General features: G+C 61.1%; 431 protein-coding genes, 4 tRNA genes, 2 pseudogenes and 2 riboswitches (2 of these 439 only partly in view). Of the genes and pseudogenes, 164 read left to right on the top strand and 273 right to left on the bottom strand.

Annotation, left to right across the window (positions count from 1 at the left end):
* A protein-coding gene (locus ACT53S_RS04595) for an acyl-CoA dehydrogenase (RefSeq protein WP_476066637.1) crosses the window boundary here: on the bottom strand, positions 1–1,504 show its 5' portion. Its footprint begins 275 nt before the window's first position; 1,504 of the gene's 1,779 nt are visible here — the first part of the coding sequence; the start codon lies at positions 1,502–1,504; the stop codon falls past the left edge of the window.
* 405 nt (positions 1,505–1,909) lie between these two features.
* Here ACT53S_RS04595 and ACT53S_RS04590 point away from each other — a divergent pair, with 405 nt between their 5' ends.
* Positions 1,910–3,823 carry a PhoX family protein gene (locus ACT53S_RS04590; RefSeq protein ID WP_476066075.1) on the top strand — a complete coding sequence of 638 codons (1,914 nt, stop codon included), beginning with the start codon at positions 1,910–1,912 and terminating at the stop codon, positions 3,821–3,823.
* Positions 3,824–3,932: 109 nt separating this feature from the next.
* Here ACT53S_RS04590 and minE read toward each other — a convergent pair whose 3' ends face one another.
* The 7 genes from minE to ACT53S_RS04555 all read right to left on the bottom strand — a co-directional run bounded on the left by minE (position 3,933) and on the right by ACT53S_RS04555 (position 9,666).
* Positions 3,933–4,193, bottom strand: coding sequence for a cell division topological specificity factor MinE (gene minE / locus ACT53S_RS04585; RefSeq protein WP_113379454.1), 261 nt, complete (start codon positions 4,191–4,193; stop codon positions 3,933–3,935).
* The gene (minD, locus tag ACT53S_RS04580; RefSeq protein WP_113379453.1) at positions 4,190–5,005 is read right to left on the bottom strand and encodes a septum site-determining protein MinD; all 816 of its coding nucleotides are present in this window, start codon (positions 5,003–5,005) and stop codon (positions 4,190–4,192) included. Before minD ends, minE begins: the two co-directional genes overlap by 4 nt.
* A 29-nt stretch (positions 5,006–5,034) precedes the next feature.
* Positions 5,035–5,808 (bottom strand): septum site-determining protein MinC, encoded by a 774-nt coding sequence (minC, locus tag ACT53S_RS04575; RefSeq protein ID WP_476066074.1) that lies wholly within the window; start codon positions 5,806–5,808, stop codon positions 5,035–5,037.
* A 179-nt stretch (positions 5,809–5,987) separates the two neighbouring features.
* Positions 5,988–6,482 carry a BA14K family protein gene (locus tag ACT53S_RS04570; RefSeq protein ID WP_476066073.1) on the bottom strand — a complete coding sequence of 165 codons (495 nt, stop codon included), beginning with the start codon at positions 6,480–6,482 and terminating at the stop codon, positions 5,988–5,990.
* Between the two features lie 206 nt (positions 6,483–6,688).
* Complete coding sequence (locus tag ACT53S_RS04565; protein ID WP_476066072.1) at positions 6,689–7,108, bottom strand: BA14K family protein; 420 nt, start codon at positions 7,106–7,108, stop codon at positions 6,689–6,691.
* Between the two features lie 225 nt (positions 7,109–7,333).
* On the bottom strand, positions 7,334–8,419 hold the full coding sequence (locus ACT53S_RS04560; protein ID WP_142070402.1) for a hybrid-cluster NAD(P)-dependent oxidoreductase: 1,086 nt from the start codon (positions 8,417–8,419) through the stop codon (positions 7,334–7,336).
* Positions 8,420–8,421: 2 nt separating this feature from the next.
* Positions 8,422–9,666, bottom strand: coding sequence for an aromatic ring-hydroxylating oxygenase subunit alpha (locus ACT53S_RS04555; RefSeq protein WP_113379448.1), 1,245 nt, complete (start codon positions 9,664–9,666; stop codon positions 8,422–8,424).
* Positions 9,667–9,767: 101 nt separating this feature from the next.
* Positions 9,768–9,970: riboswitch (cobalamin riboswitch) on the bottom strand.
* Between the two features lie 303 nt (positions 9,971–10,273).
* Here ACT53S_RS04555 and ACT53S_RS04550 point away from each other — a divergent pair.
* Positions 10,274–10,876 (top strand): DUF6656 family protein, encoded by a 603-nt coding sequence (locus tag ACT53S_RS04550; RefSeq protein WP_113379458.1) that lies wholly within the window; start codon positions 10,274–10,276, stop codon positions 10,874–10,876.
* Positions 10,877–10,891: 15 nt separating this feature from the next.
* Here the strand turns inward: ACT53S_RS04550 and ACT53S_RS04545 are convergent, their stop codons facing one another.
* On the bottom strand, positions 10,892–11,971 hold the full coding sequence (locus tag ACT53S_RS04545) for a GGDEF domain-containing protein (protein WP_113379447.1): 1,080 nt from the start codon (positions 11,969–11,971) through the stop codon (positions 10,892–10,894).
* Between the two features lie 218 nt (positions 11,972–12,189).
* Here ACT53S_RS04545 and ACT53S_RS04540 point away from each other — a divergent pair, with 218 nt between their 5' ends.
* The 3 genes from ACT53S_RS04540 to ACT53S_RS04530 are packed head-to-tail and all read left to right on the top strand — an operon-like array spanning position 12,190 to position 15,008.
* Entirely contained in the window at positions 12,190–13,182 is a 993-nt protein-coding gene (locus tag ACT53S_RS04540) for an L-threonylcarbamoyladenylate synthase (protein ID WP_476066071.1), read from the top strand.
* 4 nt (positions 13,183–13,186) lie between these two features.
* Positions 13,187–14,614: an FAD-binding oxidoreductase gene (locus tag ACT53S_RS04535; RefSeq protein ID WP_476066070.1), complete on the top strand. Its 1,428-nt coding sequence runs from the start codon at positions 13,187–13,189 to the stop codon at positions 14,612–14,614.
* Between the two features lie 4 nt (positions 14,615–14,618).
* Complete coding sequence (locus ACT53S_RS04530) at positions 14,619–15,008, top strand: winged helix-turn-helix domain-containing protein (RefSeq protein WP_476066069.1); 390 nt, start codon at positions 14,619–14,621, stop codon at positions 15,006–15,008.
* 4 nt (positions 15,009–15,012) lie between these two features.
* Here ACT53S_RS04530 and modC read toward each other — a convergent pair whose 3' ends face one another.
* The 4 genes from modC to ACT53S_RS04510 all read right to left on the bottom strand — a co-directional run bounded on the left by modC (position 15,013) and on the right by ACT53S_RS04510 (position 19,927).
* Positions 15,013–16,110, bottom strand: a complete 1,098-nt coding sequence (modC, locus tag ACT53S_RS04525) for a molybdenum ABC transporter ATP-binding protein (protein ID WP_476066068.1) — start codon at positions 16,108–16,110, stop codon at positions 15,013–15,015.
* Positions 16,110–16,802, bottom strand: a complete 693-nt coding sequence (gene modB / locus ACT53S_RS04520) for a molybdate ABC transporter permease subunit (RefSeq protein WP_476066067.1) — start codon at positions 16,800–16,802, stop codon at positions 16,110–16,112. The genes modC and modB overlap by 1 nt, the downstream gene beginning before the upstream one ends.
* A gap of 47 nt (positions 16,803–16,849) precedes the next feature.
* Positions 16,850–17,647: a molybdate ABC transporter substrate-binding protein gene (modA, locus tag ACT53S_RS04515; protein WP_476066066.1), complete on the bottom strand. Its 798-nt coding sequence runs from the start codon at positions 17,645–17,647 to the stop codon at positions 16,850–16,852.
* A 93-nt stretch (positions 17,648–17,740) separates the two neighbouring features.
* Entirely contained in the window at positions 17,741–19,927 is a 2,187-nt protein-coding gene (locus ACT53S_RS04510) for a DUF1217 domain-containing protein (RefSeq protein ID WP_476066065.1), read from the bottom strand.
* A gap of 366 nt (positions 19,928–20,293) precedes the next feature.
* Between ACT53S_RS04510 and ACT53S_RS04505 the strand changes: the two genes are divergently transcribed.
* Positions 20,294–20,860: a DUF6101 family protein gene (locus ACT53S_RS04505; RefSeq protein WP_113379457.1), complete on the top strand. Its 567-nt coding sequence runs from the start codon at positions 20,294–20,296 to the stop codon at positions 20,858–20,860.
* Positions 20,861–20,993: 133 nt separating this feature from the next.
* On the opposite strand, the gene ubiA is transcribed toward ACT53S_RS04505, so the two are convergent.
* Both ubiA and ACT53S_RS04495 read right to left on the bottom strand, forming a co-directional pair.
* Positions 20,994–21,947: a 4-hydroxybenzoate octaprenyltransferase gene (gene ubiA, locus ACT53S_RS04500; protein WP_476066064.1), complete on the bottom strand. Its 954-nt coding sequence runs from the start codon at positions 21,945–21,947 to the stop codon at positions 20,994–20,996.
* Between the two features lie 80 nt (positions 21,948–22,027).
* Positions 22,028–22,828, bottom strand: coding sequence for a MipA/OmpV family protein (locus ACT53S_RS04495; protein ID WP_476066636.1), 801 nt, complete (start codon positions 22,826–22,828; stop codon positions 22,028–22,030).
* A gap of 271 nt (positions 22,829–23,099) precedes the next feature.
* On the opposite strand from ACT53S_RS04495, the gene ACT53S_RS04490 reads away from it, so the two are divergent.
* The gene (locus tag ACT53S_RS04490; protein ID WP_476066063.1) at positions 23,100–23,987 is read left to right on the top strand and encodes a branched-chain amino acid aminotransferase; all 888 of its coding nucleotides are present in this window, start codon (positions 23,100–23,102) and stop codon (positions 23,985–23,987) included.
* Between the two features lie 8 nt (positions 23,988–23,995).
* Here ACT53S_RS04490 and ACT53S_RS04485 read toward each other — a convergent pair whose 3' ends face one another.
* Positions 23,996–24,793, bottom strand: coding sequence for a polysaccharide deacetylase family protein (locus ACT53S_RS04485; protein ID WP_476066062.1), 798 nt, complete (start codon positions 24,791–24,793; stop codon positions 23,996–23,998).
* 141 nt (positions 24,794–24,934) lie between these two features.
* Between ACT53S_RS04485 and ACT53S_RS04480 the strand changes: the two genes are divergently transcribed.
* From ACT53S_RS04480 to ACT53S_RS04470, 3 genes are all read left to right on the top strand, one after another.
* Positions 24,935–27,043: a S9 family peptidase gene (locus tag ACT53S_RS04480; protein ID WP_476066061.1), complete on the top strand. Its 2,109-nt coding sequence runs from the start codon at positions 24,935–24,937 to the stop codon at positions 27,041–27,043.
* A 232-nt stretch (positions 27,044–27,275) separates the two neighbouring features.
* The gene (locus ACT53S_RS04475; protein ID WP_113379434.1) at positions 27,276–29,138 is read left to right on the top strand and encodes a hypothetical protein; all 1,863 of its coding nucleotides are present in this window, start codon (positions 27,276–27,278) and stop codon (positions 29,136–29,138) included.
* Positions 29,139–29,435: 297 nt separating this feature from the next.
* Positions 29,436–29,759, top strand: coding sequence for a hypothetical protein (locus ACT53S_RS04470; RefSeq protein ID WP_476066060.1), 324 nt, complete (start codon positions 29,436–29,438; stop codon positions 29,757–29,759).
* 68 nt (positions 29,760–29,827) lie between these two features.
* Here ACT53S_RS04470 and ACT53S_RS04465 read toward each other — a convergent pair whose 3' ends face one another.
* Complete coding sequence (locus tag ACT53S_RS04465) at positions 29,828–30,553, bottom strand: cation efflux transmembrane domain-containing protein (RefSeq protein ID WP_476066059.1); 726 nt, start codon at positions 30,551–30,553, stop codon at positions 29,828–29,830.
* 85 nt (positions 30,554–30,638) lie between these two features.
* Between ACT53S_RS04465 and ACT53S_RS04460 the strand changes: the two genes are divergently transcribed.
* Together ACT53S_RS04460 and ACT53S_RS04455 are read left to right on the top strand one after the other, a co-directional pair.
* Positions 30,639–31,052, top strand: a complete 414-nt coding sequence (locus ACT53S_RS04460; protein WP_476066058.1) for a MerR family transcriptional regulator — start codon at positions 30,639–30,641, stop codon at positions 31,050–31,052.
* Between the two features lie 12 nt (positions 31,053–31,064).
* Complete coding sequence (locus ACT53S_RS04455; RefSeq protein ID WP_476066057.1) at positions 31,065–31,523, top strand: cupin domain-containing protein; 459 nt, start codon at positions 31,065–31,067, stop codon at positions 31,521–31,523.
* A 7-nt stretch (positions 31,524–31,530) separates the two neighbouring features.
* On the opposite strand, the gene ACT53S_RS04450 is transcribed toward ACT53S_RS04455, so the two are convergent.
* Together ACT53S_RS04450 and ACT53S_RS04445 are read right to left on the bottom strand one after the other, a co-directional pair.
* Positions 31,531–31,890 carry an HVO_A0114 family putative DNA-binding protein gene (locus tag ACT53S_RS04450; RefSeq protein ID WP_476066056.1) on the bottom strand — a complete coding sequence of 120 codons (360 nt, stop codon included), beginning with the start codon at positions 31,888–31,890 and terminating at the stop codon, positions 31,531–31,533.
* Complete coding sequence (locus tag ACT53S_RS04445) at positions 31,832–32,170, bottom strand: toxin-antitoxin system TumE family protein (RefSeq protein ID WP_476066055.1); 339 nt, start codon at positions 32,168–32,170, stop codon at positions 31,832–31,834. Before ACT53S_RS04445 ends, ACT53S_RS04450 begins: the two co-directional genes overlap by 59 nt.
* Positions 32,171–32,427: 257 nt before the next feature.
* Between ACT53S_RS04445 and ACT53S_RS04440 the strand changes: the two genes are divergently transcribed.
* Together ACT53S_RS04440 and ACT53S_RS04435 are read left to right on the top strand one after the other, a co-directional pair.
* Positions 32,428–32,916 (top strand): GNAT family N-acetyltransferase, encoded by a 489-nt coding sequence (locus tag ACT53S_RS04440; RefSeq protein WP_142070422.1) that lies wholly within the window; start codon positions 32,428–32,430, stop codon positions 32,914–32,916.
* 32 nt (positions 32,917–32,948) lie between these two features.
* Complete coding sequence (locus ACT53S_RS04435; protein ID WP_476066054.1) at positions 32,949–33,518, top strand: DJ-1/PfpI family protein; 570 nt, start codon at positions 32,949–32,951, stop codon at positions 33,516–33,518.
* Positions 33,519–33,542: 24 nt separating this feature from the next.
* Here the strand turns inward: ACT53S_RS04435 and ACT53S_RS04430 are convergent, their stop codons facing one another.
* The 6 genes from ACT53S_RS04430 to ACT53S_RS04405 all read right to left on the bottom strand — a co-directional run bounded on the left by ACT53S_RS04430 (position 33,543) and on the right by ACT53S_RS04405 (position 38,541).
* Positions 33,543–33,767: a hypothetical protein gene (locus ACT53S_RS04430; protein WP_062275898.1), complete on the bottom strand. Its 225-nt coding sequence runs from the start codon at positions 33,765–33,767 to the stop codon at positions 33,543–33,545.
* Between the two features lie 78 nt (positions 33,768–33,845).
* Positions 33,846–34,763, bottom strand: a complete 918-nt coding sequence (locus tag ACT53S_RS04425) for a c-type cytochrome (protein ID WP_476066053.1) — start codon at positions 34,761–34,763, stop codon at positions 33,846–33,848.
* 76 nt (positions 34,764–34,839) lie between these two features.
* Positions 34,840–35,286, bottom strand: coding sequence for a c-type cytochrome (locus ACT53S_RS04420; RefSeq protein WP_476066052.1), 447 nt, complete (start codon positions 35,284–35,286; stop codon positions 34,840–34,842).
* 193 nt (positions 35,287–35,479) lie between these two features.
* Positions 35,480–36,340: a metallophosphoesterase gene (locus ACT53S_RS04415; RefSeq protein ID WP_476066051.1), complete on the bottom strand. Its 861-nt coding sequence runs from the start codon at positions 36,338–36,340 to the stop codon at positions 35,480–35,482.
* Positions 36,341–36,434: 94 nt separating this feature from the next.
* A complete protein-coding gene (locus tag ACT53S_RS04410) occupies positions 36,435–37,505 on the bottom strand; it encodes an AI-2E family transporter (RefSeq protein ID WP_476066635.1) in 1,071 nt (356 codons plus the stop codon).
* A gap of 151 nt (positions 37,506–37,656) precedes the next feature.
* Entirely contained in the window at positions 37,657–38,541 is an 885-nt protein-coding gene (locus ACT53S_RS04405) for a VOC family protein (RefSeq protein WP_476066050.1), read from the bottom strand.
* 215 nt (positions 38,542–38,756) lie between these two features.
* Here ACT53S_RS04405 and ACT53S_RS04400 point away from each other — a divergent pair, with 215 nt between their 5' ends.
* Together ACT53S_RS04400 and ACT53S_RS04395 are read left to right on the top strand one after the other, a co-directional pair.
* Positions 38,757–39,167, top strand: coding sequence for a universal stress protein (locus tag ACT53S_RS04400; protein WP_113376093.1), 411 nt, complete (start codon positions 38,757–38,759; stop codon positions 39,165–39,167).
* Positions 39,168–39,197: 30 nt separating this feature from the next.
* A complete protein-coding gene (locus ACT53S_RS04395) occupies positions 39,198–39,518 on the top strand; it encodes a TraR/DksA family transcriptional regulator (RefSeq protein ID WP_476066634.1) in 321 nt (106 codons plus the stop codon).
* A gap of 89 nt (positions 39,519–39,607) precedes the next feature.
* Here ACT53S_RS04395 and ACT53S_RS04390 read toward each other — a convergent pair whose 3' ends face one another.
* Positions 39,608–41,926, bottom strand: coding sequence for a Tex family protein (locus ACT53S_RS04390; protein ID WP_476066049.1), 2,319 nt, complete (start codon positions 41,924–41,926; stop codon positions 39,608–39,610).
* 89 nt (positions 41,927–42,015) lie between these two features.
* Complete coding sequence (locus tag ACT53S_RS04385) at positions 42,016–42,426, bottom strand: hypothetical protein (RefSeq protein ID WP_476066048.1); 411 nt, start codon at positions 42,424–42,426, stop codon at positions 42,016–42,018.
* 143 nt (positions 42,427–42,569) lie between these two features.
* Here ACT53S_RS04385 and purD point away from each other — a divergent pair, with 143 nt between their 5' ends.
* From purD to ACT53S_RS04370, 3 genes are all read left to right on the top strand, one after another.
* Complete coding sequence (purD, locus tag ACT53S_RS04380) at positions 42,570–43,841, top strand: phosphoribosylamine--glycine ligase (RefSeq protein WP_476066047.1); 1,272 nt, start codon at positions 42,570–42,572, stop codon at positions 43,839–43,841.
* A 115-nt stretch (positions 43,842–43,956) separates the two neighbouring features.
* A complete protein-coding gene (locus ACT53S_RS04375) occupies positions 43,957–44,409 on the top strand; it encodes a plant virulence effector HPE1-like domain-containing protein (RefSeq protein ID WP_476066046.1) in 453 nt (150 codons plus the stop codon).
* 275 nt (positions 44,410–44,684) lie between these two features.
* A complete protein-coding gene (locus ACT53S_RS04370; RefSeq protein WP_476066045.1) occupies positions 44,685–46,505 on the top strand; it encodes a methyl-accepting chemotaxis protein in 1,821 nt (606 codons plus the stop codon).
* Between the two features lie 56 nt (positions 46,506–46,561).
* Here ACT53S_RS04370 and ACT53S_RS04365 read toward each other — a convergent pair whose 3' ends face one another.
* The 8 genes from ACT53S_RS04365 to ACT53S_RS04330 form a co-directional block, all read right to left on the bottom strand.
* Complete coding sequence (locus ACT53S_RS04365; RefSeq protein WP_476066044.1) at positions 46,562–47,056, bottom strand: 2-thiouracil desulfurase family protein; 495 nt, start codon at positions 47,054–47,056, stop codon at positions 46,562–46,564.
* Between the two features lie 45 nt (positions 47,057–47,101).
* Positions 47,102–47,368, bottom strand: a complete 267-nt coding sequence (locus tag ACT53S_RS04360) for a type II toxin-antitoxin system ParD family antitoxin (protein WP_476066043.1) — start codon at positions 47,366–47,368, stop codon at positions 47,102–47,104.
* 105 nt (positions 47,369–47,473) lie between these two features.
* A complete protein-coding gene (gene glyS, locus ACT53S_RS04355; protein ID WP_476066042.1) occupies positions 47,474–49,738 on the bottom strand; it encodes a glycine--tRNA ligase subunit beta in 2,265 nt (754 codons plus the stop codon).
* A 96-nt stretch (positions 49,739–49,834) separates the two neighbouring features.
* Entirely contained in the window at positions 49,835–50,140 is a 306-nt protein-coding gene (locus tag ACT53S_RS04350) for a HigA family addiction module antitoxin (protein WP_476066041.1), read from the bottom strand.
* Between the two features lie 14 nt (positions 50,141–50,154).
* Positions 50,155–50,436 (bottom strand): type II toxin-antitoxin system RelE/ParE family toxin, encoded by a 282-nt coding sequence (locus tag ACT53S_RS04345; RefSeq protein WP_476066040.1) that lies wholly within the window; start codon positions 50,434–50,436, stop codon positions 50,155–50,157.
* A 52-nt stretch (positions 50,437–50,488) separates the two neighbouring features.
* A complete protein-coding gene (locus ACT53S_RS04340) occupies positions 50,489–52,423 on the bottom strand; it encodes a DUF2207 domain-containing protein (RefSeq protein ID WP_476066039.1) in 1,935 nt (644 codons plus the stop codon).
* Entirely contained in the window at positions 52,420–53,685 is a 1,266-nt protein-coding gene (locus ACT53S_RS04335) for a 3-phosphoshikimate 1-carboxyvinyltransferase (protein WP_476066038.1), read from the bottom strand. The genes ACT53S_RS04340 and ACT53S_RS04335 overlap by 4 nt, the downstream gene beginning before the upstream one ends.
* Positions 53,686–53,720: 35 nt before the next feature.
* Positions 53,721–54,272 (bottom strand): LemA family protein, encoded by a 552-nt coding sequence (locus ACT53S_RS04330; RefSeq protein WP_476066037.1) that lies wholly within the window; start codon positions 54,270–54,272, stop codon positions 53,721–53,723.
* Positions 54,273–54,473: 201 nt separating this feature from the next.
* Here ACT53S_RS04330 and ACT53S_RS04325 point away from each other — a divergent pair, with 201 nt between their 5' ends.
* Positions 54,474–56,486: a sensor histidine kinase gene (locus tag ACT53S_RS04325; RefSeq protein WP_476066036.1), complete on the top strand. Its 2,013-nt coding sequence runs from the start codon at positions 54,474–54,476 to the stop codon at positions 56,484–56,486.
* 28 nt (positions 56,487–56,514) lie between these two features.
* Complete coding sequence (locus ACT53S_RS04320) at positions 56,515–56,916, top strand: response regulator (RefSeq protein ID WP_113376060.1); 402 nt, start codon at positions 56,515–56,517, stop codon at positions 56,914–56,916.
* 40 nt (positions 56,917–56,956) lie between these two features.
* Here the strand turns inward: ACT53S_RS04320 and ACT53S_RS04315 are convergent, their stop codons facing one another.
* From ACT53S_RS04315 to ACT53S_RS04285, 7 genes are all read right to left on the bottom strand, one after another.
* A complete protein-coding gene (locus ACT53S_RS04315; RefSeq protein ID WP_476066035.1) occupies positions 56,957–57,343 on the bottom strand; it encodes a hypothetical protein in 387 nt (128 codons plus the stop codon).
* A gap of 105 nt (positions 57,344–57,448) precedes the next feature.
* Positions 57,449–58,381 carry a glycine--tRNA ligase subunit alpha gene (locus ACT53S_RS04310; RefSeq protein ID WP_142070988.1) on the bottom strand — a complete coding sequence of 311 codons (933 nt, stop codon included), beginning with the start codon at positions 58,379–58,381 and terminating at the stop codon, positions 57,449–57,451.
* A 125-nt stretch (positions 58,382–58,506) separates the two neighbouring features.
* Positions 58,507–59,646 (bottom strand): sensor histidine kinase, encoded by a 1,140-nt coding sequence (locus ACT53S_RS04305; protein ID WP_476066034.1) that lies wholly within the window; start codon positions 59,644–59,646, stop codon positions 58,507–58,509.
* A 119-nt stretch (positions 59,647–59,765) separates the two neighbouring features.
* The gene (locus ACT53S_RS04300; RefSeq protein ID WP_113376057.1) at positions 59,766–59,963 is read right to left on the bottom strand and encodes a hypothetical protein; all 198 of its coding nucleotides are present in this window, start codon (positions 59,961–59,963) and stop codon (positions 59,766–59,768) included.
* 36 nt (positions 59,964–59,999) lie between these two features.
* Positions 60,000–60,863, bottom strand: a complete 864-nt coding sequence (locus ACT53S_RS04295) for a S49 family peptidase (protein ID WP_476066033.1) — start codon at positions 60,861–60,863, stop codon at positions 60,000–60,002.
* Positions 60,864–60,958: 95 nt separating this feature from the next.
* Positions 60,959–61,765 carry a tRNA1(Val) (adenine(37)-N6)-methyltransferase gene (locus ACT53S_RS04290; protein WP_476066032.1) on the bottom strand — a complete coding sequence of 269 codons (807 nt, stop codon included), beginning with the start codon at positions 61,763–61,765 and terminating at the stop codon, positions 60,959–60,961.
* 6 nt (positions 61,766–61,771) lie between these two features.
* On the bottom strand, positions 61,772–62,002 hold the full coding sequence (locus ACT53S_RS04285) for a putative signal transducing protein (RefSeq protein WP_113376055.1): 231 nt from the start codon (positions 62,000–62,002) through the stop codon (positions 61,772–61,774).
* 126 nt (positions 62,003–62,128) lie between these two features.
* Between ACT53S_RS04285 and ACT53S_RS04280 the strand changes: the two genes are divergently transcribed.
* From ACT53S_RS04280 to moaB, 4 genes are all read left to right on the top strand, one after another.
* The gene (locus ACT53S_RS04280; protein ID WP_113376054.1) at positions 62,129–63,145 is read left to right on the top strand and encodes a polyprenyl synthetase family protein; all 1,017 of its coding nucleotides are present in this window, start codon (positions 62,129–62,131) and stop codon (positions 63,143–63,145) included.
* A gap of 117 nt (positions 63,146–63,262) precedes the next feature.
* On the top strand, positions 63,263–65,074 hold the full coding sequence (locus ACT53S_RS04275; RefSeq protein ID WP_476066031.1) for a tetratricopeptide repeat protein: 1,812 nt from the start codon (positions 63,263–63,265) through the stop codon (positions 65,072–65,074).
* A 5-nt stretch (positions 65,075–65,079) separates the two neighbouring features.
* Positions 65,080–65,994: a 4-(cytidine 5'-diphospho)-2-C-methyl-D-erythritol kinase gene (locus ACT53S_RS04270; protein WP_476066633.1), complete on the top strand. Its 915-nt coding sequence runs from the start codon at positions 65,080–65,082 to the stop codon at positions 65,992–65,994.
* Entirely contained in the window at positions 65,991–66,536 is a 546-nt protein-coding gene (gene moaB, locus ACT53S_RS04265) for a molybdenum cofactor biosynthesis protein B (RefSeq protein ID WP_113376051.1), read from the top strand. Before ACT53S_RS04270 ends, moaB begins: the two co-directional genes overlap by 4 nt.
* A gap of 12 nt (positions 66,537–66,548) precedes the next feature.
* Here the strand turns inward: moaB and ACT53S_RS04260 are convergent, their stop codons facing one another.
* Positions 66,549–67,070, bottom strand: a complete 522-nt coding sequence (locus ACT53S_RS04260; protein ID WP_113376050.1) for a glycosyltransferase family protein — start codon at positions 67,068–67,070, stop codon at positions 66,549–66,551.
* Between the two features lie 130 nt (positions 67,071–67,200).
* On the opposite strand from ACT53S_RS04260, the gene ACT53S_RS04255 reads away from it, so the two are divergent.
* On the top strand, positions 67,201–68,358 hold the full coding sequence (locus ACT53S_RS04255; protein WP_476066030.1) for a PA0069 family radical SAM protein: 1,158 nt from the start codon (positions 67,201–67,203) through the stop codon (positions 68,356–68,358).
* 143 nt (positions 68,359–68,501) lie between these two features.
* The gene (locus tag ACT53S_RS04250; RefSeq protein WP_476066029.1) at positions 68,502–69,188 is read left to right on the top strand and encodes a ribonuclease HII; all 687 of its coding nucleotides are present in this window, start codon (positions 68,502–68,504) and stop codon (positions 69,186–69,188) included.
* A 10-nt stretch (positions 69,189–69,198) separates the two neighbouring features.
* On the opposite strand, the gene ACT53S_RS04245 is transcribed toward ACT53S_RS04250, so the two are convergent.
* The 6 genes from ACT53S_RS04245 to ACT53S_RS04220 all read right to left on the bottom strand — a co-directional run bounded on the left by ACT53S_RS04245 (position 69,199) and on the right by ACT53S_RS04220 (position 72,397).
* The gene (locus ACT53S_RS04245) at positions 69,199–69,681 is read right to left on the bottom strand and encodes a hypothetical protein (protein ID WP_476066028.1); all 483 of its coding nucleotides are present in this window, start codon (positions 69,679–69,681) and stop codon (positions 69,199–69,201) included.
* A gap of 84 nt (positions 69,682–69,765) precedes the next feature.
* Positions 69,766–70,251, bottom strand: coding sequence for a F0F1 ATP synthase subunit B (locus ACT53S_RS04240; protein ID WP_142070474.1), 486 nt, complete (start codon positions 70,249–70,251; stop codon positions 69,766–69,768).
* Positions 70,252–70,256: 5 nt separating this feature from the next.
* Positions 70,257–70,847, bottom strand: coding sequence for a F0F1 ATP synthase subunit B (locus tag ACT53S_RS04235; RefSeq protein ID WP_113376045.1), 591 nt, complete (start codon positions 70,845–70,847; stop codon positions 70,257–70,259).
* Positions 70,848–70,928: 81 nt separating this feature from the next.
* Positions 70,929–71,156: a F0F1 ATP synthase subunit C gene (locus ACT53S_RS04230; protein ID WP_037087706.1), complete on the bottom strand. Its 228-nt coding sequence runs from the start codon at positions 71,154–71,156 to the stop codon at positions 70,929–70,931.
* A 69-nt stretch (positions 71,157–71,225) separates the two neighbouring features.
* Positions 71,226–71,978, bottom strand: coding sequence for a F0F1 ATP synthase subunit A (locus tag ACT53S_RS04225; protein WP_113376088.1), 753 nt, complete (start codon positions 71,976–71,978; stop codon positions 71,226–71,228).
* A gap of 56 nt (positions 71,979–72,034) precedes the next feature.
* Positions 72,035–72,397 (bottom strand): AtpZ/AtpI family protein, encoded by a 363-nt coding sequence (locus ACT53S_RS04220; protein ID WP_476066027.1) that lies wholly within the window; start codon positions 72,395–72,397, stop codon positions 72,035–72,037.
* A gap of 376 nt (positions 72,398–72,773) precedes the next feature.
* Between ACT53S_RS04220 and ACT53S_RS04215 the strand changes: the two genes are divergently transcribed.
* Complete coding sequence (locus ACT53S_RS04215) at positions 72,774–72,968, top strand: hypothetical protein (RefSeq protein WP_476066026.1); 195 nt, start codon at positions 72,774–72,776, stop codon at positions 72,966–72,968.
* A gap of 5 nt (positions 72,969–72,973) precedes the next feature.
* On the opposite strand, the gene ACT53S_RS04210 is transcribed toward ACT53S_RS04215, so the two are convergent.
* From ACT53S_RS04210 to ACT53S_RS04190, 5 genes are all read right to left on the bottom strand, one after another.
* Positions 72,974–74,146 carry a cell wall hydrolase gene (locus tag ACT53S_RS04210; protein WP_476066025.1) on the bottom strand — a complete coding sequence of 391 codons (1,173 nt, stop codon included), beginning with the start codon at positions 74,144–74,146 and terminating at the stop codon, positions 72,974–72,976.
* A gap of 175 nt (positions 74,147–74,321) precedes the next feature.
* Complete coding sequence (locus ACT53S_RS04205) at positions 74,322–76,223, bottom strand: potassium transporter Kup (protein ID WP_476066024.1); 1,902 nt, start codon at positions 76,221–76,223, stop codon at positions 74,322–74,324.
* A 15-nt stretch (positions 76,224–76,238) separates the two neighbouring features.
* Positions 76,239–77,216, bottom strand: coding sequence for a magnesium transporter CorA family protein (locus ACT53S_RS04200; protein WP_113376040.1), 978 nt, complete (start codon positions 77,214–77,216; stop codon positions 76,239–76,241).
* Between the two features lie 150 nt (positions 77,217–77,366).
* On the bottom strand, positions 77,367–78,515 hold the full coding sequence (gene apbC / locus ACT53S_RS04195) for an iron-sulfur cluster carrier protein ApbC (protein ID WP_476066023.1): 1,149 nt from the start codon (positions 78,513–78,515) through the stop codon (positions 77,367–77,369).
* 370 nt (positions 78,516–78,885) lie between these two features.
* Positions 78,886–79,623 (bottom strand): helix-turn-helix transcriptional regulator, encoded by a 738-nt coding sequence (locus ACT53S_RS04190; RefSeq protein ID WP_142070487.1) that lies wholly within the window; start codon positions 79,621–79,623, stop codon positions 78,886–78,888.
* A gap of 391 nt (positions 79,624–80,014) precedes the next feature.
* On the opposite strand from ACT53S_RS04190, the gene ACT53S_RS04185 reads away from it, so the two are divergent.
* The gene (locus ACT53S_RS04185; RefSeq protein ID WP_476066632.1) at positions 80,015–80,851 is read left to right on the top strand and encodes an SMP-30/gluconolactonase/LRE family protein; all 837 of its coding nucleotides are present in this window, start codon (positions 80,015–80,017) and stop codon (positions 80,849–80,851) included.
* A gap of 264 nt (positions 80,852–81,115) precedes the next feature.
* Complete coding sequence (locus ACT53S_RS04180) at positions 81,116–81,778, top strand: PRC-barrel domain-containing protein (RefSeq protein WP_476066022.1); 663 nt, start codon at positions 81,116–81,118, stop codon at positions 81,776–81,778.
* A gap of 62 nt (positions 81,779–81,840) precedes the next feature.
* On the opposite strand, the gene ACT53S_RS04175 is transcribed toward ACT53S_RS04180, so the two are convergent.
* Entirely contained in the window at positions 81,841–83,883 is a 2,043-nt protein-coding gene (locus ACT53S_RS04175) for an oxidoreductase (RefSeq protein ID WP_476066021.1), read from the bottom strand.
* A 17-nt stretch (positions 83,884–83,900) separates the two neighbouring features.
* Positions 83,901–85,439 (bottom strand): trimethylamine methyltransferase family protein, encoded by a 1,539-nt coding sequence (locus ACT53S_RS04170; RefSeq protein ID WP_476066020.1) that lies wholly within the window; start codon positions 85,437–85,439, stop codon positions 83,901–83,903.
* 89 nt (positions 85,440–85,528) lie between these two features.
* Between ACT53S_RS04170 and ACT53S_RS04165 the strand changes: the two genes are divergently transcribed.
* Entirely contained in the window at positions 85,529–86,431 is a 903-nt protein-coding gene (locus ACT53S_RS04165) for a LysR substrate-binding domain-containing protein (protein ID WP_476066019.1), read from the top strand.
* 15 nt (positions 86,432–86,446) lie between these two features.
* Here ACT53S_RS04165 and ACT53S_RS04160 read toward each other — a convergent pair whose 3' ends face one another.
* Entirely contained in the window at positions 86,447–87,808 is a 1,362-nt protein-coding gene (locus ACT53S_RS04160) for an EAL domain-containing protein (protein WP_113376034.1), read from the bottom strand.
* A gap of 101 nt (positions 87,809–87,909) precedes the next feature.
* Positions 87,910–89,616, bottom strand: a complete 1,707-nt coding sequence (locus ACT53S_RS04155; protein ID WP_476066018.1) for a response regulator — start codon at positions 89,614–89,616, stop codon at positions 87,910–87,912.
* Positions 89,617–89,891: 275 nt separating this feature from the next.
* Here ACT53S_RS04155 and mutL point away from each other — a divergent pair, with 275 nt between their 5' ends.
* Positions 89,892–91,748, top strand: a complete 1,857-nt coding sequence (gene mutL / locus ACT53S_RS04150) for a DNA mismatch repair endonuclease MutL (protein WP_476066017.1) — start codon at positions 89,892–89,894, stop codon at positions 91,746–91,748.
* A gap of 85 nt (positions 91,749–91,833) precedes the next feature.
* The gene (locus tag ACT53S_RS04145) at positions 91,834–92,064 is read left to right on the top strand and encodes a DUF2093 domain-containing protein (protein WP_113376031.1); all 231 of its coding nucleotides are present in this window, start codon (positions 91,834–91,836) and stop codon (positions 92,062–92,064) included.
* Here ACT53S_RS04145 and lpxK read toward each other — a convergent pair.
* The 6 genes from lpxK to ACT53S_RS04115 form a co-directional block, all read right to left on the bottom strand.
* Positions 92,061–93,101, bottom strand: a complete 1,041-nt coding sequence (lpxK, locus tag ACT53S_RS04140; protein ID WP_142070499.1) for a tetraacyldisaccharide 4'-kinase — start codon at positions 93,099–93,101, stop codon at positions 92,061–92,063. The two genes, ACT53S_RS04145 and lpxK, sit on opposite strands and share 4 nt — an antisense overlap.
* 110 nt (positions 93,102–93,211) lie before the next feature.
* Positions 93,212–93,919, bottom strand: a complete 708-nt coding sequence (locus ACT53S_RS04135; RefSeq protein ID WP_142070501.1) for an HAD family hydrolase — start codon at positions 93,917–93,919, stop codon at positions 93,212–93,214.
* 20 nt (positions 93,920–93,939) lie between these two features.
* A complete protein-coding gene (gene waaA / locus ACT53S_RS04130) occupies positions 93,940–95,265 on the bottom strand; it encodes a lipid IV(A) 3-deoxy-D-manno-octulosonic acid transferase (RefSeq protein ID WP_476066016.1) in 1,326 nt (441 codons plus the stop codon).
* A 152-nt stretch (positions 95,266–95,417) separates the two neighbouring features.
* Complete coding sequence (locus tag ACT53S_RS04125) at positions 95,418–95,654, bottom strand: DUF4170 domain-containing protein (protein WP_113376027.1); 237 nt, start codon at positions 95,652–95,654, stop codon at positions 95,418–95,420.
* A 63-nt stretch (positions 95,655–95,717) separates the two neighbouring features.
* Positions 95,718–96,563 carry a 3'(2'),5'-bisphosphate nucleotidase CysQ gene (locus ACT53S_RS04120; protein WP_476066015.1) on the bottom strand — a complete coding sequence of 282 codons (846 nt, stop codon included), beginning with the start codon at positions 96,561–96,563 and terminating at the stop codon, positions 95,718–95,720.
* Complete coding sequence (locus ACT53S_RS04115; protein ID WP_476066014.1) at positions 96,550–97,896, bottom strand: TldD/PmbA family protein; 1,347 nt, start codon at positions 97,894–97,896, stop codon at positions 96,550–96,552. Before ACT53S_RS04115 ends, ACT53S_RS04120 begins: the two co-directional genes overlap by 14 nt.
* 138 nt (positions 97,897–98,034) lie before the next feature.
* On the opposite strand from ACT53S_RS04115, the gene ACT53S_RS04110 reads away from it, so the two are divergent.
* Complete coding sequence (locus ACT53S_RS04110; protein ID WP_476066013.1) at positions 98,035–99,843, top strand: monovalent cation:proton antiporter-2 (CPA2) family protein; 1,809 nt, start codon at positions 98,035–98,037, stop codon at positions 99,841–99,843.
* 4 nt (positions 99,844–99,847) lie between these two features.
* On the opposite strand, the gene ACT53S_RS04105 is transcribed toward ACT53S_RS04110, so the two are convergent.
* From ACT53S_RS04105 to ACT53S_RS04095, 3 genes are read right to left on the bottom strand one after another with little or no spacing between them, the layout of a single operon-like run.
* Entirely contained in the window at positions 99,848–100,723 is an 876-nt protein-coding gene (locus ACT53S_RS04105) for a patatin-like phospholipase family protein (RefSeq protein WP_476066012.1), read from the bottom strand.
* Between the two features lie 26 nt (positions 100,724–100,749).
* A complete protein-coding gene (gene rsmD / locus ACT53S_RS04100) occupies positions 100,750–101,310 on the bottom strand; it encodes a 16S rRNA (guanine(966)-N(2))-methyltransferase RsmD (protein WP_113376022.1) in 561 nt (186 codons plus the stop codon).
* Positions 101,311–101,316: 6 nt separating this feature from the next.
* On the bottom strand, positions 101,317–103,203 hold the full coding sequence (locus tag ACT53S_RS04095; RefSeq protein ID WP_476066011.1) for a pseudouridine synthase: 1,887 nt from the start codon (positions 103,201–103,203) through the stop codon (positions 101,317–101,319).
* A 69-nt stretch (positions 103,204–103,272) separates the two neighbouring features.
* Here ACT53S_RS04095 and ACT53S_RS04090 point away from each other — a divergent pair, with 69 nt between their 5' ends.
* Entirely contained in the window at positions 103,273–103,728 is a 456-nt protein-coding gene (locus ACT53S_RS04090) for a nucleoside deaminase (protein WP_113376020.1), read from the top strand.
* Positions 103,725–104,045: a hypothetical protein gene (locus ACT53S_RS04085; RefSeq protein ID WP_476066010.1), complete on the top strand. Its 321-nt coding sequence runs from the start codon at positions 103,725–103,727 to the stop codon at positions 104,043–104,045. The genes ACT53S_RS04090 and ACT53S_RS04085 overlap by 4 nt, the downstream gene beginning before the upstream one ends.
* A 19-nt stretch (positions 104,046–104,064) precedes the next feature.
* On the opposite strand, the gene ACT53S_RS04080 is transcribed toward ACT53S_RS04085, so the two are convergent.
* From ACT53S_RS04080 to ileS, 3 genes are all read right to left on the bottom strand, one after another.
* Positions 104,065–104,547 carry an N-acetyltransferase family protein gene (locus ACT53S_RS04080; RefSeq protein ID WP_476066009.1) on the bottom strand — a complete coding sequence of 161 codons (483 nt, stop codon included), beginning with the start codon at positions 104,545–104,547 and terminating at the stop codon, positions 104,065–104,067.
* Positions 104,548–104,614: 67 nt separating this feature from the next.
* Positions 104,615–105,247 carry a hypothetical protein gene (locus tag ACT53S_RS04075; protein WP_113376017.1) on the bottom strand — a complete coding sequence of 211 codons (633 nt, stop codon included), beginning with the start codon at positions 105,245–105,247 and terminating at the stop codon, positions 104,615–104,617.
* A gap of 137 nt (positions 105,248–105,384) precedes the next feature.
* A complete protein-coding gene (gene ileS, locus ACT53S_RS04070; RefSeq protein WP_476066008.1) occupies positions 105,385–108,309 on the bottom strand; it encodes an isoleucine--tRNA ligase in 2,925 nt (974 codons plus the stop codon).
* Positions 108,310–108,624: 315 nt separating this feature from the next.
* Here ileS and ACT53S_RS04065 point away from each other — a divergent pair, with 315 nt between their 5' ends.
* Positions 108,625–108,909, top strand: a complete 285-nt coding sequence (locus tag ACT53S_RS04065; protein WP_476066007.1) for a hypothetical protein — start codon at positions 108,625–108,627, stop codon at positions 108,907–108,909.
* 131 nt (positions 108,910–109,040) lie between these two features.
* Here the strand turns inward: ACT53S_RS04065 and ACT53S_RS04060 are convergent, their stop codons facing one another.
* The 7 genes from ACT53S_RS04060 to chrA all read right to left on the bottom strand — a co-directional run bounded on the left by ACT53S_RS04060 (position 109,041) and on the right by chrA (position 115,057).
* Positions 109,041–109,280, bottom strand: coding sequence for a BrnA antitoxin family protein (locus ACT53S_RS04060; protein WP_476066006.1), 240 nt, complete (start codon positions 109,278–109,280; stop codon positions 109,041–109,043).
* Positions 109,281–109,379: 99 nt separating this feature from the next.
* A complete protein-coding gene (locus tag ACT53S_RS04055; protein ID WP_476066005.1) occupies positions 109,380–110,597 on the bottom strand; it encodes a GGDEF domain-containing protein in 1,218 nt (405 codons plus the stop codon).
* Positions 110,598–110,754: 157 nt separating this feature from the next.
* Positions 110,755–111,201, bottom strand: coding sequence for a DUF6691 family protein (locus ACT53S_RS04050; RefSeq protein WP_476066004.1), 447 nt, complete (start codon positions 111,199–111,201; stop codon positions 110,755–110,757).
* Positions 111,201–111,635, bottom strand: a complete 435-nt coding sequence (locus tag ACT53S_RS04045; protein WP_476066631.1) for a YeeE/YedE family protein — start codon at positions 111,633–111,635, stop codon at positions 111,201–111,203. The genes ACT53S_RS04050 and ACT53S_RS04045 overlap by 1 nt, the downstream gene beginning before the upstream one ends.
* A 115-nt stretch (positions 111,636–111,750) precedes the next feature.
* The gene (locus tag ACT53S_RS04040; protein ID WP_476066003.1) at positions 111,751–112,731 is read right to left on the bottom strand and encodes a bifunctional riboflavin kinase/FAD synthetase; all 981 of its coding nucleotides are present in this window, start codon (positions 112,729–112,731) and stop codon (positions 111,751–111,753) included.
* A 13-nt stretch (positions 112,732–112,744) separates the two neighbouring features.
* A complete protein-coding gene (locus tag ACT53S_RS04035) occupies positions 112,745–113,593 on the bottom strand; it encodes a TIGR01459 family HAD-type hydrolase (protein WP_476066002.1) in 849 nt (282 codons plus the stop codon).
* Positions 113,594–113,701: 108 nt separating this feature from the next.
* The gene (gene chrA / locus ACT53S_RS04030) at positions 113,702–115,057 is read right to left on the bottom strand and encodes a chromate efflux transporter (RefSeq protein ID WP_476066001.1); all 1,356 of its coding nucleotides are present in this window, start codon (positions 115,055–115,057) and stop codon (positions 113,702–113,704) included.
* A 164-nt stretch (positions 115,058–115,221) separates the two neighbouring features.
* Between chrA and groES the strand changes: the two genes are divergently transcribed.
* The 4 genes from groES (at position 115,222) to ACT53S_RS04010 (ending at position 119,003) form a co-directional block, all read left to right on the top strand.
* Positions 115,222–115,518, top strand: coding sequence for a co-chaperone GroES (groES, locus tag ACT53S_RS04025; protein WP_062276043.1), 297 nt, complete (start codon positions 115,222–115,224; stop codon positions 115,516–115,518).
* Between the two features lie 69 nt (positions 115,519–115,587).
* A complete protein-coding gene (groL, locus tag ACT53S_RS04020; protein ID WP_476066000.1) occupies positions 115,588–117,228 on the top strand; it encodes a chaperonin GroEL in 1,641 nt (546 codons plus the stop codon).
* 728 nt (positions 117,229–117,956) lie between these two features.
* Positions 117,957–118,397 (top strand): hypothetical protein, encoded by a 441-nt coding sequence (locus ACT53S_RS04015; RefSeq protein WP_113376007.1) that lies wholly within the window; start codon positions 117,957–117,959, stop codon positions 118,395–118,397.
* 156 nt (positions 118,398–118,553) lie between these two features.
* Positions 118,554–119,003, top strand: coding sequence for a DoxX family protein (locus ACT53S_RS04010; RefSeq protein ID WP_476065999.1), 450 nt, complete (start codon positions 118,554–118,556; stop codon positions 119,001–119,003).
* A 72-nt stretch (positions 119,004–119,075) separates the two neighbouring features.
* On the opposite strand, the gene ACT53S_RS04005 is transcribed toward ACT53S_RS04010, so the two are convergent.
* The 4 genes from ACT53S_RS04005 to hisS form a co-directional block, all read right to left on the bottom strand.
* Positions 119,076–119,675: a class I SAM-dependent DNA methyltransferase gene (locus ACT53S_RS04005; protein WP_476065998.1), complete on the bottom strand. Its 600-nt coding sequence runs from the start codon at positions 119,673–119,675 to the stop codon at positions 119,076–119,078.
* A 7-nt stretch (positions 119,676–119,682) separates the two neighbouring features.
* Entirely contained in the window at positions 119,683–120,378 is a 696-nt protein-coding gene (gene hisG / locus ACT53S_RS04000; protein WP_476065997.1) for an ATP phosphoribosyltransferase, read from the bottom strand.
* Positions 120,378–121,496: an ATP phosphoribosyltransferase regulatory subunit gene (locus ACT53S_RS03995; RefSeq protein WP_476065996.1), complete on the bottom strand. Its 1,119-nt coding sequence runs from the start codon at positions 121,494–121,496 to the stop codon at positions 120,378–120,380. Before ACT53S_RS03995 ends, hisG begins: the two co-directional genes overlap by 1 nt.
* Before the next feature lie 205 nt (positions 121,497–121,701).
* Positions 121,702–123,234: a histidine--tRNA ligase gene (gene hisS / locus ACT53S_RS03990; RefSeq protein ID WP_476065995.1), complete on the bottom strand. Its 1,533-nt coding sequence runs from the start codon at positions 123,232–123,234 to the stop codon at positions 121,702–121,704.
* A gap of 57 nt (positions 123,235–123,291) precedes the next feature.
* Between hisS and ACT53S_RS03985 the strand changes: the two genes are divergently transcribed.
* From ACT53S_RS03985 to ACT53S_RS03955, 7 genes and pseudogenes are all read left to right on the top strand, one after another.
* The gene (locus ACT53S_RS03985; protein ID WP_476066664.1) at positions 123,292–123,615 is read left to right on the top strand and encodes a type II toxin-antitoxin system RelB family antitoxin; all 324 of its coding nucleotides are present in this window, start codon (positions 123,292–123,294) and stop codon (positions 123,613–123,615) included.
* A pseudogene (locus tag ACT53S_RS03980) lies at positions 123,599–123,867 on the top strand (type II toxin-antitoxin system RelE family toxin). Before ACT53S_RS03985 ends, ACT53S_RS03980 begins: the two are co-directional and overlap by 17 nt.
* A 3-nt stretch (positions 123,868–123,870) precedes the next feature.
* Complete coding sequence (locus tag ACT53S_RS03975) at positions 123,871–124,617, top strand: hypothetical protein (protein ID WP_476065994.1); 747 nt, start codon at positions 123,871–123,873, stop codon at positions 124,615–124,617.
* Between the two features lie 59 nt (positions 124,618–124,676).
* Positions 124,677–125,072 carry a hypothetical protein gene (locus tag ACT53S_RS03970; protein WP_476065993.1) on the top strand — a complete coding sequence of 132 codons (396 nt, stop codon included), beginning with the start codon at positions 124,677–124,679 and terminating at the stop codon, positions 125,070–125,072.
* Positions 125,073–125,135: 63 nt separating this feature from the next.
* The gene (gene copM, locus ACT53S_RS03965; protein ID WP_476065992.1) at positions 125,136–125,513 is read left to right on the top strand and encodes a CopM family metallochaperone; all 378 of its coding nucleotides are present in this window, start codon (positions 125,136–125,138) and stop codon (positions 125,511–125,513) included.
* A gap of 97 nt (positions 125,514–125,610) precedes the next feature.
* Positions 125,611–126,318: an HAD family hydrolase gene (locus ACT53S_RS03960; RefSeq protein ID WP_476065991.1), complete on the top strand. Its 708-nt coding sequence runs from the start codon at positions 125,611–125,613 to the stop codon at positions 126,316–126,318.
* Between the two features lie 6 nt (positions 126,319–126,324).
* Entirely contained in the window at positions 126,325–126,990 is a 666-nt protein-coding gene (locus ACT53S_RS03955; protein ID WP_476065990.1) for a DNA-3-methyladenine glycosylase I, read from the top strand.
* Between the two features lie 3 nt (positions 126,991–126,993).
* Here ACT53S_RS03955 and ACT53S_RS03950 read toward each other — a convergent pair whose 3' ends face one another.
* The gene (locus tag ACT53S_RS03950) at positions 126,994–127,629 is read right to left on the bottom strand and encodes a DNA-3-methyladenine glycosylase I (RefSeq protein ID WP_476065989.1); all 636 of its coding nucleotides are present in this window, start codon (positions 127,627–127,629) and stop codon (positions 126,994–126,996) included.
* 209 nt (positions 127,630–127,838) lie between these two features.
* Here ACT53S_RS03950 and ACT53S_RS03945 point away from each other — a divergent pair, with 209 nt between their 5' ends.
* From ACT53S_RS03945 to ACT53S_RS03935, 3 genes are all read left to right on the top strand, one after another.
* The gene (locus ACT53S_RS03945; RefSeq protein ID WP_113375993.1) at positions 127,839–128,642 is read left to right on the top strand and encodes a L,D-transpeptidase; all 804 of its coding nucleotides are present in this window, start codon (positions 127,839–127,841) and stop codon (positions 128,640–128,642) included.
* Positions 128,643–128,796: 154 nt separating this feature from the next.
* A complete protein-coding gene (locus tag ACT53S_RS03940) occupies positions 128,797–129,417 on the top strand; it encodes a L,D-transpeptidase (protein ID WP_476066630.1) in 621 nt (206 codons plus the stop codon).
* Positions 129,418–129,561: 144 nt separating this feature from the next.
* The gene (locus ACT53S_RS03935; RefSeq protein ID WP_476065988.1) at positions 129,562–130,221 is read left to right on the top strand and encodes an outer membrane beta-barrel protein; all 660 of its coding nucleotides are present in this window, start codon (positions 129,562–129,564) and stop codon (positions 130,219–130,221) included.
* A 21-nt stretch (positions 130,222–130,242) separates the two neighbouring features.
* Here ACT53S_RS03935 and ACT53S_RS03930 read toward each other — a convergent pair whose 3' ends face one another.
* The 6 genes from ACT53S_RS03930 to ACT53S_RS03905 form a co-directional block, all read right to left on the bottom strand.
* On the bottom strand, positions 130,243–130,665 hold the full coding sequence (locus ACT53S_RS03930) for a hypothetical protein (protein ID WP_476065987.1): 423 nt from the start codon (positions 130,663–130,665) through the stop codon (positions 130,243–130,245).
* Positions 130,666–130,790: 125 nt separating this feature from the next.
* A complete protein-coding gene (gene glcF / locus ACT53S_RS03925; protein WP_476065986.1) occupies positions 130,791–132,104 on the bottom strand; it encodes a glycolate oxidase subunit GlcF in 1,314 nt (437 codons plus the stop codon).
* Between the two features lie 5 nt (positions 132,105–132,109).
* Entirely contained in the window at positions 132,110–132,847 is a 738-nt protein-coding gene (locus ACT53S_RS03920; protein WP_476065985.1) for an endonuclease NucS domain-containing protein, read from the bottom strand.
* A 1-nt stretch (position 132,848) separates the two neighbouring features.
* A complete protein-coding gene (locus ACT53S_RS03915; protein ID WP_476065984.1) occupies positions 132,849–133,229 on the bottom strand; it encodes a DUF4870 family protein in 381 nt (126 codons plus the stop codon).
* Positions 133,230–133,240: 11 nt separating this feature from the next.
* Positions 133,241–134,434, bottom strand: a complete 1,194-nt coding sequence (gene glcE / locus ACT53S_RS03910; protein ID WP_476066629.1) for a glycolate oxidase subunit GlcE — start codon at positions 134,432–134,434, stop codon at positions 133,241–133,243.
* 8 nt (positions 134,435–134,442) lie between these two features.
* Positions 134,443–135,876 (bottom strand): FAD-linked oxidase C-terminal domain-containing protein, encoded by a 1,434-nt coding sequence (locus ACT53S_RS03905; protein WP_476065983.1) that lies wholly within the window; start codon positions 135,874–135,876, stop codon positions 134,443–134,445.
* A 138-nt stretch (positions 135,877–136,014) separates the two neighbouring features.
* Here ACT53S_RS03905 and ACT53S_RS03900 point away from each other — a divergent pair, with 138 nt between their 5' ends.
* Positions 136,015–136,911 (top strand): LysR family transcriptional regulator, encoded by an 897-nt coding sequence (locus tag ACT53S_RS03900; protein WP_476065982.1) that lies wholly within the window; start codon positions 136,015–136,017, stop codon positions 136,909–136,911.
* Here the strand turns inward: ACT53S_RS03900 and ACT53S_RS03895 are convergent.
* On the bottom strand, positions 136,908–138,326 hold the full coding sequence (locus ACT53S_RS03895) for a DUF6880 family protein (protein WP_476065981.1): 1,419 nt from the start codon (positions 138,324–138,326) through the stop codon (positions 136,908–136,910). The genes ACT53S_RS03900 and ACT53S_RS03895 overlap by 4 nt on opposite strands.
* 131 nt (positions 138,327–138,457) lie before the next feature.
* On the opposite strand from ACT53S_RS03895, the gene ACT53S_RS03890 reads away from it, so the two are divergent.
* Both ACT53S_RS03890 and ACT53S_RS03885 read left to right on the top strand, forming a co-directional pair.
* The gene (locus ACT53S_RS03890) at positions 138,458–138,712 is read left to right on the top strand and encodes a type II toxin-antitoxin system HicA family toxin (protein WP_113375983.1); all 255 of its coding nucleotides are present in this window, start codon (positions 138,458–138,460) and stop codon (positions 138,710–138,712) included.
* Complete coding sequence (locus ACT53S_RS03885; RefSeq protein ID WP_142070578.1) at positions 138,709–139,044, top strand: type II toxin-antitoxin system HicB family antitoxin; 336 nt, start codon at positions 138,709–138,711, stop codon at positions 139,042–139,044. The genes ACT53S_RS03890 and ACT53S_RS03885 overlap by 4 nt, the downstream gene beginning before the upstream one ends.
* Here ACT53S_RS03885 and ACT53S_RS03880 read toward each other — a convergent pair whose 3' ends face one another.
* Positions 139,045–140,316 carry a DUF3422 family protein gene (locus ACT53S_RS03880; RefSeq protein ID WP_113375981.1) on the bottom strand — a complete coding sequence of 424 codons (1,272 nt, stop codon included), beginning with the start codon at positions 140,314–140,316 and terminating at the stop codon, positions 139,045–139,047.
* 179 nt (positions 140,317–140,495) lie between these two features.
* On the opposite strand from ACT53S_RS03880, the gene ACT53S_RS03875 reads away from it, so the two are divergent.
* The 8 genes from ACT53S_RS03875 to ACT53S_RS03840 all read left to right on the top strand — a co-directional run bounded on the left by ACT53S_RS03875 (position 140,496) and on the right by ACT53S_RS03840 (position 149,183).
* Positions 140,496–141,329: a FadR/GntR family transcriptional regulator gene (locus ACT53S_RS03875; RefSeq protein ID WP_113375980.1), complete on the top strand. Its 834-nt coding sequence runs from the start codon at positions 140,496–140,498 to the stop codon at positions 141,327–141,329.
* Between the two features lie 113 nt (positions 141,330–141,442).
* Positions 141,443–142,780, top strand: a complete 1,338-nt coding sequence (locus ACT53S_RS03870; RefSeq protein WP_113375979.1) for a glycosyltransferase family 4 protein — start codon at positions 141,443–141,445, stop codon at positions 142,778–142,780.
* A gap of 5 nt (positions 142,781–142,785) precedes the next feature.
* Positions 142,786–143,526, top strand: a complete 741-nt coding sequence (locus ACT53S_RS03865) for an HAD-IIB family hydrolase (RefSeq protein ID WP_476065980.1) — start codon at positions 142,786–142,788, stop codon at positions 143,524–143,526.
* 186 nt (positions 143,527–143,712) lie between these two features.
* On the top strand, positions 143,713–144,225 hold the full coding sequence (locus ACT53S_RS03860; RefSeq protein ID WP_476065979.1) for an NUDIX hydrolase: 513 nt from the start codon (positions 143,713–143,715) through the stop codon (positions 144,223–144,225).
* A gap of 164 nt (positions 144,226–144,389) precedes the next feature.
* The gene (locus tag ACT53S_RS03855) at positions 144,390–145,895 is read left to right on the top strand and encodes an inorganic phosphate transporter (protein WP_476065978.1); all 1,506 of its coding nucleotides are present in this window, start codon (positions 144,390–144,392) and stop codon (positions 145,893–145,895) included.
* A 19-nt stretch (positions 145,896–145,914) separates the two neighbouring features.
* Positions 145,915–146,652, top strand: coding sequence for a 16S rRNA (uracil(1498)-N(3))-methyltransferase (locus ACT53S_RS03850; protein WP_476065977.1), 738 nt, complete (start codon positions 145,915–145,917; stop codon positions 146,650–146,652).
* Positions 146,653–146,793: 141 nt separating this feature from the next.
* Complete coding sequence (locus ACT53S_RS03845) at positions 146,794–148,167, top strand: glutamate--cysteine ligase (RefSeq protein WP_476065976.1); 1,374 nt, start codon at positions 146,794–146,796, stop codon at positions 148,165–148,167.
* A 119-nt stretch (positions 148,168–148,286) separates the two neighbouring features.
* Positions 148,287–149,183 carry a DUF937 domain-containing protein gene (locus ACT53S_RS03840; RefSeq protein ID WP_476065975.1) on the top strand — a complete coding sequence of 299 codons (897 nt, stop codon included), beginning with the start codon at positions 148,287–148,289 and terminating at the stop codon, positions 149,181–149,183.
* 77 nt (positions 149,184–149,260) lie between these two features.
* Here ACT53S_RS03840 and ACT53S_RS03835 read toward each other — a convergent pair whose 3' ends face one another.
* On the bottom strand, positions 149,261–151,756 hold the full coding sequence (locus ACT53S_RS03835) for a methyl-accepting chemotaxis protein (protein ID WP_476065974.1): 2,496 nt from the start codon (positions 151,754–151,756) through the stop codon (positions 149,261–149,263).
* 207 nt (positions 151,757–151,963) lie between these two features.
* Positions 151,964–152,263, bottom strand: coding sequence for a YjiS-like domain-containing protein (locus ACT53S_RS03830; RefSeq protein WP_476065973.1), 300 nt, complete (start codon positions 152,261–152,263; stop codon positions 151,964–151,966).
* 192 nt (positions 152,264–152,455) lie between these two features.
* Here ACT53S_RS03830 and ACT53S_RS03825 point away from each other — a divergent pair, with 192 nt between their 5' ends.
* Positions 152,456–153,409 carry a LysR substrate-binding domain-containing protein gene (locus ACT53S_RS03825; RefSeq protein WP_113375970.1) on the top strand — a complete coding sequence of 318 codons (954 nt, stop codon included), beginning with the start codon at positions 152,456–152,458 and terminating at the stop codon, positions 153,407–153,409.
* A 9-nt stretch (positions 153,410–153,418) separates the two neighbouring features.
* Here the strand turns inward: ACT53S_RS03825 and ACT53S_RS03820 are convergent, their stop codons facing one another.
* Both ACT53S_RS03820 and ACT53S_RS03815 read right to left on the bottom strand, forming a co-directional pair.
* A complete protein-coding gene (locus tag ACT53S_RS03820; RefSeq protein ID WP_476065972.1) occupies positions 153,419–154,045 on the bottom strand; it encodes a TetR/AcrR family transcriptional regulator in 627 nt (208 codons plus the stop codon).
* Between the two features lie 140 nt (positions 154,046–154,185).
* The gene (locus ACT53S_RS03815) at positions 154,186–155,325 is read right to left on the bottom strand and encodes a patatin-like phospholipase family protein (RefSeq protein WP_113375968.1); all 1,140 of its coding nucleotides are present in this window, start codon (positions 155,323–155,325) and stop codon (positions 154,186–154,188) included.
* 194 nt (positions 155,326–155,519) lie between these two features.
* Here ACT53S_RS03815 and ACT53S_RS03810 point away from each other — a divergent pair, with 194 nt between their 5' ends.
* Positions 155,520–155,996: a hypothetical protein gene (locus ACT53S_RS03810; RefSeq protein WP_476065971.1), complete on the top strand. Its 477-nt coding sequence runs from the start codon at positions 155,520–155,522 to the stop codon at positions 155,994–155,996.
* A gap of 70 nt (positions 155,997–156,066) precedes the next feature.
* Here ACT53S_RS03810 and adhP read toward each other — a convergent pair whose 3' ends face one another.
* The 4 genes from adhP to guaB all read right to left on the bottom strand — a co-directional run bounded on the left by adhP (position 156,067) and on the right by guaB (position 159,828).
* Positions 156,067–157,095 (bottom strand): alcohol dehydrogenase AdhP, encoded by a 1,029-nt coding sequence (gene adhP, locus ACT53S_RS03805; protein ID WP_113375966.1) that lies wholly within the window; start codon positions 157,093–157,095, stop codon positions 156,067–156,069.
* Between the two features lie 225 nt (positions 157,096–157,320).
* Positions 157,321–157,734 (bottom strand): MAPEG family protein, encoded by a 414-nt coding sequence (locus ACT53S_RS03800; RefSeq protein WP_476065970.1) that lies wholly within the window; start codon positions 157,732–157,734, stop codon positions 157,321–157,323.
* A gap of 37 nt (positions 157,735–157,771) precedes the next feature.
* Positions 157,772–158,338 (bottom strand): hypothetical protein, encoded by a 567-nt coding sequence (locus ACT53S_RS03795; protein WP_476065969.1) that lies wholly within the window; start codon positions 158,336–158,338, stop codon positions 157,772–157,774.
* Entirely contained in the window at positions 158,338–159,828 is a 1,491-nt protein-coding gene (gene guaB / locus ACT53S_RS03790) for an IMP dehydrogenase (RefSeq protein WP_113375963.1), read from the bottom strand. Before guaB ends, ACT53S_RS03795 begins: the two co-directional genes overlap by 1 nt.
* Positions 159,829–160,111: 283 nt before the next feature.
* Here guaB and ACT53S_RS03785 point away from each other — a divergent pair, with 283 nt between their 5' ends.
* Positions 160,112–160,468 (top strand): ATPase inhibitor subunit zeta, encoded by a 357-nt coding sequence (locus ACT53S_RS03785; protein ID WP_476065968.1) that lies wholly within the window; start codon positions 160,112–160,114, stop codon positions 160,466–160,468.
* A gap of 56 nt (positions 160,469–160,524) precedes the next feature.
* Here ACT53S_RS03785 and ACT53S_RS03780 read toward each other — a convergent pair whose 3' ends face one another.
* On the bottom strand, positions 160,525–161,505 hold the full coding sequence (locus tag ACT53S_RS03780) for an MBL fold metallo-hydrolase (RefSeq protein WP_476066628.1): 981 nt from the start codon (positions 161,503–161,505) through the stop codon (positions 160,525–160,527).
* Between the two features lie 242 nt (positions 161,506–161,747).
* On the opposite strand from ACT53S_RS03780, the gene ACT53S_RS03775 reads away from it, so the two are divergent.
* Positions 161,748–163,154: a DHA2 family efflux MFS transporter permease subunit gene (locus ACT53S_RS03775; RefSeq protein ID WP_476065967.1), complete on the top strand. Its 1,407-nt coding sequence runs from the start codon at positions 161,748–161,750 to the stop codon at positions 163,152–163,154.
* A 13-nt stretch (positions 163,155–163,167) separates the two neighbouring features.
* Here the strand turns inward: ACT53S_RS03775 and ACT53S_RS03770 are convergent, their stop codons facing one another.
* From ACT53S_RS03770 to ACT53S_RS03760, 3 genes are read right to left on the bottom strand one after another with little or no spacing between them, the layout of a single operon-like run.
* On the bottom strand, positions 163,168–163,551 hold the full coding sequence (locus tag ACT53S_RS03770; RefSeq protein ID WP_476065966.1) for a VOC family protein: 384 nt from the start codon (positions 163,549–163,551) through the stop codon (positions 163,168–163,170).
* A 12-nt stretch (positions 163,552–163,563) separates the two neighbouring features.
* Positions 163,564–164,346, bottom strand: a complete 783-nt coding sequence (locus ACT53S_RS03765) for an RlmE family RNA methyltransferase (protein ID WP_113375959.1) — start codon at positions 164,344–164,346, stop codon at positions 163,564–163,566.
* A 2-nt stretch (positions 164,347–164,348) separates the two neighbouring features.
* Positions 164,349–166,103, bottom strand: a complete 1,755-nt coding sequence (locus ACT53S_RS03760) for a Ppx/GppA phosphatase family protein (protein ID WP_476065965.1) — start codon at positions 166,101–166,103, stop codon at positions 164,349–164,351.
* 285 nt (positions 166,104–166,388) lie between these two features.
* On the opposite strand from ACT53S_RS03760, the gene ACT53S_RS03755 reads away from it, so the two are divergent.
* Both ACT53S_RS03755 and ACT53S_RS03750 read left to right on the top strand, forming a co-directional pair.
* Positions 166,389–166,462 (top strand) — tRNA-Gln (locus ACT53S_RS03755).
* A 305-nt stretch (positions 166,463–166,767) separates the two neighbouring features.
* The gene (locus tag ACT53S_RS03750; RefSeq protein WP_476065964.1) at positions 166,768–168,741 is read left to right on the top strand and encodes a site-specific integrase; all 1,974 of its coding nucleotides are present in this window, start codon (positions 166,768–166,770) and stop codon (positions 168,739–168,741) included.
* 25 nt (positions 168,742–168,766) lie between these two features.
* Here the strand turns inward: ACT53S_RS03750 and ACT53S_RS03745 are convergent, their stop codons facing one another.
* From ACT53S_RS03745 to ACT53S_RS03715, 7 genes are all read right to left on the bottom strand, one after another.
* Positions 168,767–171,088: a hypothetical protein gene (locus ACT53S_RS03745; RefSeq protein ID WP_476065963.1), complete on the bottom strand. Its 2,322-nt coding sequence runs from the start codon at positions 171,086–171,088 to the stop codon at positions 168,767–168,769.
* Between the two features lie 235 nt (positions 171,089–171,323).
* Positions 171,324–171,638: a hypothetical protein gene (locus ACT53S_RS03740; protein ID WP_476065962.1), complete on the bottom strand. Its 315-nt coding sequence runs from the start codon at positions 171,636–171,638 to the stop codon at positions 171,324–171,326.
* The gene (locus tag ACT53S_RS03735) at positions 171,635–171,889 is read right to left on the bottom strand and encodes a hypothetical protein (protein WP_476065961.1); all 255 of its coding nucleotides are present in this window, start codon (positions 171,887–171,889) and stop codon (positions 171,635–171,637) included. The genes ACT53S_RS03740 and ACT53S_RS03735 overlap by 4 nt, the downstream gene beginning before the upstream one ends.
* Positions 171,890–171,968: 79 nt before the next feature.
* Positions 171,969–172,733, bottom strand: a complete 765-nt coding sequence (locus tag ACT53S_RS03730; protein WP_476065960.1) for an ATP-dependent metallopeptidase FtsH/Yme1/Tma family protein — start codon at positions 172,731–172,733, stop codon at positions 171,969–171,971.
* On the bottom strand, positions 172,730–174,832 hold the full coding sequence (locus ACT53S_RS03725) for an ATP-binding protein (RefSeq protein ID WP_476065959.1): 2,103 nt from the start codon (positions 174,830–174,832) through the stop codon (positions 172,730–172,732). The genes ACT53S_RS03730 and ACT53S_RS03725 overlap by 4 nt, the downstream gene beginning before the upstream one ends.
* Before the next feature lie 411 nt (positions 174,833–175,243).
* On the bottom strand, positions 175,244–176,359 hold the full coding sequence (locus tag ACT53S_RS03720; protein WP_476065958.1) for a hypothetical protein: 1,116 nt from the start codon (positions 176,357–176,359) through the stop codon (positions 175,244–175,246).
* A 327-nt stretch (positions 176,360–176,686) separates the two neighbouring features.
* A complete protein-coding gene (locus ACT53S_RS03715; RefSeq protein WP_476065957.1) occupies positions 176,687–177,856 on the bottom strand; it encodes a hypothetical protein in 1,170 nt (389 codons plus the stop codon).
* A gap of 343 nt (positions 177,857–178,199) precedes the next feature.
* Here ACT53S_RS03715 and ACT53S_RS03710 point away from each other — a divergent pair, with 343 nt between their 5' ends.
* Positions 178,200–179,135 carry an HNH endonuclease gene (locus tag ACT53S_RS03710; protein WP_476065956.1) on the top strand — a complete coding sequence of 312 codons (936 nt, stop codon included), beginning with the start codon at positions 178,200–178,202 and terminating at the stop codon, positions 179,133–179,135.
* A gap of 88 nt (positions 179,136–179,223) precedes the next feature.
* Here ACT53S_RS03710 and ACT53S_RS03705 read toward each other — a convergent pair whose 3' ends face one another.
* From ACT53S_RS03705 to ACT53S_RS03675, 7 genes are all read right to left on the bottom strand, one after another.
* Positions 179,224–180,093, bottom strand: coding sequence for a GIY-YIG nuclease family protein (locus ACT53S_RS03705; protein ID WP_476065955.1), 870 nt, complete (start codon positions 180,091–180,093; stop codon positions 179,224–179,226).
* Between the two features lie 14 nt (positions 180,094–180,107).
* Complete coding sequence (locus ACT53S_RS03700; RefSeq protein ID WP_476065954.1) at positions 180,108–180,596, bottom strand: hypothetical protein; 489 nt, start codon at positions 180,594–180,596, stop codon at positions 180,108–180,110.
* On the bottom strand, positions 180,593–180,952 hold the full coding sequence (locus tag ACT53S_RS03695) for a hypothetical protein (RefSeq protein ID WP_476065953.1): 360 nt from the start codon (positions 180,950–180,952) through the stop codon (positions 180,593–180,595). The genes ACT53S_RS03700 and ACT53S_RS03695 overlap by 4 nt, the downstream gene beginning before the upstream one ends.
* Complete coding sequence (locus ACT53S_RS03690) at positions 180,949–182,379, bottom strand: restriction endonuclease subunit S (RefSeq protein ID WP_476065952.1); 1,431 nt, start codon at positions 182,377–182,379, stop codon at positions 180,949–180,951. Before ACT53S_RS03690 ends, ACT53S_RS03695 begins: the two co-directional genes overlap by 4 nt.
* Positions 182,376–183,911, bottom strand: a complete 1,536-nt coding sequence (locus ACT53S_RS03685; RefSeq protein WP_476065951.1) for an N-6 DNA methylase — start codon at positions 183,909–183,911, stop codon at positions 182,376–182,378. Before ACT53S_RS03685 ends, ACT53S_RS03690 begins: the two co-directional genes overlap by 4 nt.
* A gap of 78 nt (positions 183,912–183,989) precedes the next feature.
* Complete coding sequence (gene hsdR / locus ACT53S_RS03680) at positions 183,990–187,397, bottom strand: type I restriction-modification system endonuclease (protein WP_476065950.1); 3,408 nt, start codon at positions 187,395–187,397, stop codon at positions 183,990–183,992.
* Between the two features lie 119 nt (positions 187,398–187,516).
* The gene (locus ACT53S_RS03675) at positions 187,517–190,468 is read right to left on the bottom strand and encodes a UvrD-helicase domain-containing protein (protein ID WP_476065949.1); all 2,952 of its coding nucleotides are present in this window, start codon (positions 190,466–190,468) and stop codon (positions 187,517–187,519) included.
* Positions 190,469–190,886: 418 nt separating this feature from the next.
* Here ACT53S_RS03675 and ACT53S_RS03670 point away from each other — a divergent pair, with 418 nt between their 5' ends.
* From ACT53S_RS03670 to ACT53S_RS03645, 6 genes are all read left to right on the top strand, one after another.
* Positions 190,887–191,954, top strand: coding sequence for an ATP-binding protein (locus tag ACT53S_RS03670; RefSeq protein WP_476065948.1), 1,068 nt, complete (start codon positions 190,887–190,889; stop codon positions 191,952–191,954).
* Complete coding sequence (locus ACT53S_RS03665; RefSeq protein WP_476065947.1) at positions 191,951–192,826, top strand: OLD family protein; 876 nt, start codon at positions 191,951–191,953, stop codon at positions 192,824–192,826. Before ACT53S_RS03670 ends, ACT53S_RS03665 begins: the two co-directional genes overlap by 4 nt.
* 1,168 nt (positions 192,827–193,994) lie before the next feature.
* Positions 193,995–195,146: an ImmA/IrrE family metallo-endopeptidase gene (locus tag ACT53S_RS03660; RefSeq protein WP_476065946.1), complete on the top strand. Its 1,152-nt coding sequence runs from the start codon at positions 193,995–193,997 to the stop codon at positions 195,144–195,146.
* Positions 195,147–195,162: 16 nt separating this feature from the next.
* Positions 195,163–195,738, top strand: coding sequence for a hypothetical protein (locus ACT53S_RS03655; RefSeq protein WP_476065945.1), 576 nt, complete (start codon positions 195,163–195,165; stop codon positions 195,736–195,738).
* Positions 195,722–196,177: a hypothetical protein gene (locus ACT53S_RS03650; protein ID WP_476065944.1), complete on the top strand. Its 456-nt coding sequence runs from the start codon at positions 195,722–195,724 to the stop codon at positions 196,175–196,177. The genes ACT53S_RS03655 and ACT53S_RS03650 overlap by 17 nt, the downstream gene beginning before the upstream one ends.
* A 109-nt stretch (positions 196,178–196,286) precedes the next feature.
* Positions 196,287–197,156, top strand: coding sequence for a hypothetical protein (locus ACT53S_RS03645; protein WP_476065943.1), 870 nt, complete (start codon positions 196,287–196,289; stop codon positions 197,154–197,156).
* 787 nt (positions 197,157–197,943) lie between these two features.
* Here the strand turns inward: ACT53S_RS03645 and ACT53S_RS03640 are convergent.
* From ACT53S_RS03640 to ACT53S_RS03570, 15 genes and pseudogenes are all read right to left on the bottom strand, one after another.
* On the bottom strand, positions 197,944–199,098 hold the full coding sequence (locus ACT53S_RS03640; protein WP_476065942.1) for an amidase: 1,155 nt from the start codon (positions 199,096–199,098) through the stop codon (positions 197,944–197,946).
* 3 nt (positions 199,099–199,101) lie between these two features.
* A complete protein-coding gene (locus ACT53S_RS03635; RefSeq protein ID WP_476065941.1) occupies positions 199,102–199,809 on the bottom strand; it encodes an ABC transporter ATP-binding protein in 708 nt (235 codons plus the stop codon).
* On the bottom strand, positions 199,802–201,523 hold the full coding sequence (locus ACT53S_RS03630; protein ID WP_476066627.1) for a branched-chain amino acid ABC transporter ATP-binding protein/permease: 1,722 nt from the start codon (positions 201,521–201,523) through the stop codon (positions 199,802–199,804). Before ACT53S_RS03630 ends, ACT53S_RS03635 begins: the two co-directional genes overlap by 8 nt.
* A 25-nt stretch (positions 201,524–201,548) precedes the next feature.
* Positions 201,549–202,382: a branched-chain amino acid ABC transporter permease gene (locus ACT53S_RS03625; RefSeq protein ID WP_113375949.1), complete on the bottom strand. Its 834-nt coding sequence runs from the start codon at positions 202,380–202,382 to the stop codon at positions 201,549–201,551.
* A gap of 51 nt (positions 202,383–202,433) precedes the next feature.
* A complete protein-coding gene (locus ACT53S_RS03620) occupies positions 202,434–203,582 on the bottom strand; it encodes a substrate-binding protein (protein ID WP_476065940.1) in 1,149 nt (382 codons plus the stop codon).
* A 38-nt stretch (positions 203,583–203,620) separates the two neighbouring features.
* Positions 203,621–204,466 carry a nitrilase family protein gene (locus ACT53S_RS03615; protein ID WP_476065939.1) on the bottom strand — a complete coding sequence of 282 codons (846 nt, stop codon included), beginning with the start codon at positions 204,464–204,466 and terminating at the stop codon, positions 203,621–203,623.
* Positions 204,467–204,686: 220 nt separating this feature from the next.
* Positions 204,687–205,325, bottom strand: a complete 639-nt coding sequence (locus ACT53S_RS03610; protein WP_476065938.1) for an ANTAR domain-containing response regulator — start codon at positions 205,323–205,325, stop codon at positions 204,687–204,689.
* A gap of 1 nt (position 205,326) precedes the next feature.
* Positions 205,327–206,460 (bottom strand): transporter substrate-binding domain-containing protein, encoded by a 1,134-nt coding sequence (locus ACT53S_RS03605; protein WP_113375946.1) that lies wholly within the window; start codon positions 206,458–206,460, stop codon positions 205,327–205,329.
* A gap of 752 nt (positions 206,461–207,212) precedes the next feature.
* Positions 207,213–207,350: pseudogene (locus ACT53S_RS03600) on the bottom strand (integrase); the annotation flags it as partial.
* 104 nt (positions 207,351–207,454) lie between these two features.
* Positions 207,455–208,561, bottom strand: coding sequence for an FAD-dependent oxidoreductase (locus ACT53S_RS03595; RefSeq protein WP_476065937.1), 1,107 nt, complete (start codon positions 208,559–208,561; stop codon positions 207,455–207,457).
* Positions 208,554–209,225, bottom strand: coding sequence for an ATP-binding cassette domain-containing protein (locus tag ACT53S_RS03590; protein ID WP_476066626.1), 672 nt, complete (start codon positions 209,223–209,225; stop codon positions 208,554–208,556). The genes ACT53S_RS03595 and ACT53S_RS03590 overlap by 8 nt, the downstream gene beginning before the upstream one ends.
* Positions 209,226–209,227: 2 nt before the next feature.
* Positions 209,228–210,925: an ABC transporter permease gene (locus ACT53S_RS03585; RefSeq protein WP_476065936.1), complete on the bottom strand. Its 1,698-nt coding sequence runs from the start codon at positions 210,923–210,925 to the stop codon at positions 209,228–209,230.
* Between the two features lie 33 nt (positions 210,926–210,958).
* A complete protein-coding gene (locus tag ACT53S_RS03580) occupies positions 210,959–212,188 on the bottom strand; it encodes an ABC transporter substrate-binding protein (RefSeq protein ID WP_476065935.1) in 1,230 nt (409 codons plus the stop codon).
* 87 nt (positions 212,189–212,275) lie between these two features.
* Positions 212,276–212,521 carry a zf-HC2 domain-containing protein gene (locus tag ACT53S_RS03575; protein WP_476065934.1) on the bottom strand — a complete coding sequence of 82 codons (246 nt, stop codon included), beginning with the start codon at positions 212,519–212,521 and terminating at the stop codon, positions 212,276–212,278.
* Positions 212,522–212,556: 35 nt separating this feature from the next.
* The gene (locus ACT53S_RS03570; protein WP_476065933.1) at positions 212,557–213,348 is read right to left on the bottom strand and encodes a TVP38/TMEM64 family protein; all 792 of its coding nucleotides are present in this window, start codon (positions 213,346–213,348) and stop codon (positions 212,557–212,559) included.
* 154 nt (positions 213,349–213,502) lie between these two features.
* Here ACT53S_RS03570 and ACT53S_RS03565 point away from each other — a divergent pair, with 154 nt between their 5' ends.
* A complete protein-coding gene (locus ACT53S_RS03565) occupies positions 213,503–214,111 on the top strand; it encodes an RNA polymerase sigma factor (RefSeq protein WP_476065932.1) in 609 nt (202 codons plus the stop codon).
* 17 nt (positions 214,112–214,128) lie between these two features.
* Here ACT53S_RS03565 and ACT53S_RS03560 read toward each other — a convergent pair whose 3' ends face one another.
* The 3 genes from ACT53S_RS03560 to ACT53S_RS03550 form a co-directional block, all read right to left on the bottom strand.
* Complete coding sequence (locus ACT53S_RS03560) at positions 214,129–214,746, bottom strand: CDP-alcohol phosphatidyltransferase family protein (protein WP_476065931.1); 618 nt, start codon at positions 214,744–214,746, stop codon at positions 214,129–214,131.
* Positions 214,743–216,254: a dihydrolipoyl dehydrogenase family protein gene (locus tag ACT53S_RS03555; RefSeq protein ID WP_476065930.1), complete on the bottom strand. Its 1,512-nt coding sequence runs from the start codon at positions 216,252–216,254 to the stop codon at positions 214,743–214,745. The genes ACT53S_RS03560 and ACT53S_RS03555 overlap by 4 nt, the downstream gene beginning before the upstream one ends.
* A 680-nt stretch (positions 216,255–216,934) precedes the next feature.
* Positions 216,935–222,013, bottom strand: a complete 5,079-nt coding sequence (locus ACT53S_RS03550) for a trifunctional serine/threonine-protein kinase/ATP-binding protein/sensor histidine kinase (RefSeq protein ID WP_476065929.1) — start codon at positions 222,011–222,013, stop codon at positions 216,935–216,937.
* 315 nt (positions 222,014–222,328) lie between these two features.
* Here ACT53S_RS03550 and ACT53S_RS03545 point away from each other — a divergent pair, with 315 nt between their 5' ends.
* The 7 genes from ACT53S_RS03545 (at position 222,329) to ACT53S_RS03515 (ending at position 229,460) form a co-directional block, all read left to right on the top strand.
* Positions 222,329–223,081 (top strand): helix-turn-helix domain-containing protein, encoded by a 753-nt coding sequence (locus tag ACT53S_RS03545; RefSeq protein WP_476065928.1) that lies wholly within the window; start codon positions 222,329–222,331, stop codon positions 223,079–223,081.
* 151 nt (positions 223,082–223,232) lie between these two features.
* Complete coding sequence (locus ACT53S_RS03540) at positions 223,233–223,889, top strand: hydrolase (RefSeq protein ID WP_476065927.1); 657 nt, start codon at positions 223,233–223,235, stop codon at positions 223,887–223,889.
* A gap of 149 nt (positions 223,890–224,038) precedes the next feature.
* Positions 224,039–224,296, top strand: a complete 258-nt coding sequence (locus ACT53S_RS03535; RefSeq protein ID WP_476065926.1) for a DUF1427 family protein — start codon at positions 224,039–224,041, stop codon at positions 224,294–224,296.
* A 49-nt stretch (positions 224,297–224,345) separates the two neighbouring features.
* Positions 224,346–226,223 carry an amidohydrolase gene (locus ACT53S_RS03530; protein WP_476065925.1) on the top strand — a complete coding sequence of 626 codons (1,878 nt, stop codon included), beginning with the start codon at positions 224,346–224,348 and terminating at the stop codon, positions 226,221–226,223.
* A gap of 11 nt (positions 226,224–226,234) precedes the next feature.
* Entirely contained in the window at positions 226,235–226,687 is a 453-nt protein-coding gene (locus ACT53S_RS03525; RefSeq protein ID WP_476065924.1) for a DoxX family protein, read from the top strand.
* A 63-nt stretch (positions 226,688–226,750) separates the two neighbouring features.
* On the top strand, positions 226,751–227,728 hold the full coding sequence (locus tag ACT53S_RS03520; RefSeq protein ID WP_476065923.1) for an alpha/beta fold hydrolase: 978 nt from the start codon (positions 226,751–226,753) through the stop codon (positions 227,726–227,728).
* Between the two features lie 115 nt (positions 227,729–227,843).
* A complete protein-coding gene (locus ACT53S_RS03515; RefSeq protein WP_476065922.1) occupies positions 227,844–229,460 on the top strand; it encodes an MFS transporter in 1,617 nt (538 codons plus the stop codon).
* A 30-nt stretch (positions 229,461–229,490) separates the two neighbouring features.
* On the opposite strand, the gene ACT53S_RS03510 is transcribed toward ACT53S_RS03515, so the two are convergent.
* On the bottom strand, positions 229,491–229,841 hold the full coding sequence (locus ACT53S_RS03510) for a response regulator transcription factor (protein ID WP_476065921.1): 351 nt from the start codon (positions 229,839–229,841) through the stop codon (positions 229,491–229,493).
* A 111-nt stretch (positions 229,842–229,952) separates the two neighbouring features.
* Positions 229,953–230,588, bottom strand: coding sequence for a response regulator transcription factor (locus ACT53S_RS03505; RefSeq protein ID WP_476065920.1), 636 nt, complete (start codon positions 230,586–230,588; stop codon positions 229,953–229,955).
* A 182-nt stretch (positions 230,589–230,770) separates the two neighbouring features.
* Here ACT53S_RS03505 and ACT53S_RS03500 point away from each other — a divergent pair, with 182 nt between their 5' ends.
* Positions 230,771–231,322 (top strand): helix-turn-helix transcriptional regulator, encoded by a 552-nt coding sequence (locus ACT53S_RS03500; RefSeq protein WP_476065919.1) that lies wholly within the window; start codon positions 230,771–230,773, stop codon positions 231,320–231,322.
* Between the two features lie 259 nt (positions 231,323–231,581).
* Here the strand turns inward: ACT53S_RS03500 and ACT53S_RS03495 are convergent, their stop codons facing one another.
* Complete coding sequence (locus ACT53S_RS03495) at positions 231,582–232,100, bottom strand: Dps family protein (RefSeq protein WP_476065918.1); 519 nt, start codon at positions 232,098–232,100, stop codon at positions 231,582–231,584.
* A 517-nt stretch (positions 232,101–232,617) separates the two neighbouring features.
* Between ACT53S_RS03495 and ACT53S_RS03490 the strand changes: the two genes are divergently transcribed.
* On the top strand, positions 232,618–232,875 hold the full coding sequence (locus ACT53S_RS03490; RefSeq protein ID WP_113378541.1) for a hypothetical protein: 258 nt from the start codon (positions 232,618–232,620) through the stop codon (positions 232,873–232,875).
* 124 nt (positions 232,876–232,999) lie between these two features.
* On the top strand, positions 233,000–233,239 hold the full coding sequence (locus tag ACT53S_RS03485) for a hypothetical protein (protein ID WP_142070654.1): 240 nt from the start codon (positions 233,000–233,002) through the stop codon (positions 233,237–233,239).
* Between the two features lie 150 nt (positions 233,240–233,389).
* On the opposite strand, the gene ACT53S_RS03480 is transcribed toward ACT53S_RS03485, so the two are convergent.
* From ACT53S_RS03480 to ACT53S_RS03455, 6 genes are all read right to left on the bottom strand, one after another.
* Positions 233,390–233,722: an MOFRL family protein gene (locus tag ACT53S_RS03480; protein ID WP_476066625.1), complete on the bottom strand. Its 333-nt coding sequence runs from the start codon at positions 233,720–233,722 to the stop codon at positions 233,390–233,392.
* A 194-nt stretch (positions 233,723–233,916) separates the two neighbouring features.
* Entirely contained in the window at positions 233,917–234,702 is a 786-nt protein-coding gene (locus ACT53S_RS03475; RefSeq protein WP_476065917.1) for an SDR family oxidoreductase, read from the bottom strand.
* A 53-nt stretch (positions 234,703–234,755) separates the two neighbouring features.
* Positions 234,756–235,706 carry a sugar-binding transcriptional regulator gene (locus ACT53S_RS03470; RefSeq protein ID WP_142070660.1) on the bottom strand — a complete coding sequence of 317 codons (951 nt, stop codon included), beginning with the start codon at positions 235,704–235,706 and terminating at the stop codon, positions 234,756–234,758.
* A gap of 23 nt (positions 235,707–235,729) precedes the next feature.
* The gene (locus ACT53S_RS03465; protein ID WP_476065916.1) at positions 235,730–237,199 is read right to left on the bottom strand and encodes an FGGY family carbohydrate kinase; all 1,470 of its coding nucleotides are present in this window, start codon (positions 237,197–237,199) and stop codon (positions 235,730–235,732) included.
* Positions 237,200–237,266: 67 nt separating this feature from the next.
* Positions 237,267–238,235, bottom strand: coding sequence for a transketolase family protein (locus ACT53S_RS03460; RefSeq protein WP_476065915.1), 969 nt, complete (start codon positions 238,233–238,235; stop codon positions 237,267–237,269).
* Positions 238,235–239,044 (bottom strand): transketolase, encoded by an 810-nt coding sequence (locus tag ACT53S_RS03455; RefSeq protein WP_476065914.1) that lies wholly within the window; start codon positions 239,042–239,044, stop codon positions 238,235–238,237. The genes ACT53S_RS03460 and ACT53S_RS03455 overlap by 1 nt, the downstream gene beginning before the upstream one ends.
* 202 nt (positions 239,045–239,246) lie before the next feature.
* Here ACT53S_RS03455 and ACT53S_RS03450 point away from each other — a divergent pair, with 202 nt between their 5' ends.
* The 5 genes from ACT53S_RS03450 (at position 239,247) to ribB (ending at position 244,650) form a co-directional block, all read left to right on the top strand.
* Positions 239,247–240,221: an ABC transporter permease gene (locus ACT53S_RS03450; protein WP_113378548.1), complete on the top strand. Its 975-nt coding sequence runs from the start codon at positions 239,247–239,249 to the stop codon at positions 240,219–240,221.
* A gap of 119 nt (positions 240,222–240,340) precedes the next feature.
* Complete coding sequence (locus ACT53S_RS03445; protein ID WP_113378549.1) at positions 240,341–241,276, top strand: substrate-binding domain-containing protein; 936 nt, start codon at positions 240,341–240,343, stop codon at positions 241,274–241,276.
* 21 nt (positions 241,277–241,297) lie between these two features.
* On the top strand, positions 241,298–242,791 hold the full coding sequence (locus ACT53S_RS03440) for a sugar ABC transporter ATP-binding protein (RefSeq protein WP_476065913.1): 1,494 nt from the start codon (positions 241,298–241,300) through the stop codon (positions 242,789–242,791).
* A gap of 18 nt (positions 242,792–242,809) precedes the next feature.
* Positions 242,810–243,598: an SDR family oxidoreductase gene (locus ACT53S_RS03435; RefSeq protein WP_476065912.1), complete on the top strand. Its 789-nt coding sequence runs from the start codon at positions 242,810–242,812 to the stop codon at positions 243,596–243,598.
* Between the two features lie 161 nt (positions 243,599–243,759).
* Positions 243,760–243,904, top strand: a riboswitch (FMN riboswitch).
* Positions 243,905–244,020: 116 nt separating this feature from the next.
* The gene (gene ribB, locus ACT53S_RS03430; RefSeq protein ID WP_476065911.1) at positions 244,021–244,650 is read left to right on the top strand and encodes a 3,4-dihydroxy-2-butanone-4-phosphate synthase; all 630 of its coding nucleotides are present in this window, start codon (positions 244,021–244,023) and stop codon (positions 244,648–244,650) included.
* A gap of 92 nt (positions 244,651–244,742) precedes the next feature.
* On the opposite strand, the gene ACT53S_RS03425 is transcribed toward ribB, so the two are convergent.
* The 12 genes from ACT53S_RS03425 to ACT53S_RS03370 form a co-directional block, all read right to left on the bottom strand.
* Positions 244,743–245,186 carry a pseudoazurin gene (locus ACT53S_RS03425; RefSeq protein WP_476065910.1) on the bottom strand — a complete coding sequence of 148 codons (444 nt, stop codon included), beginning with the start codon at positions 245,184–245,186 and terminating at the stop codon, positions 244,743–244,745.
* A gap of 117 nt (positions 245,187–245,303) precedes the next feature.
* The gene (locus ACT53S_RS03420; RefSeq protein ID WP_476065909.1) at positions 245,304–246,005 is read right to left on the bottom strand and encodes a Crp/Fnr family transcriptional regulator; all 702 of its coding nucleotides are present in this window, start codon (positions 246,003–246,005) and stop codon (positions 245,304–245,306) included.
* 98 nt (positions 246,006–246,103) lie between these two features.
* On the bottom strand, positions 246,104–246,997 hold the full coding sequence (locus tag ACT53S_RS03415) for an SUMF1/EgtB/PvdO family nonheme iron enzyme (protein WP_476065908.1): 894 nt from the start codon (positions 246,995–246,997) through the stop codon (positions 246,104–246,106).
* 68 nt (positions 246,998–247,065) lie between these two features.
* Positions 247,066–248,205, bottom strand: a complete 1,140-nt coding sequence (gene nirK, locus ACT53S_RS03410) for a copper-containing nitrite reductase (protein WP_142070677.1) — start codon at positions 248,203–248,205, stop codon at positions 247,066–247,068.
* A 280-nt stretch (positions 248,206–248,485) separates the two neighbouring features.
* Positions 248,486–249,001 (bottom strand): DUF2249 domain-containing protein, encoded by a 516-nt coding sequence (locus ACT53S_RS03405; protein ID WP_476065907.1) that lies wholly within the window; start codon positions 248,999–249,001, stop codon positions 248,486–248,488.
* A gap of 91 nt (positions 249,002–249,092) precedes the next feature.
* Positions 249,093–249,374: a DUF2249 domain-containing protein gene (locus ACT53S_RS03400; RefSeq protein ID WP_113378558.1), complete on the bottom strand. Its 282-nt coding sequence runs from the start codon at positions 249,372–249,374 to the stop codon at positions 249,093–249,095.
* Between the two features lie 184 nt (positions 249,375–249,558).
* Positions 249,559–251,457 (bottom strand): nitric oxide reductase activation protein NorD, encoded by a 1,899-nt coding sequence (locus ACT53S_RS03395; protein WP_476065906.1) that lies wholly within the window; start codon positions 251,455–251,457, stop codon positions 249,559–249,561.
* A gap of 10 nt (positions 251,458–251,467) precedes the next feature.
* The gene (locus tag ACT53S_RS03390; protein WP_476065905.1) at positions 251,468–252,271 is read right to left on the bottom strand and encodes an AAA family ATPase; all 804 of its coding nucleotides are present in this window, start codon (positions 252,269–252,271) and stop codon (positions 251,468–251,470) included.
* A 68-nt stretch (positions 252,272–252,339) separates the two neighbouring features.
* Entirely contained in the window at positions 252,340–253,686 is a 1,347-nt protein-coding gene (locus ACT53S_RS03385; RefSeq protein WP_113378561.1) for a nitric-oxide reductase large subunit, read from the bottom strand.
* Positions 253,687–253,714: 28 nt separating this feature from the next.
* Positions 253,715–254,167 carry a c-type cytochrome gene (locus ACT53S_RS03380; RefSeq protein WP_113378579.1) on the bottom strand — a complete coding sequence of 151 codons (453 nt, stop codon included), beginning with the start codon at positions 254,165–254,167 and terminating at the stop codon, positions 253,715–253,717.
* Positions 254,168–254,317: 150 nt separating this feature from the next.
* Positions 254,318–254,593: a hypothetical protein gene (locus tag ACT53S_RS03375; RefSeq protein ID WP_142070684.1), complete on the bottom strand. Its 276-nt coding sequence runs from the start codon at positions 254,591–254,593 to the stop codon at positions 254,318–254,320.
* A gap of 8 nt (positions 254,594–254,601) precedes the next feature.
* Positions 254,602–255,147: a cytochrome c oxidase subunit 3 gene (locus ACT53S_RS03370; protein ID WP_476065904.1), complete on the bottom strand. Its 546-nt coding sequence runs from the start codon at positions 255,145–255,147 to the stop codon at positions 254,602–254,604.
* Positions 255,148–255,270: 123 nt separating this feature from the next.
* Here ACT53S_RS03370 and ACT53S_RS03365 point away from each other — a divergent pair, with 123 nt between their 5' ends.
* The 3 genes from ACT53S_RS03365 to ACT53S_RS03355 all read left to right on the top strand — a co-directional run bounded on the left by ACT53S_RS03365 (position 255,271) and on the right by ACT53S_RS03355 (position 257,183).
* Positions 255,271–255,426, top strand: coding sequence for a hypothetical protein (locus ACT53S_RS03365; RefSeq protein WP_476065903.1), 156 nt, complete (start codon positions 255,271–255,273; stop codon positions 255,424–255,426).
* Between the two features lie 9 nt (positions 255,427–255,435).
* The gene (locus tag ACT53S_RS03360; protein WP_476065902.1) at positions 255,436–255,912 is read left to right on the top strand and encodes a hemerythrin domain-containing protein; all 477 of its coding nucleotides are present in this window, start codon (positions 255,436–255,438) and stop codon (positions 255,910–255,912) included.
* Between the two features lie 80 nt (positions 255,913–255,992).
* Positions 255,993–257,183, top strand: coding sequence for an NnrS family protein (locus ACT53S_RS03355; RefSeq protein WP_476065901.1), 1,191 nt, complete (start codon positions 255,993–255,995; stop codon positions 257,181–257,183).
* Between the two features lie 44 nt (positions 257,184–257,227).
* Here the strand turns inward: ACT53S_RS03355 and ACT53S_RS03350 are convergent, their stop codons facing one another.
* Positions 257,228–257,560 carry a helix-turn-helix domain-containing protein gene (locus ACT53S_RS03350; RefSeq protein WP_476065900.1) on the bottom strand — a complete coding sequence of 111 codons (333 nt, stop codon included), beginning with the start codon at positions 257,558–257,560 and terminating at the stop codon, positions 257,228–257,230.
* Between the two features lie 346 nt (positions 257,561–257,906).
* Between ACT53S_RS03350 and ACT53S_RS03345 the strand changes: the two genes are divergently transcribed.
* From ACT53S_RS03345 to ACT53S_RS03330, 4 genes are read left to right on the top strand one after another with little or no spacing between them, the layout of a single operon-like run.
* A complete protein-coding gene (locus ACT53S_RS03345) occupies positions 257,907–258,734 on the top strand; it encodes a transporter substrate-binding domain-containing protein (protein WP_113378567.1) in 828 nt (275 codons plus the stop codon).
* A gap of 51 nt (positions 258,735–258,785) precedes the next feature.
* The gene (locus ACT53S_RS03340; RefSeq protein WP_476065899.1) at positions 258,786–260,066 is read left to right on the top strand and encodes an NAD(P)/FAD-dependent oxidoreductase; all 1,281 of its coding nucleotides are present in this window, start codon (positions 258,786–258,788) and stop codon (positions 260,064–260,066) included.
* A gap of 12 nt (positions 260,067–260,078) precedes the next feature.
* A complete protein-coding gene (locus ACT53S_RS03335) occupies positions 260,079–261,050 on the top strand; it encodes an amino acid ABC transporter permease (RefSeq protein ID WP_113378569.1) in 972 nt (323 codons plus the stop codon).
* A 52-nt stretch (positions 261,051–261,102) separates the two neighbouring features.
* Positions 261,103–261,921 carry a DMT family transporter gene (locus ACT53S_RS03330; protein ID WP_476065898.1) on the top strand — a complete coding sequence of 273 codons (819 nt, stop codon included), beginning with the start codon at positions 261,103–261,105 and terminating at the stop codon, positions 261,919–261,921.
* A gap of 23 nt (positions 261,922–261,944) precedes the next feature.
* Here the strand turns inward: ACT53S_RS03330 and ACT53S_RS03325 are convergent, their stop codons facing one another.
* Positions 261,945–262,676, bottom strand: a complete 732-nt coding sequence (locus tag ACT53S_RS03325; protein ID WP_476065897.1) for a GntR family transcriptional regulator — start codon at positions 262,674–262,676, stop codon at positions 261,945–261,947.
* Between the two features lie 207 nt (positions 262,677–262,883).
* Between ACT53S_RS03325 and ACT53S_RS03320 the strand changes: the two genes are divergently transcribed.
* Both ACT53S_RS03320 and ACT53S_RS03315 read left to right on the top strand, forming a co-directional pair.
* Positions 262,884–263,897, top strand: coding sequence for an SIS domain-containing protein (locus tag ACT53S_RS03320; RefSeq protein WP_476065896.1), 1,014 nt, complete (start codon positions 262,884–262,886; stop codon positions 263,895–263,897).
* 67 nt (positions 263,898–263,964) lie between these two features.
* Entirely contained in the window at positions 263,965–264,774 is an 810-nt protein-coding gene (locus ACT53S_RS03315; RefSeq protein WP_476065895.1) for a PfkB family carbohydrate kinase, read from the top strand.
* A gap of 45 nt (positions 264,775–264,819) precedes the next feature.
* Here the strand turns inward: ACT53S_RS03315 and ACT53S_RS03310 are convergent, their stop codons facing one another.
* The gene (locus tag ACT53S_RS03310; protein ID WP_113378573.1) at positions 264,820–265,806 is read right to left on the bottom strand and encodes a GlxA family transcriptional regulator; all 987 of its coding nucleotides are present in this window, start codon (positions 265,804–265,806) and stop codon (positions 264,820–264,822) included.
* 314 nt (positions 265,807–266,120) lie between these two features.
* Here ACT53S_RS03310 and ACT53S_RS03305 point away from each other — a divergent pair, with 314 nt between their 5' ends.
* Positions 266,121–266,324 (top strand): MerR family transcriptional regulator, encoded by a 204-nt coding sequence (locus ACT53S_RS03305; protein ID WP_142070708.1) that lies wholly within the window; start codon positions 266,121–266,123, stop codon positions 266,322–266,324.
* A 113-nt stretch (positions 266,325–266,437) separates the two neighbouring features.
* Here the strand turns inward: ACT53S_RS03305 and ACT53S_RS03300 are convergent, their stop codons facing one another.
* Positions 266,438–273,934, bottom strand: a complete 7,497-nt coding sequence (locus ACT53S_RS03300) for a hypothetical protein (protein ID WP_476065894.1) — start codon at positions 273,932–273,934, stop codon at positions 266,438–266,440.
* Positions 273,935–274,232: 298 nt separating this feature from the next.
* Positions 274,233–278,957: a beta strand repeat-containing protein gene (locus ACT53S_RS03295; protein WP_476065893.1), complete on the bottom strand. Its 4,725-nt coding sequence runs from the start codon at positions 278,955–278,957 to the stop codon at positions 274,233–274,235.
* A 662-nt stretch (positions 278,958–279,619) separates the two neighbouring features.
* Between ACT53S_RS03295 and ACT53S_RS03290 the strand changes: the two genes are divergently transcribed.
* The 3 genes from ACT53S_RS03290 to galE all read left to right on the top strand — a co-directional run bounded on the left by ACT53S_RS03290 (position 279,620) and on the right by galE (position 283,924).
* Positions 279,620–281,659, top strand: coding sequence for an O-linked N-acetylglucosamine transferase, SPINDLY family protein (locus ACT53S_RS03290; RefSeq protein ID WP_476065892.1), 2,040 nt, complete (start codon positions 279,620–279,622; stop codon positions 281,657–281,659).
* Positions 281,660–281,714: 55 nt separating this feature from the next.
* Positions 281,715–282,872 (top strand): UDP-galactopyranose/dTDP-fucopyranose mutase family protein, encoded by a 1,158-nt coding sequence (locus ACT53S_RS03285; RefSeq protein ID WP_113377300.1) that lies wholly within the window; start codon positions 281,715–281,717, stop codon positions 282,870–282,872.
* Positions 282,873–282,937: 65 nt separating this feature from the next.
* On the top strand, positions 282,938–283,924 hold the full coding sequence (gene galE / locus ACT53S_RS03280; RefSeq protein ID WP_476065891.1) for a UDP-glucose 4-epimerase GalE: 987 nt from the start codon (positions 282,938–282,940) through the stop codon (positions 283,922–283,924).
* 35 nt (positions 283,925–283,959) lie between these two features.
* Here galE and ACT53S_RS03275 read toward each other — a convergent pair whose 3' ends face one another.
* A complete protein-coding gene (locus tag ACT53S_RS03275; protein ID WP_476065890.1) occupies positions 283,960–284,346 on the bottom strand; it encodes a YbaN family protein in 387 nt (128 codons plus the stop codon).
* A gap of 168 nt (positions 284,347–284,514) precedes the next feature.
* Here ACT53S_RS03275 and ACT53S_RS03270 point away from each other — a divergent pair, with 168 nt between their 5' ends.
* The 3 genes from ACT53S_RS03270 (at position 284,515) to ACT53S_RS03260 (ending at position 288,716) form a co-directional block, all read left to right on the top strand.
* On the top strand, positions 284,515–285,768 hold the full coding sequence (locus tag ACT53S_RS03270) for an NAD(P)/FAD-dependent oxidoreductase (RefSeq protein ID WP_113377275.1): 1,254 nt from the start codon (positions 284,515–284,517) through the stop codon (positions 285,766–285,768).
* 280 nt (positions 285,769–286,048) lie between these two features.
* A complete protein-coding gene (locus ACT53S_RS03265; protein ID WP_113377274.1) occupies positions 286,049–287,407 on the top strand; it encodes a glutamine synthetase family protein in 1,359 nt (452 codons plus the stop codon).
* Between the two features lie 10 nt (positions 287,408–287,417).
* Entirely contained in the window at positions 287,418–288,716 is a 1,299-nt protein-coding gene (locus tag ACT53S_RS03260; RefSeq protein ID WP_476065889.1) for an NAD(P)/FAD-dependent oxidoreductase, read from the top strand.
* Positions 288,717–288,873: 157 nt separating this feature from the next.
* Here the strand turns inward: ACT53S_RS03260 and ACT53S_RS03255 are convergent, their stop codons facing one another.
* The 3 genes from ACT53S_RS03255 to rirA form a co-directional block, all read right to left on the bottom strand.
* Positions 288,874–289,404: a gluconokinase gene (locus ACT53S_RS03255; protein ID WP_476065888.1), complete on the bottom strand. Its 531-nt coding sequence runs from the start codon at positions 289,402–289,404 to the stop codon at positions 288,874–288,876.
* 48 nt (positions 289,405–289,452) lie between these two features.
* Complete coding sequence (locus tag ACT53S_RS03250; protein ID WP_476065887.1) at positions 289,453–291,093, bottom strand: GMC family oxidoreductase; 1,641 nt, start codon at positions 291,091–291,093, stop codon at positions 289,453–289,455.
* A gap of 213 nt (positions 291,094–291,306) precedes the next feature.
* A complete protein-coding gene (gene rirA, locus ACT53S_RS03245) occupies positions 291,307–291,789 on the bottom strand; it encodes an iron-responsive transcriptional regulator RirA (RefSeq protein ID WP_113377270.1) in 483 nt (160 codons plus the stop codon).
* Between the two features lie 217 nt (positions 291,790–292,006).
* Between rirA and ACT53S_RS03240 the strand changes: the two genes are divergently transcribed.
* On the top strand, positions 292,007–293,005 hold the full coding sequence (locus ACT53S_RS03240) for a Fe(3+) ABC transporter substrate-binding protein (RefSeq protein ID WP_142070998.1): 999 nt from the start codon (positions 292,007–292,009) through the stop codon (positions 293,003–293,005).
* Positions 293,006–293,095: 90 nt separating this feature from the next.
* Here the strand turns inward: ACT53S_RS03240 and ACT53S_RS03235 are convergent, their stop codons facing one another.
* The 5 genes from ACT53S_RS03235 to ACT53S_RS03215 all read right to left on the bottom strand — a co-directional run bounded on the left by ACT53S_RS03235 (position 293,096) and on the right by ACT53S_RS03215 (position 298,327).
* A complete protein-coding gene (locus tag ACT53S_RS03235; RefSeq protein WP_476065886.1) occupies positions 293,096–294,154 on the bottom strand; it encodes a M48 family metallopeptidase in 1,059 nt (352 codons plus the stop codon).
* Positions 294,144–295,211 carry a YjgN family protein gene (locus tag ACT53S_RS03230; RefSeq protein ID WP_476065885.1) on the bottom strand — a complete coding sequence of 356 codons (1,068 nt, stop codon included), beginning with the start codon at positions 295,209–295,211 and terminating at the stop codon, positions 294,144–294,146. Before ACT53S_RS03230 ends, ACT53S_RS03235 begins: the two co-directional genes overlap by 11 nt.
* Before the next feature lie 113 nt (positions 295,212–295,324).
* Positions 295,325–295,717, bottom strand: a complete 393-nt coding sequence (locus ACT53S_RS03225; RefSeq protein ID WP_476065884.1) for a GFA family protein — start codon at positions 295,715–295,717, stop codon at positions 295,325–295,327.
* Between the two features lie 106 nt (positions 295,718–295,823).
* Positions 295,824–297,320 carry a CoA-acylating methylmalonate-semialdehyde dehydrogenase gene (locus ACT53S_RS03220; protein WP_142070735.1) on the bottom strand — a complete coding sequence of 499 codons (1,497 nt, stop codon included), beginning with the start codon at positions 297,318–297,320 and terminating at the stop codon, positions 295,824–295,826.
* Between the two features lie 101 nt (positions 297,321–297,421).
* The gene (locus ACT53S_RS03215; RefSeq protein WP_476065883.1) at positions 297,422–298,327 is read right to left on the bottom strand and encodes an NAD(P)/FAD-dependent oxidoreductase; all 906 of its coding nucleotides are present in this window, start codon (positions 298,325–298,327) and stop codon (positions 297,422–297,424) included.
* Positions 298,328–298,461: 134 nt separating this feature from the next.
* Between ACT53S_RS03215 and ACT53S_RS03210 the strand changes: the two genes are divergently transcribed.
* Entirely contained in the window at positions 298,462–298,923 is a 462-nt protein-coding gene (locus ACT53S_RS03210) for an Rrf2 family transcriptional regulator (RefSeq protein ID WP_113377264.1), read from the top strand.
* Positions 298,924–298,956: 33 nt separating this feature from the next.
* Positions 298,957–299,838 carry a LysR family transcriptional regulator gene (locus ACT53S_RS03205; protein WP_476065882.1) on the top strand — a complete coding sequence of 294 codons (882 nt, stop codon included), beginning with the start codon at positions 298,957–298,959 and terminating at the stop codon, positions 299,836–299,838.
* A 96-nt stretch (positions 299,839–299,934) separates the two neighbouring features.
* On the opposite strand, the gene ACT53S_RS03200 is transcribed toward ACT53S_RS03205, so the two are convergent.
* The 3 genes from ACT53S_RS03200 to ACT53S_RS03190 are packed head-to-tail and all read right to left on the bottom strand — an operon-like array spanning position 299,935 to position 301,789.
* Positions 299,935–300,528, bottom strand: coding sequence for a DUF1007 family protein (locus tag ACT53S_RS03200; protein ID WP_476065881.1), 594 nt, complete (start codon positions 300,526–300,528; stop codon positions 299,935–299,937).
* The gene (locus tag ACT53S_RS03195) at positions 300,525–301,190 is read right to left on the bottom strand and encodes a hypothetical protein (RefSeq protein ID WP_476065880.1); all 666 of its coding nucleotides are present in this window, start codon (positions 301,188–301,190) and stop codon (positions 300,525–300,527) included. The genes ACT53S_RS03200 and ACT53S_RS03195 overlap by 4 nt, the downstream gene beginning before the upstream one ends.
* Positions 301,191–301,198: 8 nt before the next feature.
* Positions 301,199–301,789 (bottom strand): HupE/UreJ family protein, encoded by a 591-nt coding sequence (locus tag ACT53S_RS03190; protein WP_476065879.1) that lies wholly within the window; start codon positions 301,787–301,789, stop codon positions 301,199–301,201.
* A 189-nt stretch (positions 301,790–301,978) separates the two neighbouring features.
* Here ACT53S_RS03190 and ACT53S_RS03185 point away from each other — a divergent pair, with 189 nt between their 5' ends.
* Both ACT53S_RS03185 and ACT53S_RS03180 read left to right on the top strand, forming a co-directional pair.
* Positions 301,979–302,608: a HupE/UreJ family protein gene (locus tag ACT53S_RS03185; protein WP_476065878.1), complete on the top strand. Its 630-nt coding sequence runs from the start codon at positions 301,979–301,981 to the stop codon at positions 302,606–302,608.
* 173 nt (positions 302,609–302,781) lie between these two features.
* Positions 302,782–303,885, top strand: coding sequence for a branched-chain amino acid aminotransferase (locus ACT53S_RS03180; protein WP_113377259.1), 1,104 nt, complete (start codon positions 302,782–302,784; stop codon positions 303,883–303,885).
* Between the two features lie 108 nt (positions 303,886–303,993).
* On the opposite strand, the gene ACT53S_RS03175 is transcribed toward ACT53S_RS03180, so the two are convergent.
* Entirely contained in the window at positions 303,994–304,239 is a 246-nt protein-coding gene (locus tag ACT53S_RS03175; protein ID WP_113377258.1) for an SMc00767 family acetate metabolism repressor, read from the bottom strand.
* Between the two features lie 161 nt (positions 304,240–304,400).
* Complete coding sequence (aceA, locus tag ACT53S_RS03170) at positions 304,401–305,690, bottom strand: isocitrate lyase (RefSeq protein WP_476065877.1); 1,290 nt, start codon at positions 305,688–305,690, stop codon at positions 304,401–304,403.
* 239 nt (positions 305,691–305,929) lie between these two features.
* Between aceA and ACT53S_RS03165 the strand changes: the two genes are divergently transcribed.
* From ACT53S_RS03165 to ACT53S_RS03145, 5 genes are all read left to right on the top strand, one after another.
* Positions 305,930–307,357 carry a helix-turn-helix domain-containing protein gene (locus ACT53S_RS03165; protein ID WP_476065876.1) on the top strand — a complete coding sequence of 476 codons (1,428 nt, stop codon included), beginning with the start codon at positions 305,930–305,932 and terminating at the stop codon, positions 307,355–307,357.
* Positions 307,358–307,495: 138 nt separating this feature from the next.
* A complete protein-coding gene (locus tag ACT53S_RS03160) occupies positions 307,496–308,596 on the top strand; it encodes a polyamine ABC transporter substrate-binding protein (RefSeq protein WP_142070749.1) in 1,101 nt (366 codons plus the stop codon).
* 89 nt (positions 308,597–308,685) lie between these two features.
* A complete protein-coding gene (locus ACT53S_RS03155; RefSeq protein WP_113377254.1) occupies positions 308,686–309,840 on the top strand; it encodes an ABC transporter ATP-binding protein in 1,155 nt (384 codons plus the stop codon).
* Positions 309,841–309,850: 10 nt separating this feature from the next.
* Positions 309,851–310,759, top strand: a complete 909-nt coding sequence (locus ACT53S_RS03150) for an ABC transporter permease subunit (RefSeq protein ID WP_476065875.1) — start codon at positions 309,851–309,853, stop codon at positions 310,757–310,759.
* A gap of 10 nt (positions 310,760–310,769) precedes the next feature.
* Positions 310,770–311,591 carry an ABC transporter permease subunit gene (locus tag ACT53S_RS03145; RefSeq protein WP_113377252.1) on the top strand — a complete coding sequence of 274 codons (822 nt, stop codon included), beginning with the start codon at positions 310,770–310,772 and terminating at the stop codon, positions 311,589–311,591.
* A gap of 29 nt (positions 311,592–311,620) precedes the next feature.
* On the opposite strand, the gene ACT53S_RS03140 is transcribed toward ACT53S_RS03145, so the two are convergent.
* Positions 311,621–311,857, bottom strand: a complete 237-nt coding sequence (locus ACT53S_RS03140; protein ID WP_476065874.1) for a DUF6460 domain-containing protein — start codon at positions 311,855–311,857, stop codon at positions 311,621–311,623.
* 96 nt (positions 311,858–311,953) lie between these two features.
* Positions 311,954–313,774 (bottom strand): AsmA family protein, encoded by a 1,821-nt coding sequence (locus ACT53S_RS03135; protein WP_476065873.1) that lies wholly within the window; start codon positions 313,772–313,774, stop codon positions 311,954–311,956.
* A gap of 216 nt (positions 313,775–313,990) precedes the next feature.
* Here ACT53S_RS03135 and ACT53S_RS03130 point away from each other — a divergent pair, with 216 nt between their 5' ends.
* Positions 313,991–315,940 carry an acetoacetate--CoA ligase gene (locus ACT53S_RS03130; protein ID WP_476065872.1) on the top strand — a complete coding sequence of 650 codons (1,950 nt, stop codon included), beginning with the start codon at positions 313,991–313,993 and terminating at the stop codon, positions 315,938–315,940.
* Positions 315,941–316,182: 242 nt separating this feature from the next.
* On the opposite strand, the gene ACT53S_RS03125 is transcribed toward ACT53S_RS03130, so the two are convergent.
* From ACT53S_RS03125 to ACT53S_RS03115, 3 genes are all read right to left on the bottom strand, one after another.
* A complete protein-coding gene (locus ACT53S_RS03125; RefSeq protein WP_476066624.1) occupies positions 316,183–317,781 on the bottom strand; it encodes an ABC transporter permease in 1,599 nt (532 codons plus the stop codon).
* A gap of 151 nt (positions 317,782–317,932) precedes the next feature.
* A complete protein-coding gene (locus ACT53S_RS03120) occupies positions 317,933–318,592 on the bottom strand; it encodes a LysE family translocator (protein WP_476065871.1) in 660 nt (219 codons plus the stop codon).
* Between the two features lie 137 nt (positions 318,593–318,729).
* Positions 318,730–322,683 (bottom strand): ATP-binding protein, encoded by a 3,954-nt coding sequence (locus tag ACT53S_RS03115; RefSeq protein ID WP_476065870.1) that lies wholly within the window; start codon positions 322,681–322,683, stop codon positions 318,730–318,732.
* A gap of 234 nt (positions 322,684–322,917) precedes the next feature.
* Here ACT53S_RS03115 and ACT53S_RS03110 point away from each other — a divergent pair, with 234 nt between their 5' ends.
* Both ACT53S_RS03110 and ACT53S_RS03105 read left to right on the top strand, forming a co-directional pair.
* Positions 322,918–323,355, top strand: coding sequence for a phasin (locus tag ACT53S_RS03110; protein ID WP_113377246.1), 438 nt, complete (start codon positions 322,918–322,920; stop codon positions 323,353–323,355).
* A 161-nt stretch (positions 323,356–323,516) separates the two neighbouring features.
* A tRNA-His gene (locus ACT53S_RS03105) sits at positions 323,517–323,593 on the top strand.
* 63 nt (positions 323,594–323,656) lie between these two features.
* Here the strand turns inward: ACT53S_RS03105 and ACT53S_RS03100 are convergent.
* The 4 genes from ACT53S_RS03100 to ACT53S_RS03085 form a co-directional block, all read right to left on the bottom strand.
* Positions 323,657–324,532: a LysR family transcriptional regulator gene (locus tag ACT53S_RS03100; protein ID WP_476065869.1), complete on the bottom strand. Its 876-nt coding sequence runs from the start codon at positions 324,530–324,532 to the stop codon at positions 323,657–323,659.
* A gap of 382 nt (positions 324,533–324,914) precedes the next feature.
* Positions 324,915–327,386, bottom strand: coding sequence for a methyl-accepting chemotaxis protein (locus tag ACT53S_RS03095; RefSeq protein ID WP_476065868.1), 2,472 nt, complete (start codon positions 327,384–327,386; stop codon positions 324,915–324,917).
* 364 nt (positions 327,387–327,750) lie between these two features.
* Positions 327,751–327,903 (bottom strand): hypothetical protein, encoded by a 153-nt coding sequence (locus tag ACT53S_RS03090; RefSeq protein WP_476065867.1) that lies wholly within the window; start codon positions 327,901–327,903, stop codon positions 327,751–327,753.
* A gap of 164 nt (positions 327,904–328,067) precedes the next feature.
* Complete coding sequence (locus ACT53S_RS03085) at positions 328,068–329,249, bottom strand: BaiN/RdsA family NAD(P)/FAD-dependent oxidoreductase (RefSeq protein ID WP_476065866.1); 1,182 nt, start codon at positions 329,247–329,249, stop codon at positions 328,068–328,070.
* 120 nt (positions 329,250–329,369) lie between these two features.
* Between ACT53S_RS03085 and ACT53S_RS03080 the strand changes: the two genes are divergently transcribed.
* The 6 genes from ACT53S_RS03080 (at position 329,370) to ACT53S_RS03055 (ending at position 338,417) form a co-directional block, all read left to right on the top strand.
* Positions 329,370–330,806: a glutamine synthetase family protein gene (locus ACT53S_RS03080; protein WP_113377227.1), complete on the top strand. Its 1,437-nt coding sequence runs from the start codon at positions 329,370–329,372 to the stop codon at positions 330,804–330,806.
* Positions 330,807–330,819: 13 nt separating this feature from the next.
* Positions 330,820–332,106 (top strand): NAD(P)/FAD-dependent oxidoreductase, encoded by a 1,287-nt coding sequence (locus tag ACT53S_RS03075; protein WP_476065865.1) that lies wholly within the window; start codon positions 330,820–330,822, stop codon positions 332,104–332,106.
* Positions 332,107–332,251: 145 nt separating this feature from the next.
* Positions 332,252–333,724 carry a glucose-6-phosphate dehydrogenase gene (zwf, locus tag ACT53S_RS03070; protein ID WP_113377225.1) on the top strand — a complete coding sequence of 491 codons (1,473 nt, stop codon included), beginning with the start codon at positions 332,252–332,254 and terminating at the stop codon, positions 333,722–333,724.
* A gap of 11 nt (positions 333,725–333,735) precedes the next feature.
* Positions 333,736–334,434 (top strand): 6-phosphogluconolactonase, encoded by a 699-nt coding sequence (gene pgl / locus ACT53S_RS03065; RefSeq protein WP_476065864.1) that lies wholly within the window; start codon positions 333,736–333,738, stop codon positions 334,432–334,434.
* Between the two features lie 128 nt (positions 334,435–334,562).
* Positions 334,563–336,380, top strand: a complete 1,818-nt coding sequence (gene edd / locus ACT53S_RS03060) for a phosphogluconate dehydratase (protein ID WP_476065863.1) — start codon at positions 334,563–334,565, stop codon at positions 336,378–336,380.
* Positions 336,381–336,635: 255 nt separating this feature from the next.
* Positions 336,636–338,417 (top strand): methyl-accepting chemotaxis protein, encoded by a 1,782-nt coding sequence (locus ACT53S_RS03055; RefSeq protein ID WP_476065862.1) that lies wholly within the window; start codon positions 336,636–336,638, stop codon positions 338,415–338,417.
* Positions 338,418–338,477: 60 nt separating this feature from the next.
* Here the strand turns inward: ACT53S_RS03055 and ACT53S_RS03050 are convergent, their stop codons facing one another.
* Together ACT53S_RS03050 and ACT53S_RS03045 are read right to left on the bottom strand one after the other, a co-directional pair.
* Positions 338,478–339,191: an anti-sigma factor gene (locus ACT53S_RS03050; protein WP_476065861.1), complete on the bottom strand. Its 714-nt coding sequence runs from the start codon at positions 339,189–339,191 to the stop codon at positions 338,478–338,480.
* Positions 339,188–339,739 (bottom strand): sigma-70 family RNA polymerase sigma factor, encoded by a 552-nt coding sequence (locus ACT53S_RS03045; RefSeq protein WP_476066623.1) that lies wholly within the window; start codon positions 339,737–339,739, stop codon positions 339,188–339,190. Before ACT53S_RS03045 ends, ACT53S_RS03050 begins: the two co-directional genes overlap by 4 nt.
* A 261-nt stretch (positions 339,740–340,000) precedes the next feature.
* Here ACT53S_RS03045 and ACT53S_RS03040 point away from each other — a divergent pair, with 261 nt between their 5' ends.
* On the top strand, positions 340,001–340,786 hold the full coding sequence (locus ACT53S_RS03040) for a DUF4394 domain-containing protein (RefSeq protein WP_476065860.1): 786 nt from the start codon (positions 340,001–340,003) through the stop codon (positions 340,784–340,786).
* Between the two features lie 84 nt (positions 340,787–340,870).
* On the opposite strand, the gene ACT53S_RS03035 is transcribed toward ACT53S_RS03040, so the two are convergent.
* The 8 genes from ACT53S_RS03035 to ACT53S_RS03000 all read right to left on the bottom strand — a co-directional run bounded on the left by ACT53S_RS03035 (position 340,871) and on the right by ACT53S_RS03000 (position 350,224).
* Positions 340,871–342,208: a DUF2778 domain-containing protein gene (locus ACT53S_RS03035; protein WP_476065859.1), complete on the bottom strand. Its 1,338-nt coding sequence runs from the start codon at positions 342,206–342,208 to the stop codon at positions 340,871–340,873.
* A 193-nt stretch (positions 342,209–342,401) separates the two neighbouring features.
* Positions 342,402–343,106, bottom strand: a complete 705-nt coding sequence (locus ACT53S_RS03030; RefSeq protein ID WP_476065858.1) for an SDR family oxidoreductase — start codon at positions 343,104–343,106, stop codon at positions 342,402–342,404.
* 122 nt (positions 343,107–343,228) lie between these two features.
* The gene (locus ACT53S_RS03025) at positions 343,229–343,633 is read right to left on the bottom strand and encodes a hypothetical protein (protein WP_142073966.1); all 405 of its coding nucleotides are present in this window, start codon (positions 343,631–343,633) and stop codon (positions 343,229–343,231) included.
* A gap of 155 nt (positions 343,634–343,788) precedes the next feature.
* A complete protein-coding gene (locus tag ACT53S_RS03020; protein WP_476065857.1) occupies positions 343,789–344,877 on the bottom strand; it encodes an ABC transporter ATP-binding protein in 1,089 nt (362 codons plus the stop codon).
* Between the two features lie 14 nt (positions 344,878–344,891).
* Positions 344,892–346,547, bottom strand: coding sequence for a beta-galactosidase BglA (bglA, locus tag ACT53S_RS03015; RefSeq protein ID WP_476065856.1), 1,656 nt, complete (start codon positions 346,545–346,547; stop codon positions 344,892–344,894).
* 39 nt (positions 346,548–346,586) lie between these two features.
* Positions 346,587–347,732: a carbohydrate ABC transporter permease gene (locus tag ACT53S_RS03010; protein ID WP_142073960.1), complete on the bottom strand. Its 1,146-nt coding sequence runs from the start codon at positions 347,730–347,732 to the stop codon at positions 346,587–346,589.
* Position 347,733: 1 nt separating this feature from the next.
* Positions 347,734–348,744, bottom strand: coding sequence for a carbohydrate ABC transporter permease (locus ACT53S_RS03005; protein ID WP_113377213.1), 1,011 nt, complete (start codon positions 348,742–348,744; stop codon positions 347,734–347,736).
* Between the two features lie 118 nt (positions 348,745–348,862).
* Entirely contained in the window at positions 348,863–350,224 is a 1,362-nt protein-coding gene (locus ACT53S_RS03000; RefSeq protein WP_113377212.1) for an ABC transporter substrate-binding protein, read from the bottom strand.
* Positions 350,225–350,501: 277 nt separating this feature from the next.
* Here ACT53S_RS03000 and ACT53S_RS02995 point away from each other — a divergent pair, with 277 nt between their 5' ends.
* Positions 350,502–351,533: a substrate-binding domain-containing protein gene (locus ACT53S_RS02995; protein ID WP_142073956.1), complete on the top strand. Its 1,032-nt coding sequence runs from the start codon at positions 350,502–350,504 to the stop codon at positions 351,531–351,533.
* Between the two features lie 25 nt (positions 351,534–351,558).
* Here the strand turns inward: ACT53S_RS02995 and folD are convergent, their stop codons facing one another.
* The 37 genes from folD to flgF form a co-directional block, all read right to left on the bottom strand.
* Positions 351,559–352,458 (bottom strand): bifunctional methylenetetrahydrofolate dehydrogenase/methenyltetrahydrofolate cyclohydrolase FolD, encoded by a 900-nt coding sequence (folD, locus tag ACT53S_RS02990; protein WP_113377211.1) that lies wholly within the window; start codon positions 352,456–352,458, stop codon positions 351,559–351,561.
* A 196-nt stretch (positions 352,459–352,654) separates the two neighbouring features.
* Complete coding sequence (locus ACT53S_RS02985) at positions 352,655–353,191, bottom strand: flagellar basal body-associated FliL family protein (protein WP_113377210.1); 537 nt, start codon at positions 353,189–353,191, stop codon at positions 352,655–352,657.
* The gene (locus ACT53S_RS02980) at positions 353,191–353,556 is read right to left on the bottom strand and encodes a hypothetical protein (RefSeq protein WP_113377209.1); all 366 of its coding nucleotides are present in this window, start codon (positions 353,554–353,556) and stop codon (positions 353,191–353,193) included. Before ACT53S_RS02980 ends, ACT53S_RS02985 begins: the two co-directional genes overlap by 1 nt.
* Before the next feature lie 24 nt (positions 353,557–353,580).
* Positions 353,581–354,138 carry a rod-binding protein gene (locus ACT53S_RS02975; RefSeq protein WP_113377208.1) on the bottom strand — a complete coding sequence of 186 codons (558 nt, stop codon included), beginning with the start codon at positions 354,136–354,138 and terminating at the stop codon, positions 353,581–353,583.
* Between the two features lie 30 nt (positions 354,139–354,168).
* A complete protein-coding gene (locus ACT53S_RS02970) occupies positions 354,169–354,579 on the bottom strand; it encodes a hypothetical protein (RefSeq protein ID WP_113377207.1) in 411 nt (136 codons plus the stop codon).
* 12 nt (positions 354,580–354,591) lie between these two features.
* The gene (gene fliR / locus ACT53S_RS02965) at positions 354,592–355,341 is read right to left on the bottom strand and encodes a flagellar biosynthetic protein FliR (protein WP_113377206.1); all 750 of its coding nucleotides are present in this window, start codon (positions 355,339–355,341) and stop codon (positions 354,592–354,594) included.
* Positions 355,338–357,425, bottom strand: coding sequence for a flagellar biosynthesis protein FlhA (gene flhA, locus ACT53S_RS02960; protein ID WP_113377205.1), 2,088 nt, complete (start codon positions 357,423–357,425; stop codon positions 355,338–355,340). The genes fliR and flhA overlap by 4 nt, the downstream gene beginning before the upstream one ends.
* Before the next feature lie 109 nt (positions 357,426–357,534).
* On the bottom strand, positions 357,535–357,801 hold the full coding sequence (gene fliQ / locus ACT53S_RS02955; RefSeq protein WP_113377204.1) for a flagellar biosynthesis protein FliQ: 267 nt from the start codon (positions 357,799–357,801) through the stop codon (positions 357,535–357,537).
* A gap of 56 nt (positions 357,802–357,857) precedes the next feature.
* Entirely contained in the window at positions 357,858–358,313 is a 456-nt protein-coding gene (flgD, locus tag ACT53S_RS02950; protein ID WP_113377203.1) for a flagellar hook assembly protein FlgD, read from the bottom strand.
* Complete coding sequence (flbT, locus tag ACT53S_RS02945; protein WP_113377202.1) at positions 358,304–358,753, bottom strand: flagellar biosynthesis repressor FlbT; 450 nt, start codon at positions 358,751–358,753, stop codon at positions 358,304–358,306. Before flbT ends, flgD begins: the two co-directional genes overlap by 10 nt.
* The gene (gene flaF / locus ACT53S_RS02940) at positions 358,750–359,097 is read right to left on the bottom strand and encodes a flagellar biosynthesis regulator FlaF (protein ID WP_113377201.1); all 348 of its coding nucleotides are present in this window, start codon (positions 359,095–359,097) and stop codon (positions 358,750–358,752) included. The genes flbT and flaF overlap by 4 nt, the downstream gene beginning before the upstream one ends.
* Before the next feature lie 36 nt (positions 359,098–359,133).
* The gene (locus ACT53S_RS02935; protein WP_476065855.1) at positions 359,134–360,198 is read right to left on the bottom strand and encodes a flagellar hook-associated family protein; all 1,065 of its coding nucleotides are present in this window, start codon (positions 360,196–360,198) and stop codon (positions 359,134–359,136) included.
* Positions 360,199–360,204: 6 nt separating this feature from the next.
* Positions 360,205–361,659 carry a flagellar hook-associated protein FlgK gene (gene flgK / locus ACT53S_RS02930; RefSeq protein ID WP_210244136.1) on the bottom strand — a complete coding sequence of 485 codons (1,455 nt, stop codon included), beginning with the start codon at positions 361,657–361,659 and terminating at the stop codon, positions 360,205–360,207.
* Between the two features lie 21 nt (positions 361,660–361,680).
* Positions 361,681–362,886: a flagellar hook protein FlgE gene (locus ACT53S_RS02925; RefSeq protein ID WP_476065854.1), complete on the bottom strand. Its 1,206-nt coding sequence runs from the start codon at positions 362,884–362,886 to the stop codon at positions 361,681–361,683.
* A gap of 130 nt (positions 362,887–363,016) precedes the next feature.
* Positions 363,017–363,688, bottom strand: a complete 672-nt coding sequence (gene rem, locus ACT53S_RS02920; protein ID WP_113377197.1) for a transcriptional activator Rem — start codon at positions 363,686–363,688, stop codon at positions 363,017–363,019.
* Between the two features lie 280 nt (positions 363,689–363,968).
* Positions 363,969–364,550 carry a transglycosylase SLT domain-containing protein gene (locus tag ACT53S_RS02915; RefSeq protein ID WP_476065853.1) on the bottom strand — a complete coding sequence of 194 codons (582 nt, stop codon included), beginning with the start codon at positions 364,548–364,550 and terminating at the stop codon, positions 363,969–363,971.
* Positions 364,474–365,889 carry a flagellar hook-length control protein FliK gene (locus ACT53S_RS02910; protein ID WP_476065852.1) on the bottom strand — a complete coding sequence of 472 codons (1,416 nt, stop codon included), beginning with the start codon at positions 365,887–365,889 and terminating at the stop codon, positions 364,474–364,476. The genes ACT53S_RS02915 and ACT53S_RS02910 overlap by 77 nt, the downstream gene beginning before the upstream one ends.
* A 1-nt stretch (position 365,890) precedes the next feature.
* Positions 365,891–367,219 carry a chemotaxis protein MotC gene (motC, locus tag ACT53S_RS02905; RefSeq protein WP_476065851.1) on the bottom strand — a complete coding sequence of 443 codons (1,329 nt, stop codon included), beginning with the start codon at positions 367,217–367,219 and terminating at the stop codon, positions 365,891–365,893.
* A 3-nt stretch (positions 367,220–367,222) separates the two neighbouring features.
* Positions 367,223–368,548, bottom strand: coding sequence for a MotB family protein (locus tag ACT53S_RS02900; protein ID WP_113377193.1), 1,326 nt, complete (start codon positions 368,546–368,548; stop codon positions 367,223–367,225).
* Positions 368,545–369,195 carry a FliH/SctL family protein gene (locus ACT53S_RS02895; protein ID WP_142073944.1) on the bottom strand — a complete coding sequence of 217 codons (651 nt, stop codon included), beginning with the start codon at positions 369,193–369,195 and terminating at the stop codon, positions 368,545–368,547. Before ACT53S_RS02895 ends, ACT53S_RS02900 begins: the two co-directional genes overlap by 4 nt.
* A 264-nt stretch (positions 369,196–369,459) precedes the next feature.
* Positions 369,460–370,428: a flagellin N-terminal helical domain-containing protein gene (locus tag ACT53S_RS02890; RefSeq protein WP_113377191.1), complete on the bottom strand. Its 969-nt coding sequence runs from the start codon at positions 370,426–370,428 to the stop codon at positions 369,460–369,462.
* 277 nt (positions 370,429–370,705) lie between these two features.
* Positions 370,706–371,884, bottom strand: a complete 1,179-nt coding sequence (locus ACT53S_RS02885) for a flagellin N-terminal helical domain-containing protein (RefSeq protein WP_113377190.1) — start codon at positions 371,882–371,884, stop codon at positions 370,706–370,708.
* Between the two features lie 424 nt (positions 371,885–372,308).
* A complete protein-coding gene (locus tag ACT53S_RS02880; protein ID WP_113377189.1) occupies positions 372,309–373,487 on the bottom strand; it encodes a flagellin N-terminal helical domain-containing protein in 1,179 nt (392 codons plus the stop codon).
* 250 nt (positions 373,488–373,737) lie between these two features.
* Entirely contained in the window at positions 373,738–374,916 is a 1,179-nt protein-coding gene (locus tag ACT53S_RS02875) for a flagellin N-terminal helical domain-containing protein (RefSeq protein ID WP_113377188.1), read from the bottom strand.
* 238 nt (positions 374,917–375,154) lie between these two features.
* Positions 375,155–375,892: a flagellar type III secretion system pore protein FliP gene (fliP, locus tag ACT53S_RS02870; protein ID WP_113377187.1), complete on the bottom strand. Its 738-nt coding sequence runs from the start codon at positions 375,890–375,892 to the stop codon at positions 375,155–375,157.
* Positions 375,889–376,401, bottom strand: a complete 513-nt coding sequence (locus tag ACT53S_RS02865; protein ID WP_142073940.1) for a flagellar basal body-associated FliL family protein — start codon at positions 376,399–376,401, stop codon at positions 375,889–375,891. The genes fliP and ACT53S_RS02865 overlap by 4 nt, the downstream gene beginning before the upstream one ends.
* A 26-nt stretch (positions 376,402–376,427) precedes the next feature.
* A complete protein-coding gene (flgH, locus tag ACT53S_RS02860; RefSeq protein WP_113377185.1) occupies positions 376,428–377,147 on the bottom strand; it encodes a flagellar basal body L-ring protein FlgH in 720 nt (239 codons plus the stop codon).
* Positions 377,144–377,689, bottom strand: coding sequence for a MotE family protein (locus tag ACT53S_RS02855; RefSeq protein ID WP_476065850.1), 546 nt, complete (start codon positions 377,687–377,689; stop codon positions 377,144–377,146). Before ACT53S_RS02855 ends, flgH begins: the two co-directional genes overlap by 4 nt.
* Positions 377,686–378,807 carry a flagellar basal body P-ring protein FlgI gene (locus ACT53S_RS02850; protein WP_113377183.1) on the bottom strand — a complete coding sequence of 374 codons (1,122 nt, stop codon included), beginning with the start codon at positions 378,805–378,807 and terminating at the stop codon, positions 377,686–377,688. The genes ACT53S_RS02855 and ACT53S_RS02850 overlap by 4 nt, the downstream gene beginning before the upstream one ends.
* Positions 378,804–379,280 carry a flagellar basal body P-ring formation chaperone FlgA gene (gene flgA, locus ACT53S_RS02845; RefSeq protein WP_113377182.1) on the bottom strand — a complete coding sequence of 159 codons (477 nt, stop codon included), beginning with the start codon at positions 379,278–379,280 and terminating at the stop codon, positions 378,804–378,806. The genes ACT53S_RS02850 and flgA overlap by 4 nt, the downstream gene beginning before the upstream one ends.
* A gap of 17 nt (positions 379,281–379,297) precedes the next feature.
* Positions 379,298–380,086, bottom strand: a complete 789-nt coding sequence (flgG, locus tag ACT53S_RS02840; RefSeq protein WP_113377181.1) for a flagellar basal-body rod protein FlgG — start codon at positions 380,084–380,086, stop codon at positions 379,298–379,300.
* 15 nt (positions 380,087–380,101) lie between these two features.
* Complete coding sequence (gene fliE, locus ACT53S_RS02835; protein WP_113377180.1) at positions 380,102–380,440, bottom strand: flagellar hook-basal body complex protein FliE; 339 nt, start codon at positions 380,438–380,440, stop codon at positions 380,102–380,104.
* A complete protein-coding gene (gene flgC, locus ACT53S_RS02830; RefSeq protein ID WP_113377179.1) occupies positions 380,437–380,859 on the bottom strand; it encodes a flagellar basal body rod protein FlgC in 423 nt (140 codons plus the stop codon). Before flgC ends, fliE begins: the two co-directional genes overlap by 4 nt.
* On the bottom strand, positions 380,859–381,254 hold the full coding sequence (flgB, locus tag ACT53S_RS02825; RefSeq protein WP_113377178.1) for a flagellar basal body rod protein FlgB: 396 nt from the start codon (positions 381,252–381,254) through the stop codon (positions 380,859–380,861). Before flgB ends, flgC begins: the two co-directional genes overlap by 1 nt.
* Positions 381,255–381,329: 75 nt before the next feature.
* Positions 381,330–381,899 (bottom strand): flagellar protein, encoded by a 570-nt coding sequence (locus ACT53S_RS02820; RefSeq protein ID WP_113377177.1) that lies wholly within the window; start codon positions 381,897–381,899, stop codon positions 381,330–381,332.
* Between the two features lie 2 nt (positions 381,900–381,901).
* Positions 381,902–383,293 (bottom strand): flagellar protein export ATPase FliI, encoded by a 1,392-nt coding sequence (gene fliI / locus ACT53S_RS02815; RefSeq protein ID WP_113377176.1) that lies wholly within the window; start codon positions 383,291–383,293, stop codon positions 381,902–381,904.
* Between the two features lie 18 nt (positions 383,294–383,311).
* A complete protein-coding gene (gene flgF, locus ACT53S_RS02810) occupies positions 383,312–384,046 on the bottom strand; it encodes a flagellar basal-body rod protein FlgF (RefSeq protein ID WP_113377175.1) in 735 nt (244 codons plus the stop codon).
* A gap of 222 nt (positions 384,047–384,268) precedes the next feature.
* Between flgF and motA the strand changes: the two genes are divergently transcribed.
* The 6 genes from motA (at position 384,269) to ACT53S_RS02780 (ending at position 389,582) form a co-directional block, all read left to right on the top strand.
* The gene (gene motA / locus ACT53S_RS02805) at positions 384,269–385,147 is read left to right on the top strand and encodes a flagellar motor stator protein MotA (protein WP_113377174.1); all 879 of its coding nucleotides are present in this window, start codon (positions 384,269–384,271) and stop codon (positions 385,145–385,147) included.
* A complete protein-coding gene (locus ACT53S_RS02800; RefSeq protein WP_174238577.1) occupies positions 385,144–386,097 on the top strand; it encodes a FliM/FliN family flagellar motor switch protein in 954 nt (317 codons plus the stop codon). The genes motA and ACT53S_RS02800 overlap by 4 nt, the downstream gene beginning before the upstream one ends.
* 61 nt (positions 386,098–386,158) lie before the next feature.
* A complete protein-coding gene (fliN, locus tag ACT53S_RS02795) occupies positions 386,159–386,809 on the top strand; it encodes a flagellar motor switch protein FliN (protein WP_476065849.1) in 651 nt (216 codons plus the stop codon).
* Between the two features lie 28 nt (positions 386,810–386,837).
* A complete protein-coding gene (fliG, locus tag ACT53S_RS02790; protein WP_113377171.1) occupies positions 386,838–387,875 on the top strand; it encodes a flagellar motor switch protein FliG in 1,038 nt (345 codons plus the stop codon).
* Between the two features lie 181 nt (positions 387,876–388,056).
* Positions 388,057–389,136 carry a flagellar biosynthesis protein FlhB gene (gene flhB, locus ACT53S_RS02785; RefSeq protein WP_113377295.1) on the top strand — a complete coding sequence of 360 codons (1,080 nt, stop codon included), beginning with the start codon at positions 388,057–388,059 and terminating at the stop codon, positions 389,134–389,136.
* 5 nt (positions 389,137–389,141) lie between these two features.
* Entirely contained in the window at positions 389,142–389,582 is a 441-nt protein-coding gene (locus ACT53S_RS02780; RefSeq protein ID WP_476065848.1) for a hypothetical protein, read from the top strand.
* Between the two features lie 6 nt (positions 389,583–389,588).
* Here ACT53S_RS02780 and visR read toward each other — a convergent pair whose 3' ends face one another.
* The 13 genes from visR to ACT53S_RS02715 all read right to left on the bottom strand — a co-directional run bounded on the left by visR (position 389,589) and on the right by ACT53S_RS02715 (position 401,700).
* Complete coding sequence (visR, locus tag ACT53S_RS02775; protein ID WP_113377169.1) at positions 389,589–390,338, bottom strand: transcriptional regulator VisR; 750 nt, start codon at positions 390,336–390,338, stop codon at positions 389,589–389,591.
* A 10-nt stretch (positions 390,339–390,348) separates the two neighbouring features.
* Positions 390,349–391,095, bottom strand: coding sequence for a transcriptional regulator VisN (gene visN / locus ACT53S_RS02770; protein ID WP_113377168.1), 747 nt, complete (start codon positions 391,093–391,095; stop codon positions 390,349–390,351).
* Positions 391,096–391,372: 277 nt separating this feature from the next.
* Positions 391,373–393,064 (bottom strand): flagellar basal-body MS-ring/collar protein FliF, encoded by a 1,692-nt coding sequence (fliF, locus tag ACT53S_RS02765; protein ID WP_162750503.1) that lies wholly within the window; start codon positions 393,062–393,064, stop codon positions 391,373–391,375.
* Positions 393,065–393,218: 154 nt separating this feature from the next.
* Positions 393,219–393,608 carry a chemotaxis protein CheT gene (gene cheT, locus ACT53S_RS02760; RefSeq protein WP_113377167.1) on the bottom strand — a complete coding sequence of 130 codons (390 nt, stop codon included), beginning with the start codon at positions 393,606–393,608 and terminating at the stop codon, positions 393,219–393,221.
* Positions 393,609–393,621: 13 nt separating this feature from the next.
* A complete protein-coding gene (gene cheD / locus ACT53S_RS02755) occupies positions 393,622–394,176 on the bottom strand; it encodes a chemoreceptor glutamine deamidase CheD (RefSeq protein WP_113377166.1) in 555 nt (184 codons plus the stop codon).
* Positions 394,173–394,562 carry a response regulator gene (locus tag ACT53S_RS02750; RefSeq protein WP_006726293.1) on the bottom strand — a complete coding sequence of 130 codons (390 nt, stop codon included), beginning with the start codon at positions 394,560–394,562 and terminating at the stop codon, positions 394,173–394,175. The genes cheD and ACT53S_RS02750 overlap by 4 nt, the downstream gene beginning before the upstream one ends.
* On the bottom strand, positions 394,562–395,608 hold the full coding sequence (gene cheB / locus ACT53S_RS02745; RefSeq protein WP_113377165.1) for a protein-glutamate O-methylesterase CheB: 1,047 nt from the start codon (positions 395,606–395,608) through the stop codon (positions 394,562–394,564). Before cheB ends, ACT53S_RS02750 begins: the two co-directional genes overlap by 1 nt.
* Complete coding sequence (gene cheR / locus ACT53S_RS02740; RefSeq protein ID WP_113377164.1) at positions 395,608–396,510, bottom strand: protein-glutamate O-methyltransferase CheR; 903 nt, start codon at positions 396,508–396,510, stop codon at positions 395,608–395,610. Before cheR ends, cheB begins: the two co-directional genes overlap by 1 nt.
* The gene (locus ACT53S_RS02735) at positions 396,507–396,974 is read right to left on the bottom strand and encodes a chemotaxis protein CheW (RefSeq protein WP_113377163.1); all 468 of its coding nucleotides are present in this window, start codon (positions 396,972–396,974) and stop codon (positions 396,507–396,509) included. Before ACT53S_RS02735 ends, cheR begins: the two co-directional genes overlap by 4 nt.
* Positions 396,975–396,978: 4 nt before the next feature.
* Positions 396,979–399,246, bottom strand: a complete 2,268-nt coding sequence (locus ACT53S_RS02730) for a chemotaxis protein CheA (protein WP_142073925.1) — start codon at positions 399,244–399,246, stop codon at positions 396,979–396,981.
* A gap of 16 nt (positions 399,247–399,262) precedes the next feature.
* Positions 399,263–399,628, bottom strand: a complete 366-nt coding sequence (cheY1, locus tag ACT53S_RS02725; protein WP_027486933.1) for a chemotaxis response regulator CheY1 — start codon at positions 399,626–399,628, stop codon at positions 399,263–399,265.
* On the bottom strand, positions 399,625–399,924 hold the full coding sequence (locus ACT53S_RS02720; RefSeq protein ID WP_113377161.1) for an STAS domain-containing protein: 300 nt from the start codon (positions 399,922–399,924) through the stop codon (positions 399,625–399,627). Before ACT53S_RS02720 ends, cheY1 begins: the two co-directional genes overlap by 4 nt.
* Positions 399,925–400,062: 138 nt before the next feature.
* A complete protein-coding gene (locus tag ACT53S_RS02715) occupies positions 400,063–401,700 on the bottom strand; it encodes a globin-coupled sensor protein (RefSeq protein ID WP_476066622.1) in 1,638 nt (545 codons plus the stop codon).
* 428 nt (positions 401,701–402,128) lie between these two features.
* Here ACT53S_RS02715 and ku (ACT53S_RS02710) point away from each other — a divergent pair, with 428 nt between their 5' ends.
* A complete protein-coding gene (ku, locus tag ACT53S_RS02710) occupies positions 402,129–402,989 on the top strand; it encodes a non-homologous end joining protein Ku (protein ID WP_476065847.1) in 861 nt (286 codons plus the stop codon).
* A gap of 2 nt (positions 402,990–402,991) precedes the next feature.
* The gene (gene ligD / locus ACT53S_RS02705) at positions 402,992–405,580 is read left to right on the top strand and encodes a DNA ligase D (RefSeq protein ID WP_476065846.1); all 2,589 of its coding nucleotides are present in this window, start codon (positions 402,992–402,994) and stop codon (positions 405,578–405,580) included.
* Positions 405,581–405,592: 12 nt separating this feature from the next.
* On the opposite strand, the gene ku (ACT53S_RS02700) is transcribed toward ligD, so the two are convergent.
* Entirely contained in the window at positions 405,593–406,396 is an 804-nt protein-coding gene (gene ku / locus ACT53S_RS02700) for a non-homologous end joining protein Ku (protein WP_476065845.1), read from the bottom strand.
* Positions 406,397–406,679: 283 nt separating this feature from the next.
* Here ku (ACT53S_RS02700) and ACT53S_RS02695 point away from each other — a divergent pair, with 283 nt between their 5' ends.
* Both ACT53S_RS02695 and glgA read left to right on the top strand, forming a co-directional pair.
* On the top strand, positions 406,680–406,943 hold the full coding sequence (locus ACT53S_RS02695; protein WP_142073917.1) for a DUF2934 domain-containing protein: 264 nt from the start codon (positions 406,680–406,682) through the stop codon (positions 406,941–406,943).
* A 128-nt stretch (positions 406,944–407,071) separates the two neighbouring features.
* Positions 407,072–408,523 (top strand): glycogen synthase GlgA, encoded by a 1,452-nt coding sequence (gene glgA / locus ACT53S_RS02690; protein WP_476066621.1) that lies wholly within the window; start codon positions 407,072–407,074, stop codon positions 408,521–408,523.
* A 77-nt stretch (positions 408,524–408,600) separates the two neighbouring features.
* On the opposite strand, the gene ACT53S_RS02685 is transcribed toward glgA, so the two are convergent.
* Positions 408,601–408,816 carry a hypothetical protein gene (locus ACT53S_RS02685; RefSeq protein WP_476065844.1) on the bottom strand — a complete coding sequence of 72 codons (216 nt, stop codon included), beginning with the start codon at positions 408,814–408,816 and terminating at the stop codon, positions 408,601–408,603.
* The gene (locus tag ACT53S_RS02680; protein WP_476065843.1) at positions 408,813–409,088 is read right to left on the bottom strand and encodes a hypothetical protein; all 276 of its coding nucleotides are present in this window, start codon (positions 409,086–409,088) and stop codon (positions 408,813–408,815) included. The genes ACT53S_RS02685 and ACT53S_RS02680 overlap by 4 nt, the downstream gene beginning before the upstream one ends.
* Positions 409,089–409,187: 99 nt before the next feature.
* On the opposite strand from ACT53S_RS02680, the gene ACT53S_RS02675 reads away from it, so the two are divergent.
* Positions 409,188–409,484 carry a hypothetical protein gene (locus ACT53S_RS02675; RefSeq protein ID WP_113377152.1) on the top strand — a complete coding sequence of 99 codons (297 nt, stop codon included), beginning with the start codon at positions 409,188–409,190 and terminating at the stop codon, positions 409,482–409,484.
* A gap of 43 nt (positions 409,485–409,527) precedes the next feature.
* On the opposite strand, the gene ACT53S_RS02670 is transcribed toward ACT53S_RS02675, so the two are convergent.
* Both ACT53S_RS02670 and ACT53S_RS02665 read right to left on the bottom strand, forming a co-directional pair.
* Positions 409,528–409,767, bottom strand: coding sequence for a hypothetical protein (locus tag ACT53S_RS02670; protein ID WP_113377293.1), 240 nt, complete (start codon positions 409,765–409,767; stop codon positions 409,528–409,530).
* 58 nt (positions 409,768–409,825) lie between these two features.
* On the bottom strand, positions 409,826–411,511 hold the full coding sequence (locus tag ACT53S_RS02665; RefSeq protein ID WP_476065842.1) for an HWE histidine kinase domain-containing protein: 1,686 nt from the start codon (positions 411,509–411,511) through the stop codon (positions 409,826–409,828).
* Positions 411,512–411,636: 125 nt separating this feature from the next.
* Here ACT53S_RS02665 and ACT53S_RS02660 point away from each other — a divergent pair, with 125 nt between their 5' ends.
* Entirely contained in the window at positions 411,637–411,912 is a 276-nt protein-coding gene (locus ACT53S_RS02660) for a BON domain-containing protein (protein ID WP_142073904.1), read from the top strand.
* Positions 411,913–412,015: 103 nt separating this feature from the next.
* Here ACT53S_RS02660 and ACT53S_RS02655 read toward each other — a convergent pair whose 3' ends face one another.
* Together ACT53S_RS02655 and treZ are read right to left on the bottom strand one after the other, a co-directional pair.
* Positions 412,016–412,291 carry a hypothetical protein gene (locus ACT53S_RS02655; RefSeq protein ID WP_186347781.1) on the bottom strand — a complete coding sequence of 92 codons (276 nt, stop codon included), beginning with the start codon at positions 412,289–412,291 and terminating at the stop codon, positions 412,016–412,018.
* 80 nt (positions 412,292–412,371) lie between these two features.
* Entirely contained in the window at positions 412,372–414,216 is a 1,845-nt protein-coding gene (gene treZ, locus ACT53S_RS02650; RefSeq protein WP_476065841.1) for a malto-oligosyltrehalose trehalohydrolase, read from the bottom strand.
* Between the two features lie 173 nt (positions 414,217–414,389).
* Here treZ and ACT53S_RS02645 point away from each other — a divergent pair, with 173 nt between their 5' ends.
* Entirely contained in the window at positions 414,390–414,575 is a 186-nt protein-coding gene (locus tag ACT53S_RS02645; RefSeq protein ID WP_142073900.1) for a hypothetical protein, read from the top strand.
* A 42-nt stretch (positions 414,576–414,617) separates the two neighbouring features.
* On the opposite strand, the gene ACT53S_RS02640 is transcribed toward ACT53S_RS02645, so the two are convergent.
* Entirely contained in the window at positions 414,618–415,733 is a 1,116-nt protein-coding gene (locus ACT53S_RS02640) for a GH25 family lysozyme (protein ID WP_142073899.1), read from the bottom strand.
* A 212-nt stretch (positions 415,734–415,945) separates the two neighbouring features.
* Here ACT53S_RS02640 and ACT53S_RS02635 point away from each other — a divergent pair, with 212 nt between their 5' ends.
* From ACT53S_RS02635 to ACT53S_RS02625, 3 genes are all read left to right on the top strand, one after another.
* Complete coding sequence (locus ACT53S_RS02635; protein WP_476065840.1) at positions 415,946–416,257, top strand: hypothetical protein; 312 nt, start codon at positions 415,946–415,948, stop codon at positions 416,255–416,257.
* A gap of 150 nt (positions 416,258–416,407) precedes the next feature.
* On the top strand, positions 416,408–416,650 hold the full coding sequence (locus tag ACT53S_RS02630; protein ID WP_113377145.1) for a hypothetical protein: 243 nt from the start codon (positions 416,408–416,410) through the stop codon (positions 416,648–416,650).
* Between the two features lie 499 nt (positions 416,651–417,149).
* Positions 417,150–418,808 (top strand): hypothetical protein, encoded by a 1,659-nt coding sequence (locus tag ACT53S_RS02625; RefSeq protein ID WP_476065839.1) that lies wholly within the window; start codon positions 417,150–417,152, stop codon positions 418,806–418,808.
* Positions 418,809–419,358: 550 nt separating this feature from the next.
* On the opposite strand, the gene ACT53S_RS02620 is transcribed toward ACT53S_RS02625, so the two are convergent.
* From ACT53S_RS02620 to ACT53S_RS02600, 5 genes are all read right to left on the bottom strand, one after another.
* Positions 419,359–419,556, bottom strand: a complete 198-nt coding sequence (locus tag ACT53S_RS02620; protein ID WP_476065838.1) for a hypothetical protein — start codon at positions 419,554–419,556, stop codon at positions 419,359–419,361.
* Positions 419,546–420,097, bottom strand: coding sequence for a metallophosphoesterase family protein (locus ACT53S_RS02615; RefSeq protein WP_476065837.1), 552 nt, complete (start codon positions 420,095–420,097; stop codon positions 419,546–419,548). Before ACT53S_RS02615 ends, ACT53S_RS02620 begins: the two co-directional genes overlap by 11 nt.
* Positions 420,098–420,108: 11 nt before the next feature.
* The gene (locus ACT53S_RS02610) at positions 420,109–422,058 is read right to left on the bottom strand and encodes an AAA family ATPase (protein WP_476065836.1); all 1,950 of its coding nucleotides are present in this window, start codon (positions 422,056–422,058) and stop codon (positions 420,109–420,111) included.
* Positions 422,059–422,157: 99 nt separating this feature from the next.
* Positions 422,158–423,072, bottom strand: coding sequence for a hypothetical protein (locus tag ACT53S_RS02605; protein ID WP_476065835.1), 915 nt, complete (start codon positions 423,070–423,072; stop codon positions 422,158–422,160).
* A gap of 1 nt (position 423,073) precedes the next feature.
* The gene (locus ACT53S_RS02600; protein WP_476065834.1) at positions 423,074–424,303 is read right to left on the bottom strand and encodes a hypothetical protein; all 1,230 of its coding nucleotides are present in this window, start codon (positions 424,301–424,303) and stop codon (positions 423,074–423,076) included.
* A 977-nt stretch (positions 424,304–425,280) separates the two neighbouring features.
* Here ACT53S_RS02600 and ACT53S_RS02595 point away from each other — a divergent pair.
* From ACT53S_RS02595 to ACT53S_RS02505, 19 genes are all read left to right on the top strand, one after another.
* On the top strand, positions 425,281–425,628 hold the full coding sequence (locus ACT53S_RS02595) for a hypothetical protein (RefSeq protein WP_476065833.1): 348 nt from the start codon (positions 425,281–425,283) through the stop codon (positions 425,626–425,628).
* A 90-nt stretch (positions 425,629–425,718) separates the two neighbouring features.
* The gene (locus ACT53S_RS02590) at positions 425,719–426,042 is read left to right on the top strand and encodes a hypothetical protein (RefSeq protein WP_476065832.1); all 324 of its coding nucleotides are present in this window, start codon (positions 425,719–425,721) and stop codon (positions 426,040–426,042) included.
* A 200-nt stretch (positions 426,043–426,242) separates the two neighbouring features.
* Entirely contained in the window at positions 426,243–427,133 is an 891-nt protein-coding gene (locus tag ACT53S_RS02585; RefSeq protein ID WP_476065831.1) for a nucleotidyl transferase AbiEii/AbiGii toxin family protein, read from the top strand.
* On the top strand, positions 427,130–427,960 hold the full coding sequence (locus tag ACT53S_RS02580) for a PcfJ domain-containing protein (protein WP_476065830.1): 831 nt from the start codon (positions 427,130–427,132) through the stop codon (positions 427,958–427,960). The genes ACT53S_RS02585 and ACT53S_RS02580 overlap by 4 nt, the downstream gene beginning before the upstream one ends.
* Positions 427,961–428,011: 51 nt before the next feature.
* A complete protein-coding gene (locus ACT53S_RS02575; RefSeq protein ID WP_476065829.1) occupies positions 428,012–428,359 on the top strand; it encodes a hypothetical protein in 348 nt (115 codons plus the stop codon).
* Positions 428,349–428,654, top strand: coding sequence for a hypothetical protein (locus ACT53S_RS02570; RefSeq protein WP_476065828.1), 306 nt, complete (start codon positions 428,349–428,351; stop codon positions 428,652–428,654). Before ACT53S_RS02575 ends, ACT53S_RS02570 begins: the two co-directional genes overlap by 11 nt.
* Positions 428,641–428,787 carry a hypothetical protein gene (locus ACT53S_RS02565; protein ID WP_476065827.1) on the top strand — a complete coding sequence of 49 codons (147 nt, stop codon included), beginning with the start codon at positions 428,641–428,643 and terminating at the stop codon, positions 428,785–428,787. Before ACT53S_RS02570 ends, ACT53S_RS02565 begins: the two co-directional genes overlap by 14 nt.
* 357 nt (positions 428,788–429,144) lie before the next feature.
* Positions 429,145–429,561, top strand: coding sequence for a hypothetical protein (locus ACT53S_RS02560; protein ID WP_476065826.1), 417 nt, complete (start codon positions 429,145–429,147; stop codon positions 429,559–429,561).
* 486 nt (positions 429,562–430,047) lie between these two features.
* Positions 430,048–430,275, top strand: coding sequence for a hypothetical protein (locus ACT53S_RS02555; RefSeq protein ID WP_476065825.1), 228 nt, complete (start codon positions 430,048–430,050; stop codon positions 430,273–430,275).
* A gap of 334 nt (positions 430,276–430,609) precedes the next feature.
* Positions 430,610–430,909 (top strand): hypothetical protein, encoded by a 300-nt coding sequence (locus ACT53S_RS02550; RefSeq protein ID WP_476065824.1) that lies wholly within the window; start codon positions 430,610–430,612, stop codon positions 430,907–430,909.
* A 131-nt stretch (positions 430,910–431,040) separates the two neighbouring features.
* Positions 431,041–431,397 carry a hypothetical protein gene (locus ACT53S_RS02545; protein WP_476065823.1) on the top strand — a complete coding sequence of 119 codons (357 nt, stop codon included), beginning with the start codon at positions 431,041–431,043 and terminating at the stop codon, positions 431,395–431,397.
* Positions 431,398–431,447: 50 nt separating this feature from the next.
* The gene (locus tag ACT53S_RS02540; RefSeq protein ID WP_476065822.1) at positions 431,448–431,846 is read left to right on the top strand and encodes a hypothetical protein; all 399 of its coding nucleotides are present in this window, start codon (positions 431,448–431,450) and stop codon (positions 431,844–431,846) included.
* A gap of 106 nt (positions 431,847–431,952) precedes the next feature.
* Complete coding sequence (locus tag ACT53S_RS02535) at positions 431,953–432,768, top strand: hypothetical protein (RefSeq protein WP_476065821.1); 816 nt, start codon at positions 431,953–431,955, stop codon at positions 432,766–432,768.
* A complete protein-coding gene (locus tag ACT53S_RS02530) occupies positions 432,768–433,049 on the top strand; it encodes a hypothetical protein (protein WP_476065820.1) in 282 nt (93 codons plus the stop codon). The genes ACT53S_RS02535 and ACT53S_RS02530 overlap by 1 nt, the downstream gene beginning before the upstream one ends.
* An 11-nt stretch (positions 433,050–433,060) precedes the next feature.
* Positions 433,061–433,501, top strand: coding sequence for a hypothetical protein (locus ACT53S_RS02525; protein ID WP_476065819.1), 441 nt, complete (start codon positions 433,061–433,063; stop codon positions 433,499–433,501).
* A 117-nt stretch (positions 433,502–433,618) separates the two neighbouring features.
* Entirely contained in the window at positions 433,619–434,026 is a 408-nt protein-coding gene (locus tag ACT53S_RS02520; RefSeq protein WP_476065818.1) for a hypothetical protein, read from the top strand.
* Between the two features lie 960 nt (positions 434,027–434,986).
* A complete protein-coding gene (locus ACT53S_RS02515) occupies positions 434,987–435,298 on the top strand; it encodes a hypothetical protein (protein WP_476065817.1) in 312 nt (103 codons plus the stop codon).
* A 78-nt stretch (positions 435,299–435,376) separates the two neighbouring features.
* Positions 435,377–435,643 carry a glycosyl hydrolase 108 family protein gene (locus ACT53S_RS02510; protein ID WP_476065816.1) on the top strand — a complete coding sequence of 89 codons (267 nt, stop codon included), beginning with the start codon at positions 435,377–435,379 and terminating at the stop codon, positions 435,641–435,643.
* A gap of 295 nt (positions 435,644–435,938) precedes the next feature.
* Positions 435,939–436,517, top strand: a complete 579-nt coding sequence (locus tag ACT53S_RS02505; RefSeq protein WP_476065815.1) for a hypothetical protein — start codon at positions 435,939–435,941, stop codon at positions 436,515–436,517.
* A 26-nt stretch (positions 436,518–436,543) separates the two neighbouring features.
* Here ACT53S_RS02505 and ACT53S_RS02500 read toward each other — a convergent pair whose 3' ends face one another.
* The 15 genes from ACT53S_RS02500 to ACT53S_RS02430 all read right to left on the bottom strand — a co-directional run bounded on the left by ACT53S_RS02500 (position 436,544) and on the right by ACT53S_RS02430 (position 447,711).
* A complete protein-coding gene (locus ACT53S_RS02500) occupies positions 436,544–436,687 on the bottom strand; it encodes a hypothetical protein (protein ID WP_476065814.1) in 144 nt (47 codons plus the stop codon).
* Positions 436,684–436,998: a hypothetical protein gene (locus ACT53S_RS02495; RefSeq protein ID WP_476065813.1), complete on the bottom strand. Its 315-nt coding sequence runs from the start codon at positions 436,996–436,998 to the stop codon at positions 436,684–436,686. The genes ACT53S_RS02500 and ACT53S_RS02495 overlap by 4 nt, the downstream gene beginning before the upstream one ends.
* Before the next feature lie 134 nt (positions 436,999–437,132).
* Positions 437,133–438,458, bottom strand: coding sequence for an LlaJI family restriction endonuclease (locus ACT53S_RS02490; RefSeq protein ID WP_476065812.1), 1,326 nt, complete (start codon positions 438,456–438,458; stop codon positions 437,133–437,135).
* Between the two features lie 10 nt (positions 438,459–438,468).
* Complete coding sequence (locus ACT53S_RS02485) at positions 438,469–439,791, bottom strand: AAA family ATPase (protein WP_476065811.1); 1,323 nt, start codon at positions 439,789–439,791, stop codon at positions 438,469–438,471.
* Between the two features lie 9 nt (positions 439,792–439,800).
* Positions 439,801–440,958, bottom strand: a complete 1,158-nt coding sequence (locus ACT53S_RS02480) for a DNA cytosine methyltransferase (RefSeq protein ID WP_476065810.1) — start codon at positions 440,956–440,958, stop codon at positions 439,801–439,803.
* Between the two features lie 644 nt (positions 440,959–441,602).
* Positions 441,603–441,678, bottom strand: a tRNA-Phe gene (locus tag ACT53S_RS02475).
* A 196-nt stretch (positions 441,679–441,874) separates the two neighbouring features.
* Entirely contained in the window at positions 441,875–442,087 is a 213-nt protein-coding gene (gene yacG, locus ACT53S_RS02470) for a DNA gyrase inhibitor YacG (protein ID WP_113377144.1), read from the bottom strand.
* A gap of 1 nt (position 442,088) precedes the next feature.
* A complete protein-coding gene (locus ACT53S_RS02465; protein WP_113377143.1) occupies positions 442,089–442,709 on the bottom strand; it encodes a Maf-like protein in 621 nt (206 codons plus the stop codon).
* 28 nt (positions 442,710–442,737) lie between these two features.
* Entirely contained in the window at positions 442,738–442,956 is a 219-nt protein-coding gene (gene infA / locus ACT53S_RS02460; RefSeq protein ID WP_004435948.1) for a translation initiation factor IF-1, read from the bottom strand.
* 143 nt (positions 442,957–443,099) lie between these two features.
* Positions 443,100–443,561 (bottom strand): arsenate-mycothiol transferase ArsC, encoded by a 462-nt coding sequence (locus tag ACT53S_RS02455; RefSeq protein WP_476065809.1) that lies wholly within the window; start codon positions 443,559–443,561, stop codon positions 443,100–443,102.
* A gap of 5 nt (positions 443,562–443,566) precedes the next feature.
* Positions 443,567–444,040 (bottom strand): UPF0262 family protein, encoded by a 474-nt coding sequence (locus ACT53S_RS02450; RefSeq protein WP_113377141.1) that lies wholly within the window; start codon positions 444,038–444,040, stop codon positions 443,567–443,569.
* A gap of 3 nt (positions 444,041–444,043) precedes the next feature.
* Positions 444,044–445,342, bottom strand: a complete 1,299-nt coding sequence (gene hisD / locus ACT53S_RS02445) for a histidinol dehydrogenase (protein ID WP_476065808.1) — start codon at positions 445,340–445,342, stop codon at positions 444,044–444,046.
* Positions 445,343–445,407: 65 nt separating this feature from the next.
* Positions 445,408–445,845 carry a DUF2948 family protein gene (locus ACT53S_RS02440; RefSeq protein ID WP_476065807.1) on the bottom strand — a complete coding sequence of 146 codons (438 nt, stop codon included), beginning with the start codon at positions 445,843–445,845 and terminating at the stop codon, positions 445,408–445,410.
* Between the two features lie 161 nt (positions 445,846–446,006).
* On the bottom strand, positions 446,007–447,299 hold the full coding sequence (murA, locus tag ACT53S_RS02435; RefSeq protein WP_476065806.1) for a UDP-N-acetylglucosamine 1-carboxyvinyltransferase: 1,293 nt from the start codon (positions 447,297–447,299) through the stop codon (positions 446,007–446,009).
* A gap of 127 nt (positions 447,300–447,426) precedes the next feature.
* Positions 447,427–447,711 (bottom strand): hypothetical protein, encoded by a 285-nt coding sequence (locus tag ACT53S_RS02430; protein WP_476065805.1) that lies wholly within the window; start codon positions 447,709–447,711, stop codon positions 447,427–447,429.
* Between the two features lie 165 nt (positions 447,712–447,876).
* On the opposite strand from ACT53S_RS02430, the gene ACT53S_RS02425 reads away from it, so the two are divergent.
* A tRNA-Thr gene (locus ACT53S_RS02425) sits at positions 447,877–447,951 on the top strand.
* Positions 447,952–448,046: 95 nt separating this feature from the next.
* Here ACT53S_RS02425 and ACT53S_RS02420 read toward each other — a convergent pair.
* Positions 448,047–448,619, bottom strand: coding sequence for a HutD/Ves family protein (locus ACT53S_RS02420; protein WP_476065804.1), 573 nt, complete (start codon positions 448,617–448,619; stop codon positions 448,047–448,049).
* Between the two features lie 4 nt (positions 448,620–448,623).
* Positions 448,624–449,738, bottom strand: partial view of a urocanate hydratase gene (hutU, locus tag ACT53S_RS02415; protein ID WP_476065803.1) — the 3' portion only. Its footprint extends 571 nt past the window's final position; 1,115 of the gene's 1,686 nt are visible here — the last part of the coding sequence; its start codon lies off the right edge, out of view; its stop codon occupies positions 448,624–448,626.

The following is a 449,738-nucleotide window of genomic DNA, read 5'->3' as shown; positions in this document are numbered from 1 at the left end:
CGAGATCGGCGAGGCTCGCATCGAGGCGGGCGGCCGTCTCGCCAAACCCTTCGAGATTGGAGGCGCGGACGGCGTTCACCACCTGCTTCAGCTCGGTGATGTAACCGCGCACATGGTTGCCGTTGGAGAGCGGCAGCTTGCGGGTCACGAGGTCGGCGGCCTGGATGCCGTTGGTGCCCTCATAGATCGGCGCAATGCGGCTGTCGCGCCAGTAGCGGGCGGCACCCGTTTCCTCGATGAAACCCATGCCGCCATGGGTCTGGATACCGAGCGAGGCGACATCGACGCCAGCATCTGTGGCGAAAGACTTTGCGATCGGGGTCAGCAAGGCGGCCCGCTCGGCCCAATGGCGAGCCTCATCGCCTTCGGCATGATGGCTCATGTCGGTGGCGTGGGCGCAGACATAGCAGATGGCGCGCGAACCTTGCGTCAGCGCCTTCATCGTCACCAGCATGCGGGCGACATCCGGATGCTCGATGATCGGCGACATGCCCTGCCCCGTCCAGCCGGGCGCCTTGCCCTGGGTGCGCTCCTTGGCATACTGCACGGCCTTCTGGGTGGCGGCTTCGCAGATGGCAACACCCTGCATGCCGACGGCCAGGCGGGCATTGTTCATCATGGTGAACATGCAGGCGAGGCCCTTGTTCTCCTCGCCGATCAGCCAGCCGATCGCGCCCGGCTCGTCGCCATACTTGCCGTCGCCATAGATCATGGTGCAGGTCGGCGAGCCGTGGATGCCGAGCTTGTGCTCCAGCGAATGGCAGTGGAGGTCGTTGCGGGCACCGAGCGAGCCGTCGTCGTTGACGAGGTATTTCGGCACGAGGAAGAGCGAGATGCCGCGTGTGCCGGCGGGTGCATCGGGAAGACGCGCGAGAACGAGATGGATGATGTTCTCGGTGATCTCGTGCTCGCCCCAGGTGATGAAGATCTTCTGGCCGAAGATACGGTAGGTGCCGTCATCGCGACGCTCGGCGCGGGACTTCATGACGCCGAGATCGGAGCCGGCATGGGGTTCGGTGAGGTTCATGGTGCCGGTCCATTCGCCGGAGACCATTTTCGGCAAATACTTCGCCTTCAATTCCTCGGAACCGTGCGCGGTGACGGCATCGACGGCGCCCATGGTCAGCGTCGGTCCGAGCGCAAAGCCCATGGAGCCGGAATTCCACATTTCGAGTGCGGCGACGTTCAGCATATGCGGAAGCCCCTGCCCGCCGAAATCCTCGGACGCCGTCAGAGAGTTCCAGCCGCCTTCGGCCCAGGCGCGGTAGAGATTGTCCCAGCCGTCGGGAACGATCACCTTGCCATCGACCATGCGGGCGCCCTGTTTGTCGCCAATTTCGGCGAGCGGGGCGACCTCATCGGAGGCGAAGCGGCCGGCTTCGGTCAAGATCGCGTCGACGAGGTCATCGCTGAGATCCCCCAGCTTGCCATCGTCAATAGCTTTCGAGAGCCCAGCGACATGCTTGAGGGTGAACGCGATCTCTTCTACGGGCGCCTTGTACATGACGTGCTCCTCCAACTGGCGTATGCTCGTGGCCACGCCCAGTCTCCCACCCAGGAGGCGCGGCTTATTCTTCTCTTTGGCTAATTGATTTTTACGTAAACGTCAAATCTTTTGCATGCGTCATGCCGTCCCGTCCACCGGCCTAAATCAGGGAAGAGACCCTGAGGGAAACGGCGATCCAACAAAGATGTGTGAACGCCGGCGATCCCGTCTCGCGCTCATCCGGGGCGGTCCGGGTCAAAGGTAAGGTAGGACAAGGGCTTAAAACGCCGCGCGGCCGAATGCCGATCGGGAGGTTCTAATGCAGCCTTTTCAGATCTGCCGGGCTGTTCGGATTTCGTCATATCCCTGTTACCCGGGCTGACTAGTCGGGGGATGAACTTCAACCCAAAGGAGGCTCCCGCCATGACCGAGACCAATACCAATCACCTGTCCTGGGACGAATGGGATGAGCTGCACAATCCGCCGCCGGCCATGACAGATTTCGACCGTGTCGTTGAACGCGCCGTGTCGCGCCGCGGCTTTCTCGGCGGCGTGCTCGCGCTCGGTTCTGCCGCTGCGGCCATGGGCACGCTCGGCAATCTGATGAGCTCCACGTCCGCTCAGGCCCAGGAAGCGGCCTCGCGCTTTGCCTTCAAGCCGATCCCGATCGCCACCGACAACACCGTTCACGTTCCGGAAGGCTATAGCTGGAAGCCGCTTGCCAAGTGGGGCCAGCCGCTGTTCTCCACGGCCTCCGACATCGACCCGATGAAGGGCGTATCGCTCGAAAACTCCGACAAGGTCTTCGGCGAAAACACCGACGGCATGGAACTGTTCGTCATCGGCAGCGCCCAGGTCATCGCCGTCAACCACGAATACGTCAACAACGAAACCAACCTGCCGCACGCGCCGGAAGGCATGCCGCAGTCGCTCGACGACGTGAAGATCCTGCAGCACATGCAGGGCGTGACCGTCATGGAAGTGGCGGAAGGCGCTGACGGCTGGCAGATCGTGGTCGACAGCAAGTTCAACCGCCGTATCCACCACAACACGCCGATGAAGCTCTCGGGTCCTGCCGCCGGCTCCGAGCTCGTCAAGACGGCTGCCGATCCCAATGGTGTCGACTGTCTCGGGACCTTCAACAACTGCGGCGCCGGCAAGACGCCGTGGGGCACCTACCTCACCTGCGAAGAAAACTTCAACGGCTACTTCGGCACCACCAATGCCGAGTTCAAGATGCCCGACGACTACAAGCGCTACGGCATCGTAGCCGAGACCCGCTATGGCTACGAGAAGTTCGATGAGCGCTTCGACGTGTCGAAGAACCCGAACGAGCCGCGTCGCGCCGGTTATGTCGTCGAAATCGATCCGTCGGACGCCTCCTCGACCCCGATCAAGCGCACTGCACTTGGCCGTATCAAGCACGAAAACGCCGCCGTGGTCGTGGCCCGCGACGGCCGCGTGGTCGTCTATATGGGCGACGATGAACGCGGCGAGTTCCTCTACAAATATGTCTCCAACGGCATCTACGTTCCGGGTGGAGACACCTCCAAGCTGCTCGATGAAGGCACGCTCTACGTTGCCAAGTTCTCGGACGACGGCAACGGCGAATGGCTTGCGCTCACCGAAGAGACGACCGGCATGAAGATGGACGAGATCTGCGTCTTCACCCGCCAGGCGGCGTCCAAGGTGGGTGCAACCACCATGGACCGCCCGGAATGGGTTGCCACCAATCCGGTTGCCATCGAGGCCTATTGCTGCCTGACCAACAACAGCAACCGCGCTGTTCTGAAGGACGGCAAGATGCGGACGAATGCCGGTGGCGACGTGATGGAGATAAACGCTGCCAACCCGCGCGAGGCCAATGAATACGGCCAGATCGTGCGCTGGTACCCCGAGAATGACGACCATGCCGATGGCAAGTTCAAGTGGGACCTGTTCCTGATGGCCGGCAACCCGGTCGTGCACAAGGACGGCCCCTATGCCGGCTCGTCGAACATCAACGAAGGCAACATGTTCAACTCGCCCGACGGCATGATGTTCGATTCGACCGGTCTTCTCTGGATCCAGACCGACGGTGAAGACACCAACGAAGGCGAGTTCGCCGGCCAGGGCAACAACCAGATGCTGGCGGGCGACCCGGTCACGGGCCGGATCGAGCGCTTCCTCACCGCCCCGAAGGGTGCCGAAGTCACCGGCCAGACCTGGTCGGCCGACAAGCGCACCCATTTCGTCGGCATCCAGCATCCCGACGCCCCCTTCCCGGATGGCGAAGGCAAGCTGCCGCGATCGACGATCGTTGCGATCAAGAAGGACGACAACGCCAAGATCGGCTGAGGATCGAGGGCCGGGCGGCAATGTCCGCCCTGCCCTTCTCACAGAACAAGAGAAGGCCGCCGACCGGGTTTTCCGGCGGCGGCCTTTTCCATCGCAGACGATGGTCCGATCAGGCGGCGAGGCGCTGGGCGTTGCGCGGGATTTCGACATCGATCTCCAGGATCGACACGTCCTCGTCGCGGTCCATCTTGATCTGCACCTTGTCACGGTCGAATTCGACATGCTTGGCGATCACGGCAAGGATTTCCTCGCGCAGCACGGCCACCAGATCGCTTTCTAGCGACGCCCGTTCATGGGCGAGCAGGACCTGCAGGCGTTCGCGCGCCATCGGAGCGGAACGCTGCTTGCGGAACAGGGAGAAAATGCTCATGCGGCCCTCCGCGCGAAGATCTTGTCGAGGAGACCACGCTTCTCGCCAGGGATGGTGATCGGAACGTTTTCGCCGGCCAGACGACGGGCGGCGTCGAAATAGGCCATGGCCGGGGCGCTGCGGGCGTCGGCGAGCGTGACAGGCGCACCGATGTTGGAGGCGCGCAGCACATCCATGCTCTCCGGGATTATGCCGACCAGCGGGATCGACAGGATCTCGAGCACGTCGTCCACCTTCAGCATGTCGCCACGCTGGGCGCGGTTGGCGTCGTAGCGGGTCAGCAGCAGGTGCTTTTCCATGCGCTCGCCGCGTTCGGCCTTGAGCGTCTTGGAATCCAGGAGACCGATGATGCGGTCCGAATCGCGCACCGAAGAGACTTCCGGATTGGTGACGACGACGGCCATATCGGCATGGCGCATCGCAAGCGTCGCACCGCGTTCGATGCCGGCCGGGCTGTCGCAGATGATCCAGTCGAAATACTTCTTCAGCTCGTTGATGACCTGCTCGACGCCTTCGGCGGTCAGGTTATCCTTGTCGCGGGTCTGCGAGGCAGGCAGCAGGAAGAGCGTTTCCAGCCGCTTGTCGCGGATCAGCGCCTGCGGCAGCTTGGCGTCACCCTGGATCACGTTCACGAGGTCGTAGACGACGCGGCGCTCGGCGCCCATCACCAGATCGAGATTGCGAAGGCCCACGTCGAAATCGACGACCACGACCTTTTCGTTGCGCTGCGCGAGCGCGGCACCCAGAGCGGCTGTCGACGTGGTCTTGCCGACCCCGCCCTTGCCTGATGTCACAACAATCACCTTGCCCATGTTGTTCTCCTGTCTATCCCCGCTCAAGTTCACGTCATTCTTTCTGTCATGATTGCATCCCCCTCCAGCCAAAGCTGAACGGGATGCCCTTTCAATTCTGGATCCATGTCGTCGGTCATCGCGTAGACGCCGTCGATTGCAACCAGCTCGGATTCGAACTTACGACAGAAGATCCTTGCGTCGGCATTGCCAACGCATCCGGCGAGCGCTCTGCCGCGCAGCGCGCCGTAGATATGGACGGATCCGCCGGCGATGACTTCGGCACCGGACTGGACCGAGCCGATGACCGTGACGTCGCCCTGGGTGTAGATGACCGACTGGCCGGAGCGGATGGTTTCGCGCACGATCAGCGAGGGTGTCGAGGCCGGACTCTGCGAAACGACCACCTGGGACACCACCGGCTCCGCAGCCGCACTCTCGGCCTTGGTTTCGCCGCTGTTGCCGGCACCCGCGTCCGGGGCTTCGTTGCGCGGTACTTCATAATCCGCAGCAGGCTTGCCGCCCTTCAGCTGCGGCGGCATACCCGGCTCGACCAGCGAGGGGCGACCACCTTCGATGCCCATGATCGAGACATTGCGCGCAGCCAGTTCAGCAATCAGGGCCTTGAGCTGCGGCTTGTCGATCTCGATGTCGGAGACGTCGAGGACCACGGGACGACCGAGGAAGAAACCGGCCGAACGGGCAGCAAGATCGTCGAGCCGGACGAGCCAGTCGTCGAACGGCGGATCCGGCGTCAGGACGACGGCCAGGAAGGATCTTCCCTTGATGCGGATGGAGCGAGGTTCGGTTAGCACTTTGGTCATCTACGTAAACAAATCGTTGATGAAAGGAGTAGTGCTGATTTGGTTAACAAATGGTTAATGCCCGACCTTCGGCGTTAGGAAAGTGCCGGAAATGTCATGCTAAAAGCCGCCCGCAACGGGCGTTGCGGACGGCTCTCGGGATACCGCTGTGCGAGGGGTTAACCCCCCTCGGTGCATGATCAGTAATAGGGCGACAGGCACTGCTGGCGCGGGCCGTTATACGGCTGGAAGGTGTTGGAATAGCTGTCGTAAGAACGATAGCGGTTCTGGCACCACTGGTAGTGCTGCGGGTTGATGTTGCCGGCACGCGGGACGGCGCGGGGCTGGTTGGCAATCGCTCCGCCGATAATGGCGCCGGCTGCAAAGGCAGCAAGCGGGTACCAGTAGCCGTTGTGGTAACGGTAGCCGGCACGGCGCTCACGATAGCCGCGATGGCCGCGCCAGTAGTGCGCGCGCTCGTAGCGGTCCCAGCGTTCATAGCGGTCGCGACGATCGTAACGACGGTCGCGATAGATGCGAATGCCGCCATCAATATACTGGACATTGGTGGCATCCGTCGTCGTGGTGACCGGCGCGACGGGGCGGATAACCTGCGCCTGTGCCGGGACCATGCTTGTGACGGCGAGGATCGATGCGAGAGCAGCAACGGCTGTCGTCTTCAATGCACTCTTCATGATGTTTCTCCCTGCATGTTTCTTTCGGCCGTCGGGAGCGGACATCGCCCGGTCCTCGACCTTGAGAAAAGGTTAACGGGGCCAGCCTGAACTCAGAATTAACACGCCGTTCATAGCTCGCGCTTTGCGCGTAACGGTTCCGTGACCGCTTTGGCGCACAAGTGCCCGTCAACGGTGGGAGTGGTGTTTTGTTCCAGGTTGAGCCGTCAATAATAGGGCGAGTAACACTGCTGGCGCGGACCGTGATACGGCTGGAACGTGTTGCTGCGCCAGTGATAGGACCGGTAGCGATCAGCGCACCAACTGTAATGGATTGGATTGAGACTGCCGCCGTAACCTATCGCGTGGCGGCGCGGAATCGGCACGTCAAGGATGACGCCCGCGCGCATGGAGCGGGGAGAAAACCACAAGCCGTCATGATAAACGTAGCCCGGCCGGTGGAACCGGTATCCCGGTACGTGATAACCATCGTGCGGCGACAGGACCGTCACCCGCTCGACATGGCGATAGCTGATGTGCCGTTCGTAGATGCGAACCTCAAGGCCGCCGGCCTGGACGTCAAACCCGCTCATCGCGAAACCGACAGCGGCCAGACATAGAGCGGTGAAAGCAGAAACAAGCTTCATGCACGTTACCCCCTCGGCTTGGCCTCCGCGCTAAAACTTCGGCCATCCTGGCCGACATAAGACCGGACCCTGGGTCACGGGCGAAGGCTTCATCAGAGGATGCTAATCGTGAGACATGCGACCGGCAAGAGGCGCGGCTCGTGTCATCTCACCCGAAACAGCGAGAGGGCGAACCCTGTCCGGCATCGCCCTCCCCGTATCCGCAATTGATGGATCCGTCCTGGCTTACGCTTCGATCTCGATATCGCCCTTGGGCCGTGAACAGCAGGCGAGGATATAGCCCTCATCGATCTCGTCATCGAGAATGCCGCCATTGTGGTCCATCTCGACCTCGCCCGAGATCTTCATGACCTTGCAGGTGCCGCAGAGGCCGGATTCGCAGGCCGCACCGATGCGCACGCCGGCCGCACGGGCGGCCTGTAGCACGGTATGGCCGGGGGCGCAGAGCCCGTCCTTGCCGGACATGGCGAACTTGACCTTGGTCGGCTGCTCGCCATCGGCATGATCGGCGACCACCACGAGCGGCTCCGGCTTGACCGGCTGGAAGGCTTCCTCGTGATAATTCTTCATGTCGAAGCCGGCGCCTTCGAGGGCCTCGCGCACGGTTGCCATGAAGGGCGCCGGGCCGCAGCAGAAGACGGTCCGTTCCAGGAAGTCAGGTGCCAGAAGGGCGATCTTCGCCTTGTCGATGCGACCCTTCAGGCCTGACCAGAGCTGGCCGCGCGACACCTGCTCGACGATGAAGCCCAGCGTCAGATGCGGCATTTCGCGGGCCTTGGCCTCAAGCTCCCAACGGAAGATGATGTCGTCAGGCGAGCGCGCGCAGTTGAGGAAGGTGATGTCGCTGTCGGGTGCCCGGTCACTCATGTCACGGGTCATCGACATCATTGGCGTGATGCCGGAGCCGGCCGAGACGAAGAGGTATTTCTTGGCCGGATGGCGGGCATAGGAAAAGTCGCCGAGCGGGCCGAAAGCCTTCAGCGCCATGCCCGGCTTCAGGTTGTCGAACATCCAGCGGGTGCCGATGCTTTCGGCCTGAGCCTTCACCGTGACCGCGACCGTATAAGGGCGCGAGGGGCTGGAAGAGAGCGTGTATGTGCGCATGACCGGCTCGGGAGAGACCGGGATCTCCAGCGTGACGAACTGGCCGGGCTGGTAACGAAACCAGAGGTTCGGCTTGTTCGGCTTGAAGGTGAAGGTCATCACGTCGGGTGCTTCCGGCGTGACGGCAACGCATTCGAGCAGATGCTCCCGGTCGGACCAGGGATGCATCTCGTCGACGTGACGGTATGGGTTGACCGCGATGTTCATCTTTATGCCACCGCCGAGAGGCGGGCCTTGTCGCCCTGCAGACGCTCAATCATGAAGTTCGAATACCATTCGACAAACTGCATGACGCCGCCCTCGTGATCGACCGAATAGGGGCCCGGTTCATAGGCCGGCGAGCGGATACCGAAGGCGTTTTCCTCGACGATCGAGCGGTCCTGGTCATTGGTCATGGTCCAGACATGGGTGAGCTCTTCGAGGTCGTAGTCGACGCCTTCGACGGCATCCTTGTTGACCAGCCAGGTGGTGGTGACGGCGGTTTCCTCCGCCGAGATCGGCAGGACGCGGAAGGAGATCGCGTGATCGCCGAGGATATGGTTCCAGGTCGTCGGATAGTGGAAGAGCAGCATGGTACCGATGTGGCTGATCGGCACGTCGGCGGAGAGCGGCTTCTTGACGGCGCGCTTGCCGGACATGGTGTAGCTTTCGGCGTCCTGGATCAGCGGCATGCGGGCAGTACGGAACTGGCCCGAAGGGTCCATCTTGAACTCGGACGGCAGGCCAGCGGCTTCGCAGCGCTGCCAGTGTTCGGCAATAAACGGATCGTCGCCGGCGCCCTGGACGCCGGTTGCGGTCGGGGCTTCCGGATAGGTGCGGCAGAGTTCTGGGTGGTTGCCCGCACAGTGGTAGCATTCACGGTTGTTTTCCCAGACGAGCTTCCAGTTACCCTTCTCGATGATCGTCGTCTTGTGGGCGACCTTGGCCTCCCACAGCCGATGCGGCGCCATGTAAGGCTCGATCGAAGCGCGAACGGGGGCGAAATCCGGGGCTTCGTTGGCCAGGCAGATGAAGATGTAGCCGGCGACGCTTTCGCAATGGACCGTCTTCAGGCCGAAGTCGGCCTTGTCGAAGTTCTCGCCCATCTGACGGGCAAAGACCAGCGAACCATCGAGATCATAGGTCCACTGGTGATAGGGACAGACGAGCTTGGCGGAGGCGCCTTTGTCCTGGGTGCAAACGCGGTGGCCGCGGTGGCGGCAGGTGTTGTGGAAAGCGCGGATGACCTGATCCTTGCCGCGCACGATCACGACCGGATAATCGCCGACCTGAACGGTGAAGTAGTTGCCGGCGCGCGGGATCTCGCAGTCGTGGCCCATGAACAGCCAGTCGCGATACCAGATCGTCTCCATGTCGAGTTTGAAGTAATCCTGGTCGATGTAAAAGGGCTGTTCAAGGCTGAAGCCTTCGCGGCGGTTCTTCAACTGGCGCAATGCCGTGGTCTGCAGGTCCATGTCGTCCTCGTTATCCTATATCGGCGGATGAGGAGCGCAGCAGGGAACCGCCCCTTGGGATGGGCAGAACACGGCTATCCCCGGCCGCCCGCCGCGACCTTGATTGTTCGTTTCCCGAGGCTGGTTTCCGGGCTCTGGAGTGGCCCATTCGCGGACCGCGCCGGCGCCTTCCCAGGGTCTCCCCCAGTGGCTTTGTGCCGAAGCGCATTCTCCACCACCGTTGCGGGGGCAGCGCCGGATTTCGACCGGCTTCCCGATTTCCCACCCTCCCTAGCAGGGCGGCACCTCGAGCTTGTTATCATCTAAACACAGTCGACCGGGGGGCGCTGCACTGCGAAACGACACGGCCGAAATCGTTTGCGACATGCCACAGGATCTGAAAACGCGGAGAGAAAACAGAGATTCCCCTTATATTTCCGGAAACTGCAGCAACAGGATGAATTTCTTCGTTTCAACCATGGCGCAAACGGGCAATCGAAGGACGATCCAAAGATTTGCGCTGCGGCAAGCCTCGCGAAACCTCGGCGCTGCAGAATACCATCAAATCATGATTAACCATGCTGCGGTAAGCTCAAGATACAAAGCCGGGCACCGTCAGAGCGTCACCATGCAGAAACTGAGATACTTCGCGGCATCCAAGACCGACAAGACTGCGGCTCCAGTCAAGGCGGCGCATACCGAATTCCTGCGAACCGGACGCATTTCGCGCCATCGCGACGACTGGGTGCCTGAGCAGCGGCGCTATCTCACCTATGAGGAAGTGGCGGAGCGAACCGGCAAGCGGCTGGAAGCGGCAGCGGACACGACGCATACCAGGATCAATTCCTTCCACCGGTCCATTCAGTTTCCGAAAATCATCTTTCACCGCACGCTGACCGACAGTCCGCATCTGGGCTACTGTCACGTGACGGCCGCGCGGACGAATTTCGCCCAATATGCCGATGTGCGCTGGGCCTTCTATATCGCCAATTTCTTTGCGGAGATCGGCGAGAGCGAAACATTCTTCGAACGCATCCGGCAGAATTATTCCCGGATGTATTTCGCCGTCGCGGTGAAGCCTGAAGCAGAGACAAAGGCCATGGCGATCGACCGCTCGATCCGTGAGAACGGCCTGCTGTTCCGGACCCATGATCCCAAAGAAGCCCTGCGCAATGTGCTGATGCTCGGGGCGCGCGATGCAGAGCTTCGCAAGATCATCGCGAAGCTCTGAACCAATCCGTCAGAATCAGGCGCCGAAGCCGCCAACCGGCTTCTTTTTGTAGAGCAGCCAGTCCTTCGAGACGTAATCCGACGCACCATAGACCGTAACGGTGTCGCCGCCCGCTGCCTTGGACGTTGCGAGCGCCTTCTCAGCGAAGTTGGTGAAGTCGAAGGCGTTCGGAGCCTGCTCCGAGAAGCAGATGCCGAAGGACATGGAAAGCTGGCCCAGGCTGCGTCCACCGTTCGAGCCAACAAGGGCGCTCGCCTTCAGCTTGCCGCGCACGAGGTCGACGACTCGGCTGATCTCATCCTGATCCGACGTGTAGAGCAGAAGACCGAAACGGCCGCCATCAAACCGGCAGGCGAGATCGCCACCGCCGGAGACGGCTTCCAGAACCTTGCCGACCTGCATCAACAGGCGCTCGGCGACGGTCGGGCCCATCTGTTCCTGAATGCGGGCATAATCGTCGATTTCGCCGACAGCGACGCCGCAGAGAACCGGCATTTCCGGATTGGAATAGATCTTGGCGACGGCCTTGTTGAAGGCGCGGCGGCTGGCCAGTCCGGTCATCGGATCGACGAATTTCGCCGCTTCGGCTTCCTCCGCCTCGCGCTGGAGGTCTGCCAAAGCCGCCGTCTTGTCGACCACGGCGCGGACGACGTTGCTGTTCTGGTGGGCCCGCTTCTCGGTCGCCGCCTTCAGCATCTTGATCGACTGGCCGAGCGGCGTGCCTTCCAGATCCGCTTCGGTCAGGATGGTGCGGGAGGCGTGACCGATGACGCGGCCGTAATCGGTGAGCGAGATCTTTTCTTCATTCAGCAGCGAGATGAAATTGCTCATCTCGGCGCGCACCTGGCCATTCTGACGGCTGAGCAGACCATCCTCATGCTGGTGTGGCAGATATTTGCGACCGAGTTCATCGAGTGCTTCCTGCGTCTTGACCTTGCCGAGGGCGATGAAATCACGCACCAGTTCCGGGTTGCTGCCTGAATAGGCTTCATAGACCAGCTCGTAATTGCGCGGCAGGCCGTCAATGCCCATCTGGTGCATGGCGGTCGCGACGCGAAGCGCAATGCTGGCCGCCGGGTTCTTCATTTGCTGCATCTGATACGTCCCAATATTGGAGGCAGTCTTTGGACCTTGACGACCATCATAGGCAGAAGACTTCTTTCTTTCGGTTACGCCGCTATTTAAAATTTGAACAATTCAATACCCCTTGATTTCGGGGGTGCGACCTTTGACTGCGCCTTGCGGAAAAAGAGGTTTGATCACCGCCCTCGGTCCGCGCTATTCACGGGCTTTGCAAAGGGCAAGGCGGACGCATGGCACGGGTGATTTCGATCGGTGAAAAAGACGGGGCAGAGGCCGCAATCGCGGCAGCTGTCGCGGTGCTTGGGTCACGCCGTCCTGTCGCCATTCCGACGGAGACCGTCTATGGACTGGCTGCCGATGCGACCGATCCGGCTGCAATCACCTCGATCTACGAGACGAAGGGGCGGCCGCGCTTCAATCCGCTGATCTGCCATATGGCGGATCTCGCGATGGCGGAGCGGTACGCGGTGTTCGATCCGCTGTCGCGGCGTCTTGCCGAGGCCTTCTGGCCGGGTCCGCTGACGCTGGTCCTGCCGCTGAAGACGAATTCGGGCATTCATGCGCTGGCCACAGCCGGGCTCGACTCTGTCGGGATCCGGGTGCCGGTCGGCTTCACGGCAGAGCTGATCCGCAGCTTCGGGCGGCCGCTTGCCGCGCCGAGTGCCAATTCGTCCGGGCGCATCAGCCCGACGACGGCACAGCATGTGGAGGCCGATCTTGGGTCCAAGATCGAGATCATCGTTGACGGTGGCCCCTGCCCGGTCGGCGTCGAATCGACCATCTTGAAAATCGAGGAAAACGAGATTCGCCTTCTGCGGCCGGGCGGCGTGGCGGTCGAGGAGATCGAGGCGGTGACCGGCAGGACCGTCCAGCGCCCGAAGGCATCGGGAACGGCCGCCATCGAAGCGCCCGGGATGCTCGCCTCTCATTATGCACCCAATGCTTCTGTCCGGCTGAACGCAACGGCTGTCGGCGAAGGCGAAGCCTTGATCGCGTTCGGAAGCGGCAACATATCCGGCGCGACGACCGCGAAGGCCGTGTTCAACCTCAGCAGAGGCGGCGATCTCGCCGAAGCGGCCAGCAATCTCTTCGACTACCTGAAGCGTGCGGATGCGTCCGGAGCGTCAGGTATCGCCGTTCAGTCGATCCCCAACGACGGGTTGGGAGAAGCGATCAATGACCGCCTGATGCGGGCTGCCGCTCCGCGCAACAGCGAGGGATGACCAGATGACCGTGACCACGAGCCTTGCGGAACGTCTCAGGGCCTTTGTCGACATCGTCGGCGAAGCGAATGCCCTGACCGCAGCGCAGGACATCAAGCCTTATCTCACCGAAAATCGCGGCCTTTACCACGGTGCCTCGCCGCTTGTGCTGAAGCCCGGATCGACGGCCGAGGTATCCGCTATCATGAAGCTTGCGTCAGAGACCGGCACGGCCATCGTACCTGTGAGCGGTCGTACGGGACTTGTCGGCGGTCAGGTACCGCGCGAGGACGGGCAGGACGTGCTGCTCTCGCTGGAACGGATGAACAAGATCCGCGAGGTCGATCCCGTCGCTGACGTGATCGTTGCCGACGGTGGTGCGATCCTCGCCGACGTGCAGAAGGCGGCGGAAGCGCATGGCAGGCTCTTTCCGCTGTCTCTGGGCTCGGAAGGCTCATGCCGGATCGGCGGCAATCTCGCCACCAATGCCGGGGGCACGGCGGTACTCGCCTATGGCAACATGCGCCAACTCTGCCTGGGGCTGGAGGTGGTGCTGCCGACCGGCGAAATTTGGGATGGCCTCAGACGGCTGAAGAAAGACAATAGCGGCTATGATCTGCGCGACCTCTTCATCGGCGCGGAAGGCACGCTCGGGATCATTACCGGGGCGGTGCTGAAGATGGTGCCTCGTCCGCGCGGGCGGCAGGTGGCCTATGTGGGACTTGCCTCTCCGGATGCGGCCCTTCAGCTGTTCGAAAAGGCCTCGCAACGCTGCGGATCGGCACTGACCGGCTTCGAACTGATGCCGCGTATCGGGATCGAATTCACCACGAAGCACATTCCCGGCGTGCGCGATCCGCTCGCCTCGGCGCATCCGTGGTACGCCCTCGTCGATATCTCCACCTCGGATTCGGAAGAAACCGCCGAGACAATGATGCACGAACTTCTTGCCGAGGCTCATGAGGCGGGTCTCATTGCAGATGCGGCGATCGCCAGTTCGATCGCCCAGCAGGACGCATTCTGGCACCTGCGCGAAAGCATGTCGGATGCGCAAAAGCCCGAGGGTGGGTCGATCAAGCACGACGTCTCCGTGCCGGTCTCGCGCATTCCGGCCTTTCTCGCGGAAGCCGATGCCGCCGTGCTTGCGCTGATGCCGGACGCACGGATCTGCGCCTTCGGCCATCTCGGCGATGGCAATATCCATTACAACATCAGCCAGCCCATAGGCGCCGACAAGGCCGCCTTCATCGCCCGCTGGCGCGAGGTGAATGCCGTCGTGCATGCGGTCGTCCACAAACACACGGGCTCGATTTCGGCGGAACATGGCGTCGGTCAGTTGAAGCGGGACGAACTGGCGGCCAGCCGGCCGGCGATCGAGACGGAACTGATGCGACGCATCAAGCAGGCCTTCGACCCCGCAGGGATCATGAACCCCGGCAAGGTGATCGGCTGACGCGATGGCCGGCACCCTCCGCCTGACCCTTCGCATCGATCTCGCCAACGGGGCACGGCTTGGACCTGGCAAGGCGCAACTGCTCGCGCTGATCGTCGAGCACGGCTCCATCCGGGCGGCGGGGGCGGCCATGGGCATGTCCTACCGGCGGGCCTGGCTACTGACGGATGAGATCAACCGGATGTTCCGGGAGCCATCGATCTTTACTCGACACGGGGGAAAAAGCGGCGGCGGGGCTGGTTTGACACCGTTCGGCGAGACGCTGCTGGCCGCCTGTCGGCGGATGGATGCGGAGAGCCGCATGGCGCTCCAAAACGATCTCGCATGGCTCGAAACCATGCAGGCACCCGATTTCGTCACAGAGGGGCGCAAGGGCGGCGACGACGAAGGCTGACATCCTATTTGGCCAGACTCGACCCCGATTGCCGGAAAAGGCCTTCCGACGCGATCGCGACGGTCTTGAAGAAGAGATGCACCGGCTTTCCCGGCACCAGAGAGAGCTCACGGCACGAACGCCGTGTGACTTCGACCACCATGGGGAGCCCGGAGCAATCCACCGTCAGCGTGACGCTCCCGCCATTGCGTTCCTCGAATTTGACGATGTGTCCGGCCAGACGGTTGAGCGCGGAGAGACCTTCGGCCGGCTCTGTGGCGACGACGATATCAGAAACCGGCACGAAGATGCGCACGCGAGTGCCGACCGCAAGCGGGGCATGCCGTAACAGGATCGGCCCGGCCTGCGACAGCGCCTCGGTCAGGCCATCCTCGGTGTGATGGACGGTGATCTCGGCTTCGATAAAATTGCCGGCTGGAAGTTCCCCCGACGCCCGCCCCACCGTCGCGAGCGCCTCATCCGGCCTGCCGACCGCTCTCGCCGCACCGGCTTCCAAAGTGACGACAGCCGTTGCCAGTCTCGCGACCTCTTCGACCGAGTGGCTGACATAGAGAATGGGGACGCCGAATTCGTCGCGAATACGCTCGATATAGGGCAGGATCTGCACTTTCAGCGCATTGTCGAGGGCGGAGAGCGGCTCGTCCATCAGGAGCAGTTTCGGGCTTGCCATCAAGGCGCGACCGAGAGCAACGCGCTGTTTCTCGCCGCCGGACAGATGGGCCGGGCGGCGGGAGAGCAGGTCGGAAATGCCGAGGAGCTCGGCAATCCGCCCCAGTTCCTCGCGACGGTCAGCGCGGCGCAAAAGACGCTCTGCGTAGCGGAGGTTCTGCATGACGGTCAGATGCGGAAAGAGGCGCCCTTCCTGGAAGACGTAACCGATGCGGCGGCGATGGGGCGGCACAAAAGTCGACGCATCGCTCCAGACTTGGCCATTGAAGCGAACATGACCGGCGACGGGGCGAATGAGGCCGGCGACGATGTTGATCAGCGTGGTCTTGCCGGAGCCGGAGGCCCCGAAGAGGGCCGTCAGCCCGCTTCCGAGGGTCAGATCGGCCTCCAGCGTGAAATCGCCATGGCTGTGGCGAACAGACAAGTCCAGCATCAGGCTGCCCCCACGCGGGCCGCAATGCGCCGCGCCAGGAATTCCGATACCACAAGGGCGCCCAGCGACAGCACGATCGAGATAAGGGTCAAGCGCATGGCGGCAACATCGCCGCCGGGGACCTGGGTGTAGGTGTAGATCGCCGAGGCAAGCGTCTGGGTCTCGCCGGGAATATTCGAGACAAAAGTGATCGTGGCGCCGAATTCACCCATCGACTTTGCAAAGGCCAGGATGGCGCCGGCGGCGATGCCGGGCAGGATCAGCGGCAGGGTGACGGTGAAGAAGACGTAAGACGGCGGGGCTCCCAAGGTCGCGGCCGCCGCCTCCAGCCTGCGGTCAACCGCATCGAGCGACAGGCGGATGGAGCGGACCAAGAGCGGGAAGCCCATCACGGCCGCCGCAATCGCTGCTCCCGTCCAGCGGAAGGAGAAGACGAGCCCGAAAGCCTGTTCCAGAAAAGCCCCCACCGATCCTTTGCGGCCAAAGGTGATCAGCAGCAGGTAGCCGGTGACGACCGGCGGCAGGATCAGCGGCAGGTGGACGAGCCCGTTGAGCAGCGACTTGCCCCAGAACTGCTTGCGCGACAGGAGCCAGGCCATGCCGAGACCTGCCGGCAATGAGAAAGCCACGGCAACGGCCGCGACCTTCAGGCTCAAGAGCATCGCGGTCCATTCTTCGGCCGTCAGGGTCAACAGAGATATCCCGGATGCAGAGTCAGATGCGGTCAGTGTGTCTGGCTTCAGTTGGTCTTGGCAAGAACCGTGAAGCCGGCGGCAGCGAAGATGGCATGCGCCTCCGCCCCCTGCAAGTAAGCAAGAAAGGATGCGGCTTCCGGATTGCTGCCATCGGTGGTCAACGCGGCCGGATAGACGATGGCCGGGTGGCTCGTCTCGGGGAAACGATCGAGGATCTTCACCTCCGGGTCCACCTTCGCATCGGTCTCGTAGACGATGCCAAGGGGAGCTTCGGCGCGCGAGACGAGCAGCAGGGCTGCGCGCACATTCTCGGCCTGGGCAATCCTGTCCTTGACGCTGTCCCAGACGCCGAGCTTCTCAAGCGCGGCTTTGCCATAGGTTCCGGCCGGAACCGCCTCGACGTTGGCCATAGCGAGCCGACCGTCGCCGAGAAGGGTGGAGAGCGGGAAGCTCTCCCCGATGGTGACGGTCGCGGTCGAAGCTTTCGGCGCGACGAGGACGATACGGTTTCCGAGCAGGTTGACGCGGGTGTCGGACTTGATCTTGCCACCCTTGTCGAGATGATCCATCCACTTCAGATCGGCCGAAATGAAGACATCGGCCGGAGCGCCCTCCTCGATCTGCTTGGCCAGAGCAGAGCTTCCGGCGAAAGAGAGGCGTACTTCGTTGCCCGTCGCTTTTTTCCAGCTTTCTGCAACCTTCTCGGCGCTCTCCTTGAGGCTTGCCGCAGCGAAGACGGTCACCGGCTCGGCCGCCATCACTTTCGCCACTCCTGATCCGCACAAGGTCACCGCGGCGAAGACTGCCAGGGTCAGAGAAGCAGATTTCAGCCAAGTGCGCATCGGGTTCCTCCTATCGATATATCCATATGGATATATCGATAGCCAAAAACAAACCCGTCTTCAAGACAGAAGACGGGCGCCTTTTTTTGCCGATCAGGCCTTCAATTGCGCAAGGCTGAAAAGCAGGTCCGCGGAGATGCTGCCGCTCGTGCCGGAGAGAATGCTCACCGCCGTGGAATCGAAGGTCGCGTTGGCGGTGTCGTACATGGCCGTGTACCGCTCGATCAGTCGCTGCAGCTTCTTCGGATCCTGCAAATCGGCCAGGTCAAGCTTGGACTTGATCGCCTTCGCCTGAGCGTCGACGTCCATGTTGGAGAAGTCCTCCGAGAAGCCGTAGATGGTGCGGAAGACTTCCGTCAGCGCGCTGTCGGCGATGATATCGTAGGCGCTGGTGATGGTTGGCGCGGTGCGCTCGAAATAAAGGGCGAGCCGGACAGCTTCGCTGCTCTGGCCTTCGTTCTCTTCCAGCGTCTGGCGCATGAAGAGATTGATGGTCTCGAGGGTTTCGCCCCGCTGCTGGACTGTGCCCAACGTGGATCGCGTCAACTTGCCTTCGCCGTCGAAATTGAAGGAGGCGACGAGTTCCGCCCAGTTGTTGTCCCCCTGCTGGTTGACGAAGCTCTTGCGATCGCCAAGGTCGGACGCGAAGATCTTCTTCAGGAAGTCGTCGGTCACGGTTTTGGGGTCGAAGCCATAGGCGCCCAGAACAACATCGACGATGCCGCGGTCCGCCAAGAGATCGTCGACCGTTTCCACGCCCTGGATCTTGTCCTGGTAATAGGCTGCCTCCTTGCCTGCCGCCTCCTTGGCTTTCTTCAGTTCGTCGCCTTCGAGGAAGCGCGCCTTATTGACGATGTATTCCTTGGAGATCAAAGTCGCGGAGAAGGTGCTGTGGGCCTGCAGCGGCGCGTCGACATTGCCCTTGCTGTCGAAATTGAACAACTTCGACATCTCGATCAGCCGCTCGTCTTTCGACTTGTTGGCGAAGCTCTTCGGATCGGTGAAATCGCTGGTCAACGCGCTGCGCAGATCGGCGTTGCTGAATTCGCCCGCCGCAATGCCGAAGGTGCGCTGCAACAGCAGCTTCATGGACGCGTTGTTCAAGAGCTCATCGACATTGGTGATCTTGTCCATGCCGGATTTGAACGCATCGATCAGGGCGTTCTTCTTCGTCTCATCGGCATCGTCATAATGCGTGGCGAAGCCGCCGTTCGTCGAGGCGATCTGGGTCGAACTCTGGGCCGACAAGCCCGCCTTCACATCGCCATTGGTGTCGAAATTGAACTTCTGCGCCACGGCGACCCAGGCGTCGCCACCATTCGCCTGCGCGAAGTTCCCGTCTACGGTCAGATCGCTGGTGACGATGTTCTTGAAAACCGAGGACGTGACTGTGCTGTCGAGCTGGAAAGCCGTCTTTACATAGTTGAACAGTCTGCTGTCGGAGGTGATGTCGGTCACCGAGGTGACGCTGGCAATCTTCGAGGCGTAATAGGCCTTTTCGCGCTCCAGATAGTAGTTGCTGACGTAGGTCTGCTCTTCGTCGACATACAGAGTAATCGTGTTTTCTCTCTGCGCATCGGTCTGGGCCTTCGCTGCAGAAAGGCTGCCGTCCGCATTGAAATTGAACGCCTTTGCCAGTTTCAGGAAGCCGGCGGCATCCTTGCTCTTATTGGCCACCAACTGGTTGACGTAGCTGTCCTTGTCGGACACGTCACTGGTCAGCACCCGCAGGATGTGATCCTTGCTGTAATAGGTGCCATCGATGCCATAGGCGCTGAGCGCATAGTTCAGCAGCCGGGCATTGCCGACCAAGCTCTGCGCGCTGGCAACGGTGTTGATGCGTTGTTCGTAGTAATTGGTTTCGGCCTCAAGCTTGTCGCTTTCGCCGGCAAGCACATCATTGTAGCGGGCCAGCATCTTGTCCTGCTGCGCATCCGTCTGACCATCCGCCTTTTCGGCGGTGAACTGGAAGGCTTCCGCAAAGTTGCGGTAGCGGTCGTCACTCAGCTGATTGGCAAAGCTCTTCTCGTCATTGAGATCGCTTTCCAAGACCTTTTTCATGAAGGCTTTGGCGTAGGTCATCTCTTCGAGACCATGGGCCTTCATCGCATAGGAATAAAGCTGGTAGTCGTCGAGGAACTCCTCGACAGAGGTGACCTTGCCGATGTTGTTCTTGAAATACTCGGTCTGACGCGTGACCGTGCTATCTGCGGCGACCCGGTCGAGGCTTCCCTTCAGGTCACGCGTGACCAGATTATAGCTCAGATAGGTGGACACCATGGGGCATTCCTCGACGGACACATAGACAGCGCGAATCGCATTATGCGCCCCAATCCTTGCCTGTAGCTTTATGAAAAGCTGAAGAAGCGCATCGAAATGCCGATTTCTGAGAACAGTCACGCCATGCGGCTCGCCCCGTGCCGGCGCCTGATGCGTGCCGGGGTGAAACAGGCAGGCCCGACATTCACTTTCTCGAAACCCTGCCCGATATGACAAAACTAACCATTTGAGACCGCAAGGTTTTTTTTACCGCAATTTTTAAGCTGTCTCGAAGGGGGCGTGGCTATCTTGGCGCCATAGAGGACGCAAAGTCCCGAACAGACGAGCACATGACGCGCTCTCGGGTAAAACAAGGGTAGCATGAAGATGACGAACACCGTTTTGAAGCCTGCATGGGCCGGCGCCACCTTGCGACTGGATCCCTCGCGGTTCCCCCAGCAGGTCACCTACGCCCTGCGCGGCGCCTCTGGAGACGTGACGATCACCATCGACGAACGCGGCGCCGTGCTGCGCAAGATCCTGGCCGGCAGCGGTTTGCCGCTGTCCTTCGCCCTGCCAGCCCGCGCCTTCAAGGGCGTGGCGGCACGTGCCATCGACCATGGCAATGGCGAGGTTACCGTCACGCTCGAACTGCATCATGAGGACCCGGAACTGTGCATTCCACTCCTGGTTGCCCACGACCTCTGCGACATCGCCGCCGACTGGCGCGGCTGGGCCGATGCCTTCCGCATTCCCATGCTGATGGTCGAGGCCGACGGCGTTGCCCGTCCGCTGGAAGAGCATATCGGCGAAGTGCGCACCAAGGAAACGCAACCGCGCCGCCGCCATTCCTATTTCGCCGAGCGCCGTCCGCGCTTCCTCGTGCGCCGCACTACCGGCAAGCTGGGCGTAACCATGAAGATTTCCGGAAAGGAAATCATCGCCCGCAACTGATCGTGTCCCGTAACAGGACAAAACGAGGTCCGGAAGGCGACTTCCGGGCCTCTTGCGTTTCAGAACTTCGTTGGGCGATGCGTCCCATAAGGGGACAGATCGGGCGGCGCCGACAATTCGGTTTCAAGATCTGTCAGGCGAAGGGCAGTGCCAGGACAAGGCCGGCAAAGATGATGAGGCCGACCCGGTTATTGGACTTGAAGAGCGCCAGGCATTGAGCGCCATCATCGATATCCAGCACCTTGATCTGCCAGCCCAAGAGGGTGCCAGCCGCGAGCAGCCCCAGAACTGACGGCCAGGCCGCGCCCGCCAGGACAAAAGCGACGAGCAGCAGGATCAGCGTCAGGCCGTAGAGCCCGATTAGCCAGAGCTTGGTGTCATCGCCGAACAGGCGGGCGGTGGAGCGCACGCCGACAAGTGCATCGTCCTCCTTGTCCTGATGGGCATAGATCGTGTCGTAGCCGATGGTCCAGGCGATCGCCCCGGCATAGACCAGGACTGCGGCAAGCGAGACGTTGCCGTAAAGCCCGGCCCAGCCCATCAGGCCACCCCAGGAAAAGGCAAGCCCGAGGAAAAATTGCGGCCAGTCGGTAAACCGCTTGGCGAAGGGATAGATCGCGACGATGGCGAGCGACAGAATACCGAGCACGATCGAGAAGGTATTGAAGCAAAGTAGGACGACAAGTCCGACCAGCGCCTGGACAACCACGAAAATCTTGGCGTTGCGACGTGTGATGCGCCCCGAGGGCAGAGGGCGCGATCGGGTGCGGGCGACCTTGTCGTCGATCTCGTGATCGACGAGATCGTTATAGGTGCAGCCGGCGCCACGCATGGCGACCGAGCCGACAAAGAACAGGAAGAGGTGGAAAACGAAGAGGCCGAGGTTCAACCGGTCTTCGGCGGCGAGCGCATTGGCGGCGAGCGCCGACGACCAGAAGCAAGGCCACATCAGCAATTGCCAGCCGATTGGGCGATCCCAGCGGGCGAGCTGGGCATGCGGCCAGAGCCATCGCGGCAGAACGCGATAGACGAAATTGTCGGAGGGCGCGTCGATGACGCGGTCGATATTCGGATCAGCTGTGCTCATATCGAGAGTGATAGAGCATGGGCGGGGCCAAGAAAACTCTCCCCTGCCCGGCGCCATGGAAAATCGGCTGCGGCCTTTCGTCAGTCGAGGCTGACACCGAATTTGTAGCTGGCAGAGACGCCGAACATCAGCTGGTTTCGGCTGCCCTCTTCCTTCACCAGGCTCGAATCGGCCGCCGGTCCTGCGAGGCGCTTGTATTCGGTGAAGGCGCTCATGGAGAGCTTGTCGGTCGCATCCCAGGTGATCGCGCCGCCGGCACCGTAAGAGGTAATGCCGCCATCGGGATCATACTGGCTGAGGCCGGAGGCTGCCGACTCCGTAGCGTTGACGCCGTAATAGGCCTGGGTGTAGCCGCTCGTGGCATAGGTCACGCGCGGGCCGGCCGAAACGCGCAGCCCCGGAGCAACGTCGGTGAAGGCATCGACGGAGAGGTCGGCCACCAGTCCATCATGGCTGCGGATACCCTGGCGAAGTTCGGCACGGGCGCGCAGGTAGTCGGTGACATAGAGATCGGCGAAACCGCCGAGTTCACCACCCCACTTGACCTCGGAGAGACCTTCGAGCGCATCGTCGGTCCCGGCGTCGCGCCCCGGCAGGAACTTGCCGACCACGCCGGCGCGCAGCACATCGGTGTCGTAGATGGCGAAGCTCGGATTGTCGTTACGCGAGGAAAAGCGCGGGGCGCCGCCCCGACCGACCGAGATGATCGGCTGGAAGAACAGCTTGCGGTTCTTGGAGCCTTCGAAGGTCGGCGCAGAAATGCCGGCGCCGCCGAGCGTCACGTACCAGTTGCCGGAAAAGAAGCCGTCGGCGAGGGCGGGCGTCGCGACCATCGCAGACGACGCAACGAGAAGTGAGGCGAAAGACGCCTTGTGCATGATGACCCCCAGAGTAACGCAGAACCACAGACTGGCAGGGCTCAAGCCTTGCTTTCGTTCAATATTGCGGAAATCTGTTACAACTCCTTTAACCACGATCTTCAGCACAGCCGACCACCCGCCATCAACCGCAATGATGGACCGATCAGGCAAACTGCTGAAATGGCAGTGTAATTCGTCCGACTCAGGGGAAACGTCTCTTCTAGGCCCAGTTTGGTCTTGACCTCTTCGCCCCTCGCGCCTTTGCTGCGGCAACGAGAACAGGAGAGCCGCCATGGCCGTCGATACGTCTGCCCGCACCCCCACCTTCACCTATGTCGATGGCGACTGGTTCGCCGGAAATCCACCGCTGATCGGGCCGGTGTCGCATGCGATGTGGCTGGGCTCGACGGTGTTCGACGGGGCACGCTGGTTCGACGGGATCGCACCCGACCTCGACCTGCATTGCCAGCGGGTGAACCGGTCTGCGGTCAACATGGGCCTGAAACCCGTCGTTGACGCCAAGGAAATCGAATGCCTTGCCTGGGAGGGCATCGCCAAGTTCGACGGCAAGACGGCGATCTATATCAAGCCGATGTACTGGGCCGAGCATGGTCAGACGGGCTCGGTCGTCGCGGCCGATCCGGACTCCACCCGCTTTGCGCTTTGCCTGTTCGAGGCGCCGATGCACACGGCGAAGCCCTCGTCGCTGACGGTATCGCCCTTTCGGCGGCCATCCCCGGAAACGGCGATGACCGAGGCGAAGACTGGCAGCCTCTACCCCAATTCCGGGCGCATGATCATCGATGCCCGGTCACGCGGCTTCGATAACGCGCTGGTCCGCGACATGAATGGCAATGTGGTCGAAACCGCATCCTCCAACGTGTTCATGGTGAAGGACGGCATCGTCTATACGCCGGCGGCAAACCGCACCTTCCTCGCCGGCATCACGCGGGCCCGGATCATCGGGCTGCTGCGCCACGCCGGCTTCGATGTGCGCGAGGCGACGCTGTCGGTCGAGGATTTCATGAATGCCGACGAGATCTTCCAGACCGGGAATTATTCCAAGGTGGTGCCGGTGACGCGGCTCGACGATGCGCAGTTCCAGGAGGGGCCGGTGACGCGCAAGGCACTCGATCTCTACATGGATTGGGCGAGATCCAGCCACGGCACGGATGGCTGATCGAGGGTTCAGAAACTCTTGCCGGAGACCGGCTCCGTCCGGTCCTTCAGCCTGACGAAACGGAAGCCTCGGGCCTTGAGGTCGAGGATGCCCTTGACCACGCCTTCGCCGGCCTCATGGGTCGGCTGGTTGATGTGCGAGATGATCACGTCGCCGTCTTTTGCGCGGTGATATTGCCGGGCCACGCTTGAGGCGCCCAGAAGGGAGCCGCTGTCGCCATTGATCGAATACCCCGCGACGCGGTAGCCGAGGGACTGGATTTCGGCGATGGCGCTGGGCGTGTATTTGGCCGTCGCGCCTCGGAACCAGACCGGGCGCTCGCCGCCGGCGGCGATGATTGCCTCAGCACCGCCCTCCACTTCGGCAACCACGGCTTCCGCTGAGCCAGCTGCCTTGATGCCGAAGACGGTCATCGGCACGTCGATGGCGGGAACATGGTTTTCGCCGTGGTCCTCGATCTCGAACAGATCCGGATTGGCGCGCATCACGGCAAAGGCGGCTGCATTGTGCTTCAGCCAGCGGGCCGTGACGAAGACGGTCGACGGGATTCGGTTTTCGATCAGGGTATCGAGGATGCGGTCGTCGACCTTGCCCATGCAGGCATCGAAGGTGAGCGCCACCGCAGGTCCTTCACCTTCCACCTGGGCGATGGTCAACTTCGGTTCGGTGAGCCGGGTTTTCGTCCTGGTTGCGGTGGGGGTCTCGGCGCCGGCGGCCTGTGGAGGGGCTGCCAGAGCGACGGAGCCGGCGCAGATAAGAGCGAGGCTCAGGAGGCTCAGGAGCCTGAGGGAAATCGTGATCGTCATTCTCGCCTGCCTGTCTCCGCGTCCTTCGCCATGGCAAAACCCGGCTTTGGAACAGCTCGGCTTGAAGTCCTGCCGGGGCGGCTTTATCTCTGAAACCACACAGGCAGGCAATCTGCCTCGACATGATAAAGCGAGAAAACCTTGTCCGTTTTTAGAAACCTGCCCGCCGCACCTTCCGTCGCCAAGAAGCCCGTCACCGACACCCGTCATGGCATCACCCGAACGGACGATTACGCCTGGCTGCGCGCCGACAACTGGCAGCAGATGTTCAAGGACACCTCGATCCTCGATCCCGAAATCCGCTCCTATCTGGAAGCCGAGAACGCCTATATGGATGCCGCCATGGGCGACACAAAGGAGCTGCAGGCACAGCTTTTTGCCGAGATGAAGGGGCGCATCAAAGAAGACGATTCGTCGATCCCGATGAAGGACGGACCGTTTGCCTATGGCTCGGCTTTCGTCACCGGCGGCGAGCAGCCGCGCTATTTCCGCATCCCGCGCGATGGCGACCCGAAGAACGAGGGTCTGCGCGATTTGCTGCTCGACGGCGACAAGGAAGCGAAGGGCAAGGACTATTTCCGTCTGTCGGGTATCGACCACACCACCGATCATGCCTTCGGTATCTGGGGGTATGACGACAAGGGCTCGGAATATTTCACCCTTCGCGTGCGTGATCTCGCCACCAAGCAGGATCTCGATGATGTGCTTGAAAACACCGCCGGTGGTGGCGTCTGGGCGCCTGACGGCAAGAGCTTCTTCTACACGCTGCAGGACGAGAACCACCGTCCGTCCAAGGTGTTTCACCATATTGTCGGCCAGCCGCAGTCCGAAGATCGCCTCGTCTATGAGGAAACGGATCCCGGCTTCTTCATGGGCGTTGGCGGCTCGCTGCTCGACGATGTCATCTATATCGACATCCATGACCACGAGACCTCGGAATACCGCCTGCTCTCGACCAAGGATCTGACGGCGGAACCCCAACTGGTCGCCGAACGCGAGGAAGGGGTCGAATACTCGATGACGGAAGGCGGCGACGTCTTCTACATCCTGACCAATGCCGACGGCGCGAAAGACTTCAAGATCGTCGAGGCGCCGGTATCGGCACCGGGTAAGGCCAACTGGAAAGAGCTCGTGCCGCATGAGCCGGGCCGGTTGATCCTCAACCATATGGCCTTTGCCCGTCATCTCGTCTGGCTGGAGCGCCGCGAGGGTCTGCCCGTCATCATGATCCGCGACCGGACGTCCGGCGAAGAGCACTCGATCGCCTTTGCCGAGGAAGCCTATTCGCTGGGCCTGCAGGGGGCTGCGGAATACGACACGGACGTCATCCGCTTCTCCTATTCGTCGATGACGACGCCCTCGCAGTTGTTCGACTACAACATGGCGACCCGCGAGCGCACGCTTTTGAAGACCCAGGAAGTGCCGTCGGGCCATAACCCTGAGGACTATATCACCCGCCGCGTCTTTGCCGAAGCCCATGACGGCGAGACGGTGCCGGTCACCCTGCTCTATCGCAAGGACACCCCGCTCGACGGCTCGGCCCCCTGCCTGCTCTATGGCTACGGCGCCTACGGCATCACCATCCCCGCCGGCTTCAACACCAATTGCCTGTCGCTCGCCGATCGCGGCTTCGTCTATGCGATTGCCCATATCCGCGGCGGCAAGGACAAGGGGTTCTCCTGGTATGAAGACGGCAAGATGGAAAAGAAGGTGAATACCTTCAAGGACTTCATCTCGGCTGCCGACCACCTGGTGAAGGAGAAGTTCACCTCCTTCGACCGGATCATCGCCGAAGGCGGGTCTGCCGGCGGCATGCTGATGGGGGCAGTCGCCAATATGGCACCGGAAAAATTTGCCGGCATCATCGCCGCCGTGCCCTTTGTCGATGTGCTCAACACCATGCTCGACGACACCCTGCCGCTCACCCCGCCGGAATGGCCGGAATGGGGCAATCCAATCGAGTCTGAAGAGGAATATCGCTGGATCGCGGCCTATAGCCCCTATGACAATGTCGAGAAGAAGCCCTATCCGCCGATCATCGCGCTTTCGGGCCTCACCGACCCGCGCGTCACCTATTGGGAGCCGACCAAGTGGATCGCGAAGCTTCGCGCCATCGCCCCGGAGGCTGGCCCCTTCCTGCTGAAGACCAACATGGCCGCCGGCCATGGCGGCAAGTCGGGACGTTTCCAGCGGTTGGAAGAGATCGCGTTTGAATATGCCTATGCGATCAAGGTGGCGGGGAAGATGTGAGGCGGCGGCGCCCGTCCTCATACGAGAGGCGGGCACCGAACCCGATATCCGCACCGGCGAGACGTCTACTCAGCACGAACCAAAGGGTGTGTTTGAGATGAATAGCTCCGTTTCCGGCAAATATTCTGCATTTGAGCTTTTCCATTCAGCCGTTTTTCATTGAGCAATCATAGGTTGCTGAAGCTAATCGTCACCGTTGTGGCCGACGAGCTCTCCGGGATCAAGAGTTTCAATGGCGCGTGCATCAGGAAGATGGGAGAACTTTTTTGGCGGCCTGACGCTGTTTTTCTTCCTGATGACAGTTGTCGCGATCACGATCCCCTCGGTAACGATTGTGCTGATGTTTACCGGGATTGGGCTTCCGTTGGGCCTTCTGATTTTGTTCGGCCCTCCTGTCTTCACCGTCCTCCTGCCGCTGTTCGTCCTGTACACTATTACGCCAGCATCACCGCTCGGAAAGCTTGTCATAGCATCTGTCCTGACCGGGCTCATCCTGTGTCTACCGCCGCTGTGGTTGAATGCGCCCATCAAGGCAACGGCTGAAGCGTGGACGAGCCACGATCACAATCGCATCCACCTTCCCTTGCGCCCCTCATCAATCGGCATCAAAAAAGCGCGCAACTACGAACGAGAGGCAAGTCAATGTGACGATCTGTGCCTGCGCGTTCTCTTAACGGGAACGGCAAGCAGGTTTCTTATCTCTATTTCCGACCGACCAGACCTGCCGCCGACCGGACGCGAAGCCGCGCTTGAGTTCAGCCTGCAGCGCAGAGATGTCTGTCCCGCCGTCCGATTCAAGCCAGGCTTTGATGTGCTCGATCTCCCTGGAGACCGAAACGGCCGGGAAAAAGCCGATGCCATCGATCTCATTCAGCTAAGAATAGCAACCGGAGAGTGCCTGATCCAGCGAGCGACCTTGTTGAGTGAGGCGGAGATTGTCATAACGCGTGGGCTGACCAAAACAGGCACGAGCGCGCTGGACGCGGGGTTCAATCTGAACGCCGATACGATCAAGGTGTTCAGGACCAGTGTCTACAGCCGATCCGCCGACGCTTCCTACGAGGAAACGTATCGGCAGACTTCGGTACATTATATGGAGTTTGCTCCCCTGCTGACGCCCGTCGTTAACGGAGGAAGCGAATTCAAAATGGCGCCGGGGTTCATGCGCTTTAACCGCGGGATCAATTGGGCGGGCGAAAGTTACGCATTTCCTGCTATCACTCGGCTTCTGACCGATGTGCTGGGATTGAACCTCGTACTGAACGGCGACCACGCCGGCGAACGAATAGAGCGTACGATTGACAACGCCCTGCAGGAAACCCGTTCACCGACAGCTGCGGAATGGAGCGCGTTTTCAACCTATGTCGACCGTGTTGTGGTGGGCTCTCGGGATGGCGTGCCGGAAACCCTGTACCACTTGTATCTGCGGCTCGTGCAGGACCTTCGCTATCCTCCCCCTCCACGTCTTTATGCTGTCGCACGTCAAGCCGTGAAGCGGGGCAATACCGCAGATCTTGAACTTCTCGCCCGCATGATTGTGAGACGCGCACAGGCTGGCGTGACGTGGTCGGTGGGCCCCAGTAACAACATCGCCACCCATTGGACGAGTATCGGAACGGCGCTGCAACAGATGCCTCTTGATGTTCTCCAACCATATAAGTCGGAACTGCTCGATATTGCTCGCAACCCCGATGCGCAGGCCTACGGATGGACTGCACTTTCGCATCTTTCAGTCTTCGGCGAGGATGCGGTTCCCACCTTGCTATATCTTGTCGATACGGGCCTCAGTGGAGGCAAGGGGAGCTTCAAGTCGATCGAATACGAGCATCCTTATCTTGCGGGTATAACCGGGCTTTGCAAGGCTGGCGCCAGCGCAGGTTCCGCTCTGCCACAGATGCGTATCTGGTGGGAACAGGGCCGCCTGCCGAACGCCGGCTCTCATGGAAGGCTCGTCGTCTCAACGCTCGCCGGCCTTGGCATGTCGGCCGAGGAGATATGGCCCAGATACTCTCAAAGCCTGTCGAAGCCGAGCCGTGCGGATCTCGACAAGTTGGTCAAACCGAGTGGAAAAGCCAACTGGCGATGCCAGTACTGAGCAACCGCTTCCCGGAACCAGCCAGCAGACTGGGGCAAGTCTATTCATCCGAATATACCAATATAATCAGAGGGGCTGGCAAGACGTAACGGGCCTCTCAATTTACCGCCATCATCTTCGGTTTGCAGCGGACCCTTCCGCGAGACCTTGCCCGGCCCCTCGGGCCTGTGATTCGCCGCCGTACTTTTTGCACTCGCTTTCCGCAAGGGCCAATTGATGCCGCCCGCGCGGCGGCGCAAGCTTCGCGCAAGGTTGAAAGGTTAACAAAAGGTTAATTCTTCAACCGAGGTGTCCGCCATGAGGATCGAGAGCGGTCTCAGCAGCTACTCCTATCAAAGCCGCCACGTGCCGGGTGCGGCCGTGGTCGACGATGCGTCTACCGAGGCCACATCGACGAGCTCCGGGCGCGCGACTGGTGGCGCCAGCACGTTTTCTAGCACGCTCCTGTCCAATCAGCTCGCTTCGGCGCTGTGGACGGTCGACAGCGGTCGCAAGCCAACGGTCCAGATCAATGGCTCTGGCGGGGGCAATCGCGACGAGCTGGGTGAGAATGCGCGGCTGCAGATGGTTGAGGCAGCGTATCGCGAATATGAAGTCCCGAGCGTCTACGACGAATTCTGAGACTTGAGATGCGGAAAAAGGGCCGGCCGGCATGATGCCGCGCCGGTCTTTTTTTTGTCGCGAGCCTATCAGTGATGGGCGTGGACGTGGTGCTCATGGGCGTGGTGATCGTGGCCGCCATGTGTGTGGGCATGGCCGTGCTGTTCTGCTGAGCCGACATGTGGGTCCGCCTTCACAGGCTCCCCGCTTCGCCATTCCTGATAGCTCTGGGTCAGAATTTGCATTGACGAGGTCAGGAAAAGGCCTGCCATGATGCCCGCCACGATCAGGTCGGGCCAGGCAGTGGCCGTGCCCCAAACGCCGAGTGCGGCGATCATGACGATGACATTGCCGATCGCGTCATTGCGTGAGCAGAGCCAGACCGAGCGAACATTGGCGTCGCCGTCCTTGTAGTTCATCAGCAACAATACGCTCGCCAGATTGGCTGCAAGCGCCAGGAAACCGATGGTGCCCATGACCGGCGCCTCCGGCACAGTCTGATAAAGAACGCGCCAAAGCGTTGCGCCGAACACCCAGAGCCCCATCAGGAAAAGACTGCCGCCCTTTACGGCCGCGGCGAGACTGCGGGTCTTCAGCGAAGCGCCGATGACGGCGAGCGAGATGCCGTAGGTCACGGCATCGGCAAAGAAATCCAGCGCGTCGGCCTGCAACGCCTGGGAACGGGCCATCTGACCGGCCGTCATTTCGACCGCAAACATGGATGCGTTGATGGCGATTACCAACCACAGGCGCCGCTTGTAGGTGTCGGACATGCCGTCAAAGGGGGCATGGTCATGGCCGCAGGAAGCACTCATTCGTCTTGATCCTTCAGGTCTTGTTCTGGTCACACGGCAAAGATAGGATCTCTAGCGACTAGAGGTTCAAGAGGTTTTTTTTGCGATGTATGCGATCGGAGATCTGTCGCGGCGCACCGGAGTGAAGGTGCCGACCATCCGCTATTACGAACAGATGGGCCTCATCTCCGCGCCCGACCGGACCGAAGGCAACCAGCGGCGCTACGAAAGGGCTGATCTCGACCGGCTGACCTTCATCCGCCATGCCCGCGATCTCGGCTTTCCGATCGAGGCGATCCGCGAATTGCTGACGCTCAGCCGGCACCCGGAGGAACCCTGCGACAGAGCGGATCAGATCGCACGCGAGCAGCTGGACGAGGTGAGGGAAAAGATCGCGAAGCTGAAGAAGCTGGAGGAGGAACTTTCCCGCATTGCCTCGCACGACGGGTGCCACACCGTCGGCGATTGTTATGTGATCCGAGCGCTGTCCGATCACGGGCTGTGCGAACACGAGCATTGAGGAGGAGACGGGATGCCCATCATCCGACAGAACGACGCCCCTCTGGAAAGCTGGAGCGGCAACGGCGTGAATGCCGAGCTGGGGCCTTACGAGGCACGACTGCTGTCGGACGCCGGTGGGCTCACTCAGTTCGGCGCCTTCGTGGAGACCCTGATGCCTGGCGCCATGTCGTCGCACAAACACTGGCACGAACAGGAAGACGAGTTCGTCTATATGCTTTCCGGCCGTGTGATGCTGAACGAGGGCGAGACGCTAACCGAAATGCTTCCGGGGGACGCAGCCACCTTCAAGGCGGGTGTCGCCGTGGGTCATCGGCTGGAGAATCGGTCGGATCAGCCAGCGACCTATCTCGTGGTCGGCACACGATCGCCCGACGATGTGGTGCATTATACGGATAAGGATCTGCTGCTGACCAAGATTGGGTTCGAGAAGCGGCTGACGATGAAGGCGGGAGAGAGCGTGGAGCGGTAAACCTCGCTCACGCGGCCGACTCGATCTCGTACTCGAAATGGATCCGATCATAGGGAAAAACAACGCCGCCATCGGCCCTGTCGATGACACCGCTCTTCACAAGGGTGTCGAGATCGGCGTGGACGGCCTTGAAGTCGCGGCCCACACGCCGCGCGACCTCCCGCATCGTCAAAACCCCCTGCCCCGTCATAACCTTGACGATCTCCAGCCGCTTGGGCGTCAGGACCCGATGCAGCGTTTCCCAGGACGGAAAACTGAGGCTGGACTCGCCTTGAAATCCCGTTTGACTGCCGGCTGCCTTCATGGCTTCAGCCGCGGCCGCCATCGTCCGCTCCAGACTTTCGATCTTCACCTTCAGCGTTGCCATTCAACCATTCCTCCACATCCATGAGAAAGTCTGCAGTCAAAGCAGTTATGCTGGTGAAAGCGTAGGGCGCTTCAATCGCTCCGACATGCCTGTGGTCGCCTTTGCCTGCCTCATTGTCGTACCTCAGAACGCACACGCCATCTGCCACAAGGGCAAGGCTGTATTTGACTTCATGGAGGCTACCGCGCACGGCAACTGGGACATGCCAAATCACGATTTCCACGAAAACGCTGTCGCGCACAAAATTGCGCATCCGACGGATCAACGTTGCTCTGGCCATCTTTGCCCCGCGCCTTCTGATGGAGTATACTCCATCAGCGCGTCACAGCAAAGATCCCGTTGACATCCGATCAAAACAGGCGCATCACACGCGCCATGATCGACATTCGCGCAAGCATCACCTGCACGTATTTTTGGGCCTACCGGTAACCGGCGGCCCGACAAGATCATGTTGTCAACAGGCCGCCGTCAGGCGGCCTTGTTGTTTTCCGGACGACTTTCCCCCTGACGGCGTAGAAGAAGCAAAGGGAAAGCGAAATGACCGAAGACACTGATATCACCCTGCCCCGCCCGCCCGTGATCGCCATCCGACACGCAAAGCCCCGCGACCTACCGGAGCTGAACGCCATGATCGCGGCGCTGGCCCAGCATCACGGCGATGCCTCCGCGATGACGCCGGAAAAGCTGGAACGCGACCTGTTCGGCCCCATGCCTTGGATCCAGGCGCTGGTCGCCGACGACGGCGAGGGCCTCATTGGATACGCCATCCTCGTGCCGCTCTACAGGGCGCAGGAAGGCAAGCGAGGCATGGATCTGCACCATCTCTTCGTGCGCGACGGCCAGCGCGGAAACGGCATCGGCCAGCACCTGGTCGATCGGGCCCGCGAGATCGCCCGCCATGCCGGATGCGACTTCCTGTCGGTCTCGGCCGCCACCGGCAATGTCGCGGCACACCGCTTCTACGAAAACATGGACTTCGTGCCGCGCCCGGTGACTGGGATGCGCTACCTGCATGCGTTGAACTGATCCCTTGCTCTCAGTCTGAACGGAGAACAGTGATGACCCGTATTGCCATTGCCCTGCAGAACGACTTCGCCGACTGGGAGCCAGCGCTCCTCATGGCGGCTGCCCGCTATTACCTCGACTGCGATGTCGTCACCGCCTCGCCGGACGGCGCACCCGTCATCTCGATGGGTGGGCTGAAGGTGACGCCGGATATCGGCTACCGCGAAATCGACGCCGACACGTTCGACGCGCTGGTCATCCCCGGCGGCTATGCCTGGGAAAAAGGCGTCGCATACGATTTCACGAAGCTTGCGACCGCATTTCGTGACAAGGGGAAAGTCCTGGGCGGGATCTGTGCTGCTGCCAGCGCGCTTGCCGCGACCGGCGTGCTGAACGATGTCGCGCATACCGGCAACGCGCTCGCCTCGCATCAGCGATATCCGGGCTATCAAGGTGCAGCGCATTACCGGGACCAGGCACCGGCCGTGCGAGACGGCGGCATCGTCACGGCTGCCGGGTCGGCTCCGGATACGTTCGCGATCGAGGTTCTGAAAGCGCTTGATCTGTACGGGCCAGAGGCCGAGGCCGAGCTCTCGACCTTTGCCGCCGAGCATCGCGGGTGACGATACTGGCTCGGTTGCCCAAAATCAGTGACGGACCGGCGGGTTCTCCGACCACTTCTGCAGCGTCGTCTTGATCAGGATGAGGGCGGCCTGCTGGGCGTGATCACGCTCGCGCGGATCGACGATTGCCGAAAGCCGTTTTTCGAACGCGCGGACCGTCTGGTCCACCCATTGATGCAAGGCGGGATCAGGGTAGTTGTCGAGCAGCGAGCGTAGCGCACTCTCCATCCGCCGGCGTTCAATGCTCATGGCCCCTCCGAAGGCATTTCGAGGTAGCCAGGATGGCGAATGAGCCTTGCGCGATGCTGGCCATGCCGAGGCCCCGGTTTACGGGACTGCGGGGATGGCCTTCAGATAGGCGGCGATCGCTTCGCGATCGGAGGCGGGTAGCTGCGCCATGTTCTTCTGCACCTCGACCATGGTGCCCCCGACACTATCGAAATCGGGGGTGAAGCCCGTCTCGAGATAGGCCGCGATGTCGCCGGCACTCCAGGAACCGATGCTCTTCGAACCGGGCGTGATGTTCGGGATCGTGCCCTCGCCTTCCGGGTTCGGTCCGCCGGCCAGCCACTCACCCGGCTTGAAGCCACCCAGCGCATCGCGCGGCGTATGGCACTCGCCGCAATGGCCCGGTCCCTCGACGAGGTATTGCCCCCGCTTCACCATGTCGGAAGCATCTGCCAGTTTCACCCGCGGTGCCGCGTTGAAATAGAGAAACTTCCAGCCGCCAATGGCGAGGCGCTGGTCGAAGGGGAAACCGAGTTCGTGAGCCGGCGCAACCTTGTCGCTCGCCGGGACCGTCTTGAGGAAACCGAAGAGGTCGTTGATGTCCTTCGGCGTCATGCGGGAATAGGAGCCGTAGGGAAAGGATGGGTAGAGATGTTCGCCATTGCGGCCCACACCTCGGGTCATGGCGTCGCCGAACTGTGCAAGCGTCCAGCCACCGATACCGGCATTTGGATCGCTCGAAATATTGGGGGCATGGAACGTGCCGAAATTGCTCTTGATCGGCGCGCCGCCCGAGAGGATGAGACGCGCGTCTCCTTCAGATCCCGCTGGCGCATGGCAACTGGCGCAGCCCCCGGCGAAAAACACCTCCCGGCCATGCGCGAGGTCCGGATCTCCGAGATTGGCCCACACGGACGGGTCCTGCCTCTGGGGTGCCGTGATCCAGAGAAACACACCGAAACCGGTCGCCCCCACGATGGCGACGCCGGCGAAACCTTTCAGCCATTTGGATGCCATGCGGCCCCCTTCATCAATGGTGGACCCTATACGTCCGAAAGGTCGGGCGCCGGCGAGAGCACCCGACCGAGAGGGATCAGTTCTTCTTCAGACGGTAGCTCTGGTGACAGTCGCCGCAGGTGGCGCCAATTGCCTGCAGAGCAGCGCCAACGGCCGCTTGATCGGCCGGCACCGCAGCCAGTTGGGCTTCGGCGACAGAAGCGAGCTTGGCCGACTTCGCCTTGAAGTCATCCATGTTTTCCCAGATCTTCGGGCTGGCTTCCGTGTCGAGACCGGTTTCGCTGCCGGCAGGGAAATGGTCCGGGAACGTCTTGCCAACCTCGGCCAGAGTCGTCAGCGCCGCCTTCACGGCTTCGGCATCATAAGGCTTCTCGCCCTTGGCGATTGCGCCGAGCGCGCCGGCCGATCCTCCGGCCTTCTTCATCAATTCCTGACGGACCGTCTGGGGTTCGCCCGCCGCAATGGCGGCGGTGGTGCCAAGACAGATCGCGATAACGGCGGACAGGACGATTTTGGATTTCATGAAGCTGCTCTCCCTGAATGTCGGCCCGCACACCGGGCAAATGACGTGACCGCCGATGTTTGCCGCGTGCAGGGCGAAGACAGAAATCACAATGGAGTGAGACGGCCCCTCCAGCGCAACATTCTGGAAAAACTGACAAATCGCTGACAGGAGTATGTCAGGAGAATGGCAGGCGGCCTGGCCCTGCACGGCATCAGAGTGCCGACGGACAGACCCACGGCAAACTGCGGATCGGTTCGCGGCCAAAACCTTCGATCTCGATCCTGTCTTCGAAAAGCGAAAGAACGGCAAAGGCATTGCTGTCAGGCGTGTCGACCATGCCGCAGAAGTTGACGAAGTGGGTCTTGCCCAAAATCGCATAGTTTCCCGCATGCTGGTGGCCGCAGAGATAGGCAACGGAGGACCGGCTGGAAGCGATCAGATCGGCCAGCCGCTCGCCATCCCAGAGATTGTGATCGGAGGGCGGATGGACGGGATAATGGCCGAACAGCAGGACGGGTGCACCTTCGGCCTCTGCATCGGCCAACCGCTCGCGGATCCAGCTTTCCTGGGTGGCGCTGATGCCAGCGTTCCAGTCCTGGGCATTGGGAGCTCCCTTTGCCTTCATCTCCGCAAGCCGTGCCTGCGCCTCCACGTGGTGTGGATGGCCAGACGGGGTGGAAAACAGGGAGATCTCGTTTCCATCGGTAATGATCAGCCGCACGCCGTTGATCCGGTGTTCGTAATACGGCGCCGGCATGCCAAGGGTGGCATGGATGCTTGAGAGATGCTCTGCGGATACGAGGAAATCGTGATTGCCCGGCAGAAGAAGCAGCGGATGACGGCTGCGTTTCAGATGGCCGAGCACGGTCGTAAAATTTTCGAACCCACGATCGATGAGGTCGCCCAGCACAACGATGGCGTCAAGCGGCAAGAGCTCGAAATGGGCGATCGCCTGTTCCAGGCGCGCCGGCACTTCAGAAAAATAGCGGTTGAGATCCAGATCCGGTCCACGATCTGCATATTGCGGATCGGCGATGATGCCGAGGCGCAGACGTGGTTGTTCCTGCCGCATGACGAGCCCTTTCTTCGCGCCGGAAACGTTCCGGAACGCTGGCCCGTCTAACCGGAGGCTGTGACGTTCGCATGACGGTGGAGGCGGGGCAAACTCATCCCGGAAGATTGGGTTGAAGTTTCGATGGCGGGATGAGGCCGCCGAAAAGCGTCATTCCGATCAAGGTGAGCGGCACAGCGAGCATGGCACCGACGGCACCCCAGAGCCAGGTCCAGAACACGATCGCGATAAACAGCAGGAAGGCGTTCATCTCGAGACGGCGGCCCATGGCGGCGGGGATAAGGAGGTTCTCCAGCAGACCGTCCACGGCGAAGAAAACAATCGCCGGAAGAAGACCGATGACCAGGGATTCATGGGCGAGCAGCCCTGCAACGGCCATGGCGAGGGTCACCGAGGCAATGCCCAGGAAAGGGATGAAGCTGAGCAGGAAGGCGGCAACGGCCCAAAGCAACGGACTACCAAGCCCGCCCGCCCAGGCAATCAAGCCGGCCACCACGCCGAACAGGGCGTAGACCAGGACCGCCGTCGCAAAATAATGGCCCAGTGCCGCTTCGACCTCGTTCAGCATCCGGATTGCCTTCAGGCGGCGATCGCGATGGGAGAAGGCGCGGATGAGGGCCCGGCGCAGAGCCAGTCGCGACGCCAGAAACAGCACCAGAGCAACCATGAAAATGAAGATCTGCAGCAGGGCCGGCGTGACACCGGTTGCCAGCGTTGACAGGATCGTCCCGGAGTTCTCCAGCATCGCCTCGGGCGAGACCGGCCCGCGCGACAATGCGTCCATCGGGCGTTTGAGCCAGGAAATGCTTTCGAGGTACTCGATCGCACGCTCGATCATCTTCGGACCGTTTGCGACCAGCATGTTTACCGGACCTGCTATGGTCACGGCGAGCAAGCCGAGTATGCCCACGAAAAGCGAGGTCAGGATGACGGCGGTCAGCATCGCCGAAATGCCGAGTTTGCCCAATCGGTCTGCCGCCAAGCCCAGGATCAGACCGACGACGATGGCCATCGTCAGCGGGATCAGCACGAAGGCTGCAAGATGGAGCGCGATCAGAGCGAAGATGGTGAAAAGTCCGATCACGGACCAGGATACGGTGTAATCGAGCCCCGTCTTGTGGAACCGGACCCGCCGTGATGCGCTTTGCTTCTGTTGCAGTTGCATATTCACGAGCCGCTCCTTGCGGCCGCAGCAGCCTGCATGTCTTGCTTTTTCATGGCGAGGGATCCCGTCGAGACCTGGAACAACGCGGATGGAACGATTTCGTTCCGCCGCCAGGAAACGTCCGGATATCTCCACCGCCGCTAGGACGGGATCATGCGTGGCCTGGGACCAGGGTGATGCCGATGCCCCAGGGATCGAGCAGGCGATAACCATCCGCCGTACGGTCGACCTTGATCTCCTGAGCATCCAGCGTTGTCAGGATCCGCGCGAGCATGTCCTGATCGTTAAACGTCAGGGCATAGTCATTGAGACCCGTCATGGCGCCGCGACGAGCGGTCGCGTTGCGGCTGTTCCAGACATTGGCAGCGACATGGTGGTGATAGGCGCCGGAGGCGAAGAAGCTGGCACCGGGATAGCTCGCCATCTTCTTCAGACCGAGAATGCCTTCGTAGAAGCGATCCGCCTCGGGCACATTGCCAACCTGGAGATGAATGTGACCGATGGCAGCATCCGGGGCCATGCCGGCCCAGGCGGTCTTCGGCGCGCTGTCATAGAGCGCCTGCAGGTCGAGCCGATCGGTCGCCATTTGCACCGTGCCATCGGGATTGTAGCGCCACTCATCTGGACGGCGGTCGCGATAGACCTCGATGCCGTTGCCTTCCGGATCCGTCAGATAGATTGCTTCGCTGACCAGATGGTCGCTCGCACCGTCGAACTGAACGCCCATATGCGCGGCGTGCGCCAGCCAGTGGGCCAGTTCCTGACGGTTCGGCATGAGGAAGGCATTGTGGAACAGCCCGGCGGCATTGCGCGGCGCGCGGGCGGCATCGCCCCGAGTGGTGAGGGTCAGCAATGGCTTGCCGCCAGCGCCCAGCACGGTGCCACTGGCGCTCGCCTCCAGCTGCTCCAGGCCAAGCACCTGCTGGTAATAACGGCCGAGCAGATTGAGATCGACAACGACGAGATGGGCCTGTCCGACATGCACGGGACGGCTAAGGGCAAAGCTTTCGGTGGTGGGTGCAACGGCTTCGGTCATTGAACTGTCTCCTGGTGGCACGATCCTGCCTTGCCTCCAATATGGATGAGGATCGTCGTTCACAGTAGATGCCGATCCTTCGATAGCTCGTTCGATAATCGTTGACGAGCAATCCCGATCAGCCTTGATCCTGATCAATGCGAGCCAAGCGCGCCGGACGCATGATCTCGGCATAAAGAGGAAACACCCCTTGAGGGGCAAAAATGGAGAGCAAGATGTACAAGAAGATCGTCGTACCCGTCGATCCCGCCGCGCTCGACAAAGGCGAGAAGATTCTGGCCAAGGCCGGTTCGTTGCTGGATGACGGCGGTGAAATCATCCTGCTCAGCGTGGTCGAGGACATTCCCGGCTATCTCGCGATCGACGTGCCCGTCGATCTCATCGAAGGCGCGATCCAGGATGCCAAGGGCAAGCTGGTCGGACTGAAGGAGAAGGCGGCGCTGAGTGCGCGCGTCGAAATCCGCTCCGGCGCCCCGGCTCGCGAAATCCTGGCTTCCGCCGAAGAACACGGGGCGGATCTGGTCATCGTCGGTTCGCACGTGCCCGATCTCTCCAACTACTTCATCGGCGCCACGGCTGATCGGGTGGTTCGCCACTCGAAGATCTCCGTACTCGTCGATCGCTGAGGTGCCCTGATGGAACAGCCCGTACAAGGCATGGACACGGCCCATTTCGAAAGCATCCTCAAAACCCGCAAGGCGGAAATCGAGAGCTGGCTTCAGAAAATCGATAGCGATCTCGGGCGACTGAAGAGCGCCGACAGTGGTGAACGGGCGGTGGAAAGCGAGAATGACGAAGTGCTCGAAGAATTCGGTCAGGTTGGAGAAGGAGAGCTACGCGGCATCGACGCTGCTCTCGACCGGATCCATGCCGGAACCTTTGGGACCTGTGTCAAATGTGGCGAGCCGATCGCAATCGAGCGGTTGAAGGCGGTGCCGCATACGCCTTTCTGCCAGGCTTGCGCGGCGGCGCATTGAACTTGTTTGCCTACGAGGGGCGAGGTGACGGGTCGGGACGCGAGTTCCGGCCCGTCTTTCTTTCTGACGCCTGATCGGAGGACGTCCGGCTACTTCTTGCGCATGGCCTCGGCAAGCGCCGCACCGAGACCGCCCATAGCGGGCTGCTCCGGCTTCGGCGGGCGGGCGTTGGAATGCTTCATCGCATTGGCATTGCCGCGCGCATCGCCACGCATCGAGGGCTGTTGCGCCTCGCCGCCATCCTTGCGCATGGTGAGCGCGATACGCTTGCGCTTGACGTCGACCTCGACGACGCGGACCTTCACGACATCGCCGGCCTTCACCACTTCATGCGGATCCTTGACGAAACGATCGGCGAGCTGGGAGACGTGGACGAGGCCATCCTGATGCACGCCGATATCGACGAAGGCGCCGAAGGCGGCGACATTGGTGACGGTGCCTTCGAGCGTCATGCCGACCTTGAGATCGGTGATCTCCTCCACGCCTTCGGCGAAAGTCGCGGTCTTGAAGGACGGGCGCGGGTCACGGCCGGGCTTTTCGAGTTCGGCGAGGATGTCCTTGACCGTCGGCAGACCGAACTGCTCGTCGATGAAGCGCTTGGGGTCGAGGCTCTTCAGCGTCGCGCTATCGCCCATCAGCGAGCGCAGGTCGCGGCCGCAGGCGGCGACGATCTTCTTGGCCACGCCATAGGCTTCCGGATGCACCGAGGAGGCATCGAGCGGCTCCTTGCCATTGGGGATGCGCAGGAAGCCGGCGCATTGCTCAAACGTTCGGGCGCCGAGACGCGGAACTTTCAAGAGATCCTTGCGGCTTTCGAAGGCGCCGGTAGCATCGCGATGGGCGACAATGGCTTCCGCCGTCGTCTTGCCGAGACCGGAAACGCGGGCGAGCAGCGGGGCGGATGCCGTGTTGAGGTCGACGCCGACGGCATTCACCGCATCTTCGACAACGGCATCCAGCGAGCGGCCAAGCCGGCCCTGGTCGACGTCATGCTGGTACTGGCCGACGCCGATCGACTTCGGCTCGATTTTGACGAGTTCGGCCAGCGGATCCTGCAGGCGTCGCGCAATCGAGACGGCGCCGCGGAGCGAGACGTCGAGATTGGGGAATTCCTTGGCGGCGGTTTCCGAGGCGGAATAGACCGAGGCGCCGGCTTCCGAGACGATGACCTTGGTCGGCTTTGGCGCGGTCGACGGGAACTGGGCGAGCATGTCGGCCACCAGCTTTTCCGTCTCGCGGCTGCCCGTGCCATTGCCGATCGAAATCAGCTCAACCTTGTGCTTGCGGATGAGCGAGGCGAGCTCCGCCTGCGTGCCGCGGATGTCGTTCTTCGGCGGGAAAGGATAGACGGTCGTCGTTTCCACCACCTTGCCGGTGCCATCGACGACCGCGACCTTGACGCCGGTGCGGATGCCCGGGTCGAGGCCCATGGTGGGGCGCGAGCCGGCGGGGGCTGCGAGCAGCAGATCCTTCAGATTGCGGGCGAAAACGTGGATCGCTTCTTCCTCGGCCCGCTCGCGCAGTTCGCGCATCAGGTCGAGCGAGAGGGATACGGAAAGCTTGACGCGCCAGGTCCAGCCGGCGACTTCGAGCAGCCACTGGTCGGCGGGGCCTTTGCCGGCAACCTGATAGGCGGCGGCGATCATGCGCTGGCTCGGCTTCACCGGGGCCGTGTCATCGCGGTCGACTTCGATCGACAGCGACAGGAATTCCTCGTTCCAGCCACGCAGCATCGCAAGCGCCCGGTGGCCGGGGACCGTTGCCCAGCGTTCGGAATGGTCGAAGTAATCGGCGAACTTGGCGCCGGCCTCGGCCTTGCCGTCGACGAGCTTCGAATAGAGGATCGCGCGATCCTTCATGTCGTTGCGCAGGCGGCCGATGAGATCGGCATTTTCCGAGATCTGCTCGGCGATGATGTCGCGCGCGCCTTCGAGCGCCGTCTTCACGTCCGGCACGTCTTCGGTGATGTAACCGGCTGCGAGCTGCTGCGGGTCGCTCGTGCGGTCGGCGAGGATCGCATCGGCGAGCGGCTGCAGCCCCTTCTCGCGGGCGATCTCGGCGCGGGTTCGGCGCTTCGGCTTGTAGGGCAGATAGAGGTCTTCGAGCTCGGCCTTGGTCGTTACCGAGGCGATCTTGCGGGCGAGATCGTCGGTCATCTTGCCCTGGCCGTCGATGCTTTCGAAGATCGATTTGCGACGGGCGGCAAGCTCGCGCAAATAGATCAGCCGTTCGGCGAGATTGCGCAGCTGGGTATCATCAAGACCGCCGGTCACTTCCTTGCGGTAACGGGCGATGAAGGGGACCGTCGCGCCTTCATCGAGCAGGCCGACAGCCGCCGTCACCTGCTCGGGACGGGCGTTGATCTCGGTGGCAATGAGGGCAGCAATGCTCTTGATGTCGTCGGCCATGGGTCTTCCGTCTTGTCGTTTGGACGCGGACCATAGCGGGCGAATGCGGCAAGGCAACGTTTACCGAGAGCGACTCACAGGAAAGCGGCCTAGTTCGTCTTCGGAGCAATGCCGACCGCACGAAAGCGCCCAGTGCTTTCTTGGAGAGCAACGAGCCGCATGACTAGGTCTTTCTGCGGGTAGCATCCGACAATTTTCCGGGGGCGGCTGTTTACATCCTTGGCCACCGTGATCACCACGCGGAAGAGACCATCACAATTGTCTCGCGCTATCTTCAGATGCGAAAGCCGCTCATTATTGCTGTGAGAAGACTGCCAAGTCTCCGGCGGCCAATCGAGCGTGTCATAAATTGGCGGATCCGATGATCGATCGAGGTGATCGTCCCATATCGTGAGCACAACCGTCTTTCCATCAGCACTGACCGCAGACCAGCTCCATCGCGGATTTTTCCTGACGACGCCGAATTCCGCAAACGCCTCCGTCAAAGTCCATTTCTTCATCTTGCCCTCCACAAGAACACGCCTTGGACGCATTGCGCGATCATACAACCATGCAAACCGCAAAGTAAGAGGTCCCACTACCTTGACCTTTGCCCCCTTCCCCCTTAACCGCCGGGCATTCCCTTGTGGCACGGAGGCTGGCGATGAAGGTTTTGTTGATCGGATCGGGTGGACGCGAGCATGCGCTGGCCTGGAAGATCGCCCAGTCGCCTGATCTCACCAAGCTCTATGCCGCGCCCGGCAATCCCGGCATCGCCGAAGAGGCGGAGCTTGTTACTCTCGACACGGATGATCACGCAGCTGTCGTCGCCTTCTGCAAGGACATGGGCATAGACTTCGTTGTCGTCGGGCCGGAAGCACCGCTGGTCGCGGGTATCGCCGACCGTCTGCGTGAGGCCGGTATCGCGGTCTTCGGGCCGTCTGCGGCCGCGGCCCAGCTCGAAGGCTCGAAGGGTTTCACCAAGGATGTCTGCGCCCGCTTCAACATTCCGACCGGCGCCTATCAGCGTTTCAACAACGCGCCGAAGGCCAAGGCCTATGCGCGCGAACAGGGCGCGCCGATCGTCATTAAGGCTGACGGACTTGCCGCCGGCAAGGGTGTGACGGTTGCGATGACGCTGGATGAGGCACTCGCCGCTATTGATGATTGCTTCGAGGGCGCCTTTGGGGCGGCCGGTGCGGAAGTCGTGGTCGAGGCCTTTCTCGATGGTGAGGAGGCGAGCTTCTTCTGCCTGTCCGACGGCAAGTCGCTGCTGCCGCTTGCCACCGCCCAGGACCACAAGCGCGTCGGCGACGGCGATACCGGCCCGAATACCGGCGGCATGGGCGCCTATTCACCGGCACCGGTCATGACGCCTGAGATGGTAGAGCGCACGATGAAGGAGATCATCGAGCCGACCATGCGCGGCATGGCGGAGATGGGGCATCCCTTCCAGGGCGTGTTCTTCGCCGGGCTGATGATCACGCAGAAGGGTCCGGAACTCATCGAATACAATGTCCGCTTTGGCGATCCGGAATGCCAGGTTCTGATGATGCGGCTGAAGAGCGATCTGCTGCCGATCCTTTACGCCGCCGCCACCGGCACGCTGGACCAGGTTTCAGCGGAGTGGAGCGACGACCCGGCACTGACCGTGGTGCTGGCCTCGAAGGGTTACCCCGGCGCTTACGACAAGGCGACGCCGATTGCCGCGCTTCCTCAGGCCGGTGACGGCGCGAAGGTCTTCCATGCCGGCACTGCCCTCAAGGATGGCCAGCTGGTGGCAACCGGCGGGCGCGTGCTGAACGCGACGGCGCGCGGTGCGACGGTTGGAAAGGCCCAGGCGGAAGCCTATCGACTGGTCGACGCGGTCGACTGGGCGAACGGTTTCTGCCGTCGCGACATCGGCTGGCGGGCCATTTCGCGCGAAAAACCCTGAGAGCCAGAGGGTTTCGAGCGAAATTCCACCTTTTCGTTCAAATTTTATCAAAGCTCCTGACCGGATCGAAAGAAAGCTTCGCTATCGTCTTCCCAACAATCGGGGATAAGACATCATGCGCCGCTTCGTTCTGACATCCATGATCCTTGCCGCATCTGCCTGGGCCACGCCGGGCTTTGCCTCCTCCATCGAACTCGCCAGTTCCTTCACAGCAGATGGCTCGAGCATCGTGCAGGTCACCTGTGCGGATTGCCCGCCGCCAGCCCCACGTAGTCTGAAGGGGCAGTATGTCGTCCCCGATGTGGCGCCGGGTGCCCAATCGGCCGAAGTCATCGATGTCGACGGAAAAAAGAAACTGAAGCGGGTTGAAAGCTGGCTCGGTGGTTCGCCGGTCGTCTTCATGACCTCCTCAGACGGCTGGGCCACCAATGGCTCCGTCATCGTCGCCGCTGCGCCTGCCTCTGACGGCGTTGATCTTGAGGCGACGACGGCAGCCGTTGCACAGGTGCCGGGAGCGGCGGCCCCTGCGCCGATCAATCAGGCAAGCTTCGAGCTTCGTCTCAATTAATTTTACTTCCCGCAGAGCCCTACGATCCATGTTCTGCGGCACATCGTGGTGACACACGGATGTAGCGCCCGGTCCAGTCCCGGGCGTTATGTCGTTTTACCCTAAGTTTTTGCGGGTAAGTTATTGCAGCCGAATATTCGGAGCAACTTAAAGCGATTTCAACCTTTCGCGATGAGGGTGGAGGCTGACAGTCCCCGTCGGACATGATGTGCCGATGCGCCCCCCATCCCCTGACATCAGCTGACCAGTTCGGTTCGACGAAAGCTTGTTTCGCCATGAAAAATCTCCGGATCTCCCTTCAACTCTTCCTCCTGATTGGCGGTCTCTTTACGGCGTTCGCCGCTGCGACCTATTTTGAGGTGCGCTCGTCCACCGCCACAATCTACCAGCAGCGCTACGAATTGTTGCGCACCCAGGTAGAGACGGCCCTATCGATCCTCAAGGACTTCAACGATCGCGCCGTCGCCGGCGAATTCACGGTCGATGAAGCGAAGACCCGTGCCTATGCGCTGCTCAACAAGATGAAATTCGAGCCGGACGGCTATTTCTTCGGCTACGACTATGACGTCGTCATGGTCTTCCACCCGACCTCGAAAGACGTGGGCAAGAGCAACAAGGGCAAAGCCGACGCGAACGGCTTCGCCTATCGCGACGAACTGGTGCGCCTCGGCCAGGCCGGCGGCGGTTTCGTGGAGTTCATCGGACCAAAGCCCGGCAAGGATCCGGAAGACCGCACCTATCCGAAGGCATCTTACGGCAAGGCTTTTGAACCCTGGAAGATCGTGATCGTCACGGGTCTCTACACGGACGACCTGAAGGCGGAAGTCCGGGCCAGCGTCATCAAGACCGTCAGCATCTCTGTCGGTATCTTTGTCCTCGCGCTGCTGGCCGCCTATGCCGTGGTCCGTGGCATCACGCGACCGCTGAACGCCATTCACGACGCCCTGGAGGCGGTGGCCGACGAGAATGTGACGATCGCCATTCCGCATACCGATATGGGGAATGAAGTCGGCATGATGGCAAAGGCAACCCAGAGCCTGCAGGAAAAGGTTCGCGAACGTCACGCTCTGGCGGCCCGCCAGGAAGAACAGCAGCGGGAACTGGATAGCGAGCGCAGCCAGAATGCCGAAGCGCAGGTCGCCGAGGCCCGCCAGCAGGCGCATGTGGTTTCCACCATCGGCCAGTCGCTGGAAAAGCTTGCCGGCGGCGACCTGACCGTCCGTTGCGCCGACCTCGGCCCGAAATACGTCGCGCTGCGCGACAATTTCAACGACGCGCTTGCGCGCCTCGAGGAAGCGATGGCTCGCGTCAATCTGAAGGGGAACGATATCGCCGTATCGAAGGAAGAAATTCGTCGCGCCTCCGGTGAACTCGCACAACGGACGGAGCGGCAGGCCGCCAATCTCGAAGAAACGTCGGCGGCTCTGGACGAATTGACCGTCGCCGTGCGCCACACGGCAGAGGGCGCGCGTGAAGCTGCCAGCCGTGTCGGCTCGGTCAGCGCGGAGGCTCGCCAGAGCGACGAGATCGTCAACCGCGCCATCAATGCGATGAGCGGCATTGAGCAGTCGTCGGCGGAAATCACCAAGATCATCGGTGTGATCGACGAGATCGCCTTCCAGACCAACCTGCTGGCGCTGAATGCTGGCGTCGAGGCGGCGCGTGCTGGTGAAAGCGGCAAGGGCTTTGCCGTCGTCGCCCAGGAAGTGCGCGAGCTTGCCCAGCGCTCGGCTGCGGCTGCCAAGGAGATCAAGGATCAGATCGCCCGTTCTTCCGCCCAGGTCGAACAGGGTGTGCAGCTGGTCGGTCAGACGGGTGAAGCCCTGAAACGCATCTCGGACCAGATCGCCAGCGCCAACGATATCGTCTCCAAGATCTCGCACAGCGCCCAGGAGCAGGATACGACCCTGCGCTCCATCTCGTCTGCCATGAACCAGCTGGACCAGGCGACCCAGCAGAACGCCGCCATGGCCGAGGAAACCACGGCGTCTGCCGAGGTTCTCGCCAACGACACCGGCGACCTGCTGAACCTGATCCGCAGCTTCAAGACGAGCCAGGCGGGTGCCAGCCAGCAGCAGTATCGCATGGCGAGCTGAGGCTACTGTATTCCAAATCGAAGAGGCCGCCGGAGCGATCCGGCGGCCTTTTCGTTTCAACCCATCGCTTCGATATGGGCCGCGACCCGATCGAGCTCGCGATCGGAGAAGACCTCGATGCCCGCCTCACGCATCAGGGCTGCGGTAACGCCGAAGCCGGGATGGCGGGTGCCGGAGAAAGAGCCGTCATAGATGAAGCCGGAACCGCAGGAGGGGCTGCCGTCGATGAGGAGCGCTGCGTCGCACCCTTGCTCGCGGGCAAAGGCGACCGCCTTCTTTCCACCCTCGACGAATTCGGCGGTGACATCGCCGCCGGTCACCTCCAGCACCCGGGCGCGGCCGACCAACACATCCTCGCCGTTCATGCCGCCTTCGATTTCGGCGGGCGGGCGCGGCGTGGGCAGACCGCCGGCCTGTTCGGGACAGTAACCGACGAGGCGACCCTCGGCCTTCCAGCGTTCGATCCGTGGATCATTCAGCAGCTTGCCCTTGCCGTCATACCGGACGGGGCGGCCGAGCAGGCAGGCGCTGATGAGGATTTTGGGGGGCATTTTAGCAATACCAAAGTGGCTGCGGCAGGCGATGTCTGCAGCAGCTTAGGTTTCTTGAGAAGCTCGCGAACGAAGATGGCGTTCCCGCATGAGGGCTTTGAATTCCTCACAATCAAACGGCACAGACGGCCCGCTGTTCTCACCTTCAATCAGAGCCTTCCGCAGCCATTCGATCCGTGCCTGCTCTTCCTTCAGAAGCTTGAGGCCGGCCTCGACCACGTCTTCGGCGGACTCCAACGCGCCGCTTTGGAGCTGGGACTCGACAAAGCTGTCATAGGGTTCGGCAATGGTGACCTGAACCGGCTTGTTCATGGGGATCGCTCCAACTGGCTGCCGATCAAATCTAGCACAGGATGCCGATCTCGGAAAACTCGCCGCGCGAAACGAAAGACCCCGCCGAAGCGGGGTCCAAAGTCATCAGCCTGTGATCTTGGAGAAGTCGGCGACCGTGGCTGTCGCCTCGCGGATAGCCTTCAGGAGAGCCAGGCGGTTGGCGCGGATGGCGGCGTCCTCGTCATTGACCAGCACGTCCTCGAAGAATGTGTCGACGGGCCCGCGCAGCGTCGAGAGCGCCTGCATGGCGGAGCGGAAGTCTTCCGATGCCACGGCGTCTGCAGCCGCTTTCGAGGCGGACTGGATGGCGGCAAAGAGCGCCTTTTCGGCATCGAGCTTCAACAGTGCTTCCGAAACGCCATCGGCGACGACGGTGCCCTTCTTCTCTTCGGCGGCCAAAAGCTGGGTGGCGCGCTTGGTGCCGGCCAAGAGATTCAGGCCGTCTTCCGAGGTGATGAAGGCGGTAAGCGCCTCGGCCTTGCGGGCGACCATCAAGAGGTCGTCGGCTTCGGGCGTCAGCACGGCATCGATGATGTCGTGGCGGGCGCCCTGATCGCGCAGATAGACTTTTAGGCGGTCGTGGAAGAAGGAGAGGAGGTCGGCATCCTTGGCGACCGATGCGATGGGCAGACGAATGCCCTTCTCCAAAATCATCCGCACCACACCCAGTGCCGCACGGCGCAAGGCGTAAGGATCCTTCGAGCCAGTCGGCTTTTCGTCGATTGCCCAGAAACCGACGAGCGTATCCAGCTTGTCGGCAAGTGCGACCGTCAGCCCCACCTTGTCTTCCGGTAGACGGTCGGACGGGCCGTTCGGCTTCCAGTGGTCTTCGATGGCAGCGGCGACGGAGGCGTTTTCGCCCTGCAGCAGCGCGTATTTGCGGCCCATGGCGCCCTGGAGTTCGGGGAATTCGCCAACAGCTTCGGTGCGAAGATCGGCCTTGGCCAGCACCACGGCGCGGTCAACGAGAGCGGCATCGGCGCCGACGATCGGGGCCAGTACCTTCGCCAGTTCGCGGATGCGCGCGACGCGTTCCCCTTGCGTGCCCAGCTTGGCGTGGAAGGTCACGTTGAGCGCATCGAGCTTGGCCATGCGCTGGTCGAGCGGCTTCTTGAGATCCAGGTCGAACTTCGTGGCAGAGGCCTTCAGCGTATCGAGGTCAGGCAGGTCGCCCTGGTCGCGCTTCCAAAAGTGCAGCGCATCCGACAGGCGGGCGCGCACGACCTTGCCATTGCCATGCATGATTTCCTTGCCGCCGTCGGTGGCCTGGATGTTGGAGATCAGGATGAAATGGTTGGAGAGCACACCCTCCCCTTGAGGGGGAGGGTCGGACCGAAGGGCCGGGGTGGGGTGACCCGCTGCCGTCGAGGCGTCACCCCCACCCGCGCGTTCCGCGCGACCTCCCCCCTCAAGGGGGAGGTGGGTGGCCTGCGGCCGCACGACAAAACACTTCTGGTTGGTCTTGATCGTCAGACGGACGATCTCGGCGGGAATCGAGAGATAATCCTCTTCGAAGGTGCCGAGCAGAACCTGCGGCCATTCGACGAGGCCGGAGACTTCCTCCAGCAGACCTTCGTCCTCGACCAGTTCGAGGCCATTGGCGAAGGCGATGTCGCGGGCGTCGTGCAGGATCATGTCCTTGCGGCGCTCGGCATCGAGGATGACCTTGGCGCGTTCCAGATTGGTGACGTAATCGTCGAAGCGCTTGACGGTGATGGCATCCGGCGCGTGGAAACGGTGGCCATAGGTGAGGTTCGAGGCAACGATACCGTCTATCTCGAAGGGGATGACCTGGACTTCGTCATGTTCGGGGCCGAAGGTGCAGACGATCGACTGCAGCGGGCGCACCCAGCGCAGGCTTTCCATGCCCTTGCCCTCGATGCCGCCATAGCCGGAGCCCTTGGGCATGGAGGCAAAACCGGAGCGCATCGACTTCGGCCAGGGGAAGGTTCTGATGATGCCCGGCATGACATCGGCGATGATCTCTTCCGCCGCACGGCCGGGCTTTTCCAGATAGGCGACGTAGAAATCGCCCTTCTTCGGATCGGTCTTGATCGTGGCCTGGTCGATGGAGGTGAGGCCCGCGCCACGCAGGAAGCCGTCGATGGCGCCTTGAGGCGCAGAGACGCTCGGGCCCTTCTTCTCTTCCTTGATATCCGCCGAGCGGGCGGTGAGACCGCGGATATCGAGCGTCAGGCGGCGCGGCGTCCAGTACTCGCGCGCACCCTCATAGGTCAGACCCGCATCCACAAGCGCATCGGTGACCATCTTCTTCAGATCGCCAGCCGCCTTGCGCTGCATGCGGGCGGGGATTTCTTCGGAGCGGAGTTCGAGCAGGAGATCGGGCATAGGGACTGACTTTTTGAACTGTTGCGAAAGGCTGCGCGGGACTTAGCAAGCCGCGCGGCAAAAGTCATCCTTGGATCGGTGTAAATTGGTGGGGGATCAGGCGGCGGTCAGATCGGTTCGCACGGGAATGGCAGCCAGTTCTATGGCCTTCGCCTCCGCTTCCGTCTTCAGGTCGAAGCTGGTCTGAAGGTTCATCCAGAACTGCGGCGACATATCGAAATAGCGGGCGAGGCGCAGCGCGGTATCGGGTGTCAACGACGTCTGCTCGGCAACCAGACGCTCGATCCGCGTGCGCGGTACGTTCAAGAGGCGCGCGAGGGCGCCAGCGCTCAGGCCCATGGGCTCCAGAAACTCGTCGCGCAAAATCTCACCGGGATGGACGGGCGGCAGGACGATGGTCATGGCATGTCTCCTTCTCAGTGGTAATCGACGATCTCGACCTTATCGGCACCGTTATCGGACCAGACAAAGCAGATCCGCCATTGGTCGTTGATCCGGATCGAATGTTGCCCTGACCGGTCGCCCTTCAGAAGCTCCAGCCGATTGCCTGGAGGACGGGTCAAGTCGTTAAGCGAAGTCGCATTATCTATCAGCGTTAGCTTCACGATTGCGCGTCTCAAAAGATCCGCCGGGAAACCTTTCGGCGCTTTGCCAGATGCCACGGTCTCCGTCATTGCATTGGCATAGGACCGGATCATCTGAAGCCTCCGAGATCAAAAATGTATCATCATATGATACATCTGTCGAGACCTACCACCCTCCCCCGCCTCCGCCGCCACCGCCGCCGCCGGAGGAACCGCCGGAGAAGCCCGAGGAGGACGAGGAGTTGGAAGGGGGCGGCGCGGGAATAGTGGAGGCGATAGTGGAAGCCATGGAGGAGGAGAAGCCGCCGATGCGGTCTCCGAAATTGCCGTAGTTGCTGCCGTGGTACCAGCCGGGGCTGTAATTGGCGGCTGCGGCACCGGCGGCGGCTGTGGCCAGCCATGTTTCGAAAGCCTGCGACCAGGGCTTTTCGACGCCGAGCGCCACGGCATAGGGCAGAAGCTTTTCAAAATGGCTGGGCGACATGGTCGGCGCTCCGGCCATGTTCATGCGGTCCTTCTCGGCCAGCGTCAGATAGATGCGCAGGCCCTCAATGCCGTCCATCAGCTTGCGGCCGAGCGGGGTCGGGGCGCCCATCAGGAAGAAGAAGAGGAGGTTGACCAGGAGGATACCGCCGAAGGCGACGAGGACCGGGAACTGGTGGGTGGCTTCCAGATCCATCCACATCGAGATCAGCATCAGCGCCATGGTCGACAAAGCGACGAAGCCGATGAGCGCAAGCGCAACCACGGTGATGATCTTGCTGAACAGCGAGCGGCCCCGCCGGAACCCGTTGACCAGCCCGATGGTGAAGGTGCCGAAGAAGACGGAGAAGAAGGTCGGCACGAAGATCAGGGCATAGACGTCTTCACTGAGATCGCCGAAAATGAAGAGCGATGCGACCACGGCGATCGAGAGGCCGATGCCGAGCGAAGTGTAGCCGGCATTGCCATTGTAGTACTTGTTGCGGTGTTCCTTCTCGATCGCCTGACGGAAGCGATTGCCGACCGATTGGACCCGCTTGCCATTGGCCTTGTCGATCACCAGTGCGTCGCCGGCCGAGGGGATATCGGCGATCAGCGACGCCTCGCCGGCCTGTAGCTTCCCTTCGATCGCCTTCTTCGTCCGCCGGATGGTGATGCTGCTGTCGAGATCGTCGAGTTCGACATAGCCACTTACCGCCAGGTTGAGTGCCGCGGCGGACAGAGCCGTCCAGCCGGCACCGGAAAAGCCGGTGTTGTCGATATAGTTGACGAGTGCCGGCGAAATGCCATCCGGCGCATCCCAGCGGGGTACCACGATGCCCTTCGGCGGATCGCGGCCGACGGCCAGCCAGGAGCGGAGATAATAGAGGAAGATCACGGCCAGCCCGCCGAAACCGATGATCGTGTTCAGGTTGTCACGGATGAACCACCAGGTGCTGTCCTCCGCCGAGGGGGCTGCGACAAGCCCCTTGTCGAAGGCCAGCACGATCGTCAGCCCCTCGCTTGGGCCGAGCGGCCGCGTGGTCTCAAACTCGAGGCCATTCGACCCCGGGACTTCGCGGGCATTCTGCTCCTGCGAGCCTGACGGGCCAGTGAAGAAGGTGGTCTTAGTCGGGAGTGCGTTGTCGGGCAGCGTGACCGTCGCACCGGCGCGATCGATCGGGAACAACCACCCATTGCCGGTGACGTTCCAGTAGAGCTCGTCGTGGTCGTCGAAATAGCGGATCTGGCGGCCGGTGCGATAAGTGATGGTATAGGTGTATTCACCGGGACGCAGGAAGACGTCGGCCGAGCCGGTATAGATCCGGATGCCACCGGTGACGTTTTCCGTATGGAAATTCTCGGGGCGACCGTCCCGCTCCACCGAGATCAATTCGAAATCGACCTTCTGGCGAAAGCCGCGCGCGTCCTGGGCGTAAAGCGGAAAATCGCGAAAGATCCCACGCTGGATCTTGTCACCCTCGGCATTGACGGTGATCGTTTCCGTGACCTCCATCGAGGCATCGGGAAGGACGGTGATGTCGGCGTGGTAATCGCGGATGACTTCCTCGGCCTGCGCGCCGCATGCCATCCAGAGAACAAGAAGGAAAGCGGAGCACAGGCGAAGGAGCATGGTCATTTCGGATCGTTCCTGACGAGGTCGACACCGAGCGAGGCGAGCGCATCCCAGTAGCCGGGATAGGTTTTACCAACACAGGCGGGGTCGAGGATGGTGATGTCGCGGATCTTCAGGCCCGCCAGCGCGAAACTCATGGCAATGCGGTGATCGGCAAACGTGTCGATCTCAGCCGGCAGCGACTGGCCTGATAGAGATGGATCGGAGAAGACGAGCAAGTCGTCGCCCTCTTCCTTCGCCAGGCCCTCGCGGATGTTGTTGAGGCCGGTGGAGACAGCGCGGATGCGGTCGCATTCCTTGACGCGCAGGTTCTCGATGCCGACGAAGCGCACCGGTGTCTCGTTGAAGGCAGCCAGCACGGCAATCGTCGGGATCGCATCCTGCATCTGGCTGCCGTCGATCACGGCGGGCATGTTGGGGAACTGGGCAATGACGTCATAGGCTTTGGCATCGGGCTGGGTGAAGGCGTCAGACGGCGTGCCGATGTCGATCCGGCCCTTGGTCAGCACTTCCGCGCCCCAGAGATAGGTGGCGGCAGAAGCATCCGGCTCGATGTGGAAATCGGTCGCGGTATAGCCCGTCGGCTGGATAACCCAGGACGATGGTGTCGGCTGCTCGACCTTGGCGCCGAAGGCGCGCATGGCCGACATGGTCAGGTCGATGTAACCGCGGGCGCCGATATCGGCACCGGCAAGCTCGATGGTGAACGGCTCGGAACCGCAGGCCGCGGCCATCTGGAGGGCGGAGACATACTGGCTCGACAGGCCGGCATCGATCACGACATGGTTCTTCTCGAAACGGCCAGTGGCATCGATCGTCACAGGCGGGCAGCCGGTCGGGCTTTCGATGGTGACGCCGAGCGATTTCAACGCTTCGACCAGAGGCTTGATGGGGCGCTTGCGCATGTGCTTGTCGCCATCCACGACATAGCGGCCATGGCCGAGGGCGAGAGCGGCCGTCAGGAAGCGTGTGGCGGTGCCGGCATTGCCGAGGAAAAGCGGGGCTTCCGGTGCCTTCAACTCGCCCGAACTCGTGACGACGAAGGTGGTAGCATCCGGCTCTTCGACGGTCACGCCCATCTGGCGGAGCGCTTCGGCCATATAACGGGTGTCATCGCTTTTCAGCGCGCCGGTCAGGCGGCTCGTGCCCTTCGCCAGACCCGCCAGAAGCAAAGCTCGATTGGTGATGGATTTCGAACCCGGAGGGCTCACCTTGCCGGTCAGGGCATGGGCGGGCGGAAGGATGGTCACACTGTCAGTCGTCATCAATTCAGTCTCTCAAGCGCGTCCTTGTGTGGACGTCAGAACTTGACCGTCGGTACCGCACGGTCGGCCTCGTTGGCAATCTCGAAATAGGGTTTCTTCGAGAAGCCGAACTGACCGGCGACGAGGTTCGAGGGGAAGCTCTCGACCTTGACGTTCAGATCGCGGGCCGCGCCATTGTAATAGCGGCGCGACATCTGGATCTCCCCCTCGACGGTTTCGAGCAATTTCTGCAGCTCGAGGAAGTTTTCGTTGGCCTTTAAGTCCGGATAGGCTTCGGCGAGCGCAATCACCTTGCCGAGGGCGGCACCCAGCAGGCCTTCCGCCTGGGCGCGGCCGGCGACGTCGCCCGCCGGCACGGCCTGGGCCTTGTTGCGCAGCTCGACGACACTTTCGAGCGTGCCCTTTTCGTGACCGGCATACCCCTTCACCGTCTCGATCAGGTTGGGGATCAGGTCGGCGCGGCGCTTCAGCTGCACATCGATGCCCGACCAGGCTTCCTCGGCCATCTGCCGGGCCTTCACCAGGCCGTTGTAAACGAAGACGAGATAAAGGCCGATGGCGGCGATGATGGCCAGTGACGTGAACATGATGCGGAGGTCCCCTGCTGAAGTGGCCGCACGTTAGCCGTTTGCTTCTGGAAAGTCATGATGGAAGACGCAAGCGCCACACATGGTCGACATCGGCAGCAAAGAACACGATTCGCTCAAATTGCAGCGAAGACCGTTTGGTTCGGTTAATTCGGATGACCTAAAGTAAGTATCCGAGCAGCGATCAAGCGGGGCATGCACATGCCGCAGATGACGTGGAACGAGATGCCAGTCTGGGCTCTCCTGGCCAACCGGGATATCCTCCGCGCCGCCACACCCGAACGCCGCCTGACGGAGGTGCTGACAAACGTCGGCGTGATCATCACCACGATCGCTCCATTCGACCTTTCTCCGGGCTGTGCCGTCTATATCGCCGATGGCCAGCAGGACCGTCATCGCCTGCTGCACCAACATGCTGCGGACGATCTGTCGCTGCCGCTCGATATCTGCCCCGAGGAAGGCCTCCAACCCCTCGGCCATGGCAGACAGCGACCCGCTGTCTACGTCCTGCCAATCCAGCACCCTTCCGGGTCTCGCACCGGAACGGTGGTGTTCTTCGGCCGAACGGCCAAACGGATGAGCCAGGAAAAGCTGGCCATCCTGCGCCTGCTTGCGGAGGAAATCGGGATCATCATCGCGCACCGCAACGGCTGTACCGGCACACTGCTCGACATGGTGGAGCTTTCGACAGACGAGATCTATGTCTTCGACCCGCAAAGCCTGCAGATCAATCGGGCCAATGCCACAGCGAGTGTCAGGACCGGGTATTCACTCCATGCCCTGTCGGAGATGACTCCAGCGGAGCTGAAAGCCGGGCTTACCGAGGCGGATTACAGATCGAAACTGGTGCCGTTGATGCTGGGGCGGACGCAGAAGATATCCTTCGACAGCATCCAGCGCCGACGCAACGGTACAGTCTATCCGGTGAAAGTGCATGTCTGGCGGATCAAGGGTCAGGAGGCGGATATCTTCGCCGAGGTGGCCATTGCCACGGCTGATCAGCGCAAGGCCTTCGGCCTGCTCGAGCAGGTGTTCGATGCCATTCCGGGCGGCATCGGCGTGTTCGACAACCGGTCCCGCCTCCTGATGGCGAACCGGCGGCTCTACGACCTCATGAACATTCCGCCGGAACTGTTTCCGCCCGGCTCCTCCTTCGAGGACATCCTGCGCTACAATGCCTGCCGCGGCGAATGGGGCGATGGTGACCACGAGGCCATGGTGCGCGAGCGCGTCGAGCAGGCGGAACTTGGCCTGCCCTACAGTTTCGAGCGCGAACGGACGAGCGGCAAGGTGCTCGCGGTGCGCTCCGAACCGCTGTCGAATGGCGGCTACGTGCTGAGCTATACGGACATCACCGTGCGCAAGCGGGCGGAGAAGGACCTGATCCGCAATCGCGACGAGCTGGAAAAGACGGTTCGCCAGCGCACGGCCGAGATTGCTGCCCAGGCGGCGGCGCTGGAAGAAGCGCTGCAGCAGGAAAAGAACATCAATGCCATGCAGCGGCAGTTCGTCACCATGACGAGCCACGAGTTCCGCACGCCGCTCGCGATCATCGACGGGGCCGCGCAACGCCTCCTGCGCAAGAAGGGCGGGATCGACGCGGCCTTTCTCGGCGACAAGACCCAGCAGATCCGCTCGGCGGTGGCTCGTATGGTCGAACTCATGGAGAGTTTTCTGTCGGCCGGACGGATCGAGACCGGCAAGGCGGAGCTTTCGCTGGTCGACTGCGCGCTGCACAAGCTGATCGAACAGGCGATCAAGCGCCAGAAATTGTCTTCGCCACATCACCGCTTCGAAACCGATATCGAAGCCCTGCCACCGATGATCCGCTGCGATGCACTCGGGATCTCCCAGGTGATCACGAACCTGCTGTCGAACGCGATCAAATATGCGCCGCGGGCGCCCGATATCCTGATCCGCGGCTGGGAAGAGGAAGGCTTCGTCTTCCTCTCGGTCAAGGACGAAGGCGTCGGGATCGATGCCGAGGATATCGACAAGCTCTTTCAACCCTATTTCCGCGCCCGCACCTCGACCGGCATCGCCGGTACGGGAATCGGGCTGTCACTCGTCAAGCAAATCGTCACGCTGCATGACGGCGACATCTTCGTCGAGAGCCAGCGCGGCAAGGGCACCACTTTCACCCTCGTCCTGCCGGTCAAGGGACCGGCCAGGGCAACCGAAACCGAGGCGGCAGCGGAGGTTCATGCCGCGTGATCCCCGATGGGGAGAAGAGGAGGACAGCATGATCACGGTACTTTGCGTCGAAGACGAAAGAGACGTCCGGGAACTGATCGTCGAGGAACTGGAGGACGCAGGCATTCGCGTGCTGCAGGCGGAAAACGGCAAGGAAGGGCTGGACAGGATTCTGAAGGACCGGCCGGACATCGTCATTTCCGACATCACCATGCCGGAGATGGACGGCATCTCGATGCTCGGCGAATTGCAGATCAACCATCCGCAATTCTCCAACATGCCTTTCGTCTTCCTGACGGCGCTGGCCGATCGGGAAAAGATGATCGAGGGATTAGGTGCCGGGGCCGAAAGCTACCTGACCAAGCCGATCGATTTCGACGTGCTGATGGCGAAGATCCACGGCCTCGTGGTCCGGATCGAGAACCGGGTGGCGGCGGGGCTGGAGTTTTAGGAACCCGATGCCGACCGCGAGCCAGAGGACGGGAGCTGCGTCACTTCTCGTTATAGACCGTGCAGAACAGGCGCAGCCCAGACTTTGCCCGCTTGAATACCGAGTATGAGGCTAGCTTGAAGCCCTTGCTCTCCCAGTATTTGCGGTTTTCATCGAGGTTGTTCCAACCGTCGATACGCCAGTCGATGTTGGCGCTGTTCGGCCCATAGTGGAGCCTGACAAGTGCGCTTTCGACACCAAGGCCGCGCTCGCCGCTGTCCTTGCACTCCATCTTTGTCACGATCATGCCATTGCTGCCGAGCTTGTCGGCATATTTGAACACGACTCGTCCCGACATCCATTCAGAGGTCTGGGCCAGCGCAGGAGCGGCGGAGCCGATCAATATGGCAGTCAACGCGCACGCAGCAATATGGCGGCTAACGTTCATGAAGTCCCCCTTCGATCGTCCAGAGAGATGTTAGCGATCTTCATGCTCAATTCAAGGTTGAATTGAGCATGAAGATCGATCCGTCATCTTTTTGCTGAAGCTTCGTCAGGCAGCCCGGCCGAAATTCACCCCACCGGCATCGGTCAGCAGAAACGCCTCGCCGCAGCTTTTAGCGAGCGCGCGGACGCGGCCGATATAGGCCTGGCGTTCGGTCACCGAAATGACGCCGCGGGCGTCGAGCAGGTTGAAGATGTGGGAGGCCTTGATGCACTGGTCATAGGCCGGGAAGACGCATTTGTGCAGGCGCTGGTTTTCCGTGTCCAAGGGGGCGCCGGCGGCGAGGATCGCTTGGCATTCCTTCTCTGCATCGATGAAATGGCGATGCAGCATCTCGGTGTTGGCGAATTCGAAGTTGTGGCGGGAATATTCCTGCTCGGCCTGCAGGAAGACGTCGCCATAGGAGATCTTCTCTTCGCCTTCGCGACCGTTGAAGTTCAGGTCATAGACGTTGTCGACACCCTGGACATACATGGCGAGGCGCTCAAGACCATAGGTCAGTTCGCCCGAGACCGGCGAGCAGTCGATGCCGCAGACGGCCTGAAAGTAAGTGAACTGCGAGACTTCCATGCCGTCGCACCAGCATTCCCAGCCGAGGCCCCAGGCGCCGAGCGTCGGGCTTTCCCAATCGTCTTCGACGAAGCGGATGTCGTGCAGCAACGGGTCGAGACCGATCGCCTTCAGCGAGCCGAGATAGAGCTCCTGGAGGTTGGACGGGTTAGGCTTCAGGATGACCTGATACTGGTAGTAATGCTGCAGGCGGTTCGGGTTTTCGCCGTAGCGGCCATCCGAGGGGCGACGCGAGGGCTGAACGTAAGCAGCACGCCAGGGCTTGGGGCCGAGCGCGCGGAGCGTCGTTGCAGGATGGAAGGTGCCGGCACCGACTTCCATGTCGTAGGGCTGCAGCACCGCGCAGCCCTTGTCCGCCCAATAGGCATGCAGCGTCAGGATCAGCGCCTGGAAGGAGCGCTTCGGGTCCATGTGCGGGGCAAGGGGCGTGTTCATCAGGCTATCCATCGGGTTGCTCAAGTTGCGGCCCGTCTGGTGCCATGAGCGGACCGAAGGGTCAAGCGTCTCGGCAAGCGGATCACGGATGCGGGGATTGCTCAGTGCTCGAGGTCGTCGGCATTGTGCAGCTTGCCAACCAGGGAGAAGGTCACACCTTCCGGATTGAACCGGATCGCCGCCTGGCCTTGGAAGAGATCGGAGACGACGCGTTCCGTCAGTCTCGAGCCGAAGCCGCGTCGCGCGGGTTCGGTGACGGGAGGTCCGCCGCTTTCCCGCCAGTCGAAGGTGAAGCCGTTCTCGGGCTGCTTGTCCCAGGTCATCACGACACGGCCTTCCGGTCGGGACAGTGCGCCGTATTTGGTGGCATTGGTCGCCAGTTCGTGGATCGCAAGCGAAAGACCGAGCGCCTGCTGGGCGGAGAGATAGACCTGCGGACCTGTAATCGTGATGCGGTCGTCGCCGTCGACATGCGGTGCGACGGCTGTTTTCGCGATGGCGGTGATTTCGGCGGCCGTCACGCTCATGCCGGTCAACACGTCCTGCGCCTTGGCCAGCGTCTGGATCCGCGCTCCGATCGTTGTGGCGGCTTCCGATATGGACGGGGCATTGCGCAGGCTTTGGCTGATGATCGACTGGACCATGGCCAGCGTGTTCTTCATGCGATGGGCCAGCTCGCGGTTGAGAAGCTTCAGCTCCTCTTCATGCTGCTCACGCTGATCGAGATGCCTCTGCGCCTCGAGATAGGCCTCCTCCAAAGCCTTTCGGCCGACCACAGAGGCCGTTGTCTCCGTAACCACGTTCAAGAGACCGGCAATCTGCGCGTTGTCGTCGTAAAGGGGGCTGTAGGAAAAGGTCCAATAGCTTTCTGACGGTGCACCATTGCGATGGACCTGCAGCGGCAGGTTTTCCATCCAGGTTCCCTCGCCTGCCTGCGCGCGCTTCACGAAGGGCTCCACTCCCTCCCAGACATCAGCCCAATATTGACGAATTGGCTGTCCGAGAGGACTGGTTTCCCGGCCTTCAATCATAGGAAGATAGGAGTCGTTATGAAACTGCAGAAGGTCCTCGCCCCACCAGAAGCACATGGGTTGGCGCGTCGTCAGAACGAGGCGCAGGGTCGTCAGCAGGGACAAAGGCCACGAAGACATCGGCCCAAGGCATGTCTTGCCCCAATCGAAAGAGCGGATCTCTTCCGCCATCTGGCCCGTCACGCCGTCCAGCTGCGTCGTGTAGCTCATGGGACTCCAACTTCGGATGCCTGCGAACGCAATATTCGCGATACTGCAATGACTTAGGTTAACTCTTGCGCCGTGACAATCAAAACCTGCTCAGCCGCTCATCCGTCTGCATGGCCTGATCAGTCATCGTCGTCCGGACGTCGAGGGCGATATTCGCCTGTCTCCGGATCCTGGATCAAGGTTCCAATCGCCTGGTTTTCACGCTCTTTTTCCTCGGCACGGGATCTTGCCGCCAGCTTTTCGGCATCGGCCACGAAGCGGCGGTAGAGCAGCCAGGCGCCACCGACCAGGATCGTCAAAAATATCAGCTGCGCCATGTCCCCTCGCCTGTCAGCCGCCGCACTCCGCTCCGGTCAGAGACCGTAACGGCCCCATAGTGCCTTTTCTTCGAGCGTCTCGGCAAGACCGGCAACCGCCTGTGCGGCGATCTGATCCGTCGACCCGAATGCGCCGATGCCTGGGGCGCGGCGACCGAAGAGGCCCTTCGGCGCGCCGATGAGTTCGAGGCGGGCATCCTTGCCGTAACGGGTCTTGATCTCCTCGCGCATGCCGCCGAGGCGATCGACGAGACCGAGCTCCAGGCCCTTACGGCCTGTCCAGAACAGACCGGAAAACAGTGTCGGATCATCCGCGAGATGGCCGCCACGGCGAGCCTTGACCATATCGATGAAGATCTCGTGGATCTCCAGCTGCAGGGTCTTCAGATATTCGATGTCGCTTTCCTTTTCCGGCTGGAACGGATCGAGGATCACCTTGTTCTCACCAGCGGTGTAGACGCGGCGTTCGACGCCGATCTTCTTCAGGAGTTCGGGAAAGCCGAAACCGCCGGAGACCACGCCGATCGAGCCGACGATGGAGGTGGCGTCCGCAATGATCTCGTCGCCGGCAATCGCGATCATGTAGCCGCCGGAGGCTGCGACATCCTCGACGAAGACGAGGACACGCTTGTTCTTCTCCTCGGCGAGCGCGCGGATGCGGTCATAGATCATGCGCGACTGGACGGGAGAACCGCCGGGGGAATTGATCGACAGCGCCACGGCCGGGCTGTCCTTCATGCCGAAGGCTTTTTCCAGCTGGCCGGCGATGGAGGAGAGGTTGAGCGCCGGGCGGAAGCGCGAACCACCGCTCATGATCGGGCCATGCAGCCGGACGACCGGAATGACGGTGCCCTTCTTCTGGAAGCGCTTGGGAACCAGCCGTTTCAGAAAGTCTGCCATGGTCGCGTCTCAACTCCTCACGATCTTCAATATCGAGAGGAGATGTAAGATGCGCCGGCGCAAACACAATGGCGCGCCTGGAAAAATCAGTGTTTTCAACGCAGCCGCGGGTATCCGGCGCGCCCGTTGTTGAGATCGTCGACGAAGGGTGCAAAGGCATGGCTCTGCGGATCGTCATGCATCAGAAGCGGTGCGCGCAGCTGCAGTCGGGCGCGGGAGCCCTTGATCGCGGTGACCAGGATACGGGTGGCATTTTCGCCCTCGCGCGGGTGGATCGCCGTGACCTCGATGCCGCCGAAACGCCTCCCGCAGGCGGCGATGATTTCGGCAATCGACTGGGGCCGTGCAATCAGCGAGAGCTGGCCACCGGGGATCATGATGGCGCCAGCGGTCCGGATCCAGCTTTCAAACAGGTTCTCGGTCATCGCATGGGCTTCCGCCTTCAAGGCATCCGGCGTCTTGCGATCACCGGGATCGTTGAAGGGCGGGTTCATGATGACGTGGTGAAAGCTGTCATCGGCGAGGCCGGCAGCGACACGGGCGCGGCCAGTCAGGGTGACATCGGCCTCAACGACTTCGGCACGCTCGGCAAGGTCGATGTTTTCTGCGAGTGCCAGGCTCTTGCGAGCGTAAGCGGCCATATCGGGAGAGCGCTCGACCAAAGTAACCGAGGCGTTTGGCAGACGGACCGCAACGGCAAGGCCTGCGGCTCCTGCGCCAGCGCCGAGATCGGCCACGCGGACCCTACGATCATCAACGACAAGCGACGCGAGCAGCATGGCGTCCATGCCGGCCCGGTGGCCGCGTCCGACGGGCTGAACGAGATGGAAGCGGCCACGATGGAAAGCGTCCACCGTTTCCTGCACTGGCTGCTCGCTCAACGGCTCTCTACCTGCCGCCATGGCGACTCAGTCCTCGCGGTCGCGCAGTTCTGCGCCCAAGCCCGCATCGGTCAGAATGCGGCGCGCCTGGTCGACACAGTCGGAATCCACCAGCAGGCGGCGCTGCAACATACCGAGCGATCCTTCCAGAATGCTCATGGATTGATCGGCGATCATCGTGGCGATCCCGGCGTCGCGCATCAGGCTTTCGGCAAAGGAGAGCAGGACGACGTCATTGCTGCGAATGATCTCATGCATGGATTTCAGAACTCACTGTTAACAGGTAAAACCCGCGTTACGCCCCGGACCGAGGCAATTCGCCCCTTGCCGTGGCCCTCCCGGCTTTTTATGGTCGGCGACCAAACTGAACAGGAGTCCGGTGCGTTGGGCGTAGTCATACCGCTTGAGGAAAGCAAAAACAAACAGGCATCCGTCAAGCCTCTGGTAGACCTGACGAAAAGCGGCATGGAGCGCGTCAACCAGCTGATCCTGTCCAAGGCCGGCTCCGACGTACAGATGATCCCGGAAGTCGCCAATCACCTGATTTCGTCCGGCGGCAAGCGCCTTCGGCCGATGCTGACGCTCGCGACGGCCGCCATGTTCGGCTACGAGGGCGATCACCACATCAAGCTCGCGACCTCGGTCGAATTCATGCATACGGCGACGCTGCTGCATGACGACGTGGTCGACGAAAGCGATCTGCGTCGGGGCAAGTCCACCGCCCGCACGATCTGGGGTAACCAGGCCAGCGTGCTCGTCGGCGACTTCCTGCTTGGCCAGGCTTTCCGAATGATGGTCGAGGTCGGCTCGCTGGATGCGCTCGATGTTCTCTCGACGGCTGCCTGCGTGATTGCCGAAGGCGAAGTGCTGCAGCTCTCCGTCGCCAAGAACATGGAAACGACGGAAGACGATTATCTGGCCGTCATCCGCGCGAAGACGGCCGCGCTTTTTGCAGCCGCCGCAGAGGTGGGCCCCATCGTTGCGGGGACCGACAAGGCGACGCGCAGCGCGCTCAAATCCTACGGCATGAACCTGGGGCTCGCGTTCCAGCTGGTCGACGACGTGCTGGATTATGGTGGCAAGGCTGCCGAAACCGGCAAGAATGTCGGCGACGATTTCCGCGAGGGCAAGATCACGCTGCCGGTCATCCTCTCCTATCGACGGGGCACGGCTGCGGAACGCGACTTCTGGAAAGAATCGATCGAAGGCGGGCAGAACGACGACGTCAGGCTCGAAAAGGCCCTTGGCCTGATCGGCAAATACGGCGCGCTCAACGACACGATCCAGCGGGCGCAGCATTACGGCAAGATCGCGCGTGACGCGCTGGCGCCGCTGCCGAACTCGCCGTGGAAGGATGCGCTGAACGACGTGATCGATTTCTGCATTTCCCGCGTCAATTGACGCAGACCTGTGGATCGCCTTGCGGGGCTGCTTCAAAAAAGCCATTCTGTGCGTGAATCATTGCGTGTCGTCCGAGTGGGCGAGACTGCTCTTCACCGGTTCCTGAAAGGCTCGTTCATGCGGCAAAGCCCCGCCCTTCGCATCCTCGCCGGCACTGCACTGGCGCTGCTCCTCGGCGTTTCATTCTCGCAGGCGGCATCGTCTTCGAAGGCTTCAGCCCCTGAGAGCACGGAAAGCTTCGATTACGGAACCGTCGATTCCTTTGCAGGTGCCTTTCTCGCCGCACGGACGGCAGAGGCCGATCGCGATTACCCGAATGCCATCCAGTTCTACAAGAAGGCCCTGGACTTCTCTCCGAACGAGCTGGAACTGCAGCAGCGTCTGATGATCGCCCTGTTCATGAACGGCGATTTCGACGAGGGCGCAAAGCTCGCCAAGTTGCTCGAAAAGGATCCGGCCGTTGAACGGGTGACCTCGGTCGCCTTGAGCTTCCAGGCGATCCGCGACGGCCATTACGAAAAGGCGATGAAATCGCTGAAATACGAAGGTCCTAACGATCTCGATCGACTGATGAACGAGTTGCTGATCGCCTGGACGAAGGTCGGCGAAGACAAGGGCAAGGACGCCCTGAAACAGCTGCAGGATCTCAAAGGACCGAGCTGGTACGGCATTTTCAAGAGTTACAATATCGGCGCCATCGCGAGCGTCATCGGCGACGAGGACACCGCCCGCAAGGCCTTCACCGAAACCGTGACCGACAAGAATGGCGGTGCGACGGCACCCGACACCTATGCCCGTGCCGTCATGGCGCTTGCCACGCTCGAAGCCAATGCCGGCAACAAGCAGAAGGCGCTCGATGCGCTTTCGGCCGGCGACGAACTGATCACCAATTTTGCGCCCTTCAAAGCGCTACGTGACGAGATCGAGGCCGGGCGAAAGCCGAAGCCGGTCGTCGAGACGGCTGCTCAGGGGGCTGCCGGCATCCTGTTTTCCATCGGCGGCGCGCTGAACCGCGATGGCGCGGAAGACACTGTCATGCTTTACCTGCAGTTTGCGCGGGCGCTGGACAAGGACGCGGCAGACACGCTGATCCTGCTCGGCGGCATCGCGGAAAAGGCTGGTCAGCCGGACAAGGCGATCGAATTCTACCGCCAGGTGCCCGAGACCTCGCCGATGCGCCGGATCTCCGAATTGCAGCTTGGCCTGACACTGGCTGAAACCGGGAAAGTGGAAGAGGCCCGCACCCATCTTCAGAAGCTGATCGCTTCCGATCCGAAGGATGTGCGCAGTTATCTCGCCTATGGCAGCGTCTTGTCCGATGCCAAGGATTACGCGGCCATGGCTGCGAATTACGACAAGGCGGTGGAGGTCATCGGCCCCGCACCGACACGCAACCACTGGTCGGTCTTCTTCCAGCGCGGGATTGCCTATGAGCGCCTGAAGAAGTGGGACAAGGCGGAGCCGGATTTCCACAAGGCGCTGGAGCTCAACCCCGATCAGCCGCAGGTGCTGAACTATCTCGGCTATTCCTGGGTCGACATGAACCGCAATCTCCAGGAAGGCCTGGAGATGATCAAGAAGGCCGTGGAGCTTCGCCCGGATGACGGTTACATCGTCGATTCGCTCGGCTGGGCCTATTACCGGATGGGCCGTTTCGACGAAGCGGTGACCGAGCTGGAGCGCGCCATCGAGCTGAAAGCGGGCGACGCCACGATCAATGATCATCTGGGTGACGCCTATTGGCGCGTCGGCCGCAAACTCGAGGCCACATTCCAGTGGAAGCGGGCGCTGGCGTCCGAACCTGAAGAGTCCCAGGTTCCGGCGATCCAGGCGAAGATCGAAAAGGGGCTGCCCCCGATCGAGGCCGATGCCGCCAAGGTCAATGCCGAGCCGGCGACCGAGCCCAAGAAAGACGACAAGAAGACCTGATGCCGATGACGGCTGTTAAGGCGACATTGCCGGAGAAGGTCGAAGAGACCGCTCCGGCCAAGATCAATCTTGCCCTGCATGTCACCGGCCAGCGCGCGGACGGTTATCATCTGATCGATAGCCTCGTGACCTTCGCCGAGGATGGTGACGAGCTGCGCTTCGTTTCCTCTGACAAGGACAGCTTCTCTCTTGCCGGGCGGTTCGGCCCGGTGCTTGCGCTCGATCCTGCCGGCCAAGAGGGAAATCTTGTGCTGCGGGCTCGCGACCTCTTGCGGGCGGCACTCGATGAGAGCGGTCAAAGCCATGGACCCGTCGCGATCACGCTTGAGAAGAACCTTCCGGTTGCTTCCGGGATTGGCGGCGGCTCAGCCGACGCAGCCGCCACTCTGCGCGGGCTGATGCGGCTGTGGCAGGCCAAGCTTCCCGATGAACGGCTGAAAGCGATTGCCCTGAGACTTGGCGCGGATGTGCCGATGTGCCTGACGTCGCGACCGCTTCGCGCGAAGGGGATCGGCGAGGCCCTGGAACCTGTCGCACTGCCTTCCTTCCCGATCGTGCTCGTCAACCCGATGCTGCCTGTCTCAACGCCGGAGATCTTTCGACGGCTTTCGCGGCGGGACAATCCGGCAATCGGCATCCTTCCTTCGGGAGAAAGCAGCAATGGTTGGCTGGCCGGACTGAGCGAACTTCGCAACGACCTGCAGCCGCCGGCGGAACTGCTGGTACCCGAGATTGCCGAGGCCTGCGATTATCTCAGTCAGAGCCTGGCCGGCTTCGTGCGCATGTCGGGCTCCGGCGCCACCTGCTTCGGCCTTTACGACAGCGAGCCTGCGGCACTTCGCGCGGCGCTCGCCCTGTCCAGCTTCCGTCCCGACTGGTATGTCTTGCTCAGCCATACGATCGCTGGAGAGCTTTCATGAGCCGGATTGACGAAAGCCGCCCCTTCATTCCCGTCGGCATCGCCGTCTTGACCGTTTCCGACACACGAACGGCCGCCGACGATCGATCCGGCGATACGCTGGCGGCTCGAATTGCCGAGGCCGGACACCGCCTGGTGGCGCGGGCGATCGTCAAGGACGACAAGGCGGCGATTTTCGAGCAGGTGCAGGGTTGGACGACAGACCCCGAGATCGACGTGGTTATCACCACCGGTGGCACGGGCTTTACTGGAAGGGACGTCACACCGGAAGCACTGGAGCCGCTCTTCGAAAAGAAGATGGACGGGTTCTCCGAGGTTTTTCATCGCATTTCCTACGACAAGATCGGAACGTCGACCATTCAGTCGCGAGCAACGGGTGGCGTTGCGAACGCCACCTTCATCTTCGTGCTCCCCGGCTCGCCCGGTGCCTGCAAGGATGCCTGGGACGGGATCATCAGGCTGCAGCTCGATTACCGCCACATGCCCTGCAATTTCGTGGAAATCATGCCGCGACTGGACGAACACCTGAAGCGGGGAAGCTGAGGCTGCTGCCGATCAACGGCGGGCCTCCCGCGCGACCCAGGAGGGGATGATCTCGCTCGCCAGCCGCCGGGCTTTGTGGCCCCTCGCGAGTTGCAGCAGATCCGTCTGCGAATCGACGACGGCCAATGCCTGGCGCTTGGGGATCAGCAAACCGGTTTCCAGCGGCGGGCGGCTGCGCGTGATCCGGCGGTAGAACGGCAGCCTGTAGGTTCTCGACTCGGAAAAACGCGCCGGCACGCCGTTCAGAGCCACATATTCCGCCACCTCATCGACCCAGCCCGGACCGAGGCGCGCACCTGGTTCGACCAGAAGCAACCATTCGCCACGCGCCTTGGCAAGCACGTCCTTCATGTCCCATTGCTGATAAAAGCGGCAGCCTGCGGCATCCGCAACCGTGGAAGAACCGTCCTGCGAACCGTGATCCAGCACCACCACATCGCTGACCAACCCCTCGACAGCACCAGCCACCAGCACCGACAGCGTCTGTGCAAGTTCCGGTTCCTGATCGCGGCATTCCATGATGACTGTCAGCATTGCCTACATCTATCGCATTGCACAAAGTTTTGCCACTGACAGATTTATGAAGTTTGTTCTTGCATTGTTCTCTTTTGTGGCTTAGGAATAAAGTCATTGAACGGGCCGGCGAAGCCCGTGAGGAGCAAACATGAACGAGCTGTCTCTTGTGAGCCAGGCTGCCTTTCAGCCCGGCAATACGGCAGATATTGCCGATGCAGTCATGGGCGCATCCGGCCTGCGGATCGACATCGATCGCCGGCGTGGACGAGCAGCCGGCATCAATCCGTCCGGGCGGTTCGAAAAGCTCGAGCGCGTGGCCTTCGACGACGGCTGGCAGATGCTGGAGGAGATGCCTCCGTTCAAGACCGAGGTGCAGGTTGAAAAGCCGCGCACTGTCATCACCCGCAACGACTCCCCAGACATTCCCTTCGACCGTTCGATCAATCCCTATCGCGGCTGCGAGCACGGCTGCATCTATTGCTTTGCCCGGCCGACGCACAGCTACATGGGCCTGTCGGCCGGCCTCGACTTTGAGGCGAAGCTCTTTGCCAAGCCGGATGCACCGCGGCTTCTGGAACGGGAACTGTCGAAGCCCGGCTACAAGGTGAAGCCGATCGCCATCGGCACGAATACGGATCCCTATCAGCCGATCGAGCGGGAATGGCGGATCATGCGCCAGATCCTGGAGGTCCTCGACAAGGCCAATCATCCGGTGGTGATCGTGACGAAGTCGGCGCTGATCCTGCGTGATATCGACATCTTGAAGTCGATGGCGGAGCGGGGTCTGGTGAAGGTCGGCATTTCCGTGACCACGCTCGATCGCAAGCTCGCCCGGACCATGGAGCCGCGCGCCTCGACGCCTGCAAAGCGCCTGGAGGCGATCAAGACACTTTCGGAAGTCGGCATTCCCGTGGCCATCATGATGGCGCCCGTCATTCCAGCGCTGAACGACCACGAGATCGAACGGATCCTCGACAGCGGCAAGGCTGCTGGTGCGTCCGAGGCGAGTTACGTGCTGTTGCGCCTGCCGCTCGAAGTGAGCCCGCTGTTTCGCGACTGGCTGCTGCAGCACTATCCGGACCGCTATCGCCACGTGATGTCGCTGGTGCGCTCCATGCGGGATGGCAAGGATTACGATGCCGAATTCGGCAAGCGGATGAAGGGTGCCGGTCCCTATGCCTGGCAGATCAGCCGCCGCTTCGAGATGGCAACAAAGCGGCTCGGACTTCTTCGCCGCAGCCTGCATCTGCGCGAGGATCTTTTTCTGTCGCCGAACAGCGACGGGGTTCAGCTTTCCCTGCTCTGATAGGGCGTATCGTTTGAGATTCCGGTGCGGTTGTCCGCCGCCTCGCACCGGATGTGGTCCCTGGTAAGCCGCCCCTGAGGTCGTCAATGGCCGAAGGGACCGGGGACTTGCAGGAGGTCGGGTGCGCGTGCGATTTCTGCCGCATGAAAACGCGCACGCCACCCGATTCTCCTGGCCTTTTTCCAGACCTGCCGCTGGTCCCGGATTTTTCCCTGGAGAGCCGGGCCAAGCGGCGAGGCTCCTGGCCTGTCGCCGGCACGGACGAGGCGGGACGCGGGCCTCTGGCAGGACCCGTCGTGGCGGCGGCGGTCATTCTCGACCCCAAGCACATTCCGGCGGGACTGAACGACTCCAAGAAGCTCTCCGCCCGCCAGCGCGAGGCCCTCTATGAGGAGATCATCGCCACGGCGACCGTATCCATCGCGTCATCCTCGCCCCGTCGGATCGACCTGATCGACATTCGCAAGGCGAGCCTTGATGCCATGCGCCGTGCCGTGGCCGGCCTTTGCCTCGAGGCACGGCATGTGCTGACCGACGGTCGCGACGTGCCACCCGGCCTCGGCTGTTCCGGCGAGGCGGTGGTGAAGGGAGATGCGCGTTCGGTGTCGATTGCCGCCGCTTCGATCGTTGCCAAGGTGATGCGCGACCGGATGATGGTTCGGGCGGGGCTGGTCTATCCCGATTACGGCTTCGATCTGCATGCCGGCTACGGGACAGACCGCCATCGCAGCGCAATCGTCGCGCACGGCCCCTGCCCTTTGCATCGGATGAGTTTCCGGCCGCTGAAACCTGGTCCAGATACCGAACTTGCCCCGGCAACCGCGCTCTAGACCGATGGAGTCAGCGACCGCAGATTTCGAACAAGGCGGAACCGGCCGAGGCCGCGCCATCGAGGGGAAGTTCCGTCACGTCCTGGTCCACGGCGACTGTCAACGTCTTTCCGGCGGTGAGAAGCGCAACGAGATCAGTGCCCTTCGGCAACTCGCCTTCGAGGATGAAGAGATCGTCCATTTCCAGCCGGGTGCCTGTCATCGTGAGCGACAGCGCCTGCTTCTCCGTCTTCAGCGTCAACTGGTAGGTGCCGCCTTCCACCGGCTGTTCGGGTTCATGGGGATAGACGAGGCGGATGGGGCTTCCGGCCTTCTCACAGGCCAGTGAGAGCAGGACGTGATCGCTTTCTGCCAGGCCATAAGCAAGCGACGCCGCCCCCTCGCCGCTCCAACCAAGCCATGAGAGCTTCTCATCAGCCCATACCGCCTTGAGCGATGTCAGGCCGACAAGCGCGGCCACGGCCGCAAACGTACCGAGAGAACGCAATGCCATGCCGGTGCCTCCAAACGAAAAGCGCCCCGATCGGTGACCGATCGGGGCGTTTAAAATCTTCGGCGCTCGTGACGCCGCCCGAACTCAGTTCAGGCGCGACTTTACCTCACCGAGCGAGGCCTTGAACAGCGCCTGCTGCACGCTTTCGTCGGCCTTCTTCGCCAGGACCTTCTCGGCCGCAGCGACTGCGAGATCCACGGCCGCCGACCGTACGGCGTTGACGGCCTCGGTTTCGGCCTGCTTGATCTTCTGCTCAGAGAGCGCATTGCGACGGGCGATGAACTCTTCCGTCTTCTGTTTGGCTTCGGCAGCGAGCGCTGTTGCTTCGCGTTCTGCAGCGGCGACGATGCTTGCTGCTTCCGCTTCGGCTTCCTTGCGCTTGCGCTGGTATTCGGCCAGCAGATGCTGGGCCTCTTCGCGCAGGCGCTTGGCTTCCGCCAGTTCGGCGGAGATCTTGTCAGCGCGCTCGTCGAGTGCCTTCGCCATCATGCCCGGCACCTTGAGATAGGCGAGCAGGGCGAGGAAGATGATCAGGCCGACGAGGGCGTAGAAAGTTGCGTCGAGATGCATGCTCGTCACGCTCCCTGCTTGGCGACGCCGGAGACGGCGGCCTTGATGTCGGCGGCGGTTGCCTTGGAACCAATCAGTTCTTCGACGATCGACCCGACAGTATCGATGGCAATGGTGTCGACTTCGGCGAATGCCTTGGCCTTGATCTCGGCGATCCGCGTTTCGGCGGCGGCGATCTTGGCGTTCAGGTCGGCTTCGACCTTGGCGCGCTCTGCATCAGCCTTTGCCTTGGCTTCATCGCGGGCGACGGAAGCGATCTGGCCGGCTTTCGCCTTGGCTGCGCTCAGTTCGCGCTCGTATGTTTCAATGGCGGCATCGGCCTCGGACTTGAGCCGGGCGGCCTCGTCGAGATCCTGCGCAATGCGGTCGTGGCGCGTCTCAAGGATGCTGCCGACGCGCGGGACGATGACCTTCTGCATGAGCATGTAGAAGAGGCCGAACGTGATGACCAACCACAGAAGCTGCGATGCAAAGGTGCTGGTATCGAACGGTCCGAATACTGCCTTGCCGTGACCTTCGTCATGGGCAACGCCGGTTTCCGTGTGAAGCTGGCCTTCTGCCGGGACTTCCTCAGCAAAGGCGGGGGTCACAAACATGCTCACCTCCAGGTGTAGGCTCAAATGCGCGAGATCACGGCTGCCGGTTTGGCGCGCCGTGATCCCAGACTGTAGTCGCTATTAGACGACGAACAGGAGAAGGAGAGCTACGAGCAGCGAGAAGATGCCCAGAGCTTCCGTAACGGCGAAGCCGAATACCAGACGGCCGAACTGGCTGTCAGCGGCAGACGGGTTGCGCAGGGCGCCCGACAGGTAGCTGCCGAAGATGTTGCCGAGGCCGAGAGCCGTGCCGGCCATGCCAAAGCAAGCCAGACCTGCGCCGATGAACTTTGCTGCTTCCGCTTCCATGAATGAACTCCTTCGAGATGGTTGTTTGCGGCTATTGACTGGCGCGAGAGGCGCCGATGTCGGTGATCCTTAGTGCCCGCCGGGGTGTATTGCGTCATTGAGGTACATGCAAGTCAGCACCGCAAAAACATAGGCCTGGAGGAAGGCGACGAGGAACTCGAGACCCGTCAGGGCGACGGTCATGAGGAGGGGCAGGATAGCGCCACCAACGCCGAGCGCACCGAGCGCGCTGAGCGAGGTTACGAAGCCTGCGAAAACCTTGAGCGTGATGTGTCCAGCCAGCATGTTGGCGAAGAGACGCACGGAGAGCGAAATCGGACGCGAGAGGAACGAGATCACTTCGATCGCGACAACCAGCGGCAGGAGCGCGCCGGGAACACCGCTCGGCACGAAGACCTTGAGGAAGTGAAGGCCGTGCTTGTAGAAGCCATAGACGAGAACCGTGCCGATCACAAAGAGCGCGAGGGCAAAGGTTACGATGATCTGGCTGGTAATGGTGAAGAAGTAGGGCACCATACCGAGCAGGTTCGCCGTCAGAACGAACATGAAGAGCGAGAAGACCATCGGGAAGAACTTCATCCCGTGGCTTCCGGCGCCTTCGCGCAGCATGGAGGCAATGAATTCGTAGGACATCTCGGCGACCGACTGCATGCGCGTCGGGATCAAGCCGCGATTGGAGGTGGAGAAGTAGAGGAAACCTGCGGCTGCGGCTACAGTGGCAACCATGAACAGCGATGCATTGGTAAACGAAAGATCAACTCCGCCGATTTCGATCGGCACAATCTTCTGAACCAGGAACTGATGAGTAGGATCGTTCGACACGTTCTGCTCTTTCGCTTTTGCCGCCGGAGCGGGCATTCTCTTCCGGCGCGGACCGACTAGCGGTCCTTGCCCTTGTTTTCCAAATCCATCTTTCGCTCGACGGGATTTGGCGTCGCCACCATTCCGACCGTGCGCAAGACGTTCAACACACCGGCACAAAAACCCAGGAGAAGCATGACGATCATGCCCCAGGGAGACGTGCCCACAAAGTGGTCGAAAAGATAGCCCAGGATCGCACCGACGATCACGGCCGAGATGAACTCGCTCGAGATCTTCATCGCCATTCCGTAACCCTTTCGGGTTTCTTCGGCGCGGATCTCGTCCCGTTCCTCAGCCTTGTCCGCGACGCCTCGCTGTGCGAGTTCGGCGGCCAGTCGTCGACGACGTTCGTCCAGACCTTCTTCCCGGTTATCCGTCATGATCCTCTACGTCCGCTCCGTCTTCGATGGGCCGTTTGCGCCCGAATTGAATGCAGAAACGGCCGGAGACATACCCTTCTGGCCCGCTTTGAAGTCGGCCGCACCATAATTTTGAGGCCCCATATAGTCAAGGCATAGAAGGGGCAAGTTACACCACAAATTAACCCCGAAAAATCATAGACTTAAGTGTAATGGGGCGTTTCCCGTCGGATGACAAGTGGCAAATCGTGTCACTTGGCCGCGGCACAGGGCGAGAATCCCCCGCATCCGGCCAGAGGGAAGTCGGAGCCCGCCGGGTCCGAACCCGTGGCATGCCGACCGACAGCGAAGTATGCTAAATGGATGTCGTCGAGGCCCGGATGCGGAGGACGATTTCATGATACGGTTCGTGACACGCATCCTGCTGGCACTTTTGGCAGGCTGGTGGATCGGCACATATATCGGCTGGACCTATTGGCCCGAGAGCAACCTCGGTCCGCTGATCCCGATCCTTATCGCGGCCCCGTCCCTTTATCTGGCATCGTTCCTGGTCGTCCCCCTGCTCAGCGGATGGCTCGACCGGCTGCGCTGATGGCGTCAGCTCCAGCCGCCGCCATAGGTGCGGTAGAAGATGTGCTTGCCGATTTTCTCCACCCGTTTCATCGTCGGGCCCCAGGCCGGGCGCACATAGGTGGCGTGGTAATGGGTTGCCGAGCCGACATCCTTGAACCAGATCTTGCCGGCGGTGACCGCCATGGCAATTTCCTTCGCGATCTTCCAGTGGCGCGGTGAGGTGACGATATCGGGGATCCGATCACAGGCGAAGGAAAACTGGCAGCGGTTGCGCCAGTCTTCGTTCTGATAGACGACGCCGCAGATGGTATCCGGATAGTGTGGATTGCGGACGCGGTTGAGGATGACCTGTGCGACGGCGGCCTGGCCCTTCACGGATTCTCCGCGCGCCTCAAAATAAATGCCTTCGGCGAGGCATTTCTGCTCCTTCGCCGAGAAGACACCTGCTGGCAGGGGCGTCGCAGCCCAGGCGTGATCCTGCGGACCGATCTCTGGCACGAAACGCCCGGCGTTCTCGTCCTTGTTCGTCAGGATCGAATCGAATGGCGAGACGCTGGCGTAATCCGGTGCGGGCGGCGCATAGGCGGTGGCCAGCACATCCGGCGTGGTATTGGTCACGAGATCGGCGATCATTGCCGGGAGCGTGGGATCAACCGCGGGGGTCTCACGCTTGAAGTAGAAGCTCGCGAGTTCGACCGGTTTCGTCTTGCCGTCCTTCTGAGTGAAAGCGGCAGGCGTATTGACCTTCGGATCAAAGAGGAAGCTGGTCCGTTGCAGGATGGAACCGGCGGAAAAAGCGCGTGGCGGCAGCATCGGCTCGACGGCAACCACCCTGCCCTTCTTCAAGTCACGGGTCACGCGCATTTCGTCAGGCAAGGCATCCGGATCGGCCTTGCCACCGTCGAATGCGATGCGGCGGCCGTCAGGGAGGACGAGGCCGGCACCGGCCTGCAGGCTATCGGACTGCTCCCCGGGGAATGAGAGGCTCGCTTCATGAATGGACCCTGCCGGCGAGGCCGTGAGCACCATACGCCAATTGCTGGCGCCGCGATCGAGGCCTGCCAGCATACCCGCCATATCGGCCTGGGCGGCGACGGTTGGGAAGATCAGCCAGGATGCGAGGCCGAACACCAGGGGAGAGGTCCAGGTCTCCAAACGGGACAGGACCTTCTTCGAAGGACGGGACGAGAGACGCAAGGCCAGACTCCAACACTACGCGGAAGCGACGGGAACTACATTAGCAAACTATCTCTCGTTAACCTTGATGGATGGTTAACGCCTCGCAACGACGCTTCGAAACGGAAGCGTGCACACGCAAAAAGCCGCCGGGCATCCCGACGGCTTTTGTGCTGCAGTCTATCAGACCAGGGGGTCAGATGATCACGTGGGACCCCAATTCCACCACACGGTTCGCCGGCAGGCGGAAGTAATCGGAGGGGTCGGCGGCGAGATCGGCCAGCGCGATGTAGAGCCGGTCCTGCCAGTGTGGCATGCCCATGGCATTGCCCGGCACCAGCTTGCGACGACCGAGATAGAAGGACGTCGACATGATATCGAACTTCAGTCCCCCGCGGCGCAGGCTTGCCAATGTCTTCGACACGTTTTGCGTCTCCATGAAACCAAAACGAATTTCGACGCGAGAAAAGCGTTCCGACAGTTCCTCGACCTCGAAACGCTGGTCCTCCGCAACGCGCGGGCGGCCGAGCGTGCGGATGGTCAGGATGATGTTGCGCTCGTGGATGACGTGGTTGTGTTTCAGATTGTGCATGAGGGCGGCCGGCGCCCGCGTGGGATCGCTGGTCAGGAAGATGGCGGTCCCGGTCACACAGGCAGGGCCGTGATCCCCTTTCTTCTCGATCATGCCGATGAAGGATTCCAGGGGAATATCGTCGCGTCGGGTCTTCTGGAAGATGATCGCGGTGCCGCGACGCCAGGTCCACATGACGATGGTGAAACCGGCCGCAAAGAGCACGGGCACATAGCCGCCATCATGGATCTTGAGGAGGTTCGCGCCGAGGAAGACAATCTCCAGAACGAGCAAGGGAGTGAGCACGGCCACAGCCAGCGGCAAGCTCCAGTTCCACTTCTTGCGAACGAACTCGAACGCCATAATCGTCGTGACAACCATCGCACCTGTTACCGAGATGCCGTAGGCGGTGGCAAGCGCCTCGGAACTTTCGAAGAGCAGAACCAGGGCCACGACCCCGATGAGCAGCAGCGTGTTGACGGACGGCAGATAGATCTGGCCGGTCTGCGTCTCAGAGGTGAAGAGGATCTGCATGCGCGGCAGGAAGCCGAGATGGATTGCCTGGCGCACGAGAGAGAAGGCGCCGGTAATGACGGCCTGACTGGCGATGATGGTCGCAAATGTGGCGAGGATGACGATCGGTAGGAGTGCCCAGGAGGGGAACATCAGAAAGAAGGGATCGGAAGCGGCCTCCGGGTTGTGGAGCACCAGCGCGCCCTGGCCCAGATAGTTGAGGACCAAAGCCGGAAAGACCAGCACGAACCATGCCCATTGGATTGGACGCCGGCCGAAATGCCCAAGGTCTGCATAAAGGGCCTCCGCACCGGTAACCGTCAGGAAGACAGCACCAAGGACGATGACGCCAAGAAATCCTTCGCGCAGCAAGAAGCTGATCGCATACCAAGGATTGAAAGCTGCGAAGATGGCCGGATCGTCAAAGATGTGAATGATGCCCCCGGCTGCCATCACCAGGAACCACAGGGCCGTAATGGGACCGAAAAACCGTGCGACGGCCCCGGTGCCCCGGGACTGCACGGCAAACAGACCGACGAGGATGGCGATCGAAATGGGCAGAATGAACTCCGCCATGCTCGGCGCCACGAGCTTCAGGCCTTCCACGGCGGAAAGGACGGACAGAGCCGGCGTGATCATGGAATCGCCCAGAAACAGTGCCGCTCCGATCAAACCGAGCACCATCAGAATCTTGCCATGCCCGTTGGCGGTCTTCGACAGCAGTGCGAGAAGAGAGAGCGTGCCGCCCTCCCCGTCATTGTCGGCGCGCAGCAGGAAAAGAACGTATTTCAAGGTCACGATGATGGTCAGAGCCCAGATCATCAGTGAAATGAGGCCGATGATCTCGACGTGAGTGATGCCGTCGGCGCCGATTGGTTTCAATGCCTCGCGAAAGGCGTAAAGGGGGCTGGTGCCGATATCGCCGTAGACGACGCCGACGGAGCCGACCGCGAGCAAGAACAGGCTGCGCACATCCTTGGGGCCAGTCGCGGACTGGTTATCGCTGTGTTGCATGAGACTACAGGCTCGTCAGAGCCAGCCTTTCCAACGGAAAAACAAGAAGGGTATCACTGCCGATATCAGCATGGCGACGAGCGCCATGGGATAACCGAAGCCCCATTCGAGCTCCGGCATCAGGCGGAAGTTCATGCCATAGATCGAGGCGACGAGCGTCGGCGGCAGGAAGACGACCGATGCAATCGAAAAGATCTTGATGATGGCGTTCTGCTCGACGCTGATCAGGCCAAGCGAGGCGTCGAGCATGAATGTAATGTTGTTGCCGACAAATGCCGCATGCTCGCCCAGCGACTGGATGTCGCGGGCGACAATGCTGCAGAGTTCGGCTGCAAGCGCGTCCGAGCGGACAACCGACTGGGAACTGAGGAAGGTCACCAGTCGGGACAGGGATACCAGGCTATCGCGCACCTTGCTGACCAGTTGGTGGTGCGCGGCAATGTCGAGAAGCTTGTCTTCCAGAAAACGAGGCGGGCGTCGCTTGGCCGTCTTGCGATCGACAAAGACGGATACTGACAGGCTATCAAGGCGAGCAGCCAGCGTTTCGAGAATTTCGGCCGTGCGATCGGCGACCGTTTCCAGCAGACTGCCGAGCAAGGTTGCTCCGGACTTGCACTGGTCATTCAGCCTGAGCAGGCTCGCGCTGAACAGGGCGAACGATTTCGGCTCGGCATAACGGATGGTGATCAACCGATTGTCGTGCAGGATGAAGGCGATGTCGGTGAGTTGCGGCAGGGCCGTGTCAGCCTTGTAGATCAACGACGCCGTCATATAGACCGCTTCATTCTCGACATAGAGCCGGCTGGAAGGCTCAATATCCTTCAGCTCCTCGCGCGTCGGCAGCGGTATGCCGATCGCCTGCTCGACAGCATGTTCCTCTTCGACGCTCGGGCTGACGAGGTCGATCCAGATGATGTCGGAAGTAATTTGGTTTCTGGCAGAGTCGGGGCCGAATGTTACGGCACTTCCGTCTGTTCTATAGGCCCTGATCAAGGACAGGTCGCTCTCATCGCACGCCTCGGATGACTGTGGGCGGACACAATCACAGTCCGCAGAGAAAGCCAAGACGAATCATGACGGCGGAAATGCAGTCTTTGCACAGCTGCTGCGCAAAAACGTCACATCCCCGCCACTTTTCGGGTCCTATTCGAATACGATCGTGGGCGCTGCCCGACCGGAGCGCGCCTTCACCTCGGCCCAAACCTTCTCAGCGATGGATCGATACACGTTGGCCTGCGGCCCCTCCGGCTCTGCGACCACGATGGGCGTGCCGTCGTCGGAATGTTCGCGGATCGAGATGGTGAGCGGCACCTCGCCAAGGAAGGGCACGCCGATCTTTTCGGCTTCGGCCCGCGCGCCGCCATGCCCGAAGATGTCGTAGCGATTGCCCGTATCCGGCGCGATGAAATAGCTCATGTTTTCGACGATGCCGAGCACCGGAACCTCAACCTTGTTGAACATGTTGAGGCCCTTGCGGGCATCGATCAGGGCCAGATCCTGCGGCGTGGATACGATGACCGCACCCGAGAGGGGCACCTGCTGCGCCATGGTCAGCTGGGCGTCGCCGGTACCAGGCGGCATATCGACCACGAGAACGTCGAGATCGCCCCAGGCAACTTCGCGCAGCATCTGCATCAGAGCAGACTGCACCATGGGGCCGCGCCAGATCATGGCGGTCCCCTCGTCGACCAGGAAACCCATGGACATCACCTTGATGCCGAAATTCTCCATGGGAACGATAATGCGGTTCTCGATCTGCTGAGGGCGACCGGTGATGCCGAGAAGACGCGGCATCGACGGGCCGTAGACATCGGCGTCGAGAATGCCGACGCGCAGACCATTGGCCTTGAGCGCCAGAGCCAGGTTAACAGCCGTCGTCGACTTACCAACTCCGCCCTTGCCGGATGCGACCGCGATAATCGCTTCGATGCCGGGAACGCCTGCCTTCGAGCGCTGCGGGCCGGACGGCGCCGGGGCATGACCGTGGGAATGGGCGGGGGCCGCTGCGGACGGGCGCGGCGGCGGTGGTGCCGAACCCTGCTTGCGTTCGGCGGTGAGGCTGACGACAGCACCCTTGACGCCCGGAAGTGCCTTCACGGTTCGCTCTGCCGCCTGACGCAGAGGCTCGAGCTCCTGGGCGCGCTCCGCCGGTACGTTGATCGAGAAATAGACCTTGCCATCGGAGATGAAGATGTCTGAAACCATCTTCAGCTCAACGATGCTGCGATCGAGATCCGGGCCACGAACGCGGCCGAGTGCTTCCAGAACCACATCGCGCGTCAATTCGACCATCACTATCCTCTTTCGGCTTCACCAGTGCTGCGGCACCAATACTGGAGAGCCGCGGCTTCGCCAACCGCTAATGCGGCGGACACCCTGCGACAGATTTTCGGCTGAACAGGGATCGCGCAAAAAGGAAAGCCGCCGGCAGGGGGATGAGCACCCTGCGGCGGCTTGTCCTTGCAGCACCCTTGCCGGGCGGCTTGCAGCGTCCCCTCTGGACTGTCTGATAAAATGCAGGAAGCGTGCCAATCCGAAAAGGGTGCATACAGCCCCCGGATTAGGAGAGAATCAGGGCAAATGACCGGTAAACAGGGCGCGCAGCTGCCAGCAAACTAGGCTTCCGCAAAAGATGCGCCCAAAAAAGCGACAGGGTCAGGCTTTACTTGATCAGGCCGAGGCGCAGCGCTTTGGCCACCGCCTGGGTGCGGTTGACCGCATCGAGCTTCTTGGTCGCGCGGTTGAGATAGTGATTGATGGTATGTTCGGACAGCGTCAGGATCTCTGCGATTTCGACACTGGTTTTGCCGGCAGCCGTCCAGTTCAGGCAGTCCAGCTCTCGTTCGGTCAGCATATCGCTGTTGCGGCTATCCATCTCCCGGATTTCCGCCAGCCGGTTGAAGACATGGACCGACAGGTAGGTCAGTTCCATCATCTCCGTCGTTGTAAAGGGTTCGCGGTCGCCGTTGAAAGCAACCGCACCGCGCGCGCCGCTTGCATCATGGACGGGGAAATAGGCCCCGCGGTTCATCCGAAAGCGGCAAAACAGGGTTTTTGCCACTTCCGTCGAGCGCGGATCCCTGACGAAGCTGGTGTCGTCCATATCGTAGCGAAAGGGGATTGAGGCGCGACGCAGATGGGCGAGAACAGGGCTATCGGAGAGAAGGGAAACCTGGTCAAACTCGCTGAGGAGATCGGAAGGCCAGTTGGTGATGATCGAACTGCTGCTCAGATCCCTTGCTGTCGAGCCAGGCATGTTGAGCACCATGAAGCAGCGCGAGCCGAACATCTCCGTGGCCCGCTTCATGAAGCGAAACACATCGAATTGGGTCTTGAAGGACTTGACCTCGGTCACCAGGCCTTCGATGCGTTCAACTGCGGGCGGATCCAGATCTGTCATGGGAGCGTTTTCTTCGCGGCCGGATTCGCCGTCACGAGAAATCCAAACTTGGTCGATGAATACGTCAACTGTTTTCCAAACCTGAGGTTGTTCGAGAGACGGCGGCATCATCCACGATTTAAGCCATTTGCGCCAACCCCATTCCTTGGGCAATTCGACACGATATGGAAGAATACCCAGGGAGAACAGAAGTGAGCTTCCACGCGAATCTCAACCCCATTAGGTAGCAGACCATAGACTTCTAACCGCCAGAGGGTCCAGAGACCCTGTGTATTTTACCGTAAACCCCTGTCGCAAATCAGTGAAATGCCGACAGGTCCGCAAAGACAACGAGGAGAATGACGTGATCCAGACCGAAAGCTTCAAGGGTAAGGTGTTGGTGGCTGACCAGATGGAACTGGGAGAAGGCCCGACCTACGACCCTCTGTCCGGCTCGCTCTTCTGGTTCGACATTCTGGGCAAGACGCTGTGCGAGTTGACCGTAGAGACGGGCGCTGTCGTCAAACACGCGCTTCCCTTCCTCGGCAGCGTGCTCGCCGTGATCGACGAGAACCGGCAGTTGATCGCTTCAGACCAGGGGCTTTTCCTGCGCGAGCGCTCGTCCGGCCGGCTCTCAGCCTACGCCGCAATCGAGGACAAGCCGCAGAACCGGTCGAATGACGGGCGCGTTCATCCGAGCGGCGCGCTGTGGATCGGAACGATGAGCAAAACGGCCGATACCGGCGCGGGGGCCATCTATCATGTGGCGGGAACGCAGGTGACGAAGCTGTTCGAGGCGGTCAGCATTCCGAACGGCATCTGCTTCTCGCCGGACGGCGCTGTGGGCTATTTCAACGATTCGAAGGTCAACCACATGATGCGCGTGGACCTGAATCCAGCAACCGGCATGCCGACAGGGGCACCGAGCGTGTTCATCGACCAGTCCGCCCGTAACGGGGTGATCGACGGATCTGTGGTCGATCTGGATGGCACCATCTGGAACTCCAACTGGGATGGTGGCGCTGTAGACCGCTACGCGCCGGACGGCCGGCAGATCGCCCGTTACGAAATCCCGACACGCCGCCCAACCTGCCCCGCCTTCTTCGGCGCTGGCTTCGACCGCCTCGCGGTGACGTCCTGCTGGGAAGGTTTGACCGATCGCGAACGGGCTGAAGATGTGCATGCCGGCAAGCTCTTCGAGCTTGGCGTGGCGGTCAAAGGCAAGCCGGAGCCCTTCTTCAAGCTTTGATGGCATCGACATCCGGTGCGTCCAACCGGCGCACCGGTACACTTTCCCGGTTTTCTTAGGTTCCTTCCGCTGTTCTTCGAGCCTGCTTCGACAAGGCGCGGTCGAACCTTCGAACACCGCAATTGTTCCCATGGATGATCAAAAATAAACCGGGGAACGAAGACGACCGCCAGACATTTTCCTCCCGAACCGACGCAGCCCAGGGGCACCTGCCCAAAGGCAGCGTCAGTCGCAAGACCATCTCAGAGGAAAGGTAGGTCCACCATGAAAAAGACCCTTACGACGATCGCCGCAGCCGTGCTGCTCGGCTCCACCGCCATGGCCCCGGTCGCTTTCGCCCAGGACGCCACGGGCACGACCACCACGACGCCTCCGGCCGCAACCGGCACTGCTCCCGTATCGCCTGACGCCACTGGCGGCGCGACCGACGCAACCGGTGCAACGGGCACGATGGCTCCGAACACTGCCGATGCAGGCACCAGCGCCTCCGGTTCGGCCACTTATCTGACTGAACAGGCTGAAAACCAGATCAGCGTCAACGACTTCATGGGCCAGGCCATCTACACGGCCGACAACCAGTCGATCGGTGACATCAACGACCTGCTGGTGCAGAATGACGGCGGCGTTGTCGCTGCAGTCGTCGGCGTGGGTGGCTTCCTCGGTATCGGCGAAAAGAATGTCGCCATTCCGTTCGACAAGATCACCATCACCCGCGAAGGCGGTGAAGGCCAGACCTCGACAGAACAGGCAGCGGATGCTGATATCCGTCTGACCACCACGGAAACGGCCGACAGCCTCCGCAATGCGCCGGAATTCCGCACTCTGGAAGACCAGGCTTCGGACGCCAACACTGCTGCCACGACCGAGGGCACGACGGGCACCGGCATGCCGGCAGACGACACGACCACGTCGTCGACCAAGAACTAATCTGAGCCATCAGCTCAAAGGTGTGAAAGGCGGCGCTTCGGCGTCGCCTTTTCGCGTTGCGGTCAGAGCAGACTGCAATAGCGCAAGGCGTCATAGATCGCCGCGTGGATGTTGCGGCTTTCCACGGCGTCACCGATGCGAAAGAGGTCGAAACTCGCGGCTTCATCCTTCACCGGCAGCGGATTTCGCCGGGCGATGAGTGCTGCATAATCCACCGTTCCGCGGTTTCGCGATAGCGGCTTCAGCTCGAGATAGAGGTCCGCATTGGCCATCGTGCCATGTTCCACCACCACCTGCGCGACGCGTCGTTCGACCCGGACATCCGAAAAGTCGGAGCCGAGCGTGGCCACGAAACCGTTGCCCTCCCGGCGAACACCCGTCAGCCTTGAATTAATCGTGACGCGAACATTCTTCTCCGCAAAGGTTTTCGCATAAGGCACATGATTCATGCCGCCCATTTCGGGCGCGAAGAACCGCTCCGGGGAGACAACCTCTAGGTCTGCGCCGGCAGTGGCGATCACTTCCGCGGCGCTCATGCCCTGGTGGCCGCCATTGTCGTCGAACAAGAGCACCGGGCCTTCCGGCTTCACGGCTCCGGCAAGGATATCCCAGCTCGACACCACCAGATCCTCACCCGCTTCCAGTTCCGGCGACTGGGCGATGCCGCCGGTCGCAATCACCACGAGATCCGGTTCGAAGGCGAGCACATCATCTGCGCCGGCATAGGTGTCATAGTGGATGGTGACACCGAGACGGTCGAGCTCGGCGAGACGCCAGTCGACGATGCCGACCATCTCTTTGCGCCGGGGATTGCGGGTCATGAGGTTGACCTGACCGCCGGCCTTGCCAGAGGCTTCCAGAACGTCGACCATGTGACCACGTTCAGCCAGCACCCGAGCGGCTTCCAGCCCGGCCGGTCCGGCGCCCACGACCACAGCCTTGCGAGACGTCTCGGCTTTCGGAAGGTCATGGGGGATCAGCGCCTCGCGGCTCGTCGCGGCATTGTGGATGCAGAGCGCTTCGCCGCCTTCGTAGATGCGGTCCAGACAGTAGGTGGCACCGACGCAGGGACGGATCTCGGCTTCGCGGCCCTCGATGATCTTTCTGACGATGTGCGGGTCGGCAATGTGGGCGCGGGTCATGCCGACCATGTCGAGTTTGCCTTCGGCAATCGCATGGCGGGCGGTCGCGACATCGGCGATGCGGGCGGCGTGGAAAACCGGGAACTTCGTGGCCGCGCGAACATCACCGGCGAAATCGAGATGCGGCGAGGCCGCCATGCCCTGGATCGGGATGACGTCGTTCAGCGACGCATCGTGCTCGATATGGCCCCTGATAATGTTGAGGAAATCGATCTTGCCGCCGGATGCGAAACGCTTGGCGATCTCGACGCCCTCGTCGCGGGAGAGGCCTTTGTCCCAGTCCTCGTCGGCAACCATGCGAATGCCGACGATGAAGTCGGAGCCAACGGCCTTGCGGACGGCATCGATCACAAGATTAGAGAAGCGCATGCGGTTGTCGAGCGAACCGCCGAACTCATCGTCACGCCGGTTGGTGGCCGGCGACCAGAAGCTGTCCATCAGGTGCCCATAAGCTTCGAATTCGATGCCATCGAGACCGGCTTCCTGCATGCGGGCGGCAGCGGTCGCATAGTCGGCGACGATGCGCTCGATGTCCCAATCCTCGATTTCCTTGGGGAAGTGGCGATGCGCCGGCTCCCGGATCGGAGACGGGGCGAGGACCGGCAGCCAATCGCCCTTGTTCCAATTGGTACGGCGGCCGAGATGGGTGAGCTGGATCATCACGGCGCAGCCGTGCTCGTGACAGTCGTCGGTCAGACGCTTCAGATGCGGGACGATCTCGTCCTTCCAAGCGAGCAGGTTGCCGAAGGCGGGCGGGCTGTCGCGACTGACGCTGGCAGAACCCGCCGTCATCGTAAGCGCGATGCCGCCCTTCGCCTTTTCGACATGGTAGAGCCGGTAACGCTCCGTCGGCATGCCGGCTTCTGAGTAGGCCGGTTCGTGCGCCGTCGACATGATGCGGTTCTTAAGGGTCAGATGTTTCAGCTGGAAGGGCTGGAGGAGCGGATCCCGGCTTTCAGTCATGCGTCATTGCGTCCTATTCAGTACCAGGCATCCGGCTTGGCGCGCTTCGTTCGCTCAACATAATCCTGAAGCGCCTCGTCGATGGCGATGTCCAAAGGCGGCGCTTCGTATTCGGCGAGCGTCTTCTTCCATTTTGCATTGGCGCGCGTCGCCATATCCGTGGAGCCCGCTTCCGACCATTTCTCGAAGGGCTCGTTGTCCGACAAGGCCGAGTCCCAGAAGGCGGTCTGGTAGTTGCGCATGGTGTGGGCGGAGCCCAGAAAATGGCTGCCGGGACCGACTTCCTCGAAGGCGTCCATCGCGAGCGTGTTGTCATCGACGACGACACCGGCGAGATAGGAATGCAGCGCGCCGCAGAAGTCCGTGTCCATCACGAATTTCTCGTAGGACATGGCGAGCAGGCCATCGACGAAGCCGGCCGAATGCAGGATGAAATTGGCGCCGCAATGCACGGCCGACATCATCGACATGACGCCTTCCTGCATGGCCTGGGCATCCGGCAGCTTGGAATTGGAAAAATTGCCGGCACAGCGCAGCGGCAGCTTCAGCCGGCGCGCAAGCTGGCCGACCACCATGGAACCGATCGCCGGTTCAGGCGTGCCGAAGGTTGGGGAGCCGGAGCGGAGTGACATGGAGGAGAGGAAGTTGCCGAATATGACCGGCGCGCCCTTGCGCTCCAGCTGAGTCAGCGCACAGCCGGCCATGGTTTCGGCCAGCGACTGGGCGATAGCGCCAGCACTGGTGACCGGGCCCATGGCGCCGCCGAGAATGAAGGGAACGATAACCGCCGCCTGGTTGGCACGGGCATAGGCGCGCAAGGCCTTTGTCATGGTGCCGTCCCAGACGAGCGGCGAGTTGACGTTGACGTTGCCGAGGATGACGCAGTTCTGGTCGACGAAATCGGCACCGAACAGGATGCGGGCCATCTCGATCGATTCCTCGGCACGCTCCTCCGCCGTCACCGACCCCATGAAGGCGCGGTCGGAATATTTGATGTGGCTGTAGACCATGTCGAGGTGGCGCTTGTTGACGGGCACGTCGACCGGTTCGCAGATCGTGCCGCCGGAATGGTGCAGCCAGGGCGAGGACTGGGCGAGCTTGATGAGATTGCGGAAGTCCTCAATGGTGCCGTAGCGGCGCCCCTTGTCGAGGTCCATGACGAAGGGCGAGCCATAGGCCGGTGAGAAGACGACCGCATTGCCGCCGATCTCCACATTGTTCGCGGGGTTGCGGGCATATTGGGTGAAGGTAGAGGGCGCCGAGGCGAGGATTTCGCGCAGCATGCCCTTGGGAAAGCGCACGCGCAGACCCTCGATTTCGGCACCCGCCTTGCGCCAGAGGTCGAGCGCTGCGGGGTCGTCGCGGAATTCGATGCCGATCTCAGCGAGAATTCGGTCGGCCACGGCCTCGATGCGGAGAAGGTTCTCCTCCGAGAGAATATCGTAGGTCGGGATGTTGCGGCGGATGAAAGGAACCTTCAACGCGAACTGCGATCCTGTGCTGCGCCGCGCGGGTCTGCTTCGCCTGCCGCCTGCTGCTTCCGTCACTGTGTCCATCTGCCCTGCCCTCGCTTTTATCGCAGGGTAAAGCAGCACTAATTGCCTGTGACGCTGGAAAATTCCTCGCGATGCAATAAGCTGACCTTATGACAACCTATCGCCACCTGATCCCGTCGGCCAATGCGCTCATCGTCTTCGAGGCGGCTGGACGGCACGAGAATTTCACCCGGGCCGCGAGCGAACTCGGCATGTCGCAGGTGGCGGTTTCCTATGCCATCCGCGGGCTGGAACAGCAGCTCGGGGTCGCGCTCTTCGAGCGCCAGCATCGGGCCGCCCGGCTGACGGAGGTCGGCGAGCGCTTTCACGCGGATGTTTCGGCCGGGCTGTCGCGCATCGGCCGCGCGGCGGAGGACATTCGAAGCAAGGGCCGCGAGGTGAATGTCACGCTTGCCGCCTCCACCGCTTTTGCCTCGATGTGGATGCTACCACGCCTTACCGCCCTACGTGAGGACCTGCCGGATATCGATTTGCGCATCCAGACCAGCGTCCGGGATCTTGACCTTGAGGAAGAGGCCATTCCGCTCGGGGTGCGCGGCGGCAAGGCTGAGGACTGGCCGCATTACCACTCGGCACTGCTGGCGCCCGAGGTCATCACAGCCGTGGCAAGCCCCGCTTTCGTCGAGGCACACGGCATGCCCGAGACCCCGGCGGCCCTCACCCGCCATCCACTGATCTGGCTGGAAGAACCGGTGCGTCAGGCCTGCAGCTGGCCCGAATGGTTTGCCTCGGCCGGTATTGACTACAAGCCGGCCAGCCGGCGGCTGGCGATCAACGACTACGTCCTGGTGATCCAGGCGGTGCTGGCCGGCCAGGGGATTGCGCTCGGTTGGACCCATCTCGTGCGGCAGCTGGTGGCGCAGGGTCAATTGGTGGAAGTCGGCGGCCATGCGCTACGCACGGAGCTTGCCTTTCATGTCGTCTGGCCGCGTTCGCGCGAACTTAGCGGCGCGGCCACACGCGTGCGCAACTGGCTGCTCGAACAGGCCTGATCCAATTTCGCCCGGTCAGGCCGAGGCGCGATCGATCAGAGCGAATTCATGATGGTTTTCGGCAAGGTAGCGCAACGTGGCAGCCGCGTCGGCAGGGCGGCCGAAATGATAGCCCTGTCCCATGCCGCAGCCGAGTTCCCGCAGCTTCTGTGCTTCTGCTTCCGTCTCGATCCCTTCGGCGACCACCTCGAGGTCGAGGCCCTCGCACATGGTGATGATGGCCTTGATGATGTGCTCGGAGGTGCGGTCCGTGGTGATGGCGGAAACGAAGGCGCGGTCGATCTTCACCTTGTCGAAGGTGAAATCACGCAAACGTCCGAGGCTCGACTGGCCGGTGCCGAAGTCGTCGAGCGAAATGCGGATGCCGGCGTCCTTGAGGTCCTTGATGATCCGTCGAGCGGTATCGGCCGAGGTCATGACCGCCGTTTCGGTGATCTCCATCTCCAGCCGACGCGGGTCGAAGCCGACGCTGTTGAGGATCGACAACGTGTTGTGGGAGGTGCGCAGGTCCATTAGCTGGACCGAGGACAGGTTGAACGACAGGAAGAGATCGCGCGGCCAGGCCAGCGTCGCCTCTGCCGCCTTGCGCAACAGGGTTTCCGACAGGGTATCGATGAAGCCGCGCTCTTCGGCGAGCGGCACGAAGACGGCGGGAGAGACGAAACCGAGATCTGGGTCGATCCAGCGGGCGAGTGCCTCGAAGCCGACGACGCGGTTGTCGCGAAGCCGAACGATCGGCTGAAAATGCACATCAACGGTGTCGTTGATGATGGCATTGCGCAGCGCCTGTTCGAGCTGCGTCGCGCGCTTCATTTCCTGGGCGATCTCGCGGGAATACACAGTGACCTGGCCGCGGCCGCGACGCTTGGAGCGATAAAGTGCGGTCTCGGCGCTCTTCATGAGTTCTTCGAACTCCTCGCCGGCGAAGGGATAGACGGCAAAGCCGAGCGAGGCGGAAAGGCGGACGTTGCGATCGCCGAGATCGTAGGGGGCGGAGAGCACGTCCTTGATCAGTTGGCCGGCGCGTTCGGCGCCGGTGCGCTCGAAGACCAGCGGCAGGACGATGGCGAATTCGTCGCCGTCGTGACGGGTGACCGTCGCGCCATCGGGAACGCAGGCCCTCAGGCGGTGGGCGACCTGGCAGAGAATCTCGTCACCGGATGCCTGGCCGAAAAGGTCGTTGATCGGTTTGAAGCCGTCGAGATTGACGATGCCGACGGTGAAGGGAGCAGGATCGGCGGCGCGATCGGCGGCCAGCTGGCGGATCTTGTCTGCAAGGCGGTTGCGGTTGCCCAATCCGGTCAGATGATCGGTGTAGGCCATGCGCTGCAGTTCTTTCTGGTTGTGCTGCTCAATGGCAGTGCCAGCGGGACCCATTCATTCTTCCTGCTACGGTTCCTTCCACAGGCGCGATAATGGATCTAAAGCATTAATATAATAATAGCGACGGACACTTGCAGGCAGCAGCGGAGAGCCTTTCAGCCGTTCGTCGCGCGTGCCATCTGGGGTACGAGGCGCGTGAGAGCCTGCTCCACGACGTCAGGGCTCAGCGGCTTCAGGATCACATCGTTCATGCCGGACGCGTAGCAGGCTTCCCGGTCACGGTCGAAGGCCTGGGCAAGCACACCGATGATCGGGGTTGCCTCCGGACCATCGCCGGCCACGTCGCGGATACGGCGTGCCGCCTCGAAGCCGTTGATACCAGGCAGCGTCACATCCATCAGGATCACCGCCGGGTTGAGTTCGGCCCACAGTCGCACGACCTCCTCTCCGTCGTCGCAAACATGGTAGGCATAACCTAGCCCTTCGAGGATCTGCGAGAAGACGATCTGGTTGATCTCGTTGTCCTCGGCCACCAGTACCAGAGAGGATTTTGCCGGGGTGGCGATGGCGGGCTGTTCTAGGACCTCCGGGAACCCCGTGTCCTTTTCGGTGCTGATCTCCCAGTCGTCGACCGGCTCCGGCCTGGCCCTCAGCGCTGCCAGACGTTCCAGGACGATGAAAGCGAGTTCGGCGGCAACGTCGGTCTCGGCCAGGCTGGCATAATCGACTTCCGCCGACTGAAGGATCTCCAGGCATCGCGGGTCGGCATTGACATCGACGATGGCAAGATCGATGGCCACGCCAACCGACCGGGCAGCCGAAAGAAAGGCGTCGAGCTCTTCTTCGCCGCGCACACAGCAGCTGTCCAGGCCGAGGAGTTCGAGAATGTCGAGAGCGTTCGCCTCGAAGCGTCGATCGTCGGAGACGATGAGCGCCTTTCGCCCGGCCAGGCTGCGGTCGGCGCGAACGAGCCGTGCGGGGGAAGCAGACGAGGACTGTTCGGGCGCGGGCGTGGCGGCGACCGGGACAACCCCGGTTGCCCCAACCTCCCCGAGGCTTGCGACCACGAAGTAGCGGCCCGGTTTGCCGACTCGCTGGACATGCACGAGGATCGGCCGCGGCGGATCGCCGTAAAGCCGCATGGACTGGGTGATGGAGGCGGTCAGCCCGCTCTCCATGACGTCACGCGAGACCGCCTGAAGATTTGCGGCGAGTTCGGCATCGAAGATGCGGCCGAGATCGACACCCAGCGCATTGTCGGCGCCGATCGACAGCGCCGAACAGAAGACCTTGTTGACAGCCACGAGTTGCAGGTTCCGGTCCTGGACGAAAACCGGGTGCGCGAGATTGTCGAGAATTTCCTCGGTCAGTTGCACCCGCTCGACATCGGCACGCCACTGCTCCTCGCGGCGCTTCTGTTCGCTGATGTCCGTCATGATGCAGAAGCCGTAGCCGGACGGAAGACGGCGCTTGGAATAGCGTATCCAACGTTTGCCGTCTTCTGTCGCCTGGATCTCGTGGCGCTCCTTCCAGTGGGCGGCAATCTGGCGGGTCAGCCATTCCTCACGGCTGAGAGCCGCCATCTCGGATTCGCCGGCACGCAGACCCAGATCATAGGCTGCGCCGAGCAGGTGGCGCAGGCGATTTCCGCGTTGGAAATGTTGGGGTGGCAGGGGCAGAAAGGTTGAGACAGAGCGGCTGGCAAAGATCAGCGCATCGTTGCGGTCATAGATCAGAAAGGCGGCCTGAAAAGCATCGGACACCGCATCCATCAGCGCAAGATCGAGCGAGGCCTCGGGCGATGGCGCATCCGGACCCTGGTGTCCCTTTCTGTCGCCGGGGGCCGGTGGATACTCGCTCACACTGCTGCCTCTGAGACCATTGCCGCGGATGCGACAAGCCTGAATTCCTGCTGAAGATAGGCGATGAACATGCCGGTCGTGTTCGATGGGCGAGGAACCCTGCAAAGGACATACCGGCTGTGTCCTTCTTCCTCTGGCCCGCAGACCTGCTCTAGCATCGCAGATCATTGGTCAAACTAGAATCATTCCGTTAAAACCGGCTTAATGATGGGGGCAGTCACAGCAGAGGGCGATTTGGCCTTTCCCGCCGACCGCGAATCCGGGAAAATGGCGGCATGATCATCAAGCAGCTCTCCGAAACCCTGATCAACCAGATTGCCGCCGGCGAGGTCATCGAACGTCCCGCCAGCGCTGCCAAGGAACTGATCGAAAATGCGATCGACGCGGGTGCCACCCGGATCGAGGTGGCGACCGCCGGCGGCGGCAAGACGCTGCTGCGCGTCATCGACAACGGCTGCGGCATGGGACCGGACGACCTTGCGCTCGCCATTCGCCGGCATTGCACGTCGAAGCTCAGCGACACGCTGTTCGACATCCGCTCGCTCGGCTTCCGAGGCGAGGCGCTTCCTTCGATAGGCTCCGTGGCCAAGCTGACGATCACCAGTCGGCCGCATGGCGCCGGCAGCGGCGCGGAGATATCGGTCACCGGCGGCAAAGTCGGCGAGGTGCGCCCTGCTGCTGCCAATCCAGGCACGACCGTGGAGGTGCGCGACCTGTTCTTCGCCACACCCGCACGTCTAAAATTTATGAAAACGGAAAAGGCAGAGGCCGGTGCCATTACCGAGATCGTCAAGCGCATGGCGATCGCCTTTCCGGCCATCCGCTTTGTGCTTTCGGGCACGGACCGGTCGCTCCTCGAGTTCCCGGCCACCGGGGACGACCATCTGGCGCGCATCGCGCAAGTGCTGGGTGCGGATTTTCGCGACAATGCGATCGAACTCGATGCCGAGCGCGAGGATGTGCAGCTCACCGGCTTTGCCGGCGTGCCGACCTTCAACAGAGGCAATTCCGCCCACCAATACGCCTTCGTCAACGGGCGCCCGGTGCAGGACAAGCAGATCCTCTCGGCCATCCGCGGCGCCTATGCGGAAACCATCCCGCAGGGGCGATATCCGGTCGCCGTTCTTTCGCTGACACTTGATCCGGCACTGGTCGACGTCAATGTGCATCCGGCTAAATCGGACGTGCGCTTCCGCGATCCGGGCCTGGTGCGCGGACTGATCGTGGGCGCCATCCGCCAGTCCCTGCAGCGGGAGGGTGATCGGGCATCGACGACGGGGGCCGGCGGCATGCTGCGGGCGTTTCGTCCCGGATTTTCGCCGCAAGCGTCGCAGGGCTGGTCGGCGGCGGCATCGCCAAGCAGGCCTTTGCAGATTGCCCCTTCGGGTTTCGACGGCGGTTTCGGTTCGGTGGCGACTGATTCGGCTTTTGCACCGGCCCGAAACGGTTTGTCCGAGGCGGCGCAGGTTGCTTTCGACAGCCTCTCCGTTCCGACCGCGCGCAGCGAGCCGGTCCAGCCCCCCTCACCCGCCCAGGTCGAGACGATCGCCAGCTATCCGCTCGGCGCCGCCCGCGCACAGGTGCATGCCAATTACATCGTGGCGCAGACTTCGGACGGGCTCGTGATCGTCGACCAGCATGCCGCGCATGAACGGCTTGTCTTCGAACAGATGCGCAAGGCCCTGACCGGGCGCCGGCTTCCCTCGCAGGGGCTGCTGATCCCCGAAATCGTCGATCTGCCGGAAGAGGATTGCGACCGGCTGATGACCCATGCCGAGGGTCTGGAGCAGCTGGGTCTTGCCATCGAGCGTTTCGGCCCTGGTGCCATTGCGGTCCGGGAGACCCCCGCAATGCTGGGGGAGATGGATACGGCCGGCCTGGTGCGCGATCTTGCCGACGAGATCGCGGAATGGGACACGGCCGACCGGCTGAATGCCAAGCTGGAGCATGTCGCAGCGACCATGGCATGCCACGGATCGGTGCGATCCGGACGACAGCTCAGGGTCGAGGAGATGAATGCCCTGCTGCGGCAAATGGAACAGACACCTGGCTCGGGCCAGTGCAATCACGGGCGACCGACCTATGTCGAGCTCAAGCTCTCGGATATAGAGCGCCTGTTCGGCCGCAGTTGAGTTCCGGGCGAAACGAAAATGCCCTTTAAATGAGGGGGAGGCCGCTGTATTGCAGTTTCGTGACACGCGGCGCAGGAGAAGAGTGATGAACCGTTTTGAAGGCAGCGGCAACCGCGAGGCCAAGCTCCGCTATCTCGATGCCGATTTCCAGATCCTGACACCCGGCACCTTCGTGACCTGCGCCATCAGCGGCAGGCCCGTACTGATCGACGAGTTGCGCTATTGGAGCGTCGCCCGCCAGGAGGCCTATGCCGACGCTGCGGCATCGCTTGAAGCCGAAAAGCGTGCAGGCGCCCTGCCCACTCAAAACCGCTAGGCTTCTATAGACGCAACAAGCCTGCGACGGCGGCAATTGGCAATGGCCGCCTCGATAATCCGGTCGGGCGCCTTCGGGTCGTCGAAGACCATGTCGACATCCACCACATGCGAAAGCTGCGACAGCTCGGCACTCCGGCCATGGCCACCGGCGAGGCGGACGTGATCCTTGGCGGTCGTGACGAGTTGCAGGTCCTGTCTGGTAGCACGCTCGAGCAGGTCGGATATTTCGTCGTCGGCCAGATGATGGTGGTCGGGAAATCCTTGACGGTCGACAATGACGGCACCCATTCCTTCCAGGGTGCGATAGAACTTCGCCGGATCGGCAATGCCTGCATAGGCCAGCACAGACTTCCCCTTCAAGGCGTGCTCTTGCGCCGGCAAAACTTCAGCGACCATGACGGGCTTGCCGCTGCGGGCCGCCTGGCGGACCAGCTTGTCGGCGGCGTCGCCCTTGCCGACCTTCAGGATGGCGTCGAGATGGCTCATCTGTACGCCGATCGGTGCGCGCACCGGGCCTGACGGAACGGTGCGACCGTTGCCGATGCCACGCATGCTGTCGATGACGATCAGTGCATAATCGACCTTCAGACGGGCACTCTGGAACCCGTCATCCATGATGACGAGGTCCACGCCTTCGGCAACCAGCCGGTCGGCGCCAGCAATGCGGCGACGGGAAATGACGGTCAACGCTTCCCGAGCGAGCAGCAGAGGTTCATCGCCAACAGCGGTCGAGCGATGGTGATGCGGGTCGACGACGGTCGTGACATCGAGCGAGCCGCCATAGCCGCGGCTGAGGAAACCGGGTTTGAGACCCTTGGCTTTGGCCGCTCTCGCGATCGCGATGGCCGTTGGGGTCTTGCCGGCGCCGCCCACGGTGAAATTGCCGACACAGATGACTGGCACAGGCAGCGCGTGGCGGCGGCGGTGGCGCATCAGAGCGGCCGCAATCCGGCCATAGACGAAGGAGACCGGAGCCAGGCTCCGCGCCTGCCATCCGATCGACGTCCACCAGAAGGGCGGTGCTTCCGAAACCATCCTCATCCCTGCCTTGGCAGTGGGCATCCATCCATGCCCTCTTGCGCGCAACAAGAACCATTGCGGCAGGAAATGGTCAAGCGCCTGCAATCCAAAAGGGTTTCTGCGTATCAGCCGAGCACGGCCTCAAGTGCCGTGATGTCGGCGAGCACGGCATCGGCATGCGCAGTCAGCGTCTCGCGCGAGCCAGTGCCAGAGAGGACACCAACCTTCAGACCGGCTCCGGCATTGATGCCCATGTGCAGGTCATGATTGTTGTCTCCGACGACGGCGACCTGGACCGGGGCAAGGCCAGTTGCGGCACAAAAGCCGAGCACCATACCCGCATGGGGCTTGCTGCCATGACCGCTGTCGTATCCCGCGATGAAATCGAGATAGGGCAGGATGCCGAACCGTTCGGCGGCGATGCGGATCGATCGCTCATTGTCGCTCGACGCGATGCCCAGCCTCAGGCCCCGCCCGTGCAGGCGGGCAAAGAGCGGCTCAAGCTCGGTGATCGGAACGGAGAGGAGCGCTGCCTCGGCGAAACAATCATCAATGCCAGGCACGAGGGTCTCGAGCGGTACGACGGCGCCGGCTGCGATCATACCCTCGGCGATCTCGCGGGTATTGCCGGAGGCAAACAGACTGTCCGGTACGATGGCACCGGTGACAGGATCCATGCCGCAGGCCTCAAGCAGCCGGTCGGCAAGCCCCTGATCGCCCCCAGCCGCGATGAGAGCGACCTTGCGGTTCACCGGCCCCCAGCTCGCATCGAAATCGAGAAGCGTGCCGTCCTTGTCGAACAGGATGCCGGCGATCTTGGCTTTGTCGTTCATCGTGTCCCCCGAGGCTATTTTCAGCTCTGGCTCGCGCCGCGCGGCTCCAGCTTTGCCTTGACCGAAAGCGGGCTGATATAGGGCTCGAGCCCCTTCAAAGTCGCCGTCAACGCGCCCCGCATTTCCTGCACGCTTTCGTGACCGGCATCGATCATCTTCAGCCGTGCCACGTCGTTGTTGAGCAGGAAATGCACGGCCTTTGCGAGCATTTCGGCATCGCGCACAATGCGGGCCGAGCCCTTGCGAACGAGGCGCTGATAGCTCTCCCGGAAATTGCTGACATGCGGACCGGACAGGATGGCACAGCCGAGCAAGGCCGGCTCCAGCGGATTCTGGCCGCCGTCGCCTGAGAGAGAACGGCCGACGAAGGCAATCTCGGTCAGACGGAGATAGAGGCCCATTTCGCCGATGGTATCCCCGAGAAAAACGTCGGTCTCCGCCGTGATGGCGTCGCCGCGCGTGCGCCGGGCAACCGTGAGACCCTTCTCGACCAGCATCGCCTCGATCTCGTCGCTGCGCTCTGGATGACGTGGTACGAGCACGGTCAGGAGGCCGGTATGGGCCTTCAGCGCCCTCTGCACCATGGCGGCGATCTTCTCCTCGCCCTCGAAGGTGGAGATGGCGGCCCAGGTCTTTCGGCCTGCGATCTGGCGCCGGTACAGATCCACGACGGTCTCGTCGCCGGGAGGCGCATCGCTGTCGACCTTGATGTTACCGGACACAATCACCGGCCAGGCGCCAAGATCCCTGAAACGTTCGGCATCGACGTCCGACTGGGCAATCACCAGCGCGAGTTTGCCGAACAGGGCTTCGGCGACCGACTTGTAGCGCTGCCAGCGATCGAAGGAGCGATCGGACATGCGTGCGTTAACCAGGATCTGCGGAATATGGCGCCGGTGCAATTCCGAGAGCGTGGTGGGCCAGATTTCCGATTCGACGCCAATCACAGCATCCGGCTGCCAGTAGTCCAGGAAACGCCGGACGGCGGGGCGGAAGTCGAGCGGCACATATTGATGGATGACGATGTCGCCTACCCGGCTCTCGGCGACAGCGGCGGAGGTGACCGTCCCGGTGGTCAGCAAGACATGGATGTCGCGGCGACGCAGTTCCCGCATCAGCGGAATGACGGCGGTGGTTTCGCCGACACTTGCGGCGTGGATCCAGACAAGCGGACCGAAGGGTCGTTCCAGGCTCGCATGGCCGAGACGTTCGCCACGGCGGCTGCGGTCTTCCTTACCCTTGGCCGCGCGATAGGCGAGGAAAGGCGCGGTCAGCGGATAAACGGCCGCCCCCAACCACCCGTAGGACTTTACCGCAAACGATGCCAGGGCCTCGCTCAGCGTCATCGGATCAACCTGCTCATCTTGATCGACAATACCATTTGGCCCTTTCCGGAGGCGGGCAACGCAATATCAGAGAGATGCAAGAAGACTGAGTTCAAAACGTGACCCTTGCGGATCCTGCGGAGCGGCGGCTGGGAAGACCGCCCGACGTCCGCTTACTTTTCCGTCGGATTGAGCAGCCGGTGCATGTGAACGATGAAATACCGCATATGTGCATTGTCGACGGTCGCCTGCGCCTTGCCTTTCCAGGCCACGAGAGCGCTCGCGTAATCGGGGAAAATGCCGACGATGTCCAGGGCGTCGAGATCGCGGAACTGGACGTCTTCCAGGTTCGACAGTTCGCCGCCAAAAACCAGGTGGAGGAGCTGCTTGTTCTGGCTGGAATCCGTCATGTTTACCGTCTTTTTCCGTTGGTCGTCTGTCGCACATTCATCTGCGCGATTTCGCCGGAAAGGTCAACTCCGGGGAAGTTGGGTAAGGTTCTTCAGCAAACCGGGAAGAATATCCACAGAGGCCGCACAAAGCACCGGATGGGTAACGTCGGCACGGTTGTAGACAAGCCTCCGCCCCTCCAGATCGGTCAAGGCGCCGCCTGCGCGCGACAGGATGAGATCGGCGGCGGCCAGATCCCAGTCATGCGATCTCGGTTTGACCAGCGTACCGTCGATGCGGCCATCGGCCACAAGGGCCAGACGGTAGGCCAGCGACGGAATGTGATCGACACGTTCGACGCGCGGACGCAGGTTCCGGTCGATGCCGGCCACCATGTCCTGAGCAGAGGCGATCCTCAGGCGGCCATCCGGACCCGGTGTGGAAACGGCAATTTCGACGCCGTTCAGATGGGCCTTGCCGGCAGCGGTCGCGGTAAACTCCTCGTCAAGCGCCGGTGCAACGAGCACACCTGCGACAGGGACACCCTTATGGACCACGGCGACGCTGACGCACCAGGTCTTCTTGCCGGCGAGAAACGCCCTTGTCCCGTCGATGGGGTCGACGACAAACACCGTGTCACGGGCGAGCCGGTCCGGATCGTCATCCGTCTCTTCCGAGAGCCAACCATAGGCGGGCCGCGCCTGCCGCAAGATCCCCTCGAGAACACGATTTGCCGCATAATCGGCGGCACTGACCGGGGACATGCCCTCGTTCTTCCACCAGACTTCTGGAGACTGGCCGAAATGGGAAAGCGCCACCTGCCCGGCCTCCCGGGCTGCCTCGCTGATCAGCCGGAGATCGGCGTCCCAGTCCGCGGTCCGATCCTCTCCAGACGGTGTGCGGGAGACGCTGCCCTCAGAGGCCGGCAAGGGTCATGCCTTCGATGGCGAGTGTCGGCGCGGCGACACCGAACTTGCGGTCGATGTCGTCGGCGACCGTGATCCGCATGAACATGTCCTTGAGGTTGGACGCGATCGTGATCTCGGAAACCGGGTAGGTCAGCTCGCCGTTCTCGATCCAGAAGCCGCTCGCACCCCGGCTGTATTCGCCGGTGATCATGTCGACGCCCTGACCGATCATGTCGGTGACATAGAGGCCCGTGCCGACATTGCGGATCAGCTCCGCCGGGGAGATGTCGCCCGGCTCCAGCGCGAGGTTGGTCGAGGAGGGCGACACGGCGGTCCCGCCGCGCACGCCACGACCATTGGTCTTGAGGCCCAGCTCGCGGGCAGCCGAGGACGACAGGAACCAATGCTTGAGCACGCCGTCCTCGATCATGGTGAGCGGCTCACCGAGAATGCCTTCACCGTCAAAGGGACGCGACGAGGAGCCGCGCACCTTCAGCGGATCGTCTGTGATGTTGAGACCGGCCTTCAAGACCTGCTGGCCCATTTTGTCGCGCAGGAAGGATGTCTTGCGAGCGACGGAGGCACCGTTGATGGCCCCGGCAATGGTGCCGACGAACCCACGCGCGACGCGAGGGTCGAAGACGACGGTGAGGTTGGAGGCGGTCGGCACCTGGCGCGGGTTCAGGCGGCGGATGGCGCGTTCGGCGGCACGGCGGCCGATCTCTTCCGGGCTGTCGAGCTCGGCGAAATAGAGGCGGCTGTCGAAATCGTGGTCGCGCTCCATCTTCGTGCCCTCCCCGGCAATGACGCCGACGGAGCGGGAAAAGCGCGAGCCTGCATAGCTGCCGGAGAAGCCGTGCGAGGTGACGAGCACCAGGCCGCCCATGCCGGCGGAGGCGCCAGCGCCGAGCGAGTTGCTGACGCCGCTGACGGAGCGCGCTGCCTCTTCCATGGCAAGCGCGCTTTCGCGCAGACTGTCGCTGGAGACCTCGGTCGGATCATAAAGTTCGAGATCGGCGATGGTGCGGGCGAGATCGCTCTCGTCCGCGAGACCGGCAAAGGGATCTTCCGGCGAGACCCTGGCCATGGCCACGGCCCGCTCTGCCAAGGCGGTCAGGTCGAAGCCGGGATTGGCCGAGACGCTGGCGACCTGCCGCCCGATGAAAACCCGCAGCGAAAAATCGTCGCTTTCGGAGGCCTCGGTGGCCTCGACCTTGCCGAGACGGACGCTGACGCCCTTGGAGCGCGAGCGGACAACCACGGCATCCGCCTTCTCGGCGCCGGCTTTCAACGCCAATTGTACCAGTTGTTCTGCGCGGTCGAGGAGATTGGCGGAATCGATTTCATGGGGCATGGCTTGGCCTTTCCTTCCCGCTCCATTTATTGTGCCTTAGAAAGGGCATCAAGTGCGGTTCGGGCTTTTCCCGTTCACGAGCCCGACATAGTCCCTATACCATTCTGTCCGCCTGCGGACCCATGAGGAGTTTGACACTTGGCCAGCGCCACCGAAGCCCTGTTCGCCCAACCCCTGCTCCTGCTCGGAGGCGCAGTGATTGCCGCCCCGATTTTCCGTAAGCTCGGGCTCGGAACCGTTCTTGGTTATCTTGCCGCCGGCGTGGTCATCGGGCCAGTCCTGCACCTGATCGGCGGCTCGGGCGAGATCCTGGCGGTGGCCGAGCTCGGTGTCGTTCTGCTGCTCTTCATCATCGGGCTCGAGCTGAAGCCAACCCGGCTCTGGCATATGCGACGCGATATCTTCGGGCTTGGAACCAGTCAGGTGGTGCTGACCGGCCTCGTGCTGAGCGGGATCGTCATGGCGTCGGGCCTGCTCGACTGGCGGGGTGCACTGGTCGCGGGCTTCGGTCTTGCCCTTTCCTCTACCGCCTTTGCGCTGCAGCTCCTCGAAGACTATGGCGACATGAACAGTCGCTACGGCCAACGTTCCTTCTCGATCCTCCTTTTTCAAGACCTCGCCATCGTGCCGCTGTTGGCCATGGTCAGCGTCCTGGGGACGCCAAGCGGCGAGGTCCAGCAATCACCCTGGCTGGAGGTCGCCGGTGCCATCGGGGCGGTCGTCGCCATGATCATGGCCGGGCGCTACCTCCTGACGCCTCTCTTCCAGATCATCGCACGGACCGGCGCGCGCGAAGTCATGATCGCGGCCGCGCTTTTTGTCGTTCTGGGGTCGGCCTTCGTCATGCAGCTCGCCGGGTTGTCCATGGCCATGGGCGCATTCCTCGCCGGTGTCATGTTGGCGGAATCGTCTTACCGACACGAACTCGAGGCCGATATCGAGCCGTTCCGCGGCCTGCTGCTCGCGCTGTTCTTCATTGCCGTCGGTCTCTCGATGGAGCTGCAGGTGATTCTCGACAACCTGCTCCTGATCGTCATCGCCGTGCCGGTGCTGATGGCGATCAAGGCGGTGTCGCTCTACGTGATCTGCCGGATAGCGGGATCTCCGCACCGCGACGCCCTTCGGATAGGCCTGCTCCTGCCACAGGGCGGCGAATTCGGCTTCGTGCTCTTCACGACGGCGGCTGCGGCTGGCGTGCTCAGCAACGCACAGTCTTCCCTCCTGATCTCGATCGTCACGCTCTCCATGGCGCTGACCCCGCTTTCGGCGCTGCTCGGACAGCGTCTGCTGGCACGGGACAAGACCGAACACGAAGAACTGGAGGAGGATTTCGAGGGTGCGGGATCCGACGTGCTGATGATCGGCTTCTCGCGCTTCGGCCAGATCGTCGCGCAGATCCTTTTGGCCAGCGGACGCGACGTGACGATCATCGATGACAGTGCCGACCGCGTCCGGCAGGCGGCGGCCTTCGGTTTTCGCATCTATTTCGGCGACGGCACACGGCTCGACGTGTTGCGGGCAGCCGGGATCGAACGGGCGAAGATCGTTGCCGTGTGTACGCACAAGAAAGAGACTACCAACAAGATCGTGGAACTGATCCAGTCGGAATGCCCCGATATGCGGATCTACGCCCGCTCCTACGATCGCGTGCACAGCATCGAACTGCGCGGCCGCGATGTCGAATACGAGCTGCGCGAAACCCTCGAATCGGGCCTGCTATTCGGTCGCCGGACATTGGAGGGGCTCGGCGTCTCCGAGGACGACGCCTATAAGATCGGCGAGGACATTCGTCGCCGTGACGAGGAACGGCTGAAACTTCAGGCGCAGGAGGGTATCCTTGCAGGTCGCGACCTCATGCACAACCGACCGGTCAAGCCGGAGCCGCTGGTCAAGCCCAAACGTCAGGTACAAAGCGTCGACGCTGACGATACGGTGGCGGCGGAGTAGAAACTCAACGACGGATAAAATCCTCGATCCGCTCCGAGAGGTCCCGCTTCAGCGGTTCCTTCAGGCGGTCTGCGGCCTCGAGGATCTGCCGGGCCTTGAAGAAATCGAGGACACGGAAGCCATTGACATCAGGTCGGAGGTAGATGTCCGGCTGGCAGAGCTTCATCTTCAACGCCACATGCGACTGCATCATCAGTTGCGAGGCGCCGAAGAGGCTGTCGATGCGGTTCGGAACGAGCGAGCCGTCGCCTTCCGGGGCGCCGATCACATCGATCGCGACCAATAGCTCAGTCTCGCCGGCGAGGTGGTCATAAGGCACAGGATTGAAGATGCCGCCATCGATCATCAAGCGACCATTGATCACGACGGGTGCGAACAGCGCCGGGATCGCGGCGGAGGCCGCCAGAGCCTCGTAGAGATCACCCTGCGCGCACATCAATTCGCTCTGGCCATAGTAATCCGTGGCGACCACTTTCAGCGGAAGACCGAGGGCATCGAAGGTCTCGGGGATGTCGGGGGGCAGGAAGGTGCGCAGGATGCGGCGAAGGTTGAACTGGCCGAGCCGAAATCCGCCGAGCGCACGGATGCTGGCCGGCCGCAGCCCCCAGAACATGTTCAGGACACGCGCCCGGTTGTCGGCGAGATCGAGCACATATTCACGAATATCGCGCCCGCTCATGCCGGCCGCGTAGCCGGCACCGATGATCGCCCCCATCGAGGAGCCGGCGATCAGCGAGGGGCGGATGCCCAGTTCATCGAAGACCTCGAGCACCGATATATGGGAGAACCCCCGTGCGCCACCGGCCCCGAGCGCCAGGCCGATGGACGGAACGACCTTCTGGCCGGTGGACGGGATGGGGGTTTCGGCGATCTGATCCATGAGGCGGGCCTGCTCTCTAGAGAGTGTCAGACCGGCCTATAGGAAAAGAAGTACATTTTCGTGTCACCGAAGGTGCGCTGTTCGATGAAGTTGAAAACCGGGTCGACGGCAATTTCAACATCTGCGCGTTCTTCCAGGATCGCGAGCGCGCCCGGCGCCAGCCAGCCACCCAGATGGGCTGCGGCAAGCGCCTTTTCGCCGAGCCCCTTGCCATAGGGCGGATCGGCGAACACGATGTCGAAGGCCTCGATATTGTTCGAGGGGCCGAGATCGGTCGCGTCGCGTCTCAGAATACGGGCGCGGCCGTGCAGTCCCAGGGCCTCGATGTTTTCCCAAAGAAGACCGCGACCCTCGACACTGTTTTCGACGAAGAGGGCGGACTTGCAGCCGCGCGACAAGGCCTCGATGCCGACGGCGCCGGTGCCGGCGAAGAGATCGAGGATGCGGGTGCCATCAAGCACGCCCGGATGGGCGTGCGAGAGAATGTTGAACAGGCTTTCGCGCGTCCGGTCGACGGTCGGCCGGATGTCATTGGATTTGGGCGTGGCCAGGTTACGGCCGCGAAATTCTCCGCCAACGATGCGCATGAGGCCTTACCTCTTGCCCTTGGGCGCGCCGCGACCGGCACCGCCGGGCTTGCCACCGGGACCGCCGGAGCGCGGGCCGCCTGCCGGGCGACCGCCCGGCTTGCCGCCAAAGCTCTTGCCCGCCGGTTTGCCACCTGGCTTGCCGAAGGATTTTCCGGCTGGCTTGTCGCCATAGGCGCGGCCTGCCGGCTTGTCACCGAAGGCCTTCGGACCACGGGGCTTGTCGCCAAACGGGCGTGCGCCGCGCGGGCGATCTTCGCCCGAACGCTCGGCGCGGGCCGGGCGGTCGCCAAAGTCACGACGCGGTCCACGATCCTCGCCATCGCGACGCGGGGGACGATCCCCGAAGTCTCGACGCGGACCGCGGTCTGCACCTTCGCGACGCGGGCCGCGGTCGTCGCCATCGCGGCGAGGCGCGCGAGCACCAAAGCCTGAACCGCCACGCTTGTCGTCACGGCCACCATCGCGGAAGCCGGCCTTCTTGTCCGGTCCGTCGGCGCGGATCCATTCGCCCTCGTCGTCATGGGCGCGGCTGACCACGACGCGAGGTCCTGCACGGTCGTCAAAACGATCCACGGGACGTTCCGGCCGGTTATCCGGCTTGCGACGGGCAGCGGCAGCCGCTGCCTTTTCACCGAGCGGCCGGGCGCCGGGCGCCATCCAGACATTCGCCGTGCGGCTCTTGGCGGCCGCCGGTGCACGCTTCGGCTTGTCGTCGAACTTGTTGTCGGCGAATTTCTTGTCGCCAAACTTCTTATCGCCGAATTTCTTGTCGCCGAACTTTTTGCCGCTGTCGCTGCGGCTCGTGTCGAGACGCTCAAGCGCGCGCTCGCGGCGGTCGTTCTTGTCCAGCTTGTCCGGGCGGCGGCCTGCGGGACGTTCTTCACGACCCCAATCCGCCTTTGCCGCACGGGCAGGCTTTCTGGCGGCCGTGTCTTCGTCATCTTCGACTTCCACACCGCCATGGCTGTAGACAGGGGCGTCGAAATTGGCCTTGGATTCCTCGATCAGACGCGGTCCGAGCTGGTCGCGCAGCATGCGGCCGCGCACTTCCTGGACCTGGCCCTCGGGCAAATCGCCGAGCTGGAACGGACCGTAGGAGATGCGGATCAGGCGGTTGACCTCGAGGCCGAGCGCGCCAAGCACGTTCTTGATCTCGCGGTTCTTGCCTTCGCGCAGACCCATCGTGATCCAGACATTGTGGCCCTGCTTGCGGTCGAGCGTCGCGTCGATCGCGCCATAGAGCACGCCGTCGACGGCGATGCCTTCCTTCAGCGCGTCGAGGGCAGGCTGATCAACCTCGCCATAGGCGCGCACGCGGTAGCGGCGCAGCCAGCCGGTGGTCGGCAGTTCGAGCACGCGGGCGAGACCACCGTCATTGGTAAGCAGCAGCAGGCCCTCGGTGTTGATGTCGAGGCGGCCGATGGACATGACGCGTGGCAGGTCTTCCGGCAGGTTCTCGAACACCGTCGGGCGGCCTTCCGGATCGGAATTGGTCGTCACCAGACCGGCCGGCTTGTGGTAGAGCCAGAGGCGTGTGCGTTCGATGCCGCGGATCGGCTGGCCGTCGACCTCGATCTTGTCGGCAAGCGTGGCGTTGACGACGGGCGTGTCGAGCAGCTTGCCGTTGAGGACGACGCGGCCTTCCATGATCATGCGCTCGATGTCACGACGCGAGGCGACACCTGCGCGGGCGAGAAGCTTGGAAATACGCTCGGGCTTCATCGTCTCGTCAGATGCCGGGGCTTCCGCGCGCGGTGCGCGGGCGGGCTTTGCCGCCGGCTTGTCTGCGAAGGTGCCAGCCGATTTCGTGGCGGGCTTTCTGGTTTGCGGCTTGCCGCTGCGGTCGGAGGACTTCGCCCCCGGACGCCTGGACTTGTCTTTGAATGTCATTTGCTGTTTGCCTGTGGTTTGGGCTGTCGTATCAGGTCACGCGGCTCTGGTTAAGTGGAAAGTTCAGGCATGGCGCAGACAAACGGCTTCATGGACGCCGCCTTCGCGGAGGCACTGGCCGCCGGCGAACGCGGCGAAGTGCCGATCGGCGCCGTCGTTGTGCGTGACGGTCAGATCATCGGACGGGGCGGCAACGAGACGCGCGCCGCAAACGACGTGACGGCGCATGCGGAAATTTTGGCGATCCGGCGGGCAGCCGCCGCTGTCGGCGATGAGCGCCTGATCGAAGCGGATCTCTATGTGACGCTCGAGCCCTGCACCATGTGCGCCGCGGCGATATCCTTTGCCCGCATCCGCCGGCTTTATTACGCCGCACGCGACATCAAGGGTGGCGCAGTGGAAAGCGGTGTCCGCTTCTATGCGCAACCGACCTGCCACCACGCACCGGAGGTCTATTCCGGCATTCGGGAGACGGAGGCCAGCGCGATGCTGCGAGGCTTCTTTGAGGCGAGGAGAGAGGCATGATCCTCATCGTCCCCCTTCTCTCACTCATCGCGATGACCCTGATCGCGGCCTGGGGTCACCGAAATATTGCCCCGGAAAGACCCTATTTGCCGATGCAGTGGTCGACAAAAGGGGTAGTCACACGGCAGGCGCCGCGGATCGTGGCAGTTTCGGCGATCCCCGCCGCCATCGCTGTCGCCATGGCTCTCGTGGCCTATGTCTCGCGCAACAATCCCGGCGACCGGAACATGGCGCTGATCTGGATTTCGATCATCGGTCCGGCAATCGAGGCCTTCTATCTCGCTTTGCTCGCGCGGGTGATCGACACCGACGAATGATCGCCCGCAAGCGCTCGTCTCACGGGCTGGCGGCAAAGGCCTTCAGCGTCTCGCCGCTCAGGCGGTAACGGATCCATTCGTTTTGCGGTTCGGCCCCGATCGCGTCATAAACGCGGATCGCCGGTTCGTTCCAGTCGAGCACGCTCCATTCGAAGCGGCCGCATCCTTTATCGACGGCGACTTTGGCAAGGTGCTTCAAGAGAAGCTTACCGGCGCCGGAGCCGCGAAATTCCGGGGAGACATAGAGATCCTCGAGGTAAAGACCGTTCTTCGCCTGCCAAGTGGAATAGCTGTAGAACCAGACGGCAAAGCCGGCCGGTTTGCCGTTCGCCTCGAGGATAACGGCTTCCGTGACGGAGCCCTGACCAAAGATCGACGCACGGATCGTCTCTTCCGTCGCCTCCACCTCGTGGCCAGCCTTTTCATAAACGGCGAGTTCGGTGATGAAGCCAAGGATCGTTGCGGCATCGTCTGGAGTGGCCGGCCGAATGGTGAAAGACATCAAAGACCTCAAAGAAAAAAGGCAGGTCGTTTCCGCCCTGCCCTGATCGAATTCAAAAAAGAGCCACTTACTGGAAGGGCATCCACCACGAGCTGTTCTGCTGCGCGGCCTTGGCCATCTTCTTGCGGCGCTTTTCCTTCTTGGCTTCCGGCTCGCCAAGATCGGTGAGGGTCGCTTCGTCCGCCTGGCGATACACCGACGGCGGATCGGACAAGAGGCGGCGCTGGTCGAGATAGGCACCCTTCTGCAGCTTGCGGGCCTCGCGGAAGGCCTGCCACTTCTGGGTTTCCGTCATCGTGCCCGAGGTGCCGTAGCCGGCGAGCAGAGGCGACCGGTAACGCGGGTTGTCGGCATTAGCGTCGGCTTCCGCGACAAGGCGTTCACGCGCTTCTTCCGGGGATTCGACCCAATTCGGATTGTTTTCGCGGTTGGCGACCGAAGGCTGCGGAGGCACGAGGGCCGCCGTCTGGGTACCGCCCGGCGGCAGGACCAGATCGGGACGGGGATTGTATTTGGTGCCCTTGTTGGCCGCTTCGCGCGGCGCGATCGACACAGCCGAGCCGACGTCGTCTACCAACTGCTCCATCGCGGTCTTGTCGGTCCCGTAAGTCGGGCTACCCACGCAGCCTGAAAGACCTGCGGTGACCCCGAAAAGACCAACCAGACCGAGGCCAACTCTGAACAGATATGCCGAATTCATGAATGCCTACCAGCCTCGCCGCAGTTCATCTGTGCCGCCGAATACTATCTCTCCCACCGCTGCCGGGGGATTTCGGCCAATTTCAGGCAGTTTTACCGGATGACCCACGAAAGCGCAAATCATCCGGTAATATTTCCTCAGTTCAGCGCCGCAAGCTCGCGCAGCGCCTGGGCGTCGCGGGCCGAGACGTCCGGATAATCCGGATCGGAGCCGACATCCTTGGTGATCTTCCAGGAGCGGGCGCATTTCGTGCCTTCGGCGAGCTTCGGTTCGACGGCGACCTTGGTGCCATCGTCGAGACGGAAGGCTTCCGTCGGGCCTTCGCCTGCCTCCACCTGGATATCCGAGGTGATGCAGATCTCGGCGAAGTCGAGACCGTCCAGCGCCTTCAACAGCTCGGCATCGGCAACGTGGACGACCGGGGCAGCTTCCAGCGAAGAACCGATGCGCTTTTCCTTGCGCTCGATTTCGAGCGCGCCGGTGACGGCGCGGCGGACGGTACGGACCTTCTTCCACTTCTCGGCGACCGCCTCGTTCGACCAGTCGGCCGGGATCACCGGGAACTGCTCGAGATGCACCGACTCGGCCTTCGGATCGCGCGACAGCCAGGCCTCTTCCGTGGTGAAGGGCATCATCGGCGCGAACCACAGGACCAGGCAATCGAAGAGCTTGCGGATGACGAAGAGAGCCGAACGACGCTTCAGGCTGGACGGGGCGTCGCAGTAGAGCGTGTCCTTGCGGATGTCGAAGTAGAAGGCCGAGAGTTCGACATTGGCGAAGTCGCTGAGGGCGCGGACGATGCGCTTGAAGTCGAATTCGTCATAGGACTTGCGGACCAGCTGGTCGAGTTCGGCCAGACGGTGCAGCATGAGCTTTTCGAGCTCCGGCAGGTCGGCATAGGCGATCTCCTCGCCCTTGTCATGGGCGAGCGTGCCGAGCATCCAGCGGATCGTGTTGCGGATCTTGCGGTAAGCGTCGATGTTGGTCTGGATGATCGTCTTGCCAAGGCGCTGGTCTTCGGCATAGTCGGTCGACATGACCCAGAGGCGCAGGATATCGGCGCCGGATTCCTTCATGACGTCCTGCGGTGTCACCGTGTTGCCGAGCGACTTCGACATCTTGCGACCGTCTTCCGCCATCGTGAAACCGTGAGTGATGACGGCGTTGTAGGGCGCGCGGCCGCGGGTGGCGCAGCTTTCCAAGAGCGAGGAATGGAACCAGCCGCGATGCTGGTCCGAGCCTTCCAGATAGACGTCAGCTGGCCATTTCAGGTCGGGGCGGTCTTCCAGGGTGAAGGTGTGGGTCGAGCCTGAATCGAACCAGACGTCGAGGATGTCGGTCACCATCTGCCACTTCTCGCCGTCGTGCTCGCCGGCGAGGAAGCGTTCCTTGGCGCCTTCGGCGAACCAGGCGTCTGCCCCTTCCTTCTCGAAGGCCTCGAGGATGCGGGCGTTGACCTTCTCGTCCTTCAGCACATTGCCTTCGGCATCGGCGAAGACGCAGATCGGCACGCCCCAGGCGCGCTGACGCGACAGCACCCAGTCCGGGCGCTGCTCGATCATCGCACGCAGGCGGTTCTGGCCGCCGGCTGGGACAAAGCGGGTCTGGTCGATGGCCGAGAGCGCGCGCGTGCGCAGCGTCGTGCCGTCGGAGAGGTCCTTGTCCATATACACGAACCATTGCGGCGTGTTGCGGAAGATCACCGGCTTCTTGGAGCGCCAGGAATGCGGGTAATCATGCTTGATGCGGCCGCGGGCAAACAGGTTGTTCGCCGCGATCAGCGCCTCGATCACGCGCTTGTTGGCATCGCCCTTCTTGCCGTTGTCATCGATGACACGCGCCGCACCGCCTTCCGCTGACGGGCCGAAGCCCGGGGCTTCTTCGGTGTAAAAACCGGCGTCGTCGACGGTGAAGGGGATCTTTGTCGAAATGCCGCGGGCTTCCAGCTCGCGCGACTGCGCCATCCAGGCGTCAAAGTCCTCACGACCATGGCCGGGGGCGGTGTGGACGAAGCCGGTACCGGCATCGTCGGTGACATGGTCGCCATCGAGCATGGGGACGTCGAAGGTGTAACCGAGGTCGGCCAGCGGATGGGCGCAGGTGATGGCGGCGAGTTCGGCAGCGGTCACGTCGCGGATGAGCTTGAAGGTCACCTTGGCTTTGGTGGCTGCATCTTCGGCGAGGCGCTTGGCGAAGATCAGCTTTTCGCCGGGCTGCGGACCGAAATCGTTCGTGGCCTCGGTGATTTCGTAGAGACCGTATTCGATCTTCGACGAATAGGAGATCGCGCGGTTGCCCGGGATGGTCCAGGGGGTGGTGGTCCAGATGACGACGGAGGCCCCAAGAAGATCAGACTTCCCGGAATCTCTTTCGACCTCGACCATAAGAACCGGGAACTTCACCCAGATCGTATCGCTTTCGACCTCGGCATATTCCACCTCGGCCTCAGCAAGCGCCGTGCGCTCGACGACCGACCACATGATCGGCTTGGAGCCGCGATAGAGCTGGCCGGACATGGCGATCTTGAGGAGTTCGCCGGCGATGCGGGCTTCCGAATGGAAGGCCATGGTGGTGTAGGGATTGTCGAAGTCGCCCTCGATGCCGAGGCGGCGGAATTCTTCGGCCTGGATGTTGATCCAGCCTTGCGCGAACTCACGGCATTCCTTGCGGAATTCGTTGACCGGGACCTCGTTCTTGTCCTTGCCCTTTTCGCGATACTTTTCCTCGATCTTCCACTCGATCGGCAGGCCGTGGCAGTCCCAGCCGGGCACATAGTTGGAGTCGAAGCCGCGCATCTGGAAGGAGCGGGTGATGACGTCCTTCAGCACCTTGTTCAGCGCATGGCCGATATGGATGTTGCCGTTGGCATAGGGCGGGCCGTCATGCAGGACGAATTTCTCGCGGCCGGCAGCGGAGGCGCGCAGGCGCTTGTAGAGACCCATCTCTTTCCACTTCGCCGCCATTTCCGGCTCCTTCTGGGGAAGGCCGGCGCGCATCGGGAATTCTGTCTCGGGCAGATAGAGGGTCTTGGAATAATCGATCTTTTCAGGGGTATCGGTCATGGATCAGCCATCGGATAGGGCGACGTAAACGGTCGCGGAATTATGTCATGGATTGGCGGCAAGCGGGCGTGGGGCTTCTGACCCAACGCCAAAAACCCGGACCCTCCCGCAGCTCTTCAAGCCACCGGGAGGGCCGGGCCAATAATTCGAATGATCCGGGCCGCCGAAAGATACGTCATGTCGCCGCGTTCTTTAGGGGTTTTTCGCGCCGAAAGGAAGGGGCAAGATGGGCGAGATGGACAGGCTCCGAAGACAGGCCTAAACTCATGTCATCAGCGCAGATCCTCAGTGATATCGTGACGGAACGGAAGTGGCATGGCGCAGAAAGCCCATATCCAGTTCGACCTTGATCCAAAGCTGGCTCAGGATTTCGCGGCCGCGGTTACATCCGCCCAGACCTCCGAAAGCGACGTTCTGCGGGAGATGATCCAGGACTATGTCGAGCGCCAGAAGGTCGACAACGACTATCGCCAGTTTCTGGAAGCCAAGGTGGCGCGTGGCCGGGACGAAGTGGTGGCCGGAAAGGTCGTGGCGGTTGACGATGCCGAACGGATATTCGCCGAGCGAAGGGAACTGGTTCTCAAGGCGAGCCGCTCATGATCGTTCGATGGACGCGTCAAGCCATTCGTGACCGCGCTTCCATCTTCGACGGCCAGCTCGCCATCCTCGCGATCGTCCATACCTCAATGCAATGGCCACCGGCGGACGGCGATTGACGCAACCGGCGACTTTTACTCGCTGCTCTCCGCCTCGACGACCGCACGCAGGGCGTCGTTGATGCGGTCCTGCCAGCCGGGACCGTCCTTCTGGAAGTGTTCGAGGACGGCGCTGTCGAGCTTGATCGAGACCAGTTCCTTCACCTGCGGCGGCGCGCGGCGCTCGACCACTGGGGCTGCGGGCTTCTTCGCGGGCTTGAACAGAGCCTCGGCGGCATCCTTCGGATTGGCGGGTCTGCGCGGCGTCGTGGCCATCGGCTGCCTTTCGGGCTGTCTCGACTGATTTCCTGGCCGCACTAGGCGACATGGCAACGGATGCGTCAAGTTGCGTGGATATCCGGGCGCGTCCGCTGGTCAGGCGGACAGGCGCGCAATGGCGCTCCCGTCATCCAACACCGGGGCTTCCGGATAGGCTGCGGACCGCTCGTCCTTCAGTGGCACGTGCTCCTGGAGGATAACGCGATTGCGACCCTGCGCCTTGGCCGCGTAGAGACCGGCATCGGCCAGCGCCATCCAGGCATCCAGGCTACGTACCGGGGCTTCCGTCACAACGAGACCGCAGGACAGCGTAAGCCGGAAGCGATGATGATCGGAGCGGATGTCCTCGGTCGAGACCGCCAGGCGCACCGCCTCGAGGATGCTGCAGGCAGAGGCGCCGTTCTGGCGGGGGAGACAAATGCCGAACTCCTCGCCGCCCAGTCGACCGAAGAGCGCTTCCTGCGGCAGGAACCGGGAGGCGCGTTCGGCGAACTGCACGAGCGCATCATCGCCGCCCTTGTGGCCATAGGTGTCGTTGATCCGTTTGAAGTGATCAAGATCGAGGACCGCAATCGCCGTGCCGGGCTGTGCGGCCAGCCTTGTCGCCTGTTGCAGGAACATGCGGCGATTGGTGAGCCCGGTGAGGTGGTCGCGCTCGGCCAGTTGTCGCTGGACTTCGCCGCTGCGCTCAAGCTTCAGCACCATAGCCATGAGGAAGGCGAGGAGATTGAAGACGAGAAGCAACATGCTGGTGTAGGTCAGCCATTCGGAGATCGGGGTCGTTCCCTCGAACCGGATGGGATAGAGGATGGGGAACGGCGCAATCGCCAGGCTCGCCAGCGCATAAGCCGCGTAGACCGCCGCCGCCAGGCGACCTGATGGCAGAGCTTCGCCCGGCTTGCCGCGCCAGAGATCCAGCGCGCCAAGGGCCAGGTTGGCGGCTGATCCCAAATAGACGAGGGAAACACGCACCGGTGTGGGATCCTCCAGCATCTCGGCAAGGACCATGCCGATGCAGACAATGATCGCGATGCCGAACGCCTGCCAATATCTGTAGGGCTGTCCGAAGAATTCCTTGAAACCGAGGCGGATCAGGCCGGTCCGCGCGACATAGATGACGCCGCCGATATAGGCCATGATGTTGTAGGGAACGTGTTCCGTGAGGCTCGAACAAATCGTGCCGACCACCATGAACCAGGCCGCCAGGGCCCAGAAGGTGATCTCCTTCTGGTGTGGATTGCGCACCCACGCGATGGTGGCGACCACCAACACAGCGAGGTTGATTACCGCATTGTAGGTGAGGACAGTCACCACGTCTAACATCGGATCAGCACACTTTCGAAAACGGATGCTGACACTAAATCATGATATCTCGATATTAATGATTAACCGGCCGAGGTGAGAGTTTGCGGGCGCGGACAGGGGTAAGCCGCAATGGAACGCACCTGCCGGGACATCGACCTGACGCGCCTCAGCCGACCCTACTGGCGGCATCGGCGAAGAAATCGGCCTTTGCCAGGCGCCGGGCGATCAGGATGCCGATGAGCAGGGCCGCAACGAAGATCGCCGCCGAGGCGTGACCGAGACCAAGCGCCGGGATCGACGCGCCCGGACAGAAGCCGGCGATGCCCCAACCGATGCCGAAGACGGCGGAACCGCCGATCAGCTTCGCGTCGATGGTGCTCACCTTGGGCAGACGGAAGGTCGCATCGAAAAGCGGCTCCTGCCGCCTGCGGAAGAGGAGCGCATAGCCGGGAGCTGCAACCGAGAGTGCGCCGGCCATGACAAAGGCGAGGCTGGGGTCGAAGGTACCAGCGAGGTCGAAGAAGTTGAGGACCTTGGCGGGGTTTGCCATGCCCGACAGAACGATGCCGGTCCCGAAAAGGGCACCGATGAAGAAGACGACGAGGAACCGCATCAGATCGCGACCCCGAAGACGTGACGGATGAGAAACACCGTGAGGATGGCGAAGGCCATGAAGGTGGCGGTGGCGGCCATCGAGCGGCGCGAGAGGCGCGCCATGCCGCAGATGCCATGGCCCGAGGTGCAGCCGGAGCCGAAGGTGACGCCGATGCCGGCGATAAGGCCGCCGATGACCAGGGCGGTGGTGGAGACCGGTACCGAATATTCGACTTCATAGCCGCCGACCGACAGCGCAAGCGGCGCCAGGATCGCGCCAGCGAGGAAAGCAAGTTTCCAGGACCAGTCGGCACCGAGCGGTGGCAGAATGCCGCCGATGATCGCGGTCATGCCGGCGATCCGGCCCCAGGTCAGCATCAGAAGCAGCGCCGAGAGGCCGATCAGAAGGCCACCGGCAAAAGACATCAAGGGGGTGAATTCGGTCAAGTCCATCTCCAGCATCGCCCGTCGGGTCACGGGCTCGCCTTACATATAAGCATGCATATGTGACGCTGAACGGCTCGGCAACTCACATCGACGACGGCGGAGCGCTACCTCAAGCGTCACCTCAGAAGGCGATCGCCGCGTCGAGGTCACTGATGGGCTTCACGCCGGAAAGAAGCGCCCTCGCCTCCTCCGCATCCTTGCGGATTTGGGCAACCAGCGGATCGAGGCCGTCGAACTTCCATTCGCCACGCAGAAAGCCAAAGAGCGAGACGGAGCCGATTTCGCCATAGAGGTCGCCGGAGAAGTCGAAGATGAAGGTTTCGAGCCAGGGATCGCCGTTGCTGGTGACCGTCGGGCGATAGCCAAAGCTTGCAACACCATCGCGGATGATGCCGTCGGGGCGGCGGAAGCGGACGGCATAGATGCCGGGGCGCAAGGTCGCCTCCGGCGGCAGATGCATATTTGCGGTTGGGAAGCCCAGCGTGCGGCCGAGCTGCTGGCCTTTCATGACCTCCGCCTCGACCGTGTAGCGATAGCCGAGCAGACCGGCGGCCTGCGCCACATCCCCTTCAGCGATCAGGCCACGAATGCGGCTCGATGAAATGACGTCGGCGCCTTCATCACGGAAAGCATCGACGAGGCTGACGCCAAAGCCGTGGCGGCTGCCGGCCTGCATCAGGAAGGCCGGGCCGCCTTCCCGGCCCTTGCCGAAATGGAAGTCGAAGCCGGTGACGACCTCCTTCGCATCCAGCCAGTCGCGCAGAATGGTGACGACAAAGTCCTCGGCCGAGCGCTGCGAGAATTCCCGGTCGAAGGGATATTCGATGACCGAGTGAAAACCCATGGCCTGAAGGATGCGGGCGCGCAAGGATGGCGGGGTGAGCCGGAAGACCGGCTTGTCCGGATTGAAGACGGTTCGCGGATGGGGCTCGAAGGTCAGGACCAGCGCGGGAACGCCGAGCGCCTCGGCGCGCTCCAAGGCACGGTTCAATACCGCCTGATGACCGCGATGCACCCCGTCGAAATTGCCGATGGCAACGACGCCGCCGCGTAGCGCTGCGGGCAGCGGTTCCTTCTTTTCGTTGCGGTGAAAGATGGTCATCTCAGCATGCGCCTCATGCCAGCCTGTGCATCCAGTATTGCGGTGCGACTTTTTCGCGATCGAGGAAGAGCTTGAGCCTTGCCTCGTCCGTCACATTGTTGGTCGCGTAGTCGCCCGCATGGATGCCGCCGGAGATGTAGAGAAGGTCGAGGCCGGCATCGACGGCGCCCTTGACGTCAGTCGGCATACCGTCGCCGATGGCCAGCACGCGGGACTTGTCGAACTCGCCGCGGGCTTCGCGGGCGGCGGCGAGCGTTGCCTCGTAGATTGGCGTGTGCGGCTTGCCGGCAATGCGGGTCTCGCCACCGAGTGCGGTGTAGAAGGCGGCAACAGCGCCGGCGCAGGGGATGATGCGATGGCCGCGCTCGACAACCAGATCCGGGTTTGCGCAGATGAGCGGTACCTTGCGGGCGACGAAATCCGTCAGCATGTCGCGATAGTCTTCCGGCTTTTCGACCTCGTCATCGAAGAAGCCGGTGCAGACGACGCAATCGGCTTCATCCTTCGAGACCACTTCGACATCGAGACCGTCGAAGAGCGGCAGGTCGCGTTCGGGGCCGAGCAGGAAGACCTTCTTGGGGCCGGCAGCAATCAGGGTGCGGGTCACGTCGCCCGAGGTGACGATGCGGTCATAGGCCGTGTCTGGAACGCCGATGGCGCGCAGCTGCGGGATGACGCCGATGGCAGGCCTGGGCGAGTTGGTGATCAGCACCACCGTCAGGCCCTTTTCGCGGGCTGCCGTCAGCGCTTCGCCAGCGAGCGGGAAGGCATCGATACCGTTGTGCAGCACACCCCATACATCGCAGAGAATGACGTCATACGCGTCGGTCACGTCGGCAAGGGTGGAAATGCTGCGGGTCATCGTCTGTCCTGACTCTCAAGGTAAGACGGGTGACATGGCAAAGGACGGGCGGCAAGGCAAGGGGCAAGCGTCGCGGAGATCGAAATTGCAACGGCCGCTCGCACCGGTTCAGAGCAGGAAACGGGCAGCGAGGCCCAACGCCCCTGCGGCGAGAAGCGTCTTGCCGATGCCGAGGTGGAAGCGGAAGATCAGCACGGCAGACACCACCGCGATGACCAAAGCCTGCCAGTCCAGGCTCGTCCAGACGGGCTGCGGCACCGACAGCGTGAGCGGACCGAGGGGTGCGAGTGCGACCGGTTCGACCTGTGTGAAGATCACATGCAGGGAGAACCACACCGCAAGGTTCAGGATGACGCCGACCACGGCGGCGGTGATGGCGGAGAGTGCCGCGCCGAGGAGGCGGTTGCCGCGCAGCCGCTCGATATAGGGGGCGCCTGCGAAGATCCAGATGAAGCTCGGGATGAAGGTGGCCCAGGCGGCGATGACGCCACCGAGGAGGCCGCCGAGCAGCGGATCGAGCGCCCCGCTCTGCCGGAAGCCGGCGAGGAAGCCGACATAGGAGAGGACGAGGACCAGCGGTCCGGGCGTCGTCTCGGCGAGCGCCAGGCCATCGAGCATTTCGCCGGGTTTCAGCCAGGCATAGTGATCGACCGCGACCTGGGCGACATAGGCGAGCACGGCATAGGCGCCGCCAAAGGTGACCAGAGCCATCCTGGAGAAGAAGCTCTGGACTTCAGGAAGTGCGGTTTCGGGCAGCAGAAGCCAGAGAAGCGGCAAGGGCGCGAGCCAGACGGCAATCCAGAACAGAAGCGTTGCGATCTGGCTCAGCAGGGGCGGACGGGCACGAAGCTCGTGCGAGATCTCCGCCGCCGCAGACGGCGCGCCGCGCGCATGGAAAAGGCCGATCAGGGCTGCGGCAAGCACGACGAGCGGGAACGGCACCGAGAGGAGGAAAAGAGCGAGAAAGGCGGCGGCAGCCAGCCAGCGGTGGAAACCGCTTTTCAGCGCCCGCTTGCCGATGCGGATCACGGCTTCGACGACGATCGCCAGAACGGCCGCCTTCAGGCCGAAGAACAGGCCGGCGACAAGGCTCGTGTCCTGGTACAGCGCATAGAGTGTCGAAAGTCCGAGGATAACCGCAAGGCCGGGCAGCACGAAGAGAAGGCCTGCGACTATCCCGCCGCGCACGCCATGCAGCAGCCAGCCGATATAGGTGGCCAGCTGCTGCGCTTCCGGTCCTGGCAGCAGCATGCAGTAATTCAGGGCATGGAGATAACGGGCCTCATCGATCCAGCGCTTTTCGTCGACGCAGATCTTGTGCATCAAAGCGATCTGCGCGGCCGGGCCGCCAAAGGAGAGGACGCCGATCCGGGCAAAGGCGGATACGAGTTCTGAAAATGTCGGAGATGCAGGGCGATCGATCGGAACCTGGGTGTCGTGAATGTCGGTGGACTTCGCCGGCATGCACACTCCTTTTTCCCACACGTCCTTTTTTCACGCGCGCGCTTGACTCATCGGAGGGCTGTTCTTATCTCAGCCTCGCTGGCACTCCCCGAGGGAGAGTGCTAACAAATTCCGATGTGGTCCCATCCGGGATCGCGAATGTCATTTGATCGAGGGATTAGACAATGGCAAGCACCAATTTCCGTCCTCTGCACGATCGCGTTGTCGTCAAGCGCGTCGAGTCCGAAGAAAAGACCAAGGGCGGCATCATCATTCCCGACACCGCCAAGGAAAAGCCGGCTGAAGGCGAAGTCATCGCTGTTGGCCCGGGCGCCCGCGACGAAAGCGGCAAGCAGGTTGCCCTCGACGTGAAGGTCGGCGACCGCGTCCTGTTCGGCAAGTGGTCTGGCACCGAGGTCAAGCTCGACGGCGTTGACCTGCTGATCATGAAGGAAGCCGACATCATGGGCATCATCGGCTGATTTCAGCCGGATACCCGACTTCCTTTTTAACCAATTCACCAATGGGCTAGACGCCCGGGAGTTTTGAACATGGCTGCTAAAGAAATCAAGTTTGGCCGCACCGCGCGCGAAAAGATGCTGCATGGCGTCGACATCCTCGCTGACGCCGTGAAGGTTACCCTCGGCCCGAAGGGTCGTAACGTCATCATCGACAAGTCCTTCGGCGCTCCGCGCATCACCAAGGACGGTGTATCGGTCGCCAAGGAAATCGAACTGGAAGACAAGTTCGAAAACATGGGCGCCCAGATGGTCCGCGAAGTCGCTTCGAAGACCAACGACATCGCCGGTGACGGCACCACCACCGCAACCGTTCTTGCCCAGGCCATCGTTCGCGAAGGCGCCAAGGCCGTTGCTGCCGGCATGAACCCGATGGACCTGAAGCGCGGTATCGACCTCGCCGTTTCGGAAGTCGTCAAGGATCTCCAGGCCAAGGCGAAGAAGATCTCCACCTCGGCTGAAGTTGCCCAGGTCGGCACGATCTCGGCAAACGGCGACACGCAGGTCGGTAACGACATCGCTGAAGCCATGCAGAAGGTTGGCAACGAAGGTGTCATCACCGTCGAAGAAGCCAAGACCGCTGAAACCGAACTCGAAGTCGTTGAAGGCATGCAGTTCGACCGCGGCTACCTGTCGCCCTACTTCGTGACGAACCCGGAAAAGATGGTCGCTGACCTCGAAGACGCGTTCATCCTGCTGCACGAGAAGAAGCTCTCGAACCTCCAGGCCATGCTGCCGGTTCTCGAAGCCGTCGTTCAGACCGGCAAGCCGCTCGTCATCATCGCTGAAGACGTCGAAGGCGAAGCCCTTGCTACGCTCGTCGTCAACAAGCTGCGTGGCGGCCTGAAGATCGCTGCCGTCAAGGCTCCGGGCTTCGGCGATCGCCGCAAGGCCATGCTGGAAGACATCGCCATCCTCTCGGGCGGCACTGTCATCTCGGAAGACCTCGGCATCAAGCTCGAGTCGGTTACCCTCGACATGCTCGGCCGCGCCAAGAAGGTCTCGATCACCAAGGAAAACACCACCATCGTTGATGGCGCCGGTGCAAAGTCCGACATCGAAGGCCGCGTTGCCCAGATCAAGGCCCAGATCGAAGAAACCACCTCCGACTACGACCGCGAGAAGCTCCAGGAGCGTCTGGCCAAGCTCGCCGGTGGCGTTGCCGTCATCCGCGTCGGCGGCTCGACCGAAATCGAAGTCAAGGAGCGCAAGGACCGCATCGACGACGCTCTGAACGCGACCCGCGCGGCCGTTCAGGAAGGCATCGTACCGGGCGGTGGTACCGCTCTGCTGCGTTCTTCCACGAAGATCACCGTGAAGGGCGTCAACGACGACCAGGAAGCCGGCATCAACATCGTTCGCCGCGCTCTCCAGGCTCTGGTTCGCCAGATCGCCACCAACGCTGGTGACGAAGCTTCGATCATCGTCGGCAAGATCCTCGACAAGAACGAAGAAAACTACGGCTACAACGCCCAGACCGGCGAATTCGGCGACATGATCGCCATGGGTATCGTCGATCCGGTCAAGGTCGTTCGCACCGCCCTGCAGAACGCAGCTTCGGTTGCTTCGCTGCTCATCACCACCGAAGCCATGATCGCCGAGCTCCCGAAGAAGGAAGCTGCTGGCGGCATGCCGGGCGGCATGGGCGGCATGGGCGGCATGGACATGATGTAAGACCTCGGGTCTTACCATCAGGTCCATCAAAGCCGCCCGTCACTTTAAGTGGTTCAGCGCGTCAAGCGCGCTGAACGGGTGGAATGGACATGATGTAAGACCTTCGGGTCCGACATCTGAGCCATCCGGTTCAGTCTTTGAGAAGGGCGGCCCTCGGGTCGCCCTTTTTCGTATGCGAGTGGAGGTGGCGCGGGATGTCCGCGAGTAAATCCTAAAATGATCATGCAACCATTCGTCGCAGGTGTTGACAGTATCTGTGCGAATGAGAATAGCTACCGAGCCGGCTGATTTCTTGTCGAAGCAAACAAAACTCCCGGAATTGCGGAATATCTTTATTTTAGTTTTTTCTAATTTTATTGACGATACCGTCGTCCTTTATGGGTTGATTGTAGGTCAGAGCGAATGTGAGGCGTTTTCATCTACATAGTTTCATGGTATCTAGCCGGTTAATTTGCAGGGTAAAATGCGCTGCAGGTGAACGGGTGTTGGCCTCCCTCTCGAGGTAGGCTCTTTGATGTGAGCTTTTGTTCACATGGCGTCCGAAGGATTTCCCGGATGGACCGGGCGCAGGTGGGGGCTCCTGCGGATCGAAGGCGTGCGGCTTATCGGAGCGGCACGTCCCGACTTTATAAGAGACCGGCGTCGGCCGGAGGGGAGCTTGGAGGTTGTGCCTGGCGGGGCATGGCATCCTGCATGTTGGGCCTGTGGGCTCGAATCTGGGGACTACCTTGTTCAAAATTGCAAATGCAGATCTCGCAACAAGCTTTGCGGCGGGCGACACAGAGGGCGACCGGTTCTTCGGTCAAGGCGCGTGCCGGTTCGGCCTGTCGGAAGACTGGACAGGAGACCTGACAAATGGGCTCCTGACGCTGGGGAACCGTGCCCGCCACCTTCATGGTCTGGACAACCATGAATGCGGCCTTCTGACAGTCATGCGCTGCTACGATCCCGCCGATCGTGGCCATATCCTGAGGCTGTTCGAGCAGGCGGCAACCGAACCGTCGCGCTTCTGTTATTCGACGACCATCGTCTCTGCCAGCAATCAGCGCCAGCCGGTGTTCTGCATCGGCGAATCTACCGGTTTCGAGGGCAGTCGCGGCAAGATGGTTGGGCTTTTCATATTTCCCCGTTTCCAGCTTCCGACCGCAGCCACTGTCACTCCCACCTGAGCGGATGGCATGGCGAAGCAGAGTGCTCGTTTCATTTTTGTGAACGAACAGTCAAATGTCGTCAACCTATCCGCAAAGGGAAAAAACGGGCATCTAGGCTTCACATTCTGGAGCCCACAGGGGTGAGGTTTCAGTTGCAACCCAATGGAGCCTGCAATGTCTTCCGCCAACAATGCCCTTCTCGTTCTCGTCCGTGTTCTCCTCTCCTTTATGTTCATCATGTCGGGCTACGGCAAGCTCGCCGATCCGGCTGGCACTGCCGGCATGATCACTGGTGCCGGCCTGCCCGCCGCCGATCTCCTGGCCTATGCTGCCGGCCTTTATGAGCTGGTTGCCGGTCTCTTCATCCTCGTCGGCTTCCAGACCAAGGCAACCGCCTGGACCGTCGCTCTCTTCTGCGTCTTCACCGGTTTCGTCTTCCACACCGGCACCGTTGCCATCGAAGGCTGGCCGGAAGGCGCACTCGGCTGGATCAACACGCTGAATCAGATCATGGTCATGAAGAACCTGACGCTGGCCGGCGGTTACATCGCGCTTGCCATCGTCGGTGCCGGCGCCTACTCGATCGACGCCCGTCGCGGTTCGGCCTCTGCCGTCACCGCCTGATCCCTGCCCCACAAGGCAAAAGGAAACCCGCCGGAGCAATCCGGCGGGTTTTTTCGTATCTGTGATTTCCACTTAAGACTGTCGCGCCAGCCAGACCGTTGCACCGCCGCATGCCGGATCTTCGACCACATGCTTGAGCACGGTGAACCCGTTCTCGGCCAGCAGGGAGCGGTACTCATCAGGATCGAGGCTCGCGTGATACATCGGCTCGCCCTCGAACTCGCCGAGGGCCACGCCGGCTGCGGGCCCCGATGTGAACATCAGCGTAGCGCCGCTTGCGGCATGTGATGCGAAGCGCGGGAACATCGCCCGCTGCGCCTCGGGCGTCAGATGGAAGAAGCTGTGCCAGGCGATGATCGCATCAAATGTCCGCCCCAGCGCCAGATCCCGCATATCGCCGACATGAAAATCATGTGCCGGGAACCGTTCGCGGCAGAGGCGGATCAGAGGTACGGAGACGTCGAGCCCGGTGACGACGAAGCCCCGATCGATCAGGTCCGCCGCGATGGGTTCGCCGGAGCCACATCCAATGTCGAGCACATGGGCACCGGGAGACAACGGCGCGAGAAGGAGGTCCAGCCAGGGACGCTCAAAACCGTTCTTGCCGCGCCCGCGATCAAAGGCTTCCGCGTGACGCGCATACAAGCCGGGAATGGCATCCGCGTGTGACATGGGGCCCTCAGAGGACGCTGCGCACAGCCTCGACGATCCGACCGATCATGGGATTGCCGTCATGCTCCGGCTTCCGCGCCCGCACAAGGCAGGCCTCCGAGCGCAGGATCACGCCATCCGACAGCACCTTCAGGTGGTTGGCGCGGAGCGTCGAGCCGGTCGAAGTGATATCGACGATGATGTCGGCCTGGCCTGCAGCGGGTGCGCCTTCCGTGGCGCCCAGGCTCTCGACGATGCGATAGAGCTGGATGCCGTGTTGGCGGGAAAAATGCTGCTGGGTTAGGCGCCAGTATTTGGTGGCGATCGCGAGGCGTCGGCCATGGCGGGTGCGGAATTCAGCGGCGACATCGCCGAGGTCGGCCATGGTGTCGACGTCGTACCAGATTTCAGGCACGGCGACGACGACATCGGCATGGCCGAAGCCGAGGCGAACCGCGATCTCAACGCGGGCGTCTGCTTCCGCCAGGCCCTCGCGGATCAGGTCCTCGCCGGTGACGCCGAAATCGACCGTGCCATTGCCGATCTCCCGCGAAATCTCGGAGGCCGAGAGATAGGCGATCTCGACATCGTCGAAACCTTCGACGCGGCCGCGATAGGAGCGGTCGTTGCCGACGGCGACGATCTTCATGCCAGCCTTCTCGAAGATGGCGGAGGCATCGTCCTTCATGCGGCCCTTGGAGGGCAGACCGATGGTGATTGTCATCAGGCAGTCCTCTCAGTTTCTATGCGGTCGAGCCAGAGCGAAAAACCGACGGCCGGGATATGCGTCTCTGCACCAAGCAGGGTGAGCAGCCGGTCGAAGCGACCGCCACCGGCGAGCACTGCGGGTTTGCCCTCAACGGCCACTTCGAAGACGAGGCCGGTGTAATAATCCAGCGGGCGACCGAAGGCGGCGCGGTAGGTGATGCGGGTGAGATCGGTTCCGATGTTCGCAAGTGCTGCCACGCGCTCATCGAAGCGGCCGAGTGCGGCCCCGAGCTTCAGGCCGGCGGCATCGGCAAAGCCGGCAAGGGCTGCCGACGCATCGCCAAGCGGCAGCTCGAGCGAGAGGAATTCGCGGAGCAGAAGGAGGGCCGCGCCATCGAGGCGGGTCTCGGAGAGTTCCAGCTTTTCTTTCAGGCGGCGGGCGATCTCGGCAGGGGTGCGGCTCGCATTGGTGAGATAGCCGGTTTGCTGCATGGTCGCATCGATATGGGCGATCAGGACCTCCTGGTCACCCTTTGCCAGAAGGTCCGAAACCTCCGGCGCCAGACCCGGCACCGGCGTCGGGGTGGCGAGCGTGCGCAGGAGCTGGTCGATCTGGACCGGGTTGCCGAAGGCCTGGATCAGGCGCTTTTGCCAGCCGGCGGGCAGGCCGAGCGCCTTGACGACGGCTTCGAACACCGCCTGATCACCGAGGGTCACGCCAAGCGGCTTGGTGGGCAGCAGGCGGGTGAGGATGGCGACGCTGTCGGCAATCGCACGGGCGTCAGCTGCGGCGGTGGCGATGTCACCGAGATCCTCAATGCCGGCCTGGTAGAACTCCTGCGGGCCTTCGCGGCGCTGGCGGAAGACTTCACCGAGATAGGCATAGCGCTTCGGCGTGCCAGTCGCAGTTTCGATATGGCGCAGGCAAACGGGAATGGTGAATTCCGGTCTGAGGCAGAGGCTTTCGCCGCGCTCGTTCTCAGTCAGGAAGATGCGGCGGCGCAGGTCTTCACCCGCCATGTCGAGGAAGGGGGCGGCCGGCTGGATCACGGGTGTATCGACGCGGGTGGTGCCGCGTGATGTGAATTCCTGCAGGATGGTGCCGGCGAAATCCGGCATGTCGGTCAGGGGCATGTGATTGAACCTGCAATTGGGAAGGAAGTCCCCCTCTGGGCTGCCGCCCATCTCCCCCACAAGGGGGGAGAAGATTTGGGGCGAGCGCCGGCCCTACCCACCAGGCTCGCAGATGAGGCAACCCCGGGCGCAAGCGGCATGCGCCGGCCGGCTCCCTCCCCCTTGTGGGGAGGGTTGGGGAGGGGCAAAGCCACGAACTCAGACATCAAACACCCTTTGCCCGACGGCGATCTTCCGCCTGGGCGGCGAGGATTTCCTTGACCTTGGCGACGAGGTCCGCCTCGGCCACGACTTCCTGGGCGACGCGGGCCTCACGCCATTCGGCATTGTCGGTGATCTCGCCGGAGAGGCGCTTGCCCTCGATCAGGTCCTTGATCTGGACGACGCCTTGCGCGCGCTCGTCGCCGCCCTGGATGATGGCGATCGGGGCGCCACGGCGGTCGGCATATTTCAGCTGGTTGCCGAACTTCTTCCAGTTGCCCTGATACATTTCCGCGCGAATGCCTTCGGCGCGAAGCTGTTGCGTGAAGCGCTGGTAGCGGCCCATGCTCTCGACATCGCCATCCATGACCGTGACGAGGACGGGGCCGAGTACGTCGTCCTGGCCGAGCTTGCCGAGGTTCTTCAGCGCCGTCATCAGGCGCGAGACGCCGATCGAGAAGCCGGTGGCCGGGACCGGCTGGCCCATGAAGCGCGAGACGAGGCCATCATAACGCCCGCCGCCGCCGACTGAGCCGAAGACGACCTTTTCGCCCTTTTCGTTGGTGACGTCGAAGGTGAGTTCGGCTTCGTAGACGGGGCCGGTGTAGTATTCGAGACCGCGGACGACGGAGGGGTCGATCTTGACCTTGGCACCGAGATAGCCAGCAGCGTGGAATAGGCTGCTCATGGTCGAAAGCTCCTGAAGACCAGCCAACCCGGTTTCACTCCGCGCGAGCAGCGTGCTTTCCAAATCCTGGAAGAAAGTAGGGGATCCACCGCTCTGTGCTGCCTCTACGAACTTCAAAATCTCGGCGATCTGATCGTTGTTCAGCCCCGCACCTTTAGTAAAGTCGCCGGACTCATCCTTGCGGCCTTCGCCGAGCAGAAGCTTCACACCTTCAGGTCCAAACTTGTCGAGCTTATCGATGGCGCGCAGGACGCCCAGACGCCGTCCCGCATTCTCCTCGCCGCCGAGGCCGATGGCCTCCATGACGCCGTCCAGAACCTTGCGGTTGTTGACCCGGATGACATAGTCGCCGCGCTTGATGCCGAGGGCTTCCAGCGTGTCGGCCATCATCATGCACATTTCGGCATCGGACTGGACGCCCGGCGCGCCGACGGTGTCGGCGTCGAACTGCATGAACTGGCGGAAGCGGCCCGGGCCGGGCTTTTCGTTGCGGAAGACGTAGCCTGCGCGATAGGTGCGGAACGGCAGCTGAATTTCCTGGAAGTTCTCCGCAACATGACGGGCCATCGGCGCCGTCAGGTCGTAGCGCAGCGACATCCACTGCTCGTCATCGTCCTGCAGCGAAAAGACGCCTTCGTTCGGGCGGTCCGAGTCGGGCAGGAATTTGCCGAGCGCATCGGTATATTCGAAGAGCGGGGTCTCGATCGGGTCGAAGCCGTAGCGCTCATAGACCTCGCGGATGGTCTCCATCATCTGGTTGGCAGCACGGATGTCGGCAGCCTCGCGATCGACGAAGCCGCGCGGCAGGCGGGCCTTCAGCTTCTGGGGCTTCTTGTTCTTATCGCTCATGATGACAACCGGAATTTTCGTTTCAAAAAGGTGCCGGTGTCTTAGAGGATCAAGGATTTGGCGGCAAGGGCGAAGGCGGGCGGCGCGGAGGGCGGATGCTGGAAAATGGGTGTGTTTGGTGGTAAGTTTACACCCGAAACAAAGGTTGGACCGATGAACAAGCGCGTTGCCATCCAAATTCCGGATGACCTGTATCGGGTTATTTCCCGGTACGGAGACCTACATGGGCTAGATCCGGATGACTACGCGACGATGGCACTGCAGCGGCATCTGGAAGACCTCCAGGATATCGCCGCTGCAGAAGCGGCGATGAAGAGCATTCAGAGCGGTGAAGACCGCGTCGTGAGTTCGAAAGAATTCTGGCATGGTCTGGACGATTGAGTATCGCCAGCCAGTTCGGAAATCACTGGAAAAACTTGACCCTGATACTCGCAAGCGTATCCGGAAATTCCTAGAAGAGCGCGTGGCCGGGCTCGATGATCCCAGACAAATCGCAGATCGCCTGCAGGGCTCCAAACTGGGTCAGTTCTGGCGTTACCGGGTTGGCGACTATCGCATCATCTGCGATTCCAGGACGGCAAACTCATCGTGCTCGTGTTCGAGATCGGCCATCGCAGCTCCGTCTATCGGTAAGACATGATCCTCGAAGCCCTGAATTATGCCGCGACCTGGCCGCTGACCTCGGCTGGCCATCGCCCCTTCATCCGCTCCTCGGTCAATCTCTGGGCGCGGGCAAATCGCTGCCGTGCCGCCTGGGCCGAGCATGAGCGACAGACGAAGGCGGCCATTCTAGAGGCTGCGGAGGGATGTCGGCAGAAGCGGACGGCGGTGGTACTAGGCTCAGGGCTGCTGCGCGATGTGCCGGTTGCCGAGCTATCGCGGCTGTTCGATACGGTGGTGCTGGTCGATCTCGTGCATCTGGCCAGCGTCCGGACTTGGCTGAAGGTCAAGGGTCTCAAGAATGTACGGCTGATCGAGCGGGATCTTTCGGGGATTGATGCCCTGCTTGCTGGCGAGGTTTTGGAGCCGCTGTCGTTTCTCCGGCAGGTGCCCTATCTCGATTTGGTGGTTTCGGCCAATCTGCTCTCACAGATCGGCATCGGCGTCGCCAGGCGGCTCGGTGGGCAGCCGGCGGAAGACGACAGGATGCGCCAAGTGGTTTCGGCGCATGTCGAGGGGCTGGCTGACCTGCCGGCGAGGACCTGCCTTGTCACCGATGTCAGCTATACGGTCATCGACCGAAACGGTGTTGAGCACGAAACCCACGACCTCCTGCATGGCGTCAATCTCGGCACATCTTCGGTTCACTGGGATTGGCCGGTGATCCCATTTGGTGAAGAGAGCCGGGACTATCGGATCGTACATCACGTTGTCGCGCGCTGAGCGTCATTCTTGCTTCCGGGTGCCTTGCTTTCGGCGGAATGGCGGCCCATCTTCAAGCCATGACATCGCTCGTCCGCCTCCTGCTGCTCGTCGCGGCCCTTGCTTACGGCGCCATGCCCATGACCGGCATGTCGGCCATGGCAAAGCCCGTGGCGCCTGCGATGGATGGTGGTAGCGGGATGAGGCACAACCCTGCCCCGGTTCCAGATGTGATGGCCGATGTTGATTGTCCGCATTCGAGCTCACCAACGACCGTTGCCGACACTGATCCCGGCTCCGACCAACCTATGAAGCCCGTAAAGATGACCGGGCATTGCGCGGCCTGCCTTACGCTTCCTGCAGAGGCGGTCTTTGCCGATAGCGGCACACCGGCGCGGGCCGCCGAGGCTTCCGCCCGTCTGCCAAGGTTCGTGTCGCAATTGACGGCACCTGCGACGCCCCCTCCCCGCGCCTGATCCGATGAAATTTCGTGGCCCGCGGCCGCGACTATCCGACATCGATCAGCACAGGAGATTTCAATGCTGAAGACCATCTTTATTGCGGCATCGCTTGCGACCGCACTTATCACCACATCCGCCTTCGCCCAGGACAACACCCATCAGGGACACGACATGTCCTCAATGGGCGAAATGATGGGCGACAGCCCGTCGTCTAAGGCCTTTGCCGAGGCTAATGCCCGGATGCACAAGGACATGGCCGTGCCGCTCACCGGCAATGCCGATGTCGATTTCGTCCAGGGGATGATCCCGCATCATCAGGGCGCGATCGACATGGCAAAGATCGTGCTCGAACACGGCAAGGATCCGGAAATCCGCAAACTGGCGGAAGAGGTGATCAAGGCCCAGGAGGGTGAAATCGCCATGATGAAGGCGTGGCTGGCCAAGAACGGGCAGTAAGCTCGGCAAGATCTGAAATGGTGATGGCGCCTTCGGGCGCCATTGCTTTGCCGCGGAGAGGGATTAGTCTCGGCCCCCTGACTTAAGAGGAGGCGTCATGTCAAACCGCCCTGTCTCCGTGATCGGCTTCGATGCCGACGACACGCTCTGGCAGAACGAGCAGTATTACAAGCTGACGGAAAGCCATTTCCGCAGCCTGCTCTCCGAGTTTGCTGAGGGCGAGCACGTGTCCGAGCGCTTGCTGGAGGCCGAGAAGCGCAACCTCGCCCATTATGGTTTCGGCATCAAAGGCTTTACCCTCTCGATGATCGAGACGGCGCTCGATATTACCGAGGGGCGAGCCCCATCCTCCGTGATCAGCGAAATCCTTTCGATCGGTCGCGACCTCCTGAGCCACCCGGTCGAATGCCTGCCGCATGCCCGCGATGCGCTGGAGGCGCTGGCGGGCAGGTATTTCCTCGTGCTGATCACCAAGGGCGACCTCTTCGACCAGGAGCGCAAACTGGCGCAATCAGGCCTCGGCGACTATTTCGACGCAGTCGAGATCGTCTCGGACAAGACGGCCACCACCTATCGGCGGATTTTTGGCAAACATGGCGAGGGACCGGAGCGGTCGATGATGATCGGCAATTCGCTGAAATCCGATGTGGTGCCGGCGATCGCCGCCGGGGCATGGGGGGTCTTCGTGCCGCATGAACTCACCTGGGTGCTGGAGCATGTCGAAAAGCCCGCGGAGGCGCCGCGATTCCGCGAGATCCCGGATCTCGGGCATGTGCCTGAGCTTGTCGCCAACCTTCAGCATTGAGGCCCCATGCGCTCCTTCGACGAAATCTATGCGCTCGCGGTTGCCCGCAAGGGTGAGGTCGGTGTGCTCGAGAGCCTGCAGCATCCGAAGCCGCAGACAGAGATTGCAGCCATGGCGGATGATCGGTTTCTGGCGCTGATGACCAAATGCATCTTCCAGTCCGGCTTCAACTGGAAGGTCGTGGAGGCGATGTGGCCGGGCTTCGAGGCGGCCTTCGGGGGCTTCGAGATCGGGCATTGCGCGATGCTGCATGATGAGGATTTTGGTCGTCTCGTTTCCGATACGCGCATCGTGCGGCATGGGCCGAAGATAAAGGCGGTGCAGGAGAATGCCGTGTTTCTCTCCGAGATCGCGCGTGAACATGGTTCGGCGGCCGCCTTCTTCGCCGGCTGGCCGACGGACAATTTCATCGGCCTCCTCGACGTTCTGCAGAAGAAGGGTTCGCGGCTCGGCGGCAACACGGGCCAATACTTCCTGCGCTTTGCCGGGATCGACAGCTTCATCCTCTCGCAAAGCGTGGTGAACCGGCTGATCGCAGAGGGCGTCGTCGACAAGGCGCCGACATCGGCGAAAGACAAGGCGGCGGTGCAGGCGGCCTTCAACACGTGGCGGGCGCAATCCGGACGGTCGCTGACCGAGATCAGCCGCATCCTCGCCGTCAGCATCGACTGACGGTCACGGGCGTATGAGCCGGGTGCGCAGCTCTTCCGTCGGCGCACGGCAGCAGCAGCCTTCGATGTGGTCGTTGACGAGGCCCATGGCCTGCATGAAGGCATAGACCGTGGTCGGGCCGACGAAGGTCCAGCCGCGCTTCTTCAGGTCCTTCGACAGACGGATCGAGGTGGGCGATGTCGGGTTGGCCTTGAGCGTAGCATAGTCCATGCGCGGCGGGCGCTCGGAAGCGTCGGGTTCGTAACTCCAGAAGTAGCGAGAGAGCGAACCGAACTCGATCTCCAGATCCACCGCCCGGCGGGCGTTGTTGATGGTCGAGACGATCTTGCCGCGATGGCGGATGATGCCGGCATCGGCGAGGCATCGGGCTATGTCTTCGTCACCAAAGCGGGCGACCTGATGGAAGTCGAAGCCGGCAAAGGCTGCGCGGAAGTTTTCGCGCTTTCTCAGGATCGTCAGCCAGGAGAGGCCGGACTGGAAACCTTCGAGGCAGATTTTCTCGAAGAGCCTGGCATCGTCTGTGACGGGGCGGCCCCATTCCTCGTCATGATAGCGCCGGTAGTCCTCAAGACCGCCATGCCAGAAGCAGCGGTCGAGACCGTCCTCTCCCCGGATCAAGCCTTCTGCCACATGCTCCATAAGATTCTCCCGCGCGATTTCAGCTCGTTTACCATTTGTTCACGATTTTTCCAAACTGCTCGCTAACCCTGACAGAAGGTTTACAAGCGAGATCGCATTTTCATGAATGCGTCTTTACCAATTCGCGGGCGGCACTCTGGCACGATCCAACTGAACCGGGCGGGCTTTGCGCCCGCCGCTGTCTTCGGTCCCAAGTTGCGAGTTGTCCGATGTTGAAGAAATCCGTCCTGCTGGCCGTGATCGCCAGCCTGCCCTTCGCCTTTTCCGCCACGGCCAATGACCGTTACCAGACCCGACCGCCGGTCATGGTGAGCCCCGACCTGCAAGCGGCCTGGGTTCTGCAACTCGGCGGCGTGCCAGTGCAGACGCGGGGCTATGCCACACGGCCTACCGTCAATGCCGGACGGCAGATGGTGCCGGTCTATCGCCAGCAGGTCATGCAGGCGCAGCCGGCCCGTCAGCGTCCGCTTGTGCAACAGCGTCGTGTGCTCTTCGGACAGCAGCCGACCGTTCAACCGGTTGCAATGCGGCCGAACAAGCCCGTGCGCACGCAGATCGAGCCGCAGTTCCTGCCCCAGATGGTCGCATACCAGACAACCGAAAAGCCGGGCACCATCGTCATCGATACCCGCGAGCGCTTCCTCTATCTCGTGATGGCCGACGGCATGGCCAAGCGTTACGGCGTCGGCGTCGGAAAACCGGGCTTCGAATGGGCCGGCACGCACAAGGTGACCGCCAAGCGCGAATGGCCGACATGGAACCCGCCGAAAGAGATGATCGCCCGCGAGGCGGCCAAGGGTCACTATCTTCCGGCCAGCATGGAAGGCGGGCCGGAAAATCCGCTCGGCGCCCGGGCTCTCTATCTCGGCTCGACCCTTTACCGCATCCACGGCACCAATGCGCCATGGTCGATCGGCAGCGGCGTCTCCTCCGGCTGCATCCGCATGCGCAACGAGGATGTAACCGACCTCTACGAGCGGGTTAAGGTCGGCACCAAGGTCATTGTGATCTAAAGCACTCCCGACATCACAAGCCTTGCAGAGGGCCTTGCATTAGAAAAGGAAGCGGATAGGCTCCAACCCCAGTATTTCCAGGGGACGAACCATGCTTGATTCCATCACGACCCGCGTTGCCGCGACCTTGATCGCGGCAACCTTCCTGCTTCCCATGCCGGCGAGCGCCATCAGCCTCAATCCAGTCCAGACGACCAGTGACGTCACGCTGGTGGCGCAACAAAAGACCGTTGCCGAAAAGTTCAAGCGCAAGGTCGTCCGGCTGACGACCGACGAGAAGCCCGGCACGATCATCATCGATACCAACAACAAGTTCCTCTATTTCGTCGAAGGCAACAACCGCGCGACCCGTTACGGGGTGGGCGTCGGCCGCGACGGTTTTGGCTGGTCCGGTATCGTGAAGATCGGCCGCAAGTCGGAATGGCCGGAATGGCGCCCGCCGGCAGAAATGCGCCGCCGCGAAGCCGCCAAGGGCCATATCCTGCCGGTCGTGCAGGAAGGCGGCCCGGACAATCCGCTCGGCGCCCGCGCCATGTATCTCTACAAGGGCGGCCGCGACACGATCTTTCGCATCCACGGCACCAACCAGCCCTGGACGATCGGTCTCAACATGTCGTCCGGCTGCATCCGCATGATGAACAAGGATGTGGAACACCTCTACGATCGCGCCGAAATCGGTGCCAAGGTGATCGTGGTGGGCCCCGGCAACAAGCAGGGCGATGTCTCCTTCGACGACAAGGGCATCGACATCCTGCGCACGATCTTCGGCGGCTGAAAGCAACCGACCGTCAGACCATTGCCTCGGCCGCGCCAAAAGCGCGGCCGTTTCCTTGTCATCGTCCTGTCGTCTCGGCGAGGCAGTCTTCGGCAGACGGCGTGGCTGAGAAACCCCGCCGGTATCCACCGCGGGGACTTCTTGATGACATTGCGTGCACTTTCGCTGGCGGTTGCCGGCGTCGTTCTTTCTGCCTTCGCATCTGCCGCACAGGCTGAAATGGCCATTTCTGTCTATAGCGGCTTTCAGACGGCGCCCCACAGTGACATTGATGTTTCCGATGGCGCCGATTTCCGCGCCGGCTGGGAAGGCAGATCCTTCCAGAGCCCGCCCTATTACGGGGTGCGCGGCACCTGGTGGATGGATGGACTGGGCAAGCCGAATGTCGGCCTTGCGGTCGATTTCAGCCATGCCAAGGTTTATGCCGATGATGAAACGCTCGCGTCGTCCGGCTGGTCGCATTTCGAATTTTCCGACGGCTTGAACCTTCTCACGCTGAATGCGCTCTATCGCATGCCCATCGAAGGCACCAAGTTCGTGCCTTACGTCGGCGCGGGTGCGGGCGTGAACATCCCGCATGTCGAGGTGACGCGTGGTTCGGGCAGGACTTTCGAATATCAGCTCGGCGGTGCCACGCTGCAGGCTCAGGCGGGTGTCGCCTATGAATTCACGCGCAACTGGTCTGCGTTCCTTGAATACAAGGGCAACTATTCCTGGGTCGACGTCGACATCGATTCCGGGGCAACGCTGAAGACCAAGATCCTCACCAATGCGGTCAATCTCGGCGTGAGCTACAAGTTCTGAGCAGACGGAGGGGCTGAGACATTACCCCTTGATCGCACAGAAAATCGGCGTCTCGTGATCGAAGAGAATGTCACCCTCCACGCGGCTGCCCGGCGCGAGTTGCTGGACAGCAAGACGATAACGGCCCTTGTAGCTGGAGGCGCTGTCGGTCTGGCGGGTGGTCAGGATCGACATCGTGATGCGGTAGACGGGCGATTTCGGGGGCGAGAAGGCCTGCATGCTGAAACGGAGGTCGTGCTTGTCGGTCCAGTACTGGCGTAGCATGTCGGAGTTCAGATCGAGACGGCGGAATTCCATCGGGACAGCTGCGTCCCGGACCCCGGCAATGCCGCGAAAATGGATGAGTTGCTGCTCGTCCTTCTTGCTGAAGCCCGTCTCCAGGGAAACACTGACCGCCGCATCGGACGCGGCGCAATAAACGCGTTCGGCAGCTATGGTCGGCATTGCCCAAGAACACAGGACGAGCAAGGCGAGCGGCAGGTGTTTTTTCCCATGGTCGGCGCCCGAATGAACCATCCTGGCACAGGTATAACAGCTTTTGCTTAACAAAGCATTCCGCCGGTCTGCCCTCAAACCGAAGTTTGGCGATCGAGGGATTTGGGACGCGGACCGCCATAGGCCCAGTTGAGAAGCTCGACCGTATGCACAACTGGGATGCCGGTGGCAGAGCCGATCTGGGTCATGCAACCGATGTTACCGGCGGCGATGATGTCGGGCTTCGTGGACACGATGTTCTTGACCTTGCGCGCCTTGAGCCGAGCTGAAATCTCGGGCTGCATGATGTTGTAGGTGCCGGCGGAGCCGCAGCAGAGATGGCCTTCCGGCGGATCCTTGACCGCGAAGCCTGCCGACTTCAGGAGCAGTTTCGGTGCCATCACCACCTTCTGCCCGTGCTGCAGGGAGCAAGCGGAATGATAGGCGACGGTCAGCCCCTTGCTCTCGGAGATCGGCAGATCGAGGGTGGAGAGATATTCGGTGACGTCCTTTGCAAGTGCAGAGACCTTGGCCGCTTTTTCTGCATAGGCCGGATCGAGACGCAGCATGTGGCCGTAGTCCTTGATCGTCGTGCCGCAGCCCGAGGTCGTGACGATGATCGCGTCGAGGCCGCCCTCTTCGATGGCACGGGTCCAGACATCGACATTGCGGCGGGCGCTGTCGAGCGCCTGCTCCTCGCGGCCCATATGGTGGACGAGCGCGCCGCAGCAGCCCTCGCCCTGGGGTACGACCACCTCAACACCGAGGCGGGTGAGAAGCGAGATCGCCGCTTCGTTGATGCCGGGATCAAGGACAGGCTGGGCGCAACCGGTCAGGATGGCGACGCGGCCCCGGCGGGCAACTGACGCAGCATGGGTGGCGGGTTTTGCGAAGTCCGACGCTGGCGGGACCTTGGAAGGGGCGAGCCTGAGCATGGCAGCCATCGGCTTCAGAGCCGTCACTTGGTCGAAAAGGCCGGCAAAGGGCCGCCCCAGAGCCGCGAGCTTCAAGGCCAGCCGGAAGCGGCCGGGATAGGGCAGAACCATGGCCAGCATGTTGCGGGTCAGCCTGTTCATCAGCGGACGGCGATAGGTCTTTTCGATATGGGTGCGGGCATGGTCGACCAAGTGCATATAGTCGACACCGGAGGGACAGGTCGTCGTGCAGGCGAGGCAGGAGAGACAGCGGTCGATATGGGTAACGATCTGCTCATCCGCCGGGCGGCCGTTTTCCAGCATGTCCTTGATCAGGTAGATGCGGCCGCGCGGGCTGTCGAGCTCGTTGCTCAGCGTCACATAGGTGGGACAGGTGGCGGTGCAGAAGCCGCAATGCACGCATTTGCGCAAGATGCTCTCGGCTTCCGCGACATGGGGATCGGCGAGCTGCTCAGCGGTGAAATTGGTCTGCATGCGAGCTACCCCTGGGGTTCAAATCTGAACGAAATCGAGTAGCGCACGAGGCTCAAGCCTGGGACGGCCCGCGCGGCCGCGATCGTGCGGCGGTCGAACTCATGCGCGACGACGATGCCGCGTACTTCGGATAGTTCGTCCTCATCCATAAGATCACCCATGTAACCTAGAACCTGCCCGACCACGCGTGCATCGGTCTTACCGGCTTTAAGTTCGACGACGACGGTACGAGCAGCCTTGTCGCGACACAATATGTCGATGAAGCCTAAGTTCACGGCTCGCTCAGCGCCGTCATCAATAATCTCCAGATCCGGCTCAAGCAGCCGGATCTCCCGCCTTAACGCGGCCTGCATGTCCCGCTCGAGGGAGAGCCTTTGCTTCTCCGCTAGGGGCTCCCCCGGCTCTTCCATCTCAGGTTCCGGATTCGGGACAGGTGCCACAGCAGCCCCATCCCAATCGCTCGCCAGGAACTTCCGATAACGAACTACTGCATTTTTATAGGATTGCAGGTTGTTCCGAATATTGCCCTCGAAAATAATTTTCGACGGATTGGGTCGCCCAGTTCGCTCATCTGCGACCGAATAGGTCAACTCCGAGATCAACTGCTCATACCGACCATCGGCAAAGATGTTATCAAGGCTGCCATAGGCGCTTTCGACTTTCGATACGCGGTGCAACTGCGCCGTTATGGTGTTGTCGGAGTATTCCTGAGCGATGAGCCACTGCCGATAGTCTGTCCGCATATCAGATCCACCAGCTGGTGGGACGGGCGATCGGTTCGCCGGCCGAGGCCTTCTGCAGGCCGATGACGCAGCGGACGACGATCCAGATGGCGACGCCGAAGATCAGGATGACACCGACAAAGGCCAGCATCAGGATGCTGGCGATCAGCGCGTAGAGCAGACCAATCCAGAAGGTCCGGATGGCATAGGTGTAATGCGTATCGACCCAGGCCGGCCCCTTGCCGCGGTTCACATAGGCCATGATCAGCCCGATGATGCCGGTGATGCCGACCACGAAGCTGACGAGATAGAGGGCATAGACCACCTGAACATTGAGGCGGCCGGGAGAGAACCAACCCTCCCCACCAGAGGTCGCAGGCGGCTGGAAATTGGGATCAGTCATGACAAACTCCTTCACATCATCAGGCCGGGATTGAAGATCCCGTGTGGGTCGAGTTTTGCCCTGACTCGGGCGGAAAGCAAAGCGACGGCGGGCGATTGCGGTTCGAAAGCCGTGACTTCGGCGCGGACCAGCGGTGCGGCCCTGACAAGCGTCGCATGGCCGCCGCCGAGCGTGCGGATGCCATGGCGCAAGACATCGGCTTCCGCATCAGCCTCCATGCGCATCCAGACGAGACCGCCCTGCCAGTCGTAATAGGCATCGATGCCGGCGCGCAGTCGCAAGCCGGCGACGAGCTTCCAGGCTTCCGATGGCGCCATGGACACACGCCACAGCGGACGCGCCGTGCCGTCGGCATAGGACAGGACGTCACGGATTTCGCGCCACAGCGTTTTCGAATCCGCATCATCAAGGCGGCTGACCGAGCCGAAGCCTGCCATGGCCGCCGCCAGCTTTTCGGCGCGCACGGCTACGGAGGCCTCCAGGCCTTCGAGGCGCATGACGGTGGCTGCCCCATCTGCAAGCTTTCCGGAGATGAAGCGGCCGCGCACGCTTTCCGGCAGATGGGCCGCCCCGGAGACTTCGACGGAGAGCGACATGGCGGCGGCGAGCGCCTGCATCGCCTGCTCGTCCTCAAGACCAGAGAGAACAAGGGTGGCCGAGGTCTTCGCCACCGGCAAGACCTTAAAGGTGACTTCGGTGAGGAAGCCGAGCGTGCCGTGGGACCCGGCGAGCAGCTTGACGAGGTCGAGGCCGGTGACGTTCTTCATCACCTTGCCGCCAGCCTTCACCACATCGCCTGCGCCATTGACGAAGCGAACTCCGAGCAGATGGTCGCGAGCAGCCCCTGCCGTGAAGCGGCGCGGACCGGAGCTGTTCACGGCGAAGAGGCCGCCGATGGTGGGCGCGCCTATCGTGCCCATGGCGCCACGATGGTCGACGGGTTCGAAGGCCATGCCCTGCCCGTTTTCGGCCAGTGCCGCCTCGATCTCGGCAACGGGGGTGCCCGCACGGGCGGTGATGACCATTTCGGCGGGGTTGTATTCGACAATGCCGGTGAGGGACGAGGAGGAGAGCGTGGAGTCGGCGCTCACGGCGTTGCCGAAGCCCGCCCGGGTGCCGCCGCCGCGGATGTGCAGCGGGGTTTTCTTCGCGGCATGCTCGCGGATGAGCTCCGCGGCTTCTGCTTCGGTCGAGGGGGTCAGCATGCTTGGCATCATCCCCTCCCCTCCAGCGGAAAGACCTTGGAGGGATTGAGGATCCAGCCCTCGTCAAAGGCGGAGCGCACGGCCATCTGCTGGGCGAGGTCGATGTCGGAGAACTGGTGGCGCATCAGGTCGCGTTTCTCGATGCCGACGCCATGCTCGCCGGTGAGACAGCCGCCGGCATCGACGCAAAGCTTGAGGATTTCCATGCCGGCGGCTTCCGCCCTCGCCGCGTCTTCAGGGTCGTTGATGTTGTAGAGGATCAGCGGGTGCATGTTGCCGTCGCCTGCATGGAAGACATTGGCGATGCGCAACCCGTAGCGGTCGGTGATCTCGGAGGTCTTGCGCAGCACGTAGGCGAGCTGGCTGAGCGGCACGGTGCCATCCATGCAGATATAGTCGGCGATGCGACCGGTGGCGCCGAAGGCGGATTTGCGGCCTTTCCAGATGAGGGCGGCCTCCGTCGCTGTCTGGCTTTCGCGCACCGTCTTTACGCCATGGCGTTTGGCGATCTCGACGATTGCGGCCAGCATGGCGTCCATCTCGGCTTCAGAGCCCTCGACCTCGACGATCAGCAGCGCCTCGACATCGAGCGGATAGCCGGCCTTGGCGAATGCCTCGCAGATCTCGATGGCCGGCTTGTCCATGAATTCGATGGCAACGGGGATGATGCCGGCGCCGATGACATCGGCGACGCAGGAGCCGGCGGCTTCTGCGCTGTCGAAGCCGAAAAGCACGGGGCGCGCGCCTTCCGGCTTGGCCAGCAGGCGGACGGTGGCTTCGGTGACCACGCCGAGCTGCCCCTCCGAGCCGCAGACGAGACCGAGCAGGTCATAACCCTCGGCGTCCAGATGCTTGCCGCCCAGTTCGATCACCGTGCCGTCCACCAGCACCATCTTGACCCCAAGGAGATTGTTGGTGGTCACGCCGTATTTCAAACAATGGGCGCCGCCGGAATTCATGGCGATGTTTCCGCCGATGGTGCAGGCGAGCTGCGAGCTCGGATCTGGCGCGTAGAAATAGCCGTCGGCGCCGACGGCGTCGGAGATGGCGAGGTTGGTGACACCTGCCTGGACCGTTGCGCAGCGGTTGGCGTAATCGGTGTCGAGGATGCGGGTCATGGCGGAGAGGCCGAGAACGATGGCGTCCTCCTGCGGGATCGCACCGCCCGACAGAGAAGTGCCGGCACCGCGCGGGACGACGGGAATGCCGTAGCGGTGGCAGTATTTCATCACGGCAGCGACCTGCGCTGTGGTCTCCGGCAGAACGACGGCAAGCGGGCGGCGGCGATAGGCGATGAAGCCATCGGTTTCGAAAGGCACCAGCGCGGTTTCCTCGGCCACGAGACGGCCGGCGGGCACGAGTTCCTTCAGGTCGGCCAGGATCTCGGCGCGACGCGACAGGACCTGCGCTCTCGGCGGCAAAAAGGCGATGGCCTCACTCATGATGGTCTCCTCCCGACATGCACCGATCCTAGCGACAGGAGGCCTTTCGCTCAACTGGTCCAATTTTCTTACCACTAGGACTTTCGCAGGGCAAATGCTATGCACTTATGACCAAATCGGAAACAGTGGCGGCTACTCATGACCAATCTTGGCGATCTCGAAGTCTTCGTCCGCGTCATCGCTGCCGGCAGCATGTCGACGGCGGCGCGCGATCTGGGGTTGTCGCCGGCCGTTGTGTCCAAACGCATCAAGCGGCTTGAGGACAAGCTCGGCACGCGGCTCCTGCAGCGCACGACGCGGCAGATATCGCTGACGGAGGCCGGCCAGGGTTTTCACGAGCGGGTTTTGACGGTGCTGGGCGGGCTTGAAGAGGCGGAAGCCTTTGCGTCAGGACGTTCCTCGGAGGTCAACGGCACGCTGAAGATCTCGGCATCGACCTCCTTCGGCCGCATGCATGTCGCGCCGCACTTGAAGCCCTTCATGGAGGCGCATCCGGATCTGGCGATCCATCTGGTGCTGTCGGACGAGTTTACCGACATCGTTGGCGGCGGCTTCGATCTCGCCATTCGTATTGCCGAACTCAACGATTCCTCGTTGGTCGCCCGCCGGCTTGCACCCGTGCGCCGCGTGCTCTGCGCTGCACCTGGCTATCTGGCCGCGCATGGGACGCCCGAGACCCTGGAGGACCTGAAGAAACATCGCTGCCTGCCGGCCCATAACCACGACTCTTGGCGGCTGGAAGGGCCAAGCGGGCCGGTGACCCTCAGACCGGAGGGCATGCTGATCACCAATTCCAGCGAGGTCATCCGCGAGGCCGTGATCGCCGGCCTCGGCATTGCGCTACGCTCCACATGGGATGTCGGGGCGGAGCTGAAGAGCGGCAAACTGGTGCAGGTGCTGCCGCAGTATGAAAGCTCGCGCAATGTGGCGCTGTCCGCCGTCTATCCGAGCCGCCAGTTCCTGCCAGCCAAGGTGCGGTTGTTCATCGATTACTTAGCGGAGCTATACGGGCCGGTGCCTTATTGGGAGCGCTAGGACTGCGCCGCCAACCCACCCGGCACCGAACTCCAAAAACCGTATTTCTTCGAATGATTGCGCTTTAGCTCCGCCAGAAACGCAGCATGGGTCGAAAGGCCGTGACCTTCAGGCAGGTTCGGCATGAGGCGGGCGAGCTCGCCGACATAGCGCCCGGCATGGGGATAGGCCATGCCGATGCCGCGACGGAGGATGTCTTCGACCAGCACGCGGTAGAGAACGACGGCGGCCAGCGGCTCCTTCGCCGACAATGCCTCGGCAGCGGGGGCGAGGTCGTCGTAGTGGCGGCCCTCCCAGTCGTGGCTGTGGCGCAGGACATGGGCGGCGGCGAGATCGAGGCGTGGCCAGGCCAGGAAAAAGTCGAGCGCGAGATAGATGTCCTCGTGCTCCTTTGCGAGCGCCAGCGCCCGGTCGAGTTCGTCGAATTCGGCGAAATCGTCGAGCTTCGACAGGTAGAGCTTGAGGACCTCGGGATCGAGGGTTTCGGCAAATTCCCGCCAGCGCAGTTCCTGGGCGTCCTCGCGACGCTTCAGCCTTTCGAGAATCTCGGCCTCCAGCAGGCGGCGCTCATGAGCACCATAGTCTGGACCGACCGATGCCAGCACGCCATTGACCGGGATGAGGCGCACGCCGCGCGGGCGCTCGCGCACCCATTCCAGCGCGTCCTCGTGACGGCCGGCCTGATGCAGCATGCTGGCCACGGCGAGCGTGTCGCGGCGGTTGTCCGGCTTCTGGCGCTCCAGTGAGAGGAAATCGTCGATGTCACCCTGATGAAGAGCGAGCGATTGCAGGAGATCGAGCGCGCCGAGCTTCAAGGGTTCGGAGGGCAGGACCTCCGCCAGCACCTTGCGCCACGCCTTCGCTGCCGGCCCCGAGACGACGCCGGTCAGCGCGCGCAGGAAACCGGTGTGTTCGCCGTAGCGGTCGCGCAACCGCAGGCGTTCCAGATGCGGCACGAGCAGCGGCTGCTCCTCAGCGCCTACGGTCTTGATCAGCTCAAGGGCGGCGAGCTCGGTATCCTCGAAGACCTTCCAGAGGCGGGCATTGTCGGTCGCCATCCGGGCGGAAACGGGGAAACGGAGGCCGAGGAAGCGCAGGATACGCTCGGCAGCAGCCTGAGGATCGGCAGCCCCAAGCTCGGAGAGGATGTTGCGGGCCAGGGCTGCGAACTCGCCGGCAAGATCGCGCGCGCGGGCCCGGTTGATGCGGGTCGTTGCCTGATCGATGGCGTCGAGCCGCTTGTCGATCAGCCGGGCCATCTCGTCAGGCCCGGTCTCGCCCGCGAGCGCCGTCTGCAGCCGGGCCTTCAGCGCCTTGTTCGCAGCGGATTCCTCCAGAAGGATATCGACCAGTTTCTCGAGCCCAAGGCCGGTCAGCCCCTTCTTGTCGAGTTTTGCCTTGGTCTGTCTTGCCATTCTGCCTTCATCCACTTCTGCTGGCTTTATATCGAACGGACGCTGACGCTCGGCAAGGACAAATGCGCCATGCATAAGATGTCACCTCACTGAAGACTTGATGTAGTACCGCTTCGTGGTATCATCGCCCAATGAAAAAGAAGCATCGAGCGACGCTGGAGCAGATCTTCGCCCGGCCCGTCAGCGGCACGATCCGCTGGCCGGACATAGAAGCGCTGTTTGCGGCACTCGGTGCGGAGATCAGCGAGCGGGAGGGTTCGCGCGTCGGCGTGTTTCTGTTCGGTCAGGTCAGGGTTTTTCACAGGCCGCATCCGACACCGGAGACCGACAAGGGTGCGGTGGCCAGCATCCGCAAATGGCTGGAAGAAAATGGAGTGACGCCATGAACAATGTCATCGACATCGAAGGTTACAAGGCGGTTGTATCGCTCGATCCGGAACTCGGTCTTCTGCGCGGAGAGTTTCTGGGGCTGAATGGCGGCGCAGATTTCTATGGCGAAAGCATCGAGACGCTGCGCAAGGAGGGCGCCACTTCGCTCTCCGTCTTTCTGGAAATGTGTGCCGAGAAAGGCGTCGAGCCCTACCGGCAGTTCTCCGGCAAATTCAACCTGCGGCTCGATCCGAAACTGCACGAAGCCGCCGTCATTGCGGCGCGCGCCGAAGACAAGAGCCTCAACGAGTGGATCGCCGACGTCATTGCCGAGGCCGTGGAGCGGTGATCAGCCGTCCCGTTCGTGGCTCCTACGGATCCTTCTCACCACCCACCAGACGCCAAGCACGGCGAGCGGCACCGAGAGGCCGGTGATGATGGCGGGGTCGAAGGGCAGGACATCGTGGGGCACGGCCTTGACGGCATAACCGACGAGACCGACGACATAGTAGGAGATGGCGGCGACCGAGAGGCCTTCGACTGTCTGCTGCAGGCGAAGCTGCATTTCGGCGCGGCTGTTCATGGCGGTCAGCAGATCGGAGTTCTGCCGCTCCAGTTCCACATCGATCCAGGAGCGGACAAGGGCGGTGGCGCGCGAGAGTTTTCGCGAGAGGTTCGCCTGGCGCTCTTCGATCGACTGGCAGGTGCGCATGGCCGGCGCCAGACGCCGCTCGAGGAAGGCGCCCAGGGTTTCGTGGCCGGGCACGGGCGTTTCGTCGAGCGTCTTGATGCGCTCGCGCACGATGCCGTCATAGGCGCGGCTCGCGCCGAAACGGTAAAGGCTCAAGGCTGCATTGGCTTCAAGCTCGGCGGCCAGGCGCGTGAGTTCGGACAGCATCTCGTCGGACTCGTCGCGGGCATGCGCCTTCATCCGCTGCGTGACGGCCGTCAGGCCGTCCTCGATGCGGCGGATCTCCGGCGAGAGCGTCTGGGCGAGCGGCAGGCCGAGCATGGCCATGGTGCGGTAGGTCTCGATGTCGAGCAGGCGCTGGACGACGGCGCCGCGTCCCGCTTCCGTCATGCCTCGGTCAATGACGAGGATCTGGGTGAGGCCATGACCATCCTGGCGGAAGTCGGTGAGCACGGCTGCCTGGCCGTTTTTCAGCTCGCTGTAGCAGAGGCTTGCCGGATCAAAAACCGCCTTTGCATCTGCGATTTCAGGGCCATCGGTCCGCAGTTCGAGGCGGATACCCGAGATCAGCGGACCGGGTGCCGTGAAACCATCGCCAAAGGGATGGATCGGCACATCACCGCCGAAGGTTTCGGGAAGGGGACCGTCCCAGAACCAGGTCGAGAATTCCGTATGCCGCTCCCAGCGCAGGGTCCCCTGCCCCCAAGCCAGTGCATGATGGCGCGCATGCTTGTCAGGCGGTGCGACACCGCGCGCGCGCGACAGTTCGGAGATCGCTGCATGATGAACCGCCGCGCCGCCATCCATCATAAAGGCCAACTGAAAGATCACCCGGCCGGATTTCACCAATGCATAGGGTCGCGCGTGGATTTCGCCGAGCGCCACAGCGCGCTCCGCTGCCATCGGAAATGCGAAATCACCCTTTGCCACGTCATCCGTCTCCCTTGCCCATTGTCAAGCTAACAGCGCAGTCGCATCGGAGCAAAGGCGCAATCGTCACAGGGCGCGGTCGATCCGCAGATTTGTTGCTGGTCACGCGCAACTCAACTGGCCAAATTATTTGACCAATCTGCGGGCCACTTGGTAAGTCTGGCCTCAAGGAGACCGATGTGAGCGATAACGACGAGACACTCTTTTCCGGCGTTCCCCACAGCCGGACGGCGGATGAAGTGGTGCAGCAAATCGAGCAGCTCATCCTCGACGGCGTACTGCGTGACGGCGACCGGCTCCCGGGCGAACGGGAGCTTGCACAATCGCTTGATGTCTCGCGGCCGATCCTTCGCGAAGCCCTGAAGGAACTCGAGACGCGCGGACTGCTGATCAGTCATCATGGCGGGGGCACCTATGTCGCCGACATCATCGGGCAGGTTTTTTCGAAACCGGTGACCGATCTCATTTCCCGGCATGCCCGTGCCACCCGGGACTATCTCGAATACCGCCGCGAGCTGGAAGGACTGACCGCCGAACTCGCGGCGAAGCGGGCCACGGACGCCGACAAAGCGCTTCTCGCGCGGATCATCGCAGACATGCGGAAAGCGCATGAAGACGGCAAGGCCGAGGCCGAGCTTGCAGCCGATGTCGAGTTTCACAACGCTGTTGGCGAAGCTGCCCATAACATCATTCTCCTTCACACGATGCGCGCCTGTTACCGGCTGCTGTCGGAGGGCATCTTCTTCAACCGGAAAGCCGTCTTCTCGTTGCCGGACGCCCGGGAGCGGCTGCTGGAGCAGCATGTGGCGATCCACGCGGCCATCGAAGCCGGCAAACCCTTGGCCGCCAAAGAGGCGGCACAGGCGCATATCGATTTTGTCATGCAGGCCGCCGCGGAAAGCGCGCGCTCCGACGAGTGGGACAGAATCGCGAAACTGCGCCTCATCCGGCGGGATGGCAGCCAAGTCGCGGGGCGCGGAACACGGGCATCCAAGGACCACGGAAGCGATTGATGCCGTTGCGGCAGATTGGTCTCCGAGAATTTTAATCCTCAAAGATGGAACATAACCCGGCTCTTCGGGTTTACTTTCTTCTTTCCAGGAACGAAATTTTCAAAGCGGAGACCATGGCACCGACATCGGACGTATTGGACACACCGCGCATCGCGCTCATCTCAACGCATGGCTATGTTGCTGCCCAGCCACCGCTCGGCGCCGCGGATACTGGCGGACAGGTGGTCTATGTGCTGGAACTGGCCAAGAAGCTCGGGCAACTCGGCCACAAGGTCGACATCTATACCCGACGCTTCGAGGAGCAGCCGGAGTTCGATACTGTCGACGATAATGTGCGGGTTATCCGCATCCCCTGTGGCGGCCCGGACTTTATCCCGAAGGAATATCTGCATCGCCATCTGGGCGAATGGAATGAAAAGGCGCTGCGTTACATCAAACGCGAAGGCCTGACCTACCTCTTCATCAACAGCCACTATTGGGATGCCGGTGTCGCCGGCCAGCGGTTGTCGGAAGCGCTCGGCGTGCCGCATATCCATACACCGCACTCGCTCGGGCTCTGGAAGAAGCGGCAGATGGAGACCGACTATCCGGAGAGAGCCGACAAGTTCGAACAGGAATTCAATTTCAAGGAACGCATTCAGCACGAGTTGATCGTTTATCGCAGCTGCCAACTGGTGATCGCGACAACCCCCATCCAGCTCGACATGCTGACGGCAGACTACGGCTTGCCGCAGAACCGCGTGCACATGATACCGCCCGGCTATGACGATAATCGTTTCTACCCCGTCTCGGAATCGTCCCGGCAGATGGTGCGCCAGCGCTTCGGTTTCGAAGGACGCACCGTCCTGGCACTGGGGCGGCTTGCGACCAACAAGGGCTACGACCTTCTCATCGACGCGTTCTCTGTTCTGGCGCAGCGCGTACCGGACGCCCGGCTGCGGCTGGCACTCGGCGGAGAAAGCCTCGATGCGCAGGAAGAGGCCATTCTCACCCAGCTGAAGCAACAGGTTGCCGATCTCGGGATTGTCGACAAGGTGGAATTTACCGGCTTCATACCGGATGAAGACCTGCCCGACATGTACCGCGCCGCTGATCTTTTCGTGCTTTCCAGCCGGTACGAACCGTTCGGCATGACCGCGATCGAGGCGATGGCGAGCGGCACCCCAACGATCGTCACCATCCATGGCGGGCTGTTCCGGGCGATCAGCTACGGTCGTCACGCGCTTTATGCAGATCCGTTCGACAAGGAAGATCTGGGCATCACCATGATGAAACCGCTCAAGCATGCTCGGCTTTATGGCCGGCTGTCACGGATGGGCGCTCACAAGGCGCGCAGCCTTTTCACCTGGACCGGGATCGCGCAGCAACTCGTCGCTCTTGTCGAAGGGCGTCCGGTGGCGCAAGCTCTGGAAGAAAGCGACTGGGCTGAACCATGGAACGACGGGGATTGAAACCGGTGCGCCTCTTTTCTTCGGACCTCGACGGCACCCTCGCCGGGGATCGCGAAGCGTCGCGCGCCTTTGCCCGGCTGTGGCAATCCCTGCCCGATGGCGAGCGACCGATCCTCGTCTACAACAGCGGCCGGCTGATCGAAGACATTCTGTCATTTACCAGCGATGAGGGACTGCCGCCCGCGGACTTCCTGATTGGCGGTGTGGGCACCATGCTGCACAGCCAGAGCCATTCGCAACTGGTCGAGACCTACCGGAACCTGATTGCCGATGGTTTCGATGTCGATCTGATCGAGGCCGATCTCGTGATGATGGAACGGCTTACGCGGCAGCCGGCGCACTATCAGCACGACTACAAATCGAGCTGGTACCTGCATGATGCAACGGCAGAGGAAATCCTGGAGCTGGAGCGGCTTCTGCTCGGTTCAGGACACAAGGCGCGTATCGTTTATTCCAGCAACCGTGACCTGGATGTGGTCCCCGACACCGCCGACAAAGGTAAGGCGCTTACCTGGCTTTGCCGCGAACTGGGGATCGAGCTGGAAGAGGTGGTCGTGGCAGGCGACACGGGGAATGATCGGGCGATGTTCGAACTTGACGGCGTTCGGGGTATTCTGCCAGGCAACGCACTTCCTGAACTCACCAGCTTCGCGCAGGCGAATGAGAGCATGGTTGAAACCGAGGGCACGGCGGCTTGGGGCGTGATCGAGGGGTTGCGCAAACTTGGGGTTTTTGCGCAACCCTGATTGGCCGGAGCTCGTGTCAAGGCGAGGTCCGGGCAACGGATGTCGCATTGACAGGAACACTCTTCGACTACACCTGATAGTGGGCGCGAAACATTCCTTCAAAATAGACCGGAAGCCCGCAATACTCGTCGCGTTTCGCAGGCATTTTGGCGTATTCTTATATAAACGAATCGAGGCAACCGTTCATTGGGTATCATCGGCCGCATCACCTCCGACCTGAAGCTCATGCTGCAGCGCCCGCCGCGGCAGCAATTCGCTGCGATCTGCCATCGAAGCAAGAAGAAGAGTGGAGAGCTCGAGGTGCTGCTGATCACGAGCCGGGATACGGGCCGCTGGGTCATCCCCAAGGGGTGGCACATGCCGGGCAAGCAGCCTCATGCCATTGCCGAACGTGAAGCTTATGAGGAGGCCGGCATCAAGGGAAAGGCGGGTCCCGAACCGTTCGGCTTCTACACCTACATGAAGCGCATGCGCGGTGGGAACAAGGTGGCGACCCGGGTTCAGGTTCATGCGCTTGAGGTGAAGAGCCTCCTCAAGGACTTTCCGGAGAAGGGCACGAGGCGGCTCGAATGGGTAAGCTGCGAAGAAGCCGCGAACCGGGTGGACGAACCGGAGTTGAAGGCTCTGTTCCTCGCCTTCGGCAAGCAGGCTGCCGCTCAGGCCGAAATCCCGGGCAAAATCACTGCAAATGTCGCGTGAACGGGCTGTAACAATACTGTCATATTGAATGTCGCTCCCTTTGCCGCTAGGCGTTCGGGATCGAAGCGAAGCGTGCCCGCCAGCACCGAAAACGTTTCACATCATTCTGACACCATGCCACGTATGAGGAACCGGAAGGGAGCCTCTTCCGGAAAGCTTATGCCATGGGTAAATCGACGCCGAAGCTCGTAAAGCCGACACTCGACAAGGATCTGGACAAGATCGCTTATGTGGAAGAGGCCTCGCAGCATGTTTCGCGGGGGCTTGCACCTTACGGTCTCGCCCTGATCTTCCTTCTTCTGGCTGCAATCGTGGCAGCGGCTGCGGCGACGGACCGTCCCGGCACGGCCGTGGTCATGGCCGCAGCGGCGCTCGCCGCCTATATGGCAATGAACATCGGCGCCAACGATGTGACCAACAATGTCGGCCCGGCGGTCGGAGCCCGAGTGATCAGCATGGGGGCGGCGCTTTCGATGGCGGTCGTCTTCGAAATCGCGGGCGCGATGATCGCCGGCGACCAGGTGGTCGCCACCATTTCGCAAGGAATCATTTCCCCCGCGACGAGCCTCACAGCCAATGCCTATATCTGGGCGATGATGGCGGCGCTTCTGTCCGCTGGTCTCTGGGTCAACTTCGCAACCTGGGTCAATGCCCCCGTCTCCACCACCCATTCCATCGTCGGCGGCGTCCTGGGTGCCGGCGCGGCGGCAGCGGGGCTTGGATCGCTCAACTGGGGCATCGTGGCCGGTATAACCGCAAGCTGGGTCGTTTCCCCGCTTCTTGGCGGGGTCATTGCGGCGCTCGTATTGGCCTTCATCAAGGAATTCATCATCTATCGCGAGGACAAGATCGCCTCGGCGATGCGGTGGGTGCCCGTTCTCATCGCCGTCATGACGGCGACCTTCGCCACCTATATCAGCATCGAAGGGCTGAACCGGATCACGCCGATCTCTCTGCCTGCCGCGCTTGCAATCGGCGTCGTCTGCGGACTTTGGGTCTGGCTTGCGGTGAGGCCGGTGGTGCGCCGGCAGGCCGCCGGTCTGGAAAATCGAAACCAATCGCTGCGCAAGCTTTTCCGCCTACCGCTGATCTGCGCCGCCGCGCTCTTGTCCTTTGCCCATGGGGCCAACGACGTCGCCAACGCGATCGGCCCCTTGACGGGCATCGTTTCTGCAACATTTGCCGATGGCGGGATCGGGGGCGGAGCGCCGCAATTCTGGGTCCTGTCCATCGGTGCGCTCGGCATCTCCCTGGGCATCCTGCTTTTCGGGCCGCGACTGATCCGCATTGTCGGTCAGGAGATTACCAAGCTGAACCCGATGCGGGCGTATTGCGTGTCGCTTTCGACCGCAACGACCGTGATCCTCGCCTCGGCGCTCGGCTTTCCTGTCAGTTCGACCCATATCGCAGTCGGGGCCGTGTTCGGGGTGGGTTTCTTTCGCGAATGGTATACCCGCCACTCGAAACGGCGCGTGGAATACATGCGTGCCAAGGCAGAACGCTGGGACGTCGAGCCCAAAGCGGAGCGCAATCCGGAGGAAATCCGCCGTCGCTATCTCGTGCGCCGCTCGCATTTCATGACGATCGTCGCGGCCTGGGTGATCACCGTTCCAGCCTCCGCCGGACTTGCAGCGGCGCTGTATTGGGTTATGTCTCACCTCGTTCTTTGATCCCGGAGAAGAGACTTCCATGCGTGCCAATTACCGGATGCAGCGGCTCTACGTGACCGCTGACCTCGCACAGAACCTGGCCATCGAGGCGACGGCTGAGCAGTTCAACTATCTCGCCAATGTGCTGCGCTTCGAAGAAGGGGCCGAGCTTCTCGTCTTCAACGGGCGGCATGGCGAGTGGCGGGCAAGCATTCATTTTCCCTCGCGCAAGAAGCTTCTGATCACGCCTATCGAGGAGACACGCCCGCAACCGGCGGATTGTGACCTGCATTTCCTGTTTGCGCCGCTCAAGGTCGGCCGGATGGACTACCTGATCCAGAAGGCGGTCGAGATGGGAGCGGGTATTCTGCAGCCGGTCATGACCCAGCATGTGCAGGGCAAAATTGGCAGCATCGAGCGGCTTCAGGCTAATGCCGTGGAAGCTGCCGAGCAATGCGGGATCCTCGCCATTCCCCACGTCGTCGAGCCGAAGAAACTCCGCGATCTCCTCGACCGCTGGTCGCCGGATCGGCGGATCATTTATTGCGACGAAGACAGCGCGACGCAAAATCCCCTGCCCTCCCTATCGCGCATTGAGGAGACATCGCTCGCGCTGCTGGTCGGCCCCGAGGGGGGATTTTCCGAAGAAGAACGGACGCTTCTGCGCTCCCTTCCCTTCGTGACGGCCATTCCGCTCGGTCCGCGCATCCTGAGAGCCGACACGGCCGCCGTCGCCGCCATGGCTGTCGTGCAGGCAGCGATCGGTGACTGGCGGTGAGGCTTTTCAGCCGCTTCCTCCATTCCAGTTTTTTGAGCCGTGCTTGAGAGAATTTCACTTGCGCGGCATATAAATCCGGTTCAATCAGCCTGTCGGATGGGCGTTCTCGCCCGGTGACGACGCCTCACTAAGGTAGCATTCATGGCCCGTGACACGACCGACCAGACGCCTCTCGGCACTCTCGACGACATGGCTGCCTATATGGCCGCGGGTGCCAAACCGAAGGAGCAGTTCCGGATCGGGACCGAGCACGAAAAGTTCGCGTTCTTCCGCGCCGACAACAGCCCGGTGCCCTATTTCGGCGATGCCAGCATTTCCGCCCTTTTGAAGGGTATGCAGGAAAAGCTCGGCTGGGAGCCGATCATGGACGGCGAGAACATCATCGGGCTCGGCGAACAGCAGGGCATGGGCGCGATCTCGATCGAGCCCGGCGGACAGTTCGAATTGTCGGGCGCGCCGGTCGAGACACTTCACCAGACATGCAAGGAATCCAACCAGCACCTGGCGGTCCTGCGGGATATCGCGGAGCCGATGGGCATCCGGTTTCTGGGACTTGGCGGCAGCCCGAAATGGACGCTTGCCGAGACCCCACGCATGCCGAAATCTCGCTACGACATCATGACGCGCTACATGCCGAAGGTCGGCACCAAGGGGCTCGACATGATGTACCGGACCTGCACCATCCAGGTGAACCTCGACTTTTCGTCAGAAGCGGACATGCGCCAGAAGATGCGCGTGTCGATGAAGCTGCAGTCTCTGGCGACCGCGCTCTTCGCCTCCTCGCCGTTTACCGAAGGCAAGCCGAACGGACTGCTCTCCTGGCGTGGCGACATCTGGCGCGACACCGACAATCAGCGCGCCGGTGTGCTGCCCTTCACCTTCTCCAAGGATTTCTCCTTCGGCGATTATGTACGCTGGGCGATCAATGCGCCGATGTATTTCATCGTGCGGGACGGCCGCTATCATGACTGTACCCACATCACCTTCCGCCAGTTCATGGACGGAGCCCTCAAGGGCGAAATCGCCGATTGGGAACCGCAACTCGGCGACTGGACGAACCACCTTTCGACCTTGTTCCCCGATGTTCGGCTGAAGCGCTTCCTTGAGATGCGTGGCGCCGATGGTGGCCCCTGGCGGCGCATCTGTGCGTTGCCGGCATTCTGGGTCGGCCTGCTCTATGACGACGCGTCGCTTGCGGCCGCCGATGCCGCCACGGCCGACTGGACTGTGGACGACGTCATCGCCATGCGCGACAGCGTGCCGGCCAAGGGGCTGAAGGCGACAGTGGCCGGGCGCGCCCTGCTCGACGTGGCGCGTGACATGGTCTCCATCTCCCGCCAGGGCCTCAAATCCCGCGGACGGATCAACGGCGACGGGCAAGACGAGAGCATCTTCCTCAACACGCTGGACGAGGTTCTGGCCAAGGGCACGACTTTGGCCGACGACCTTCTTAGCCTCTATCACGGGCGATGGAACGGCTCGGTCGACCCCGTCTTCGACGAATACCAGTACTGATACGCCGCACGATCGGACCGACGAGCGACGCTGGGCAAAACCGTAGAAACCGGTTTGCGCAGGGTTTTTTCCGTCTATAGTGCGGACGACATCCGCGCACATTTCGGGAGAAAAGGTCCATGCTGCCATTGTTCGACATGATGCTCCAGGCACAGAACGGCAGGGCGATGGAGGCCATGGCGCGGCAGTTCGGGCTGGCGCAGGAACAGGCGGCCAAGGCCATCGCCGCGCTCACGCCCGCCTTTGCCTCCGGCTTCAAGCGAAACACCTCCAATCCCTATGACTTCTCCGCCCTCATTTCGGCGATGAGTTCCGGCAACTATGCCAAGTATTTCGAGGACATGAGCTCAGCCTTCACGCCGCAGGGTATAGCCGATGGCAATCAGGTGCTGCAGCAGCTGTTCGGCTCCAAGGAGGTGTCCCGGGCGATCGCGGCGCAGGCGGCGCAGTTGACCGGCATCGGTCAGGACATCCTGAAGCAGATGATGCCCGTGATGGCCGACACCATGATGGGAGGTCTGTTCAAGCAGGCTACTGGGCAGTTTGGCGGCTCGACTGCGTTTGCGACATCGCCGATGGCGACCATGATGCAGCAATGGCTGGAAAGCACCGGGCTGCAGCCGAAGCCGCAGCCCCAGGCCGACTCGATGTTCGACAATCCCTTCACCCGCGCCTTCCAGGAGATGATGGGCGGACAGAAGAAGCCGGAACCCCAGGCCCAAACCAATCCTTTCCTGGTCAACCCCTTCGCCAAGGCTTTCCAGGACATGGCTGCCGCCTATACGGGGCAGCCGTCCGCCCAACCGGAAGCTCCGAGGCCTGAGGCGCCGAAGGCGCCCGAAAAGGAGCTACAGGAGGGTTTCTCCGCCATGGTCAACACCATGTTCGACAGCGGGCTGGAAGTGCAGAAAAGCTATCAGAAGAGCATGGAGCAGATCTTCGAGACCTATCTGAGCGCGTCCAAGCGCGAGGCTGCGACCTCGGACGAACCGCCGGAGCCCGAAGACAGGACCTGAGCCGGGCTTTCTGCCGCAGAGCAAACGAAAACGGCGCGGTCTCCCGCGCCGTTGTCGTCAGGTCCTTGGCTGACAGCTCAGAATTCTTCCCAATCTGAATCCGACTTCTTGTCCTTGGCCTGGCTGAGCTTGGCGCCGAGGCCGATCGAGATCTTGTCCATGAGCGAGCGGGCCGGTGAGGCCACGGCGCGGTTACCGGCTTCTGCCGGAGCGACCTTCGGTTTGGCTGCGGGGCGAGCCGGAGCAACCGGAGCCACCGATGGCCCCGCGCCGGCTGGCGGCGTCTTGCGGGTAAAGCCGGTGTCTCGCTGATCGGCGAAACGATTCTGAACAGACGCGGCCCCCGCCTCGACCGTGAACTGGCCGACGAGATCCGACAGCATTCCTGCATCGCGCGTCAGGCCCGCCATTTCGGCATTGGTCTGCTCGGCAGCCCGGGCATTGTGCTGGGTCACATCTTCCATGCGGCCGACAGCGGCATTGATTTCGTTGAGGCTCGCCGACTGCTGCTTCGAGGTCGAGGCGATGGAATGGATGTGATCGCCGATCTGGACGACCTGGCCTGCGATTGCCGACAGGACCGAACCGGTCTCGCGAACGAGGCCGACACCGTTCGACACTTCCTCGCCGGATTTGGTGATCAGGGCCTTGATGTCCTTGGCGGCGGTTGCCGAGCGTTGTGCGAGTTCGCGGACTTCCTGCGCGACGACGGCAAAGCCCTTGCCGGCTTCCCCCGCCCGCGCGGCTTCGACCCCGGCGTTGAGCGCCAGGAGATTGGTCTGGAAGGCGATTTCGTCGATGACATTGATGATCTTGGAGATCTCGCTCGACGCATTCTCAATGCGCTGCATGGCATCGACCGCGCCGCCGACGATTTCGCCGGAACGATCCGAATTGGCGCGCGCCTCGACCGCCAGGCGGGATGCGTTCTCCGCCCGTTCGGACGAATGACGGATCGCATCCATGATCTGGCGAATGGCGGCCGAGGTTTCGACCAGGGCTGCAGCCTGTTGTTCGGTTCGGCTGCTCAGATCGGCCGTTGACGAGCTGACGGCACTGCTCTTGCGATTGATCTCCGCGACATTGCCGTGAACCGCCGCGACGGTGCCCGACAGACGTTCCAGCGAAGCGTTGAAATCAAGGCGAAGACGATCGAGATTGCCGGTCAGCGGCTTGTGGATGGTGGCGGTCAGATCCCCGTTGGCGAGACGCTGCAGGGCATTTCCAAGCACGTCGATCGCCTCGCTCAGCTCTGCCTGGGCGGCCGCGCGCTCGGCTTCGCGGGCCTGACGTTCTGTCTCGGTTGCTGTCCGGCGGCTCTCGTTTTCCGTTTCAAGTTCGCGCTTGTCGATCTCTGCCTGACGGAAAACCGCGACCGAACGCACCATGTCTCCAATCTCGTCGGAGCGTTCAAGGCCCTTGAGTTCGATGTTCGTGTCGCCGTCCGCGAGGCGGCGCATGGAGCCGACAAGCTCGGATATCGGACGCGTAAGCGTGCGGGAGAACAGAAGACCAATCACGGAGCCGGCAAGAACCAGGACGGCACCGAAGCCGATCGACTTCATGCCGGCCGAGAGGAGCTCTGCCCACACTTCTTCCTCGCCGATCAGCGCGACGACCGACCAGCTGACATCACCGAACTGCAGGGGAACGGTTGCCGCATAGCTGTTGAGACCGCGATAGCCATCAATCGTGCCGGTGGCATCCTGAGCGGATTGCGCCGCCGTCACGAGCGGCGATGCGATGCTGACTTTCAGCGTGTCGTCTCCCGAGGTGCGTGTGCTGTCGGACACCAGGAAGCCGGCCTTGTCGACCAGCAGCGTTTCCCCCGTGTCACCGAGACCGCGTGTATTGGAGAAGATCGCGTTGATCTGGTCGTTTGGAAGCTGATAGGCGAGAACGCCGACCTTGCGATCGTTCATGATGATGGGAACGGCAACGAAAGCAGCGGGCGCTCCGGCGGACGGTGCGTAAGATTCGAAATCCGAATTGGCAAAGGCATTCGGATCCTCGCCCTTCATGGCTTTCTGGAACACCTTGGCAAGGCCGGTATCCTTGTAAGGCCCCGTCACCAGATTGGTGCCGAAATCCGTTTCCTTCATCACCGTGTAGACGACATTGCCGTCTTCATCGATGAGGAAGATATCGTAATAGCCCTGCGCCTGTTTGTGCGTGAGGAAGGCCGGATGGCTCTGGCGGTGGGCCCGATCGTAATTGTCCTTCTTGGCCGTTTCGAGCTTGAACTTTTCACCGATCGGGTTGGGATTTTCATCGATGTAACGGCGATGGAGTTCGGTGGCGGGATCATCGCCCAACTTTGCCCAGGCGCTGGTAATGCCGACAAGCGCCTGCTGCGTCGTCATGTTGGAGGCCGTCTGCTGCGCATCAAGCCGAATGCCATCCAGAAAACGCCGAGTCTCGTTCCGGCGGCCATCCGCCGTTGCCTCCAGCTTCTGGAAAACCTGCTGGTCCAGGATCCGGCTCTGCTGGACCAGACCGATCGCGACGGACGCGCTCAGGATGGCCAGGGCAAAGAGGGTCGCAGCGACCGGCAGTTTCGTCGAAATGCGCATGAAGGATCTCCATGAGAGTAACGCGATCAAGCCGTTTCATGGCTGACACACGGCCGTTAGCAAGTGGTTACTCGCCGCCTGTTTCCTTTCTCATTTCACAATACACTTCGTTATTTTAGCGTTTACAAAAAAGCCCGGTCCGGATTTTCACCGGGACCGGGCAAAAGGCAGGGCTATTGGCTGTCACCCTGCGGGGATAAAGTCGTCTCACCCGACCTTGCGACCGCGCAACGCCTGTTCGGACCGGCGACGGGCAAGCCGTGTCAACTGCTGCGAAGGATCGTCAGCCAGGCCATGCTCTTTCAACACCCGGACGACGTCGGAGCGGCTGAGGCCGACATCGTTGAGCAGGCGATCGTCGAGATCGGCGAGGTTGTTGGCAGCAAGACGATTACGGAGCGCCGTCCAAACGTTGCGGAGCCAGACGCCTGCATGGGCCATACGCGTGGGGCGCGCGGTCTCTGACAATGCAAGATCCAGATCAAGAATACGTTCGGTCGTGCGCATGGTTTTCGTCCTTTCGACAGGCACGAGGAGACAGGCCCCGATCGCGACAGCGACGAGGCAATGAGGGCTGGAGTGGATCGATTGGCCTCAATCGGCCGGCGGGGAATGCAGCACCAGAATGTCGAAATGATATTGATCAGTCCAACGAATGTTTCTAATGATAAGTATCAACCGCTCTGATGGGTACTGTCCATGTCGGCTCCTCTCGATATCGATCAATTGCAAACCTTCATCGCCATCGTGGATACGGGCAGTTTCACCAAGGCTGCGGGGCGTGTTTTCAAGACGCAGTCAGCCGTTTCGATGCAGATGCGGAGGCTGGAGGAGCGGGTCGGCAAGCAGCTGTTCATCAAGGACGGACGCGGCAACCGGTTGACGGCCGACGGAGACAAGCTGCTGAATTATGCAAGGCGCATCATCCGGCTCAATTCGGAAGCGATCGCGGCCTTTGACGACAATCGCCTGGAAGGCACACTTCGCATCGGCACTCCGGACGACTACGCCGACCGCTACATGCCGGAAATCATCGGTCGGTTCGCCAAGACGCATCCCAATGTCGAACTCTATATCGTTTGCGAACCCTCTGTGGATCTGGCCGAGAAAATGGGCCGGGGCGAACTCGACATCGCGCTTGTCACCCACAACCCTCTGCTGCGGCAGTCGGACGTGGTGCGCACGGAGCCGCTCTGCTGGGTGGGGTCTGCCAACCACCCGCTGAAGGACGATGCGCCCGTGCCCCTCGCCGTTGGTCGACGGGACTGCCAGTGGAGACAAATGGCCTGCTCTGCGCTCGATGCCGATGGGCGCGACTACCAGATCCTGTTCACCAGCTGGTCGTCGACAGTTGTGGCAGCCGCCGTGCTGGCGGGCATGGCGGTATCCATTTTGCCGGAATCGGCATTGAGAACAGGCATGAAGGTGCTGACCGCCAGCGATGGTTTTCCGCCGTTGCCGCCGGTACAGATCGGCCTGATGAAGCGGCCCGGCTTCTCGATCTCGCTGCTCAACGCGATCACGGATCATATCACGGCCTGCCTGGACAACATTACGCCGGCAAAGGTCGAAGATGACATGGACGGCGAGCCCAAGACCTTTTCTCGCTATTATCCGCGCCTCAAGGCCGGGAACATGATCCCCGGCTGGTAACCGAGAGCGTCAGGAAGAGAAGAGAGAGTTGCGCACGATCTGATGCCAGCGCTCGAGATAGAGCTTGGCCGCTTCGGGGTTCTGGCTCGTCGCGAAACGGATCACATCTCCGCTCGTGATGATGAACAGCTTGAGGGTGACGCGCATCTTGCCGAACTCCTCGGCCGGAATCAGCTGGGAAAGGTCCTTGAGGAACAGTCCGATCAGATGCTCGTGGTAATCGTTTGACAGGTGGTTCAGATCCTTGTCGGTCTGGATCGCCTGCCAGATAGACATGAAGATCGGGCGGTCGCGGAACAAGGTGTGCAGTTCAAACAGGGCATCGGCACCGCGTTGCGCCGCGTCCTCGAGGGAATTCACCCCCGCGAATATCTGACTGACACGGTCTTCGATCTCCATGGACAACCGGTCATGGAGCGCCTTGAGGATGGCCGCCTTCTGCGGAAAAAACTGGTAGAGCGATCCGATCGGAATGCCCGCACGCTGCGCAATCTCGCTCATCGTGACGCTGGCGACATCCTTCTCCAGGACAAGGCTCATGGCAGAGTCGAGTATGGCCTCAAGCCTTTGGACGCTGCGTTCTTGCTGCGGCAACTTGCGCAAAGCGAGGCGCAGCACCGAAGTCCGGTCTATCATCGACTTTCGACCGACCCATCATCGGTCGGCTCCCTTGACAATCTGCAAGAGCAATAGGGTGAGCCGGTCTCCAAGTGGTTAATGGCGCGTTGGTTTTCCCCAGCCCGGTCTCTTAACACAAAAAAGGTCGCAAATGGAGATCAAGTGACCGCCCGCAGGTGGCGTTCGCGGGCCAGATCGAAGATCTGGATCCCGTCCCTCGGGCGACCGCGGTGGCGCCATTTGGGATGATCGAGCGTGTAACTGGCATCGTCATAACCTGCCTTCCAATGCTCCTCGATGGAACGGCGCGAGAACTCCACATCCATGGCGTGGGTCGCATGGGTGGCACGGCGGTGGATCAGGTGAACGATCGTGACATCGTATTCCTGGCCGATCGAACGCAGCACCTTCGCGTCCTCATCGTCGCGGAATTCGGGAGGCAGTTTGTCCAGCAGGCGTTTCGCGGCGCGACGGACTGTCTGGCGGCGGGCGAACTCGTCCGTGTTCATGCGGGTTCGACTGGAATAGCGGATTTCCTTCACCCGGCTTTCGACCTCGAACTGGTCGCGCGGCATCTCACCGCGTGCATTGAACAGGTCCACCTGGAAGATCTCGAGGTCGCGCGTCGCATCGCTCACATTCAGCACATGCTGCAGCGGCGTGTTGGAAACGAGGCCGCCGTCCCAGTAAGCGCGTCCATCTATCTCCACCGGCGCAAACCCCGGCGGCAAGGCGCCCGAGGCGGCTATGTGGCGGACATCGAGGCGGGTCTGGCGGTTGTCGAAATAGGCGAAATTGCCGGTTCTGATCTCGACCGCACCGAGACTGAGCCGCGTTTGATTGTCGTTGAGCAGATCGAAATCGACGAGACGTTGCAGCGTCTTCAGCAAAGGCTCCGTGTCGTAATAGCTGACGCGGGTATCGGGATTTGTCAGCAACTGCTGCGGGGTCCACAGACGCGGCGAAAAGAAGCCGGGCACGCCGAACATCGTCGCGGCCATCGCGGCCGCATCGTTCTGCATCCGACGCAGCATATTGTCCTCGGCGGTCCAGCCAAAATCGAGACCGCCAGAAACAGTGTTCCAGAATTCCCGCAGATGGGCGATGCGCCTCTCGCGCGGACTGCCGGCAATGATGGCAGCATTCACGGCACCAATCGAAATACCCGCCAGCCAATCGGGTTCGAGCTCACGCTCATGCATGGCCTCGTAAGCGCCCGCCTGGTAGGCTCCGAGTGCTCCGCCGCCCTGAAAAACGAAAATGCGATCGGTCTCGGAATTGGTGACGGCGTCTGACATGGCTTGGTCCCGACTATTGCTGCAACGCAATAGATAATGGGCAAAGCCTCGGGAAACCAGTGGTGAACGGGTGATGCTCTGTTCACGTTTGAGACGGCCATTCGCGACATTCACCCCAAAAGTAATTCGACGGCAAAACCCGTTTCGACCTATGCTGGGCCCCAATCACGACCTTTACAGAGGACCTCGCCCGCATGCCGCTGCCGACTTTTCGCTTTCGCTCTGCCCTGCTCGCCCTCGCTCTTCTGGCAAGTGTCGTTCCGAACATCGGCAGCGCCGATGCCCGTGCCGACGAGGCCGAGACCGACCGGCAGATCGAGAATCTGCTCGGTGACGCCGCCGACTACAAGGAGTTGTTCTACGCCTTCCAGAGCGCGGTGGTGGAGGGCAAGGCCGAGATCGTGGCGAGCCTCATTTCCTATCCGATCACCATCAGCATCGGCGGAGAGGACGGGACATTCGAGGACGAGGAGCAGCTGCTGGAGAGCTACAACGACATCTTCACGGACAAGATCGTCAACATCGTGCGGAATCAGGACTATGGCAGTGCCTTCGTCAACAGCGAAGGCTTGATGTTCGGCGATGGCGAAGTCTGGATCGGCGGGGTCTGCGAGGACAGCGCCTGCAGCAGCAGCCAGCCACGCGTCATCACCATCCAATCCGTAGACTGATCGGGAACAGTAAAAAATCGAGCGGCGCGGAGGAACCGCGCCGCTCGATGTCTGGGAAGCGTCGTCTCAATCAGGCTGCGAGATCTAGGACGATACGACCGTCGATCTTGCCCTGCTCCATCCGGTGGAAAATGTCGTTGATGTTTTCGAGCTTGTCCCAGCTGAAATGCGAGGCGACCTTGCCTTCGCCGGCGAACTGCAGGCTTTCCTCCAGATCCTGGCGAGTGCCGACGATGGAACCGCGCACCGTGATGCGTTTGAGGACCGTCTCGAAGACCGGCAGCGAGATGAAGCCCGGTGGCAGGCCGACAAGCGACATGGTGCCCTTGGAGCGCAGGAAGCCATAGGCCTGTTCCATGGCCTTCGGCGAGACTGCGGTAACCAGCGCGCCGTGAACGCCGCCTGTCGCCTTCTGGACCTGCTCGATGGCATCTGCGGCCTTGCCGTTGACGACGATGTCGGCACCGAGATCCTTCGCGAGCTTCAGCTTGTCATCAAATATGTCGGCTGCGACCACATGCATGCCCATGGCCTTGGCATATTGCACCGCCATGTGACCCAGACCGCCGATGCCGGAGACGACCACCCACTCACCGGGCTTGACCTCGGTTTCCTTGAGGCCCTTGTAGACCGTCACACCGGCGCAGAGGACCGGGGCCGCCGGGCCAAATTCGAGATTATCCGGAAGACGACCGACGAAGTCAGGGTCTGCGAGTCCGTATTGAGCAAAGGTACCGTTAACCGAATAGCCTGTGTTCTGCTGGCTGCCGCAGAGTGTTTCCCAGCCGGTCCGGCAGGGCGAGCAGCAACCGCAGGCGGTGTGCAGCCACGGAACACCGACGCGGTCGCCTTCCTTGATGCGGGACACTCCGGCACCGAGCTTGGCGACGTAACCGACACCTTCGTGGCCGGGAATGAAGGGCGGATTGGGCTTGACCGGCCAATCGCCGTTGGCGGCATGGAGGTCGGTGTGGCAGACGCCTGTCGCCTCGTATTTCACCAGGATCTGGCCGGGGCCTGGATCCGGGATTGCCATTTCCTCGATTACCAGCGGCTTGCCGAACTCGCGGACCACCGCAGCCTTCATTGTCGATGCCATGTCGCTCTCCCGTCGTTCTTCCGTGACCATCCCCCGGTGCTCGACCGGCGGGTATGGACAAAGGTTATGCGCGGGATGGCTGCTTCCGGTTGATCGGCATCAAACGGACGCAGATTTCATCGGATTGTCATACTGCGCCTGTTCGGAGAGACGCAGACCGTCGATCCTGAAGGGGTGGCCTCAACGCCAACGTCAGGCTCCACAGCGTACCGGAAAACCAGCAGGTCAGCTGGTCGCCATCCAGAGGACCAGCCAGGACCAGAGGAGGAAGAGCGCCGCAAAGCCGACCATGAAGGACAGACGGCGCAGGGGGAGATTGCCCGTGAGATGCATCGCGACCTGTACGTAGCGCGCGGCAACGAATAGCCAGGCGAGGAGAACCGCGACGATATTGTCGGCTTCCGTGATGAAGAGCAGGACGGAGACGGCATAGAAGAGAACCGGCAGCTCGAACTGATTGGCGATTGCCCGGTTCACGACCCTGCTCTCCTCCGGCTCCGCATGGTTTTCGCGGAAGGCAATGCGCTCGATCTTTCCTTCGCGCACCACGGCGGCGCGGCGGACGACAAGCAAGGCATACAGGCAAAAGACGAGGAAGGCATGCGCGACGAGGGGCCAGAACATTTCAAAACCGGTCATGGGAAATCACGTCCTCAAATATCTTGGAATGCGGGGATCACGGTGTGGCCGCCGACTTCGGACCGACGGCCAGCCGCAGCACGAGAATGCCGGAAATGACGAGCGCTGCAAATTTCAGGCGCGTCAGCCAGGAGATGGCCTCCGCCAGAAGGCTTACGCTCCCCGGAGCCGGCATGGCGGGCGGAAACAGCATGAGGCTCAGGATGTTTTCGACATAGTCGGCGACACCGTAGATCAGGGGGACAGCCGTCAGTATCGGCAGCAGACGCTCGGCCGGGCGGCCGTAGAGTTCCGCACCGGGTGCGACCCGTCTCATCAGCAGGAAGAGAAAGATGCTGAGGACCGCCGGCAGCAGCAGGTCGGGGCCGAGATGCATGGTATGCAGGAGTTCCGCTGCTTCGGCTCTCGTTTCGAGAAGCGACTTCAGAGCAAGGAGCCCCTCCCCCGAACTGTCGATATCGAGATCAGGCATGGCCCGTCCGCCGGTAATTTCGGCGAACGGTCTGACAAAGCCGAGATGCATCCACGCCAGCAACCCGGCCGACAGGATGCCGCTTGCCCAGGGCAACGGCGCCTGATGCGGCCCGGGCAATCCGCCGAACATCAGGCCGCGCCTGGGTAGTTCGGGCTTTCGCGGGTGATGGTCACGCCGTGCGGGTGGCTTTCGCGCAGGCCAGCGCCGGAAATGCGCACGAAGGTCGCCTTTTCCTGGAATTCCTTGATGTCCTTGCCGCCGACATAACCCATGGCAGCCTTAAGACCACCCGCCAGCTGGTGCAAAACGGCGGAGACCGGTCCCTTGTAGGGAACCTGACCTTCGATGCCTTCGGGCACGAGCTTCAGCGTGTCACGCACTTCCGCCTGGAAGTAGCGGTCGGCCGAGCCGCGCGCCATCGCGCCGACAGAGCCCATGCCGCGATAGGCCTTGAAGGAGCGGCCCTGGTAGAGATAGACCTCGCCCGGGCTTTCGTCGGTGCCGGCGAGCAGAGAGCCGACCATGACGGCAGACGCGCCGGCGGCGATTGCCTTGGCCACATCACCGGAGAACTTCAGGCCACCATCGGCGATAACGGGAATGTCGAGCTTGTTGGCTTCCTCGACGGCGGCCATGACGGCTGCGAGCTGCGGCACGCCCACGCCGGCAACGACACGCGTGGTGCAGATCGAGCCGGGGCCGATGCCGACCTTGACGCAATCGGCTCCGGCATCGATGAGCGCCTTGGTGCCCTCACCGGTCGCCACGTTGCCAGCGATGATGCGGATGGCGTTCGACATCTTCTTCACATGGGCGACGGCATCCAGGACCTTCTGGCTGTGGCCATGGGCCGTGTCGACGACGATCACGTCGCAGCCCGCGTCGATCAGGCGCTCGGCGCGCTCGACGCCGTCGTCACCGGTGGAAATGGCGGCCGCGACGCGCAGACGGCCCTGAGCATCCTTTGCCGCATTCGGGTTGAGCTGCGACTTCTCGATGTCCTTAACGGTGATCAGGCCGACGCAGCGTCCTTCGTTGTCGATGACGAGCAGTTTTTCGATGCGGTGCGCATGCAGAAGGCGCTTTGCTTCCTGCTGGTCGACACCATCCTTGACCGTCACGAGGTTCTCGCGGGTCATCAGTTCGTAGATCTTCTGGTTCGGGTCGGAAGCGAAGCGCACGTCGCGGTTTGTCAGAATGCCGACGAGGCGGCCGGGACGGCTCGAACCTTCGACAACCGGTATACCGGAAATACCGTGAGCGCCCATCAACGCCTTGGCTTCGGCAAGCGTCGCATCCGGGCCGATGGTCACGGGATTGACGACCATGCCGCTTTCGAACTTCTTTACCTGACGGACCTCTTCGGCCTGTTCGACCGGGGTCAGGTTGCGGTGAATGACGCCAATGCCGCCGGACTGGGCCATGGCGATGGCGAGCCGGCTTTCGGTGACCGTGTCCATGGCGGAAGAGAGAATCGGCAGGGAGAGCTCGATGTCCCGTGCGATCCGGGTTGCGATATTCGTCTGACCCGGCATCACGACCGAGTGCCCCGGCTGCAGGAGGACGTCGTCGAAGGTGAGCGCTTCTGCGCCGGTTGCCGACATTACGATGCGTGCCATTGCCAATTCCTTCGTTTGAATAGGCAGAATCCGCCCGGAAAACGGGAATCCCCGTTCGGTCGCTTCTGCATGAAATGCTTGGAAGTTGGCGAGGGCTGGTAACACGTTCATGACAGGAAGGGAATAGCAAAACCTGCAAGGCTGATGCGCGATGAGTGCTTTCGGGTGCTGGTCGTGACGAAGCAACGAAAATTAAATCTTCCTAATAAACAGATCGTCAAATCCGGCATGCTATCAGACAGCGTCCCTCGGAGGAGCGCGGGAGAAAGACGGAGGCGATCCCATGGCAAGCGGTGAGAGCATCAGGAGCGGCAAGGAAAGACGGGCCCCGGATCTCCAGAAGGACATTCCTTTCGACAGGATCTGCGCGCGCAGGGGCGCCCTCATGGCGCAATGGGCGACGACCGTGCTCGACCCCGAAGATGCGCAGAGCTATGCAAACGAACTTGCGAGAATGGCGACGACCGGCGACGCCGAGTTGTTGAGCCGGATCAAGGACGATTTCCAGGCAGCCGGCATCGAGATCATGGACGAGGTGCTTCAGGACCGGATGATATCGCTGTTGCGAAGTGCCGCCGCAGAACTGCGGCGCTTGGAACCGCATCCCGGCGCCGGCAACAAACTTGATTTGCCGGACTGAATTTCGGCGACTGGCCCGCACGAGGCTTGTGCAGGCCGAGCCGCGGACGGCGACCGTCAAATGTCGAACTGATAGGCCTTCGGTACGAAGCGATAACCTTCGTCGATCTTTTCCACATAACCGACGGCCGGGAACGGCATGTGATAGCCGAGGAAGGCGGTCTTGTCGGTGGCCAGCATGTCGAAGACCTTCTTTCGAGTCGCCGCTGCCGCTGCCTTGTCCATGTCGAAGCGCACTTCCCAGTCCGGGCGCTGCAGCGAGAGCACGAAGTGATTGGCCGTGTCGGCGGTCAACACGAGCTGGCGGCCTTCTGATTCCAGACGATAGATCATGTGGCCCGGGGAGTGGCCGAAAGCCGCCATGCCGGTGATGCCGGAGACCACCTCGCCGCCGTCACCGATGAAGGTGGTCTTCTCGGCCAGCGGCTTGACGTTGGCGAGAACCCCCTTCTGGCCATTCTCCGCCGGCGTGCCGGCACGGGCAGGATCGACCCAGAAATCATATTCCGCCTGACCGGTCACGTATCGTGCGTTGGGGAATGCGGGCTGGCCGCCTTCCATGAGCCCGCCAATGTGGTCGCCGTGCATGTGTGTGAGGACGACAACGGTGACGTCTTCGCGCTTGTAGCCGGCGGCGGTCAGACCTTCGGCAAGACGCCCGAGACCGTTGGCTCGACCACCTTCACCCAGGCCGGTATCGAAAAGGATCACATCAGAACCGGTGTTGACCAGCACGGGGGCAAAGCTGTTGACGAAATTGTCCGGCGGCAGAAAGTTGGCTTCGAGCAGAGCTCCGACCACTTCCGGCGACTGGTTGGTGCCGAATGTCTCCTGCGGCTTGCCGGAGGGACGGGCGCCGTCCTTGACGACGAGAACCTCAAACTTGCCGAGGTTGAAACGATGCGTTTCTGGGGGCATGGCGTGATCGATGCTCATGGATGTGTCAGCGTTCGTTTGCTGCGCCACGGCGGCGCGTGTCATGATCATCGGGGAGGCGAGCGCGACACCGGCGCCGCCCAATATCATTCTTCTCTTCATCGAAATCATGGAAATCTCCTCAGCGACAAGTCCTCTCCCCGGAAGCAGGGTCACAACCCGAAATAGGCAGGGTGATGCCGGAGGAAAGTTCCCTCACACCAACGTGAAGCCTTCTGCCGTGTGACGGGCGAATTGCAGGTGTTGCCTAGAACGCGCGGCATGGCAAAAGGGTTTCACCCTGGGCCTGGACGCGCTATGAGGCCACAGCTGCCGAACCGCTCGACGGCCACTCCGGAATGCCCATGAACCGCATTACGCCCCTGATCCTCGCAGTCGCCCTGTTCATGGAGCAGATGGACTCCACGGTAATCGCCACCGCGCTTCCGACCATTGCGGCCGATCTCGGTGTCGGTCCGATCACGCTGAAGCTCGCCCTTACCGCTTATATGGTGGCGCTCGCCATCTTCATCCCGGTGAGCGGCTGGATGGCAGACCGGTTCGGGGCCAAGCGAATCTTCCGGGCGGCAATCATCGTCTTCATGATCGGCTCGCTGCTCTGCGCAATGGCCGATTCCTTGTTCTTCTTCGTGGCCTCCCGGTTCCTGCAGGGCATGGGCGGAGCTATGATGACGCCCGTGGGGCGTCTCGTCCTGCTGCGCACCACCAAGAAATCCGAGCTGGTGTCGGCCATGGCGCTTCTCACCATTCCCGGCCTGTTGGGTCCGATCACCGGACCGCCGGTGGGTGGCTTCATCACCACCTTCTTCAGCTGGCACTGGATCTTCCTGATCAACATTCCGATCGGACTTCTGGGGCTCGTCCTCTCCAGCCGCTACCTGCCGGAGATCGAGCCGATCGAGACAGCGGCGATCGACTGGCGGGGTTTTGCCCTGAGTTCGGGGGCGGCATCCGGCCTCGTCTTCGGTCTTTCCGTCTTGAGCCTGCCAGCCCTGCCGATCGCTGTCGGCGCGACTGCGACGCTTGCCGGCATTGTTTGCCTCATCCTCTATGTGCTGCACGCGCGGCGCCACCCTGCCCCGCTGCTCGACCTCACGCTGTTTGCCAACAGGAGTTTTCGCGCCGCCATCATCGGGGGCACGGTTTTCCGTATCGCGGCCGGCGCCACGCCGTTTCTTCTGCCGCTGATGCTGCAGCTCGGCTTCGGCATGAGCGCCTTCCAGTCGGGCATGACGACCTTTATTGCGGCTGTCGGGGCGATCTCGACCAAGTTCATTGCGCGTCGCGCCTTCGCCGCCGCCGGCTTTCGCAACCTGCTCATCGCAGCCGGCATCGGCGGGGCGATCACGACGGCGGCGAACAGCGTTTTTTCGCCAGCAACGCCCATTGCGCTGATCATGACCATGTTGCTGATCGGCGGTTTCTGCCGCTCGTTCTTCTTCACCGGCGTCAACACGCTGGGTTATGCCGAGATCGAGGACCGGCAGGCATCGCAGGCGACGTCACTGACCTCGGTCCTGCAGCAGGTGAGCCTGGCGCTCGGTGTGGCAACGGCAGCCGCCATTCTTGAGGCCAGCACGCGCGTGACCGGCGAGACGCTGTCGCTCGGCGATTTCCATCTGGCCTTCGCCGTGGTCGCGGGTCTGTCGGTGTTCGCTGTCCTGCCGTTCTTCGCTCTTTCGCGCGATGTGGGCTCGGCCGTGTCAGGCTATCGCCGGACGCCGGAGGACAAGACGATCAGCGTGAAGTGACCTGGCGGCTTCATCACTCCGGGCGTTCGCACAGGGCCGAAAGCTTGTTTCCATCGGGATCGCGGACATAACAGGCGTAAAAATTCGGATGGAAGATGCGGATGCCCGGTGCACCGTCATCGGTGCCGCCATGGGCAAGCGCCGCGGCGTAAAACGCATCGACCGCCGCCCGTGATGATGCCTCGAAGGCCGGCATGGAACCATTGCCGACGGTTGCCGGACGGCGATCGAAGGGATGCGTGATCCAGAACCGGCAGCGGCTGTCGCCGGCCAGAGCATATCCGGCTTCGGTGTCGTTGATCTCCCGCCGCTCGATGTCAAGGGTTGCCAGAACCGCATCGTAAAAGCTGACTGCGCGCGGCAGATCGTTGATGCCGATGGTGATGTAGGTGAACATGCCCGTCCCGCCTCAGCCCTGATCCAGATCTTCGCTTTCTGGAACATCCTCGCGCGGGTCACGTACAAAGCCGTCTTCGTCAAGCTCGACGACTCCCGGGCCTCTTCTGCCCTTGAAGCCCTTGGCGAGCAGGAACATTTCCACCGATTCCTGGCGCGACGACGCCGGTTTGATATGCATGACCTGGCGGAAGTTCTGCTTCAGCATGGTGAGCAGATCCTTCTCCGTGCCGCCCTGGAAGGTCTTGGCAAGGAAGTGTCCCCCTTCGGCGAGAACCTCCACCGCGAAGTGCGCGGCCACTTCGCAAAGATGCATCGTGCGCAGATGATCCGTTTTCTGGTGGCCGGTCGTGGGGGCGGCCATGTCCGAAATCACCAGGTTCGGCGTGCCGCCAACGGCCTCGATCAGCTGGCGGGGCGCATCCGGATCGAGAAAGTCGAGCTGCAGGATTTTTACACCGGGGAGCGGTGCCATTTCGAGGAAGTCGATGGCTGCGACCCGGATGTCCTCATCGGTCGAATCGGTCACCTTGGCGGCGATCTGCGACCAACTACCGGGGGCGGCCCCCAGATCGATGATGCGGGTCGCACCCTTCAGGATCTGGTGCTTCTCGTCGATCTCCAAGAGTTTGAAAGCGGCACGCGCGCGGTAACCCTCAAGCTTGGCACGCTGGACATAGGGGTCGTTGATGTGGCGCTCGATCCAGCGTCTGGACGAGGCCTTCAGCTTGCCCTTCTTGACCTTCTGGCCGAGTTTGCGGCCGGTCCGGTTGCCGGCAATGGGTGGCTTTGCCATGGTCAGCGTTCCCTCGGAGACTGTGGAGGCGTCTGGTGTGCTGTCGGGGCACGGCGGCTTCGGCCGCGACGCCAGACGCCGTCATCGGCCATCATATCGGTCAAAAGGCCTTCTCGCAGGCCGCGATCGGCGACCCGCATGCGGCTCGACGGCCAGCGGCGGCGGATCGCTTCGAGGATCGCGCAGCCGGCGAGCACCAGATCGGCGCGATCGGGGCCAATGCAGGGATTGGCCGCACGGCCGGCATAGTCCCAGGACAGGAGTTTCGCCTGCATCGCCGTGACTTCCGCATCGGTCAGCCAGAGGCCGTCGACCTTGCGGCGATCATAACGCGGTAGATCGAGATGGACGCCGGCCAAAGTCGTGACCGTGCCTGACGTACCGATCAGGTGGAAATCCTCCGGCATGCCATCCGACCCGATAACGAGATCCGGGCATTCGAAGCGGGCCAGCATGCCGCCCACTTCCGCCGTCATCGCCTCGAAGATTTCGGGTGTCACGTCACGGCCACCATGGCGCTCGGACAAAGTCACCACACCGACGGGAAGCGAGGTCCAGTGCGTGATGTGGTTCGCGAGCCGGCTGGACCTGTTGTCGGCGATGCGGATCACCGCAATTTCCGAAGAGCCGCCGCCGATATCAAAGAGGACCACCGATCTCGCCTCGCGTCCGACGAGAGACGAGCAGCCGGAGACGGCGAGCCGCGCCTCGGTTTCGCGGTTGATGATTTCGAGTTTCAGGCCGGTTTCCGCCGTCACCCGCTCAAGGAAGAGTTCGCCATTCTCTGCCGCACGGCAGGCTTCCGTGGCAATCAGGCGCATGCGCCTGATCTCACGACCGGCGAGTTTGGAGGCGCAGATGCGAAGCGCGTCGACGGCGCGGTCCATGGCATCCTGCGACAAGCGACCCGTAGCGCCGAGGCCTTCACCGAGCCGCACGATGCGGGAGAAGGCATCGACGACCCGGAACTGACCGGGTCGTGTCGGCTGGGCGATCAGCAGGCGGCAATTGTTGGTGCCGAGATCAAGTGCGGCATACAGATCGTCGGAGGCGAACTCCCAATTGCCCCGCGGTCGATCGACCACAGGCGCCTGGGCCGGGCGATGGCTGCCCGATTTGGCCGGAGCGGGTTTGGCCAGCGCGGCGGCATCGGCGGCACGCGTTTTGTGGGCGACAGAGGGCGGTTCGGAGCCCGCCAGGGGGCGCACATGGCCGGGCTTCTGCGCCGAACCGCGTTTGTTGCGATGGCGGCGCCCCTTGCGTCCCGCCGGCTGATCGCCACGGGCCGAAACCGGTGCACCATTCGGCACGGCACCTGACTGGCGCGAGCGCTCACCCTGCGGTTCCGCGGATCCGTGCGGCGCGTGCTGCGCCGCTCCAGGGGCCGTAGCATTCCCGGCAGATCGGGCTGACTGCGCGGCCAAGCCGCCAGCGGCTTCACCCGCCCTGCGGTCGGCCGACCGCATGACAACCGCTCCACTATCTCCATGGCTGTGATCATGCGCAGGCGAGGCACCTGCGGTTTTTCCGCGCCTGCGCCGCTTTCTCTTGCGGATGGGGCCATCCGCAATCACCGTTTCGGAACGTCGCTCAGGGACCGGCGCTGCCGCCGATCCTGCCGAAGCAGAAGCATCGAGACCGTATGGAGCCGGTCCCGTCTTCTTGCCCTTGCCGCGCCGGCGGTGAGACCCGCCCTTGCGCCTGCCCGTCGACGCCCCCTCGCTTTTCGGCTGTCCGCCGCGATTGGGGTCTGTCACTGAAGTTATCCACTGAACCGCGCAAGGTGCCGAAATCGACACATGCCGCTGGTTTCATCATTCGTTTCGTTGACCAAAGCATATCAGCGCAAGCCATTTGCGCCAAACGGTTTTTCTGAACCTCTGGCCACGGCGCGCATGCCCCCTTCGCCTCGGCCACATCGGAGCGCATGCCGCCGGCCGACAAAGCTTTCAACTTCGATGATTTTTTTGCGATTTGGGTCTTTGCAACGCAGAAGCTTTTGTCTATAAGCCCGCTCACCGATCGCCGACGCGATACCCTGGTGGGGAATAGTTCAACGGTAGAACGACGGACTCTGACTCCGTTAATCTTGGTTCGAATCCAGGTTCCCCAGCCAATTCTCCCAAAAAGACTTGATTCTCATGTTTTTCCGTCGTGCCGGATCCCGTTTTGGCGTCATCGGCGACCTGATGCCCAAAACTGATGCCCAAAGGTGAGACCCAAGCCGAAATAGGCACGGGGTAACCTTCGGGCCTGATTCAGGGTGTCTACGTCATGGCAGTCCGCCACGGGGTCGAAAATCTTATCCGCCGGGGAAACATCTTCTACTGGCGGCCACGCATTCCAGCAGCCTTCATTCACTGCCAACCCGGCAGCCGACTTTCACTGACCCTTCATTGTTCGGATCATAGGAAGGCACAGATGATCGGCCGCAAACTCAACACGCGGCTTGCCGAATTGAAGATGCAGTCGAAGGAAACAATGTCCAAGCAGCAGCTCCAGAAGCTCTTTGAACACGAGCGCGACAAGGAACTCGAGCGACTGGGAGAGATCAGCGAAGCTGCGAAGATCTTTGGGCGCGCGGGTGATGTCGTTGACATGGAGCTCGATCTTGAAGCGGGCTGGGCCTACCAACTGCTTGCTAAGTTCGGAACCCGTGTGGAACTCTCCCTGGAGGAAGGGTGCATCGGCCTTAGCTATCTCTTGAAAAATGGCGTACCAGTCTCTCACGTCGATGCCATCCGCATCAATTATCGTGCTGAGCGCACGACAGCCGTTAGCGCAAGTTTTGAAGCCGGCATCAGCAGGCTGATGTACCACTTCGAAATTGAAGACACCGCGATTAATCGCCAGCGAGCAGCGTCGAAGATCTTCGAGGGTCGCGCAGCAGCCCTGCTCGAGATCGATGAGCGCCACGAACTGGTCGATAAAACCTTAAGCGAGTTCACTGGCGGCGGCAGACCAGCCAGTCCCGCACCGCGGATCCCAGCAGTCGAAGTCGCCGCTCCGGTTTTAGACCAGACTCCTTCCATTCCCGCAGAGGCGGAGGTCGTGCCTCCACCCGTGACCCCCGCCCCGGCCCCGGCCTCGGAAGAACCAAAGCCTGCCTATCTCGATCTGACCCCGCGCCCAGCAGAGCCAAGCGAAGCCATTCTGGCACCGAAGTCGGGGGCACAGCGGGTCGTCCCCGTTTCTGACTTCGAGCAGGAATGTGAGAAGCTGATCGCCAATATGGGTAACGAATGGGAGCCAGCGACCGGGCGAGATGCCATGGCGTTGGTTCGAATTTTCAAGTCCGTTCTCATCGAGCACGGCGTCGAACATTCCGGCCAGATCGAGCAGTATCACATCGGCCAGCTCCGTCAGCACCTAAACCATATCCCCACAGACTGGGGACGAAGCAGCAGAATGCGTGTCATGTCAGCCCCGGAATTGCGTGCTGAAGGTGACAGATTGAAACGCCTGGCTGAGGCTGCCGGAACCAAGCCGAAAGTGGGGCTCGCGGCCACGACAATTCGCAAACATTTCGGAAACCTTCAGCATTTTCTGAAGCACCTCAAAGGCCACGGTTTCGAAATTGAGGCCTGGACTTTCGAGGGTCTGCGACCGAGGAAGCCGAAAGCAGGAGACATTCGTCACCAGCAATACAAGCCTACGCCGAAAGACATCGCGCCAATTTTCTCAAGCCCAGTCTACACAGGGTCTCAGGATCATCTGCGCCGGAAAAGAAGGAAGCCCGGGAAACAGGTCTTCCACGACTCACTTTATTACCTGCCGATCATGCTCACATATCTCGGTAGCCGGAGGAATGAGTTCGCTGGTCTTCACGTCAACGACATCGCAAAGGACGAGGAAGGCTATGTCATTGTGCTGCGAACGAACGAGTACCGGCGATTGAAGAACACACAGTCCGAGAGGCTGCTGCCGATCCCGGACGAATTGGTGCGGCTCGGCTTCATCGACTATGTCGAAGCGATCAAGAAACTGGGATATGGCCCCCTTTTCCCTGACCTGTTCTCTGACAAGACCGACAATGACCCTGGCGATCGCTTCTACGATACGTTCTCGCCGATTATGCGTGATGCGCTTGGAGAGAAAATGTGGGGCCGGGCGATCCATGCGTTGCGCCACGGAATGGCAGATACATTGAAACAGGCCGGAGTGTCGCCCGATGTTATCGATGATATCTCAGGTCGCCTCACCGAGGGGAGCGAGACCAATACACGCTACACCAATCCTGCCGGGCTCCCACTGATGCGGAGCGTTCTTCAAAACTACCCCGTGATCACATCGAACGTCGAACACAAGCCACTCCAGCTCCTGCCCTGGATTGAGAACAAGCAGTCGCCTCCGTGGGCGCGTGAGGGCAAGAAGGAAACGTCGAGGCGGAAATGATTTCCGCCTCAATCGGCCCTGACCCTTATGCCGCTTCCCAGACCTGGTTCAGGATACGTGCGGCGAGTGCCGACTTATCTTGAGGCAGGAAGCGACCATAGTGTTTTGCCACCATGTCCGCGGTGTCCTGGATGGCGTAGCTCGCCTGCTCATATGAGCCCGTCTGCTTCAGGATGTGCGTGGCCAGCACGTCACGGACATTGTGCGGGCCGTGGGGCAAGAGACCCTTGATGGCCCCTCGCCTGGTATAGGGATTGTAGATGCCGTATCGCTGGATCGTCAGCCGCCACGCTTCATAGAAGCTGGTGATGTCATAGGCTGCCTCAGTGCTGGTCGTTTTGACCGTCTTCACAAAGAAGGTTCCGGGATCCTCTGCCGTTCGCAACAGCACCGCCCTATGCCGTTCGACATAGGCGTCGATGTAACGATACAGATCGAGAAGATCCGGCAGGATCAAACGAAAGGGCTTGTCGCCGAAGAATGAGGAATGGGCATTCTTGAATGCGACGGCCGGGATCAACACTTCCCAGCCGCCGTCTCGATCGCTCCACCGGATCTCGCCGCGCTTCATCTTCTCGAGGACACGCTCAGACCGCGGGATCTGCCCCCGAGGGCACAACATCAATTGCCTCAGGTTCTTCTGGCGCAATCCGAGATGCAGCCCAAGTCGCAACATCAGAAATGAGCGGACGGCCTCGGCGGCAGGGCGAGGATAGAGCTCCTCATCAGGCATCAGCCGAATGATCTCTTCTGTGATCTTCCTGTACTCGCCGACCGGGCTTTCAGCTTCAAGAACGGGCATAATGGGTTCGAAGGGATCGCGATGGACGCGTGCGATGCGCTGAATTTCCTTCACGCGTTGTGACGCATGCTTGTGGAAATCCTCGCAGGCGCCATGCCAGTCCTCGCGGGCGTAGTCGATCTCGTTTTGAGAGACGAGCCCCGGAATCGCATGCACCCGGGTCAGAAGCTCTGGATGTTGGCGAAGCCACCCAGTCCCCTCCTTGGTGATCGCCAACGCAATGCGCAGCATGTCGACTTCCCAGGACGTGTAGAAGCCCCGGCGGCACTCCCGCCATTGCAGATACCAGTCCCAAACGCCTGGAAAGATCAGAAGGCCAAAGGTCAGATGGCGCAGGGGCACCCCGCACCCTTGAATTTCTCCGCTCTTCGAGGCCGCCAGCGCCCCGAACATCAAGCCAAGATGTTCGATCTTTTGGGAAGCAGTTTCTTCGCCCCAGACCCCGCTGCGCTGAAAGCCGATCGAGGTGAGCGCAGACGTTTTGAAACGAATGAGATCGGCCATCTCCATGGCGAGCGCTGGCGGCGCATCGATAACACCAGAGAGAAGGTCGGGATCCTCGATCGCACCGTGGTCATCCACAGTGACGTCAATCTTTCCACTCCGGTGCACCTGCCCGCCATAGGCTACTCCTGGGAACCTGATGGCATAGCGCTGCTTCGCCGCCGCCGCCTGAAATTTCCGATAATCGGTAGAGCCGCTGATGATCACCCGCCGGACCCATTCAAGAATTTCCTCCCGTTTGGCGAACGGCAGAGAGTTGAAATCATCGGGCAGATGCCAGGCCAGTCGGCGACGCTCGGCGGGCTCGATCCCTGATAGATCAAAGCCGGAGCATGAGCGTGCTTGATGCGGCAGCTTCGCCTTGAAATAGCCTTGGGGCAGCCTGTAGCGGCGCTCGATCCTCCCCAGCACCTCGAAGCTGTCTGTGCTGCGAGGCACGCGCCTGCCCTCCATCCAGCTCAGGATCGTGTTCTTGTCGGTTGGCTCGTCCGGTCGAACGATTGATCGGTGCAGAACCCAGTAGGTTTCACTGTGCCTTCGCATATGAAGCGCCAGAGCCTCGGCAAAGCCGGAGGGTTCGATCCATTCGGTAAAAAGAGGCTCGGGAAACTCCACTGTTCCCGAGGACACTCTCTGCGAAGCCGTCGGCTCGATAGTTGATGGGCGTGATTCCGCCCCCTCTTTCGCCATAGCGGGTTTTGCTGCTTTACGCGCCGCTGCTACTCGGCGGGGCCTCGGGACAGATCGATCGGCTTCAGACAGGCTGCCGTCCCTGCCCCAGCGGATGATTGCATCGAAGCCCGGATCAAGTGCACGGTGATGCGTTGCCAACAGCTCTGCGTCGACACCAGTCACTCTGGAAACGATTTGCCAGTCGGTTCCGCCATTGGTTCTCGGCGGTCCGCATCTGCGCTCGATTAAGCGTCGCATGTAGGCTTTGAGCGCCTCAGCGTCATCGCTGGAAAAGATGGGGTTCAGTCGCTGCAGGCAATAGGCGTCGATCTTTCGCTGAAAGGTTCTGATGGCTGTAAGCTTCGTCATTTCACATCATGCTCGTGGTTATTCTGCCCCTCGATCGAGAGGGGCAGTCGAGCTAGGCGAGCTGCGTTAACGAAACGTTTGAGGTTGGGGGCGCTGTGGAATTCCGATTCAGAATCAAACGGCGTTTTGTGAAGTAATGGGGGGAATACGTCCGGATCAGATGAACGCCGTTCGGCGCTCACTGCTTGGCAACAGCGGTAAACACGAAGGCACCGAAGCTAACTCTGGTCAGCTCTCACTCATCCTCAAGAGCGCCATCTGGATGGAGAAGGTGAAGCTTTCGCCGGAACGGACGGTCATCGACCCGGTACTTTCCTACGAGATCATCGAAAACAAGATCGCATTCGCGCTCGTCAAAACCCTGGTCAACCAGCATCGAGACGATCTTTTCCTGGAACTTCTCCAGCTCGGCTTCCTGCCCCTTTTCGATTGCCCTCCGGATCAGCCAGAACAGGGCAACGCGGGCAACGTCATCCCGTTCCGGGCGCCTTGCCCGCCTGTTGGCGTCGCGCAGTGCCTTCTGGCGCTGCCTCGCTGCTTTCAATGTCATACGCCCTCCTCATGGATTTCTGGCCCTATCATGGTCAGGGGACCGGCGGCGCGACACAAGCTTGTTTTGGCTGAATCGAAACCATCGAGTGCTGAATCGGAAATCCAGAGTTTGGAATCAAGCAAGCGCAATTTGTTTCGAGTTGCGGGCGCGTTATCTCGATGCAAGTCGATTTGCCTTAGGGTGAACGCCGTTACAGAATCGATCTGCCAGACTTCTGAATCAGAAATCCCGAGGTCGGAATCAAACATGCGCAATTTGTTTCAGATTACCGCCAACGCGAGATGCCTTGCCGACAACTCGAAGTCAGTTGGCTCAAATCGACATCGTTTATCGGATGGCAACGCTGGTCCGGTCATCGAGGATGTCGATTACCGCCTCCCCATCCAGCGCCTGCTGTTCAAACAGAACCGCCGTCAGCCGATCAAGCTTATCCCGGCTTCCGGTGAGCAGATCCATCGCCTTCGCCAACGCCTTCTCAAGCCGAGCATGTACGCGAGCGGCCAGATCCGGATGCGCATCGAGGACTTGGGTCGGATCCTTGTCGTCACGGTAGAGGAGCGGCTGCACCGCTCCAAAGCCGAGACTGCGCTCAATCGCGAGGGCAAGCCCGGTCGCACGGGCGAGGTCACTGTCATCTGATCCCGCCGAGCCGACGGACACGGAGCAGAAGACAATCTGCTCTGCGGCCCGCCCGGCCAGCAGCATCGCCAGCAGGTCCTCGCGATAGCTCAGCGTATCACTGCCGGACCTCTGGAACGCTAGAAGACTGTACCCGCCATCGGGCATATCGATCGTAATCCCCTGGATTGGACCGAGCTTGAGGACGTGATGGACGATTGCATGCCCTGCCTCGTGGACAGCGAAGCGCCAGCGTAAATCGTGCGGAAGCTGCGGCCTGTTCATCCGGATACCGTCTTCGAGGTCCTGATAGCGGATTAGACGCTTCTGCCTTCGGGCGACCTGGCGGGCCTCGCGTACAATGCGCTCGACATCGGCTCCCGTGAGCCCCATCGCGCGGGTCCCCAGACGCTTCAGGACCGATTGAGCGTCGCTCACACTTGATCCGGTATTGGTCATGGCTTGATCCATCATTGGCTGCCTCCATTCAGCGCTGCTTGTTGACTCAGGTTGTCGTCCGCATCCGGGGACGGCTTGGGGATCTCGGGTTCCTCCTTGGTTGGCACCTGCCACTCGGCGACCAGCACCTTCAGATCTTCGCCAAGATGATGCCGGAAGATCTCGGCCAGCGTCGCAGTGTCAGGCCTCGGAATCTCGATGTGGGTTTCCAGGCGCCCGGAGCGTTTCAGGGCCTCGTCGATCTGCTCCGGTCTGTTGGTCGCCCCGACAACAATCAGGCCTTCGCCCTTGACCGCACCATCGAGCAGTTCGAGCGCCTTGTTGACGACACCATTCCAATAGTCCGCGTATTCTCGCTCTGCCGGCTGGCGTTTTCCGATGCCGTCGATCTCGTCGATAAAGAGAATAGCAGGTGCCACGGCACGCGCCTCGGCAAAGGTCCTGGCCATGCGATTGAGGACGTCACTTAGATGCGCACCCTGCAACCAGGTCGAGACGGAGCTGACCACCAGCGGCACCTTAAGGCTGTTGCAGAGCGCCCGCGCGAATGTCGTCTTGCCGGTCCCCGGTGGTCCCGAGAGAAGCAGCTTGGTGCTCATGTCAGACCAGGCGAGGGCCGAGGCTCGGTAGTCATCAAGGTCGGCCTTGAGATCAAGCGCCCAGGTTTTGGCTTTGCCGTATCCGGGGAGCGTCTCGACCGCGAGACTCGGCGGGCTGCCGTCTTCGTTCCAGGGCTCTGGCGGAATGACCTCGGCCCCGGACGGCTTGTCGCGTCTCCACCCGCCACTGCTGCTGTCTTGCCCCGAAGCAGACGTGTCATGGTTCGCCTTGCCAGGCTTTTGCTTCGACGTTGTGGAGCCAGTTGAGGACCCGTCGCTCTCATCGTCATCATTGTCGCCATCGCGCGCCGCAATGCGATTGCGCTCGGTAAGCGACGCAAGGATCGCAACGACCTCGGCTGCGCTGCGCCGCGGTCGGAAGGCCAGCACAACGTCATCGATGGTGAGGTAGTGGAGATCGTAGGCGTTGGTCCACCGATCGAGCGCTGACCTTCCGTTTGAGCCGTAGATAGCTTCGAGCATTAGGATCAGGAATGGGTAGTCGAGCCTCCCGCCGATGAGATTGATGTCGGCCGCGATGCTGACTGCGTCCGGAACACCCTTCGCATCTTCGCAGATTGCAACGACGGGATAGTCACGTCGCAGCGCATTGAGGAGCCGACGCTGCAGATTGCCGCCAGCCACGCGGCGCAAGAGGTGCCCAAGCAACAGGACGTAGGTTCTTCCCGGGCCTTCATCTCCGGCGATGGTCATGTCGTCATAGACATACTCACCGTCGAGCCCCTTGAGATCGCCACCTGGCACAAAGCCCGGGACTTCGATCAGCCGTCGGATTGCGGATTCGAAGCCGATGATCGGCGCATGCAAGGCGATCACCGGAGCCGGCATCGCCGCCGCGCGTGTCACTGTAGCTAAGGTCACACGGGCTCTCTCGATCGTCCTCGCAAGGACGATGGCAGCGATGATGTTGGTGACGAGGGGTCCTTTGCCCGCTTGGCCGATCAGGCCGATGGCATAGGCGCGGTTTGCATGATCAGCGTCAGACAGACGCTCATTCTTAGAATTGGACCGCCGCCGAGATCCCGAACGCAGACCAGCGGGCACGGAAGTGCCTGCGAACGCTCCCGCCGCTGGCTGCAGATAGTCGCCAAAGTGCCGCCGCACCCATGCCAAGTCCCTGTCCCGATCGCCGGTGAGGGACGAGGTGTCGAACACGGGCGTGTAGCGCCGGGTCATGTGACCGTCGATCTCGATGGCCTTCACGTCCAGCAAACCGTTGCGCAGGGCGTTGCGCCTCGCCTCGCGCCTGGCAAGCTGTTCGAGCCGGTGAACCAACAAACGGGCGATCTTACTCATTGATGTTACCCTCCGCAGTCTCGGCAATAATTGCCAAGTCGGATAGGCCAAGGTCTCGTGCCCGCAAGGCGCGTTTCCGGAGATGGCCCGGCTCTGGCCGGGCGCGCTCGCGAACCCTGCGACGCTGGATCTGCATGGCGGTGTTGCGGCTGCGCTTGGCGAGCCAATCCATAACCACTTGGCAGGCTGGATCGCCACGCTCGATATGGACTAGCAGGTGGGCCATCACGCGAGGCGGCACGGCGCCAGTCAGTCCGTCTTGGGTCCGAACGTGACCAAGTGCGAGGCCGATCGCGACGGCAGGATCATCCGTGGGCGATTGATCGGTGGGGGCACGCCGGGTACGGAGCAAGGCATCGTGGGGACGGTGGCAGTCAAGTGTCGTCGGTCGGTTGCTCGGGGTGACAGCTTCGCAATGCATGCGCGGCAGCCCCTCCGAATGGATGTCAGAAGACATGGGAACTCCTTGGCTGGACCGCATCAGGGTCCAGCGCAAACGGGGAACGGGGAATGGTGAGAGGATCCACGGCCCGAAAGCGGTGGCGATCAACGCCCACAGCCTGACGGCAAGCGCCTGGCTGCAGTACTCAGATCATCAAACGGATCAGATCAATGCGGCGCAGGACGGCGAGCGTAGCCGACGCGGAAGAAGACCGGGCGCGGCTTGTCGACATCTATTGAATCCAGCCGCTCGAAGCTCTCTTCCTCCCAGGGGGCGCGATCCAGATCCTCGTCGAACGATCGGGCAGCCATATCTTCCTCGAACGTCCGGTCCGGGCCGTTGAGGTTGATCCGAGGTGGCTTCAGCGCGATCAGCTCGGCTTTAGTATCGGCAACCGCTTCGGCGAACCGCTCATCCACCCCAATAGCCTTGCGCGCTTCAACCTCGAGAAGCTGCTGCACCCGGATGCCGAAGCGGCGGCGCAGTTCCGCCATGCAAGATGCGGCCCCGTCGATCTCAAGCAGGTCATCGATTTCGGAGAGCGCCCAGATGCCGGTGGCGTGATCACTCGGACGGCTGGCTCCATCGACGATCGCGACTTCAACGGTATCAACCATCAATCGCTTTTGGGTCTTGTAAAGCCAGTCTGGCAAAACCATCGCCGCGGCCATCATCTTTGTCTTCAGTTCCTCGAGGCGGCTGGTATCGCCATATGACGCGAGCGAGCGCTTGAGGTCGAGGATGTAGGCCGTGTGTCGCGCGCGGTTCACCACGATCAAGTCCGGCGTGTAGCTGCCCTTGGCCGGTGACTCGCAATCAAGTTTGATACCGTCGAGGCTCGACCAATCATTGCCGGACACCGCTTCAAGCGCTGCCTTGACCAGCGGCAGTTTGAGCGATTGCGTCAGCACCAGCACATTCGGATTCGCCCGGGCCACCCGTTCAAACGCGTATTCGAGCAGCTTCCCTTCGCGGAACGAGACCGCCCGGACGAGCGACGCGATGTGAACGTAGTGGCCCAAGATCTCATCTTCGGTCGGTTCGCCATCCGTGATCGCAGTGATGGCGCGATCGATGAGGACATCGAGATCGGCTTCGACGTCTGCGAAGCGGACGAGGTGCGGATGCCGGCGCAACACGGCGGGTTCACGGATCGGCGCGGCAGCCACATTGCGGCCAAAACCAAACGTGCGCGGGCGGGAGCCTGACATGGCCGATGCGCTGGCGTTGGCGAGTGAGTTGAGAACTTCCCCATAGGGGACAGAAGCGGTATTCGTGCTCATAGCCCGATTCCTTCTTATCAAGGTTGACGGTCAGGCCCTTGTCAGTGGTGCAAACACTGGCTTGGGCCGCTTGTTCCGGTCATCCGGAACGCGCTTACCCTGGCAGGACCCGAGCTGGGGCTCAAGGACCCTGGGAAAACAAAACAGAACAAAGCCGGTACAAGGTTAACGGTGGGCTCACAGCGTCCGGACAGCGATCGCATTCGAGATCGCCCATCGGATCCCATCCTCAATCAGGTCGGAACTGATCCCCAAATTGAAAAGGGCCGACGAGCGGCCCTTTCGAGTTCGATGGCAAAATGGACAGTCAAGCCTTCCGATCGGACCTCAAGCTGCTGCCGCTGAGGCGAGTTTGGCTTCGCCGAGGACGGCAGGACGCGGACTGTGGGACTGGGGTTTGGCGAGGGCCTCCGACAAAGTCGGGATCGTCGTCTTCTTTTCCGGGGCGGTAAGGTTTACCCTAGCGTCGATACCGACCCCGGCAAACATCGACTCCAAACCTTCCTTCAGTGTCGGAAAGGTCTCGGCTATCAATTTTGATCCCCTCGCCAGTTTAGCCGTCGCTTTCTTGGCGGGCAGCACGTCAACGGAAGCGGCTTTAGCCTTCAATGCTCTCGACTCTGGCGGCTTCGGAGCCACCCAATTCAGCAGCGGGAGCACTTCGTTTTCCAACCACGCGCGAAGTCCCGCTTTGTCCGGCCAGGTATCTTCGCCGCCCATGTTGTAAAGAAGATCGCCGACTGCTGCCCATTTCGTGCGAGCCGGAAGCAATGTGGAGTTGATGTGGTAAGCTGCTTCGGGGTGCGGTGTAACGAACTCGGCAAGACTTTTCAGTTCCTCCCTTGCCAGCCGTGCAGTCAAAGCCGTTCTCTGAACAAGAGCTTTTTTGACGATGTTTTGCTTCGGCAGCGCTTCTTCGATATGCGCGCGGATTTCATTCACGTGTGCGATGAATGACTTCATGCCTTCGCGGACCTTGAGCGCAACGATAGCCTTGAGACCGTCAGGACCGCCGACATCAAAGGGATCGACGTCCTCCTCCTGTTCGGTACCTTCCTTGGACCCGGAAATGATTGCCGTTACGTCCTGAACCCTGAGGCGGCCAGTTTCCCGCGCCATGCCGATCGCTTGGTCGATCTGTTCAGGGTTCGCTGAGCTGAGTTTGCCGACAACGGTCGGACCGACGGCGAGTTCAACGAGAACCTGCCTGTATGCACCAAGGTTACGCGCCGTTGCGCGCAAGGTTCGGATGTGACGCGCTGTGTAGCCACACCGCTCGGCCGCCCATTGCTCCACTGTTCCATCCGGCAGCAGCGTGGCGGCCTGTTCGAGGTGCTCGCCGAGTTCAAAGGTCTCTTCAGTAGACCGTCGCGTCGCGCTGATCAGAAATATGGCAGTGCTTTCGAGGCGGCTCTTGATGTCCTCGGGGACACTATGGGCCTTGTAAAATTGATCGGCGGATGCGGTGGTCGATGGTGTCTTTGTAGTGTTGGTCACGAGATAACTCCTGCGTTGTTTTGACGTTGTAGACTCGTTTGAAATCTACCCCTTAATTATGAGCCACTTTGAAGTAATGTCAAATCAGTAACGACTAATGAAGTTGTCAACAATTGGCGATTTACCTAGATTTTTACTTTAGATACTTGAAAAAATGGGGCCGTCCACAGGCTGAAAGAACTTGTTGCTTCATTCTCACCTAAGTAAATCCCAAGCTCCCTTTTGGGTGTCGCAGACCACCAAAACCGCCCCTAGTCACCCATCACTTGCGCTTCCCATGAAATGCGCGACCTGGTAGCCAGAAACGAACGGCGGGGAGTGCTATGCGAGGGATCGGCGTGCAATGGCGAAGGCAATTCTGACGACCAAGGTCGATCCTACTTATGACGACTTGCCAGAGCAGCGGTACCATTTCCCGCGCACATATCTGCGGCAGGTCGAAGCCGCGCGGGGAGACTGGATCGTCTATTACGAACCTAGGCGGCCGAGCGGCGATCTAATGAAGACGGGCGGCAGGCAGGCTTATTTCGCGACGGCCCGGATCATCGACATCATCGAGGATCCATCTAAGACCGACCACTTCTACGCGCTCGTCGATGACTTCCTGCCCTTCGATCATGCCGTCCCCTTCAAGGAGGCGGAACACTATTACGAGAGCGGCCTAAAGAAAGACGATGGCTCCACGAACAAGGGGGCCTTCGGTCGCGCGGTCCGCAACATTTCCGACGCCGAATATGACCTGATCCTCGCGGCTGGCTTCGCGCATGTGCTCGGCAAGCGGGATCGAGAACGCCCGGCGCCGGATCCGGTCGAGGAGGCGCGCATTGGCTTTGGTCATAATCCTCAGATGCCCTACGAGGCCGACAGCGTCGACCGTCGGATCGTCTCACAGGTGGTGCAGCGGCCGTTCCGCGACCGGGCGTTTTCCGTGGCCATCAAGTCCGCGTATCAGGATACCTGCGCCGTCACCGGCCTCAAGCTGATCAATGGTGGCGGGCGATCGGAGGTGCAGGCCGCGCACATTCGCCCGGTGGCCGATGGCGGCCCGGACAGCGTCCGCAATGGCTTGGCTCTATCCGGAACTGTGCACTGGATGTTCGACCGCGGACTGATCTCGGTCGATGATGATTACGGTCTGCTGATCGCCAGCGGTGGTGTTCCCGACACTGTGACACGGCTCATCAATCCAGAGCGGCGCCTGCTTGTGCCGGCACGCGCTGATGAGCGGCCGCATTCGCAGTTTCTGGGGTACCACCGTAGAGAGGTGTTCAAGGGCTGAGGCTGCGGAAATGATTTCCGGCCTGACTGCAAGCGTCCCCCACTCGCTGAGACTAATTCAGATCACTGAATGGGCTAATCCTGGTTTCTCACCCCTGCCGGAGGATGACTGCCAGTGTCGATAGGATTTGCGTTTCCGAAGGTCCGCGAATGATCTCTCCGTTGCTGGGCAGCTTGTATTTCGAAAAATGCGCCAGTAGTGCCTGTTCTATCCGGCGGGCGTCATCTTCGCTTCCAGTCGCTTGACTGCAGGCAGGCTTCCAGGTGAGGCCAGTCACTTCCGAAGCCATGGGAGCCTGATAGGCCGCACAACGGGCGGCAGGGTCGCTGGCATAACCGATCTTGAAGGCAAGGTCGCGACCTTGTCGATCCTTCAGCGCAAGGACGTAGACATACCATATATCATGCTCGCCGAAGGCGCCGCTGAACGCGCCCTCGTGTTTGGGCGCCAGTTTGCTGTTCTTGTGGGCGACCAAACCGCGTCCGAGCAATGTTCTCGGCTCAGCCAGCGAGACCGGGCGACGCGCGAGTGCTAGCAGCGGAGCCGCTGTCTCCGGATCGAGCTCGACGACGGTCGATTGTGCCCGTAAATGATAGGCGCCGGTCAGAGGGCCGACGAGGCGCGAGAAGGTATTCTCCGGTGACGTGATTTCCCAGACCGATATCGGATGCAGCGCATAGGGGAACTCGCTTGCCGCACGCTCCGTGTTGCCGCTGGTGCCGATCTGGTCCATGTAATCGATCGTGTTCACTTCGAGAGATGAGACCTGATAGAGGCCAAGGACGCGGCCTTGGCTCTCTCGCTGTGTCGCCTCCCCCTTGGTGCCAACGGTGAAGACATAGTCACCTTCAGTTAGGGCCTTGTTGGCCTGCGTGCGGGCGGCCTTGGAGCCGAAGGTCAACGGCCAGCACGGGTCGCCGGGCGGTCCCCAGACATAGGTGAAAAAGACCTTCGGCATCCGCCCCTCCGCGCTCACGTCTCAGTGTCGTGTAATGCAGCCCACTCGAACACCCGCTGCTGCTGATCCTTTAGAAAGGCTTTCTCATCAGCGACAGCATATCCGAGGGAGCGCGCCGCCTCGCAGAACCCCCTGAGGGTGGACGGCTCCATGTGGCCGTCCGCCAGGTTCTGCTGGTTGACGATGATGGCGCTCAGTAGCGGCCATCCCTTGCGATGCGCATATTCGATCAGGTCGCCCAAATGCTGGTTGGCGGCGTAGCGCACTCTGGACCATTCAACGCAGCTTTCGTCCGCCAACTGCTTGTAGGACAGGAATCGCCGCTCTTTCGCGGCCTTCAGAACAGCGCTGAATGTCTTCTCGAAATCCAGCCCGGCGCCCTTGCGGCGGGCCATTTCGGACAAAGCTTCGAGGTAATAGGGGTCGTCAACCCGCTGAAGCCTTTGATAGTTGCCGATCAGGTTGGCGAGTTGTTTGTCATCCCATTCACCGACGGGTCTCATGCCACTATCACCTTCCCCGCCGCCGTTTTCAGCGACAAGAGGAAATGGTAAGGCGTGACCTCCTCAAAGAGAACAATGTCGCCGGGCTTTGCTCCCGTGCGAGCGAAGAAATCGCGGACGAAGTTCCGGTCCTGGAAGACGGTGCGCGGCCGACCCTTCTTGTCCGTGGGGACGAAAGTGTCCGTGCGCAAGGCGCCGAATTCCAGACGAACGCGGCGCGGTGCCGGGGTGTGAACGCTTGTGCCGCCGAAGACATCGGGCGGGAGTTTTCGGTAGAAAGGCGTGATGTAGATATGCGGCCTCTTACCCTCCAGGGTAAAATTGCCGGGGGTCAGAGTGCTCTCGTAAACCGTCATGCCTTGGCTCCCCGTCCACGTTTCCCCTTCGGTGCCGCCTCGCGCTCGGCGCGGATACGTGCGAGCAGGTGTTCGGCGGGCTCGTCATTTTCGTCCTTAGGGACCAGTTCGCCGCGGAAGGCTTTGGCCAGGATCGCCTCGTCCAGCCGGCCCACCAGATCCAGCGCGCGCTTGGCCTCCTTCGCCAGCCGGTCGATCTTGGCGAAGGCGGATTCGATGCGGCGGACGATTTCGTGTTGTTCTTCGAGGGGTGGCAGCGCCACCGGAGTCGCACGTATAGCTCCCATTGAAAGGGAAGGCTGTGCAACCGCCTTAGTTGCTGCCAGAAGCAATGCCTTCCCACTGTTGCTGCGAAAAAAGTTCTCCAAGTATTCGCTGCAAACTTTCTCCGGATCAGGGCGAGCCATCGCTATGTTTGGCCCGAGGAAAAACTCTTCCTCATTTGGAACGACGGCAACGTTGCCGGTTCCGGCGCCGACGAAGACGACAAGAAGTTCGCCGCCCACGAGCTTGGAACGACTGAGCATCGAAACCGATTTAGAATCAATCCGGGAAAATGCTGTTTTCCGGAAGCCGTCCGGACCTGCATTCTCCGCCTTGATGACACGCAAGTCGCCGTCGGGGTCATAGACGACGTGCTTGGTGTATTCGAAACCGGCGAGCTTGGTTACGAATGTGCAGTTGCCCACCTGATCCCAGCGCCAACTCGACGGGCATTTCCAAACCAGGTCTCGTTGCTCTTGGATTGCAGCTCCAACCTTAGCCACCCGGCCTGACCCGGTATTAGACTTGGCCTTAATTGCAGCCGTAGTGTCCACGATCAAAGGTGCTTGTTGCCGCCACTCCCGCGTCAACTCCCCGCTGAACGCCCTACCGAGCACGGCCTGCTTATAGCGGGAAACGAGGGTTTCGATGCGGGCGAGGTCGGTGCGGGCGCGTTTGGATTTCGCGTTCAGCGCATCCAGCTTGGCTACGATGCGCTTTTGCTCGGCCAACGGGGGCAGAGGGATTTCTTGTTGCCTCAAAACGATTGAGGTGATGGCTTCAAAAGTGGTTCCGGTTGCTTTTGCTTTCAACGCTGGCTCAACATGTTTGAGCACTTGACGGACGAACAGATTGCTTATCCCCCCAAGTCCGTTGATCGACGCGAGTCCTCGACCAATTCCACATTCCTCTTTCGCGAAGTTAGTGGGCCCAACCGGCGCTCTAATCGACAGCAAGATAGACCCCGTGCGCGCGATCTTTTCAGGGGAATCACACCATTTACGAGGCTGGGGGAAATCTTCCCCAAACTCAGCCTTTCCTTGATAGAAGGGAAGACCAAAACGCTCTTCGTTGATACGAGCTCCTTCGGGGCTCTGCCCAGAAATCACATCCGCAATATCTTCAAGACGGGTTGCAACCCACCCCTTCGGCAGCTCGCTCATTCCGCCGCCTCCGGCAGGCCATCGCTGAGCTCCGCCATCAGCGCCTCGATCTCCAGCGTCGCGGCCTGGAGATGGCCAAGGATGGCGGCGGCGATGTCGTCGGGTTCGATAAGGCCTTCCTCTGCCTCTTCCTCCGCCTCGCGCAGCCAGGCAATATCGAGATTGTCGCCACGGGCGGCGATAGCCTCGCGGGTGAACATCCGCCAGCGTCCGGTTTCGCCTTCGTCCGGGCCGCGCTCCTTGCCATAGGGGTCCTTGCCGAAGGCCTGTTCGAAGCCTTCGAAATGGGCCTCCGTCAGCGGCGTGGTCTTGCCGAATTTCGGCATCTGGGCGCGCAGGTCATAGATCCAGACGGATTTGGTGTTGCCGCTCTCGGTCTTGCCCCGCGTCAGGAAGATGACATTGGTCTTCACCCCTTGCGCATAAAAAATGCCGGTCGGCAGGCGTAGGATGGTGTGCAACTCGCACCAGTCCATCATCATCCGGCGCAGTTCGCGTCCACGCCCGTCTTCGAACAGCACGTTGTCCGGCACAACGATCGCCGCGCGGCCGCCGGGCTGCAGCGCGCGGATGCAGTGTTCGACAAAGGGAAGCTGATAGGAGGAGACGTTTGCTGTGACGGAGAGGTCATCGCGGGTTGGCGCGCCACCCGCCGGGCCGAAGGGCGGGTTGGTGAGGATGAGATTGGCACGGCCGAGACCCTTGCCCTTGTCGGAGAGTGTGTCGCCGAGATCGACATGATCGCCGTCGATATCGTGCAAATAAAGGTTCATCAGCAGCAAGCGGAGCGTGCCCGGCACGTTTTCCATGCCATGGATGGCGCGGCGCTTCTGGAACTCCTGTTCCTTCTCGCCGAGTGCCAGATAGTCGTCGGTGCGCGCCTTCATGTAGCGATCGGCGGCAATCAGGAAGCCGCCCGTGCCGGCGGCGGGGTCCTGGATGACTTCGCCGGGCTTTGGCTGCATGAGGCGGACCAGAAGCTCGATCAGCACGCGGGGGGTGAAGTATTGGCCGGCGCCGCGCTTGGTTTCTTCCGCGTTCTTCTGCAGCAGGCCTTCATAGAGATCGCCGAACTGGTCGCGCTCTTCGGAGAACCAGTCGAGCTCATCAATCGCGGTGACCAGCGTCGTCAGGTTCTGCGGCTCGCGCAGGAAGGTGGAGGCGTTGTCGAAGATCTTTTGCACCATCTCCGGCAGGGGGCGGGCATCGGCATAACGCCTGCGCTCTTCCGGGCTCGCGCCTTCGCCGGGGGGCGAGAGGAGAACATCGTCTTCGCCGAGCCTTGAGCTGGCGGCGCCGAGGGTGACGAGAACCTTGCGGTAATGTTCGAGTTTCGCCAAGCCGTTCGCCGCAACCAGATCCGCCCAGCGCATGCCCTTGGGCAGGCTGCCCGTTTCGCGGTTGCGTTCGGCCATCATCTTCAAAAACAGCAGATAGGTCAGCTCGGTGACATATTGCTGATAGGTGATGCCGTCCTTGCGCAGGACTGTGCAGAGGCGCCAGAGTTTCTGGACGATGGCATTGGCATTCATGGCATGATTCTCATTTGATCCGGGATCGTGATTGCGGTTGTAGTCATCAGCCGTCGATGGTCAACGACGGCCTGAGTCTCACGCGGCGGGCGGCGCCCAGATCGCCTCGTTGAAGGCATGCAGCACCTCGTCGAGTTCGCCATCAAACTCCTGCGCGATGCGCTTGAAGCCGCCCTTGTCGGCAAAGGCGCCCTGGTCGAGCAGGGTCGGATCGGCCACGGGCTTATCCTTCAAGGCGCGACCGATGCGGCGCAGCCATTCCTTCTGCTTTTGTGTCCAGGGCCTGGAGGCTTCAATCTTGACGATCGCGTTGTCGACGCGGGTGGCATAGGGGATCAGCGGATCGCCGAGAGCTGCCTGGCGGACGAAGCCGATGATATGGGCGGCGATATCGGCATTGCGGGCGCGGCCATAAGCGGCGCGCAGCATGGCTTCGGAATAATTCTTCTCGTCGAGCAGGCCGGCGAGTTCGGACAGTTCCTTGCGGGTGAGATCACGCGGGCGCTGGGTGACGGCAATCAGCGCCGGGACCTGGTTCATGTTCTCGCGCACGAAGCGTTCGAAGCCGGTGATGTAATCCTCGGGCGTCGTGTTCTTGCCGAAGATTTCCTCGATGCGCAGCAGCTCGTCCTCATGGGTGGAGATGACGACGCCATAATTCTTATCCGTGAAGAGCGGGCGGCGTTCGAGCAGTTCGACGGCGCGGGGATGGGAGGCCAGCCACTCCTGCAACTCGGCACCGGGCCGGGTGGAGAGACGCTGCAGCGCCATGTCGGGGCTTTCGCCGGTGTGGCGCTCAAAACTCTCGCGGGTTTCGGCATCCATGCGCTTGATGAGGCTTCGCATGCGCACGATGACCTGGGCTGCCACCCAACTCTGGTCCTCTTCCGTTTCCGCATTTTGCAGATCCGTGACGAGCTGGCCGAGCGCGATATCCGGTTTGACCACGACCGGGCGCATGTCGCTCATTTCCTGCAGCTCGGCATAGAGATCGACGGCATCGAAGATGCGGAAATGTTCCTTGCCGATATCGGGGCAGAGCCGCGTGGCGCGGCCGATCATCTGGTCATAGAGGATGCGGCTCTTGACCCTGCGGACGAAGACGAGATTGCAGATGGATGGCACATCGACGCCTGTGGTGAGCAGATCGACCGTAACGACGTATTTCGGATAGGGGTCGTTCTTGAACTTCAGGATCAGGTCATCGGCTTTGTCGACTGTGCCGGTGATCTTCGTCACCATGCCATGCGGCACGTTTTCCTTGCCGTATTCCTCCTGCAGTTCCTCGACCAGTAGGCGCACGATGTCATCGGCATGAGCATCACGGGCGGCGAAGATCAGCGTTTTCCCGGGCTTCGAGGGCGGGATTTCGGTGGCAATCGCCCGACAGACGATGCGATTGAAGGATTCCGAATAGACGCGCCTGTTGAAGTCGGCGAGGTCGTAATCGAGCGAGACTTCGTCGGGCAGCTCGAAGAGATCGATCTGGCCTGTCTTGCGGTCGATGATCTCGACCTCCTCGCCACCCTCAAAATGGATGCCGGCCTCCGAAAGCGCCGTGGTGATGCGCTTCGGCGGCAGGTGGTCGTTGAGATAGCCTTCGACCACGGCCTGACGATAGCCGTAATGGAAGACCGGGTGGCCGAAGATTTCGCGGGTGTGAAGGGCGGGTGTGGCCGTCAGCGCCACCTTCACGGCGTCGAAGTAGTCGAGGATCTGTCGATAGGCCGACTGGTAGTCATCGATGTTGCGGAAGCCGATATCGCTTTCGCGGAGCTCGGCATCCAGCGTGTAACCCCGATGGGCCTCGTCGACGATGATGCAGTCGAAGGTGCCGGGCGTGGGGCGCTTGGCCGGATCCGGCTCGTTGAGGATGCGGGCGATCAGGGACTGGACGGTGGCGACCTGCACCTGGTCCTCATCCTCCGGCAGCTTCTGCTCCAGGCCGGCGACATTGTAGATCTGGGCGAAGTTCAGCATGCCCTCGATCTCGGTCGTCTCAAGCGCATCGCTTGTCTGCCGGCCGAGCGCCTTGCGATCGACGAGGAAGAGAATGCGGCGGAAGCGCTTGTGCTTCAGGAGGCGATACATCAGCGCGATTGCCGTGCGTGTCTTGCCCGTGCCGGTCGCCATGGACACGAGGATGTCGCGCTGGCCAGCTACCACGGCAGTCTCGATCGCAGCGATCGCCTCTTCCTGATAGGGGCGCATGCGTCCCTTGCCGAAGCTTTCTTCGGCCAGACCCTGGGCTGCGGTATCGACATCGGTGGTCAGCTTGTCGAGGAGATCCTTTGGCGAGAACCAGCTCGTCATCGGGACGGCGTGATTGGTCTCGCGCCTGACATCCCGATACCAAATTCCGGATTTTGTCACCCACTGGCGGACATAAGGTCGGCCATTGGTGGCAAAGACGAAGGGGACGCGGAAGGGCTCATCAAGGCCGTGTTTCCAGGGACCGTGCGGATGCGCGTTTTCGGGGTCGAGCAAGAAGGTACGGGCATAGCGCTCGGCCTGCTGCAAGGTAGAGGGCACATCGACGCTTTCGCGCTTGGCCTCGATGACACCAACGCAGGTGAGGCCGACGAAGAGGGCATAATCCGCCCGGCCACCTTCGGAGGGCCATTCGGCGATGGCCAAGTTGCGGCCTTCCTCCGGTCGGGTGCCCCTCTGATAGGCCAGGCGGTCGCTGTCGGCTTCCCATCCGGCATCGACGAGTTGCACGTCGATCAGCCGGCGGGTCTGGCGTTCATCTAGCTCCAGGCTGCTCGCCGCTTTCAGGCCCGCCTGCTTGAACTCGATCTGCAACTGCTCGGGCTGGGCTTCTGCCGCTTTCTGCAGTTCAGCAAGCTTGCGGGCGAGTGCGGCCTGATTGGCCTCCATCTCGACGGCGGTCTGCTCCCAGACGGCACTGTCGGCTGACGCCTGGCGGGCGAGCTCTTCGGCAGCAGCGCGGGCTTTTGCGAGGTCTTCGGCCGAGGCATGGGCAGCGGCAAGCTTTTCCTCGGCTTCCCTGACCTGGGCACGCAGCACTGCCAATTCCGCCTGGGTCGACTCGTCAATATCCGCAGAGGGTCGGGGCGGCAAAAAAGGACCAGGCTTGAACCCCGGATCACGCCCATAGGTTCGGCGGTACCAGACGCCGAGTGCGCGGCAGAACTTGAGCGCCGCCAGCGCTTCGGCGGGTGAGCCGGCCAGATCGTGGGTCGCATCGTTGCCGCTCTTACGAACCGCATGGAAGATGTCGGCCACCTCGCGCGGCAAAACTTGCTGTGTCGCCAGACGGCGCAATAGATCGATTGTGGTCTCGCGCGCGGCGGAATCATAGACCCCGGAAAGAGCGGCGATCTCCTTGACCATGTACTCGCCGAACTGGCGGCTCTTCATCAGCGAGGTGTTGGCATCCTCGGCAAAGAAGCGCTCGGCCAGCGTGCCGAGGCGATGCAGCTCCGGGCTGATCTCCTGCAGATGACCAAAGTTTGCCGACAATGCCCCACCCAGATGCTTATCCCATTGGCGTGAACATGCCACACGTTAGGGGAGCAGGCAAACTGGAGTTGCAAGCATTTCAGAGTGATGTCTCAGCATGGCTACGCTTCATCTGTGCGCTATCCTTGTATCTGCCCGGTCTGACTCTGCCTTCGCCTTCTGGCCTTGTCCGGAGCGGCCGCACTGCGAGCCTTTCCGGTGCAACTGGGAAAGCGGACACAGCTTTGGAATGCACCATATCGCCCGGAGCGTTCGACCAGCCAACCATCCCCGCACTCCGGGCAAGTCGGAACCGTGCAGCCACACCGGCATGCGAGATCGGGCGTCCCATCAAGATGACGGGGCAGGCCAACGCCGCAGGACGGGCAAGCCGGGAGGATGTTTCCGCAATGATCCACATGCTCGCAACGGTACCAGATCCGTCCATCCTGGCCTTTGACGTCGAGCAACCGCCCGCCGCATTCTCCACACTCATGGACAACCTCCTCTTCGGCGAAGGCTGCGAGCCCGTACCCAGGCTCCTTTACCAACTCGATAACGAAGGATGATGGGCGCGACTTCGAAGCGAGAATTGTCAGCGTGTGCCTGGCGCGGGTCATGGCCACGTACATGACGCGGCGCTCCTCTGCGTTTTCGAAGGCCTCAAGCTCGGGTGAAACCAGGCTGAGCAGTGGGTCGTCGACCGTCTCCGAGGGAAAGCCTGCCCGCCCGCTGTCGGCATTTAGCAGAACAACGTGATCAGCTTCGAGCCCCTTCGAGGCGTGAATGGTTTTGAAGGTGATGCGCAACCTCGGAAAACGCCGCTGGAGATCTCGCATATCGGGCTCAAGAAAACGGTATCGCCCCAACAACAAAACTGTGGCTGTCGTCCCCGGCTCAGTTCCACTGGACAAGGCCTGAAGCGTTTCAACCAGAACGGTCTGATCATCGTTCTTCGCGACCATCCGGATCTTAATCGCAGGCTCGGTTGCTGTGCCGGCAGGAACGATTTGTTTGGATATCTGGGCGGGGTTCTTCAACACGAATGATCTGGCCGCATAGGCGATCTGATCTACCGAACGGAATGTGCGCCCAAGATCAACGGCTCGATGAACTCCGGTTTCGCCGTCAAAGCTGCCGCCGAACTCAGCGCCGAACTGGCGCATGAGGTGAATGTCAGAACCTGCGAAACGGAAGATCGATTGCCAGTCGTCGCCGACAGCGAAAAGCCGTGCATCCGAATGCTGGGCCTTCATTGCCTTCACCAGCCGCGCCCGACTCTGAGAAATGTCTTGAAATTCATCAACAAGGATATGGCGGTATGGGCTCACATATCGGCCCGTTTCAACGTAGTGCGCCGCCCGTAGGATCATGTCCTCAAAGTCAATCCGTCCGCCGAGCCTCTTTTGATATTCGGTAAATACAGGCACGAAGACTGCGAGAAAGGCTTTTCCTCGAGTGCCGAGTTTCATCCGCTCGGCCTTTGCATCGCACTCAGACACGGTGTAGCCGCCGCTCTTGAATTTGCGCAGGAAAGTTGCCAGCAATTGCGAGAACGTATCGACCTGCGCCATTTCGACGACACGATCGAAGATGGTGTCGGCTTGCCGTGGATTGAGGGTGACATAAGGCGTCAGCTTTTCAGCTAAGCTGGTAAGCAGGCGCCCTTCCTGCCGCTCATAGCTGTAGGTCTCAATCAGCGTGGTCTCATGCTCGGCGTGAACCTTCCGCTTCCACTCCATGCCAGCCAAATATGCTTCTCGAGCCACAAACGGAGCTGTGACCAAGCGCTCGGTGCCATCGGGCAGCATCTGACGGCGAACGCCAAAGTGCTCGATGTAAACACCACTCTCGGTCAAGCGAAAGTCGGGACAATAATCCCGGCGCCCGGTTTCCTCGATCTTGTGCTCGTAGTCTGGTTCATAGTCGTAGGCGATGCCGTTTTCGTAGAGCCAGTTGGCGATCTGCAGCTCTTCGTAGCTCTTCACCTTCTCCCCTTGGAGGGTCCGAAGATCCTGTTTCTCCAGGTGGCTGTAGTAGTCGTGCTTCGTCTTGAAATCCCATTCGGTCTTGGGCTCGACCAGGAAGTGCGCGAACCACTGGATGATGGCTCTCGATACCTCAGTCAGGGTCAGGACGAGATCCTTGAGGATCTGCTTGATCAGGTTGGTGAATGCCAGGTCATCGGTGGCGTGGTCTGCCAGAGGTGGCTTTGTGCCTTCCACCTTGCCAATGATGTCATAGGCAATGGCATGAAATGTCTGGGCTACGATCGGGACACCAGAGCGTGCTTCAACGCGTTCGGACATTTCCGCTGCCGCGTTTTTTGCAAATGCCAGCAACAGGATCTCTTCCGGCCGGCGAATACCGGATTTGACCAGATACGCTGCCTTGGCTGTGATGACGCTCGTTTTGCCGGAGCCGGCCCCAGCGAGAACCAGCGTGGCGTCTTCATCGACAACGACCGAAAGTCGCTGTTCGGGGGTCAGTGGTTTGCTTTCGATCGTGTCAAAGAACTCTTCCCAGCGCTCCAGTTCGCTGGTGACAAAGGAGTCGATTGCAGCCGAACGTATGGCTTTCGGCTTTTCCGCAAAGGTTCTAACCCGTGCTACACAGGCTGCCGCTTCCGGACCGATGGCCTCTAAGTTGAGCTTCGACAGAAGTGAGGCATCCAGAGCTCTTGCATCAGCCAGCAGAGGGGAAATGAGACAGGCAGCGGGATAGGCGGTCGGCTCTGCCAAATCTGCGATCTGAGCATGAAGGTGGGTTAATCGATCCGCATCGCGCTCAAGTGCTTCAAGGTTGAAGGCGATCCAAGCGACCTTTACCTCATCAGAGAAGGAGTAGGCATCCGGATACAGAACGCCGCGCAACAAGAATTCGCGTCCACCGGACGCCGAGAACTTGCAAGAGGATCCAAATAGCCCCCTTTCAACCGATGGCGGTTTGATCAGGTCCCCAAGCGAAACCGTCAATGTCGAGCCGCGTAGAGTGACCAGAAGGGCCCGCCCAGAGAGCTCAAATGCGCGTGCGCTGCGCGCGAACGGGTTAGTAAGAAGCCCTAGCAGGGGGCGTTGTTGAACTCTGGTCAAGTCGTCAGCCCTATACTCACATCGATCTTCGGGCAGTGAGACTGCATCCGCCATCAGGGAGTAGCTGAAGTCCTCAGGAGCGGCAATCAGCAAGCAAGTCGGAAATCATTTCCGTAACGGGGCCGACGGCTGACTATCCGCTTCTGGTCGAGAAACTGAGAAAGCCGACGGTCAAGGTCCGATCCCATCTACGCCGCCGCTAATGCAAATTAGGCGGCAACCGCGCCTTCTACCGCTTCTTGGATGACTTCATCCAGATGCCCGAGCGCGAGCGGTTCATGCGCACAGAAACCAGCACGGCACCTTCACCGCCGCGAGCGGCCGCCGCCTAGGCGGCCTCTTTACCCTTGACCCTCAACCACGCTTCGTCGCTAATGAACGCACAGCGCGAGTAATACTTCGCGACAAGGAGGTGGTTGTGAGAATTAAGGCTCTGATACTTGATAATTTTAGGTCCTATAAGGAGCGAACCACAATTCCCTTTGCGCAGTTGACCGGCTTCATTGGACGCAACGATGCTGGAAAATCGACCATTCTCGAAGCACTAGATATATTTTTTGAAGGCGGTGTAGCGAAAATTGAGCCAGCCGATGCGAGCAAAGGGGGAAATGCGCGAAACGTGCGCATCGGCGTCGTTTTTGATGATTTGCCCAATCAGCTCATTCTCGACTCGAATGCGTTGACGACCCTCCAAGCAGAACACCTGCTTAACGCTGATGGCGACCTCGAAGTGCACAAGGTTTTCAATTGCGGAAATCAGACGCCAAAGGCCGTGATTTCCGCTCAAGCGGTCCACCCCACAACGCCCGAGGCCGCAGACATTCTACAAAAGAACCAGCGTGATCTCCGAACGATCATTCGTGAGCGGGGCCTTGAGAACAATTGCAGCCAGGCCGAAAACCCCTCGATGCGGCAGGCGATCTATCAATCCATCGGTGGGTTGAACCTCCAGCTTCGTGACGTTCCGCTGAACGAGGAAAACGGCAAAACGATATGGTCGTCCTTACAAGCCTACATGCCTATATTCGCATTATTTCAATCGGACCGGCAGAGCAGCGATCAGGACGCTGAGGTCCAGAATCCGATGAAGATCGCTATCGAGCAGGCTTTGGAAACTCTTGAGCCCCAGCTCGATCAGATTACTGCTGAAGTCCATCGGAAGGCTCAGGAGATGGCCCAACGGACGCTTGAAAAGCTGCGAGAGACCTATCCCGAAATTGCATCGACACTGGAGCCAAAATTCAAAAAGCCCTCTTGGAAGAACATCTTCAAGCTCGACCTCGAGGCTGACGATGGCATTCCACTTAACAAGAGGGGCTCTGGCGTCCGCCGTCTTGTGCTCTTGAGCTTCTTTCAGGCCGAAGCTGAAAAGCGACGCACCGAAGCACAAGCCGGAAACGCACCGCGCAGAAGGGTTGTCTATGCGATCGAAGAGCTGAGACATCGCAGCATCCTGACAACCAAGAGCAGATCATCGGCGCTTTGAAAGCCCTAGCCGCGGCGGGCGATCAGGTTGTGCTGACGACGCACGTTCCGGCGCTTGCCGCCCTTATCCCCCTAGAAAGTCTCCGCTTCGTTGATCGTGACCCGGCGACCGGCGCTGTTCGCGTGCGCAGTGGATCGCAGGGCGATGGAGTGTACGCCGAAATCGCGGACGCTCTCGGTGTTCTCCCTGATCCGCTTGCTAAACAGGGCATTAAGGTAGCGGTCCTTGTAGAGGGAAAGACCGACATCGACGCAATCAGGTCTATGATGCAGGTCTTGGTAGCTGCCGGGGAAATTGCTCAGATCGACGAGCGTTACATCTTCTGGACAATCGGCGGAGGAGACAACACGCTGAAGGACTGGGTCGAGCGGCGCTATCTGGATAAGTTGAACGTCCCGCAGGTTATGCTTCAAGATTCGGATCGCACGAGCGCGGCGCTTCCGATCAAGGCGGAGAAGACTACATGGCTACAGGACATGCAGGCAAGGCCGCACACGACGGCATTCCTCACAAGAAAACGCAGTATGGACAACTACTTCCATCCTGACGCACTCACACGACTTACGAACAACCTCCTTAGCCTGCCTGCCGGAATCGACCTTGATTTCGTGAAGATGGCCGATGAGCTATCCATGCACCTGACCGCCGCTCGACAGAACGCAAGGCAGACTGGTTTCAACTACCAGCCCGAAGACCATAACGGTGTTCGGATCAGTAAGACAAATCCGGGGGCATGTAAGACCATCATCTGTGCGCACATCATGCGGCACATGACTGCCGAAGAAATAAGGCAGCGCGCCAGCTATCAGGACGGTGCGGATACGAAGCACGAGGTCATGGAGTGGATCGCGGCCATTCAAGCGCATCTGTGAACATGACTAGAACGCAGTGCCTAGGGGAAAGCCTTCCCCTACCTACAACCGCCAACGGCGTTTTCCGTCACCCCTTCGTGTTGGACCTGCCCCGCAGCGCAACGAGTTGGCTCCTTAGGGTGCAGTGGGCTGGCCTGCTGCCTTGCTTTTAGGTCTGGATTGCGCGCCATCTCCCTTTGTTGGCGTCTCAATTTTGCTAACCAGCGCGTGCCGAACTCCGTCGGCAGTCCGCCATCTTTCTAACAGACCAGCATTGGCGACGGTTGGTCCGCCATCGAGCCCGCATGCGGAGTGCCAGAGGTTAAGTGGTCAAGCGAAAGCTGTTCCAGAGTGTGCCGGTGCAGACCGACGCGAATGGCAGCTTTCGGGGCCACCTATCGGAGGGCGGAATGGCGGATTAGAGGGCGCACAGCGGACCCGCGAAAATGCTCACCTGACCTCCGGCTTGACGCTCTTAAGCGGAAATAATTGCCGCTCTCCCGCCATGTTGACGTCAGCCCAAAGCCAGGGCACAAAGATGGCATCCACGGTCGCTCGCGGCAGGAAAACACAGGGAAATCAAAGGCGATTTTGTTAAGCCTTTGAAATTATGTGAGAATCCAGGCTCTCCAGGCACGCCACTTTAGGCCGGTTTTTCGCTGAAAATCAGCGACTATTTCTCACAGAAAAAGCGACGCCTTTTCAACAACTTGAGCAATCCAGGCTGCTCTTCTTCACTCCATCCATCGCTCCGAAACGGGTCTCGCGAGAATTGGCTGGGGACCGGCAAGCGATGTGCACTATGGGGCAGCAAGCAGACAGTCGACTTTTAGCTTTGAAGAATGCTGAAGCGCCGGCTCATGCTCGTTGACGTTCGACCCAGTGAGGCAGCGTCTGTGTGCTATGGAGCGCGTGGCAACAGGATGCCCGCATCACGGTCGCCAACGAAAGTTTGCGGCGGCTAATGCTTCAACCGTATCCAGTTGGACAAAGTTGCACCCCAAGGCTTCGGGAGCCCTGCTGTAGTAACGCGAAACCAGTGACATGGTCTCGCATATGCCTTGTTGCAGAAATACGAGTCGGCTACAAAATTAGAGCCTCTCGGCTAGCGATATCTACAATTATATGCAAAAAGCTTTCTAGGTAGACTTAGTCTAAGAGGGGTTAAGTGCTGAGGTCAAAGAAGCCGATGCGACTGCTTCGCGGCTGCATAATTGTTGCAGCCTGCGGCATACTCCCGTCCACTTCGTATGGCACGATTGGATCTTGCCTCGATTTCAATCCGGGCGTTAGTTATCTCAGCGTGAATGTTGATCCCACATCGGTCTCGCCACCGTTCGACAGCGCAGTAGCGTTCGCACTCGTAGGAGTATTCTCTGAGCAGATCGCGATTAACAATCTTCGTACAGCCGACGCATTCTTCGATCGCTACGCCATTTTTTCAACAAAGGCCGCAGTGTCTACCGCACTCGGGGTAGGCAACGATGCATCGTTCTTGTTTAGCCCGTTGGAAAACGCCTCCGACAACGCGGACATCCGTCTGACCTTCGTGCCGAGTGATGAGTCTTCAATCCTTTCCGACAAACGCGGGATCATAATAACAAACGGATTTGTTAACCGGATATCGGAAGAAGCAATTAAGGCGGCCTTTGGTTCGGTCGACGGTTTCAAGAAACATCTTGAAGAAGTTGCCACCCATGACTACTCAAAAATACTTGCCGAAAACAATCTTTCTGCGCCAGGTCCGGATACCCCTGTCCCGGTCGGTTACCTGCTTTTCGGAAAGGAACTGAAAAACAGGGACGAGGTGATCGCCAAGGTCGCTGAGTTCACGAACGAGTTCCTGAGCAAGCTGATGTTCGCAATAGCACACGAAATTGGTCATATTCGGCTCCATCATAACGAAAGGAAATTTGCGGATTGCGCAGACTTTGAAGCTAGGGAGCTAGCTGCCGACAAATACGCTGCGGATTTCCTCGCGAACTTTGTTTTTCGTATGGAGCCGGACGAGCTTGACCATCAGCGCTTCGTTGATTTCGAATCTTTTTTTGAAAACTACAGTGCGTATGAGTTCTCTGACCAGAGCTCTCGGGGAGAGTGCCGTTACCCATCGGCCAAAAAGCGGGAAAGAGAAGTAAGAAAAGCCGTCTACCGGGCAAAGGTAAAACTGAAAGAGCAGACCTACTCCTCACCTGACTATGCGACACCGAATCCCACCAGCGTCATATGCAGCAATGAGACAAAGTCCTGGAGGGTTTTTTTTGGCGACCAATTTTTTGTACCCGAAGATGAAATGCGTCGACGCAGCATTGAGCAAAGCAAGAAAATGGAAGCAGAATAATGGGACGTTTTTGACAATGAACTTCTTACCAAATGCCGTCCTCGCTATCGCCGCATTTGTGCTCACATCTGTAACGTCGGCGGTCGCCAACAACATAGAGATCGACAAATCAGAGATTCTTCTCGTATCTGGAGAGGCCATGGCTGCTGGCGGGATGGGCGCAATTTCCCCGTTAGACGTCTGTGATCCTTCACGCCTCAATCAAAAGAACATCGGAAGTCTTCTCGGAAGCGCTCTGACGGAGATCGATCTTTCTCTGGAGCCCACGCCAGCCGACGGCTATCAGGCTATCGGCGCTGGAACAGCGTGGAGCACGGCTGCCACAGCGCTCGGAAAGAAGAAGTTAGAAGAATATAACAAGGAAGCCGCAGAACCTCTTCCAGAAAAAGTAAAACTGTACTTCCGCTTTCTTGATAGCAAGATCACAATAAGCGACGATTTGATTACGCTCTCCACCCGCACCGTTCTGGAGCGCGGAACAAGCTTCCAATGGCGTGAACCATTCACTGGGCATTACTCCTCAAGATATTTTCACAATCAACTGAAGTCTGCGCTTGAACGGGAGCTAGTAAAAAATGGATGCCAGAAATAATATTTGGAACGAACGGCTAAGTATAGCCGTATTTGGAATGTGGGTTACTTTTTACATCATAAATATACTTATAATACTTGGCTACAGGATGCAAATAATGCCTGGAGATCATGTTTTGCTGCCAACTCAGGTTCCCATATGCTTCTTCTACGCAACAGTTGTCTATCTTGGTCCAACATTTTCAATGATAATATTTTACACGTCGCGACGGCGAGCGAGCGATGCCACCCTTGGAATGATCTCGATCGTTGCATTAACATGTGTCTCGATGGTGACCAACGTTGCTTATACTGCGTACATCCTCTACCCCGCCTATCATGGCCTCTCACCTGATGATGATATCATGAATATCTTTGAAGAGGCGTCCACTTTTGCGGGCTACATGATAATGATCCTCATCTCCCCATTCATATCGATTGTGTTCTCGACGAATGACTAAGTCGAGTCATCGAACGTCTTGCATATCATGCGACTGTGATTGCCTAACGACAGGCAAGGTTCGGCACCGGAATCCGTCCGCGGAAACCCTCAACAAATGGGCGAAAACATTGAAATCTCTCTCGATGATAAAAGCAATTTGCATTTCGGGCGTGCTTTGCAGTCAAGCTCTTGCCGCGCAGGGCCTACCGGACCGAAAGTCGACCGCCTCGACACTTTCGGGGTGGCAGCTTGAGGCGCACTTGCCTTCAAATATGTCACCTGCCTTTTCTTGGGATTGTATGGATTTTCCTGAGCAGGCGGACAGGTTCGCACGCAGTTACATTGAACTAATCTGGGCGCAGGCAGGATGTCACATAACTAAACCGGTTTCAGGTGACGACAACTCCGCATCCGCAGAAATCCAGTGCCCATTTGGTACGCGGCAGTTCGAATTCAAAAAGACAAGCGACACGACACTTGGCATCAACGAAATCGAAACGGAAGAGGGCGGTGCCAGAAGTCAGGTTCTGCTTCTTTTGAAGCAATGTGACGCTTCGATCGAGTACGACTGCTCCGAGAGCGGTAAAGCGGCTTGGCACGAAACTCGGCCGCCACAGGCTGTCAACTATGCCTGCGAGGAACGCATGCCCTCTTCGGCGGAACCGCCGCATGCAGCTCAACAGCCTAATTTTGGGTTTCCGATCGAGATGAAGAAAATCTCTGTTATGACGAACATGATAGGAGAGCATGAAGAAAACGGCTTACCTGAGCAATGTAATTGGTACGAGATTGAAGGTGAAGAGTTCTGTCATACACCGTCAACACTAGAACAACTGGTGGATAATCCACACGCGGTAAGTCTTGCAAATATCGCCATCGAACTAAGAGTTGGAGAGCGGGAATTCGCAGGCTCGCCAGAATACTGCCAGGACGTAAAAGCGCTCGCGGCTCAAATGCCTTGGATGACCGGGGTGACCTGCGATGTTGAAGGTAAATGATACTGCTTGGCTCCTGTGAGAAATCTAGAGAGATCCGTCAGGATTGATCGGCTGAGTTCTGCTGCAATCCGCCGCGCCCAGTTGAAGCGAACGTGCATACGCAAGGGGCTGCTTGTGATATCGTAATGTTTAATCCGATTGTCGGCAATGCGTTGGAGGAATGTCCGCCTTTTTTGCTCCTCGAGGCGCTCTACCTCGACGTCGAAATTGAAGGCGCAAAGCTCTCACGCGAACATGCCCGCCTCACCGAGGGCTCAGCCCTCCCGAGCGGAAATAATTGCCGCTCTCCCGCCATGTTGACGTCGCCCCAAAGCCAGGGCACAAAGATGGCATCCACGGTCGCTCGCGGCAGGAAAACAGAGGAAAATCAAAGGCGATTTTGTTAAGCCTTTGAAATCATGTGAGAATACAGGTTCTCCAGGCGGGCCATTTTAGGTTGGTTTTCCGCACAAAATCATCGACTGTTTCTCACAGAAAAAAGTGACGCCTTCTCAACAGCTTGAGCAATGCTGGCTGCTATTCGCCAGGGCATCCGTCGTACTGAAACGGGTCTCGAAAAAACTGGCTGGGGACCCGCAAGCAATTTCCGGAAAGGGGCCGGGAGCGGACTGTCTGCTGCTGGCGGACGCACGCTACAAGCGGACGCATCGATTTCAAACGGAGTGGCCAACGCCCTGAGGCAGGGCTTCGCCTTCCGCTTGTCCAGCACATCGCCTGATGCCGTTATCGCCTTTTTTGCTGATACTTTTGCCCAATGACGCCATGGATATCGTTTGAACAAACAATATCAAGCGAACCAGTTAGCAAGTCCCGCGAGCAATGATCCGTCAAAGCCGTGTGGCGCGAGGAGCGAAATGCCGGCAGGCTCTCCACTCGGTAACGGCCATGGCATCGTGATCTGTGGACAACCGGAAAGGCCCGAGATGCAGAGCAACTCGATGGAGCGAGCCCGAAAGGAGGCGAAACGCTCTTGCGTATCATCGCGTCGGGGCGGAACCATTGGCAGGGTCGGCATCACGAGGACGGCGTCGTGCACTGTCTCCTCGAAGGCCTTGCGGAAGCGGGCACGCTGCGAGACCGCTGCAGTGTACATGTCGTCCGAAATCTCTCGTCCTGAAATCAGTCGCTGCGCAATATCCGGAGCCAGCGTCTGCCGGGCATGCTCGAACAGGACCTGGTTGGTCTGCCAAGCTTCCTTCTGCAATATCGTGGTGAAACAGCGTGCGAGATCTGAAAACGCGGTTGCAGACAACGAAGCTCGTGTGACGACCGGAGCCTCAAGCCTTCTGACCGCGGCCCAGAAAGCGTCGGCGATATCCTGATCACACAGCGACACGAGGTCATCCACGACCAGGATTGTCGATGGTGCGCGTGTATCGTGGACACCGAGGGACTGCATCACCCGCCGCAGAGTGGCAAAGTCGCGGGTGAATAGGCCGGGTACGTCAAAGCTCGGTGCAAGCGGACGGATACCGGTCGGGTCCAGCAGGCCAAAGCTCGGGCGCCAACCGAACAACCCGTTTGCCGTGGCGGGCAATCGGATGGAACCGGACGTGTCGGTCCCGAGGCCAATGTCCGCAAGCCCGGCAGCGACCGCGACCGCCGACCCGGAAGAGGATCCCCCGGGAATGAGGTCGGGATACAAGGGATTGATCGGCATCCCAAAATGCAGGTTTCTGCCGATCAGCGAATAAGCGAGCTCGTCGGTATGGGTTTTGCCGGCAAATATCCCACCGAGATCGAGCAAGCGGCGCACGAGTGGCGCCGTCTGTTCCTTGATGCCGGAGGCTGCGAGAAGATACGGGTTTCCGGCCCCCGTGGGATAGCCCTCAACATCGACCAAGTCCTTCACACCAAGCCGCAAGCCTTCCAATGGCCCCGTTGCGGCGTTCGCAACGGGCGCCTGCGGATAGGGTAGAAATGCATTGGTGCGATACTGCATGGATCAGATCTTCAAATGCTGGAGCACGCGTTCGCGGGTGCCGGGGCCGTTGTGATCCTGATCGTCGATGGCGCCAAGCTTTAGCACAGCCCAACGATCAGCGATTGAGAGCGCGAAATCGAGGTTCTGTTCCACGAGAATGATGGTCGTTCCGTTATCATCTCGCTCATGGGCGAGGACCTCGCCAATCTTCGAGACGACCGAGGGCTGCAAACCCTCAGAGATCTCGTCGATGAAGAGCAGGCTGGGCTTGAGCATCAGCGCGCGAGAGAGGATCAGCATCTTCTGTTCGCCCCCGGACAGCGTTCCGGCCTTTTGCTGCATTCTTTCCTTCAGAAAAGGGAAGTAACCGAAGACACGCTCAAGCGCCGGCTTTAGCTCCCGGTCGCTTTTCAGCGCCAGTCGCAGGTTGTCACGGATCGAAAGATCCTGGAACAACGGCTGCTCCTGCGGTGCATAACCGATCCCGGCTGCGATCAGTTCGGCGGTGCTTCGCCCATTGATCAGCTTGCCGTCGACACTCACCTCGCCTTCGGTTGGTCTGATCAGGCCCAAGATCGACTTCAGAAGGGTCGTCTTTCCCATCCCGTTCTTGCCCATCAGAGCGAAGATTTCGCCTGATTGGATCGAGAGGGTGACGCCGTTAACGATGCTGACGGTGCCGTAGCCGCTGCGCAGGCCCAAGAGTTCGAGTTTGACGATCTCACGCATGGGCGCCTCCCGAGTAAATGGTACGGACGGTCTCCGACTGCACAACGTCTTCGACCGTGCCATCGAGAACCAGCTTGCCCTGGTGCAGAACCACAATCCGGCTCGAAATTTCGCGGACGAAGTCGAGGTCGTGTTCGACGAGGATTGCAGCGAAGCCCAGGTCCGCTGTCAGGCGTTTGAGGACCACACCGATGGTCATGCGTTCTGCCTTGCTGAGGCCGGCCGTCGGTTCATCCAGCAGAATGAGACGCGGCTCCAGGGCTACGACCATGGCCAGTTCCAGCGCCTGGCGCTGTCCGTGAGACAGGAGGGACACATGCCGGTCTGCCATGTCGGTCAACCCAGTCAGACGCAGGATTTCGATCGCGGCGGCGGGAAGGTCGATTGCATCAGGGCTTTGCGTCAAAGAAGGTCTCTCGTGGCCCATTCGCACCATGCGCAGACATTCGGCCACGGTCATGCTGTCGAATACACTCGCCACCTGAAACTTGCGCCCTACGCCGAGCGCCACGACTTTCTGCGGTGGCAGACCGGCAATATCCCTGCCCCCTATTTCGACGCGACCTTCGATTGCTTCCGTTCCATCGGAAAGGCAGCGCATGAGCGTCGTTTTGCCTGCCCCATTTGGACCAACCACACTGACAAGCTCGCCTGGGCGAACGGTAAAGTCGATGCCCTTCAGCACGGAGAGTGCTCCAAAGGATTTGCCGAGCCCGGTAACGGAAACAACGGGGGCACTCATGGTCAGCGCACCCACAAGGGTCGCTGACGGAAGGGCATCAAGACGACGTTTGCGTCCACCTCGTCCGAAACGCGCCGTCACAAGAGAGGCCAGGCCACCCGGCAACAGGATGATCATTACCACGAACAAGCCCCCGACAACGAGTTGCCAAAGGAATGGCAGCTCGCCGGACAAATTGGCACTCAGATAGTCGATGCCAATCGCGCCCAGCAGGGGGCCGAAGATCGTGCCGCGACCGCCGAGAGCCGTCCAGACGACCAGTTCCGTGCCGAACACGAAACCGCTGTTTTCAGGAGCCACGACACCGGAGGCATTGGCGAAGAGAAAGCCTGCCAGCCCCGCCACGCCAGCGAGAACAGCCATCAGGGCGATCTTGATCCGGGCCGGGCTGATCCCGAGATAGGCGACACGCGTCTCGTTGTCGCGGATGGCAACCAGAAGACGACCCGCATCCGAGCGCACGAACACGAAAGCGGCCACGGCAAGCACGAGGAGACAGACCCCCGTCAGCCGGAAGAAGCCCGGAAGCCCGAGCGGCAGTGTCTGGTAACCGACCATACCGCTCGACGAGCCGGTCCATATGCCACCGGAATAGATGAGTTGGGTAATGACAATCGGCACCACGAGGGAGATCACGGTCGCATAGAGGGGCGTCGAGCCGTGGTAGAAGGACAGCCAACCAACTGCGAGGCCAAGCACGAGCGGAACGAGAACGGCAGCCACGAGCGCCAGCACAAAGAGGGAGGGGCTCGCGCCGATATGGGTCAGGACCATGGCGGTAGCATAGGCCCCGACACCGAAGAAGGCTGCCTGGCCGAATGTCAGGATACCGGTGTAGCCCCAGAGCAGATCGACGGTTATCGCGAGCATCGCGTAGATCATAGACCGTGTCAGCACGTTGAGGCTGAAGCGATCAAGGACCAGAGGCCCGAAGATGACGAGCAACAATGCGCTAAGTGCGAGGGCTGCCATCAGCGCGAGCCGGATTTTGTGTTTGTCAGGCACGGGCAAATCCCTTCGGACGAATGCGCAGCACGATGGCGCAGAGCAAAGCGACGGTGATTCCGCCAAGGACAGGGCTTAAGAATATGGAGACGAGCACCTGCGCTGCCCCGAAAAGCAGGCAAGCGGCGGCAAGCGCTCCAAAGGACGTGCCAGCGACCATGACCAGCATGAAGGCGCCCGTCAGCCAGGCAACCCCCATATTGGGATCAACGCTGGTCAACGGCGCCAAAAGCACGCCGGCCAGTGCTGCGAGGCCCGTCCCGATCATAAAGGTCACCAATCGGATCCTGGTCGTGTCCATGCCAAGTGCGCGCGCCAGGTTCTCGTTCATGATGACGGCTTGGGCCGAAAGGCCGAGCCGGGTCCCCTCAAGCAGAAAGGCAAAGCCGAGGCCGATCGCAAGCGCCGCCACAACTGCAAACAGACGGTAAAGCGAATAACTCGTGCCGAGGACGTCGAGCGTCCCTGGCAGCAAAGCCGGCGTGAAATGCACGTCGCGTCCGAACCAGAGGGTGATCAACTGCCCGACAACGATCCCTAAGCCCCATGTGGCCAGAATGGCATCCAAGGGACGACGGTAGAGTGGGCGGACGATAAAGCGTTCGGCCAGGGCCCCGAGAACGGCGCCGGACAAAAAGGCCAGGACGGCGGCCAACCAAGGATTCAAGCCCAATTGATTGGCCACGACCGCGCAGTAAGCTCCGATCGTCAGCCATGCCCCATGGGCAAAGTTGATGATCTTCAGCACACCGAAAATGGTCAGCAGGCCGGATGCGACGATGAAGAGGATCGCCGCCGTACTGATGATGTCGAGGAAAAGTGTCATGCATGTCATCCCAGGATCGAAGGTGGGGCTTTCGCCCCACCTTGCCAGCAATCAGAGGTTCGGGCACTGCTCGCCGGGATCAACGTCCTTGTAGCTATCGACCACCTTGACGCTGCCATCATCCTGAACCTGGCCCAGATACATGGTCAGCGGCGCGTGATGCTGCTTGCTCATGGAAATGGTGCCGCGCGGACCGGTAAAGGAGACACCCGGCAGCGCTTCCAGCACGGACGCCGTTTCGGTCGAACCGGCTTTTTCGACCGCTGCCTTGTAAAGATAGATCGCTTCGTATTGGGGTACTGAAAGGTCATTCGGGGTGCGAAGATCGGAGCCGAACTTCTTTTCCATGGCCGCCAGGAAGGCCTTGTTCTCCGGGCTGTCGATGCTGGTGACATAGGATGCGGAAAGGAAGATGCCGCTCGCTTCCGCTCCCATGCTCTTTGCAGTGCCTTCGTCAACGGCCAGGTTGCCATAGGGCAGACTGACGCCGGAGGAGCGAAGCTGCTTGGTCAGTGTCACGTTGGGCGCGCCGCCGGCGGTCGAGGTAATGATGGCATCGGCACCGGAGGCCTTGAGCTTGGAGATGACGGCCGTCCAGTCACTGCCGTCCATCGGCAGATATTCTTCGCCGACGACCGATGCACCGGATTTCTCGATATAGGCGCGGGCGAATTCCAGCATGCCCCGACCGAAGGCGTAATCGGAACCGATCAGGAAGAACTTCTTAGCGCCCTGCTTACCAGTGAAATTGTCGACCAGCGGCGGCACCTGCTGTTCCGGCACCCAAGCGTTGACGAAGAGATTGGGATTGCACGACTTGCCCTCGTAGAATGAGGTGTAGATGTACGGCACATCACCCTTGGTGACGATCGGCAGGCCGGCGTTGCGTGCGGCGCTGGTTTCCATCGAGATGAGGACGTCCACCTCCTTCTGGAAAACCAGACTATCGAACGCCTTCTGCGCGCCGGCAGCGCCAGACGCATCGTCGGCGATTTCAAGTTTGAGTGGCCGGCCGAGGACGCCGCCATTGGCATTGATTTCCTCGACCGCCAGTTCGGCGGCCTGAACGACCGAAGGCGCGACGACGCTGTTGGCACCGGACAGCCCGACCGGGACGCCGATCTTGATCGGATCTGCTGCGTAAGACGCCGTTGCGAAAGCGACGGAGGCGAGAGCGAGCATCATGGTTCTGCGTATCATTGTGTTCCCCTTTTTCTTTGGTGGTCGTAGTTTCGCACTCAGCGATAGACATCCGTCCGGCGGTCGCCGAGCAGATGATTGAAACTGTTGAGGGCGCGGCTGCGCGGCGCACTCGACAGGTCGATTTGGGCAAGCAGGATCTCTTCGCGGTCTGCGCTGGCCGGGCCGACAAGCGGCCAGCCTTCCGGCCCGACAATCAGGCTCCGCCCGATGAATGGCTGGCCCCGCTCGGTGCCGATCCGGTCCGCGCAGACAATGTGGACGCCGTTGGAATGCGCTGCCGCCTTGGTTAGGATGTTCGACATCGTGTCGGTCTGGCTTTCCGAGCCGGGCATGGGAACCCAGTTGGTCGGCACGCAGATGAGCTCGGCACCATTGAGCGCGAGCTGGCGGAACACTTCCGGGAACCACCCATCGTAGCAGATCGCGATACCAACCGTGCCGATCCCAACGTCGAAGACCGGCAACCCCAGATTGCCCGGCGCAAAATACCGGTTCTCGTCGTTCCATAGATGGAGCTTGCGATATTTGCCCAGATAGCCTTCCGGCCCGGTGAGGATCGCGGAATTGTAAAAGATGTCGCCATCGCGCTCAGCCAGACCGCACACGATATGAACGGTGAGATCACGTGAAAGCGAAGCAAGAAAACGTGCGCTTGTGCCACCCGGAACCGTTTCCGCAAGGGTGGAAAGCTCGGTCGTGCTTTGGAACACGTAACCCGTATCGGCCAGTTCCGGAAGGACGACCAGATCGGCGCCTTCGCTCACCGCTCGACGAACCATCCTATCGATGGCAGCAAGATTGAAAGCTCGATCGCCAATGCGCGGCTCGAACTGGATCGCTGCCACTGTCAAATTTCGTGACGTCAGAACCGGATCGGTCAAGTCATTCTCCAAACGCAAAAAACCTCCGGCACGGAACTCAATCCGTGAACCAGAGGCTGCTTAGCCATGATGTTGAAGCGGCAACCTTGCCGCAGAGCAATCTTGCTCGCTGACAAAGCTTCCATGGAAGCAAACGCAAGTCAAGACGCAAAATTGAGCAGATTTGGGCACTGTCCAAACCTTGGGCACAAGGGCCCTACGGGCCCTAAGCGAGACCGGGTTAAGTCTCGGTCGTCTTGTGCCCCGTCGAACCCGGCAGAGGCAGACCGAAGCTGCGCATGGTTTCATGTGCGGCAACGATCGATTCGGCGACCTGGGCCATGGGAACGCGCTTCGCAGTCGCCTGATCACGCAACAACTTGTAGGCGGCATCCTCATCTAGACCGTTCATCGCGCGCAAGGCCGCGACGGCCTTCTCCACGAGCCGGCGTCCCTTCAACGTCTCCTCGAGTTTCTGCACCTTTCCGACCAAGCGCTTCTCATAGCTGTGACGATAGCGAGCCAAGGCAAACTGGGTCAGTATCCCCAGCGGTCGCAATGGTTTGGAAATGACGCCATGGGCGTCCAGGTCTATGATCGCCTGCAATGCAGTGGGACTTTCATAGGTCAGGATCGCGATGATCGCCGGCTGCTGTGCCTCGCTGATTTGGACCGCGTGCTCGACAGACGTATCCTCTATATGCAGGAACAGGGTGTCGATGTCAGGCGGCAGGCTTGCAGGCAGGGGCCAGATTGCCCGCACCTCGCACCCGAGTCGGCGAAGATGAGAGACCAGAACATCGCCGTCTTCGTCACGCGGATGCACAACCAAAACGCGAGCTCGCCGTAGGTCTTGAATGATCCTGTTGGGGCCTGCCATCTCAAACCTCCAACCATGCATCTTCGAAGCGGGATGCCGTGAGATAAGGATCGGGCCTGATCGGTCCGGGCGCCTGCCACGCGATATCGAACAAGCCGTCCTCACGGGCAATGCCGATCCGCGGATGCAGCCAGAGGTGACGTGTATCGCTGTCGAAACTGACACGACCTTCCGGGGCCATGAAGTCCTCCATCAGGACCTCTTCGGAAATGCGGTGGGTCTCAAGCGAGCCGGCGCGTTTGAGCGCCCGCGCAAAAAGGTGGACCTGCGTGTAAGCCGGCTGCGACCAAACGCTGGTGGTCACGTCGCTGCCGAAGCGGCTCTTATAGGCCTCGACGAAACGACTGTTTGCCTCGCCTTCAACTGTCTGGAAGTAGGTCGCGGAAAGAATGTGCCCGGTGCAGAGGTTCGCACCAATCTCGCGGATCTCGGTCTCGGCCATGGTCAGACTGGCGATCGGTGTGCGACGGCGGTCGAATCCCGCCTCGGCATACATCCGATAAAATTGCTGGGCGGGCCTGCCGATCACGGTGGAAAAGATCGCATCCGGCTTCAGTCGCGTGATGTCCGAGAGCACCTGTTGCAGAACGTCGTCGCCGGCATGCAGCGGAATGTAGCGTTCACCGACAACCTGCCCACCCTTGGATTCGACGATGTCGCGCATCACCCGGTTGGATTCGCGAGGATAGATATAGTCGACACCGACGAAATAGATGCGCTGGCCGTAATTGCGCAAAAGAAATTCCGCCAACGCAAAGGTGTTCTGGTTCAACGTGGCGCCCGTATAGACAACGTTTTCCGAATACTCGAAGCCTTCATACATCGAGGGATAGAACAGCAGGCCATTGTGACGCTCGACAATCGGAAGCACCGCCTTGCGGCTCGCCGACGTCGAGCAGCCGAAGATGATGTTGACATCGTCCTCTGCCAGAAGGCGGCGGGCGAGACTGCGATAGGCACTGTTGTCTCCACCGGGGTCGTAGGCGATTGGCTGTATCGGCCGTCCAAGCACGCCCCCCGCAGCATTGATTTCTTCAACCGCCAATGCGGTTCCCAGGAAATGCTCCGTCTCCGTCACCGTGGTGACACCGCTGCGGGAAAAGAGAACGCCCACGCGCCATTCGCTGTTTGACATATCCAAGCCCCCACCCGGTTCACTGGTCGCGACACCTATAGAGCGGAGCGCTCTTGCGATTTCAAGCAGCGGTATCGCTTCGGCGCGTTCGTTGGTCTTGCACAGGCCTTGCTGGCTTCAAAAGAGCGACCACCGGTCGTGGATGCCGGACGGCGTCAAAGTCTCGTGGCGCCATCACGGCTGCGCACAGCATGACTACGGGATCGCAGGCGCCTGCCAGACTCGCGCGGCAGCGTAGCTGTGTCCGCTTTCGGACGGGAGGGGGGATAACGACATCTATGACTGAAATGGAGGCGCGTAGCTGCCCCCCCCCGCGAAGACACTGTTCTGACCTCCAACTTGACGCTCTTGGACGGAAATAATTGCCGCTCTCCCGCCATGTTGACGTCCGCCCAAAGCCAGGGCACAAACATGGCATCCACGGTCGCTCGCGGCAGGAAAACAGAGGAAAATCAACGGCCATTTTGTTAAACCTTTGAAATCATGTGAGAATCCAGGTTCTCCAGGCAGGCCATTTTAGGTTGGTTTTCAGCACAAAATCATCGACTGTTTCTCACAGAAAAAAGTGACGCCTTCTCAACAGCTTGAGCAATGCTGGCTGCTAGTCGCCTGGGCATCCGTCGTGCTTAAGCAGGTCTCGCGGAATTGGCTGGGGACCCGCAAGCGATGTCCGGAAAGGGGCCGACAGGAGACTGTCCGCTTCTCACGCTAGAACCGCAGAAGCGGACAACCGGAATCAGTACTAAGATAGCCTAAATCTCGGTACGCTCCGCTAACTCAAGGGCATCTTCAACGTCGACGCCGAGATACCGCACGGTGTTTTCAATCTTGCTATGCCCCAACAGGATCTGGATCGCGCGAAGATTGCCCGTCGCCTTGTAGATCAGAGCAAACCTGATTGCGGAAGCACATCCGGTTCAGAAAAGTACGACACAGGCACGCTCTGAAGACCGGGCGGAAGGCAGGGACGGACCAGAATAGGACGGCCGTCGCTTCACCGTCGATACTTCTGGATGAATCGGCTGTCGATGCGATACTTCCATCGGGCCACCCAAGCGCCAGAGATTGCCAGGCCCCACTTGTCGGCAATAGCCCGCCCATCGGAGAGCGAGATCAGCACCAGCCAGTAGGACTGCGGGCAGTAGGGCTTAAGGCGCTTTTGAGAGAGGCTGCGATGGATGTTTGCAGTCAGGACGGGCCCCTGACGCACAGCGAAGACGCCGGCCTTGGGCCGTGGGTCTGGCAAAGACGCGACATCACCGGCCGCGAAAACATCCCGATGAGAAAGGGATCGCAAGGTATGATCCACTCGGATGAAACCCATGTCGTCGAGGAGGAGCCCGGTCTCGCGCAGGAAGGCAGGCGCGCCGCTTGATGTTGTCCAGACGACCTCATCCACCGCGAGCCGCCGCCCGTCACGCGACACCAGTTCGCCGTCGCGAAAAGCCACCACATCGAAAGCCGGGTGGTGAGCGATGCCTGCTTTGCGCATTTCCCGTTCGAGCAGTCGCCGCGACCAACGGCTACGCTCCGGAACCGGCTCTGCGGTACGCCCGACGAGGGAAACACCGATACCGCGTCCCTCCAACCGGCGCTTCAACGCAAAGGCCACCTCGACACCAGCGACGCCCTGCCCCACCACCGCCAGTGTTGAGAGCCGTCCCTCTCCCGCCAGCGCATCAAGCCGAGCAAGCCGATCGGCAAAACTCGCGATTGGCTTTACGGAGATGCCGGTCGATATGCCCTTGGGCAGTGAGGGCGTTGAGCCGATATCGATCGAGAGCAGGCCGTAGCCGAGGCTTTCGCCGCTCGCGAGCGAGACCACGCGCTGTTCCGGGTCAATGCCGGTCGCGGTAGTTTCGAGGAAGGTGACGCTGGAGCGTGTGCACAAGGCAGCCAGATCAATATGGAAATCGTCGAAACTGTATTCACCGGAGATATGGCCCGGCAACATGCCGGAATACGGTGCATGACGGGAGGGCGAAACCAGCGTGATCTGCGCGCCGAAGCCGAGCTCGCCCAGCCGGCGCACCACCTCGACATGGGCGTGGCCACCGCCGAGCAGAATGACCGGGACGGGCGTTGCGCGTCCCTCAGCCATCCGAGGGCTCCTTCATGCCGATACGATGAACAGGACCGCCCGCAGCCTCGGCATCGGCCTCGTCATGGGTCACGAGAATGACCGGCAGGCCGGCGGTCCTTGCGCGCTCGAACACCAGGGCGCGCATCTGGGCACGCAGCTCCATGTCGAGTTTGGAGAAGGGTTCGTCGAGCAGCAGCAATCGGGGTCGAGAGACGAGAACGCGGGCAAGCGCCACCCGCGCCTTCTGCCCGCCCGAAAGCGTGGCCGGATCGCGGTCGGTAAAACCTGTGAGGTCCATGTCGACCAGAATGTCTGCCGCAATCTGCCGACGCTGGCGGCGATCCGCGACATCTGCCGGGATGGCGAAGGCGACATTGGCACCAACAGACATATGCGGGAAGAGCAGCGGGTCCTGAAACAGGATCCCGGCCCGGCGCGCTTCTGGTGCGAGCGACAGGAGATCCACGCCGTCGACGGAGACGGCGCCCTTGGCATCAAACACCGGATCGAGGAAGCCGCCGATGAAGGACAGCAAGGTGGATTTGCCTGATCCCGACGGTCCCATGACGGTAAAGACCGAACCGGCAGGCACATCTGCGGTCACCTCGATCAGGCTGACATCTCCGAGGCGGATCAGGATATTCGCGAGGGAGAGGCCGTTGGTGGGCTGTCGCTGGAGCATCATCACACCCTCATGTCCAGGCGATTGCGGTGGAGGGCTGCGGGGATCAACGCGGCGAGCGCGAAGGCGAGGAAAGGCAGGATGGTCTGCAGCAGGGCATAGACTCCGATGACGCGACGATTGTTGCCGGAGGCGAGAGCAACGGCCTCCGTGGTGATAGTCGAGAGCCGCCCCTCGCCGATCAGCAATGTCGACAGATACTGCCCGACCGAGACGGCAAAGCCAACGGCAAGCGCCGTCAGGATCGGACGGATCAGCATGGGCAGGCGGATCGACAGCAGCACCGAAATCCGCGACCGACCAAGGGCCGTGGCGATGATCTCGTAGCGGCGGTCGAGTGCCCTCCAGTGATCCGCCAGCGAAAGGAAGACATAAGGCAGCACGAAGACGAGGTGAACGAGCACGAGTGCTATGAGCCTGTATTCGCCGCCACCGCTATAAATGAAAAGAAGCTGCAGGCCGAAAACGAAGGTGATCTGCGGCACGATCAGCGGCAGGTAGAGCATCAACAGCGCCTTATCGCCGACGCTGCGTCCCGTCTGAAGCTCGCGTTCGAGGCAGCCGATGGTCAAGAGGATGGCCATGAGCGTCGAGGCAAGGCCCGTCACCAGCGTCGTCACCAGCGGGTCGGCAATGCGCGTCAGGGCACTCATCCAGCTTCTGAACGTAAAATTCTGCGGCAGGAGATCGGGAAACTGCCACAGACCGGCGAGAGACCAGAGGGCCAGAATTGCAAGGCCTGCAAACACCGCGCCGCCGATCAGGCCGACGATAAGGATCGAGGCGCGGCGCAGGAACTGGTCGCGGAGGAACCGCCAGCCTTTTTCTCTCGCCAAGCGAAGCAGAAGAGACGCTAGCCGTTCGACGGCAAACCAGGACAGGAGTGCGACCACGGTGACACCCAGTTGCAGGACGGCACCGGCCGAGGCGAGGAAACGCGCCGACAGATCCGGATCATTCATCCACTGGACGAGCCGGGTTCCCAGCGTGCCGGGCAAGTCAGGGCCGAGGATCAGGGCCACGTCTACGACAGACGACGAGTAGGCGATGACGGCGTAGACAGCAAAACGGATCTGCCGGTAGAGCGCCGGCCAGGGCAGGTAGACGAAGCCTGCGATGCGTCCATAGCCGAAGGAGGCTGCAAGCCTTCGGGCCGCCGGGAGTTCGACCTGCGGCAAGGCTGCGAGCGTGACGAGAAAGAGGAAGGGCGTTTCCTTGATCACCAGGCCCGCAATCATCGTCAGCCCCATCGGATCATGGGGAATGAGAATATCCGGCGGCCGATCGATGCCGAGAAGTGGCGCGACAAGGCGGATGAGGAAGCCTGAGGGGGCAATCAGGAAGGCAAAGCCAAAGGCGGCGGCCGCATGCGGAACTGCCAGCAGCGGCGACAGCAGATGCTGCAGGCGCGACAGCGTCGGTGTGCCCGCGTAACTCGCAACGAAGACCAGCGTGATGCCGAGAGAGATGAACGTGGCGGCGAGCCCGGTTGCCACACTCAAGACTGAGGCTGTGGCCAGACCCGGCGTCGCCACAAGGTCTCGAAAGGGTTGCAGGCTGAGGTCATCTCCGCCGAGCGCGGGCAGGTAGCCGAAGGCCGGCAGCAGCGTGCCAAGGAGCCCGAAGGTGATCGGCAAGACCAGAAGGCCAAGCGTGAGGGCGACCGCACTCCTCGGGAGACGTGCGGTTAATCCTGCCACGAAAGAGCGATCGGTCGCTCGAGCTGTCACGGCTTAGTTGCCGCTGGCATAGCGTCGGCGCCATTCACCCTCGATGCGCTCCATCCAGCTCGCATGCGGCTCGGCAATCACGGGACCGAGCTTGTCCGGAGAAAGGGTGGCTGCTCCGAGGTCAAGCGCTGCGAAGGCGCCACGATCGGCTTCCGGAAGCTTCGGCATGGCAAGAACGGTCGGATCCCCCCAATAGGCCGGGTCCTGCTTACGAAGCTGGGCTTCCGGCGAGATGAGGAAGTTCGCTGTCAGCAGCGCCCCCTCCTTGGCATTGGCATTGTAGGGAATGGCGACGAAATGAGTGTTGCCGAGCGTGCCGCCGGAGAAGGTGAAGGAGCGTACCGTCTCGGGCAGTTCGCCTGCCTTGATGCCGGCAGAGGCTTCGGACGGATTGAAGGCGAAGATGATGTCCAACTCGCCGTCAGCCAGCTTCTGCTTCATATCCGGATAGTTCTGCGGGAAGGTCTTGCCCGAACGCCAGGCGACCGGATGCAACTGATCGAGATAGGCGAACAGCGGCTCCACATCCTGCTCGAAGCTCTCCTCGACCACCGGCTTTGCCAGCTTGGCGGGATCGGCAATTACTTCGCTCAGCACCTGTTTCAGGAATGAGGAGCCAATGAAATCCGGCGGCGCGGGATAGGAGAACCGTCCTGGATTGTTCTTTGCCCAGTCGAGCAGTTGCTTGGCATTGTCCGGCAGATTGGATGCTTCCGTGCGGGCGCTGTCGTAGAAGAAGACCATCTTTGCGCCGCCCCAGGGGCTTTCCAGCCCTTCCGTCGGCTCGGTGAAATCAGTCAGAATGGTGGGCTGGTTCTCGATATCGACATAGCGCCAGTTGGGTAGCGCCGTTGCCCAGCCGGGGGTGAGGAGCAGATCCTGCTGCTTCATCGAGACGAAGTTTTCGCCATTGATCCAGATGAGATCGACCGACCCGCCCTCGTTCTTGCCGGCGGCTTTCTCGGCGATCACCTTTGCAACGGCGCTTGCGGTATCCTCAAGCTTTACCTGCACCACGGTCACACCGTAGCGTGACTGCATTTCGGCGCCGACCCATTCGAGATAGGCGTTGATGTTTTCAGACCCGCCCCAGGCGTTGAAGTACACCGTCTGGCCGGACGCTGCCTTTTCCAGGGCAGCCCAATCGGTCAGCTCGGGGCCGGCAGCCTTGGCCGGAACGATACTTGTGGCTGCCATCAGTGCGGCGGCGAAGATCCCTGTCATCAATCGCATTGTGTGCCCTACTCCCTCAAAATCGACCGCCGGACGCTGAGGCGTTGCGGCTTTTGTTTGAACTACGGTTCAGAGATCCGGCGGATCTCACGTTTTCTTGCCAGACCTCATCTGTCGTCTCGCGAGTGCAGCCTTGATCTCCTCGCTCGGCACCGGATCGTGCATGGCACCTGCCATGGCGGTCAGAGCATGAGTGATGCGCATCTGCTCGACGAAGGCCCTACATCCCCGGCACATGGCGAGATGCAGCTTGATGTTCAGCCGCGGCCAGAAGCCGAGACCGCCATCGATCAGAAGGCTGGCACGCTCGGCGACTTCACTGCATCGAAACATGGTTCAGCCCTCCCCGGACATGGTGAAACGAAATCTCATGGCGACGTCCTGCGTTTGCGGATCTGGCGCACCAGCGTCGGGATCAGCGCCACCAGCGCCAATGCGAAGAAGGCGAGCGTGATGTCGCGTGTCACGAGATCCGAGATCTGCGCTTCCCGGCCGCTCGCCTGTGCCGCGACCAATACGCTGTCGACACCCTGGCCGAGATAGGCATAGGCGAAGGTGCCGGGCAGGATGCCGAAGAACGTCGCGGCGATGAACCGGCCGAGGCTGATGTCGAACAGGGCGGCCGCGATGTTGACAACGAAGAAGGGAAAGACCGGCGCGAGACGGATGACGAAGAGGTAGCCGAAGGCATTTTCGTGAAAACCGTCCGCCATCTTCTTGACCACGCCATCGACCCGGTGGCGCAGAAAGTCGCCGAAGGCAGAGCGCGTGGCGAGAAACAGGAGCGAAGCACCGATCGTGGCACCAACGGCAACCAGCGCGCCGCCGATCATCCAGCCGAAGAGAAAGCCGCCGAAGATGGTCAGCACGGAGGCCGCCGGAAACGAGAAGGCGACAGCCAGAATGTAGACGGCGAGAAACAGCAGCGCGGACCAGAACACATTGGCATCGACATAGGCCCTCAGAGCCTGGCGTTGTTCGGCGAGAAATCCAAGGCTGAGATAATCCTGCAGGCCGAAGGCATAACCAAGCGCCAGACCCGCGACGACGAGGACGACAGGCGTATAGCGCCAGAGGCTGCCTCGACCGACAGCCCCCTTCGAGGCGGTGCGTTCGTCCTCCGGTGGGCGGCCTTGCTGCGGGGAACGGCTGTCAATCATCGTGGTTTCCTCGAAACGCCCGCGCGCCCTGTAAGATCACCGGTTCCGGCGCGACTGATCCCCTATGGTCACTATGGCTTGATGGGGTCGAATGCTGCTGGACATGGAAGGCGATTGTTTTGCTAATGGCGCCCGGGCTGAGGCAGGGGGCGGCGTGGCGCAGGATGAAGGTGACGATCTGGCTCTGGCGCGACACCTCGTTGACGGGGATGGTGCAGTCTTCGAGCTGCTCTATCGCCGGCACAATGCCGCGATGATCCGCTTTTGCGCGGGCATCGTCCGGTCGCGCGACATCGCGGAAGAAGTTGTGCAGGACACCTGGGTGGCTGTGCTCGGCCGCATCGATCTCTTCGAAGGACGCGGGTCGCTCGCAAGTTGGATCTACACGATCCTCCTCAACAGGGCGCGCAGCCGCGCTCGTCGCGAAGGCCGCATCGTGTCCTTCGACGATCTGGGGGATGGCAATGGTCTCGGCGAGGCTTTTGACGGGAGCGGACACTGGCGCACCAGACCCGAGCTCTGGGAAGACCTGACGCCCGAGCGGCACATCGAGGGGCGAAGCGTTCTGCAACACGTCGAGGCGGTCATCGAAACGCTGCCACCCGCGCAAAGGGCGGTGCTGATCCTGCGCGGCCAGCAGGAGCTCGATCCGGCGGAAGTCTGCGCGTTGCTCGACATCTCCGAGGGCAATATGCGCGTGCTTCTGCACCGGGCGCGGCTGACGGTTCGCAATGCGCTCGACCGGCTGAATGCTGGCCTCTGACCGAGATAGGACAAGGCTCATTGGTCACCTCCCGAAAAGGCAAGCCAGCCCTGGCGCCAGCGGATGACTGTCGTCAGCGCGCAAAGGGCGGCAAAGCCATAGGCGATAAGCGGAAAGTGGTGCGGCAGGAGACACATGGCGACGAAGACCGCGATCGTCTCGAAACCTTCTGCCAAACCACCGGCATAGTAGATCCCCTTGGTGGGGAATTCCGGCGCCTTGCGACCGAGTTTTGCGGCAACTGCCGAGAAAGCAAGGAAGGAAGAGCCCGTGCCGACGAAGGAAACGATCAGGACGGCAGCCGGCAGCGCATTCACGTCGGGCATCGCCACCGCAAAGCCGAGCGGGATCAACGCGTAGAAGACCATATCAAGCGCGATATCGAGATAGGCGCCACGATCCGTCGGCCCCCAAATGCGGGCGACGGCGCCGTCGAGGCCATCCAGCGCGCGGTTCACGAGGATCAGCAGAAGTGCTGCCAGGAAAGAGCCGAAGCAGAGTGCAGCGAAGGCGCCGAGACCTGCGAGGAAACCGATCAGGCTGACCTGATCTGCCTTCACCCCGCGATGCGCCAGGAATTCGGCGACGGGCTGCAGGGCCGCCTTCTGCAGCGGCAGGATCTTGGCGTCGATCATCCACGCCTCCAGGTCTGAAAGCGTTCGAGCAGTGACAGGAGGAAGCCGTTGATGTGATTGCGGCGCCACTGGCCGGCGACCAGCTTGTTGGCCTCGGCGAGCGTCGGATAGATGTGGATCGTGCCGAGGATCTTGCCGAGGCCGTGGCCATGTTTCATGGCGAAGACGAATTCGGCGAGCAGGTCGCCGGCATGTTCACCGACGATGGTGGCGCCCAAGATCTTGTCCTTGCCCGGCACGGTCAGCACCTTGACGAAGCCGTTGGCGGACCCGTCCGCAATCGCGCGATCGAGATCGTCGATGCCGAAGCGGGTCACCTCATGCGGGATCTTCTTCTCCTTCGCCTCGGCCTCGGACAAGCCCACCCGCGCCACTTCCGGATCGGTGAAAGTCGCCCAGGGGATGACGCTATAATCGGCCTTGAAGCGCTTGAGATCCCCGAAGAGCGCGTTGATCGCCGCGAACCAAGCCTGATGCCCGGCGACATGGGTGAACTGGTAGGGCCCTGCGACATCGCCGGCCGCCAGGATGTTCGGATGCAGTGTCTGGAGGTAGTCGTTGGTCTCGACGACCCTATCCACCTTGATGCCGAGGTCTTCGAGCCCGAAGCCCTTCAGCCGTGGCGCCCGTCCGACAGCGACGATGATCTCGTCGAAGCCGATGCGGAACTTGGCCCCGTCCTTCTCGACCTCGATCCACCTCTCGCCGGCACCTGTTCCACAGGCGACCGCCTTGTGGCTGGTCAGGACATTGACGCCGTCAGCCTTCATCGACGCCTCGACGAAGCGGGCTGCATCCTCGTCCTCGCGCATCATCAGGCGCGGTGCCATCTCGATCTGCGTGACCTCGGAGCCAAGCCGGGCAAAACTCTGCGCCAGCTCGCAGCCGATCGGTCCTCCCCCCAGAACGACCAGCCTCTGCGGCACGGCTGGGCAATCGCGAAGGCGCTCCCACATGTTGTCCGAGGTCAGATAACCGATCTCGGCGAGGCCTGGGATCGGGGGCACGAAGGGCTGCGCACCGGTTGCGATGATGATTGCGCGCGTCGTCAGACGCTGCGTGCCGCCATCGTTCAGCGCGATCTCCACCGTCCAGGGATTAATCAACCTTGCATAGCCCTGCAGGACTTCGACGCCGAGGCCGGTGTAGCGCTCCACGCTGTCATGCGGCTCGATCTCGGCGATCACCTTGTGGATACGCTCCATCACGGCGGAGAAAGGCACCTTTGGCTCGACCGGCTCCAGACCATAGTGGTCGGCATGGCGCATCTGGTGCGCGATCCTGGCGCTCTTGATCAGCGCCTTCGAGGGCACGCAGCCGAAGTTGAGGCAATCGCCGCCCATCTTGTTCGCCTCGACCAGCGTTACCTTCGCCTTGGCGGCGGCCGCGATATAGGCCGAGACGAGCCCGGCTGAGCCTGCACCTATGACGATCAGGTTTCGATCGAAACGGTTCGGCCGTTTCCAAACGGATGGTGGAAGGCACTGATCTTGATTTCTAGAATTCATGTTTTGGCCTGGCGCTGTACGTTGCAACAGGAAGACCATCAGAAATCTAAGTTGTTACAAGGCCGCCCAAAGAATTTTTCATGAATGGATTTTCGCTAGCGACGTGCGCTTCGCGTTATGCCCATTTCTGGTTCGCAGAAATCATCTCCGCCGCATATCTATGGCCGCTTTGGGCCACGCACCACGATGGCCGGTACGACCGAATTGAAGGCGCACAGCGGACGCGCGAAAATGCCCACCTGACCTTCGGCTTGACGCTCTTAAGCGGAAATTATTGCCGCTCTCCCGCCAAGTTGACGTCGGCCCAAAGCCAGGGCACAAAGATGGCATCCACGGTCGCTCGCGGCAGGAAAACAGAGGAAAATCAATAGGGACTTTGCTAAGCTGTTGAAATCATGTGAGAATCCAGGTTCCCCAGCCATTCTTCGCTTCCCCTCCCTCATCATTAAGCAGTTATATTATCTGCATAATTCAGAGCGGTCCGATTCTGCGGATGATTTCACGCAATCAGTTCAGCGATCAGGGCTACCCCCCATCCATCCATGCCGCGCAACCTGAGATCGGCAACGCCGGGGCTCAGACGGAATTGTATACCGATTGTATGTTTCCGGCACTTTCCCCTCTTACCTGCCGACCTCGCTCGACGATCATGCAAGGGAAAGATCAACGCTTCATCGAGGTCAGATCGAGGTCAGGCGGTGCAGCGGCAGCGAAAACATGAACTTGGTTCCAACCGTCTCACTGCTGACGCTCAACACGCCCTCATGAGCGTCGATGATCGATTTGCAGATCGCAAGGCCCATGCCCATGCCAGACGCTTTGGTCGTAAACATGGGTTCGAAGATCTGAGCGGCGATCTCCGGGGGGATCCCGCTGCCGAAGTCTCGCACGGTCACGACGAGCTCGGTTTCGGTATAGGTCGAGCCAATCTCGATCCTGCGCCTTTGGCGAGGGAGGTCGTTCATCGCCTCCATGCCGTTGTGCACGAGATTCAACACCACCTGCTTGAGCTGCGTCGCATCACCCAGCACCGTGGCTCCGCTGGCAGACAGGTCGAGACGGATTTCGGTTCCGTGACGCTCGACCTCGGATCGTGCGATGCGCAACACCTCCAGAATGACTTCGTTGACGTCGACGATCTCCTCGACCTTCGGGGCCTGCTTGGAGAGCGCCCGCAAAGCGCGGATGATGTCATGGGCACGCGAGACGCTGGTCTCGATTTCGGTCAGCACGCTCAGGGTTTCCGCGATATCCGGTTCGGCGCGGCTCAACCAGCGGAGGCCGGCGCCGGCGTTTGAGGCAATGGCAGAGAGTGGCTGGCCGAGCTCGTGCGTGACGGAGGCGGCGATGCCGCCGAGAAGGGTCAGGCGGGCGTTCTTCTCGAGTTCGGCTCGGGCGCCGGCAAGCGCCTGCTCGCTGCGTGCGCGAAGCTCGTTTTCCTGCAGCAGCTTTGTATAGAGCCTCGCGTTCTCCAGAGAGATTGCCGCCTGCGAAGCCAGGAGCTTGAGGAGTGCCACGGTGTCCGCGGCAAAAACCCCCTCAAGATAATCGTTCTGGAGGCAGAGCAGACCGGTGAGTTCACCACGGCGCAGAAGCGGGACGCAGAGGATCGAGCGCCCGGCGGCGGACTGTTTGTCGGCGGCCCAGGCTCCGAAGTCGGAGCCTGAAATCACGAAGGGGGTTCGCGTCTGGAGCGCGCGGTCGATCACCGAATAGGGTGGGCTCAGGCCATAGCGATCCGGATTGAGGGTGCTGACGCGGACGCTGCCGCCTTCGGTCCAGGCGGACGCCTCTGCCTCCAGCTTGCCATCGGCGATCTTCAGCAGCAGCCCGCGAGTAGCGCCGGCATGCACCAGCATGCGTGTCATCAGCGTTTCGATCACCCGATCGAGAACAATCTCTTCCGAGAGCGCAAGCGACGTCCCCAGGACGGTCTCCAGGTCGCCGGCGGCCGAGGCAAGGCCAGAGCCGGCAGCCGGACGCCGCTCCGAATCGACGGCAAAAGACGGTTTCAGGCTTCTTGCCTTGTGCCTCGCGCCCCAGCGCTCATAGGCTTCTGACGCAAGAGACAGATAGGCATTGGCACTGATGCGGTTGCCCATCTCCAGGCAGCAGGCCCCGGCACGTTCAAGCGACAGCGCATGCTCATGCTCGAAGCGGGAGGAGCGTGCCGCGGCGGCGGCTTTTTCGTAAAGGACAAGCGCCTCGGCGTAATTTCCGTTTCTGCGGGCAATCTCGGCATCGAGGAGCAGCAGCTTGTCAGCAAAGTTCAGGGGATTGAGGTCTGCCCAGAGCGCGAGACGGGAGCGAACTTCGTCGAGACGGGCATCGTCGAATCTTTCTGCGGATGCGTCTCGTCCGCTGGCGGCAAGAGCGAGGCCGAGATAGAATTTGCAGAAGCCCGTATCGATATGGGCAAGCAGGAAGATGCTCAATGCGTCGGCGGCCATCAGTTTATCGACGGCTTCCGCATAGGCTCCGTTGTAATAGAGCGAGGTGCCCTCATAGAAGGCAACCCAGAAAGCCGTGGTCGGCGAAACCACAGGTGCCGTCTGCGCGAGGCTTTCTGACGATTGCACTGCGCCCTGCCCTTCGGCGAGGTCGACGACAAGACGGAGCTGTGCCGCCAGAATATGCTCTATGTCAGTGTAGCCGAAGCGGCGGGTGACCGCGATCGACTCCTCCGCCTCTCGCCGGATAGTCGGGATCTCTTCACCCATGGCAATCAGGTCGGAAACAAGGTGGTTACGTGCGTAACACATCCAGCCAACATCACCCGCCGCATGAGCCGCATCGAGGGCTTCGCGCACGCGCTCCAGGGCATAAGGCATCGAGCGGGTCCAAGGGGCAACCTGATCCACCGCCAGCAAGACCGAGGTTCGATGCTCTTCGAAACCGTATTTGTCGACCAATGCTCGGGCGGCGAGGCTGAAGCTCAGACCATCGGCATAAGCATCGTATTTGTCGGAGATCATGGCGCCGAACCAGGCGAGGCCATGGGTGGATTCCGGGCTTGCCCCATAATCGAGTGTGAGTTCGACCATCTTGGCAAGATGCATGAAGCGCAGCCCATCCGTCGTGAACACCGATGAGATGAGAGGCGCCAGCAGCGACATGGCCGCACGGATGCGCGGATCCTCCATGAGAGGTATGTGTTCGAGATCGGAGATCTGTCTGCCGTCCAGTCGTCGGCGGATGGAGCGATAGACTTCAACCTGCTCTGCTTCGCTCGCCCCGCGTGCGAGCTTCACGCCGAGTTCGTCAAGACCCAGCAACGCTTCGTCGATTGCGCCATCATAATCTGATTTTAGCGTCAACAGGTTCGCCCGAAGGCGGAAGACAGCGCTTCTATCGAGCGCCGACCGAGCATATCGAAGGAGTTCGTTGAGCCGGCGCTCTGCAGCCTCGAGCGAGGCTGATCCGAGCAGAGCCTCACACAGTTGGATATGCGCACGGAACGCGAGGCCGTAGTCGTCTCCCCAAAGGTCGTCCCGGATGAGCTTGACCGCCGTCTCGCCATAGCGGACCGCCTGACCGAAGGCTGCTGAACGCCTTGCATGGGAGAGAGCGGCCAGAAGCGCCTCAATGAACAGCTTTCGCTTTTCGAGCGGCAGATCTTCGGCCCGAGATTGCTCGATCTGATTGGCGATGGCGAAGGCAGCAGCATTGGTGCCGCTGTCCCATATCGACATCATCACATCGACCAGATGACGGTGTCGATCACGCCTCGTCTCCTCGTCCATCAGCGAATAGGCGGCCTCCTGAATGCGGTCATGGGTGAAGCTGAGTTTCGCAGGCGACAGCACGACGAAGCCCGAACGCGCCAATGGGGCTGCAAGTTGTTGCAGGTTTTCGTCTGACAGACCAAGCGCCCTGGCAAGGACGGCCTTTTCTGCTTCAGGACCGATGCAGGCCATCGTCTGGAGAAGACCGAGTGCCTCAGAGCCCTCCTTCTCAAGACGGGCCGTTACGAAGGAGATGATGTTTTCGCTGGCAGGATAACGAGCGACATCTTCAACCCGGCATAGCCAAGCCTTCTCAGCTGGCGAGAAATAGACGACGCCATCCTGAACGAGTGCCTGCAGCAGTCTTCGAAGATAAAAGGGATTTCCTCCCGTCTTCTCGTGCAGCGTTTCAGCCAGATTAGACAGACCATCCGGGGCATCGGAAAAGATCGTTTCGAGCATCTGCCGTGTGGACTGGAGAGAGAGCGGCCGCAGATAGAGTTCTGCCAGCTCAGCCATCGAGACGCGTGCCTCCGCCATCAAACGGTCGGACAGGGCTTGGGCTTCGCCGGACTGCTCGCGCCGGGCAACGATCAGAAGAAGCCCGGTGACCGGTTCGTTCACCAGGACCGACAGGAAGGAGCGCGTCGCTTCATCGGCCCATTGAATATCGTCGAGAAACAGGACAAGCGGGCTGATCGTCGCTGCCGCGACGGAGAGCACCGCGCGCAAGGCCCGCTGCAAGCGGACTTGGACCATCGGCCCCGGTATTTCGATCCGGCTCGCCTGGGGTCCGGTCAGTATTTCCACCGCTGGCAGGAGATCGACCAGCAAGGATGCATTGCCCTGAAGCTCACGGGCAAGTGCTTTTCGAAGCGATGCCAGGGTCACATGATCCGCACGGACGGCTTCGTCGATGAAGGCGCCAATGGCCTGCACGATGGGCCCATAGGGGACTTCCGACTGATGCTGATCACTCTTGCCTTGGATGAACAGGGCTCTTTCACCGGCGATCTTGGCAAGGCTCTGGACGAGGCTCGACTTGCCGACGCCGGGCTGGCCATGCACCGATATCATCGACGGCTTGCCATGAACCAAGAAGCGATCGAGTACATTGCCGAGGATCTGTTCCTCTTCCCCTCGACCGAAGAGCGAAGAGGTCAAGAGCTGAGCGAAAGGCGCGTCGACGCGTCCGATCTCGAATTGGCTGATCTCGCCGTTCTCGCGCCATTCCTGGTCGCAGCGCGCAAGGTCAAGCTCCAGTGCCAGGGCGGACTGGTAGCGCGCAGCCGGCTCTTTTGCGAGTAGGCGCTTGAGGATCTGCCCGATCACCGGCGGCAGATCTGCGAACATGCTGCTGGCATCCATCGGTGCCAGTGCCAAATGGGCATGACGCCATTCGACCGGCGAGTTGGCTGCCAGCGGGAAGATGCCTGTCAGATGCCGGAAGAGGATCATGCCGAGCGCGTAAAGGTCGCTCCTGCTGTCACACTGCGGTGCCACCGGTCGCAACTGCTCGGGCGCCCGATAGATGATCTCGTCGATCACGCCGAGTGTCTGGGCGGAGGCCGTGGCGGGCATCGCTCGCAAACGCACAGCACCCTTTTCATCGATGGCAAAATCGATCGGATGGAGAGAGCCGAGCGGTGCGCCATCAGCATGGGCTGCCGCAAGCGAACGAACCATGGAGAGCGCCCGTGGCAGGAACTCCTGCAGCGGAACGGGCGAAGGTGACAACAATCCAAGCAGAATGCTTGTCGTATCGAAGACAAGTACCCGGTGTTCGTCTTCTTCGAGAATGGCGGCGGGGGTATCGAGCCAGATCTCGGCATTTGCATAGCGGCGCAGGCGCAGGTCGGCCTGAGGCGAGCGCACCGGCTCCCTGGATCGGGGGAGAAAGAGCGCATCCCATTCGCCATCGTCTTGCGACAGACGATAGAAGCTTGCCCCGGCAGACTGCCAGACAAGAGTTTGATTGCAGGCTCGAAGCCACGCTCGATCGAACATTCCGCTATCTCTGGCTACCTGGAACATGGTCGTCACCCGACATGGTTGCCCATTTTGCTGTCGTAGCATCGACAAGCCAAGGCTGTCTTTGCCCCACGTGCTGTCGTACATGCCGAGTTTGCTGCGCATGCGAAAACTTGGCATTGCGAACAGCACATCGGAGTTTTATGATAATTGCTTATAGAGGGGCAAAGGCGCATGTCGTCACTACACGATCATGGCATTTTCAAATTCCCTCAGGCGGGTGTCATCAACTCTTCTGTGGATCGGCGGTGGCGTAATCTGGGCGCGGAAGTGCGTGCGCATCCAGCCTGCGAAATACCCGACATTTGCAGCACCCAGATGGAGATCACCCTGGCTCTCCAGGGAACGCCGACGGGCTTCGTGCATCGTCGGGGGGACGGTCGATTTCAGTCGACGGCGGTCCGCAGCGGCACGCTCTGGTTCTGTCCGATCGGTGTTCAGGAAGATTCCATCCGGATCACCGAGGCTTTGCCCGAGATCCTGCATCTCTATCTCCCCGAGCACCAGTTTGCCACGGTCGGCGAGCTGACCTCGCAGCCTGTCGCATCCGGCGACATCGCTTATCTGGCCGATGTGGCCGATGAATTTGTCCGGCAGATCTGTGTCCGCGTCCTTCAGGAAATGCGCCATGAAACGGCAGCGGGGGACTTGCTCGTGGAACAGCTCTCCATGGCGCTCACCCTGCATCTGCTCTCGCGGTATTCGGGAAATAGCCTGGCAGTCACGTCGGCCGACGTGAACGGCGCCTTGAGCCCGGCCCGGCGGAAGAGGGTCATCGACTATGTCGAGGAAAACCTGGAAGCCGATCTGACGGTGGCGGAGCTTGCCGAAGTCGCCTGTCTCAGCCGCTATCATTTTGCCCGGTCCTTCAAGGCAGCACTCGGGCAGTCCCCGTCGGAGTATGTAGCCAATCGACGGCTGCTGCTTGGGCAGCAACTCCTGGAAGACCCGACCCTCTCGCTTGCGGAAATCGCCTTCCGTTGCCGTTTCTCCTCGCAGGCCGCTTTCGGGCGTGCGTTCCGGCGCCATACCGGCATGTCCCCCGGCGACTATCGCCGGCACAGGAACTGAACGCACTCCGGTTCATCAACACGTCGTATCAAGGGTAACCGCTGGAGATCAGCGAAACGTCCAAAACGGCTGAGTAACCGACAAGAGACCGACCTCGGTCCGAGGCATTCTCTCCTCGTCACTGCTTCTCCCAAGCACCGAGGAAATGAAAATGACCATTCAAGCCAAAGCCGCCCCCGGCGCCCGCCTTCTCAACGCCGCCGATCACACGCTGATCATGATCGACTTTCAGTCCCAGATGGCCTTTGCCACAAAGAGCATCGATGCCGTCAACCTGCGCACCAATGCTGCACTTGTCGCCAATGCCGCGAAGACCTTCAACGTCTCGACGATCCTGACCACCGTTGCCGAGAAGAGCTTCTCCGGCCCGATGTTCGACGAGATCACCAGCACCTTCCCCGGTCAGCCGATGCTCGACCGCACCTCGATGAACACCTGGGAAGACGAAGCCGTGATCGCCGACGTCAACCGGATCGGCAAGAAGCGCATCGTTCTCTGCGGCCTCTGGACGAGCGTGTGCATCGTCGGCCCGGCCCTTTCGGCCCTCGACCAGGGTTTCGAGGTCTACGTGATCGCCGATGCCTGCGGCGATGTCAGCACGGAAGCGCATGACCGCGCCATGGATCGCATGGTGCAGGCCGGCGCCCAGCCGATGACCTCGCTCCAGTATCTGCTCGAACTGCAGCGCGACTGGGCCCGGGCTGAGACCTACGAGGCAACCACCGGCATCGCGAAGAAGCTTGGCGGCGCCTACGGCCTCGGCGTCACCTACGCCAAGACGATGTTCAACGCCGCCGAAGGCCACTGATCCCGTCCCCGCCGGTCGTTCCGCGTCCCGCCTCCCAACCGGAACGACCAACCACGCCTGGCGCGGCTCCCCTCCCGCGCCAGGCGTAGGTGGACGACACGTTCGCAGCCCACGGCATGCATTCGATCTCACGCCGAAAGGAAACGGTGATGAAACTCTACCTCATCTCACTCGCAGCAGGGCTGCTCGTCGGCGTGATCTACGGGGTCCTCAACGTGCGCTCCCCTGCCCCGCCTGTTGTCGCGCTGGTCGGCCTGCTCGGCATCCTCATCGGCGAGCAGATCGTGCCACTCGCCAGAGGCGCCCTCGTCCGGCAGCCGATCATGACATCGCTCCCGAAGCCGAGCGAAACGCGGACGACGACCGACCTCAGCGAGCCCCGCAGGCCGCAGGACCGGGCGGGCTGAGCTCCTCGCCCGCATACCGAAGCCCTCCCAATTCAGAAGGAACACTGTGATGGATGCCGACCTCATCCTCTACCACGGACTCGTGACCACGCTTGACCGTTCCAATCCGTCGGCGACGGCGATTGCGATCAAGGATGGCAAGTTTCTCGCTGTCGGCAGCGACGCCGAGATCATGAAACATGCCGGTCCGCAGACCAAGACCGTCGACTTGCGCGGAAAACGCGTCCTGCCCGGCCTCAACGACAATCACACCCATGTCGTCCGCGGCGGGCTGAACTTCAACATGGAACTGCGCTGGGACGGCATCCGCTCACTGGCCGATGCCATGGACATGCTTCGGCGCCAGGTGGCGGTGACGCCGGCACCCCAATGGGTGCGGGTGATCGGCGGTTTCACCGAGCATCAATTCGTCGAGAAGCGGCTGCCGACAATCGACGAGATCAATGCGATCGCGCCAGACACGCCTGTCTTCCTGCTGCATCTCTACGATCGTGCGCTCCTCAATGCCGCCGCCGTTCGCGCTGTTGGCTTCACCAAGGACACAAAGGATCCGCCGGGTGGCGAGATCACGCGCGATGCGGCTGGCAATCCGACCGGGCTGCTGCTTGCCAAGCCCAATGCCGGCATTCTCTATGCGACGCTCGCCAAGGGACCGAAGCTTCCCTTCGACTACCAGGTGAATTCAACGCGCCATTTCATGCGTGAGCTCAATCGGCTGGGCGTGACCGCCGTTATCGATGCAGGCGGTGGCTTCCAGAACTATCCGGATGATTATGCCGTCATCCAGAAGCTGGCGGACGAGGACCTGCTGACGGTTCGGCTCGCCTACAATCTCTTCACCCAGAAGCCGAAGGAGGAGAAGGAAGACTTTCTCCGCTGGACCTCCTCGGTCACCTACAAGCAGGGCACCGACTACTTCCGCCACAATGGTGCTGGCGAGATGCTGGTCTTCTCCGCCGCCGATTTTGAGGACTTCCGCCAGCCACGTCCGGAGATGCCGCCGGAGATGGAAGGCGATCTTGAAGAGGTCGTGCGGGTGCTTGCGCAGAACCGCTGGCCCTGGCGCATGCATGCGACCTATGACGAGACCATCTCGAGGGCGCTCGACGTCTTCGAAAAGGTGAACCGCGATACGCCGCTCGATGGCATCAACTGGTTTTTCGACCATGCGGAAACCATTTCCGATCGTTCGATCGACCGCGTGGCGGCTCTCGGTGGTGGCGTCGCGGTGCAGCACCGCATGGCCTATCAGGGCGAGTATTTCGTCGAGCGATACGGACATGGTGCCGCCGAAGCAACGCCGCCAATCGCCAAAATGCTCGATCGCGGCGTGCATGTTTCTGCGGGCACGGATGCGACCCGTGTTGCCTCCTACAACCCTTGGGTCTCGCTGTCCTGGATGATCACAGGCAAGACCGTGGGCGGCATGAGCCTCTACCCCCGGCAGAACTGCCTGGACCGGGAAACGGCGCTTCGCATGTGGACCGAGAAGGTCCAGTGGTTCAGCAATGAAGAGGGCCGCAAAGGCCGCATCGAGGCCGGTCAGTTCGCCGACCTGATCGTGCCGAGCAAGGACTACTTCTCCTGCCCGGAGGACGAGATCTCCTTCCTGACCTCCGACCTCACCATCGTGGGCGGCAAGGTCGTCTACGGCGCCGGTGACTTCAGCGGCATTGATGCGCCGCCGCTTCCTCCTGCCATGCCCGACTGGTCGCCGGTCAGAACCTTCGGTGGCTATGCCGGCTGGGGCGAGCCGCAAGGGGCTGGCAAGAACTCGCTGCGCCGCCATGCGATTTCGTCCTGCGGCTGCGCCAATGACTGCGGTGTGCATGGTCACGACCATGCCGGCGCCTGGACGTCCAGCCTGCCCATCAGCGATCTCAAGGGCTTTTTCGGTGCGCTCGGCTGCTCCTGCTGGGCCGTTTAGGAGAGAAGACGATGACAACAATTACGCGTTTCGAACAGACCACTCCGCCGGCGCGCCGCGATGCGCTCAACGGGTCGACGGCAAAGATCCTGATGCTGAGCGCGCTTTGCTCGGCCTATATTCAGGGTGCCTTGACGAAGCTCTTCGACTTCGAGGGCGCCATTCAGGAAATGACCCATTTTGGCCTGCTGCCGGCACCCCTCTTCGCAGCCGGTGTGATTGCCTTCGAGCTCGCGACTTCAGCCATGGTCATCACGGGCTTTCAACGCCGCACCGGAGCGCTTGCGCTCGCTGCCTTCACGCTCGCGGCGACCTTGATCGCCCTGCAGTTCTGGACGATGCCGGAGGGTCCGGCACGCACGGGCGCGACCAATGCCTTCTTCGAGCATCTCGGTCTGGTCGGCGCCTTCCTTCTCGTCGCCGGCATGAATGCGAGCGGTCAAACGTCCAAAAAACCGGCCTAGGCGACAAGAGCAGACGGCACCCAGGCCCTAGTCTCGGATCATCCAATCAGCAGGAACCAAGTGATGGATCAGAAACACGAATTCCTCTTGTCCCGGCGGCAGGCACTGCTCGCGGGCGCCACCCTTTCGCTGGCAACGACGCTCCCGGTCTTTGCCTCGGAAACCCTCAACGCACTTCAACAGGAAGGAACGATACCAATGACCGAGAATTATGTGACCACCAAGGACGGCGTCGACATCTTCTACAAGGACTGGGGTCCGAAGGATGCGCAGCCCATCGTCTTCCATCACGGCTGGCCGCTGTCGTCCGATGACTGGGACGCGCAGATGCTGTTCTTCCTCCTGAATGGTTACCGCGTGATCGCCCATGACCGCCGTGGCCATGGCCGCTCGCAGCAGGTGAGCGAAGGTCACGATCTCGACCATTATGCTGCCGATGCCTCGGCCGTTTTCGAGAAGCTCGACCTGCGCAATGCCGTTCATATCGGTCACTCCACCGGTGGCGGTGAAGTGGCGCGTTATGTCGCGAACTTCGGCGAACCGCAGGGCCGTGTGGCCAAGGCCGTGCTGGTCGCCGCCATTCCGCCGATCATGGTGAAGACCGAAGCCTATCCGGGCGGTCTGCCGATCGAAGTGTTCGATGGTTTCCGTTCGGCTCTCGCTGCCAACCGTGCGCAGTTCTTCCGCGACGTACCGGCCGGCCCCTTCTACGGCTTCAACCGGGAAGGCGCGACCGTGCATGAAGGCGTTATCCAGAATTGGTGGCGCCAGGGCATGATGGGCGGTGCCAAGGCCCATTACGACGGCATCAAGGCCTTCTCGGAAACCGACCAGACCGAGGACCTGAAGAACATCTCGGTGCCGACACTCGTGATGCATGGCGACGACGACCAGATCGTTCCGATCGCCGCTTCTGCCGAGATTTCGGTGAAGCTTCTGAAGAACGGCACGCTGAAGGTCTACAAGGGCTTCTCGCACGGCATGCTGACCGTCAATGCCGACGTCATCAATCCGGATCTGCTGGCCTTCGTGAAGAGCTGAGCCGGCGTGTGCCTCAGAGGCCGCCGCCTAACCCGCGGCGGCCTTCGTGTGTCTGCCCCCTGCCAATCTCAAAGCAGGGCTCTTCGTCGCACCGAACCTTCGAGAGGTGATCGTCATGACCCAAGTGCAGCTTGACAAAGCGGAGGCCGGCAGTGCGCTTGCTCCGTTCCACCACACGGCCTTCGCGGTCCTCTGGACCGCAACCGTCATCGGCAATACCGGCACCTATATGCGCGATGTCGCGAGTGCCTGGCTCGTCGCCGATCTTTCCGCTTCTCCGGGTGCCGTCGGCCTGATCCAGGCCGCGGGGACACTGCCGATCTTCCTGCTGGCGCTGCCGGCGGGCGTGCTGGCCGACATTCTCGATCGGCGCAAGCTGCTGATGGCGATGCAGGTGGTGATGCTTGCGGTCAGCCTTGCCCTGACCCTGCTTGCTTGGCGCGGGCTGATCACCGTCGAGCTCCTGATCGGCCTCACCCTTGTCGGCGGAACGGCCGCAGCCATTGCCGGTCCCGCCTGGCAATCCATGGTGCCGGATCTCGTTCCGAGGCCCCAGTTGCGCAACGCGATCGCACTGAACTCCGTCGGGATCAATGTGTCACGGTCGATCGGCCCTGCGGTCGGCGGCATCCTGCTCGGCGCCTTCGGAGCGGCTTTCGCTTATGCAGCGGATCTGGCCACCTACCTCTTCGTGATCGGCGCACTCCTCTGGTGGCAAAGTCCACGGGCCGAGGTGAGCCACATCCCCGAGCACTTCTTCGGCGCCTTTCGCGCGGGGCTGCGCTATGCCCGCTCGAGCAGCAAGCTGCACATCGTGTTGTTGAGGGCCGGTGTCTATTTCATCTTTGCAAGCGCCACCTGGGCGCTTCTCCCGCTTGTCGCCAAGGACCTGCTAGGAGGCGGGGCGAGCTTCTTTGGCCTGCTGCTTGGCGCGGTCGGTGCCGGGGCCATCGGCGGAGCAACCATCCTGCCGAGACTGCGCAACCGTCTCGATTCCGATGCCATTCTCCTGGGATCTGCGATCCTCAGCGCCGGCGTCATGGTGGTGCTGACCTTTGCTCCACCGCAATGGGCGGCCTTCCTCTGCCTCTTCTTGCTGGGCAGCGCGTGGATTTCGACGCTCACCGTCCTCAACGGTGTTGCCCAGGCCGTGCTACCCAACTGGGTGCGCGGGCGTGCACTCGCGGTCTACCTCACCGTCTTCAACGGGGCGATGACGGTGGGCAGCATTGCCTGGGGCATCACGGCAGAGGCGATGGGGCTGACGACGACGCTGCTGATTGCGGCGGCAGGCTTGAGCTTGAGCGCAGTCCTCATGCACCTGATCAAGCTGCCGCTGGGCGAGGAGGACCTCTCCGCGTCCCACCATTGGCCAGAACCCATCGTGGCGGATAGTGTTGCCCATGATCAGGGACCCGTCATGGTGCAGGTCGAGTACTCGGTTACCGCAGCCGATCGCCCCGCATTCCTGCGAGCGCTCAACCTCCATGCCGAAGCGCGACGCAGAGACGGCGCCTATCTCTGGGGCGTGAGCGAGGATGCGGCCAGGCCCGAGCAGATTATCGAATGGTTCTTCGTCGAATCCTGGGCCGAACATCTGCGACAGCATGAACGTGCGTCGCACGCGGACGCTGAGATCCACGGCCAGCTCATCGGCTATCACCAAGGCGAGGAGCGACCGACTGTACGGCACCTCATTGCCATTCCGGCGAGAACTCGGCTTGTGAAATAGGCCAGAAAAGCGGGGCGCCTCGGCGCCTCGTCAGGTCTGCGGCTGGACGCTGATTGCCCGCTCGATGCAGGCGATCAGGGCTTCCGCCTGATAGGGCTTCTGAAGCACGCAGACGGGCGCCTCGATGTGCTGACGCACAGGGGCTTCGGCAAAGGCGGTGATGAAGATGACCGGGACAGGGTCCTGGCGTTGTCTCAGCGCCGCAAAGAGCTCGATCCCGCTCATGCCCGGCATCTGGACATCAGAGATCAGACAGGCCGAGCGGCCGTTGCTGGGCGAATGGAGGAAATCTTCAGCGGAAGAATAGGTCGCGACGTCGAAGCCGCAGGATCGCAAGAGGCTGCTCGTGGCACGAAGGACTTCGACTTCGTCGTCGATCACTGAAATAAGCCGGGGAGCATGCACCTTGATCTGCCAATCTCCGGTCGGGACCGGGTTCAACTTGCATGCAGTAATAGCCGTATTTCATAACTTTATCGACTATACCTGAGTTTATCGGCCTGCCGATGTCCCCTGGTTTCGCGCGATGGCCTCGGACATCTTCACCAGATCGGCAAAGGTTTTCGCCATCATCTTGCGCATGATCTTGCCGCGATGGATCTTGACAGTGATCTCGCTCAGATCGAGCTCACCCGCGATCTGCTTGTTCATCAGGCCGCTCGTTGCCATTTCCATGATCTGGCGCTCGCGCGGGGTGAGCGAGGAAAACCGCTCCTTCAGCTCAGCCTCGAACTTGGTCTCGCCCTTAGCCGCAGCCCGCGTCAGGCAGGCGGCAGCGACAGCGTCGAGCATGTCCTGATCTCGAAAGGGTTTTGGCAGAAAGTCCGCAGCTCCGGCCTTCATGGCCCTTACCGACATCGGTATATCGCCATGGCCTGTTACGAAAACGATCGGGATTTCGACGCCCATATCCGAGAGTTTCTGCTGGAAATCCAACCCGCTCGTGAAGGGAAGACGGACATCAAGGATCAGGCAGTCGGCTTCTTCCAGGCATTGTACGTCGCGGCAGAGATCCAGTGGCGTGGCATAGGACTTCACCCGATAGCCGACCGAGCGCAGCAAACTATCGACGGAACTGCGGACGATTTGCTCGTCATCGACGACCAGAACGAGAGGGCTCACGGACATCCTTCGCCTTCCAGGAATTGTAAGTGTTCCGCTTTTTTAAAACCGGCTGCGATGCTCCGGCAACTATACGTGGGTATGCGAGGCTAGCACTGCAGTCTGACGCTTATCAATTCCCGTACAATATTCTTGAATCGCCGTTCGCCCGAAGATCACCCCATAAACCAAGACCAATGGGGATCGTCATGTCAGCACTTCCATTCCAGATCGACGACAGCCTTCACCGGGCGCCTGCGGGCGCGGTTTCGCTTGCGTCGCAGCACCACCAGCTCACCCGCCTGCTCGCCCAAGCCATGTCGCTTGCCGAGCAGAACGAAAACGACGCCATGGACCTGATCCGCAGAGCGTCAGCACTTGTCGGCAACTCCGACGCCGAAGAGTGGCCCGAGCCCCCGACACGGGGGGGACTGGCGCCCTGGCAGGCAAGACGGGTGAGGCGGTATATCGAGAAGGCGTTTTCCGAACGGATCAACATCGATGAGTTGGCCGAGATCACACGGCTCAGCACCAGCTATTTCTCCGCTGCCTTCCGCGCCACGTTCGGGACGTCCCCGCACGATTATATCTCGCGGCGGCGCATCGATCATGCCAAGCAGTTGATGCTCAACACAGACACGCCACTCTGCGAAATCGCGCTTGATTGCGGCTTTGCCGACCAGTCGCATCTTTGCCGTGTCTTCCGTCGCTTTACCGGACAGACACCCGCGACCTGGCGGCGTAACAAACGGATTGCCTGAGGCAGACATCCCCACTTCAATGACTTGAAAGCGCCCGGCATGCGGCACACCCCTTCAGCCGCGCGCCTGGCGCTTCCAGTTCGTCATCTAACACGCTCTCAAACTTTTTACCGCAGCCGACGACACGGTGTCCGTTGCTGCGGTCTTATGTCGTTCTTAATAAGACGGGCTGGAAAAGAAGCGGGACCGGACCATGGTTCTGGTCCAGTCCCGTTCGATTGTCGGCTGCGCGCGGACCGCGCCCGCTTTCCAGTGAATGCTACTGCGTATTCCGGCAAATCTCGAAGAGAAACCAGACACGCTGCTCTCCCTCGTCGATCCACTGCTCAAGCAGGCTCGTGGAGGCGACATCGCCATGTTCGCCGCAAAGGCCGTGCGTCTGACGGGCAAAAGACACGAAACGCTCGTTGTCGTCTCGCAGCTCGGCCAGCATATCCTGCGGGCTCACATAGGCAGCATCATTGTCCAGCAATCGCTGGAGCCTGGCGATATGGCCGCTGGAGCGGATCGTCGTTCCGCCGAGCTTGCGGACGCGCTCGGCAATCGCATCGGTCATCGCGAAGATCTGGCCCGCCTGCTCGTCGAGGAGCAGGTGATAATCGCGGAAGGACGGCCCGCTCATGTGCCAGTGAAAGTTCTTGGTCTTGAAATAGAGGGCGAAGGTATCGGCAAGCAGGCCTGTCAGCGCTGCGGATATGTCGTGGACGGCTTCGGGTGAAAATTTTGCCGGGGTGTTGAGGGCGGCCTTGCGGCGCGCCTCGACTGCGAGAGGCTCCATGGGTCATCTCCTGTTCGCGATGCAGTGGGTGCTGGGTCTCCGAGAGACGCCTCCGGCGCCGGCCCGGCCCGCATGGCAAGTCTACGCCGCACGCAAAATGCAACCCATCAGCCGCTGGTATGCTCGCCCCTATACATGGGGATGGTGTGGGAGGATCGGCATCTGCTGTCGGACCAGCAATTGCGGGCATTTCGTGCTCGGGTGCGATCCGATTTCGCCGACGTATTGGCATGCGCCCCTCCCCGATCGATGCCCTAACCCAAACCTTGGGTCATCCCGGTCCATGCCTTCGGCATGGCTCAATCATACCAATGTTGGAGGCGAGCGAACTCAGGTTCAATGGAACCTCATCCCCCTCGCTGTCACTCTGAACTCGCTGATCAACCACGCATTCTTCTCCTCCCCGATGTGAGATCAGCGCCCCACCAGGCCTCCCGCCAGAGACCTGTCTTGCAGCAGCAATTCAATGAAACCGGCCGAAGATCGGCCCTCACTCAACCCTTGAAGGAACACGACCATGAAGACCATTCTGACTGCCCTCTCCGCCACCCTGATCTCGTTCGCAGCCGGCACGGCCGCTTTCGCCAGCGTCCAGCCGATCCCGGGCTCGATCACCTACGACGACGCCAACGTCCAGCTCGAAAAGGCTCCCGCTGGTTCGACCTTCTTCCACACCTTCTCCAACGGTGACGGTCGCGATGTCCGCGAAGTCTACAAGGTCAATGCTGACAAGTCGGTCAGCCTCGTCAGCCGTTCGATTTCGAACGCTTCCTGAGCCAGCGAGCTGGTTCACGACGCAAGATCGGCCGGGTTTCTCCGGCCGATCCGGCGCCACCTCCATGCCCGTAGACTGGGCCGACTGTGCGCCACATCAACATACCCTGAGAAGGAGCGAGACAATGCGAACCATGATACTGGCCTTTGCCGCAGCTTCCGTCAGCCTGATCGGCGCCTATGCGAGCCTGCCTCCGGCAAAGGAACTCACACAGGGCGAATTCCTCTGGCCTGAGCAAGGAGAGGCACAACCGGAGCCCATGCCACTGTGCTCCCTGCCAAAACCACCCTCTGACATTGTGATGCCAACGATCCAGATCCAAAAGTCCGGCAGGCTCGAAACAAGACCGGTGGCCAACTGGTAGTGTGGCCATCAACGATCCCACCTCGTGCCTGAGGCTGCTTTGACCTATGCCGCCCCCTCGTCCACGGACGCTTACGGGCTAATCCCTCCGAAGATGTCGGCAGGTCGCTGCCGAAGGAGACATCCTAGCCCGACGCGCGGCCGCGCCCTCTCAGCCCGCGAGGCGCGGTCGGATCAGGATCGCGCGGAAGTCATTCACGTTGGTCAATGTGGGCCCTGTGACCACCTGAGCATCAAGGGCGGCGAAGAACGAATGTGCATCGTTCCGCTCAAGCGCATGCCGTGGATCAATGCCGATCTTGGCTGCAGCCTTGAGAAGATCCGGTCCGACAACAGCCCCTGCGACTTCGGCGGCCCCATCCACACCGTCGGTGTCGCAGGCCAGGGCATGAAAGCCTTCGGCCCCCTCGAGTGCCAGGGCCAGCGCAAGGCAGAACTCGGAATTGGGGCCACCGATGCCGTTGCCTCGACGGGAGGCCTGCATCCTTCTCACGGCAAGCCTGCGCCGGGCAAGCCAATTTGCCTGCCGGCCCCACACCTGACCTCCGCGTGATGGACGATGTCGCGACCCTGCAGCGGGTCTCAGCGCGATGAAGGAATACTGGTGCACCTTTCACCGGACGGGAGCGCGGCTCAGCCTTGTCGGCGTCGGGTCGATTTCAGACCTCATGCCTGGGATCACGACATGATCAGTCCGCCGTCGACGTTGATCGTCTGGCCGGTGATATAGGCTGCGTCCGCCGAGGCCAGGAAGGCGACGAGGGCGCCCACTTCGGCAGGCGTGCCGGCGCGGCCCATGGGGATGCCTTCGACCCACTCTGCCATCAGTTCGCCGGGACCATAGTCACCGAGCATCTTGCCCCAGACACGGTCGTTGTAGTCCCACATCTCGGTATGGATGATGCCCGGGCAGATCGCGTTGACAGTGATGCATTCCTTCGCCAGTTCCTTGGCGAGGCTCTGGGTCAGGCCGACGACACCGAATTTCGATGCAGCATAGTGGGGCGTATAGATGAAGCCCTGGCGAGCCTGGCCGGAGGCCGTGTTGATCAAGCGTCCCTTGGTGCCACTGGCGCGGAAACGGGCGACCGCCTCCTGGCAGCAGAGAAAGACACCCTTCGTGTTGACGTCGAGGTTCAGGTCCCATTCCCGCTCGCTCAGATCCTCGACCTTGGCGATGGTAATGACCCCGGCATTCTGAACCGACACGCTCAGCGGACCGAGACGGGCTTCCGCCTCCTTGTATGCTTCCCGGACGGCGGCGGAATTCGTGACATCGAGTTGCAAGCCGAGCGTGTTGGCACCCGTCTCTTCGGCGAGCCGCCGGGCGACCTCCCCGGTATCGGCTTCGATCGCGGCAATCGCAACCTTCGCCCCCTCTTCGGCGAACCGGCGGGCGATGCCGAGCCCGATGCCCTTGTTGCCACCGGTGACGAAAACGGTCTGCCCTGAAAAACGCTGCATGATCTACTCCTCCAATATGCAGCCGATCCGACAGTCCGCCCCGGATGGGACGATCACGCCGTCAGTCGCGCTGCGGTAAACTTGTCCGTGACGAGCACATCGATGATGCCCATCCTCAGGGCCCCTGCGATCGCCTCGGTCTTCGATTCTCCGCCGGCCAGCGCCATCACGCGGTCGGCTTTGCGCAGATCCTCGAGCGAGATGCCGATGACCCGGTCATTGAGCGGGGTTTCGACCGGCTTGCCGTCGCGGTCGTAGAAGCGGAACGATATCTCGCCGACGGCACCCGCATCGTGCAGCATTGCCATTTCCTGGCGCGAAAAGACGTTGCCGGACCGGGCCAGAAGTTCCGAAGGCTCGACGGCGCCGATGCCGATGATGGCGAGCGTCAGCCGGCCGAAAAGATCCATGGTGCCGCGAACCACGGGGTCTGCGAGCATCACGAGCTTGGCTTCGCGTGACGAGGTGATGCCCTGGACGAGCAGCAACCGCGGCTCGCCGCCAGTCAGTTTTGCCAGTCGGGCGGTCAATTGGGTCGCATGCGTCTGGACCGATGCCTCTCCCATGCCGCCCAGGATCTGGACGATGTATTTGGCGCGGCCGGTCTTCAGCGGGTGAATGTTGTCGACCATGCGCAGGATGGTCTGGCTCCAGCTGGACACGCCGATGATCTCGTCCTGCTGCAGGGTAACCTCGACGAAATGGGCGGCGGCCTCGCCGATGCGGGCCATGATCGCGCCGTCGCGATCCTCCGAACAGTCGATGACGATCGCCTCGGTCAGTCCGTAGCGCTCCCGCAAGGCGGTCTCGAGATCGGCGAAGGTTCCGGGCGGCGGAATGATCGTGGTTCGCACGATCCCTTCCATTTCGGCGCGCTTCAACATCCGGGAAACGGTCGCCTGCGACATGTGCATGATCTCGGCGATCTCTGCCTGGCGCTTGCCTTCGGCGTGATACATCTGCGCGACACGGGCGATAAGTCGAAGCTCGTTGAGACGTCCCATGAACCCCTCCGATGGGTGAATTTTTATTCACCCATAGATGATGTCGGGGAAACGGTCGAGCGGAAGATTGCATCCTGCCAGGTGGCCAGGCGTGAAGTCGTATCTGCCGGTTTCGGCGGGAGGCTTTCGGTCTTGCGCGGCAGCGCTCTTACCGCTTCGAGGTCGCTCCAGAGGCCGAGCGTCAGGCCGGCGAGATAGGCCGCCCCGAGCGCTGATGCTTCCGCAGCATCACACTGGATCACCGGGTGGGCGAGCATGTCAGCGACGCACTGCATCAGGAAGGTGTTCTTGCTCGGGCCGCCATCGACGAACAACCTGCCGAGCGGCGTCGGCGACTGGGCAGCCATGGCCTTGAAGACGTCATGCACCTGGAAGGCGATCGAATCCGTTACGGCGCGCGCCATCTGTGCCCGGGTCGTATTAAACGTGATGCCGGAAAAGAGTGCCCGTGCGTCGGCATGCCAATGCGGCGCGCCGAGACCGACGAATGCGGGAACGAAACCGGGCCCCTGAGGCTCGGCCGTCTCAGCGAGGTCAATCAATGCCTGCACATCGGGCAGGCCAAGGATGTCAGCCATCCAGGGCAGCGAGGCGGCAGAGACGAGGATATTGCCTTCGAAGGCATAGGTCGGCTGGCCATCGATCGACCAGGCGATGGTCGTCGTAATGCCGTTTCGTGGCGCGATGAAAAGCGGCAGGGTCGTCATGATCGACGAGCCGGTCCCGAAGGTCACTTTGCCGTCGCCTGGGGCGAAGGCACCATGGCCGAAGAGAGCTGCGTGGCTGTCGCCGATCGCAGCGGCAACCGGTATTCCGTCGGGCAAGCCGGGAACACCCAGCGTCCCGCCGAAGCGCGAAGCACTGTCGCGGACCTCCGGCAGAAAGCCCTTCGGCACGCCGAAGAGATCGCAAAGCTCATCGCTCCAGGCTTTCTTGTTCAGATCGAGAAGCTGGCTTCGGGCGGCATTGGAGGCGTCGCAGGCGTGGACCTTGCCGCCGGTGAAGCAGTGGATGAGCCAGGAATCGATCGTGCCGAGCCGCAAGGGACGTCCCCCGGGCGCCCGGTCGAGCAGCCATTTCATCTTGGGGCCGGGGAACATCGGGTCGATCGGCAGACCGGTCAATGCCTCGACCCGGGCAGAATGGCCTGATGCATTGAGTTCGGCACAGACGGGTGCGCTGCGGCGGCATTGCCAGCTGACGACGGAGCCGAGCGGTTCTCCGGTTTCACCATCCCAGATCGTGACGGATTCGCGCTGGTTGGAAATGGCGATCCCGGCGATGGACACCGTCTTTGCCGCAGCAAGACACGCGCCTATGGCCTCCAGCACGGACTGCCAGACACGCTTAGGATCCTGCTCCACCCAGCCCGGCTGCGGGTGGGAGATGCCAACGGGTGAAGACCCCCGGGCCAGAATCTCGCCATCGGCCGAGACGAGCACGGCTTTCGAATTCGTGGTTCCCTGGTCGATCGCGAGTATGGCGGTAGTCATGTCGGCTCCGAATGCTGGAAGATGCCGCTCCAGACGAGGAGCGACATCCGAATTGGTTCTGCAGCCGTCAGCCGCGGCCGCTCTTGCGCGCCAGAAGTTCCTCAGCCGCATTGGCCATGGCTTCCGGCGCCATGCCGAACTCGTCGAGCAGGAACTCGGCGGAGCCGGTCGGGGCGAAGATGCCGGGCACGCCGAGGATCTTCATCGGCACGGGCGCCTCTGCGACGACGACTTCGCCCACGGCGGAGCCCAGACCACCATAGACCGAATGTTCTTCCGCGGTCAGGATAGCACCGGTCTCGCGTGCAGCCGCGACGATGCTGTCCACATCGATGGGACGGACGGTCGCCATATTCAGGACACGGGCTTCGATACCACGCTCGGCCAGGATGGCGGCCGCTTTCATCGCGCGGTGGGTCAGGGTGCCGTTGGCGATCAGCGTGATCGCGTCACCGTCGCGCAGGCGGTTTGCCTTGCCCGGCTCGAAAACATGGCCGACCGGCAGAAGGTCCGGTACGCCGACGCGCGACAGGCGCAGGAAGACCGGCCCTTCGTAACGGGCCGCCCACTCGACAGCCGCTGCGGTTTCGATCGAGTCGCAGGGCGCAATCACCGGGAGATTGGGCAGCACCCGCATCCAGGCAAAATCCTCGATGGAGTGATGGGTCGGACCGAGCTCGCCATAGGCCATGCCCGAGGAGATGCCGACGAGTTTCACATTCGCGTTCGAATAGGCAATGTCGGCCTTGACCTGTTCGAGCGAACGCCCGGTCAGGAAGCAGGAGGCACCACAGACGAAGGGAAGCAGGCCGCCATTGGCGAGACCGGCACCGACGCCCACCATGTTCTGTTCGGCGATCCCGACATTCACCAGCCGTTCCGGCCATTTCGACTTGAAGCCGCCGAGCTTGGAGGAGCCGACAGAGTCGTTGCAGACGGCAACGACCTTCGAGTTCTCGGCGCCGAGGCGCTCAAGCACGGAAACGAAGGCATCACGGCAGTCGTGGAGTTTTTCAGTCATGGTCACGGCGTTCATCACAGCACCTCCGAGAGTTCGGCGAGGGCAATCTTGTATTGCTCGGCATTGGGCACCTTATGATGCCAATCCACCTTGTCCTGCATGAAGGAGATGCCGTGGCCCTTGTTGGTGTGGGCGACGATGCAGTGCGGGCGATCGGAGCGGTGTTGCAGCGCCGGGACGATCTCATCCATGGCGTTGCCGTTGATCTCCGTGACGTCCCAGCCGAAGGCCTGGAGCTTGGAGCCGAAGGGCGCCATGTTGTTGGTGTCGCTCAAGGCTGCACCCTGCTGGAAGCGGTTGTGGTCGATGATCAGCGTCAGATTGTCCAGGCCGAACTGGGCCGCCGACGAGATCGCTTCCCAGTTGGAGCCTTCCTGCATCTCGCCATCACCGGTCAGCACGTAGGTATGATAGGCAGCGCCCGTCAGCTTGGCGGCCTTTGCCATGCCGACGGCCACGGGAAGACCATGGCCGAGCGGGCCAGTGTTGGTCTCGACGCCGGGAACCTTGTTGCAGTTCGGGTGTCCGTTGAGGCGCGAATGGGGCTTGAGGAAGGTGGAAATCTCCTCCTCCGGAAAAAATCCACGCTTGGCCAGCGTTACATAAAACGCCAGGGCCACATGGCCTTTTGACAGCACGAAACGATCGCGGTCCGGATGCTTCGGCTGATCGGGCCAGATCCGCAAAACCTGGAAATACAGAGCTGTCAGAATGTCGATCGCCGACATTTCACCGCCGATATGGCCAGCGCCCGCTTCGTAAACCGCCTGGAGATCGCGAAGGCGTATCTGCCTTGCGATGCGATCAAGATCATTCGGCTGCATGGAAACCTCATTATGAATAAATATGCTGCTATCGATATAATTGCACGTGCTCCGCCTGTGTCAAGCCGGAGCCCCCAAATTAAATCTGCATTCGAGCATCGCGAGGGCAGTTGACAGCCTGTGGAAGCCTGCGCTACGAATTTACACACAGCAATGAATATTTATGCCGTTCTGATTAGAACGGACAGCATGGGAGGAATGGATGTCGGTGTCAGCGACAGACCAGGATCGAGGGACCGGAGCCAGCGCGCTGTCGGCATTAAGGGGAACGACCGGTCCATTGATCGGGCTGATCCTGCTGTGCATCTTCCTCTCGTTTGCCACCGACAAGTTCATGTCGGCGCGCAATCTGCTCAACGTGCTCGACCAGATCACGGTGCTCGGCATCATGGCCGTCGGCATGACGATGGTGATCCTGATCGGCGGCATTGACCTTGCCGTCGGCTCGGTGCTGGCGCTGACGATGATGGTCATGGGTTACCTGGCCAATCAGGTGGGCCTTCCCCTGCCCGTCGGCATTCTCATCGCGCTCGGCGTTGCCGCGGCGACGGGGGCGATTTCCGGGCTCCTGATAACGGCCTTGGGCGTGCCGGCCTTCATCGCGACGCTGGCGATGATGTCAGTGGCGCGCGGCCTCGCGAACATGATCACCGACGGCCAGCAGATCGTCGGGTTTCCTTCCTGGTTCAGCCTGCTCGCCTATACCCGTTACGGCGGCTTCCTGACGCTGACCGTGGCCGTGATGCTGGTCGTCTTCGTGCTCGGCTGGATCTATCTTCGCTACACCTCGGGCGGTCGCTCGCTCTACGCGATCGGGGGCAACCAGGAAGTCGCGCGCCTCGCCGGCATCAACGTCAATCTCTACACGGTCGGCGTCTATGTCGTGTCCGGACTGCTTGCAGGCCTTGCCGGCGTCGTTCTCGCAATGCGCCTCGACTCGGTCCAGCCGACCGCCGGCGTCTCCTATGAACTCGACACGATCGCCGCAGTCGTTATCGGCGGGACGAGCCTCAATGGCGGCAAGGGCGGCATCCTCGGAACCATCATCGGCGTTCTGATCATCGGCGTCCTGCGCAATGGCCTAAACCTTCTGGGTGTCTCGCCCTTCACGCAGGCCGTCGTGATCGGCGTCGTCATCGCACTCGCCGTCGCAGCCGAAGCCATCAAGAGGAAGTGACGCTTCGGCCACGCATCCAGTTTGGCGGGAAGCCGCCAGTTCAACGCCGGGCAGAATGCCAGGCAAAACTTCGGTCCTGCGGTGGTAGCAGGGTCCCGAAACAACGGAGGAGATCTACCATGAAATTCAAGACTATGCTTCTGGCTGCCGCAGCACTGGCGACGACTGCCCTCAATCCGCTCGGCGCGTCTGCCGCAGACGTGAAGAAGATCGGGCTCGCCGTTTCGAACCTGCAGGCCGACTATTTCAACCAGATCAAGATCGGTGTGGAATCCTATGCCAAGGAGAAGGGCATTGAGGTCATCACCGTCGACGCAAAGAACGATAGCGCGACCCAGGTGAGCCAGGTTCAGGATCTGCTGACCCAGGGCATCGACGCCTTCATCTACATTCCGGCCGGTGCCGCTGCCGCCGCTGTCCCGACGCGCCTCGCCAAGGAAGCCGGCATCCCGGTCGTCAACGTCGACCGCAATGCCGACGACGCTCCTGGCGATACGTTCATCGCCACCGACAACGCGACTTCCGCCTACGAAGTCTGCAAGCACATCATCGGTCTCGCCGGCGGCAAGGGCAAGATGATCATGATCCACGGCCAGAAGGGCACGACGCCGGAAGTCGAGCGCACCAAGGGCTGCATGAAGGCGATCGGCGAGAATTCTGGTGTGGAACTTGTTGCAGAACAGTGGAGCGAACAGTGGTCGCAGGCTGAAGGCCTCAACATCGGTCAGAACCTGTTGCAGGCGAACCCGGATGTCTCGCTGATCTTCGCCCAGGCCGATGGTCTGGCCCTCGGTGCAGCTCAGGCTGTGAAGGTATCGGGCGTCTCGCAGCGCGTTTACGTCGGCGGCTTCGACGGCGACACGACGGCTCTTCCGATCCTTGCGCAGGGCGGTTTCGACGCCACGGCGACCCAGCAGGTACGCGGCATCGGTCGTCTGGCCGTCGACAGCGCGATCAAGCTCGCTGCCGGCGAAAAGCTCCCGGCCGAACAGCTGCTTCCGGGCTTCCTGACGACGCCGGAGACCGCGCCGAAGTTCGTCGCCGAGCATCCCTGATCCCATCCGGAAGACAGCGCCATGACTGCCAATGACCTCCCTCCCGTCCTCTCGCTCCGGCAGATCCGCAAGGTCTACGGATCGCTCGAGGTCCTGCACGGCATCGACCTTGATGTGAGAGCGGGTGAAGTCGTGGCGCTGCTGGGTGAAAACGGCGCTGGGAAATCGACCCTGTCCAGGATCATTTCCGGCGCCGTTCAGCAAACGTCCGGAACCATGACGTGGCTCGGCGCGCCCTATGCGCCAGCCACCCCACGTGCCGCCATGGATGCCGGCGTCGGCATGATCCATCAGGAACTGAAACTGCTTCCGCAATTGTCGATCGCGGAGAATGTCTTCGTCGGCCGCTATCTCAAGAAAGGCGGGCGCATCGATCGACAGGCCATGGAGGACCGCGCCTACGCGGGCTTGCAGAGACTTGGCCTCGACATCTCGCCCCGCCGCCTGGTCGAAGGCCTTTCAACCGCCAAGCAGCAGCTGATCGAAATCGCAAAGGCGATGACGCTGAATGCTAAACTGCTGATCCTTGACGAACCGACAGCAGCACTCGGTGGCGAGGAAACGCAACTCCTGTTCCGGCAGATCGAAAGGCTCAAGGCCGACGGTGTCGGGATCATCTACATTTCCCATCGCCTCGAAGAGATCCGGCAGATCGCAGACCGGATCGTGGTCATGCGCGATGGCGCCAAGGTCCAGGAATTCGATCGCGGCGACGTGCCGATCCGGACCATTGTCGAAGCCATGGTGGGCCGGTCGTTGGACCGCATGTTCCCGGCAGTCCCCGCCCCTGCGGACGACGTGATGCTGGAAGTGCGTGGGCTCTCATCGCCCACGGGTACATTCCGCAACATCGATTTCGCGGTAAAGCGTGGAGAAGTTTTCGGGATTGCCGGCCTCGTCGGTGCTGGGCGCACCGAGCTCGTGCGGGCGATCACCGGCGCCGACCCGATCGCTTCCGGCGACGTGGTGCTCAACGGCAAAGTGATTACGCCGCGTTCTCCTCGGGCTGCGATCCGCAACGGCGTCGTTCTGGTGCCGGAGGATCGCAAGCTCCAGGGCCTCGTTCTCGAACACTCGATCACCGAAAACATCGGTTACGCCAATTTTGACGCCGTTTCGAAAACCGGATTGATGACCTCAAAACGGCTCGGTGCATTCGCCGACGGCTATATCAAGAAATTCGGGGTCAAAGGTCGTGGCGAGCAGAATGCTGGCGAGCTCTCTGGCGGCAACCAGCAGAAGGTGGTTCTCGCCAAATGGCTGGCCCGCAATCCCAAGGTCGTGGTGCTGGACGAACCGACCCGCGGTATCGATGTCGGCGCCCGCTCGTCGATCTACGACACCATCATGGAACTCGCCCGCCAGGGCATTGCCGTCATCGTGGTCAGCTCGGACCTTGAGGAGGTGCTCGGCGTCTCCAACCGGATCATGGTGATGGCACAGGGAAAACAGGCCGGCATTCTCGACCGGGCCGATGCGAATGACGTATCGGTCATGGAACTGGCCACGAGCTGATTTGCAGGAGAACGACCCATGTCGGAAACAACTTTGAACGCCCCGAAACTCTTCGATCTTTCGGGCAATGTGGCGCTCGTGACGGGCGCCGGCAGCGGCATCGGCCAGCGGATCGCGATCGGGCTTGCCCAGTGCGGCGCGGATGTGGCCCTGCTCGACCGCCGCACGGATGACGGTCTGGCGACAACCGCGCGCCACGTGCAGGCAGCCGGTCGCCGCAGCATCGAAATCGCCGCTGACGTGACGCAGTCCACTGCTCTGAACGATGCGGTCGCCCGCACGGAGGCCGAGCTTGGACCGCTCACGCTTGCCGTCAATGCCGCAGGCATCGCCAATGCCAACCCGGCCGAGGAGATGGAGGAGAGCCAGTTCCAGACGATGATGGACATCAACCTGAAGGGCGTTTTTCTCTCCTGCCAGGCCGAAGCCCGCGCCATGCTCAAGAACGGTCGGGGCTCGATCGTCAACATCGCCTCGATGTCCGGCGTCATCGTCAATCGCGGCCTGAACCAGTGCCACTACAACGCCTCCAAGGCTGGCGTCATTCACATGACGAAGTCGATGGCGATGGAATGGGTCGGTCGCGGCATTCGCGTCAACACGATCAGCCCGGGCTACACGGCAACGCCAATGAACACGCGGCCCGAAATGGTTCACCAGACGAAACTGTTCGAAGAACAGACCCCGATGCAGCGGATGGCAACCGTCGACGAGATGGTTGGCCCCGCCGTCTTCCTGCTGTCCGGCGCATCCAGCTTCGTCACCGGCGTCGATCTCCTGGTCGATGGTGGCTTCTGCTGCTGGTAACCCCCGACTAACAAAAGGCCTCCCAAGCCTGCACGGTGCCATGCGCGCCGTGCTTTTTTTATTTGGCACCCATGTCAGCAGCAATTGCGACATCTGCGTCGATTTTTGCTGCACATGCTCAGTTTGCCCTTGAAAAACCGGTGGATTCTCCCCTACTCTTTCCATGTTCTCAGGGCGGGGTGAAACTCCCCACCGGCGGTATCCGGCTTTGCCGGGAGCCCGCGAGCGCTTTCACCCCGGTGAAAGGCAGCAGATCCGGTGCGATGCCGGAGCCGACGGTTAAAGTCCGGATGAAAGAGAGCATCGGCTATCGCGGCCCCTTGCGAAAGGGAGGCGCTGTGCTGTGTTCGCCCAAGGGATGGAATGGCGACCGTCAGGTCGTGTTTTGACCGCTCACGCGGTAACCCTTGAAAGGCACTGGAATGACACTTTCGAAAATTGAAGACGCATTGGAAACACTGGCGCGTGGCGGCATGGTCGTGGTCGTCGATGACGAGGACCGCGAGAACGAAGGCGATATCATCGTCGCCTCGGACCACGTGACCCCTGAAACCATCGCATTCATGATGAAGCATGCCCGCGGGCTTGTGTGCATCGCCATGGAAGGCGATCGACTGGATGCCCTCGACATCCCGCTGATGGTTCCCAACAATACGGAATACCTGAAGACGGCCTTCACGGTTTCGGTCGATTACATTCACGGAACAACCACGGGCATCTCGGCTGCGGATCGTGCTGCCACTGTCCGTGCCCTGATGGACCCGAACGCTTCTGCGGACGATTTCGCCCGGCCCGGCCACATCTTCCCGCTGCGCGCGCATCCGTCCGGCGTCCTGGGACGGCCTGGCCATACGGAAGCGGCCGTGGATCTTGCACGTCTGATCGGCGCCCAACCCTCCGGTGTGATCTGCGAGGTCGCCAACGACGACGGCACGATGGCGCGGTTGCCCGATCTCATCGCGTTCTGCAAGCTGCATGACCTGCCGCTCATATCGATCGAGGATCTGATCCGATACAGGGCGGCCCATCACGCCGCTGCAGTCGCGGCCTGAACCCACGCAGGGGGCTCTGCCCCCGAACACGGATTGAGCCCGTGTTCAGTGGCCGATGCGGATCCCCCCATTGCGGGCGGTAGAGACCTTGATCACTTCGCCGCGGCAACGGCCGCGTCGATCCGCTCACGCGCCTTCTTCGGCAGCTTCACTGCGTTAAAGGCATCCAAATTGGCGGCCGGAGCATCGCCGACGAGGATGGCTGCGACCATGCCCATGCCGACATGCGGTGCGCATTTGACGCCGTAGAGACCGGGCACGTCGAAGGTCACCTTGATCTGTTCGTTCATCTTGCCCTTGAACTCGGTCGCGCCGTCCGGGATCATTCCCTTGATGGATTCGGCATTGTGGCCCTTGTCGGTCGGGATGAAGGTTACGGTATCACCGGCTGCGATTTTCAGGCCGGCCGGTTCGAAGACCATGGCACCATCGGCGCCCTTGTTCAGCAGTTTCACCTCGAAATCGGCCGCAGCGGCGATGCCGGGAAGTGCCAGTGCGAGGGCTGCAACGGCGGCGATCATGCTTGGATATCTCATTGTCAGTCTCCTGTGTGCGGGAACGCTGTCGTTCCGTTGAGACAGACATAGGCGCCCCGAAGGCCGGCTTCTTTGCGCAAAATCAAGTAGCCGGGCGGTCGTTGCACGCCGCGGCACTCACTTCCGTTCGGCTGTGGCTGTCGCGAGCTGCTCGAGTGCGGTCAGGTTGGTGACAAGGAGTTTCTGGCGCCCGCCCTCAATCAGTCCTTTGCCTTCCCAAGCGCTGAAGATGCGCGAGACCGTGTGCAGGGTGGTGCCGGTCATCTCGGCAATGTCCTGCCGGGAGATGGGGAAATCGATGCGCAGACCCGAAGGCTCGACGCGACCGGCCTTTTTGGCCAACCGAACGACCGTATGGGCGACACGGCGCTCGACCTCCTGGGTCGACATTTCCCGGATGCGAACATGGGCTTCTTCCAGTCTCTGGCCAATCGTCTCCATGGCGCTGACGGCGAGACGCGGATTGTGCTCGACGAAGTTCGGCCAGAGATCCGTCGGCCAGCACAGCGTGACGCTGTCGACGGCAGCAATCGCTGTGCCGGGATAGTCGGCGCGCTGGAGGGCTTTGGCAAAGCCGAAGAGATCACCGGGATGGACCATGCGCACGATAATCTGCTGACCATCGGCCGTCACCTGCGTGACCTTCAAACGGCCATGCAACAGCAGAAAGAAGTTCTGCGCCGGCTGACCCTGCTCGAACACGGTTTCACCGATCGGGACGCGTCTCGACTGGGCCGGTACGAGCAGACGGTCGAGCTCGTCATCGGTCATGCGATCGAAGAGAGGCAGCGATTTGATGATCGTCCGGTCGAGTTTCAAAACGGCTTCCTTCGCCCAGGCGCATGTCGCATCGGCCAGGTCGGAAACCGGCCGCTTCGCGACGAGAAGGCGCTCATGCGAAGCGGAGGCAAGCTACATCAATGCGGCTGAAGAGCAAAGAGGAAGGAAGCATACCAGCGGGTGTCCTTGACCAGCCGGAAGCCGACGTGATCCGGCGGCACGCCCACCGCACAGCCGCCGCTTTTCGGGTCGCGGATGAAGGAGCTCAGCGGCGCACGATGCTTGCCCGACGCAATGTAGACACCACAGCTTTCCACGGCGTTCGCCTTCCCGTTGGCAGCCAGATCGACGCGCCGATTGCAGGTCGAGGTCCATTCCCAGACGTTGCCGGCGAAATCGGCAAGACCCGACCTGTTCTCGCCAAAGCTGCCATAGGGCATGGGTTCGGGATCGCGCGAGCGCTTGCGGGCCGCCTCGCGTTCATAATCGGCAAGCCAGCGCAGCGCGGGATTGCCGCTGTCGGCATCTATGCCAAGGGCATCATCGGGAAAATCCTCGGCAGCGGCAAAGGCGAGTTCGCGATCCTCGGGCAAACGCCAGAGCGAGCCCGTCTTCTCTGTCAGCCACTTTGCATAGAGGGTCGCATCGTCGTAGCTCACGCCCGTGACCGGCATGTCGGCGCGCGACGCCGTCGTTGTTTCCCGGGCGGGGCAGGCTCCATCAGCCGTACAGGCGTCGTAGTCCAGAGTGCTCACCTGGTACTTCATGATGGTCAGCGGACGTCCTACCGTCTCGTCTGCCTTTGGGCCGTCGACTGCAAATCCACCACGATAAAATTCGCCCGGCTGGCGGTAGGCAAATGTGCCGGGCTCAACGGTGATCACGGACGGATCCGGCAGCGCGGAGGGAGCAATACGGACGAGGCCCGCCTGCAGAACGACTGCTGCGGAAAGGGCGGCGATCAAGCCCATCGGCAAGAGCAGCGAAGTGATGGCCTTGTGCGGCAAGGGGGCGGATATCGAGGTGAGCATTGAGCAATCCTCACGGAGCGCGGGCAGGGTCGAAGGGCGCCTTTCGCGGGCGCCCTCCGGCAGTTCGATCAGCTTTCCGGCTTTACCACGGCGGTCATCAGATCGTCGTTCCAGTCACCGGTGACCTTGAAATGGGCGGCCGCGCCCTTTTCGAAGGCCTCGATCAGGTTGTGGTTGACATAGGCGTAGATGCCGGGCTGCTGGAAAGTGTAGTAGGCAGCACCAGCCGCCCCGCCGGGAATGAACCAGGTTTCCTGGTCGAGTTCCGGGGGATTGGCGAACTTGCCGGTCGCCCAGACATAGTCGCCATGACCGCCGATCAGGTGCGGGCGGGTGTCGCGGTTTGCCTGCGAGTGGACGATGAGGACGCGGTCGCCGACTTCTGCCGTCATCGCGTTGTCGCCGGTCAGAGCTCCCACCGCACCGTTGAAGACGATGTGGCTCGGGGTGAGTGTGTTCATGACTTCAAGCACATCCGCATAGGCGTCGCCGGCGCTTTCGTATTTCTTGTAGTTGCCGTCGGCATCCTTGGGCACATAGAAGTCCTGCTCACCGACATAGTAGATCTTGTCGTAAGCCAGCTCGTTGCCCTTGTGATCCGTCAGCCCCTCCCGCGGCAGGACCATGATCGCGCCGTTCATGCCCGAGGTGACGTGCCAGGGAACCATCCCGGGAGGTGCGCAGTGATAGACGAAGACGCCCGCCTTCGTCGCCTTGAAGCGCAGGACCGCCTTCTCCCCAGGATTGACCAGCGTCAGAGCACCGCCGCCGAGCGCACCGGTGGCCGAGTGGAAGTCGATGTTGTGCTGGAGTGTATTGGTATCCGGATTGATCAGCGTCAGTTCCACATAGTCGTTCTGGTGCACGACCATCAGCGGGCCGGGAACAGAGCCGTTGAAGGTCATGGCGTGCACCTCGGTCCCGGCATCGTCGACGACGATCTTCTTTTCTTCGATCGTCAACGTGAACTCGACAACTTTCGGGGCGCCTTCGGCCTTCTGTGAATGGGCATGGACAAAAGGCGGACGGACGAGGTCGACCTTTACCCGTTCGAGTTTGGCGATATCGGCGGCGACGGCGGCGGCGTCAGTCTTGATGGCTCCGCCCTCGGCACGCGCCACGGTCGAAGCGAAGACCGGCGCAAGGGCTCCGGCGATCGCGGCTCCCGTCAGCATCGTGCGGCGTGTGAGTGTGAGGCTCTGGGTCATGTCAGTCACTCCTTTGGAAAGAGCGAAGCGTCAACCGCTCCGTTGCTTTCCGTTTTACGACCAAACCGACGTTTCTATTTGTTGCGGAACAAATTCGGAAGGAAATGCGCCACCTCATGCTTCCGATCGACAAGAATAAATTCGCATGCTGTTGATGTAGATCAAGACAATCTCAAAAGTAGGCAGCACGGCTCTCGCGCGCACAAACACGCCCGGACGCGGCGCCAGGAGAACTCGGAAATGGTGTCATGTCCTCGAAGAGTGCCCTGGGATGGGAGCGTCAGTGGCCGCCGACGCGGATCAGCATCCGGTAACCCGAACCGTTCATATCCGGCTTTCCGACCCACTGGTGACCACGCTTCTCGAGTTCCGGCATCAGGAACACGGGTTCGTCGGAGAAGAGCGCGAAAAGGACTTCACCCGGTTCCATGAGATCGATGCGGGACAGGACCTTCTCCATCGGAACCGGTGGTTCCTGCCCGACGAGATCGAGTTGCCACAAGGGGTCGGGCCAGCCGGCCGCTTCCTCGGCCCCTGTGGATACGGCGATGTTGGCGGCAGCGCTCGGCATAGGAAAGAAGAGGACTTCCCAGTCGCCGTGATCCAGTTCGTTGATTTCGGCATCAAAGCCGCGTCTCGCCATGACGGTCAGCAGCGGTGTCGGGCGGAAGGTCGCCAGCAGGCGCAGTCCTTCGCCCGGCTGAAGGGCCTGCACCGCCTGCATGATCGCCGGAAAGGGCTCGCCGCCCTCTTTCAGGATCGGTCGGACATCGAGGTCCTTGAAACGTGGTGGCATCGGCTTTCCCTCCTCCGGAACCGGCGGCCGCAGCGCTTACTGTCCGGCTCCCATCAGGCGCGACATGGCGGGCACGTCGCGCCTTTCTTCTTCAATGACTACCGCCGCAATTGCAATTGCAGCTTTCGTGCTTTTCCCGTGTGATCCGGACCTGCCAGATCTCGGGTCCACGCTCCAGGTATTCCCAGCCGAAGAGGCCGGAGAAATGCATCTCGAGATGATAGTAGAGCGGCAAGGGATCGTGGTCGACGGTCAAGGTGACACCGCGACCCGGCTGAAGCGAATTCAGCATGCCGAAAATGCGCGGATGCCGTTCGGGGCGGGGAATGGTACGGACGTCGAGTGCCAGATGGTCTGTATCGGGTGCTGTCATAGAATATTCCTGTCGAAAGACGATGGGCCGATCCGCGACGTGCAGGCCGGCGTGCAACCCCATTTGAGCCAGAGTGCTGGCAGCGTCGTTGTGCTGCGACAAAGAACGGCAGAGGTCTCCCACGGACGGCAAGAGGCCCGAGCCGATTTCGCGACCCGGGCCTCTCAGATCGCGCGTTCGCGGATCAGCGGACGAGCGCGCGGTAGATCTGCGGCAGGGCGGCCGGCAGACGTCGGATATCCGGGACTACGGCATAGCCGTGATGGCCAAAGACGGCGGGAACGTAGGTTTTCGCCTCCTGATCGACGGTCACGCCAAAGACATGGACGCCACGACGGCGCGCCTCGCTCACGGCCCGGCGAGTGTCTTCGAGCGCAAAACGGCCTTCGTAATGATCGACGTCGTTTGGCTTGCCGTCGGTCAGAACCAGCAACAGGTGCTTTCGGTTGGGACGTTCCGCAAGCTTTGCCGTCGCGTGGCGAACGGCAGCACCCATGCGGGTGTAGTAGCCGGGTTTGAGAGCGGCGATCCGATTGCGGACCGACGCGCTCATCGGCTCGTCGAAGTCTTTGATGGTTTCCAGCCGCACCCAATCGCGCCGCCTCGATGTGAAGCTCAGGATGGAATGCGTGTCGCCGCAGGCGGACAACCCCTCTGCCAGTACCAACAAGGCTTCCTTCTCGACGTCGAGAACCCGGCGGTCGTTGAACCAGGCATCCGTGGACAGGGAGACATCGACCAGCAAGGTCACGGCGAGATCATGGACCTGTGGACGGCTTGCGAGGTGGATGCGGTCGGAGCATTCGCCGCTGGCAGCCAGTTCGGTGCGGCTGCGCACCACCGCATCGAGGTCGAGATCGACGCCATCCACCTGCGCCCGCAGCAGTTCGTGGCGCGGGCGCATCGCTTCGAACTGGCGTCTGACCCGGCGCGTCAGCGCCTTCATTTCCTCCGACGGCACCATTGGTGAACTGTGCTCCGAAGCGGGAGCGGCAATCACCCGGCAATGATCCTTCAGATAAATCCCGCGCCTGTAGTCCCATTCCGGATAGGTCAAATCGGCCTCAAGTGCAGAATGAACGCGTGCTTCCGGCGGAAGATCCAGGTCGAAGCGGAACCTGGCCGACGGGCGACCCTTGCGTTCTCCCAGCACCATTTCATCGAGTTCGTCTGCGGCGGCAGAATCGTGATCGTCGCTGTCATCACCGGGCCGGTCGACATTGACCATCTCCGCCATGGCGAGGATTTTTTCAAAGCGATTCAGGATGAAGGGGCTGCGCTCCCCCTTGATGGCCGAATCCTTCTCGCGGGTCGCGACGTGGCGGCCGGCGGCCTGCGCCTCCCGCCGGCCTTGACCGATCGGTTCATCCCGGTCCTCTCGCCCGTGCCACTCGTCTCGTATCAGCGCCTGCGGCCAAAGCGGTATGGGCAGGATGGGCAGGTATCCCGCGGGCGCTTGCAAAGGGAATTCCCCGCCCGTCGAGAGTGGCGCCAGACCTGCACCATGGCGGAGAAGATCGATGATCCTGTCTTCAAGAACGCCTTCGACCCGGGGCAGCGAGCCACGCCGGCGCTCCGAGAGAAGCGCAGAACACAGCCTGCGATAGCGCTCGACAAGACCGGGGAAGGCTTGAAGCACCCGGGCTTCGAGATCGGATGCGGCCTGTAGCAGAGCGAGATCGGCCCTCAGCGGATCGGTCTCCGTAACCGGCTTGAGCGGCATCACGGCCATGGCAGCTGCCAGCCACACATAGAGATCGCGATTGAGGGCTGGCTCCGGCATCAGGTCAAGCACAGGAGGCAGCATCACGCTCGCCTCGTCACGCGCTGGATGGACGAGCTTTTCCTCGCCGAGACCGAGCCGCTGCCGAAGCTTCAGCCGATGCTGCGAGGTCTTTGCCCGCGCCGGCCCCAGTTGCACGGTGCGCTCTCCGCCAAACCCCCGGAAGCAGACGGAGAGGACCGGCAGCATTTCCTCGAGCGTGACAACTGCCTGAGGGTACCGCGGCCAGGTTCGGGTATCGCCGGCCAGTCTGTGCCAGGCGCGTCCAACCGTCTCTTCTAGCTCCAGAAAGTCCAGCATGACCTTGCTCCTAGCGGATAATCGCCTGCGCCAGTTCGAGGAGGGCGGCGCGCACATCCGGCTCGTCGGTCAACGGTTCGATCATGGCTGCACGTATGGCATCGCGTGGGGCAAGACCGGCGTCGATAAGGCTCGCGCAATAGACGAGCAGCCGGGTCGAGACGCCTTCCTCCAGATCGTGACCCTTCAGAGCCCGCAGCCTCCGCGCCAGTTCGACCAGCGGCTCCACCGTTGCCACCGGAAGACCGCTTTCTGCGGAGACGACCTCGATCTCGCGCGCCTTGGGCAGGAAATCGAATTCGATGGCAACGAAGCGCTGGCGGGTCGAGGGCTTCAGCGCTTTCAACAGGCTCTGATAGCCGGGATTGTAAGAGACGACGAGCATGAAGGAGAGCGGGGCTTCCAGCTCTTCGCCCGTGCGTTCCAAGGGCAGGATACGCCGGTCGTCGGTGAGCGGATGCAGGACGACGGCAACGTCCTTGCGCGCCTCGACCACTTCGTCGAGATAGCAGACGCCCCCCTCACGCACGGCGCGGGTCAACGGGCCGTCGACCCAGACCGTCTCGCCGCCCTTCAGAAGAAAGCGGCCGGTCAGATCGGCTGCGGCCAGATCGTCGTGGCAGGAGACGGTGGTGAGCGGGAGGCCGAGCTTTTCGGCCATGTGGCTGACGAAGCGGGTCTTGCCGCAGCCGGTCGGACCTTTCAGCAGCAGAGGAAGTTGCCGCGTCCAGGCGGTCTCGAACAGGGCACATTCGTTGCCGGCGGGAGCATAGGCCGGGATATCGGGCTGCAGATTGCGGGCGATGATGTTCATGGATCTGATCCTTGAGATGGGATGAGCCACCCCGCCTCCCACGATGCCGAGGGCGGCGGGGCTGGGCCTCATTCGGCGGGTTCGGCAAGGGCCGTGATGCGCGCCTCTGGCTGTCTGCCAGGCACGAAGAGTGCCCAGAGGAACATCAGCGCGGAGATGAGTACGACGACACCCGAGCCGAGACGGATCCAGTAGAAGAAGGCGAGTTGATCCTGGACGGCCATGTAGCTTTCGCCAAGGATCCGCTGCAGATGAACCTGGATGACGCCGGCGAAGGTGAGCGCGAAGGTCATGACGGACATCGCCGTGCACATCATCCAGAAGCTCGCGATCGAAAGCCACTGATTGTAGGGCGCGCGGCCACGAATTTCAGGCACCGCATAGGCCATGATCGCGAGGTTCAGCATCACATAAGCCCCGAAGAAGGCGAGATGCCCGTGGGCTGCGGTCACCTGGGTGCCATGGGTATAATAGTTCACCGAGGACAGGGTGTGCAGAAAACCCCAGACGCCGGCACCGAAGAAAGCCATGACCGAGCAGCCGATCGACCAGAGAAGTGCGGCGCGGTTCGGATGCTTTCGGCCGGCTTTCCAGGTCATCACGAAAGTGAAGATCACCATGGTGAAGAAGGGGGCGACTTCGAGCGTCGAGAAAAGCGACCCGATCCACTGCCAGTAGCCCGGCGCACCGATCCAGTAATAGTGGTGGCCCGTGCCGAGGATGCCGGAGAAAAGCGCCAGACCGATGATGACGTAGAGCCACTTCTCGACCACTTCGCGGTCGATGCCGTTGAGCTTGATCATCAGGAAGGCGAGGACCGACGCCATGATCAATTCCCAGACGCCTTCGACCCAAAGGTGGACGACATACCACCAGTACATCTTGTCGAGCGCGAGATTTATCGGATTGTAGAAGGCGAAGAGGAAGAAGATCGCCACACCCCAGAGACCGAAGAGCAGGATGTTGGTGACGACCGTCTTGCGTCCCTTGAGCGACGTCATCGTGACGTTGAACAGGAACATCAGGCAGACGATGACGATGCCGACCTTGATGGCGAAAGGCTGCTCGAGGAATTCGCGCCCCTCGTGGATGTGGAACATGTAGCCGACGACCGCGACGGCGGCGGCGATCAGGAAGATCCAGAACTGCGCGATGGCGATCTTCGGGCTGTAGAGTTCCGTCTCGGCTTCTTCGGGAAGCAGGTAATAGGTGGCCCCCATGAAACCGATCAGCAGCCAGACGATCAACGAGTTGGTGTGGATCATGCGAACGATATTGAAGGGCAGGAGCTCGGAGAGTGTGTTCGGCAGCACGTAGATCGTGCCGGCCAGGACGCCGAAGAGCAGCTGGGCGAGAAAGAGGCCGAGCGCGCCGTAAAAATACAGCATCGCGACCTTCTGGGTTTGGTATTTCATGGTCATGTCTCCTTGGGTCACGAAGGGCTCAGCCGGCCTCGTTCGGCGGCCAGTTCTGCGTCTTGATCTTGCTGGTCCATTCGAGGAAGTCGGCGAGATCGTTGATCTCGTCGTCAGTCAGGTTGAACTGCGGCATCTGCCGGCGACCCTCGACGCCGGAAGGCTGCGCTGCCATCCACGCACGCAACGTCTCACGCGCGCTGTCCCGGTCCTCCTGGCCGCCCCAGCGGGTCCAGACATTGCCGAGCTCCGGGGCGAAATACGCCCCCTCCCCCAGCAGCGTATGGCAGTTGATGCAGGCGTTTTTCTCCCAGACGTGTTTGCCGCGGGCGACGCTGTCGGTCAGCGTCGCCTCGTCCGTCGAGGTGGTGCGCATGTAGTAATGGCTATGGGCTGTCAGCCCCACGAAGATTGCAAAAAAGAATATGGAGCCGCCGTAGAAGACGTTGCGCGCTCCGGTCTTGGTCAGGCGCTCAGCCATGCCTTTGTCCTTCCGTCTGCCGGTGTTTAAGGTGCCGGTCGTTGAGATCGCCGCGATGCGCCTGTGCTTGCTGTGGTCGTCATGGCGGGACGGTCCGTTTGTAGCGACTGGTGAAAAGCCTTCTTTGCGCATCGACAAAGAGCGGGACGATCATCCGGTGAAGGCGACCGCCAGCGAACGGGCAAAGGCGGCACTGAGCAACAGCGCGGGCCAAGTCATGAGGGCAAGCCGCATCGGATGCGCCACGCCTCGAAGCTCGAGAAAATCGAGGATCACGAGACGCCCCTTGGCATAGGCGATGGCCAGTGCGGCGAGGATGGGGACCACCGTTGCGCCGGCAAGGGCCGCGATGATCGCCGCCCCGACCGCGCAGGTTACCAGCATGGCAAGCGCGCCCAAGAGTTCTTCCTGTTGTCTGCGGGTCATGACGGGCCTCACGCGAGATAGAGAATGGGGAAGATGACGAGCCAGACGAGGTCGATCACATGCCAGAGCGTGGCGATCAGGGTCACGTTCTCCCGGGCCGGTCGCAAGGCGACGAGCAAAAGAATGATCGCCCCGAAGGCGACATGCAGGAGGTGAAAGCCGGTGATGATGAAATAGAGCTCGAAGAAGGTATCGAGCGTGGCGTCTGCGGCAAAGCGGAACTCACCCCAGTATTCGAAGAGCTTGACGGCAACGAAGCAGAACCCGAGCATCGCTGAGACCGTCAGCGGCCGCCTTACGGCTGCGAGATCATCGCGCTGGCGCATCGCCACAGCGACGAAATAGCCACTGATGAGCAGGATCAACGTGTTGGCTCCCGCTATTCCCGGCCGCAAATGCAGACGGGCGAGCCCGAAAGCCTCTGCCTGGAAAGTCGAGACGACGAGAAAACCCAGGATCAGGATCCCGAAGGCGATGAGTTCGCTCCACACCAGGATCCAGAGCAGCAGTTGGTCGTCCTTTGCCTCCGGCCGGAGGCTCGTTTGATAGGCCATGGTCGCATCTCCCGTTGGTCAGCCCCGCTTCTAGAAGAGCGAAGCCCCTTCCTCTTTGTGGAAGCGCAAAGAAGCCTGACGAAAGGCAAGGCAGAGTGTCGGCACAACGAAAGGAAGACCGACATGACGGATGCACAGATTGGCCTCGTCGTCGCCACGCCCGTGATCATGGGCTTTGCGCTCATGCTTTATCGCATGGGCGTTCTCCAGCCGACCGGCACCATTTCCGCCATCGCAGCCTCTGGCGTGATCGCAGCCATCCTGTTTTTCGGACAGTAGGAGATTCGGATGCCTACAAACGACTGCATCACGGCCGCGCAGGTCAGCCTTCTCGAGGGCCGGCATCTTGAACTGCTCGCGCTCTGCCTGGAACTTGAGGAACTCGCGGCAGATCTCGATGGCGGGGATATCCCCGCCAAGGTCGCCACACTCGCCGCCCGCGTGGAGCCTCTGCTGACGGAGGCGCAAAGGCTGGAAGAGGAGAGTTTCTATCCTCGCCTCGAAGAAAACGCCGGCTCCTGTTTCGGTTCGTTGATGATTGCCCAGATCAAATCTGAACACCGACTTGATCGCCGGGCGGCCCATGAACTGGCCATGACGCTTAATGCGCTTGGCGATCGCCGTTGTTCGCTGTCGCTGGAGACGGTGGCGCTCATGGTGCGTGGGTTCCAGGAATATCTCCGGCGCCACGTGTGCGCAGAACAGATCTTGATCGACAGCCTTCTGGCCGCGACAGGCGACGCTGCCCCAGCCGCCGCCCCGTGATCATACGCGTTCCCTTCCCCGGCGTTTGAGCCAACTCGGCTTCCGGGGCCTCGATTGTTTCCGCCTCGAAAGGCATTGGCATGCACCGTCTTCCCCCTCAATCACTCGTTCAAACACTGCTGTCTGGAGGTTTTCGCCTGTTCTTTCCGGCAGGCGCGCTCATGGCCGCACTCGTCATCGCCATCTGGGTGCCCTGGTATCTTGGCCTGCTGGACATGCCCTCCGCACTTCCGCCGCTTGCGTGGCATCAGCACGAATTGCTGTTCGGTTTCGTCCCGTGTGTGGTCGCCGGCTTTCTGTTGACTGCGGTGCCCAACTGGACCGGCCGACCGGCCATCTCTGGAAAGCCGTTGCTCTGGCTCTTCCTGCTCTGGCTTATCGGGCGGGTTGCCATTCTTCTATCCGGCTGGATCGGTCTCGCCCTTGCCATTCCCATGGCGCTTGCCTTCCTACCGGTCTTCACTGTCGTGATCGGGCGTGAACTCAAGGCTGCGGGTAACCGGCGCAACTACAAGATCCTGATTATCCTGGCGCTTCTCAGCTTGGCGCAGTTCTCGTTCTATATCGAACTGCAGACCGTCGGCGATGTCCTCGTCTCCACCCGGCTCGCGCTCTCGGTCATCCTGTTGATGATCTGCCTTGTTGCCGGGCGTATCGTGCCCGCGTTTACCGGCAACTGGCTGAAGACCCGCAAGCCAGGGAAACTCCCTGTGCCGTTTTCACGCTTCGATGCGGCCGTCATCGTGTTGTCTGCACTCACCCTCGGTTCCTGGGTGGTGCAGGCGCGGGCACCATTTGAAATGACAGTGCCGGTCGGCATGCTGATGATGGCGGGCGCTTTGGCCCATCTCGTCCGTCAAATCCGCTGGTGTCCCGAACGGACCTGGGGTGAACCGCTCCTCTTCATTCTGCATCTTGGCTATTTCTTCGTGCCTGCAGGTTTCCTCCTGACGGGGCTCTCACTCCTGCTTGAAGAGCCCAGCCTTTCAACGGCCGGTATTCATGCCTGGACGGCCGGGGCGATCGGGATCATGACGCTCGCCGTGATGACACGGGCAACTCGGGGACACAGTGGTCAAGCGCTCCACGCTCCTTGGTCGACCGTCTGCTTTATCTATGCGCTCGCCATCATTTCGGCGCTGGCCCGCATCGTCGCCGCCCTTCTCTCGGTCAACACGACCGCTCTCCTGTCAATCGCAGGCCTTGCCTGGGTCGGAGCCTTTCTCGGTTTCGTCTTCCTCTACGCTCCGGCTGGAGGTTCACGGCGGTGATCGAGGGGGCGTATTTTTGGCAACCCGAGTCGGCCTGATCGGGCTCAACCGCCCGCACCAAAGGGTCCGTTTTTGGCCATCTCCGGATACTGCACGGTCTCGCGTGTGTCACTTTCGAGAGAGCTTGACGTCGGCACGGTGAGGCGGATTCCTACACCGCCGGCGGCACTCGTTGTCCGCTCGGCGATGAAGGTTACCCCTGCCATCTCCAGAGCTGCGGTCACGGCGGCCATCTCGACGTCATCCTCAGGGAGATCGACGGAGCCTGCCTCAAGATCTTCGATCGCGACAAGCGATCTGCCGGCCCGATCGGCGAGATCAGCAGCGCTCATTCCGAGCAGCGCACGCGCTGCCGCGATCTGTTTTCCGGTGACCATAGGGGGCTCCCTCCTGCTTGGTCGCTTCTGCGACATCATCATCCACAATCACCATGGAAACGCCGCAACAGCGATCGAGGTCCCCGATCGGAGGATGAAGGCTGCGGATTTCGCCCCAGCCATGACGGCCACGCTCACCTGATCTTTGGACACCCCGCGGGTTGAGTTGTCTGACGAACCGACACTTTCTCCCGCCATCACGAAAGCAGATGACTGGATCAGCTTTTTTCATACGGCATGTCCGGCCTTACAGATTGACAGTTTCGAATTCATGACATCAACTGACATTGTCAGACATCTTACATATACAGGGAACAGTGTCTGTTCGTCTTACAGGAGGAATGCCATGAAGAAGTTCATCACCGGCTTGGCCCTGGGGGCCGCTGTCCTTGCAATGACGTCTGCGGCGCATGCCGGTTCGACACTTGATCGCGTCATGGGGAAAAAGGCGATGGTCGTCGCCACCAACAGCGGCTGGCCGCCGCAGAGCTATCTCGACGACAATAACGAGATGGTCGGTTTCGACATCGACGTTTCCAAGGAAATCGCCAAGCGGCTCGGCGTTGAGGTCAGCTTCGAAACACCGGAATGGGCAACCCTGACGGGCGGGCGCTGGCAAGGACGCTATGATCTCGGCGTTGGCTCCGTCACGCCGACCAAAGCCCGCGCACAGGTGATCGACTTCGTCGGCATCTATTATTTCAGCCCCTATGTCTATGTCCTGCACAAGGACAGCACGGCAAAATCGGTCGAGGATCTGAACGGGAAGGTCATCGGCGTTGAGACGGCCACAACCTCGGAAGATTTCATCAATCGAAAGCTTGAAATCGACGCCCCCGGCCTGCCGCCGATCGAATACAAGCTCGAGCCCGGTGAAGTGCGTACCTTCGCCGATTCCATGTTGCCCTTCGATGACCTCCGCCTCGGCGACGGCGTTCGCCTTGATGCCGTGATCGCCCCTGAACAGACGGCGCTCAATGCGATCAAGAACGGCTATCCGCTGCGGATCCTTGAAGGCGAATACGCATTCCGGGAGCCTCTGGTGGTCATCGCAGAAAAGGTCGATCCGGAATGGACCGCCAAGGTCGGCGGCATCATCGAGGAGATGAAGAAAGACGGTACTTTGTCCGCCCTGACCACCAAGTGGTACGGCAAGGACTATAGCGCCAACTGACCTGCCGGCGTGGAGACAGGTTCTCCACGCCCAACCGCCTCCGGTGCCCCCATGAACTATCCCGACACTTATTATTCCAGGACGCTCACCGACCGGACCGAGCGGCCGGCGCTCTCAGGCGACATCACCTGTGACACGGTCGTCATTGGCGGTGGCCTCGCCGGCCTTACCACGGCCTTGCAACTGTCGCGCGGCGGGCAGAAGGTGGTCGTCCTCGAGGCGAAGTCGATCGGGTTCGGCGCCTCGGGGCGCAATGGCGGTTTCGTCAGTGCCGGTTATGCGACCGATGTCGAACAGATATCCGGGATCGCCGGCCGAGAGGCGGCACACCGCCTCTATCTGATGTCGATCGAAGGCGTCGATTTCGTCAGAGACACGATTTCAAGTCTTAGCATCGCCGGCGCCGATCCGGTCGACGGCGTCACAAGCGTGATGCGCTATGATGACGGCGACGGTCTGCGGACCTATGCCACCGAGGCGCGCCAAAAATACGGGCAGGACCTGGAATATCTCGACACCGCACGCGTTCGGCAGGAGCTGAAATCCACGCGCTATTTTCACGGCGTCCGGGATCGGAAGGCATTTCACATCCATCCGCTGAACTACCTGCGGGGTCTCGCGGCCGAAATCGAGCGGCTGGGCGGTGTGATCTGCGAAAACTCGAGTGCAATTGCCACCGAACTCAACGCTGGCAACAAGACGGTGCGCACAGCGGGTGGCACGGTAACCGCCCGAACCGTCGTCTTCTCGACCGGCGGATACACAGACCAACTGAACCCACGGCTCCGACGGGCGATGCTGCCGATCGCCACTTATGTCATGGTCAGCGAGGAGGCACCGGAGCTGATTGCCACGGCAATTACCACCCGAGACGGTATCGGCGACAACCGCCGGGCCGGTGACTACTACCGCCTGGTCGATGGCGGCAAACGGCTTCTATGGGGTGGGCGAATTACGACGCGCGCCGCCTCCATGTCCGGCCTGGTCCACGAACTGCGGCGGGAGATGACGGGTACCTATCCACAGCTGCGCGACCTCAAGACAGAATTGGCGTGGTCGGGGCTCATGGCCTATGCCCGGCACCTCATGCCCCAGATCGGTGAAATGCAGCCGGGTGTCTGGCATTGCACTGCCTTCGGCGGTCACGGCCTGAACACGACAGCGATCGGGGGCAAGGTGGTTGCGGAAGGGATCCTTGGCGAAAGTGACCGGTACAAGTTGTTTGCCCCTTTCGGCCTGGTCTGGGCTGGCGGCATGGCGGGTCTGGCAGCCGCACAACTCACGTATTGGAAGCTCCAGGCACAAGACTGGTGGCGCGAACGAGCGGCCTGAAAGGACAGCAGAATGATCGGTCGTCTTATTCTTACCTATCCGGAGGCCTCCCGGCGCGTCGGCGGCTTGCTGATCCTCGTGCTCATTGCGCTGTCCCTTTACGCTCTGGGCATCAGTGGCGCCTGGATCGGCCGGCTGGTTCCTGCCGCCGATGCTGTTCTTGCCGACCATCCGGCGACCGCGAGAGCGTTGTCCGCAGCCCTGATCGCCATCATCATGGCCCTCAACTGGAAGCTTCTGCACCTTTTGAAGCGCAGTCATCAGATCGTCGCGGTCTGGCTGGAGCTCTTCGGCCTGCTGATGGTCTTCTTCTACTCCTTCGACCTTTCCTTTGCCTTCATCGCCAAGAAGATCGGCTTCCTGATCACCCAGGGCGTCACGACGACGTTGTTCATCTCGGCGATTTCGATCGTCATCGCGACCGCAATCGCGCTGGCCGGAGCGATTGCCAAGCTTTCCCGCAACGGCGTGATCTACGGGCTTGCGACTTTCTATACCTCGCTCTTCCGAGGCCTCCCGCTGCTCATGCAGATCTACATCATCTATCTCGGCCTGCCACAGGTCGGTTATGTCATCGGGGCTATCCCGGCCGGCATCCTGGCGCTTTCCCTATGCTACGGCGCCTATATGACGGAAATCTTCCGGGCCGGCATCGAGAGCATTTCGCGTGGTCAGACAGAGGGTGCGACAGCACTCGGCCTCTCCCCCAGCCAGACAATGGGACTGGTGATCCTGCCACAGGCCATGCGGGTGATCATTCCGCCGACGGGCAACCAGTTTATCGCGATGCTGAAGGATTCCTCCCTCGTATCGGTCGTTGGTGTCTGGGAGATCATGTATCTTGCCAGGACCCAGGGGCAGACCGAGTTCCGCCATATCGAGATGCTGATCACCGCCTCGATGATCTACTGGCTTCTGTCGATCGGTCTCGAGTTCCTGCAGGCCCGCATCGAGGAACGGTTCGGTCGCTTCAATGTCCGCTGACTGCGTATGTGACACCGGAGGCGGCCGCGCGTCGAGCAACCGTCGAGGTGTCGTGCTCACACTGTTGGCCTTCGCCGTGTTTTCGGGGACGGATGCGATCGTCAAGCTCAGCACTGCGCGACTACCGGCACCCCAGGTCACGCTTCTGGTCACGATCGCAGCCTTCGTAGTCCTCTGCCTCTATGCCGCCTTGACCGGCAACACACGTCGGCTCATGCCCCGACAACCAAAGACCGCGTTCTTGCGTGCGGCGCTGCTTGCCGGCGACACGGTGCTTATCCACTACGCCTTCGCATTGCTGCCGCTGTCGGAAGCCTATCTTCTGGCCTTTCTCACGCCCATCCTGGTGGCCGTGATGTCCTTTGTCCTCCTCGGTGAGCGGCTTTCGGTCACCGGCTGGGCGGGTGTCATCCTCGGCTTTGCCGGTGTGGCGGTGGCGCTGCAACCGGGGTCTGCCGAGATCAACCTCGGCCATCTGGCAGCGCTTGGTTCGGCCGTGCTGTTTGCGCTCTCGCTCCTCCTGTTGCGCAGAACAAAGATCGAGGAGAACGATGAGGCCTTGCTGTCCTCCCTGTTCGTCGTGCTGATCCCGCTCGCGCTGGCGGTCGCGTCGGCCCATGGGGGCCTGGTCTCCGTACGCCCGTTGGACGTCGCCCTGGTGGTGGCGGGGGGCATCCTGCTTCTCGCCGGTCACGGGCTGCTGATCCGTGCTTTCCGGATTGCGGAGGCATCGGTGGTGGCCCCGTTCCAGTACAGCCAAATCATCTGGGGCTGTCTCTACGGAGCACTTCTGTTTTCGGCGCCGATTGAGATGCACACCCTTTTGGGGGCGGCCATCATCATCGTTTCTGGGTGGCTGGTTCTCAAATAGCAGCCGACCTCCAGGGGTTGCGCCTATTTGCGGACCAGGCTGAAGGTGAAATGGCTGCCTCGATGATAGTCCAGCGCATAATTGACCGGCTTGCCCGCCGCGTCGAAACAGGTCTCGGCAATCAGCAGGGACGGACCAAAATCACGTAGATCGTGACGCTCCACGACGTCCGAGGGCAAAAGGACCGAAGAGACTGTCGCCGCCGACATTCGCGGCCGGTGGCGATATTGCTCCAGCAGATTGAGCAGCGAGCCACTCCAGTCAATGTCGTAAACCTTGGCAGGAATGATCGTACGCGGGATGTAGTCGATGCAGTAGAGAATTGGCTCCTCGTCATGCAGGCGCAAACGTTCGATCCTGATTACGCGCGCCTTGCTCTCCAGACCGAGCTTGTCCGCCACCAGAGCCGGCGCATCTTCCTCGCTGATCGAGAGGACCTTGTTCACCGGCCGATAGCCATAGTGTTGCGCCATGTCGGTGACGCTTTCGAACACGGTGATCGGTCTGTCGACCTGGACCGCCGACATCGCCGATATGAATCGACCCCGGCCGTGCTCGACATAAATGATATCGTCCTGCTCGAGAAGTTTCAGTGCCTCTCGAAGTGCCGGACGGGAGATACGGAACCGCTGGGTCAGCTGAGCTTCGGTCGGCAGCTTGTCGCCGGGCTTGAGCCCCTCGGCGCGAATGAGCTCTGCGATCCGGTCCCGAAGCTGGATCGCCAGGGTTCTGGAATCACGGATCGGATCGTCCACGGCCACCTCGCAGTTTGTCTTACACCGTTCTTGTCTGACAAAGGCTGCAAGGTCAAGCATCGTGCCGGTTCGTTACAGCCGCTACGAACCTTGAGAAAATTGCCGAGCCCTCCCTCCCTTCATCACCTTGACGCAGAGTTATAATGATGTCAGTTGTCTTACAACTTACTGTGCCATTATCGCCGAACCTCACGGATGGAGAGCCGAATGCTGAATTTCGACGAAAACCGTTTCCTCACGATCCAGGGCGGTGCGGTTGCCTTGCGCGACCGTCTGGACCGCGTGGTTTCCGACTGCCTGACAGCCGGCGCTGAAAACATCTATTTCCTCGGCACGGGTGGTGCCGCCATCCTGATGCAGCCCGCAGCCCAGTTGCTTCAGCGTCGCTCCCGCTTTCCCGCCTTCATCGACATGCCAGCGGAATTGATCCTCACGGGATCGGCCAATCTCTCGTCCAAATCCATCGTCGTGATCCCGTCCCTTTCGGGAACCACGAAGGAGAGCGTTGCCCTTCTGGAAAAATTGAAGGAGATCGGAGCGACCGTAATCACGCTGGTCGGCCATGCCGAGACGCCGCTCGGCCAAGGCGGAGACCATGTGTTCGTCAACTTCGCCGAGGACGACACGTCCTGTGAATCCTTCTATCTGCAATCGCTGTTCATCGCCCTGTCTGTCATGCGCCACCGCGGCGAAATCTCGAACTATGCCGAAATCGCCAGCGAATTGGACCGCCTTCCGGCCCTGCTGCTCGAGGTGAAACGCGCTTTTGAGCCTCAGGCGGAAGCCTTCGCACAGAAGCTGGCGGCGACCGATTACCACATCATCACCGGCGCCGGAAATGTGTGGCCGGAGGCCTTCTATTACGGCATGTGCATTCTGGAAGAGATGCAGTGGATCCGCACCCGCCCCGTGCATGCCTCCGACTTCTTCCACGGCACTCTCGAGCTCATTGAAAAAGGCGTCAGTCTGATCCTCTTCAAAGGCGAAGACGAGTTGCGGCCGCTGGCCGAACGCGTCGAGAAATTCGCCCCGACCTATACCGACACAATCACGGTGCTGGATACGGCGAACTTCGAGCTTCCGGGGATCTCTTCCGAGGTTCGCAAGCTAATCTCGCCTGTTCTGCTGGCTACCGTGCTCGAGCGGATCAGTGCCCATCTCGAGGTCATGCGTAATCATCCGCTTACCACACGCCGTTACTACAAACGCGTCGCCTACTAAGACGACAGAACGGAAGGGATCGCGCCGCGACGCTTGCGCGATCCCGTCGTGCACGGCATGAAGGGGGATGACCATGCTCAGATTTGCCGCAGTCGGTGACAACTGCATCGATCGCTTCCGCCCCTCAGGCACGTCGCTGATCGGCGGCAATGCAGTGAACGTCGTCGTGCAACTGGCACGGCTCGGCCATCAGGCCCACTATTTCGGTGCGGTCGGCGAAGATGCCGACGGCCATCGTACGATCGCGGCCCTTGCCGCACATGGCGTGAAGGTCGGCAACGTCCAGCGCAAGCCCGGCCACACCGCCTTCACCGACATCGACGTTCTCCCCTCTGGCGAACGCGTCTTCGCCTATGAAGATTTCGGCGTCTGCGCCGGCTATCGCCCGACATTGGCGGAGGTCGAGATGCTGAAAACCATGGACCACGTGCATATCGGATGGATGGACGACCACGGGGCGCTCAAAGAAGAGCTTTGTCGGGCCGGCGTCTCGGTTTCACAGGACATATCCGTGAATGCCCATCCGGAAAACCTGCTCGTATCCGGTCTTTCGGTTGCCTTCGGATCGGCGGGCGAAGATGCGGGACTGGCCGACATCATGCTGCGCCGACTGACCGCAGAGGGAGCGAAGCTGGCCGTCGTCACGCGCGGCGCGGACGGCGCTTGTGTCAGTGATGGCGAACAGACGATCGCGGCGGGTGCTCCGCCGGTCGACGTCATCGATACAACGGGTGCGGGTGACAGCTTCATCGCAGGATTTCTCTCTGCCTACCGCGCGGGATCTGGCTGGGAAACGTGCCTGGAGACGGGCCAGAGTCTCGCTGCGCAAACCTGCGGCCATCTTGGCGGTTTTCCGCAGGGAGAGCAGGTCCGCTAGCCAAGCGGGGCCGTTCGAGCGACAGTCCCGGCCTTCTGGGTTAGATCAGGCAGGCAGGGCGTTTCGCATCTGACCCGGCGTCTTTCCGTGCACGCTCTTGAACACGCGATTGAAATGCGAGGTGTTCTCGAAGCCGACCTGAAGGGCGATGTCGATCAGGGAGGCATCCGTCTGGGCGACGAGCATTTTCGCCCGCTCCATCCGCAGCCGCATATAGACCTTGGCGGGAGAGGCCTTCAGTTCCTGGGCGAAAAGCCTTTCGAGCTGGCGGCGGGAGAGGCCCACCGAGCGTGCAAGCTGATCGATCGTAAGCTCGCTTTCAAGCGTCTGCTCCATCAGGATGAGCACCGCCTTCAGTCGCGGATCCTCACATTCGATGGTCAGCGGGCGGCGCACCTGGATATCTCGGTTCGACCGGGCGCGCTCGATCTGCAGCACCTCCAAAGCATTTCGCTCGGCATCGTGGCCGAGATACTGGCGCACGATGAAGGCCGCGAGATCGGCAGAACTGCTGCCGCCGGCGCAGGAACCGCGTCGCCGGTCAAGATTGAAGAGCCTGTCCGAGCGAACATCGAGATCCGGGAAGCGTTCGCGAAACGCCTGATAATGCAGCCAACTGACGCAACTCTGATGACCCTTCATCAGGCCTGCATCCGCGAGAATGAAGGTACCAGTGCACAATCCGATCAAAGGCACCTTCTGCGCATCCGCACGGCGCAGGAACTGGACAGTCTCCGCATCCACCGCCGCCTGCTGGCCGAGCAGGCCACCGACCACAACGATGTAGTCGAAACGGCTCGGATCGACGAAATCGCTGGTGGGCGCCACCTGGACCCCGCAACTGGATGTGATCAGGTGGCGCGTGCTGCCAAGCACCTGCCAATCGGCATTGACCCGGCCGGACCGATCGAACTCGTCACTGGCCAGACGGATGGTATCGACAAACAGGGCGAAGGCCGACAGCGTGAAGGCGCGCGACAGCACGAAGGCGATCTTCAATTGCGGTTTCGTGTTGCGCTCCGCAGTAGCCATGCGTTTCGAGATCCCGGCCTGTTCCGTTCGTGCAGTCTTAGCCGATCCGACGCCCCGATCCTAGGAGAGCCTGTCTTGCATCTATGGGTTTTTATAGCGTGATCAGAGCTTCGCAATTCCTGAAGATGTCGGGCGTTTGCCCGACCATCCTTGTTCGCGCCGCCCTCGGCCCTATATCCAAAGATAGTGGCGTCGACGAAAGAGGCCATTTCGTGACGACGCACTCGCCGGACAATCCGCACCGGCAAAGAAAGACATGAGTTGTCTACCCACCTGAGATGTGTCGTCAATCAACGCTCAGCAAGGAACCGCACATGCCGATCCATCGCTTCACCGTCGGCCAAGCCGTACGGCTGACCAATCTGGCCACCCTCACACCCAAGGCGGCATCGACCTATACCGTTGAGGCTGCTCTGCCACCTTACGACAACAGCCCGCAATATCGGCTGTACAACGCCGAACTCAATCAGGGACGCGTGGCCATGGAACGGGATTTGGAGCCGTATTTCGTTTCCTGACGCCACTGCATCTGGTTTCGACATCAAAGCAACGGCCGAAGTTCTCGACCGGTGCTTTGATGCTTTTGCTTTCTGAAGGATGACCGTCCGGAGATGTCTCTGTCCTCTCAGGATCAACCCGTTCCGCCGCCCAGGAAGGCTGCGATGACGGCCGCGACCTGATCGGAATTCATCGCTCCCATCTGGTGATCCATGAGTGCGCCCAACTGGGTGCTGGAGAGATGGGTGATGTCGTCCGTCGAAAGGCCGGCAATGCCGCTTTGACTGAAGGCGGCGATATCTTCGGCAGAGAAGGTCGCGAGATCTTCCTGTTCCAGCGCCGCGACCTGGGTGGAGGTGAGTGCTGCAACCTGCCCTGGCTTCAACACCTCCGCCTGCGCCGTGCTCAGGGCGGCAATCACCTGCGTGCTCAACCCGGCGATGGCGCTGGAACTCAAGGCCGCGATCTTCTCCGTCGAGAGCAGGGCGATGTCGTCGGTTCCGAGACCGGCAGCCTGGACAGCGCCCATGGCTCCGATCTGGGCCAGAGAAAGAGCCGCCACCTGGGCCGTGCTCATTGCCGCCATCTGATTGTAGGTCAGACCTGCAATCTGGCCGGTCGACAGTCCTGCAATATCACCGGTGGAGAGGGCAGCAATGACTGCCGTCGACAGTCCTTTGATGGCCGTCGCACCGATTGCCGCCAGATCGCCTGGCGACAGAGCGGCGAGATCCTGGGTGTCAAGGCCGGCAAGACCATTCGCGCTCAGGGCGGCAATCTGCGTCGACGAGAAGGCTGCGACTTGATCCACGCTCAACGCTGCGACCTGAGCGCTGGACAGACCCGACACGCTCGCCGTGCTCAAGGCTGCGACCGCACTCGTGGTCAGGCCGGCGATAAAATCGGTCGAAAGGCCGGCGATCCCCGCCGAACTGATTGCGGCAATTTCGGCTGCGGAAAAGCCTTCCAGATCCGAAATGCTGAGACCGGACAGAGCGCCGGAACTCAGCGCCGCAATCTGGGAAATCGACAGGGCGGCAATCTGCTCGACGCTCAAGGCGGCCATCTGCGTACCGGTCAGACCCGCGATCCCTGTCGCACTGATTGCGGCAATCTGGGCGGTCGAGAACGATCCGAGATCGTCCGTACCCAGGGATTCGATCTGGCGCGAGGTCAAGGCCGCGACCTGTGTCGTGCTCAGCGAGTCGATCTGCTCCGAGCTCAACGCGGCCAGCTGCGTGGTGCTCAGGGCCGCGACGGCAGCTGTACTCAGGGCACCGACCTGCGCCGGCGTGAGGCTCGCAATCATCGTGGTCGACATTCCCTCCATCGCGCCGGCGCTGATCGCAGCGATGTCGGCAGAAGAGAAGACGTCGAGATCATCGGTGCCGAGCACCGCGATCTGGCGCGAGGTGAGAGCGGCAACCTGCTTGGGGGTGAGCGCTTCGATCTGATCGATACTCATGGCAGTGATCTGCGCCGTCGATAGACCGGCGATACCGGTCGCTCCAAGCGCTGCGATCTGATTCGTGGAGAAGGCTGCGATCATGGCCGTCGACAGACCGGAAATGGCGGACGAACTGATGGCAGCCATGTCGGCGGTCGAGAAGGTCTCGATGGCGTCGATTGTCAAGACGGCAATCTGCGCCGAGGTGAGAACCGCCACCTGCCCCGACGTAAAGGCTTCGATCTGATCGATGCTCAAGGCCGCGATCTGTGCGGTCGAGAGGTTGGCGACACCAGCTGTGGCGAGAGATGCGATCTTGGCGGTCGAGAGCACCGCGAGGTCATCGGTTCCCAAGGCTGCGATTTGCCGCGAGCCGAGTGCTGCGACCTGGAGGGTGGTCAGGGCCTCGACCTGCAGGGTGCTCAAAGCCGCAATCTGCGCTGTCGACAGACCGCTGACCCCTCCGGTGCCGAGGGCAGCAATCTGTTCGGTCGAAAGCGAGGCGATGGTACCCGTCGAGAAACCGGTCACCGCGCTTGAGCTGATTGAGGCGATGTCGGCGGTCGAGAACATGTCGAGATCATCCGTCGTGAGAACGGAGATCTGGGCCGAGGTCAGGGCGGCCACCTGAGCCGTGGTCAGCGCCTCCATCTGCTCGGAACTCAATGCGACGAACTGCGTGGTGGTCAGCGCATTGATGGCAGCGGTGCTCAGTGCTGCGACTTGCGCTGTGGTCAAAGCGGACAGATCGTCGGTTCCCAGCACCGCGATCTGACGGGTTGTGAGAGCGGCAACCTGATCCGTGCTCATCGCACCGATCTGCAGCGTGCCCAAAGCGCTTATCTGAAGCGTTGAGAGACCCGACATCGCAGCTGCACTGAATGCCGAGATCTGGTCAGGGGAAAGCGCGACGAGCACTGCGGTCGGAATGCCCGCAATCGCCCCCGTCGCGATTGCCGCGAGATCGGCATCGCTGAAGACACCGAAATCGGCCGTGTCGAAGGCTGCGATCTGGGTTGAGCTTAAGGCGGCGATCTGGCCTGGGGTCAAGGCTTCAACCTGATCCGACAGAAGCGCCTGTATTTGTGTGGCCGACAGTCCCGCCACACCCGTGGCGCTGATGGCGGCAATCTGTTCGGTCGACAGGACTGCCAGGTCATCTGTACCGAGAACACCGATTTGGCGCGAGCCAAGCGCAGCGATCTGAGCCGTCGTCAAGGTATCGACCTGTGCGACACTCAGGGCTGCGACCTGGACGGTGGACAAACCGGCGACCACACCGGTGCTCAGCGCCATGATCTGGTCGGCAGAGAGAGCCGCGATCAGTCCGTTCGTCAGACCCGCGACGGCGGCCGTGTTGATTGCGGCGATGTCTGCGGTGGAGAAGACGGCGATGTCGTCGGACCCGAGTGCTGCAAGCTGGCGCGAGCTCAGAGCGGCGACCTGAGCCGTGGTCAGCGCTTCCACCTGACCGGTGCTCAAAGCGCCGATCAGGGCCGTGGACAGACCAGCAACGCCTTGGGCGCTGATGGCCGCAATCTGCGTGGTGGAGAATGCGGCAATGCTCGTGGTTGTGATGGCCGCGATCTGGCCGGAACTCAGCGCTGCGATCTGCGCAGTGGTCAATTCCGCGACCTGGGCCGGCGTGAGGCCGCTCAATTGGGTGGTCGACAGACCGCCGACGCCGCCAGCACTGAAGGCTGCGAGCTGGTCTGCCGAGAGTGCACCGATCAACTCCGATGTCATGCCCGTCACAGCACTGGCACTGATGGCCGCGATATCGGCGGTCGAGAAGACTGCGATGTCATCCGTTCCAAGCGCGGCAATCTGTTTCGAGCTGAGCGCAGCGACCTGGGCCGTCGTCAAAGCTTCCACCTGGACCGTGTTCAATGCCACGATCTGCGTTGTGGAGAGGCCGCTGATGCCTGCAGCCGTGAGTGCCATGACCTGTCCCGTGGACAGAAGCGCGATCTTGTCAGTGCCGAGCGCTGCCACCTGAGACGAGGAGAGTGCTGCGATCTGCGCCGAGTTCAGAGCGGCGATCTGACCTGACGTCAGAGCTGCGACCTGCTGGGTCCGCAACCCTCCGATGCCGCCTGCGGTGAGTGCCGCGATCTGGGCCGTCGAGAGCGAGGCAATGACGGCCGGGGAAAGGCCGCCGATCGCGAGCGAACCGAGGGCGGCAATGTCCGCTGTCGAGAAGGTCGCAATGTCCTGGCTTGTCAGCATGGAGAGCTGCGCCGAGCTCAAGGACCCGACCTGGCTGCTGGTCAAGGCTTCGACCTGACTGGAATTCAAGGCATCAATCTGACCCGATGTCAGTCCGGTCACGGTTCCCACGCCGAGGGCTGCCACCTGGCTGGTCGAAAGTGTGGCGATCGTGCTGCTCGCGATGGCTCCGATCTGGGTCGAGGTCAGGGCTGCGACCTGGCTCGTGCTCATGGCGGCGAACTGGCCGACCGCGAGCGCCGCCACCTGTTTGGTGGTCAAGCCGGCAATGCCGGTGTTGCTCAGGGCCGCCACCTGCGCTGTGGTCAGAGCCGCAATCGCGGCCGTCGACAAACCGGAGATCGCGCCGGCAGAGATTGCCGCCACATCCTTGGTCGCGAAGGTCGCGATATCTTCCGTTCCGAGAACGCCAAGCTGCGTCGAATTGAGCGCGGCCACCTGAGCGGCACCCAGCGCCTCCATCTGTGCCGTGGTCATGGCATCAAGCTGCTTGGTCGAAAGACCGGTGATCGCGGCTGTGCTCAGAGCCTCGATCTGCGCGGTGGAGAGAGACGCCACGGCTTCAGTCGTCAGGCCACCCACGGCCGCGGAGCCGATTGCGGCGATGTCCTTTGTCGAGAACGTTGCCAGATCATCGGTACCAAACGCCGACAATTGCTGAGATGTCAGTGCTGCGACCTGAAGAGGCGTCAGCGCCTCCGCCTGCGCCGTCGTCAGGGCCGAGATCTGCGTCGTGTTGAGGGCGGCAATTGCGCCGGTGTTGAGCGATGCGACTTGCAGGGTCGAGAGCGCGGCAATCATAGCCGTGGTCAACGAACCGATTTGCAGCGTGCCGAGTGCTGCCATCTGCTTGCTTGTCAGCGCAGCGATCTGGTTGGTGCTCAAGGCTGTGACCTGATTCGCCGTCAAGCCAGCCACCGACTGGCTGCTCAAGGCTGCGATCTGATCCGTCGACAATGCGGCGATGACGGTGGGAGACAAACCTGGCAAGGCAGACGGAGCGATCGCGGCAACATCCTTGGTCGAAAAGACCGCAAGATCGTCCGTCCCGAAGGCTTCCAGCTGCGTCGAGCCGAGGGAGGCGACCTGCACCGGCAGAAGGGCTGACACCTGAACGGTGGTGAGCGTGTTCAATTGTGTTGTGGTGAGGCCCGCAATACCACCACTGCTGAGGGCCTCGATCTGAGCTGTGCTCAAAGTGGCGATGTTGGCGGTCGAGAGGGAAGCGACCTGACCGGAGCTCAGCGCCGCGATTTGTTTCACCGTAAGAGCCGAAACCTGATCAGAGGTCAGCACTTCGACCAGATCGACCGGAAGCTTGGCGATCGTGCCGACGCTGATCGCCACGATCTGCGCCGTCGAAAGAGATCTGAGGCCGGCTTCGGTCAACCCCGCAATGGCGTCACTTGTGAGCGCGGCGATTTCGGCCGTCGTGAAGGTTGCAAGATCGTCCGTCCCAAGGGCTGCCACCTGAGAGGATTTCAGCGCCTTGATCTGCTTGTCGGTCAGTGCCTGCACCTGGCCAGTGGACAAGGCCTGAACCTGCTCGGATGTCAGGCCGCCTACCCCCGCCACGCTCAGAGACGCAATCTGCTCGGTCGAGAGGCTTGCGAATGCCGTGGTGCCGATCGCGGCCAACTGGGTTGCCGTCAAGGCCGCGATCTGCCGGGTGGACATGGCCGCCAGTTGACCGATCGTCAGGGCCTCCACCTGATCCGTGGTCAGGGCGGAGACCGCCGACGTGGTGAGCGCGGCCAAGGTCGTTGTCGGGAGTGCCGCGAGGATGGTCGTGCTGATGCCGGCCACGGCCTTGTTCGTCAGTGCTGCGATCTCTTCCGTGGAGAAGGTCGCAAGATCTGCGCTGTCGAGGACAGAGACCTGAGCGGAATTGAGCGCCTTGATCTGGGCGGCCGTGAGAGCCTCCACCTGGGCGGTCGACAAAGTTTCCATCTGGTCGCTGGTCAGCCCGGCGATGCCGTTCGGGTTCAAAGCGGCGATCTGAGCTGTGGAAAGGACGGCTAGGGCTTCTGTGCTGAGCGCGCCCAACTGCTTGGCATTTAACAGCTTGATCTGAGAGGTCGCGAGGGCAGCGGCCTGCGCCGTGCTCAACGTCGCGACCTGCTGGGTGGTCAGGCTGGTGATTGCACCGGTGGCCAGTGCCGCAATCTGATCGGTCGTCAGGGCCGCGATGAGATCCGTGCCAAGCCCGGTGACCGAAGCGCTGCTGAGGACCGCGATTTCGGCGGTCGAGAATGTCGCGATGTCATCCGTTCCGAGCGCGGCAATCTGCTTGGCGCTCAGGACCTTCACCTGAGCGGTCGTCAGCGCTTCGACCTGGGCAGTCGAGAGGGCGTTGATCTGGTCCGTCGTCAGGTTCACCAGCGTTGTGGTGGAGAGTGCTGCGATCTGCGCCGTCGACAGGGCGGCGATGGCATCCGTTGTTAGACCCGCAACCGCCTTATTGACGATCGCGGCGATATCGGCGGTCGAGAACGTGACGATGTCGTCAGCCCCGAGAGCTGCCAGTTGGTCGGACCGCAGTGTTTTGACCTGGGCGGAGGACAATGCCTCGACCTGACCGGTCGAAAGAGCGCCAATCAGGGTGCTGGAAAGGCCAATGATGCCGGCGGTGGTGATGGCGCCGATCTGCGCCGAACTCAAGGCTGTGACATTGTCGGTGGTGAAGCCGGCGATCTGGCGTGAGCTCATCGCTCCGATCTGGGCTGTCGTCAGGGCGGCGATCTGCGCGGAGGTCAGGGCGGCGATCTGCTTGGTGGTGAAGCCGGTCACTGCACTTGTACCGAGGGCCGCAATCTGGTCGCTCGAGAGGGCCGCGACCAGGTCCGTCGACAGACCCGACACGGCCTTGTTGGTCAGAGCCGCGATATCGTCCGAAGAGAAGGTCGCGAGCGCGTCGGCCGAAAGAACCGCCATCTGTATCGACGTGAGTGCTTTCACCTGAATACTCGTCAGAGCCTCGGCCTGGGCGGTCGTCATGGCTCCGATCTGCGCGGTGGTGAGGCTTGCGACGGCACCCGTATTCAGGGCCGCGATCTTGTCGGTGGTCAGTGTCGCGAGAACGGCGGTCGTGATACCGGTCGCGGCCTTGCCCGACAGTGCGGCGATCTCCGCCGTCGTAAAGGTGGCCAAGTCGACGTCATCAAGGACCGCAACCTGGGCTGCGGACAAGACCTTGACCTGGATGCCCGTCAGAGCTTCGACCTGGGCCGTTGACAGAACCGCGATCTGGGTCGTGGAAAGACCGGTGATCGCGCCGGTGCTCAGCGCCGCGATCTGGGCGGTCGTCATTCCAGCGATGCTCTCTGTCTTTAGCGAAACGATCTGCTTCGCCGACAGAGCCTTGACCTGCTGCTCCGTCAGAGCCGCCGTCTGATCGGCAGACAGGGCGGAGAGCTGCTTCGTCGTCAGCTGGCTAACGCTTGCCGTGCTCAAGGCAGCGACCTGTTCCGTCGACAAGATCGCGATGGCCTGGTTCGTGAGGCCCGAAATGGCGCGAGCGGCGATAGCCGCCATGTCTGCCGTGGAGAAGCCCGCGATGTCTTCTGTGCCGAGCGCTGCGAGTTGCGCTGCGGTCAATGCGGATACCTGACCGGGTGTCAGCGCGGCCGCCTGCGCACTCGACAATCCAGCAATCTGCCCGGTGGTCAGCTTACCGACCGCGGTGCTGTTGAGGCTTTCGATATCGTACTGGTCGAGGACCGCGAGTTGGTCGAGCGTGAGGCCGACGATTGCGGACTGCGAAATCGCCTTGAGCTGCTGGCTGCTCATGACGTCCACGTCTTCCGTGTCGAGCGCGGCAATCTGCACCGACGACAGGACGCCGATCTGCTGGGTGGTGAGCGAAGCCACGTCCTCTGTCGACCAGGCCGCGACCTGCGTCGTCGATGCTGCCCGGATCTGCGCGAGGCTGAGGGACGAAATCGTGGTGCTCATATACAAAATCCGTGATGCTATGTTGTCATCAAAATCAACGCTAACGCCACAACTGGGCCGATCGCGCACGTTCACCAATCGTGCCATTGTTAGGCAGTTGGGCTTGCCTGAGACTGGAGCGTGATCTGGAAAGGTGCGGCGCACGCATGGCGAGCGTTAGACGGCGCATTCAACAAGGGATCGGAGCGGCCGTGGTCCGGGAGATGGGCACAAAGAAAAACGGCGCCTCCCTGGGGAGACGCCGTTTCTCGATGGTCTTTCGATTTTATCGGCGCGGCCATGAGCCGCGCCGCAGTTCTTAGATCGCCTGGTAGGCTGCGACGATCGCGGTGACCTGGTCGTCGGTCATTGCACCGATCTGCGTTGCCGTGAAGGCTGCGACCTGGGCCGTGGTGAGGCTGCCGAAGTCTCCGGTTTCGAGGCCGGCAATTGCCTTGGTGCTGATTGCGGCGATATCGGCGGTCGAGAAGGTGACCAGATCCGCCGTCGCCAGAGCAGCGATGGCAGCCGAGCCAAGAGAAGCGACCTGACCGGACGTCAGAGCTTCGACCTGGGCGGTGCTGAAGGCATCGATCTGCGCCGTGGACAGGGCGGAGACCGCTGCAGTGCCGAGGACCGCAACCTGACCAGTGGTCAGAGCCGCGACGCTGGCCGTGGTCAGAACCTTGACTTGCGACGAGGTGAGAGCCGCCGTCTGGGCCGTGCTCAGACCAGCCACTTGAGCCGTGGTCAGGACACCGATCTGGGCAGTGCCGAGCGCCGCGACCTGAGCGGTGGACAGACCAGCGGTCTGAGCCGTTGTCAGTGCCGCAATGTTCGCCGTCGACAGACCGGCCAGAGCCTTGGAGCTGATTGCCGCGATGTCCGCCGACGAGAAGGTCGCGAGGTCATCGGTGCCGAGTGCTGCCAAAGCCGTGGAGCTCAAACCAGCAATCTGCGTTGTCGTCAGTGCCGCAACCTGGGCGGTTGTCAGCACACCGACCTGCGTCGAGGTCAGCGCTGCGAGCAGCGAGCTGCTGAGGCCAGCGACCTGGCCGGTGGTGAGAGCGGCGATGTTCGCCGTGCTCAGCGACGAGACCTGGGTCGCCTTCAGCGCGGAGAGCTGACCGGTGGTCAGTGCCGCCGCCTGGGTGGTGGTCAGAGCTCCCAACTGAGCGGTCGACAGAGACGACAGCTGTGTGGAGGTGAGACCGGCGAGCTGGGCGGTCGTCAGAGCCGCGACATTGGCGGTCGAGAGGCCAGCCAGTGCCTTGGTGCTGATTGCGGCGATGTCGGACGATGCGAAGAGCGCCAGATCATCGGTTCCAAGAGCACCGAGGGCAGCGGAGCCAAGAGCGCCGATCTGCGTGGAGGTCAGCACATCGACCTGTGCCGTGGTCAGGGCGGAGATCTGGGTCGACGACAGGGCGGCAACCGCCTTGCTGTTGAGCACTGCGACCTGCCCAGTGGTCAGAGCAGCGATGTTTGCCGTGTTTAGCGCCGTTACCTGGGTGGAGCCAAGGCCGCTCACCTGGAGGGTCGACAGACCTGCCACCTGAGCCGTGGTCAATGCACCGACCTGCGTGGAGCTGAAGGCGCCGATCTGCGTCGTCGTCAGCGCGGCCGCCTGGGCGGTGGTGAGGGCAGCCACATTGGCCGTGGAGAGGCCCGCAATGCTCTTGGAGTTGATCGCGGCGATCTCTGCGGTGGAGAAGGTTGCAAGATCGTCGGTACCGAGAGCAGCCAGAGCTGCCGAACCGAGGCCGGCGATCTGGGTGCTGTCCAGCGCGTTAACCTGGGCCGTGGTCAAGGCGCCGATCTGGGCCGAGGACATGGCGCCGAGCTGAGCCGAGCTGAAGGCTGCAACCTGGCCCGTGGTCAGGGCCGCGACATTGGCGGTGGACAGGCCGGAGATCGACTTGCTGGAGATTGCGGCGATGTCGAGCGTCGAGAAGAGCGCGATATCGTCGGTGCCGAGGGCGGCCAGATCTTCAGAGCCGAGAGCGGCGACCTGAGCCGGCGTCAGGGCTTCAACCTGAGCCGTCGTCATGGCAGTGAACTGGGCCGAAGACAGGGCGCCGACAGCGGCAGAGCCGAGAGCGGCGATCTGGCCGGTGGTCAGAACCGCGAGATTGGCGGTGCTCAAGCCAGCAACCTGCGTCGAGCTCAGGGCGCCGACCTGCGTGGAGGTCAGAGCCGCTGCCTGGGCGGTCGTGAGCGCTCCGAGCTGCGCAGTGCTGAGGGCTGCGACCTGGGCGGTGGTGAACCCTGCCGTCTGGGCCGTGGTGAGGCCGGCGAGTGCTGCCGTGGACAGGCCGGAAATCGCCTTGCTGCTGATCAGAGCAATGTCAGCCGACGTGAAGGTCGCGAGGTCGTCCGTGCCAAGCGCGGCGACTGCTGCCGAGCTGAGGCCCGCGATCTGGCCGGTGGACAGGGCCGCAACCTGAGCGGTTGTCAGGGCCGCCATCTGCGTGCTGCTGAGCGAGGCCATAGCCTTGGAGCTCAGGGCGACAATCGCAGCGGTGGTGAGCGCGGCAATGTTGGCGGTGTTGAGGGCTGCGACCTGGGTAGAGCCAAGACCGGCGACCTGCGCCGTCGTGAAGGCAGCAACCTGGGCCGTGGTGAGCGAACCAACCTGAGTCGAGGTCAAAGCGCCAACCTGAGCCGAGGTAAGGGCAGCAACCTGCGTGGTGTCGAAGGAGCCGAGGGCAGCGGTGGTCAGACCGGAGATCGCCTTCGAGCTCAGGGCAGCGACATCGTCCGTCGAGAAGGTATCGATGTCATCAGCCATCAGAGCGCTGAGCTGTACCGAGCTCAGGAGAGCGAGCTGAGCGGGGCCGAAGCCGTTGATCTGTCCGGTGTTGAAGACATCCATCTGTGCCGAAGACAGGCCGGCGATTGCCTTGCTGCTAAGCGCACCGATCTGGGCGGTTGTCATGTTCTGCAGCTGGGTCGTGCCGAGCGCCGCAGCCTGGGTCGAGCCAAGGGCAGCAACCTGCGCCGTGGACAGTACAGCGACGCTGCCGGTGGTCAGCGAGGCGATCTGGGCCGTCGAAAGAGCAGCGACCATGGCAGTGCTGAGGGCCGTGGCCTGTGCCGTGGTAAGTGTCGCAAGTGCGGCGGTCGAAAGACCGGCGACCGCCTTGGTGCTGATGGCGGCAATTTCTGCCGTCGAGAAGGTCGCGATATCGTCGGTGCCGAGAGCCGCCAGAGCTGCCGAACCAAGGCCGGCGATCTGCGTGCTGCCCAGTGCGTTCACCTGGGCCGTGGTCAAGGCGCCGATCTGGGCCGAGGACATGGCGCCGAGCTGGGCCGAGCTGAGGGCTGCAACCTGGCCCGTGGTCAGGGCCGCGACGTTGGCGGTGGACAGGCCGGAGATCGACTTGCTGGAGATTGCGGCGATGTCGAGCGTCGAGAAGAGCGCGATATCGTCGGTGCCGAGGGCGGCCAGATCTTCAGAGCCGAGAGCGGCAACCTGGGCCGGCGTCAGGGCTTCGACCTGAGCGGTCGTCAGCGCGGTGAACTGGGCCGAAGACAGGGCGCCGACAGCGGCAGAGCCGAGAGCGGCGATCTGGCCGGTGGAGAGAACCGCCAGATTGGCGGTGCTGAGCGCCGAGACCTGTGCAGACGTGAAGGCGCCGACCTGAGCCGTGGTCAAACCGGCGGCCTGGGCGGTCGTCAGCGCTGCGAGCTGCGCGGTGCTGAGGGCTGCGACCTGACCGGTGGTCAGGCCGACCGTCTGGGCCGTGGTGAGCGAGCCGATGGCCGCGGTGCCAAGACCGCCGATGGACTTGCTGCTGATGACGGCGAGTTCGGCAGACGACAGGGTTGCGAGGTCGTCGGTGCCGAGGGCTGCAATGGCTGCCGAGCTCAGACCTGCTAGCTGGCCGGTCGTCAGGGCAGCTACCTGAGCGGTCGTGAGAGCAGCGACCTGCGTGCTGGAGAGGGCGGCCATGGCCTTGGAGCTCAGGGCTGCAACGGCTGCCGTGGAGAGTGCTGCGACGTTGGCCGTGTTCAGTCCGACGATCTGGGCAGAACCGAGGCCAGCGGCCTGGGTGCCCGTGAGAGCGCCAATCTGAGCGGTGGACAGCGAGCCGACCTGCGTGGAGGTCAAGGCGCCGAGCTGGCCGGTCGTAAGAGCCGCCATCTGGGCGGTGTCGAGGGAAGCAAGTGCGTCGGTCCGCAGGCCGGCGATGCCCTTCACGTTGATCGCGGCAACCTCAGCGGTGGACAGGGTGTCGATATCGTCGCTCAGGATGACCGAGAACTGCGAAGAGGTCATTACAGCGAGGTGCGCGGTGGTCAGGCCGGCGACATTGGTGTTCAGGGTGTCGATCTGAGCGGTGCTGAAGCCCAAGATAGCCTTGGTGCTGAGCGCGCTCACCTGAGCTGTCGTCAGGCTCTGGATCTGCGTGCCGCCAAGGGCAGCGGCCTGGGTCGAGCCGAGAGCCGATACCTGGGTGGTGGTCAGAGCTGCGACGTTTGCCGTCGTCAGCGCGCCGATCTGCGCCGTCGTGAGAGCCGCAACCTGCGCTGTCGAAAGTCCTGCCAGCTGTGCGGTGGTGAGGGCTGCGATGTTGGCGGTCGAAAGACCAGTGATGGCCTTGCTGCTGATGGCGGCGATGTCTGCGGAATCGAGCGTCGCAAAGTCGTCGGTCGCGAGGGATGCGATGGCAGCCGAGCTCAGGGCGCCGATCTGCGTGCTGCTCATTGCAGCGATCTGGGCGGAGGAGAGGTTGCCGACCTGAGCAGAGGAAAGAGCCGCGATCTGGCTGGTGCCGAGAGCGCTGATCTTGGCGGAGTCGATCACCGCGAGCTGACCGGCGCTGAGGCCGACCATGGAGGCTGCCGAAACAGCGCTGAGCTGGGCGGAGCTGAGGGCCGCAAGGTCAACCGTCTCAAGCGCTGCGATCTGCGCGGACGAAAGGACCTTGATCTGGGCAGAAGACAGGGCCGCCATGTCTTCGGTGTTGAGCGAGACAATGCTGGCCGTGGAGAGGGCCTTGATCTGAGTCGTGGTCAGAGATGTGATGATCGAGGTCATTTACGCGCGCCTTTGACGTTGCGATTTGCAGATGTCATTCCCCTGCCGCCGCACTGTGAAAGGGCCTGATCACCCTGACACCGCGGACCCAGGCGCATCCTGCACCTGCTGGCGATTTGGCCCCTCGATACGCACCATCATCGGTCGTCGTCGAAAGGGTGTCCTAGCGGACTGAAAACTTGAGGTAAAACATGGCTCGCACTGGAGCCGGAACGCGGGAGGCATCATGCATTCGAGGCCCGGGCGGACCCCTAATCCTGCGCTTGTGAAGGTCGTGACATCCTTGCCTGAACAAGAACCTCTCACCCAGTTCTGCCAGTCTCACTCTAAATTGAGTCGGAGCCCAGCAGAAGCCTTGAGCCAACCTTGCATTTCAGATTCTAACATTCAGTTAATTGGCGATCTGGAAAGTCGCAAATTCTAATCAGACAATTTTTGCGCGTCGCTATTCTTCCAGGTCAGCGAAACGCCGGGAATCCGCAGTAATATTCCGCCGATATTTATAGTCTACAACAAAATAGACCCATTGATGGACTTGGTGGTTCGCGTTCCACTCAGCGTGGCAAGCCCAAAGCAAGCTAGCGCCGCTAGATGAGACGACGCGCCATGGCGCCCGTGTCAATTCGAGCCTCTGGCTCCAAGCTTCGTGGAATGTCCAGATCATGGATCATGCACCCGCCCAGGACAATGCTTCGCTGTTTACCGCCCTACTGCTGCGCGCCCGCAACCAACAGCTCCCGCTGGGTGAGTTGTTTCAGGTTGCAGAGGCCCTGAGCGCCGGGGGCCAGCGCGTGCTCGCAGCCGAACTCTACAAGGCCTGGATCGCCTATAACGACAACAACCCACTGCTGCATTTCGTCTACTTCAACTATTCCGTGACGCTGCGGCAGATGGACGACCTTGCCGGATCGATCCAAGCATTGCAGGCTTGCCTCAGGATCAATCCGCAATTTGGCCAGGCGCACATCAACCTTGGTCGCGCCATGGAAGACAGCGGCCTGACGCTGCAGGCCATTCAGCAATGGCGCACCTATGCCGAACAGACGTCGGAGATCACAGCCGAGCGTTCGAGCCACCGCCTGATGACGCTGCAGCACATCGGCCGCGTGATGGAAGGCGCCGGGCTGCTCGAGGAGGCCGAGACGGCCTTATGGCAGGCAATCGAGTTGCGGCCAGACAAGCCGGAAGCGGGCCAACACTGGCTTTCGCTGCGTCAACACCAATGCAAGTGGCCGGTGATCGTCACCTCGGAGCATGTCACCGCGCGCAATCTGGTCGACGCCATGTCGCCGCTGCCGCTCGGCTGCTTCTCGGATGACCCGCTGTTCCAGCTCGCCAAGGCCTATCGCTACAACACGTTCCTCGTCGGCAGGCCCGACACGAGCGGCTTCATCCGGCAGACGCCGCGGATCAAGACCGGCACCGGCCAGCGCCTGCGCATCGGTTACGTTTCTTCCGACCTGCGCGACCACGCGGTCGGCTTTGCGCTTCGCGAAGTTCTGGAGTTGCATGACAAGAGCCAGGTGGAGATCTTCGCCTATTATTGTGGCGAGGCCCGAACCAACGATCCGACGCAGGAGCGGATCAAGGCCGCGGTTGACGTTTGGCGCGACATTGCCTCGATCACCGATCTGCAGGCGGCCAATCAGATCGTGGCCGACGAAATCGACATTCTCGTTGACGTCAACGGGTTCACCAAACATGCGCGGACCAAGATCTTCGCATACCGTCCGGCACCCGTGATCGTCGCCTTCTGCGGCTACCCGGGTTCGATGGGCAGCCCCTATCATCAGTATCTCATCGCCGATGACCAGATCGTGCCGCCAGAGGCTGAAGTTTACTATACAGAGAAGGTTCTGCGGATCCCCTGCAACCAGCCGATCGACCGCAAGCGCGTCATTGCCAAGACGCCGACCCGCACGGAAGCAGGACTGCCGGAAGAGGCCTTCGTCTTCGCCTGCTTCAACGGCATGCAGAAGATCACGGCACCCGTGTTCTCGCGCTGGATGGACATCCTGCTCGCCACACCGAACAGCGTGCTGTGGCTGCTTGGCGGACCGGATGTGGTCAACCAGCGTCTGCGAACCCTGGCCACAGAGCGGGGCATCGCTGCGGAGCGACTGATCTTCGCGCCCAAGGCCGCCAATCCTCATCACCTCGCCCGCATTGCGCTTGCCGATCTCTTCCTGGATACGTTCCCCTACGGCGCCCATTCGACCGCAGCGGATGCGATCACCATGGGCCTTCCCGTGCTCACCGTGCCCGGCAAGACGTTTGCCTCGCGCTTCTGCAGCAGCATCGTGGTTGCGGCCGGCATTCCCGAACTCGTCTGCAGTTCGCCCGACGACTATGTCGCCAAAGCCATCACCTATGCGCGCAACCCGGCAGCGCTCAAGGTTATCAGGCAGTCGCTGCAGGATCAGCGGGAGGGCAGCGTTCTGCGCGACATCCCGGCCCTCGTTCGGCGCCTGGAAGAACTGTTCTGGCAGATGCAGGGTGAATGCGAGCGTGGGGAAACGCCGGTTCCGGATCTTACCAATCTCGACGTCTATTACGAGATCGGCGCTGAGCTGATGCTCGAAAACACCGACTGGCAGGACGAGGGCACCTATCGCCAACGCTACCTGGAGAAGCTCCGCCGTTGGGATGAGTTCTCCCAGCTGCCCCGCGATGCGCGTCTGTGGACAGGGCCGTCCGCCTGACAGCGCGGAGATCGGTGGCGCGGACACAGACACCACAGACAAGCAGGACATGCAGATGAGTGCCAAGGGAAGAATTGCGATCGTCGGCGCCGGGCTTTCCGGCGCGGTCATCGGGCGCGCGCTAGCGAAAGAAGGCTATACGGTCGAGATCTTCGACAGCCGTAGCCACATCGCCGGCAATTGCCACACGGAGCGCGATGCGGATACCGGCGTGATGGTTCACGTCTATGGCCCGCACATCTTCCATACCGATGACGACGAGGTCTGGGACTACGTCAACCGCTTCGCCACCTTCATGCCCTACAAGAACCGGGTGAAGACAACGAGCCAGGGACAGGTCTTTTCCCTTCCGGTCAACTTGCACACCATCAACCAGTTCTTCGGCAAGACCTTGCGGCCGGACGAGGCGCGCGCCTTTCTGGAGACGCAGGCCGATACGTCCATCACGGATCCGCAGACCTTCGAGGAGCAAGCCCTGCGTTTCGTCGGTCGCGATCTCTACGAAGCGTTCTTCAAGGGGTATACGCAAAAGCAGTGGGGGTGTTCGCCAACCGCCCTACCCGCCTCCATCCTGAAGCGGCTCCCGGTCCGCTTCAACTACGATGACAACTATTTCTTCCACAAGCATCAGGGCATGCCGGAGAACGGTTACACCGACCTGGTGCGCGGCATTCTCGATCAGCCCGGCATTACACTGCATCTCGGCACGGTGTTCCGTCGCTCGCAGAAGGATGCCTTCGACCACGTCTTCTATTCCGGGCCGCTGGATGGATATTTCGACTACGAGAACGGCCAGCTCGGCTACCGGACTCTCGATTTCGAGCGCTTTACCTATGACGGCGATTATCAGGGCTGCGCGGTGATGAACTATGGAGACGTCTCGGTTCCCTACACCCGCATCACCGAACACAAGCACTTCTCCCCGTGGGAGACGCATCAGGGCTCGGTCTGCTACCGCGAATTCTCGCGCGAGTGCGGGCTCGATGACATTCCCTATTATCCGATCCGGCTCGTCGAGGAGAAACAGCAGCTCGCGGCCTATGTGCGTCGGGCGGAGGAAGAGAGCGACATTACCTTTGTCGGGCGTCTCGGCACCTATCGTTATCTTGATATGGACGTGACGATCCGCGAGGCGCTCGACACGGCACGGCTGTTCCTCGATCGCCGTGCTGCTGGCGCAGCCGTGCCGGTCTTCCTGCACTCACCCGTTTGACGGGATGGCCGCATTGGATGGAACCGGTTAATGATCCGGTTCTTCGATATTGAAAGCCCTGTTTGATGACCGAAACCAAAATCCTCGTCACCGGCGGTGCCGGCTATATCGGCTCACACACCTGCCTCGCACTGGCCGCCAAGGGGTATGTACCGGTGGTCTACGACAATTTCTCAAGCGGGCACCGCGAGTTCGTGAAGTGGGGGCCGGCCGAAGAAGGCGATATCCGCGACCGGGCGCGACTGCGTGAGGTCCTGGCGCTGCACAAGCCGGCAGCCGTGCTGCATTTTGCCGGTCTGATCGAGGTCGGACAGTCCTTCAAGGAACCGGAGGCCTTTTACGATATAAATGTCGGCGGGTCGCTCGCCCTGCTCCAGGCGATGATGGAAGCAGATATCCGCGCCTTCGTCTTTTCCTCCACCTGCGCCACCTATGGCACGCCGACCTACATGCCGCTGGACGAGGCGCATCCGCAGGCGCCGATCAACCCTTACGGACGCACCAAACATATTGTCGAGCAGGCCCTGCGCGACTTCGATCTGTGCGACCGCATGCGCTCGGTCATGCTGCGTTACTTCAATGCCGCCGGCGCCGATGCCGAGGGGCGGATCGGCGAATGGCATACGCCCGAGACCCACGCCGTTCCGCTTCTGATCGAAGCGGCACTTGGGCGCCGGGCCGGCTTCTCGATCTTTGGCGACGATTACGAGACACGCGACGGCACCTGCATCCGTGACTATGTGCATGTCACCGATCTTGCGGACGCGCATGTCAGGGCGGTCGAATATCTCCTGAACGGCGGCGAAACGGTCGCGATCAATCTCGGCACCGGCACCGGCACCAGCGTCCAGGAACTCATCTCTGCTGTCGAGACCGTCTCCGGACGCCCCCTGCCCGTCACCCGGGCCGAGCGGCGCGCAGGCGATCCGCCGCTCCTCGTGGCCAGCAACGAGACGGCACGCACCATCCTCGGATGGGAGCCGGAACACGAGATCGACGACATCATTCGCTCGGCCTGGACCTGGCATTCGCGCTTCAACGGCTATTCCTGACGGACGGGCGACCGCGGCCCCTGGCCAGGCGCCTTCTACGCCTCTGGATCCCTGGTCGTTTGCAAACTCGGTCCCGGCCGTGTCAGCACGAAGGCTGCACAGGCAACCAGAATAGCGCCGACCAGCAGCTTGAGCCAGATCTGCGGCGGCCCCACGAACCAGACGATGACATAACTCACAGCCATCAGCGAGACCGAGGCGACCTTGGCACGCCGGGAAATGGCGCCTTCGCGGCGCCAGTCGATCAGGGGCTGACCATAGCGCGGATGATCGAGCAGCCATTGCTCGAAGCGTGGCGACGACCGCGCGAAGAGTGCTGCGGCCAGGATCATGAAGGGCGTCGTCGGCAGAAGCGGGAGAAAGACCCCGACCAGGCCAATCGCGACCAGCAGCCAGGCGGCAGCGAGAGTGAGAAGACGCATTCGGGATCCTTCGCGGCAAAAGGTCGGTTCGGGTGAGAGATACCGCAAGTCAGCGCTCTGGCAAGGATGTTGAGGATCGGCCGAATTGCGGCAATTTTTCGTTTGCACCGCAACAGTGGACATGCATCCTTGGTGTCGCAATCTCGTCTGCAGGAATCCGCAAGTCTCATGTCCAAGATCACGATCGTTCTCGGCGCCGGTATTATCGGTGTGTCCACTGCCATCCACCTTGCCCGTCGGGGGCGCTCCGTGGTGCTGCTGGACCGCCGCGGCGCAGGCGAGGAAACCTCCTTCGGTAATGCCGGTCTGATCCAGCGTGAGGGCGTCGTGCCCTACGGTTTCCCGCAGGATCTGGGCCTTCTGATCCGCTATGGATTGAACAACCGGATCGATGCGCATTACCATGCGAGCGCCATCCTGAAGCTCGTGCCGTTCCTGTCTCGCTACTGGTGGCACTCCAACAAGAGCCGGCATGAGGCAATCGCGCGTACCTATGCACCGCTGATCGAAAGCTCGGTGACGGAACACAAGGACCTGATCGAGGCGTCCAATGCCGGGCATTTGATCCGCAAGGACGGATGGATGCAGGTCTTCCGGACTGCCGCGAAGCGGGACAAGGAAGTTGCGGAAGCGGAACGGCTGGCGCGCGAATACGGCATCAGCTATCGCGCTCTCGACCGGGACGATCTGGCCAAGGAGGAGCCGCATCTTCGGGGCGATCTGATCGGTGGCCTGAAGTGGAATGATCCGTGGTCGGTAACGGATCCGCACGCGCTGACACAGGCCTATCTCAGCTATTTCCGGTCGCTGGGTGGCCGTTTCGTCACAGGCGATGCGCAGAGCCTGGAACAGGGCGCCACCGGCAAGGGCTGGCGCGTCAAATCCGATGAAGGGATGATCGAGGGTGACGAGGTGGTTCTCGCACTCGGTCCCTGGTCGGAAGACGTCACCCGTAAATTCGGCTACAGCTTCCTGCTCGGCGTCAAACGTGGCTATCACATGCATTACGCGCCGGCCGGCAACGCCGTTCTCAACAACTGGACCTCGGACGTCGAACGGGGTTACTTCCTGGCACCCATGGACAAAGGCATCCGTCTGACGACGGGCGCGGAATTCGCCAACCGCGATGCGCCGAAGTCGCCAGTCCAACTCGGCCGCGCGGAGAAGGTCGCCCGCGAGATTTTCCCGCTCGCGGAACGGCTGGACGCAGAACCCTGGATGGGCGCACGCCCCTGCACACCCGACATGATGCCGGTGATCGGCAAAGCGCCGCGTCATGACGGCCTCTGGTTCGCCTTCGGCCATGCGCATCATGGCCTCACGCTTGGGCCGACGACCGGTCGACTGATCGCGGAAATGATCACCGGCGAAAAGACTTTTATTGACGCAAGCGCTTGGAAACCCGAGCGTTTTCGTCCCTGACAACGAGATCTTCGCTAGCCCCCTTCTCAGGGGGCTAGCCTTTTTTGCGCCGAGGTGTTACTCAGTCCGCATAATTTGATCAAATTGTTTCCCAGTGGAAACAGGCCGGACGTTTCTTGCGTCGAAAGCACGCCGCCGGTTGAGGGGATCAGGAAGAGACGACAGTGGCATGCGCCGGTGTTTGATTCATAACGCGAAAAGCGTTTACCGTTAGCGGCTTGGCCGCTTGCGCGATCTTGCGCGCTCCGAAACTCAAACGACATCAGCCACACGGTGACCCATGGACATGGCCGAAGAGGCACGCGAATTTTTCGCGGCAAATCCTGATATTGAAGTACTTGAAGCATTCGTCATCGACGTGAACGGCGTTCCGCGCGGTAAATGGATCCCACGCGAACGCGCCATCGACGTCTTGACCAAGGGCATGGCAATGCCGCGCTCCGTTTATGCGCTCGACGTTTGGGGCCGCGACGTAAATGCTGCCGGTCTCGCTGAAGGCACCGGCGACCCGGATGGTATCTGCTTTCCCGTTCCAGGCACCCTATCCCGCGTCACCTGGCTGTCTCGACCGACGGCTCAGGTCTTGCTGCAGATGCAGACGACCGAAGGCGAAAGCTTTTATGCCGACCCGCGCCAGGTTTTGGCCAATGTCATGGCGCGCTTTGCCGCCGCCAAGCTCACGCCCGTGGTCGCGACCGAACTCGAATTCTACCTGATCGACCCGGTGCGGTCGGCGCTCGATCCGGTGCGCCCGCCGAATACCCGCGATGGCCGCTGGCATACGGGGCAAACCCAGGTCCTCTCGATTTCCGAGCTGCAGGACTTTGAGGAGGTGTTCCACGGGATCTCCTCCGCCGCTCGAGCCCAGAATGTGCCGGCCGATACGACGTTGCGCGAGAACGGCCCCGGCCAGTACGAGATCAACCTCAATCACGTTCCCGATGCACTTGCCGCCGCCGATTATGCGGTGCTGCTGAAGCGCATCGTCAAGGGAGTGGCGCGCGCCAACGATCTCGACGCCACGTTCATGGCAAAACCCTACGGCACGCAAGCCGGCAGCGGCATGCACGTGCATTTCTCGGTTCTCGACGAGAACGGCCGCAACATCTATGTCGGCGAGGACGGCCCTTCGGAGGCCCTCTTCCATTCGGTCGGCGGACTTCTGCAGAACATGGGCGAGAGCATGGCGATCTTTGCCCCGCACCAGAATTCCTATCGCCGCCTGAGACCTTCGGAACATGCACCGACCTACGCTTCCTGGGGCATCGACAACCGGTCTGCGGCCGTGCGTGTGATCACCGCATCGAAGCCGGCGACCCGCATCGAACATCGCGTTGCAGGCGCCGACACCAACCCCTATCTCGTGCTGGCGATGATCCTTTCGGCTGCGCTTGCCGGCATGAAGGAAAAGCTGTCTCCCGGCGGCGCCATCTCGGGCGACGACCATGCGGTCAGTCATGAGCCGCTTCCGACCAACTGGGACTATTCTCTGCAACGCTTCGCCAAGTCGAGCTTTGCCTATGCTGCGCTCGGACCGAAATATCGCGGTCTCTATACAGCCTGCAAATTCCAGGAACTTTCGGAGTTTTCGCTCCGCGTGACCGACGTCGAATACGACGCCTATATCAGAACCGTTTGAGGTAAGACCCATGGAAAAGTCGATCGGACCCAATCCCGGCCATGCGGCCTCCTATTATGCAGCGTCTGCCCGTGACAAGCGCATTCGCCCGTCGCTGGACGGCGAACACACGGCCGATGTCTGCGTCATTGGCGCCGGCTTCACCGGCATTTCGGCGGCGCTGCAGCTTGCGGAAAACGGCTACTCCGTGATCGTGCTGGAAGCCGATCGCGTCGGCTTCGGTGCCTCTGGCCGCAACGGCGGACAGATCGTCAACGGCTATAGCCGCGATCTTGAAACGATTGCCCGGCGCTATGGACCTGACAGGGCCGCCCGGCTTGGCGAGATGTCGCTCGAGGGCGGCCAGATCATCCGGGAGCGCGTGGCGAAATACGGCATCGAATGCGATCTCGTCGATGGCGGCTTCTTCGCGGCCTTTACCGACAAGCAAGTCAAGGAAATGGCCGAAGTGCGGGCCAACTGGAAGAAGCACGGCCATGACGGCCTGGAAATGGTCTCCAAGGCGGATGTCGGCAAATATGTGAAAGCAGACCGCTATGTCGGCGGGATGATCGACCGCCGGGGCGGCCATATCCACCCGCTCGATCTCGTGCTCGGCGAAGCAGCCGCCGCCGAAAGCCTCGGCGCGAAGATCTTTGAAAAGTCGAAGGTCGTGCATCTCGACACCGGACCGCAACCCTTCGTCTGCACCGAAGGCGGCATCGTCAAGGCCAAGCATATCCTGGTGTGCGGGAATGCCTACATGGCCGGCCTCGCCCCGAAGATCACCGAGAAGATGATGCCTGTGTCCTCGCAGGTCATGGCAACCGAGCCTCTCGATGCCAAGCTGATCGAGGAGCTTCTTCCGGCCAATTACTGCGTCGAGGATGCCAATTACGTGCTCGATTACTATCGCCGCACGGCCGACAACCGTTTGCTCTATGGCGGCGGGATCGGTTACGGCGGTCAGGATCCGAAAAACCTGACTGGCGTCATTCGCCCCAACATGCTCAAGACCTTCCCGCAGCTCAAGGACGTGAAGATCGACTTTGCCTGGAGCGGCAACTTTGCTCTCACGTTGACCCGCATTCCGCATATGGGCAAGCTTTCCGACACCGTCTACTTCTCGCATGGCGACAGCGGCCATGGCGTAACGACGACCCATCTGCTCGGGAAAATCCTGGGTGAGGCCGTTCACGGCCAGATGAGCCGCTTCGACGTCTGGTCATCGCTGCAGGCCTATCCCTTCCCGGGCGGGCGCATGTTCCGCGTTCCGTTCACCGTTCTGGGTGCGTGGTGGTATGGCCTTCGCGACAAGCTTGGCGTTTGAGCGAGGGGCCTGACCCGCACCGTTACCCTCGCCGCCATGCAGATGGCCTGCAGCTAGTCTGTCGAGACAAGAGTAAGGCGAGATCTGGGAAACAAAAGACGCCACGATTGGCGTCGGCGCACCCGTGGGCTGCGAAAGCTGACCACGTCCGGTGTGATCAAAGGTCGGACAGGCCCTTGAGGGCGTCGTTGACGATGGCCGCGATGGGCTGATCGATCGAGACGGTGACGACGCCCGGCTCCCCCGTCGGCACCTCCAGCGTCGCGAGTTGGCTCTCCAGCAGGGCCGGCGGCATGAAATGTCCCGTGCGGGCGCCCATGCGGGCGCTCAACAGGGCATGGGAGCCTTCCAGATAGACGAAAGCCAACCGTCCACCCGTCGCGCGGCGCAGGTGATCGCGATAAACCGCCTTCAGCGCCGAGCAGGAGACGACGATCCCCTCCCCCTTGGCCAAAGCGTTCGCCATCGTCTCGCCGATGATCGTGAGCCAGGGCCAGCGGTCCTCGTCGGTGAGGGGCGTGCCGGCTGCCATCTTGTCGACATTGGCCTGAGGATGCAGAACGTCGCCTTCGATGAAACTCAGTCCGAGAGTCTTAGCCAGTTCCGCGCCGATGGAGGATTTTCCGCAACCGCTCACACCCATGACGACAATGGCAATGGGCGGCGGTGCGATCGGTTGGTCCTGCATGATTTTCCTGTCGTGCGTTTTCCTTGGGAGGCGCGACAATAAGAAGGTTCAGACGAAATTCAATCCAGCTTCCGCACGCGGGGCCGGCTGTCGCGCGGCGCGGATCGCGGCAGCGGTCTTTTCCGCCATCATGATGACCGGGGCATTGGTGTTGCCGCCGATCAGGCGCGGCATGACGGAGGCGTCGACCACCCGCAAACCTTCGATACCGTTGAATTTCAGCTCCGGATCCACGACAGCCTCTGCATCCGATCCCATGCGGCAGGTGCCGACGGGGTGATAGATCGTGTCGGCCCGGGCGCGGATGGCGGCGTTCAACTCGGCGTCGCTTTCGCCCGCCGGATAGAGTTCCCGCCCCCGGTAGCGCGCCATTGCCGGTGCCGACATGATCTCACTCAGGCGCCGCGCGCCCTTGCGGAGCGTCGTCAGATCCCTGGGATCGCTGAGAAAGGCCGGGTCGATCAACGGAGCGGTGAAAGGATCGGCACTGGCGAGCCGCACTGTGCCGCGCGAATAAGGCCGCAGCGCACAGACATGCGCCGAATAGCCATATCCCCAATGCATCTTGCGGACGTGGTCGTCGACCATTCCAACGAGGAAGTGCAGCTGGATGTCCGGCCTGTCGAGGGAAGGGTCGGTCTTGAGGAAACCGCCCGATTCGGCGCATGTCGAGCGGAGATGGCCCATGCGGTCGGTCCGCCACTCTCTTGCGGCACTGAGGAGATCCCCCGTCGCCGTCAGCCCCATACCGAAAAGGTCCTTGTCGGGCGACCGGAAGATCATGGTGTAATCCAGATGATCCTGAAGATTGGCACCGACACCCGGCTGATCGAGCACGACGGAAACCCCGTGCTGCCGCAAATGGTCTGCCGGGCCGATACCCGAAAGCATCAGGATGTGGGGCGACTGCAGGGCGCCGGCGGAGAGAATGACCTCGCGGCTCGCCCGGATCGTGCGCTCCTCCCCGGCATTGCGATAGACCACGCCCGTGGCCCTGCCACGCTCGACGAGGATGCGGACGACATGGGCATCCGTCGTAACCGTTAGATTTCGACGATGCATGACATCGTGGAGGTAGGCGGCCGCGGCCGAACAACGCTCGCCCCGCTTCGGGCCATGCCAGAACTGCGTCGCCTGGTAGAGCCCGACGCCTTCCTGGCTCACGCCGTTGAAGTCCTCGTTGTGGCGGTAACCGCTTTGTTCTGACGCCTTGATGAAGGCGAGATTGATCGGCCGGGCCCAGTTCTGGTCACAGACCTGAAGCGGCCCACCGCGCCCATGCAGCGTATCGGCCCCGCGAATATTGTCTTCGGCCTTGCGGAACCAGGGAAGAACGTCATCCCAGGACCAGCCCCGGCAACCGAGTTCCGCCCATTCGTCGTAATCCCGCTGATGCCCCCTGACGTAGAGCATGGCGTTGACGAGACTTGAGCCCCCTAGGCCGCGGCCTCGCGGCTGGTAACCGATGCGATTGTTGAGCGCCTTTTGCGGCACGGTGGAAAATCGCCAATTGCTGCTTTTTACGTAACCGGGAACGACGGCTGCCGCAGCCATGGGAACGCGGGCGAAAATTCCATCGCCTCGTCCCCCGGCTTCAAGGACATGCACCGTGACGGACGGATCTTCGCTGAGACGTGCGGCAAGGACAGCACCAGCCGAACCGCCTCCCACGATCACATAGTCGTCCATTGCATCCCCCACACGGCCTGTCCAGCCCCCGTTGGCGCTCCTGTCAATAATCTGACTTATTCTGCCGTGAACGTAAGCGTAGCATAGCCGACTGCCGACGCAAGAGCTTTGCCCGAACGGATCTTGACGTGTCTCTTGCTGTCGCAGAAGCAGAAAGACCCGCCAGATAGCGGGTCTCGATCTCAGCTCAGATTTCGACTGGCCTGTCGGGCGTCACGCGGCCGGGACTGCCACCGGTGCCACGCGGCGCGGGGCCAGATCGTCGATGCCCAGAAGGAAGTTGATCTGCGGGCGCGCCTTCACCAGATCGTCGATCGTATATTCCGTCAACACGTCGAAGAAGGCATTCAGAGCCTTGCGCAGAGCCGAATTCAGGCCGCAGCTGTCGATCAAGGGGCAGTCGACATCACCGTCATCCTCGAAGCATTCCGCCATGGCGAAGCTGTCTTCGGTGACCTTGACCACATCAAACAGGGTGATCTTTTCGGCAGGACGCCCGAGGCGGACGCCGCCATTGCGGCCTCGCACGGTTTCGACCAATCCAGCCTTGTTCAGCGGCTGCAGGATCTTGAACAGGAAGAGTTCGGAAACGCCATAAGCCTTGGCAATCTCGGGAATCCGGCTCAACTGCTCGGTGTTCGCGGCGCAGTACATCAGCATGCGCACGGCGTAATTTGTCTGCTTTGTCAAACGCATGCACGATTCCTTCGGTTGTCCTGGCGGCTATATAGCGCTTTTTGCACTTTTGAACAATTCCAAAATACTCAAGTTCACGACTCACGTGTCCGTGATTAAAGTGGACTGGAATTGACAGCTTAATTCAATTCATGAATATGCGCCTCAACTAAGTTAGATAGGGAGATTGAGGATGACCTGCAACCCGCTGAGCCGCATTGCGTTCGGTGCCGTTTCGATGCTGGCCCTGACGGCCGGTTCGGCTTTGGCCGATGGAGAGGTCAACATTTACTCGTATCGCCAGCCGGAGCTGATCCAGCCGCTGATGGACCGCTTCACCGAGGAAACCGGCATCAAGACGAACATCCTCTTTCTGGACAAGGGACTGGTTGAGCGCATCGCTGCAGAAGGCGCCAATTCGCCGGCCGACGTCATTCTGACCGTCGACATCGCCCGTCTCACGGAAGCCAAGGAAGGCGGCGTGACCCAGCCGCTGACCGACGAGGACATCAACAAGCAGATCCCCGCCCAGTATCGCGACAGCGAAGGCAACTGGTTCGGCCTGACAACACGTGGCCGCGTGATCTATGCCTCCAAGGACCGCGTCTCCGAAGATGCGATCACCTATGAAGAACTGGCCGATCCCAAGTGGAAGGGCCGCATCTGCATGCGTGATGGTCAGCACTCCTACAATATCGGCCTCTTTGCCTCGATGGTTGCCCATCACGGCGCCGAATATACCGAGAAGTGGCTCGCCGGCCTGAAGCAGAATCTGGTGAAAAAGCCCGACGGCAACGACCGCAGCCAGGCCAAGGCGATCTTCGCCGGCGAATGCGACCTCGGCCTTGCCAACACCTACTATCTCGGCCTGATGAAGACGAACGAGAAGGATCCCGAGGAGAAGGACTGGGCGGCTGCCGTCAAGGTTCTGTTCCCGAACAGCGCCGACCGCGGAACCCATGTGAACATCTCCGGCATGGCGCTCGCCAAGAACGCTCCGAACAAGGACAATGCCGTCAAGCTGATGGAATTCCTGGCCTCCGACGAAGCCCAGACGATCTACGCCGAAAAGGTCTTCGAATATCCTGTAGGCCCGCATGCAAAGCCCTCGGAGATCGTGGCCGGCTTCGGCGCCATCAAGCCGGACACCCTGCCCCTGACCGAAATCGCGGCGAACCGGAAGATTGCCTCCGAACTGGTGGACAAGGTCGGCCTGAACGAGGGTCCCACGCAGTAAGCTTTAACTGTCTTCAAAGGCAGGAAAGGGGCGGCTCTCAGGGCCGCCCCTTTTTTACGCGCCGCTTCAGGAAGTCACTTTCGGCCGCCGTCAACTTCCGCCCGGCATGAGTTTTTTCGCATAATCGTCGATTGCCTGGCGGCGTTCCGCAGTCCCGGGATGGGTCGAGATGAACGAGCTTTCGCTGTCAATGCCCAGCTTCTCCTCAAGTCGCGCGAAGAAACGCCCGATGGCCCGGGGATCGCGGCCCGCCTTTGTCATCAGTTCCACGGAGATCCGGTCCGCCTCGCTTTCGGCGTCACGCGAGTAGGAGAGTGCGACGAGCGCTGCACCATTGGTCAGAATATCTTCGCCTGCAGATCCGACATCGCCGGCAATCAGCATGATGAGACCCGCGGTACCCGCGGCGCGATAGAGTTGGCGCAGCGAGTGGTCACGTTCGACGTGGCCGATCTCGTGGGCGAGGACACCGACGATCATGTCCAGATCCCCCTCGGTCAGGGTGACCAACTCGTCCGTGATCACCAACGTCCCGTCCGGGAGGGCGAATGCGTTCGGGCCGATGACGCCGCCCTTGCGGAAGTTGAGATTGTACGCCGAAGCCCCCCGCGCCGAGAAAGCCGCGACCTGATTGAACGCCGACCTGATCTCGTTCTTTTTTTCCTCCGGCAGGTCGCTGGGGCTGAAAACGGCCTTGTCGAGCGAAAGGAGCGTCCCGCTCGCCATCCAACCCGTCACCGCCGGCGGCGTCACAAGGACGGCGACCTCGACGAGAGCCGGGACAGCATAACGATAGATGCCGACCGACAGCAGGACGATGGCCGCGACGATGCCGAGCAGCCGCGGATGGAAGCGTTCCAGCTCGTGAATGAAACCGGTTCGGCCGTGGCGCTTGAGCCATGTATCGACAGCGTCATTGTCGTCGGTCTCGAACATCGACCCGTCAGGAAAGCCGATCCGACGGGGCACCCGGCCGATCCGCGTGGAAACCTCGACACGTTTGAGATCACCCACGGCAACCGGATCGCCACCCGTCGCGAGACGGACGAAGAGCGTCTGGCCCTCGCCGAACAGGTCAGCGACCTCCGCCCGGCTGGAGCGGGGCGGATGCCAGCGGCCAGAGGTGATGCGCCTGTCATCAGAAGCCAAAGTCGAACCCTTCGAGATCGAGATATTCCGCCGTGACGGCAGATCCTGAAGCCTGCATCGAGGATATCACATCGTCGAGTTCGCCATCGACCACGATGCCGGAATGCTCGATCACATAGCGGTGCTCGCGCACGGCGGCCCAAGGCCGCATCAGACCGAACGTCACCACCGAGACCACGAGGTTGGACACCACGATCCAGAAATAACGCAACCGACCGAGGTCGGAGAACAGGCTGTGACGCGTGTCGAACCGGGTCGCGTTCATGACCACGTTGCGAACGCCGATCCGGTAGAAGATCGCCGCAATGCCCCAGAGCAGGAAGGCGGGTATGAGAGCGCCATAGATCGCAAGGATCAACCGCATCTCCGGTTCCGCGGTTGCGTCTTCCAATCCCTCGGCGCCGTAGTAACCGAAAATGCCGACCACGGCACCCACGGCGGCACCGACGATCATCAGAAGAAAGGCCGGCAACCAGACGCGATACAGCGCGCCGATCTTGGGATCCGTCTCGAAGGCGCGGTCGCCGTAACGCAGATTGTTGAAGATGTAGCGGTAAAGCCAGCGGCTCGCGAAGGGCGCCAGAATGCCAAGCGAGAAGAAGGAGACGAGGCCGCCGACGATGATGGCAAAGAACGCACCACCGGTCTTGCCGACGAAATCGAAGCGGATGTTGCGGTAGCTCGTGACACGCGCGTTGAAGCGCAGGCTGCGCATGACGATCCAGGGGAGCAGGACCAGCATCAGTAGCGCCAGAATGCCGCCCGCAATCGGGCTGACGGTCAGCAGCACGTTGTAGGCGATGATGTAACCAAAGACGATGGCGCGGCCGATGAAGATCTGAAGACCCTTGGCGTGGTAGTCGAAGGAGTGACCATCGACAAACGAGTTGCCGTAGAAATAGCGGTTGCGGCGGACCTTGGCCCAGGCCGAATAGATGCCGACCGTGATGATGGTCAGCAGGATGTTGACGATCCAGATGCCGAAATACTCACCGGCGCTGCCGCGGAACTCACCGCGACGCAAAGCGTCCGCCCGGCCGAAAACTGCCTGTTGCATGAAATGTCCCTCATGAAATCACATCGCATGACGCTATCCCCCGCGTCATAACCGACATTGATCACGAGATCTTTACGTACTCAAGTGCGCTCGGACACTCGTAAAGCAGCGTCTCAGGCTTCGCGTATCTCGATGCACCACCATTTCGGCCGTCCGCCCTTGTAGGAATGATAGGTGGGCTTGAGGTCGGCAGCACTGGTGCGATCGAAGGCGCCCAGCAGCAGTGCGACCGTCGGTTGATCGTCGATCGCGCCGAGCGAGGAGCCGCAGGTCGAACAGAAGGCGCGCGAGGAGAAGTCTGATGAGCGCCACGTGGCCGGGATACCGGCGGGGCCGACCCAGCGGACGGCGTAGCGCGGGAATTCGACCCAGGTCGCGGTGAGGCTTCCCGTATGGCGCTGGCACATCTTGCAGGAGCAGGTGTGCGGTTTGGCGGCCGGCGCATCGGCTTCGAAGCGGATCGCTCCGCAGAGGCAACCGCCGGTATGGATCTTCTTCTTCGGCATCGTCAGCCCTCCCGAGACAGAAGCTATCGATTGGCTGGCGCCTGACAAGAGAACGCCACCCCGTCTTTCGAGGGGTGGCGCGAATGTGATCGAACTGCTGGTTCGCTTACTTCATCGTCGGCATGACGAATTCGGCACCGTCCTTGATGCCGGACGGCCAGCGCGAGGTGACCGTCTTGGTGCGGGTCCAGAACTTGATCGAATCCGTGCCGTGCTGGTTCAAGTCACCGAAGGAGGAGGACTTCCATCCGCCGAAGGAGTGGTAGGCGAGCGGAACCGGGATCGGCACGTTGATGCCGACCATGCCGATGTTGATGCGGCTTGCGAAGTCACGGGCGGCATCACCGTCACGGGTGTAGATCGCGACGCCATTGCCGTATTCGTGCTTCATCGGCAGGTCGAGGGCTTCTTCGTAGGTCTTGGCGCGGACGACCGAAAGAACAGGACCGAAGATTTCGGTCTTGTAGATGTCCATATCCGGCGTGACGTGGTCGAACAGGCAGCCGCCGACGAAATAGCCGTTCTCATAGCCCTGGAGCTTGAAGTCGCGGCCGTCGACCACGAGCTTGGCACCGGCTTCGACGCCGCTGTCGATCAGCGACTTGATGCGGGCCTGCGCTTCCTTGGTGACGACGGGGCCCATGTCGGCCTTGTCGTCGGTATAGGGACCGATGCGCAGGCTTTCGACCATGGGCGTCAGCTTTTCGATCAGACGGTTGGCGGTTTCTTCGCCGACCGGAACGGCCACGGAGATCGCCATGCAGCGCTCGCCAGCGGAACCGTAGCCGGCACCCATCAGCGCCTGGGCGGCCTGGTCCAGGTCGGCATCGGGCATGATGATCATGTGGTTCTTGGCGCCGCCGAAGCACTGGGCGCGCTTGCCGTTCATCGCAGCGGTTCCATAGACATAACGGGCGATCGGGGTCGAGCCGACGAAGGAGACGGCCGAAATGTCCGGATGGGTGAGGATACCATCGACGGCCGACTTGTCGCCATTGACGACATTGAGGATACCGGCCGGGAGACCGGCTTCGATCATCAGTTCGGCAAGGCGGATCGGAACGGACGGATCGCGCTCGGACGGCTTCAGGATGAAGGCGTTGCCGCAGGCGATGGCAGGCGCGAACATCCACATCGGGATCATGGCCGGAAAGTTGAATGGCGTGATGCCGGCGCCGATGCCGACGGCCTGACGGATCGAATACATGTCGATATTCGGGCCGGCCCCTTCTGTGAACTCGCTCTTCGACAGATGCGGGATGCCGATGACGAACTCGCAGACTTCGAGGCCGCGGACGATATCGCCCTTGGCGTCCTCGATCGTCTTGCCGTGTTCGCGCGACAGGGTCTCGGCGAGGCTGTCCATGTTGTCATTGAGGAGCTGGACGAACTTCATGAAGACGCGGGCGCGGCGCTGCGGATTGGTGGCCGCCCACTTGGCCTGGGCCGACTTGGCGTTCTCGACGGCCGCGTTCAGCTCTTCGGCGCTGGCGAGCGAAACTTCGCCCTGCACTTCGCCGGTCGCGGGATTGTAGATGGCCTGCTTGCGGCCCGAGGTGCCGGCGACATGCTTGCCGCCGATGAAATGCCCGATCTGATACATGGGTTTCCTCCTAAATTTGATGGAGGCAGTATGCGCTTCGATTTTCACAATTCAACAGGATGATTTCCGCATCCGTTGTGCGTAAATTAAAGCGCCGTAATCTAGGACCAGAGCGATGCCTCAATCAGGGCGCGATGTGCCGAGATGCCGGCCATCACGCCGGAGGCACTGGCCAGCGTCGCATTGTGCATAGGACTGGCGGCATCACCGGCGGCAAAGACACCTTGCTTGCTGGTGCATCCCATCTGAACCTTGATGTGCATGCCCTGTGGCCCTTCTTCCATTTCAAGGCCGAGCTGGGATGCCAGCGGAGACGCAATCGACACCTTGGATTGGGCAAACAGCGCGTGAATTTCCACGAACCGCCCATCGGCGAGACGGACCGCCTCAAGCCGGTCACCTTCGCCGATGAGTTCTACCAGCCGTTCCGTCTCTATCATCACCCTGCGTGCAGCAAGCACCGCCAAACGCTCCTCGTCGAACGTCACTCCGGGTTCAACGAACATGGTGGTCCGGCCCCAATCCGGCAGGATGCTGCCCTGATGGGCGGCGAGCGGCGAAGAGGCGAGGATGCCGATCGGGCCTCCACCGATTTCGTAGCCGTGGCAATAGGGGCAATGCAGAACTGTGCGGCCCCAACGCTCGGCAAGACCCGGGATGGGCGGAAGCGTATCGGCTACGCCAAGAGCGAGCACGAGCACCTGCGCTTCCACACAGCGTCCGTCGGCCATGCCGACCGTGAACCCGCCTGGGCGGCGTTCGGCATCCGTCGCCTCCCCTTCCAGGAGCTGGAAATTCGGATAGTGCGCCAGTTGCTCCAGAGCCCGGCGACGAATTTCGGAAGGCGCTACTCCGTCTTGCCCGAGAAAGCCATGAGACGCTTCGGCAAAGCGATTGCGCGGGTAGCCCGCATCGATCAGCAGCACATGGCGGCGAGTGCGGGCGAGCTGCATGGCGGCCGAGAGACCTGCAAAACTTCCACCCACGATAACGGCGTCATACTTCACGAGAGGCTCCTTCATGTAACTTTTGATGTTATGTATCTTCTTAAGTTACATGATCAAACTCGTCAAGTGATGTAACTTGGCTTGTTGCATGACGCTCTCTGCGATACGCATCCGTCAACAATGGAGGATTGCCGATGCGCGGCGATAGCCGTCTCTCCCGGATGCTGCACGTGCTGATCCATCTCGGGCGCCGCAAGGAACCGGCGACGTCGGAGATGATCGCCAGAATGCTCAACACCAATCCCGTGGTCGTTCGACGGACGATGGCGGGCCTGCGCGAACGCGGCTATGTCCAGTCGGAGAAAGGGCATGGTGGCGGTTGGAAGCTCACCAGAGGGCTGGACGAAATCAGCCTGCTTGATGTCTACGAGGCGCTGGAGAGGCCGGAACTCTTTTGCCTCGTTAGCGCGTCCGACCATGCGGGGTGCCTTGTCGAGATATCCGTCAATGAAGCGCTCGAGGATGCGCGGCGCGAAGCGGAGGCGCTGTTGCTTTCGCGGTTTGCGACGCTCAAGCTCTCGGACATCGCCGGCGATTTCGACAGGCGGCTGGAGATGCTGGGCCTGAGCGGCGGCGCACATGGCCATGACATCTGATGCCCGAAAACACGCAACAGGGGAGGTCTTGGCATGAACTGGGATGACGTGCGCATCTTTCTTGCCGTGGCCCGCACAGGCCAGATTCTCGCTGCGTCCCGACGGCTGGGGCTCAACCATGCAACGCTGTCGCGGCGGCTGACATCGCTGGAAACCGCGCTGAAGACGCGCCTCTTCATTCGCCGCACCAATGGCTGCGAGCTGACTGCCGAGGGCGAAGCGTTTCTTTCCTCCGCCGAGCGGATGGAAACCGAGATGCTGGAGGTTCAGGCGCGGCTGGGACGCACCGATACGCAAGTCGCCGGCACGGTGCGGATCGGCGCTCCCGATGGGTTCGGCGTATTTTTCCTCGCCTCGCGGCTCGGCGCGCTGATTGCCCAGCATCCGGAACTCAAGATCCAACTCGTGCCCGTGCCGCGCTCGTTCTCGCTGTCGCAGCGGGAGGCGGATATTGCGGTAACGCTCGAGAGGCCGGACCAGGGACGCCTGGTCTCGTCCAAGCTCGTCGACTACACGCTCGGGCTCTATGCTTCACGCGCCTATGTCGAGGCACATCGCCTGCCGGCGACGGCCGAAGACCTGAAGGCGCATCGCCGCATCGGCTATGTCGAAGACCTTATCTTTACACCGTCGCTCAATTTCACCGGCGAGGTCATGCGCGACTGGAATGCCGGCTTCGAGATTTCCTCGGCCATCGGCCAGACGGAAGCGGTGCTGGCGGGTGCGGGGATCGGCATCCTGCACAGCTATATCGCGCGGCAGCATGACAGTCTCGTGCGCGTGTTGCCGGAGATCGAGATCCGTCGCGCCTATTGGACGACCTATCACGAAAGTGCGCGGGAACTGGTGCGGGTACGGGCGGTGGTGCAGTTCCTGCAGGACGCGGTGGAGAAAGATCGCGGGATCTTCGCTTGAGCAGTCGTCCCCCGGTCCGCGACGGCTCAGGATTTCAGCCCGGCGAAAGGCTCCCGATACTATCTGGCAACGCGGCTCGCACGGCCGGCTGTGCCCTTATCGACACATGAGCATCACAGCATCCGGCGTGACGAGGCCGCCGAAATAAGTCTCGTCAGGGCGTTGTTCGACCCGCACCGTGCAAGCACCCGCTATGCCAGAGATTACGGGCGGCACCTTGCTCAGGCTAAATGCGATGGTCAGGTCACGATCGCGCAGGAGGACGCCAAGGGTCCGCCCCTTGAGGTCGAGCGGCGTGGGCAGGCGCAGTGTGATCTGGAGCGCAAGATTGGCCCCATCGAACCGCACGGCGACCTCTGCCGCCTCAGGAAGATCCAAGGGCGCCTTATCGAGCGAAAGCTCCGTGTAAAATGCGCGCGCGCGCAAGCGGTGCTGCAGCTCCGCAGAGAGTTCCGTCATTTCCCCCTGCGACAACAGACCATCGCCATCTGTATCGAAGCGGCGGCTTACTCGCTGGCTCGTCGCGTTGTCGAAGACAATCAGCTCCGACAGGGCAAGCACATGCGCCTCCCTCACTTCGAAGGCGACTGCTACCGAGGCCGCGATATCCGGATGGGCCAATGCAGGGCCGGCGGTGCCGACCACAAACATTGCCAGCGCCAGCCGGCTTCCGAGAGAGCGGGGCGTCACGCCGACGGCTCCTGCAAGACCGGCAGTGGCGGAAATGGCGGCGGTGTTAGTGCAGGTTCGCGCGTGGCCATGAAGGCCCCACCGTAGAGCAGTGCCACAGCCAGCATCCAACTGCCCGCAATCCGGGAGGCGATGCCAAGAACCGGATGGGCAAGTCGCGCGATGGGCCATCCGACTGCGACGACGATTGCCGTCTGAATGGCGAAGGCCGCCGGGAGATAGTGGGGCGAAAAGAGTGCAGGGTCGCTCAGCCGAGTCGCCACGGCAAGCGCTGCACCGGCGACCGTGAGCATCAATGGCGCGATCCAAGCGCGCCGTTCCTCAGGCAGCACCAGCGTGATGCCAACGGCAAGGCAGGCGATTGGCCCGGTGAGAAAGAGATGGGATGCCGCCCCGCGCAAGGGGGCCATGAGGGCGTAGATGTCTTCCCGAACGAGCAATCCTGCGACCGCGCCCGCCAGAAGTGTCACGGCGGATAACAGGCGCGGCCTGCGCGGCAGCTGGCCCAGAACAACGCCGGCCCCGACAACGGGCAAGAGCAGTTCCACACTCAGAATGCCCGCAAAGGCAGAGGTGCCAGCCTGAAGGCCGGGCAGCAACAACCACGAGAAAAGCGCGATGCCCAGAGCCAGCGGCAGAAAGCACCAGGCACGGGATGGCATATCTGCCATCAGGCGACGAGGAAATAGACGCCGCCGAGCCCGATCAGGCCTCCAAGCGCGCGGGCCATCTGGCCACCCTGCAAACGCTGGAAGCCGAGACCGACGCCAATGCCGGCGAGATGGATAAGGCCGGTGGCGACGACGAAGCCGAAAGCGTAGTCGGCCGGATCGGCGGCGTTCGGGAGTTCAGCCCCGTGGGCATAACCATGGAAAATCGCAAAGATGCCGATGACCGCCAGCGCCAGCCATTCAGATGGACGCCAGAGGAAGGCGATGGCAGCTCCAAGCACGATGATCGAAAGTGCAATCCCGCTTTCGACCGCCGGCAAGGGGATGCCCGCGATGCCCATGATGCCACCGGCGACCATGATCAGCGGAAAGGCGATCGGCAGGCTCCAGACCGAGCGACCGCCCATCTGGGCACCCCACAGGCCGACGCAGAACATCGCCAGCATATGATCGAGGCCGGAAAGCGGATGCTCGAAGCCATGCAGGAAACCACCGCCCTCGCCCGCCAGCACATGCGCTTCCGCCATCGTAGGAACAGAAACCGCGAGAGCAGCGAGCGTGAGATACTGAAAGAGGCGGTTGGACGACATGGACATTCTCCGGGAAAGATTGCGGAAGGCTGAAACCAGATTTGCGGCAAAATCGCGATCGGAACCACAGGTTGGTCCGCGCCGCCAACACTATATCCGAATCGCACGAAACTGTAGACGCAGAAGAAAGGCCCGGCCATAAGGGCACGACCGGCACCGCGAACGAGACAGACATCGGAGCCAAGGAAGATGCGCAGAATTTCCGCAACGTTGATCCTCACCAGCCAGCGCCTGGTTTCTGCGGCCGTGGCGCTTCTGTTTTTCCTGATACCCACTCTTGCCCAGGCGCATGTCATGGACGGACCCCTCGGTGGCTTCGGCTCGGGTTTCGGACATCCGCTGGCGGGACCGGATCATTTTCTCGCGATGCTGGCCGTAGGGCTGTGGGGCGCCCAGATGGGTGGGCGCTCGGTCTGGACCTTGCCGGCGACATTCCCCCTTGTGATGTGCATTGGCGGCGTCGCCGGCATGCTCGATATCCTGCCGACGGGCATCGTTCAGGCGGGCATAGCCATCTCGGTCCTTGCGCTCGGGGCGGCGATCGCTGTGGCCTGGAAGGCGCCGGAATGGGTGGCGCTGGGACTGATTTCCGCTTTTGCCATCCTGCATGGCATCCCCCACGGCGCGCTGGCCCCGAGGGCCAGTGACCCGGCCGCCTTTACCGTGGGATTCGTCGTTTCGACCGGCGTCATTCACGTTATCGGGATCGGGATCGGCGCTGCTCTCAAGCCCGTAGCCCAAGGAAAACTGGTGCAGGCGCTCGGTGCTGCGATCGCACTCGCCGGCATGTGGTTCCTTCTCGCCCTCGTCCTTGGCTGATTGTAGCGGTCCGAGCCACGGGAAGCCCTGCCAGCAACCGCATTTTGCTGCATTGCAGCCATACGGTTTCAGTTGACAAACGGGAGCGGAACCGCACAAACCACGGCATCGTCCGGCCGGAGCAGTTTCGGCCTGACACCGCGAAACCGTGAACATCCAGGCACAGGCTTTTCATGACCACGAATACCGCAGAGCTCGACTTCCATATCGTACCGAATGCCGCTCCCATGCCGGAAGCCGAGCGGCTGGCGGCTTTTGAAAACCTGGGCTTCGGAACGCTGTTCACCGACCACATGGTGGTGGTGCAATGGCATGCCGACAAGGGCTGGCATACGGCCGAAGTGAAGGCGCGCGGCCCATTCCAGATCGACCCGGCCGCCAGCGTTCTGCACTACGCCCAGGAAATCTTCGAGGGCATGAAGGCCTATAAGGGGGCGGACGGTCGCATCACCCTGTTCCGTCCGGAAGAGAATGCCCGGCGCTTCAACAAGTCGGCCGAGCGTATGGCGATGCCAGAGATCCCGGAAGAACTGTTTCTCAAGGCGGTCGAGGAACTGGTCAAGATCGACGCGAAATGGGTGCCGGAAGGGGAAGGCAGCCTTTATCTTCGCCCGTTCATGTTTGCGAGCGAGACATTCCTCGGCGTTCGCCCGTCGCGGGAATACATCTTCAGCGTCATTGCCTCGCCGGTCGGCCCCTATTTCAAGGGCGGGAGCAAGCCAGTCACGTTGTGGGTCAGCGAACACTACACACGTGCAGCCCCCGGCGGTACGGGTGCAGCCAAATGCGGCGGCAACTATGCTGCCAGCCTGCTCGCCCAGAAGGAAGCGTCCAGCCGCGGCTGCGACCAAGTGGTGTTCCTTGACGCCGCCGAACACAAGTGGATCGAAGAACTGGGCGGCATGAACGTCTTCTTCGTCATGGATGACGGCACGGTCGTCACCCCGCCGCTCTCGGGCACCATCCTGCCCGGCATTACCCGCAACTCGATCATCAAGCTTGCCGGCGACAATGGCCTGAAGGTCATCGAGCGGCCCTACTCCTTCGATGAGTGGATGGCGGATGCCAAGAGCGGAAAGCTGCGTGAGGCCTTCGCCTGCGGCACGGCGGCCGTCGTTGCCGCCATTGGAACTGTACGCCACCCGGACGGCGAATTCGTCATCGGCAATGCCGGCACGGGCATGGAAACGGAAAAGCTGCGCAACCAACTGACCGGCATCCAGCGCGGTACGGTGGCCGACCCTTACGGCTGGGTGAAGGACGTCACCCGCATCTAAGGCAGCCGAACGAAAAAGCCGCACAGCAATCCACCTCCTCCCCGAGGCGATCGCTGTGCGGTACCAATCCGGAGGTCAGGACCGGATGGGGGATATTGGGCTGCGGGATCAGGCCGCGTTTGCGCCCTGGGTCACGATAACGGGGATCAGCAGATCACCCCAATTGCCGTCGCCGCCATGGTGACGGGCCGAGCGGACGAGTTCGACCGAGACGCCGGCATCGACGGCCTTCATGATCGAGTGGTTGAGACGGTGCAGGTCATTGGCCAGCATGCGGATCATCGCCTGCTGATCGGTGGACATGGCCGAGGACTGTTCTTCGGCGCGTTCCTTGACTCGGGTCTGGGGTGTCATGGCATTTCTCCTCTTGGTGTCTGGGGTTTTTGAAGTCACCTCACCCTTGAGGGGGAGGTCGCAGCGTAACTGCGGGTGGGGGTGAGCCTCGGACGGTTGCGACGGTCACCCCACCCCGGCACTGCGTGCCGACCCTCCCCCTCAAGGGGAGGGTGCGATCCTTACTCAGCCGCCGGCTTGAACTGCTCGGTTTCGGTCGATTCCTTCATCGCTGTTGTCGAAGACTGACCGGCGGTGATGGCGAGCGAGACGGCGTCGAAATAGCCGGTGCCGACTTCGCGCTGGTGCTTGGTCGCGGTGTAACCGTTGACCTCGGCTGCGAATTCCGCCTCCTGCAACTCCGAATAGGCGGCCATCTGGCGATCCTTGTAGCCGCGGGCCAGTTCGAACATGCCGTAGTTCAGCTGGTGGAAACCGGCGAGCGTGATGAACTGGAACTTGTAGCCCATGGCACCGAGCTCCTTCTGGAACTTGGCGATCGTCGCGTCGTCGAGATGCTTCTTCCAGTTGAAGGAAGGCGAGCAGTTATAGGCGAGCCTCTTGCCCGGATAGACCTTGTGCACGGCTTCTGCGAACTTGCGAGCCTGTTCCAGATCCGGCTTGCCGGTCTCCATCCAGATCATGTCGCAGTAAGGCGCATAGGCGATCGCACGGGCGATGCAGGGTTCGATGCCGTTCTTGACCTGGTAGAAGCCTTCCGCTGTGCGGCCCGCATCGTAATCGACGAAGGGCTGGTCGCGCTCGTCGATGTCGGAGGTCAGGAGCTTTGCGGCTTCGGCGTCCGTACGGGCAACGATCAACGTCGGGACGCCCATGACGTCAGCGGCGAGACGGGCGGCGGTCAGGTTGCGGATATGAGCCTGGGTCGGGATCAGGACCTTGCCGCCGAGATGGCCGCACTTCTTTTCCGACGCGAGCTGGTCTTCGAAGTGGACACCGGCAGCACCGGCTTCGATGAACGCCTTCATGATCTCGAAGGCATTGAGCGGTCCGCCGAAGCCGGCTTCTGCATCGGCAACGATCGGGGCGAACCAAGTGTCGACCGAAAGCCCTTTGCCTTCCTGCGTCTCGATCTGATCGGCGCGCTGCAAGGTCTTGTTGATGCGCTTGGCAAGTTCCGGTGCGGCATTCGCCGGATAAAGCGACTGATCCGGATACATCGCGGAAGCCGTGTTGGCATCGGCGGCGACCTGCCAGCCGGACAGGTAGATGGCCTTCAGGCCGGCACGGACCATCTGCATGGCCTGATTGCCGGAGAGAGCGCCGAGCGCATTGATGAAGGGCTCTTCGTTGATCAGCTTCCACAGGCGGTTAGCGCCCATTTCTGCCAGCGTGTGCTTGATCTCGACCGATCCGCGCAGGCGCTTCACATCTTCGGCAGAGTAGGGACGATCGATGCCGTCATAGCGGCCCTTGGGTGCATTCGGAACGAGATTGTAAAATTCAGTCATGTCGGATCTCCCTGTTCACTGCCAGATGCGGACCTTGCCGGAACTTCCGGTCCTCTACTCCGCTTCTGATGTGACTAGATTTACACCGCACTGCGAAAGACGCCTAGAAAATTCGATAAAACAACGATATGAAAGAGGTTAGGCTGTCTTGCCTTTGACAGCCGCACCGTGTAAATTTGTAAATATTGTCAATACAGTTGCGGCATCGATGACGGTCATTTTTGTAAAGGAGCTGTAAAATGGCAGAGCGCAAGATCTTCGCCGGCCCCCGCGTCCGCCGCATCCGAAACGGCCTGGGGTTGACCCAGACGGCCATGGCAGAGGCGCTGGAGATCTCGCCGTCCTATCTCAATCTGATCGAGCGCAATCAGCGCCCGTTGACGGTGCAGCTGCTGCTCAAGCTCGCTTCCGTCTACAAAGTCGACCTCGACGAACTGCAGGGCGAGGCTGGAGGCTCAACCAGCCAGCTCCGCGAGGTCTTTGCCGATCCGCTCCTGTCGGGCGAACTGCCTGGCGATCAGGAACTGATCGAAGTGGCGGAAGCAGCCCCCAATGCCGCAAGCGGCATTGTCAAGCTCTACCGCGCCTATCGCGAGCAAGTGGCGCGCCTTTCCGATCTCGCGGATCTTCTTGCCCGCGAGGGCCACGAGACCTCGCTTTCCGGTGCACGCCTGCCGATCGACGAGGTCCGCGAGGTCTTCGAACGCCGCCCCAACTATTTTGCCAGCCTCGACGAGGCGGCCGAAAGTTTCCATGCCGGTCTCAACCTGTCGGCGGGGGATGACCTGGCGGTCGCCCTCAAGGCCTGGCTGCGGTCCACCCATGGCATCGTGGTTCGTGCCCTTCCTGTGCAGACCATGCCCTCACTGCGGCGACGCTATGACCGCCATTCCATGCGCCTCTTCCTCTCGGAGCGCCTGTCACCCTTTGACCAGCTGCGCGAGGTTGCCATGGAGGTGGTGCTTCTGGCGCTCGGCGAACATGTCCAGGCGGAGCTTGAGCTCCTGGAGCTCTCATCCGGCGAGGCGCGCCGCATCGCCCGTTTCGAGCTGGCGCGTTATACCGCGCATGCGCTGATGATGCCCTACGGCGCCTTTTTGTCTGCCGCCATCCGCGCCCGTTACGATATCGACGTGCTGCGTGCCCGCTTCAATGTGTCCTTCGAGCAGGCCGCCAATCGGTTGACCATGCTGCAGCGACCCGGCGCAACGGGCGTTGCCTTCTTTATGATGGAGATCGACAATGCGGGGAACCGCTTCCGGCGTGCCGGCGCAACCGGCTTCCCGCATGCGAGGTTCGGCGGCGGCTGTCCCAAGCTCAATGTCCATTCCGCCTTCGGCCAGCCGGGTCAAGTTCTGGTCGAGCAGGTCGAGATGCCCGATGGCGCGACCTTTCTGACGATGTCGCGCACACTGGAGGGGCCGCAGGCGAGTTTCGGTGAGCGCATCCGACGGACCGCACTCTTGATCGGCTGCGATACGGCAAGTCGTGACGAGGTCGCCTATTCAGCCGCTCTGCCGGACCGTTCGGTGCCGGCGATTGGTATCGGACCGGCATGCCGTCTGTGCGAACGTTCGGGCTGTCTTGCCCGCGCGGAGCCGCCTCTGACCCGCCCGCTCGGCCTCGACGAGATGGTGACCGGGCTTTCTGCCTTCGACTTCCAGTGACCGAGATGCACCCGATAAAGCATTCGCGACTGCGAAGAATTTTGCTTGTCGCCCGTCCAAATCCTTTCTAGTCTCTTAAAAAACAACGGGAATGGCATCGGGGGCACCTCGCTCCCAAAGGCTGGAACAGGAGAAAAAATGAAGGCTCATTTCATCCGTACGGCGTCAGTGGCCCTGGCGACGATCTTCATCGCATCGGCTGTTCATGCGCAGGAACGCGTCGTCCACGTCTACAACTGGTCCGACTACATCGACGAGTCGGTGCTCGAGGAGTTTACCAAGGAGACCGGCATCAAGGTCGTCTATGACGTGTTCGATTCCAACGAGCTGCTGGAAACCAAGCTGCTTGCAGGCGGGTCGGGCTACGATGTGGTGGTGCCCACCGCTCCTTTCCTCGCTCGCCAAATCCAGGCAGGCGTTTTTCAGAAACTCGACAAGTCGAAGCTGCCGAACCTGAAGAACCTTTGGCCGGAAGTTTCCGAGCGCCTGGCAAAATATGATCCCGGCAACGAATATGCCGTGAACTACATGTGGGGCACCACCGGCATCGGCTACAATGTCGCCAAGGTAAAGGAAGCGCTCGGCGCCGACTTCAAGGTCGACAGCTGGGATGCGATTTTCAAGCCTGAAAATGCCGAGAAGCTGGCCGGCTGCGGCATCAACATCCTCGATGCGTCGGACGAGACTTTCGCTATCGCCCTGAACTATGCCGGCAAGAACCCTGACAGCAAGGAAACGGCCGATCTGGAAGCAGGCGGCGAGGTCTATTCCAAGATCCGGCCATCGGTGCGTACATTCAATTCGTCGGCCTATATCGACGATCTGGCAAATGGCGACATCTGCGTGACGATCGGCTGGTCGGGCGACATCCTGCAGGCCAAGGCGCGGGCGGAAGAGGCCAAGAACGGGGTCGAGATCAACTACGTGATCCCGAAGGAAGGCACTTATATGTGGTTCGACAACATGGCCATCCCCGCGGATGCCCAGAACGTTGCCGAAGCGCATGAGTTCATCAACTTCCTGATGAAGCCGGATGTCATCGCCAAGGCTTCCAATTACGTCCAGTACGCGAATGGCAACCTCGCCTCGCAGGCGCTGCTCGATCCGGCGGTCAAGGACAATCCGTCCGTCTATCCGCCAGCCGACGTCATGGCAAAACTCTTCACCATCTCGCCCTACGGCCCCAAGGAACAGCGCGTGCTGAACCGGGTCTGGACACAAATCAAGACCGGCAGCTGACGGTCGACACACCTACCGCCGGGCGCATCAAGCGTCCGGCGTTTTTCTTCCTATCGGGGCAATAATCATTTCACGTCTGGGATCGGGTAATGGCGAAGTCATTGGGGCCTGTTAAACGCAAATTTTCTCCTTGGACCGAAGCGGACGCGGTACCGTTCATCCGGTTCGAGAACGTGACCAAGCGCTTTGGCGATTTCGTCGCCGTCGACAACCTGACGCTCGACATTTACGAGCGTGAATTCTTCTCCCTGCTTGGTCCGTCGGGCTGCGGGAAGACGACGCTGATGCGCATGCTGGCGGGCTTCGAACAGCCGACAACCGGTCGCATCCTCCTGCAGGGCAAAGACCTGGCGGGCACACCGCCCTACAAGCGCCCCACCAACATGATGTTCCAGTCCTACGCGCTCTTCCCGCACATGACGGTGGAGAAGAACATCGCCTTCGGTCTTGAACAGGACAACCTTCCGAAGGGCGAGATCGACGCACGGGTTCAGGAAATGCTGAAGCTGGTGAAACTGGAGAGCTTTGCCAAGCGCAAGCCGAACCAGCTTTCCGGTGGCCAACGGCAGCGCGTGGCGCTCGCCCGGTCTCTCGCCAAACGTCCGAAGGTGCTGCTGCTCGACGAACCGCTCGGCGCGCTCGACCGCAAACTGCGCGAAGAAACCCAATTCGAGCTCATGGATATCCAGACGAAGCTCGGCCTGACATTCCTGATCGTGACCCACGACCAGGAAGAGGCAATGACCGTGTCAGACCGCATCGCGGTCATGGACAAAGGTATTCTGGTGCAAGTAGCAACACCGGCGGAAATCTACGAAGCACCGAATTCCCGCTACGTGGCGGACTTCATCGGCGACATCAACATTCTCGAAGGCAAGGTCGCCGCCAAGGAAGCAGGTGCTGCCGGAGAGATGGTGAAGGTGGACTGCGAGGGGGCGGCAATCACCGTCGACCAAACCTGCGACGCCAAGGTAGGCGACAGCGTCGCATTTGCCATCCGGCCGGAGAAGGTGCGGATCTCAACCTCCAAGCCCGAAGATGCCTCCGCCAACGCCCTGCACGGCGAAGTGTGGGACATCGGCTATCTTGGCGACTTCTCCGTTTTCATCGTCAAACTGGACGACGGGCGCATGTTCCGGGCGGCCCAGGCCAACGTCTCGCGCCTGGTCGACCGGCCCATCACCTTTGGCGACATGGTTTGGCTCTCTTGGCCGACCGATGCCGGCCTCGTACTGACACGCTGAGGAGGGCGACATGGCCGAACCCGTCGCCGCCGCCACCAGATCCGGGCCAGCCCGCTGGCTCGTCGTCATCATCCCCTACTTCTGGATGGTGCTGTTCTTCGTGGCCCCCTTCCTGATCATCGTGAAGATCTCGCTGTCGGATACGGCGATCGCCATGCCGCCCTACACACCCGTGCTCGACGGGCTGTCGGCGCTCGGTGATTTCTTCAGCCAACTGGATTTCGAGAACTACACGTTCCTCACGGAAGACCCGCTCTATTTCAACGCCTATGTCTCGTCGTTGCGGATCGCGCTGATCTCGACCTTCCTGCTGCTGTTGATCGGCTATCCGATGGCGCTTGCCATGGCGCGCGCGTCGGTCACGATCCGGCCGACGCTCGTCATGCTGGTGATCCTGCCGTTCTGGACGTCGTTTCTGATCCGCGTCTATGCCTGGATCGGCATCCTGAAGCCGGAAGGGCTTCTGACAGTCCTTCTGCACTCGCTCGGTCTGATGGACGAAGGCAACCAGGTCCAGATCTTCCGAACCGAGATCGCCGTCTTCATCGGCATTGTCTATTCCTACCTGCCCTTCATGGTTCTTCCGCTTTACTCGGCACTGGAGAAGATGGACGGCACTCTTCTGGAAGCAGCAAGCGACCTCGGCTGCCCGCCATGGAAAGCGTTCTGGAAGATCACCTTCCCGCTGTCGATCCCGGGTGTGATTGCCGGCGCGATGATCTGCTTCATTCCGATTACCGGAGAATTCGTCATTCCGGACCTTCTGGGCGGCGCCCAGACGCTGATGATCGGCAAGACCTTGTGGACCGAGTTTTTCGGCAACCGCGACTGGCCACTCGCCTCGGCCGTGGCGGTCCTGCTCCTGTTGCTTCTGGTCGTGCCCATCGCGATCTTCCAGAACCAGCAGCAGAAAGCGTGAGGTCGGACCGATGAAACCTGGAAAATTCGACGCAACGATTCTCACGATCGGTTTCGCTTTTCTCTACATCCCGATCCTGATCCTGGTGATCTACTCGTTCAACGATTCCAAACTGGTCACGGTCTGGGGCGGATTTTCGCTGAAATGGTATGGCGAGATGTGGCGCAACGAGGGCCTGATGAGTGCTGCCTGGGTCACGCTGCGGGTCGGTCTGCTCAGCGCCACGCTCGGCACCATACTCGGCACGCTGACGGCGCTGGCGCTTGTCCGCTACGGGCGCTTTCCGGGGCGCCTGCTTTTCTCCGGCATGGTTTATGCACCGCTCGTCATGCCTGAGGTGATTACCGGGCTGTCGCTGCTGCTGCTGTTCGTGGCCATCGGCGTGGATCGAGGTCTGATGACGGTGGTCATTGCTCATACGACCTTCACGATGTGCTACGTAGCAATCGTCGTGCAGTCGCGGCTCCTGACCTTCGACACCAGCCTTGAAGAGGCGGCACACGATCTAGGCTGCCCACCGGTCAAGACCTTCTTCAAGATTACCCTGCCGCTCATCCTCCCTGCCGTCATTTCCGGCTGGATGCTCGCGTTCACCCTGTCGCTGGACGACCTGGTGATCGCCAGCTTCACGACGGGTCCGGGCGCAACGACCCTGCCGATCAAGATCTACTCACAGGTTCGTCTCGGCGTGACGCCTGAGATCAATGCGGTCTGTACCATCCTGATCGGCATTGTGACGATCGGTGTGATCATCGCGTCGATCAGCACGAAGCAGCGCGAGCTGCAGCGCCAGCGCGACGAACACGTCGCGGCCCGTGGGACAACGAGCTGAGAGGCGAAAAATAAACTCCTACCGACCCGCTACCCGCGGGGCGGCAGGAGTATGTAGGTGACGAACCAGAGCGGGATGATCACGATCGCCCCCATCAGCATACGCGGGGCGGTCCAGGCGAAGGCGGAAACCAGTCCGTCCTGAATATCTTGCGCCGTCACGCCGAGACCGTCGAGCACGGTTCGTGGCGTCAGTCCAAAAAAGGATAGAAGCGTGCCCGCGATCAGCGAGGCCAGCGCCATCTTGATCAAGCCGGAAAGGAACACCTGCACCGTCCGCGCCCCCAGACGTTCATCGATTCGACACATAGTAGCGTGTGCAGGGCCGATGTGAACTGTCCAGAAGGCGCAAAACCCTGCAGTTTATGGGGTTTTGACCGTCGGGTACGGGATCGGCGATATTACCGGATCGGCAAAGCCACCGCCCGTGAAGAAACGGACGTCACTCGACACCGACCCGGCTGAGGGCGAGGACAACTCGCCGATCATCGCCAGCGCCCTGCGGCTATAGGGAATGATGCCGGAGAAAGACAGCGTCTGATCGGACCCGACGAAATTGCAACGCTCGATCTCTGCGGATCCGTCTGCGAAACGCACGGACATGTCGAAGCGTTCGAAATCGAACTTGCCGGCACCTGCCGCACTCAACTGGAAGTAAGACCGGTCGAGCGCAAGGCGCCTGATCCCGTCCGGATCGAAGCCTTGCAGCTGCCCCTCGTTGGCCGAGACCCGAAGGGTTCCCGACATGGTCTCGACATTGCGGCGCCAGCCAGACCCGGTCAGGCGGGCATTGAGATCGATGGTGCCGGTTCCAGTGACAACGGGCCCCTCGAGAGCGAGCCCCTTGGCCAGATCACCGAGGCGGGCGCCGCCGATCATGACCGCGAGTTCCGCGCCTTCACTGAAGCCGTCGCCGCTCCCGCTGATCCGGGCACTGAGCGAGCCGCCGAGGAATTCGCTGTCGGCGATCACCAGCTTCAGCTGGTCACCACGGCCGATCAGGCTCGCGCCGACATCGGCCAGTTCGAAAGGTGCCAAGGTTGCGGTAGCCGCCGAGAGGCGCAGATCGAAATCGAGCCAGCGGGTGAGGCTCGGCAGACGGACGTCCGCGCGGTCGCCGATCTCGATCGACAGCGACTGCAGCAGGTTCTCAAGGTCGAGTTGGTCCAGCGCCAGCGTTCCGCTCAAGATCGGCCGGCTGTCTGGCGCTCGCCTGAGGGCCATGAAACCCTGCCCCTTGCCGTCATTTATCCCGAAACTGAGATCTTCCAGACGCCACTCATCCGCGGCCTTGATCAGCCGGGTCTTCAGCGAGGCCTTCTTCCAGCTCTCGGTGCCGGCGACCCGCAATCGGGCGAGCGCCGAGACCGCCGGGACATCCGTCAACGAAAGCTCGATGTCACTGCTGCCCGCAAAACCATGGCGCAGGTTCACGACACCGGCAAACTTGCCCGCCATGCCTGGTATTTCCGAAGAGGCCTTGATGAAGGAATCTTGGCCACCAATCAGAAGCAGCGGTGCGCCTGTCTCCAGCTTGAGGGTGACGGGAACTCCCTTGTAGACGAGAGTGGCCGTGCCTGAGAGCGCGGCCGAAAGCCGAGGCCAGTCGACTTCGGCGTTGACGCCGCGTGCCTCGAACTGACGGCCGCTCGCCGCATCGACGAGCAGAATGCTTCCATCGATGACTTCAACCGAACCCACGTCGGCATCAGCATCGGCATCGATCTGCTGCCCGTCAGTGCCGTTCGGCATAACCGAACGGACAGCTTCGCTGAGGCGGCCCTCGTTGCTCCAATCCAGTCCACCGTCGACGCCCCGTTCGATGCGGATCGTCGGACGGACGAATTCGAATGCGTTGAAGCGCGGTTCACCGACCAGGGCGGAGATCAGGCTGAAACTGGCGGACAAGGCTTGGATTTCGCCGAGGACCTGACGGGACGTGCCATCGTCCCTGCTCACGGTGATCCCGGTCAGCGTCACTTGCGGCGCGGGCCAGAAGGTCAGTTCGGAAACTCCGTCGATCGTGACATCGTGCCCGGTCCAGCGGGAAACGGCCGAGGCGAGTGCGGAGCGAACCAAGGCGCTGGAAACAAGATGGGGAGCCGCCAACCGCAACCCGATGAATCCGAGAACGAGGACCACAATCGGGACGACGATGAGCTTGAGCAGCCGGCGCAACTTCATTCTGCGCGCTTCTCCATCATCGTGTCGCGAGGGGCGATCGGCTTCTGACATTCGCTTTCCTTTGTCGGGACTTCAGAACCGGTTGGCGACCTTTCTGCGCGATACAGGATTTGTCCGTCGGCTGCAAATCCAGTTGCTCCAATTCCTGCCGCAAATCCGGCTTCATGTCGCAGTGCAATATGCTATAAGCCTCAGCCATCTGCGGAGGAGAGTTTGATGGAGCAGTCACCCCTTTGGATCCCGTCGGAGCCATTCAAGGCCGCGCAGCCGATGCGCCATTTCATCGATTGGTGTGGCTCGTCCGTCGGCGCCCCTTCACAAGACTATGACACCTTTCACGACTGGTCGATCCGCGAACGCGGAGCGTTCTGGTCGGCTGTCTGGGATTATTGCGGCGTGGTCGGGTCCAAAGGCGGCGTCGCGCTGACGAACGGCGACGACATGCTGAAAGCGCGGTTCTTTCCGCATGCCGAGCTGAATTTTGCAGAGAACCTGCTCGCACATCCCGGCGAAGGCGACGCGCTGATCTTCCGGGGGGAAAACAAGGTTACCGACCGCTGGAGCTGGCAGAGGCTCACCGCGATGGTCTCGCGTCTGCAGCAGGCCATGCAGGCGATGGGAGTAAAGTCCGGCGACCGAATTGCCGCCATGATGCCGAATATGCCGGAAACCGTCGCGCTCATGCTGGCCGCCAGTTCTCTTGGTGCCATCTGGTCGTCCTGCTCGCCGGACTTCGGCGAACAGGGTGTGCTCGATCGCTTCGGTCAGATCGAACCGAGCCTGTTCATTGCCTGTGACGGTTACTGGTACAACGGCAAACGCCAGGATGTGGCCGACAAAGTGGCGGCGGTGGCGGCAAGACTCGCTGTGCCCGTGCTTGTGGTGCCTTACGCCGGAGACGCGTCAGCGCTCATCGAACGGCTCGAAAATGGCAGAAGCCTGGAACAGTACGTCGCGCCTTTCTCCGTGCAGGAGATCATTTATCGACGCCTGCCCTTTGCGCATCCGCTCTATATCCTCTTTTCTTCCGGAACGACCGGCGTTCCCAAGTGCATCGTGCATTCGGCGGGTGGCACCCTCTTGCAGCACCTGAAAGAACACCGGTTTCACTGCGGTCTCGCAGCCGGTGACCGATTGTTCTACTTCACCACCTGCGGCTGGATGATGTGGAACTGGCTTGCCTCCGGTCTCGCCTGCGGCGCCACGCTGTGCCTCTATGACGGCTCGCCCTTTTATCCCGATGGCAATGTGCTGTTCGACTATGCGGCGGAAGAGAAATTTGCGGTTTTCGGAACATCCGCAAAATACATCGACGCCGTGCGCAAGGGTGGGCTGACGCCGAAGACGACGCATGATCTGTCGAGCCTGCGGTTGATGACGTCAACAGGGTCGCCGCTCTCGCCGGAGGGCTTCTCCTTCGTCTACGAAGACATCAAGGACGATATCCAACTGGCGTCCATCTCAGGCGGTACCGACATCGTCTCCTGCTTCGTCCTCGGCAATCCACTGAAGCCCGTCTGGCGCGGAGAGATCCAGGGGCCAGGCCTGGGACTCGCCATCGACGTCTGGAACGATGACGGGCAGCCGGTGCGGGGCGAAAAGGGTGAGTTGGTCTGCACCAAGGCCTTCCCCTCGATGCCCATCATGTTCTGGAACGATCCCGAGGGCGCAAAATATCATGCCGCCTATTTCGAGCGCTTCGACAATGTCTGGTGCCACGGCGATTTCGCCGAATGGACCGAACACGGCGGCATCGTCATCCATGGCCGATCGGATGCCACCCTCAATCCGGGTGGCGTGCGCATCGGGACGGCCGAGATCTACAATCAGGTCGAGCAACTGGACGAAGTCACCGAGGCGATCTGCATCGGACAGGACTTCGAAGACGACGTGCGCGTCATCCTGTTTGTCCGGCTTGTAGACGGTGTCACCTTGGACGAGGCGCTGGACAAGAAGATCAAGGCGAAGATACGGACCGGCGCATCGCCCCGCCACGTACCGGCGAAGATCATTCAGGTTCGTGACATCCCCCGCACCAAATCGGGCAAGATCGTGGAACTCGCGGTGCGTGAAGTGGTGCATGGGCGCCCGGTGAAGAACAAGGAGGCGCTGGCCAATCCGGAAGCGCTTGACCTCTTCGCCAACCTGGCCGAGCTGAAGACCTGACGCGATTGTGTCCCGAATTCTGTCGGCCCAAGAACATACACCTCAATTCTAGGGTATCCGGCATGGGGCGGCGGTAAGGATCTGTTAATTGGGATTTGGCAAGACTGTCGGCAACTTGGAGACGCACAATGATGTGCGGGCAGAGCCGGCTCCGGCTCCGAAGACATGATGTTGATCGCATTCTTCTCCGGTTCGACAGCATCCACTGCGGGCGGCTTCGGCCGCCCATTTTTTTTGCGCTGTCAGCGCGTGTCGTCGAGCGAGCGCGACACCAGCAATACAGGGACCAATCCAGCGAGAATGATGATGATCGCAGCGACGGCGGCATCCTGTGCCATGCCGCGTGAGGCGTCTTCGTAGACGAGGGTCGCGAGCGTATTGAAATTGAAGGGCCGCAGCAGGATCGTGGCGGACAGTTCCTTCAGCGTTTCGATGAACACCAGCAATCCAGCCGTGAGAACCGCCGGGCGAAGGTTGGGCAACAGGACCTGACGCAACGTCTGTGGCCCCGAGCGCCCAAGCGTGCGGGCTGCCATGTCGAGATGCGGGGATAGCTTCTGGAAGCCGGCGTCGATCGTGCCTTCCGCCATGGTGAGGAAGCGGACCGTGTAGGCATAGACGATGGCAAACCCCGTCCCCGACAACAACAAGCCGCTCGACACCCCGAAGACCTGCCGCAGAAAGCCGTCGAAGGCGTTATCGAATGCCGCGAGGGGGATCAGCACTCCGATGCCAAGCACGGTCCCGGGAATGCCGTAGCCGAGTGCGGCGAAGCGGCTGGCGCCGCGCGCCAAGCGGGAACGCTCGGTGCGCGCGGCATAGGCGAGCACGAAAGCAAGCAATACCGTGATCAGCGCTGCCGAGGCGGAAACGAGGGTCGAGTGCCACAGGGCATCGAGCAGCCGGGGTTCGAGGAAATCGCCCATCCGCCGCAGGGCAAAACCACCGAGCACGCTTACCGGCACCACGAAACCGAACAGGATCGGCAAAAGACAAAACACGGCGGCCAAGGCGCCTTTCATGCCCTGCAATCTGAGACGCACGGCATCGGCCACGACAGCCGTCGTCTTGTGGGTGGCAAAGCGCTGCCGCTTGCGCGCGCGACGTTCGACGAAGAGCAGCAAAGCGACGAGAGCGAGCATCACGCAGGCAATCTGCGCGGCACCGGCAAGGCTGCCACGGTTGAGCCACGTGTCGTAGATCGAAAAGGTCAGTGTCTGAACCCCGAGATATTCGACGGCTCCGATGTCGTTCAGCGTTTCCATCATCACGAGCGTCAAGCCGATCATGATCGCTGGTTTGGCCATGGGCACCTGGATCCGGGCGAAGACACGCAAGGGACCGGCGCCTAAGGTACGGGCCACATCAGCGGCCGCACGCCCCTGCATGAGGAACATCGAGCGGCAGGCGAGGTAGATGTAAGGATAGAGAACCGACGACATGACGAGAACGGCGCCGCCGAGAGAACGGATCTCGAAGAATCCATAATCGCGCGAGGAGGTGTAGCCGAAGACTGCACGGTAGAGCGTCTGCACCGGACCGGTGAAATCAAAGAACTCGCCAAAGGCATAGGCGGCGAGGTAGGACGGGATTGCGAGCGGCAGTACGAGAGCCGGCGACAGGAAGCGACGGAAGGGAAAGTCGCAGGCGGCAACGAGCCACGCGGTCCCGATGCCGAAGGCCGCGGTGACCAGACCGGTGAAGAGCAGCAGCCAGAACGTGCGAAGTCCTGCCCTCGGGATGACGTTGGTCATCATGTGTTGCCAGTTGCCCGGATCGGACGACAGGCCGATGACAAAGATCGCGATGATCGGCATCAGCACCACGAGAGCCACGACCATCGCTGCCCGGGTGGCCGTGCCGATACGTGTGCGAACGGGAGTGATCAGGGCGGCGGTGCCCGCGCTTTCGTCTGAGTACAAGCTGTCGGCCCTAGCGGATGCGGAGTGGACTTCCTCTAGCGCAAAGACCGGCCGAAGAAAACCGTGCGGATCATCGCAGGGTCAGACGGGAGGCCGATGATACCGTCTCGGCGGCGAGCCGAAGACCGAGCCCGCCGATCACGAGCGCCGCCAGCCGATCTACCGCAGTCTTCCAGCGCAGGTAGACACGCTGCGAATGTTGTGCAGAAAACGCGAGCGCCACGACGGCATACCAGGCCGCCTCGACCACGAAGATCGCGGGCGGCAGGACGAGCAAAAGGGAAAGTGGCGGCGAAGGCGGCATCAAGGCGGCAAAGATGCTGGCATAAACAACCGCTGTCTTCGGATTGCTGATCTGAGTCACGAAAGCGAGACCAAGACTTCGCAGGGGTGAAGCGCCCGCTCCGGGCTCGTTGCCAACTGCCGCAGAGCCCAACGGAGCCTTCGCGCCCTGCCAGATCCGGATACCGAGATGAACGAGGTAAAGGCCGCCGGCGAATTTCAGCGCCAGATAGAGCCACTCGACCTGTTGAAGGAGCGCAACGAGCCCGAGCAGCGCCAGCGTTGCGAAAAAGGCGCCTCCGAGCCCCATGCCGATGGCCGATGCCAGACCGTGGACGCGGGAATGCGAAATGGAGATGCGGGAGACAAGAACGAAACTCGGCCCCGGGCTCATGGCCCCGATTGCGATTGCAAAGAGAATGCCTGCGAGTACGCCGAGCGTGGTCATGGTCGATTCACCTGGTTCTTCGTGTCATTGCGCGGACACGTTTTGACACGGACCCGATGACTCAAAGCATATCGAGCCTGCGTGCCCCGTCTCAAGCCTCACGATTTGAGGGGCAACTGACCTCGGGTCGCCGGACGTCAATCCGCCAGAACGCGCGGCGACGGAAAGGTCACCTCGACCAGGGTGCCTTCGTTCGGCGTGGACGAAATGGCGAACTGGGCGCGATTGGCATCAACCATGGCTTTGGTCAACGGCAGACCGAGACCCGTCCCGTCCCCGCGATTGCGCGGCGTCCCCGTCGAGACCTGGCGGAAGGGCTTCATTGCCTGCTCCAGTTCGCTTCTCGACATGCCGATACCGGTGTCGCGGATCCGCAGGGTGACGCTGCCATTCGCCTCGTAGGACGTCGATACGATGATCTGCCCGCCAGCCGGTGTATAGCGAATGGCGTTTGCGAGGATGTTGAGCGCGATCTGTTTGATCGAGCGACCATCGGCCACGACATTCGGAACGGCCTGGGACAGGGCGGTGCGGATAATCACACGCTGGCTGTTGGCCTGGGGCTGAACAATCGAAACCGCAGCCTGGACCATATCGTTTAATCCGACAGAGGCGAAATCGAGTTCCATCTCGCCCGCTTCGATCTTTGAGATATCGAGCAGGTCATTGACGATATCGAGGACATGCCGTCCGGAACGCACGATGTCGTGGGCGTATTCGCCGTAGCGCGGGTGACCAACCGGACCGAAGTGCTCATTCGCCATCATATCGGCAAAACCGATGATGGCATTGAGCGGAGTGCGGATCTCGTGGCTGACGCGGGCGAGGAAGTCGGTCTTGTGAGCGTTGGCGGTCTCGGCGGCGCGCTTGGCGTTGCGCAGTTCCTCCTCGGTCCGCTTCCACTGGGTGATGTCCCGGATCACCGCGCAAAACCCATTCGACGAGTTGAGGCGGCCAATGGTCATGAACAGCGGCAAGAAGCCGCCCGAGGCCTCGCGACCGATGACTTCGCGCCCGTCGTTGAGAACGCTCGCCACGCCGTGGCCGGATAGGCCGTTCAGATAGTCGAGGATCGACTTCTGGCTCTCATGGGCAAAGAGCATGACGAAAGGCTTGCCGCGTGTCTCCATGTCATCGAAGTTGAACAGGGCACTCGCGGCCCGGTTCATCGACCGGATGTCGCCGTCCGAATCGAGAATGACAACGCCATCGGTCGCGGTTTCCAGGATCGAGCGCAGTTCATCCACCTCGACCTTGAGGCGCGCCATTTCGGCGGGCTGAGCCTGTTCCGCAGCCGGCGTCTCGCTTCGAATATCGACCTGTTGCGGGCCGGCCGCGGCGTCGCCCGGCTGGGCGATCAAAGCCAGCATCAAGGCGCTTGCTTCGTCAAAGCGGACAGACTGCAGACGGGCTGTGACCGGTACCAGGCGGTCATCGGCACAGACGGCCACGACACGGCCGGACTGGCCGCCGTTCTCGTCCGAATCCTGACGCTGGATCAGCGCATCAAGCCCGCCGACGGCGTCCAGTTCGTCGAGCGAGGCGTATCCGGTCAGTGCAAAGAATTCTGGATTGGCGTGGATGAGCCTGTCGCCAACATGGACCAGAAGGGCGACGGGCATGAGATCGACGATCTCGGCAGTGAGGCAACGGTCGCGACGCGACGGCAGACCGTCGAGCGTGGGCGCCGTCGGAGGCTCAGCCAAGGCTGCGGCTGCAATTTCCGGTTCCAACGGTGTGGGCTCGGCCGGCGCATCGACCCGCGCCGCGTCCTCGGTCGAGGACGCACTGGCGGATGCGGCGGTCGTGTCGGCAGCGGTGATGGGCCCGGACGGCGGAGACATGCTCAGCGCCGGCGGTGGTGCGGATGCGGGATTCAGCGATTCTTCCACGCGCGCGCGAAGACCGAGAGGATCGAGCTTTCGGGCAATCTCGCGGAAAGCTGCCTGTTCGCCCGGGGTCAGGTTCTCGCGGCTGCGGCTCCGGTGCTCTTCGAGCTGGACGATCTTGTCCGGCTGGTTGGGCTTTTGCGGCTGCATGATGCGAAGCACCGGCGGCTCATAGGTATTAGCCGGGCGGGGCCCTTCATCATTCGCCGGCTTGGCGGAGGATGCTGTCTCTGCGTCATTGGCAAGGGGTGAGCCTGCATCGGCCGCCGTGGCGGCGCCGATATCGGAAGCCGCGTCCTGCGAGACGAAAGCTCCATCGTCATCACCCACCACCCAGCGGTCGACGTCATCGAGCTCCGGATGATGCAGTTGCTCTTCTTCGAAATCCTCCGGCGGGTGTTCTTCGCCTTCACGCAGTTCGGACAGGAACTCTTCGAGATCTTCCTCTCGCGAGCTGTCGGACAGATTCTCATCGGCCGGATCGTCTGCAGTTTCAACCGTCGACACGAAGGTCAGACCTGTTGCATTCGGATCTTCCTGAGCATCGGCGGAACGGACGATGCCGAAGCCGCGGAACCCGTCGAAATCCCGGTTGCGGGTATAGGTTGGCAAAGCCGCGAGATCGACGGGCACCACCAGGCTCGTTCCCTCGACCGGCCACAAAATGGTCTTGCCGGACCAGGTGTCGCGCTTCTTCAGAAGCTCGCCGATCTTGCCATCCGGATCGAGGTTGAACAGCGCCGCGAGATCGGAAAAGGCGACGCCATTGATATCTGCGGCCCGAGGACCGACAGCCTGGGCGAATTCCGCGGAGACTTCGCTGAAACGGCCCTCGGCATCGATCTTCCAAACGAAACGGGTGGCACGGCGCCCCGGTTCGAAGACAAAGGGATTGCTCCCATCGGCAACAGGGGTATCGAACATCCGGACCGTGGTCGCGGGCGCGACAGACGACCGGTCGATGGGTGCCTCGGCGCTTTCGGGCGTGGTCGCGACGACCGCATCGGAGGATGCCTTCATCTCGCCAGTCTCTTCGGTCCCCTGTGTCTCAGTTTCCCGCTCCGGCTCCCACAGCTCCGATGCCTCGTGATCGCGGTCTGCGGCGGTGGCTTCAGCCTCTCCGGAAGACGACGGCCCTGCGGCGATTGCGTCGGAACCACTTACACTATCTTCGCCTACCGTATCGCGCGCCTGCTCCGAATCCGCTCCGGTTTCGATGGCGCCACCCTCTGCGGCGAATGTTTCCTGATCCGAACCAGCAAGACCTGCATCGTCTTCCACAACAGGCTCGATCTCTTCGATGGCACCGATTGCCTCGATGACGTCGGAGAAAGCTTCGGGGCTCTCGTTTGCGTCCGGCTCCCGCTCCGGAACGGCATGGCCTCCCGCAGCCGCAGGCACATCTTGATCGTCGGCACGAACCGGCTCGGCGACCGCCTCGACAGGGTCTTCGTCTGCCGCGTCATGCATGTCCGACGATTCGGTCGGTTGCGCGAAATCGTCGCTCGGGTCCATCTGGCCGAGGATGGTCTCCACGGCAAACAGGAGATGCAGCGAAGGATCATCGGAGATTTTACCGATGGCGGCCGGGAGGTAACCACGACCCGTCGGGATGGGGCGCTTCACCAGGCGATCGGCATCAGCCTCGACCAGATTGACCAGCATGCGGGCCGTCTGGGGCGTCACGCCGAGTTTCGAATATTCGGACGAGCCCGCAATCACGGTCCCCTCCCCATCCAACACGGCCATGTGCGTGTCCGGATCATCGAAGCCGCTCATCAGGTCGCGCGCACGCTCATCAACGCCCAAACGCCCCTTGCCGAGGGCGGGCACCGCCAGAAGCACGACGGCTTCACCGGGGCGAATCTCGATTCGCTCTGCAGTCGCCGTCACGGGCACCTTCTGGAAACCGGCAGTCACGCGCAGCATCAGGCTGCGGCTGTCACCGGTCGCCTGCAACTGGCGGGCGACAGCGTCGATCTGGCGGAAGGTGACATCGGCCCGGTCGGGCCCCTCTTCGAGGAAATCGTAGATCGAGGACTGGCCAAAGAATCGGGCGCCCGCACCATTGCACCACAACACCCGCTCCAGCGCCTTCGAAAACAGCACGAGAGCCTCGCCCCGGGCAAGCCTGGGGCGGATCAGATCATGCACGGCGACATCGATGAAAGGGTATTGGGCGGGCATTGCTGAACCTGTCACGTCATGGCCTCGAAAGGCAAATTAACAGATTTTTAATAGCTAGGGAGGGGCTTGGGGTCCAGAAAGTGGCCCTTGTTTCGGTCGATAAGGTTAATCGCCCTGAATCTCCACATGAAGGAATTCTAATTGTGCGTCGCACAATGATATTGCAATGCACAATAATCGGTGCTATATACTCCTCATCAGAGACACAATGAGGGTCCGCAACACCCTCCCCAAAAGAGGAAATGCATCATGACCAAGGATATCTTCTCGTTCTCCAGCTTCGACCCTTCCAAGCTGCAGGAAAGCTTCCGTGACTTCGCCGAAAAGGGCGCCGCGCAGTCGAAGGAAGCCTATGCCAAGATGAAGAGCGCCACCGAAGAAGCCACCAAGACCGTGGAAGCCACCGTGCAGACCGCCCAGGCCGGCACCGTCGAACTGGGCCTCAAGGCAATCGACGCGCTGCGCACCAACACCGAGCATTCGCTCTCGCATCTCGAAGCCCTGCTCGGCGTGAAGTCCGTCGCCGAACTCGTCGAACTGCAGACCTCCTTCATCCGCAAGCAGGCTGAAGTGACGATCGAGCAGGCCAAGGCAATTCAGGAAACCGCCAAGAAGGTTGCCGAATCCGTCGCAAAGCCGGGCAAGGAAGCCGCAGAAAAGGTCGTTTCGACCTTCAAGGCCGCCTGATCCGTCTTCGAGAGACAAGATCCTCCCAGATCAAGGGGCCGGGCTTTCGAGCGCGGCCCTTTTTCATTCAAGCGCATTTTGCATCATCCGCAGAAAGGGCTTGAAAAAAAATCCGACTGCTCGTATGTGACCCCTCGACGGCGTCAGCGACGCGGTCATGTGCGGTTGTAGCTCAGTTGGTTAGAGCGCAGGTTTGTGGCACCTGAGGTCGGAGGTTCGAGACCCCCCAACCGTACCATTTCTCTTCATCTCCATGATATTCACATGTTGGACGCGGCGATGCTGCGTCTTTTTTGTGCTGTCACGCGGTCTTGCTCGGCCGGCGGCCTGCCAGAAGGTCCTTATGGGCGGCAAGCAGTTTTGCCATCCGATCGACGACGGTGCGGATCTCCCGACGATGGCGGTCATCGTTGTTCATGACGATCCACTGGCGGTGACGGAGCGGGCCGATTTCCTCCCCCGTGCGTTCCAGCGTCGGATCGAGATCGCCCACGAAGCAGGGTAGGACAGCCATTCCCGCGCCCGCCCGCACCAGATCGAGCAGCGAGCGCGGACGGTTGACCGTGACGACGATGCGATCCGGCTTGTTTTCATGCGGCCAACGCAGATAGTTCGACACGGCGTTTTCCGTATCCACCGCCAGCCATGGCTCGGCCCCGATCCAATCCCGATTGCGGGCACGATAGGCGGCGTAGGCCACCTCTCCTGCCGCCACTGCGGCGAGATTGGGTTCCTCCGGCTCGAAGGCCCGGATGCCGATATCGCTTTCCCGATGCGCGAGGCGGGCTCGCTGTTCGGCGATGTGCATGTCAATCCTGAAGGGGTCACGCTCGCTGCGAACGGCATGCATGTTCTGCGCCACCAGCCACGCAATCCAGGTGCCGAGGCTGACGCGCACCAAAGCCTGACCGCCGGTTCCGCGGCGCCATTCCTCGACCTTGCGGCTCGCCGCCTCCCACTCGGATAGCTGGTCCAGCAACTGGCCGCCATCCGGCGTCAGGCGATAGCCTGTCTGACTGCGCAGGAAGAGTTCCCGCCCCAGGCGCTGTTCAAGCTCCACCATTCGCCGACCGAGCGTGGCGGGGCTCAGTCCGGTCATCTCAGCCGCTGCCGTCAACCCGCCCTGACGCGCGACGACGATAAAAATTTGGTACGCATCCCAGGCGATGTCTTTCATAGATGAAATAGATAATACATTCAGCGGCGTTTATACAGCCAAATATGAGCGATATTGTCCTCGTATCGCAAAACATCAACGGGAGGACCGATTTCGTGACCGAACCTTCGATAATGATGGCATTCGTCCTGCTGCGCAAAGAACCAAGGATGCGCAGTCTGAGGGATGAGGATGCGTTCTACCGGCAATATTCGGAGCCTCTGTCTCTTCGGCTCCACCGCAAATGGCTCCGTCTCCTTGGATGGATCTCCAGGTCGCGAACCGTCCTTTCCGGGACGATGGTACGGCACGGGACCTGTGTTCAAACGGATCCTTGCTGATCAATGCAGAAGAGCCCGGTAACGACACCGGGCTCTTCTGGTCTTGTTGTGGAACTCTCGGGTCAAGCTGCCCGAGCCGCCCCCTGCCCGCGATCCGCCTCGATGCGGAACTGTTGCAGCAAGTCGCGTAGCGCATCGGTCTGCATCGACAGGTCCTGTGTTGCAGCCGTTGCCTCTTCCACCATGGCGGCGTTCTGCTGGGTCATCTGATCCATGCGGTTGACCGCCCCATTGACCTCCTGCAAGGCGCCAGACTGTTCGCGGCTCGTTGCTGCGATCTTTTCAACGTGGTCGCTGATTGCTGCGATCTGGGTGCCGATGCGGGAGAGGACTTCGCCCGTCTGCTGGACATGGGTCGAGCCGCTCGCCACTTCCGTTGCGGAGCGGTTGATCAGGCTCTTGATCTCCTTGGCCGCATTGGCCGAGCGCTGGGCGAGTTCGCGCACTTCCTGAGCAACGACGGCAAAACCCTTGCCGGCTTCGCCCGCGCGGGCGGCTTCGACGCCTGCGTTGAGGGCCAGAAGATTCGTCTGGAAGGCGATTTCATCAATGACGCCGATGATGTTGGAGATCTGCCGCGAGGCGTCTTCGATCCGGCCCATGGCCGAGATCGCACTGCCGACCACGACGGCGGATTCGTCGGCGTTCTTCTTGGCTTCGCGCACGACACCGTTCACCTGTTCCGCGCGCTCCGAGGAGGAGCGGACGGCCGCCGTGATCTCGTCAACGGCCGCGGCTGTTTCCTCAAGCGAGGCGGCCTGCTGTTCCGTGCGGCGGGCGAGGTCGAGGGCCGACTGCGCCATCTGCCGACCATTGTTCTGGATCTGATCCACGTTGCCGGAGATCTGGTGCATCGTGTCGCGCAGGTGGGCGAGCGAGAGATTGAAATCGGTGCGCAGCTGTTCGAGGCGACCGTGGAAGCGGCCTTCGATCTCGAAGGAGATGTCACCCACCGCAAGACGTTCCAGCGCCTGGGCGAGCTTGCCGACGGCATGCTCGATCTGGCGGTCGAGGGCCTGCTTCTCCTCGTCGTTGCGCCGGCGTTCGGCCTCGGCTTCGATCTGCTCGCGCTGGCGCTCGGCTTCAATCTCGATCTTGCTGCGGGCGTTTGTCTTGAAGACAGCCAGCGCGCGCGCCATGGCGCCAATCTCGTCACCGCGCTTGTCGCCGGCAATACCGGCTTCGAGATCGCCTTCGGCGAGGCGCTGCATGGTGGCGGTGATGTGAGCGATCGGGCGCTGCAGTGTCAGCACAAGGGCAAAACCACCGATGATGGCGAGGATGACACCGGCGATCGTTGTGCCGATCGACAGGCGATTTGCTTCCTGACGCTCGGTGCCGGCCGCATCCTTTTGCAGGTCGGCGAAGGATGTGAGCGATGCCCAGATCGAGTCCATGGTGCGGCTAGCATCGGCAAAGCTCTCGGCACGCGCGGTGCTCGTCTGGACCAAGGTTTCGGAATCGCTGGCGAGTGCTGCGAGGAGCGGCTGGATCGCGGCGGTGAGGCTCTCATAGAAAGCCTTGTCGGCGATGCTGCCGCCGAGCACGACGAGATTGTCACCGACCAGCTTGATCTGGCGCAGCAGCGGCTCGCGAGCCTTTTCGTCCTTGACGGTCAGGAAGTTGGCGGCGACCAGACGCAGGTCGTAGACATCCGACACCAGCATGCGGCTGCCGACCTGCACGTCGTCGGCCTGAACGGCGCCCGTTTCGACGGCGGCGAATTTCTCCACCGACAGGGCGTATTTCTCCTTCGCACCCTGCTCGAGCGTTGCCGCGAACCCACGGAAACGAGCAACGATGGAGCCGAGCGCACGACCGGCATCAAGGCTGGTGTCTCCGGTCGCGATCTGGGTCTTGATTTCACCGATCGCGGCCTGGAACTCCTTGCCCATGGGCTTGAGCTTTGCCGGCAGAGCATTGGCGATCTTGCGCTGGGTCTTGACCAGTTCAGGGATCTGCTTCTGCAGATAGGGGATCTGCGCTTCCGGCAGACCGGCGGCGAAATAGCCGCGGATGAATTCGGAGAGCTGTGAGCCGGCCGCTGCGAGACGGTCAGCCTCGCGCAGCGCCGCCTTGGCGTCACCTTCGCCGCTGACGACGGCGCGCTGCAGCTTCTGCGCTTCGTCGGCCACGCGGATCTGCTGGGCCATCAGGCCTTTCAGATGCTCCTGGATGGCGGCGGCGGTCTCGACCTCCGACTGATGCAACTGCCACAGCGCGTCGATCTTCTGGTTGATCGCTCCAGTTCCGGCAATCGCTTCATCCAGGAAATTGCGGCCCATGCCGCCTTCGCCAATCTCGGCGATATTGTCCTGCAGGGTGGCCTGCTGGGCATCGAGCTGGGAAAGCACGGCGGTGCGGGTCTCTTCGGACGTTTCACCCAGGAAGCGGGTCATTGCTGCGCTGGCCATGCGGAACCCGTTGAGCGAGCGCATGGTACCGTTGGAGATTTCCATGCGCTGCTGCAGCAGACCGGAAGCATAAAGACCCATCAGGCCGACGGCCGTGATGGACAGGACAAAGGGAAGCACGAAGGCGACAACCTTTGTCGAAATTGAAAATCGGGACAAAATCTGATCAATCAAAACACGTCCTCCACGCGGCGGAGACGGGACTCCTCCGACAATTCAATGCCACGCAGACGGGTCTGCGACGACATCACTCCACTCCGTGGACCAGCATGACAGCAAAAGTATCAAGGTGAGGTTAAGCGCTACATTGGCGCAAGGTCAGCTGCGTCGGTTTCTGTGCCGTCGCGGCGCAAACGAGACCGTCTCCACACGAGAACGCCACGTTTCAAGTGTCGACCACGTTTAGTCGAGGTCGATCAGGCGATCCACGGCCAAGTGAATGCACGGGCCGAGGCCCGTTGAGGTCGAATTTCGGGCGTTTGCTTCAGCCGAGGATATAGCCGGCGGCGAGGGTCGCCAACATGCTTGCGGCAAACAGGCTGCTGATGACCAGCGCGCGGAGGGTATTGCGCTCTTCGTCCTGCCGGCGGCTGACGGCGATGGCAATGGCGCGGGGCTTGCGGTTCTCAGAGGTCATCCATGCAATCCTTGAAAAGGTCGTGACGAGAACATGCCTAACGGCTGCCGACCAGACCTCATGTCACGCCCACGGCTGGCGCGCCGGCATTCTGTCAGGATGGCTGAGGCATGTTAACAAGTCCTGAATTACAATGCAAAGCTTGCCCGTAACCGGCGAAAAGTTCAAAGGCTTTCGCCAGCGGCATGGCCCGACGCCCAGGCCCACTGAAAATTGAAGCCGCCGAGCCAACCGGTGACGTCGACGCATTCTCCGACGAAGAAGAGGCCCGGGACCTCCCTCGCCTGCAGGGTGCGGCTGTCGAGATGGCGGGTTTCCACACCGCCCAGGGTGACTTCGGCGGTCCGATAACCTTCCGATCCGGCCGGTTTCAGGCGCCAGGCGCTGATCTGCGCGGCCACCGCCACGAGAGCCTTGTCGGAAAGGTCGGCAAGCGGGCGTTCCAGTCGATGCGTTTCCGCGAAATATTGGGCGAGACGCTTCGGCAGATGCTGCGACAGCACGGTCTGGACCTGCTGCCGGCCGTTTTCGCGCTTGGCAGACTTCAGGATTTCGACGAAATCCCGGTTCGGTTCCAGCGACAGGACGATCTCATCGCCCTCACGCCAATAGCTCGATATCTGCAGGATAGCCGGCCCGGAGAGACCGCGGTGGGTAAAGAGCATAGCCTCGCGGAAATGCGTCTTGCCGAGGGCGATCTCGGCCTCGACGGCGACGCCGGATAGTTCGGACAGGGACGAAAGCAGATTGGGTTCCAGCGTCAACGGCACCAGTGCGGGTCTGGTCTCCGTAACCGATAAACCAAACTGTTCTGCAATCCGGTAGGCAAAGCCCGTCGCACCCATCTTCGGGATCGACTTTCCGCCGCAGGCGACCACGAGATTGCGAGCGCGGACGGGTCCCTCACTCGTCTGCAGCCCGAATCCGTCCAAATTTTTGGTCACCTCAGATATATCGCAGGACAGTCTCAACTCGACATGAGCGGCACGCATCTCCTCCAGGAGCATGCGGATGATATCTTTCGCGCTATCGTCACAGAAAAGCTGGCCGAGGGTCTTTTCGTGCCATGCGATCTTGTGGCGGTCGACCAAGGAAATGAAGTCGGCGGGGGTGTATCGGGCAAGCGCGGACTTTGCGAAATGCGGATTTTCGGAGAGATAATTCTTCGGGCCGGCGTGGATATTGGTGAAATTGCAGCGACCACCGCCGGAGATGCGGATCTTTTCACCCGGCGCTTTGGCGTGGTCGAGCACGATGACAGAGCGCCCCCGCCGTCCGGCAGTGAAGGCCGCCATCATGCCGGCGGCGCCGGCGCCGATAATGGCGACGTCATAGGTCATGGCCATGGCAACTCTCCTGTCAAATCCGCGTCTATCGGCAAACTTTGATCAAACTCGCCGGTTACCCCCTCGCCATTAAGGAAAGTCCGGCTATGATGGAACCCATCAACAACCAACCGGTGAGACATGCCCGCGAAGAAATCCATGCTGAGACCCCAGAGCGCGCCCTCCAAAAAAGCGGTCATTCCGCCGGATCCCGGATCGAAGCGTGGTGTCTCCAACTGGAAGGAAGCGGCAACCTGGCTTCGCGCGCGCGGCATCGAGGACATCGAATGCATCACGCCCGACCTCGCCGGTGTCCCGCGCGGCAAAATGATGCCGTCCTCAAAGTTCACCTCGAACACGTCGCTGGCGCTGCCCTCGGCGCTGTATCGCCATACGATTTCGGGCGAATATCCGGATGAAACCGAAAATTTCCGTTACGAGCCGCGCGACAGCGACCTGAAGCTGGTGCCCGATCTCTCGACGCTATCCGTCGTGCCCTGGGAAACCGATCCGACGGCACAGGTCATCTGCGACATCGTCAATGTCGACGGCGAGAACGTCTCCTACACGCCTCGCAACGTGCTCAAAAACGTATTGAAGCTCTACGAGAACAAGGGCTGGAAGCCGGTCGTGGCGCCGGAAATCGAGTTCTATCTCGTCGCGATGAACGACGATCCGGACTATCCGCTGCATCCGCCGAAGGGGCGGTCTGGCCGCTCGATCGTCGGCGGTCAGGGCTATTCGATCGCCGGCATCAACGAGTTCGACGAGTTGATCGACGACATCTACCACTTCTCGGAGAAGCAGGGGCTGGAGATCGACACGCTGATCCATGAAGAGGGTCCGGCCCAGCTCGAGATCAATCTGCGTCACGGCAATCCGATCGAGCTTGCCGATCAGGTCTTCATGTTCAAGCGCACGATCCGCGAGGCGGCGCTGAAGCACGGAATCTATGCGACCTTCATGGCGAAGCCAATGCAGGGCCAGCCGGGCTCGGCGATGCACATCCACCAGTCGGTGGTCGACATCAAGACCGGCAAGAACGTGTTCTCAAATCCCGACGGCTCGGCATCGGCGGAGTTCTTCCACTTCATCGGCGGCATGCAGAAATACGTGCCAAGTTCGCTGGTGATGCTGGCCCCCTATGTGAACTCCTATCGCCGCCTGACACCGGACATGGCAGCTCCCGTGAACAATGCCTGGGGCTACGACAACCGTACGACGGCGTTCCGTGTGCCGGTTTCGGATGCTGCCGCCCGTCGTGTCGAAAACCGTCTGCCGAGTTCGGATGCCAATCCCTATCTTGCGCTGGCGGCCTCGCTCGCCTGCGGTTATCTGGGGATCGTCAAACAGATCGAGCCGACGGCAGCCGCCGAAGGTTCGGCCAACGAAGGCTCCGTCGATCTGCCGCGAGGCCTGCTCGAAGCAGTCGCACTGCTTGAAGGTGAACCCGACTTCAACGAGGTCTTCGGCGCCGAGTTCGTCGGCCTCTATGCCGGAGTGAAGCGCGGCGAGTTCGAGACCTTCATGCAGGTCATCAGCCCATGGGAACGCGAATTCCTCCTGCTCAACGTGTGAGGAAGACAAAACCATGACCTGGCAAAGCCCCATCGCACCGGGTATCTCCTGGTATCAGGCCAGTGTCGGCGATCGACCGGAATATCCGGCGCTCGACGGCTCGGTCTCAGCAGACGTTGCCATCATCGGCGGCGGCTATACAGGCCTGCAGGCGGCCTTCAATCTCTCCCGTCTTGGCGCCTCCGTCGTTCTCATCGAAGGCAGCCGTTTCGGGGACGGCGCATCCGGCCGCAATGGCGGACAGTTGGGCACCGGGCAGCGCGCCTGGCCGACCGAACTGGAGGCGGAACTCGGCTATGAACGGTCGAAGGCCCTGTTCGACCTTGCAGAAAACGCCAAGCATTATCTGCTCGACTTCGCTGAGCAGCACGGCATCGACATCGACTACATACCCGGGCAGATGAATGTCGCGCACAAACGCGGCTGGGAGAATGACTACCGCCACGACGCCGAAGTGATGGCCACTCGCTACGGTTATCCGCATGTCTCGTTCATGGACCGCGAAGAGACCGGGCAACGGGTGGGGTCGACCCGCTTTCACTATGGAGTGAGAGATACGGGCACCGGGCACATCCATCCCTTGAAGCTTCTTGTCGGTCTGGCGCGGGTTGCGGCCTCTGTAGGGGCAAAGATCCACGAGAGGACGCCGGCCAGCGCGATCCGGCAGGCCGGTGGCAAGACGGTGATCGATACGCCGAGGGGCACCATCACCGCGGATCGAGTGCTCATCGCCACCAATGCCTATATCGGCAATCTTGAGCCGGTGACGGCCGCGCATGTCATGCCGATCCGTTCCTTTATCGGGGCGACCGTGCCGCTCGACAAATTCCCGGACGTGCTCCCGGGCTCGGAGGCGGTTGCCGACAGTCGTTTCGTGGTGCGATATTTCCGCAAGACGCGGGACGGGCGGCTGCTGTTCGGGGGCCGCGAAGCCTATACTTCGGACAGTCCGCGCGACATTTCAAGCCATATCCGCCGGCAGATCGCAGAGATCTATCCGAGCCTGGCTTCCGTCGAGATGACCCATGCCTGGGGAGGCTCAGTCGGGATCACAATGCCGCGCAAACCGTTCGCGCGGGAGGTGCTGCCCGGCGTCACCTCGCTTGCCGGCTATTCCGGCCATGGCGTGATGCTGTCCAACTATTCCGGCAAGATGTATGCCGACATGGTGGCCGGCAATGCCAGCGAGCTCGACATCCTGAAGGACCTCAAGATCCCGCCTTTCCCAGGTGGCGGCCGGTTGCGCAAACCACTGCTGTTTCTCGCTCTCACCTGGTATGCCCTGCGGGATCGTTTCTGACAGCGACCCGCGATCCAATGTCGCAGACAAGGCGGTCTTCGGCCTTTCGGCGGCATTGGACCGACAAAAATCCGCCCGCAGGGTGGCTTTTTTAAATCGATTAGATTAGAACCGGTGCAACGCTTTTCCGAACGAGAGACGCCGCATGAGCAGCCAGATCATCCCCGTGGAACCCTTTGACTACGTCGTCTTCGGCGGCACCGGCGATCTTGCCGAGCGCAAGCTCCTGCCGGCCCTCTATCATCGGCAGCTGGCCGGGCAGTTGACGGAGCCGACACGTGTCATCGGCGCGTCACGTACGGCCATGACCGACGAGGACTATCGCAAGTTCACGCTCGACGCGCTGAAGGAACATCTGAAGGCGGAAGAACTGGAAGAGGCGGAGGTCGCCAAATTCCTCGCGCGTATCCATTACGTTTCCGTCGATGCGAAGTCAGATCAGGGCTGGGAAGATCTCAAGAAGCTTCTCGATCAGGGTAAGGATATCGTTCGTGCCTTCTATCTGGCCGTCTCGCCCTCGATCTTCGGCGACATTGCCGACAAGATCCGTGATCACAAGCTGATCACCAAGTCGACCCGCATCGTCGTCGAAAAGCCGATCGGTCGCGATCTCGCATCGGCGCAGGCGCTGAACGACACGATCGGTAAGGTTTTCAAGGAAGAGCAGATCTTCCGCATCGACCACTATCTCGGCAAGGAGACGGTGCAGAACCTGATGGCGCTGCGCTTTGCCAACGCGCTTTACGAGCCGCTGTGGAATTCCGCCCATATCGACCATGTGCAGATCACGGTCGCCGAGTCCGTCGGCCTTGAAGGCCGCGTGACCTATTACGACAAGGCCGGCGCGCTGCGTGACATGGTGCAGAACCATATCCTGCAGCTGCTCTGCCTTGTTGCCATGGAAGCCCCCTCCTCTCTCGACGCGGAAGCCGTTCGTGACGAGAAGCTGAAGGTGCTGCGTTCGCTGAAGCCGATCACACCGGCCAATGTCGAGAAGCAGACGGTTCGCGGTCAGTACCGCGCCGGGGCTTCGGCGGGCGGTGCGGTCAACGGCTATCAGGAAGAACTGGGCGCGGTTTCCGACACGGAAACCTTCGTTGCCATCAAGGCTGAGATCAACAACTGGCGCTGGGCGGGCGTTCCCTTCTATCTGCGCACGGGCAAGCGTCTGGCAACCCGCATGTCGGAAATCGTCATCGCCTTCAAGCCGATCCCGCATTCGATCTTCGGCGATGCGGCGGGCCGGATCGAGGCCAACAAGCTGGTCATCCGCCTGCAGCCGGACGAAGGCGTCAAGCAGTGGCTGATGATCAAGGATCCAGGTCCGGGCGGCATGCGCCTGCGCCATGTCTCGCTCGACATGAGCTTTGCTCAGGCTTTCGACGTGCGCAATCCGGATGCCTATGAACGCCTGCTGATGGACGTCATCCGTTCGAACCAGACGCTGTTCATGCGCCGTGACGAAGTCGAAGCTGCGTGGAAGTGGTGCGATCCGATCCTGAAGTCCTGGGAAGAGATCGGCCAGAAGGCGCAGGGCTATACGTCCGGCACCTGGGGTCCGAGCCAGGCTATTGCGCTGATCGAGCGCGACGGCCGCACCTGGCACGAAAACGACTGAGGCCGGGCTCGATGGCGCATCAGATGAAGACATTCGAGACGGGCGCCGCGCTTGCGGAGGGGCTTGCCGACGCCGTTGCGGCAGCGCTTTCCTCTGCGATCGCCAGACAGGGCGAAGCCACGCTTGCCGTTTCCGGCGGCTCGACGCCCAAGGCGTTTTTCGAGGCGCTTTCGACGCGTCATCTCGATTGGCCGAAGGTCAAGGTCACGCTGGTCGACGAGCGTTTCGTTCCGGAAGACAATCCGCGTTCGAACCATTTGCTGGTGAGGACGCATCTTCTGAAGAATGCTGCGGCGACAGCACAGTTCGTGCCACTCTATCGGCCCGAAGCCAGCATCCAGGAAGCCGCGCTCAAGGCGTCGGATGTCATTCCTGGAATGAAGGAACCGTTCGATGTCGTCATTCTCGGCATGGGTACGGATGGCCATACAGCCTCCTTCTTCCCTGGCGGCGACCATCTTGACGCTGCACTCGACCTTGCCCTGCCCCGCCGTGTTATGACCATGGAAGCGCCTGGCGCCGGAGAGGCCCGGCTTACGCTTTCCTTTTCCGCTCTTCAGGATGCCGGCCTGCTTGTCGTTCATATCGAAGGCGCCGAAAAGAAGAGCGTGCTGGACAAGGCGCTTTCCGGGACCGATGAGGCCGAAATGCCGATCCGTGCAGTGCTTGAACGGGCGGCCACGACGCCCGAGATCTATTGGGCGCCCTGAACCGGTGACCCCGGCCATGCCGCAGCGGAACGCGGTCTGGCCCGATGCGCGATAACCCGACGTCCGGGCCCGGGAGGCCCTGCGCGCAGCGTGACCAGACGCGCGCGCCTTAAGAGGAGCGAAATCCGATGAGTGCAGACAGCCGTATCGAAGCCATCACCAAGCGGATCGTCGAACGATCCAAGCCGACCCGCGAAGCCTATCTCGACCGGACCCGCCGCGCGATCTCGAAGGGTGTTCACCGCTCGACACTGTCCTGTGGCAACCTTGCCCATGGCTTTGCCGTCTGTTCCCCCGCCGACAAGGCAGCGCTCGCCGGAGACGTGGTCCCGAACCTCGGCATCATCACCGCCTATAACGACATGCTGTCCGCCCACCAGCCGTTCGAAACCTACCCCGCACTGATCCGCCAGGCGGCATCCGAAGCGGGCGGCGTGGCGCAGGTCGCAGGTGGCGTTCCGGCCATGTGCGATGGCGTGACCCAGGGCCAGCCGGGCATGGAACTGTCGCTCTTCTCGCGCGATGCGATCGCGATGGCTGCCGCCATCGGCCTCAGCCACAACATGTTCGATGCGGCCGTCTATCTCGGCGTCTGCGACAAGATCGTACCGGGGCTCATGATCGCGGCGCTGACATTCGGTCATCTGCCATCTGTCTTTATTCCGGCCGGTCCGATGACTTCGGGTCTGCCGAACGACGAGAAGTCGCGCATCCGTCAGCTTTACGCCGAGGGCAAGGTGGGCCGCGCGGAATTGCTCGAAGCAGAATCGAAGTCCTATCACGGCCCGGGCACCTGCACCTTCTACGGTACGGCCAATTCCAACCAGATGCTGATGGAGATCATGGGCTTCCACCTGCCCGGCGCTTCTTTCATCAATCCGGGCACGCCGCTGCGCGATGCGCTGACCAAGGAAGCCGCCAAGCGGGCGCTGGCCATCACCGCACTCGGCAACGAGTTTACGCCGGCGGGCGAGATGATCGACGAGCGTTCTATCGTCAACGGCGTCGTTGGCCTGCATGCCACCGGCGGCTCGACGAACCACACGCTGCACCTCATCGCCATGGCGCGCGCCGGCGGGATCCAGCTCACCTGGCAGGATATCTCCGATCTCTCCGACATCGTTCCGCTGCTTGCCCGCGTCTATCCGAACGGGCTTGCGGACGTGAACCATTTTCACGCGGCCGGCGGGATGGGTTTCCTGATCAAGCAATTGCTCAAGGCCGGCTACCTGCACGACGACGTGCGCACGGTCTATGGCCAGGGGCTTGCCGCCTACACGATCGATCCGAAGCTCGCCGAGGATGGCACTGTCTCCCGCGAGCCGGCATCCGAGGTGAGCGCCGATGCGAAGGTGCTGACCACCATCGACAAGCCCTTCCAGTCGAACGGCGGCCTGAAGATGCTGACCGGCAACCTCGGCAAGGCTGTGATCAAGATCTCGGCCGTCAAGCCAGAGCGGCATGTCATTGAGGCGCCGGCCATCGTGTTCCACGATCAGCAGGAACTGCAGGACGCGTTCAAGGCCGGCAAGCTTGAGCGCGACTTCATCGCCGTCGTGCGCTTCCAGGGGCCAAGGGCGAACGGCATGCCGGAACTGCACCGCCTGACACCGCCGCTCGGCGTGTTGCAGGACCGCGGCTTCAAGGTGGCGCTGGTGACGGACGGCCGCATGTCCGGCGCGTCGGGCAAGGTGCCTGCTGCCATCCATGTGACACCGGAAGCCGTCGACGGCGGACCCATCGCCAAGATCAAGGACGGCGACATCCTTCGACTGGATGCCATTGCCGGGACGCTGGAAGTGCTGGTCGAAGCGGGCGAGTTCGCCAGCCGTTCCAATGCGGCCACCAATCTCGACGCCAACGAGTTCGGCATGGGCCGGGAGCTGTTCGCAAGTTTCCGCCGGATTGCCGGCCCGGCAGATCAGGGCGCCAGCGTCCTCTTCTGATCTGACCTTCACTGCTGCAGCCGGGCCGCGAGCGATCGCGGCCTTTTTTTTACTCGGTTCCCCGAGGGAACAAACGCTGCGGACTTAACGCATTCGAAACGTCTAATATTTTATAGATGGAGGCAGAAAAACCAGCAGAATCAAGAAGATATACAAAAACAAAAAATCTTCGACCCAGTTCTGCCTTTTGTCTACCTTTGTTCGGAACCGAACGAAGGTCCACTCGCACTACTGGCAAGAAGGACCAGAGCAGACATGTTTGGACAGTCATTCAGCACCAAGGCGCAGCTTGAATCCCTGGAAGTCATTACAGCCAATATCATGATTGCGGATGAGAAGCTGAACATCCGCTACATGAATGCCGCCGTGAAGGAAATGCTGCGCGATGCAGAGAGCGACCTGAAGAAGGAACTGCCAAGGTTCGAATTCGCGAAGCTGATCGGCAGCAATATCGACATCTTCCACAAGAACCCGTCGCATCAGCGCAACATGCTGTCGAGCCTGAAGACGCAGCACCGGGCGACCATCTGGGTTGGGCATCACGCCTTCGACCTGATCGTGACGCCTCTGAAGAGTGGCTCGAAAACAACGGGTTTTGTCGTCGAATGGGCCAATGCCAGCGCGCGCCTGCAGAATCTCGATTACCAGAACCAGATGGTCGCGATCGGCCGCGTGCAGGCCATCATCGAGTTCACGCCAGAGGGTGAGGTCGTCACCGCCAACGACAACTTCCTCAATGCGCTCGGATACCGCCTCGACGAGATCAAGGGCAAGCACCACAGCATGTTCGTCGATCAGGAGTACAGCCGATCGGCAGACTACCAGGAATTCTGGAAACAACTCCGCGCCGGCAAATTCCAGGCGTCGGAATTCACCCGCTACGGCAAGGGCGGCAAGAAGGTCGTGATCAACGCCTCCTACAATCCGATCCTCGATGACCGCGGTCGGGTCACGAAAGTGGTCAAGTTCGCAACGGATGTGACGGAACGCGTACACGCAGTGGACACGATCGGGGTGTCGCTGAAGAGGATGGCCGACGGCGATGTGAGCTTCACACTGGACAAGCCCTTCGCGCCGGACTTCGAAGCACTGCGCACCAACCTGAATGAGGCTCTGACACAGTTGGGCTCTACGCTGGGCGCCGTTGCCAAATCGACCGACCAGATCGACAGCGGCACGCGGGAGATCAGCCACAGCGCGCAGGACCTGTCGAAACGCACAGAGCAGCAGGCGGCATCGCTCGAGGAAACCGCTGCGGCCCTCGACCAGATCACCGTCAACGTCAACAATGCCTCCAAGCGTGCCGAAGAGGCGCGCAACTCGACGCAGATGGCCGATACGAGTGCGGCCCGGTCCGGACAGATCGTTGCCGAGGCCGTTGGCGCGATGGCGCGCATCGAGCAGTCGTCAAACCAGATCTCCAACATCATCGGTGTTATCGATGAAATCGCCTTCCAGACGAACCTTCTGGCCCTGAATGCAGGCGTCGAGGCAGCGCGCGCCGGTGAAGCCGGCAAGGGGTTTGCTGTTGTCGCCCAGGAAGTGCGCGAACTAGCCCAACGCTCCGCCCAGGCGGCGAAGGAAATCAAGGAGCTGATCCGCAACTCGTCGGAAGAGGTGAAGAACGGCGTGAAACTGGTCAGCGAAACGGGCGAAGCGTTGAAGACGATCCAGGACAACATCATCGCCGTCAACGACCACATGCAGGCGATCGCAAGCTCGGCGCGCGAGCAGGCAACGGGGCTTTCCGAGGTCAATTCTGCGGTCAACCAGATGGACCAGGTGACCCAGCAGAACGCCGCGATGGTGGAAGAATCCAACGCCGCCAGCGCGACGCTCGCCAATGAAACGGAGCGGTTGCGCCAGTTCATCAGCCGCTTCACGCTCGGGCATCATTACAGCGGCAAGCAGAGCCAGAGCGCGACGCCACAGCACCGTCCATCTGCTGTCACGGCCCCAGCGGAACGTCGTCCGGCTGCCCGCTCGCTTACCTCCCATGGCAATGCCGCGGTCAAGGAAGACTGGCAGGAGTTCTAAGCCCCTGCCCTCTCAATCCATCTGGAAGGCCGGCCGCCCGCAGCCGGCCTTTCGCTTTCTCTAGAGCCTGGGAGCTTTGGCAAAACCCTTGCCGAGGATAGGGCCGGTCGGACGGCCCGTCGGCGAACCACCTAAGGGCTCCAGAGTGATCTCATAGAGCTGTTCTTCCCGCGGGCCTGGTAGTTCCGGCCCCGAAACGGTCACCGTCTTCCAGCCATCGAGCACGCCCAGCGATACCGGCCCCATGTCCGCTGTCGGCAACGTCCAGAGCTGCAGCGACCGGTCACCCGGGACCGCAGTATCGACCAGCGGCGTGACCTTTGCGGTGTGATTGCCGAAATCCTCGATCATCACGACCGGCTCGCCATCGGCATTCATCAGGATGGCGATGACCTGTGGCTCCGACGGTTGGAGAATGCCGTAAGCCAACACGACAACGAGCATCAGGGACGCGGCGATGGCGGAGAGCGCGATCTGTCTCCAGCGACCTGCGCTGTTGTCATTGGCCGGCCGCGGCCTGACCGCAGGTCCTGCCATCCGCTGCGATGCATCTACCTCCAGCCTGTGTTCGATACGCGTCCACAGCCCCGGCGACACGGCGGATGTCGGGCCGGCCAGATCAAGTTCAAGGAAACGATCGCGAGCCTGACCGACAGCCCGTGCGAGTTCCGCATCGCTCTCCAACTCGACTTCGAGCCGCAACCGCTCGTCATCATCCATCAGACCCAGGACATAGGCATCTGCGCGTTCTGCTGTGGTCTGCCAACTGGTCATGCCATGCACTCCCTGAGTGCCGACACGGAGCGGCGTATCCAGGCCTTGGCGGTGCCGAGCGGCAATTTCAGGCGCCCGGCGATCTCGCCATGGCTGTAACCGGAGACATAGGCCATCATCACCGTCTTGCGGCGCAGGGCATCCAGCCGGGAAAGACAGGCCCGCAGCCGGCTTTGACTGTCCAGCTGGTCGAAGAGGTCGATATAGAGACTATCCGCTCCCTCTTCCTGCAGCCGATCAAGGCTCTCGGTCTCCGTCAATTCCTCGCGCCCCCCGTCGCGCAGGGCATTGAGCGCGCGGCTGCGCACGATGGCATAGAGCCAACCGCGCGCTGAGCCGCGTCCGGGCTCATATTGCCAGGCCTTGTTCCAGATCTGCAGGAAGGCCTCCTGGACGATCTCCTCGGCCAGATCGTGGCGCCGCAGGATGCGTTCGGCGATCGTTACCATACGTGCAGCTTCGCTGCGGTAGATCGTAGCCAGCCCTGCTCTTTCTCCGGCAGCACATGCCTTTAGCGCCTGAGCCAGCTCGCTTTGCGGATTCTGCATCCATACTCCTTCACGCCTCTTGATGCGAAAGTAGGCGATCTTGCCGATTTGGCAACCAAGGTCGGGGGGCATGCGGATATCGTTGGGGTCGATCGTTTCAACTGCCATCTCATTCCTTTCCTTACCGAGAGACACGCGAGAAGGGAGGATTGGATGCAGAAAAAATTTCAATCGGAGTGCATCCAATCGAGGTTGGTCGCGTGTCGAGTGATCAGGAGGCATCACACCGATGTCGCCGGCTCAACCATTCGGGAGAAATTCATGACCAGCATCCGTATCCTTAGCCTCGCTGCCGCAACTGCGCTCACCGCATTTGGCGCCCAGGCCGCTCAGGTCGTCGGCCTTGCCGGCGACAAGACGCTCGTGATGTTCGACACGGACCAGCCAACGGCAGCCAAGACCATGGAGATCTCCGGCGCCGATCGTCTTGTCGGCATCGACTACCGTCCCGGCAACAAGACGCTGGTCGGCGTGACAGCCGACAGCGTGATCGTCACAATCGATCCGGCCACCGGTGCTGCGACCGAAGTGGCGAAGATGGACAAGCCGCTGACCATCGGCGATGCACCGGTCGTGGTGAATTTCAATCCGGCTGCCGATCGTCTTCGTTACATGACCGGCACGACGAACTACCGCGTCCATCCCGATACGGGTGCAGTGACCGTCGACGGCAGCCTCGCCTTCGAGGAGGGTGACATGCACAAGGGCGAGACGCCGAACACCGTCGCGGCTGCCTATACCAACTCCATGGGCAAGCCGGAAAAAACGGCCATGTATAACATCGACGCCACCATCGGTGCGCTGATCCAGCAGACCAAGCCGAATGATGGAACGCTGAAAGCGATCGGTAAGCTCGGAATCGAGGGCATGCCGAAGACCTATGCCTTCGACATCCAGGCAACCGGCGAAGGCCAGAACACCGCCTGGCTGGTGGCAGACAATGCGCTCTATACGGTGAACCTCGAAACGGGTGCCGCCACCAAGTCGGCCGATATCGGCGGCGTCGAGATGCCGATCAAGTCGATCACGGTCATGCCTGCGATGTAAGGGCCTGCATTCGTAGCCATTCACGAAAAAGCCTCCGCAGCGGTGCTGCGGAGGCCTGACTGTTCCCAGCCATCCTGACGGATGTCAGAGCATTGCCGTATATTTCGGCAGTTCCCGCAGGCTGGGCACGACGATCAGCGTATTGACCTGTCCGCGCTTGAAGGCGTTGAGGAAGCGATTGTAGTCCTCAAACACAACGCAGCCGGAGCTGTCGCCACGACGACGCAGCAGATAGGTGTGGGTCAAGAACCCATCCCGATTGTACATCTTGGCATCACCGACGGGGGTCATGCGGATCGCCTCGACCCCGTGAAAGCGAGCTTCGCGCATGCGCAGCTTGTAGACGTTCGGCGGTGTGGGGCCCTGGTTCTTCATGTGCACATATTTCGGATTGTCGCGCATGTGGGCACGACCGGAATGGGCGCGAAGCTTTTCACCATTGGGCATGTGGACGGTCGCATCTTCGATCACGTAGACCGCAATGCGGCTGCCCGGGCCAGGTAGAGAATTCTTTCGGCTGAAAAGCCCCCCTGCCCCGTCGTCCGTGGTGATCGGATTGTCCGGCTTGGCATAGGCCAGCAGGTTGGCAAGCGTTTTTCTCTTCGGCTTTTCAGGCGCAGAAGCGGCAGCGGCAGCGGCGACCGGCGGCTCGGGAGCGGGGATGGCGGTTGCGCGGGGTTTAGCCTGCGGCAGCGGACCGTCATCCGGCAGATCGCCATGCTCGCTGGCCTGCGGTTCGGACAAGAGTTCCTGGAAAGGTTCTTCCCGGGGATCGGCAGCGGCCATCATGTCGCCGGCCTTCGGCGGAGCAGCATAACCGAGCGCAGCCGGTGCGGAGGCGGACGTGGGATCGATGGAGGCCGTCATGATCGGATCAACGGCTGCAGCGTCATCGACACCGCTGCGGCGATCACGCGCAGCTGTTGCAAGTGCCGCCTGCTGGCGTTCGGATTCGAACTTGCCAAGCGCCTCGCGCAGCACAGCTATCGCCTGGGGATCGGTGAAACTCTCGATACGGGCGAGGAGCAGGCGGTCGGACTTCTCGACTTCGGCCAGGCGCATCGCCGAGGGCAGCATCAACAGACCCAGACTGTCTGTCGCCGCTACGGCCTCCGCAAAACGCTGGCGCATGCGCTCCAGCGCCTCCATGTCACCGGAAGCTGCCTTTGTCGCCCGCCCCGTCAACGGCTGTGACAAGGCCAGGGTCGGCTTCGGAAGCGAATGGCCTGAATAGGTCGGCACCTGGATCGGCGAAGAGGCAAGCCCTTTGAATATTGCAAGGCTCGCGGTGGCCCAGAAGGCACAGGCAAGTGCGATCCCCGTCACCGTCGGCAGGCTGGAGCCGCGCTTGACCTTGCGCGACTGCATCTTCTTAACGGCGGGCGCGGTGCCGCCGGAGACCGATGAGGTCGAGGACGCCATGATACTTGAACTCGCTTACCAAAAGACTCAAGGAAACCGGCACATGACAGGCAATGCCGGCTTTACTGGGACAGGCCGTAATTTTCCGTCCTGTCGCTTGTCCTAAAGAATGAAGAAGTTTGGTAACCAAGTCGTTTACGCGGGCGGGTATCTTGTCACATTGGCTCAAAGAGAGACGCCAATCACGGGAATGTCAGACGTGACGGGTAAGCCCGCCATCGACCTTGAGGTTCTGACCGGTGATGTATGCGGCACCGTCGGAGGCCAGGAAGGCGATGGTCGCGGCAATTTCCTCGCTGGTCCCATAGCGTTTCATGGGCACACCCTCGCGCCGCTCCTCCGTCGCCGGCAGACTGTCGATCCAGCCCGGCAGGACGTTGTTCATGCGGATGTTTTCGCCCGCATAGGTGTCCGCAAAGATCTTGGTGAAGGAGGCCAGTCCCGCCCGGAAGACGGCGGAGGTCGGGAACATGGACGAAGGCTCGAAAGCCCAGGCGGTGGAGATGTTGATGATCATGCCAGACTTCTGCGCCTGCATGATGGGGGTCACGAGCCGCGTCGGGCGGATGACATTGAGCAGGTAGACATCCATGCCCTTTACCCATTGCTCGTCCGTGATCTCGAGGATCGGTGCGCGCGGGCCGTGGCCCGCACTGTTGACCAGCACGTCGATGCGGCCGTAGCGCTCCATGGTACCGTCAACGAGGCGCGCGAGGTCTTCCGGAGACTGGTTGGAGCCGGTAATTCCGAAACCATCGAGTTCGGCGGCCAGCGCTTCCCCCTTGCCCGAGGACGAAAGGATGGCAACTTTGAAGCCATCGGCGGCGAGCCGGCGCGCTGCCGCTGCCCCCATGCCGCTTCCCCCTGCCGTGACGATGGCTACCTTCTGCTTGGTCATTCGATATTCTCCCTTTGATGTGTGCGGAAGATCGAAGGTCCTGCCGCCGAAGTCCAGTCAGAAATGCTGAAGGCCGGTGCGGCTTCTGCCACACCGGCCTTTCGAAATGAGACTGTCCGGGGTTACCAGCTGCGCACGTCGAGCACGCGGTCCTTGTGGGCCGGATGGGTGGAGAAGACGAAGATGCGGTCGAGTTCCTTCTGCGTCAGCAGGCGGAGAAAACGGATCTCGGCGGTGTTGTTCGGAAAGGTCTTCATTAGCACGGCGCCAACCTTGTTGATGCGGGCGTCCGGGATGTCGAGGTAGAACTGCTTGGGGAGATTGACCTGCGTCAGCAATGCGATGACGGCACCACTCATGGATATGCGGATGACGTCACAGCGCCGCGCCGCCATGTGGGTCATGCCGTTCTCGGTGTATTCGAGACGCCCGGCATTCATCGTGTCTTCCATGCGAAACCGGTTTTCCCGGTCGTACATGAAGGATTCTTCCTTTTTCAGAAAGTGATTGCCACCTGCCGTTCTCATCGTTCTACCCTTGTCTTTTTCGTCTTTGTTATGGGTAAAAGCTAGCAGTCACAGCTTAACAGTCGGTATTGAGGATGGGGCCGGCGGAACGCAAGAAAAGGCCCTGTCATCGCAGGGATAACAGAGCCTTAACATGTCCGGATTCGGAGCGGGTATCAGCGGCGATAGGTCTGTCCGACTGCGTCGAACAGATGCAGCTTGGTCCTGTCGGCCGAGAAGCGCAGGGTCTGGCCCTTCTTCACGTCGACGATGCCGGGGAGCTTCACGACGATCGGCTCTTCTTCGACCGGGCCATTGACATAAAGCAGCGTCACTTCGCCGAGGGCTTCGACGATCTCGACCACGCCTTCGAAGAGGAAGTCTTCTCCGGCGGCAATCGTCAGGTCTTCCGGACGGACGCCGAAGCTTCCGGCCTTGCCCTCTTCTGACGACGCCGTCGCCAGATCCATGGTGACTTCCGAGCCGTCCTTCAGCTTGATCCGGGTCGTGTCCCCCGTTCCGATGATGGTCACCGGCATGATGTTCATCGCCGGCGAGCCGATGAAGCGGGCCACGAAGAGGTTCGCGGGTCGCTCGTAAAGTTCGAGCGGCGGACCGACCTGTTCGATCTTGCCGGCCGAGAGCACGACGATGCGATCGGCCAGCGTCATCGCTTCGACCTGGTCGTGCGTGACATAGATCATCGTGGTGTCGGCCATCTGCTCGTTGAGCTTGGCGATCTCGATACGGGTCGCGACACGCAGCGCCGCATCAAGGTTCGACAGCGGCTCATCGAAGAGGAAGACCTTCGGATTGCGGCAGATGGCGCGGCCGATGGCCACACGCTGGCGCTGACCACCCGACAGTGCCTTCGGCAGGCGATCGAGATAGGGCTCGAGCTGAAGGATGCCGGCGGCGGACTTCACGCGGCGATCGATCTCTTCCTTGCTTTCGCCGGCAATCCGCATGCCGAAGGCCATGTTGTCGTAGACCGTCATGTGCGGGTAGAGCGCATAGGACTGGAAGACCATGGCAATACCGCGCTTGGAAGGCGGCACGTCGTTCACGAGCTGGCCGTCGATATACATCTCGCCGCTGGTGATATCCTCAAGACCGGCGATCATGCGCAAGAGCGTGGATTTTCCGCAGCCCGACGGGCCAACGAAAACCACGAATTCGCCTTCCTTGATCTCAAGATCGATCCCGTGCAGGACCTTGACCTGCCCGTAGGCCTTGCGGATGTCTTTCAGAACCAGACCCGTCATGCTTTCCTCCCCTGTCAGGCGTGACGCGCGAAATAAGCGCCCCAAGCCGGCAACTCTACCTTATTGTCGTTGGTCTCACTGGCAAAACCATGCCCATCCAGCGCAAGCCACTGCCCCTCGGGCAAGGCAATGGCTGCCGGTTCCGGGCTCATATTGAAGAGGCAGAGCAGCTTCTCGTTGCCGAGCGCACGGCTATAGGCTAGGGCATGCGCGCCTGCCTCATGGAAAGTGATGTCGCCCTTGGCGAAGGCCTGGTGCTGGCGACGGAAGCCCAGGAAACGACGATACTGTTCGAGAACCGACTCGTCGCGTCCGGCCTGCGTGTTGACCGCGCGCAGCACATGCTCGACCGGGATCGGCAGCCAAGTCTTCTGCGCTGTGGAGAAGCCTGCCTGGGTGGCGTGGTCATCCCAGACCATCGGAGTACGGCAGCCGTCACGACCCTTGAATTCCGGCCAGAACTGGATGCCGTAGGGGTCCTGCAGGTCTTCGAAGGCGATTTCGGCTTCGGTCAGACCCAGTTCCTCCCCCTGATAAATGCAGACCGAGCCACGCTGGGTGAGCAAGAGGGCCGACATCATCTTGGCATAGGCTTCGCGGTCCAGCACAGCCGAACCCCAACGGCTGATATGGCGCACGACGTCGTGGTTGGAGAATGCCCAGCAGGCCCAGCCTTCAGGAGCGGCTGCCGCAAAGGCGTTCTGGGTGTTGCGCACGACTTCCGGCGTCAGGGGCTCCGGCGCCAGGAATTCGAAGGCGTAGCACATCTGCATCTTGTCATTGCCGGACGTATATTCGCCGACAATTTCCAGACCGCGCTGGCTGTCGCCGACTTCGCCGACAGCCGCGATGGCCGGATATTCATCCAGGAGCGCGCGGAACCGCTTGAGGAAAGCGATGTTTTCCGGGCGGTTCTTGTCGTAGATGTGTTCCTGGAAATTGTAGGGGTTCACTGCCGGGGCAGTCGACGCGTTGCGGCGCTCGGGCGCCAGCGGCGGGTTGTCCCGCAATTCCTTGTCATGGAAATAGAAGTTGATCGTATCGAGACGGAAGCCGTCGACGCCGCGGTCGAGCCAAAAGCGGGTGGCGGCGAGCAACGCGTCCTGAACCTCGGGATTGTGCAGGTTCATGTCGGGCTGCGAGGTCAGGAAGTTGTGCAGATAATACTGCATGCGGGTCGGATCCCACTGCCAAGCCGAGCCGCCGAAGATCGACAGCCAGTTGTTCGGCGGCGTGCCGTCCGGCTTCGAATCAGCCCAGACATACCAGTCCGCCTTGGGATTGACGCGGCTTGAGCGGCTCTCGACGAACCAGGGATGCTGGTCCGACGAGTGGGACATGACCAGGTCGATCATGACGCGAATGCCGAGACGATGCGCTTCGGCGATCAGACCGTCGAAATCCGTCAGCGAACCGAACATCGGGTCAACGTCGACATAATTCGAAACGTCGTAGCCAAAGTCCTTCATCGGCGAGGTGAAGAAGGGCGAGATCCAGATCGCATCGGCGCCGAGATCGGCGATATGCTGGAGACGGGCGGTGATGCCCTTCAGGTCGCCAATGCCGTCTCCATTGGAATCCTGATAGGAACGCGGGTAGATCTGGTAGATCACCGCACCGCGCCACCAATCCTTGTCGGCGACCAGCGTCGATTGCGTCGTGGAACTCATAGTCAATCCTTATGCATGTCGTGAAGTTGACCGTCCCGGTCAGCCCCCCTTGACCGAACCCGCGAGCAGACCCCGGACGAGGTAGCGCTGGAGGCCGAAGAAGACGAGGAGCGGAACGATGATGGTGATGAAGGCCGAGGCCGTGAGGATTTCCCAATTGCCGCCGCGCGAGCCGAGGAGGTTGACGAGGCGTCCGGTCAGCACGAGTTCGTTGTCACCCGTTCCAAGGAAGACCATGGCGACCAAGAGATCGTTCCAAGTCCAGAGGAACTGGAAGATCGCGAAGGAGGCAAGTGCGGGATAGGAAAGCGGCAGCACGATCTTGGTGAAGATCTCGAAATCGGAGGCGCCATCGACACGGGCCGATTCCATGATCTCGCGCGGCAGGCCGGCGATGTAGTTGCGCAGCAGATAGATGGCGAGCGGCAGGCCGAAACCCATATGCGCGAGCCAGATGCCGACATAGCCCTTGGCCGGGACGCCGAAGAAGGCGCCGACGCCGTTATACATCTTCAGAAGCGGGATGAGCGACATCTGCAAGGGAACCACGAGCAGACCAACGATGACCGCCAGCAGAAGCGCGCGACCAGGGAATTTCATCCAGGCGAGTGCATAGGCGGCAAATGCCGCGACGAGGATCGGGATGATCGTGGATGGGATCGCGACCGTGAGCGAGTTCAGGAAGGACTTACCAAGGCCCTCGGCAGTCAGAACGGTCTGGTAATTCTCGATCGTGAAGCGGGGCGGCACGGAGGCGGTGAAGAAGATGCGGTCGCCGCGCGAACCTTCGAAGGCAGTGGCGGATTCGATGCGGAAATCGCCGTTCTCCTGAACGGTCAGCTTGCTGCCGTCATTGCGTTCCGCCGTCTGGCCCGGCTCATAGGCGGTAGGCGCGTTGATGTTGATGCCGAAGGCCGAAACATTGCCGGCATTGCCTTCGAAAACATTGCCGGAAATGACGAAGACGCCGTTTTCCTCAACCTGCGCACTCGGCGGAGGGGCTCGGTAGATGGCGTTCTGGCTCGATGTGCCGAGCGCCGTCCACCAGCCGGAGGCCACGATCTGGTCCTTGTCGCGCAAGGACGAGATGAGCAGACCGGCGGTCGGCAGGGTCCAGAGGACGACCAGGAACAGGACAGTCAGATTGACGACGATCGTCAGCGGGGAGAGTTTCTTTGCGACCATCTCAGCGTCCTTCCATTTCCCGGCGGGCATTACGGATGTTCCAGATCATGATCGGCACGACCATGACCATGATGACCACAGCGATTGCGGCACCCTTGCCGAAGTCGCCGCCGCCGCGGAACATCCAGTCGAACATGAGGTTCGCCAGAACCTGGGTTTGCCACTGACCGTTTGTCATGGCGAGAACGATGTCGAAGACCTTGAGAACGAGGATGGTGATGGTGGTCCAGACGACGGCGATCGTCGTCCAGATCTGCGGAACCTTGATCTTGATGAAGATCTGCCAGGGGTTGGCACCGTCGATGACGGCGGCCTCAATGGTTTCTTCCGGAATGCCGCGCAGGGCCGCCGACAGAAGGACCATGGCAAAGCCGGTCTGGATCCAGATGAGGATCACCATCAGGAAGAAGTTGTTCCAGAAGGGGAGCGAGATCCAAATCTGGGGATCGCCGCCAAAGGCCATGACGATGGCGTTCAGGATGCCGATCTGCTCCGATCCGGCATCGCGGTAGTCATAGACGAACTTCCAGATGACGGATGCGCCGACAAACGAAATCGCCATGGGCATGAAGATCAGCGATTTCGCAATATTGCCCCACCAGATGCGGTCGGTGAGTGCGGCGATGATGAGACCGAAGAAGGTGGAGCCGGCGGGCACCACGATCAGCCAGAGAATGTTGTTGTAGATGGACTGGCGGAATTCACCGTCGTTGACCATCCAGCGATAGTTCGCGAGGCCGACGTAGTTCTCGCCGCCGCGATCCATGAAGGAATAGGCAATGGACGAGAAGAGCGGATAGACCAGATAAATGGTCAGGGAGATCAGGGCGGGCCCCAGGAAGAGCCAGGGGCGGATCAACGCGGCGCGGCGCAAATTGCGCGAGGCCTTGGCCGTATCGGCGATGCGAGACGGAAAGATGCGGTCCAGCAGCAAGTTCGAACCGTAGAAATATCCGATCGCCGCTGCGACGCCGACGACAATCGTCAGCAATGCAAAGAGTAACTGTTCCAAGATGTCCCCTCCCTGTCGATCGCTCCGCGTCACCTATGGCGCCCGGGGCACTTGTTCTTCTGTATCGACGACCGGGCCGCCCCGAAGGCGGCCCGGCGGATTGCGATCAATCGCGAGCTTACTTCAGCCCGTCCCAGGCCTTCTGGATGTCGGCGGCGACATCGGCAGCCGGCTTGCCACCGGAGTAGTCAACCATACCGGTCCAGAATGCACCAGCACCGATCTTGCCCGGCATCAGGTCGGAACCATCGAAGCGGAAGGTCGTGGCGTTGAGCAGGATATCGCCCTGCTTGGCCATCGGGGCGTTGGCGTAGGTTTCCTTGTTGGCGCCCTTGAACGGGGTCAGGAAGCTGGACTGTGCCATCCAGACTTCATGGGCGATCGGGGTCTTCAGGAACTCGATGAAAGCGCGGGCAGCCGGGCTGTCCTTGGCGATCATGGCAAGCGTGCCGGCGCCCAGCACCGGATTGCCGAGGTCTGCCTTGGAGGCATAAGGCGGCATGTAGAAGAAGTCTGCATCTTCACCCACCTTCGTGCCTTCCGGGAAGAAGGACGGGATGAACGAAGCCTGGTGGTGGAGATAGCACTTCGGCGGCGCACCAAAGAGGCCCTTCGGGCTGTCGCGGAAGTCGGTCGAGGCAACCGCCTTGGAGCCGCCGTCAACGAACTTGTCGTTCTTGGCGAACCAGCCGAATTCCTCGATCGCGCCGACAACGGCCGGATCGGTGAACTTCACTTCGTTGGTGACCCACTTGTCGTAGACGTCAGCCGGCTGCGTGCGCAGCATCATGTCTTCAACCCAGTCGGTTGCCGGCCAGCCGGTCGCACCGCCCGAACCGAGACCGATGCACCAAGGCGTGCCGCCATCGGCGACGATCTTTTCGGTCAGTGCCTTCAGCTCTTCCATGGTCTTCGGGACTTCATAGCCAGCGTCCTCGAAGTTTTCAGGCACGTACCAGACCAGCGACTTCACGTCGATCTTGTAGGGGAATGCATAGAGAGCCGGGGCTCCATCCTTGCCCTTGTAGGTCGAGAGATCGACCCAGGACTGTCCGGCCGAATAGTTTTCCAGAAGCCAGGACTTGGTCTCGTCGCCGAGCGGCGTCAGATGCCCCTTCGAGGCGAGGTCGGCGATCAGACCCGGCTGGGGCAGGATGGCCACGTTGGGCGGGCTGCCGGCCTGGGTGTCGATGACGATCTGCTGTTCGTAGTTTTCAGAGGACGAATACTGGACGTCGACGCCGGTTGCGTCTTCAAAATAAGCCAGGATGCTTTCGAACAGAACCTGGTCTTCGCCGCGCCAGGGGCCAAAGATCGTCAGGGTCTGGCCCTTCAAGGCGCTGTTGGCGGCCTTGTATTCTTCAAAGCTCGCCCAGTTGAACTTGCTGTCTTCACCCGGCTTGAACTTCAGGTCCGCAGCGGCAGCAGAGCCGGCGACCAGCGCGGCAGCCGCCACGGTCATCAAAAACAGTTTCTTCATGTGATTTACCTCCCATCACATCGGACCGCCAAACGTCCCTCGAATGCGCATTTTTCAAAGCGCTTTGGCCCCCATTTCATCCCATTGGGTTCCATATGGAGTCAAGCGCTTTTGTCCAGTTGAGCAAATTCGCCGCAACATGCCGCACCGCAACATGCAGATGCCTTGATTTTATTCATATTTCCTCTTGTTAACACTCCCCCCTATGAGCCATATTCGAAGCGCTTTGGGCCGCAAGGGAGGAAATTTGCGCCCATTTCGGAGAGGAATGCGACCCGTGAACCTGAAAGAACTGTCCCAGATGCTCGGGCTGTCGCAAACGACGATCAGCCGGGCGCTCAACGGCTATCCCGAGGTCAACGAGGAAACCCGGCAGCGGGTTCTCTTGGCCGCGAAGGAAACCGGGTACAGGCCCAATCGCGCCGCACAGCGATTGGCCACGGGAAAGGCCGGGTCGATCGGACTGATCATGCCGATTTCACCGGACCACAGTTCCGACATGCATTTCGCGGAGTTTCAAAGCGGTCTTGCTGAAGCCGCGATCCTGCGCGACTTTCATTTCGTCATCATGCCCGCCAAGGCGTCACAGGAAGAAGAGGCGATCCGCTGGCTGGTCGCGAGCGGCAGTGTCGACGGTTACTACCTCGCCTATGTCCGGGAGAAAGACCCGCGCATCACCATGGCAAAGACGCTGGCGCTGCCCTTCATCGTGCATGGCCGCTCCTATGGCATGGAGCTCGATTACCCCTATCTCGATGTGGACAACGAAGGGGCCTTCTTCGACGCCACACGTTTCCTGATGCAGCTCGGGCACAAGCGCATCGCCCTTCTCAATGGTCCGGCCGATCTCGACTTCGCCTTTCGACGCAAACTCGGCGCTGAAAAGGCCCTGGCCCAAGCGCAGCTAAGCCTCGACCCCGCTCATGTGCGCCACACATTCATGGGAGACGAACAGGGCTATCGGGGGATGAAGGAAATTCTGGCGCATGGCAACCGACCGACCGCCGTGCTCTGCGCAAGCACCGTCCTGGCACTGGGTGCCGTCAGGGCCATGAACGAGGCAGGGCTGAAGCTCGGCGTCGACATGTCGCTGATTGCCCATGACGATGAACTGCCGCTCCTGAAGCCCGAGAATTTCTCCACTCCGCTGACCACGACGCGGTCATCGCTTCGCGCAGCCGGACGACGTGTCGGCGAGCGGCTGATCGCGATGATCAACGGGGACACCCCTGCCCTGCCGATGCAGGAATTGTGGAAGGTGGAGCTCGTCGTGCGGGCGTCGACCGGCCCGGCCCCTGCCGGAGCCTGATGCAGCGCTCGCGTCTCTCGGGACCTCAGAACTTTGGCGCGGCCTGACCAGCCCGACGATAGGCGGCAATGACGGTGTTGGCCATCAGCATCGCGATCGTCATCGGACCGACGCCGCCGGGTACCGGCGAAATTGCAGCGGCAACCGGCTTGCATTCGGCAAAGGCGACATCGCCCACGAGGCGGAACTTGCCCTCACCGCGCTCCGGGGCGTCGATCCGATTGATACCGACGTCAATCACCGTCGCACCCGGCTTGACCCAGTCGGCCTTGACCATTTCCGGACGGCCTACGGCTGCAACGAGAATGTCGGCCTGACGCGCAAGAGCGGGAAGATCCCGGCTTCGAGAATGACCGATGGTGACGGTCGCATTGGCGGCGAGCAACAGCTGCGCCATCGGCTTGCCGAACAGGTTGGAACGGCCGATGACCAACGCATTCAGGCCCGACAGGTCCTTGCCATGGATCTGACGCACCAGGATCATCGCACCCGCCGGTGTACAGGAGACGAGGCCGGTGTCCATGTCACCGGTCGCGAGTTTGCCGGCATTGACCACATGCAGGCCGTCGACATCCTTTTCGGGAAGGATCGACTGGATGACCGGATCGGATTTCAGGTGACCGGGCAATGGAAGCTGGACGAGTATGCCGTCGATCTCAGGGTCGGCATTCAGCGAGGCCACCAGCGCCATCAGCTCATCCTGACCTGTTTCCTCCGGAAGGGTATGCTGCACGGAGTTGAAGCCGCACTGCTTGGCCATGCGGCTCTTGGCGCCGACATAGGCGTGACTTGCCGGATCATTGCCGACGATCACAACGGCCAGGCCCGGACGGCGATGTCCAAGGGCTTCAAGCTTTTCTGCCGCAGAACCTACCGCTTCGACCACCGATGCGGCGGCCGCCTTTCCATCAATCACCGTCGTCACTGTGCTTGTTCCTCGCCTCAGACTGGCAGCAAGCTAACGCCATCGCAGACGTCGCATTTGCCTGTCCCCGTCCTATGCTGTCAAATTGCGGCATTTTGCAAGGGCGGCTGATACCCTGAGTCCGCTAAGACGACGCCGGACCTCACTACGAGAGTAAGGCCCGGCGTGCCGAACGCAATCTTGAAGATGGCGGAGATCAGTGACCTGACGCGGGCTTTTCCTCGACCTTTTCGCCCTCGACGACGGTGGTCTTCTCCATGGGGCCCGGGGCGCCGTCGGCGGCCTTGCGAGCTGCATCCTTGGAGACATAGTCGAGCTGCTCGATCATGACCTGATCGACCATGCCTTCGCCCAACCGGGCGTTCATTTCGGTCTTGATCTTGTCCCGGAAGGCCATGACATCGAAGGTTCCGACATTGGCGATGTCCACCATCTTGTTGCCGACCAGCAGGGTGAAGAGCTGGTCCGTCATCATCTCGGTGACCGGGGGAGCCTGGGTCTTGACCTTCTCCTTGTCCATCATGAAGGAGATACGGGTCAGGAAATAGCCCTGGACGTCTCCTCCGGCGAGGACCGGTATGGTGATCGGCTCACCGCGCACCAGTTCCAGGGCGGCCTTCTTCGTTTCTTCCTCGCTCGGTCCGGCAGGTGCCGTGGCGAGATAGATCGAGCCATAGACGGCGCCGAGCGTCACGATGCAGACCCACAGACCGATGCCGAGTATCTTGCCCATCAGAACTCGCTGAACTGGAACTGTTCCTGGGAGTAGGTGCCATCGGCATCTGCATCCCGGACGGCATTCTTCAGGAGATCGGCCACAGCGCGGACGGCGGCGAGGTGTGCCTCGACGCGACGGGCATTGGTCGCGAGCTTTTCCTTGAGAACATGCAGCTGGTCGACATAGTTGACCGCGAATTCGCGCGGGTCCGTGTCGCGAAACAGCATGGTCAGCTCATAAAGGCAGCGGCTCTTGTGGGCGTTCGACACCTTGAAATCGAATTCCGGATCCTTGCCGATCCGCTCGTTTTCGTTGTCGATGATGCGCTCAAGCCGGCTCAGAACGGTCTTGACGCGGTATTCGCTCGAAACAACTTCCATGAAATTATACCTTATTCTTGAATTTTACGGCTTCTGGATTTCGGCGCTCGCGCCAAGAGTGCGCCGCTCAAGGTCGGTCACCCAGCTCAGCGCTGTGTCACGCTGGGTTTCGTCGGTCTTGGCGTTCACCGTGTCCTGGCCGCGCGTCCGCTGCAGAGCCTCGCTGTACATCTGTTTGGCGATGCCGACGCCACCGGATTCAGACAGAACCGAGCCGATCTGCTCGGCCATCATGCTCTTCCACATCTCACCGGCATTCCCCTTGCCGTAAACTTCCTCGCTGTCGCTCGGCAACATGGTCTGGACGAAGTTGGTCAGGTAGACGGCTTCGAAGTCGCGGTAGACCTTGGGAACCTCACCCGGCTTGTCCAGGGTCTCGGCGGTATTCTCGATACGGGCCGCATTGGTCGTACGGTTCAGGATGTCGACAGTCGCGCCAAAACCTTCGCCCTTCTCGGCAAGGCTGGTCGCGAGGAAATTGGCGCGATTGGTTTTCATCTGCGCCTGAGCGGCGGCAACTTGTGACGGATCAGCGGCGCGGACGACGTCCAGCACGAGATCGCTCGGGAGTGAAATGGCCACGATGACATCCTCGATTCATGTTCGTGGCAACTATCCCTCTCCAAGCTTGCTGGAGGCTGGCGTGCCAAATCGGATGTCGATCAGATCGTAAATCGCATCATCGTCGGCTTCGCGCTGTTCATGAGCGCGGGCGTCGCGGCGGTTCTCCTCCAGCCGATCGCCCTTGGCGCGCTCGCGCATCAGCTTCATCTCCTGGACCTGCTGGAGGCCGTGCAGTTGCTTGTCAGTGTTGGACAAGCGGTCGAAGCGATCCGCATAATTCTGAGCAAACAAACGATGGAGCGGATCGAGCGAGCCGATGGCCTCCATCACCATGTCCATGGAGCGCGCGTTTTCCTCGATGCGCTGCGCGGTGATGCCGAGGTCACTTTCGGCCATGCGCTCCATGTGCCTCTGGACGGCGACAAGACGCTTCAACTTGTCGGATTTCTTTTGCGCCATAGAGACCCCGCCTCAGAAATTGAAGACCATCGGGAAATATCGTCCGAACTGCATGACGAGGGCCGCGATCGTGAAATAGACCAGAATCAGCCCGCCGATGAGAAGATACGGCGTGGAGATGTAGAAAATCGGAATCTGCGGGGCGAGCTTGTTCACCAGACCGACGGCAAAGTTGAACATCAGGCCGAAGATCAGGAAGGGGCTCGCCAGACGCAGCATCAAGACGAATGTCTGCGACAGTGTATCCGTCAGCGTGATCAGCATCTTCTGGCTTTCCGGCATGCCGCCGAGCGGCATCACCGTGTAGGATTCCATCAGGGCCTTGAAGACGACATGGTGGAAATCGAGCAGGAAGAGCACGAGAAGACCGGCGAAGCTCAAGAGATTGGTGAGCTGCGTTTCGCTGGTGTCTTCAAGCACGTCCCCCGAACCCGGCGAACTGAGGCCGATGGACATGGAAATCGCCGTACCCGCGAATTGAAGGCCAAGGACATAGAAGCGTGGTACAAGGCCGTACATCAACCCGATCATCAGTTCGGCCATCAAGACCGGAATGAGCGGAGCACCACCGCCGGACACCCGCGGATAGATGCTGTCGAAGAGCAACGGCATCATCGCCATCGAAACCGACATTGCAAGAAAGAGCCGGATCGTCGCCGAGATGCGGGCGGAAGAGAAGCCCGGCAGGGTCATGAAGCAGGCGCCGATGCGGCAGAAAACCGCAAACAGCACCAGGACAGTCCCCTGCGGGTCAGAAATCATGAAATCGAGCCCAGGATCTTGATCTCGATGCCCTTGGCCAGTTCGACATGGGAGAGAACCGGAAGAGTGGCAAAGAGTCGTTCGATAATCATGCGAACATAGGAGCGCGTTTCCGGCGAGGTTACAAGAACGAAGGGCAGCCCGCGGTCCATGAATTCACGGATTACGCTGCTCGCCTGTTCGGAGAACTCCTCGAGATTGCGAGGGTCGATGTCGAATTCGACGATTTCGCCCTTGGCGTCGCGCTTCAGCGCCTGGTGGAAGACAAGGTCCCACTTGGAGCCGAGACGCAGGACGCGCAGCACGCCGTTGTCGGTCAGATCGCCGCACAGCTGCTGGGCCATGCGAACACGCACATGCTCGACAATCTGCTCGGTCTTGCGGACATGCGGCGCCAGTTCGGCAACCGCTTCGAGGATCAGGTGCAGGTTACGGATGGAGACGCGTTCGGCGAGCAGCAGCTTCAACACCGCCTGCAGGCCCGAATAGGACATGTGCGACGAGCAGATCTCGTCGGCCAGCTTCTTGTATTCGGGGTCGAGGCGATCGATGAGGATCTTCACGTCCTTGTAGGACAACAGCTGCGGCAGGTTGTTGCGAATGACTTCGCTGACGTGGGTGAGCACGACGGAGACGTTGTCGATCGGATGGAAACCCTCGCGTTTCAATTCCTCGGTGAAGGTTTCCAGTACGGAGACAGCCGGCATGCCAAAGGCGGGTTCGCGGATCTCGTCGCCCGGGACATTGGGCTTGCGGCCGGAGCCGGTGACGACCAAAACTTCCCCGACCCGCAGGTTGTTCGACGCGATCGTCGTGCCGTGGATACGGATCTGGTAGGACTTTTCGGGAATGCCGATGTCGTCGGTGACCTTGATTTCCGGAACGACGAAGCCGTACTGGCTGGCAAACTTCTTGCGCATCTTGCCGACGCGGAAGGCCAGTTCCTGATGGGCTCCCAGAAGGCGGGTCGAAACGAGCTTGCCAAGCGCCAGCTCGATTTCGGCGGTTTTCAGGACCGATTTGACCGAATCCTTCTCCGCTTCCTTGCTCTGGATGACCTTCTTTTCTTCCTGGTCGCGCTTGAGCTTGTTTTCGGCTTCCACCTGACGGGGGATGAACCAGGCACCGAATGCCATGAGACCACCAAGCGCCAGGAACGGAACGAGCGGCAGACCCGGAACCAGAGCCAGGGCGCACATCAGGGCGGCAGCGACGGAAAGCGCACGCGGATAACCGCTCAGCTGATTGACGACGGCCTGGTCGGTCGAGCCGGGGGTGCCGCCACGCGACACGAGAAGGCCGGCGGCGAGCGAAACGATGAGGGCCGGAACCTGCGAAACGATACCGTCACCGACGGAAAGTTTGACGAAGACGTCGGCGGCCTGGCCGATTTCCATGCCGTGACGGAAATAACCGATGATGATGCCGCCAAAGACGTTGATTGCGGTGATGATGAGGCCGGCGACGGCGTCGCCGCGGACGAACTTGGACGCACCATCCATGGCACCGAAGAAGGAGCTTTCCTGCTCCAATTCGCGCCGGCGGTGCTGGGCTTCACGCTCATCGATGATACCGGCCGACAGGTCGGCATCGATCGACATCTGCTTGCCGGGGATCGCATCAAGTGTAAAGCGGGCGCCAACTTCCGCGATACGGGTCGCGCCCTTGGTGATGACGATGAAGTTCACCGTGATCAGGATCATGAAAACGATCAAACCGATGACGAAATCGCCGCCCATGACGAGGCTGGAGAAACCGGCAATAACACCGCCTGCCGCATCATGACCTTCGTGGCCGTGGGAGAGGATCACACGCGTCGTCGCGATGTTGAGCGACAGGCGGATCATGGTTGCGATCAGCAGGATGGTCGGAAAGGACGAGAAATCCAGCGGCCGCTGGATCCACAGGGAGACCATCAGGATCAGCACGGAGAAGGCGATCGAGAAGGCCAGCCCAAGGTCGATCATGAACGGTGGAATGGGCAGGAAGAGGATGCAGAGGATGAGGACAATGCCGAATGCAAAGCCGATATCGCGCCCGCTGGGACTGACTTTCGGAATCACGAGTGCAGGTGGTTGCGCCATGTCTGTTCCATCTCTTCATGAGAAGTCGGCCAGAGGGTCATGTCTCTGGCAGTCTACAGACGAGGGATAGCCGTCGAAGCTTGCGCGAGGGTGTCAGCCGCAGCGGTTTTCAGAATCCGGATTGGACGCGGGAGAAGACCAGATTGGCGAAGAGCGAGATCTGGCCGCCGACAAAGGGAGCCGATATGCCAATGGTAATCATAATGGCCAGGATCTTCGGCACGAAGGTCAGTGTCATTTCCTGGACCTGGGTCAAAGCCTGGATCAGGGCAATGAGGATACCAACGATCATGCCGGCAGCGACAGCCGGCCCTGATGCGACCAGGATGGTCCAGATCGCCGATTGCATAATGTCGAGGGCATCTGCCTCATTCATGGCGGTTTCCTTCCGGAGCGGCGAATCATGCCCTCCACTCCAGAAGGCCTAGCATTTTACGAGCCGGTCGTCGTGGTCGCCGGCTTGGTTCCGACGCGGACACCGACCGTAATCGGAATTTCCTTGCCGTCGGTGGTCATCGCAACCATCGTATCGGAATAGACCCGCACCGAGGCCACGACGCCGGTGGTCTTTTCATCGGCGCTGGTGATCGTCTGGCCGATGTAGGAGGAGGCGCTGTTCAGAGCATTGCCCTTGATCAGCGTTTCAAGATTGGTGTTTGTCTGGATCGTCTGCTCGACCTGGGAGAAGGTTGCCAGCTGGGCGATCTGCTCGCTGGCCTTCATCGGATCGGTGGGATCCTGGTTCTTCATCTGGGCGATGAGCAACTGAAGGAAGTTGTCATAATCCAGCGAAGCCTTGGCCGACGCCGAGGATGCCGCGTTCTTTGTCGTCGACGCGGTTTCCTGCGTCGTTGTCGAACTGGCGCCTGTAACCGGGTCTACCGCCATGGCGCAATCTCCTTGCGAATCTGCTCGATGGTCGCCGGCGCCATTTCCTGGTTGTTGAGGATCTTGTCCTCGATCGGATAGAGCGAGCGAATGGCCTTCAGGGCGTCAAAGGCGCGGCCGGACGATACCATGCCGTCGATGCGCTTGAGTTCGGCCAGGATCTCTTCGTTTTCGAAGCACGACAGCAGCATGATCACCGACTTGCGGAACATGGCCAGGGACTGGTCCTTGCCCTCGGGATTGATCAGCATCATCTGGGCGATGAAGTAGAGCTGCCGAAGCGGCGTCGTGGCCTGCTCGGGCTGGAGGACGTGGTTTTCCAGAAGGAAGGTCACGTCGTTGAGAAATTCGAGAGCCACCTTGCGGTCGACGCGCAGAACCGCCCCGTTGATAAAAATACGTTCGCCCGACTTGAGCGAGATGCGCAAAGTGCTCTTCATTTAAGTCCATCCCTGATGATGGTTGTCACGTCGATGATGCCCTGGAAATTTGCGGACTGGCGCTTCCGGATCCGGTCGCATTCCTTCAGTATCCAAATGGCTATGGAGATCAGATTGGCGCGAACGTCGTCGGCCAGCTGATTTTCGGGGTTCTGCAGGTCCTCGATCAAACGGACCCACACCCGCCGGGTATAATACAACGCTTCGATCGCATCCCGGCCGTAGCCGCTCTTGTCGCGAGCGGCGCTCAGAAGCTGGATGCAACGGTCAAGGGCCTGGCGTTCGCGTTCCTTCGCGTCGGCAACGCCATCTTCCATGATTTCGGCGTATGAGAACTGGTACATTCAGTTGCCCTTCAGTTTCATTTCACCCTTTGCTCATCAAAGGTAATTGACAAGGCTCAGCGCCTGTATCTTGGAGGTCAGCGTGTAAGATGCTTCCACCATGGACAGCAAACTGTTAACGCGCGTCGACGCTTCGTATGCATCGACCTCGATCTTGCTGGAAAGACTGGTCTCTATGATGTCGACCTGGATCTGCAGCGACGCATCCGCCTTCTTGATCCGGTTCTCCGAAAGGCCCAGTTCAGAGCGGGTCGAGTTGATGCCGGTGATGGCCTTTCCGGTGTAGCCGATGGCCGCGTCGACCGCCACCGAAACAGAGTCAGCGGGTGCGCCGATCTGCAGCAATTCCTGGGTGATCACGGAAGCCAGAGCGAAATAGCGGAAGCCGTTCGCATTGGCGGATGCCGACGTGTTGACCGTTTCCGACTGAGTGATCCGGCTCGTCATCACCGTGTCCGTGGCGCCCGACCAGTCGGTGTTCCAGTCCGTGCCGGAATACATGGGCTCCAGCGTCGAGGAGATGAAATCCTCCATACTGGGCGAAGGACCCTTTGCGACGATTGTTGCGGTGTTGACGGTATCGGTCGATGCAAAGCCGAAATAGCCGAAGAATGCTGCGTCGAACGCCACCTTCGCATTTGAGGTGGGGGTATAGTCGGCGAGCGGCTGAACGTCCGTGTTGATGCCGGCGAACAGGAACTCGCCATTGGCCGACTGGTTGGCCATGCTGATCATCGTCGACAGCGAGTTCTTCACCGTCATGACGGTCGTGTTGATCGTGTCGCTGTTGGATGCGCCTGCGATCGTGATCAGCGAGGTGTTCATGTCCTCTGCCGCCTTGGCGATCTGGTTCAGGGCTTCCTGCGATGCCGAGAGACGCTGCGTGGCGATCGAGTTGTTGCTGATCATCGAGGTCAGCCGAAGGCTTTCCCGGTTGAGATCGACGACCGTCGAGGTCTTGCTGCCAAGCTCCGCGCCGACATCGGCGAAGTAGCCGGTGCTGACTTCTTGCTGCGACTTGAGCAGCTCGTTCTGAGCCTGGCGGATGGTCAACCGCATCGCAGTTTGAGTTGAGAGGTTGGAGACGCTGGACGTCGACATCAGGAATTATCCCGCCATTTCGAGTACGGCCTTCAGCATCTCGTCAACGGTGCTCACGAGCTTGGCTGCGGCCTTGTAGGACTGCTCTACATCGAGCAGCAGCGATAGTTCCTCGTCGAGGCTGACGGCCGTCTTGGAGGAGTAGGTCTGGAAGCTGCGCTCATAGAGCGCCGTCTTGTTTTCGTTTGCAGTGGTCGCGTTGGAGCGAAGCTCCTCAAGCCAGCCGATCGAGTTGCTGGAGAAGGACAGGACGCTTGCCGTGGTCTTCAGATCCGCATCGGCGGAGAAGGCGCGTTCGGCAGAGAGCGCATCCACATAAGCATTGATGAGGTCGGTGTAGCCCGACGCACCGTCGGTGTTGCGGACGTAGCCGGCACCGTTGATGCCGCCGTCGCGGATCAGCATCGGATCTCCGCCGGCATCCGAGCGAACGGCCGGGTTGACCCGGATCAGGGCTGCAAGACCAGGCTGGACCGTGCCCGTCGCCGGAACCGTTCCAGTCGGCCAGGTGAAAAGGCCTGGCAGTTCGTTGAGACCGCCTGCGTCTGTTTCGGCGAAGGCTTCGATCAGGCCGCGCGCCACTTCGTCGAGCTGCGTCTGGAAGGTCGGTGCGATTTCGTCGCGCAACTGCACCAGAGCTGCCAGCGAGCCCTTGGCGTCGGTATTGCCGCCGACACCGGCACGCACCGGGATGCCATCGATGTAGACCGGATTTCCGGTGACAGTGGAATCGTAGGTGTAGGTGCGCGCGAACGTCACTTCACGTGGGTCGGTCTCGAAGAGCGTCGTGCCATCAGAGGTGTAGAGCACCATGTCGCTGTTGTCGCGCATGTTGACGCTGACGCCGACGATCTTGGAAATGTCCTTCAGAAGCGTGTCGCGGCGGTCGAGATAGTTACTCGGGTCTTCGCCTGTTGCCGTCATGCGGACGACGGTGTCGTTGACGGTCTTGAACTCCGCGAGGAGTTTGTTCAGGGACTCGACCTGCTGGAAGATCTGGGCATCCGCTTCCTGGCGGACGTCCTGAACGGCAACAGTCGCATTGTTCAGAGAATTCGCCACGTCGATTGCATCGGTGACAACGGTCGAGGCGAGTGCATATTCGCCGGGAGCGGCCGCAAACGACTGCAGGCTGCTCTGCAGGTTGGCGAGATAGGTCGATGTCGACAGCTCGTAGTCGTTTCCGCCCAGGGCGTCGGACAGTGTGCCCAGGCCCTCGAGCAGTGTCGATTGTGCGCTTTCCTCTGAGGTCGACGAGGAAAGCTGCCGCAGCAGCGCCATGTGCTGCGACCGTTCGTTCTGAGTGGTCGATGCGCCATAAACCGTCTGCACGACCACGGGCTGCCGGCGAACATAATTCTCGTTCCCGTCATTGGCGATGTTGGTGGACAACACCGCCGTCTGCTGGGACGTGTTCCGGAAGATCGAATTGGCCGTATTAAGCGACGATGCAAGCGACATAGGACTAACCTACTCTTTCCATTATCTCTTCAGGTTGACCAGGACTTCCATCAATTCGGAGCCTGTCTGGAAAACCTTAGAGTTTGCGGTGTAATTCCGCTGGGACTCGATCATCGCCGTCAGTTCCTCGGCGACGTCCACGTTGGAGTCTTCAAGAGCGCCGGAAATGATCGATCCAAAGCCGCTGGAGCCAGCATAGCCAAGGATGACGACACCCGAATTGTTGGACTGGGTGTAAAGGTTACCAGCGACGGGATTGAGATTGTCCGGGCTCTGGACACTGGCCATGGCGACGCGGAACTTGGGAACCAGGTCGCCGTTTTCATAAGCAACCGAGACCACGCCCTTTTCATCGATCTCGTAACCCTTGACCTTGGACGCCGCGTTACCGTCAACCTTGCCCACTTCGACCGAGAAGCTCGATGCGAGCTGGCTGGTGCCGCCGATCTGGAGCGTGATCTGAGGGACTGCTGCACCGCTGATCGTAAACGGATCCAGATCGACTTCGCCGCTGGCAGGAGTGATGAGCTGGCCATCGGTGTCGAACTGCAACGTCGTCGCGGCCAATACCGTGGCCGGGGTTCCCGGGCCGGTGGCCGTGACGGACCACTCGTTGTCGGTGACCTTCGTGTAGGTGAATTCGATCAGGCGGCTCGAACCCTGGCTGTCGAACACCTTCAGCGACGTCTTCTGCTCAAAACCGTCGGCCGCGCCGTTCGGCAGGTTGACGTTGAGCGTGCCGGTCGTCGAAGCGACGGCGGAGATGCCGGAGCCGGAGAGATCGACCGGCTGCAGACCGTCAAAACCGTTGACGACGATGGTCGGGTCGGTGGTCGAGTCGTATTCGTAACCCTGCAGGGTGTAGCCAGCCGTGTTCTTGAGCGTGCCGTCGTCCTGAAGAACGAAGGAACCCGCACGGGTGAGATAGGGCGTGCCGTCGCCACCCTTGACGATGAAGAAACCGTCGCCGTTGATGGCGAGGTCCGTCTCGGACGTCGTGTAGCTGAACGTGCCCTGGCTGGCGATGGAGTAGCGAACGTCCGTCTCCACGCCGCCGGAATTGTAGGCTCCGTTGGTGGTCGGCAAAATCATGGATGAAAACTGAACCGAGGCCTTTTTGTAGCCGACGGTGCTGGAATTGGCGATGTTGTCAGCGACAGTGCTCAGCCGGTTGGACTGGGCATTCATGCCGGAGACACCCGTTCGCATGGTTCCGTAAAGGCTCATATTGAAATCCTCGTTTCCGTAGTCATGTAGAGGGTATGAGGTGGGCCTTGCGTGAAGCTGTCTGGCATTGCGGCTCTCGACCCAAATCGTTCAAGAGCCGCCGCAGCGGCGATCCGGCTTGGGCGCCGGATCAGCTCCAGTCGATGCAGTATCCCAGGAAGCGCTTGGAATCGACCGGATCGAAACCGAGCTTCTTGCGCAGCTTCTTGCGCAGCTTCGAGATATGGCTTTCCACGACGTTTTCCTCGACCTCTTCGTCGAAGATGCCGTAGATCGCGTTGAAGATCTGGGTCTTGGAAACGCGCCGACCGCGGTTTGCGACCAAATACTCCAGGATGCGGCGCTCGCGGCGCGGCAGCGGGAAGATGTCGCCGGCGATCTCGGGATCGCGACCGTCAGAGAAAACCTTGATCGGACCGATCTCGGTGAAGTTGGTAATCGCACGCAGGCGGCGGCGGATCGCCGCGGCCCGAGCCAGGATTTCACGGGGGTGAACAGGTTTACGAACCACGTCGTCCACGCCGCAGTCGAACAGCGCGAGCGTCGCCTCCAGCGACGGCTGATCGCTGACCGCGATCACCGGCGCCTGGGTCCTGTCGCGGATTGCCCGCGGCAATTCCAGCATGGCTTCGCCCTGCCCGATCAGGAAGGCTTCAACCGCTGCAATGTCGGAATCGGCCGCCGTATTGACCCATTCCCCGAATTCTCTTGGGTCAAATCCGGTCGAAGGAATCCCCTCGCGCCCAAATAAAGATGTGTACCCGTCTTTCACGAGCTCGCGCTCATCAACCACGACGATCATTCAGCCGCCTCCGAATCAGTGTGGTGTTTCGATAGGCTATGGGTACGAATCGTGCGATTCAGGGACAACTAGGTAAACTTAATGACAGATATTAACAATTGATTAAGGGTTTGGTGCCGATTTGAACTAGATCTAGTATGTTGGACGAGATGTTAACACAATTTTTTAGTGGAAAAGTTAACACAAGCTTCGCGCAAGCTCTTGCTTTGCCGCATTTCGACGCAGTCTTGCCACATTCCGCAAATCGCAGTGTGGAGCTCTGTCAATCAATTTCTAATTGCTATTCACCGCAAAATTGCCGCGCCGGCGGCGTCCAGTTTCCATAGCCTGTCGCGACCAAATTTGCGATCACGCGACACACGTAGCGCTTCTGCGCGGGATCGTTGTTTGGCCCGGCGTGATAGCGAGCGACCGCCATCGTCCAGGTTTCGTGACGCCGATGCAGGTTGGTCAGGAACCGCGCTGCGTAGTCGACATTGCGGTGCGGGTCAAACATCGCCTGTACAGAGGTGAAATGTTCGCCATGGAAGTGCTGGTTGATCTGCATGCATCCGACATCAATCAGCTTGGCTCCGCCGTCTCGTGCGCGCTGGAAGGCGTTCAGTGCCTCCTCCAACCCGTCGAAATAGTAGGCTTTCCCCTCTACGTTCAGAGCATAGGCCTGCAGGCTCCCCTTGCGGCCCGTTTCCGTCAGGCCGACGGAATACAGGATGCCCTCCGGGATGCCGTATCGGGCTGCTGCAGCGCTGATTTCTCGCTCGCAACTACCATTGCTCGCGGAAGCGTCAGAGGTAAAGCTGACCAGGGCGAGTGCCGCGAGCGTCAGGAGACTGGATCTCGGTCTGCTGCACCACTCTCTCATCTGCCACCCTCGTGCTGCTGGTGTTTTCTCCCCGCGCGCGGCCGTCACTTCCCTGACCGCCGGGCTGGAATGTCTGCTGGCCTGGTTGCTGGCCCGCCGCGCTGTTCTGGCCGGCATCAGCGCTGCGATCGACGGACGAGACCTGCATGTTGACCTGAACGTGGTCAACGGTCAGTCCCTGCGCGCGCAAAGCCTTCAGGATGTCGCTCGTGTCGTTCGACAGCTGACGCAGGGCTGCCGGATTGTCCACGGTCAGTTGAACGCTCAATTCTTCGCCTGTCAGCCTGAGCGTTGCCGTCACGCTGCCGAGTTCGATCGGGGTCATCTGCAGCTTCAGTGTGTTGACCACCTTGCCGTGGCCTGACTGGGCGGCTGCATTCGCCAGTTCGGAGCCCGGAGACATGGCGTTGATCCATTCACTGTCGCCCAGCATGGCAGCCGTGATAGCCGCACCATTCGTGGACGAGGCGGGCGCGATGAAACGGCGTGCCTCGACGACGGTGATGGTCTCGACAGGCGTGCTGTCTGCGGAGTCGTCAAGCCGTCCGGTCTGCTCGTTCTGCAGGCCCACGGGTTGTCCCTTGCCGTCACCTCTGACAACCCGGAACGTGCGCTCTGGATCCGCATCCTGATCCTGGCCGTTTGCAGCGTCATCCGCTGCTGTGCCCATGCCGGCCGAGATGGCTTCCAGTAATGCGGCCTGGTTCTTCGGCTCGCCGGGAAGTTTCGCGGTATCGTCGGCTTCACCGGCGACATCATCTGACTTTGCCTCTTCGCGGGGCGCACCAGCGAGCAAGCGCAAGACATCGGCGAGGTCAGGAGACTTTGCGTCACCGGCGGTGATCTGGTCAGTAGACGCTTCCGTTGCCGTCTCGCCTTCTGTGACCGGCTTCTTCTCGCGCGCACCCGCAAGGGCCTTGGCCAGTTCCGCCTTCGACACGGCATGCTCGGGATGGTCGTCATTCGCGGACTTCGGTCCATCCTCCGACGGGTTCTTTGCCTTCGAACGCGCGGCGGCGAGCAACCGGGCCAGTTCGTCCGTCGACAGATCGCCGATGTCCGACAACGTCTCTTCAGCAGAGGTCACCGAGTTCGCGGAGATATCGATGACCGGCCGCTTCGGGCGCTCATCGACCGCGTGCTTTCCAGCATCGCCATCATGGGCTTGCCCCACCTGATCATCTTCGCTCTGCCATCCCGACTTTTCCTGGTTGCCGGAGTTGGAGAGCACCTTGGAGAAGCTGTCGTCCTGCGCCTGATCCGCTCGCGTGCCGGGCCCCGATTGCGATACGATTGCGCCCGGTGCGGGCGTCGGGGGTGCCGATAATGCATCCAACATGTCAGGGGCCTTCCTTCTTGAGAAGATCGTCGATGGCATCGAGCTTGGAGCGCCCGGCATCGACGAAGGTGCGCAGTTCCGGATCTATGGTGGGGGATGTCTGAGGCTCAGCCGCTGCAGGCTGCACGGTCGCGGGCGCCGCCTCGGCCCCATTGGGAACCGCAGCTTCAGCCTGGGGCGGAGCCGCCAGCGGATCCTGCAGCTCTGGATCAGCGGCCGCTGCTTCGGCATCAGCAGTGGATGCATCTGCCGGCGCTGCCTGAGGCGGTTCGACCGGAGCCTGCGGTTTGCGCAGCACTTCCTTTGCGACCGCCTCTGCGGCCTGACGCAAGGCGCGGTCCTTGGGCGAAAGGGCATCTTCGGGAATAGCCAATATGGCAGCCATCGCGTCATCGACCTTATCGGTCGGGATGGTCACCAGGCTTCCATAGAGCTTTGCCAGCGCATCTGCCCCCGCACCATCGCCAGAGAGCGCCTTGGCTTGATCCGAGGCCATGACCGCGAGTTCGCGCCGACCGGCGATGGCTGCCTGCCGGGCGATCCTGAGATAGACTTCGCGCCGGCGGTCCACGTCCATGTAGCCTAGCGTCGCTTCAATGTCTTCGGGTTTCAGAACGTCGTAATGCTCGACGACGAAGCGCACGAAAAGATCGGCGAACTGGCTCGCATAGGGAGAATAGAGGAAGCGACGGGCATAACGATTGGCATAGCCGGACGCCTTGTCGACGATCTTCGCATCGACAGCGACGGCAAGCGAACGTCGCAGCGCCGCTTCCTCCACAATGGTTCCGGGAGCCGTCAAACGCGCCCAGTCATAGAATTTCAGCGACCCGGCAGGATCCTTGGCGATCGTCACGTTGCCGGCGACCAGCGCCAGATAGGGCGCAATGTCGGCGTCCTTGTATTCTTTGACCATCTCGCCCAGCGTCTTGGCGATCAGGGTGCCCTTGCCGCTCAGATATTTACGCAGGGCATCGGCAATGCGATTATCGAAATTTCCGTCGACATCGCGTGCCACGAGAAACTCCAGCGTCGCGGGATTGCCGCCACTCATGGCATAGATCAGGGCCGCGTCGACATTGCGAGGATCGGCAAAGATGGCCGGATCGGCGGAGCGCAAGCGCTTGTCGATGGCTCCCAGCATGAACCGCTGCATTTCGGCCGCCGAATGATCGCCTCGGACGACGGTGTCCTGCACGAACTGCAGGGAGCGCAGCATACGATATGGCTCGATGGTATCGTCCGTGCTTTGGGCATAGGCTGCAAGGCCGCCCGAAAGGGCAGCCGCTGCGCAGGCCAACAAAGCGAGGGAGAACCGCCGGATCCTCATGGCTTATCCCTGTTCTCCCTGGATCAGGATCTCGATGCGACGATTGGCATCGGCCAGCGGGTCGGTCGGAACCTGAAGACGCCTGTCCGCAAAGCCGGAAACCTGCTCAATGCGATCTTCCTTCAGACCACCGCGGACCAGCATGTAATACGCGCTGTGTGCACGCGCCATCGAGAGACGCCAGTTGTCGTTTTCGGTACCCTTGAACTGGCGGCCATCGGTGTGTCCGCGAATGACGATCTGGCCGGGCCGGTCCTGCAACAGCTTGCCAATCCGCTCCATGGCCAGGACCATTTCACGCTGTGGTACTGCCGAACCGACATTGAACATGGCAGCATCGCTCTGGTCGCTGATGGTGACGAGAAGCCCGCCTTCGGCCGGGGTGACGATCAACCCCTCGGCAAGCTTGCCGGCTGTCCCGCCAATTGCCTTTTCGATATCCTGCTTCAGCTGATCGGCCGCCTGGAGTTCCGCCTTGGTTGCAGGCGGTTCCGACGCTGGATCGGCAAGCTTGGCTTCTTCCGTCTTGCCGTCCTCTGGCTTTTCACCCTCGGCTGCCGGCGGCTTCGCTTCCGCCTGGCTGCTCTCCGCCTTCATATCCTCAGGCGTCGGCTTCTGCCCCGGGACGACGAGCGCGATCTGCTGCTCCGGCTCGGTGGACGGCTCTGACTGGTCTTGCTGTTGCTGTGACGCTGTCTGCTGTTGCTGATCCGAGGGCGTCGTGGCGTCGGTCGGCTTTCCGGCCGGTCCATTCGCCGTCTGGACCTGCTGGGTCCAGAAATCAGGATCAAAGGGGTCGCGATAGGCCTCACCGCCCTGGGCACCGGTCGAGGGCCCTGAATCGGCAGCACCACCCTCGCCCTTGGCGCTGACATTGGCCTGCTGGCCGACTTCCTGGGCAATCTCGGCCAGAACCGAATAGGGGTTCTCGAAGAAGTCGGCTTCCGAGTAGTTGGAGTTCTCGCCCGAGGATGCAGTCATATCTTCGCCCGTGGCCGCAGCGGCGCCGACGCGCGTCTCGTCATCCTCGACCTTCGACCGTTCCTTCTTTTCCTCGCCTTCCGCCTGATCAACGGGCTTCTTCAGACCCTTTTCGGTCGGCTTCTCGTCCGAGAGCTGGATCGGATTGAAATAGCTTGCCACGGAGGCCTTGGTTTCCTCGTTTGCAGCGTTGACGAGCCACATGACGAGAAAGAACGCCATCATCGCGGTCATGAAGTCGGCATAAGCGATCTTCCACGCGCCACCGTGAGCACCATCGTGGTCGCCCTTGTGGCGCTTCACGATGATGATCTCGTTCTTGCCGTGGTGGTGATTCTCGTCGCTCATGAAAGCACTTTCTTCAGGCTCGCGCTGAAGGCGGAGATGCGGGTCACGAGCGCCGCGTCGCCGAATTCAGCCGTCAGGTCCAGATCCGGGCCGTCGATGTGGTGCAACATTTCCGCGTGATCCGGCAGTTCGGACAGCAGTTTCTCGAACAGTTCACGCGGCCCGCGGACCCGGATCGTGCCGGCTTCGCCGCCTGAGATGGCGGATTGAAGTTGCTCGGCCAATTCATCGATCGCCCGTTCGACGATCCCTTCTTCGATCAGCGGTGCCAGTGCCTCAGCAACCTGTTCACTGACGCTGAGCGAAAGCTGCTTCACGACCTCAGGAAGTTGAACGGCCAAAGCGGCCGCGAACTCGTCCCTGAGGCGCTGCTCCGTCTCGGCCAATGCTTCGGCATGGGCCGTCTCCAACGCTTGTCGCTCGGCTTCGAACCGCTCGGATGCCGCTTGTTCGCCGGCTTCATGTCCCTGCGCGTAAGCCTCGTTGCGCACCGCTTCGAGATCGACCGGTTCCGGCTCCGGTTCAGGGAGCGCCGGAAAGTCCATTTCAAAATCGTCCAGTCCACCGCCGAATGAGGTCTCGACCGGCTGTGGTGGGGCGGGTGGCGCCGAGAAGTCCTTCAGATATCTGGCCAGAGGCATGCTCATCGACGGAACCCTCCGTCGATGACAAGGAACGCTATGCACACGGCGCCGTGGGCGCGTGGAACATCGACATCAACAGGGCCAGAACGTTTTCTCATCTTCCGGAATCGGCTTTCGCTTCGGGGCCGCAGCTCTCGGCAGTTTTCTGCCATGGACAATGTTCAAAACTAGGGGGTCAAACTTGCGCGAAGATGAATGGGATCTCCGGCCCCATGGCCCTCGCCTCACCCGTGCCGACTGCCATGCCAGTGTGACCGGGAGTTCCGGTCAGTTCTTAAACAGCGTCAGGAGTTTTTCGGCACTGGTGTTGGCGATCGAAAGCGCCTGGATGCCGAGTTGCTGCTGGGTCTGCAGGGCCTTCAGCCGGGTCGATTCCTCGTTCATGTCGGCATCGACCAGACGGCCGACGCCCTTGTCGATCACGTCCATCAGGTTGGAGACAAAATTATCCTGCATCTCGATGCGGCTGGTGATCGCGCCGAGCGTGGCGGCCGAATCGGTCAACTGGCCGAGAAGATCATCGATCACGCTGATCATGTCGGAAAGCTGTGCGGTCGTCGTGCTGGTGTCGATCGCGATCTCCGTACCCGTTACCGGGGTCAGGGAGCCAACGTCGAGAAGATAGTAGTCACGGGCCGTGCCTGTCGGAGCACTGCTCAGTGCGTCCGCGTCGATGGCTTTGGTGAGGAAGGCGCGGCTTGCGTCCTGCGTGTCGATCAGGACGGAGTTTTCCGTATCAAAGTCAAGCGTCGTTACCTGCACGGTGCCGTCGGCGCCGCGTATGAAGGAGGATACGACCTGCTTTATTCCGAGCGGATTGACATTGGTGTTGTAAAGCCAGTTTTCACCGGAGAAGGAGGCAGACTGCGCCGAGGACACCAATTGGTCCTTCAGCTGCTTCATCTCCTCGTTGATCTTGTTCTTGTCGACGCCCGGCTCGCTGGCGGCAACCAGTTTCGCCTTGATGCTCGACATGACCTCAATGACGTTGTCGAGCGATGTGTAAGCGGTATCAACAGTCGCAGCACCAAGGCCAAGCGCGTCGGCAACCGTCGACAGTGCAGCATTGTCGGAGCGCATGGTGGTGGCAATCGACCAGTAGCCGGCATTATCCGACGCCGTTTCAACCCGATACCCCGACGACACCCGCCTCTGGGTGGTCTCGAGATTGGTATCAATCGAGCGAAGCGTCTGGAGCGCGGCCATTGCGGCCGCGTTGGTCATAATGCTGGTCATGCGTGAGCCCTCAAGCGTACGTCCGTGCGCATCCGACAAACGTCGGCAAAGACGGGTGGGCATCATGCAGACCGCGCGATCGCGCAGCCCCCGTCACAGTTAACAAATCGTTAACGGTGACATCTAACAAGCGTGACCTTGGTTAAGCAAGGCTCATAAGCGCGAAACTGCCAAGAATGAGAAAGGTGAAAAGTTTCGCGCAAGGCAGACGCATGAAATCCGCGCCCCTTTCGGAGCGCGGATGTCAACTTTGCGAGTAATCGGATCAGCGAAACTCTTAACGGAAGAGCGAGAGGATGACTTCCGAAGACGAGTTGGCGATCGACAGGGACTGGATGGCCAGCTGCTGCTGGGTCTGCAGTGCCTTCAGGCGGGTCGACTCTTCGTTCATGTCGGCATCGACGAGGCGACCGACGCCGGAGTCGATCGAATCGCTGAGTGCAGCAACGAATTCGGTCTGCATCTCGATACGCGAAGAAATCGAACCGATTTCAGCAGCGGCGCTCGTCATGGAGGTCAGAGCGGTATCGACCATCTGGATCATGCCGTCGAGGGTGGCCGAGGTGGTCGTGTTGTCGATGGTCAGCGTGGACACCGACGTGGTGACCGAGGTCACGGTGCTGGTGGTGTCGATTGCCCAGAGAGCGCCGGAGGTGTCTTCGTAGGCGACTTCCTGATCGGCAACTGTGGTCTGGTCTACAGCCTTGACCCAGGTGTCGGCCGAAACCTTGACGTAGTTGTCGGTACCATCGTTCGCGTAGCTGCCGTCGAAGACCGAGCTGCCAGCACCTGCGGCGATAACGTCGTCGGTGGTGAAGGAAGCGACAGTTACGTCGGTCGCGATGCCAGCAAGGTTAACGCTGAGGGTTACGGATGCACCTTCAACAGTGTTCGTGGCGTCCAGAATGCCCTGAGTGCCCCCGGTGTCGAACAGAACGTTGGTGGCAGCAAGGGTGTAGTCAACCTTCTTGACCGAGACGTTACCGGAGGCGTCACGAACGAAGGATGCAACAACGCTCTTGTTGACGTCGGTACCGGCAGTGATATCGGCCTGCAGCCAGTTCTCACCCGAGAACGAAGCGGCTTCGGAAATCGAGGTCAGCTGGTCCTGCAGCTGCGTGATTTCTTCCTGGATCTTGTCCTTGTCGACGCCGTCTTCCGTGGCGGCCACGAGCTTTGCCTTAATTTCCTTCACGACTTCGATGGCGGAATCCATACCGGAGTAAGCCGTGTCGACCTTGGCTGCGCCGAGACCGAGCGCGTCGGAAACAGCCGACAGTGCCATGTTGTCAGAACGCATGGTGGTGGCAATCGACCAGTAAGCGGCATTGTCCGATGCATTGCCGACCTTCAGGCCCGAGGAAACGCGACCTTGCGTTTCTTCCATGCCCGAATTGATCGAGCGCAGTGTGGAGAGCGCAGCCATAGCTGCGACATTCGTCAGAATGCTAGTCATATTCAGTGCCCCTTGAATGGCTGATTAAGAAAGGGACATTCCGGAGTCACCGGGAACGAGTGTCAGCGTCATGCCCATCAATTCCCGTTAGGGTTAATGTCTCGTTCTATGGCCTCAACCTAACTGAACGCAGTTAATCAAGAGTGAACTAAGCGACTGATTTTAATTAATAAAATCATAATTGCGAGAAGGTTTCGTTAAACTCTATGACCGCGAAATTAATGGGGCGCACGAAAACCTGCCGCCGTTAACGAGTGGACGCCGCAGCGGTGAGCGAATGCGCGAGAGATGAGGAGCTGGCAACACTGCGGCCCACAACAAGGCTGGCCGGCCGCCACGAACGAAAAATGCCGCGCCCGAAGGCGCGGCATAGAGATCAGGATGATCCAGAAGAAGATGGATGGGCCCCTGCCCCGGCCTCGTCTTAACGGAAGAGCGTAAGAATGACTTCCGAAGAGGAGTTGGCGATCGACAGCGACTGGATGGCCAACTGCTGCTGGGTCTGCAGTGCCTTCAAGCGGGTCGACTCTTCGTTCATGTCGGCATCAACCAGACGGCCGATACCGGTATCGATCGAGTCCGTCAGGCTGGCGACGAAGTTCTGCTGCATCTCAATTCGCGTGCTGATGGAGCCGAGGGCAGAAGCCGCGCTCGTCATCGCTTCCAGAGCCGTATCGACCATCTGGATCAGGCCATCCAACTGAGCATTCGTGGTCAGGTTATCGATGGTCAGGGATTCGACCGAGGCGGTCGCCGTCGTCACAAGGTTGGTGGTGTCGACAGCCCAGAGCGCCGAGGTGGAGTCCTGGTAGGCGACTTCCTGGTCCGGAACCGTCGTCTGGTCTACCGCTTTCACCCAGGTATCGGTTCCGACCTTCACGTAGTTGTCCGTACCGTCAGTGGCATAGCTGCCATCGAAGGTCGATGCGCCTGCGCCGGCGGCGATGACGTCATCCGTGGTGTAGGAAGCCACGTTTACCGGAGTAACGACACCAGCGATGTTGATGTTGAGGTTTACCGAGGCGACCTCGATTGCATTCAGGCTGTCCAGCAGGCCCTGGTCACCCCCGGTGTCGAAGAGAACGTTGGTCGACGACAGGGTGTAGGCGACCTTGGTGACCGAGACATTGCCCGAGGCATCACGAACGAAGGAGGCGACGACGCTCTTCGCGAGGTCCGTGCCGGCCGTGATGTCGGCCTGCAGCCAGTTTTCGCCGGAGAACGAAGCGGCTTCGGCGATCGAAACAAGCTGGTCCTGCAGCTGCGAGATTTCTTCCTGGATCTTGTTCTTGTCGACGCCGTCTTCCGTGGCGGCCACAAGCTTTGCCTTGATTTCCTTCACCACTTCGACGGCTGAATCCATACCGGAATAGGCCGTGTCGATTTTCGCGGCGCCGAGGCCAAGCGCATCCTCAACGGCCGAGAGAGCCATGTTGTCGGAGCGCATCGTGGTTGCGATCGACCAGTAGGCAGCATTGTCCGACGCGGTTTCAACACGAAGACCCGACGATACACGTGCCTGGGTTTCTTCCATGCTGGCGTCGATGCTGCGAAGGGTCTGGAGAGCGGACATCGCCGCGACATTGGTCAATATGCTGGTCATTGAAGTCTGCCCCTTGGATTGGCTGATATAGACAGGGACATTCCGGATAGGCCGGGAACGACGGTCAGCTTCATGCCTGCTAACCTGCTTTTAATGAGTGTTAACCCGTCGTTGCGATGGGTTCATCTAACGTAAACATGGTTAACAATTCTTAAATCGAATTATTAAAAAAACAGGCCGCAGCGTTAACTGCGGCCTGTGTGTCACGAGTAAACCGTTAAGGTTTGAAGAAAGTCCGCTGAAGCTCCGATCAACGGAACAGCGACAGGACGTTCTGCGAGTCGGAGTTGGCGATCGAAAGCGCCTGGATCGCCAGCTGCTGCTGGGTCTGCAGGGCCTTGAGGCGGGTCGACTCTTCGTTCATGTCGGCATCGACGAGGCGGCCGACACCGGCTTCGATCGAGTCGCTCAGATCGCTAACGAAGCTTTCCTGCAGGTCGATACGGGCCGAGATCGAACCGATCGAAGAAGCAGCGCTCGTCATGGAAGTCAGAGCATCGTCAACCATCTGGATCATGCCGTCCAGCTGAGCAGAGGTCGTTGCTGCCGTGAGCGAAAGCGTCGATACCGAAGACGTCGTCGACGCAGCAGTGCTGGTGGTGTCGATTGCCCACAGAGCGCCGGTGGAGTCTTCATAAGCGACTTCCTGATCGGAGACGCCGGTCTGGTCGACAGCCTTGACCCAGGTGTCGTCAGCGACCTTGACGTAGTCAGACGTGCCGTCGTTGGCATAGCTGCCATCGAAGGTCGAGCTGCCCGAGCCAGCGGTGATGACATCGTCGGTCGTGAAGGAGGCAACCGTCACGTCGGTCTGAACACCGGCGAGGTTGACGCTGAGCGTTACGGAGGCGCCATCGATCGTGCTCGTTGCGTCGAGCAGGCCCTGGTTGCCCCCGGTGTCGAACAGAACGTTCGTGGCCGAGAGGGTATAGTCGACCTTCTTGACCGAGACGTTGCCCGAGTCGTCACGAACGAAGGAAGCAACAACGCTCTTCGCCAGGTCCGTGCCGGCAGTGACGTCGGCCTGCAGCCAGTTCTCGCCCGAGAACGAGGCAGCTTCGGCAATCGACGTCAGCTGGTCCTGCAGCTGCGTGATTTCTTCCTGGATCTTCGTCTTGTCGACGCCGTCTTCCGTTGCGGCAACGAGCTTGGTCTTGATTTCCTTGACGACGTTGATGGCGGCTTCCATACCGGAATAGGCGGTATCAACCTTGGCAGCGCCGAGGCCGAGTGCGTCGGAAACAGCCGACAGCGCCATGTTGTCGGACTTCATCGTGGTAGCGATCGACCAGTAGGCGGCGTTGTCGGACGCAGAACCGACCTTCAGGCCCGACGAAATACGGGACTGGGTGTCTTCCATGCTGGCGGAGATCGAGCGGAGGGTGGACAGCGCGCCCATTGCGCTGGTGTTGGTCAGAATGCTGGCCATAGGATTTGTCCCTTAAAAACGAGGTACTAACGGGGACATACCGGACTTCAAATTTACCGGTCACGAACGGTACGGCATCATGCCATTTGGTGCTTTTTCGGTTGCCACCAGACCCGTCGTGCGAGCTCCAAACTCGCAGCCATTTGTTGCCAAGACCTTAAGCCAACCCGGTGCATTCATGCTTCCGGGGCCTATGGTAAACAGGGAAATAATGATTTCGCGGCATGCGTGCCGCATGTCAGGCGAAGGATCGGACCAGGCTTCCGACGAGCAGATTCCAGCCGTCGATCAAGACGAAGAACAGGATCTTGAAGGGGAGAGAGATCGATGTTGGCGGCAACATCATCATACCCATGGCCATGGTGATGGTCGCAACGACCATGTCGATGACGAGAAACGGCAGAATGATAAGGAAGCCGATCTCGAAACCGCGACGGATTTCCGACAGCATGAAGGCCGGTATCAGGACGCGGTAGTCGATCTTACCGTCGGCAATGGTTGCCTGCCCGCGCTCATTGGCGATGTCGACGAAGAGCTTGAGGTCCTTGTCACGGGTATTGGCGGTCATGAAGGTGCGGAAGGGTTCTGCGATCCGCGCCACCGCTTCGGCTTCGGTGATCTGGTTGGCCAGCAGGGGTTGCGCGCCGTTTGTCCACGCCTGATCCATGGTGGGCGCCATGACATAAAAGGTCATGAAAAGCGCCATGCTGGTCAGGATCATGTTGGAAGGTGTTGTCGCCAGGCCCATGCCCGAGCGCAGGATCGAAAACGCGATCAGAAAGCGCGGGAAACTGGTGACCATGATCAGGATGCCGGGTGCGATCGACAGCACCGTGAGCAGGCCGAACGTCCGAATGATCCACGCCGCCACCGACCCGTCGATCGGGGTGTTGAAGATCTCGGTCGGGAACTGCTGGGCCACAGCCAGTTCCGGCGCCATCATCATGACGGCGACGAGGATAAGAAGCCGAATCATTCGATCACAAGGGTTCTGAACATTACCTTGGATACGCGCCCTTCCGAGCGGAGGTCAACTCGCTCCTGGAGGTCATCCTTGAGATATTGAAAGCCCCGGGGACCTTCGACCTGCTGCAGGGAAACGGTGCGCAGATAAGCGAGGATGTCCTGATGAACATCCTCCGCGATCTTGACGTCCGCAGGGCCGTTGAACATCAGGGCGACCTCGACCCGGATCCAGTTTTCCGAGGGATAGGCGAGATTGGTGGTGATGGGCTCCAGGGCCACGACCCCGTTGGCCTCCGTCGAGATATGGGGCAGACCCTCTTCCTTCTTGGCCTCACCATGACCAGCCGCAGGGGCTTCGGCGGCAGCCGCGGCCTCTTCCGCCTGTTTGACCTTCGGGGCCAGCATGGTGCCTATTGCCCAGCCGCCGCCGCCGCCAACGACAGTCAGCACGACAAGCGGAATGACGAGCGCCATCAATCCCGACTTTTTCTTGCCTTCGGCTTCCTGGTTCTCTTCCATCAGTGATCCCTATGCTCCCGCCGTGGTCAGAAGGGCGAATAGATGTCGACGACCTGCTGGCCGATCGGCGGCTGTTGCATTTCCGTCAGGCGACCGCGGCCGCCGTAGGAAATGCGGGCTTCCGCGATCTTGTCATAGGAGATGGTGTTCTCGGCATCGACGTCCTGAGGACGCGCAATACCGGCGACATTCAGGATGCGGATCTCGTGATTGACGCGGACCTCCTGCGAACCGCTGATCAGCAAGTTGCCGTTTTCGAGAATGCCGGTGACAACAGCCGCGATCAGGAGGTTCAACTTTTCAGAACGCTCCGTCTTGCCGTCACCCTTGCTGCTGGTGCTCGAATCGGTCGAGAGGTCGCCCGTGGTGCCGGTGTCGGTAGAGAAGCCGAGGAACTCCTTCACTTCGGCGCCCCATGTCAGAGACGTGCCATTGGTCCGGCTGCGGTCTGTCGCGTTCTTGAACGAGGCCCTGTCGTCGATCTCGATCTTGACCGTGAGAATGTCGCCCACGTTCAGAGCGCGAGCATCCTTGAAGAGTGCCGACTGATTGTCGCTCCAAAGCGAGTATCCGCTCGCGGTCTGCATCGGCTGCTTCGGATAAAGCGCCATTTGCGGGGTCTGGCTGTAGCGGAGACCGGATCCGATCGGGCTCATCGCCGGTGCGTTGCCGATTTCCTTGATGGTCTGGCTCTGGCAGCCAGCCAGGAGGAGAATGGCCAGCAGGGCTGGAGAACGCTTGGTCATGACGGATCCTTCGAAGTGGTGGGGTCGCCGGCGCTCGACATGATCGAGGCGACTGCGGCCGCCTTGTCCGGCTTCATCTCTGTGAGGATGAGGCTCGATTGACGGGGCGGCAGCTTCATGATGATGGCGGCTGCGAGCATCACATCGGTTTCCGCCAGCTGTGGTGCTGCGGCGTCCGGTGCCATTTTGCGATAGATCTCGATGAGCTGCTCATCCGCCTTTTTCATGAACTCGTTACGCCGCGTGAGCCAGTCTTCGTATTCAGCGCGGCGCGTTTCCAGCACCGAAATGCGACTGTCGACATCGGCTTGCAGCTTTTCGAGTTCCTGTTTCTGCAGCAGATAGCGCTGGTCGCGCGCGGCATCGGCGATGCTGGAGCAGAACTGCTTGATTTCAGCCTCGGAAGCCGCGTCGAGCGGCGGCTGCGGTTGTTGCTGGCCCACCGCAATTCCGGCGAAGGCCGGCAGCGTGGCGATCAGGAGGACAGCGGCAACGCTGCGGAGGATGGTTCGGGACGGCGTAAAGGTCTTAAATTGGATCATTGCAGGACGAGCTCCGCTTGCAGCGCACCCGCCGACTTGATGCCCTGGAGAATGGCGATGATCCCGTCCGGTTTGACGCCGATGCTGTTCAGTCCGCTGACCAGGGTTCGTAGGTCCGGCCCCTCGACGACGGCGATCTTGTCACCGGTCTTTTGAGCAATGATGTCGGTCTGGTCCTGGATCGCGGTCTGTCCACGGGAGAAGGGTTCAGGCTGGACGACCTGCGGTGTCTCGGAGACTGTCACGGTCAGCGTTCCGTATGCCACGGCAACGCGGGAAACCCGCACGTCGGCGCCGATCACGATGGTTCCCGTGCGCTCGTTGATCACCACCTTGGCGGGCGAGTCTGTCGCCACAACGAGGTTTTCGATGTCCGCCATAAGACGCGCAAGATCGGCCGTCCGGGGCTTTTGGATAACCACTTCCTGGCTGTCACGCGCTTCCGCGATCGGCGCACCGTAGTTGGCGGCCGAGTAGGCATTGATGGTATCGGCGATCCGCAGCGACGTGGTGAAGTCGGCATTGCGCAACTGAAGAACGAGGTTGACCGCGTCCTTGAACTTGGAAGGCAGTTCGCGCTCGATGATCGCGCCCCCGGGGACACGACCTGAGGTCGTGATGCCTTCCTGAACACTGGCAGCATTGCCTTGCGCCGTGAAGCCGGACACGATGACGGATCCCTGCGCGACGGCGTAGATCTGACCGTCGGCGCCGGTCAAGGAGGTCATGACCAGCGTTCCTCCGCGAAGGGACGTCGAATCGCCGAGCGAACTTGCGGTCACATCGATGCGGCTGCCGGGGCTGGCAAAGGGCGGGAGGTTGGCAGTCACCATGACGGCCGCGACATTCTTGGCGTTCGACTGACCGCCTTGCGTCGAAATTCCGAGGTTCTGCAACATCGCCCGCATGGACTGGTCGGTGAACGGCGAAGAACGCAGGCTGTCACCGGTGCCCTGAAGGCCGACCACGAGGCCGTAGCCGATAAGCTGGTTGTCACGGCCGGACTGCAGCGAGGCGATGTCTTTGATGCGCGAATTCGTCGCCAGCGCCGGCTCGAAGGGAGCAAGCACGAGCGACAGGATGCAGAAGATGATCCGCGTTCTGGAGAGCAATCTCATTTTGCCATCACCTGTACAGTCCCGTCGGCCATAACCGTGCCGGACACGATCGTGCCTGAGTCAATATTGCGCACCTTGATCACGTCGCCGACCAAGGCATCGGTGAGCGGGGTGCCGCTGGCGCTGATCAGCATATTGCCGATCGCAAAGGTCAGGCGGACGCTGCCGCCGCGCTTGACCGCGAAGGCCTCGCGGAGGCTCGCAACCGGGATGGTTCGGCCAGGCAGCAGCGTGCGCTTGGTCACCATGCCCACCACCTCTTCCTTGGTGCGGGCGTAACCGCCGGACAGATTGGGGTTGGTCACGTCGACAACGTTGACCTGGTCGGCAGACACGGTCTCGCCGGGATAGATCACACGCGTTGGAACCACGGCCGTGTCCTTCGCGAACGCGAGACCCGCGCCAAGACCGAGGGTGGCGACGGCCAGCGCCGCAATGCGTGCCAGATATCCGAGTGTTCGGCGAAACCTCATGTTTGCCTCCAGTTGTCTTACTTGAGGTTCTTGCTGACGATCTGAGCCATTTCGTCGGCGGTGGTGATAACCTTGGAATTCATCTCGTAGGCGCGCTGTGCAGAGATCATGTCTGTGATCTCCTTGACGGAATCGACGTTCGAGGCTTCCAGGTAGGACTGCTTCAGGTAACCGAAGCCCGGGTCCTCCGGCACGCCGACGATCGCCTCGCCCGAGGCGGTCGTCTCGGCGAAGAGGTTGTCGCCGAGCGGCTTCAGGCCGGCTTCGTTGACGAAGTTGGCCACGGTGAGCTGGCCGATGTCTGTGTAGTTGGAATCGTTCCCCAGACGAGCAGACACCTGACCGGTGCGGCTGATGACGACTTCGGTCGCATTCTGGGGGATCGTGATCTGTGGGGTGACCAGGTAGCCATCAATGGTCACCAACTGGCCCTGAGCATTCATGTTGAAAGCGCCGGAGCGGCTGTAGAAGGTCTGACCATCAGGGCTTTCGATCTGGAACCAGCCACGTCCGATGATCGCGATATCCAGTTCATTGCCCGTCTGCGTCAGTTCGCCCTGAGTATGAATGTTACGCACGGCAGCGGTCTGAACGCCGAGACCGATATTGGCTCCTTCCGGCACGATCGCCTGATTGGCGCGGTTCGGCACGCCCTGGGCTCGCTCGGTCTGGTAGAGAAGGTCGGTGAATTCTGCACGCGCGCGCTTGAAGCCCGTCGTGTTGATGTTGGCGATATTGTTCGCGATGACCTCAAGATTGGTCTGCTGGGCATCCATACCCGTGGCTGCGATGGCAAGCGCTCTCATATGTCTATACCCCTACTAGATCTGCATCTTCGTGATTTCGAGATAGGCGTTGACGATCTTGTCGCGGAAGGCGATCGCCGTCTGGAGCGACTGCTCCGCCTGCATGACCGCATCGACCACTTCACGCGTGTTCGCCTTGCCGGTCAGACCGTCGAAGGAGGTCTGTTCGGCCTGCTTGAGGTTGTTCGACGCCTGGGTCGCCATGTCGGTCAATGCCGACAGGAAGGTCTCGCCGGTGGACATGCCAGGGGTCGGCCCTTCGGCGGCCTGGCTCTTGGCCGAGAAGATGCTCGACATGGAGTCGAGGCCTTGGGTGCCGGAAATCATGCCGGCCTTTGTGATGGATTCGATCATTGCGAGGCCTTCAGCAGGGCAATTGTCTGGGAAACCATGTCGCGGGTCTGCTTGATGGTCTGCAGATTGGCTTCATAGGTTCGGTTCGTTTCGCGCATGTCGCCCATTTCGATCAGGACGTTCACGTTCGGCATCTTGACGATGCCCTTCTCGTTGGCAGCCGGGTTGCCAGGGTCGTATTCCTCAATGAAATCCGACTTATCGACGCCAAGCTTCTTCACTTCGACAGTCTCGGCGCCGGTCAACCGGTCGAGTTCGCTGCCGAAGGTGATGGTCTTGCGGCGATAGGGATCGGCGCCGGGCGTGTCGCCAGTCGTGCGGGCGTTGGCAATGTTTTCGGAGACGATACGCATGCGAGTGGACTGGGCTTCCAGACCACTGCCCGCGACCTTGAGGGCTGCACTTAAGGGATCGGTCATCAGCGTTTCACCGTCATCAGCATCATGCGATGGAAAGAGGACATCAGGGAGGTATTGAGCTCGTGCTGGCGCTTGATCTCACCGGTCTTGGTAAGTTCTTCCGCAATGGCGACGGAGTTTCCGGATTCCTGCACACCGATCTCATCGTTCAGCTGCGATTCTTCGATGGCGATGTTCTCGTCGCTGAGATCGTTGGATGCCATGTGACCCGGCTGGGTGACGGCCATGCCCTGCACCATGGCTGTCCGGTCCAGAACAGCGTCGAAGGGGGTGATATCCTTGGCCAGGTATTTCGGCGTGTTGGCATTGGCGATGTTCGTCGCCACCACCTGTTGGCGCACCGAGAGCCATTCGGCCTGTCGCGAGGCCAGCTCGAACAACTGGATGGGATTCATGGGCGTCACTCCGTCTTGTACTGTTCGGAGCCTAGGCCGGTAATCTTGCGTGGGACTTGCTCGCCCCGCGCCGCGTCAGTTGTTTTGATAGATGTCACCCGTCGACGTGACGATGACCCACTTGCCGTCCCGCTGTTCGAGCGTGGCGACCCGGCTGTTGTCGGGGAGAATCGACCCCACGCGGACCAGATACATGCCTCCCTGATCCTCGATCAGGGCGCGCCCGTTGGCGACGTGAAGAAGGCGGAATCCACTCTTGCCCGGGAAGGGCTGTGACGTCGCGGGCTCCAGACCCTCCGGGCGCTCCTTGCCCAATGTCGGCACTGTAGCGGTCACGATCTGGTCGACCTGCGGCGGCGCTGCGGGGCTTTCGCCTCCATCATCGTCCTTGTCGACGAGCGCGAGCGGTGAAACGCTGAAGACGTTGCGGCCCGGCCCTTCAGGCAGGTCGCGCGTCCTGGTCCAGTCGGCAACGCGGATGCCGAACTTTTCTTCATTGAAGAAGACGTACCAGGGGAAAAGGGCTGCTCCGCAGGCAAGCGCTATACCGGTGAAGGCGAGCACGCGGTCAACCGTCGGTACGCGCCGCTTGGAACGGCTCGGCACCAACGGCACGACTGGCTCGTCTGCATCGAAATCGGTCATTGTCAGCCCCTCTGCCTCATGCCTGCCTGGCCACCGGCCGCTGCCTTCAGGGCATTCGCCAGGTCGGCATAGGCATCAATTGCCGGCTTGTCGCCCGGCGTCTGTTTCAAGATGTCGTAGATCACCGGGACCTGCTTGATCGCCATGTCGAGGTCGGGATCGGAACCGTTTCGATAGCCGCCGATCAGGCGCAGATCGCGCGTTTCCTCGAAGCGGTGGATCAGCGCCTTGAGGCGCGAGACCAGCTTCTCCTGCTCGGAGGTCCAGGCCTTTCGGGCCAGTCGCGAAATGGAGGTCAAGGGATTGATCGGCGGGTAGCGTCCTTCGTCGGCGAGCGCACGATCAAGCACAATATGGCCATCGAGAATACCACGGGTGGAGTCCGCAATGGGATCGTTGTGGTTGTCGCCATCGACGAGGATGGAGATAATTGCGGTGATCGTGCCTGCCCCTTCGGCGCCCGGGCCGGCGCGTTCCAAGAGACGCGGCAGTTCGGTGAAGACAGAGGCCGGATAGCCGCGGGCAATCGGCGGTTCACCGGCCGCAGTTGCAACCTCGCGGATCGCATGGGCAAAACGGGTCACGCTATCGACGATGAAGAGAACGTTCTCGCCTTTATCGCGGAAGTGTTCCGCTATGGTTATTGCCGTCAACGGTGCCATCTTGCGCAGCATCGGGCTCTCGTCACTGGTCGCGACGATCGCGATCGATTTGGCCATGTTGTCGCCAAGCGTGTCTTCGATGAACTCGCGGACTTCGCGGCCACGTTCGCCAACAAGCGCAATGACCACCTTGTCGAAGGCATCGGCGCGAGCCAACATCGACAGAAGCGTCGACTTGCCGACGCCCGAGCCGGCAAAAATGCCGAGACGCTGGCCAAGGCAAAGCGGCGAGAAGATATCGATGGCGCGCACGCCGGTCTTAAAACCGGTTTCCACGCGGCTTCGCGTCATGGAGGGCGGAGCCGTCGTCGAAATAGGCCGACGTTCAGTGCCCGACGCCAGGGCCGGACCATTGTCGATCGGGTCGCACAGCGCATTCAGCGTGCGGCCACACCAGCTGTCGTCTGGGGCAATCCGAAAAGCTCCCTTGCGGATGACGACATCGTGGATACCGATTGGCTCGCCCGGCTCGATCGGGCAGACATAGCAGACATCCGGCTCGACCCGGATGACCTCGCCAAGATGTATGCCATTCGACGATCGATGAGCGACAAATTCACCCAGCCGCACATGCCGCGAGAGCCCGGTGACGGTATAGTGTCCGGCCGCAATGGTCCGGACATGACCTCCGTGAGTGACGGCATATTCAGGCTTGGAATAACGCTGCGCAAGCGAGACCAGCTGGCCGAGCTTGGGGGAGAGTGGGAGGTCGTCTGTCGCCTGCAATGTCATTAACGTCCCATTTCAGGATCAGGAGCTTCCGCCGAGAATCTTGATCGCGTCACCCATGGAGGCCTCGCTGTCACGGATGAGCGCGCTTACGCTTTCAAAGGCGCGGTTCACCTGGATCAGCTGCGTCATCTGGCTGATACCGTTGACGTTGGAATTCTCGACATAACCCTGCATGACCGAGATTTCCGGATTGTCGACAACCGGTTGCGGGTTGTCGACGGTCGTGACACCGCTGTTTTCATAGCGAAGGAAGCCGTTGCGGACGTCCGCTGTGAACAGCCCGATCGTTGCCACCTGGCGGCCATCCTGCAGGATCTTGCCATCGGCGCCGACTTCGGGCGGCCCGCCGGCACGGTTCAGCTGAATTGGTGCACCACCGGCATCGAGAACCGGATAACCCTTGACCGACACCAACTCACCCGTGTCGGTCATCGTGAAGCGGCCGTCACGGGTCAGAACCTGACCAACGGGCGTGTCGATGGCGAACCAGGCGTCGCCCTTGATCGCAAAGTCGAGTGCATTGTTGGTCTGAGCCAGTTCGCCATTCTTGGTGGAGAGATAGTCGTTGCCCTGGCTGACGAAGGCGATCTTGGCATTCAGGTCGTTGCCTGTTTTGCTCAACATCTCGTCGAACTTCACCTCTGTGGCACGAAAGCCGACGGTGTTCACGTTGGCCATGTTGTCGGCGATGGTCGTCAGGCGGCGTTCGAGCGCCATCTGCGACGACAGGGACACATAGATTCCGGATTGCACTGTATTGCCTCCGATCGAGATGAATATCAGTAAATCATTATTTAACGCAGACTGCCTACGCTTGCTCCTGCTCTTCTGAGCCAAAAGCCTTGTGCGAAACTGTCGGTTCGGACGGCAAGATTTTAGCCGTCTGCCGGCCCAAAAATGAGGCCGTGATTCAGCCTCACGCAAGGCACGAGACGTATCGCTTTCGGTGAAATGTAACGTTCAGGTGCGGGCACAATGAATATCATCATCGGATTTGTGATAACGATCGGCTGCGTCCTCGGCGGCTTCATGGCCATGGGTGGCCACCTCGACGTTCTCATCCAGCCTTTCGAGCTCATGATCATCGGCGGCGCAGGCGTCGGCGGCTTCATCATGGCGAACCCGATGAAGGTGATCAAGGATACCGGCAAGGCCGTCGGTGAAGCCTTCAAGCATTCAGTGCCGACCGAACGCGCCTATCTCGATGTTCTGGGTGTCCTCTATTCGCTGATGCGCGACCTTCGCACCAAGTCGCGCAACGAGATCGAAGCGCATATCGACAATCCCGAGGAATCCTCGATCTTCACGGCAGCGCCGAACCTCCTGAAGAACAAGGAACTGACCTCGTTCATCTGTGACTATGTCCGCCTGATCATCATCGGCAATGCCCGCAGCCATGAGATCGAAGCGCTGATGGATGAGGAAATCGACACCATCCTCTATGACAAGATGAAGCCCTACCACGCGATGACGGCCATGGGCGACAGCTTCCCGGCGATCGGTATCGTCGCGGCCGTTCTCGGGGTTATCAAGGCGATGAGCAAGATCAACGAATCTCCGGAAGTTCTCGGCGGCCTGATCGGCGCCGCACTCGTCGGCACCATGCTCGGCATCTTCCTGTCTTACTGCCTCTGCAACCCGTTGATCGCCCAGATCAAGACCGTTCGTACCAAGCAACACCGCCTCTACATCATCGTGAAGCAGACATTGCTCGCCTATATGAACGGCTCGGTTCCGCAGGTGGCTCTGGAATACGGCCGCAAGACGATCTCCTCTTATGAGCGTCCGTCCATCGACGCCGTCGAGCAGGAAATGATGAACCCCGGCGGCGGCGGTGAAAGCAAGGCAGCCTGACCATGAGCGATACAAGCACTCAGACCCCTCCCGCGATGGATCGAGCACTTCTCGCCATGCTGACCGGCGGGCTCGGCGACGCCAAGTCCTTGCAGCGGCTGTGTGGCGAATTCGGCCAGCTCTACACCGAATTCCTGCCCGACGTCTTTCATAGCGAGACCGGGTTGACGATGCAGGTTCACTACAATGGCCACGAAAGCGGCCTGATGCTGGACCTCATTGCCGAGCTCGGGGACAATGTGGCCTTTTCCGATGGACAGCTGCGGAACTGGTCGCCGAACTTCGTGCTGGCCTGCGGCAACAGCTTCATCATTACCCTGATGGAGAACCTGCTCGGCGCCCTGCCCGAGACGATTCAGGAGCCGATCGAACGGCCCCTGTCGCAGATCGAACTAGACCTTTCGGCGATGGTGTTTGACAAGATCGCCAATGTGCTGCGCTCGGGCGTCAACGCCGCCGGCGGTTTCGAACCGTTGCTGGAAAAGGCGCACAACGCCGAAGACCGGGCGAAACCGGAAGAAGATCACGTCGACGAATATGCCGTGACGGTCAAGATGGGCATTACGCTCGGCACAGTGACCTCGGAATTCTATCTCATCATCCCGCAGAAGGCCCTGCTGAAAACGGTTGTGACGATCCCGAAGTCGAAGAACCAGGCCGGGCGCTCGCGCAAGGAGTGGCAGGAACAGATTGCCGAACAGGTGCGGCGTTCGCAGGTCACGCTCGAAGCGCGCGTGCGTCTCGAGTCCTTGACGCTCGCCACGGTGTCACGCCTCGTCGCCGGCGATGTCATTGCCTTCCGTGACAAGGGTGACGTCATGGTCGACGTCAGCGCGAATGGAAAAGATCTCTATCGTTGCGAATTCGGCCGTGCCGGCGACCGCTACACGGTCCGGGTGAAGGACAATGTGAGCAGTGAAGATGAAATTCTAAAACATTTGATGAGCTAGGCATTTATCGAGGCGAGCCGGAAGGCAGCTTGAGGCAAGTTTCAAGAGGAATAATGGGTCCATGGCAACGAAAAAGACTCCACAGACGGATGCAGACGCACTGGCCATGCCAGGTGCGAGCGACAGCGACTTCGACCAGGCGGTCGATGACCTGCGCGGCGTCCTCAAGGCGGATGCAGATGGGGGCCTTCCGGACATAGGCTCCGACTTCGGCGATTTCGGCGGCGCGAGCGACGACAAGTCGGACCCGCTGGCGGCATTCGAATCCGACTTCGGCGGCGCTGCTGCGAGCACGGATTCGGGCTTCGGCATGAGCGATCTCGGCAGCGACATCGGCGGCGTAGACTTCGGTGGCGGAGATTTCGGCGGCGCTGATCTGGGCGGTTCCAGTAGCTTCGGCGGCGACACGTCCTTTGGTGGGATGGGTGGCACCCAGCAGGAACCCGGCAGTGGCCTGACCGCCAATCTCGATCTGATCATGGATATCCCGATCGACGTGCAGATCGTTCTGGGGTCGAGCCGGATGCAGGTTTCGGGTCTCATGAATCTCGAGGAGGGCGCCATCATCGCGCTCGACAAGAAGATCGGTGAACCCGTGGAGATCATGGTGAACGGCCGGCGCATCGCGCGCGGCGAGATCACGGTTCTCGAAAACGACGATACGCGCTTTGGTGTTAAACTGATCGAAGTGATGGCGACCAAGACATCCTGACCCATGACGGGCCAGAGAGGGCAAGACCATGATGGACTTTGACGATTTTGGCGGCCCCTTAACCGGTAAACCGCTTTCCCAGGCCGACAAGGCAGCCGCCGTGCTGCTGGCCATGGGAAAGGGTGTTGCCGGAAAGCTGCTCAAATATTTCACTCAGGCCGAGTTGCAGACGATCATCGCGTCTGCCCAGACGCTGCGCACGATTCCGCCGGATGAACTGACCGAACTCGTCAACGAGTTCGAGGACCTGTTCACCGAGGGCGCCGGCCTGATGGACAATGCCAAAGCCATCGAAAGCATTCTCGAGGAAGGCCTGACACCGGAAGAGGTTGACGGATTGCTCGGACGCCGTACCGCGTTCCAGGCCTATGAGGCATCGATCTGGGATCGTCTGCAGGATGCGGACCCCGATTTCATCGCCAAGTTCCTGATGCGCGAGCACCCGCAGACGGTGGCCTATATCCTCTCGATGCTGCCCTCCTCCTTTGGCGCCAAGGTTCTGCTGAAGCTGCCGGAAAGCCGACGGGCCGATATCATGAACCGCACCGTAAACCTGAAGAACGTGAGCCCGAAGGCCGCCCAGATCATCGAGAACCGGGTTCATGACCTGATCGCCGAGATCGAGGCCGAGAAGAATTCGACCGGTTCGGCAAAGGTCGCCGAACTGATGAACGAACTCGACAAGCCGGAAGTCGATACCCTGCTGCAGTCGCTCGAATCGATCAGCAAGGACTCGGTCAACAAGGTGCGGCCGAAGATCTTCCTGTTCGAAGACTTGCTTGCCATGCCGCAGCGCAGCCGCGTCTTGCTGCTCAACGACATCTCCGGCGACATTCTGACCATGGCGCTGCGCGGCGCCAACGCCGAGATCAAGGAATGCGTGCTGGCATCCATCAGCCCGCGTTCGCGCCGCATGATCGAATCGGATCTGCAATCCGGCACGACGGGCATCAATCCGCGGGAAATCGCGATTGCCCGCCGCGCCGTGGCGCAGGAAGCGATCCGCCTCGCCAATGCGGGTCAGATCCAGCTCAAGGATACCGAAGGCGACAGCCAGGCGGCCTGAGCCTCAGGCTCTGTTGAAAACCACGTGGATCCGCCGCCCGCCGATTGAACCCCGATCGGCGGGCGGTTACGTTTGCTGAGGCGCTCCGAACGATCGCCGGCCGGCGCGCCGCAAACGCGGCCGACTTGATCTTTCAGGGCGCATGGAATCGCCCGGCAAGCCCCCGGGGATGGCGTCGATCATGGCCGACGAAGACGACGACAGCAAAACAGAAGACCCGACAGAGAAAAAGATGCGCGACGCGCGGGAGAAGGGCAACGTGCCCTCTTCGCGCGAACTGCCGATCTTCGCCACTGCCCTCGCCTTCTATTTCTACGCCGTCTTCTTCCTGCCCGGTGGCATCACCCGCATGAGCGAGACGCTCAAGGATATTTTCGAGCAACCGGACCAATGGCGAATCGGCACCGCGGTCGATGTCGTGTCTCTGTTCACGCACCTGGCGTGGGAGATCGGGGCCTTGCTCGCACCGCTGCTGATCATGCTCATCATGCTCGGCGTGGCCTCGAACGTCGCACAGCATCTTCCCGAATTCATCCTGGAGCGAATCACGCCCCAGGTCAGTCGCATCTCGCTCTTCAAAGGTTGGCAACGTCTGTTCAGCGCTCAGGGCATGGTGGAGTTTGCCAAGTCCGTCTTCAAGATCGTCGTCGTCTCGGTGATCATGGTCTTTGCACTCAAGGGGGAATATTTCGGCGTCATCGACGCGATGTTTTCCGATCCGCAGGTCATCTTTGTGAAATTCGCGACCATCATGCAGAAAATGATGATGGTGATTCTTCTGGCGACTGCGCTGCTGTCGGCCGTCGACGTCTTCTGGACCCGGCACCACTGGTACGAACAGCTGCGAATGACGAAGCAGGAGATCAAGGACGAGTACAAGCAGTCCCAGGGTGACCCGGTGGTCAAGGCACGCCAGAGGTCGATCGCCAGGGACCGGGCGCGAAAACGCATGATGTCGAACGTTCCCCGCGCCACGCTCGTGATCACCAATCCCACCCACTTTGCGGTGGCGCTGCGCTATGTGCGTGAGGAAAACGAGGCGCCGGTGGTCGTCGCCAAGGGCCAGGATATCGTTGCCCTGCGCATCCGCGAAATCGCCCGGGAGAACGATATCCCCATTTTTGAGGACCCGCCGCTTGCCCGCTCCATGTTTGCGCAAGTCTCGGTCGATAGCGTCATACCGTCGATATTTTATAAGGCCGTCGCTGAACTCGTGCACCGAGTCTATGCGTCCAAGGCCCCCAAAAGACGGATACGCTAGCCACGATGAAGAAATGCTCCTTTACCAACCAGCGTGAACGCATCGTGGCAGAGGCGATCAGCCCCGTGGCGAGCGAATTGCGCCTTCTCGATGCTGCCGACCTTATTTCACTTCTGCGTTTTGAACTTTACGGAAACTTGTCCGATCTCGTCTCGTCGGCCGCCGAACTGTATTTCCATCCCGGCACCATCGTCTTCGGTTCCGGCGGCGACTATCGGCTGGAATGGGGCGGACCGCCGGAGGTGGTGCTCGATCTCGAAATCAAGCCGCGCGGCATCACGATCTACTCGCAGTTGACCCTGACCGAGGAACACGCTGCCATCGATATCAAGCATATCGCGTTTCACGAAACGTCCGGCGATCCGGACAGCAATACGCGCATTCTGGAAGAGCGGCTGAAGGAAGCGCGCTTCGTCAAGGGACAGGCATCCCCGCTTTACGGATGAGGGTGATCAGGTGATGTAGCCAAGGCGGATCGCCTTGGCGATCGCCTGGATCCGGTTCACCGAGTCGAGCTTGATCGTCGCCGAGCCAAGATAGGCGTTGACCGTGTGAACCGAGAGGTTCAGGCGCTCGGCGATTTCTTCGCTGATCCGACCATCGCCCGCGAGTTGCAGACAGGCAATCTCACGTTCGCTCAGCGTCTCCGAGGGCGTCGCCCGCCTCTCGTCGAGAGAGAGAATATCCGTCATCACCTTATAGCAACGACTATGAACCGCGAGGATGAGGTCGCCGGGGAGATCCGCGCCTCCGATGGTCGGGAAGACGACGTAGCCATTGCCGACAGCCCCCAGGCGAACGGGAAACGCGATGCCCGAATAGGGCAGCAGGCGGGCCTCCAGCTGATGCACGAATGGCGTGAAGTCAGATGCATCGAGAAAACTGGTCTTCTCTTCCGCGCTCCACAAGATCGGCTGCGTGGACACTTCGATGTGTGCCAGAAGCGTCTCGCCATAGGCCGAAATGAAGGCATCCCTGCCGCTGGCCAAACCTGGGCTCCAGTTTTCGAACTCCGGGTCCAGACGACGCTTGTGCGGAAGATTGGCACCGGCGATACGAAACGCCGCGAACCCACGCGCATTCAGGGAACGTTGCAGCGAAACGAGTTTCGGAAATATATCGGATCGCGACGTGACCGGACGCTGGCCCGACCAGGTGGCATCTTCGAGAAGTGACCCACCCGGCCTTGTACTATTGGCCATTCCGCCTCCCCTAGACGAGATTGTTTCGGACCGCATAGGCAATGGCCTCCGACCTGGTCTTCGTCGCTGTCTTGCGCATCACACTTGTGATGTAGTTGTTGATCGTGTTGCGGGAGATCCCCAGAATGGTGGCGATCTCGTCGCTGGTCTTGCCCTCGGCGATCCAGAACAGGCATTCCAGTTCACGGTCGGTCAGTTCGAAGTCACGCTCGCTCTTCTGGCCTTTGGTCGTTGACAGGCTGACCGCATAACCGGCCAACAGGCCGACTTCACGCAACCGCTCCGGTGACAGCACGAAGTCCTGAGGAAAAAGCAGCATCAGCGCCAGTCGCGTGCGCCCAACATTCAGGGTGATCGAGCAGTACTGGCGGCTGAGGCCGATCGGCACATAGACGTCTTCAGGCAGGATATTGTATTTTGGCTGCAGGACCGACAGGCATTTCTCAAGTTCGGTCGACTGCGAGTAACTGGTCGCCAATTCACTTTCCAGACGGCGCACCATGTCGAACGGCCAGTCGGCCGCCACGACGAAATCGAGCCCTTCTTCCTGCACCAGATCGTAGCGCGCCAGCAGATAGTGGGACGATCCGACATACTGGCACAAGAGCCGCAGGCAATGTGCGATGTCGCCGGCGATGGCGGGCGAGGCAAGCTTGCGGATCAGGGTGTCCTTCGAGGTCGAGCTTTGCGCCGACACGCCGGAATCGACCGCATGCGCCAGTCCTTCCGCTTGCCCCGTCGTCAGCTCGGCATCCATCTGCCCTGTCCCCTCGATGTCATTGCCGCTCGGACGGCCCGCCTGCCGCCCGAATCATTTCCTGCCGACTCAACGACAGATCCGCCTACATCGTAACGAATCATGTTCATTCTAAAATATAAAGTGGCAAAGGTCACAAGTAGATCCGGTATTGCGGAGCTGCACCGAGAATGCGCCAGCACGCCCCGCAATTCAATAGACACGACTTTCCACATAAAGGAAAACCGCGCCTTGCGGGCGCGGTTCGTATCGGTCTGCTGATCTATTTCTCTTGCGGTCAGGCTGCGTTTTCCACAGCCCATTTGCGCAGGATCTTCGCCGCACGCTCCTCGGAGATCTCCACCATCCGCGACAGGCGGCGCTCCGGACCTTCCTTGACCCGGCGGTTGAAGCCGCCATTGGGATCGTCGTCCATGGACAGAAGATCGTCGGTGGAGTCGAAGCCGAAGTCGGAACCGAAGCCATCCATGAGGCCGCCGGCACTGCCGCCACCGATGGCCGGCGAGAAGTCGGGCAGTTCCAGACCGGCCGCCTGCTCGCCGACGCCGCCGGCAAGGGCCGCATCCGCACCGCCACCAGCCGAGCGGATCATCGGACGGATACCCATCCAGACAATCAGGAAGGCGACGGCGACGAAGGCCAGGGAGTTGATGATGCCACCGAGATTGCGGCTGAGGATTTCCATGACGCCCGGCCCGGTGGCCGACTCTTCGAGAAGCTGGTTCTCGAGGAAGTCCATCGCGGTCAGCGTGACGACGTCACCACGCGCCGGGTCGAGGCCCGATGCGGAGCTGACAATCTTCTGCATTTCGGCAAGGTAGGCGTCGATCTTCGCCTGGTCTACCGGTTCGCCAACCATCTTGGCGATGCGACCGCGGTTGACAACAACCGCCACGGACAGCTTCTCGACCACATAGCTGTTCTTGACGGTGGCAACCGTCTTGCTGTTGATCTCGTAATTGGTCTGCTCTTCCTTCTTGTCCTGCTCGTCGGAGGACTCAGGACCACCGCCACCGGACTCAGGCGCGGCCTGCGGAATGTTCTGCTCGACGGTGGCAGCGGTATCGGACTGGCGCTGCAGCGATTTCTGCGCCTCCTTGGTCACCCGGACGGAGCGTTCGACGCGCGATTCCGGATCGTAGATCGTCTCCTGGATCTGCTGGCTGTCGGTGTTGATCTGTGCGGTAACACTGGAACGGAAATTGTCCATGCCAAGGAAAGGCGCGAGCGCCTTGTCGATATTGGTTTCGATTTCCCGCTGGACGTTTTGAACGACACCGAGAGAGCGTGCGGCTTCACCACCCGTCTCGTCGCCGGCCGCGAGAAGCTGACCGGTGGAATCGAGAATTGTCACGTCCTCGACATTGAGGCCCGGGACGGAGGAGGCGACGAGTTGCCTGATCGAGCTGGCGGCCTTGCGACCCGCGTCAGAGGAAGCGCGGATCATGACCGAGGCCGTCGGCTTCTGTTCGCCACGACGGAAATTTCCAACGTCCGGCATGACGATGTGCACACGGGCAGCCGCAATACCGGCGATCTGCTGGATGGTGCGTGCGACTTCACCCTCCAGAGCGCGGACGCGGGTCACTTCCTGCATGAACGACGTCAGGCCGAGCGAGCCGACGTTGTCGAAAAGCTCATAGCCGGCATTGGCGCTGTTCGGCAGACCACGCTCGGCGAGCAGAAGACGCGCCTTGCCCGTCATGCCGGCGCGCACCATCACGCTTGCGCCGTCGCTGCCTGTTTCGAAATCGATGCCTGCTTCGGCCAGAGCGATGCTAATCTGGTTGAGATCGACCGGTTCCAGGCCGACATAGAGCGTTTCAAAGGAGGGTTTGTTGACGTAGAGAGCGCCGGCAATGATGATTGCGAAGGAAACGAGCGTGACACCGGCCATGGCCAAGAGCTTCGCCTGACCCATCGCCGCAAAGTTTTTTGATATCTGAACTAATTGATTTAACAGATTCATTCTGTCTCGCACCATCAACATGAAAGGTCTGGGCGCTCTAGCCCTTGGCGAGACAATAGGAAGCGAAACTTGTGCGAACGTTTCGCGGGGTGGAAAAGCCGAATTCATTTCGGCTGTTCAGGCATGTAAGGCTCCGCCGTCCGTTACCGGACAATCAGAAAAAGTCGAAATCACCGGCCGCCTTGACCAGGGGCTGGGAATGGCCGTGACGCAAGCCGGCGCCCAGCGCCTTCTGCATGTCGGCGAGCTTCACGAGGCTGAGCGCCGTTGTCATGTCGATCATCCAGTCGGCCGGAATGGTTCCGGTGATGGTGTCGATGAACTCCGCAAGTCCACGCGTCTTCTGAACAGCGAGGTCGATGCCCTGAAGGACCTTCAGGCTGTCCGGAGACGACAGGATGTTCGGACCGCCGAGTTCCAGCAGCTGCGGTTCGACGCGTTCGATCAGATACGCCACGTCGTGCAGCTCGCTGACGATGCGCATGAGAATTTCTGGCAGTTCTTCCTGGAAGCCCTGATTGTCCGCTTTGTTTTCGTTTTGCATCCGATTTCCAGTACTAGAAAAACTCGATTGAACTTTCCACCGGCTTGGCGACAGGTACGGGACGCTGTTCCAGCGCAACCGTCTTCTGCGTTTCTGCGCCCGTGAGCGGATACTGCCTTGCCCGACCGCTGACCGGCCAGAATTCCAATTTCCGGCCGTGATCGCCGCCCGTCGACGAACCCACCACCTTGATGCCTTCGTCGCGCAGGAACTGCTGCGCGAAGGCGGCATTCTGTTCGCCGACGTTCGAGAACGTCGCGATCGTTTTCGCACCACCGAAAATCTTCGCTTCCAGGCGGTCCCTGCGGGCGCCCTTCTTCAGGAGACCGTTGATCAGGAGCTCCATCAGATGAACCCCGTAGCGGGTGGCATCACCGCCCCCTGCCCCCGGGACCGCAGATCCTGGCAGGAGAAAGTGGTTCATGCCTCCGACACCGGCGATAGGATCGCGAATGCAGGCAGCGACGCACGAACCCAAGATGGTCGACAGAACCACATTGGGATCGTTGACCACCTTCCATTCCCCTTGAATGATGTGGACGCGCTTTGCTGCCCCGTCATCGATCATTTCAGTGCTCCGAATACAGCTTCAATCGCCGCCTTCATCTTTTCGATAGTGAACGGCTTGGCGAGAACGTTGTTTGCGCCCAACTGTGCAGCCTTCTGGACCAGAGCCCGGTCGCCCTGGGCCGTCAGGATGATGAAGGCCGCCTTCTTGGTGTTGGGATTGGTGCGCACGGCCTGCAGAAGGCCCAGACCATCCATCTTCGGCATGTTGAAGTCCGAGATGACCAGGTGATGGGGCTGCTGCTCCATGATCTTCATGCCCTGCTCGCCGTCACCGGCGGCAGTGATCTGCTTGAAGCCGAGCTGGGTCAGCGCGTCGCTGAGAAGCAGGCGACTTGTGACCTGATCGTCGACGATCAGAACTTTGATTTTTTCGGCTAGGGACATTATTCGATACCTTCTTTTCGGGCGGCAGTGAGTTTGAGGATTTCCTCCCCAATGGAAGTCAGGGGCAGCTGATGCTCGACGGCGCCCAGTTCATGGGCGACGCGCGGCATTCCGTAGACCACGCAGGTCTTTTCGTTCTGGCCGATCGTGCGCGCGCCGGCATGGCGCATCTTCAAGAGGCCGGAGGCTCCGTCGCGGCCCATTCCCGTGAGAATGACACCGACGGCATTGCGGCCGGCCAATTCAGCCACGGAGTCGAAAAGGACGTCAACGGAAGGACGATGACCATTGACGGGTCCCCGCTCGACCAGACGGCAGCACGGTGCGTTCACGTTCGAGACTTGCAGATGGCGTTCTCCACCCGGAGCAAGATAGATCTTGCCGATCTCGAGGCGTGCACCATCCGTCGCTTCCTCGACCACGGGCGCACAGAGACGGTTGAGACGCTCGGCAAAGCTCTTGGTGAAGGTTGGCGGCATATGCTGCGTAATCACCGTGGGCGGGCAATTGCGCGGGAATTTCTGCAGGACCGTGATCAGCGCCTCGACCCCCCCGGTGGACGAACCGATGGCGACGATCTTGCGACCGACGCGGAAATCGGAGACGGCAGCCGGCTGGACAGGTTGGGCCTGGACGACCGGATGTTGGCGCAACTGCGAACGGGCGGCGGCCTTGACCTTGTCGGCCAGTTCGCCAAACGGCCTCGGTTCACCTGGCTGCGGCTTTGCCACACAGTCGAAGGCTCCGATTTCCAGAGCCGCAAGCGTCGCTTCTGCGCCGCGGTGGGTCATGGTGGAGACCATGATAACCGGCATGGGCCTGAGCTTCATGATCTTCTCGAGGAATTCGAGGCCGTTCATGTTCGGCATCTCGATATCGAGCGTGACGACATCGGGATTGAGCTGCTTGATGGCGGCGCGCGCTTCCATGGCATCGCCGGCCTGGCCGATGACGCTGACGTCGGGATCCTGGCTGAGGACGGCCGTGATCAGGCCCCGCATGGTGGGGCTGTCATCGACAACGAGAACACGAGCAGGAGAAGCCATTACCTGCGTCCTCCCTGCTTACCGAGATAGCGATAGGTGGTGATGCCGATGTTGTCGAAATCGTTCTTCGCTTCACCCGAAACCCGCTCGGAATGGCCGATATAGAGGTGGCCGCCGACCGGCAGAAGTTCGCAGAACCGGTTCCAGATGCGGACCTGCGTCGGCTCATCGAAGTAGATGACGACGTTGCGGCAGAAGATCACGTCGAACTTGCCCTTGAAGGGCCACTGGGCCATCAGGTTCAGTTCGTTATAGGTGATGAGACGCTTCAGGCGATCATCGACCTGCCACTTACGGCGACCAGCGATCTCGACTTCCTTGAACCACTGCTTGCGCATAGCCGGCGACACGGTCTCGAGCGCCTGTTCGTCATAGGCGCCCTGCCGGGCAATCGCCAGGATCTTCGGGTCAATATCGGTCGCGAGGATCTTGAAGTCGTAGTCCAGAACATTCGGGAAGGCCTGGAACACGGTCAACGCGATAGAATACGGCTCCTGCCCATCGGAACTCGCTGCCGACCAGATGCGGACACGCCCGCCGGACTTTGCGCGCTGGATCAGGCCGGGCAGCACTTCGTCGCGGAGGTGTTCGAAGTGGTGGTTCTCCCGGAAGAAGCGAGTGAAATTGGTAGTGAGATGCGACAGCATTTCACGCCGTTCCGTCGCTCCCTCGGGTGAGGAAACCAACTGACAATAGGCGCGGAACCCGGACAGGCCCAGATTGCGGATGTGCTTCGAAAGACGGGAATAGACCAGAGACGCCTTGGAATCGTTGAGCGCGATCCCGGCATCCGAGTAGATCATCGATGCAATCTCGTTCAGATCCCGACGGGTCAGCGGATATTCGCCGCTGGCCAGTACTTCATCGTCGGACTGACGGGATGTGCTCATTGCGATCGTCATGCAGCCTCGCTTTCGGCGTCGTTGAAGAGTGCACCAAGCTCGATCAAGCAAATCATCCGCTTGTCGATCGCGAGAATGCCGCGGGCGTAAAGTCTTTCGAGGTCGGAGGAAATCTCCGGCGTCGGTTGTATCTGCTCGTCGGTTACCGTGAGGATGTCCGACACGGCATCGACCAAGAGGCCGATGACCTTCGACTTGACCTGCGCCACGATGATGACGTGGCGGGGGGTCGGCTCGGCGCACCTCATGCCCAGTCTGAGCGAAAGGTCGACGATTGGCAGGACCGCACCACGCAGGTTGATCACGCCCATGACATATTGCGGCGCATGAGGGAGCGGCGTCACAGGGGTCCAGCCCCTGATCTCCCGCACCGCCATGATGTTCACACAAAATTCCTGATCGCCAACCCGGAAGGCGATGAGCTCCCGGGCCCCATCAATCAAGTTTTTCACCGCGTACGACATACGATTACCCTGCGACGGCTAACGACATTTCCTGCTTGAGTGACTGGCCACGGGAGGCGGCGACGACAGCATCGACGTCGAGGATGAGCGCGACGCGGCCATCCCCGAGGATGGTTGCGGCGGCAATGCCCGGAACGTGGGTGTAGTTGGCTTCAAGCGACTTGATGACGACCTGGCGCTGCCCCTGGATGGCATCGACCATGAGGGCGCGCTGACCGCCGCCTTCGGATTCGACCAGGAGGGCGACACCTTCCACCGGGTTGGCCTGGCTGGCGCGGAAATTCAGGATCCGGCCGACATCCACCAGCGGGCAGAAGGAGTTGCGGATCGAGATCAGGCGCTGGTTGGCACCGAAGGAATGGATGTTCTGTGCTTCCGGCTGAAGGGTTTCAACGATTGCCGTCAGCGGCACCACAAGGGTCTGGCCAGCGACCGTGACGACCATGCCGTCGAGAACGGCCAGCGTCAGCGGAAGGCTCATGGTGAAGGTCGAGCCCTGGCCGGGGCGCGAGGTGATCGAGATGCGACCGCCGAGCGCCTGGATCGAACGCTTGACCACGTCCATGCCCACACCGCGGCCGGAGATGTCCGAGATCTTGTCCGCGGTCGAGAAGCCCGGGGCAAAAATCAGGTTGTCGATCTCTTCGTCGGTCAGGTTCGAGTCAGCCGCGATCAGATCGTTGTCGATGGCCTTCTGGCGGACGCGTTCGCGGTTGATGCCGGCGCCGTCGTCGACAAGCTCGATGACAATACGGCCCGAACGGTGCTTCGCGGTCAGCTTGACCGTGCCTTCCGGGTTCTTGCCGGCGGCAGCGCGTTTTTCCGGTGTTTCGATACCGTGGTCGACGGCGTTGCGGATCATGTGGGTCAGCGGCTCGGCGAGCTTGTCGATAACCGTCTTGTCGACTTCGGTGTTTTCACCTTCGGTCACCAGGCGGATCGACTTGCCGACCATGTCGGCAACTTCGCGAACAATACGCGACATGCGCTGGAAGACCGGCTTTACCGGCTGCGCGCGGATCGCCATGACCGAGTCCTGGATCTCGCGGGTGAGCTGCTGCAGCTCGTCGAGACCCATGTTCACGGCCGACGTGCCAGTCGCATCATTTTCGATGACGCTCTGTGACAGCATGGCCTGGTTGATGACCAACTCGCCGACAAGGTTGATGAGGCGGTCGACGCGATCCAGATCGACGCGGATGGTCTGACCGGCGGCGCTGTTGGCCTGGGCTGCAGCGGCGGCTGCGGCCGCAGCGGCGGCGGCCGGCGATTCCTTCTTCTCCGGCTTGGCGGCACCGGCTGCCATTTTCAAAACGTTCGATGCGGTCTCGGCCGCTGCAACGGCTGCGGTCACCGTTTCTTCGTGAGCGCTGCTGTCATCCGATTCCGGACCCTCATCAAGCGCCGAGAGATCGAAAGGCACCGGCACCATGGGCAGCTCTTCGCCGGCTTCCTTGGTTTCCGCTTCGATAACCTTGATTTCGAGATCGCAATCCCATTCGGCAAATTCGAAGACCTGTCGAATGCCTTCTTCGCCCTTTTCAGCGGTGATCTGGATCTTCCAGCTCAGATAGGCTGCCTCTGGGTCCATGTCCTCAAGAGCCGGCAGACTGTCGGTATTGCAGTGAATACTCATCTCACCGAGGCGCGACAGATCCCGGAGCAGGAGCGCGGCCTCGTTGCCCTTGGAATAGAGCTCGCGGCGCGGCTTGAAGACGACTTCGAAGGTCGACGGCACAACCGTCTGCTCTTCCTCGCCGCCGAAGCCGTCGAAGGTGAAGGGGATCGGCTGGAAACCGCTGTCGTCAGAGGGAGCCGGGGCGGCAGCGACCGGAGCCGGAGCGGCAGCCTTCGGCGCGGGCGCAACAGCCGCAGAGGGCGCCGGCACCTCGCCATTTGCCAGCGCTTCGAGTTCCTTGACGAGCCCGCTTGAGCGGCCCGGGTCGACACCGATACCGTCGCGGGACGCGGTCACCAGGTCGGCTAGGACGTCGGCCGACTTCAGCATGACCTTCATGACTTCGGGGCCAGGATCCAGCTTGTTGGATCGAACGCAATCAAGAGTCGTTTCAAAGACGTGCGCGAAGGCGACCAGGTCGTCGAGACCGAAAGCGCCTGCACCGCCCTTGATGGAGTGAACGGCCCGGAACACGGCATTGACCGTCTCCGGATCGCGATCTCCGTCATTCATTTTCAGAAGACCGGATTCCAGTTCGGCGAGCTGCTCCTCGCACTCCTGGAAGAAGATCTCTTTGATTTCGTTCATATCCATAGGAAAAATTCCTGGCTTAGGCGGTTACACGCTCGATGGCATCGATCAGCTTGGTCGGATCGAACGGCTTGACGATCCAGCCGGTCGCGCCAGCCTGGCGGGCCCGGTTCTTCTTCTCGGCGTCGCTTTCCGTGGTGAGGACCAGGATCGGAACCGCACGATACTTCTCGTTCTTGCGAACGCCTTCGATGAAGCCGAAACCGTCGAGACGCGGCATGTTGATGTCGGTCACGATGACGTCGGGGTTGCATTCTTCGAGAACTTCCAGACCCTCGACGCCGTCTTCGGCCTGAATGGTCTCAAAGCCTGCATTGTTCAAAGTGACCAGAAGCATGTTCCGAATGGTTCTGGAGTCGTCCACGGTAAGTACTTTTTTCTTCACTGCCGGATCTCCTTAGCGAGCAGATGATCGATGTTCACGCCAATCAATTGAAGTGTCTTGAGAAACGCCTCCGAGGCCTTCCCAAACGAGAACGGATGCTTGTCGACTTCCCAGGCCTTGGCCGCAGCCAAAAGAACCTGTGCACATTGAGCACCGAGACGCTCGACGCCCGAGGCGTCGATCACCAGCGGCGCGCCGCGCATGGCCAGAATGTTGGCCTTGAGATTGGATGCCTCGTTCAGATCCAAAACTGCTGCCAGTTTCAAACCTTTCTGTTCGCCTTTCTTACTCGCCATCATTGTTTTCCTTGTCCGATGTGGCCACCGCCGCAACATGCCCAAACAGTTCCTGCCGGCTGAAGAATTCCGCCGTCAGTCTGGTCGCGATGCACGCCCGTCGATTCTTGTTGTAGCGTATGGTGGTAAACAATCTTCTCAACCTCCCAGCCCTGCGAGCGGGAAGGACATCCCGTAGTCTTCCGCCGGGACCTCGGCGTCGGTGAAACCTGTCTGCGCGGCACGCGGCATAAGCGTGGGATCTCCGTTGCGTCCGCTGGAGATCTGGATCTGCGGAGCCGTGTTGCGCGGCTTGCGCGACTGACGCTCGATGTGGAATTCCCGGATGGTGGCTCCGAGTTCGAGGATGACTGCGTGCAGGTCCTGCGAACTGTCGCTCGTCTGCCGCGCAAGCTCTGCGGTACCGGCAAGATCCGCGCCGAGAGCCGTCACTGTTGCGGTGAGGCCCCCGAGTTCTCCAGCGTGCTGATCCGTCTGGCGGGCGATGTCGGAGACCGTTCCGCTGATATCACCGACCTGCACAACGATGTCTGCAATTGCGCCCTGCGTTCGGGCAACCATATCGACGCCGGCTTCGACCTGGTTCTTGGTCGTCGCGACGAGGGTCTTGATTTCGCGGGCGGCATCGGCGGAGCGCTGTGCAAGCGCCCTGACTTCCTGGGCAACGACGGCAAAGCCACGACCGCTGTCGCCGGCCCGGGCCGCTTCGATCCCCGCGTTCAGCGCCAGAAGGTTTGTCTGGAAGGCGATCTCGTCGATGGCGCCGATGATGTGGCCAATCTGTTCGGCAGAGGCCTCGATATCGGCCATTGCGGCAATCGCCTGACCAACCACCTGGCCGCTCGCCTCCACGGACTGACGGGTTGCAGCCACCGTGCCTTCCGCTTTTTTCGTGCGTGCAACGCTGTCTCTGACGCCGACCGTCAGGGTTTCCAGGGCGCGGCCAGTCTCAGCCAGGGTCTCGGATTGCGTTTCGACACGTCCGGCATAATCCCTTGCCGTCTGGGTTACCTGTTCGGTCGCACCGCGAGCCCGGTCGACCTTTGCCTCCGAGGCCAGGAACGCCGATTGCAGATGCTCAAGCGCATCATTCATGCGGGTCGACAGGTCGGAATAGGCGTCCGGCACTTCCGGCGCCACGCGCACGGTCAGATCACCTTCGGCAAGGCCGTCTATGACGGGGCGGAAGATCGTCTCGAACTCGGCACGGTCCTCGACACGCTGGGCCGCCATGTCGCGGTGGTGCTTGAGGCGCAGTTCATTGAAGCGCAGGGACACGGCTATCTCGACATCGACCATGACAAGCCGGATGAGCGAGCCGACAAGATCTGCGACTTCACGCTGTTTGCGACGGCTGGATGGCAGGAGGCCGGAGCCGGTGGCTTCCGAAACGACAGCGGTGACCAGATGCTCCAGCACCACGGCATGGCCGGCAATGTGCCAACGCGGATCAAGGCCCATGCGGCTTTCGCTGTCGGAGAGCACCTTCACCCGTTCGGCATAAAGGGCATCGAAGCGGGCGTCCGTCAGGACGTCCCAATGGGAGGACAAGAGGTCGTGGAAACGGTCGTATTGGCGCTCGCTGGTAAAGGCCCGTGCGGCATCCGGCGAGGACTGCAGCCGCTGGAAAAGATCACGCAGCGCTGTCTTCAGCTGTGGCGACAGGAGATGGCGGTTCTGGCGCAGCAGGTCACACTGGCCCTCGTCGAGGCCGGCGAAACGCAGCCGGTCGCGCAGGCTTCCCGCCTGTGATCCCGCCGCCCGCTCCGTCGACATGCCTTGACTTGTCATTCCTACCGCACAGCCTCCGGCTCGCGAGAGACCGGCGCTTCCCCATCGGTTCGGCGATGCCGCTGTTTCAACACGGGGAAGCGGACCGGAGGCAGAAGCCTCCGTTACCGTCCGTGTCGGGGACAGTCGTTCGTCGAACAGATTTCATGAACGTTTCAAACCGGACCAGAACCGGTACGACGGGACGGCGTCATGCCCGAAGGAGCCTCGAGGTGAGTCCCACTCCGACGTGTCTCCTCATGTTTATGGTTAATTCCTTGCCTGAAGGTTAATAAAACTTCGCCGTTGTCCCGATCTATCTAATATTAGAGATCATTTTTGTTTCTGCTGAGAGGACACCCGTTTTCCTGGAGAACCCCCGGTGGAACAAAGCTGTGCCGGCGCTCGTTGCAAGCGAAACACGGGAGCGAGACGTGAGCGCACGGGCGATCTGGAAAGGCTATCTCTCTGTCGGAGATCTGGGATGCGCGGTCGCGCTCTACTCCGCCATCGACGCCCAGGAGCGAACCTCATTTCACATCATCAATCGGCAAACTGGCCATCGGGTTCGACGGCAATATGTCGACGAAGACACAGGCAAGCCGGTCGACAAGGATGCGCTGGTCAAAGGCTATGACCAGCCGGACGGACGCACGGTGATCCTTGAAGCCGAAGAAATCCGCGAGGCGGTTCCCGACAGTGACAAACGGCTGGAACTGTCAGCATTTTTGCCCTGCTCCGACATCGACACGCTTTACCTCGAGCGCCCCTATTTTCTGGCGCCTGCCGACGCGCAGTCTGCCGAAGCATACACTCTGATCCGCCAAGGCATGGAAGCGACCAATGTCGCTGCGATCGCACAGACGGTGCTGTTTCGCCGGGTGCGCAGCGTGCTGATACGACCACAGGGACGTGGGTTGATCGCGACGACGTTGAACTTCGACTACGAGGTGCGCGATCCGGCCGAAAGCTTTGGCGACATTCCCAAGCTGAAGATCGATCCCGAAATGCTCGATCTCGCACGCCACATCATCGAGACCAAGATGGGAGATTTCGATCCGGCTGCCTTCGAGGACCGGTATGAGGCTGCGGTGGCCGAACTGGTGCGGGCCAAGATCGCAGGGCGCAAACCGAAGAAACTGCCGAAGCGGAAGGCCGAAAACGTCACCAGCCTCATGGATGCGCTCCGCAAGAGTGCAGGTGCCAGCACCGAGCCTAAGTCCGGCTCCAAAAAGCAGCGCACCAAAGCGCGCAAGAGCCCTGCCCCAGAGACGCGGCAGAAGAAAGCGAGCTGAGCATGTCACTGGCGGAATATAGGCGCAAACGCGACTTCAAAGCGACGCCGGAGCCGAAGGCGGCAGCGTCGAAGTCCAAAGGCAACAGCTTCGTCATCCAAAAACATGCGGCCCGCCGATTGCACTACGATTTTCGGCTCGAAATGAACGGCGTGCTCAAGAGCTGGGCGGTCACACGTGGCCCAAGTCTCGTTCCCGGCGAAAAGCGGCTCGCCGTGCATGTCGAAGACCATCCTCTGGCCTATGGCGATTTCGAAGGCATTATTCCGCCAGGCCAATATGGCTCCGGCGAGGTGATCGTCTGGGATCGCGGCAACTGGGAGCCGCTCCACGATCCGGCAAAGGGTTACAAGAAAGGGCATCTCGAATTCTCGTTGAAAGGCGAGAAGCTTCACGGGCACTGGCATCTCGTGCGGATGGCCAAGCGCGAGGGCGAGACGCGGGAAAACTGGCTGCTGATCAAGGGCGAGGACGAGTTTGCCCGCACCGATGACGATCCCGACATCATCGAAGAACTGCCTCTCTCGGTGAAAAGCGGACGCCCGATCGAGAGCCTGAAGGGCGACGGAAAGGCGAAGGTCTGGAACTCGCGCCAAATCAAGACGCGTTCGAAAACCAAAGCATCCGCCCAGACAAAAGCCGTTAACGGCGCCCTCAAAGAAGGCGGCGCGCACCTTGCGCCGGCCCAAATCTTCAAGGGGAGCAAGCCGGCGGAATTGCCGGAATTCGTTCCACCGGCACTTGCGACGCTGGTCAAGACCGTGCCGAAGGGCGCGCGCTGGCTGCACGAAATCAAGCTCGACGGCTATCGGATCGAAGCACGGATCGAGCATGGCAGGGTGAGGCTCTTGACCCGGACCGGGTTGGACTGGACGGAACGTTTCGGCAAGGACATCCGCAAGGCGCTGACTGCGCTTCCGGTACAAACAGCCATGCTCGATGGGGAAATCGTCGTCGAGAGCGGCAACGGCAGCAGCGATTTCTCCCTTCTGCAAGCCGATTTGAGCGAGGGGCGACAAGACCGTTTTGTCTACTATGTCTTCGACCTCCTGCATCTCGACGGGCAAGATCTGACGGGCGCATCGCTAACGGATCGCAAAGCAGCGCTCGAACCCTTGCTGGCGTCGGCGGAAGGGGCGCTGAAATACTCCGCACACTTCGATGAAAGCGGCGAACTCGTGCTGAAACATGCGTGCCGGCTCAGCCTCGAGGGGGTGATCTCCAAGGTGGCAGACGCTCCCTATCGTTCCGGCCGCGGACGAGACTGGGTCAAGTCGAAATGCACCGCGCGGCAGGAGCTGGTGATCGGCGGCTATGTGCCGTCTTCCGTGTCGGACAAGGCGATCGGCTCGCTGATCATGGGTGTGAATGACAAGGATGGGCTGCGCCACGTTGGTCGTGTCGGAACAGGCTACAGCCAGAGCCTGGCGCGGCAGCTCTTTCGGAAACTGCAGCCCTTGGCACAATCGACGAGCCCCTTTTCGGAAAAGCTGACCAGCCTGGAGCGCAAGGATGCGGTCTTCGTTACTCCCAAGCTGGTGGCAGAGGTGGAGTTTCGCGGTTGGACCGGCGATGCCCATCTGCGGCACGCCTCGTTCCGTGGTCTTCGTGAAGACAAGACGGCGGACGAAGTCGTGCAGGAGAGTGGCTCGCCACCGAGTGGCAAGCGGGATTCCAAGCCGCGTGCGCGGACCGAAGTCACGGCGAGGCGCAGCGTGCCCCTTACCCATCCAGACAGGCTGTACTGGCCGGAGGCCGGGGTCACGAAAGAAGGGCTGGCAGACTATTACATGCAGGTCTGGCCACGGATGGCCCCCTTTATCGTCGACAGACCACTGGCACTGCTCCGTTGCCCGGAGGGTCATGAGGGGACCTGTTTCTTCCAGAAACACGGGTGGCGCGGCATGCGCAAGGAGATCATCACCATCCGCGATCTGAAGGACGAAGACGAGCAGGCTCTGGTCGGCGTTCACGATCTCGACGGCCTTCTGGCGCTGGTTCAAGGTGCGGCGCTCGAGATCCATCCCTGGGGATCGCGTGGCAGCGATCTGGAGCGGCCGGACATGGTGAACATCGATCTGGACCCGGGACCGGACGTGAGCTGGGAGCGCGTGATCGCTGCCGCGTTCGAAGTGCGGCAGCGGTTTGCCGACATGGGGCTGACCGGCTTCGTCAAGACATCGGGCGGCAAGGGGCTTCACGTCGTCGCGCCGGTCAAACCCAAAGCCGAGTGGCCGACCGTAAAGGCGGCGATGAAAGGGCTGGCTGACGGGATGGCCGGTGACAGCCCAGACGATTATGTCTCAACGATCAGCAAGGCAAAGCGGCACGGCAAGATCCTGATTGACTATCTGCGCAACGGGCGGGGAAATACGGCCGTCGCACCCTATTCCACCCGTGCAAGAGCCGGCGCGCCGGTCTCGATGCCGCTGTCGTTCGACGAACTCGGACCTGATATCGGCCCTGCCCATTTCACGGTGGAGAACACGCCGAGCCGGCTCCAGCAGCTCGACAGCGATCCTTGGGCGGATTTCCGCAAGGCTGAGGCCCCGATCGCCACGAAAACCACCCGGTCCCGGCGCAGGCGTTAAAAGGGCCGCCCGCTACTTCCGGCCTGAACTCTTCTTTTCAGAGGCGAGACTGCGGCGCAGGGCTTCCATGATGTCGATGACGTTGTCCTTTCGCTCCTGATTCGGCGCGGGCTTCGGTTTCGACCGCTTCTTGCTGCGCATCGCAATGATCTCATGCAGCCGGTCTTCAACGGGATCATGCACCAGTTCCGGCGACCATTCGCGCATGCGCGATTGGACCAGTTTTTTCATCATTGTCTTGGCCCGTGCGGCCGGTGCTTCTTCCCGGGATTTCGAGAAGAACGGATCGGCGTCTCGGACTTCGTCGCCATAACGGAGCGTCCAGACCACCATGCCGTTGTCGCGCGGCAGTAGCAGCACCGAGTGCTCACGCCGATAGAGAACGAGCCTGGCTATTCCACCGGTATCGCTCTTTCGCATCGCTTCACGGATGACCGCAAACGCCTCTTCGCTGACCTTGTCGGCGGGGGCGAGAAAATGAGGGCTATCGTACCAAATCCAGCCGATGGAACCCCGCGGGACGAAACTCTCGATCTCGATCGTGCGCGTACTCTCCAGCGCCACGTCATCAAGCTCCTCGTCCTCGAAGAGAACATAGTCGTCTTCGCCGCGGGCATAGCCTTTCACCTGATCCTCATCGTCCACGGGCTTGCCGGTCTCGGCATCCACGTAACGGTTGACCACACGGTTTCCGGTGTCACGGTTGATATTGTGGAAACGAAGCTTGGTGCTTTCCGTGACCGCCGGGGTCATCGAAACACGGCAGGTCACCAAGGACAGTTTGAGATAGCCTTTCCAGAACGATCTTTGTGCCACTGCGTTCCCTCCATCGACGCCGCCTGCGCACGGGCCTGCCCCGAGAAACGCCCCGAGTCCGGAAGTGTTCCCCTGCGGATGAATTCGGTGGTTGCGACGGGAACTGTTTGGCCGCATTCGCGTTCATCTGAAGCCAGTTCCCCTCGAATGACAATCCGGGGATTTGCCAGCGGTTGAGGGGTACCACTGGCGAACGATCCGGGTACCGGCGGACGCGACGAGACGCGCCGACCGAAACGCCATTCCCGTGGAGACAGGCCAGCGGCGACGACGGAGAATTGCCATGCCTGAACGAGACTATGACTGGATCGCCCGGCGAGCCTATTCGCTCTGGGAAGAAGAAGGGCGCCCGGACGGCGCCGACGAAGCCCATTGGCTGACCGCCCTGGATGACTGGGAACGGCTTCAATCGTCCGCAAACGAAACCACCGAAAAGGCCGAACGACGGATCGCACAGGCACAGGTCGCCGCGGAAGAGGAAGGCCTGATCATAACGGAAGAACCCGTGCAACCGCGGCGAAAGTCAGCGAGGAGCAGGAAAGGGTGACGAAAGTGGCCGGACTCGATCTCTCTCTCGCCCTCAGCCGGGCTCAGTTTATCCAACGCGTTCGCGAGGCCTATTATCGCGATGAAGATGAAGCCGCCAACCGTCGCCGTGCCCTCACACGCGTCCCTTTGCATGTCTTGGCGGTGACGTCCGAGATCTACCCGCTGGTCAAGACCGGCGGTCTTGCGGATGTCACAGGTGCCCTGCCCAAGGCGCTCGCCACCTATGGCATCGAAACCCATACGCTGATCCCCGGCTACCCGTCGATCCTGGCTCTCGCCCGACTTCATCCGCCACTGATGGAGTTCGACGACCTGTTGGGCGAGAGGGCAACGCTGCGGCACCTTGAAATCGACGGGATCAGTCTCTTCGTTCTTGACGCTCCGACGCTTTACGACCGGCCTGGTGGTCCCTATGTCGACGAGAACGGTTACGACCATCCCGACAACTGGAAGCGTTTTGCCGTGCTATCCCTTGCCGGGGCCGAGATCGCGGCCGGCGCCCTGCCCGGCTGGCGGCCGGATCTTGTCCATACACACGACTGGCAGTCTGCGCTGACCTCCGTCTATCTGCGCCAGATGGGCTCGCCTGTTCCGGTCGTGCTTACCATCCACAATCTCGCCTTTCAGGGCCAGTACGCCGCCGACCTGCTGCCCCGGATCGGCTTGCCTCCCGAAGCGTATTCGGTCGATTCCATGGAATATTTTGGTGACATCAGCTACCTCAAGGGCGGGCTGATGACGGCTGACCATATTACGGTGGTGAGCCCGACCTATGCCCGCGAGATCCTGTCTCCCACGTTCGGCATGGGTCTGGATGGCGTGCTGAACACCCGCATCGACCGGCTCCAGGGGATTGTGAACGGCATCGACAACGAAGTCTGGAATCCTGCGACCGATCCGTATCTGCCATTCCGGTTCGACATGAAGTCGCTTCGCAATAAAAAGAACAACAAGGCTTTGCTGCTGGAGCGCTTCAACCTGCAGCCGGGCGACGGGCCGCTGTTTTCGGCGGTGACGCGCGTCACCTGGCAGAAGGGCATGGACATGCTGGCCGAGGTGGCCGATGAGATCTTCTACCGCGGCGGACGATTGATCGTGCTCGGGCAGGGCGACCATGCGATCGAGGATGCGCTCAAAGCGACTGCTGCGCGCTTTCCCGGGAAGATGGCGGTCAGTGTCGGCTACAACGAACCCACAGCACACCTCATTCACGGCGGATCGGATTCCATCATCCAGCCGTCCCGCTTTGAGCCCTGCGGCCTCACCCAGCTCTATGCCATGCGGTATGGCTGCGTGCCCGTCGTCTCAAGAACCGGCGGATTGTCGGAAACGATCATCGATGCCAATGATGCGGCCCTTTCGGCCCGGGCGGCCACGGGTTTCCAGTTCCACCCGGTGCGTCCCGAAGGTCTTCGCCAGGCGCTCCGGCGCGCTGCGGACGCCTATCAGGACAAGCGGAAGTGGGCGAGATTGCAGTTGCAGGCCATGCGTGCGGATTACTCCTGGGACCGCAGCGCGGAGAGCTACGCCCAAGTTTATGGGCGGCTGACAGAGCAGCGGTTCCAAGCCACGCATTGATGCCGACAATACAAAAAAGGACCCGATAACAACATCGGGTCCTTTTTGTATTCCCTTACGACTGGAGTTCGCTCACGTCACTGGCTTACTTGACCGTTGGTGGTGCTCTGGCTCGGTCCGCCTGTGCCAGTCTGCGGCGTTGGATCCTTGTCGACCTCGCCGGCCGGTACCGTGCCCGAAGTGGTGGTTTCCTGTGTTGCCGAACCAGCGCTGCCGCTTGTATTTCCGCCATCGCCGCAGGCCGTCAGCAGGCTCGCGAGGCCCAGAGCCAGTATCCATGTGCTGATTTTCATCGCCAATCTTCTCCTCTGTGCTCAGTGCCGACGGCACCGCCGCGCAGCGCGATGCTTCTCTCCAGTGCCGCGATATCGTCACTGGTTGCCGGCACAGGGTCTTCCGCGATCGCTTCCAAAACGGCAGGGTCGAGGGCGCCGGAGCGGAGAGCCATACGCAAGGTCTCCCGCGTCTGGCGCTCGGCCTCCAATTGCGCGAAGAGCGCGATGATCAATCGATCCCGGGGATCGGGATAGCGGCGCCATTGTGGAGGGCGGACCGTAGGGGTCATGGCCTTGTCCTTTCACACACAAATCTGTTGTTCAGGAAACTTTTGCCGCCGGTCATTGTTCCCCTTTCCAGTCCCGCTGCAGAAGACAATGGAGCAATCATGCAAGACAATGCCCAAATGACCGAAGGCCGGCTGAACGCCCATCGGGAAATTCTCATTTCGCTCGTGACCGAAGCGCTACTGGCGCCCGGCGGATCGCCGTATCTGTTGCGCAACCTCGAACAGGAGGTGCTACTGCGGGACGGCTCGGAGGATCCAGGCGCGACCCCTTCTGCGGGCCTTGCGCGTGGCAACGAGAAAAGCCAGGAGATCCGCGAGATTCTGGAAACGGCAAAGGAGCGGGCGCAGGCGCTACGGCGGATCGTAGACGGCAATGCGGACGGGACCGAGTCCTGACCCTTACGCGGCTGCCGCGCCCTCGTACGGGCGACACCTCAGCTCACGTTTCTTTTTGGTCCCGAAGATCAAAATTGGCGTCCCAGTCGTCCGGCGGGTTCTTTTTGTTCGGTGGCCATTTGTGGACAGTGGCGTCCTCGGAACCGGTGATCACCGTGGGCTTGGCACTGACCACTCCGTCACTTTCACCGCCATGTTGGGTGCCTGCGAACTGCCCTTGAGCATCTTTTTCAATCGCATTCTTCTGTTTTGCATCGGCTTTTGGGGATTGATCCTTGTGCATCGTCATCTCTCCTCTGCATCTGTCGAAGAGAACAACGTGACGGTCGCAAGGTTCCTGATCAGGGGGCGGTTCCGCCAGTGAAGGCGCTCAACGGCGCGAGCAACTCCCAGCGCAGACCGTTCGAACGGAAGTCCATCGTCACCTGCCCGGAGAACGAACTGGCGGCGTGTCGCTCGATGACGGTGGAACCGAAACCGCGGCGCGTGGGCGCAACGACCGGTGGGCCGTGCTCCTCGCTCCAGGTGAGCCGCAGCTGTGGTTCTCTTGATGCCTCTTCTTCCACCGCCCACTCCACGCGAATGCGCCCTTCGAGGACCGAGAGTGCCCCATACTTGACGGAATTGGTGGCCAGTTCATGGAAGACAAGGCCGAGATTCTGTACCGCGCTCGCGTTGACAAGAAGATCCGGTCCATGGCGCTCGACCCTATCCCCCGAACCGACCACCGTCGCCAATTGAAGGTCAACGAGCGTCGCCAAAGGTATGCCGCCCCATTCCTGCCGGGCGAGCGCCTCAATGGATTGGGCAAGACCCGCCAGTCGACCGCTGACGGCACGCTGGAAGTCTTCCACGCTATCTGCACTGCGTGCGAGCTGACGCATCATCGCCTGGACCAGCGACAGAATGTTCTTGGTGCGGTGGACCAGTTCCTGAAGAATGAAATGGACACGTTCTTCGGCTTCGGCGCGGTCGAAGGAGGCATTGGAAAGGGCAACGGCGACGTAGTTCGCCTCGACGATCCGCGTGCGCTGGGGGGAGACGATGTCGCCCTGGCCGATGCGGTCCGCCATGCAGGCAATGGTTCTGATCGAAGACCGCAATTGATGGGCGGCGATCAAAGCCACGGCGAGACTAAGCGCCATGAGCCCCAGACTGCCAAGCAACAGACTCCGCCAGGCCGTGACAAAGGTCTGCTGGGCGCTGGCGACCGGTCCCCAAACGGCGACGCGCCACGGCCATTCGTCGACCCGTGCATAACCGAGCAGATACTGGTCGCCATCCTGGTAGAAAACTGCACTGCCCGAGGAACCAAACATCAGTTCCAACCAGTTTGGCGGGAACTGCTCGCCCGAGGGTCGACTGTCTTCGCCACTGGACACCACCACCTTGCCATCGTCATCAAGAAGGGCTGCCGACCAGCCCGGCGGGAGGTTTTCCCTGGAGGTATGGCTGGCGAGACTTGCCGCATCCTGGGTGAGCACGACGGCATCCACCCCGGCGCGATTGCCATCCGGGATCGGCATGGTGAGGTTAACCACCCACTGCTGACTTGTTTGGCCGAAAAAGATGCCGGATAGCTCAACACGACCGGATCGCAAGGCCGACTGCAGCGAGGCGATGTTCGACATCGGCTGAAGGCGGGATCCCCATGGCCTGCGGGTATTGAGCAACTGCTTGCCGTCTCGCTGGGCAAGCAGGATATACATCGAGCTTCCCTTGAGACTTTCCGAAACCCGGTTGTAAAACGCCCGGAGATCCCCATCACGCATCTCCGGTGAGTTGGCGACGAGCGTCAGCGCGGTCTCCATATCGGAAATTTTGCGTTCGACACTTCTGCCTATCGTTTGAGCGTCCCGGCCGGCGTTGAGCTTGAGAGACTGGAACTGGGACTGTTCGAGCTCAAGGAGAAGAAATGCGGCGAAGCCCAGCAGAGGCAGGGTCGCCAGTGCAACCATGATCGTCAGGTAGGTCCCGATCGAGGCCGTGGGGAGCAGGTCGAGGAGAACGCGCCGCAACCATCTCATGCTGATCGCCCACCCAAAGATCTGACGCCAAGACTGCGATTCACTTGTCGCGTCATCGATGTCAACAAAGCGAACCAAAGACCGGCTGCCGCGTTAGAATTCTCAGACAGAAATGGGAGCGCAATATGGTTTTCAAGCCACAGCAGTTTCATGACGAAAGACCGGTGGTGGCCAACGAGTTTCCCGCCGAAGCGTCGCTTGAGGAAAGGGTTGCCTCGGCGCTTGCCGTATCTGACGGGCTGGATGCAACCGGTCTCACGGTCGTCGCGGCAGGAGGAGAAATCTTTCTTGGCGGGCAAATCGCGTCGCGCCGCGAACTCGATCGCGCCGTCGAAGTGTGCCTCGCAGTTGCGGGCGTTGAGAAAGTCACCATCCGGACGCAAGCGCCGGGCACACCGTGAAGACACGCACAACTGTACGAGCGACCGAGGCGGCCGCTCGTACAGTTGCAGAACTATGGCTTCCTGGAGATCCACCCCGCTGCCAGCTTCCGCCCAAGCGGGCTTACGCCTGACCACCTGTGCCGGCATGGGCTGACATAGAGGAGCCACGTCCAAGAGGCGACCAGATGTCAGAACGGCCTTGCACCTCGTGCATTCGACCGCGCAAATCCTGCTGGCGCAACACCAATTTGCCGGGCTTATTTGCGAGCTTCTCTGAGCAATGACGGGCCGCTTCGACTGCCATCCTATAGGTGGGGTAAACGGCCGAGTGGCGCCCTTCAAACACAAAGGCCCAGCCGGCAGCTTGGGGGATGATATCGCAATAGGTCTCAGTCATGGCCGCACTCCTCCTCATTTCCTCCCAAACGATCACGAAACCAGTTGGTTCCCGCGTCACCCAAAAGAAATCCCTTTTCGTTAGCTGCAGACAAAGACAAGGCTCTGCGGCGCGAGTTCGGCCAGGTCCAGCATGTCGGCTTCGGCAGAAGCCGGCAGGGCATGGATGAGCTGCCCCTTCACCGGCGGAACCGTCGTGCGGGTGTTGGTGAAATTGGCCCTGAATTGCCAGCGTTTGTCTCCCAGCTGCCAGTCGATTGCCAAAATGCCGTCTTCTGCCTTGAGAACATGTCCAGTGCCCCCGCCCACGCCGTCGATCAGCGGCAGGAGATGGGTTCGCCGCTTGTCGATCAAAGCTTTGAAGGACGCCCGTGCGTCACTGGCATCGGACGTGTGAGCTTCGTCCCAATCGAGTTTGGAGAGGCTGAAGGTCTGGGGATCGTTGGGATCTCGGAGCTCGTCTACCGTTACATCGTCTCCCGCGCCGAAACTGCGGGCCTGATTCAAGCGGTCCTCCGGGTTGTTCTGGTTCAAGCCATCCGGATAATCGCTGAAAAAGAAGAAAAGGGAGCGGCTGGCGAATTCGTCACCCATGAAGACCAGAGGTATTTGCGGCGCAAGCATCAGCATCGCCATGAGGCGGTCGCGCATGTCCCGATCAATCTGGCTCCAAAGGCGCTCTCCTCGCGCCCTGTTGCCGACTTGGTCATGGTTCTGCAGGAAATTGACGAAGGTGACGGGCGGCAGATGCCCGCTGGGTTCACCAAAAATCCTGTCGCCCTCGCCTGCGATTTTCTCTCCCTGGAGCGCAAAACCGGTTGCAAGCGTCTTGCCGATTCGTGGCCAGAAGTTCTCCGCAAAGGGCTTATAGTGCCCACCATGCTCGCCGGTGGCCCAGGCGTGGACGAGATGATGATAGCCATCGTTCCAAACGCCGTCGTACAAACGGACGGAATTGTCCTCTTCGCGTTCGTGAAACCGAGTGATTCCGCGCGCGTCCTCAAGCACCAGATGGACGTGGCGACCGGGCAATGTCTCTCGAACTGCAAGTGCCAGTTCCTCAAGGATATGTGTCTCGGAGGTCTCGTCCTTCAACTGATCGGCGGCATCAAGCCGCAAGCCATCGAGATTGAACTCCTCAAGCCAATAAAGGGCGTTTTCGACCACGAAGTCGCGGCAGGGCCTCTGCTCAAAATCGATGGTCGGCCCCCAGGGCGTGCCCTCCTTGTGCATCACTTCGGGGGCATAAACGGAGAGATAGTTACCGTCGATGCCGAAGTGATTGTAGATCACGTCGAGGAAGACCATGAGACCCAGTTCGTGGGCCCGGTCGATGAAGGCTTTCATATCATCGGGCGTGCCATAGGCTGGATGCGGGGTGTAGAAAAGCACACCGTCGTAGCCCCAACCGTGCTTCCCGGCGAAAGCGCCGACCGGCATGAGTTCGACGGCCGAGATGCCGAGCGCTGCGAGTTCTTCCAGTTTGTCCGCCGCTGCAGCAAATGTGCCTTCGGATGTGAATGTACCGACATGCAGTTCGTAGATCACCGCCTCGTGCCAGGGGCGCCCCTTCCAGGTGCTGCTGCGCCAACGGTAGGCGGTGGGATCAATAACAACGGAGGGACCGTGAACGTCCCCCTTCAGGGCGCGGCCGGCAGGGTCCGGAACGACAAGCCCGTCGGGTAACACGTAGGCATAGGGTGTTCCTGGAGCGACATTGGTCGCAAGGAGTTCAAACCAACCATCCGGTGTCTTGGACATGACAACGTCTTCATCGGCCAATCGCAGCGTCAACGCATCAAGCGAGGGCGCCCACAGCCGGAAACGAACCTCACCGGCGGCCGTGTATTCCGAGCCCCAGCTTTTAGGGAAGACCCGATACTCAGCCGGTTCGCCCTCTATCACCGACCGTTCCGACGCATCCATACCATTCCCCTTCAGTGACGTTGTCCGGACCGAACGGCAGGTTGCAGGAAAAGTTCCGAATGATACCGTTGCTCATCCGCTTACTTGAGAGGGAACATTGGGCGATCTGTCGGAATTGTTCTGAGACGCAGCAGAGGCCGTCTTCTGCCCTGACCAGAATGAGGAAAGATCAAATGTGGATCAGCAACGGCGTGACGCCGCCCCAGACACCGCCAGCAGACCAGCCACCCATGCCCGCGCCGACCTGGGTGCCAGAGATTGAGGAGCCTGCGCCGGATCTCCTGCCGGATGAGTTCCCAACGCCCAATCCCGATGAGAATCCAGAGCCACCCGTCGTCGAGCCGGGACCCGGCATTTAAGTTCCGATGAAGGTCAAACCGCGGTCCGTGGAGGGACGGCGTTTAGCGCAGCCCGGCAACCTTGTTCCAGCTCTTGGAGCCGGACACCCAGTTCTGCCAATCGGCGACCGAGCCCCGGAAGACGTTGAGATCGATCTTGCCGTTCACGCCCTGCGACAGGCCTGAGCCCGAATACTGCCAGAAGACCCATTTGCGACCGGGATAGATCTTGGACGGATGGGCGGCGACGGAGCGGAGCCAGAAGGGATAATCCAGGAAATAGCCGTCCAGATTATCCTTGTAGAAATCCGGCGCGGTGTAGATCACCGGGCGCTTGCCGTAGTGGCGTTCCAGGCGGTCCATGAAGACCTGCATTTTTTCGCGCGCCTTTTCCGGAGACAGTCGGAAGCGGCAGCTCGATTCACCATTGTATTCAACGTCGATGACGGGCGGCAGCGCATCTGGATCGCGCGGCACGTTGCGGATGAACCAGTCTGCCTGGTCACTGGCAACCCGGCACCAGTAGAAGAAGTGGTAAGCACCGCGCTTCAGGCCGGCCTCCTTGGCCTTGCGCCAGTTGGTGCGAAACATCGGATCGGTGTGATCGCCGCCATCCGTCGCCTTGATATAGGCGAAGTTCGCCCCCTGACTTCTCAGCTTCACCCAGTCAATGTCACCCTGCCAGCGCGATACATCGACACCGTGTACGGCATGATGCTTCGGTTTGACCTTGCCGAAATTCATCGGCTTGGCATCCTTGAAACGCTGGCTGTAGACCCGGTGGCGTCCGCCGGCGCCCGGGGCCTGATCCTCGCTCGGCGCGATCGCGGGCGGCAGCGAGGATGCCGGTGGTACCGGGGGCATCAACATGGCGACCGGGCGCTGATCGGGCACCGGCATGCCGGCCGACATGGTCGCGGACTCGAAATGTGCCTGGTTTGGCGTATTGCCCGCCCAGGCCAGTGCTTCGGGATGCGATGCTGCGTTCTGCGACGGGGCGATTGCGCCCGTCTGCTCATCGACGGCAACAGCCGGAACGGGTGTCTGAACCGGAGCCTGCGCAACCTGTGCCGGCTGGGACGGCGCAAGCCGCAATGCTTCCACGGGGCTCGTCCGTGCCGTGCAACTGGTCAGCGCCAATGTGAGGGCGAGAAGGGACGGAAGAGCCTTGAAACGCATGACACAGGAACTCGCAGGTTGGCCGGACACGTGAGGGCGCGCCCGGGAACTCCGGGAATGGCTAACAAAGCTTTACCGGCAAATGCTGAATGCAATCTTTACGGACGCGGTTAACGCCTGTGGTGATAGTCGTTGGGGCCCGGAGCGGCTTTCGAGAGACTTGCCAAAGAGTTCCACCCGTGGAACCTTCCGGTCACAACCGGGAGATCCACATGAAACACCTGTCCATGATCGCAATGTTGATGTCGGTGAGCCATGCCACGTCGGCACAGGCGGCGTTATCTGGCTATTACGACAGCCTCGAGCGGATCGGGGCGATCCTGGCGGACGAACGGCTCGCCGAAATCCTGCACCAACAGCCCATTGGCGCGATCAGCAATACGGGAACCCGCAAAGACGGTGCTGCGGAATGGACGATCCGAACGCAGGACTGCGACCTGACGGTCTTCCTCGTCCCGATCCTGCCGAACGGCCCTGGCAAGACGACCTATGAAATCGACGTGCCGGAGGGGCAGTGCGAATGATATTCCACCCGCAGACACCGTCGCTCGGTCGTCTTTGAAGAAGAGCACCATTAACATCGAAGCCGGCCATAAAATGCATGGTGAAAAATCGGTTAGGCGCTGCGACCTTTTTTGGGCTAACTTGCAACAAAATCGTGTCAGGAGAATGCCGTGCTGCATCAGACCGAAGACACACTCATTCGGAGCGCTTTGCTGAAGCTTGAGGACTGCTCGGAGGAAATTCGCAGGGTCGTCACCGATCTCGTGAAGAGCGGCTTCAACGATCTCGACGAGTTGGTTGAACTCGCCGGCATCGCCAGAGAGAGCATTCTGTCGGCGCAACAGGAGGGGCAACCTTCCCGCAGCGCCCGGTTGAGCCCGCCTGAGACAGGCATAATGCAGTCGAACCAGTGACACATCGCACCCTGCCTCGCTCAGACGCAGTTTGGCTGCAACAACTCCAGGTCCACCAACAAACGATCGCCCTACGCCCTGAGAGCGGCGTAGAAGCTGCAGCCTCTGACGACAAGGGGCAACCTCAACTGCAACCACCCTGGGACCGCAAGCACGTGGAGTCCACAAGGCAAAGCAGGATGTTTCGGGAGCAATATCCGATGTCTGCGCTTTACGATGCATAACGGAAAATAAATGGTGCCCGGAGGCGGATTTGAACCACCGACACGCGGATTTTCAATCCTCATTCCTGAAAATCAAACTAGGTTGACAAGGCCCCGTATGTCAACGACCCTAGTTGATGAAATGCTTGATTACAAAAGCGATTGTCAACACTTGGAGCCTTCAATTAAGGTCTCCATAAAATGAAAGACCCTGTGGCTACTACCCTTGTCAACCAATTTTAAAACGGTAGAGGGGCGGTAGAGCGCGGTAGGGGTTTTGAAGGGCACGGCAGGTCATGGGAACAAAGAAACTGATAATCGAAGACAGCGATGTCCGTCAGATGGCTTACAAAGCCGAGAAGGAAGGGTTCGGAAAAGACATCTCTATCTACGCCGATCAGAAAGAGACGGGACTGCGACTTCAGATGCAGGGACGGTCAGCGACATGGGTCGTTCGCTTCCGCAATACATCGGTAGCGATCGGTTCCGTGTTTCCGGAAACCGACCGACGTCTTACGGCGCTGTCGAAAGTCAGGGAACTAGCCAGAGCCGTTAGGTCGATGCTCGGCGACGGGAAGACCGTCGATCAGGTCAAGGCGTTCCTCGCAGTCTATTACGGTAATAGCAAAGGCAAGGGCGACGTCCGGAAGGCGGCCGCAGAACTCGTAGAACGTGAAGAGGCTGCTCGGAAGGCCGCAGAGGAAGAAGCCTCCCGCCCGACGACATGGACCCTCCGTCAATGCGTCGAGCAGACAATCGCCGACAAGACCGATCCCAAATGCAGAGAAAAAGACCGGATCACGAAGAACACCGTTAAGGACTACCGGCTGACGTTCAATCGGCCGGCATACGCTCACTTGATGGACAAGCCCGTAGCACTCATCACCCGCGGCGACGTCGAGGACGTGCGAGACGAAATCCTGAGGACCGTAGGGAAGTCGCCAGCAGGCGCAATGAAGGCGGTGACCTACTTCCGGGCGGTCATGACGTGGTGCGGAAAGAACCACTACAAGAACAGCGGCATCCAAGGCGACAGATGGTGGGACCTTATCAATGCCTCGTACGAGATTAACCCCAGAGAACGTCGACCAGAGATCGAGGCGATCGTGGCAACGCTCATCCTTGCGGAGGAGTATCTCGACAAACCGCTTCCGGGACGCGTGCAGACGACCCCAAGCGTAGGATACGCCGCGCTGGCCGGTCTTTGGTGGATCGTCCTGACATGCCAGCGGGCCAACGCGGGATTGTCGCTCCTGGCGCATGATGTTGTCGATGACAAAGAAGAGGGCTGGAAGCTAGCGGCCTGGACGAAAGACGTGATGAAAGCGGGCAAGTCACACGCACTCCCGATCCCGAGCGATGCCTGGGCAATTGTGGACCGTTTGCGATCCAAGGCTAAGCACGCCGCTGGCGAAAATGACTGGGCGTTCCCGAGCGAAACGAAGAGTGGCACAGTCCACGTCACGGCTTCGGGTGTTTATCGCATTCTGTATCGTCTGGCAGGCCGGGAGGAGCCGACACCGAACAAGAAGCATGTTCCCAAGGTCTATGCGGAAGGGGAGAAGGTCAGGAAGAAGAGGCAGGAAGTGCCTCGCCCAATCAGGCCGCGAGACGAGAGGCGGAACCTGCTGGAAGAGGTGGGCATACCTTGGTGGAGCCTTCACGACTGCCGTCGAGCGCTGACCAAGGTCCTCAACGACGCCGGTATTCCGGGCGGTGCGTCGGTAATTCTTGCACACGAGCTGGACGAGAAGGAGGCTCTCGCGGTCACGGCGACAGACAAGCAGAGGGCGGACTTCCTGAGAAACCGCCAGGCAAAGGTCACCGCCATGGCCTACGGCGGCGCGCAGCATCTCGGACTCAAGAAAGAGGGCATGAAACTGTGGTGCGACCTGATCCTCACCGAGTATGCCCGACAAAAAGCGATCGGTACCGCCCAGGCGCGTGCCGCCTAGTCGTACTGCGCCCTCGTTCCAGTCGCGTAGCTACCGCACGGCAGGCACAAACGGTTGCCTTTCCAAGCCGACTTGAACGGGGTCTTGCAACACATGCAATTGCGAACCTGCGCGCCGACGGCGGCCTGCACTCTTGGAGAGGGCGGCCTCGACAATCGCTTCCACCGGGTCTCGACGGCCGAAACCGTTCGGCCAAGTCGGCGGGCGACGTCTTCGAGGCCGCACCGCGCTGCCATCTACGTGTCCGGAGTTGGGCGTCATCTTCGGCCGTCCAGTAGACCTTTCCGTCTGCGGTAACCGGCGCGAACCGGGACCTGTCGCCAGGCTAACTACGAAGACGAAGCTTGCTCGCCCGGCGCAGCACCGCCGACGTCGTTCTTTCAATCTGCTCGGAAATGCCGTCTATCGAGAGACCCTGATCCCAGAGTTCGATTAGTCTTGCGTCCGTCTCGCGATCCCATCGCTTGTTGCCCATTGATGTCATTGATGTCTCTCCCCTCAGAGTAGGTTCCTGACATCGATGAAGGGTTCGCGTTCTCGTCGGCGGAAATCAATCGCCGGCAGGATCGCTCTCTTTGTCATGGTCGGTCGACAAGTACTTTCCGACGTCCTCGACGAACCGTTCCTTGTCCTCGGCCGCCTGGTAGCCCAGTGATGCCACCAGGATGTTACGTAACGGAAACACCCGGCCGTGCTCTGCGCAGACCCGAACGTAGAAGGCAGCCGCCTCGGCGATCTCATCGGACATCCGGCAGCTCCATGCTCGCGGTCAACTCCGAGAAGGTGCGCGGGATGAAATCGACGTCAGGAACATCGACGCCGACGTCACGACTCAGACCGTGCCCGGGAAGCCGCCCGTGGGAATGACCGTAGAAGTGAACAGCGCCGTGATGCGACGACGGCCAGACCCGGGCAGCACAGTGCGACAGGTAGACGTCGCGGCCGCCGTCCTTCGTGCGCAGCGCGTGGGAAGGCCGGCCTGCCCAATCCATAGCAGCCAGAGCCGGGTGTAGATTGCCCTTTTTGTCGACGTCATGGTTTCCGATGACGAGGTACTTCCTACCCCTGAGCCGGCCGAACAGCTCCTTGATGCGGCCGGCGTTACGCGACAGGGCGAAACCAAAGTCTCCGAGGTGATAGACGATGTCTTCGTCCCGGACGACCGAGTTCCAGCGTTCGACGATGCGTTCGTCGTGTTCTTCGATCGTGAGGAATGGCCGAGGCTGCATGTCGAGCAACCGTTCGTGGCCGAAATGGGTGTCGGCGACGTAGAACTTGCGTACGAACATCTGACCCTCCCTCAGATCGCAAGGGAGAGCTGGGGCTCGGCGAACCCGTCCACGACGGCATGGACTTCGTCGCCTGCAAGACGGCAGCGCGACGCCAGTTGCTGGACAAGCTCGTCAAAGGCCGGTCTATGGCATTCGAGGATTTCCCTGGCACGGACCGCCTGCTCCTGCAGGATGTCCTCGACACGCTGCCGCAAACGGGGATCGAACTGACGGGCATGCACCATCGACACCGGGTCGTGATGGCCGTCGGAGACCAAGGTGTCTCCCATGCCGACGCTCGACAACGCATACGTCATGATATTGGTGGCTTCGGCCAGATCAGCGACGACACCGTCTCCGTGAGCGCCGTAAACCATTTGCTCCGCCGCCATGCCGCCGAGGATGTGCGCGACGCGATCCAAGTGCCAACGATAGTCCCGGCGCGTCTCTGACGAGAGCACCACAGCGGCACCAGCGACCTGAGCAGCCGCCTTGGGGTCAAACTCGCGCTTCACGTATACCTCGTGAACCTGCGCACCGAGAGCGACGGCTACGACTGCGTGGCCGATCTCGTGGACCGAGATGTGTCGGATTTGGTCCGGGGTACGCCGCTCCTTGCGTGGGAACGCACGGGCGACGTGGACCTGGCGAAGCGGCCGACCCTCACGGCGCGCAAGGCGTTTGGCTTGGCGTGCGAGCTGCGCGAGATCGGCCCCTGTCATTCCTTCGGAATGCTTTCGGAGCAACGACAACGGAAAACCAGGGCCGACGCCAAGGTGTTGCTGGAGGATAGCTTCCCGGGCCTCGGCGTCCGGAAGCGGAATCTCGATGTGACGGTCAAGACGCCCGGCTCGGCGGAGCGCCTTATCAATACCCGACGGATCATTCGTCGCGCCGACCACGACAACACCCTCACGCTCGAGTGCGCCGTCCATGCACTCCAAAAGCGCGTTGACGACACCACGCGTCCACTCGTCCGCTCGGGCGTCACCGATGCTGCCGCGTTGCGCGAAATTGTCGATCTCGTCGATCAAGATCACGGACGGCGCATGCAGTCGCGCCTCGTCGAACGCCGCGCGCATCGCGCCGATAAGATTGCCCTGATGGCCGTCACCGGTTCCGAGCCAGGCGGAATAGCTACCGACGACGAGGTGTGCGTTAAGGCTATTCGCCAGTGCCGCGGCATACGTAGTCTTGCCGCATCCGGGAGGCCCGGAAAGCAAGACTCCGTTATCGACGTCTGACCAGTCAATGGTCCCGCGACGCCAGTCTTTAATGTCCCGTGCAAGTTCCGCACCCCAGACCTTGGCCTCTCCGTACCCGTGAAGGTCTTCAAGCGGACGGACGTCCGGGACAGCCCGCTTCGGCGTCTTGGTTTTCTTTCCGTCTTTCTCGGCTCTCTTGAGGTCTTCGACGACCTTCGCGGCGCGCTCGTCCTCGATGGCGAGGAGATGCAATTCTTGGCTCTCGGCGATCGCCCGAGGCGACATCAGGGCGAGACGACGGTGACGCCATGGCATACCGATCAGGAGCCGAGCCTCGTCGGCGGAGATGATGCGTCCCATCTCCGCCGCAGCCTGGACGACGAGGTCGGGTGCGAGATCGATATCCAGGACACCGTCGGCGAGCCGGACGGTGGGGTGGCGCAGGTCTTCGTGACCGGTCTCGGTGAGATACAGCATGCAGCGCGCACCGGTATAACCGCTGCCCAGGCCCTGCGACGTCAACAGTGCGACGTCGTAAGCTGCTTGGGGGTTCACACCGTCTACGGTTTCTTCGACGGCTTCAACGACACTGATGTGCCGGATTTCATGGAGATACTCCAGTGCCGCCTTCAGCCATCTGTCGGCTTCCGTCGTCTCGGGAACAGTGACGATGAAGATTCCCGAGGCCCCTTGTCCGAGAGCCGTGATGACGTTCATGAAGTGAAGACGAGCGATTGCGCCTTCGAAGGAAGGCTTTGAACCGTAGCGAGACATCTCTGACTCCTGCAAACACATGATAGCTTCGCCCTGCCGATCGGCGGGGCGTGGGGGCTATCGGGCTATTCGCAGGACAGACGTCATCGATCGGGTTCCTTATTCGTCCGCAACCATGCCGCGTGCGATTCCGGTTGTCAACGCGGGCTTCTTGCGCGGCGGGACGAAGTGTCGACGTCCGGTTAATGAAGTGCGATCGTCGGAGCGGCTAACCTTTTCTCCCTCGCCTTCCGACATCACCCGGAGGAGGTCATCCGCGAGTTCCACCCACGATCTGACCGCACCACGTTTCACGGACATCCAGAATCGGCGGAACTCGAAGATCGGCGGATGCGGGGTACTCCCCACGCATCCGATGACCTCGGTGAGCTTGCCATGCAGCGCGGCGTCGGCTTCGGCAAGGTAGGGATATCGCTCCCGGAACTCGACCACCAGTTTCAGAGACCAGGCGCGCAGATCGGATCGATCAAACCCGACAAAGGGCCACCGATCAAAGATGTCGCCTAGTTTGTACGCCTCACGCATCGCGTCCTCGCATGCCATGAAACGTAGGCTCAGAGGCAAGACCGTCGGGTTCGGAGGCGGATAGAACTCGATCTTTTTGGTAACGGTCGGGTTCGCAGGATCGTTCGACGTCACCTTTGGCGGCGTCTTGAGTTTGGTCTTCGTCGCGGTTTTCTTCGGCCATTGACGTCGGCAGAAGTCGAACGACGTCACGATGGTGTACTTACCGATACCTTCTACGGCGAGAATTAGCTCGTCCAGCAACGACCGATCTGAAGGTGCTGTGTAGTTGAGCAGGTGGTGGATGTCGCAGCCGTCGACAGACTGCAAGCGAACCCAAACCGGCCTCATGTCGTCTGCGTCATCCACGTCGGCAAGGTGGTCGTTGATAGCCTGATTTATATCTGCTGCCTCTTCCTTGCTGACCATCCTCTCGACAGTAAGGAGTATGGCCGGATGCGATGCCGACATGAGCTCGTCGAAGCGCTTCTGGGAAATTTCTGTCGTCATGTCAGGCAGCCTTCTTCTCGTCTTGGATGGAATATGTCGGGTAGCCATCGATCCAATTCTCGATCCTTTGGTGCCTGAGGGCGCGTAGCAGTTCATCCTCGTCTTCCGGGGTAATCGCGAAGCTGTAACGGTCGCGGATGCCCTGGTGATGGAAGTGTGCACGCAGGATGATTTTGCGTGTGCCGTTCCAGGCGACGTTGTCAAAATAAGAGAAGATGTAGTGGTCCAGCTCGGCGGCCGAGGCTGCTCGATCGATCTCAATGTCGACGTGTGTGCAATCGGAGAAGGCCGGTCCCGAATGGCTGTCGGGGGCAGCCTCGACCGTTGCTTTCGAGGTCTTGATTTCCTTCACACCGTCCGCAGCTCTCGGCTTCCGCTTGCGATCCTTCAGACGTGCGACACGGCTTCGCTCGGCCTTGGTCAGTCGCTTCGTGACATGGATCGAATTGCAGATATCCATTCCCATCTGGGCTTCTTCCGCGAAGAAACACCAGGCGGCCGCCTCGACGCCGTTCGCGTCGATGGCACCGAGCAACGCCTGTCCACGGTAACGGCGCTTGTCGTATTCCGGAGTGAGCGGCACGCCTTCGAGCGCTTCATCGAGCGCCACGAGCCATGCCCAGTGTGCGGTAAAGTGGACAAGACCGAGCGTCTGAAACTTCTTGGCGACCGACAGCCAGAATACGGAATTGATCCGATAACGGGGAATGTCTGGCTTGCCGATCCGATGTCCTTGAGCCTGTAGGGGCCTAGTGTCGCCTCGAACGGTGTGATGAGAGTCCGGGTGGACGTTGACATGCAGCTGGATCAGCGATGTCGTCTTCCCTTGGCCACGGGCGGGTGCTGCACGACCGTCGTAGGTGATCCGCAGGTCGAATTTGGCAACGGACAGGAAGTCGGCCGCAAACTTCGAGATCACCCGCTCCTGTAGCTTCGAGAACAGCGATTTAGCCGGCGCGGCGAAGCCGACAAGTTCCGCCAGTTCGGCAGGCGTGAACTCAAGAACGAAAGCATTCTCCCCGCCGTCTTTCCATCGGCGTTGGCTGACCTCGTGGACCAGGCGCTTGTATATCATCTGACTGTACTTGGATCGCATTGCTCCCTGACCTATGGCGGCCAGCTCGATGTATCCGTAGGAAGGCATCGAGCGCATCAGCTCCTTGATCGGGTCGGGAAACTGAAACCCGACTGTGACGTCGGTTCCGGATATCGCGGTCCACGACGTCAGCATCTGGACGTCTCGGTATGATCGGCCCTCGTCACCGGAAAAAGACAAGCGCACGGTCTCCATTCTCCGCAGGGATGAGACGACATCCTCCTTGCGAGCATCAGTCCAAAGGAACCTGAGGCACTCCGACATCGGGATTGCGTATGATGTCGCCGACATTGATTTGTCTGTCTCGTATGCCTTCGTGATCAGGAGATCATGCAATGCGAGATCAGCGGATGTCAGGTGCTCAGCGCCGGCGGCCAGGGTGACCCCTGCCAGCATTTCGGGCGGACGTGGCGACTGCGGCGCGACGATGGTCAGTGATTTCCGACTCTCGAGCGCGGATGAAACGGTACCTCTGTTGGCCGGTTGGAAGATTGGTTTTCTATAGGTGTTCATGTCGCCCCTCTGCATTTCTTTTAATGTAGAGTTGCCGTCGGCGGCGAGTTAATCAAGTATAAAATCCATAATTCGACAATAATGTGGTTTTTAACTTGCGGCTATCTGCAACATGTAAAAACCGACCCTCTTATGTATTTGGAATGAGATATCAATTTAAGATCGTCTGCCTCTATCAACTATGGAGATTAATCGTTGAAATCCGACATTCTACGGAGCGTGGATATTAAGCCGGAAATCCGGGGTTTATGGGATTTTAATGTCAACACTGCTTGGGAACATTCGGGGTTTATGGGATTTTAAGCCGTTGACAACGACCGGCCTGGCAAGCCGTCTTCCGCAACGATTTTTGATTTTTACGCGCAATTCTAAGTGGATAGGCGCACGGGGCGCGGAAGTTACGTGGGATGTGGGATTTTGTTTAAACGGGGCGCTTCGCTTATTTTTTGCTGTTCTTGCCCGGAGGGTGGGGCTGAGGTCGGTGCGATACGTCGAGCAGCGTTGCAATGCCAAGCATTGAGCGTTTTCATGTAAAACACTTGCCCCCGAAAACCGCCGGCACCAATGATGGTAGTATCAGCGCCGCAAGGATCAAACCCATGGCCGATCTACCGATACGCCTGCTGGCAGAACTCATCGACGAAGCCTACCGCCCGACCCCTATCCGTAAACTCGCAACGGGCAAGAGAAGGGCCTACAACGCCGAGGCCGTTGGCAGGACACGTGCGAAGGTCGGGGAGGCTCTCGCATGCGGGATCGTGCCGGTCAATCGACAGCACATCCGCGACGCCCTCACCGACGCGGCGCTGCATATCCTTGCGACCGACGGACCTGGTGCCGACGTGATCCGCGACGTCTTCAGTTCCGTGTTCGACGGTGATGCCGCCTTGGCGCTTTCGAAGGTCGATGCCGGAAAAATCGCGCCGAGGTTTTTCAAGTCGTGTTGAATTGAGAGTGGGACGTCGATGTCCCATTGGTTCCTTGCATCATCACGCCGTTACATGGGTTCTATCACGCCGTTACAGTCGGAGGGACCGATGACACAGTGTAAATTCAAGACTTCGCCGCGCCGCCGCGAGCTGTCCGCCGCAACTCGCCGAAAGCGCAAGGCCATGGGCAAACCGGTCCAGCCGAACGTTGTCGACGAGGCGCTGTCCGCAGCCGTACAGGCCGCAACGACGAAGAACGTGAGGGCGATGAACTCCGGGAAGCCGACGTCCGGATCGGAAACCCGGGTTTACGATGCGCTGCTGGCGTCGACCATTGACCACCTTGTAGACGTCCGTGGTCTGGATCGGGAGCAGTCGAAAACCGCCCTGACGGCTAGGCTCCTGAAGAGGCGTCGATACACGTCGCTCTGACGCCTATAAGCCCCGTTTCAGAACTCTGGTCCGATATCGTCCAGATGGCCGCATTCATGCCTCCGGCGTCAGCGCGTTACTCATCGTTCTCCCCGTTACTTCACTTTCTTGAATCCCGTTTCCACAGAATCACGGCGTGTCTCTTGCATCGCCGGCACACACGATCCCCTCAGAGCCAAAAACAATCTGAGGGGATAAAAATGGCAAAAGTTTCCGGAATCGCTGCAAGCCTAGACGTACGCCTGAAAGACACCGTCCGAGCTCACCGCCTCAACATAGACAACCTCGCCGGCCGTACACTGGCCGAAGGCATCTTGCGTCACTGGCATCATGGTATGGGGCGGTCACCGATCGAGCTCAAGGGCGGCATGCTCTTCGACCAACATGTTCGGCCAACCTCAGACGCCGACATCACCGCGATCCGCAGTTACCTCCCGAACGAGATACACCGCGGCCTTATCATCATTCGCTCGTTGCTCCAAAGCGAGGGAATGGACATCGAGCAGCTATCCGATCGTGCGCAGCGTATAGACGTCGGCCACGGCGATCCCGTCGAGCGCTGGACGATACGCGGCTCCGTCGGCGGCGTCCGGGCGCTCACGAGGCTCGATATCGCTCTCGGCCGTGGCCCGGATGCTTTCTCACGATCAATCGAGATGATTGAAATCCCGGCCCTGGTCCCCCGGGTGCCGGCACTGACCATCGCTTGTCAGCCGCTCGAGGCTGCCTGCGCGGAAAAACTCCTCGCCGTCATCTGCCAACCTGTCACCAACATGCGCGTCAAGCATCTCGCCGACATAGCCGACGAGCGCCTGTGGGACGGCGTTGAGGCCCATCAGGTCACCGTAGAACTCGATCGCGTCTGCCGTCACCGCGGCATCGATCCTGCGGCGCTGCCTGACGGCCTCGACATCGCCGACTACAAGCGCTTGCGTCCCAACTGGACGACATTCAGCCGTCCGGGCATGACGCCTATGTCGTTCGACGAGGCACTCGAAGCCGCCGACGACGTCTGGCAGGACGTTCAGGCCGCCATGCCCATACGCCCACGGGCCTATACGTCCGAGCGCCGGTTCGGAGGTGTGCGATGAGCGACCTGAGAGACACGCCTGAATGGGCGGCGGCGATGAATGCACTCATCGTCGCCATCGATCTACCGGATCATCTGCTGGTTCCCATACGCGATCTGATCGACCCGGGTCTCGGAAGGGTGTTCTTCGATTTCTGGGAAGCGGAAAACGACGGTGGGTCTACCGTTGACCTGGACGACAAGTGGCGAGTTTGGGCCGAGGCCTGGTATGATGTCTACGGTATCAGTGCCAGCCACGTCATCGACTGGCTTATAGTGGCGCGGCAGACCAATCAGCCCTGGCTCCAAAACGTCGACGAGCACGGACACCCTAAGAAGCTGCTCAAGTGCGCCTCCCTGAACCGGCTGATCGAGGAGGCGAACAAAGGACTCCGTCATCGCAATGCCAACGCCGACGTCGCCCTCGGACCAGATGACGAATCCGTCATTGCAGACCTCGGGGCCGGCTACACGATGGTGCTGCTGATCTCCCTGAGGGCGCTGCGGCACGAGGGCCGTCGGATGCACCACTGCATCGGTTACGGCGGCTACGACAGCCACATCGAGCACCCCGACCTACATCTCCTGAGCGTCCGCAATCGAGACGGGAAACCGGTAGCAACTCTTGAGATTCGGGGATCGACGGTCAAGCAGTTCCGGGGACCGTGCAATGCTGACCCGCTCCAGGCCGTTGTCGATCTCGTCGCGCCGATCGCGGATGCATATGGGTGGCACGGGCTAGAGGAAGCCGCCCGGGGTCGCTACTGGCCGTACGACCGTGAGGCCCTTCGCATTCTCGAAGACCTCCCGCCAGTTATCCAACGCCCCCAAAACAGCCGCTGGATTTGATGCCCGTCTTTTCCGAGCAAACATAACAAGACAAGCTTTGAGGGGAGCGCCATGAACAAAATCGATCTGACCATACATTTCCCAAGCGGTACCATCGATCCGATGGACCTGTTCTGGGTTCTATTCCGATGCGTCGTCCGTGCGATCACGGAGGCATATCAGGACTTCGAAAGGATCACCGCCCGCGACGCCTGGCCCATCGCCAAGACCTTCGGAAAGGCTGCCGAGAACTCGTTCGACGTCTGTCCGACTAAGCGGAAGTACTACCTCGTTCTTTCCGTCAACGGTTGCTACTCCGGGGGCCACGAGGGCATGTGGGAAGAACTGTTTGACAACAGCGACGTCCAGCTTTCTTACGAGGTCAAGCCGACGCCCCGCGAGGTCGCCGATGCAGCCTGATATCCAAGACCTCACCGCCCGCGGCCTAAAGCTCCTCGGCAAACTCGGCATGCTCTCGCCGGCCGAAAGGTCGGTCGTCGATCCCTACGTGGCATGCCTCGAACTGTTTCTCGATGAGACCCGGCCGGCACCGGCAGAGACCCCGCCGTCTAACGTGGTTTCTTTCGAAGACGCCACGACAGCCCGCCGTGTGCAACGCGCTGAGATCGAGCGCCGACGGGTTGCCGAGGCCAAGAAAGCCGGTCCGCATCATTGGGTCAATGAATTTGGAGATGACGTCTATGATTTCGACTGACTACGATATTGGCGGCGACGAGTTGCTCAGTTGGCAAGACCTCGAACAGGCTACCGAGGTGTCAGAAGACGACAGGCTGCACATCGACTGGGAAAACAAGTGCACGTCTCAGCGCTCGATGGCAGCGGCATGATCCCGGCGATCCCGGTTTACGCTTCGACGGAAGCCTTGGATACGACGTCAGGAAGACCAGTGTCGGATCGACACCGCCGACGCCTACTGTCAGCCGGCCGTTCTCAGATGATCGACACCCCGCCGCCTCGGCGGGGTCTTTCGTTTTCTGGACGCCACGGCGTGAGCACCGGAAAGGTGCACAATCCTTCAACTTCGACTGATTTACGCAATACTTTCTTGATTTCCACCACGTAGACCTGCGCTCAAGATGACGGACGGAGGTTTCAGATGGCATGCATGCACAAACCGGGACTCATACGCTGCGCACCAACGCTCAGCCTGGGACCGGCACCCTTTGCCGTCGGAGACATCGCTCATGGCGAACACTACCAACCAAACCAAGGGCCCCAAGGCCCCTGCCCGTAAGCGCGTCCGCCGCCAAGTCGTGGCGGTCCCCTTCGATCACGACAAGGTTCGTGGCGTCGTGGCTGCGTACTTCCTGCGCGGCTTCTCGGCACGTGCTCTCGATCTGAAGGCTGCTGAAATCCGTCGTGGCGTTCTGACCAATATCGTCGGTCTCAATGTCATGCACGGCCCGTCGCTCGAGGCCGTAGTCACGGTCGCCGCGAACGACAAAGCGACGACGATCTTCCTGACGCTCACTACGCATCGCGAGGAGGAGGAGGTCCAGCGCATGCTGCGCACTCCGGAGACCCTTGCCTTTTGGGCGGCCGCCCGCGTCGGCGACGCGGTCCGCGAATACTTCGAGGCTATCGACCGCCGCCGCAGCTAACCGGCGAAGCCCCATCCACCACGACCCCGGCGTCTCCCCGACGCCGGGGTTTTTCGTTGTCTTGACACATTAACCAAGTGGACCGATATTGCGCGAACGAGTGCAGTCCGAAATATGCTGTATTCTTTCCGGGAAGGCGCAGGGGTTCCAAAACGACCTGCGCCTTCTTCGTTTTAAACGTATAGATTTAATATATTAAATTATATTGTGATTAACTTCTGATAAAATCACAATAAATAATTTCTCATAGCCGCAAAAATACCGTCAACCAAATCAGAATAACCTTATTACGCCAATTTGGACAAAGCAGCCATGGCCGCATAACTTACACGAAATGATCTCCGGCAAACCCGGAGCGGTTCACGGCGTCTGGGGTGTCGGTTCCGGAGGTCCAGAAACTTCAACTCTGATTGCCGAGTTAATCGCCCGTCGGGTCCCAAGCCAACGGCCGAAGGACTCCGGCTTCCGCACTCGGGACATCAGCCGATGACCGCCACCGCCGTCACCCTCGAATCCGCCGGCACGGAATTGCGCATCAGCGTCGGCGGCCGCCTCCTTGTCGTTCCCGTCTCCGACGGCTACGCCAACCGCCGCGACGTCATCGACCTCGGCTACGACGCCGACCTTGGAATGCAAGACCTCGCTGACGTCTACCGCGCCGTCGAGCGACTTGGCGTCTGTTTCGACACCGCTGCCTACATCGGCCGGTTCTGACCCCCACGTCATCTATACCAGTATTCGCATCACGTGGCCCTGTATACGCCCGTATATAAGTGTTGACAATTTCGCGAATACTTCTCGTATTAATTGGCGTTTATTTCATGAAAAACACAGCATCGCCACGAGTTATTTAATATTAAATTCGTTTACAACGTCTGGAAACTCAAGGCGCCATAATCAAAGACACGAATTTTGCTTCATTTTTGTTTGAAATCGGGGTTGTCCCCGCCACGGGGATAGGCAATCATACTTACATGAGCGGCGGAGAACACTCCATCAACTAACTGCTCAGCCCGACGGAACCCGGGCGAACATGGAAGGAAAGAACATGGCTAAGAAGATCGAAAACCGCATCGAAATCACCGATGCAAAGTTCGTCGAGGACGACAGCAACCACATCGCATTCGCAATCGCCGTTGACGGCGTCGTCGTGCACCGGACGCTGGAATGGATCGACGAAGACCGTGATCTGGTCAGCAAGGACAGCCACCTGATCAACAGCGACAGTGACCTGAAGAAGGCAGTTACGGAGGCTCTGAACGAGGACGAGATCGAAGTAGACGAAATCCTCGAAGCCGTTTTCGGCAAGCTCCTCGAAGCTGTCGAGGAGCTCAAAGAAGCCGCCTGATGAGTGCGGAGCTGAGATGCTCCGCTTTACCCCAGGCAGGGACGAAACGGCAGGGAAACCTGACCGTTGCGGTAGCCAAACCCCTACCCCGTCCTCTGGAACCGGGCGTCACAGCAACAAGGAAAGATCACATGAAGGTCACGAAAGAAAACCTCCCGGGCGTTGCAAATTTCCCGGTCTACTGCGTCGAAGGCGGGCCGGTCGAAGGTGCCGATGGAGTCGGAGAGTGCGGAGAAGACGGAAAGGCGGAATGGTTCTTCCGGTTTTCCTACAGCAATGGCAGCGCTGCGATTTACGCATGGGTGTTCCTGGCTGAGAGCGAAGACTACGTCGAGCTGGTCATCGACGAGAGTGACGGGCTCACCGACGGCGTCGCTCGGTACTACGAAAACATCGCCAAGAACGTCTTTTTGCAAGCAAAATTCGTTCGAGAACAGCTTCCCGATGCGATCCGTTCATACCGAGAACGGATGGCCGAAGCCGCCTGATGCGGCCCAATGACTGGAACCCGGCGTAATCTCAACAAAGGAAAGATCACATGTTCGCACTTACCGTAACCACCGTTTCCCTGGCAAAGCCGGTCTCGCTCCGCAAGGCTGCACCCAAGGCCACGGTGTCTCTCGCAAAGCGTCAGACATCGGCATGCTCGCCGACCAACGCACTCATGCTCTACTTCGCCCGTCAGGACGATCTGCATGCAGCCCTCGGCCGCACCGACGGCGATGCCGGTCGCGACATCGCAATGGCGATGCTCAAAATGGAAATCGCAGCAGACGAGTACCGCTATCTGTCGGGCCGCAAGCTGAACGCACGCGCTGCCATCATCGCCGCCTTCGGGACACAGGACATCAACCGGGCGCACTGGAGGCTCGATGGCTCCAAGGTCCTCAGCCTGGTCGAGGCGATGGAAAGAGTTCAGCGCCGCGCCGCCGCTTGATGCACTTCTTCGACGGCATCTCACCCGGAGGCCGTCTGAGAGGGAGCATCTGGAACCTGCACCTTCACCAATCAATCTGCCCTACGGGGCAATCAGGAGAGAATACATGCGTAAGACAAGCAAGAAGCACACATACAGAGACTGGTCGGATACGGTCGAGGAGATGAAACTCCTTGTCGCCACCGATTCCACGATGTCGCTGTTTCAGACGGCCGTGGATCACTGCAACAATATCGGCATCAGCTACGGCGCAACGGACTACGAGCGCCGGGAAGCAATCAGCAATGCCGTCTTCGGAACCGGCTATCACGTCGACAGGAACAACAAGATCGCTCGCCTTTCCGATCTGATCAGTCTCCGCGAGGTATCGCTCGGCGATGCCAACGCTCGGCCTTGCGTCAACTTCCGGGTCCACGCGAAGCTCGAGGAAGGAGAGGAGTATCTTTCCGACAAAACCCTTGAGCTGCTCAACGCATACGGTGACGTCGTCGCCGTCAACCGCCACCTCGACACGGACGTCGCCGCGCTTATCGAGGCCAGCCGTGCGCTCGACGCCTACGCATCCGATGTCGAACGGGAAGTCTATCGGCAGCTGTCGCATGCAGTGCAGGAGCTCAAGCTGCAGAAGAGGGTCTCTGTACTCGTGATCCGCGCCTCGGATACGACCTTGCGGGTCGTCTTCGATCTCTACCTCGACGGTAATTGGGGCAGCGCCTGCCTTGGCGCAACGGTTAAAGACGGCTCGATGATCGGCACTTTCGAGGCCTCCGCCGTCAGCGCCATCCGCGACCTCGCCAAGACATTGGCAATCGATGCGGCGGTCGTTGAGCGGTTCGTTCGCAGGATACTGCAAAACGCGCTCGATAACTTCGAATACTGGAATTTCGGCGACGAACTGGCGGAACAGGAGTGGAGGTCATAATGTTCGAGCTGTCCACACTATACATGACCGACAACGGCCGCCCCATGACGTCACAGGAGCAGCTTGCACTGCTCCTCGACCTCGGCGGTCTCGACTCCGCGCAGGCGGCCGAAATCGCGGGCGTAGCACCGTCCACAATCGCGACCTATCGGAAGGCGTCCAAGGGCCGCCAGGTGTCGCCCGCTATCCTGGGCCGCCTCGAGGCCCATGTCCTCGCCCGGATCGGTCGCTTTGCAGAGGCGGCCGGCTACGAACTCAAGGCAATCGAGGCGCGCACGTGACGGACGTCTACATGATCGAATTTTATGCCCTGCAAGGACCCCAGTCTCCACTGGGGTTCGATGCCGTCGACGCGGGCGTGTTGCTCGATGACGTCGCGCAGGTGATGGCGAACTGGTACGTCAACATCCGGACGCAGTACGAGAACAACATCCATTGCCATGAAGACGATTTCGCCGAGGCGGTCGAGGAAGCGACAGAAGCGGCCGAACTCTTCATGACCGGCTGTTTCGTCGTCCGTGATGTCCGTGGCAACGTCGTGGACAGAGTGACGTCGGATACGGTGAGAGACTCCAAGGAGATACAGACCGCCGACCCACTCTGGGTGCAGCGCCGCGACCCGGACTTCTTGCGCAGGGAGGCAGAGGCTGCCGAGCGCTACCGACTCGAGCTCATCGAGAGGATGGAGTCCGCCGCAAATCGTGCGGACGATGACGATCCTGTGCCGTTTTAGACGCCGCGCATTCGAGCGAATCCCGCGTCAACAATCTTTGCTCAAATATCTGATTCTAATTGACTTTTTATCTGCTGGCGCGTTGTCCCCGACGCGGGGACGGAGCACTATAGAAATGTGAGCAGCGGATTAGCCAAAGCGACCGCCCGCTGGAACCGGGCGAACAGAAAAGGGAAGAATATGGGATACCGCACGATACGAGTGAGACCGATCAACAGACCTGAGGCCGAGCACCTTGACGCCGTTAAGGGCGAGATGCAGACGCTTGGCTCGCCCACAATACGTGCCGCAGACGCAGGGGACTTCTACATCGCTTTGGAGGGATCGCATCGGCTGCATGCCGCAGCTGAGCTGGATGTTCCTGTCAACTTCGACGTCATTGACCTGGAAGATGATATCGATCTGCGCACCCTCGACGTGGACACGATGGGTGAGTTCAACGAAGACGTCATCTCGTGCAACGATTTGGTTTGGTACCTTAATGGCCTTCCGGGACATGATATGGTCGAAGTGATCGTGGCGTGACTAGCGAGGTGTGCTAGCCTTTGGTTAGCCCCTACGCGGGGGGCTTCTGCGTATCCGCTGTCAAGGTGGCGTCCGCCGGCGAAAATGGCATGCTTGACACATGGGAGCCACCAGGGCACCGTTCTTGATAACAGCAAGACTTGCAACCCGGCTCACCAGAGCGCCGGGTTTCGTGTTTCTGCCCCCCCGGGGTCAGGGCCGACGCCAGCGCCCGTTCCCTCAAACTGTCCGCTGCCAGCCTCGGCCACACCCAAACCCATCCGACAGCGTCAACCCCATCTGACGGCCCTCCCTGACCCGTTCCCGCAGGTCGTTTGAACGGCGCGGGAAACCAACGATGATGACAAGCTGAGCGGTTGAGGCCTTTGTCAACACGATGGGTCCTTCCCGCCGCCCTTCTGCATCACGGGAGGGCTTAGGCGCGGGCATCCGCTGATTCAGAAATTCGCATAGGGGCTCCGCCGCCGCGTCGCCGCGACGATTAGGTTCGAAAACAGCGCGCCTTGGGTGTTAGGGAAGTCCAGATACGCGGCACCTCCGCCAAAAAGCCGCGACGTACGGCGTCGACAAGGTCTGAAACTCCCTTCTATCGCGTCTGGAACGTCGTATGGCACCGAAAACCACGCCAAACGCCCCGAAACCCACAAAACCGAAGAAGATCACGCAGGCGGCTCTGGACCGACATCTCGATTTTTCCGAGCGGTCGGTGCCCATGGACACACGTCGAGGCATCGCTGTTCGGTTTCGATGTCAGGCTATCACGGCGACCCCGGGGATCACACCGTGGGACCCCATAACCGCGCCGCATCAGTCGGTATCGAATACCCCGATGGGTCCTACCAGAGAATCCTCATCGTGAAGGGAAAATACTGAGCCCAGCATTTTCCTCCATAGGTTGCTTGAAATGGCGCTACACACCACTCTAGCTAAGGAAGGCATCAAGTTTTCAAGGAGTAAGAGATGCCATTCTACTACTACGATAAGTGCCCACCCATCGAAGAACGAGACCCAGTCTCGGCCGCTACCCATGCTTTCCTTCGCGATCTCTCCGGCTTCACCGAGGACTACCTCGACGAATTCCTCATGCAGGCCGAGGTTGACCGGTGGATTGCAGAGAGCCTCGCGTTGATCGAGGCAAATCCGGGGCGCGCTCCGTTCCGGTTCGCTGAAGTAAGCCCCAAAGCAATCCGGGACCATGCGATGTCCCATCTCGCAGGCTGGTCGGTCGCCGACATCATGAACTATGACGTCATTGACCGGGATGCTGAGTAACAAGAGGGGCGGCCACAAGCCGCCTTCTCCCTCGCAGCCGGTCGCCAGACAATCGTGGAATTCGACAGAGCAACCACGATGTCCGCTTCCACCTATCTCGCCGCCATGGCTCACCTTCGTCGCGACGAGGGTGGATATGTGAACCACCCGAAGGACCCGGGTGGTGCCACGAACCACGGCGTCACCCGGGCCGTCTACGATGCCCATCACAAGCGGATAGGACAGTCGACGAGGCCCGTGAAACAGATCACGGAAGCCGAGGTCGCGACCATCTATCGGACGCAGTACGCCGACAAGGTCCGCTACGATGTTCGCCGTGAGCTGCCTCGCTGGGTGCGGCACTAGCACCTGCATCCCGATCCGCTCGACACAGGACGAGGTCGATACGATGTCGACGGAGACCAAACGGCAAATCCTGGCTCACAACCTTTCCTGCGGGATCGGTCCGTGATTTTCGCCGGCCGGCTTGTCCGTCGCCGGGAGAGCGCCCATCATTGCTCATAGATCGCACGACTGCCCCTCAGACGTTGTAATCTTTAGTTTTCTGTTGACTGAACGGCGGGGCTTCGGCCCCGCCGCTTTTTTGTTGTTTGCGTGCCCCAGGCCCAGGATCACGAGGTCAAACCAAGGAGGGGACGTCATGTTCAACATAGGACGCATAGCGGCAGCCTTTGCACGGGCGATAGCCAGTATGGGCAAGGATTTCTGGACTTCACTGCCAAGCATCGGACGTCGGATCGACGATATCGTGGAATGGCCGTTCAGGTTGCTCTTCGGCGGAGCTGCTCCGCTACCGCACTACGAGCCCATGATCACTCAGCCAGGTATCATCGAGGAGTTCAAGGCAGCGCGTCGTGCGGCGGCGGCGTCTCTAGATACCGTCGATCCTTCGGGCATCGATACAGTCCGGCGGTACTGCAACGCGAAGAGCCAGACCGCTCGTGACGGCATGGACCTGAGCGCGATTGCGGACGACGCCCGTGTCCTTCTGCTGACGATGGACGATTACGAGCTGGCGGCGCTTGGAAAGGCCGGTCCGGGACAGCTCAAGAAATTCGTTGACGGCAAACAGCACGGCGTCCACGGCGTCCCCGTCGTGGGTGTCCACGCGCCGATCCCCGCGAACGACCGATCCCCGTGGCCGGCCTTCGATCACAGCAGCTGGAAGGCCGAAGCGATCCTCAACCGGAATCCGGAAGCCCGGTTCAAGCTTGGATAACCGATATGCCCGTCATCTCGGCGGGCTTACTTCTTTGTCTCGTCTTCCTTGTCTTCGCGACGATCGCGGAGGAGCGCAAGGAACCTTTGGTGATTATCCGGCTCCTCGTATGCAAGGTCGCCGAACTGCTCCCGCAGGAGCTGCCATTCTTCTTCGGTGATATCGCTCATGCACGCCCCCGTGCGGCGAGGACGTCGATAACCTGTTGCCGCTGACGGCAGGCCGCACGCAGAGACGCGACCTCGGCTTCGAGCTCGGCAACCATGTTGACTGCCGTGCGAGCGATATCTTCCATCTGGTCAGCGTGTGCGGTCGCGGCAACGAGGGCATCGCCGTATGCACGGCGACGTCGGGCGTCGGCCACCGCGTCAAGGGCATCACCGATACCGTTTGCGAGCGCCATCGCGCCGCCGGCTACGAGCATCATCCCACCCAGGTTGCCCATAGCAGCCTGATGCGCGGGGCTGCCGAAATTTGCCATGTGCGATCTCCGTCGGATTGTCCGACGGGGTACATGCCGGGCTCGATGGACTCCGGCAAGTCGACATCCGCGGATATAGCGATCGGATCGTTAACGGGCCATTCGGTGTGGGCTACTGACGATTGGAATACCAACTACGGGAAAAGCGATCGCAATTGATCTGCTATGGAAGTTGAGTTGGAATTGGCGAGATATCTCTCCAAAAAGGCATCCCAATCAGCTCCGATGACGTCAACCGGAGGAAATCTGGAGTCGATAGCACCGTTGAAGTACATCCGAGTGTCGCCCAGCTTGGTCAAATTGCTGACGCCACCTCGTATCGGCAGCACGAAGCAATTGGCTGCCACAGTGAAATCACTTGTGACCGTCTGGGCGTACATCATTTGCTTCACGACATCCGGAAGCGGAGGAAACTCGTTCTGGAACGCACGATACCATTTGGCGTCGGCAATCCAAACACGATCTTCATCCAAGAGCAGTTGATCGGGTCGTTGACCGGCCAGTTCAATTGCAACCGTCCCAATCACATGTTTCGCCTGAGATGCCACGTACAGATGTAGCTCGGCGCTATTTCTGGCACCGAAAGCGACCGAGCACATGTCTTCCCATATCGCGTGGAAAGCATTTACCCCGAACAGACGTAGTCCCCTATTGAAGTCGCCTCTGGTGTCAAACCACCGCCGCAGTAGGTTGACCAATTCCCGATCATGGTCTCGCGTCGCATGAAGCTCCGCGTCAAGAATAGCCTCTCGCATATCATCGTGATGGAATGGGAGAAAATGCGAGTCGCTTTGAACCTGCTTGCACTGCTGCACAACCGGGTCAAACGTCGATGCCCACAAGTCGGCAACCAGTCCGAACGTGGCCTGTAGTTCCAACAGGGCAATCGACTGGATAAGTCCTAAACGACTTTCAGATTCCGCGTCCGCGAACCCGTACAAGTCTGTGTAAACCGGCCCGGTGCGTAGGTGGATCGCTGTAGCGTTGTCGAATGTGTAGGGCCAGTTGATGCTGGAATGTGCATCGGAGATTACGGTGGCTTCAGATCGGTGGATGCCATGATCCCGTGTCCAAGCGACGAGCGCTATGAAGACGTTGAGCATAGGCCCGGCGTCGTCATATAAGGGCTCACTGTCGAGCGTATTGGCAGACCTTACTCCGGCCCGCACGCGCTGTTGGTATCTTTGTATGCACCGGACGATGTTCGACAGATTAGTTGCATTGGCTGCCGATCCAGGGCTGTCGTAGATTTTCGGCATACAGAAAATCGACTTCTTGGAGAAGGCGATGATGCCCACGAAGTCCAAACGATACTGACTGTTCTTCTGTCCAATCTTCTTGAGAGCCGATTTATCGACAAGTTCGCCAAACAAGTCGGTGCCTTCTGGCGTACAGAAGATTTCCCTCCATTGTGCGGACGTCCGAACTTCACCTTCGAGCATGAGCGCGAACGGCGTCATTGGCCCGACCTCATTCGGTCAGCGAGGGAACAGCCCCAATGATCTCGCCGATCGGGCTTCCACCGCCTGCCGCCCACTTTTCCCGTAGTTCGGCGAAAGTGCTTATGCCACCGAAAAACGACGGCGCACGCGACTTTAGAACATCGTTCCAGATGTAGCCCCAGAGGTCCTCGTAGATCGTTTCTGGATCGGCCAAGCGTCGCTTCGAGATGAAATACGGACCGACGAATTTGTCTTCTGGGACGCCTTCGGAGCTCTTCAATCTCTCATTCAGCGCTGCCCGAAGGTCTCCCCATCGCACTTCGGTGCCGCCGTATCTTACCAGATCGCCGTCATAGGTCCCTACTTCGCGGTAAGAGAGATAGGTTTTAGACCAACGGCGAAGGAATGCTGAATCAAGCTGGCGGGCGTTCTGGTCTGACCGATTCATCGTCGCCCAGATGTATAGGTTCGCGGGAAATCTCATGTTCCCGGGCGAGACGTGAGCATGGTGGACGTCGTTGAGCGCCAACCACGACCTGATCTCGTTTCTAGGTCGGATTTCATATTCGCTGACGCCATTTAGCGGATCACCATCCCGATCACGTCGATCGAGAAGCTGCAACATGTCACCAAATACATGGGAAGCCACGGCCCGACTGACTTCCTCAACTATCAGGACTACCGATCGGTCGGGATGCAGGCATGCCAAGCGATACGCCTTGAGCAGCGGTCCGACCTGTAGTGCGTATTGGACGTATGGTTCCCCAGGCACGTCCTCTTCCGCTCCGATGAACTCCACGTCTTCATCGACAATACGATATATCGACTCCGGCCTCAGGCCGCCCACAAAATCCGAATATCGCGTTTCCGGGTGGAACACCGTACGGATGAGAAAGTGTGCTTTCGCACCGTCTTCCTGCAGACGGTAGCTTTTCCCAGACCCGGGGCAACCGTGGAGGATACGCTGAATAGGGAATTCCAATGGGAACTGCCCCGTGGCATTCGGGGTCTCGGCCTCATCGAGACGGAACGATTTTGTCGGTGGCGCTTCTGGCGAAGGTGAACGAGACAACACTTTCTCAAGCGAGTCCGAAGATAATGCCTCACCGAATGTGTAAGCTTTGTTCGTTGTGCCTTTACGCCCTTTGGAACTAGCTACCTTTAATCGTCCGGTTTCAACTATATATCCGCTATTCCTGAGCTTCGTAGTTAGGCTGCCTTCGGCATTACGCACCATGGCGACGTTGTCCATCAACGGCCAAATTTCGTCTGCTGTAAATTCGTACCCGTTGCCTTTTTCGCTAAAGAGCTTCTGGACTGCTTCGACTGCAGCATTGGTCTTGTCAGACATATGGGATACTCACCGGCCTATTTTAGCGAGCACAGCTAAACCCACAGCCCGTCCAACAGCTGGAGGAACGGAGTTGGCGACAAGCCGATGTTGGTCCAGGTTCTTCACCGACCCTGAACGTCCGCGGATTGGGCCGCGCAAGACGTAATCGTCTGGGAAGCCATGAATCCGCATGTACTCGCGTGGCGTCAGATATCGATCTTCAATCGGATGGAAGAAAATCTCACCACAGCGAAGTGTGTTGCTCGGCTTCTGACGTGCAAGACGCAGGAACTTCGTTGTGTCTTTTGGTCCAAGCTTGCCTTTAATCTCAGGTGGTGCGTCAGCCATTTTCGCTAAGTGCAGGCCTTCCACTACGTAGCTAATGCGGCGGATGTCGCCTTCAGGCGTCACGTCGATATGATTCTCGTGCAACGGGATTTCTCCCTTGCGGACATGGTTAGGCAGCGCGCTAATGACTTCGCCAACCGTCTTAACGTGCTGTTTGTCCACCGACGGAAGGGGGAATTCAAATGAGCCGAATTCTTGCTTGATTGCTACGATGAAAAGTCTCTGGCGCTTTTGAGCGACCCCAAACAGCGACGAGTCGAGGATTTTCGAAGAGACCAGGTAGCCCAGCTCTTCAAGCTGCCTAGTTAAATCTGCCACGATGCCGCCAGGTCTTCCATCAACGCCCCGAGCCGATTTGAGCCCCTTGACGTTTTCGATGATGATTGCCTTCGGCATGAGGGCCTTAGCGTAATCAACCATCGCAAAGAGCAGCCGTCCACGCTCGTCACCGAGGCCATCTTTTTTACCGATCTGGCTGAAGGTCTGGCATGGCGGCCCACCGAACAACAGGTCAAGCTGCCCTCTGCGGAGCCCCAGCTCACGCATCAGCGCCTTGACGTCGACGTCGACAACTGAAGCGTTGATCACCTTCGCATGACCAAAATAGCGGGACTGATTGTATTCCAGCGTCTCGCAGGCATTGGCGTCTTTTTCGACGCAAGCGAGAGTACGAAATCCGGCGTCTTCGATGCCGAGGTCCAGACCTCCGCCACCCGAGAACAGGGAAATTGCAGTCCTCGGCGCGCTTAGAGCTCCAAGATGCGGAGCCTGATCATCTGGCAATTCTTCCGCGACGCCGCCACAGAAAATCCCATCGTTGAAGTCAGCTCGTTCCACTTGACACCCTACCAATCAAAACATTTGCATGCCTGCCCTCCCGGCAAGAAGCACAAGCGAATTGTTCTCGAAACGTTCCTCTCGAATCGCGGATATGATCGCACGCGTTTACTATCAAGGAATTAACTTTGAAAGTCTCGAAGAACAAAATGAGAACATAGGAAAAACTGAGTTTTGTCAACACTGTTTGAGTCGGCTTGCCTGTGGCTGTCGCCACTGCCAGTGTCTTTGAACTCAGCCAGGCAGCGCGAGACATCGCTCCACCAACCACGAGGCGACAAGGCATGACGCAATTTGTCACCCAATACCCGAGGCAAAATGGTCACCGTCGAGATCGACGAGCCACGGACGATCCCAGCCAAGGTAGAAACCTCCTGATCCAAGACATGCCCTTACCGCTCCTTCAGCGACCCCGATTGACCACCGGCTATTTTGCCTCGCGCTCACTCCCGGCAAAACGGTAGGGAGATCGATGGAAACGGTAGACACAGAACCGGCCACATCAGTCAAAGAAGTTGACCAGCCCTTGCGGCATCAGGTTTGCAGCGAACGGTAGGTAAACGGTAGAGACTTTGATAACGCCTGACATCTGCAACAATATAGTTGACACCAAACTGGTAACATACTGATTTCGTTGAGGTAAATGGTGCCCGGAGGCGGATTTGAACCACCGACACGCGGATTTTCAATCCGCTGCTCTACCAACTGAGCTATCCGGGCATCTCGGCTTTTATGCAAAGCCTGCCGGTTTCTCTCGAAACCGCCGGGGTATGTCCCCGGGAGCGAGCGGGGTTATAACATCTTGTTCGGCCATGGCAAGCGCTTGAGAGCACTTTTTTGAAGAAGATGTGAAAATCGCAGAAAAGCCAATCCGAACAAGAAGATCGGGACCGTATACCGGTCCGGCACGCGTGCGTCAGTTGTAGCCTTCGTCGTCGGCCTTGGATTCGTCGTCTGCGACCGGGATGGCGTAGGACCCGTTCAGCCAGCGGGAGAGATCGAGGTTTCGGCAACGGTCCGAACAGAAGGGATAGTTCTCGCGCGTCGAAGGGCGGCGGCATTCGGGACAGGGAAGCGCCTTACGCAGCGGCTCCACCTTGGCCACGCGCGGGCTGTCTTCGTCGGCCATGTCAGCCCTCCGTCCAGCCGGTGTGGACGTCGTATCCCTCGCCCTGGAGCATCTGCAGCGTCTCGAAGAGCGGCAGGCCGACGACATTGGTGTAGGAACCGACGAGTTTCTGGACGAAGCTTCCGGCAATACCCTGGATGGCATAGGCGCCAGCCTTGCCGCGCCATTCGCCAGAGGCGAGGTAACACTCGATGTCATAGCCCGAAAGCCGCTTGAAGCGGACCTTCGTCTCGACGATCTTCTGGCGCACGGTTCCATCAGGTGCAATCAGGCAGACACCGGTGAACACCCAGTGGCTGCGACCGGACAGCAAATGCAGGGCTGAGGACGCTTCCTGAACGAGTTCCGCCTTGGGCAAAATGCGCCGGCCAACGGCGACGACCGTATCGGCCGCCAGCACATAGCTGTTGTTCCAGGCAAGATCCTTGCGGATCTGCTGATAGGCCGCCTTCGCCTTATCGGCGGACAGACGGCGCGCAAGCGAACGCGGATGCTCGGACTTTTTTGGCGTTTCGTCGAGGTCCATCGGCATCAGGCGCGCGGGCTCGATGCCGGACTGCTTGAGCAGATCGACACGGCGCGGCGACCCGGAGGCCAAGATCAGCTTCTGTCTGAGTTCCATGACCCCTCGCGGCCGTTCTCGGCGGCGCTTACTTGAAGCGGTAGGTGATGCGGCCCTTGGTCAGGTCGTAAGGGGTCATCTCGACCAGGACCTTGTCGCCCGCGAGAACGCGGATGCGGTTCTTGCGCATGCGGCCTGCGGTGTGGGCGATGATCTCGTGCTCGTTTTCGAGCTTCACGCGGAACGTCGCGTTGGGCAGCAGTTCGGTGACGACACCGGGGAATTCGAGGACTTCTTCTTTGGCCATAGAACGATTGTCTTTCCTGGGGTTTAAAGCGGGGCGCGCGGAGGGCCCCTTAAAATGTGGGCGGAAACTACACAATCGCCCGGCATTTGTGAACCTTGTAGATTCGGCTTTCGGAAATTGTTTCACGCAGTGCGAAAACGCCGCTATTCCGGCGCCAGCACGAGCCTTTCCTGGATCAATTTCGTCAGGCGGTCGCGAACGTCGCGGTAGGCGGATAGCCGCTGATCGCGGCTGCCGGTTTCTACGGTGGGATCCGGCATCGGCCAGTATTCCACGTCGATGGCGGAATGCCGGGTCAATTCGAGTGCGGCATGATGGGCTTCCGGCGTCAGGGTCACGACGAGATCAAAGAAGTCGTCGGCCATGTCTTCGAGCGTCTGCGGCTGACGGCGGCCAAGCGAAAGTCCGATTTCATCCAGTACCGCATCGACGAAGGGATCGCGCTCACCCTTTTTGACGCCGGCGGACGCGATCCAGGTACCGGATGGCAGTGCCTGTCTGGCAATCGCTTCGGCCATGGGACTGCGGATGACATTTTGCCCGCACATGAAGAGGATCGCCCCCGGGCGCGATGTCCGGCGGCTTCCATTCCCGCCATCCTCCATCGGACCTAGCCCCGCCAATAGAGCACGCAGACCAAGGTGAAAAGCCGGCGGGCGGTATCGAAATCAAGCTTGATCTTGCCCGACAACCTGTCCATCAGCGTCTGGGAGCCATCATTGTGGATGCCGCGACGGCCCATGTCGATCGCCTCGATCTGTGACGGCGTCGACGAGCGGATCGCCTCATAATAGCTTTCGCAGATCATGAAGTAGTCCTTGATGATCCGCTGCAAGGGGGTCAGCGACAGGATGTGGACGGCGACATCCTCTCCCGCCTCCGTCTTGATGGAGAAGACGAGCTTCCGGTCCATCAGCGAGAGAAAAAGCTTGTAAGGGCCGCCGGCATGGCCGACAGGTTCGAAAGAATTTTCCTCGATAAGGTCGAAGATGGCGACTGCCCGCTCATGCTCGACATCGGGTGTCGACCGCCCGATGGTCTCGTCCAGCACGACATCTGAGAGCCGGAAATCGCCCGCCGCCATCCTCTAGTCCCCGAGATTGAGGCGGATGGCAACCGATCGGGCATGGGCTTCAAGCCCCTCCGATTTCGCCAGAGCAATGGCCGCGGGTCCGAGTTGGCGCAGTTGGTCCGGGCCAAGCCGCAGGATCGAGGTGCGCTTGACGTAATCCAAGACACCCAGCCCCGAAGAGAACCGCGCGGAGCGTGCCGTCGGAAGCACGTGGTTGGACCCGCCGACATAATCTCCGATCACTTCCGGCGTGTGGCGCCCGACGAAAATCGCGCCCGCATTGCGGATGCCCGAGATCAGCGGCTCGGGGTCATCGACGGCGAGTTCCAGATGCTCGGCGGCGATGCGGTTGGCCAGCGGGATCGCGTCCTCCAGCCGGTCGACCAGAATGATGGCACCGTAATCGCGCCAGCTGGCCGAAGCGGTTTCCGCGCGCGGCAATGTCTTCAGCTGCCGCTCGACGGCAGCTTCTACAGCCTTGCCGAGCGCCTCGTCGTCGGTGATCACGATCGACTGGGCGCCGGTGTCATGTTCGGCCTGGGCCAGCAGATCCGCGGCCAGCCAGTCCGGATCATTGTCCTTGTCGGCGATCACAAGCACTTCCGAGGGACCGGCGATCATGTCGATGCCGACTGTGCCAAAAACCTGGCGCTTGGCGGCGGCGACATAAGCGTTGCCCGGGCCGACGATCTTGGCGACCGGTGCGATGGTCTCTGTGCCATAGGCCAAGGCCGCAACGGCCTGCGCACCGCCCAACCGATAGATTTCCGTGACGCCGGCAATCTTGGCCGCCGCCAGCACGGTCGGGTTGATGGCGCCGCCGGTGGCGGGAACAACCATGACGACACGCGGCACACCGGCGACCTTCGCCGGCAGGGCATTCATCAGGACCGAACTCGGATAGCTGGCCGTGCCGCCCGGCACATACAGGCCGACCGCATCGATCGCCGTCCAGCGCGAGCCGAGGCCGACGCCGATCGCATCCTCGTAGATATCGTCTTTCGGCATCTGACGCGCATGATGGCGCTCGATGCGCTCGGCGGCCAGCTTCAGCGCGTCCATCAGCTCCGGCGAGGTCGCAGCCACCGCCGCATCGATCTCGGCATCGGTGACGCGCATGGAGACCTGTGCAAAATCAATGCCGTCGAAGCGTTTGGAATAGTCGGCGAGAGCGACATCTCCGCGGGCGCGCACATCGTCGATGATCTTGCGGACGGCGTCGTTGACGTCGTCGGAGACTTCACGCTTGGTCGTCAGGAAGGCGGCAAAACGCGCTTCGAAGTCTCCCGATGTCTGATTGAGCCAGATTGCCACGTCCCCAGTCTTCCTTTTCGCAGTCTCTGCAGTTTGCCCTGTCGATATTCCCGGGCCAGGCTGTTTCAATCGGCCTCGTGGGCCGGTCGCGACGTTGTTTCCCACGCGCCGCCCGTATCGGCGAGCTGCGCTTCGATGCATTCGACGTCGAGCGCGATCATGCCGCCACCGGCCAGAACCAGTTCCACCACGCCGTCGGGCCCCTCGCCCTTCGCCGTGAAGCGGATGGCGAGGAGGCTCAGGACCTCCCCGGTCTTGCTCCGATCGAAGCCGATCGAACGCACGGCACCGACACGCTTGAAGCTGAGCGCTGCGCGGCAGCGTTCAAAGCTTTTTGCGCTGCGTTGCACCTTTTCCCAGACGAAGCGGTTGGCCACCAGCGAAAACAGACCGGATCGCGGCGAGAAGGAGAGGTCGGCAACCTTGAAAACCGCATCCTGCATATGGGCGGACACGATCGCCAGATCATCCGCGTCGAGTGCCAGAAGCTTCACGTCTGCCATGTCACCTGTCCGTCCTGCCTTGCGGCCCTGTCGTCTCGCATCCATCCCATGCGTGACGGATTTCATGTTTTGGACATAGGTTGCCGCTTGTCCAGTGGCAACGGGACAAAAAGACTTTTCGCCCCGCGACCGCCGTTCACGCCGTCTCAGACGGCGCGAGATCAGTCGCTGATGCGCTCGACGATGGCGCCGCAGCGGGTGAGCTTTTCTTCCAGCCGCTCGAAGCCACGATCGAGGTGATAGACGCGGGACACCATGGTTTCCCCCTCGGCCGCGAGGCCGGCGATGACCAGCGAGACGGAGGCGCGCAGGTCGGTTGCCATGACAGGTGCACCGCGCAGGCGGGTGACGCCTTCGATGCGGGCGGTCTGGCCAGACAGCGTGATCTTGGCGCCGAGACGGGCCAGTTCCTGCACATGCATGAAACGATTCTCGAAGATCGTCTCGGTGACGTGCGAGATGCCATTGGCGCGGGTCATCAGACCCATGAACTGCGCCTGCAGGTCGGTCGGAAAACCCGGGAAGGGTTCAGTGACGATATCGACCGGGCGGATTTGATCACCGTGGCCAATCACGCGGATGCCACCGTCGACGGCGGAGACTTCCGCACCGGCGCGGCGGATCGCCTCGATCGCGGTGTCGAGCAGCGTGATATCGGTGCCTGACAGTGTCACGTCACCACCGGTCATGGCGACCGCCATGGCATAGGTGCCGGTCTCGATCCGGTCCGGCAGCACGCGATGGCGGGCACCGGAGAGGCTCGGCACACCTTCAATGGTGATGGTGGATGTGCCGGCGCCGGAGATCTTGGCACCCATGGCTATCAGGCAGTTGGCGAGGTCGACCACTTCGGGTTCGCGGGCGGCATTGCCGATGACAGTCGTGCCGCGGGCGAGCGAGGCCGCCATCAGCATGACATGGGTCGCGCCGACCGAGACCTTCGGGAACGTATAGCGCGCGCCGATCAGGCCGCCCTTCGGCGCCTTGGCATTGATATACCCGCCATCGATTTCCATCTCGGCGCCGAGCGCCGCGAGGCCCTCGATGAAGAGATCGACCGGACGCGTGCCGATGGCGCAGCCGCCCGGCAAGGACACACGGGCCTGGCCTTCGCGGGCGAGCAGGGGTCCGATGACCCAGAAGCTGGCACGCATCTTGGAGACCAACTCGTAAGGTGCCGTCGTATCGGCAACCGTGCGGCAGGTGAAATGCACGGTGCGCGAATAGGAGCCGTCCTGGTGCTCGCGGCGACCGTTGACGGCGATATCGACCCCATGATTGCCGAGAATGCGGATCAGGCCTTCGACATCAGCCAGATGCGGCACGTTTTCCAGCGTCAGCGTGTCGGAGGTCAAAAGCGAGGCGATCATCAGGGGGAGCGCTGCGTTTTTTGCACCCGAGATCGGGATGATCCCGTTCAACGCATTGCCACCGACTATCCTGATGCGATCCATATGAGCCTGCGATACGGGCGAAAAGGCCCGCCTTTCCTGATGAGTTGTAAGGGGTCAGCCAGTCTGGCGAGGCTGGCTGTTTAGACGAAAAGCATTTCAGGTTCAATCGAGCCTGGGAAACATCGTTTCAGTCCCCGGACGACACATCCCAGTCCCGTGTTCCCTCTTGAACTGCAGTGGCATCGGGATTGGACAAATTTGCGGCAGGAAGCCACTCGCCATCTTCCGCCTCGCCGGCACGCCGCGCGCGCGCCTGCTGCTTGCGGCGCGCGAGATTTTCACGAAGCTTGGCGGCCGCGCGCAACCGGCGCTGCTCTTCGGCGGCGCTCAGCTTCTGTTTTCCACTGCCCGTGACCGCGCGTTCCACAGTATCCGAAATGTTCGCGGGCGCCCGCGGGGCCTTGTTTTCCAATGGGTCTGTCATGCCCTGCTTGATAGCCCAAAGCCTCTTGACGCAAAAGGCCCAGGCGAGAGCCTTCGAAAACTTCAGAACAATTCGCTTTCCGGCTTGCGCTGCCGGAAAGTCTATGGCAATAGGCCCCTCGTTCCGGGCGACACCACGCTTCGCCCGCCAGATGCTGCTATAGCTCAGGGGTAGAGCACTCCCTTGGTAAGGGAGAGGCCGAGAGTTCAAATCTCTCTAGCAGCACCATTTTTCCTAAACTTTCAAATTACTTGCAGAGACCCAACATAGGTCCGGCCACCTGCGTTGCGAGCGACTATCCCTAGGGCCGCGCCTTGGCGCGATTATGTGGTGATGCTGTCGATGTGCATCACGTAAATAGTGGCAGGAGACGCGCTGGATAGCCGGGCGTCCTCACCGGGCTCCAGGAACAGGGCGTCCCATCGCTGCAGGCGGACGCGTTCTTGCCCGACCGTCAAGTCAGACAAGGTCAGCACGATTCGGATATGGGCTGACGGCGGGAGCGTCAGGTTCTCTGTGACCGCGCGTTCGACAGCATGGGTGAAGGCGCCCCTGCGGGTCATGACGTTGAGGTCGGTGATCGGGCCGCTCACCAAGGTGGCGGTCGTTTCTCTGTCGGCGGGGAAGCCGTAGGGCGGCGTGTCGCGGCGGAGCGTGGCGGGAGCCTCCTGCCCGGCCACCGAAAGCGTGATGCCCTCCCCTGTCAGCACACTCAGCGTTCGGTCGATGCCGTCGAAGATGGAAAAGGGGCCGTCCTCGACGACGGTTGCCGTGCTGATCCGCCAGTCGAAATTGTCGACCGTGGCGCCGGGGGGCGAGACGGCGATTTCCACCGTCTCCCCTTTTCCGTTCTTCCAGGGCATGCGCTTGTGGTCCGCCGACCGCAGGACGCGCATGGGCTCAGTTGCCGAGAATGCCGGGAAGGCGCAGGCCTTGCTCTTTCGCGCAATCAAGCGCGATGTCATAACCGGCATCGGCATGGCGCATGACGCCGGTTGCCGGATCGTTCCACAGCACGCGCTCCAGGCGGCGCTGAGCATCATCCGTGCCATCGGCGCAGATGACCATGCCGGAATGCTGGGAAAAGCCCATGCCGACGCCGCCGCCATGGTGCAGCGACACCCAAGTGGCGCCCGAGGCGGTGTTGAGAAGCGCGTTCAGGAGCGGCCAGTCGGAGACGGCATCGGAGCCGTCCTTCATCGCTTCCGTTTCGCGGTTAGGCGAGGCGACAGAGCCGCTATCGAGATGGTCGCGACCGATGACGATGGGAGCGGAGAGTTCGCCGTTACGTACCATTTCATTGAAGGCCAAAGCGAGTTTGTGGCGGTCGCCGAGGCCGACCCAGCAGATGCGGGCGGGCAGGCCCTGGAAGGCGATGCGCTCGCGGGCCATGTCGAGCCAGTTGTGCAGATGCTTGTTGTCCGGCAGCAGTTCCTTCACCTTTGCATCGGTCTTGTAGATATCCCCCGGATTGCCCGACAGGGCTGCCCAGCGGAAGGGGCCGATGCCACGGCAAAACAGCGGGCGGATATAAGCCGGCACAAAACCGGGGAAGGCGAAGGCGTCTTCGAGACCCTCGTCCTTGGCGACCTGGCGGATGTTGTTGCCATAGTCGAGCGTCGGCACGCCCGCATTCCAGAAGGCGACCATGGCCTCGACATGGGACTTCATCGAGGCGCGGGCCGCGACTTCGACAGAGACCGGATCCGTCTCTCGCTTGGCCTTGGCCTCCTCGACAGTCCAGCCGATCGGCAGATAGCCATTGCGCGGGTCATGAGCCGAGGTCTGGTCGGTGACGATATCGGGGCGCGGGCCGCCGGCCTGCATTCGCTTCACCAGTTCCGGGAAGATTTCCGCGGCATTGCCGAGCAGGCCGACGGATTTGGCTTCGCCCGCCTTGGTCCAGCGATCGATCATGTCGAGCGCCTCGTCGAGCGTCTTTGCCTTCTCGTCGACATAACGGGTGCGCAGGCGGAAATCGATGCGGGTCTCGTCGCATTCGACAGCGAGGCAGC

This window comes from Allorhizobium sp. DMC15 (assembly GCF_056314065.1).
Note: the sequence above shows the minus strand (reverse complement) of the source record. Positions and strands in the feature narration are given on the sequence as shown.

What these genes read in the sequence shown, in the direction of transcription:
- ACT53S_RS04590 (WP_476066075.1), top strand. Translation starts at nt 1,910, where the DNA reads ATGACCGAGACCAATACCAATCACCTGTCCTGGGACGAATGGGATGAG.
- minE (WP_113379454.1), bottom strand. Translation starts at nt 4,193, where the DNA reads ATGAGCATTTTCTCCCTGTTCCGCAAGCAGCGTTCCGCTCCGATGGCG.
- minD (WP_113379453.1), bottom strand. Translation starts at nt 5,005, where the DNA reads ATGGGCAAGGTGATTGTTGTGACATCAGGCAAGGGCGGGGTCGGCAAG.
- minC (WP_476066074.1), bottom strand. Translation starts at nt 5,808, where the DNA reads ATGACCAAAGTGCTAACCGAACCTCGCTCCATCCGCATCAAGGGAAGA.
- ACT53S_RS04570 (WP_476066073.1), bottom strand. Translation starts at nt 6,482, where the DNA reads ATGAAGAGTGCATTGAAGACGACAGCCGTTGCTGCTCTCGCATCGATC.
- ACT53S_RS04565 (WP_476066072.1), bottom strand. Translation starts at nt 7,108, where the DNA reads ATGAAGCTTGTTTCTGCTTTCACCGCTCTATGTCTGGCCGCTGTCGGT.
- ACT53S_RS04560 (WP_142070402.1), bottom strand. Translation starts at nt 8,419, where the DNA reads ATGAACATCGCGGTCAACCCATACCGTCACGTCGACGAGATGCATCCC.
- ACT53S_RS04555 (WP_113379448.1), bottom strand. Translation starts at nt 9,666, where the DNA reads ATGGACCTGCAGACCACGGCATTGCGCCAGTTGAAGAACCGCCGCGAA.
- ACT53S_RS04550 (WP_113379458.1), top strand. Translation starts at nt 10,274, where the DNA reads ATGCAGAAACTGAGATACTTCGCGGCATCCAAGACCGACAAGACTGCG.
- ACT53S_RS04545 (WP_113379447.1), bottom strand. Translation starts at nt 11,971, where the DNA reads ATGCAGCAAATGAAGAACCCGGCGGCCAGCATTGCGCTTCGCGTCGCG.
- ACT53S_RS04540 (WP_476066071.1), top strand. Translation starts at nt 12,190, where the DNA reads ATGGCACGGGTGATTTCGATCGGTGAAAAAGACGGGGCAGAGGCCGCA.
- ACT53S_RS04535 (WP_476066070.1), top strand. Translation starts at nt 13,187, where the DNA reads ATGACCGTGACCACGAGCCTTGCGGAACGTCTCAGGGCCTTTGTCGAC.
- ACT53S_RS04530 (WP_476066069.1), top strand. Translation starts at nt 14,619, where the DNA reads ATGGCCGGCACCCTCCGCCTGACCCTTCGCATCGATCTCGCCAACGGG.
- modC (WP_476066068.1), bottom strand. Translation starts at nt 16,110, where the DNA reads ATGCTGGACTTGTCTGTTCGCCACAGCCATGGCGATTTCACGCTGGAG.
- modA (WP_476066066.1), bottom strand. Translation starts at nt 17,647, where the DNA reads ATGCGCACTTGGCTGAAATCTGCTTCTCTGACCCTGGCAGTCTTCGCC.
- ACT53S_RS04510 (WP_476066065.1), bottom strand. Translation starts at nt 19,927, where the DNA reads ATGGTGTCCACCTATCTGAGCTATAATCTGGTCACGCGTGACCTGAAG.
- ACT53S_RS04505 (WP_113379457.1), top strand. Translation starts at nt 20,294, where the DNA reads ATGACGAACACCGTTTTGAAGCCTGCATGGGCCGGCGCCACCTTGCGA.
- ubiA (WP_476066064.1), bottom strand. Translation starts at nt 21,947, where the DNA reads ATGAGCACAGCTGATCCGAATATCGACCGCGTCATCGACGCGCCCTCC.
- ACT53S_RS04490 (WP_476066063.1), top strand. Translation starts at nt 23,100, where the DNA reads ATGGCCGTCGATACGTCTGCCCGCACCCCCACCTTCACCTATGTCGAT.
- ACT53S_RS04485 (WP_476066062.1), bottom strand. Translation starts at nt 24,793, where the DNA reads ATGACGATCACGATTTCCCTCAGGCTCCTGAGCCTCCTGAGCCTCGCT.
- ACT53S_RS04475 (WP_113379434.1), top strand. Translation starts at nt 27,276, where the DNA reads ATGGCGCGTGCATCAGGAAGATGGGAGAACTTTTTTGGCGGCCTGACG.
- ACT53S_RS04470 (WP_476066060.1), top strand. Translation starts at nt 29,436, where the DNA reads ATGAGGATCGAGAGCGGTCTCAGCAGCTACTCCTATCAAAGCCGCCAC.
- ACT53S_RS04465 (WP_476066059.1), bottom strand. Translation starts at nt 30,553, where the DNA reads ATGAGTGCTTCCTGCGGCCATGACCATGCCCCCTTTGACGGCATGTCC.
- ACT53S_RS04460 (WP_476066058.1), top strand. Translation starts at nt 30,639, where the DNA reads ATGTATGCGATCGGAGATCTGTCGCGGCGCACCGGAGTGAAGGTGCCG.
- ACT53S_RS04455 (WP_476066057.1), top strand. Translation starts at nt 31,065, where the DNA reads ATGCCCATCATCCGACAGAACGACGCCCCTCTGGAAAGCTGGAGCGGC.
- ACT53S_RS04450 (WP_476066056.1), bottom strand. Translation starts at nt 31,890, where the DNA reads ATGGCAACGCTGAAGGTGAAGATCGAAAGTCTGGAGCGGACGATGGCG.
- ACT53S_RS04445 (WP_476066055.1), bottom strand. Translation starts at nt 32,170, where the DNA reads ATGGCCAGAGCAACGTTGATCCGTCGGATGCGCAATTTTGTGCGCGAC.
- ACT53S_RS04440 (WP_142070422.1), top strand. Translation starts at nt 32,428, where the DNA reads ATGACCGAAGACACTGATATCACCCTGCCCCGCCCGCCCGTGATCGCC.
- ACT53S_RS04435 (WP_476066054.1), top strand. Translation starts at nt 32,949, where the DNA reads ATGACCCGTATTGCCATTGCCCTGCAGAACGACTTCGCCGACTGGGAG.
- ACT53S_RS04430 (WP_062275898.1), bottom strand. Translation starts at nt 33,767, where the DNA reads ATGAGCATTGAACGCCGGCGGATGGAGAGTGCGCTACGCTCGCTGCTC.
- ACT53S_RS04425 (WP_476066053.1), bottom strand. Translation starts at nt 34,763, where the DNA reads ATGGCATCCAAATGGCTGAAAGGTTTCGCCGGCGTCGCCATCGTGGGG.
- ACT53S_RS04420 (WP_476066052.1), bottom strand. Translation starts at nt 35,286, where the DNA reads ATGAAATCCAAAATCGTCCTGTCCGCCGTTATCGCGATCTGTCTTGGC.
- ACT53S_RS04415 (WP_476066051.1), bottom strand. Translation starts at nt 36,340, where the DNA reads ATGCGGCAGGAACAACCACGTCTGCGCCTCGGCATCATCGCCGATCCG.
- ACT53S_RS04410 (WP_476066635.1), bottom strand. Translation starts at nt 37,505, where the DNA reads ATGCAACTGCAACAGAAGCAAAGCGCATCACGGCGGGTCCGGTTCCAC.
- ACT53S_RS04405 (WP_476066050.1), bottom strand. Translation starts at nt 38,541, where the DNA reads ATGACCGAAGCCGTTGCACCCACCACCGAAAGCTTTGCCCTTAGCCGT.
- ACT53S_RS04400 (WP_113376093.1), top strand. Translation starts at nt 38,757, where the DNA reads ATGTACAAGAAGATCGTCGTACCCGTCGATCCCGCCGCGCTCGACAAA.
- ACT53S_RS04395 (WP_476066634.1), top strand. Translation starts at nt 39,198, where the DNA reads ATGGACACGGCCCATTTCGAAAGCATCCTCAAAACCCGCAAGGCGGAA.
- ACT53S_RS04390 (WP_476066049.1), bottom strand. Translation starts at nt 41,926, where the DNA reads ATGGCCGACGACATCAAGAGCATTGCTGCCCTCATTGCCACCGAGATC.
- ACT53S_RS04385 (WP_476066048.1), bottom strand. Translation starts at nt 42,426, where the DNA reads ATGAAGAAATGGACTTTGACGGAGGCGTTTGCGGAATTCGGCGTCGTC.
- purD (WP_476066047.1), top strand. Translation starts at nt 42,570, where the DNA reads ATGAAGGTTTTGTTGATCGGATCGGGTGGACGCGAGCATGCGCTGGCC.
- ACT53S_RS04375 (WP_476066046.1), top strand. Translation starts at nt 43,957, where the DNA reads ATGCGCCGCTTCGTTCTGACATCCATGATCCTTGCCGCATCTGCCTGG.
- ACT53S_RS04370 (WP_476066045.1), top strand. Translation starts at nt 44,685, where the DNA reads ATGAAAAATCTCCGGATCTCCCTTCAACTCTTCCTCCTGATTGGCGGT.
- ACT53S_RS04365 (WP_476066044.1), bottom strand. Translation starts at nt 47,056, where the DNA reads ATGCCCCCCAAAATCCTCATCAGCGCCTGCCTGCTCGGCCGCCCCGTC.
- ACT53S_RS04360 (WP_476066043.1), bottom strand. Translation starts at nt 47,368, where the DNA reads ATGAACAAGCCGGTTCAGGTCACCATTGCCGAACCCTATGACAGCTTT.
- glyS (WP_476066042.1), bottom strand. Translation starts at nt 49,738, where the DNA reads ATGCCCGATCTCCTGCTCGAACTCCGCTCCGAAGAAATCCCCGCCCGC.
- ACT53S_RS04350 (WP_476066041.1), bottom strand. Translation starts at nt 50,140, where the DNA reads ATGACCATCGTCCTGCCGCCCGTCCATCCCGGTGAGATTTTGCGCGAC.
- ACT53S_RS04345 (WP_476066040.1), bottom strand. Translation starts at nt 50,436, where the DNA reads ATGATCCGGTCCTATGCCAATGCAATGACGGAGACCGTGGCATCTGGC.
- ACT53S_RS04340 (WP_476066039.1), bottom strand. Translation starts at nt 52,423, where the DNA reads ATGACCATGCTCCTTCGCCTGTGCTCCGCTTTCCTTCTTGTTCTCTGG.
- ACT53S_RS04335 (WP_476066038.1), bottom strand. Translation starts at nt 53,685, where the DNA reads ATGACGACTGACAGTGTGACCATCCTTCCGCCCGCCCATGCCCTGACC.
- ACT53S_RS04330 (WP_476066037.1), bottom strand. Translation starts at nt 54,272, where the DNA reads ATGTTCACGTCACTGGCCATCATCGCCGCCATCGGCCTTTATCTCGTC.
- ACT53S_RS04325 (WP_476066036.1), top strand. Translation starts at nt 54,474, where the DNA reads ATGCCGCAGATGACGTGGAACGAGATGCCAGTCTGGGCTCTCCTGGCC.
- ACT53S_RS04320 (WP_113376060.1), top strand. Translation starts at nt 56,515, where the DNA reads ATGATCACGGTACTTTGCGTCGAAGACGAAAGAGACGTCCGGGAACTG.
- ACT53S_RS04315 (WP_476066035.1), bottom strand. Translation starts at nt 57,343, where the DNA reads ATGAACGTTAGCCGCCATATTGCTGCGTGCGCGTTGACTGCCATATTG.
- ACT53S_RS04310 (WP_142070988.1), bottom strand. Translation starts at nt 58,381, where the DNA reads ATGGACCCGAAGCGCTCCTTCCAGGCGCTGATCCTGACGCTGCATGCC.
- ACT53S_RS04305 (WP_476066034.1), bottom strand. Translation starts at nt 59,646, where the DNA reads ATGAGCTACACGACGCAGCTGGACGGCGTGACGGGCCAGATGGCGGAA.
- ACT53S_RS04300 (WP_113376057.1), bottom strand. Translation starts at nt 59,963, where the DNA reads ATGGCGCAGCTGATATTTTTGACGATCCTGGTCGGTGGCGCCTGGCTG.
- ACT53S_RS04295 (WP_476066033.1), bottom strand. Translation starts at nt 60,863, where the DNA reads ATGGCAGACTTTCTGAAACGGCTGGTTCCCAAGCGCTTCCAGAAGAAG.
- ACT53S_RS04290 (WP_476066032.1), bottom strand. Translation starts at nt 61,765, where the DNA reads ATGGCGGCAGGTAGAGAGCCGTTGAGCGAGCAGCCAGTGCAGGAAACG.
- ACT53S_RS04285 (WP_113376055.1), bottom strand. Translation starts at nt 62,002, where the DNA reads ATGCATGAGATCATTCGCAGCAATGACGTCGTCCTGCTCTCCTTTGCC.
- ACT53S_RS04275 (WP_476066031.1), top strand. Translation starts at nt 63,263, where the DNA reads ATGCGGCAAAGCCCCGCCCTTCGCATCCTCGCCGGCACTGCACTGGCG.
- ACT53S_RS04270 (WP_476066633.1), top strand. Translation starts at nt 65,080, where the DNA reads ATGACGGCTGTTAAGGCGACATTGCCGGAGAAGGTCGAAGAGACCGCT.
- moaB (WP_113376051.1), top strand. Translation starts at nt 65,991, where the DNA reads ATGAGCCGGATTGACGAAAGCCGCCCCTTCATTCCCGTCGGCATCGCC.
- ACT53S_RS04260 (WP_113376050.1), bottom strand. Translation starts at nt 67,070, where the DNA reads ATGCTGACAGTCATCATGGAATGCCGCGATCAGGAACCGGAACTTGCA.
- ACT53S_RS04255 (WP_476066030.1), top strand. Translation starts at nt 67,201, where the DNA reads ATGAACGAGCTGTCTCTTGTGAGCCAGGCTGCCTTTCAGCCCGGCAAT.
- ACT53S_RS04250 (WP_476066029.1), top strand. Translation starts at nt 68,502, where the DNA reads ATGAAAACGCGCACGCCACCCGATTCTCCTGGCCTTTTTCCAGACCTG.
- ACT53S_RS04245 (WP_476066028.1), bottom strand. Translation starts at nt 69,681, where the DNA reads ATGGCATTGCGTTCTCTCGGTACGTTTGCGGCCGTGGCCGCGCTTGTC.
- ACT53S_RS04240 (WP_142070474.1), bottom strand. Translation starts at nt 70,251, where the DNA reads ATGCATCTCGACGCAACTTTCTACGCCCTCGTCGGCCTGATCATCTTC.
- ACT53S_RS04235 (WP_113376045.1), bottom strand. Translation starts at nt 70,847, where the DNA reads ATGTTTGTGACCCCCGCCTTTGCTGAGGAAGTCCCGGCAGAAGGCCAG.
- ACT53S_RS04230 (WP_037087706.1), bottom strand. Translation starts at nt 71,156, where the DNA reads ATGGAAGCGGAAGCAGCAAAGTTCATCGGCGCAGGTCTGGCTTGCTTT.
- ACT53S_RS04220 (WP_476066027.1), bottom strand. Translation starts at nt 72,397, where the DNA reads ATGACGGATAACCGGGAAGAAGGTCTGGACGAACGTCGTCGACGACTG.
- ACT53S_RS04215 (WP_476066026.1), top strand. Translation starts at nt 72,774, where the DNA reads ATGATACGGTTCGTGACACGCATCCTGCTGGCACTTTTGGCAGGCTGG.
- ACT53S_RS04205 (WP_476066024.1), bottom strand. Translation starts at nt 76,223, where the DNA reads ATGCAACACAGCGATAACCAGTCCGCGACTGGCCCCAAGGATGTGCGC.
- apbC (WP_476066023.1), bottom strand. Translation starts at nt 78,515, where the DNA reads ATGGTCGAATTGACGCGCGATGTGGTTCTGGAAGCACTCGGCCGCGTT.
- ACT53S_RS04190 (WP_142070487.1), bottom strand. Translation starts at nt 79,623, where the DNA reads ATGACAGATCTGGATCCGCCCGCAGTTGAACGCATCGAAGGCCTGGTG.
- ACT53S_RS04185 (WP_476066632.1), top strand. Translation starts at nt 80,015, where the DNA reads ATGGAACTGGGAGAAGGCCCGACCTACGACCCTCTGTCCGGCTCGCTC.
- ACT53S_RS04180 (WP_476066022.1), top strand. Translation starts at nt 81,116, where the DNA reads ATGAAAAAGACCCTTACGACGATCGCCGCAGCCGTGCTGCTCGGCTCC.
- ACT53S_RS04175 (WP_476066021.1), bottom strand. Translation starts at nt 83,883, where the DNA reads ATGACTGAAAGCCGGGATCCGCTCCTCCAGCCCTTCCAGCTGAAACAT.
- ACT53S_RS04170 (WP_476066020.1), bottom strand. Translation starts at nt 85,439, where the DNA reads ATGGACACAGTGACGGAAGCAGCAGGCGGCAGGCGAAGCAGACCCGCG.
- ACT53S_RS04165 (WP_476066019.1), top strand. Translation starts at nt 85,529, where the DNA reads ATGACAACCTATCGCCACCTGATCCCGTCGGCCAATGCGCTCATCGTC.
- ACT53S_RS04160 (WP_113376034.1), bottom strand. Translation starts at nt 87,808, where the DNA reads ATGGGTCCCGCTGGCACTGCCATTGAGCAGCACAACCAGAAAGAACTG.
- mutL (WP_476066017.1), top strand. Translation starts at nt 89,892, where the DNA reads ATGATCATCAAGCAGCTCTCCGAAACCCTGATCAACCAGATTGCCGCC.
- ACT53S_RS04145 (WP_113376031.1), top strand. Translation starts at nt 91,834, where the DNA reads ATGAACCGTTTTGAAGGCAGCGGCAACCGCGAGGCCAAGCTCCGCTAT.
- lpxK (WP_142070499.1), bottom strand. Translation starts at nt 93,101, where the DNA reads ATGGTTTCGGAAGCACCGCCCTTCTGGTGGACGTCGATCGGATGGCAG.
- ACT53S_RS04135 (WP_142070501.1), bottom strand. Translation starts at nt 93,919, where the DNA reads ATGAACGACAAAGCCAAGATCGCCGGCATCCTGTTCGACAAGGACGGC.
- waaA (WP_476066016.1), bottom strand. Translation starts at nt 95,265, where the DNA reads ATGACGCTGAGCGAGGCCCTGGCATCGTTTGCGGTAAAGTCCTACGGG.
- ACT53S_RS04125 (WP_113376027.1), bottom strand. Translation starts at nt 95,654, where the DNA reads ATGACGGATTCCAGCCAGAACAAGCAGCTCCTCCACCTGGTTTTTGGC.
- ACT53S_RS04115 (WP_476066014.1), bottom strand. Translation starts at nt 97,896, where the DNA reads ATGCCCCATGAAATCGATTCCGCCAATCTCCTCGACCGCGCAGAACAA.
- ACT53S_RS04105 (WP_476066012.1), bottom strand. Translation starts at nt 100,723, where the DNA reads ATGGATCAGATCGCCGAAACCCCCATCCCGTCCACCGGCCAGAAGGTC.
- rsmD (WP_113376022.1), bottom strand. Translation starts at nt 101,310, where the DNA reads ATGCGCATCGTTGGCGGAGAATTTCGCGGCCGTAACCTGGCCACGCCC.
- ACT53S_RS04095 (WP_476066011.1), bottom strand. Translation starts at nt 103,203, where the DNA reads ATGACATTCAAAGACAAGTCCAGGCGTCCGGGGGCGAAGTCCTCCGAC.
- ACT53S_RS04090 (WP_113376020.1), top strand. Translation starts at nt 103,273, where the DNA reads ATGGCGCAGACAAACGGCTTCATGGACGCCGCCTTCGCGGAGGCACTG.
- ACT53S_RS04085 (WP_476066010.1), top strand. Translation starts at nt 103,725, where the DNA reads ATGATCCTCATCGTCCCCCTTCTCTCACTCATCGCGATGACCCTGATC.
- ACT53S_RS04080 (WP_476066009.1), bottom strand. Translation starts at nt 104,547, where the DNA reads ATGTCTTTCACCATTCGGCCGGCCACTCCAGACGATGCCGCAACGATC.
- ACT53S_RS04075 (WP_113376017.1), bottom strand. Translation starts at nt 105,247, where the DNA reads ATGAATTCGGCATATCTGTTCAGAGTTGGCCTCGGTCTGGTTGGTCTT.
- ileS (WP_476066008.1), bottom strand. Translation starts at nt 108,309, where the DNA reads ATGACCGATACCCCTGAAAAGATCGATTATTCCAAGACCCTCTATCTG.
- ACT53S_RS04065 (WP_476066007.1), top strand. Translation starts at nt 108,625, where the DNA reads ATGGCGCAGAAAGCCCATATCCAGTTCGACCTTGATCCAAAGCTGGCT.
- ACT53S_RS04060 (WP_476066006.1), bottom strand. Translation starts at nt 109,280, where the DNA reads ATGGCCACGACGCCGCGCAGACCCGCCAATCCGAAGGATGCCGCCGAG.
- ACT53S_RS04050 (WP_476066004.1), bottom strand. Translation starts at nt 111,201, where the DNA reads ATGCGGTTCCTCGTCGTCTTCTTCATCGGTGCCCTTTTCGGGACCGGC.
- ACT53S_RS04045 (WP_476066631.1), bottom strand. Translation starts at nt 111,635, where the DNA reads ATGGACTTGACCGAATTCACCCCCTTGATGTCTTTTGCCGGTGGCCTT.
- ACT53S_RS04040 (WP_476066003.1), bottom strand. Translation starts at nt 112,731, where the DNA reads ATGACCATCTTTCACCGCAACGAAAAGAAGGAACCGCTGCCCGCAGCG.
- ACT53S_RS04035 (WP_476066002.1), bottom strand. Translation starts at nt 113,593, where the DNA reads ATGACCCGCAGCATTTCCACCCTTGCCGACGTGACCGACGCGTATGAC.
- chrA (WP_476066001.1), bottom strand. Translation starts at nt 115,057, where the DNA reads ATGCCGGCGAAGTCCACCGACATTCACGACACCCAGGTTCCGATCGAT.
- groES (WP_062276043.1), top strand. Translation starts at nt 115,222, where the DNA reads ATGGCAAGCACCAATTTCCGTCCTCTGCACGATCGCGTTGTCGTCAAG.
- groL (WP_476066000.1), top strand. Translation starts at nt 115,588, where the DNA reads ATGGCTGCTAAAGAAATCAAGTTTGGCCGCACCGCGCGCGAAAAGATG.
- ACT53S_RS04010 (WP_476065999.1), top strand. Translation starts at nt 118,554, where the DNA reads ATGTCTTCCGCCAACAATGCCCTTCTCGTTCTCGTCCGTGTTCTCCTC.
- ACT53S_RS04005 (WP_476065998.1), bottom strand. Translation starts at nt 119,675, where the DNA reads ATGTCACACGCGGATGCCATTCCCGGCTTGTATGCGCGTCACGCGGAA.
- hisG (WP_476065997.1), bottom strand. Translation starts at nt 120,378, where the DNA reads ATGACAATCACCATCGGTCTGCCCTCCAAGGGCCGCATGAAGGACGAT.
- ACT53S_RS03995 (WP_476065996.1), bottom strand. Translation starts at nt 121,496, where the DNA reads ATGCCCCTGACCGACATGCCGGATTTCGCCGGCACCATCCTGCAGGAA.
- hisS (WP_476065995.1), bottom strand. Translation starts at nt 123,234, where the DNA reads ATGAGCGATAAGAACAAGAAGCCCCAGAAGCTGAAGGCCCGCCTGCCG.
- ACT53S_RS03975 (WP_476065994.1), top strand. Translation starts at nt 123,871, where the DNA reads ATGATCCTCGAAGCCCTGAATTATGCCGCGACCTGGCCGCTGACCTCG.
- ACT53S_RS03970 (WP_476065993.1), top strand. Translation starts at nt 124,677, where the DNA reads ATGACATCGCTCGTCCGCCTCCTGCTGCTCGTCGCGGCCCTTGCTTAC.
- copM (WP_476065992.1), top strand. Translation starts at nt 125,136, where the DNA reads ATGCTGAAGACCATCTTTATTGCGGCATCGCTTGCGACCGCACTTATC.
- ACT53S_RS03960 (WP_476065991.1), top strand. Translation starts at nt 125,611, where the DNA reads ATGTCAAACCGCCCTGTCTCCGTGATCGGCTTCGATGCCGACGACACG.
- ACT53S_RS03955 (WP_476065990.1), top strand. Translation starts at nt 126,325, where the DNA reads ATGCGCTCCTTCGACGAAATCTATGCGCTCGCGGTTGCCCGCAAGGGT.
- ACT53S_RS03950 (WP_476065989.1), bottom strand. Translation starts at nt 127,629, where the DNA reads ATGGAGCATGTGGCAGAAGGCTTGATCCGGGGAGAGGACGGTCTCGAC.
- ACT53S_RS03945 (WP_113375993.1), top strand. Translation starts at nt 127,839, where the DNA reads ATGTTGAAGAAATCCGTCCTGCTGGCCGTGATCGCCAGCCTGCCCTTC.
- ACT53S_RS03940 (WP_476066630.1), top strand. Translation starts at nt 128,797, where the DNA reads ATGCCGGCGAGCGCCATCAGCCTCAATCCAGTCCAGACGACCAGTGAC.
- ACT53S_RS03935 (WP_476065988.1), top strand. Translation starts at nt 129,562, where the DNA reads ATGACATTGCGTGCACTTTCGCTGGCGGTTGCCGGCGTCGTTCTTTCT.
- ACT53S_RS03930 (WP_476065987.1), bottom strand. Translation starts at nt 130,665, where the DNA reads ATGCCGACCATAGCTGCCGAACGCGTTTATTGCGCCGCGTCCGATGCG.
- glcF (WP_476065986.1), bottom strand. Translation starts at nt 132,104, where the DNA reads ATGCAGACCAATTTCACCGCTGAGCAGCTCGCCGATCCCCATGTCGCG.
- ACT53S_RS03920 (WP_476065985.1), bottom strand. Translation starts at nt 132,847, where the DNA reads ATGCGGACAGACTATCGGCAGTGGCTCATCGCTCAGGAATACTCCGAC.
- ACT53S_RS03915 (WP_476065984.1), bottom strand. Translation starts at nt 133,229, where the DNA reads ATGACTGATCCCAATTTCCAGCCGCCTGCGACCTCTGGTGGGGAGGGT.
- glcE (WP_476066629.1), bottom strand. Translation starts at nt 134,434, where the DNA reads ATGCTGACCCCCTCGACCGAAGCAGAAGCCGCGGAGCTCATCCGCGAG.
- ACT53S_RS03905 (WP_476065983.1), bottom strand. Translation starts at nt 135,876, where the DNA reads ATGAGTGAGGCCATCGCCTTTTTGCCGCCGAGAGCGCAGGTCCTGTCG.
- ACT53S_RS03900 (WP_476065982.1), top strand. Translation starts at nt 136,015, where the DNA reads ATGACCAATCTTGGCGATCTCGAAGTCTTCGTCCGCGTCATCGCTGCC.
- ACT53S_RS03895 (WP_476065981.1), bottom strand. Translation starts at nt 138,326, where the DNA reads ATGGCAAGACAGACCAAGGCAAAACTCGACAAGAAGGGGCTGACCGGC.
- ACT53S_RS03890 (WP_113375983.1), top strand. Translation starts at nt 138,458, where the DNA reads ATGAAAAAGAAGCATCGAGCGACGCTGGAGCAGATCTTCGCCCGGCCC.
- ACT53S_RS03885 (WP_142070578.1), top strand. Translation starts at nt 138,709, where the DNA reads ATGAACAATGTCATCGACATCGAAGGTTACAAGGCGGTTGTATCGCTC.
- ACT53S_RS03870 (WP_113375979.1), top strand. Translation starts at nt 141,443, where the DNA reads ATGGCACCGACATCGGACGTATTGGACACACCGCGCATCGCGCTCATC.
- ACT53S_RS03855 (WP_476065978.1), top strand. Translation starts at nt 144,390, where the DNA reads ATGGGTAAATCGACGCCGAAGCTCGTAAAGCCGACACTCGACAAGGAT.
- ACT53S_RS03850 (WP_476065977.1), top strand. Translation starts at nt 145,915, where the DNA reads ATGCGTGCCAATTACCGGATGCAGCGGCTCTACGTGACCGCTGACCTC.
- ACT53S_RS03845 (WP_476065976.1), top strand. Translation starts at nt 146,794, where the DNA reads ATGGCCCGTGACACGACCGACCAGACGCCTCTCGGCACTCTCGACGAC.
- ACT53S_RS03840 (WP_476065975.1), top strand. Translation starts at nt 148,287, where the DNA reads ATGCTGCCATTGTTCGACATGATGCTCCAGGCACAGAACGGCAGGGCG.
- ACT53S_RS03835 (WP_476065974.1), bottom strand. Translation starts at nt 151,756, where the DNA reads ATGCGCATTTCGACGAAACTGCCGGTCGCTGCGACCCTCTTTGCCCTG.
- ACT53S_RS03830 (WP_476065973.1), bottom strand. Translation starts at nt 152,263, where the DNA reads ATGCGCACGACCGAACGTATTCTTGATCTGGATCTTGCATTGTCAGAG.
- ACT53S_RS03825 (WP_113375970.1), top strand. Translation starts at nt 152,456, where the DNA reads ATGTCGGCTCCTCTCGATATCGATCAATTGCAAACCTTCATCGCCATC.
- ACT53S_RS03820 (WP_476065972.1), bottom strand. Translation starts at nt 154,045, where the DNA reads ATGATAGACCGGACTTCGGTGCTGCGCCTCGCTTTGCGCAAGTTGCCG.
- ACT53S_RS03815 (WP_113375968.1), bottom strand. Translation starts at nt 155,325, where the DNA reads ATGTCAGACGCCGTCACCAATTCCGAGACCGATCGCATTTTCGTTTTT.
- ACT53S_RS03810 (WP_476065971.1), top strand. Translation starts at nt 155,520, where the DNA reads ATGCCGCTGCCGACTTTTCGCTTTCGCTCTGCCCTGCTCGCCCTCGCT.
- adhP (WP_113375966.1), bottom strand. Translation starts at nt 157,095, where the DNA reads ATGGCATCGACAATGAAGGCTGCGGTGGTCCGCGAGTTCGGCAAGCCG.
- ACT53S_RS03800 (WP_476065970.1), bottom strand. Translation starts at nt 157,734, where the DNA reads ATGACCGGTTTTGAAATGTTCTGGCCCCTCGTCGCGCATGCCTTCCTC.
- ACT53S_RS03795 (WP_476065969.1), bottom strand. Translation starts at nt 158,338, where the DNA reads ATGTTCGGCGGATTGCCCGGGCCGCATCAGGCGCCGTTGCCCTGGGCA.
- guaB (WP_113375963.1), bottom strand. Translation starts at nt 159,828, where the DNA reads ATGGCACGCATCGTAATGTCGGCAACCGGCGCAGAAGCGCTCACCTTC.
- ACT53S_RS03785 (WP_476065968.1), top strand. Translation starts at nt 160,112, where the DNA reads ATGGCAAGCGGTGAGAGCATCAGGAGCGGCAAGGAAAGACGGGCCCCG.
- ACT53S_RS03780 (WP_476066628.1), bottom strand. Translation starts at nt 161,505, where the DNA reads ATGAAGAGAAGAATGATATTGGGCGGCGCCGGTGTCGCGCTCGCCTCC.
- ACT53S_RS03775 (WP_476065967.1), top strand. Translation starts at nt 161,748, where the DNA reads ATGAACCGCATTACGCCCCTGATCCTCGCAGTCGCCCTGTTCATGGAG.
- ACT53S_RS03770 (WP_476065966.1), bottom strand. Translation starts at nt 163,551, where the DNA reads ATGTTCACCTACATCACCATCGGCATCAACGATCTGCCGCGCGCAGTC.
- ACT53S_RS03765 (WP_113375959.1), bottom strand. Translation starts at nt 164,346, where the DNA reads ATGGCAAAGCCACCCATTGCCGGCAACCGGACCGGCCGCAAACTCGGC.
- ACT53S_RS03750 (WP_476065964.1), top strand. Translation starts at nt 166,768, where the DNA reads ATGATCGGCCGCAAACTCAACACGCGGCTTGCCGAATTGAAGATGCAG.
- ACT53S_RS03745 (WP_476065963.1), bottom strand. Translation starts at nt 171,088, where the DNA reads ATGACGAAGCTTACAGCCATCAGAACCTTTCAGCGAAAGATCGACGCC.
- ACT53S_RS03740 (WP_476065962.1), bottom strand. Translation starts at nt 171,638, where the DNA reads ATGACATTGAAAGCAGCGAGGCAGCGCCAGAAGGCACTGCGCGACGCC.
- ACT53S_RS03735 (WP_476065961.1), bottom strand. Translation starts at nt 171,889, where the DNA reads ATGTTTGATTCCGACCTCGGGATTTCTGATTCAGAAGTCTGGCAGATC.
- ACT53S_RS03730 (WP_476065960.1), bottom strand. Translation starts at nt 172,733, where the DNA reads ATGATGGATCAAGCCATGACCAATACCGGATCAAGTGTGAGCGACGCT.
- ACT53S_RS03720 (WP_476065958.1), bottom strand. Translation starts at nt 176,359, where the DNA reads ATGAGCACGAATACCGCTTCTGTCCCCTATGGGGAAGTTCTCAACTCA.
- ACT53S_RS03710 (WP_476065956.1), top strand. Translation starts at nt 178,200, where the DNA reads ATGGCGAAGGCAATTCTGACGACCAAGGTCGATCCTACTTATGACGAC.
- ACT53S_RS03705 (WP_476065955.1), bottom strand. Translation starts at nt 180,093, where the DNA reads ATGCCGAAGGTCTTTTTCACCTATGTCTGGGGACCGCCCGGCGACCCG.
- ACT53S_RS03700 (WP_476065954.1), bottom strand. Translation starts at nt 180,596, where the DNA reads ATGAGACCCGTCGGTGAATGGGATGACAAACAACTCGCCAACCTGATC.
- ACT53S_RS03695 (WP_476065953.1), bottom strand. Translation starts at nt 180,952, where the DNA reads ATGACGGTTTACGAGAGCACTCTGACCCCCGGCAATTTTACCCTGGAG.
- ACT53S_RS03690 (WP_476065952.1), bottom strand. Translation starts at nt 182,379, where the DNA reads ATGAGCGAGCTGCCGAAGGGGTGGGTTGCAACCCGTCTTGAAGATATT.
- ACT53S_RS03685 (WP_476065951.1), bottom strand. Translation starts at nt 183,911, where the DNA reads ATGAATGCCAATGCCATCGTCCAGAAACTCTGGCGCCTCTGCACAGTC.
- ACT53S_RS03660 (WP_476065946.1), top strand. Translation starts at nt 193,995, where the DNA reads ATGCGACTGCTTCGCGGCTGCATAATTGTTGCAGCCTGCGGCATACTC.
- ACT53S_RS03655 (WP_476065945.1), top strand. Translation starts at nt 195,163, where the DNA reads ATGAACTTCTTACCAAATGCCGTCCTCGCTATCGCCGCATTTGTGCTC.
- ACT53S_RS03650 (WP_476065944.1), top strand. Translation starts at nt 195,722, where the DNA reads ATGGATGCCAGAAATAATATTTGGAACGAACGGCTAAGTATAGCCGTA.
- ACT53S_RS03640 (WP_476065942.1), bottom strand. Translation starts at nt 199,098, where the DNA reads ATGCAGTATCGCACCAATGCATTTCTACCCTATCCGCAGGCGCCCGTT.
- ACT53S_RS03635 (WP_476065941.1), bottom strand. Translation starts at nt 199,809, where the DNA reads ATGCGTGAGATCGTCAAACTCGAACTCTTGGGCCTGCGCAGCGGCTAC.
- ACT53S_RS03630 (WP_476066627.1), bottom strand. Translation starts at nt 201,523, where the DNA reads ATGGCAGCCCTCGCACTTAGCGCATTGTTGCTCGTCATCTTCGGGCCT.
- ACT53S_RS03625 (WP_113375949.1), bottom strand. Translation starts at nt 202,382, where the DNA reads ATGACACTTTTCCTCGACATCATCAGTACGGCGGCGATCCTCTTCATC.
- ACT53S_RS03620 (WP_476065940.1), bottom strand. Translation starts at nt 203,582, where the DNA reads ATGATACGCAGAACCATGATGCTCGCTCTCGCCTCCGTCGCTTTCGCA.
- ACT53S_RS03610 (WP_476065938.1), bottom strand. Translation starts at nt 205,325, where the DNA reads ATGGCAGGCCCCAACAGGATCATTCAAGACCTACGGCGAGCTCGCGTT.
- ACT53S_RS03605 (WP_113375946.1), bottom strand. Translation starts at nt 206,460, where the DNA reads ATGTCAAACAGCGAATGGCGCGTGGGCGTTCTCTTTTCCCGCAGCGGT.
- ACT53S_RS03595 (WP_476065937.1), bottom strand. Translation starts at nt 208,561, where the DNA reads ATGGCTGAGGGACGCGCAACGCCCGTCCCGGTCATTCTGCTCGGCGGT.
- ACT53S_RS03590 (WP_476066626.1), bottom strand. Translation starts at nt 209,225, where the DNA reads ATGCTCCAGCGACAGCCCACCAACGGCCTCTCCCTCGCGAATATCCTG.
- ACT53S_RS03580 (WP_476065935.1), bottom strand. Translation starts at nt 212,188, where the DNA reads ATGCGATTGATGACAGGGATCTTCGCCGCCGCACTGATGGCAGCCACA.
- ACT53S_RS03575 (WP_476065934.1), bottom strand. Translation starts at nt 212,521, where the DNA reads ATGTTTCGATGCAGTGAAGTCGCCGAGCGTGCCAGCCTTCTGATCGAT.
- ACT53S_RS03570 (WP_476065933.1), bottom strand. Translation starts at nt 213,348, where the DNA reads ATGATTGACAGCCGTTCCCCGCAGCAAGGCCGCCCACCGGAGGACGAA.
- ACT53S_RS03560 (WP_476065931.1), bottom strand. Translation starts at nt 214,746, where the DNA reads ATGATCGACGCCAAGATCCTGCCGCTGCAGAAGGCGGCCCTGCAGCCC.
- ACT53S_RS03555 (WP_476065930.1), bottom strand. Translation starts at nt 216,254, where the DNA reads ATGAATTCTAGAAATCAAGATCAGTGCCTTCCACCATCCGTTTGGAAA.
- ACT53S_RS03550 (WP_476065929.1), bottom strand. Translation starts at nt 222,013, where the DNA reads ATGTTCCAGGTAGCCAGAGATAGCGGAATGTTCGATCGAGCGTGGCTT.
- ACT53S_RS03545 (WP_476065928.1), top strand. Translation starts at nt 222,329, where the DNA reads ATGGAGATCACCCTGGCTCTCCAGGGAACGCCGACGGGCTTCGTGCAT.
- ACT53S_RS03540 (WP_476065927.1), top strand. Translation starts at nt 223,233, where the DNA reads ATGACCATTCAAGCCAAAGCCGCCCCCGGCGCCCGCCTTCTCAACGCC.
- ACT53S_RS03535 (WP_476065926.1), top strand. Translation starts at nt 224,039, where the DNA reads ATGAAACTCTACCTCATCTCACTCGCAGCAGGGCTGCTCGTCGGCGTG.
- ACT53S_RS03530 (WP_476065925.1), top strand. Translation starts at nt 224,346, where the DNA reads ATGGATGCCGACCTCATCCTCTACCACGGACTCGTGACCACGCTTGAC.
- ACT53S_RS03525 (WP_476065924.1), top strand. Translation starts at nt 226,235, where the DNA reads ATGACAACAATTACGCGTTTCGAACAGACCACTCCGCCGGCGCGCCGC.
- ACT53S_RS03520 (WP_476065923.1), top strand. Translation starts at nt 226,751, where the DNA reads ATGGATCAGAAACACGAATTCCTCTTGTCCCGGCGGCAGGCACTGCTC.
- ACT53S_RS03515 (WP_476065922.1), top strand. Translation starts at nt 227,844, where the DNA reads ATGACCCAAGTGCAGCTTGACAAAGCGGAGGCCGGCAGTGCGCTTGCT.
- ACT53S_RS03505 (WP_476065920.1), bottom strand. Translation starts at nt 230,588, where the DNA reads ATGTCCGTGAGCCCTCTCGTTCTGGTCGTCGATGACGAGCAAATCGTC.
- ACT53S_RS03500 (WP_476065919.1), top strand. Translation starts at nt 230,771, where the DNA reads ATGTCAGCACTTCCATTCCAGATCGACGACAGCCTTCACCGGGCGCCT.
- ACT53S_RS03495 (WP_476065918.1), bottom strand. Translation starts at nt 232,100, where the DNA reads ATGGAGCCTCTCGCAGTCGAGGCGCGCCGCAAGGCCGCCCTCAACACC.
- ACT53S_RS03490 (WP_113378541.1), top strand. Translation starts at nt 232,618, where the DNA reads ATGAAGACCATTCTGACTGCCCTCTCCGCCACCCTGATCTCGTTCGCA.
- ACT53S_RS03485 (WP_142070654.1), top strand. Translation starts at nt 233,000, where the DNA reads ATGCGAACCATGATACTGGCCTTTGCCGCAGCTTCCGTCAGCCTGATC.
- ACT53S_RS03480 (WP_476066625.1), bottom strand. Translation starts at nt 233,722, where the DNA reads ATGCAGGCCTCCCGTCGAGGCAACGGCATCGGTGGCCCCAATTCCGAG.
- ACT53S_RS03475 (WP_476065917.1), bottom strand. Translation starts at nt 234,702, where the DNA reads ATGCAGCGTTTTTCAGGGCAGACCGTTTTCGTCACCGGTGGCAACAAG.
- ACT53S_RS03470 (WP_142070660.1), bottom strand. Translation starts at nt 235,706, where the DNA reads ATGGGACGTCTCAACGAGCTTCGACTTATCGCCCGTGTCGCGCAGATG.
- ACT53S_RS03465 (WP_476065916.1), bottom strand. Translation starts at nt 237,199, where the DNA reads ATGACTACCGCCATACTCGCGATCGACCAGGGAACCACGAATTCGAAA.
- ACT53S_RS03460 (WP_476065915.1), bottom strand. Translation starts at nt 238,235, where the DNA reads ATGAACGCCGTGACCATGACTGAAAAACTCCACGACTGCCGTGATGCC.
- ACT53S_RS03455 (WP_476065914.1), bottom strand. Translation starts at nt 239,044, where the DNA reads ATGCAGCCGAATGATCTTGATCGCATCGCAAGGCAGATACGCCTTCGC.
- ACT53S_RS03450 (WP_113378548.1), top strand. Translation starts at nt 239,247, where the DNA reads ATGTCGGTGTCAGCGACAGACCAGGATCGAGGGACCGGAGCCAGCGCG.
- ACT53S_RS03445 (WP_113378549.1), top strand. Translation starts at nt 240,341, where the DNA reads ATGAAATTCAAGACTATGCTTCTGGCTGCCGCAGCACTGGCGACGACT.
- ACT53S_RS03440 (WP_476065913.1), top strand. Translation starts at nt 241,298, where the DNA reads ATGACTGCCAATGACCTCCCTCCCGTCCTCTCGCTCCGGCAGATCCGC.
- ACT53S_RS03435 (WP_476065912.1), top strand. Translation starts at nt 242,810, where the DNA reads ATGTCGGAAACAACTTTGAACGCCCCGAAACTCTTCGATCTTTCGGGC.
- ribB (WP_476065911.1), top strand. Translation starts at nt 244,021, where the DNA reads ATGACACTTTCGAAAATTGAAGACGCATTGGAAACACTGGCGCGTGGC.
- ACT53S_RS03425 (WP_476065910.1), bottom strand. Translation starts at nt 245,186, where the DNA reads ATGAGATATCCAAGCATGATCGCCGCCGTTGCAGCCCTCGCACTGGCA.
- ACT53S_RS03415 (WP_476065908.1), bottom strand. Translation starts at nt 246,997, where the DNA reads ATGCTCACCTCGATATCCGCCCCCTTGCCGCACAAGGCCATCACTTCG.
- nirK (WP_142070677.1), bottom strand. Translation starts at nt 248,205, where the DNA reads ATGACCCAGAGCCTCACACTCACACGCCGCACGATGCTGACGGGAGCC.
- ACT53S_RS03405 (WP_476065907.1), bottom strand. Translation starts at nt 249,001, where the DNA reads ATGCCACCACGTTTCAAGGACCTCGATGTCCGACCGATCCTGAAAGAG.
- ACT53S_RS03400 (WP_113378558.1), bottom strand. Translation starts at nt 249,374, where the DNA reads ATGACAGCACCCGATACAGACCATCTGGCACTCGACGTCCGTACCATT.
- ACT53S_RS03395 (WP_476065906.1), bottom strand. Translation starts at nt 251,457, where the DNA reads ATGCTGGACTTTCTGGAGCTAGAAGAGACGGTTGGACGCGCCTGGCAC.
- ACT53S_RS03390 (WP_476065905.1), bottom strand. Translation starts at nt 252,271, where the DNA reads ATGAACATCATCGCCCGCAATCTGCAGCCCGATATCCCGGCCTATGCT.
- ACT53S_RS03385 (WP_113378561.1), bottom strand. Translation starts at nt 253,686, where the DNA reads ATGAAATACCAAACCCAGAAGGTCGCGATGCTGTATTTTTACGGCGCG.
- ACT53S_RS03380 (WP_113378579.1), bottom strand. Translation starts at nt 254,167, where the DNA reads ATGGCTGAGCGCCTGACCAAGACCGGAGCGCGCAACGTCTTCTACGGC.
- ACT53S_RS03375 (WP_142070684.1), bottom strand. Translation starts at nt 254,593, where the DNA reads ATGACCCGCAGACAACAGGAAGAACTCTTGGGCGCGCTTGCCATGCTG.
- ACT53S_RS03370 (WP_476065904.1), bottom strand. Translation starts at nt 255,147, where the DNA reads ATGGCCTATCAAACGAGCCTCCGGCCGGAGGCAAAGGACGACCAACTG.
- ACT53S_RS03365 (WP_476065903.1), top strand. Translation starts at nt 255,271, where the DNA reads ATGACGGATGCACAGATTGGCCTCGTCGTCGCCACGCCCGTGATCATG.
- ACT53S_RS03360 (WP_476065902.1), top strand. Translation starts at nt 255,436, where the DNA reads ATGCCTACAAACGACTGCATCACGGCCGCGCAGGTCAGCCTTCTCGAG.
- ACT53S_RS03355 (WP_476065901.1), top strand. Translation starts at nt 255,993, where the DNA reads ATGCACCGTCTTCCCCCTCAATCACTCGTTCAAACACTGCTGTCTGGA.
- ACT53S_RS03350 (WP_476065900.1), bottom strand. Translation starts at nt 257,560, where the DNA reads ATGGTCACCGGAAAACAGATCGCGGCAGCGCGTGCGCTGCTCGGAATG.
- ACT53S_RS03345 (WP_113378567.1), top strand. Translation starts at nt 257,907, where the DNA reads ATGAAGAAGTTCATCACCGGCTTGGCCCTGGGGGCCGCTGTCCTTGCA.
- ACT53S_RS03340 (WP_476065899.1), top strand. Translation starts at nt 258,786, where the DNA reads ATGAACTATCCCGACACTTATTATTCCAGGACGCTCACCGACCGGACC.
- ACT53S_RS03335 (WP_113378569.1), top strand. Translation starts at nt 260,079, where the DNA reads ATGATCGGTCGTCTTATTCTTACCTATCCGGAGGCCTCCCGGCGCGTC.
- ACT53S_RS03320 (WP_476065896.1), top strand. Translation starts at nt 262,884, where the DNA reads ATGCTGAATTTCGACGAAAACCGTTTCCTCACGATCCAGGGCGGTGCG.
- ACT53S_RS03315 (WP_476065895.1), top strand. Translation starts at nt 263,965, where the DNA reads ATGACCATGCTCAGATTTGCCGCAGTCGGTGACAACTGCATCGATCGC.
- ACT53S_RS03310 (WP_113378573.1), bottom strand. Translation starts at nt 265,806, where the DNA reads ATGGCTACTGCGGAGCGCAACACGAAACCGCAATTGAAGATCGCCTTC.
- ACT53S_RS03305 (WP_142070708.1), top strand. Translation starts at nt 266,121, where the DNA reads ATGCCGATCCATCGCTTCACCGTCGGCCAAGCCGTACGGCTGACCAAT.
- ACT53S_RS03300 (WP_476065894.1), bottom strand. Translation starts at nt 273,934, where the DNA reads ATGAGCACCACGATTTCGTCCCTCAGCCTCGCGCAGATCCGGGCAGCA.
- ACT53S_RS03295 (WP_476065893.1), bottom strand. Translation starts at nt 278,957, where the DNA reads ATGACCTCGATCATCACATCTCTGACCACGACTCAGATCAAGGCCCTC.
- ACT53S_RS03290 (WP_476065892.1), top strand. Translation starts at nt 279,620, where the DNA reads ATGGATCATGCACCCGCCCAGGACAATGCTTCGCTGTTTACCGCCCTA.
- ACT53S_RS03285 (WP_113377300.1), top strand. Translation starts at nt 281,715, where the DNA reads ATGAGTGCCAAGGGAAGAATTGCGATCGTCGGCGCCGGGCTTTCCGGC.
- galE (WP_476065891.1), top strand. Translation starts at nt 282,938, where the DNA reads ATGACCGAAACCAAAATCCTCGTCACCGGCGGTGCCGGCTATATCGGC.
- ACT53S_RS03275 (WP_476065890.1), bottom strand. Translation starts at nt 284,346, where the DNA reads ATGCGTCTTCTCACTCTCGCTGCCGCCTGGCTGCTGGTCGCGATTGGC.
- ACT53S_RS03270 (WP_113377275.1), top strand. Translation starts at nt 284,515, where the DNA reads ATGTCCAAGATCACGATCGTTCTCGGCGCCGGTATTATCGGTGTGTCC.
- ACT53S_RS03265 (WP_113377274.1), top strand. Translation starts at nt 286,049, where the DNA reads ATGGACATGGCCGAAGAGGCACGCGAATTTTTCGCGGCAAATCCTGAT.
- ACT53S_RS03260 (WP_476065889.1), top strand. Translation starts at nt 287,418, where the DNA reads ATGGAAAAGTCGATCGGACCCAATCCCGGCCATGCGGCCTCCTATTAT.
- ACT53S_RS03255 (WP_476065888.1), bottom strand. Translation starts at nt 289,404, where the DNA reads ATGCAGGACCAACCGATCGCACCGCCGCCCATTGCCATTGTCGTCATG.
- ACT53S_RS03250 (WP_476065887.1), bottom strand. Translation starts at nt 291,093, where the DNA reads ATGGACGACTATGTGATCGTGGGAGGCGGTTCGGCTGGTGCTGTCCTT.
- rirA (WP_113377270.1), bottom strand. Translation starts at nt 291,789, where the DNA reads ATGCGTTTGACAAAGCAGACAAATTACGCCGTGCGCATGCTGATGTAC.
- ACT53S_RS03240 (WP_142070998.1), top strand. Translation starts at nt 292,007, where the DNA reads ATGCTGGCCCTGACGGCCGGTTCGGCTTTGGCCGATGGAGAGGTCAAC.
- ACT53S_RS03230 (WP_476065885.1), bottom strand. Translation starts at nt 295,211, where the DNA reads ATGCAACAGGCAGTTTTCGGCCGGGCGGACGCTTTGCGTCGCGGTGAG.
- ACT53S_RS03225 (WP_476065884.1), bottom strand. Translation starts at nt 295,717, where the DNA reads ATGCCGAAGAAGAAGATCCATACCGGCGGTTGCCTCTGCGGAGCGATC.
- ACT53S_RS03220 (WP_142070735.1), bottom strand. Translation starts at nt 297,320, where the DNA reads ATGTATCAGATCGGGCATTTCATCGGCGGCAAGCATGTCGCCGGCACC.
- ACT53S_RS03210 (WP_113377264.1), top strand. Translation starts at nt 298,462, where the DNA reads ATGCGCGGCGATAGCCGTCTCTCCCGGATGCTGCACGTGCTGATCCAT.
- ACT53S_RS03205 (WP_476065882.1), top strand. Translation starts at nt 298,957, where the DNA reads ATGAACTGGGATGACGTGCGCATCTTTCTTGCCGTGGCCCGCACAGGC.
- ACT53S_RS03195 (WP_476065880.1), bottom strand. Translation starts at nt 301,190, where the DNA reads ATGCCATCCCGTGCCTGGTGCTTTCTGCCGCTGGCTCTGGGCATCGCG.
- ACT53S_RS03190 (WP_476065879.1), bottom strand. Translation starts at nt 301,789, where the DNA reads ATGTCGTCCAACCGCCTCTTTCAGTATCTCACGCTCGCTGCTCTCGCG.
- ACT53S_RS03185 (WP_476065878.1), top strand. Translation starts at nt 301,979, where the DNA reads ATGCGCAGAATTTCCGCAACGTTGATCCTCACCAGCCAGCGCCTGGTT.
- ACT53S_RS03180 (WP_113377259.1), top strand. Translation starts at nt 302,782, where the DNA reads ATGACCACGAATACCGCAGAGCTCGACTTCCATATCGTACCGAATGCC.
- ACT53S_RS03175 (WP_113377258.1), bottom strand. Translation starts at nt 304,239, where the DNA reads ATGACACCCCAGACCCGAGTCAAGGAACGCGCCGAAGAACAGTCCTCG.
- aceA (WP_476065877.1), bottom strand. Translation starts at nt 305,690, where the DNA reads ATGACTGAATTTTACAATCTCGTTCCGAATGCACCCAAGGGCCGCTAT.
- ACT53S_RS03165 (WP_476065876.1), top strand. Translation starts at nt 305,930, where the DNA reads ATGGCAGAGCGCAAGATCTTCGCCGGCCCCCGCGTCCGCCGCATCCGA.
- ACT53S_RS03160 (WP_142070749.1), top strand. Translation starts at nt 307,496, where the DNA reads ATGAAGGCTCATTTCATCCGTACGGCGTCAGTGGCCCTGGCGACGATC.
- ACT53S_RS03155 (WP_113377254.1), top strand. Translation starts at nt 308,686, where the DNA reads ATGGCGAAGTCATTGGGGCCTGTTAAACGCAAATTTTCTCCTTGGACC.
- ACT53S_RS03150 (WP_476065875.1), top strand. Translation starts at nt 309,851, where the DNA reads ATGGCCGAACCCGTCGCCGCCGCCACCAGATCCGGGCCAGCCCGCTGG.
- ACT53S_RS03145 (WP_113377252.1), top strand. Translation starts at nt 310,770, where the DNA reads ATGAAACCTGGAAAATTCGACGCAACGATTCTCACGATCGGTTTCGCT.
- ACT53S_RS03135 (WP_476065873.1), bottom strand. Translation starts at nt 313,774, where the DNA reads ATGAAGTTGCGCCGGCTGCTCAAGCTCATCGTCGTCCCGATTGTGGTC.
- ACT53S_RS03130 (WP_476065872.1), top strand. Translation starts at nt 313,991, where the DNA reads ATGGAGCAGTCACCCCTTTGGATCCCGTCGGAGCCATTCAAGGCCGCG.
- ACT53S_RS03125 (WP_476066624.1), bottom strand. Translation starts at nt 317,781, where the DNA reads ATGGTCGTGGCTCTCGTGGTGCTGATGCCGATCATCGCGATCTTTGTC.
- ACT53S_RS03120 (WP_476065871.1), bottom strand. Translation starts at nt 318,592, where the DNA reads ATGACCACGCTCGGCGTACTCGCAGGCATTCTCTTTGCAATCGCAATC.
- ACT53S_RS03110 (WP_113377246.1), top strand. Translation starts at nt 322,918, where the DNA reads ATGACCAAGGATATCTTCTCGTTCTCCAGCTTCGACCCTTCCAAGCTG.
- ACT53S_RS03100 (WP_476065869.1), bottom strand. Translation starts at nt 324,532, where the DNA reads ATGAAAGACATCGCCTGGGATGCGTACCAAATTTTTATCGTCGTCGCG.
- ACT53S_RS03090 (WP_476065867.1), bottom strand. Translation starts at nt 327,903, where the DNA reads ATGACCTCTGAGAACCGCAAGCCCCGCGCCATTGCCATCGCCGTCAGC.
- ACT53S_RS03085 (WP_476065866.1), bottom strand. Translation starts at nt 329,249, where the DNA reads ATGGCCATGACCTATGACGTCGCCATTATCGGCGCCGGCGCCGCCGGC.
- ACT53S_RS03080 (WP_113377227.1), top strand. Translation starts at nt 329,370, where the DNA reads ATGCCCGCGAAGAAATCCATGCTGAGACCCCAGAGCGCGCCCTCCAAA.
- ACT53S_RS03075 (WP_476065865.1), top strand. Translation starts at nt 330,820, where the DNA reads ATGACCTGGCAAAGCCCCATCGCACCGGGTATCTCCTGGTATCAGGCC.
- zwf (WP_113377225.1), top strand. Translation starts at nt 332,252, where the DNA reads ATGAGCAGCCAGATCATCCCCGTGGAACCCTTTGACTACGTCGTCTTC.
- pgl (WP_476065864.1), top strand. Translation starts at nt 333,736, where the DNA reads ATGGCGCATCAGATGAAGACATTCGAGACGGGCGCCGCGCTTGCGGAG.
- edd (WP_476065863.1), top strand. Translation starts at nt 334,563, where the DNA reads ATGAGTGCAGACAGCCGTATCGAAGCCATCACCAAGCGGATCGTCGAA.
- ACT53S_RS03055 (WP_476065862.1), top strand. Translation starts at nt 336,636, where the DNA reads ATGTTTGGACAGTCATTCAGCACCAAGGCGCAGCTTGAATCCCTGGAA.
- ACT53S_RS03050 (WP_476065861.1), bottom strand. Translation starts at nt 339,191, where the DNA reads ATGACCAGTTGGCAGACCACAGCAGAACGCGCAGATGCCTATGTCCTG.
- ACT53S_RS03045 (WP_476066623.1), bottom strand. Translation starts at nt 339,739, where the DNA reads ATGCAGAATCCGCAAAGCGAGCTGGCTCAGGCGCTAAAGGCATGTGCT.
- ACT53S_RS03040 (WP_476065860.1), top strand. Translation starts at nt 340,001, where the DNA reads ATGACCAGCATCCGTATCCTTAGCCTCGCTGCCGCAACTGCGCTCACC.
- ACT53S_RS03035 (WP_476065859.1), bottom strand. Translation starts at nt 342,208, where the DNA reads ATGGCGTCCTCGACCTCATCGGTCTCCGGCGGCACCGCGCCCGCCGTT.
- ACT53S_RS03030 (WP_476065858.1), bottom strand. Translation starts at nt 343,106, where the DNA reads ATGACCAAGCAGAAGGTAGCCATCGTCACGGCAGGGGGAAGCGGCATG.
- ACT53S_RS03025 (WP_142073966.1), bottom strand. Translation starts at nt 343,633, where the DNA reads ATGAGAACGGCAGGTGGCAATCACTTTCTGAAAAAGGAAGAATCCTTC.
- ACT53S_RS03020 (WP_476065857.1), bottom strand. Translation starts at nt 344,877, where the DNA reads ATGACGGGTCTGGTTCTGAAAGACATCCGCAAGGCCTACGGGCAGGTC.
- bglA (WP_476065856.1), bottom strand. Translation starts at nt 346,547, where the DNA reads ATGAGTTCCACGACGCAATCGACGCTGGTCGCCGACAAGGATTGGTGG.
- ACT53S_RS03010 (WP_142073960.1), bottom strand. Translation starts at nt 347,732, where the DNA reads ATGGTCGCAAAGAAACTCTCCCCGCTGACGATCGTCGTCAATCTGACT.
- ACT53S_RS03000 (WP_113377212.1), bottom strand. Translation starts at nt 350,224, where the DNA reads ATGAAGAAACTGTTTTTGATGACCGTGGCGGCTGCCGCGCTGGTCGCC.
- ACT53S_RS02985 (WP_113377210.1), bottom strand. Translation starts at nt 353,191, where the DNA reads ATGGGCAAGATACTCGGCATCGGTCTGTGGGTCTGCATCGTGACGCTC.
- ACT53S_RS02980 (WP_113377209.1), bottom strand. Translation starts at nt 353,556, where the DNA reads ATGGAAGTTGTTTCGAGCGAATACCGCGTCAAGACCGTTCTGAGCCGG.
- ACT53S_RS02970 (WP_113377207.1), bottom strand. Translation starts at nt 354,579, where the DNA reads ATGGCGCAAAAGAAATCCGACAAGTTGAAGCGTCTTGTCGCCGTCCAG.
- fliR (WP_113377206.1), bottom strand. Translation starts at nt 355,341, where the DNA reads ATGATTTCTGACCCGCAGGGGACTGTCCTGGTGCTGTTTGCGGTTTTC.
- flhA (WP_113377205.1), bottom strand. Translation starts at nt 357,425, where the DNA reads ATGGCGCAACCACCTGCACTCGTGATTCCGAAAGTCAGTCCCAGCGGG.
- fliQ (WP_113377204.1), bottom strand. Translation starts at nt 357,801, where the DNA reads ATGAATGAGGCAGATGCCCTCGACATTATGCAATCGGCGATCTGGACC.
- flgD (WP_113377203.1), bottom strand. Translation starts at nt 358,313, where the DNA reads ATGGCGGTAGACCCGGTTACAGGCGCCAGTTCGACAACGACGCAGGAA.
- flbT (WP_113377202.1), bottom strand. Translation starts at nt 358,753, where the DNA reads ATGAAGAGCACTTTGCGCATCTCGCTCAAGTCGGGCGAACGTATTTTT.
- flaF (WP_113377201.1), bottom strand. Translation starts at nt 359,097, where the DNA reads ATGTACCAGTTCTCATACGCCGAAATCATGGAAGATGGCGTTGCCGAC.
- ACT53S_RS02935 (WP_476065855.1), bottom strand. Translation starts at nt 360,198, where the DNA reads ATGTCGACGTCCAGCGTCTCCAACCTCTCAACTCAAACTGCGATGCGG.
- flgK (WP_210244136.1), bottom strand. Translation starts at nt 361,659, where the DNA reads ATGTCGCTTGCATCGTCGCTTAATACGGCCAATTCGATCTTCCGGAAC.
- ACT53S_RS02925 (WP_476065854.1), bottom strand. Translation starts at nt 362,886, where the DNA reads ATGAGCCTTTACGGAACCATGCGAACGGGTGTCTCCGGCATGAATGCC.
- rem (WP_113377197.1), bottom strand. Translation starts at nt 363,688, where the DNA reads ATGATCGTCGTGGTTGATGAGCGCGAGCTCGTGAAAGACGGGTACACA.
- ACT53S_RS02915 (WP_476065853.1), bottom strand. Translation starts at nt 364,550, where the DNA reads ATGAGAGAGTGGTGCAGCAGACCGAGATCCAGTCTCCTGACGCTCGCG.
- ACT53S_RS02910 (WP_476065852.1), bottom strand. Translation starts at nt 365,889, where the DNA reads ATGTTGGATGCATTATCGGCACCCCCGACGCCCGCACCGGGCGCAATC.
- motC (WP_476065851.1), bottom strand. Translation starts at nt 367,219, where the DNA reads ATGAGGATCCGGCGGTTCTCCCTCGCTTTGTTGGCCTGCGCAGCGGCT.
- ACT53S_RS02900 (WP_113377193.1), bottom strand. Translation starts at nt 368,548, where the DNA reads ATGAGCGACGAGAATCACCACCACGGCAAGAACGAGATCATCATCGTG.
- ACT53S_RS02895 (WP_142073944.1), bottom strand. Translation starts at nt 369,195, where the DNA reads ATGAGCATGCCTCTGGCCAGATATCTGAAGGACTTCTCGGCGCCACCC.
- ACT53S_RS02890 (WP_113377191.1), bottom strand. Translation starts at nt 370,428, where the DNA reads ATGACCAGCATTATGACCAACGCGGCCGCAATGGCCGCGCTCCAGACG.
- ACT53S_RS02885 (WP_113377190.1), bottom strand. Translation starts at nt 371,884, where the DNA reads ATGACTAGCATTCTGACGAATGTCGCAGCTATGGCTGCGCTCTCCACA.
- ACT53S_RS02880 (WP_113377189.1), bottom strand. Translation starts at nt 373,487, where the DNA reads ATGACCAGCATATTGACCAATGTCGCGGCGATGTCCGCTCTCCAGACC.
- ACT53S_RS02875 (WP_113377188.1), bottom strand. Translation starts at nt 374,916, where the DNA reads ATGGCCAGCATTCTGACCAACACCAGCGCAATGGGCGCGCTGTCCACC.
- fliP (WP_113377187.1), bottom strand. Translation starts at nt 375,892, where the DNA reads ATGATTCGGCTTCTTATCCTCGTCGCCGTCATGATGATGGCGCCGGAA.
- ACT53S_RS02865 (WP_142073940.1), bottom strand. Translation starts at nt 376,401, where the DNA reads ATGGAAGAGAACCAGGAAGCCGAAGGCAAGAAAAAGTCGGGATTGATG.
- flgH (WP_113377185.1), bottom strand. Translation starts at nt 377,147, where the DNA reads ATGACCAAGCGTTCTCCAGCCCTGCTGGCCATTCTCCTCCTGGCTGGC.
- ACT53S_RS02855 (WP_476065850.1), bottom strand. Translation starts at nt 377,689, where the DNA reads ATGATCCAATTTAAGACCTTTACGCCGTCCCGAACCATCCTCCGCAGC.
- ACT53S_RS02850 (WP_113377183.1), bottom strand. Translation starts at nt 378,807, where the DNA reads ATGAGATTGCTCTCCAGAACGCGGATCATCTTCTGCATCCTGTCGCTC.
- flgA (WP_113377182.1), bottom strand. Translation starts at nt 379,280, where the DNA reads ATGAGGTTTCGCCGAACACTCGGATATCTGGCACGCATTGCGGCGCTG.
- flgG (WP_113377181.1), bottom strand. Translation starts at nt 380,086, where the DNA reads ATGAGAGCGCTTGCCATCGCAGCCACGGGTATGGATGCCCAGCAGACC.
- fliE (WP_113377180.1), bottom strand. Translation starts at nt 380,440, where the DNA reads ATGATCGAATCCATCACAAAGGCCGGCATGATTTCCGGCACCCAAGGC.
- flgC (WP_113377179.1), bottom strand. Translation starts at nt 380,859, where the DNA reads ATGACCGATCCCTTAAGTGCAGCCCTCAAGGTCGCGGGCAGTGGTCTG.
- flgB (WP_113377178.1), bottom strand. Translation starts at nt 381,254, where the DNA reads ATGAATCCCATCCAGTTGTTCGAGCTGGCCTCGCGACAGGCCGAATGG.
- ACT53S_RS02820 (WP_113377177.1), bottom strand. Translation starts at nt 381,899, where the DNA reads ATGACCGATTTCGATGCAGACGAGCCAGTCGTGCCGTTGGTGCCGAGC.
- fliI (WP_113377176.1), bottom strand. Translation starts at nt 383,293, where the DNA reads ATGACATTGCAGGCGACAGACGACCTCCCACTCTCCCCCAAGCTCGGC.
- motA (WP_113377174.1), top strand. Translation starts at nt 384,269, where the DNA reads ATGAATATCATCATCGGATTTGTGATAACGATCGGCTGCGTCCTCGGC.
- fliN (WP_476065849.1), top strand. Translation starts at nt 386,159, where the DNA reads ATGGCAACGAAAAAGACTCCACAGACGGATGCAGACGCACTGGCCATG.
- fliG (WP_113377171.1), top strand. Translation starts at nt 386,838, where the DNA reads ATGATGGACTTTGACGATTTTGGCGGCCCCTTAACCGGTAAACCGCTT.
- flhB (WP_113377295.1), top strand. Translation starts at nt 388,057, where the DNA reads ATGGCCGACGAAGACGACGACAGCAAAACAGAAGACCCGACAGAGAAA.
- ACT53S_RS02780 (WP_476065848.1), top strand. Translation starts at nt 389,142, where the DNA reads ATGAAGAAATGCTCCTTTACCAACCAGCGTGAACGCATCGTGGCAGAG.
- visR (WP_113377169.1), bottom strand. Translation starts at nt 390,338, where the DNA reads ATGGCCAATAGTACAAGGCCGGGTGGGTCACTTCTCGAAGATGCCACC.
- visN (WP_113377168.1), bottom strand. Translation starts at nt 391,095, where the DNA reads ATGGATGCCGAGCTGACGACGGGGCAAGCGGAAGGACTGGCGCATGCG.
- fliF (WP_162750503.1), bottom strand. Translation starts at nt 393,064, where the DNA reads ATGAATCTGTTAAATCAATTAGTTCAGATATCAAAAAACTTTGCGGCG.
- cheT (WP_113377167.1), bottom strand. Translation starts at nt 393,608, where the DNA reads ATGCAAAACGAAAACAAAGCGGACAATCAGGGCTTCCAGGAAGAACTG.
- cheD (WP_113377166.1), bottom strand. Translation starts at nt 394,176, where the DNA reads ATGATCGATGACGGGGCAGCAAAGCGCGTCCACATCATTCAAGGGGAA.
- ACT53S_RS02750 (WP_006726293.1), bottom strand. Translation starts at nt 394,562, where the DNA reads ATGTCCCTAGCCGAAAAAATCAAAGTTCTGATCGTCGACGATCAGGTC.
- cheB (WP_113377165.1), bottom strand. Translation starts at nt 395,608, where the DNA reads ATGGCTTCTCCTGCTCGTGTTCTCGTTGTCGATGACAGCCCCACCATG.
- cheR (WP_113377164.1), bottom strand. Translation starts at nt 396,510, where the DNA reads ATGACGATCGCAATGAGCACATCCCGTCAGTCCGACGATGAAGTACTG.
- ACT53S_RS02735 (WP_113377163.1), bottom strand. Translation starts at nt 396,974, where the DNA reads ATGTCGTACGCGGTGAAAAACTTGATTGATGGGGCCCGGGAGCTCATC.
- ACT53S_RS02730 (WP_142073925.1), bottom strand. Translation starts at nt 399,246, where the DNA reads ATGGATATGAACGAAATCAAAGAGATCTTCTTCCAGGAGTGCGAGGAG.
- ACT53S_RS02720 (WP_113377161.1), bottom strand. Translation starts at nt 399,924, where the DNA reads ATGGCGAGTAAGAAAGGCGAACAGAAAGGTTTGAAACTGGCAGCAGTT.
- ACT53S_RS02715 (WP_476066622.1), bottom strand. Translation starts at nt 401,700, where the DNA reads ATGTCGACGGAGCGGGCGGCGGGATCACAGGCGGGAAGCCTGCGCGAC.
- ligD (WP_476065846.1), top strand. Translation starts at nt 402,992, where the DNA reads ATGTCACTGGCGGAATATAGGCGCAAACGCGACTTCAAAGCGACGCCG.
- ACT53S_RS02695 (WP_142073917.1), top strand. Translation starts at nt 406,680, where the DNA reads ATGCCTGAACGAGACTATGACTGGATCGCCCGGCGAGCCTATTCGCTC.
- ACT53S_RS02685 (WP_476065844.1), bottom strand. Translation starts at nt 408,816, where the DNA reads ATGAAAATCAGCACATGGATACTGGCTCTGGGCCTCGCGAGCCTGCTG.
- ACT53S_RS02680 (WP_476065843.1), bottom strand. Translation starts at nt 409,088, where the DNA reads ATGACCCCTACGGTCCGCCCTCCACAATGGCGCCGCTATCCCGATCCC.
- ACT53S_RS02675 (WP_113377152.1), top strand. Translation starts at nt 409,188, where the DNA reads ATGCAAGACAATGCCCAAATGACCGAAGGCCGGCTGAACGCCCATCGG.
- ACT53S_RS02670 (WP_113377293.1), bottom strand. Translation starts at nt 409,767, where the DNA reads ATGCACAAGGATCAATCCCCAAAAGCCGATGCAAAACAGAAGAATGCG.
- ACT53S_RS02665 (WP_476065842.1), bottom strand. Translation starts at nt 411,511, where the DNA reads ATGAGATGGTTGCGGCGCGTTCTCCTCGACCTGCTCCCCACGGCCTCG.
- ACT53S_RS02660 (WP_142073904.1), top strand. Translation starts at nt 411,637, where the DNA reads ATGGTTTTCAAGCCACAGCAGTTTCATGACGAAAGACCGGTGGTGGCC.
- ACT53S_RS02655 (WP_186347781.1), bottom strand. Translation starts at nt 412,291, where the DNA reads ATGACTGAGACCTATTGCGATATCATCCCCCAAGCTGCCGGCTGGGCC.
- treZ (WP_476065841.1), bottom strand. Translation starts at nt 414,216, where the DNA reads ATGGATGCGTCGGAACGGTCGGTGATAGAGGGCGAACCGGCTGAGTAT.
- ACT53S_RS02645 (WP_142073900.1), top strand. Translation starts at nt 414,390, where the DNA reads ATGTGGATCAGCAACGGCGTGACGCCGCCCCAGACACCGCCAGCAGAC.
- ACT53S_RS02640 (WP_142073899.1), bottom strand. Translation starts at nt 415,733, where the DNA reads ATGCGTTTCAAGGCTCTTCCGTCCCTTCTCGCCCTCACATTGGCGCTG.
- ACT53S_RS02635 (WP_476065840.1), top strand. Translation starts at nt 415,946, where the DNA reads ATGAAACACCTGTCCATGATCGCAATGTTGATGTCGGTGAGCCATGCC.
- ACT53S_RS02625 (WP_476065839.1), top strand. Translation starts at nt 417,150, where the DNA reads ATGGGAACAAAGAAACTGATAATCGAAGACAGCGATGTCCGTCAGATG.
- ACT53S_RS02620 (WP_476065838.1), bottom strand. Translation starts at nt 419,556, where the DNA reads ATGTCCGATGAGATCGCCGAGGCGGCTGCCTTCTACGTTCGGGTCTGC.
- ACT53S_RS02615 (WP_476065837.1), bottom strand. Translation starts at nt 420,097, where the DNA reads ATGTTCGTACGCAAGTTCTACGTCGCCGACACCCATTTCGGCCACGAA.
- ACT53S_RS02610 (WP_476065836.1), bottom strand. Translation starts at nt 422,058, where the DNA reads ATGTCTCGCTACGGTTCAAAGCCTTCCTTCGAAGGCGCAATCGCTCGT.
- ACT53S_RS02605 (WP_476065835.1), bottom strand. Translation starts at nt 423,072, where the DNA reads ATGACGACAGAAATTTCCCAGAAGCGCTTCGACGAGCTCATGTCGGCA.
- ACT53S_RS02600 (WP_476065834.1), bottom strand. Translation starts at nt 424,303, where the DNA reads ATGCTGACGTCGTGGACCGCGATATCCGGAACCGACGTCACAGTCGGG.
- ACT53S_RS02595 (WP_476065833.1), top strand. Translation starts at nt 425,281, where the DNA reads ATGGCCGATCTACCGATACGCCTGCTGGCAGAACTCATCGACGAAGCC.
- ACT53S_RS02590 (WP_476065832.1), top strand. Translation starts at nt 425,719, where the DNA reads ATGACACAGTGTAAATTCAAGACTTCGCCGCGCCGCCGCGAGCTGTCC.
- ACT53S_RS02585 (WP_476065831.1), top strand. Translation starts at nt 426,243, where the DNA reads ATGGCAAAAGTTTCCGGAATCGCTGCAAGCCTAGACGTACGCCTGAAA.
- ACT53S_RS02580 (WP_476065830.1), top strand. Translation starts at nt 427,130, where the DNA reads ATGAGCGACCTGAGAGACACGCCTGAATGGGCGGCGGCGATGAATGCA.
- ACT53S_RS02575 (WP_476065829.1), top strand. Translation starts at nt 428,012, where the DNA reads ATGAACAAAATCGATCTGACCATACATTTCCCAAGCGGTACCATCGAT.
- ACT53S_RS02570 (WP_476065828.1), top strand. Translation starts at nt 428,349, where the DNA reads ATGCAGCCTGATATCCAAGACCTCACCGCCCGCGGCCTAAAGCTCCTC.
- ACT53S_RS02565 (WP_476065827.1), top strand. Translation starts at nt 428,641, where the DNA reads ATGATTTCGACTGACTACGATATTGGCGGCGACGAGTTGCTCAGTTGG.
- ACT53S_RS02560 (WP_476065826.1), top strand. Translation starts at nt 429,145, where the DNA reads ATGGCGAACACTACCAACCAAACCAAGGGCCCCAAGGCCCCTGCCCGT.
- ACT53S_RS02555 (WP_476065825.1), top strand. Translation starts at nt 430,048, where the DNA reads ATGACCGCCACCGCCGTCACCCTCGAATCCGCCGGCACGGAATTGCGC.
- ACT53S_RS02550 (WP_476065824.1), top strand. Translation starts at nt 430,610, where the DNA reads ATGGCTAAGAAGATCGAAAACCGCATCGAAATCACCGATGCAAAGTTC.
- ACT53S_RS02545 (WP_476065823.1), top strand. Translation starts at nt 431,041, where the DNA reads ATGAAGGTCACGAAAGAAAACCTCCCGGGCGTTGCAAATTTCCCGGTC.
- ACT53S_RS02540 (WP_476065822.1), top strand. Translation starts at nt 431,448, where the DNA reads ATGTTCGCACTTACCGTAACCACCGTTTCCCTGGCAAAGCCGGTCTCG.
- ACT53S_RS02535 (WP_476065821.1), top strand. Translation starts at nt 431,953, where the DNA reads ATGCGTAAGACAAGCAAGAAGCACACATACAGAGACTGGTCGGATACG.
- ACT53S_RS02530 (WP_476065820.1), top strand. Translation starts at nt 432,768, where the DNA reads ATGTTCGAGCTGTCCACACTATACATGACCGACAACGGCCGCCCCATG.
- ACT53S_RS02525 (WP_476065819.1), top strand. Translation starts at nt 433,061, where the DNA reads ATGATCGAATTTTATGCCCTGCAAGGACCCCAGTCTCCACTGGGGTTC.
- ACT53S_RS02515 (WP_476065817.1), top strand. Translation starts at nt 434,987, where the DNA reads ATGCCATTCTACTACTACGATAAGTGCCCACCCATCGAAGAACGAGAC.
- ACT53S_RS02510 (WP_476065816.1), top strand. Translation starts at nt 435,377, where the DNA reads ATGTCCGCTTCCACCTATCTCGCCGCCATGGCTCACCTTCGTCGCGAC.
- ACT53S_RS02505 (WP_476065815.1), top strand. Translation starts at nt 435,939, where the DNA reads ATGTTCAACATAGGACGCATAGCGGCAGCCTTTGCACGGGCGATAGCC.
- ACT53S_RS02500 (WP_476065814.1), bottom strand. Translation starts at nt 436,687, where the DNA reads ATGAGCGATATCACCGAAGAAGAATGGCAGCTCCTGCGGGAGCAGTTC.
- ACT53S_RS02495 (WP_476065813.1), bottom strand. Translation starts at nt 436,998, where the DNA reads ATGGCAAATTTCGGCAGCCCCGCGCATCAGGCTGCTATGGGCAACCTG.
- ACT53S_RS02490 (WP_476065812.1), bottom strand. Translation starts at nt 438,458, where the DNA reads ATGACGCCGTTCGCGCTCATGCTCGAAGGTGAAGTTCGGACGTCCGCA.
- ACT53S_RS02485 (WP_476065811.1), bottom strand. Translation starts at nt 439,791, where the DNA reads ATGTCTGACAAGACCAATGCTGCAGTCGAAGCAGTCCAGAAGCTCTTT.
- yacG (WP_113377144.1), bottom strand. Translation starts at nt 442,087, where the DNA reads ATGGCCGACGAAGACAGCCCGCGCGTGGCCAAGGTGGAGCCGCTGCGT.
- ACT53S_RS02465 (WP_113377143.1), bottom strand. Translation starts at nt 442,709, where the DNA reads ATGGAACTCAGACAGAAGCTGATCTTGGCCTCCGGGTCGCCGCGCCGT.
- infA (WP_004435948.1), bottom strand. Translation starts at nt 442,956, where the DNA reads ATGGCCAAAGAAGAAGTCCTCGAATTCCCCGGTGTCGTCACCGAACTG.
- ACT53S_RS02455 (WP_476065809.1), bottom strand. Translation starts at nt 443,561, where the DNA reads ATGGAGGATGGCGGGAATGGAAGCCGCCGGACATCGCGCCCGGGGGCG.
- ACT53S_RS02450 (WP_113377141.1), bottom strand. Translation starts at nt 444,040, where the DNA reads ATGGCGGCGGGCGATTTCCGGCTCTCAGATGTCGTGCTGGACGAGACC.
- ACT53S_RS02440 (WP_476065807.1), bottom strand. Translation starts at nt 445,845, where the DNA reads ATGGCAGACGTGAAGCTTCTGGCACTCGACGCGGATGATCTGGCGATC.
- murA (WP_476065806.1), bottom strand. Translation starts at nt 447,299, where the DNA reads ATGGATCGCATCAGGATAGTCGGTGGCAATGCGTTGAACGGGATCATC.
- ACT53S_RS02420 (WP_476065804.1), bottom strand. Translation starts at nt 448,619, where the DNA reads ATGCGCGTCCTGCGGTCGGCGGACCACAAGCGCATGCCCTGGAAGAAC.